Annotated in this window: 392 protein-coding genes, 1 tRNA gene, 3 rRNA genes, 15 pseudogenes and 2 riboswitches (2 of these 413 only partly in view); of the genes and pseudogenes, 205 read left to right on the top strand and 206 right to left on the bottom strand. The window is 71.3% G+C overall.

Annotation, left to right across the window (positions count from 1 at the left end; all coding sequences use genetic code 11):
• Both CFW40_RS05445 and CFW40_RS05440 read left to right on the top strand, forming a co-directional pair.
• Positions 1 to 693: the 3' portion of a carbon-nitrogen hydrolase family protein gene (locus CFW40_RS05445; protein WP_088796710.1), read on the top strand. It extends 123 nt beyond the left edge of the window; the window shows 693 of its 816 coding nt (coding positions 124–816); its start codon lies off the left edge, out of view; the stop codon is at positions 691 to 693.
• Between the two features lie 144 nt (positions 694 to 837).
• Complete coding sequence (locus CFW40_RS05440; RefSeq protein WP_088796709.1) at positions 838 to 2,538, top strand: NAD(P)/FAD-dependent oxidoreductase; 1,701 nt, start codon at positions 838 to 840, stop codon at positions 2,536 to 2,538.
• Between the two features lie 132 nt (positions 2,539 to 2,670).
• On the opposite strand, the gene CFW40_RS05435 is transcribed toward CFW40_RS05440, so the two are convergent.
• A complete protein-coding gene (locus tag CFW40_RS05435) occupies positions 2,671 to 3,432 on the bottom strand; it encodes a DUF5995 family protein (protein WP_371127154.1) in 762 nt (253 codons plus the stop codon).
• Positions 3,433 to 3,726: 294 nt separating this feature from the next.
• Between CFW40_RS05435 and CFW40_RS05430 the strand changes: the two genes are divergently transcribed.
• Positions 3,727 to 5,112, top strand: coding sequence for a uracil-xanthine permease family protein (locus CFW40_RS05430; protein WP_088801928.1), 1,386 nt, complete (start codon positions 3,727 to 3,729; stop codon positions 5,110 to 5,112).
• Positions 5,113 to 5,248: 136 nt separating this feature from the next.
• On the opposite strand, the gene CFW40_RS05425 is transcribed toward CFW40_RS05430, so the two are convergent.
• Positions 5,249 to 5,800, bottom strand: coding sequence for an SMI1/KNR4 family protein (locus CFW40_RS05425; protein WP_088796708.1), 552 nt, complete (start codon positions 5,798 to 5,800; stop codon positions 5,249 to 5,251).
• A gap of 169 nt (positions 5,801 to 5,969) precedes the next feature.
• On the opposite strand from CFW40_RS05425, the gene CFW40_RS05420 reads away from it, so the two are divergent.
• From CFW40_RS05420 to CFW40_RS05410, 3 genes are all read left to right on the top strand, one after another.
• A complete protein-coding gene (locus tag CFW40_RS05420) occupies positions 5,970 to 6,536 on the top strand; it encodes a DUF2243 domain-containing protein (RefSeq protein ID WP_088796707.1) in 567 nt (188 codons plus the stop codon).
• Positions 6,537 to 6,547: 11 nt separating this feature from the next.
• The gene (locus tag CFW40_RS05415) at positions 6,548 to 7,393 is read left to right on the top strand and encodes a cytochrome c oxidase assembly protein (RefSeq protein ID WP_088801927.1); all 846 of its coding nucleotides are present in this window, start codon (positions 6,548 to 6,550) and stop codon (positions 7,391 to 7,393) included.
• A gap of 126 nt (positions 7,394 to 7,519) precedes the next feature.
• Entirely contained in the window at positions 7,520 to 8,008 is a 489-nt protein-coding gene (locus tag CFW40_RS05410; protein WP_176956564.1) for a thioesterase family protein, read from the top strand.
• A 140-nt stretch (positions 8,009 to 8,148) separates the two neighbouring features.
• Here CFW40_RS05410 and CFW40_RS05405 read toward each other — a convergent pair whose 3' ends face one another.
• A complete protein-coding gene (locus CFW40_RS05405) occupies positions 8,149 to 9,378 on the bottom strand; it encodes an MFS transporter (protein ID WP_088796706.1) in 1,230 nt (409 codons plus the stop codon).
• Between the two features lie 69 nt (positions 9,379 to 9,447).
• Here CFW40_RS05405 and CFW40_RS05400 point away from each other — a divergent pair, with 69 nt between their 5' ends.
• On the top strand, positions 9,448 to 10,776 hold the full coding sequence (locus CFW40_RS05400) for an ROK family transcriptional regulator (RefSeq protein ID WP_088796705.1): 1,329 nt from the start codon (positions 9,448 to 9,450) through the stop codon (positions 10,774 to 10,776).
• Between the two features lie 93 nt (positions 10,777 to 10,869).
• Here the strand turns inward: CFW40_RS05400 and CFW40_RS05395 are convergent, their stop codons facing one another.
• Positions 10,870 to 11,649: an SDR family oxidoreductase gene (locus tag CFW40_RS05395; RefSeq protein ID WP_088796704.1), complete on the bottom strand. Its 780-nt coding sequence runs from the start codon at positions 11,647 to 11,649 to the stop codon at positions 10,870 to 10,872.
• Positions 11,650 to 11,820: 171 nt separating this feature from the next.
• Positions 11,821 to 11,951: riboswitch (FMN riboswitch) on the top strand.
• 152 nt (positions 11,952 to 12,103) lie between these two features.
• Between CFW40_RS05395 and ribD the strand changes: the two genes are divergently transcribed.
• From ribD to CFW40_RS05345, 10 genes are all read left to right on the top strand, one after another.
• Entirely contained in the window at positions 12,104 to 13,231 is a 1,128-nt protein-coding gene (gene ribD, locus CFW40_RS05390; RefSeq protein WP_176956565.1) for a bifunctional diaminohydroxyphosphoribosylaminopyrimidine deaminase/5-amino-6-(5-phosphoribosylamino)uracil reductase RibD, read from the top strand.
• A gap of 1 nt (position 13,232) precedes the next feature.
• Complete coding sequence (locus tag CFW40_RS05385; protein ID WP_088796703.1) at positions 13,233 to 13,868, top strand: riboflavin synthase; 636 nt, start codon at positions 13,233 to 13,235, stop codon at positions 13,866 to 13,868.
• Complete coding sequence (locus CFW40_RS05380; RefSeq protein WP_088796702.1) at positions 13,865 to 14,518, top strand: nicotinamide mononucleotide transporter family protein; 654 nt, start codon at positions 13,865 to 13,867, stop codon at positions 14,516 to 14,518. Before CFW40_RS05385 ends, CFW40_RS05380 begins: the two co-directional genes overlap by 4 nt.
• Entirely contained in the window at positions 14,515 to 15,855 is a 1,341-nt protein-coding gene (locus CFW40_RS05375) for a bifunctional 3,4-dihydroxy-2-butanone-4-phosphate synthase/GTP cyclohydrolase II (protein ID WP_088796701.1), read from the top strand. The genes CFW40_RS05380 and CFW40_RS05375 overlap by 4 nt, the downstream gene beginning before the upstream one ends.
• A 95-nt stretch (positions 15,856 to 15,950) precedes the next feature.
• A complete protein-coding gene (ribH, locus tag CFW40_RS05370) occupies positions 15,951 to 16,436 on the top strand; it encodes a 6,7-dimethyl-8-ribityllumazine synthase (RefSeq protein WP_086720683.1) in 486 nt (161 codons plus the stop codon).
• A gap of 158 nt (positions 16,437 to 16,594) precedes the next feature.
• Positions 16,595 to 16,867 carry a phosphoribosyl-ATP diphosphatase gene (locus tag CFW40_RS05365; RefSeq protein WP_046929067.1) on the top strand — a complete coding sequence of 91 codons (273 nt, stop codon included), beginning with the start codon at positions 16,595 to 16,597 and terminating at the stop codon, positions 16,865 to 16,867.
• Between the two features lie 52 nt (positions 16,868 to 16,919).
• Positions 16,920 to 17,768: an ATP phosphoribosyltransferase gene (gene hisG / locus CFW40_RS05360; protein WP_088796700.1), complete on the top strand. Its 849-nt coding sequence runs from the start codon at positions 16,920 to 16,922 to the stop codon at positions 17,766 to 17,768.
• Between the two features lie 76 nt (positions 17,769 to 17,844).
• Positions 17,845 to 18,297, top strand: coding sequence for a PH domain-containing protein (locus CFW40_RS05355; protein ID WP_088796699.1), 453 nt, complete (start codon positions 17,845 to 17,847; stop codon positions 18,295 to 18,297).
• A 174-nt stretch (positions 18,298 to 18,471) separates the two neighbouring features.
• Positions 18,472 to 19,845, top strand: coding sequence for a hemolysin family protein (locus CFW40_RS05350; RefSeq protein WP_088796698.1), 1,374 nt, complete (start codon positions 18,472 to 18,474; stop codon positions 19,843 to 19,845).
• The gene (locus CFW40_RS05345; RefSeq protein ID WP_088796697.1) at positions 19,842 to 20,984 is read left to right on the top strand and encodes a hemolysin family protein; all 1,143 of its coding nucleotides are present in this window, start codon (positions 19,842 to 19,844) and stop codon (positions 20,982 to 20,984) included. The genes CFW40_RS05350 and CFW40_RS05345 overlap by 4 nt, the downstream gene beginning before the upstream one ends.
• Positions 20,985 to 21,077: 93 nt before the next feature.
• Here CFW40_RS05345 and CFW40_RS05340 read toward each other — a convergent pair whose 3' ends face one another.
• From CFW40_RS05340 to CFW40_RS05330, 3 genes are all read right to left on the bottom strand, one after another.
• On the bottom strand, positions 21,078 to 21,380 hold the full coding sequence (locus tag CFW40_RS05340; RefSeq protein WP_088796696.1) for a hypothetical protein: 303 nt from the start codon (positions 21,378 to 21,380) through the stop codon (positions 21,078 to 21,080).
• A gap of 572 nt (positions 21,381 to 21,952) precedes the next feature.
• A complete protein-coding gene (locus CFW40_RS05335) occupies positions 21,953 to 23,848 on the bottom strand; it encodes an AAA family ATPase (protein ID WP_088796695.1) in 1,896 nt (631 codons plus the stop codon).
• A 464-nt stretch (positions 23,849 to 24,312) separates the two neighbouring features.
• Positions 24,313 to 24,897 (bottom strand): uridine kinase, encoded by a 585-nt coding sequence (locus CFW40_RS05330; protein WP_088796694.1) that lies wholly within the window; start codon positions 24,895 to 24,897, stop codon positions 24,313 to 24,315.
• 205 nt (positions 24,898 to 25,102) lie between these two features.
• On the opposite strand from CFW40_RS05330, the gene CFW40_RS05325 reads away from it, so the two are divergent.
• On the top strand, positions 25,103 to 26,503 hold the full coding sequence (locus CFW40_RS05325; RefSeq protein ID WP_088801924.1) for a peptidase C39 family protein: 1,401 nt from the start codon (positions 25,103 to 25,105) through the stop codon (positions 26,501 to 26,503).
• 4 nt (positions 26,504 to 26,507) lie between these two features.
• On the opposite strand, the gene CFW40_RS36985 is transcribed toward CFW40_RS05325, so the two are convergent.
• The 3 genes from CFW40_RS36985 to CFW40_RS05315 all read right to left on the bottom strand — a co-directional run bounded on the left by CFW40_RS36985 (position 26,508) and on the right by CFW40_RS05315 (position 28,229).
• The gene (locus tag CFW40_RS36985) at positions 26,508 to 26,675 is read right to left on the bottom strand and encodes a hypothetical protein (RefSeq protein WP_176956566.1); all 168 of its coding nucleotides are present in this window, start codon (positions 26,673 to 26,675) and stop codon (positions 26,508 to 26,510) included.
• A gap of 4 nt (positions 26,676 to 26,679) precedes the next feature.
• Entirely contained in the window at positions 26,680 to 27,240 is a 561-nt protein-coding gene (locus tag CFW40_RS37840) for a helix-turn-helix domain-containing protein (protein WP_256331578.1), read from the bottom strand.
• 131 nt (positions 27,241 to 27,371) lie between these two features.
• The gene (locus tag CFW40_RS05315) at positions 27,372 to 28,229 is read right to left on the bottom strand and encodes a cyclopropane-fatty-acyl-phospholipid synthase family protein (protein WP_088796693.1); all 858 of its coding nucleotides are present in this window, start codon (positions 28,227 to 28,229) and stop codon (positions 27,372 to 27,374) included.
• A 326-nt stretch (positions 28,230 to 28,555) separates the two neighbouring features.
• Here CFW40_RS05315 and CFW40_RS05310 point away from each other — a divergent pair.
• Positions 28,556 to 28,978: pseudogene (locus tag CFW40_RS05310) on the top strand (dienelactone hydrolase family protein); the annotation flags it as partial.
• 41 nt (positions 28,979 to 29,019) lie between these two features.
• On the opposite strand, the pseudogene CFW40_RS05305 reads toward CFW40_RS05310, so the two are convergent.
• Positions 29,020 to 30,652: pseudogene (locus tag CFW40_RS05305) on the bottom strand (transposase); the annotation flags it as partial.
• Between CFW40_RS05305 and CFW40_RS38860 the strand changes: the two are divergent.
• On the top strand, positions 30,626 to 31,165 hold the full coding sequence (locus CFW40_RS38860) for an ATP-binding protein (protein ID WP_371127994.1): 540 nt from the start codon (positions 30,626 to 30,628) through the stop codon (positions 31,163 to 31,165). The pseudogene CFW40_RS05305 and the gene CFW40_RS38860 sit on opposite strands and share 27 nt — an antisense overlap.
• Here CFW40_RS38860 and CFW40_RS05295 read toward each other — a convergent pair.
• Positions 31,093 to 33,939 carry a TIR domain-containing protein gene (locus CFW40_RS05295; protein ID WP_176956567.1) on the bottom strand — a complete coding sequence of 949 codons (2,847 nt, stop codon included), beginning with the start codon at positions 33,937 to 33,939 and terminating at the stop codon, positions 31,093 to 31,095. The genes CFW40_RS38860 and CFW40_RS05295 overlap by 73 nt on opposite strands.
• Positions 33,940 to 34,141: 202 nt before the next feature.
• On the opposite strand from CFW40_RS05295, the gene CFW40_RS05290 reads away from it, so the two are divergent.
• Positions 34,142 to 34,972, top strand: a complete 831-nt coding sequence (locus CFW40_RS05290) for a DUF4231 domain-containing protein (RefSeq protein WP_256331579.1) — start codon at positions 34,142 to 34,144, stop codon at positions 34,970 to 34,972.
• A 388-nt stretch (positions 34,973 to 35,360) separates the two neighbouring features.
• On the opposite strand, the gene CFW40_RS05280 is transcribed toward CFW40_RS05290, so the two are convergent.
• Positions 35,361 to 35,828 carry a hypothetical protein gene (locus CFW40_RS05280; protein ID WP_256331581.1) on the bottom strand — a complete coding sequence of 156 codons (468 nt, stop codon included), beginning with the start codon at positions 35,826 to 35,828 and terminating at the stop codon, positions 35,361 to 35,363.
• Positions 35,829 to 35,944: 116 nt separating this feature from the next.
• On the bottom strand, positions 35,945 to 36,667 hold the full coding sequence (locus CFW40_RS05275; protein ID WP_256331583.1) for a metalloregulator ArsR/SmtB family transcription factor: 723 nt from the start codon (positions 36,665 to 36,667) through the stop codon (positions 35,945 to 35,947).
• Between the two features lie 132 nt (positions 36,668 to 36,799).
• On the opposite strand from CFW40_RS05275, the gene CFW40_RS05270 reads away from it, so the two are divergent.
• The 5 genes from CFW40_RS05270 (at position 36,800) to CFW40_RS05250 (ending at position 39,950) form a co-directional block, all read left to right on the top strand.
• Entirely contained in the window at positions 36,800 to 37,342 is a 543-nt protein-coding gene (locus tag CFW40_RS05270) for a DUF2231 domain-containing protein (RefSeq protein WP_088801921.1), read from the top strand.
• 70 nt (positions 37,343 to 37,412) lie between these two features.
• The gene (locus tag CFW40_RS05265) at positions 37,413 to 37,841 is read left to right on the top strand and encodes a hypothetical protein (protein WP_088796688.1); all 429 of its coding nucleotides are present in this window, start codon (positions 37,413 to 37,415) and stop codon (positions 37,839 to 37,841) included.
• 58 nt (positions 37,842 to 37,899) lie between these two features.
• Positions 37,900 to 38,493, top strand: coding sequence for a GTP cyclohydrolase I FolE (gene folE / locus CFW40_RS05260; RefSeq protein ID WP_088801920.1), 594 nt, complete (start codon positions 37,900 to 37,902; stop codon positions 38,491 to 38,493).
• Positions 38,494 to 38,545: 52 nt separating this feature from the next.
• Positions 38,546 to 38,902 carry an ArsC/Spx/MgsR family protein gene (locus CFW40_RS05255; RefSeq protein WP_088796687.1) on the top strand — a complete coding sequence of 119 codons (357 nt, stop codon included), beginning with the start codon at positions 38,546 to 38,548 and terminating at the stop codon, positions 38,900 to 38,902.
• 565 nt (positions 38,903 to 39,467) lie between these two features.
• Positions 39,468 to 39,950: a DedA family protein gene (locus CFW40_RS05250; protein ID WP_088796686.1), complete on the top strand. Its 483-nt coding sequence runs from the start codon at positions 39,468 to 39,470 to the stop codon at positions 39,948 to 39,950.
• Between the two features lie 434 nt (positions 39,951 to 40,384).
• On the opposite strand, the pseudogene CFW40_RS38645 reads toward CFW40_RS05250, so the two are convergent.
• The 4 genes and pseudogenes from CFW40_RS38645 to CFW40_RS05225 all read right to left on the bottom strand — a co-directional run.
• Positions 40,385 to 41,093: pseudogene (locus CFW40_RS38645) on the bottom strand (helix-turn-helix domain-containing protein); the annotation flags it as partial.
• A 36-nt stretch (positions 41,094 to 41,129) separates the two neighbouring features.
• Positions 41,130 to 41,462 (bottom strand): glyoxalase superfamily protein, encoded by a 333-nt coding sequence (locus CFW40_RS05235; RefSeq protein ID WP_088796685.1) that lies wholly within the window; start codon positions 41,460 to 41,462, stop codon positions 41,130 to 41,132.
• Positions 41,463 to 41,728: 266 nt separating this feature from the next.
• A complete protein-coding gene (locus tag CFW40_RS37830; protein ID WP_088796684.1) occupies positions 41,729 to 41,956 on the bottom strand; it encodes a hypothetical protein in 228 nt (75 codons plus the stop codon).
• 147 nt (positions 41,957 to 42,103) lie between these two features.
• Positions 42,104 to 42,907, bottom strand: coding sequence for an aminoglycoside 3'-phosphotransferase (locus CFW40_RS05225; RefSeq protein ID WP_088796683.1), 804 nt, complete (start codon positions 42,905 to 42,907; stop codon positions 42,104 to 42,106).
• Positions 42,908 to 43,125: 218 nt separating this feature from the next.
• Between CFW40_RS05225 and CFW40_RS05220 the strand changes: the two genes are divergently transcribed.
• Positions 43,126 to 43,866: an AzlC family ABC transporter permease gene (locus CFW40_RS05220; RefSeq protein ID WP_256331585.1), complete on the top strand. Its 741-nt coding sequence runs from the start codon at positions 43,126 to 43,128 to the stop codon at positions 43,864 to 43,866.
• Complete coding sequence (locus CFW40_RS05215; protein WP_088796681.1) at positions 43,859 to 44,197, top strand: branched-chain amino acid transporter permease; 339 nt, start codon at positions 43,859 to 43,861, stop codon at positions 44,195 to 44,197. Before CFW40_RS05220 ends, CFW40_RS05215 begins: the two co-directional genes overlap by 8 nt.
• Before the next feature lie 69 nt (positions 44,198 to 44,266).
• On the opposite strand, the gene CFW40_RS05210 is transcribed toward CFW40_RS05215, so the two are convergent.
• From CFW40_RS05210 to CFW40_RS05190, 6 genes are all read right to left on the bottom strand, one after another.
• A complete protein-coding gene (locus tag CFW40_RS05210; RefSeq protein ID WP_088796680.1) occupies positions 44,267 to 45,529 on the bottom strand; it encodes an Nramp family divalent metal transporter in 1,263 nt (420 codons plus the stop codon).
• 159 nt (positions 45,530 to 45,688) lie between these two features.
• The gene (locus CFW40_RS05205) at positions 45,689 to 46,696 is read right to left on the bottom strand and encodes a VOC family protein (RefSeq protein ID WP_088796679.1); all 1,008 of its coding nucleotides are present in this window, start codon (positions 46,694 to 46,696) and stop codon (positions 45,689 to 45,691) included.
• A gap of 69 nt (positions 46,697 to 46,765) precedes the next feature.
• Positions 46,766 to 46,975, bottom strand: coding sequence for a 2-hydroxymuconate tautomerase (locus CFW40_RS37825; RefSeq protein ID WP_256331586.1), 210 nt, complete (start codon positions 46,973 to 46,975; stop codon positions 46,766 to 46,768).
• Between the two features lie 2 nt (positions 46,976 to 46,977).
• Entirely contained in the window at positions 46,978 to 47,778 is an 801-nt protein-coding gene (locus CFW40_RS37820) for a 2-keto-4-pentenoate hydratase (RefSeq protein WP_256331587.1), read from the bottom strand.
• A 59-nt stretch (positions 47,779 to 47,837) separates the two neighbouring features.
• A complete protein-coding gene (locus tag CFW40_RS05195; protein ID WP_088796678.1) occupies positions 47,838 to 48,623 on the bottom strand; it encodes a 2-keto-4-pentenoate hydratase in 786 nt (261 codons plus the stop codon).
• A gap of 39 nt (positions 48,624 to 48,662) precedes the next feature.
• Positions 48,663 to 50,120, bottom strand: coding sequence for an aldehyde dehydrogenase (locus tag CFW40_RS05190; protein WP_256332105.1), 1,458 nt, complete (start codon positions 50,118 to 50,120; stop codon positions 48,663 to 48,665).
• Positions 50,121 to 50,806: 686 nt separating this feature from the next.
• On the opposite strand from CFW40_RS05190, the gene CFW40_RS05185 reads away from it, so the two are divergent.
• The 6 genes from CFW40_RS05185 (at position 50,807) to ahcY (ending at position 58,129) form a co-directional block, all read left to right on the top strand.
• Positions 50,807 to 52,354, top strand: a complete 1,548-nt coding sequence (locus tag CFW40_RS05185) for an FAD/NAD(P)-binding protein (RefSeq protein WP_176956568.1) — start codon at positions 50,807 to 50,809, stop codon at positions 52,352 to 52,354.
• Positions 52,355 to 52,375: 21 nt separating this feature from the next.
• Positions 52,376 to 53,941 carry a 4-hydroxyphenylacetate 3-hydroxylase family protein gene (locus CFW40_RS05180; protein ID WP_088796675.1) on the top strand — a complete coding sequence of 522 codons (1,566 nt, stop codon included), beginning with the start codon at positions 52,376 to 52,378 and terminating at the stop codon, positions 53,939 to 53,941.
• A gap of 68 nt (positions 53,942 to 54,009) precedes the next feature.
• On the top strand, positions 54,010 to 54,609 hold the full coding sequence (locus tag CFW40_RS05175; RefSeq protein ID WP_088796674.1) for a flavin reductase family protein: 600 nt from the start codon (positions 54,010 to 54,012) through the stop codon (positions 54,607 to 54,609).
• Positions 54,599 to 55,813, top strand: coding sequence for a PLP-dependent aminotransferase family protein (locus tag CFW40_RS05170; RefSeq protein WP_088796673.1), 1,215 nt, complete (start codon positions 54,599 to 54,601; stop codon positions 55,811 to 55,813). The genes CFW40_RS05175 and CFW40_RS05170 overlap by 11 nt, the downstream gene beginning before the upstream one ends.
• Before the next feature lie 48 nt (positions 55,814 to 55,861).
• The gene (locus tag CFW40_RS05165) at positions 55,862 to 56,542 is read left to right on the top strand and encodes an RraA family protein (protein WP_088796672.1); all 681 of its coding nucleotides are present in this window, start codon (positions 55,862 to 55,864) and stop codon (positions 56,540 to 56,542) included.
• Positions 56,543 to 56,659: 117 nt separating this feature from the next.
• Positions 56,660 to 58,129: an adenosylhomocysteinase gene (gene ahcY / locus CFW40_RS05160; protein WP_256331588.1), complete on the top strand. Its 1,470-nt coding sequence runs from the start codon at positions 56,660 to 56,662 to the stop codon at positions 58,127 to 58,129.
• 159 nt (positions 58,130 to 58,288) lie between these two features.
• Here ahcY and CFW40_RS05155 read toward each other — a convergent pair whose 3' ends face one another.
• From CFW40_RS05155 to CFW40_RS05095, 12 genes are all read right to left on the bottom strand, one after another.
• On the bottom strand, positions 58,289 to 59,653 hold the full coding sequence (locus CFW40_RS05155; RefSeq protein WP_088796670.1) for a hypothetical protein: 1,365 nt from the start codon (positions 59,651 to 59,653) through the stop codon (positions 58,289 to 58,291).
• Between the two features lie 3 nt (positions 59,654 to 59,656).
• Positions 59,657 to 60,214 (bottom strand): phage tail protein, encoded by a 558-nt coding sequence (locus CFW40_RS05150; protein ID WP_088796669.1) that lies wholly within the window; start codon positions 60,212 to 60,214, stop codon positions 59,657 to 59,659.
• Positions 60,211 to 62,265 carry a putative baseplate assembly protein gene (locus CFW40_RS05145; RefSeq protein WP_088796668.1) on the bottom strand — a complete coding sequence of 685 codons (2,055 nt, stop codon included), beginning with the start codon at positions 62,263 to 62,265 and terminating at the stop codon, positions 60,211 to 60,213. Before CFW40_RS05145 ends, CFW40_RS05150 begins: the two co-directional genes overlap by 4 nt.
• Positions 62,265 to 62,705, bottom strand: a complete 441-nt coding sequence (locus CFW40_RS05140) for a GPW/gp25 family protein (protein WP_088796667.1) — start codon at positions 62,703 to 62,705, stop codon at positions 62,265 to 62,267. The genes CFW40_RS05145 and CFW40_RS05140 overlap by 1 nt, the downstream gene beginning before the upstream one ends.
• Positions 62,706 to 62,752: 47 nt before the next feature.
• Entirely contained in the window at positions 62,753 to 64,672 is a 1,920-nt protein-coding gene (locus tag CFW40_RS05135) for a VgrG-related protein (RefSeq protein WP_088796666.1), read from the bottom strand.
• Between the two features lie 16 nt (positions 64,673 to 64,688).
• Entirely contained in the window at positions 64,689 to 65,543 is an 855-nt protein-coding gene (locus tag CFW40_RS05130; protein WP_256331589.1) for a LysM peptidoglycan-binding domain-containing protein, read from the bottom strand.
• Between the two features lies 1 nt (position 65,544).
• On the bottom strand, positions 65,545 to 65,982 hold the full coding sequence (locus tag CFW40_RS05125; protein WP_088796665.1) for a phage tail protein: 438 nt from the start codon (positions 65,980 to 65,982) through the stop codon (positions 65,545 to 65,547).
• Positions 65,983 to 69,543: 3,561 nt separating this feature from the next.
• Positions 69,544 to 69,702 carry a DUF6760 family protein gene (locus CFW40_RS36980; RefSeq protein WP_085927347.1) on the bottom strand — a complete coding sequence of 53 codons (159 nt, stop codon included), beginning with the start codon at positions 69,700 to 69,702 and terminating at the stop codon, positions 69,544 to 69,546.
• Entirely contained in the window at positions 69,699 to 70,112 is a 414-nt protein-coding gene (locus CFW40_RS05110) for a hypothetical protein (protein WP_088796663.1), read from the bottom strand. Before CFW40_RS05110 ends, CFW40_RS36980 begins: the two co-directional genes overlap by 4 nt.
• Positions 70,112 to 70,555 (bottom strand): phage tail protein, encoded by a 444-nt coding sequence (locus CFW40_RS05105; RefSeq protein WP_018087540.1) that lies wholly within the window; start codon positions 70,553 to 70,555, stop codon positions 70,112 to 70,114. The genes CFW40_RS05110 and CFW40_RS05105 overlap by 1 nt, the downstream gene beginning before the upstream one ends.
• 121 nt (positions 70,556 to 70,676) lie before the next feature.
• Entirely contained in the window at positions 70,677 to 72,254 is a 1,578-nt protein-coding gene (locus CFW40_RS05100) for a phage tail sheath subtilisin-like domain-containing protein (RefSeq protein ID WP_088796662.1), read from the bottom strand.
• Positions 72,255 to 72,763: 509 nt separating this feature from the next.
• On the bottom strand, positions 72,764 to 73,258 hold the full coding sequence (locus CFW40_RS05095; protein ID WP_088796661.1) for a hypothetical protein: 495 nt from the start codon (positions 73,256 to 73,258) through the stop codon (positions 72,764 to 72,766).
• A 1,138-nt stretch (positions 73,259 to 74,396) separates the two neighbouring features.
• On the opposite strand from CFW40_RS05095, the gene CFW40_RS05090 reads away from it, so the two are divergent.
• Complete coding sequence (locus tag CFW40_RS05090; RefSeq protein WP_088796660.1) at positions 74,397 to 77,462, top strand: BTAD domain-containing putative transcriptional regulator; 3,066 nt, start codon at positions 74,397 to 74,399, stop codon at positions 77,460 to 77,462.
• A gap of 286 nt (positions 77,463 to 77,748) precedes the next feature.
• Here CFW40_RS05090 and CFW40_RS05085 read toward each other — a convergent pair whose 3' ends face one another.
• A complete protein-coding gene (locus CFW40_RS05085) occupies positions 77,749 to 78,447 on the bottom strand; it encodes a tectonin domain-containing protein (protein ID WP_077193904.1) in 699 nt (232 codons plus the stop codon).
• Between the two features lie 351 nt (positions 78,448 to 78,798).
• Between CFW40_RS05085 and CFW40_RS05080 the strand changes: the two genes are divergently transcribed.
• The 3 genes from CFW40_RS05080 to CFW40_RS05070 all read left to right on the top strand — a co-directional run bounded on the left by CFW40_RS05080 (position 78,799) and on the right by CFW40_RS05070 (position 81,643).
• The gene (locus tag CFW40_RS05080) at positions 78,799 to 79,251 is read left to right on the top strand and encodes a hypothetical protein (protein ID WP_176956569.1); all 453 of its coding nucleotides are present in this window, start codon (positions 78,799 to 78,801) and stop codon (positions 79,249 to 79,251) included.
• A gap of 62 nt (positions 79,252 to 79,313) precedes the next feature.
• Positions 79,314 to 80,009 (top strand): transposase family protein, encoded by a 696-nt coding sequence (locus tag CFW40_RS05075; protein WP_256331591.1) that lies wholly within the window; start codon positions 79,314 to 79,316, stop codon positions 80,007 to 80,009.
• Positions 80,010 to 80,284: 275 nt separating this feature from the next.
• Positions 80,285 to 81,643, top strand: a complete 1,359-nt coding sequence (locus CFW40_RS05070; protein WP_119098150.1) for a hydrogenase expression protein — start codon at positions 80,285 to 80,287, stop codon at positions 81,641 to 81,643.
• A gap of 51 nt (positions 81,644 to 81,694) precedes the next feature.
• On the opposite strand, the gene CFW40_RS05065 is transcribed toward CFW40_RS05070, so the two are convergent.
• From CFW40_RS05065 to CFW40_RS05035, 7 genes are all read right to left on the bottom strand, one after another.
• A complete protein-coding gene (locus CFW40_RS05065; RefSeq protein WP_088796658.1) occupies positions 81,695 to 83,914 on the bottom strand; it encodes an ATP-binding protein in 2,220 nt (739 codons plus the stop codon).
• Positions 83,911 to 84,570: a DUF4255 domain-containing protein gene (locus CFW40_RS05060; protein ID WP_088796657.1), complete on the bottom strand. Its 660-nt coding sequence runs from the start codon at positions 84,568 to 84,570 to the stop codon at positions 83,911 to 83,913. The genes CFW40_RS05065 and CFW40_RS05060 overlap by 4 nt, the downstream gene beginning before the upstream one ends.
• Positions 84,571 to 84,622: 52 nt before the next feature.
• Positions 84,623 to 85,318 carry a response regulator transcription factor gene (locus CFW40_RS05055; RefSeq protein WP_088796656.1) on the bottom strand — a complete coding sequence of 232 codons (696 nt, stop codon included), beginning with the start codon at positions 85,316 to 85,318 and terminating at the stop codon, positions 84,623 to 84,625.
• 130 nt (positions 85,319 to 85,448) lie between these two features.
• Positions 85,449 to 86,063, bottom strand: a complete 615-nt coding sequence (locus CFW40_RS05050; RefSeq protein WP_088796655.1) for an ATP/GTP-binding protein — start codon at positions 86,061 to 86,063, stop codon at positions 85,449 to 85,451.
• Entirely contained in the window at positions 86,011 to 86,433 is a 423-nt protein-coding gene (locus CFW40_RS05045; protein WP_088801917.1) for a DUF742 domain-containing protein, read from the bottom strand. The genes CFW40_RS05050 and CFW40_RS05045 overlap by 53 nt, the downstream gene beginning before the upstream one ends.
• A 49-nt stretch (positions 86,434 to 86,482) precedes the next feature.
• Entirely contained in the window at positions 86,483 to 86,959 is a 477-nt protein-coding gene (locus CFW40_RS05040; RefSeq protein WP_088796654.1) for a roadblock/LC7 domain-containing protein, read from the bottom strand.
• Positions 86,940 to 89,441, bottom strand: coding sequence for an ATP-binding protein (locus CFW40_RS05035; RefSeq protein ID WP_176956570.1), 2,502 nt, complete (start codon positions 89,439 to 89,441; stop codon positions 86,940 to 86,942). Before CFW40_RS05035 ends, CFW40_RS05040 begins: the two co-directional genes overlap by 20 nt.
• A gap of 525 nt (positions 89,442 to 89,966) precedes the next feature.
• Here CFW40_RS05035 and CFW40_RS05030 point away from each other — a divergent pair.
• Both CFW40_RS05030 and CFW40_RS05025 read left to right on the top strand, forming a co-directional pair.
• Positions 89,967 to 91,103, top strand: a complete 1,137-nt coding sequence (locus CFW40_RS05030; protein ID WP_088796653.1) for a substrate-binding domain-containing protein — start codon at positions 89,967 to 89,969, stop codon at positions 91,101 to 91,103.
• A 193-nt stretch (positions 91,104 to 91,296) separates the two neighbouring features.
• The gene (locus CFW40_RS05025) at positions 91,297 to 91,839 is read left to right on the top strand and encodes a putative immunity protein (protein WP_371127308.1); all 543 of its coding nucleotides are present in this window, start codon (positions 91,297 to 91,299) and stop codon (positions 91,837 to 91,839) included.
• Between the two features lie 12 nt (positions 91,840 to 91,851).
• On the opposite strand, the gene CFW40_RS05020 is transcribed toward CFW40_RS05025, so the two are convergent.
• The 3 genes from CFW40_RS05020 to CFW40_RS05010 all read right to left on the bottom strand — a co-directional run bounded on the left by CFW40_RS05020 (position 91,852) and on the right by CFW40_RS05010 (position 95,364).
• Positions 91,852 to 92,613 (bottom strand): metallophosphoesterase, encoded by a 762-nt coding sequence (locus CFW40_RS05020; RefSeq protein WP_088801914.1) that lies wholly within the window; start codon positions 92,611 to 92,613, stop codon positions 91,852 to 91,854.
• A 184-nt stretch (positions 92,614 to 92,797) separates the two neighbouring features.
• A complete protein-coding gene (locus tag CFW40_RS05015; RefSeq protein WP_176956571.1) occupies positions 92,798 to 94,318 on the bottom strand; it encodes an amino acid permease in 1,521 nt (506 codons plus the stop codon).
• 104 nt (positions 94,319 to 94,422) lie between these two features.
• Positions 94,423 to 95,364, bottom strand: coding sequence for a hypothetical protein (locus CFW40_RS05010; protein ID WP_256331592.1), 942 nt, complete (start codon positions 95,362 to 95,364; stop codon positions 94,423 to 94,425).
• A gap of 792 nt (positions 95,365 to 96,156) precedes the next feature.
• Between CFW40_RS05010 and CFW40_RS05005 the strand changes: the two genes are divergently transcribed.
• The 3 genes from CFW40_RS05005 (at position 96,157) to CFW40_RS04995 (ending at position 100,360) form a co-directional block, all read left to right on the top strand.
• Positions 96,157 to 96,993 carry a DUF3761 domain-containing protein gene (locus tag CFW40_RS05005; protein WP_256331593.1) on the top strand — a complete coding sequence of 279 codons (837 nt, stop codon included), beginning with the start codon at positions 96,157 to 96,159 and terminating at the stop codon, positions 96,991 to 96,993.
• 171 nt (positions 96,994 to 97,164) lie between these two features.
• Positions 97,165 to 97,677 carry a hypothetical protein gene (locus tag CFW40_RS05000; RefSeq protein ID WP_088796649.1) on the top strand — a complete coding sequence of 171 codons (513 nt, stop codon included), beginning with the start codon at positions 97,165 to 97,167 and terminating at the stop codon, positions 97,675 to 97,677.
• Positions 97,678 to 98,140: 463 nt separating this feature from the next.
• Complete coding sequence (locus tag CFW40_RS04995) at positions 98,141 to 100,360, top strand: NADP-dependent isocitrate dehydrogenase (protein ID WP_088796648.1); 2,220 nt, start codon at positions 98,141 to 98,143, stop codon at positions 100,358 to 100,360.
• A 142-nt stretch (positions 100,361 to 100,502) separates the two neighbouring features.
• On the opposite strand, the gene CFW40_RS04990 is transcribed toward CFW40_RS04995, so the two are convergent.
• From CFW40_RS04990 to CFW40_RS04970, 5 genes are all read right to left on the bottom strand, one after another.
• On the bottom strand, positions 100,503 to 101,210 hold the full coding sequence (locus tag CFW40_RS04990) for an HAD family hydrolase (RefSeq protein ID WP_176956572.1): 708 nt from the start codon (positions 101,208 to 101,210) through the stop codon (positions 100,503 to 100,505).
• Entirely contained in the window at positions 101,207 to 101,941 is a 735-nt protein-coding gene (locus CFW40_RS04985) for a phosphatase PAP2 family protein (RefSeq protein ID WP_088796646.1), read from the bottom strand. Before CFW40_RS04985 ends, CFW40_RS04990 begins: the two co-directional genes overlap by 4 nt.
• A gap of 47 nt (positions 101,942 to 101,988) precedes the next feature.
• Complete coding sequence (locus tag CFW40_RS04980; RefSeq protein ID WP_088796645.1) at positions 101,989 to 102,924, bottom strand: M56 family metallopeptidase; 936 nt, start codon at positions 102,922 to 102,924, stop codon at positions 101,989 to 101,991.
• A 224-nt stretch (positions 102,925 to 103,148) separates the two neighbouring features.
• Positions 103,149 to 103,748, bottom strand: coding sequence for a DUF5134 domain-containing protein (locus tag CFW40_RS04975; RefSeq protein WP_088796644.1), 600 nt, complete (start codon positions 103,746 to 103,748; stop codon positions 103,149 to 103,151).
• Positions 103,749 to 103,861: 113 nt separating this feature from the next.
• Positions 103,862 to 104,248: a VOC family protein gene (locus CFW40_RS04970; protein WP_088796643.1), complete on the bottom strand. Its 387-nt coding sequence runs from the start codon at positions 104,246 to 104,248 to the stop codon at positions 103,862 to 103,864.
• A gap of 142 nt (positions 104,249 to 104,390) precedes the next feature.
• Between CFW40_RS04970 and CFW40_RS04965 the strand changes: the two genes are divergently transcribed.
• The gene (locus tag CFW40_RS04965; protein ID WP_088796642.1) at positions 104,391 to 104,924 is read left to right on the top strand and encodes a GNAT family N-acetyltransferase; all 534 of its coding nucleotides are present in this window, start codon (positions 104,391 to 104,393) and stop codon (positions 104,922 to 104,924) included.
• A gap of 94 nt (positions 104,925 to 105,018) precedes the next feature.
• On the opposite strand, the gene CFW40_RS04960 is transcribed toward CFW40_RS04965, so the two are convergent.
• The 4 genes from CFW40_RS04960 to CFW40_RS04945 all read right to left on the bottom strand — a co-directional run bounded on the left by CFW40_RS04960 (position 105,019) and on the right by CFW40_RS04945 (position 108,548).
• On the bottom strand, positions 105,019 to 105,855 hold the full coding sequence (locus CFW40_RS04960; RefSeq protein ID WP_256331594.1) for an amino acid ABC transporter ATP-binding protein: 837 nt from the start codon (positions 105,853 to 105,855) through the stop codon (positions 105,019 to 105,021).
• Positions 105,852 to 106,736, bottom strand: coding sequence for an amino acid ABC transporter permease (locus tag CFW40_RS04955; RefSeq protein ID WP_088796641.1), 885 nt, complete (start codon positions 106,734 to 106,736; stop codon positions 105,852 to 105,854). Before CFW40_RS04955 ends, CFW40_RS04960 begins: the two co-directional genes overlap by 4 nt.
• Before the next feature lie 14 nt (positions 106,737 to 106,750).
• Positions 106,751 to 107,632, bottom strand: a complete 882-nt coding sequence (locus CFW40_RS04950; RefSeq protein WP_088796640.1) for an ABC transporter substrate-binding protein — start codon at positions 107,630 to 107,632, stop codon at positions 106,751 to 106,753.
• A gap of 232 nt (positions 107,633 to 107,864) precedes the next feature.
• Positions 107,865 to 108,548 (bottom strand): glycerophosphodiester phosphodiesterase family protein, encoded by a 684-nt coding sequence (locus CFW40_RS04945; protein WP_088796639.1) that lies wholly within the window; start codon positions 108,546 to 108,548, stop codon positions 107,865 to 107,867.
• Between the two features lie 548 nt (positions 108,549 to 109,096).
• Here CFW40_RS04945 and CFW40_RS04940 point away from each other — a divergent pair.
• The 5 genes from CFW40_RS04940 to CFW40_RS04920 all read left to right on the top strand — a co-directional run bounded on the left by CFW40_RS04940 (position 109,097) and on the right by CFW40_RS04920 (position 113,783).
• Entirely contained in the window at positions 109,097 to 110,494 is a 1,398-nt protein-coding gene (locus CFW40_RS04940) for a DUF6421 family protein (RefSeq protein WP_088796638.1), read from the top strand.
• Positions 110,491 to 111,315, top strand: a complete 825-nt coding sequence (locus tag CFW40_RS04935) for an SDR family NAD(P)-dependent oxidoreductase (RefSeq protein WP_088796637.1) — start codon at positions 110,491 to 110,493, stop codon at positions 111,313 to 111,315. Before CFW40_RS04940 ends, CFW40_RS04935 begins: the two co-directional genes overlap by 4 nt.
• The gene (locus CFW40_RS04930; protein ID WP_371127208.1) at positions 111,312 to 112,382 is read left to right on the top strand and encodes a low specificity L-threonine aldolase; all 1,071 of its coding nucleotides are present in this window, start codon (positions 111,312 to 111,314) and stop codon (positions 112,380 to 112,382) included. The genes CFW40_RS04935 and CFW40_RS04930 overlap by 4 nt, the downstream gene beginning before the upstream one ends.
• Positions 112,383 to 112,466: 84 nt before the next feature.
• Complete coding sequence (locus CFW40_RS04925) at positions 112,467 to 113,045, top strand: transglutaminase family protein (protein ID WP_088796635.1); 579 nt, start codon at positions 112,467 to 112,469, stop codon at positions 113,043 to 113,045.
• A 12-nt stretch (positions 113,046 to 113,057) separates the two neighbouring features.
• A complete protein-coding gene (locus CFW40_RS04920) occupies positions 113,058 to 113,783 on the top strand; it encodes a B3/4 domain-containing protein (protein WP_088796634.1) in 726 nt (241 codons plus the stop codon).
• Positions 113,784 to 113,837: 54 nt separating this feature from the next.
• On the opposite strand, the gene CFW40_RS04915 is transcribed toward CFW40_RS04920, so the two are convergent.
• The gene (locus CFW40_RS04915; protein WP_088796633.1) at positions 113,838 to 114,554 is read right to left on the bottom strand and encodes a 1-acyl-sn-glycerol-3-phosphate acyltransferase; all 717 of its coding nucleotides are present in this window, start codon (positions 114,552 to 114,554) and stop codon (positions 113,838 to 113,840) included.
• 399 nt (positions 114,555 to 114,953) lie between these two features.
• Between CFW40_RS04915 and CFW40_RS04910 the strand changes: the two are divergent.
• From CFW40_RS04910 to CFW40_RS04895, 4 genes and pseudogenes are all read left to right on the top strand, one after another.
• Positions 114,954 to 115,372, top strand: a pseudogene (locus CFW40_RS04910) (TlpA family protein disulfide reductase).
• 225 nt (positions 115,373 to 115,597) lie between these two features.
• Positions 115,598 to 116,104, top strand: a complete 507-nt coding sequence (locus CFW40_RS04905) for a flavin reductase family protein (RefSeq protein ID WP_088796632.1) — start codon at positions 115,598 to 115,600, stop codon at positions 116,102 to 116,104.
• 212 nt (positions 116,105 to 116,316) lie between these two features.
• A complete protein-coding gene (locus CFW40_RS04900; RefSeq protein WP_086716699.1) occupies positions 116,317 to 117,102 on the top strand; it encodes an electron transfer flavoprotein subunit beta/FixA family protein in 786 nt (261 codons plus the stop codon).
• Between the two features lie 50 nt (positions 117,103 to 117,152).
• Positions 117,153 to 118,115 (top strand): electron transfer flavoprotein subunit alpha/FixB family protein, encoded by a 963-nt coding sequence (locus tag CFW40_RS04895; protein ID WP_088796631.1) that lies wholly within the window; start codon positions 117,153 to 117,155, stop codon positions 118,113 to 118,115.
• Between the two features lie 124 nt (positions 118,116 to 118,239).
• Here the strand turns inward: CFW40_RS04895 and CFW40_RS04890 are convergent, their stop codons facing one another.
• A complete protein-coding gene (locus CFW40_RS04890) occupies positions 118,240 to 118,758 on the bottom strand; it encodes a DinB family protein (RefSeq protein ID WP_088796630.1) in 519 nt (172 codons plus the stop codon).
• Between the two features lie 194 nt (positions 118,759 to 118,952).
• Here CFW40_RS04890 and CFW40_RS04885 point away from each other — a divergent pair.
• Positions 118,953 to 120,241 (top strand): annotated as a pseudogene (locus tag CFW40_RS04885) (aldolase/citrate lyase family protein); the annotation flags it as partial.
• 67 nt (positions 120,242 to 120,308) lie between these two features.
• On the opposite strand, the gene CFW40_RS04880 reads toward CFW40_RS04885, so the two are convergent.
• The gene (locus tag CFW40_RS04880; RefSeq protein ID WP_088796628.1) at positions 120,309 to 120,935 is read right to left on the bottom strand and encodes a TetR/AcrR family transcriptional regulator; all 627 of its coding nucleotides are present in this window, start codon (positions 120,933 to 120,935) and stop codon (positions 120,309 to 120,311) included.
• A 72-nt stretch (positions 120,936 to 121,007) separates the two neighbouring features.
• Here CFW40_RS04880 and CFW40_RS04875 point away from each other — a divergent pair, with 72 nt between their 5' ends.
• Together CFW40_RS04875 and CFW40_RS04870 are read left to right on the top strand one after the other, a co-directional pair.
• On the top strand, positions 121,008 to 121,328 hold the full coding sequence (locus tag CFW40_RS04875) for a hypothetical protein (RefSeq protein ID WP_176956573.1): 321 nt from the start codon (positions 121,008 to 121,010) through the stop codon (positions 121,326 to 121,328).
• Complete coding sequence (locus CFW40_RS04870; RefSeq protein ID WP_088796626.1) at positions 121,325 to 121,543, top strand: hypothetical protein; 219 nt, start codon at positions 121,325 to 121,327, stop codon at positions 121,541 to 121,543. The genes CFW40_RS04875 and CFW40_RS04870 overlap by 4 nt, the downstream gene beginning before the upstream one ends.
• Positions 121,544 to 121,701: 158 nt before the next feature.
• On the opposite strand, the gene CFW40_RS04865 is transcribed toward CFW40_RS04870, so the two are convergent.
• Positions 121,702 to 122,742: a LacI family DNA-binding transcriptional regulator gene (locus CFW40_RS04865; protein ID WP_088796625.1), complete on the bottom strand. Its 1,041-nt coding sequence runs from the start codon at positions 122,740 to 122,742 to the stop codon at positions 121,702 to 121,704.
• A 141-nt stretch (positions 122,743 to 122,883) separates the two neighbouring features.
• Between CFW40_RS04865 and CFW40_RS04860 the strand changes: the two genes are divergently transcribed.
• A complete protein-coding gene (locus tag CFW40_RS04860; protein WP_088796624.1) occupies positions 122,884 to 123,840 on the top strand; it encodes an ROK family protein in 957 nt (318 codons plus the stop codon).
• Between the two features lie 93 nt (positions 123,841 to 123,933).
• Here CFW40_RS04860 and CFW40_RS04855 read toward each other — a convergent pair whose 3' ends face one another.
• Positions 123,934 to 125,991 carry an NPCBM/NEW2 domain-containing protein gene (locus CFW40_RS04855; RefSeq protein ID WP_176956574.1) on the bottom strand — a complete coding sequence of 686 codons (2,058 nt, stop codon included), beginning with the start codon at positions 125,989 to 125,991 and terminating at the stop codon, positions 123,934 to 123,936.
• Positions 125,992 to 127,180: 1,189 nt separating this feature from the next.
• Between CFW40_RS04855 and CFW40_RS04850 the strand changes: the two genes are divergently transcribed.
• The gene (locus CFW40_RS04850; protein WP_088796623.1) at positions 127,181 to 128,215 is read left to right on the top strand and encodes an NUDIX hydrolase; all 1,035 of its coding nucleotides are present in this window, start codon (positions 127,181 to 127,183) and stop codon (positions 128,213 to 128,215) included.
• Between the two features lie 581 nt (positions 128,216 to 128,796).
• On the opposite strand, the gene CFW40_RS04845 is transcribed toward CFW40_RS04850, so the two are convergent.
• Positions 128,797 to 130,149: a dipeptidase gene (locus CFW40_RS04845; RefSeq protein WP_088796622.1), complete on the bottom strand. Its 1,353-nt coding sequence runs from the start codon at positions 130,147 to 130,149 to the stop codon at positions 128,797 to 128,799.
• 177 nt (positions 130,150 to 130,326) lie between these two features.
• Here CFW40_RS04845 and CFW40_RS04840 point away from each other — a divergent pair, with 177 nt between their 5' ends.
• Both CFW40_RS04840 and CFW40_RS37815 read left to right on the top strand, forming a co-directional pair.
• On the top strand, positions 130,327 to 131,532 hold the full coding sequence (locus CFW40_RS04840; RefSeq protein ID WP_088796621.1) for a geranylgeranyl reductase family protein: 1,206 nt from the start codon (positions 130,327 to 130,329) through the stop codon (positions 131,530 to 131,532).
• Positions 131,533 to 131,812: 280 nt separating this feature from the next.
• A pseudogene (locus CFW40_RS37815) lies at positions 131,813 to 131,908 on the top strand (DNA-binding response regulator); the annotation flags it as partial.
• On the opposite strand, the gene CFW40_RS04835 reads toward CFW40_RS37815, so the two are convergent.
• From CFW40_RS04835 to CFW40_RS04825, 3 genes are all read right to left on the bottom strand, one after another.
• Entirely contained in the window at positions 131,869 to 132,180 is a 312-nt protein-coding gene (locus tag CFW40_RS04835; protein ID WP_088796620.1) for a DUF6332 family protein, read from the bottom strand. The pseudogene CFW40_RS37815 and the gene CFW40_RS04835 sit on opposite strands and share 40 nt — an antisense overlap.
• Positions 132,181 to 132,452: 272 nt before the next feature.
• Positions 132,453 to 133,220 (bottom strand): maleylpyruvate isomerase family mycothiol-dependent enzyme, encoded by a 768-nt coding sequence (locus tag CFW40_RS04830; RefSeq protein WP_088796619.1) that lies wholly within the window; start codon positions 133,218 to 133,220, stop codon positions 132,453 to 132,455.
• Between the two features lie 114 nt (positions 133,221 to 133,334).
• Entirely contained in the window at positions 133,335 to 134,570 is a 1,236-nt protein-coding gene (locus CFW40_RS04825; RefSeq protein WP_088796618.1) for an MFS transporter, read from the bottom strand.
• Between the two features lie 17 nt (positions 134,571 to 134,587).
• Between CFW40_RS04825 and CFW40_RS04820 the strand changes: the two genes are divergently transcribed.
• Positions 134,588 to 135,808, top strand: coding sequence for an ROK family protein (locus CFW40_RS04820; protein WP_088796617.1), 1,221 nt, complete (start codon positions 134,588 to 134,590; stop codon positions 135,806 to 135,808).
• Positions 135,809 to 136,006: 198 nt separating this feature from the next.
• Entirely contained in the window at positions 136,007 to 136,390 is a 384-nt protein-coding gene (locus CFW40_RS04815) for a PPOX class F420-dependent oxidoreductase (RefSeq protein WP_088796616.1), read from the top strand.
• Here the strand turns inward: CFW40_RS04815 and CFW40_RS04810 are convergent.
• The 5 genes from CFW40_RS04810 to CFW40_RS04790 all read right to left on the bottom strand — a co-directional run bounded on the left by CFW40_RS04810 (position 136,380) and on the right by CFW40_RS04790 (position 139,834).
• A complete protein-coding gene (locus tag CFW40_RS04810; protein ID WP_088801910.1) occupies positions 136,380 to 137,333 on the bottom strand; it encodes a phosphotriesterase in 954 nt (317 codons plus the stop codon). The two genes, CFW40_RS04815 and CFW40_RS04810, sit on opposite strands and share 11 nt — an antisense overlap.
• 110 nt (positions 137,334 to 137,443) lie before the next feature.
• Complete coding sequence (locus CFW40_RS04805) at positions 137,444 to 138,037, bottom strand: DUF4865 family protein (RefSeq protein WP_088796615.1); 594 nt, start codon at positions 138,035 to 138,037, stop codon at positions 137,444 to 137,446.
• A gap of 32 nt (positions 138,038 to 138,069) precedes the next feature.
• On the bottom strand, positions 138,070 to 138,744 hold the full coding sequence (locus CFW40_RS04800; protein ID WP_256331595.1) for a TetR/AcrR family transcriptional regulator: 675 nt from the start codon (positions 138,742 to 138,744) through the stop codon (positions 138,070 to 138,072).
• Between the two features lie 97 nt (positions 138,745 to 138,841).
• Positions 138,842 to 139,360 carry an ATP-binding protein gene (locus CFW40_RS04795; RefSeq protein ID WP_088796613.1) on the bottom strand — a complete coding sequence of 173 codons (519 nt, stop codon included), beginning with the start codon at positions 139,358 to 139,360 and terminating at the stop codon, positions 138,842 to 138,844.
• Positions 139,361 to 139,546: 186 nt separating this feature from the next.
• The gene (locus CFW40_RS04790; RefSeq protein WP_088796612.1) at positions 139,547 to 139,834 is read right to left on the bottom strand and encodes a hypothetical protein; all 288 of its coding nucleotides are present in this window, start codon (positions 139,832 to 139,834) and stop codon (positions 139,547 to 139,549) included.
• A 302-nt stretch (positions 139,835 to 140,136) separates the two neighbouring features.
• Here CFW40_RS04790 and CFW40_RS04785 point away from each other — a divergent pair, with 302 nt between their 5' ends.
• The gene (locus tag CFW40_RS04785; RefSeq protein WP_371127334.1) at positions 140,137 to 141,294 is read left to right on the top strand and encodes a PLP-dependent cysteine synthase family protein; all 1,158 of its coding nucleotides are present in this window, start codon (positions 140,137 to 140,139) and stop codon (positions 141,292 to 141,294) included.
• Positions 141,295 to 141,423: 129 nt separating this feature from the next.
• Here the strand turns inward: CFW40_RS04785 and CFW40_RS04780 are convergent, their stop codons facing one another.
• Positions 141,424 to 141,897: an SRPBCC family protein gene (locus CFW40_RS04780; protein ID WP_088796611.1), complete on the bottom strand. Its 474-nt coding sequence runs from the start codon at positions 141,895 to 141,897 to the stop codon at positions 141,424 to 141,426.
• A 63-nt stretch (positions 141,898 to 141,960) separates the two neighbouring features.
• The gene (locus CFW40_RS04775; protein ID WP_088796610.1) at positions 141,961 to 142,806 is read right to left on the bottom strand and encodes a DeoR/GlpR family DNA-binding transcription regulator; all 846 of its coding nucleotides are present in this window, start codon (positions 142,804 to 142,806) and stop codon (positions 141,961 to 141,963) included.
• A gap of 365 nt (positions 142,807 to 143,171) precedes the next feature.
• On the opposite strand from CFW40_RS04775, the gene CFW40_RS04770 reads away from it, so the two are divergent.
• On the top strand, positions 143,172 to 145,658 hold the full coding sequence (locus CFW40_RS04770) for a hypothetical protein (RefSeq protein ID WP_088796609.1): 2,487 nt from the start codon (positions 143,172 to 143,174) through the stop codon (positions 145,656 to 145,658).
• Here the strand turns inward: CFW40_RS04770 and CFW40_RS04765 are convergent.
• The 4 genes from CFW40_RS04765 to CFW40_RS04750 form a co-directional block, all read right to left on the bottom strand.
• Positions 145,628 to 148,063, bottom strand: a complete 2,436-nt coding sequence (locus tag CFW40_RS04765) for a right-handed parallel beta-helix repeat-containing protein (RefSeq protein WP_088796608.1) — start codon at positions 148,061 to 148,063, stop codon at positions 145,628 to 145,630. The genes CFW40_RS04770 and CFW40_RS04765 overlap by 31 nt on opposite strands.
• A 168-nt stretch (positions 148,064 to 148,231) precedes the next feature.
• Complete coding sequence (locus CFW40_RS04760; protein WP_088796607.1) at positions 148,232 to 148,825, bottom strand: hypothetical protein; 594 nt, start codon at positions 148,823 to 148,825, stop codon at positions 148,232 to 148,234.
• Between the two features lie 183 nt (positions 148,826 to 149,008).
• The gene (locus tag CFW40_RS04755; RefSeq protein ID WP_088796606.1) at positions 149,009 to 149,833 is read right to left on the bottom strand and encodes an MOSC domain-containing protein; all 825 of its coding nucleotides are present in this window, start codon (positions 149,831 to 149,833) and stop codon (positions 149,009 to 149,011) included.
• Between the two features lie 47 nt (positions 149,834 to 149,880).
• Entirely contained in the window at positions 149,881 to 150,330 is a 450-nt protein-coding gene (locus CFW40_RS04750) for a DUF6643 family protein (RefSeq protein WP_088796605.1), read from the bottom strand.
• Positions 150,331 to 150,576: 246 nt separating this feature from the next.
• Between CFW40_RS04750 and CFW40_RS04745 the strand changes: the two genes are divergently transcribed.
• The gene (locus CFW40_RS04745; RefSeq protein ID WP_088796604.1) at positions 150,577 to 151,839 is read left to right on the top strand and encodes a TerD family protein; all 1,263 of its coding nucleotides are present in this window, start codon (positions 150,577 to 150,579) and stop codon (positions 151,837 to 151,839) included.
• A gap of 21 nt (positions 151,840 to 151,860) precedes the next feature.
• Here CFW40_RS04745 and CFW40_RS04740 read toward each other — a convergent pair whose 3' ends face one another.
• Positions 151,861 to 153,009: a glycosyltransferase gene (locus CFW40_RS04740; protein WP_088796603.1), complete on the bottom strand. Its 1,149-nt coding sequence runs from the start codon at positions 153,007 to 153,009 to the stop codon at positions 151,861 to 151,863.
• 193 nt (positions 153,010 to 153,202) lie between these two features.
• Here CFW40_RS04740 and CFW40_RS04735 point away from each other — a divergent pair, with 193 nt between their 5' ends.
• The 3 genes from CFW40_RS04735 (at position 153,203) to CFW40_RS04725 (ending at position 155,424) form a co-directional block, all read left to right on the top strand.
• Complete coding sequence (locus tag CFW40_RS04735) at positions 153,203 to 154,051, top strand: glutamate racemase (protein WP_088796602.1); 849 nt, start codon at positions 153,203 to 153,205, stop codon at positions 154,049 to 154,051.
• A gap of 104 nt (positions 154,052 to 154,155) precedes the next feature.
• Positions 154,156 to 154,773, top strand: coding sequence for a hypothetical protein (locus tag CFW40_RS04730; protein ID WP_176956575.1), 618 nt, complete (start codon positions 154,156 to 154,158; stop codon positions 154,771 to 154,773).
• Positions 154,774 to 154,884: 111 nt separating this feature from the next.
• On the top strand, positions 154,885 to 155,424 hold the full coding sequence (locus tag CFW40_RS04725; RefSeq protein ID WP_256331596.1) for an NUDIX domain-containing protein: 540 nt from the start codon (positions 154,885 to 154,887) through the stop codon (positions 155,422 to 155,424).
• Positions 155,425 to 155,538: 114 nt separating this feature from the next.
• On the opposite strand, the gene CFW40_RS04720 is transcribed toward CFW40_RS04725, so the two are convergent.
• The gene (locus tag CFW40_RS04720) at positions 155,539 to 156,117 is read right to left on the bottom strand and encodes a hypothetical protein (protein WP_088796601.1); all 579 of its coding nucleotides are present in this window, start codon (positions 156,115 to 156,117) and stop codon (positions 155,539 to 155,541) included.
• A gap of 258 nt (positions 156,118 to 156,375) precedes the next feature.
• Here CFW40_RS04720 and CFW40_RS04715 point away from each other — a divergent pair, with 258 nt between their 5' ends.
• The 3 genes from CFW40_RS04715 to CFW40_RS04705 all read left to right on the top strand — a co-directional run bounded on the left by CFW40_RS04715 (position 156,376) and on the right by CFW40_RS04705 (position 159,877).
• Entirely contained in the window at positions 156,376 to 157,170 is a 795-nt protein-coding gene (locus tag CFW40_RS04715; protein ID WP_088796600.1) for a 3-hydroxybutyrate dehydrogenase, read from the top strand.
• A gap of 133 nt (positions 157,171 to 157,303) precedes the next feature.
• Complete coding sequence (locus CFW40_RS04710) at positions 157,304 to 159,550, top strand: helix-turn-helix domain-containing protein (RefSeq protein WP_256331597.1); 2,247 nt, start codon at positions 157,304 to 157,306, stop codon at positions 159,548 to 159,550.
• 132 nt (positions 159,551 to 159,682) lie between these two features.
• Entirely contained in the window at positions 159,683 to 159,877 is a 195-nt protein-coding gene (locus tag CFW40_RS04705; RefSeq protein WP_088796599.1) for a CsbD family protein, read from the top strand.
• A gap of 170 nt (positions 159,878 to 160,047) precedes the next feature.
• Here CFW40_RS04705 and CFW40_RS04700 read toward each other — a convergent pair whose 3' ends face one another.
• Together CFW40_RS04700 and CFW40_RS04695 are read right to left on the bottom strand one after the other, a co-directional pair.
• Positions 160,048 to 161,460 (bottom strand): MFS transporter, encoded by a 1,413-nt coding sequence (locus CFW40_RS04700; protein ID WP_088796598.1) that lies wholly within the window; start codon positions 161,458 to 161,460, stop codon positions 160,048 to 160,050.
• 228 nt (positions 161,461 to 161,688) lie between these two features.
• Positions 161,689 to 162,021, bottom strand: coding sequence for a hypothetical protein (locus CFW40_RS04695; RefSeq protein WP_088796597.1), 333 nt, complete (start codon positions 162,019 to 162,021; stop codon positions 161,689 to 161,691).
• A gap of 2 nt (positions 162,022 to 162,023) precedes the next feature.
• Between CFW40_RS04695 and CFW40_RS04690 the strand changes: the two genes are divergently transcribed.
• From CFW40_RS04690 to CFW40_RS04660, 7 genes are all read left to right on the top strand, one after another.
• Positions 162,024 to 162,419 (top strand): DUF4331 domain-containing protein, encoded by a 396-nt coding sequence (locus CFW40_RS04690; protein ID WP_218828942.1) that lies wholly within the window; start codon positions 162,024 to 162,026, stop codon positions 162,417 to 162,419.
• A gap of 141 nt (positions 162,420 to 162,560) precedes the next feature.
• Positions 162,561 to 163,382 (top strand): SDR family oxidoreductase, encoded by an 822-nt coding sequence (locus CFW40_RS04685; RefSeq protein WP_256331598.1) that lies wholly within the window; start codon positions 162,561 to 162,563, stop codon positions 163,380 to 163,382.
• A gap of 485 nt (positions 163,383 to 163,867) precedes the next feature.
• Complete coding sequence (locus CFW40_RS04675; RefSeq protein WP_088796595.1) at positions 163,868 to 164,692, top strand: hypothetical protein; 825 nt, start codon at positions 163,868 to 163,870, stop codon at positions 164,690 to 164,692.
• The gene (locus tag CFW40_RS04670; RefSeq protein ID WP_088796594.1) at positions 164,689 to 165,390 is read left to right on the top strand and encodes a class F sortase; all 702 of its coding nucleotides are present in this window, start codon (positions 164,689 to 164,691) and stop codon (positions 165,388 to 165,390) included. The genes CFW40_RS04675 and CFW40_RS04670 overlap by 4 nt, the downstream gene beginning before the upstream one ends.
• 129 nt (positions 165,391 to 165,519) lie before the next feature.
• Positions 165,520 to 166,731, top strand: a complete 1,212-nt coding sequence (locus CFW40_RS04665; protein WP_088796593.1) for a 4-hydroxybenzoate 3-monooxygenase — start codon at positions 165,520 to 165,522, stop codon at positions 166,729 to 166,731.
• Between the two features lie 250 nt (positions 166,732 to 166,981).
• Positions 166,982 to 167,059, top strand: a complete 78-nt coding sequence (locus CFW40_RS38855; protein ID WP_370454205.1) for a 50S ribosomal protein bL37 — start codon at positions 166,982 to 166,984, stop codon at positions 167,057 to 167,059.
• A 278-nt stretch (positions 167,060 to 167,337) separates the two neighbouring features.
• Positions 167,338 to 167,532, top strand: a complete 195-nt coding sequence (locus tag CFW40_RS04660; RefSeq protein ID WP_256331845.1) for a hypothetical protein — start codon at positions 167,338 to 167,340, stop codon at positions 167,530 to 167,532.
• Between the two features lie 63 nt (positions 167,533 to 167,595).
• Here the strand turns inward: CFW40_RS04660 and CFW40_RS04655 are convergent, their stop codons facing one another.
• Complete coding sequence (locus tag CFW40_RS04655; RefSeq protein WP_088796592.1) at positions 167,596 to 168,411, bottom strand: DUF899 domain-containing protein; 816 nt, start codon at positions 168,409 to 168,411, stop codon at positions 167,596 to 167,598.
• Positions 168,412 to 168,583: 172 nt separating this feature from the next.
• Here CFW40_RS04655 and CFW40_RS04650 point away from each other — a divergent pair, with 172 nt between their 5' ends.
• Entirely contained in the window at positions 168,584 to 168,907 is a 324-nt protein-coding gene (locus CFW40_RS04650) for a putative quinol monooxygenase (protein WP_088796591.1), read from the top strand.
• 116 nt (positions 168,908 to 169,023) lie between these two features.
• On the opposite strand, the gene CFW40_RS04645 is transcribed toward CFW40_RS04650, so the two are convergent.
• Positions 169,024 to 170,382 (bottom strand): phosphoribosyltransferase family protein, encoded by a 1,359-nt coding sequence (locus CFW40_RS04645; protein ID WP_088801906.1) that lies wholly within the window; start codon positions 170,380 to 170,382, stop codon positions 169,024 to 169,026.
• A 140-nt stretch (positions 170,383 to 170,522) separates the two neighbouring features.
• Between CFW40_RS04645 and CFW40_RS04640 the strand changes: the two genes are divergently transcribed.
• Positions 170,523 to 171,323 (top strand): HAD-IIA family hydrolase, encoded by an 801-nt coding sequence (locus CFW40_RS04640; protein ID WP_088796590.1) that lies wholly within the window; start codon positions 170,523 to 170,525, stop codon positions 171,321 to 171,323.
• Positions 171,324 to 171,436: 113 nt separating this feature from the next.
• Here CFW40_RS04640 and CFW40_RS04635 read toward each other — a convergent pair whose 3' ends face one another.
• Both CFW40_RS04635 and CFW40_RS37800 read right to left on the bottom strand, forming a co-directional pair.
• The gene (locus CFW40_RS04635; protein ID WP_088796589.1) at positions 171,437 to 172,021 is read right to left on the bottom strand and encodes a dihydrofolate reductase family protein; all 585 of its coding nucleotides are present in this window, start codon (positions 172,019 to 172,021) and stop codon (positions 171,437 to 171,439) included.
• A 173-nt stretch (positions 172,022 to 172,194) separates the two neighbouring features.
• Entirely contained in the window at positions 172,195 to 173,034 is an 840-nt protein-coding gene (locus CFW40_RS37800) for a histone deacetylase (RefSeq protein ID WP_256331599.1), read from the bottom strand.
• A 537-nt stretch (positions 173,035 to 173,571) separates the two neighbouring features.
• Between CFW40_RS37800 and CFW40_RS04620 the strand changes: the two genes are divergently transcribed.
• Positions 173,572 to 174,597, top strand: a complete 1,026-nt coding sequence (locus tag CFW40_RS04620) for a hypothetical protein (RefSeq protein WP_256331600.1) — start codon at positions 173,572 to 173,574, stop codon at positions 174,595 to 174,597.
• Positions 174,598 to 174,783: 186 nt separating this feature from the next.
• Here CFW40_RS04620 and CFW40_RS04615 read toward each other — a convergent pair whose 3' ends face one another.
• Positions 174,784 to 175,350: a nucleoside deaminase gene (locus CFW40_RS04615; protein WP_088796587.1), complete on the bottom strand. Its 567-nt coding sequence runs from the start codon at positions 175,348 to 175,350 to the stop codon at positions 174,784 to 174,786.
• A 95-nt stretch (positions 175,351 to 175,445) separates the two neighbouring features.
• Between CFW40_RS04615 and CFW40_RS04610 the strand changes: the two genes are divergently transcribed.
• From CFW40_RS04610 to CFW40_RS04590, 5 genes are all read left to right on the top strand, one after another.
• Positions 175,446 to 176,426, top strand: coding sequence for an antibiotic biosynthesis monooxygenase (locus CFW40_RS04610; protein ID WP_256331601.1), 981 nt, complete (start codon positions 175,446 to 175,448; stop codon positions 176,424 to 176,426).
• Positions 176,427 to 176,436: 10 nt separating this feature from the next.
• A complete protein-coding gene (locus tag CFW40_RS04605) occupies positions 176,437 to 177,837 on the top strand; it encodes an FAD-binding oxidoreductase (RefSeq protein WP_088796585.1) in 1,401 nt (466 codons plus the stop codon).
• A gap of 92 nt (positions 177,838 to 177,929) precedes the next feature.
• The gene (locus CFW40_RS04600; protein WP_088796584.1) at positions 177,930 to 179,477 is read left to right on the top strand and encodes an ATP-dependent DNA ligase; all 1,548 of its coding nucleotides are present in this window, start codon (positions 177,930 to 177,932) and stop codon (positions 179,475 to 179,477) included.
• 5 nt (positions 179,478 to 179,482) lie between these two features.
• The gene (locus CFW40_RS04595) at positions 179,483 to 179,959 is read left to right on the top strand and encodes an NUDIX domain-containing protein (RefSeq protein WP_088796583.1); all 477 of its coding nucleotides are present in this window, start codon (positions 179,483 to 179,485) and stop codon (positions 179,957 to 179,959) included.
• 211 nt (positions 179,960 to 180,170) lie between these two features.
• Complete coding sequence (locus CFW40_RS04590; RefSeq protein ID WP_088796582.1) at positions 180,171 to 181,184, top strand: winged helix-turn-helix domain-containing protein; 1,014 nt, start codon at positions 180,171 to 180,173, stop codon at positions 181,182 to 181,184.
• Positions 181,185 to 181,237: 53 nt separating this feature from the next.
• Here the strand turns inward: CFW40_RS04590 and CFW40_RS04585 are convergent, their stop codons facing one another.
• The 6 genes from CFW40_RS04585 to CFW40_RS04560 form a co-directional block, all read right to left on the bottom strand.
• The gene (locus CFW40_RS04585) at positions 181,238 to 182,713 is read right to left on the bottom strand and encodes a membrane-associated oxidoreductase (protein WP_088796581.1); all 1,476 of its coding nucleotides are present in this window, start codon (positions 182,711 to 182,713) and stop codon (positions 181,238 to 181,240) included.
• A gap of 144 nt (positions 182,714 to 182,857) precedes the next feature.
• Positions 182,858 to 183,850, bottom strand: a complete 993-nt coding sequence (locus tag CFW40_RS04580) for a zinc-dependent alcohol dehydrogenase family protein (RefSeq protein ID WP_088796580.1) — start codon at positions 183,848 to 183,850, stop codon at positions 182,858 to 182,860.
• The gene (locus CFW40_RS04575) at positions 183,847 to 184,734 is read right to left on the bottom strand and encodes a carbohydrate ABC transporter permease (protein WP_088796579.1); all 888 of its coding nucleotides are present in this window, start codon (positions 184,732 to 184,734) and stop codon (positions 183,847 to 183,849) included. The genes CFW40_RS04580 and CFW40_RS04575 overlap by 4 nt, the downstream gene beginning before the upstream one ends.
• Positions 184,731 to 185,714: a carbohydrate ABC transporter permease gene (locus tag CFW40_RS04570; protein ID WP_088796578.1), complete on the bottom strand. Its 984-nt coding sequence runs from the start codon at positions 185,712 to 185,714 to the stop codon at positions 184,731 to 184,733. The genes CFW40_RS04575 and CFW40_RS04570 overlap by 4 nt, the downstream gene beginning before the upstream one ends.
• The gene (locus CFW40_RS04565) at positions 185,695 to 187,074 is read right to left on the bottom strand and encodes a sugar ABC transporter substrate-binding protein (protein WP_088796577.1); all 1,380 of its coding nucleotides are present in this window, start codon (positions 187,072 to 187,074) and stop codon (positions 185,695 to 185,697) included. The genes CFW40_RS04570 and CFW40_RS04565 overlap by 20 nt, the downstream gene beginning before the upstream one ends.
• A 254-nt stretch (positions 187,075 to 187,328) precedes the next feature.
• A complete protein-coding gene (locus CFW40_RS04560) occupies positions 187,329 to 188,090 on the bottom strand; it encodes a DeoR/GlpR family DNA-binding transcription regulator (protein WP_088796576.1) in 762 nt (253 codons plus the stop codon).
• Positions 188,091 to 188,411: 321 nt separating this feature from the next.
• On the opposite strand from CFW40_RS04560, the gene CFW40_RS04555 reads away from it, so the two are divergent.
• Complete coding sequence (locus CFW40_RS04555) at positions 188,412 to 188,834, top strand: STAS domain-containing protein (RefSeq protein ID WP_256331602.1); 423 nt, start codon at positions 188,412 to 188,414, stop codon at positions 188,832 to 188,834.
• Positions 188,835 to 188,885: 51 nt separating this feature from the next.
• Here CFW40_RS04555 and CFW40_RS04550 read toward each other — a convergent pair whose 3' ends face one another.
• Positions 188,886 to 189,638, bottom strand: a complete 753-nt coding sequence (locus tag CFW40_RS04550) for a hypothetical protein (protein ID WP_088796574.1) — start codon at positions 189,636 to 189,638, stop codon at positions 188,886 to 188,888.
• Between the two features lie 2 nt (positions 189,639 to 189,640).
• Entirely contained in the window at positions 189,641 to 190,285 is a 645-nt protein-coding gene (locus tag CFW40_RS04545) for an RNA polymerase sigma factor (RefSeq protein ID WP_088796573.1), read from the bottom strand.
• A gap of 379 nt (positions 190,286 to 190,664) precedes the next feature.
• Here CFW40_RS04545 and CFW40_RS04540 point away from each other — a divergent pair, with 379 nt between their 5' ends.
• Positions 190,665 to 191,483 carry an SAM-dependent methyltransferase gene (locus CFW40_RS04540; RefSeq protein WP_088796572.1) on the top strand — a complete coding sequence of 273 codons (819 nt, stop codon included), beginning with the start codon at positions 190,665 to 190,667 and terminating at the stop codon, positions 191,481 to 191,483.
• Positions 191,484 to 191,597: 114 nt separating this feature from the next.
• Here the strand turns inward: CFW40_RS04540 and CFW40_RS04535 are convergent, their stop codons facing one another.
• From CFW40_RS04535 to CFW40_RS04515, 5 genes are all read right to left on the bottom strand, one after another.
• Entirely contained in the window at positions 191,598 to 193,040 is a 1,443-nt protein-coding gene (locus tag CFW40_RS04535) for a cellulase family glycosylhydrolase (RefSeq protein WP_088796571.1), read from the bottom strand.
• Positions 193,041 to 193,341: 301 nt separating this feature from the next.
• Positions 193,342 to 193,782 carry a PTS-dependent dihydroxyacetone kinase phosphotransferase subunit DhaM gene (locus CFW40_RS04530; RefSeq protein ID WP_088796570.1) on the bottom strand — a complete coding sequence of 147 codons (441 nt, stop codon included), beginning with the start codon at positions 193,780 to 193,782 and terminating at the stop codon, positions 193,342 to 193,344.
• The gene (gene dhaL, locus CFW40_RS04525; RefSeq protein WP_088801905.1) at positions 193,779 to 194,375 is read right to left on the bottom strand and encodes a dihydroxyacetone kinase subunit DhaL; all 597 of its coding nucleotides are present in this window, start codon (positions 194,373 to 194,375) and stop codon (positions 193,779 to 193,781) included. Before dhaL ends, CFW40_RS04530 begins: the two co-directional genes overlap by 4 nt.
• Positions 194,376 to 194,546: 171 nt before the next feature.
• Positions 194,547 to 195,539: a dihydroxyacetone kinase subunit DhaK gene (gene dhaK, locus CFW40_RS04520; protein WP_088796569.1), complete on the bottom strand. Its 993-nt coding sequence runs from the start codon at positions 195,537 to 195,539 to the stop codon at positions 194,547 to 194,549.
• Positions 195,540 to 195,939: 400 nt separating this feature from the next.
• Entirely contained in the window at positions 195,940 to 197,448 is a 1,509-nt protein-coding gene (locus tag CFW40_RS04515) for a glutamate synthase subunit beta (protein ID WP_088796568.1), read from the bottom strand.
• A gap of 329 nt (positions 197,449 to 197,777) precedes the next feature.
• On the opposite strand from CFW40_RS04515, the gene CFW40_RS04510 reads away from it, so the two are divergent.
• The gene (locus tag CFW40_RS04510; RefSeq protein ID WP_088796567.1) at positions 197,778 to 198,905 is read left to right on the top strand and encodes a PP2C family protein-serine/threonine phosphatase; all 1,128 of its coding nucleotides are present in this window, start codon (positions 197,778 to 197,780) and stop codon (positions 198,903 to 198,905) included.
• 55 nt (positions 198,906 to 198,960) lie between these two features.
• On the opposite strand, the gene CFW40_RS04505 is transcribed toward CFW40_RS04510, so the two are convergent.
• Positions 198,961 to 201,129, bottom strand: coding sequence for a SpoIIE family protein phosphatase (locus tag CFW40_RS04505; RefSeq protein ID WP_088796566.1), 2,169 nt, complete (start codon positions 201,127 to 201,129; stop codon positions 198,961 to 198,963).
• 280 nt (positions 201,130 to 201,409) lie between these two features.
• Here CFW40_RS04505 and CFW40_RS04500 point away from each other — a divergent pair, with 280 nt between their 5' ends.
• From CFW40_RS04500 to CFW40_RS04460, 9 genes are all read left to right on the top strand, one after another.
• Entirely contained in the window at positions 201,410 to 201,802 is a 393-nt protein-coding gene (locus CFW40_RS04500) for a gas vesicle protein (protein ID WP_088796565.1), read from the top strand.
• 87 nt (positions 201,803 to 201,889) lie between these two features.
• Positions 201,890 to 202,339, top strand: a complete 450-nt coding sequence (locus CFW40_RS04495; protein WP_088796564.1) for a gas vesicle structural protein GvpA — start codon at positions 201,890 to 201,892, stop codon at positions 202,337 to 202,339.
• A gap of 3 nt (positions 202,340 to 202,342) precedes the next feature.
• Positions 202,343 to 203,056, top strand: coding sequence for a GvpL/GvpF family gas vesicle protein (locus tag CFW40_RS04490; protein ID WP_088796563.1), 714 nt, complete (start codon positions 202,343 to 202,345; stop codon positions 203,054 to 203,056).
• A gap of 9 nt (positions 203,057 to 203,065) precedes the next feature.
• Entirely contained in the window at positions 203,066 to 203,320 is a 255-nt protein-coding gene (locus tag CFW40_RS04485) for a gas vesicle protein GvpG (protein ID WP_088796562.1), read from the top strand.
• Between the two features lie 84 nt (positions 203,321 to 203,404).
• Positions 203,405 to 203,944, top strand: a complete 540-nt coding sequence (locus tag CFW40_RS04480; protein WP_371127158.1) for a gas vesicle protein — start codon at positions 203,405 to 203,407, stop codon at positions 203,942 to 203,944.
• Positions 203,941 to 204,762, top strand: coding sequence for a GvpL/GvpF family gas vesicle protein (locus CFW40_RS04475; RefSeq protein ID WP_088796561.1), 822 nt, complete (start codon positions 203,941 to 203,943; stop codon positions 204,760 to 204,762). The genes CFW40_RS04480 and CFW40_RS04475 overlap by 4 nt, the downstream gene beginning before the upstream one ends.
• Positions 204,759 to 205,010 carry a gas vesicle protein gene (locus tag CFW40_RS04470; protein WP_088796560.1) on the top strand — a complete coding sequence of 84 codons (252 nt, stop codon included), beginning with the start codon at positions 204,759 to 204,761 and terminating at the stop codon, positions 205,008 to 205,010. The genes CFW40_RS04475 and CFW40_RS04470 overlap by 4 nt, the downstream gene beginning before the upstream one ends.
• Positions 204,997 to 205,404: a gas vesicle protein K gene (locus CFW40_RS04465; RefSeq protein WP_088796559.1), complete on the top strand. Its 408-nt coding sequence runs from the start codon at positions 204,997 to 204,999 to the stop codon at positions 205,402 to 205,404. Before CFW40_RS04470 ends, CFW40_RS04465 begins: the two co-directional genes overlap by 14 nt.
• A 17-nt stretch (positions 205,405 to 205,421) precedes the next feature.
• Positions 205,422 to 205,595 (top strand): CsbD family protein, encoded by a 174-nt coding sequence (locus CFW40_RS04460; RefSeq protein ID WP_088796558.1) that lies wholly within the window; start codon positions 205,422 to 205,424, stop codon positions 205,593 to 205,595.
• A gap of 110 nt (positions 205,596 to 205,705) precedes the next feature.
• On the opposite strand, the gene CFW40_RS04455 is transcribed toward CFW40_RS04460, so the two are convergent.
• From CFW40_RS04455 to CFW40_RS36025, 5 genes are all read right to left on the bottom strand, one after another.
• Positions 205,706 to 206,242, bottom strand: coding sequence for a Dps family protein (locus CFW40_RS04455; protein ID WP_088801903.1), 537 nt, complete (start codon positions 206,240 to 206,242; stop codon positions 205,706 to 205,708).
• 203 nt (positions 206,243 to 206,445) lie between these two features.
• Positions 206,446 to 207,414: an SDR family oxidoreductase gene (locus CFW40_RS04450; RefSeq protein WP_088796557.1), complete on the bottom strand. Its 969-nt coding sequence runs from the start codon at positions 207,412 to 207,414 to the stop codon at positions 206,446 to 206,448.
• A gap of 29 nt (positions 207,415 to 207,443) precedes the next feature.
• The gene (locus CFW40_RS04445) at positions 207,444 to 208,388 is read right to left on the bottom strand and encodes a Rieske (2Fe-2S) protein (protein WP_088796556.1); all 945 of its coding nucleotides are present in this window, start codon (positions 208,386 to 208,388) and stop codon (positions 207,444 to 207,446) included.
• Entirely contained in the window at positions 208,385 to 209,386 is a 1,002-nt protein-coding gene (locus CFW40_RS04440; RefSeq protein ID WP_088796555.1) for an SRPBCC family protein, read from the bottom strand. Before CFW40_RS04440 ends, CFW40_RS04445 begins: the two co-directional genes overlap by 4 nt.
• A gap of 6 nt (positions 209,387 to 209,392) precedes the next feature.
• Positions 209,393 to 210,412 carry a histone H1-like repetitive region-containing protein gene (locus CFW40_RS36025; protein ID WP_107446757.1) on the bottom strand — a complete coding sequence of 340 codons (1,020 nt, stop codon included), beginning with the start codon at positions 210,410 to 210,412 and terminating at the stop codon, positions 209,393 to 209,395.
• Positions 210,413 to 210,765: 353 nt separating this feature from the next.
• On the opposite strand from CFW40_RS36025, the gene CFW40_RS04430 reads away from it, so the two are divergent.
• Positions 210,766 to 212,286 carry an alpha/beta hydrolase gene (locus CFW40_RS04430; protein ID WP_256331604.1) on the top strand — a complete coding sequence of 507 codons (1,521 nt, stop codon included), beginning with the start codon at positions 210,766 to 210,768 and terminating at the stop codon, positions 212,284 to 212,286.
• Positions 212,287 to 212,383: 97 nt separating this feature from the next.
• Here the strand turns inward: CFW40_RS04430 and CFW40_RS04425 are convergent, their stop codons facing one another.
• The 5 genes from CFW40_RS04425 to CFW40_RS04405 all read right to left on the bottom strand — a co-directional run bounded on the left by CFW40_RS04425 (position 212,384) and on the right by CFW40_RS04405 (position 216,733).
• Positions 212,384 to 212,611, bottom strand: coding sequence for a DUF6458 family protein (locus tag CFW40_RS04425; protein ID WP_088796553.1), 228 nt, complete (start codon positions 212,609 to 212,611; stop codon positions 212,384 to 212,386).
• A 119-nt stretch (positions 212,612 to 212,730) separates the two neighbouring features.
• Positions 212,731 to 213,759 carry a Ku protein gene (locus CFW40_RS04420; RefSeq protein ID WP_088801902.1) on the bottom strand — a complete coding sequence of 343 codons (1,029 nt, stop codon included), beginning with the start codon at positions 213,757 to 213,759 and terminating at the stop codon, positions 212,731 to 212,733.
• Positions 213,760 to 213,973: 214 nt separating this feature from the next.
• A complete protein-coding gene (locus tag CFW40_RS04415) occupies positions 213,974 to 215,365 on the bottom strand; it encodes a DUF2252 domain-containing protein (protein ID WP_088796552.1) in 1,392 nt (463 codons plus the stop codon).
• 28 nt (positions 215,366 to 215,393) lie between these two features.
• Positions 215,394 to 215,795, bottom strand: coding sequence for a hypothetical protein (locus CFW40_RS04410; protein WP_088796551.1), 402 nt, complete (start codon positions 215,793 to 215,795; stop codon positions 215,394 to 215,396).
• Positions 215,796 to 215,893: 98 nt separating this feature from the next.
• Positions 215,894 to 216,733, bottom strand: a complete 840-nt coding sequence (locus CFW40_RS04405) for a hypothetical protein (protein ID WP_088796550.1) — start codon at positions 216,731 to 216,733, stop codon at positions 215,894 to 215,896.
• Positions 216,734 to 217,359: 626 nt separating this feature from the next.
• Here CFW40_RS04405 and ligD point away from each other — a divergent pair.
• Positions 217,360 to 218,322, top strand: a complete 963-nt coding sequence (ligD, locus tag CFW40_RS04400; protein WP_088796549.1) for a non-homologous end-joining DNA ligase — start codon at positions 217,360 to 217,362, stop codon at positions 218,320 to 218,322.
• Between the two features lie 67 nt (positions 218,323 to 218,389).
• Here the strand turns inward: ligD and CFW40_RS04395 are convergent, their stop codons facing one another.
• The 14 genes and pseudogenes from CFW40_RS04395 to CFW40_RS04330 all read right to left on the bottom strand — a co-directional run bounded on the left by CFW40_RS04395 (position 218,390) and on the right by CFW40_RS04330 (position 239,735).
• Positions 218,390 to 219,505 (bottom strand): cation diffusion facilitator family transporter, encoded by a 1,116-nt coding sequence (locus tag CFW40_RS04395; protein ID WP_088796548.1) that lies wholly within the window; start codon positions 219,503 to 219,505, stop codon positions 218,390 to 218,392.
• 27 nt (positions 219,506 to 219,532) lie between these two features.
• On the bottom strand, positions 219,533 to 221,947 hold the full coding sequence (locus tag CFW40_RS04390; RefSeq protein ID WP_088796547.1) for a phosphoketolase: 2,415 nt from the start codon (positions 221,945 to 221,947) through the stop codon (positions 219,533 to 219,535).
• A 189-nt stretch (positions 221,948 to 222,136) separates the two neighbouring features.
• Positions 222,137 to 222,325: a hypothetical protein gene (locus CFW40_RS04385; RefSeq protein WP_088796546.1), complete on the bottom strand. Its 189-nt coding sequence runs from the start codon at positions 222,323 to 222,325 to the stop codon at positions 222,137 to 222,139.
• Positions 222,326 to 222,399: 74 nt separating this feature from the next.
• Positions 222,400 to 226,740, bottom strand: coding sequence for a bifunctional nitrate reductase/sulfite reductase flavoprotein subunit alpha (locus CFW40_RS04380; protein ID WP_088796545.1), 4,341 nt, complete (start codon positions 226,738 to 226,740; stop codon positions 222,400 to 222,402).
• Between the two features lie 141 nt (positions 226,741 to 226,881).
• Positions 226,882 to 228,114 (bottom strand): NAD(P)/FAD-dependent oxidoreductase, encoded by a 1,233-nt coding sequence (locus CFW40_RS04375; protein ID WP_088796544.1) that lies wholly within the window; start codon positions 228,112 to 228,114, stop codon positions 226,882 to 226,884.
• 233 nt (positions 228,115 to 228,347) lie between these two features.
• Positions 228,348 to 229,595 (bottom strand): type III PLP-dependent enzyme, encoded by a 1,248-nt coding sequence (locus CFW40_RS04370; RefSeq protein ID WP_088796543.1) that lies wholly within the window; start codon positions 229,593 to 229,595, stop codon positions 228,348 to 228,350.
• A complete protein-coding gene (locus CFW40_RS04365; RefSeq protein WP_088796542.1) occupies positions 229,592 to 231,370 on the bottom strand; it encodes an IucA/IucC family siderophore biosynthesis protein in 1,779 nt (592 codons plus the stop codon). The genes CFW40_RS04370 and CFW40_RS04365 overlap by 4 nt, the downstream gene beginning before the upstream one ends.
• The gene (locus CFW40_RS04360) at positions 231,358 to 232,674 is read right to left on the bottom strand and encodes an MFS transporter (protein WP_088796541.1); all 1,317 of its coding nucleotides are present in this window, start codon (positions 232,672 to 232,674) and stop codon (positions 231,358 to 231,360) included. The genes CFW40_RS04365 and CFW40_RS04360 overlap by 13 nt, the downstream gene beginning before the upstream one ends.
• Entirely contained in the window at positions 232,671 to 234,488 is a 1,818-nt protein-coding gene (locus tag CFW40_RS04355) for an IucA/IucC family protein (RefSeq protein ID WP_256331605.1), read from the bottom strand. Before CFW40_RS04355 ends, CFW40_RS04360 begins: the two co-directional genes overlap by 4 nt.
• A pseudogene (locus CFW40_RS04350) lies at positions 234,485 to 235,674 on the bottom strand (acetyl-CoA carboxylase biotin carboxylase subunit family protein). Before CFW40_RS04350 ends, CFW40_RS04355 begins: the two are co-directional and overlap by 4 nt.
• A 98-nt stretch (positions 235,675 to 235,772) precedes the next feature.
• Positions 235,773 to 236,786, bottom strand: coding sequence for an ABC transporter substrate-binding protein (locus CFW40_RS04345; protein WP_088796540.1), 1,014 nt, complete (start codon positions 236,784 to 236,786; stop codon positions 235,773 to 235,775).
• A gap of 56 nt (positions 236,787 to 236,842) precedes the next feature.
• Positions 236,843 to 237,655, bottom strand: coding sequence for an ABC transporter ATP-binding protein (locus CFW40_RS04340; protein WP_088796539.1), 813 nt, complete (start codon positions 237,653 to 237,655; stop codon positions 236,843 to 236,845).
• Entirely contained in the window at positions 237,652 to 238,728 is a 1,077-nt protein-coding gene (locus CFW40_RS04335; protein WP_088796538.1) for an iron chelate uptake ABC transporter family permease subunit, read from the bottom strand. Before CFW40_RS04335 ends, CFW40_RS04340 begins: the two co-directional genes overlap by 4 nt.
• Positions 238,725 to 239,735, bottom strand: coding sequence for an iron ABC transporter permease (locus CFW40_RS04330; RefSeq protein ID WP_088796537.1), 1,011 nt, complete (start codon positions 239,733 to 239,735; stop codon positions 238,725 to 238,727). Before CFW40_RS04330 ends, CFW40_RS04335 begins: the two co-directional genes overlap by 4 nt.
• A gap of 336 nt (positions 239,736 to 240,071) precedes the next feature.
• On the opposite strand from CFW40_RS04330, the gene CFW40_RS04325 reads away from it, so the two are divergent.
• From CFW40_RS04325 to CFW40_RS04310, 4 genes are all read left to right on the top strand, one after another.
• Positions 240,072 to 241,235, top strand: coding sequence for an NAD(P)/FAD-dependent oxidoreductase (locus tag CFW40_RS04325; protein WP_088796536.1), 1,164 nt, complete (start codon positions 240,072 to 240,074; stop codon positions 241,233 to 241,235).
• Between the two features lie 132 nt (positions 241,236 to 241,367).
• Positions 241,368 to 242,132 carry a VOC family protein gene (locus CFW40_RS04320; protein WP_088796535.1) on the top strand — a complete coding sequence of 255 codons (765 nt, stop codon included), beginning with the start codon at positions 241,368 to 241,370 and terminating at the stop codon, positions 242,130 to 242,132.
• 177 nt (positions 242,133 to 242,309) lie between these two features.
• Complete coding sequence (locus CFW40_RS04315; protein WP_088796534.1) at positions 242,310 to 242,729, top strand: hypothetical protein; 420 nt, start codon at positions 242,310 to 242,312, stop codon at positions 242,727 to 242,729.
• 249 nt (positions 242,730 to 242,978) lie between these two features.
• Positions 242,979 to 244,190 carry an acyl-CoA dehydrogenase family protein gene (locus CFW40_RS04310; RefSeq protein WP_088796533.1) on the top strand — a complete coding sequence of 404 codons (1,212 nt, stop codon included), beginning with the start codon at positions 242,979 to 242,981 and terminating at the stop codon, positions 244,188 to 244,190.
• Between the two features lie 109 nt (positions 244,191 to 244,299).
• Here the strand turns inward: CFW40_RS04310 and CFW40_RS04305 are convergent, their stop codons facing one another.
• Positions 244,300 to 244,875: an ABATE domain-containing protein gene (locus tag CFW40_RS04305; RefSeq protein WP_088796532.1), complete on the bottom strand. Its 576-nt coding sequence runs from the start codon at positions 244,873 to 244,875 to the stop codon at positions 244,300 to 244,302.
• Positions 244,876 to 244,978: 103 nt separating this feature from the next.
• On the opposite strand from CFW40_RS04305, the gene CFW40_RS04300 reads away from it, so the two are divergent.
• The 3 genes from CFW40_RS04300 (at position 244,979) to CFW40_RS04290 (ending at position 249,453) form a co-directional block, all read left to right on the top strand.
• Positions 244,979 to 246,151 (top strand): epoxide hydrolase family protein, encoded by a 1,173-nt coding sequence (locus CFW40_RS04300; RefSeq protein ID WP_088796531.1) that lies wholly within the window; start codon positions 244,979 to 244,981, stop codon positions 246,149 to 246,151.
• A 309-nt stretch (positions 246,152 to 246,460) separates the two neighbouring features.
• On the top strand, positions 246,461 to 247,309 hold the full coding sequence (locus CFW40_RS04295; protein ID WP_088801900.1) for an oxygenase MpaB family protein: 849 nt from the start codon (positions 246,461 to 246,463) through the stop codon (positions 247,307 to 247,309).
• Positions 247,310 to 247,332: 23 nt separating this feature from the next.
• On the top strand, positions 247,333 to 249,453 hold the full coding sequence (locus CFW40_RS04290; RefSeq protein WP_088796530.1) for a serine/threonine-protein kinase: 2,121 nt from the start codon (positions 247,333 to 247,335) through the stop codon (positions 249,451 to 249,453).
• A 42-nt stretch (positions 249,454 to 249,495) separates the two neighbouring features.
• On the opposite strand, the gene CFW40_RS04285 is transcribed toward CFW40_RS04290, so the two are convergent.
• A complete protein-coding gene (locus CFW40_RS04285; protein WP_088796529.1) occupies positions 249,496 to 250,803 on the bottom strand; it encodes a glycoside hydrolase family 27 protein in 1,308 nt (435 codons plus the stop codon).
• A 179-nt stretch (positions 250,804 to 250,982) separates the two neighbouring features.
• On the opposite strand from CFW40_RS04285, the gene CFW40_RS04280 reads away from it, so the two are divergent.
• The 5 genes from CFW40_RS04280 (at position 250,983) to CFW40_RS04260 (ending at position 258,048) form a co-directional block, all read left to right on the top strand.
• A complete protein-coding gene (locus CFW40_RS04280; protein WP_088796528.1) occupies positions 250,983 to 252,581 on the top strand; it encodes an NAD(P)/FAD-dependent oxidoreductase in 1,599 nt (532 codons plus the stop codon).
• A gap of 121 nt (positions 252,582 to 252,702) precedes the next feature.
• Complete coding sequence (locus tag CFW40_RS04275) at positions 252,703 to 253,806, top strand: nitronate monooxygenase family protein (protein WP_088796527.1); 1,104 nt, start codon at positions 252,703 to 252,705, stop codon at positions 253,804 to 253,806.
• Positions 253,807 to 253,825: 19 nt separating this feature from the next.
• Positions 253,826 to 255,385 carry an acyl-CoA synthetase gene (locus CFW40_RS04270; protein ID WP_088796526.1) on the top strand — a complete coding sequence of 520 codons (1,560 nt, stop codon included), beginning with the start codon at positions 253,826 to 253,828 and terminating at the stop codon, positions 255,383 to 255,385.
• Between the two features lie 77 nt (positions 255,386 to 255,462).
• Positions 255,463 to 257,076 (top strand): acyl-CoA synthetase, encoded by a 1,614-nt coding sequence (locus tag CFW40_RS04265; protein WP_088796525.1) that lies wholly within the window; start codon positions 255,463 to 255,465, stop codon positions 257,074 to 257,076.
• A gap of 171 nt (positions 257,077 to 257,247) precedes the next feature.
• Positions 257,248 to 258,048, top strand: coding sequence for a VOC family protein (locus CFW40_RS04260; protein ID WP_088796524.1), 801 nt, complete (start codon positions 257,248 to 257,250; stop codon positions 258,046 to 258,048).
• Positions 258,049 to 258,245: 197 nt separating this feature from the next.
• On the opposite strand, the gene paaK is transcribed toward CFW40_RS04260, so the two are convergent.
• Positions 258,246 to 259,574 (bottom strand): phenylacetate--CoA ligase PaaK, encoded by a 1,329-nt coding sequence (gene paaK / locus CFW40_RS04255; protein WP_088801899.1) that lies wholly within the window; start codon positions 259,572 to 259,574, stop codon positions 258,246 to 258,248.
• A 121-nt stretch (positions 259,575 to 259,695) separates the two neighbouring features.
• Between paaK and CFW40_RS04250 the strand changes: the two genes are divergently transcribed.
• A complete protein-coding gene (locus tag CFW40_RS04250) occupies positions 259,696 to 260,388 on the top strand; it encodes an alpha/beta fold hydrolase (protein ID WP_088796523.1) in 693 nt (230 codons plus the stop codon).
• Positions 260,389 to 260,548: 160 nt separating this feature from the next.
• Positions 260,549 to 261,241 (top strand): chorismate mutase, encoded by a 693-nt coding sequence (locus CFW40_RS04245; protein ID WP_088796522.1) that lies wholly within the window; start codon positions 260,549 to 260,551, stop codon positions 261,239 to 261,241.
• A 45-nt stretch (positions 261,242 to 261,286) separates the two neighbouring features.
• On the opposite strand, the gene CFW40_RS04240 is transcribed toward CFW40_RS04245, so the two are convergent.
• Positions 261,287 to 262,915, bottom strand: coding sequence for an acyl-CoA synthetase (locus CFW40_RS04240; RefSeq protein WP_088796521.1), 1,629 nt, complete (start codon positions 262,913 to 262,915; stop codon positions 261,287 to 261,289).
• 165 nt (positions 262,916 to 263,080) lie between these two features.
• On the opposite strand from CFW40_RS04240, the gene CFW40_RS04235 reads away from it, so the two are divergent.
• The 5 genes from CFW40_RS04235 (at position 263,081) to CFW40_RS04215 (ending at position 267,506) form a co-directional block, all read left to right on the top strand.
• Complete coding sequence (locus CFW40_RS04235; RefSeq protein WP_088796520.1) at positions 263,081 to 263,881, top strand: crotonase/enoyl-CoA hydratase family protein; 801 nt, start codon at positions 263,081 to 263,083, stop codon at positions 263,879 to 263,881.
• Between the two features lie 15 nt (positions 263,882 to 263,896).
• On the top strand, positions 263,897 to 264,880 hold the full coding sequence (locus CFW40_RS04230; RefSeq protein ID WP_088796519.1) for a Zn-ribbon domain-containing OB-fold protein: 984 nt from the start codon (positions 263,897 to 263,899) through the stop codon (positions 264,878 to 264,880).
• On the top strand, positions 264,880 to 265,965 hold the full coding sequence (locus tag CFW40_RS04225; RefSeq protein WP_088796518.1) for a thiolase domain-containing protein: 1,086 nt from the start codon (positions 264,880 to 264,882) through the stop codon (positions 265,963 to 265,965). Before CFW40_RS04230 ends, CFW40_RS04225 begins: the two co-directional genes overlap by 1 nt.
• Positions 265,962 to 267,128: a thiolase domain-containing protein gene (locus CFW40_RS04220; protein ID WP_088796517.1), complete on the top strand. Its 1,167-nt coding sequence runs from the start codon at positions 265,962 to 265,964 to the stop codon at positions 267,126 to 267,128. The genes CFW40_RS04225 and CFW40_RS04220 overlap by 4 nt, the downstream gene beginning before the upstream one ends.
• Positions 267,129 to 267,266: 138 nt before the next feature.
• On the top strand, positions 267,267 to 267,506 hold the full coding sequence (locus CFW40_RS04215) for a DUF397 domain-containing protein (protein ID WP_088796516.1): 240 nt from the start codon (positions 267,267 to 267,269) through the stop codon (positions 267,504 to 267,506).
• A 237-nt stretch (positions 267,507 to 267,743) separates the two neighbouring features.
• Here CFW40_RS04215 and CFW40_RS04210 read toward each other — a convergent pair whose 3' ends face one another.
• The 3 genes from CFW40_RS04210 to CFW40_RS04200 form a co-directional block, all read right to left on the bottom strand.
• Positions 267,744 to 268,484, bottom strand: a complete 741-nt coding sequence (locus CFW40_RS04210) for a leucine-rich repeat domain-containing protein (protein WP_088796515.1) — start codon at positions 268,482 to 268,484, stop codon at positions 267,744 to 267,746.
• A 76-nt stretch (positions 268,485 to 268,560) separates the two neighbouring features.
• A complete protein-coding gene (locus tag CFW40_RS36970) occupies positions 268,561 to 268,767 on the bottom strand; it encodes a hypothetical protein (RefSeq protein ID WP_176963698.1) in 207 nt (68 codons plus the stop codon).
• 145 nt (positions 268,768 to 268,912) lie between these two features.
• A complete protein-coding gene (locus CFW40_RS04200) occupies positions 268,913 to 269,095 on the bottom strand; it encodes a hypothetical protein (RefSeq protein ID WP_256331606.1) in 183 nt (60 codons plus the stop codon).
• A gap of 50 nt (positions 269,096 to 269,145) precedes the next feature.
• Here CFW40_RS04200 and CFW40_RS04195 point away from each other — a divergent pair, with 50 nt between their 5' ends.
• The 3 genes from CFW40_RS04195 (at position 269,146) to CFW40_RS04185 (ending at position 270,757) form a co-directional block, all read left to right on the top strand.
• Positions 269,146 to 269,754, top strand: a complete 609-nt coding sequence (locus CFW40_RS04195) for an ABATE domain-containing protein (protein ID WP_088796514.1) — start codon at positions 269,146 to 269,148, stop codon at positions 269,752 to 269,754.
• Positions 269,755 to 269,763: 9 nt separating this feature from the next.
• Complete coding sequence (locus CFW40_RS04190; RefSeq protein ID WP_088796513.1) at positions 269,764 to 270,159, top strand: ACT domain-containing protein; 396 nt, start codon at positions 269,764 to 269,766, stop codon at positions 270,157 to 270,159.
• A gap of 97 nt (positions 270,160 to 270,256) precedes the next feature.
• Positions 270,257 to 270,757, top strand: a complete 501-nt coding sequence (locus tag CFW40_RS04185) for a hypothetical protein (protein ID WP_088796512.1) — start codon at positions 270,257 to 270,259, stop codon at positions 270,755 to 270,757.
• A 103-nt stretch (positions 270,758 to 270,860) separates the two neighbouring features.
• On the opposite strand, the gene CFW40_RS04180 is transcribed toward CFW40_RS04185, so the two are convergent.
• Together CFW40_RS04180 and CFW40_RS04175 are read right to left on the bottom strand one after the other, a co-directional pair.
• Complete coding sequence (locus CFW40_RS04180) at positions 270,861 to 272,867, bottom strand: N-acetylmuramoyl-L-alanine amidase (RefSeq protein ID WP_088796511.1); 2,007 nt, start codon at positions 272,865 to 272,867, stop codon at positions 270,861 to 270,863.
• A 408-nt stretch (positions 272,868 to 273,275) separates the two neighbouring features.
• Entirely contained in the window at positions 273,276 to 274,409 is a 1,134-nt protein-coding gene (locus tag CFW40_RS04175; protein WP_088796510.1) for an aminoglycoside phosphotransferase family protein, read from the bottom strand.
• Positions 274,410 to 274,693: 284 nt separating this feature from the next.
• Here CFW40_RS04175 and CFW40_RS04170 point away from each other — a divergent pair, with 284 nt between their 5' ends.
• Positions 274,694 to 276,223: a hypothetical protein gene (locus CFW40_RS04170; RefSeq protein ID WP_088796509.1), complete on the top strand. Its 1,530-nt coding sequence runs from the start codon at positions 274,694 to 274,696 to the stop codon at positions 276,221 to 276,223.
• Between the two features lie 182 nt (positions 276,224 to 276,405).
• Here CFW40_RS04170 and CFW40_RS04165 read toward each other — a convergent pair whose 3' ends face one another.
• Entirely contained in the window at positions 276,406 to 277,881 is a 1,476-nt protein-coding gene (locus tag CFW40_RS04165; RefSeq protein WP_088796508.1) for a PP2C family protein-serine/threonine phosphatase, read from the bottom strand.
• A gap of 311 nt (positions 277,882 to 278,192) precedes the next feature.
• Between CFW40_RS04165 and CFW40_RS04160 the strand changes: the two genes are divergently transcribed.
• The 5 genes from CFW40_RS04160 to CFW40_RS04140 all read left to right on the top strand — a co-directional run bounded on the left by CFW40_RS04160 (position 278,193) and on the right by CFW40_RS04140 (position 286,946).
• On the top strand, positions 278,193 to 279,614 hold the full coding sequence (locus CFW40_RS04160; RefSeq protein ID WP_088796507.1) for a hypothetical protein: 1,422 nt from the start codon (positions 278,193 to 278,195) through the stop codon (positions 279,612 to 279,614).
• Between the two features lie 198 nt (positions 279,615 to 279,812).
• Complete coding sequence (locus CFW40_RS04155) at positions 279,813 to 280,940, top strand: glycosyltransferase family 1 protein (RefSeq protein ID WP_088796506.1); 1,128 nt, start codon at positions 279,813 to 279,815, stop codon at positions 280,938 to 280,940.
• Positions 280,937 to 282,166: a glycosyltransferase gene (locus CFW40_RS04150; protein WP_088796505.1), complete on the top strand. Its 1,230-nt coding sequence runs from the start codon at positions 280,937 to 280,939 to the stop codon at positions 282,164 to 282,166. Before CFW40_RS04155 ends, CFW40_RS04150 begins: the two co-directional genes overlap by 4 nt.
• Positions 282,167 to 282,321: 155 nt before the next feature.
• Positions 282,322 to 283,332 carry an SGNH/GDSL hydrolase family protein gene (locus CFW40_RS04145; protein WP_093493858.1) on the top strand — a complete coding sequence of 337 codons (1,011 nt, stop codon included), beginning with the start codon at positions 282,322 to 282,324 and terminating at the stop codon, positions 283,330 to 283,332.
• Entirely contained in the window at positions 283,329 to 286,946 is a 3,618-nt protein-coding gene (locus CFW40_RS04140; protein WP_088796504.1) for a hydantoinase B/oxoprolinase family protein, read from the top strand. The genes CFW40_RS04145 and CFW40_RS04140 overlap by 4 nt, the downstream gene beginning before the upstream one ends.
• 73 nt (positions 286,947 to 287,019) lie before the next feature.
• Here the strand turns inward: CFW40_RS04140 and CFW40_RS04135 are convergent, their stop codons facing one another.
• Genes CFW40_RS04135 through CFW40_RS04125 form a run of 3 tightly spaced genes read right to left on the bottom strand, consistent with a single transcriptional unit; the run spans position 287,020 to position 289,276 of the window.
• Positions 287,020 to 287,883 carry a biotin-dependent carboxyltransferase family protein gene (locus CFW40_RS04135; protein WP_088796503.1) on the bottom strand — a complete coding sequence of 288 codons (864 nt, stop codon included), beginning with the start codon at positions 287,881 to 287,883 and terminating at the stop codon, positions 287,020 to 287,022.
• Complete coding sequence (locus CFW40_RS04130; protein ID WP_088796502.1) at positions 287,880 to 288,503, bottom strand: allophanate hydrolase subunit 1; 624 nt, start codon at positions 288,501 to 288,503, stop codon at positions 287,880 to 287,882. The genes CFW40_RS04135 and CFW40_RS04130 overlap by 4 nt, the downstream gene beginning before the upstream one ends.
• Positions 288,500 to 289,276, bottom strand: a complete 777-nt coding sequence (locus CFW40_RS04125; protein ID WP_088796501.1) for a LamB/YcsF family protein — start codon at positions 289,274 to 289,276, stop codon at positions 288,500 to 288,502. Before CFW40_RS04125 ends, CFW40_RS04130 begins: the two co-directional genes overlap by 4 nt.
• A 311-nt stretch (positions 289,277 to 289,587) precedes the next feature.
• Between CFW40_RS04125 and CFW40_RS04120 the strand changes: the two genes are divergently transcribed.
• The 7 genes from CFW40_RS04120 (at position 289,588) to CFW40_RS04090 (ending at position 300,835) form a co-directional block, all read left to right on the top strand.
• Positions 289,588 to 290,331 carry a GntR family transcriptional regulator gene (locus tag CFW40_RS04120; protein WP_088796500.1) on the top strand — a complete coding sequence of 248 codons (744 nt, stop codon included), beginning with the start codon at positions 289,588 to 289,590 and terminating at the stop codon, positions 290,329 to 290,331.
• 168 nt (positions 290,332 to 290,499) lie between these two features.
• Entirely contained in the window at positions 290,500 to 291,210 is a 711-nt protein-coding gene (locus CFW40_RS04115) for a DUF969 domain-containing protein (protein WP_088796499.1), read from the top strand.
• Positions 291,207 to 292,175 carry a DUF979 domain-containing protein gene (locus CFW40_RS04110; RefSeq protein ID WP_088796498.1) on the top strand — a complete coding sequence of 323 codons (969 nt, stop codon included), beginning with the start codon at positions 291,207 to 291,209 and terminating at the stop codon, positions 292,173 to 292,175. Before CFW40_RS04115 ends, CFW40_RS04110 begins: the two co-directional genes overlap by 4 nt.
• A 139-nt stretch (positions 292,176 to 292,314) precedes the next feature.
• Positions 292,315 to 292,959: a pyroglutamyl-peptidase I gene (gene pcp, locus CFW40_RS04105; protein WP_088796497.1), complete on the top strand. Its 645-nt coding sequence runs from the start codon at positions 292,315 to 292,317 to the stop codon at positions 292,957 to 292,959.
• Positions 292,960 to 293,173: 214 nt separating this feature from the next.
• On the top strand, positions 293,174 to 294,697 hold the full coding sequence (locus CFW40_RS04100) for a hypothetical protein (protein WP_088796496.1): 1,524 nt from the start codon (positions 293,174 to 293,176) through the stop codon (positions 294,695 to 294,697).
• A 142-nt stretch (positions 294,698 to 294,839) separates the two neighbouring features.
• Complete coding sequence (locus CFW40_RS04095) at positions 294,840 to 295,847, top strand: hypothetical protein (protein WP_088796495.1); 1,008 nt, start codon at positions 294,840 to 294,842, stop codon at positions 295,845 to 295,847.
• Between the two features lie 293 nt (positions 295,848 to 296,140).
• The gene (locus tag CFW40_RS04090) at positions 296,141 to 300,835 is read left to right on the top strand and encodes a hypothetical protein (RefSeq protein ID WP_088796494.1); all 4,695 of its coding nucleotides are present in this window, start codon (positions 296,141 to 296,143) and stop codon (positions 300,833 to 300,835) included.
• 27 nt (positions 300,836 to 300,862) lie between these two features.
• On the opposite strand, the gene CFW40_RS04085 is transcribed toward CFW40_RS04090, so the two are convergent.
• Positions 300,863 to 301,948: an S-(hydroxymethyl)mycothiol dehydrogenase gene (locus tag CFW40_RS04085; protein WP_088796493.1), complete on the bottom strand. Its 1,086-nt coding sequence runs from the start codon at positions 301,946 to 301,948 to the stop codon at positions 300,863 to 300,865.
• A gap of 334 nt (positions 301,949 to 302,282) precedes the next feature.
• A complete protein-coding gene (locus CFW40_RS04080; RefSeq protein ID WP_088796492.1) occupies positions 302,283 to 303,089 on the bottom strand; it encodes an IclR family transcriptional regulator in 807 nt (268 codons plus the stop codon).
• Positions 303,090 to 303,249: 160 nt separating this feature from the next.
• Between CFW40_RS04080 and CFW40_RS04075 the strand changes: the two genes are divergently transcribed.
• A complete protein-coding gene (locus CFW40_RS04075) occupies positions 303,250 to 303,579 on the top strand; it encodes a bifunctional 3-phenylpropionate/cinnamic acid dioxygenase ferredoxin subunit (RefSeq protein ID WP_088796491.1) in 330 nt (109 codons plus the stop codon).
• A 48-nt stretch (positions 303,580 to 303,627) separates the two neighbouring features.
• On the opposite strand, the gene CFW40_RS04070 is transcribed toward CFW40_RS04075, so the two are convergent.
• The gene (locus CFW40_RS04070) at positions 303,628 to 304,011 is read right to left on the bottom strand and encodes a hypothetical protein (protein ID WP_088796490.1); all 384 of its coding nucleotides are present in this window, start codon (positions 304,009 to 304,011) and stop codon (positions 303,628 to 303,630) included.
• 371 nt (positions 304,012 to 304,382) lie between these two features.
• Here CFW40_RS04070 and CFW40_RS04065 point away from each other — a divergent pair, with 371 nt between their 5' ends.
• The 5 genes from CFW40_RS04065 (at position 304,383) to CFW40_RS04045 (ending at position 310,190) form a co-directional block, all read left to right on the top strand.
• Positions 304,383 to 307,409, top strand: a complete 3,027-nt coding sequence (locus CFW40_RS04065; RefSeq protein WP_088796489.1) for a nitrate- and nitrite sensing domain-containing protein — start codon at positions 304,383 to 304,385, stop codon at positions 307,407 to 307,409.
• Positions 307,406 to 307,846: a roadblock/LC7 domain-containing protein gene (locus tag CFW40_RS04060; protein ID WP_088796488.1), complete on the top strand. Its 441-nt coding sequence runs from the start codon at positions 307,406 to 307,408 to the stop codon at positions 307,844 to 307,846. Before CFW40_RS04065 ends, CFW40_RS04060 begins: the two co-directional genes overlap by 4 nt.
• Before the next feature lie 96 nt (positions 307,847 to 307,942).
• On the top strand, positions 307,943 to 308,356 hold the full coding sequence (locus CFW40_RS04055) for a DUF742 domain-containing protein (RefSeq protein ID WP_088796487.1): 414 nt from the start codon (positions 307,943 to 307,945) through the stop codon (positions 308,354 to 308,356).
• A gap of 128 nt (positions 308,357 to 308,484) precedes the next feature.
• Positions 308,485 to 309,354, top strand: coding sequence for an alpha/beta fold hydrolase (locus CFW40_RS04050; protein ID WP_088796486.1), 870 nt, complete (start codon positions 308,485 to 308,487; stop codon positions 309,352 to 309,354).
• A gap of 224 nt (positions 309,355 to 309,578) precedes the next feature.
• Complete coding sequence (locus CFW40_RS04045; protein WP_088796485.1) at positions 309,579 to 310,190, top strand: ATP/GTP-binding protein; 612 nt, start codon at positions 309,579 to 309,581, stop codon at positions 310,188 to 310,190.
• A gap of 72 nt (positions 310,191 to 310,262) precedes the next feature.
• Here CFW40_RS04045 and glpK read toward each other — a convergent pair whose 3' ends face one another.
• The 4 genes and pseudogenes from glpK to CFW40_RS04025 all read right to left on the bottom strand — a co-directional run.
• A complete protein-coding gene (glpK, locus tag CFW40_RS04040) occupies positions 310,263 to 311,798 on the bottom strand; it encodes a glycerol kinase GlpK (protein ID WP_088796484.1) in 1,536 nt (511 codons plus the stop codon).
• 113 nt (positions 311,799 to 311,911) lie between these two features.
• Complete coding sequence (locus CFW40_RS04035; RefSeq protein WP_088796483.1) at positions 311,912 to 312,679, bottom strand: MIP/aquaporin family protein; 768 nt, start codon at positions 312,677 to 312,679, stop codon at positions 311,912 to 311,914.
• A 329-nt stretch (positions 312,680 to 313,008) separates the two neighbouring features.
• The gene (locus CFW40_RS04030) at positions 313,009 to 314,187 is read right to left on the bottom strand and encodes a lipid-transfer protein (RefSeq protein ID WP_305523815.1); all 1,179 of its coding nucleotides are present in this window, start codon (positions 314,185 to 314,187) and stop codon (positions 313,009 to 313,011) included.
• A gap of 173 nt (positions 314,188 to 314,360) precedes the next feature.
• Positions 314,361 to 314,783, bottom strand: a pseudogene (locus CFW40_RS04025) (Zn-ribbon domain-containing OB-fold protein); the annotation flags it as partial.
• Positions 314,784 to 315,027: 244 nt separating this feature from the next.
• Here CFW40_RS04025 and CFW40_RS04020 point away from each other — a divergent pair.
• The 4 genes from CFW40_RS04020 to CFW40_RS04005 all read left to right on the top strand — a co-directional run bounded on the left by CFW40_RS04020 (position 315,028) and on the right by CFW40_RS04005 (position 319,218).
• Positions 315,028 to 316,119, top strand: coding sequence for an ABC transporter ATP-binding protein (locus CFW40_RS04020; RefSeq protein ID WP_088796481.1), 1,092 nt, complete (start codon positions 315,028 to 315,030; stop codon positions 316,117 to 316,119).
• Between the two features lie 221 nt (positions 316,120 to 316,340).
• Positions 316,341 to 317,519, top strand: a complete 1,179-nt coding sequence (locus tag CFW40_RS04015) for an ABC transporter substrate-binding protein (RefSeq protein WP_088801898.1) — start codon at positions 316,341 to 316,343, stop codon at positions 317,517 to 317,519.
• 14 nt (positions 317,520 to 317,533) lie between these two features.
• A complete protein-coding gene (locus tag CFW40_RS04010) occupies positions 317,534 to 318,382 on the top strand; it encodes an ABC transporter permease (protein WP_088796480.1) in 849 nt (282 codons plus the stop codon).
• Positions 318,383 to 318,405: 23 nt separating this feature from the next.
• The gene (locus tag CFW40_RS04005; RefSeq protein WP_088796479.1) at positions 318,406 to 319,218 is read left to right on the top strand and encodes an ABC transporter permease; all 813 of its coding nucleotides are present in this window, start codon (positions 318,406 to 318,408) and stop codon (positions 319,216 to 319,218) included.
• Positions 319,219 to 319,404: 186 nt separating this feature from the next.
• Here CFW40_RS04005 and CFW40_RS04000 read toward each other — a convergent pair whose 3' ends face one another.
• Together CFW40_RS04000 and CFW40_RS03995 are read right to left on the bottom strand one after the other, a co-directional pair.
• Entirely contained in the window at positions 319,405 to 320,250 is an 846-nt protein-coding gene (locus tag CFW40_RS04000) for a M15 family metallopeptidase (protein ID WP_088796478.1), read from the bottom strand.
• 103 nt (positions 320,251 to 320,353) lie between these two features.
• Entirely contained in the window at positions 320,354 to 322,750 is a 2,397-nt protein-coding gene (locus CFW40_RS03995) for a TIM-barrel domain-containing protein (RefSeq protein ID WP_088801897.1), read from the bottom strand.
• A gap of 342 nt (positions 322,751 to 323,092) precedes the next feature.
• On the opposite strand from CFW40_RS03995, the gene CFW40_RS03990 reads away from it, so the two are divergent.
• Together CFW40_RS03990 and CFW40_RS03985 are read left to right on the top strand one after the other, a co-directional pair.
• Positions 323,093 to 325,123, top strand: a complete 2,031-nt coding sequence (locus CFW40_RS03990) for an acetoacetate--CoA ligase (protein ID WP_088796477.1) — start codon at positions 323,093 to 323,095, stop codon at positions 325,121 to 325,123.
• Positions 325,124 to 325,271: 148 nt separating this feature from the next.
• Positions 325,272 to 326,195: a hypothetical protein gene (locus tag CFW40_RS03985; protein ID WP_088796476.1), complete on the top strand. Its 924-nt coding sequence runs from the start codon at positions 325,272 to 325,274 to the stop codon at positions 326,193 to 326,195.
• A gap of 104 nt (positions 326,196 to 326,299) precedes the next feature.
• Here CFW40_RS03985 and ptsP read toward each other — a convergent pair whose 3' ends face one another.
• Together ptsP and CFW40_RS03975 are read right to left on the bottom strand one after the other, a co-directional pair.
• On the bottom strand, positions 326,300 to 327,970 hold the full coding sequence (gene ptsP / locus CFW40_RS03980) for a phosphoenolpyruvate--protein phosphotransferase (RefSeq protein WP_088796475.1): 1,671 nt from the start codon (positions 327,968 to 327,970) through the stop codon (positions 326,300 to 326,302).
• A 77-nt stretch (positions 327,971 to 328,047) separates the two neighbouring features.
• Complete coding sequence (locus CFW40_RS03975) at positions 328,048 to 328,497, bottom strand: PTS glucose transporter subunit IIA (RefSeq protein ID WP_088796474.1); 450 nt, start codon at positions 328,495 to 328,497, stop codon at positions 328,048 to 328,050.
• Positions 328,498 to 329,088: 591 nt separating this feature from the next.
• Here CFW40_RS03975 and CFW40_RS03965 point away from each other — a divergent pair.
• The 13 genes and pseudogenes from CFW40_RS03965 (at position 329,089) to CFW40_RS03905 (ending at position 344,591) form a co-directional block, all read left to right on the top strand.
• Positions 329,089 to 330,617 (top strand): 16S ribosomal RNA (locus CFW40_RS03965).
• A 303-nt stretch (positions 330,618 to 330,920) separates the two neighbouring features.
• Positions 330,921 to 334,040 (top strand): 23S ribosomal RNA (locus tag CFW40_RS03960).
• 73 nt (positions 334,041 to 334,113) lie between these two features.
• Positions 334,114 to 334,230: ribosomal RNA gene (rrf, locus tag CFW40_RS03955) — 5S ribosomal RNA — on the top strand.
• Together the 16S, 23S and 5S rRNA genes form the textbook arrangement of a ribosomal RNA operon.
• Positions 334,231 to 334,379: 149 nt before the next feature.
• Complete coding sequence (locus CFW40_RS03950) at positions 334,380 to 334,988, top strand: CDP-alcohol phosphatidyltransferase family protein (RefSeq protein WP_088796473.1); 609 nt, start codon at positions 334,380 to 334,382, stop codon at positions 334,986 to 334,988.
• 120 nt (positions 334,989 to 335,108) lie between these two features.
• A complete protein-coding gene (locus tag CFW40_RS03945) occupies positions 335,109 to 337,604 on the top strand; it encodes a mannose-1-phosphate guanyltransferase (protein WP_088796472.1) in 2,496 nt (831 codons plus the stop codon).
• A gap of 75 nt (positions 337,605 to 337,679) precedes the next feature.
• Positions 337,680 to 338,612 (top strand): DUF881 domain-containing protein, encoded by a 933-nt coding sequence (locus CFW40_RS03940; RefSeq protein ID WP_176956577.1) that lies wholly within the window; start codon positions 337,680 to 337,682, stop codon positions 338,610 to 338,612.
• Positions 338,609 to 338,941, top strand: a complete 333-nt coding sequence (locus CFW40_RS03935; RefSeq protein ID WP_003984969.1) for a small basic family protein — start codon at positions 338,609 to 338,611, stop codon at positions 338,939 to 338,941. The genes CFW40_RS03940 and CFW40_RS03935 overlap by 4 nt, the downstream gene beginning before the upstream one ends.
• Positions 338,942 to 338,946: 5 nt before the next feature.
• Positions 338,947 to 340,005, top strand: a complete 1,059-nt coding sequence (locus tag CFW40_RS03930) for a DUF881 domain-containing protein (RefSeq protein ID WP_088796470.1) — start codon at positions 338,947 to 338,949, stop codon at positions 340,003 to 340,005.
• 118 nt (positions 340,006 to 340,123) lie between these two features.
• On the top strand, positions 340,124 to 340,972 hold the full coding sequence (locus CFW40_RS03925) for an FHA domain-containing protein (RefSeq protein ID WP_256331824.1): 849 nt from the start codon (positions 340,124 to 340,126) through the stop codon (positions 340,970 to 340,972).
• 17 nt (positions 340,973 to 340,989) lie between these two features.
• Positions 340,990 to 341,736 carry a MerR family transcriptional regulator gene (locus tag CFW40_RS03920; RefSeq protein WP_088796468.1) on the top strand — a complete coding sequence of 249 codons (747 nt, stop codon included), beginning with the start codon at positions 340,990 to 340,992 and terminating at the stop codon, positions 341,734 to 341,736.
• A gap of 56 nt (positions 341,737 to 341,792) precedes the next feature.
• On the top strand, positions 341,793 to 342,266 hold the full coding sequence (locus tag CFW40_RS03915) for a bifunctional nuclease family protein (protein ID WP_006606439.1): 474 nt from the start codon (positions 341,793 to 341,795) through the stop codon (positions 342,264 to 342,266).
• Positions 342,267 to 342,453: 187 nt separating this feature from the next.
• On the top strand, positions 342,454 to 343,059 hold the full coding sequence (locus CFW40_RS03910) for a MerR family transcriptional regulator (RefSeq protein ID WP_088796467.1): 606 nt from the start codon (positions 342,454 to 342,456) through the stop codon (positions 343,057 to 343,059).
• A gap of 66 nt (positions 343,060 to 343,125) precedes the next feature.
• A pseudogene (locus tag CFW40_RS03905) lies at positions 343,126 to 344,591 on the top strand (DNA polymerase IV).
• On the opposite strand, the gene CFW40_RS03900 reads toward CFW40_RS03905, so the two are convergent.
• Complete coding sequence (locus tag CFW40_RS03900) at positions 344,495 to 344,884, bottom strand: PRC-barrel domain-containing protein (RefSeq protein WP_176956578.1); 390 nt, start codon at positions 344,882 to 344,884, stop codon at positions 344,495 to 344,497. The pseudogene CFW40_RS03905 and the gene CFW40_RS03900 overlap by 97 nt on opposite strands.
• Before the next feature lie 114 nt (positions 344,885 to 344,998).
• Positions 344,999 to 345,096: riboswitch (glycine riboswitch) on the top strand.
• A gap of 187 nt (positions 345,097 to 345,283) precedes the next feature.
• Here CFW40_RS03900 and gcvP point away from each other — a divergent pair.
• Entirely contained in the window at positions 345,284 to 348,169 is a 2,886-nt protein-coding gene (gcvP, locus tag CFW40_RS03895; RefSeq protein WP_088796465.1) for an aminomethyl-transferring glycine dehydrogenase, read from the top strand.
• A gap of 110 nt (positions 348,170 to 348,279) precedes the next feature.
• Here gcvP and CFW40_RS03890 read toward each other — a convergent pair whose 3' ends face one another.
• Positions 348,280 to 348,474, bottom strand: coding sequence for a DUF5999 family protein (locus CFW40_RS03890; RefSeq protein ID WP_182496663.1), 195 nt, complete (start codon positions 348,472 to 348,474; stop codon positions 348,280 to 348,282).
• Between the two features lie 346 nt (positions 348,475 to 348,820).
• On the bottom strand, positions 348,821 to 349,411 hold the full coding sequence (locus CFW40_RS03885; RefSeq protein WP_088796463.1) for a hypothetical protein: 591 nt from the start codon (positions 349,409 to 349,411) through the stop codon (positions 348,821 to 348,823).
• Positions 349,412 to 349,979: 568 nt separating this feature from the next.
• Between CFW40_RS03885 and CFW40_RS03880 the strand changes: the two genes are divergently transcribed.
• On the top strand, positions 349,980 to 351,533 hold the full coding sequence (locus CFW40_RS03880; protein WP_088796462.1) for a glutamate-cysteine ligase family protein: 1,554 nt from the start codon (positions 349,980 to 349,982) through the stop codon (positions 351,531 to 351,533).
• Positions 351,534 to 351,590: 57 nt separating this feature from the next.
• Here CFW40_RS03880 and CFW40_RS03875 read toward each other — a convergent pair whose 3' ends face one another.
• The gene (locus tag CFW40_RS03875) at positions 351,591 to 353,375 is read right to left on the bottom strand and encodes a substrate-binding and VWA domain-containing protein (protein ID WP_088796461.1); all 1,785 of its coding nucleotides are present in this window, start codon (positions 353,373 to 353,375) and stop codon (positions 351,591 to 351,593) included.
• A 173-nt stretch (positions 353,376 to 353,548) separates the two neighbouring features.
• Between CFW40_RS03875 and CFW40_RS03870 the strand changes: the two genes are divergently transcribed.
• Positions 353,549 to 354,391 carry a CPBP family intramembrane glutamic endopeptidase gene (locus tag CFW40_RS03870; protein ID WP_373433766.1) on the top strand — a complete coding sequence of 281 codons (843 nt, stop codon included), beginning with the start codon at positions 353,549 to 353,551 and terminating at the stop codon, positions 354,389 to 354,391.
• A 120-nt stretch (positions 354,392 to 354,511) separates the two neighbouring features.
• Here the strand turns inward: CFW40_RS03870 and CFW40_RS03865 are convergent, their stop codons facing one another.
• On the bottom strand, positions 354,512 to 355,333 hold the full coding sequence (locus tag CFW40_RS03865) for a PhzF family phenazine biosynthesis protein (RefSeq protein ID WP_088796459.1): 822 nt from the start codon (positions 355,331 to 355,333) through the stop codon (positions 354,512 to 354,514).
• Positions 355,334 to 355,545: 212 nt separating this feature from the next.
• Between CFW40_RS03865 and CFW40_RS03860 the strand changes: the two genes are divergently transcribed.
• The gene (locus CFW40_RS03860; protein ID WP_088796458.1) at positions 355,546 to 356,181 is read left to right on the top strand and encodes a PadR family transcriptional regulator; all 636 of its coding nucleotides are present in this window, start codon (positions 355,546 to 355,548) and stop codon (positions 356,179 to 356,181) included.
• Positions 356,182 to 356,257: 76 nt separating this feature from the next.
• Here the strand turns inward: CFW40_RS03860 and CFW40_RS03855 are convergent, their stop codons facing one another.
• Positions 356,258 to 356,686, bottom strand: coding sequence for an SRPBCC family protein (locus tag CFW40_RS03855; RefSeq protein ID WP_088796457.1), 429 nt, complete (start codon positions 356,684 to 356,686; stop codon positions 356,258 to 356,260).
• Positions 356,687 to 356,989: 303 nt separating this feature from the next.
• Here CFW40_RS03855 and CFW40_RS03850 point away from each other — a divergent pair, with 303 nt between their 5' ends.
• Positions 356,990 to 357,520, top strand: a complete 531-nt coding sequence (locus CFW40_RS03850; protein ID WP_088796456.1) for a Clp protease N-terminal domain-containing protein — start codon at positions 356,990 to 356,992, stop codon at positions 357,518 to 357,520.
• Between the two features lie 92 nt (positions 357,521 to 357,612).
• Complete coding sequence (locus tag CFW40_RS03845; RefSeq protein ID WP_256331607.1) at positions 357,613 to 358,767, top strand: DMT family transporter; 1,155 nt, start codon at positions 357,613 to 357,615, stop codon at positions 358,765 to 358,767.
• Positions 358,768 to 358,825: 58 nt separating this feature from the next.
• Here CFW40_RS03845 and CFW40_RS03840 read toward each other — a convergent pair whose 3' ends face one another.
• Positions 358,826 to 359,488 carry an FMN-binding negative transcriptional regulator gene (locus tag CFW40_RS03840; protein WP_088796455.1) on the bottom strand — a complete coding sequence of 221 codons (663 nt, stop codon included), beginning with the start codon at positions 359,486 to 359,488 and terminating at the stop codon, positions 358,826 to 358,828.
• Between the two features lie 9 nt (positions 359,489 to 359,497).
• Positions 359,498 to 360,175 carry a pyridoxamine 5'-phosphate oxidase family protein gene (locus CFW40_RS03835; RefSeq protein WP_088796454.1) on the bottom strand — a complete coding sequence of 226 codons (678 nt, stop codon included), beginning with the start codon at positions 360,173 to 360,175 and terminating at the stop codon, positions 359,498 to 359,500.
• A 35-nt stretch (positions 360,176 to 360,210) separates the two neighbouring features.
• Here CFW40_RS03835 and CFW40_RS03830 point away from each other — a divergent pair, with 35 nt between their 5' ends.
• Entirely contained in the window at positions 360,211 to 361,542 is a 1,332-nt protein-coding gene (locus CFW40_RS03830) for an aminotransferase class I/II-fold pyridoxal phosphate-dependent enzyme (protein WP_088801895.1), read from the top strand.
• Positions 361,543 to 361,715: 173 nt separating this feature from the next.
• On the opposite strand, the gene CFW40_RS03825 is transcribed toward CFW40_RS03830, so the two are convergent.
• Complete coding sequence (locus CFW40_RS03825) at positions 361,716 to 362,816, bottom strand: DMT family transporter (RefSeq protein WP_176956579.1); 1,101 nt, start codon at positions 362,814 to 362,816, stop codon at positions 361,716 to 361,718.
• Between the two features lie 74 nt (positions 362,817 to 362,890).
• On the opposite strand from CFW40_RS03825, the gene CFW40_RS03820 reads away from it, so the two are divergent.
• The gene (locus tag CFW40_RS03820) at positions 362,891 to 363,799 is read left to right on the top strand and encodes a LysR family transcriptional regulator (RefSeq protein WP_088796453.1); all 909 of its coding nucleotides are present in this window, start codon (positions 362,891 to 362,893) and stop codon (positions 363,797 to 363,799) included.
• A 74-nt stretch (positions 363,800 to 363,873) separates the two neighbouring features.
• On the opposite strand, the gene CFW40_RS03815 is transcribed toward CFW40_RS03820, so the two are convergent.
• The 3 genes from CFW40_RS03815 to CFW40_RS03800 form a co-directional block, all read right to left on the bottom strand.
• Positions 363,874 to 365,160, bottom strand: a complete 1,287-nt coding sequence (locus CFW40_RS03815) for a carboxyl transferase domain-containing protein (RefSeq protein WP_088801893.1) — start codon at positions 365,158 to 365,160, stop codon at positions 363,874 to 363,876.
• Between the two features lie 259 nt (positions 365,161 to 365,419).
• A complete protein-coding gene (locus CFW40_RS03810) occupies positions 365,420 to 366,880 on the bottom strand; it encodes an acyl-CoA synthetase (protein ID WP_088796452.1) in 1,461 nt (486 codons plus the stop codon).
• 264 nt (positions 366,881 to 367,144) lie between these two features.
• Positions 367,145 to 367,609 carry a pyridoxamine 5'-phosphate oxidase family protein gene (locus tag CFW40_RS03800; protein ID WP_088796450.1) on the bottom strand — a complete coding sequence of 155 codons (465 nt, stop codon included), beginning with the start codon at positions 367,607 to 367,609 and terminating at the stop codon, positions 367,145 to 367,147.
• A 309-nt stretch (positions 367,610 to 367,918) separates the two neighbouring features.
• Between CFW40_RS03800 and CFW40_RS03795 the strand changes: the two genes are divergently transcribed.
• Positions 367,919 to 368,566, top strand: a complete 648-nt coding sequence (locus CFW40_RS03795; RefSeq protein WP_088796449.1) for an isochorismatase family protein — start codon at positions 367,919 to 367,921, stop codon at positions 368,564 to 368,566.
• 158 nt (positions 368,567 to 368,724) lie between these two features.
• Here CFW40_RS03795 and CFW40_RS03790 read toward each other — a convergent pair.
• The 3 genes and pseudogenes from CFW40_RS03790 to CFW40_RS03785 all read right to left on the bottom strand — a co-directional run.
• Positions 368,725 to 369,115 (bottom strand): annotated as a pseudogene (locus CFW40_RS03790) (DUF2071 domain-containing protein); the annotation flags it as partial.
• A 212-nt stretch (positions 369,116 to 369,327) separates the two neighbouring features.
• Positions 369,328 to 369,399, bottom strand: a tRNA-OTHER gene (locus CFW40_RS36965).
• 282 nt (positions 369,400 to 369,681) lie between these two features.
• On the bottom strand, positions 369,682 to 370,521 hold the full coding sequence (locus CFW40_RS03785) for an SDR family oxidoreductase (RefSeq protein WP_088796448.1): 840 nt from the start codon (positions 370,519 to 370,521) through the stop codon (positions 369,682 to 369,684).
• Positions 370,522 to 370,613: 92 nt separating this feature from the next.
• Here CFW40_RS03785 and CFW40_RS03780 point away from each other — a divergent pair, with 92 nt between their 5' ends.
• On the top strand, positions 370,614 to 370,985 hold the full coding sequence (locus CFW40_RS03780) for a helix-turn-helix domain-containing protein (RefSeq protein WP_088796447.1): 372 nt from the start codon (positions 370,614 to 370,616) through the stop codon (positions 370,983 to 370,985).
• Between the two features lie 91 nt (positions 370,986 to 371,076).
• Here CFW40_RS03780 and CFW40_RS03775 read toward each other — a convergent pair.
• From CFW40_RS03775 to CFW40_RS03765, 3 genes and pseudogenes are all read right to left on the bottom strand, one after another.
• Positions 371,077 to 371,403, bottom strand: a pseudogene (locus tag CFW40_RS03775) (class I SAM-dependent methyltransferase); the annotation flags it as partial.
• 135 nt (positions 371,404 to 371,538) lie between these two features.
• Positions 371,539 to 372,042: a Rieske (2Fe-2S) protein gene (locus tag CFW40_RS03770; RefSeq protein ID WP_088796446.1), complete on the bottom strand. Its 504-nt coding sequence runs from the start codon at positions 372,040 to 372,042 to the stop codon at positions 371,539 to 371,541.
• A 298-nt stretch (positions 372,043 to 372,340) separates the two neighbouring features.
• Positions 372,341 to 374,560 (bottom strand): prolyl oligopeptidase family serine peptidase, encoded by a 2,220-nt coding sequence (locus CFW40_RS03765; protein WP_088796445.1) that lies wholly within the window; start codon positions 374,558 to 374,560, stop codon positions 372,341 to 372,343.
• Between the two features lie 333 nt (positions 374,561 to 374,893).
• Between CFW40_RS03765 and CFW40_RS03760 the strand changes: the two genes are divergently transcribed.
• Positions 374,894 to 375,877, top strand: a complete 984-nt coding sequence (locus CFW40_RS03760; protein ID WP_088796444.1) for a HEAT repeat domain-containing protein — start codon at positions 374,894 to 374,896, stop codon at positions 375,875 to 375,877.
• Between the two features lie 209 nt (positions 375,878 to 376,086).
• Here CFW40_RS03760 and CFW40_RS03755 read toward each other — a convergent pair whose 3' ends face one another.
• Both CFW40_RS03755 and CFW40_RS03750 read right to left on the bottom strand, forming a co-directional pair.
• Positions 376,087 to 377,634: an ABC transporter substrate-binding protein gene (locus CFW40_RS03755; protein WP_088796443.1), complete on the bottom strand. Its 1,548-nt coding sequence runs from the start codon at positions 377,632 to 377,634 to the stop codon at positions 376,087 to 376,089.
• A 36-nt stretch (positions 377,635 to 377,670) separates the two neighbouring features.
• Positions 377,671 to 379,653 carry a hypothetical protein gene (locus CFW40_RS03750; protein WP_256331608.1) on the bottom strand — a complete coding sequence of 661 codons (1,983 nt, stop codon included), beginning with the start codon at positions 379,651 to 379,653 and terminating at the stop codon, positions 377,671 to 377,673.
• Positions 379,654 to 379,986: 333 nt separating this feature from the next.
• Between CFW40_RS03750 and CFW40_RS03745 the strand changes: the two genes are divergently transcribed.
• A complete protein-coding gene (locus CFW40_RS03745) occupies positions 379,987 to 380,922 on the top strand; it encodes an SDR family oxidoreductase (RefSeq protein WP_088796442.1) in 936 nt (311 codons plus the stop codon).
• Between the two features lie 17 nt (positions 380,923 to 380,939).
• On the opposite strand, the gene CFW40_RS03740 is transcribed toward CFW40_RS03745, so the two are convergent.
• Positions 380,940 to 381,863, bottom strand: coding sequence for a LysR family transcriptional regulator (locus CFW40_RS03740; protein WP_088796441.1), 924 nt, complete (start codon positions 381,861 to 381,863; stop codon positions 380,940 to 380,942).
• A 104-nt stretch (positions 381,864 to 381,967) separates the two neighbouring features.
• On the opposite strand from CFW40_RS03740, the gene CFW40_RS03735 reads away from it, so the two are divergent.
• Together CFW40_RS03735 and CFW40_RS03730 are read left to right on the top strand one after the other, a co-directional pair.
• Entirely contained in the window at positions 381,968 to 382,921 is a 954-nt protein-coding gene (locus CFW40_RS03735) for an EamA family transporter (protein ID WP_088796440.1), read from the top strand.
• Positions 382,918 to 383,913 carry a DMT family transporter gene (locus CFW40_RS03730; RefSeq protein WP_256331610.1) on the top strand — a complete coding sequence of 332 codons (996 nt, stop codon included), beginning with the start codon at positions 382,918 to 382,920 and terminating at the stop codon, positions 383,911 to 383,913. The genes CFW40_RS03735 and CFW40_RS03730 overlap by 4 nt, the downstream gene beginning before the upstream one ends.
• A 15-nt stretch (positions 383,914 to 383,928) precedes the next feature.
• Here CFW40_RS03730 and CFW40_RS03725 read toward each other — a convergent pair whose 3' ends face one another.
• From CFW40_RS03725 to CFW40_RS03710, 4 genes are all read right to left on the bottom strand, one after another.
• On the bottom strand, positions 383,929 to 384,363 hold the full coding sequence (locus tag CFW40_RS03725; RefSeq protein ID WP_306427423.1) for a hypothetical protein: 435 nt from the start codon (positions 384,361 to 384,363) through the stop codon (positions 383,929 to 383,931).
• Positions 384,360 to 384,857 carry a protease inhibitor I42 family protein gene (locus CFW40_RS03720; protein WP_088796437.1) on the bottom strand — a complete coding sequence of 166 codons (498 nt, stop codon included), beginning with the start codon at positions 384,855 to 384,857 and terminating at the stop codon, positions 384,360 to 384,362. The genes CFW40_RS03725 and CFW40_RS03720 overlap by 4 nt, the downstream gene beginning before the upstream one ends.
• 8 nt (positions 384,858 to 384,865) lie before the next feature.
• Positions 384,866 to 386,464 (bottom strand): peptidoglycan-binding protein, encoded by a 1,599-nt coding sequence (locus CFW40_RS03715; RefSeq protein ID WP_088796436.1) that lies wholly within the window; start codon positions 386,462 to 386,464, stop codon positions 384,866 to 384,868.
• Positions 386,465 to 386,540: 76 nt separating this feature from the next.
• Positions 386,541 to 386,912 carry a type VII secretion target gene (locus CFW40_RS03710; protein ID WP_088796435.1) on the bottom strand — a complete coding sequence of 124 codons (372 nt, stop codon included), beginning with the start codon at positions 386,910 to 386,912 and terminating at the stop codon, positions 386,541 to 386,543.
• A 306-nt stretch (positions 386,913 to 387,218) separates the two neighbouring features.
• Between CFW40_RS03710 and CFW40_RS03705 the strand changes: the two genes are divergently transcribed.
• From CFW40_RS03705 to CFW40_RS03695, 3 genes are all read left to right on the top strand, one after another.
• Entirely contained in the window at positions 387,219 to 387,626 is a 408-nt protein-coding gene (locus CFW40_RS03705) for a YciI family protein (RefSeq protein ID WP_088796434.1), read from the top strand.
• Positions 387,627 to 387,634: 8 nt separating this feature from the next.
• Positions 387,635 to 388,849 (top strand): RNA polymerase sigma factor, encoded by a 1,215-nt coding sequence (locus CFW40_RS03700; protein WP_088796433.1) that lies wholly within the window; start codon positions 387,635 to 387,637, stop codon positions 388,847 to 388,849.
• A gap of 1,374 nt (positions 388,850 to 390,223) precedes the next feature.
• A complete protein-coding gene (locus tag CFW40_RS03695; protein ID WP_088796432.1) occupies positions 390,224 to 390,913 on the top strand; it encodes a M24 family metallopeptidase in 690 nt (229 codons plus the stop codon).
• Positions 390,914 to 391,048: 135 nt separating this feature from the next.
• Here CFW40_RS03695 and CFW40_RS03690 read toward each other — a convergent pair whose 3' ends face one another.
• On the bottom strand, positions 391,049 to 392,497 hold the full coding sequence (locus CFW40_RS03690) for an MFS transporter (RefSeq protein ID WP_218136806.1): 1,449 nt from the start codon (positions 392,495 to 392,497) through the stop codon (positions 391,049 to 391,051).
• A 238-nt stretch (positions 392,498 to 392,735) separates the two neighbouring features.
• Here CFW40_RS03690 and CFW40_RS03685 point away from each other — a divergent pair, with 238 nt between their 5' ends.
• The 5 genes and pseudogenes from CFW40_RS03685 to CFW40_RS03665 all read left to right on the top strand — a co-directional run bounded on the left by CFW40_RS03685 (position 392,736) and on the right by CFW40_RS03665 (position 396,204).
• A complete protein-coding gene (locus tag CFW40_RS03685) occupies positions 392,736 to 393,323 on the top strand; it encodes a TetR/AcrR family transcriptional regulator (protein WP_088796431.1) in 588 nt (195 codons plus the stop codon).
• A 234-nt stretch (positions 393,324 to 393,557) separates the two neighbouring features.
• A complete protein-coding gene (locus CFW40_RS03680) occupies positions 393,558 to 394,169 on the top strand; it encodes a TetR/AcrR family transcriptional regulator (protein ID WP_256331611.1) in 612 nt (203 codons plus the stop codon).
• Positions 394,166 to 394,879 (top strand): VC0807 family protein, encoded by a 714-nt coding sequence (locus tag CFW40_RS03675; RefSeq protein ID WP_088796429.1) that lies wholly within the window; start codon positions 394,166 to 394,168, stop codon positions 394,877 to 394,879. Before CFW40_RS03680 ends, CFW40_RS03675 begins: the two co-directional genes overlap by 4 nt.
• A gap of 288 nt (positions 394,880 to 395,167) precedes the next feature.
• A pseudogene (locus CFW40_RS03670) lies at positions 395,168 to 395,623 on the top strand (IS5 family transposase); the annotation flags it as partial.
• Positions 395,624 to 395,667: 44 nt separating this feature from the next.
• The gene (locus CFW40_RS03665; protein WP_088801890.1) at positions 395,668 to 396,204 is read left to right on the top strand and encodes a hypothetical protein; all 537 of its coding nucleotides are present in this window, start codon (positions 395,668 to 395,670) and stop codon (positions 396,202 to 396,204) included.
• 24 nt (positions 396,205 to 396,228) lie between these two features.
• Here the strand turns inward: CFW40_RS03665 and CFW40_RS03660 are convergent.
• Both CFW40_RS03660 and CFW40_RS03655 read right to left on the bottom strand, forming a co-directional pair.
• Positions 396,229 to 396,987, bottom strand: a pseudogene (locus CFW40_RS03660) (transposase family protein).
• Between the two features lie 114 nt (positions 396,988 to 397,101).
• Positions 397,102 to 398,064: a zinc-binding dehydrogenase gene (locus CFW40_RS03655; protein ID WP_088796428.1), complete on the bottom strand. Its 963-nt coding sequence runs from the start codon at positions 398,062 to 398,064 to the stop codon at positions 397,102 to 397,104.
• 166 nt (positions 398,065 to 398,230) lie between these two features.
• On the opposite strand from CFW40_RS03655, the gene CFW40_RS03650 reads away from it, so the two are divergent.
• Both CFW40_RS03650 and CFW40_RS03645 read left to right on the top strand, forming a co-directional pair.
• Positions 398,231 to 398,875, top strand: a complete 645-nt coding sequence (locus CFW40_RS03650) for a TetR/AcrR family transcriptional regulator (protein ID WP_176956580.1) — start codon at positions 398,231 to 398,233, stop codon at positions 398,873 to 398,875.
• A 336-nt stretch (positions 398,876 to 399,211) separates the two neighbouring features.
• Positions 399,212 to 399,679 carry a hypothetical protein gene (locus CFW40_RS03645; RefSeq protein ID WP_143034587.1) on the top strand — a complete coding sequence of 156 codons (468 nt, stop codon included), beginning with the start codon at positions 399,212 to 399,214 and terminating at the stop codon, positions 399,677 to 399,679.
• A gap of 40 nt (positions 399,680 to 399,719) precedes the next feature.
• Here CFW40_RS03645 and CFW40_RS37795 read toward each other — a convergent pair.
• The 3 genes and pseudogenes from CFW40_RS37795 to CFW40_RS03630 form a co-directional block, all read right to left on the bottom strand.
• Positions 399,720 to 400,052 (bottom strand): annotated as a pseudogene (locus tag CFW40_RS37795) (IS5/IS1182 family transposase); the annotation flags it as partial.
• A gap of 88 nt (positions 400,053 to 400,140) precedes the next feature.
• The gene (locus CFW40_RS03635; RefSeq protein WP_088796426.1) at positions 400,141 to 400,485 is read right to left on the bottom strand and encodes a MazG-like family protein; all 345 of its coding nucleotides are present in this window, start codon (positions 400,483 to 400,485) and stop codon (positions 400,141 to 400,143) included.
• A 116-nt stretch (positions 400,486 to 400,601) separates the two neighbouring features.
• Positions 400,602 to 402,485: an ABC transporter ATP-binding protein gene (locus CFW40_RS03630; protein WP_088801888.1), complete on the bottom strand. Its 1,884-nt coding sequence runs from the start codon at positions 402,483 to 402,485 to the stop codon at positions 400,602 to 400,604.
• A 376-nt stretch (positions 402,486 to 402,861) separates the two neighbouring features.
• On the opposite strand from CFW40_RS03630, the gene CFW40_RS03625 reads away from it, so the two are divergent.
• On the top strand, positions 402,862 to 403,239 hold the full coding sequence (locus CFW40_RS03625) for a hypothetical protein (protein ID WP_088796425.1): 378 nt from the start codon (positions 402,862 to 402,864) through the stop codon (positions 403,237 to 403,239).
• A 133-nt stretch (positions 403,240 to 403,372) separates the two neighbouring features.
• Here the strand turns inward: CFW40_RS03625 and CFW40_RS03620 are convergent, their stop codons facing one another.
• The 11 genes from CFW40_RS03620 to CFW40_RS03570 all read right to left on the bottom strand — a co-directional run bounded on the left by CFW40_RS03620 (position 403,373) and on the right by CFW40_RS03570 (position 414,846).
• Complete coding sequence (locus tag CFW40_RS03620; protein WP_256331612.1) at positions 403,373 to 404,506, bottom strand: acyl-CoA dehydrogenase family protein; 1,134 nt, start codon at positions 404,504 to 404,506, stop codon at positions 403,373 to 403,375.
• Positions 404,507 to 404,679: 173 nt separating this feature from the next.
• Positions 404,680 to 405,939 (bottom strand): acyl-CoA dehydrogenase family protein, encoded by a 1,260-nt coding sequence (locus tag CFW40_RS03615; RefSeq protein ID WP_088796423.1) that lies wholly within the window; start codon positions 405,937 to 405,939, stop codon positions 404,680 to 404,682.
• Positions 405,936 to 407,486 (bottom strand): AMP-binding protein, encoded by a 1,551-nt coding sequence (locus tag CFW40_RS03610; protein WP_088796422.1) that lies wholly within the window; start codon positions 407,484 to 407,486, stop codon positions 405,936 to 405,938. Before CFW40_RS03610 ends, CFW40_RS03615 begins: the two co-directional genes overlap by 4 nt.
• On the bottom strand, positions 407,479 to 408,009 hold the full coding sequence (locus CFW40_RS03605; RefSeq protein WP_088796421.1) for a winged helix-turn-helix domain-containing protein: 531 nt from the start codon (positions 408,007 to 408,009) through the stop codon (positions 407,479 to 407,481). Before CFW40_RS03605 ends, CFW40_RS03610 begins: the two co-directional genes overlap by 8 nt.
• A 102-nt stretch (positions 408,010 to 408,111) precedes the next feature.
• Complete coding sequence (locus tag CFW40_RS03600; RefSeq protein ID WP_088796420.1) at positions 408,112 to 408,633, bottom strand: gamma carbonic anhydrase family protein; 522 nt, start codon at positions 408,631 to 408,633, stop codon at positions 408,112 to 408,114.
• A gap of 123 nt (positions 408,634 to 408,756) precedes the next feature.
• Complete coding sequence (locus tag CFW40_RS03595; protein WP_088796419.1) at positions 408,757 to 409,215, bottom strand: MaoC/PaaZ C-terminal domain-containing protein; 459 nt, start codon at positions 409,213 to 409,215, stop codon at positions 408,757 to 408,759.
• Positions 409,212 to 410,453: an MFS transporter gene (locus tag CFW40_RS03590; RefSeq protein WP_088796418.1), complete on the bottom strand. Its 1,242-nt coding sequence runs from the start codon at positions 410,451 to 410,453 to the stop codon at positions 409,212 to 409,214. The genes CFW40_RS03595 and CFW40_RS03590 overlap by 4 nt, the downstream gene beginning before the upstream one ends.
• Positions 410,454 to 410,589: 136 nt before the next feature.
• The gene (locus CFW40_RS03585) at positions 410,590 to 411,777 is read right to left on the bottom strand and encodes an amidohydrolase family protein (protein WP_088796417.1); all 1,188 of its coding nucleotides are present in this window, start codon (positions 411,775 to 411,777) and stop codon (positions 410,590 to 410,592) included.
• Positions 411,771 to 413,147: a MalY/PatB family protein gene (locus CFW40_RS03580; RefSeq protein WP_088796416.1), complete on the bottom strand. Its 1,377-nt coding sequence runs from the start codon at positions 413,145 to 413,147 to the stop codon at positions 411,771 to 411,773. The genes CFW40_RS03585 and CFW40_RS03580 overlap by 7 nt, the downstream gene beginning before the upstream one ends.
• A gap of 829 nt (positions 413,148 to 413,976) precedes the next feature.
• Entirely contained in the window at positions 413,977 to 414,189 is a 213-nt protein-coding gene (locus tag CFW40_RS03575) for a DUF4287 domain-containing protein (RefSeq protein WP_088796415.1), read from the bottom strand.
• A 69-nt stretch (positions 414,190 to 414,258) separates the two neighbouring features.
• Complete coding sequence (locus CFW40_RS03570) at positions 414,259 to 414,846, bottom strand: DUF998 domain-containing protein (RefSeq protein ID WP_306427422.1); 588 nt, start codon at positions 414,844 to 414,846, stop codon at positions 414,259 to 414,261.
• Positions 414,847 to 415,049: 203 nt separating this feature from the next.
• On the opposite strand from CFW40_RS03570, the gene CFW40_RS03565 reads away from it, so the two are divergent.
• The gene (locus CFW40_RS03565) at positions 415,050 to 415,673 is read left to right on the top strand and encodes a TetR/AcrR family transcriptional regulator (protein WP_088796410.1); all 624 of its coding nucleotides are present in this window, start codon (positions 415,050 to 415,052) and stop codon (positions 415,671 to 415,673) included.
• Positions 415,674 to 416,063: 390 nt separating this feature from the next.
• Here CFW40_RS03565 and CFW40_RS03560 read toward each other — a convergent pair whose 3' ends face one another.
• Entirely contained in the window at positions 416,064 to 416,285 is a 222-nt protein-coding gene (locus CFW40_RS03560) for a hypothetical protein (protein WP_088796408.1), read from the bottom strand.
• Between the two features lie 269 nt (positions 416,286 to 416,554).
• Here CFW40_RS03560 and CFW40_RS03555 point away from each other — a divergent pair, with 269 nt between their 5' ends.
• On the top strand, positions 416,555 to 417,424 hold the full coding sequence (locus tag CFW40_RS03555; RefSeq protein WP_088796406.1) for an NAD(P)H-binding protein: 870 nt from the start codon (positions 416,555 to 416,557) through the stop codon (positions 417,422 to 417,424).
• On the opposite strand, the gene CFW40_RS38850 is transcribed toward CFW40_RS03555, so the two are convergent.
• The 3 genes from CFW40_RS38850 to CFW40_RS03540 all read right to left on the bottom strand — a co-directional run bounded on the left by CFW40_RS38850 (position 417,381) and on the right by CFW40_RS03540 (position 421,230).
• Positions 417,381 to 418,460 carry a DUF6801 domain-containing protein gene (locus tag CFW40_RS38850; RefSeq protein WP_371127993.1) on the bottom strand — a complete coding sequence of 360 codons (1,080 nt, stop codon included), beginning with the start codon at positions 418,458 to 418,460 and terminating at the stop codon, positions 417,381 to 417,383. The genes CFW40_RS03555 and CFW40_RS38850 overlap by 44 nt on opposite strands.
• Before the next feature lie 212 nt (positions 418,461 to 418,672).
• Positions 418,673 to 420,739: an NACHT domain-containing protein gene (locus CFW40_RS03545; protein ID WP_176956582.1), complete on the bottom strand. Its 2,067-nt coding sequence runs from the start codon at positions 420,737 to 420,739 to the stop codon at positions 418,673 to 418,675.
• A 44-nt stretch (positions 420,740 to 420,783) separates the two neighbouring features.
• Positions 420,784 to 421,230, bottom strand: coding sequence for a hypothetical protein (locus CFW40_RS03540; RefSeq protein WP_218136807.1), 447 nt, complete (start codon positions 421,228 to 421,230; stop codon positions 420,784 to 420,786).
• A 331-nt stretch (positions 421,231 to 421,561) separates the two neighbouring features.
• Between CFW40_RS03540 and CFW40_RS03535 the strand changes: the two genes are divergently transcribed.
• Positions 421,562 to 422,266 (top strand): DUF4232 domain-containing protein, encoded by a 705-nt coding sequence (locus CFW40_RS03535; RefSeq protein WP_088796401.1) that lies wholly within the window; start codon positions 421,562 to 421,564, stop codon positions 422,264 to 422,266.
• Between the two features lie 111 nt (positions 422,267 to 422,377).
• Here CFW40_RS03535 and CFW40_RS03530 read toward each other — a convergent pair whose 3' ends face one another.
• The 3 genes from CFW40_RS03530 to CFW40_RS03520 all read right to left on the bottom strand — a co-directional run bounded on the left by CFW40_RS03530 (position 422,378) and on the right by CFW40_RS03520 (position 425,658).
• The gene (locus CFW40_RS03530; RefSeq protein ID WP_088796399.1) at positions 422,378 to 423,118 is read right to left on the bottom strand and encodes an SDR family NAD(P)-dependent oxidoreductase; all 741 of its coding nucleotides are present in this window, start codon (positions 423,116 to 423,118) and stop codon (positions 422,378 to 422,380) included.
• Positions 423,119 to 423,468: 350 nt separating this feature from the next.
• Positions 423,469 to 424,233 carry a GNAT family N-acetyltransferase gene (locus tag CFW40_RS03525; RefSeq protein ID WP_088801886.1) on the bottom strand — a complete coding sequence of 255 codons (765 nt, stop codon included), beginning with the start codon at positions 424,231 to 424,233 and terminating at the stop codon, positions 423,469 to 423,471.
• A 399-nt stretch (positions 424,234 to 424,632) separates the two neighbouring features.
• Positions 424,633 to 425,658 carry an XRE family transcriptional regulator gene (locus CFW40_RS03520; protein WP_088796397.1) on the bottom strand — a complete coding sequence of 342 codons (1,026 nt, stop codon included), beginning with the start codon at positions 425,656 to 425,658 and terminating at the stop codon, positions 424,633 to 424,635.
• Positions 425,659 to 425,903: 245 nt separating this feature from the next.
• Between CFW40_RS03520 and CFW40_RS36540 the strand changes: the two genes are divergently transcribed.
• The 3 genes from CFW40_RS36540 to CFW40_RS03510 all read left to right on the top strand — a co-directional run bounded on the left by CFW40_RS36540 (position 425,904) and on the right by CFW40_RS03510 (position 427,962).
• The gene (locus tag CFW40_RS36540) at positions 425,904 to 426,152 is read left to right on the top strand and encodes a hypothetical protein (protein ID WP_143034589.1); all 249 of its coding nucleotides are present in this window, start codon (positions 425,904 to 425,906) and stop codon (positions 426,150 to 426,152) included.
• A gap of 371 nt (positions 426,153 to 426,523) precedes the next feature.
• The gene (locus CFW40_RS03515; protein ID WP_143034590.1) at positions 426,524 to 427,102 is read left to right on the top strand and encodes a hypothetical protein; all 579 of its coding nucleotides are present in this window, start codon (positions 426,524 to 426,526) and stop codon (positions 427,100 to 427,102) included.
• A gap of 335 nt (positions 427,103 to 427,437) precedes the next feature.
• Positions 427,438 to 427,962, top strand: a complete 525-nt coding sequence (locus tag CFW40_RS03510; RefSeq protein ID WP_088796394.1) for a DUF1877 family protein — start codon at positions 427,438 to 427,440, stop codon at positions 427,960 to 427,962.
• A gap of 779 nt (positions 427,963 to 428,741) precedes the next feature.
• Here the strand turns inward: CFW40_RS03510 and CFW40_RS03505 are convergent.
• The 3 genes from CFW40_RS03505 to CFW40_RS03490 all read right to left on the bottom strand — a co-directional run bounded on the left by CFW40_RS03505 (position 428,742) and on the right by CFW40_RS03490 (position 435,502).
• Entirely contained in the window at positions 428,742 to 430,442 is a 1,701-nt protein-coding gene (locus CFW40_RS03505) for a serine protease (RefSeq protein ID WP_088796392.1), read from the bottom strand.
• 1,047 nt (positions 430,443 to 431,489) lie between these two features.
• A complete protein-coding gene (locus CFW40_RS03495) occupies positions 431,490 to 431,921 on the bottom strand; it encodes a hypothetical protein (protein WP_088796389.1) in 432 nt (143 codons plus the stop codon).
• Positions 431,921 to 435,502: an ALF repeat-containing protein gene (locus CFW40_RS03490; protein ID WP_176956583.1), complete on the bottom strand. Its 3,582-nt coding sequence runs from the start codon at positions 435,500 to 435,502 to the stop codon at positions 431,921 to 431,923. Before CFW40_RS03490 ends, CFW40_RS03495 begins: the two co-directional genes overlap by 1 nt.
• Before the next feature lie 534 nt (positions 435,503 to 436,036).
• On the opposite strand from CFW40_RS03490, the gene CFW40_RS03485 reads away from it, so the two are divergent.
• From CFW40_RS03485 to CFW40_RS03460, 7 genes and pseudogenes are all read left to right on the top strand, one after another.
• A complete protein-coding gene (locus CFW40_RS03485; protein WP_088796385.1) occupies positions 436,037 to 436,525 on the top strand; it encodes a hypothetical protein in 489 nt (162 codons plus the stop codon).
• A gap of 100 nt (positions 436,526 to 436,625) precedes the next feature.
• The gene (locus tag CFW40_RS03480) at positions 436,626 to 438,230 is read left to right on the top strand and encodes a trypsin-like serine protease (protein ID WP_088796383.1); all 1,605 of its coding nucleotides are present in this window, start codon (positions 436,626 to 436,628) and stop codon (positions 438,228 to 438,230) included.
• Positions 438,231 to 438,240: 10 nt separating this feature from the next.
• A pseudogene (locus CFW40_RS38845) lies at positions 438,241 to 438,330 on the top strand (hypothetical protein); the annotation flags it as partial.
• 13 nt (positions 438,331 to 438,343) lie between these two features.
• On the top strand, positions 438,344 to 439,735 hold the full coding sequence (locus tag CFW40_RS03470; RefSeq protein WP_176956584.1) for an ALF repeat-containing protein: 1,392 nt from the start codon (positions 438,344 to 438,346) through the stop codon (positions 439,733 to 439,735).
• Positions 439,736 to 439,772: 37 nt separating this feature from the next.
• Entirely contained in the window at positions 439,773 to 440,093 is a 321-nt protein-coding gene (locus CFW40_RS03465; RefSeq protein WP_088801885.1) for a ferrous iron transport protein A, read from the top strand.
• A gap of 672 nt (positions 440,094 to 440,765) precedes the next feature.
• Positions 440,766 to 441,155 carry a hypothetical protein gene (locus CFW40_RS36535; protein ID WP_143034591.1) on the top strand — a complete coding sequence of 130 codons (390 nt, stop codon included), beginning with the start codon at positions 440,766 to 440,768 and terminating at the stop codon, positions 441,153 to 441,155.
• A gap of 806 nt (positions 441,156 to 441,961) precedes the next feature.
• Complete coding sequence (locus CFW40_RS03460; protein WP_088796378.1) at positions 441,962 to 442,480, top strand: hypothetical protein; 519 nt, start codon at positions 441,962 to 441,964, stop codon at positions 442,478 to 442,480.
• A gap of 150 nt (positions 442,481 to 442,630) precedes the next feature.
• Here CFW40_RS03460 and CFW40_RS03455 read toward each other — a convergent pair whose 3' ends face one another.
• From CFW40_RS03455 to CFW40_RS36955, 3 genes are all read right to left on the bottom strand, one after another.
• On the bottom strand, positions 442,631 to 443,953 hold the full coding sequence (locus CFW40_RS03455) for a UDP-glucose/GDP-mannose dehydrogenase family protein (protein ID WP_088796377.1): 1,323 nt from the start codon (positions 443,951 to 443,953) through the stop codon (positions 442,631 to 442,633).
• Positions 443,954 to 444,052: 99 nt separating this feature from the next.
• Positions 444,053 to 444,472 (bottom strand): hypothetical protein, encoded by a 420-nt coding sequence (locus tag CFW40_RS36960; RefSeq protein WP_176956585.1) that lies wholly within the window; start codon positions 444,470 to 444,472, stop codon positions 444,053 to 444,055.
• Positions 444,473 to 444,514: 42 nt separating this feature from the next.
• The gene (locus CFW40_RS36955; RefSeq protein ID WP_176956586.1) at positions 444,515 to 444,736 is read right to left on the bottom strand and encodes a hypothetical protein; all 222 of its coding nucleotides are present in this window, start codon (positions 444,734 to 444,736) and stop codon (positions 444,515 to 444,517) included.
• Between the two features lie 168 nt (positions 444,737 to 444,904).
• Between CFW40_RS36955 and CFW40_RS03445 the strand changes: the two genes are divergently transcribed.
• The 7 genes from CFW40_RS03445 (at position 444,905) to CFW40_RS03415 (ending at position 450,671) form a co-directional block, all read left to right on the top strand.
• Positions 444,905 to 445,729: a HipA family kinase gene (locus tag CFW40_RS03445; protein WP_088796375.1), complete on the top strand. Its 825-nt coding sequence runs from the start codon at positions 444,905 to 444,907 to the stop codon at positions 445,727 to 445,729.
• Complete coding sequence (locus CFW40_RS03440) at positions 445,690 to 446,121, top strand: DUF3037 domain-containing protein (RefSeq protein WP_256331613.1); 432 nt, start codon at positions 445,690 to 445,692, stop codon at positions 446,119 to 446,121. Before CFW40_RS03445 ends, CFW40_RS03440 begins: the two co-directional genes overlap by 40 nt.
• 288 nt (positions 446,122 to 446,409) lie before the next feature.
• Positions 446,410 to 447,171: a 3-oxoacyl-ACP reductase FabG gene (gene fabG / locus CFW40_RS03435; RefSeq protein WP_088796372.1), complete on the top strand. Its 762-nt coding sequence runs from the start codon at positions 446,410 to 446,412 to the stop codon at positions 447,169 to 447,171.
• A 29-nt stretch (positions 447,172 to 447,200) separates the two neighbouring features.
• Entirely contained in the window at positions 447,201 to 447,971 is a 771-nt protein-coding gene (locus tag CFW40_RS03430; protein ID WP_088796370.1) for an SDR family oxidoreductase, read from the top strand.
• A 267-nt stretch (positions 447,972 to 448,238) separates the two neighbouring features.
• Positions 448,239 to 448,907, top strand: coding sequence for a uracil-DNA glycosylase (locus tag CFW40_RS03425; protein WP_088801884.1), 669 nt, complete (start codon positions 448,239 to 448,241; stop codon positions 448,905 to 448,907).
• 139 nt (positions 448,908 to 449,046) lie between these two features.
• Positions 449,047 to 449,583: a hypothetical protein gene (locus tag CFW40_RS03420; RefSeq protein ID WP_088801883.1), complete on the top strand. Its 537-nt coding sequence runs from the start codon at positions 449,047 to 449,049 to the stop codon at positions 449,581 to 449,583.
• Between the two features lie 179 nt (positions 449,584 to 449,762).
• Positions 449,763 to 450,671: a Gfo/Idh/MocA family protein gene (locus tag CFW40_RS03415; RefSeq protein WP_088796368.1), complete on the top strand. Its 909-nt coding sequence runs from the start codon at positions 449,763 to 449,765 to the stop codon at positions 450,669 to 450,671.
• On the opposite strand, the gene lnt is transcribed toward CFW40_RS03415, so the two are convergent.
• From lnt to CFW40_RS03395, 4 genes are all read right to left on the bottom strand, one after another.
• Entirely contained in the window at positions 450,640 to 452,247 is a 1,608-nt protein-coding gene (lnt, locus tag CFW40_RS03410) for an apolipoprotein N-acyltransferase (RefSeq protein WP_088796366.1), read from the bottom strand. The genes CFW40_RS03415 and lnt overlap by 32 nt on opposite strands.
• Positions 452,248 to 452,377: 130 nt before the next feature.
• Complete coding sequence (locus tag CFW40_RS03405; protein ID WP_088801882.1) at positions 452,378 to 452,860, bottom strand: nuclear transport factor 2 family protein; 483 nt, start codon at positions 452,858 to 452,860, stop codon at positions 452,378 to 452,380.
• Between the two features lie 61 nt (positions 452,861 to 452,921).
• Positions 452,922 to 454,865, bottom strand: coding sequence for an ABC transporter ATP-binding protein (locus CFW40_RS03400; protein WP_088796364.1), 1,944 nt, complete (start codon positions 454,863 to 454,865; stop codon positions 452,922 to 452,924).
• A gap of 147 nt (positions 454,866 to 455,012) precedes the next feature.
• A protein-coding gene (locus CFW40_RS03395) for a GAF domain-containing protein (RefSeq protein WP_306427421.1) crosses the window boundary here: on the bottom strand, positions 455,013 to 455,921 show its 3' portion. 519 nt of this gene lie beyond the right edge of the window; the window shows 909 of its 1,428 coding nt (coding positions 520–1,428); its start codon lies off the right edge, out of view — the gene reads right to left on this strand; its stop codon occupies positions 455,013 to 455,015.

The raw sequence follows: 455,921 nt of genomic DNA, 5'->3' as shown, positions 1-455,921 counted from the left end.
TGCCCCGAGCTGTTCCTCACCGGCTATGCCATCGGCGCCGACGTCCACCGCCTTGCCGAGACCGCCGACGGCGACAGCGCCCGGGCCATCGGGGAGATCGCCGCCGAGCACGGCATCGCGGTGCTCTACGGCTACCCCGAGCGTGCCGCGCAGGACGAGACCGACAGCGCCGCGGTGTACAACTCGGCGCAGCTCATCGGGCCGGACGGCTCGCGCCTCGCGAACTACCGCAAGACGCATCTCTTCGGCTGCTTCGAGCACGAATGGTTCACCCCGGGGGAGCGGGCCGTCGTCCAGGCCGAGCTGGCCGGCCTGAGGATCGGCCTGCTGATCTGCTATGACGTGGAGTTCCCGGAGAACGTCCGGGCCCATGCGCTGGCCGGCACCGATCTGCTGCTGGTGCCCACCGCGCAGATGCACCCGTTCCAGTTCGTCGCCGAGTCCGTCATCCCGGTCCGCGCCTTCGAGAACCAGATGTACCTCGCGTACGTCAACCGGGTCGGCGCGGAGGCCGAGTTCGAGTTCGTCGGCCTCAGCTGCCTGGCAGGCCCGGACGGTGTCGTCCGCACCCGCGCAGGCCGCACCGAGCAGCTGGTACGGGCCGAGGTCGACCCCGCCTTCCTGAAGCAATCCCGGGCGGACAACCCCTATCTGCACGACCGCCGGCCGGAGCTGTACGGCCCGCTGACCTGATCCGACCTCGCTCCACCCCCTGAACCGACCCGCCCGCCCCCTCTGATCCGCCGCAGGCCGACCCCCCCTGATCCGCCGCCGGCCGGGCCACCCGGCCCGCGCCGCCCTGCCTGCTGCGCCCCGTCTGCAAGGAGTCCGCCCCCGATGACGTCCACGGTGCCCACCGCCGCCCACCACGCGGATGCCCAGCCGCCGATCACCATGTTCGGCCCGGACTTCCCGTACGCCTACGACGACTTCCTGGCCCACCCGGCGGGCCTCGGCCAGATCCCCGCGACCGAGCACGGTAAGGAGGTCGCGGTCATCGGCGGCGGCCTCTCCGGCATCATCACCGCCTACGAGCTGATGAAGATGGGCCTCAAGCCCGTCCTCTACGAGGCGGACCAGATAGGCGGCCGGCTGCGCACCATCGGCTTCGAGGGCACCCCGGCCGATGCCGCGGGCCTGACCGCGGAGATGGGCGCGATGCGCTTCCCGCCGTCCTCGACGGCGCTCCAGCACTACATCGACCTGGTGGGCCTCGCGACCAAGCCGTTCCCCAACCCGCTGGCCCCGGACACCCCCTCGACCGTCGTCGACCTCAAGGGCGAGTCCCACTACGCGCGTACGGTCGAAGACCTTCCCGAGGTCTACCACCAGGTGATGGACGCCTGGAACGCCTGCCTGGAAGAGGGCGCGGACTTCTCCGACATGAACCAGGCGATCCGCGAGCGCGACGTCCCGCGCATCCGCGAGATCTGGTCCCACCTCGTCGAGAAGCTCGACAACCAGACCTTCTACGGCTACCTCTGCGACTCGACGGCCTTCAAGTCCTTCCGGCACCGCGAGATCTTCGGACAGGTCGGCTTCGGCACCGGCGGCTGGGACACCGACTTCCCCAACTCCATCCTGGAGATCCTGCGGGTCGTCTACACCGAGGCCGACGACCACCACCGCGGCATCGTCGGCGGCAGCCAGCAGTTGCCGCTGCGCCTGTGGGAGCGCGAGCCCGCGAAGATCGTGCACTGGGCGCCGGGCACCTCGCTGTCGTCGCTGCACGACGGGACGCCGCGGCCCGCGGTCACCCGGCTGAACCGCACCGCCGGCAACCACATCACGGTGACCGACGCCGACGGCGACATCCGCACCTACCAGGCCGCCGTCTTCACCGCGCAGTCCTGGATGCTGCTGAGCAAGATCGACTGTGACGATTCGCTGTTCCCCATCGACCACTGGACGGCGATGGAGCGCACCCACTACATGGAGTCCAGCAAGCTCTTCGTCCCCGTCGACCGGCCGTTCTGGCTCGACAAGGACGAGGACACCGGCCGGGACGTCATGTCGATGACGCTGACGGACCGGATGACCCGCGGTACCTACCTGCTCGACAACGGTCCGGACGAGCCCGCCGTCATCTGCCTCTCCTACACCTGGTGCGACGACAGCCTCAAGTGGCTGCCGCTGGACGCGAACGAGCGGATGGAGGTCATGCTGAAGTCCCTGTCGGAGATCTATCCGAAGGTCGACATCCGCAAGCACATCATCGGCAACCCGGTCACCGTGTCCTGGGAGAACGAGCCCTACTTCATGGGCGCCTTCAAGGCGAACCTCCCCGGCCACTACCGCTACCAGCGCCGCCTGTTCACCCACTTCATGCAGGACCGGCTCCCCGCGGACAAGCGGGGCCTGTTCCTCGCGGGCGACGACATCTCCTGGACCGCGGGCTGGGCCGAGGGCGCCGTGCAGACCGCACTGAACGCGGTGTGGGGCGTGATGCACCACTTCGGCGGTGCGACCGATGCCACGAACCCGGGTCCGGGCGACGTGTACGACGAGATCGCACCGGTCGAACTGCCCGAGGACTAGCTCCTCCGGTGCCCGAGCCAGGGTCAAACCCGGGGCCAGGGCCGGGGCCAGGGTCAGGGTCGGTTGCATGCGGTGTCCTCGTAGGCGTCCCGGGGGAGACGCCGCGACACGGTGGCCGGGGTGGTGGCCGGATCAGCCGGGCAGCGGAGTCAGCAGCATCCGCCCGACCAGGCCCACCCCGGCATCCAGCCGCTCGGTGAGCTCTTCGGCCACCTCCGGCAGCCGGCGGACGCCCCACAGCGCCCTGGCCGCCACCCAGGCGCCGTCCCTGGCCTTGTCCAGGCTCCACGACCCGATCAGATGCGTCAGCGGATCGGCCACGTCCAGCACATCGGGGCCGGGCATCAGCCGCTCGCGGATCTGCTCCTCCAGGCCGGTCAGCACCCCGCCGACCCGGTCGAAGTCGCTTTCCAGCGCGGCCGGTTCGCACTCCAGCGCCCGGCAGGTGTCCAGCACCGCCAGCGCCAGATCGTGTCCGATGTGGGCATTGATCCCGGCCATCGCGAACTGCAGCGGATGCACTCCCGGGTGGCGGCGGAGCTGGAAGAGCGGACGCCAGCAGGCCGGTGGCCGCAGCCCGGCGGCCGTGGCGTCCACCGCGTCGAAGTACCGCAGCGCGAAACGCACGTCCAGCTCGCCCGCGGCCGCCGGGTCCTGGAACGCGCCGTCCCCGATCTGCCGCGCCACGGCTTCGGTGACCGCCAGGTAGACCCCGTTGAAGACGGCCACCCCGTCCTCGGCGGGCAGCGCCTCGGCCAGCGCCCGCATCCGGGCCAGTACGTCCGCCACATCCGTCGCGGCCGTGGACTCCGGTCGGGCGGACGGCCGGGCGGCGGGTCCTGCGAGCGGGGCGGCCGGCCTGCCACGGATGTCATAGCGCTGAGTCGTCGTCATCCACTCAGCGTGACATCCCGGTTACGGATGGGGAGGGTGGCTCCTGCTCGTTGACCGGAACGAGGTAACGAACGGCGCGCCTCGTTGTGGCGCGGGAGCGGACGCGAGCCGCTGCCGTCGGGCCGCGCCGGGCCAGGTCGGGCCGGGTCGGGCCGCCAAGGACCGAGGATTCCTCGGTTGCCCTGCGGCGACTCCTCGGATGTCCAGCGACTTCAGTTTGTCCAGAAGCAGTCGTTCGACTATGAATCACCTCGGCTCTGTGACGTGCAGGGCGTCGCGGAGTGGAGAGTGATCATGGCCGGCCTCGGGTGGACAGTGCATGGAGACGGGCGGCATCTGAAGCCCGGCGAGGTGGTCAGGCCCGGGGAGCGCCTGACGTGGGGGCGGACGATCGCGCTCGGTGCCCAGCATGTCGTCTCGATGATCGGGGCTTGTTTCGTCGCCCCCGTGCTCATGGGTCTGGACCCCAGCCTCGCCCTGATGGCGTCGGGTGTGGCCACCGCGCTGTTCTTGGTGATGACCCGCGGACGCATTCCCAGCTACCTGGGCTCCTCGCTCTCCTTCGTTGGCGTGTCCGCCGTGATCGCGGGCCAGGGGGGCGACGCCGGCACGCTGACGGGGGCGATGCTCGTGGTGGGTGCCGCTCTGGCCGGCTGTGGCATCGTCATCCATGCCGTCGGGGCGCGGGTGATCCACGCCGTGCTCCCGCCGGTGGTGACCGGCGCGGTCGTGATGCTGATCGGCTTCAACCTCGCCCCCGTCACGGCGTCCACGTACTGGCCGCAGGATCAGTGGACCGCTCTGGCGACGATGCTGTTCACCGGACTCGCTCTCGTCGTCCTGCGGGGCTTCTGGTCGCGGATCGCCATCTTCCTGGGCCTGGTCTTCGGCTATGCGCTGTCCTGGATCCTTGACCGCACCGCGGGCAAGATTCACTCGGTCAACGGTGCGGGCAAGCTCACGGACCACTGGCGCATCGACTTTTCGGGAGTCGCCAAGGCTGACTGGATCGGCCTTCCCGTGTTCCACGCACCGAACTTCTCGGCCTCCGCGATCCTCGTCGCGCTGCCGGTCCTCATCGCGCTGATCGCGGAGAACGCCGGACACATCAAGGCAGTCGGCGCCATGACCGGTGACCCCTTGGAGGACAAGATGGGCGTGGCCATCATCGCCGATGGCACCGCAACGGTCCTGTCCACCGCGGTGGGTGGTCCCGCCACCACGACCTACGCCGAGAACATCGGTGTGATGGCGGCCACCAGGGTCTACTCCACCGCGGCTTACTGGGCGGCGGCCGGCTTCGCCTTGCTCTTCGGCCTGTGCCCGAAGTTCGGCGCGGTGGTGGCGGCGATTCCCGGCGGGGTGCTGGGCGGTATCACCGTCATCCTCTACGGCATGATCGGCCTGTTGGGCGCCCAGATCTGGGTGCGGAACAAGGTGGACTTCTCGGTCCCGCTGAACCTCATTCCCGCGGCGGCCGGGATCATCATCGCCATCGGGGGTGTCTCGCTGAAGTTCACCGAGCACTTCGAACTGAGCGGCATCGCCTTGGGGACGCTCACCGTGCTCACTGGCTACCATGCCCTGCGCTGGCTCTCCGGGCCGGCAGGACGGCCCCGCACGCCCCTCCTCGACGCCGGGACCGGCGAGTACTCGGAGCCCACGGACGGGGAGGACTGACGCGACGCGGGCACCGCCGCCGCATTCGGCCCCCGGCCCGGCCGTCAGGCTGCTGCCGAGGAGCGCACCCGTCTGTCGGAGGCCCGGCCTGCAAGAAGGCCTCCGCCGTATGCGGCCCGGACGGCGTGAGGCGCGGTCACGGACGCTGCAGCCACTCGGTGTACCAGGCGCGAAAGTCAGGGCTCTCCGGGACGAAGCCGCCCCAGTCCGGGTCGAGCCGCCAGATCTCGCCCGCTCGCGGGCCGGTCAGGATCAGCCGGACGTACATGCCGCAGCCTTCTTCGGCCAGCATGAGCGTGCCCCGGGTCAGGTCACCCATCGAGGCGCCGATCCGGCCGGGCAGGGGTTCGGTGAGGGGGAACGGCGCGGCCAGTCGGCCCGGCAGCCGGTCCTCTTCCCACTCGTCATCCACGGCCCACTCGTCGCCGGCCTCCGGCCGGGGGGTGGTCAACGGCATCAGCCCGTGGCCGGGACCGGCGGGGCCGTTGCCCACCACCGCGACGAAAGACCGGTACGCCGCCGGCAGACCGACCCCGTGGGCTTCCTCGAATGCCTTGATCTCCGCCTCCGGCAGCGCGGGCGCCAGCTCGTACCGGTGCGTATCCGCCCCGAAGCGCGCCCGCTCCCCGTCCTGTGCCGCCATCTCCCGTAGCCGGGCGCGCACGGTGCCCTCGTCCCAGCGCTCCATCCAGCGACCGTAACAAAGGGCGCCCTCCGCGCCCGGTTGTGGAGCGCGCGGACGGGTTCCCCGGTGGATCCGGGCCAATCCCGGCCCGTCGTGTGCCTCAGGAGCTCGTCAGGGAACACGTGGTGTTCCGGGGTCACGGACCCGAAGCACCGGCGTAGGGAGGCATTCGATGGCCACCACCACCGCAGAGACCCGGGCGGGCGCGGCGCCCACGAGCCTGCAGTTACCGGGTCTCGTGCTGGGCGTGGGGCTGGGCGGATTCGTCGACGGCATCCTGCTGCACCAACTTCTGCAGTGGCACCACATGCTCACCAGCACCAACGACGACCGCATCGGCGTGCGGTACTACGACCCCCACACGGTCTCGGGCCTGCGGATGAACACGGTGTGGGACGGCGTCTTCCACGTCATCTGCTGGCTCGCCGTGCTGCTGGGCCTGGCCCTCCTGTACTCCCGTGTCACCCACCACCGGCGCCGTGTGTGGACCTCCCGGGCGCTGTGGGGCTGGATGCTGGCCGGCTGGGGACTGTTCAACCTCGTCGAAGGGCTTCTCGACCACCAGATCCTCGGCATCCACCACGTCCATGGCGGCCCCTACCGGATCTGGTGGGACATGGGCTTCCTCTTCCTGGGCCTGCTCCTGCTCATCGGCGGCTACCTGGTCCAGCGCAGTGGTCCGGCCTTCGATCCGTACGCCGTTGCCGACGGCCGAAAAGCCCGGACCCGGAGCGAATGATGCGTCACGGCATGCCCCTCCACGGCCACGCCGCCCCGGGAGGATGGGCGGGGGTGCTGCTGCCCGCGCTCGGACTGCTGCTCGCCGCGGTCGCCTACCTGCTCCTGGCCCACCGGGCCCGTCGGCGCAATCCGGCGCGGGGGTGGGGGCGACGGCGGGCGGTGAGCTTCCTGTCCGGCCTCGTCCTGCTGGCCGTAGCCCTCCTCCCGCCTCTGGCGCCCTTCGCCCACGCCGACTTCCGCGGCCATATGGCGCAGCACCTGCTCATCGGGATGTACGCACCCCTGGCCCTCGTCCTTGCCGCTCCCGTGACCCTCCTGCTGCGCGTCCTGCCCGCCCCGCGCGCCCGGCAGCTGACCACGGCGCTGCGCACGCGCCCCGCCCGGGTACTCGCTCACCCGGCCGTCGCGTTGCCGCTCTCCACCGGCAGCCTTGCGGTGCTGTACTTCACACCCCTGTATCACGCGACCATGGGCATCCCGGCCGGGCACTGGCTGTTGCACGCGCACTTCCTGTTGTCCGGCTGCCTGTTCGCCCACGCCGTCGCCGGGCCGGACCCCGCGCCCGCACGTCCCGGAGTGCGGGCCCGCCTTGCCTGCCTCGGCGTCGCGATCGCGGTGCATGCGGTGATCTCCCAGCTGATGTACGGCGGCTTCCTGGTCGACATTCACGCTCCTGTCGACCAGGTCCGAGGTGGCGCGGAAATCATGTACTACGGCGGTGATATCGCCGAACTCCTCTTGGCCCTTGCGCTCGTCGCCACCTGGCGGCCCGCGCCCCGGTCACGGCCCCGCACCGGCGCCACGGAGCCGGCTTTGGCCACCGGGACGTCCAGCCCGGCGGGCGGAGCATCCTAAGCGGCCGCTTACGATGGCCTCGGTCCGTCAGATGGCCTCGGTCCGTCATACGAATGTCACCGCACCGTCGGCACCATCCGCATCAACAGCGCCGCCCGGCGCACCCAGACCCCAGGAGCACCACCCGTGAGCGTCGAAACCCTCCAGACCACCACCGTTCCGTACGGCGAACTGGTCCCCGTCACCGTCCACTTCGACGACCTCGACGCGCTCGGCATGCTCCACAACTCCCGCTACCCGCTGCTGGCCGAGCGCGCCTGGGCGGAGTACTGGCACGGCCGGGGCTTCGGCTTCGACGGCGACTGGGCCGCCGCGGGCGATATGTGCAACGTCATCAAGGAGATGCAGGTCTCCTACGAGCGTCCCCTCACCCGTCCCGGCCGCTATGCGGCACACCTCTGGGTCGCCCGCCTCGGCCGCACCGGCCTCACCTACGGCTTCCGTATCTGCTCGGCCGACGGCAGCGAGACCTACGCCCACGGCCACCGGGTGCTGGTCCGCGTCGATGCGCAGACGCTGCGCCCCACCCCCTGGTCCGACCGCGCCCGGAACATCGCGGCGCAGCTGCTCCGGCCGGAGGAGCCGGACGCGGGCGCCGAGGCGGACGCTGCCTGACCGTCGGCGATCCGGAGCGACCGGGCTCACGACCGCAGCTGTCGGTGATCCGGAGCCGCGGGGCTCACGGCCGCAGCCCTCTCCGGCCCGGAGCTGCCCGGCTCCGGGCCGCCGCCCACTCCGGTCCGGAGCAACCAGGCTCACGACCGTTCCAGATCGCCGGTCATCGCACGGGTGCTGCCGGATGCCGTACGGCTCGGCGCCCGCAGGACCCGCGCGCCCAGCACCAGCCCGCACGCCAGCGCCGTCACCAGCATGAACGACGCCGTCAGCGAGGTCGCCTGGGCGATACCGCCGATCGCGGACGGGGCGATCAGCCCGGAGGCGTAGGTGATCGTGGCGACACCCGCGATCGCCTGGCTGGGCGCGGGGCCGCTGCGCCCGGCGGCCGCGAAGGCCAGCGGGACCACGACCGCGATCCCGAGGCCCATCAGGCCGAACCCGCCCATGGCCATGGCCGGATGCCGGGCCGCGATGATCAGCAGGCCGCCCGCCGCGGCCAGCACCCCGCCGGCCCGCACCGTGTGCACCGGGCCGAAGCGGGCCACCACCTTGTCCCCGGCCAGCCGGGCGGCGGCCATGGTGCAGGCGAAGGCGGTGGTCGACGCGGCCGCCAGGCCCGCATCGGTGCCCAGTTCGTCGCGGAGGTAGACCGCCGACCAGTCCAGGCCGGCGCCCTCCGCGAAGACCGCGCAGAACCCTATGGCCCCGATGAGCAGCGCCGACTTCGGCGGCAGCGCGAAGCGCGGCGGCGGATGCTCCTCGGGGGCGCTGCGCAGGTCCAGTACCCCCTGGCAGGCGAGCACACCGAGCAGAGTGAGGACGAGCGCCGCGCCGGCCAGATGGAGCCGGGCGTCCCACCCGGCGTGTGCGGCCACGGTGCCGGCCGCCGAGCCGAGCAGGGCGCCCGCACTCCACATGCCGTGCAGCCCCGACATGATCGGTTTGCCGATCCGGTCCTCGGTCTCCACACCCAGCGCGTTCATCGCGACGTCCGACGTCCCGGCGGCCGCGCCGTACAGCAGCAATGCCGGGCACAGGGTGTACAGGCCGGGGGAGAGGGCGGGCAGGAGCAGCGACAGGGTCCACAGGGCGAGCAGACCGCGCAGCGCGGTGCGGGCGCCGAAGCGGTGGCTGATCCGGCCGGCCAGCGGCATCGCCAGGGACGCACCGATCGCGGGAAAGGCGAGGGCCAGGCCGAGCCGGCCCGGGGAGATGCCGGTGTGATCCTGGATCCAGGGGATACGGGTCGCGAAGTTGCCGGTGACCGAGCCGTGGATGAGGAACACCAGGGCCACGGAGCGGCGCGCGCGCCGCAGCTCATTGCGGGGAAGCGGGGTGACGTCGTGGGGGACACCGGTGCCAGCCATGGCAGGTAAATTATCAGGAACCCTGCCTGATAATAAGGTGTTGACCCGACCGGAGGGAAGATCCACGCCATGCACGCACCGCGCGCGGAGGCGGCCGGCCGCACCGCCTCCCCGGCCACCGCACGGCTGATCAACGACCGTCTTGCGCTGGAACTCCTGCAGTCCGAGGGTTCCTTGACGGCTAGTCAGCTCAGCGCGCTGACCGGTCTGTCCCGGCCGACCGTGGCGGATCTCGTCGAACGCCTGCAGAGGGCCGGGCTGATCGCCGTGGTCGGCGAGAGCGGCGCACGGCGGCGCGGCCCCAATGCCCGGCTCTACGGAATCGTCGCCGACCGGGCCCATCTCGTCGGCCTCGATCTGCGGACGCACAGTGTCACCGTCGCGGTCGCCGACCTCCTCGGCGAGGTACGCGCCGAGCGCACCGCCCCCGTCGGCGCCGACGACACGCCCGAGGCGGCCGTGGCCACCGCCCTCGCCGTCGTGGACCAGGCCCTTGCCGCGACGGGCGCACACCACCCCCACACCATCGCCGTCGGCGCCCCCGGCCTGGTCGACCCCGCGACCGGGCGGCTCGGCGGCACCGACTGGATCCCGTCCTGGCATGTCGCCCTGGTCGACGCGCTGCGCACACGGCGTGCCGTCTCCGTCCTGCTGGAGAACGAGGTCAATCTCGCCGCCCTCGCCGAGCAGCGGGCCGGGGCGGCCCGCGACCGCGACACCTTCGTCCTGCTCTGGCTCGGCCACGGCACCGGCGCCGCGGTCGTGCTGGACGGCACGCTGCGGCGGGGCGCCTCGGGCGGCACCGGCGAGATCGGCTTTCTGCCGGTCCCCGGCACCGCCGCGCTGCCCTCGGCGAGCGGCTGCGACGGCGGCTTCCACTCCCTGGCGGGCTCCGCCGCGATCTGCGCCCTCGCCGCGGAACACGGCCTGTTGCCGACCGGGACCGGCCCCGCGCCCACGGTGGTGCATCCACCCTCGTTCGACGCCGACGCCGACGCCGACGCCGACGCCGACGCCCCGCCTTCCGAGGCCGAAGAAGCCGACGCGGACGCCCCGCCCGCCGAAGCCGTCGTACGCGCCGCCGTGTCCGCCGTGTCCACCCCGTCCGCCGCCTCCGCCGGCGCCGCGGCCTTCCTGGACGCACTGGCCGCACGGATCGCCCTCGGCGTGGCGGCGGTGTGCGCCGTGCTCGACCCCGGGTGTGTCGTCCTCGGCGGGGAGATCGGCCGGGGCGGCGGCGAGGAGCTGGCCGGGCGGGTCGCCGGGCAGCTGGCCCGGCTCTCCCCGCTGCGCACCGACGTCCGCGCGGGGGCGGTCGGAGGGCGGGCGGTGCTGCGCGGCGCCGTCCTCGCCGCGCGCGAGGCCGCACAGAACGAGCTGTTCACCTCAGCGGGGTGAGCCGGTGAGGTCCCTGCGTGCGCGCCAACCGCCTTGCCTCCGTGGTGCGTTGACCTCGCCGGCGGCAGGAGCTGCCCGCCCCGCGCGGGCGGGTCATCGACGGGCCCCGGCCCCCGTACGCTCCGCGAGGAATTCGGCGTAGGTCCGCAGACCGTCGGCGTGCTCCGGGGTGAGGTTGCCGCCGCGGCGCAGTGCCGCGGCGGACGCGCCCGGCAGCCACAGCGGCATCAGCAGCCGGTGCCGCCCACCCGCTTCCAGCGTGGCCCGCACGAGATCCCGGGCGTCCAGCACCTCGGGACCACCCATGTCGGTGACCCGCCCGGCCGGTTCGCCGGCCGCCAACTCGGCCAGCCGGGCGGCGACTTCCTGCACCTCGATCGGCTGCACCCGTACGCCCGTCGGCACCGGGAGCACCGGCGACCGGGCCCCCGCCTTGATCACGTCGAGCACGAGGTGGTGGAACTGCGTGGTCCGCAGCACCGTCCAGCCGATACCGGAGTCCTCGATCAGGCGCTCCACGGCGAGCTTGGTGCGGTAGTAGCGGATCGGGACGCGGTCCACGCCGACGATCGAGATGTACACCAGGTGCGCCACGCCCGCCGCCCTCGCCGCCGCGATGAGCCGCCCGGCCGCCTCCGCGTCCCCGCCCGCCGGTGACGAGGCGCAGTGCACGATCGCGTCAACGCCGGTCACCGCCTCGGGCAGGCCCGTGCCGTCCCGCAGGTCGACCGCGTACGAACGCGGGCGCGGGCGTGCCGTTCCGGTGTGCGGCCGCCGGCTCAGCGACCGGACGTCATGGCCGTCGTCGAGCAGCCGGCCGACCAGGACCCGCCCGAGTGTGCCCGTGCCGCCGGTCACCAGAATTGTCGCCATCGCGGATCAGTCCTTGGGGGAGAAGGGACGCGTACTCCTCCGCTATGACGAATCACCCGCGCCGTCTGTGACAGGCGGCGCGCCGGGTGCTGTGAGGCAGCCCACAGCGCTTCGCCCGCATGGGCGACTACCGGCCGTGGCAGACTGAAGCTGTACTGACATAAGAAGCAGCAGCGCACTCCGGGGTCGGTGTAATTCCGAACCGGCGGTAACAGTCCGCGACCCGTCCGCAGCCAGCGGCCGGTTGAGCAGGTGAAATTCCTGCACCGACGGTGAAAGTCCGGATGGGAGGCAGTGCGCGGCGGGCCAGCTTCGGTACACCGCCGTCGGCGGCGCGTCCGGATTCCTTCCGGACGGGTTCTCCTTTCCGGCCGCGGTGTTCCCCGTGGCGTTGTTCCGCTTTCTGTCGTCCAGACAGCCCCGGAGTCCGTGCCCTGAGAGGCAGGAGGACCCGGTGGCCACCTCAGCCCCCGTCGAGGCCGCGGCGATGCGCCGAGCCATCGAGCTCGCCGCGCGCGGCCTCGGGCACACCAGCCCGAATCCGGTCGTCGGCTGCGTCATCCTGGACCCCGCAGGCCGCACGGTGGGTGAGGGCTGGCACCAGCGGGCCGGCGGGCCGCACGCCGAGATCCATGCCCTGCGTGCCGCGGGCGAGCTGGCACGGGGCGGCACCGCACTGGTCACCCTCGAACCCTGCAACCACACCGGACGCACCGGTCCCTGCGCCCAGGCGCTGATCGACGCCGGGATCTCCCGCGTCGTCTACGCCGTCTCCGACCCCAATCCGACGGCCACCGGCGGCGCCGTCACCCTGGCCGCCGCCGGTATCGACGTCGAGGGCGGACTGCTCGCCGACGAGGCCGCCGCCGGCAACGAGGCCTGGCTGACCTCGGTCCTGCGCCGCCGCCCGTTCGTTCTGTGGAAGTACGCCGCCACCCTCGACGGCCGGATCGCCGCCGCCGACGGCACCAGCCGCTGGATCTCCTCGCCCAAGTCACGTGCCGATGTGCACCGGCTGCGGGCCGCCGCGGACGCCGTCATCGTCGGCTCCGGCACCGCCCGCGCCGACGACCCGCAGCTCGGCGCCCGGATCGGCGGACTCGCCGACGACGAGATCAGCCAGCCGCTGCGGGTCGTCGTCGACTCCGGCGCCACCGCCGTCAAGGCCGGCGCCCGCGTCCTGGACGGCACCGCCCCCACCCTCATCGCGGTCGCCGAGGACGCCGACGCCGGCCACCTCGAAGGTCTCGCCCCGCTCCTGCGGCTCCCCCGCGCCGCAGCGGGACGCGGGCTGTCCATCCCCGCACTGCTCCAGGCCCTGTACGAGCGCGAGGTGCGCTCCGTCCTGCTCGAAGGCGGCCCCACGCTCGCCGGGGCCTTCCTCGCCGCCCAGGCCGTCGACAAGGTCGTCGGCTATCTCGCCCCGGTGCTGCTCGGCGCCGGACCGGCCGCCGTCGGCGACGCCGGAATCACCACCATCGCCCAGGCGTTGCGGCTCGACGTGACCGACACCGAACGGCTCGGACCCGACCTGCGCATCACCGCCACTCCCATCCGCCACGCCCTCCCCGAGGAGAACTGAAGTGTTCACCGGAATCGTCGAAGAACTGGGTGAGGTCGTCGCCGTCGACAACCTCGGTGACGCCTCCCGCTTCCGGCTGCGCGGCCCCGTCGTCACCGAGGACGCCAAGCACGGCGACTCGATCGCCGTCAACGGCGTCTGTCTGACCGTCGTGGACACCGCCGACGGTGAATTCACCGCCGATGTGATGGCCGAGACCCTGAACCGCTCCAGCCTCGGCGCGCTGGCCCCCGGTTCGCGGGTCAACCTGGAGCGCCCCATGGCGCTCGGCGGACGGCTGGGCGGACACCTCGTCCAGGGGCATGTCGACGGCACCGGCACCCTTGTCGACCGCACCCCCGCCGAGCACTGGGAGATCGTCAAGATCGCGCTGCCGGCCGGGCTGTCCCGTTATGTCGTCGAGAAGGGCTCCATCACGGTCGACGGCGTCAGCCTGACCGTGGTGGAGGCCGGGGACGACTTCTTCACCATCAGCCTCATCCCCACCACGCTCGCCCTGACCACCCTGGGCTTCAAGAAGGCCGGCGACCCGGTCAACCTCGAGGTCGACGTCCTCGCCAAGTACGTCGAGCGGCTGCTCGGCCGGGGCAGCGGCGACCTCAAGGCTCTCGACGAGCTCAAGGAGATGGACCGGTGAGCGCCCTCGACTCGCTGAACGGCGTGGCCTTCACCGCCTTCGGACAGCACGTCATCTGGTCGGACATGATCGGCAACACCATCGGTCTGGCCGCCCTGGCGCTCGGCTGGCGGCGCTCCATCTGGACCTGGCCCGCCCAGTTCCTCTCCGGCGTGATCCTCGTCGCCGCTTATTCCTCCGCCCACCTCAGCGGCGGCGTCGGCAAGCAACTCCTGGTCATCGGCGTGGCGTTGTGGGGCTGGCGGCAGTGGCAGCGCGGCCGGCAGCAGGCGCAGGACGGCTCCATCGCCGTACGCTTCGCCGACTGGCGCGAGCGCGGTCTGCTGCTGGGCGGCACCGCCCTGGGCACCGCGGCCGTCGGCACCCTGTTCACCCTGCTGCCGCAGCTGTCCTGGAACCCCTGGCCGGACGCCTACATCTTCGTCGGCACGCTCGCCGCGATGGTCGCCCAGGCCCGCGGACTGGTCGAGTTCTGGTGCGCCTGGCTGCTGGTCGACCTCGTCGGCGTCCCGCTCGCCTTCAGCAGCGGCCTCGCCTTCTCCGGCCTCGTCTACGTCGTCTATCTCGCCCTCGTCGTGTGGGGCATGCGCGATTGGTGGCTGCGCTCGCGCGCCGCCGGCCGCACCGTCCTGGAAGGAGCAGCGGCATGACCGCCCTCAAGAGCTGGTATGACACCGAGAACGCCGACGAGGCTTCCCTGGCGCTCGACCCCGTCGAGCAGGCCATCGCCGATATCGCCGCCGGCCGCCCCGTGGTCGTCGTGGACGACGAGGACCGCGAGAACGAGGGCGACCTCGTGGTCGCCGCGGAGAAGGCCACCCCCGAGATCGTCGCCTTCATGATGAGCGAGTGCCGCGGTCTGATCTGCGCCCCCATGGAGGGCACGGAGCTGGACCGGCTGGAACTCCCGCAGATGGTCGAGCACAACACCGAGTCGATGCGGACCGCCTTCACCGTCTCCGTCGACGCCACCGCCGCGCACGGCGTGACCACCGGCATCTCCGCCGCCGACCGCGCCACCACCCTGCGGCTGCTGGCCTCCGGCGAGTCGGTCGCCGGCGACTTCGTCCGGCCCGGCCACATCTTCCCGCTGCGCGCCCGGCCCGGCGGGGTGCTGGTCCGCAACGGCCACACCGAGGCCGGTGTCGACCTCGCCCGGCTGGCCGGACTGCGCCCGGCCGCCGCCATCGTGGAGATCGCGGGCGAGGACGGCACGATGCTGCGGCTGCCGGAACTGGTGCCGTTCGCCCGTAAGCACGGACTGTCGATCATCTCCATCGAGGACCTGATCGCCTACCGGCAGTCGTCCGAACCCACCGTCCGCCGCGAGGCCACCACCCGGCTGCCCACCGCACACGGCGAGTTCACCGCGTACGGCTACCGCTCCACCGTCGACGGCGTCGAGCACATCGCGCTGGTCGCGGGCGAGCTCGGCGACGGCGAGGACATCCTGGTCAGGGTGCACTCCGAGTGCCTGACCGGGGACATCTTCCACTCGCTGCGTTGCGACTGCGGCCCCCAGCTGGCGGCCTCGCTGCAGCGGATCACCGAAGCCGGCCGGGGCGTGGTGATCTACCTCCGCGGCCACGAGGGACGCGGCATCGGACTGCTGTCCAAGCTGCGCGCCTACGAACTCCAGGAGCGCGGGCGCGACACCCTGGACGCCAACCTCGAACTGGGCCTGCCCGCCGATTCCCGCGATTACGCCGCGGGCGCGCAGATGCTCCAGGACCTCGGGGTGCGCTCGCTGCGCCTGATGACGAACAACCCCGAGAAGACCGCAGCCCTGGTGCGGTACGGCCTGCGGGTCACCGGCCGGGAGCCGATGCCCGTCAAGGCCGGCGAGCACAATCTGCGGTATTTGCGGACCAAGCGGGACCGGATGGGGCACGACCTGCCCTGGCTGGACCCCGCTGCCACCACGGGGGCGGCCGGAGCGGCGGACGCCGCACCCCCTGCCGCCACCACCACCTGCGACCACCAGTAGCCACCCGGCATCACGCCACCACCCGGCACCACCCCTGAGACAGCACCACCACCCGTAAGACCAGCACCGGCACCACCACCCGTAAGAGGAGAACCGTGAGCGGCAAGGGCGCACCCGAACTGACCGTGAAGAACTGTGGCGACCTGCGGGTGGCCGTCATCGCGGCGCAATGGCACGAGCAGGTCATGAACGGCCTGGTGGACGGCGCACTGCGCGCCCTGACCGAGCTCGGCATCGACGAGCCCACCCTGCTGCGGGTGCCCGGCGCCTTCGAGCTGCCGGTCGTCGCCAAGGTGCTGGCCGGTCGCGGCTATGACGCGGTGGTCGCCCTCGGCGTGGTCATCAAGGGCGGCACCCCGCACTTCGACTACGTCTGCCAGGGCGTCACCCAGGGCCTGACCCAGGTGTCGGTGGACACCGGCGTACCGGTCGGCTTCGGCGTGCTGACCTGCGACACCGAGCAGCAGGCGCTTGACCGCGCCGGCCTCGAAGGATCCACCGAGGACAAGGGCCACGAGGCGGTCACCGCCGCCGTCGCCACCGCCGCGACGCTGCGGACCGTGTCCGAGCCCTGGCGCTGATCGCCCGCCACCACCCTTCAGCCGAGGCGTCGCACGCCCACCCGTCGCCCGCCACCACCTTCGGCCGAGGCGCTGCGCGCCCACCCGTCGCCCGCCACCACCCTTCGGTCGAGGCGTTGCATGCCGCCGCACTTTCACCGCGTAGGGTGGTCACCATCATGTCCAAGAAGACGTTCGAGGAGCTCTTCGCCGAGCTCCAGCAGAAGGCCGCCACGGGCGACCCCGCCACCTCCCGTACCGCCGAGCTGGTACAGGCCGGTGTCCATACGATCGGCAAGAAGGTCGTCGAGGAGGCCGCCGAGGTGTGGATGGCCGCCGAGTACGAGTCCGACGAGGCCGCCGCCGAGGAGATCTCCCAGCTCCTCTACCACCTGCAGGTCATGATGGTCGCCAAGGGCATCTCCCTGGACGACGTCTACGCCCACCTCTGATCCACCACCCGCACCCTCCGCAACACCCCTCAGTGCAAAGGAATTCGCTCTCATGCTGCGCATCGCTGTCCCCAACAAGGGTTCACTGTCCGAGCCTGCGTCGGCGATGCTCCATGAGGCCGGATACCGCCAGCGCAAGGACCGCAGGGAACTGGTCCTGGTCGACGTCGAGAACGAGGTCGAGTTCTTCTTCCTGCGCCCGCGCGACATCGCGGTCTACGTCGGCTCCGGCAAGCTCGACATCGGCATCACCGGCCGTGACCTGCTGCTGGACTCCGGCTCGCCGGCCGAGGAGATCCTCCAGCTCGGCTTCGCCGGCTCGACGTTCCGCTACGCCACCCGTCCGGGTACCGCCAAGGACGTCAGCGAGTTCGGCGGCATGACGATCGCCACCTCGTTCTCCGGCCTGGTCCGTCAGCACCTCCTCGACAACGGCGTGGACGCCTCCGTCGTCCACCTCGACGGCGCCGTGGAGACCGCCATCCAGCTCGGCGTCGCCGAGATCATCGCGGACGTCGTGGAGACCGGCACCACCCTGCGCAACGCCGGGCTGGAGATCATCGGCGAGCCGATCCTCAAGTCCGAGGCCGTGGTCATCCGCGGCACCGGCGCGCCGGACGACGACCCGAAGGTGCGCCAGTTCCTGCGCCGCATGCAGGGCGTCCTGGTGGCCCGCCGGTACGTGATGATGGATTACGACATCCGGGTCGAGCACGTCGAGAAGGCCGTCGGCCTCACCCCGGGCCTGGAGTCGCCGACCGTCTCCCCGCTGCACCACGAGGGCTGGGTCGCGGTCCGCTCGATGGTCCCGTCCCAGGACGCCCAGCGCATCATGGACGAGCTCTACGACCTCGGCGCCCGTGCGATCCTGACCACCGGTATCCACGCCTGCCGGCTCTGACCCGCGGCCGGCCCCGGCCCCGGCACCTCCTGCTCCCCGTACGCACCGCTGCCTCCACCACGGAAGACCCGACGACGTGTCCGCGCCCCTGCCCAGCCTCCCGGTGACGTTCCGGCCGACCCGCACCCGGGTCGTCCTGTACGCCGTCGGCATCGCCCAGCTCGCCGCCCTCACCGTGATCGCGCTGCTGCTGCCGAAGCTGACCGGCGGCGAGCGGCTGAGCTTCGTCGTCACCGGGCTGCTGGTGCTCGCCGTCCTCCTGCTGCTCAGCCGCCCCAAGGTGGTGGCGCGGCAGGAGGGCGTCACGGTGGTCAACCTCACCACCAAGCGCGAGCTGGCCTGGGCCCAGGTCGTGCGCGTCAACCTCCGCGAGGGCGACCCCTGGGTCCACCTCGACCTCGCCGACGGCACCAGCCTGCCCGCCATGGGCATCCAGCCCGGTATCGCCAGGGACCAGGCCATCCGGGATGCCCGTGCGCTGCGCGACCTCACCGAGAAGCACGGTGCCGTCGACCACACGGCCGGTTGAGCCTGCCCTAATCAGGGTCCCGCTGTTTACTCTGTTCTCCGGGGCGCACCCTGCGTCCTGCCCCTCAGGGGGCCAACACCGACCCGAGGAGTGACTCCCTCCGGCAATGGACGGATCGTCCTGTAGTACTTGCGCCGCCCCTCCCCAGCCCCCGCACACCACGGAGGCGGCGGCATGACCGGCCCCTTGCCGCTGCTCGCCGCGGCACTCGTCCTGATCCTGGCCAACGGGTTCTTCGTGGCTGCCGAGTTCGGACTCGTCACCGTCGAGAAGGCGGACGCCGAACGGGCCGTGGCCGACGGCGACCACCGCGCCCCCACCGTGGTCTACGCCCTGCGGGAACTCTCCTTCCAGCTGTCCGGCACCCAACTGGGCATCACGATCACCTCCTTGGTGGTCGGTATGCTCGCCGAGCCCGCGCTGGCCGAGCTGCTGTCCGGCCCGCTGGCCGCCACCGGCCTGCCCAAGGGTGCGGTGCCCGGCACCGCCGTGGTCGTCGGCATGCTGCTGGCCTCCGCCGTCCAGATGGTCGTCGGCGAGCTGGTGCCGAAGAACTGGGCGGTCTCCAAGCCGCTGCCCGTCGCCCGGGTGGTCGCCGGCCCCCAGCGCGCCTTCTCCCGCTTCTTCCGCCCGGTGATCACCCTGCTGAACACCGTCGCCAACCGCCTGGTGCGCGCCCTGGGCGTGGAGCCGACCGACGAGCTGGCCTCCGCCCGTACCCCGGGCGAACTGGTCTCGCTCGCCCGGCACTCCGCCCGCGCGGGCGCCCTGGAGCAGGACACCGCCGACCTGTTCGTCCGCACCCTCTCGCTGGGCGATCTGACCGCCGAGAACGTCATGACGCCGCGCGTACGGGTGAGTGCCCTGCAGGCGTCCGCGACCGCCGAGGACGTGGTGAACCTGACCCGCGCCACCGGACTCTCCCGCTTCCCCGTCTACCACACCCGCCTCGACGAGGTCGTCGGCATGGTGCACCTCAAGGACGCGCTGGCCGTCCCGGCGCACGACCGGCTGCGCATCCCGGCGAGCCGGATCGCGGTGCCGCCGCTGCTGGTGCCCGAGACCCTGCCGGTGCAGCCGCTGCTGGAGCGGCTGCGCAGCGAACAGCCGATAGCAGTGGTCGTCGACGAGTACGGCGGCACGGCCGGTGTGGTCACCCTGGAGGACATCATCGAAGAGCTCGTCGGCGAGGTCCGCGACGAGCACGACGGCGTGGACCTGCCCGAACTGGGCCAGGCCCCGCCCGAGGAGGGCCGCCCCGCGTGGGACGCGGACGGCGGCTGCCGGGTCGACACCCTGCGCAAGATCGGCCTGGAGGCCCCGGAAGGACCGTACGAGACGGTGGCAGGACTGGTGGCACACATACTCGGCCGGATCCCGGCCCCCGGCGACATCGCGGAACTCGACGGCTGGCGGCTGCGGGTACGGCTGGTGTCGCACCACCGCGCCGAGCGGATAAGGATCGTACGGACCGCCACCGTCACGGTCCCGACCGCACCCGAGACACCCCGTGAGCCCGTCGTGGCGGTCGCGGAGGTGGCCCGATGACCCTGGTCCAGCTGCTCTTCGCGGTCCTGCTCGTCCTCGCCAACGGATTCTTCGTCGGCGCCGAGTTCGCCCTGGTCTCGGTACGCCGCAGCCAGATCGAACCGCTGGCGACCGAGGGCTCCTCCCGGGCCCGGCAGGTGCTGCACGGCCTGGAGAACCTGCCGCAGATGATGGCCGCCGCCCAGTTCGGCATCACCGTCTGCTCCCTGACGCTCGGTGCGGTCGCCGAGCCCACCGTCGCCCACCTCCTGGAGCCGGTCTTCGAGGCGGTCCACCTGCCCGCAGCCCTGGTCCACCCGCTCGGCTACGTCATCGCCCTGGCGCTGGTGGTCTTCCTCCACCTCGTCATCGGCGAGATGGTCCCCAAGAACCTGGCGATGGCGGCTCCCGAGAAGACCGCCCTGTGGTTCAGTCCGGGCCTCGTCGCTTTCGCGCGGCTGTGCCGTCCGGTCACCGCGCTGCTCGGCGCCTGCGCCCACGGGGTGCTGCGGCTCTTCCGCGTGGAGCCGAAGGACGAGGTGGAGGCGGTCTTCACCAGTGAGCAGCTGAACCATCTCGTCGAGGACTCGGTCCAGGCCGGTCTGCTCGACCCGGCCGAGCAGGAACAGCTCTCCGACGTGCTGGAACTGGGCAGCCGGCCCGTCACCGACGTCCTCCTGGACCGGGCGGCCCTGGTCACCGTCGAACCGACGGTGACGCCCCGCCAGGTGGAGGAGCTGACCGTACGCACCGGCTACTCCCGCTTCCCGGTGTGTGCGCCCGGCGGCGCGTACATGGGCTATCTGCACGTCAAGGACGTCCTGGACCTGGAGGAACGCGACCGCGCGGTGCCCCAGCGCATCTGGCATCCGATGACGACGCTGCGCGCCGAGCTGCCTTTGGACGACGCCCTCACGGCGATGCGCCGGGCCGCCTCCCACCTGGCGGCGGTCGCCGACGCGACCGGCCGGGTGCTCGGCCTGGTCGCGCTGGAGGACGTCCTGGAGATGCTGGTCGGCGAGGTCCGCGACCCGGCCCACCACCGTGCCCCCGCCGTCCGTGGCCACCGTGCCCGGGGCGCCCGTGCTCCGGGCGACCGGGTCAGCGAGCCCCGTGAGGAGGCACCGCTGCCGGCCGAGGGCCGGGCCATGGCGCGCTGAGGGACCCACAGGAGGCCTACGGTCCCTCAGTCGCACCGCGGGCCGGCCGGAGAGCCGGACAGCCCGCGGGCCGGCCGGAGAGCCGGACAGCCCTCAGCCGTGGGTGACCGCGGAAGCCCTGGCAACAGCGGCGTCGTTGGCCTTCTTCACCTCGTTCAGTGCTTTCTGGTTCTTCTTGATGGCCGATTCCTGAAGGGTCACCTCGGCGTCGAACCAGGTCTGTTGCACATGATTCTGGTACCGGCAGGAAATATCGGCCTTTGCCGTTTCTTTTTCCTCGCTGGAAACGTGATACGGATCGGCGAAGCGGACATCGTCGTTGGCGTCCATGGGCTTCTTGTAGGTGTAGCCCTTTTCCGCCATGCACGCCGACCACTTGGCGAACGCCTCCACCACGGCAGGTGCCGAATTCCGTAAGAAACACGGGAGGCACGGCCTCTGGGCGGGCGACCATTCCTGCGGAATGGCCGATTCTCCCCAGGCGTGACATCTGGTCTCCTCGGGCCGTACGGAGAGATGCGAAGCGGAAGGGCCGGCCATCAGTTCCGCTCAGCGGTAGCCGGTTCATGTCCGCACGAAGGCTTCGGCTTTCCTCCCACCAGGGCCGCGAGCATCACGTGCAGTGCACCCGGCCGCCCATGCCGCGCTGCTGTGCATTCCACGCGGCGGGGTATGCATCGGCCGGCACGCATTCCGTCCGAACGAAAGCGGAACAACGACTCGTGCCGAGGTGCTCCACAAATAATGGGGGGCCTTGGCGGATTGCGGAACAGCCTCTGGCGCTCCAGCCGTGGACCGTGGTGTTCCTGTCCGGTTCGGGGCGTCGACGATGATCAGCGGTGGCCGTGCCCGTTCTCTCAACCGGCGCCGGCAGCAAGATCACGACCCTCCCCCGGAGCAGTAGCTGAGCCCAAGGTCCCAGGGAGCAGGCCCATGCGACGTGGAGATCACGATCTACGGCTGGAGTATCAGAGATCCAGCCCCTTCGGCGGCGGTCCCTGGACGTCCGGGCCGCGGCCGGAAAGGACCTCGCCGTAGGCCTGCATCAGGTCGGGCAGCCGGAGGGTGGCGAGATCGTCGCGGGTGGGGGTGCCGCGCCAGGTGGAGAGCCGCAGGTCGCGGTAGGCGCAGCTCTTCTCGTAAAGGGTGCGCAGAAAGCGGCCGTTGCCCAGTTCGTCGATCCAGCCCTGGTCGACGACATGGCCGCTGATGCTGCACAGCTCGTCGCGGGACTCCTCGTCCCAGCGGTCGCCGTTCTCGGCAGCCAGTACCTCGCCGATCGCGGTCAGCTCCAGCGGCCGGTAGCTGGGGAAGTCGACCCGGCTGGTGAAGCGGGAGGACAGGCCGGGGTTGGCGGCCAGCAGCCGGTCCATGCCCTCCGGGTAGCCGGCCAGGATGACCACGAGCCGGTCGCGGTTGTCCTCGGCGCGCTTGAGCAGCACCTGCAGCGCCTCGTCGCCGTAGGCATCGCCCTTGCTGTAGCCGGAGTTGGACAGGCTGTACGCCTCATCGACGAACAGCACTCCGCCCAGCGCCGAGTCGATCAGCTCATTGGCCTTGACGGCGGTCTGGCCGAGGAATTCGCCGACGAGGTCGGACCGCTGGGCCTCCACGAGATGGTCCCCGCCCAGCAGCCCCAGGGCGTAGAAGACCCGCCCGAGTATCCGTGCCACGGTCGTCTTGCCGGTGCCGGAGGGGCCGGAGAAGACGAAGTGTCGTTTCGGTGGCTGCACCGGCAGCCCCTGGCTCGCGCGCAGCCGGGCCATGCGCAGCTGCGCCGACAGCGCGCGCACCTGCCGTTTGACCGGCTCCATGCCGACCATCCGCTCCAGCTCCGCCAGGGCCTTCTCCAGCAGCACCGGATCGGCCGGCCCCGCGGGCAGCCGCTCGGCGCCGCGTGGCACCGGCGCCGCCGCCTTGATCCGGGCCGCGGCATCGCCTCCGGCCGGGATGCCACCGATCTCCCCGTCCGGCCCGTTCGCCTCACCGGTCACCAGCAGCTCACGGCCGTCGACCGGATCGAGCGGGGCCAGATCGCCGCCGGCCTCCTGGCCGAGGCCGGCCGCGGAGACCGCCGCGAGATCGGCGCCCTCGTCCAGCCCGTCCCCCTCCGCGATGGCGGCGAGCCGCGCCGCGGTATCCATGAACGCCGGGTCGACGCGGTGCACCGCGCGGTAGAGGGGCAGCGCCGCGGCACTGCGGCCGGTGCCCTCATGGGCGCGCGCGAGCCAGTAGCGCAGCTCCTTGCGCTGCGGCTGCTCGCTGCGGCAGCGCATCAACGCGGCCGACAGCAGCGGCTCGGCCTGCCCGTACATCTCCAGCCGCACCCGCGCCATCCCGCCGAACAGCCCCGCCTCGATGCCCAGCACCGGATCGCCGAGCAGCGGCTCGGTATGCCGTACGAGCTGGTCCCAGTCCTTGACGAGATAGGCACGGCAGGCGTGCAGAAAGCGCACCTGGGGATCGCTGTCGACCGGCGGGCAGCCGGCCAGCGCCTGGTCCAGCTCGGCGACATGACGGCCGTCGAGCCAGTGCGAGGCGTGCGCGAGCAGCAGGTCGCGGCCGGTCTCCAGCACCGGCTGCACCCACCACCCCAGCCAGTACCAGGAGTTGAGGGTGCGTCGGTGGCGGGCGCGCATCTCACCGAAGCGATCGCGGTGCCGGTGCATCCGCAGCAGCGCGATGGAGGTGTCGGCGCGCAGCGCGTGCAGGCCCAGCCAGGCGTCCGCCATCGACGGATCGAGTCGTACCGCGGCCCGGAACTCCTCCTCCGCCTGCGGGTAGGCGCCCACGGTGTAGGCGTCGACCGCGCGCAGCCAGGCGAGCTCGGCCGGGGCGGGCGAACCCTGAGCGCCGACATCCATCCCGTCCCCCCACACCACGTCCCCCAGTACCGCCGGGCGCGTGCCCGGCCGCGGCCGGGTGAACCGGCGTACGGGGAGCGGGAGTTGACCTTCGCCGCGCGCACATCGGTTCTGGCCTGCGGTGGCACAGACTCGCATCGTACCTGCGGGATCGGTGCAGGTCGTAGAGGGCGGTACGGGGCGAGGGCGCGTGGCGCGGCGGCGCGAAGAATGCGGTGACCCAGGGTGAGGGAGAGGCAGCGCCGAGCGGCGATAAGAGGTGGTTTGACGCAGAACGAAGCCCCCGATCACGGGGGAACAACCGGGGGCTTCGCATCTGCGGGCGGTCCGTAGAACCGCACATTGAGAACGTAAGTCCTGTACGCCCCCCAGGTCAAGCCGAGTTGGGGCACTCGGCGGGACCCTGTCGGCGCCTTTCGGCCCACCGGCCGCCGTTCACTACGGAGCGTGAGATCTGGGGCTGGTCAGGGCGTCGCGGGCGGTCCCGTCAGCACCTCGTACCCCACCTGCTTCTGGTGCACCAGGAAGTCGGCATACGGACGCGAAGGATCCGCTGCGAAGTGCGCGCGCTCCGCCGGAATCCAGCCACTCCAGAACGCGGCGAGCCCCGGTCCGTCCCGGAGCCGTCCCCTTTCCCAGGAGTGCTCGGGCGCCAGTTCCATCCACACCAGGGACGCCAGATACGGGCGCAGCGCCCGCCGGCCCGCTCCCACGCCCTCGACCAGCACCAGCGGCGCGGGCGCCAGCTCACGCACCTCGGTGAACTCCCCGCGGAGCCAGTCGTAGACGCCGTAGCGCGCCGTCTCGCCTCGGGACAGCGGCTGGAGGATCTGGTGGGCGAACCGCTCGCTCCAGGCGAACAGCTCTTCGTGGGTGGCGAGATCATCGGTGTGCACCACCGGCGCACCACCCAGCGCATCGGCCAGCCGGCCGGCGAACGTACTCTTGCCCGATCCCGCGTGCCCGTCGACCGCGATCAGCCGCACCGGCCCGCAGGACGGCGGCACGGCGCGCAGCCGGGCGGCGAGCAAAGCCAGATCACGATCCATTGCGCCAGCGTACGCGCGGGGTCCCGGCCCCTTCGCACGCCAGTGGTCCACACCAATATTCATCGGGCGACGCGCGTCGCAGCGCCTTCCGAAGCGGGCCGGAAACGGCAATAGTTGAGCCACTGCTGATCCGCCCGTGCCCGTCCGCGGCCCCGGCCCGACCTCCCGCACCCATGCGTACGCATCCGACTGGGGGACCTCCACCATGACCAGCTCCGCGCCCCGGCGCACCGTCCTGGCCGCCGCGCTCGCCGCCGCCGCGGGTGTCGCCGCCCCCTCGGCGCAGGCCGCCGACGCCTCGCGCAGCACCGCAGCGGGTACCGCCACCCCGGCCCGCACCCCGGACGCCCCTGCCCGCCGACCGAAGAGCCTCGTGGACTATCACGCCTGGACCACCACAGCCGACTGGGCCAGGGGCCGCGGCAGGGGCACCGCCCCCGCGTCCGGCGCCCGGCCCGGCATCCGCCTGGCGCACCCGACCGGCACCTTCGACTACCGGGACCCGCACACCGGCAGGTCCGCCACCTGGGAGTACGCCACCTGGACGTCGCCGGTCCACCGCCTTCCGGTCCCGGCCACCGAGGTCGTCGCCTCCTGGAACGCACACACCCCGCCCGGCACATGGATCGCCGTCGAGCTGCGCGGCACCTACACCGACGGCGGCCGCACCCCCTGGTACGTCATGGGCCGCTGGACCGCCGGCGACGGCGACGCCGACATCCGGCGTACCTCCGTCGACGGCCAGAAGGACGGCAAGAGCAGCATCTCGACCGACACCTTCGCCATCGACACCCCGGCGAGCGGCCTCCGTCTGACCTCCTACGAGCTCCGCGTCACCCTCTGCCGCAGGCCCGGTGGCGGCGCCACCCCCACCGTCTGGCGGCTGGGCGCCATGGGCTCGGACCTCCCCGACCGCTTCGAGGTGCCGGCGTCCACGCCTCGCCTCGTCGGCCGCGAGCTGACCGTCCCGCGCTACTCGCAGGAGATCCACAAGGGCCAGTACCCGGAGTACGACAACGGCGGCGAGGCTTGGTGCAGCCCCACCTCCTCCCAGATGATCGTCGAATACTGGGGCCGCAAGCCCACCCGGCAGCAGCTGTCCTGGGTCAACCCCGACTACGCCGACCCCCAGGTCTGCCACGCCGCCCGCTACACCTTCGACTACCAGTACGACGGCTGCGGCAACTGGCCCTTCAACGCCGCCTACGCCGCCACCTACCGGGACCTGCAGAGCCTCGTCACCCGCCTCTCCTCCCTCACGGACGCCGAACGCCTCATCCACGCAGGCATCCCGGTTATCACGTCCCAGTCCTTCCTGAAGACCGAACTCGACGGCGCGGGCTACGGCACCGCCGGCCACCTGATGACGATCGTCGGCTTCACCAAGGACGGCGACGTCATCGCCAACGACCCGGCCTCGCCGGACGACGCCGCGGTCCGGCACGTCTACAGGCGGCGCCAGTTCGAGAACGTCTGGCTGCGGACGAAGCGCAGGAACGCCGAAGGCAAGGTCGTCGGCGGCACCGGAGGCGTCTGCTACCTCTACTTCCCGGCGAAGCCGGCACCAACTCAGCACCGGGTCCTGCGCGAGCTCGGAATCCGGTAGCGGCTCACGCGGCCGGCCCCACCGACAGCTCCTCCGGCAGGTGGCCCTCGAAGGTCGCCGCCACCACCTGGCGGCAGCGCTCGCGCCCGTCCTGGGGGAGGAGCCCGTAGCGATCGACCGTGACCTTGATGGAGCGGTGCCCCAGCCACCGGTACACCTCGTGAAGGGACACTCCGTTAGTCAAGGTCACGGTCGCCCACTTGCGCCTCACGCTGCTGGAACGCGCCACTGAAGGGCCGGTCGCCTTGTACTGCGGCACGGTAGCGATTCCGGCCGCCATTGCGGGCGATCTCGCGGGAGACGGTCGAAGGTGATCTGCCCAGTCGCCAGGCCAACTGCCGGGCCGATTCTCCGGCGGCGATACCGCGGGATATCTCCTCGTGCTCGCTGCCGCTCAGATGCCGCTCTGATCGCGTCTGCGGGGTGAGGCGGACGCCGCCGCTCTGGTACAGGAACCGGCGGACGTGCTGCATCGGTGCCCCCAGCGCCCGCCCGATCAAGCTGAACGACTGCCCCGCACGCCAGCGCCTCCAGATCTCATCCTGCTGAGCCGGCGAAAACCCGTAGTCACGCACCTGTGCCTCCACGAACACATGATCATCCGTGGGTGGTGCGTTGATCACTTGAGGGTGCCATCGTTTGACGACAGGCGGCCGACGCGTCCAGGTGATGTAGTCGGTGTCCTCTGACAAGCAATCTTGACCGTTTGCCAGGCTGGTTTGACCGGCCCGTTCCATGCTGAACCGCTCCTCCCTGCAGGCGACGGCCCGGCCGGCCCGGGGTGGCAGCTGGCGATCGGGCGCTGTGCCGGGTGGTTAGCGGCCTGGCGGCGACGGAAGCCCGGGAGTCGGGACGGGACTGGCCGCCGTCAGGGGGACTTCACGGCGTTGACCATGGTGTATCCCATCTTGTCCCGGCACAGGGCGAGGATGCGCGGGTAGACGGTGTCGAGCTGCGCCATCGCATCGGTGCCCACCAGCTCCGCGATCTGGGCGCGCCTCGCGGCGAACAGGCGCGGGATCAGCTCGTAGGTGGGCTTGAACTCCCGGGACATGTCGCGAGTGCCTTGGATGGCGAAGCCGGCCTCGCCGAGCATGCGGGAGTAGTCCTCGGGTCCAGCGGGCAGGCGGGAAAGGGCGAACGCGGCCTGGAAGAGCTGGACTTCCTCGGGTGTGAAGGGCACGGCTTCGTAGCAGTCCGCGAGGACGAAGCGGCCCCCGGACCGCAGCACCCGCCGAACCTCGCGGATCGCGGCGGGGCGGTTGGAAAAGTGAGCGAAGGACTCGATGGCCCACGCGGCGTCGAAGGTCTCGGACTCCTGTGGCAGGGCCATGGCGTCCGCCTGTTCAAAGGTGACGCGGTCGGACACCCCCGCTTTCAAGGCGCGGTCGCGGCCGGCCCGGACCTGCCCGGCGCTGACCGTCACGCCGAGCACGCTCGCGCCCGACTCGGTGCCGATCCGCACGGTGGGGCGGCCTGTGCCGCAGCCGACGTCCAGCATCCGCTGTCCCGGCAGCAGCCCGACCACGTCGATGAGGGTGCCGGTCCAGGAGTCCTGGGCCCGGGTGAGTTCCTCCCACATCTCGTCGGCCGTCAGCTCCCCAGTCTCCGCCCGCACGCCGTCGGTCCACATGCCCAGGTGCATGCTGTCGCCCATGGTCAGGCCGTACAGGCCCCCGAAGCGGTCGTACCATTCGCCGACCTCCCGGGCCGATGGATCACTCATGTCCAACTCCTCGCTTCCGGGCAGCCCACCAGGTGGGCCGGCGCCCCCGGGCCGACCCTGGCCGATCGCCCCGCTGCCCTCCACCTTCCCCAGGACGGGCGCGCAGTGAGGCCACAAGGCGGGGCGCACAGAAGCACGGATGGATCCATGCACGGAATCGCCTACATGCAGCAGGCACACTTCGTTGGCCGTCAAGATCACTTGGCAAACGGTCAAGATCTCGTGTCAGAGGTCAGTCGGGACAGACTGCTCTGCCATCGGTGAACACCACCCCGAGCGGGCGCAACAGTCATTACCGTCCAGTCATATGACGACGATCACAACCCGTGTTGCGTGCCGAACCACGGGCCGACCCCGACCGGATCGCCGCCGTCGGCTACGGCACCGGGGGCGCAGTCGCACTGGAGCTCGGTCGCGATGGCGTCGACCTGCGCGCGATCGGGACGGTCAACGCACTGACCACGGGCCGGTCGGGCGAGGCGGCACGCATTCGCTGCCCGGTGTGGGCCGGGGTCGGGTCGGAAGACCCGATCATGCCGCCCGCGCAACGGGTCGCGTTCACCGAAGAGATGCAGGCCGCGGGCGTCGACTGGCGCCTCGTGGTTTACGGGGGAGCCCTGCACGCCTTCCACCATCCACCGGTCGACCACACCGTGCGTCCCGGCGTCGGCTACCACCCACGGCACGCACAGCGAGCCTGGCGTGACGTCGTCGCTCTGCTCGCCGAGTGCCTGCCCGTCACGGATTGATCCGATCGGCTCCTGATACTCACTCCTGCCCGCTGTCATACTCACTCCTGCCCGGCGTCGTCGTCCTCGTCCAGTTCGGGCGCGTCCGGGTCGCGCAGCGGGCGCAGGGCGCCGGCGGCTGGGGTCGAGGCCGTGGAGCTGTAGCGGCCGAGCAGGTTCAGGTTGCGGTGCTTGAGCGGGGAGAGCCGGGCGATGTCCTCCTTGCCGATCTCGTGGCCTTCGGCCTGGAGCTGGGTGACTGCGGCGTCGATGTAGCGGGTGGTCCAGAGCACGAGGGCGTTGAGTACCAGGCCGAGCGCGCCGAGCTGGTCCTCCATTCCGTCGCGGTACGCCTGGTGGATGGTGCCGCGCTTGCCGTGGCACACGTCGCGGGCGAGCTTGTGGCGGGACTCCTGCACGGTGAGCCGGCGGTTCATCTGCCTGCGGTAGGTGTCGTCCAGCGGGTCGACCACGCGCAGCAGGTGCTCGGTCTTGGCGATCCGCCCGTACTCGGCGAACGCCGCGCCCAGTGGGGTGGGGCGTCCCTCGCGGCCGAACATGCGCAGCAGGTCGTAGGCGCGGACCTGGTTGGTGACCAGGGAACCGGCGACCTTCAGCATGTCCGGCCAGCGCGTGATCACCTTGTTCAGGTTCACGCGATTGCGGGCCAGGCCCTCCACCGCGCCGTATGTGCCCGTCTCGACGCAGGGCATCGTGGCCCGCCGGAACCGCTGGTCGTCCAGGTCGCGGAACCGGGGGCTGAAGCTGTAGCCGAGGATCTTGAACAGGCCGAACACCATGTCGGAGTACGACGCGACGTCGGTCGCCACCATCTCCGGCTTCACCCCGCCGTCGAGGTTCAGCAGAGCGTCCAGGATGTGCAGGGAATCGCGCGGGGTGCCGGGGACGACCATCTGCCCGATGCCCGCAACCTGGTCGTTGACGGCGTTGAGCCAGGTGATGCCCCGTTTGAAGCCGAAGTACTTCGGCGACGGTGCCGCGTTCACGGTCCGGACGGGGACGACGAATCGCAGGCCGTCCACGGAGGCGAGCAGCCCGTCGCCCCAGAACTGCACGATAGGGATCTCGGTCTGGGCGGCGATGAGCCGCGCGTTCGCCGCGGCGATGGTGTCGGCGCGCAGGTGGTACTGGTCGACGTGCACGAGCCGGGCCCGGGTCAACGCCTCGTGGGCGGGGTTGGCCACCGAGGCCAGGCCGATGTTGCACGCCTCGGAGACCAGCAGCGCGACCATGGAGGTGGGCAGGCCCTTCATCCGGGTGGTGCCGTCGCCGAGGTGGACGAAGGCGTCGAGGAAGCCGGTCCAGGCGTTCACCTCGAACAGCAGGTCCGGCAAGTCGATCTTCGAGAGCATCTTCTCGACCTGCTTGCGCAGCCAAGTCAGGGACTTCGGCTCGCCAAGCGCGCCGAGCTTGTCGACGTTCAGCTTCACCTGCCCGTCGTCCTGCACCTCGATGGAGACCTTCGCCGCCGGCCCCGCCTCCGTCAGGCGCTCGGCGAGCTGCTTCCCCCCCGGCGTCCAGGCCGCGCACCAGCTCCGCCAGGTGCTCGGTGACGGGCATGTCCAGGCTCATTCCGGCCAGTACGTCCTCCTCGACCGCTGCCCAGTCGGGCCCGTCCAGCAGGCGGGCGCGCGGGTTGGACCAGCGGTGCGAGGGCGAGGCGAAGACGTCGCGGTTGTTCTCAGCGCCAACGGCTGTACCGATGTTCCCCGAGGCCGTACGACTTCCGGTTCGCCTTCCGGCTTCTCGGCAAGCGGGAGAGCCAGCTCCAAGCCGAGGAGGTTACGGACTACTGCTGGTTGCCCTTGGCCAAGGTCCCTGCACCGACCATTGATCTGCGTCCTGGACCAGTTCGGCTGTGGTGGCGAGGTACTCGATGACGTGGTGCTGGCCGTGTCCGAGCTGGTGTCCAATGCTCTTGAGCACGCGCCGGACCCCAATGAGATGCGATTGTGCCCTACCGCAGCCGAGCTGATCTGCGAGATGGAGGCTCGGGATCCTCGGATCCCGAAGGTTCCCGCTTCCCGGCGGCCGCCCTGGACGGCGCAAGAACAGGACATCCCGCTGAAGCCGGCGAAGTCCTCCCGGGCGCCGCTCGGGATCCCGCCATGCTGTCAGGGCGTACCGGAGGAATGCTCCGGGTACTGGCTGCAGGCGGTGTACCCGTTGGAGACCGGTGTGAGGTAACGGGTGCGTTCCGGCTCCGTGAGGCGACGGCCTACGCGGTCGCACAGCGTCTTGATCCATGCGTCGACCGATGTGTCCCAGGACAGGACTTCTCCTCCTTCGGTAATGGTCCACAACCGTTTCCCATCGGGGGCGAAGACGATGCTGCTCTGCGTGCCCGTGCCTCCGGTCCCTGACCAGGAGAAATCGGGGAGCGGTAGGACGGTGCTGGCCAGTCGGTCGCCGGTCCTCGCGTCCCAGAGCCAGATCGTGCCGTCTCCCGACAGGGTGGCTACCCATTGGCCGTTGGGATCCGCAGTGAGGCTTTGTTGGCCTGCTCCGTCCGATCGCCAGCGTGAGGTGCCCGTGCGCACGTCCCAGTGTTGCAGCACGCGGCCGTCGGTGACGGCGAACAGCGACTGGCTCCCCTCAGAGAGGGTCAGGGAGTCGAGGGAGGAACCGCCGAGGTCCAGCTGGCGCACCCGATGCCCGGACGGGAGCTCGTAGATGTTGACACGGCCGTCTTCGGATGCCACGGCGGCTAAGGCGCCGTTCTCGCTGAGCGCTGTCTTGTACTCGGTGTAACCGTAATTCTTCCGGTCGTTTTCCGTGCGGTGCGGCGCAGTGCGCGCGACCGCAGTCGAGACCTGCCCCGTCTCGGGGGTGAGGAGGAGCACGGAGCCGTCGGAACGCAGCACCACGGCTCGGCCGTCCGATCCCGGGGCGATACGGGTGGTGCCGATGGCGCCGGAGGTCTCGGGCAGGTGAGCGACCGTGGCCCGGCGCAGTACGCCTGATTTCCTCGTCCACGTTTCCACCGCAGAATCGGAGGCGGCGTACAGGGTGTTGCCGTTCTTTGTGAAGGCCAGCGCATCGAACGTCATGTCAGTTCCTTCGCCCGGGAGGTCGTGCCCTGGAGACCACAGGTGCAGCGACGGAGAGTCGAGGTCGGGCTCCTGGCTCCATGCGACCTTTCCGTTCGGTGCCACGGCAAGGGCGGGCTGGGTCTCCACCGTCGCACCATCAGGCACTTTGGCGTGGTGCCGATGCATGGTGGGCGCTGCTTTCCCCAGAGCCCAAAGGGCGATGGTGTTGCCGTCGGCGGAGGCCAGACGGTCGCCCTCACCTGGCGAAAAGGCGAGCACGGAGGGTGCTTTGACCCCGGGGAGCAGGTCGAGGACCGTCTTCGCCGGGTCATTCTTCGCCGCTGTTCCCACGGCGAGGCCTTGGCTCGTACCCACTGCGATTCTGTTGCCGTCGGAGACGGCCAGACTGGCTGCTTCTTTGCCGGAGAGGGTCGGCTGTGCCCCACAGCCGCCGTTCCCGGTGTCCGACCCCGGCGGCTTGTCCTGGACCAGTTCCGTCACCGACTCCAGGCTCGGGCCTCCGAACTTGATGAATCCAAAGCAGTTCCCGCTCGGCGACGCGGCGGAGACGTAGCCATTCCCGGGGTAGAGCACGTCGTCGGACGACTTGAGCTTCCGGAGCCTGTCGTCATAGAGGCGCCAGCCCGTCGGAGTGACCACTGCGAGTTTGCTTCCCTTGTCCCAGAAGGCGAGGTTCACCGCCCCGGCACGCAGACGGGTATCGATGCGCAAGGACGGCTCGCTGCCCTCCGCTCCGTACAGCCTGAGGCTCCCGGCGCCGTCGATAGCCGCCAGGTCATGGCTGGAGGGCCGAAACGCCAGTCTGTACACCTCGCTGGTGCCGGCGGAAAGACGGCGGCTGTGATGGGTGCGCAGGTCGTGGACGACGGTCGCGCCCGAACTGGTGCCGATGGCCAGGAGCCGGCCATCGTTGCTGAACACCAGCGAGGTGACCTCGCCCGAGACGGAGACGCGGCCCGCCGTACGGGCCCCGTCGGACGTCCAGATGGTGACCGAGCCCTTGTCGGTGCCGGCGGCCATATAGCGGGGTAAGGCGGTGTGGGCCAGTGCCGTTACTCTTCCGTCGCCGCGTACGAAGCGGACCAGATGCGGGCTCTGGGTCGTCAGCCGATACAGCGCCGACAGGGTCTCCGGAGTCTTCTGCACCTGATACGCCTGGAGGGCCAGGAGCGATGCGACTTCCAGGTCGTCGCCGCTCAGGTTGAGTGCGGTGGCGGCCAGTTGGCGGGCCGTCGCGATGCGAGCCTGCTCCTGCGCGGTCTGGCGCTGTACGAAGGCGTAGACCGCCGCCGTAGTGGATAAGACGGCCAGCGCTGTCATGGCCGCCAGCATCCCCCGCCGGAAGCGCTGGAACCTCCGGCGCTGGGACACGTCCTCGCCGATCAGTTCGTCCTTGGGGCGCTTGTGCAGAGGAGCCGCCAGATCGGCCACGCATTCACGGAAGCGCGGGTCGCGCAGGTCGCCTGTGTGGTCTTCACCCATCCAGCTCAGGTCCACCCACCGCGGTTCCTCCTCGAAGAGGCCACTGAGTTCGGGTGGCAGACACGTGGTCCGCGCCCAGTCGAAATCCCGCGCAGTATCATCCCAGTGGAGCTCACCTCCCGTGACGACCAGCAGCAGATTTCGCGCCCGGGGCCCCTGCCGCCACCAGGAGATCTCCTTCGCCACCCAGGGGGAGCGTGCGGACTGGGGCGACGCCATCAGCACGAGGAACTCGGAGTCGCCGAGCGCCCGCTCCACTGTGCTCCAGAGCCCCGGATCGGCAGACAGGGCGGCATTGTCGAGAAAGACCCGAAGGGCTCGCGTGCTGTTCCACGGCTTGGCGAAGCTGTGCAGGGCCTGCCGCAGGTGCTGCGCCCGACGAATATCCGCTTGATGGCTGTATGAGATGAATGCCGCATAGCGCATCGTGGAGTTCCCCCTGTCTTCCGTACACACTGCTGGGCGCCGCTGGCATTCTTGTCCAAGGGAGCGCCAACCAGCCGGGGAATCAGGGTTTTTGAGCACGTGGGCATCTGAAACAAGACGCGGGCCCGCCCTTCCGGGGCACGGGTTGAAGGGGTGGAGAGTGGAGAGAACGACCGAGGGGTTACGGGACGACGATCTCCCAGTGGTTTTCCGGTCCTCGGACGCCGCGTCCCTCATCGGGCAGCGACGCTATGTCCGCGGCACGATGTGGCGGCTGCTGCTGGCGGTGTCCGCCGCCCTGTGCGGCGCCCTGGACCACCGCGCGGCTTTGATCGGTCTGGTGACGGTTTTCGTGGCGACGGTCTGCGTGGAGGTCTGGCTGCTCGCGGAGCGACCGGAACAGGCCTGGTACGACGGCAGGGCTCTGGCCGAGTCCACGAAGACCCTGGCCTGGCGCTACGCGGTGGGGGGCGCACCGTTCCCCGCCGATCTGCCGCCGGCCGAAGCCCATCGCCGCTTCCACGAGCGCCTGGAGACACTGCTGAGGGAAGCCCCTGCCACGAGCCTTGCCCCCGTGGGGTCGATCGCCGCCACAGATGCCATGACCGCTCTGCGGTCCCGTAGTTTCGCCGACCGCAAGCGGGCCTATCTGCGCTCTCGCATCGAGGACCAGCAACGGTGGTACACGACGAAGGCGACCGGGAACATCACCCGCGCGCGGCAATGGCGGCTGTTGCTCATCGCCATTGAGGGACTGGGACTGGCAGCGGCGATTCTGCGACTCACCGGCCTGCTGACCTTCGACTTGGCAGGAGTCCTCGCGGCCGTACTGGGTGCCGGCTCGGCATGGTTCGCGGTCCGGCAGTACGAGACGCTGGGGCGCGCCTACACCTTCGCTGCCACTGAACTGAGCGTCGTTCACCAGCGACTGGCGCTGGCAGGAGACGAGTCCTGGGCCCAAGAGGTGGCGGACGCGGAGGAGGCGATCAGCCGCGAGCACACCATGTGGCGGGCTTCTCGGGGGGCGAGCTGACCGCTGCCTGACGGCAGCGGTCACTGCCGTACCGCCAGCCGGCGGTCGGCGCGGCGCGCGGGATCAGCGGTCGAGGCCGTCGCCGACTGCGTCGGCGGTAGCGGAAAGAGCCAACGCCGGCTGCCGGGGCTCCCGGCGGAAGGGGATGAGGATGCGCTCGGCGTGCTGTTCCTCGTGGCGGCCTTCAGCAGATGGCGCAGGCTGAGGATCCCCTCGACGTGCCCCGGACGACCCGGTGATCGGCCCCACCCCCTCCGCAGGGGCCCAGGACATGGTGACGGGCGCCTCCGGCATCTGAGTGGACTTGGCAGGACGACGGGAGTCGCCCCTCCGCCCGCTCCGAGGTGGGGCCCGGCCCGATGGCGGGCCGGGCCCCGGGGCTCGACGCTCAGAGAGCAGGAGTGGTCGGCACTTCTTCGCCGCACCAACTGCAGAAGCGCGCTCCTGCTTCAGCTCTCGGGTGCCCGCACGCCCGACAGGCCCGTTCCTGAGCGCAGGGCGCCTCACCGCCCTCATCGGCCGCCCGGCCGCCGATGCTCAGACCGGGACGTCGCCGGTGGACGGTCAGGTAGACCAGCCCGCGCGGTCCCGCGACCAGCGCGCGGTGCGCTGACTTCGGCAGCCACGCCACGACTCCGGATTCCAGCGTCTGCGCCCTCGTGCCGTTGTCGAGTTGTCCGTCGCCCTCGATCACGATCAGCAACACGTCCAGTTCGGCTTCGACGTGACCGGCCACGGACGTGCCCGCCGGAAGCCTCACCAGGTTGGCGTCGAGTTGCCGGTTGCTTTGTGTCAGCCGCCACAGCGCGCCGCTCTGCCCCTCGCGCGCGGCGGCGATGCACGCGTCGAGGGCCACCAGTACCTGGGACGTCTCCTGTGTGGACAGCCGTGCCTCCTGCGGGCGAGTGACGTGCGGGTCGCGAGGGCGTCGCCTCGCGCCAAGGGTGGGGAATCCGTCGTTGCGTTCGGACTTCACCCCCGGGTGGGGCCGAGCTGGACGCAGCATTCCCCGGGGCGGGGTGCCAGCACAGCCTCTACACCGCTGACCTCCAGGCCCTGCAGGTAGCCGGCGATGAAGGCGTGGTTCATGCCGCACACCAGCTCGGGGGCCTTGGCGGCCAGGGGGTGGAACGGGCAGTTGTGCAGCCGGAGTTGGGTGGGGGTTTCGCGGACCGGTTCGAAGCCGTGCTGGTCGAGCATCCGCTCGCAGACGCTGAGGCCGCGTTCCGCGCCGAGTCGGCCGGGGCGGAGGTGCTCCCGCTCGGTCTCGCCCAGTTCCCGGCCGCGCCGGCCGGCCGTGCGCACCGCGGCGTGGGTCGCGGATTCGCCGTCGTCCTCGGTCAGGACGGCCTCCAGCAGGAGATCGGCCAGCAGCTCGTGGCGGCGGTCGGGGATGCTGACGTGGATATGGCTGTCGGTGGGTTCGTAGACCTTGGGCTGGCGGCCGACCTTCCGGATTCCGCCGGGTGATTCGTACCGGGCGCGCAGCAGGCCTGCGTCCACAAGCTTGTCGAGGTGGAAGGCGGCGAGCTTGCGCGAGATGCCCACGCTGGCGGCGGCCTCGTCGCGGGTCACGGGGCGGCGCTGACGCCTGATGAACGCGAACATCTGCCGCCGGGAGTCCTCGCCGAGGACGCTGACGGACTCGATCGCCGCGTCACCTGCGGGAGTCTGCGGCATTTCGTCAGAGGTCACGTGCTCACGGTAACGCGTACACCGATAGGTGCAACCGGCGAATCCCCGTTCGGCACGGTGCCGAAGCTGGGTACCTTGACGCCTCCGGCGAATAAGACCAAGATTTGTTGGTGAAACTAGGAGGTGGTCGGCATGGTGGATGCGTCGCATGAGTACGCCAAGCGGCCGGTGAGTGCTGCGCTGGCCGGACCGTACGGGCACCCGTTCCATCCGATCCTGGTCACCGTCCCGATCGGGGCATGGGTGGGCAGCCTGGTCTTCGACATCGCCTCGCATCTCGTCCGGGACCCGGACTTCCTGGTCCGCGGGGCGATGTGGCTGATCGCGCTCGGGGTGATCGGCGCGCTGGCCGCGGCCCTGGTCGGGTTCCTGGACCTGTTCGCCATCCCGCCGGGGACCCGGGCGTTCCGCGTCGGCCTTGTCCACACGATGCTGAACCTGCTGGTGACCACCGCCTACGCCGCCAATTTCCTGTGGCGGCACGCCGACCACAGCTCCGACGCCGGCGTGGGAGGCGGGATGCTCGCGCTGAACGCCGTGAGCCTCGTGGCCCTGGGGTTCTCGGGATATCTCGGCGGAAAGCTTGCCTACCGCTACGGCGTGCGGGTCGCCGCTGAGACCACCCAGGCCGAGGGCTTCGTCCCCACCCACGCCCCGCCAGGCCCTACCGACTGATCACCTCCACCAACGTGGCCACGTACACCTGCGGCCACAGTGGGTACCCACTTCATCACGAGGAGTCCTCATGGGCATCGCCGCACTGATCACCTGGGTGATCACCGCGATCGGCGGCTTCTACATGCTTGGTACCTGGCTCTCCCGCGGAGGCGCCAAGGCCGGTAACAGCAGGCTGCCCGTCCCCGTCGTCTTCGGGCACTTCGCACTCGCCGCGGTCGGCCTGGTCGTCTGGATCGTCTATGTGATCGCCGACAAGGACGTACTGGCCTGGACCGCCTTCGGTCTGCTGGTGCCCGTAGCCCTGCTCGGCTTCACGATGCTGGCTCGCTGGCTTCCCGCGTACCGGGCCGGTTCCGCCGCCCCGGCCGCAGAGGGGCAACGGACCGGGTCCGCCGAGCGGTACTTCCCCGTGCCGGTGGTGGCCGGACACGGGCTCTTCGCCGTCGTCACCGTCGTCCTGGTGCTGCTCACCGCCCTCGGTATCGGTGGCAGCTGAGATGACCCGGCATCCCCACACCGCCGTGCACCGGGCAGCCGACGACCCGGAGATACCGATGCCCGCGCCGGCCGCGCTGCGTGTCGTCCACGAAACCGACGGCACCGACCTGGCCGCCGCCGAACGCGCCGCCGGACAGTTCCTGCAGGCTCTCGGCATCAGTACCGACACCGAGAGTCTGCGCGGGACGCCCGGGCGCATGGCGCGCGCCTACGCCGAGCTGTTCAGCCCCCGCCCGTTCGACTTGACCACCTTCCCGAACGACGAGGGCTACGACGAACTCGTCCTGGCCCGCAGCATTCCCGTGCGCTCGGTGTGCGAGCACCACCTGCTGCCGTTCGTCGGCACCGCCCACGTCGGCTACCTGCCGGGCCGGCGGATCCTCGGCCTGTCGAAACTGGCCCGAGTCGTCGAGCACTTCGCCTGCCGCCCGCAGGTCCAAGAACGCCTCACCAAACAGGTCGCCGACTGGCTGCAGAACCAGCTGGAGCCCAAGGGCGTAGGCGTCGTCATCGAAGCCGAACACACCTGCATGACCCTGCGCGGCGTGCAGGCCACCGGCTCCAGCACCCTCACCTCCACCCTCCTGGGCTCCCTCCGCAGCGACGCCCGCTCCCGCAGCGAGTTCCTGGCCCTGGCCGGCCTCACCTGACACGCCCCTGTGGGGCACTCCTTCGCCCGAACGGAACCGAAAGACCGACGTCATGGAAATCTGGATCAATCCCGCCTGCTCCAAGTGCCAGTCCGCGCTGTCCGTGCTCGACGCGGAACAGGCGCAGTACACGGTGCGGCGCTACCTGGAAGACCCGCCGACCGTGCAGGAACTCGACACGGTCCTGCAGCGCCTGGCGCTGGAGCCGTGGGACATCACGCGCCTTGGCGAACCGGTCGCCGTCGAACTGGACCTCGCAGCGTGGCCGCGCGAACCGGCGGACCGTACCCGGTGGATCGCGACACTGACCGCCCACCCCACGCTGATTCAGCGCCCGATCATCACGGCCGACGACGGCACTGCGGTGGTGGGCCGGTCACCGGAGTCGGTGCGCTCCGTCTTGCCGTAGTGGCCGCCGGAACCGCTCCTGACGAGGCCACGGCGTCGCGGCTGTGGCCTCGTCCGTGCGCGACGGGGCGTTGCGGGCGGAATCACGGCACGAGGATGTCAGCTGCGCCTGCCGAGCACCGTGGGCAGTTCACCCTCGCACGGGCCGGTCAGGACCGCCGAAAGATCGGGCGCCAGGTAGTCCCTCTGCGAGACCGACCCCGCATGCGCCGGACCATAGTGGTGGTGCGGCTCGGGCGACGACTGTTCTTGGCAAAGCGGGAGTGCCCGTCACATCGGCCGGAGGACGGCGAGGTACCCGGTGCACACAAGTTCGCCTAACCTGGGTGTGTCGGGTGGCCCCTGACAAGCGGCCGTGCCCGGAAGGCCCCTGGACGCAGGGACGCTCTGCGTCGTGCCGGGGAACCAGTGCCGCTTCGACATGCATGCAGGGACGGACCAGCAGATGCAGGTGAGGTATGAGACCGGCCTCGTGCCCTTTGCAAGCCCGCCGGGGTGGGAATCGCGACATCGGGTGACGGGAGAAGCAACCCACGGCGAGGGCCCGGCTTGGCGGGCGAGATGTCGTGGATAGGGTCGCGCTCACAGCCGCCGGTCTCTACGCCATCGTCCTGCTGCGCGCCGGAGGGACCTTCGCCGTTGGCCGGCTCGCCGGGGCCGGTGCCAGGCGCGGCAGGCTCGCGGAGCGGATCTCCACGGCCAGGTTCCGGCGCGCCGAACGGGCGATCCAGCGGTGGGGCGCACCGGTGGTGGCCGTCTCCTTCCTGACCGTCGGGTTCCAGACCGCTGCCAACTTCCTCGCGGGGAGTATGCGTATGCCCCTGTCGCGCTACCTCCCGGCCCTGTTCGTGGGCGGAGCGGGCTGGGCGCTGGTCTACGCGACGGCCGGGATCGGCGCGCTGGAACTGCTGGCAAGGCTTTCTGCCGGGCAGACGGCGATCGGCGTGGCCGCGGTCGCCGCCTTTCTCCTCGGGGTATGCGGCGTGGTGGTGTACCGGGGCAGAAAAGCGGCTGCGGCCCCTCGCAATGCCGCGGCAGACGAATCCTGAGACGCGCCGACGCAGCACCGGGTACTCGCCGAGTGGGGAATCCACTGAGCGAGAATCCACTGAGCGAGAAACCCCTGAGCGAGAAACCCCTGAGCGCGAACACCCCGACGGTGGCCTCGATGACTTCCCTGCCGCTGATGGACAGGAACACCTGGGGACGCGTGCTCAGACGGTGATGACGACTGACGGCTGCCTCGCGGCCAGGCGTCCGCTCCGGGCCAGTGCCGCGAAAAGGAGGAAGGGGTGGTGGGACACGACCGTGCGCCATTGGGCCGGCACTCCGGCCGCCCGAGGACCCCCCTTCTCTGCGGAGTCGCCGCGTCCGGCGGGCAGAGCGCGCCACTGCAACAGGGTGAGCACGGCGAAGATGGCCGCGGCTGCCGCGCACACCGCGCGGAAGTCGGCGGCCAGGAGAGCGAGGCCGACGAGCGGGGCCTGACCCCGTGCGGGCGGGTGTAAGTCGCCCGCCGTCGGGGCCGGGGCTCGCCGTCGGGATCCTTGTGCCGTCCGCCGCGCTCGGCCCACTGCCGGCCGGGTGGGGCTGGAGGCTGAGCGGGCCGAAGTCGTCCAGGCACAAGACGACTTCGGGCTCGCCTTCCTCGGGTATGACCTCGCCGTCGGCGATCGCGTAGAGGTGCTCGACCCGGGCCTTCTTGGCGGCATAGGCAGGGGCGCGGGACGTCTTCCAGGTCTTCATGCGTGGAAACGAAACGCCTCCTCCCGGAGCAGGACCCGAAGGCCCTCGTGGCTGATGTCGTCGACCACCCCTCGGCCGCCAGGAAGTCTGCCGGCTTGGCCAGGCTCCAGGTCGAAAACGGCAGACCGTGCCCGGCCGGCCTGGACTTGGCGATCTTCTTGATCTCGCGCCGCTCGGGCAGGTGAAGGTCCTTGGCCGGCCGCCTTTGCACTTCGGGCAGAGGGAGTCGAAGCCGTCGGCGTTGAAGTTGTGGATCACATCTCGGACCCGTCCGCGCTGGTGAACGTCACTTCGGCGATCTTCGGCACGGGCATGCCCTGCGCGGACAGCAGCACCATCTGCGCCCGCCGCCAGGTCACCACCGACCCGCTGCCCCGGCGGATGATCCGCAGCAGACGCTGCCCCGCGTCGTCATCGGTCTCGCGGACGCGTACTCGCTCAGCCACCAGCACAGCTTCCCTGCCGCGCGCTGCCGGCGGTGGTCATTCCGCCGGCGTGCCGATCCGCAGCCGGTTGCCGTCAGGGTCACGCAGCTCAATCTCACGCGCCCACGGAGCATCCTTCACCTGCACACCGAACTCGGAGGCGATGGCCTCGACATCACGAATGCGGAGGTAGACCAACGTGTCGGGACGGGCGTCGCCCTCGTGCTCCGACAAGAACAGCCGCACCCCGCCCCGGGCGACCTCGACGAACGCGGGAAGTCCCGGCTCGAAGCGGTGTTCCCACTGCTTGGCGAAGCCCAGCCGCTCGTACCAAGCGACCGCCGCCGCAGCGTGCTCGACGCGAAGAATGGGAATGACTTCTTCGTCCATGGAGTCATCGTCGCGGACCGCCCAGGGTGAACGTTGCCTGATGCGGCACTAGGTGTGAGATCCACGTCTCGGGGCTGCCCGCATGCGTCGGAGCGGCCCCGAGGCGTGCAGCCCTTCGCATCAGGGTGCAATGACGGCGTGCGTAGGCGGCGCAGGAGAGAGTAGGGATTGGCATGGGCACAGGAGTCGATTTCCTCGTCGTCTTTTTCCTCGTCGTTTACCTCGGACCCGCTGTGTGGCTCTGCCGCAAGGTGGCCCGTAATTCGTCACAGGTCGTCGGCTGGCTCATGGCTGCCGGAATCCTGGGCATCCCTGTCGCCCTGGTCTTCGCTGCGCTCTTCGTTCACTGAGCTTCGGCTGCCCGTCGGCTCGACGTCGTAGGTGCCGGACCGCTCCGGCGCGGTGGCCGCATTGGCCTGGTAACCGGCAACAGTCAAGGACAGGGCGACGGCCGCGACCGGCGCGGCGATCAGGTGTAAGCGCTTACGGATCATCGTGCACTCCTCATGTCGTTGCTGCGACGTGAGATGCCGTCAGTGCCCATGCGTTGATGCCCGGATCGCTGTATTACGCAACTGTGACGTGCGCACGGGAAACGGGAGAGCGGCCCGCACCACGTCACCGCGGCGTTGTTGCCCTGCTCAGTCCGACAGTTCCCACAACAGCCGGTAATACCTGGTCCGTTCCGGGTCCGGCTCGACGCCGTAGGCTTTGAGCAGCGGCTCTTCCCATCCCGGACCGTAGTTCCACTGCGTGCTCCACGTGGCGATGGCGAGGTCGGCCCAGCGGTCCGCGACACCGAGCGTGCCGAGGTCGACGTGTCCGGTACAGGTGCCGTCGTCGCCGACCAGCGTGTTGGGAGCGCAGGCGTCGCCATGGCAGACGACGAGCCGGTCGACCGGCGGGATGTCGGTGAGCACGCCGAGCGCGCGCTCGACCGTTCCGAAGTGCTGAAGGTCTTCAGGCCAGTCCGCCGGATCGATCCGGCCCGCCGCCGCTCGTGACCGAACGGCCTCCAGGCGCGCTTCCGCGGACCAGTCGAACGGGCAGTTCGCGACGGGCAGCGCGTCATGAAGGGCGCGCAGCCCGGAGCCGATCGCGCGCACCGCGGTGCCGGGGTCGCGCTTCCACCGGTCGTCCACCGCCATGCGTCCGGGCAAGCCATGGGTGACGATCCAGGACCCGGTTCGGTCAGAGCCCTCACCGAGTACCCGCGGCACCACGATGAACCTCGCTGCCCACCGCAGGCGTGCCACCTCGGCCGCAAGGTCGATGCCGCTGCCGGCCGGTGTCCACTTCACGAACTGCCGTGTGTCGCCCAGGCCGACTTGAAAGGTCAGCCCGCCGAGTTCGTTCTTCCACACGGCCCGTGCCGGCCGCCCCGCCGCGAGCTCGGTCACGACGCGTGGAGGCGTGACAGGGCCGGTGGGCGGGGTGGCGATCATCCGGTCATTCTCGCCGGAGCGGCCGGTGGTCAGCCAGCCCTTTCGGGACGCTTCGCTCGGTCGCAGGTACGGGTCAGACTCCGGTCTCGTGCCGGCCCCGTAGGGGACACCGGCGCGTCATGCGGCCGACACCGGCGACGCCGGCCCGCCTTTCCTCGTCCTGGATCAGCTCAACGACCTGCGCAGTAAGGGGACATGGACCTACTAAAGTTGCGTCCATGTCATCACACATGCGTACGGCACGCGGCGAGCCTGCTCCGCCGCAGGACAGGAAGAGAGCGTCCGACATCCGTCAGGCGCTGGCGGAGACCCTGCCGGTCGGCGTGGGGATGTTCTCCTTAGGGATCACCTTTGGGCTGCTGGTCGTGCAGTCGGGGCTCGCCTGGTGGTGGACGCCCCTGTTCAGCGGGTTGATTTACGCCGGCTCGCTGGAGTTCCTGCTGGTCGGCATGCTGATGGCCGCGAGTCCGCTGGTCTCGATCGCCTTGACCACGCTGCTGGTCAATTTCCGGCATGTCTTCTACAGCCTGTCGTTCCCGCTGCACCGTGTCCGGGGCAAAGTCGCCAAGACCTACGCGGTGTTCGCCCTGATCGACGAGGCCTATGCGCTCACCGCGACGCGGCCGGCCGACTCCTTCAGCAGCCTGCGGATCATCGCGACTCAGGTGTCGCTGCAGTCCTACTGGGTCGGGGGCGGGCTGGTCGGGGCGCTGACCGGTCGGGCTCTGCCCACGATCGACGGGCTGGACTTCACGTTGACCTCGTTGTTCACCGTGCTGGCGATCGAGGCGTGCCGCTCGGGACGGGACCTGCCCGCTCCGCTTCTGGCCGCGGGATGCGGCCTCTTCGCCCAGCTGGTGGCGCCCGGCCAGATGCTCGTGGTGGCGATGACTCTCTACGTACTCGCGCTGCTCGTGCGCTACCGCTTCACCCGGCCCCAGGAGCACACCAATGCCTAGCACCGGATACATCGTCTCGGCGCTGGTGATCGTCGCGGCCATCACCTTCGCCCTGCGGGCCGTCCCCTTCGCCTTCCTCGGGCGGCTGCGCTCGTCACACGTGACCGCCTTCCTGTCCCAGCACATGCCGGCCGGAATCATGGTGATCCTGGTCATCTACCTGCTGCGCGGTGTCGACGTCACCACCAGCCCCTACGGACTGACCGAAGCAACGGGCATCGCCGTGACGGCCGGACTGTACCTGTGGCGGCGCAATGTGCTGCTGAGCATCTTCGCGGGCACCGCGGCGTATGTGCTGCTCCTGCACTTCCTCCCGACGGCACAGGGCTGACGGACCCGTTGCCGCAACTCCCGGGTGCCGGGTCCGCGGGCCCTCCCGCCCGCCGGGAGTCATCGGGAGTCAGCCGAGGAGGATCTGGCCGAGCAGGTAGAGGTTGAGGCCGGACAGGACGAAAGCCAGGACCGCTCCGATCCCGGTGGTGAGCGGCCTGTTGACGTAGTCCCCCATCAGCTCGCGGCTCCGTGTGAACATCACCAGGGGAACGAGGGCGAACGGGATGCCGAAGGAGAGCACCACCTGGGAGATGACGAGCACGGAGTCCGGTGAGAACCCGGCCGCCAGGGCGATCAGGGCCGGCGCCATGGTGATACCGCGGCGCAGCAGCAACGGAATCCGGCGGCGGAGGAATCCCTGCATGACGACCTGCCCGGCGTAGGTGCCCACGCCGGAGGAGGAGAGCCCGGAGGCGAGCAGGGCCACCGCGAAGGCCAGCGCGGCCATACCGCTGACGGTCTGGCCGAGGGAGTGGTGAGCTGCCTGCAGGCTTCCGCTGTAGTCACCGCCGCGCCGGTGGAACAGGGCGACGGCGACACAGAACATCGCCAGGTTGATCAGTCCCGCCAGACCGAGGCCCGAGACACAGTCGATCCGCAGGCTGCGCAGGGCGACCCGCTTGGCGTGGGGGGTGCGCGGCGAGAGCCGCTGTGCGGTGATGGCGGAGTGCAGATAGATGACGTGCGGCATGACCGTGGCGCCGATGATGCCGACCGCCAGGGTGAGGGATGCGGTGCCCGCGAGACGGGGCACCATGCCCGCCGCGATGCCCGCCGGCGACTGGCCGCCCAGCGCGAACAGCTGGTAGAGGAAGCCGAAACCGATCAGCGAGAGCAGGAAGGTGATGGCGACCTCGAAGGGACGGTAGCCGCGGCGCTGGAGGGCGAGCACCGCAAAGCTGATCACCGCGGTGGCGACGCCCGCGGGGAAGAGCCGCACCCCGAAGAGCAGGTTGAGGCCGATGGCGGCGCCGACGAATTCCGCCAGGTCCGTGGCGATGACGACCAGTTCGGCCTGCACCCACAGGATCCGTGACACCGGGCGCGGCAGGCTGCGGCGGCACAGGGTCGACAGGTCCGTCCCGGTCGCCAGGCCGATCTTCGAGGAGAGGTACTGGATGAACATGGCGACGGCATTCGCGACCACCAGGACCCACACCAGCAGATAGCCGAATTTGGCGCCCGCCTGGAAGTTCGTCGCGAAGTTACCGGGGTCGACGTACGCCACCGCGGCGACGAACGCGGGCCCGTAGAAGGCACGTCGGGTTCGCTTCACCTCGCTGTGGGCGCGCTGCTCCACCGAGGCCGTGGTCATCTCGGCTGTGGTCATCTGGGCTGTCCCCTCACGGTGTGTGCTCGGTCCGTATGACTCAAGCTCCTGCGGGCACTGCGAGACCGCCCCCGTGGCATCCCCTGAAGGCACGGCGGCGCCGCCCCGGACCAGGCCTGCCGTGCGCCTGGCACCGGGGCGGCGCCGCGTGGCGGGGCGTTACCGCCGGGGAGAGTCCGAGGCTGCGTCCGCGTCCGCATCCGGATCCGGGCCGACGGGCGGGGTGCCGTAGGTGAAGTAGGTCTCCTGCGGCAGGTTCGTGCCGCCGATCGCCGTCCCCGTGTCGATCTGATCCATCGTCCAGGTACGGGTCTCGAAGTCCGGTTCGAGGATCAGGATTCCCGGGTCGCCGAACAGCTCGATCCGGTTGCCGCCGGGCTCGAAGACGTACAGGAAGGAGCTCTGGGTGATGCCGTGCCGGTCCGGGCCCGCCTCGATGGTGATGTCGTAGTCCCGGAACATCTCGGCCGCGTCGATGGTGTGCTGCTGCACTCCGTAGTAGAAGGCGACGTGGTGCAGCCGGCCGCGGGCTCCCCGCGCGTCCCGCATGACGGCGACGTCATGGCTGAGGAGGCTGCTGCTCATCCACACACCGGTCTCGACACTGCCGTCGACCACCCGCTCATTGGTCCGCAGACCGAGGTGGCGCTCGAAGGACTGCTTGACCGGTGTGACGTCGCTGGCCAGCAGGTTGAGGTGGTCGATCCGCTTGACCGGCAGGCCCTGCAGCGGCTTCTTCGACGGCCGGCTGAGGATCTTGCTCCGCAGCTCCGGCGGGGACTTGTACTTCTCGGCCTCCCACAGCAGGGACATGTTATGGCCGTCGGGCGTGTGGAACTCGTAGGTCTTGCCGTAACCGAACTCGTCCTCGGTCCATTTGCCGTCCTGGTTCGCGTCCCGCATCGACTTGACGCGGCGCTCCAGGGCCTCCGGCGACGAGGTCCGCAGCGCGGCGTGGTCCATCCGGGGCTCCGGCCCCTCGGTGATCTTCAGGCTCCACTGGTACGGGTCCTCATAGCCCCGCAGGTAGACGGACTGCCCCTCGCGCCTCGTCTCGTACATGCCCAGCAGGTCCTTGAAGAACCAGAGCGTGCCGTCCGGGTCCGGTGTGTGTAATTCCACCCGCGCCAAGTGGGCGATCTCGTGGCGGTACATCTCTTCGCTCATGCTTCGGTGCCTTTCTCGGACAGCGGGAGCGGAACTTTTCAGCTGACGGGGCCGCCGGGGCCGGCAGACTCAGCCGGCGTCCTTCTTCCGGGCGTTGCGTTCCTCGGTCGTGACGTCACCGGCTGCCCAGTGCGCCGGATCGACCTCCCGGATGACCACCCGGATGTTCGCCAGCGGGGCACCCACAGCGCGGTGCGCGGCTTGTGTCAGTTCATGGATCAGTGCGCGGACCTGCTCCGGTGACCGTCCGGATCCCAGGGTCACGTCGATGAACGGCATACTCAGCCTCCTGCGACGGTGATGGTGCCGAGAGTGGAGAAGTGCGCGGCGACGCTCGCGCCCGGCTGGACGTGGACCGCGTCGGTCATGCCGCCGGTGAGGACGATCGCGCCGGCGTCGATGGCCAGTCCCCGCTCGCCGAGGGCGTTGGCGGCGAGGGCAAGTGCCTCCGCCGGGTGTCCCTGCACCGCCGCGCCGGTGGCGGAGTCGACCACCTGGCCGTCGACCTCCAGCAGGCACGCTTCGTGTGCGAGGTCCATGCCCTCGGGGGAGCGTCCGAGGGGACCGAGCACGAACAGCCCGGAGGAGCTGTTGTCCGCCACCGCGTCCGCCAGGGTGAACTTGAAGTCCTGGTAACGGCTGTCGATGATCTCGATGCCGCCGTAGACGCGGTCCACGGCACCAAGGGCGACCGCCGCGGTGATGCCGGGGCCCGCCAGCCGCTCCCGCATCACGAAGACGATCTCCGGCTCGGCCCGCGGGTGGATCAGCCGCTGCCGGGGCAGGGGGACGCCGGCCGGCAGCACCATGGCGTCGGTCAGCCATGCCAGCGACGGTGCGTCGATCCCCATCCTGATCTGCTTGGCGCGCGAGGTGAGGCCGAGCTTGACGCCGATCAGCGTCTCGCCTCGCTGCAGCCGCTGGTGCAGCGCCTCGCGCTGCACCGTGTACGCGCCCGGCAGGTCAAGATCCGGCCAGTGCGCGGTGATCGGTCCGCGAGCGGTGACCGAGCGCTCGGCGTCGAGCAGGACCTCGGCCGCGCGCCGGGCGTCGCCGGAGCGGATTTCCAGTGGCTCGGCCATGAAAGAGGCCGCCTCCTTCGGTACGGACGGTAGGGCGGACAGCGGGTGGGGCGGCCGGCTCAGCGTGCGCGCACGGCGGTCACGGTGCCGACGCCGGCGATGCTCGCGCTCACGGTGTCGCCGGGCTCGAAGGCGACGGCCGGGGTGAGGCAGGGGACGAGCACCACATGACCGGCGTCGAGGGCGAACTCTTCCTGGCGCACGGCATTCGCCACCCACACCAGGGCGTTGACGGGCGAGCCGAGCGCCATGCCGCCCGCGCCGGTGGCGGCCACCTCTCCCTTGCGGTGCAGCACACAGCCGGACAACCGCAGGTCGACGTCCGAGAGGGCTGCCGGGGTGCCGCCCAGCACGACGCTCCGGCAGCCGGCGTTGTCGGCGACCAGGTCGAGGACGGATGCCGGCCCGTCCTCGTACCTGGAGTCGGTGATCTCCAGGGCGGGCAGCACACAGTCCACCGCGCGGAGGGCGTCGGTCGCGGTGACCCGGGGACCGCCCAGCGGCCCACCCAGCACGAAGGCCAGCGCCGGCTCGATGCGGGGGCGGAGGAATTCCCCGCCGCCCAGGGGCTCGTGGCCGGGAGGGAACATGCTGTCGGTGAGATGGCCCAGAACCGGTTCCGAGGTGTCCATGTCCCGTTGTGCGGGCACGGACGTCAGGCCGGCTTTGAATCCGCGCAGCGGGTCACGGTCCAAAACCCGCTGCCGCAGCTGCGCCCACTGGATTTCGTAAGCATCGGACCGGGAGGAAAGGGAACCGTTGCGCACCGCCGAGGGAACTGCCTTCCCGCTCCGGTGGGCGCCGTACAGATCCGCGGCGATGTCCTGCAAGGCATCTGATGTCATGGGGACTCTTTCCAAGGAGGCGATCGTCATTCCCGGGTGTCAGCGAATGCGCAGGACCACGGCACGCGGTTCGGTGAAGAATTCACGCGAATGCGGCCCGCCTTCTCTGCCGACCCCGCTGATGCCTTCGCCGCCGAACGGCATACGGAGATCACGCTCGAAATAACAGTTCACCCATACCGTCCCGGCTTTCCAGTGGGCCGCCATCCGGTGAGCGCGGTCGAGGTTGGTGGTGAACAGAATCCCGGCCAGTCCGTACGGGCTGGAGTTGGCCAGTCGCAGTGCTTCTTGTTCGGTGTCGAACGGGATGACCGTCTCCACCGGGCCGAAAATCTCTTCCTGCGCCGTCCGGGTGTCGTTGGTCAGCCCGGTGATGACTGTCGGCGCGTAGTAGAAGCCACTGGACAGTTCACCGGTCGTCACGGGTGATCCGCCGGTGAGGACCGTGCCGCCTTCTTTTTGTGCCAGGTCGACATAGCCCTGCACCTTGTCCAGATGCCGTTGCTCGATCAGCGGGCCCATGAATGTCTCGTGACGCTTGGGGTCACCGACGACGATTTTGGCCGCCTCTTCGGTGAAGCGCTCCAGGAAGGCCGGCAGAATCCCGCGCTGTACGAACAGCCGTGACCCGGAGAAACAGACCTGGCCGTTGCCGCCGAAGATCGCCTTGATCGACTCGGGTACCGCCACGTCCAGGTCGGCGTCGTCGAAGACGATGTTCGCCGACTTGCCGCCCAGTTCGGCGGAGACGGGGGTCAGGTGAGGTGCCGCGGCGGCCATGATCCGGGCTCCGGTGGCGCTGGAGCCCGTGAAGGTGATGCGGTCCACGCGCGGATCGCTGGTCAGCGGGCCGGCCACCTCATCGGCGCCGAAGCCGTGCACGATATTGAGCACGCCCTCCGGCAGCCCCGCGGCAGTGGCGAGTTGACCGAACCGGGCCGCCGTCAGCGGGGTCTGCGGGGCGGGCTTGAGCACCACGGTGTTGCCGAAGGCGAGGGCGGGCGCGGCCTTCCACGTGGCGAGCATGAGCGGCGCGTTCCATGGACTGATCGCCGAGACGACGCCCGCCGGCGGCCGCAGGGAGTAGCCGAGTACCGGGCCGTTGGGATAGGCCTCGTCGGTCGCCATCGCCGCGTAATCAGCGAAGAACCGCAAATTCTGGGCGACCCGGGGCATCTCCCCGTGCAGCGCCTGCCGGATGATCTTTCCGCTGTCCACGGTCTCCAGCATCGCCAGCTCTTCACGATGCGCGTCCACGGCGTCGGCCACATCGTGAAGGATCTTGCGGCGTTCCGTGGGGGTCATTCTGGGCCACGGGCCCTCGTCGAATGCCTTCCGTGCCGCCGCAACCGCACGCTCACCATCCACCGCGGCCCCTCTGGCCACAGTGCCTATCACCGAATTGTCGTGCGGATCTCTGGTCTCAAACGTCTTTCCGTCTGCGGATGCGACGGACTGACCGCCGATCAGGTGGCAGATGTCCCGAATCTCTGTCACCGCTCCCGCCCCGGCACCTAATGACACTGGAGATTGCCCTCCTCAGCGCAGCGAAAAACATCACGCTCCGACCGCCGCGCTGACAGGAAGCAGCGCGGCGGTGGGCGTAAGTGATGAGTTAGTTGCTTGTCATGGTTGCTTGTCACGGTTGCTCGTCGAGCCGGATTCACTCACGGCTTCGACAGATAGGCCCCCCACCCCGCAACCTCATGAAGGATTTTCGGAAAACGCCTTCTTGCAAGTGCCGCTACATCCTCCAGGGCGAGAACCGGGAGAGTCAAGATCCTCTTCGGTAACCGGTCGACTACCCTTAGTGCTCCACGGGTCTCCGGTAATAATTGAGTGAGGGAGTTCCGCTTCCGTAATCGGCCATAGAGCTGGCTCAAACCGGGTACCGCCGAAAAAATCTTGTTGACTGCCCCCTTGCCCACAGGTAACTTCATGGGCACTGGTATCGACGGGGGTTGATGCTGCTCGATTGCAGCGACCCAGTTTCCCGTGCATGCTTCCATCGTATGCAGTAACCCCTTGAATCTGTTCGGCCGGAGCGGTCGTGGATTGCCTTGCCGTCCGCCTCGGCGCAGAAATTATCTTCCCTATTACCGGTCAGATCACGCTGTCCACGCAGGCTGTCGGACTGTGCTCTAAAGCTTTAGGGGGACATGTCAATCATGGGCTCGAGTGCCATGAGCCGTAGCGTCGAGATAGGCGTAGTCGGGGGCGGGGCATCCGCGGTCTGCCTGCTCGACGCGCTCGCTCAGACCCACACACCACCGGGCGGCATCACGGTCTTCGAGCCGTCCCCACATTTATGGCGCGGCCGGCCGTACCAGCCGGATGTGGAGACGGTCCGGGTGAACATCGCACCCGACGGAATGTCCGTACGCTTCGGCGACAGCGGCCACTTCCCGCGATGGCTCGCCGACCGGGACGCCGCCACCGGCTCCGGTCCGGACTTCGTGGACCCGCTGAACCGGATGCGTTTCGTACCTCGCGCGCTGTACGGCCAATATCTGGAGGATGCGGCACAGGCGGCGCTGGCGCAGCTGCGTGAGCGCGGGTGGCGCATCGACATCGTCCGGGAGGCGGTGTCGGCCGCGACTCCTGACGACGGGCAAGTGGCCCTGCGCACGCGGAGCGGCCGGCAGGCCGTCGTCGACTACACCGTGTTATGCGTGGGTCGCGGGCAGCCCGGCGACCCGTACGCGCTGACCGGCACCGAAGGCTTCATCGCCGACCCCTACCCGCTGTCGCGCACCCTCACGGACATCGGCCCCGACGACACCGTCGGCGTGATCGGCAGCGGTCTGACCGGCATCGACGTGGTCCTCTCGCTCGCCGGCGGCGGCCACCGCGGCCGGATCCTGCTGCTCTCGCGCAGCGGCGCGCTCCCCCTGGTACGCCAGAGTCCGCTCCCGTACACCCTGCAGCACTTCACGGCCGAGAGGTTCCGTGGCGCGGCGGCACGCGGCGAGATGCTGACGGTCGATGAGCTGGTCGGCGTGATGCGTACGGAGTTCAGCGCGGCCGGCGAGGACTTCGACTCGGTGACCGAGGAGATAGCTGCGCTCACCGAAGAGGACCCCGTGCGGCGCCTGCGCCGGCACCTGGCCGAAGTGCACTCCCCGCGCCGCGGGTTGCGCATCCTCCAGCATGCCGTGCCGGCCACCGGGCCGGACATCTGGCCGCTGCTGCCCGAGCACGAGAAGACCGAGCTGCTGCGCACGCACTACCGCTCGGTGATGAGCCTGTGCTGCCCCATGCCGCCGACCGCGGCGGCCAGGGTCCTGGACCTGATCGATGCCGGGCAGCTGGAGATCGTCTCCGGTATCCGGCACATCGAGCCGTCGGGCGGCGGAGCCTTCACCTTGCACACGGACGAGGAGCAGCCGGCCTACCGCGCCGACCGCCTGGTCAACGCGGTGAGCCCGTCCTCCGGCAGCCTGCCGCTCAAGGCCGAGAACCTGATCGCTTCGCTGACCGCGGCCGGCCTCGCCCAGCGGCATCCGCGCGGCGGGGTGACGGTGGACCGGCCCACCAGCCGGCTCGTGGTGGACGGCACGGCCGACCCCCGGCTGTACGCGCTCGGCGATCTCGCCTCGGGCAGCCTCTTCTTCACCTTCGGTCTTCCCTCGATCGTCGACCGCGCCTACGACATCGCCGACGCCATCCATGCGGACGTCAGGGGAAGAACGTCCTCCCTGTGCGGGGCCGACGTACTGCAGAACACCTGACCACTCGCCTGGAGGAATCCCATGACCTCAACGGTCCCGCTGCCGGAACTGGCCGGCGCGCGTAACGACGTCCGCCCCATGACGGGCCACGAGTACCTGGACTCGCTGCGCGACGGCCGGGAGATCTATATCTACGGCGAGCGCGTCGAGGACGTCACCACCCACCCCGGCTTCCGCAACAGCACACGCTCCATCGCCAGGCTCTACGACGCGCTGCACGCGCCGGAGGCCGAAGGGGTGCTCCGGGTACCGACCGAGACCGGGAACGGCGGGTTCACCCACCCCTTCTTCAAGACCGCGCGCTCCGCGGACGACTTGATCGCCTCCCGTGACGCGATCGTCGCCTGGCAGCGGATGGTCTACGGGTGGATGGGCCGTACGCCGGACTACAAGGCCTCCTTCCTCGGCACCCTGGGAGCCCACTCGGACTTCTACGGGCCGTTCAAGGACAACGCGCTGCGCTGGTACAAGCAGGCCCAGGAACGGGTGCTGTACTTCAGCCACGCGCTGGTGCACCCGCCGATCGACCGGGACCGGCCCGCCGACGAGACGGCGGACGTCTGCGTCCACGTCGAGGAGGAGACCGACGCCGGCCTCATCGTCTCCGGTGCCAAGGTGGTCGCCACCGGCTCCGCGCTGACCAACCACAACTTCGTCGCCCACTACGGCCTTCCGGTGCGCGACAAGCGGTTCGGCGTGGTGTTCACGGTGCCGATGGACGCACCGGGGCTGAAGCTGTTCTGCCGTGCCTCCTACGAAATGATGGCCACGGTCATGGGGAGCCCGTTCGACTACCCGCTGTCCAGCCGACTGGACGAGAACGACGCCATCATGGTCATGGACCGCGTGCTCATTCCCTGGGAGAACGTGTTCATGTACGACGCGGAGGCGGCGAACTCCTTCGCGAACGGCTCGGGCTTCGTCGACCGCTTCACCTTCCACGGGTGCACCCGCCTCGCGGTGAAGCTCGACTTCATCGCCGGGTGCGCGATGAAGGCGGTGGAGATGACCGGCACCTCCGGCTTTCGCGGGGTGCAGGCGCAGATCGGCGAGATCCTGAACTGGCGTGATCTTTTCTGGGGCCTGTCCGACGCGATGGCCAAGTCGCCGGTCTCCTGGGTGGGCGGTGCCGTCCAGCCGAACGTGCGCTACGGCATGGCCTACCGGACCTTCATGGGCATCGGCTACCCACGCATCAAGGAGATCCTGCAGCAGACGCTCGGCAGCGGGCTCATCTACCTCAACTCGCACGCGAGCGACTGGAAGAACCCCGAGGTGCGCCCTTACCTGGACAAGTACCTCCGGGGCTCCAAGGGGATCGAGGCGATCGACCGGGTCAAGCTGCTGAAGCTGCTCTGGGACGCCGTCGGCACCGAGTTCGGCGGGCGTCACGAGCTCTACGAGCGCAACTACGGGGGTGACCACGAGGCCGTCCGGTTCCAGACCCTGTGGGCCTACCAGGAGTCCGGCGACGCCGATGCGCTCAAGGGCTTCGTGGACCAGTGCATGGACGAGTACGACGTCGATGGCTGGCGGCGCCCGGACCTGTTCAACCCGGACGAGCTGTCATTCGTCCGCGGCCGCTGACCCCCGGCCGGCCCCGGGCGCGCGACCGCGCCGCCGGCGCCGGCCCCGGCAAGCAAGGAGATCCCGTGATGGACAGCAACGGTGCCGCCGACACCGACCCCCGCGACGACGCGAGCCCGGCGCGATTGCGCCAGGCACTCGGCCAATTCGCCAGCGGAGTCACCGTGGTCACCACCGCGACGGGCGAGCCGGGCGATCTGCACGCACACGGTATGACCGCGAACGCCTTCACCTCGGTCTCCCTGGAACCCCCGCTCGTGCTCATCTCGGTCGCCGCCGCGACCGCCACGCACCGGCGGATCGCCGGCACCGGCCGCTACGGGATTTCCATTCTGAGCGAGGCGCAGGAGCCGTTGTCGCAGCACTTCGCGGGCGGTACGCAGCGGCCCGAACTGGTCCGCTTCGTGTGGCGTGACGGTCTTCCCCTGCTGTCCGGCGCCCTGGTGCACCTGTCCTGCAGGGTCCGGCAGTCCCACCGTGCGGGCGACCACACCCTGTTCATCGGAGAGGTCGAAGGGCTCTGGTGCGGTTCGGGGCCGCCGCTGGTCCATTTCCGAAAGCAACTGCACACGCTCGACATCCCTCATCGCGACGAGATACCGGCGCTGCACGGCGCCGGGGACCTTCTCGCCGAGGAGCAGACAGAAAGGCCCGTTCATGTCCGTTGACCTTGGTGTCCGCCCGTGGGACCAGCTGTTCGCCCGGCATGTGGCGGGGGACACGGGTGACCAGATCACCGCCATCCTCAATCAGTCCGGCGCCACGGACGCGATCACCCTCTCCGGTGGCTTCCCGCACCCGGAGACGTTTCCCACCCAGGCCATCGCGGAGAGCTTCCCGCGGGTGCTGGAACAGTCCGTCGCGCTGCAGTACAGCCCCACCGCGGGACTTCCCGGCCTGCGGGACTGGTTCGCCGGCTGGCTCGGCGCGCAGGAGGGCGTCCGCCCGGCGGAGAACGAACTCTGCATCACCAGCGGCGGCATGGAGGGCATCGGGCTCATCAGCCGGTGTGTGCTCGACCCGGGTGACCGTGTCGTCGTGGAAGGGCCGACGTTCTTCGGTGCGCTCGTCGGGTTCCAGCGGAGCCTGACGCAGGTGGAGGCGGTGCCGGTCGACGACGACGGCCTCGACGTCTTGGCGCTGGAGCGGTTGCTGGCCACGTCGAACGGTCCGGTGCCGAAGATCGTGTATGTCATTCCGGACTTCCAGAACCCGAGCGGTCTGAGCATGTCGGTCGAGCGCAGGCATGCCCTGGTCGCGCTGGCGCGGCGGCACGGCATCCTGATCGTCGAGGACGTCGCCTACCGGGAACTGGGATTCGACGGGGAGCGGCGGCCCAGCCTGTGGGCCCTGGGGTCGGATGTGGTGGCCCAGGTGGGCACCTTCGCGAAGACGTTCGCCCCCGGCATCCGGATGGGCTGGGTGGCCGCGCCGGCCGAGCTCGTCGGCCAGCTGCTGCGCGCCAAACAGAACACGGACCAGTGCACCGGAGCACTGGGGCAGTTGCTGCTGGAGGACTACGGGCGCTCGGGCAGGTTCGACCAGGGCATCGCCTTCTCGCGGAAGTTCTACCGTGAACGGCGCGACATCATGGTGGACGCGTTGCGCACGCATCTCCCCGAGGGCATGACCTTCACCCGCCCGCTGGGCGGCTTCTTCAGCTGGATCACGGCCCCCGCTCACCTGGACACCGTGGCGCTCCAGAAACAGGCTCTCGACGAGAAGGTCACCTATGTCCCCGGCGCGGCGTTCTACCCGGACGGCCGTGGCCACAACCAGCTGAGGCTGGCCTACAGCCGGGTTCCCGACGAGAAGATCACCGAGGGAGTGCGCAAACTGGCGAGCGTGCTCACCCGGGCGGACAAGGCGTAGTGCCCACGGCAGCGGGACATCCGATACCGAACGAAGAGGACGCATAAGGTGCAGACCGTTCATCATGAGCTCGTTCGGCCGCCCCAGGACAAGGTCGATGCGCTGCGAGCGCTGCTGCTGCCCGAGTACAGCCCGAGCTGCCTGGTCGCCGACGCCGGCCCGCGGATCGGCGCGATCGGCGGACTGCAGTCCGTCAAGCGGGAACACCGCGCCATCGGCCCCGCGCTGACGATCGACCTTCCGGAGGACGGCCTGGTCGACATTCTGCCGGTGCTGCCGACGGCGAAGCCCGGCGACATCATCGTGCTCGCCTGCCACGGCAACACCCGGATGGCGATGTGGGGCGGGCTGATGGCGACCCTTTCACAGATGGCCGGCATCGCCGGTGCCGTCGTCGACGGCGCCATCCGCGACGTCGACGAATTGCGGGACCTCGACTTCCCGATCTGGTACCGGGCCACCATGCCGCGCCGCTGCCCTCCCGCGGCGCCGCCGGACGCCGACGGGCCCGTGCAGGTCAATGTGCCGGTGCGCATCGGCGGGGAGACCATCGAACCCGGCGACATCGTGGTGGCCGAGGAGAACGGTGTGGGCGTGGTTCCGCCGCAGCTCACCGACGAGGTGATAGCGGCGACAAAGCAGCTTCTCGCCAAGGAAAGCAGCATCCGGGACCAGATCAACGACGGTGCCACGCTGGCTGAACTTCTCGCGCAATTCGGCCATCTTTAACTGCCGATCTCGTAGTGTCCTCGGGCGGCGCCCTATGCGATGCTCGCAGGTGCAACGTGCTTGTCAGGCAGATGAATTGATGGGACACCACCCGTGTTACGAGACAAGGAGAACGACGTGACGGCTAGCTTGACCGTCGACAGCGCCGGATCGGTCAACGACTTCAAGGTCGCCGATCTCTCCCTTGCGGCGCTCGGCCGCAAGGAGATCGAACTCGCCGAGCACGAGATGCCCGGACTGATGGCGCTGCGCCGGGAGTTCGGCCCTGAGCAGCCGCTGGCCGGCAAGAAGATCGCCGGCTCGCTGCACATGACCGTCCAGACAGCGGTGCTCATCGAGACGCTGACCGCGCTCGGAGCCGATGTCCGCTGGGCGAGCTGCAACATCTTCTCCACCCAGGACCAGGCCGCCGCCGCGGTGGTGGTCGGCCCGGACGGCACCGAGAAGGAGCCGTCGGGCAGCGCCGTGTTCGCCTGGAAGGGCGAGACGCTGGAGGAGTACTGGTGGTGCCTGGAGCAGGTGATGACCTGGCCGGACGGCTCGGGGCCGCACTCCATCGTCGACGACGGCGGTGACGCCACCCTGCTGGTGCACCTCGGGGCCGAGTACGAGGCGTCGGGCGTGGTGCCCTCCGCGGACGAGAACGACCCGGAGGACCACCGGCTCCTGCTCGACACCCTGCGCCGTTCGCTGGCCGACAACCCGACGAAGTACCGGGAGATGGCCAAGAGCATCGTCGGTGTCACCGAGGAGACCACCAATGGCGTCAACCGGCTGTACCAGCTGGCGCGGGAAGACAAGCTGCTGTTCACCGGGATCAACGTCAACGACTCGGTGACCAAGAGCAAGTTCGACAACAAGTACGGCATCCGGCACTCCCTGGTCGACGGCATCAACCGGGCCACGGACGTGATGATCGCCGGCAAGCTCGCGGTGGTCTGCGGCTACGGCGACGTCGGCAAGGGTGCCGTCGCTTCGCTGCGCGGCCAGGGCGCGCGCGTGGTCGTCACGGAGGCCGACCCGATCTGCGCGCTGCAGGCCGCGATGGACGGGCTGCAGGTCGTCACGCTGGACGACGTGATCTCCTCGGGTGACATCTTCATCACCACGACGGGCAACCGCGACATCATCATGGCCGACAGCATGGCCAAGATGAAGCACAACGCGATCATCGGCAACGTCGGGCACTTCGACAACGAGATCGATATGGCCGGTCTCGCCAAGGTGACCGGCATCAAGAAGATCGAGATCAAGCCGCAGGTGCACGAGTGGGTATTCCCCACTGGCAAGTCGATCATCGTGCTGAGCGAGGGCCGGCTGCTCAACCTGGGCAATGCGACCGGCCACCCGAGCTTCGTGATGTCCTGCTCGTTCGCCAACCAGACGCTTGCACAGGTCGCGCTGCACACCAAGGGCGAAGAGTACGAGACCAAGGTCTACACGCTGCCCAAGCATCTCGACGAGAAGGTCGCACGGTTCCACCTTCCCGCTCTCGGCGCCAAGCTCACGGTGCTCACCAAGGTGCAGGCCGAATACGTCGGCGTCGACGTGGACGGCCCCTTCAAGCCGGATCATTACCGCTACTGAGCCCCTGCGTTCGTGCAGAGGTGCACAAGTGACTTCTGAAACCGGTCGCTGAACAAGAGAACGTCCGTTTCCGGTATGCCGGGAGCGGACGTTCTCTTGTCGTGGTGCGCTCGTCTGCCCAGGGCAGCGGCGGACGCGGGAGCTTCCCGTGCCCGCCGGCTATCCCGCCGACCGGCCGAAGAACTCCAGCTCGGCGATCGCCACTTGCTTTTCGTCGGTGGCGCCGTATGCGGTGTGCAGAACCAGCCGTACGGTCATCGCATCCCGTACGGGCGCACTGATGCTCTGTGCCCCGCCGTCGTTGAGCCGGTGTTGCGAGACGTGCTGCTTGCCCGCGGAGTCGGTCACGATCAGGTCGAACTCGCGCGGACGGGCCGGGTCGGCGGCCTGCGGGGTGCGGCCGGACGCTCCGGGGGTGATCACTATGTTGAGGAGGTTGGTGGGCTGGCCGAAGCCGGTCTCCAGGTACTGGCCGTCGGAGTTGCCCGAATAGCCCGTGCCCCACCAGGTGTTGGAGTAGCCGTCGAATGCGAGCTTCACGCCGTGCTGGGGGCCGGAGTGTGATGCCCGCCAGGTGGCGGGGGCCACGGGGACACGGTCGGCGAAGTGGTCCTGTACGGCCCGTGCGGCCGGCGGCCCCCCGATGATTCCGCCGGCCACGGCGGCCGCGATCACCGCCGCCACCACTGCCCGGGTGATCCACCGGGTGCGGTTGTGGTGCAGCCGCGGCCGCTGCCCGGCGTACGGGCCTTCGGCGGTCTCCGGTGCGGTCTCGTCGAGGAGGGTGGCGCAGCTCCGGCAGAAGTGCCGGCCCGGCGCGTTGAGCGTGCCACAGCTGCGGCACGGTGCGCCGTGCTCGGGCTCGGGGGCCGCCTGCGGGGTACGCACCCGGGGCCGGGCCGCCTCGGGCCGGCCCGGCAGTACGCTCCCGGGTGCCTCGACGGGCGGGATGGGGGAGGCGTCCGGCACGGGGACCAGGAGGGCGCGGATACCGGTTTCGGAGATGCCCCCCTCGCCGGCCGGACGGGGGGCGGCCGGCCCGGCCGGGCCGCTCGGGCTGCCCTGGCCGTCCCGGCTGCCCTGGCTGTCCGGACCGCCCGGACCGCCCGGACCGTGCTGGGGCCGGCCCACGCCCCCGTCGTGCGCCGAAGCCGGCGGGAGCGGGGCGGTCGGCTCCGCGCCGGTGCCCTGCTGCGGGGCGGCGGCCGGGTGGGGGCCCTCGCCGGTGCCGGGAGCCGGAGTGGCCGGGGGAGCGGTGGGGGTGGAGGGGCCCGCTCCGGGTGGGGTGGCGTCGGACCGTGCGGGGCGGTCCGGGGCGTGCCGGCCGGGGGCGGATTCCGGGACGCCCGTCCCGGTGGGAGGAGCCGGCTGCGCCGCGGCGGCCGTAGGCCCCCGGTCCGCGGTGGGTGAAGGCTGCGCCGGCCGGTCCCAGCGCAGGAAGGCGCCGCAGGAGTCGCAGAAGGACTGGTCCGACTGGGGGGCGGGGGCGCCGCAGTCGGGGCAGGTGATGTGGTCGGTGGGCATGGGTCAGGTTCCTTGAGGAGTGAGCAGGTGGGTCACCTCGGCCGTGAAGGGGAGGTGGGCGGGGCGGGCCGCCGCGACGACGGCGTGCAGACGGTGCGGGTCGACGGCGGACGGATCGTGGACCCGCAGGGTCACCCGCAGACCGGCGTGCGGTGAGCCGGGGAAGGGGCCGAGGGGGCGCGCGGACCAGGTCGCGCCGCCGCTCTCGGTGATCTCCGGGCGTACCCCGAAAGCCAGTTGGACGGCGTTGGACAGACCGCGCCGAGTGCCGCGTACCCGGTGCAGCGAGACGGCCTCGGCCACGGCGCGGCGGCGGGTCGCCAGCGGTTCCGTCCCGTCGAGCTCGGTGCCGACCCAGGTGGTCAGCCAGTCGACGAAGTCCTCGGGCGCGAGGGCGGGCGTGAAGTAGCTCTCCAGGCAGTCCAGGACGTTGAAGAGGGGGGCGAGGACGACATCGAGACCTTCGACGAAGCGCTGGGCGAAGTCGTCGTCCGCGTAGACGGCGGGGAGCTGCCCGCCCAGGGGGTGCGGGGAGGCCATCCCCGCGGGCGTGCCCCTCATCGGGCCTCGATGACGCGGACGCGGTGGTCGAAGGGGAACAGGAGGGCGGACGGGGCCAGCTCAATGCGGTCGGTGGCGTCGCCGCGGCGCCCGGTGAGCGGGTCGGCGGGGTGCAGCAGGACCTCGTCGACGAGTTCCACACCGGGTACCCGCTGCAGGGCCGCGAAGATCTCACCGGAGCGCAGCGGGCGGCCGAAGGGCCAGCCGTCGCCATGGGCTCCGCCGGTCAGCGGATCGAGGTAGGCGTAGAGCGCGTCCAGGGCCTCGGCCCGTACGCGGTCGGCCCGCGCCGCCCGGAAGGAGTGCAGCGTCGCGACCACCGTGACGCCCTGGTAGAAGGGCGGGCCGACCGCGAGCCGGGTGCCCAGGGGGCGCCGCTCGTCGAGGAACTGCGTGACCCGGCCCAGCAGTTCCTGACCGGGCACCAGCTGTTCGAAGCGGAGCCGGCCGCCGCGGTCGGGGACGGCCTGGGGGACGACCAGGACCCGGACGGCGTTCTCGCCGGTCTGCCCCGCCTGCCCCGCCTGCCCGGGAGGGCCGTTCTGGCCGGTCGGGCCCGCATCGGCGCCCGACCCGCTCGCCGTGCCCTCGGCGCCCGTCGCGCGCGTGGCGGGATCGACCGCGAGACAGGCGATACGGGCGGCCTCGGGGGCCGCGCGCCGCGCCAGCTCCTCGTAGTCGCGGGCGGTCACGGCCCGCTCCTGTGCGCGCAGCGCGATCGGTGCGCGCACCTTCGCCTCCTGCACCGTCTCGCCGTCGACCCCGCCGCGCGCCGCCTCCCGGTTCTCCACCCGCGCCACGTACGGGATCGAGCTGCGCAGCACCTGGATCGCGCCGCGCGCCACGTTGCCCGACCGCCCGCCGCCGGTGCGGTAGTGCGGCGCCCGGATCACCGAGCCCTTGACCGGTACGGCCCCGAACTGACGCACCGAACCGTCCGGTTGCCGCACCGAAGGGCCGAACGCGATCTCGCCGGTCGCCTCCTCCAGCGTGATGTGCCGGTCGTACGGACCGGAGGACGCGAAGTCGGCGACGACCTGCCACTCCTGCCAGCCGTCCCCGTCCGAGATCTCCAGCCGCAGCGGCGGGCGGTCGGCGACGACGGGTGCCTGCGCCAGGCGCAGCCGCTGGCCGGGCACGCCCGTGGACTCGCCGAGCGGCTCGTCCCGTACCACCTCGGCGTGCGCGACCCTCGTCGTGCCCCCGATGGTGAACGCCGAGGCGGCCCGTACGGTCGGTGAGGCGCTGTAGAACGGCTGGCCGGGCGCGGCCTCGACGACCCGGCAGCGCAGCCAGGCGGCATCCGCCCGGCCGACGCGGGAGACGAGGTGACCGGCCGGGACGTGCAGCACGACCTCACCGGGCCGGTTGAGGCCGCCGGTGGAATCCTCCTCGACCTCGCACTCCGTCCACCCGTCGGCGGTCCATGCCTCCCAGCGCAGCGGCGGCTGGCGCGGGTCGACGCCGACCCCGTCCACCCGGCTGTCCAGCCGCAAGACCGCAGCGCACCGCGGCACCGCCGCCGACAGCCCGAACAGGAGGGTGTCACCCGGCTGCGGGGCGGCCGCGAAGACGGCCACATCGCGGCCGCCGAAGACATCCTGGCCGCAGTCCTCGGGGGTGGTCCCCGACTCCTGCCGCAGCACGGCCGCCAGCTCGCACGGCACGACGGTCAGATCGTCCTCGGTGGCGAAGGACACCGCCTCCTCGGTCTCGGTCCGGCCGGTGGCCACCTCCGTCCCGGCGGGCAGCACGACCGGCTCGGCCTGCGGGGCGGAGAGCCAGAAGGTGACGTCGGCGCGGGCGGCCGAGGGCGGGAAGAGGGTGACACCTAGCAGGTCGAGGAAGGCCAGGTGGTTCTTCTCCGGCACCCGGTTGAGCCGGTAGACGATCTGGTCGGCCATGTGCGCCACGGCCTCGATGAGGGTCACTCCGGGGTCCGAGACATTGTGATCGGTCCACTCGGGGCAGCGCTGCTGGATGTAGCGCTTGGCGTCGTCGACGAACTGCTGAAAGCGACGGTCGTCGAGATGGGGTGCGGGCAGTGCCATCAGGCTTCGCTTTCGGTGGACGCGGCGGACGCGGTGGAGGGTGATTCCGAGGACGGGATCACATAGAAGGGGAAGACGAGGCTGCGCGGGTTGTTGGTGCCGCGCACGCTGTAGCGCACGTCGATGAACAGCACGGACGGATCGTCGGACGCCGGATTGACCTCGACGTCCTGCACCTCGATCCGCGGCTCCCAGCGGTCGAGCGAGGACCGCACCTCGTAGCGGATGCGCCCGGCGGTCGCCTCGTTCACGGGGGCGAACACCATGTCGTGGACGGCACAGCCGAACTCCGGCCGCATCGGGCGCTCGCCGGGCGCGGTGGCGAGGACGAGCCGGATCGACTCCTCGATCTCGCGCTCGCGGCGGGCCAGGGCGATCCCGCCGGCCGCGTCCGTGCGCAGCGGGAAGGTCCAGCCCGCGCCGACGAACTGTTCACTCATGTCCGGTGACCCCCTCGATATGCATGTCCCTCACCTTCCTCGAGCCCCTAGAAGGGAATGCCGTTGCGCAGCACGGCCGGTGCGTTCAGCGTGACCGTGGCCGGCGAGTTGATGGCGGCCGCGGCGCCCGCGTTGACGGCCACCGCGCCCACCGCGCTGACGGAGACCGCACCGACCGAGTTGACGGCCACCGCACCCGCCGACTTGAGGCTGATGGCCCCGGTCGCGTTGATGTCCGCCACGGCGCCCGCCGTGACGCCGAACTTCGCGCCCGCCTTGATGTCGACCGCCCCGCCGGCGCTCATCGTCAGCGAACCCGCCGCGGCGAGCGACAGATTGCCGCCCGCCTTGATGCTCACGTTCCGGGTCCCGGTGATGGAGACGGAGCCGTCGCTGCGAATGGTGACCTGGGTGCGCGTCTCGTCCATGTGAACGGTGAGCTTGCCGTTGCCGGTCTGCAGCCGGATCCCGCTCTTCATCCGGGTCTTGGCGTCCAGCAGCTCGACGGTGTGCCCGCTGCGCGAGGAGAAGCTGCGCCAGTTGACCCGCCCGCTGGTCGGGTCGACCGCGGGGAGCCCGTCCGGCTCCCGGGGCGGCTTGTCCTGGCCGTTGTAGAGCCCGGCGAGGACGTACGGATGCTCCAGCGAGCCCCGGTCGAAGGCGCACAACACCTCGTCGCCGACCTCCGGCAGGACCAGCCCGCCGCCCCGTACGCCGCCCAGCTGCGCCACCCGGCACCAGTCGCTCTCATAGGTGTCCGACAGCCAGGGGAAGCGCAGCCTGACCCGCCCCAGCCTCAGCGGGTCCTTGGCATTGCTGACCAGGGCCATCGCCACGCCCGGCATGGGCGGTGCCGCTGGTGCACCGCCGGACGCGAGCCCGTACAGCGACCGGAACTGCCGCCCCGAGACGGTCAGCCAGGTGGTGAACTGCCGCCCGGACTCGAAGACATGGCGGACGCCGGTCGCGGTGTACTTGCCCTCGAAGGGGAAGCCGGCGCCCTTGAGCGCGACGGGCAGGCCCGGCTTCAACTGCGGATTCCCGGTGACGGCCACCTCCAGCTCCGCGAAGGAGCCCGCCACGTCATCGGCGAGCGCGCGGGCCGCATGGGTGACCTGGGCCTGGGTGGTGAACGGTGTCTCCGTGGCGGTCAGTTCGGCCGTCCCGAAGGGCTTGCTGAGCGCCCCGGGCGCGATATCGGCGATGATGTCCTTGCTCGTCGTGGCCGGGGACTGTGCGGACAGCGCGCGCTTGGCCCGCATGTCCCAGCCCCGCGCGCCCGCCTTGTTGACCTGTCCGGCGGCGGTGACGGCGATCCGGCTGTGCAGTGCGTTGTGGCCGAACTCCAGGACGTACGGGCTCTGCGCGGCCGGTGTGGTGTCGGCGGGCGCCGACGCGGCCGGGGCGAGCTGGCCGAACTGCAGCTTGCCCTTCGGGTCGAACGACAGATGGACGTCGTTCTCCTGGGCGAGGCGGGTCAGGAAGTCCCAGTCGGTGATGTTGGGCTGGGTGGCCAGCTCGTACACGGTGCGGGTGGCCTCCACCTTCCCGAGGGAGAGCCCGTTGAGGCCGGCGACACGGCGCACGATGTCGCTCGCGGTCATGTTGGGGTAGCCCGCGACGCGGTGATTGCGCAGCAGCCGGTGCCCCGGGTCATAGCCCCGTACGACCAGCGACTTGCCACCGGCGTCCGCGTCGACTTCGAGAGCGGTGACCTCGCCGGTCACCATGGGGGTGCCGCGCTGCCCGTCCGTGAACGGGGACAGCACCACCTTGGCGCCCACCTTGATCTGCGGAAACGTCTTGAGGATGTCCGAACCCGTGTCACTGAAGGTGAGCTGGAAGGCGGACGGCACATTGACGCTCGCGTCCACCCAGCCTTCGGTGAGGAGGGCGGCGAGCTTGTCGGGCAGCGGCGCGCCGCCGATCTCGGCGTGCAGGACGCTGGTGTACGTCTTCTCGCTCATCGGATGTTCTCGCTGGTCATCGGGCGGCCTCCTGGGTTGTCGGGCGACCGGTGGGGTGGCCGGTGGGACTGTGCGCGGGACGGCTCGGTGAGCCGCCTGTGGGCCGGGCTTCGGACCGGTCCTCGGACCGGCCTTCGGGAGAGCCTTCGGGAGGGGCCTCGTCGGCGGCGGGCAGCAGCAGCTCCGTGCCCGGCCGGAGCCGCATCGGATCGTCGATCTCGTTCGCCTCCGCGATCAGCCGCCAGCGGGTCGCGTCCCCGTACTCCCGCCAGGCCAGCGAGGCGAGCGAGTCACCCGCGACCGTGCGGTGGATCCGGCGTGCGGAGAGCGCGCCGGAGGTGGGGTTCTGCCCCTTGGTGGGCATGGCCACCTCGGTGAGGGACAGGGCGCAGGTGGCGCGGATCGGCTCGCCGGTGGGGTTGAAGAGGGTGTACGTGGCGTTGACGCTGGTCACGTACGCCACGAACTGGACCGTGTTGAATGACCCCCAGGAAAACCGCACCCAAGGCGGCGAAGGACGCTTGGAATTGACGCTCTGTGCCGTCACCTCGCAGCAGGACAGCAGCAGTTCGACCTGCTTCTGCACCTTCCCGGAATTCGGGGTGCCGGAGGCGTCCAGGAACACCTCCAGCTGGAGCGTGGCGGGCCGGGTGCCGGTGAACTTGGGCGGTGCACCCCGCATATAGGCGACCGCGGCCTGGGTGCGCCACTCTGCCTCCCGTCCGAGTTGCAACTGGGTCGGATTGAACTGGAACTCCACCTCGCCGATGCGGCCGCCCATGGAACCGCCGAGGTCGGTGGGGGGCTGATGGATCGCCAGCGCGGCCCGTACGAGGCTGGCGCCCGCCTTCCCGCCGGTCGGTGCGGCCACCTCAGGCACCTCCCGCGTCGGTGAACCCGTGGTGGGCGATCTCCAGCGTCTCGGTCGCCACGGCCGGGCTGGCCGGATCCAGACTCGGCCCCTGCCAGCGCACGGGCAGCACCTCCACCAGGCCCCACTGCGCGACGACCGAGCCGTCGGCGCGGAGCGCGGCGATCTGGGCGGTGGGCCTGCTGATGCCGGTGGCGAGCGACGAGATCCAGGCGGCCACCCGGGAGGTGTCGGCGGTGAGGGGGCGGGTGAGACGGATGGTGGAGAACGTCACGCGGGTGGGCAACTGCCAGACGAAACCGTTGTTGCCGCCCTCCTGCCGCTGCTCCACCTCGACCTCGGAGGCCAGGCCGTCGCAGCCGTTGAACAGGCCGAGGTCCTGGCCGTCGATGGTCAGCTTGAAGAAGACGGTGGAACCGGGGTCCAGGGCCTGGGGCATGGTGGGTGGTCTTTCAGGTGGGGTGGTGTGGTGGGGCGGGGCTGGAGGGGCGCGTGGGCGGGTGCGTGCGGGTGTGAGCGGGCGGGCGGGGGGTGTGGGACGGGCGGGCCGGACGGGTGAGGGTCAGCGGCCGTGATCGCGTAGTCGGCCGATGCGCTCGCGGTCGCCGCGCAACTCGGCGCGGAGCAGCCGTGAGAGAGGCGCTACGAGCCGGCGGGCGAGGGCGTCCAGGGCGGCGGGGTCGGTGGGGTCGGCTGGGCTGGTGGGGGCGGCAGGGGTGGACGGGGCGGTTGGGGCGGCTCCGGCGGGTGTGGGCGGTGTGGGGGCGGCTGCGGAGGGGCCCGCGGCGCGCTGGATCGGTCGGGGGGCTCCTGCAGGGGTGGGGCCGGGGGGTGGTGCGGACGGCGCGGGGCGGGGGAGGACGGGCGGTGCGAGGGAGCGAGGAGCCGGGGCCCGAGCCGCGGCCGGAGCCGGAGCCGGAGCCGGGGCAGGGGCGTGGGGTGGAGCAGGATTCGGGGTCGCGGCCGAGGCCCGAGCCCCGGGAGCGGTGGGTGCACGCTGCACCATGGGCATGCCGGGGACGGTGGGGGCGGTCCGGACCGTACGCGGTGGGGTGAGCGGGTGGCCAGGGGGCCGTGCCGGGGCCGGCGGGGGCACTGCTGGTGCCGGTCCCGGGGGCAGTGCCGACGCCGGTGTCCGTGCCGCCATCGGTGTCTGGGCCGACTTCTGTAGGGGGACTACTGGGACGCTCGCTCGTCGGTGCGCCGGTCTCCTTGCGCTTGCTGTGCCGACTGTGCCTGCCGTGTCTGCTGTGCTGTCTGTGTCTGCTGTGGCGACCGTGCCCGCCGTGGTGACCGTGCGCACTGCGCTCGTCGTGCCTGCCATGCCTGTCGTGCCTGCCGTGCCCGCTGGGCTTGTTGTGACCGTCGTGTCGACTGTGCTCGCTACGGGGCGTAGGGCTACGGCCGGTGTGGGCTGCGGGCTCGACCGCTGTACCGCTGCGGGGCCGGCGGACTGCGGCGCCGCCTGCCCTGTGGACCGTTGCCAGGCAGACGGGTCCAGTGCACGTGCCGACGCGAGCGGCGCTCGCCGGGCGGCGAGTGGAGCGGGGGCGCCGGCCGTCAGCGCTCGATGCGTCGGCGTACGGAATTCCCAGGGGTGGGGCTCCGCCGTACGGGATTCCGGGGCGCCGGTCTCCGGCGTACGCCTTTCCGATGTACGTGTCGTCGTCAACGGGCTTACGGCTGAGGAGAGTTCGGTGGGCGCCACGGAACGCTGCACCTTGGCCCGGGCGGTGGTTGGGGCTGGGGCTGGGGTCGAGGCTGTAGTCGTCGGTGCTGGGGTCGGCGTCGAGTTCGGAGTGTGGGCCGTTGTCGGGGCAGGGGCAGGGGCAGGGGCAGGGGGCGGTGTTTGAGCCGTCGTCGGCGCCGTTGTCCCTGTAGGCGAAGGCGAAGGCGAAGGCGTCGGGGCAGCATCCTGGCGTCGGATCGCGGTGGACTCGACGGGTGCGCCGATGAGTGGCTTGCGTGGGGCCATGGGTGTCGAGGGCTGAACAGGGCCAGGCGTACGACGGTCTTCGGCCGGAGGCTGGACCGGCTGTGCGTCGGCCGCAACCGGCACGTCCGTGACCGGGCCACCGGAGTCCGCAGTCAGGATCAGCGGAGCACCAAGTCCCAGGCGCTGGCCACCCCTTCCGTTAGACCGCCGCGCGGGCCGCTGGGCGGGTTGTTCAACTGCCCGTTGGACCGGCTGGTGCGTCCGGTCGCCGGAGCTCGTGGAGGGGCCCGCGGACGACCTCGGGCCCGGCCTCTGGGCCGGGTGGTCGCTGGTGTTGGAGTCCGCATGCGGGCGTGTGTTCCCGGACGAGGAGGTAGACGAGACCGGTGGTCGTGGAGTGAGGGCGGGGCTCGCGCTGGTTGGTGTACCCGGAGCCGGCGAGGCCGGGGCACCGCCAGACGCCGGGGCACCGCCAGACGCCGGGGCACCGCCAGACGCCGGGGCGGCGCCGGGTGCCGAGCCCTTGCTCAGAGCGTTGTCCTCCGGTGCGCTGCCCTGGTTCGAGGCACCAGGCCGGGCCGGGCCAACAGCTCGCCGCTGTATGGCTCGTTGGGGCACATTGGGTCGTACGGATGCGGTGGCCGGTGCCGCCCCCTCGCCCGTCGGCTCTGCGGTAGAGGCACGAGGGGAAGGGGAGGAAACAGGGGGCGGCGCCGCTTCGGACCTCGTGGTGGGCGTCGCTGCCGGTGCCGCTGCCGGTGTCGGCGCTGCTGCTTCGGTGCGTGACACAGGAGCGTCGGTTGTCGAGGAGGCGGGGGAAGCGGAGGGGGCGGTGCCGCTGTTCCCCCTATGCGACGAGGAGGCTGTCCGCAGCCTCCGCGGCGGCATGGCGACCCTGCCCGCCGAGGTGAGCGGGGACCGCACCCCGGCAGCCCTTTGTACGGGCATGGCGACGGGCATCGCTGAGGGAAGGGCAGCCGCCCTCGCCCCACGCGAAGCGGAGCGAGCGGCTTCCTCCCGCAGGGGGCCAGACGGCGTGACAGACGGCGTGCTGGACGGCCTGCTGGACGGTGTGACGGACGGCAGAGCTGACGACCGGGCAGGTGGCAGAGCAGGTGGCACAGCAGGTGGCAGGGCAGAGGACCGGACAGGTGTCGTGACGGCCGACGGCCCGGCCGCCGAAGCGACCGGAGACGTGCCCGGCGGGATGACCGATCCTGCACCCGGTGCATCGTTCCGCGGGGCCGCGGCCGACGCCCCGCCTCCCGAAGACGGCTGACGAGGCGTGCGCGAGGCAGTCGTCGGGGTACGCGGCACGCCACTCGGCGAGGCCGACCGCTGTACGGCACCGGCACCCCGGCGCGCAGGACGTGTCACGCCCCCGGTCTCCGAAGGTGCCGCACCCGGGGGCTCAGCAGGTGCCGCACCCCGGGTTTCCGTACGTGCCACACCCTTGCCTTCCGGACGTACCGCACCCCGGGTCACGGGACGTACCGCCCCCCGGGCCCCGGGACGCACCGCACCCCCGGACTGCCCAGCATGAGCCCCGGACCGCACCCCGACACCTTGCCCCGAGCCCACACCCTGGCTCACGCCGGCAGCTCGCCCCGCGCCCGCCCCCGACGCGGCAGCGAACCAGGAGGCCGCCCCCGCGCTTCCGTCCTCGCCCTCGTCCACCCGGCCCGCGACCGGAAGCCGCTGAATCGGCAGCCCGAGGTCGACGGGACGGCCCGCGACGGGCACCAACGCATCGCGCAGCACACCACCGGGAGCCGAGGCGCGTACGTCATGCCCCAGCTCCCCGCCGAAGGAGGGGTTGCGGTGCGCGCTCAGCGACGCGGCGAAGCCGGCCTCCGCAACCGTGCCGGGCGCCCCCAGGACCCGCTGGATGGGGGGCACGGCGGACCAGCCACCGTCGCCTCCGCCACCGCTGCCACCGTCCGCGCCCCCGGCGGAAGCCTCCGCAGCCGCCCCGACCTCAGGCCCCCGTGCACGCTGCGCACGCCGCTGCGTACCCTGCGCGCCCCGCGCCCCCCGACGCCACCCGAACAACCCCATCCTCCGTCACTGCTTCCCTTCAGCCCGCTCCACCAGGGCGGCGATCTGTGACACGTACGCGCGCCGGTCGGCGTGTTCGAGGTCGAGGATGTCGTCGATGCCCCAGTGGAAGTGGTAGGCGAGGTAGGCGACTTCCTCCTCGATACGCCCGGTCGCGTACGTCACGATTCCCCCAGGCGGCTCCCGGCCAGTTCCACTTCGAAGGGCTCCTCGCAGTGCGGGCAGGACACCGCGGCGCGCGTGTGGCCCTCCGCATTGATCTGCCGGTAGAAGTCCTGCAGAAAGGCCAGGTCGGAGGCGAACATGTTCTCCACCGTCCCGTCGTGCACGGAGGCGAGCGTGCCGAGCCGGGTGATGACCCGGCCCAGCAGCACGACCGACAGATACGCCGGGTTCTCGCGCACGCGCACATCCCGCAGCGGGATCAGCTCGTCCCGTGCCGTCGCGAGCCGCATCGCGCCGTTGCGGTGGACGGTCCCGGACTCGTCCACGAACCCGCGCGGCAACTCGAACTCGAATTCCGTACGCAAGGTCTCACGCTGCTGAGGTGCCCCCGCCGGGCCGTCGCGCCGCATTACTCGATGACCAGCTCTTCGAAGACGATGGTGACCTGCTCGGTCAGCGCGGCGGCGTCGCCCGCCTTGACCCCGCTGGTCTCCACCTTGCTGCACCAGGCGTTGCGCATGTTGTAACGCTTCACGGGGTTGTTCTGGTAGTCCATCATCATGATGGTGGCGTTCTTACGGGCCGAACCCATGTCGCCCGCGATGGACTTGTTGATCCACTCGCTGAATGCGCCGCTCTGCGTCATACCGCGCGTCACCGTGCATTCGCCGGCCTTCTTCGTGCCGGGCATCTTCTTGACCACGGGCTTTCCGTCCGCCGAGACCTGCTGGTATTCGATGACGTCCTGCTCCATGGTCAGGCCGCTGACCTCCTGCAGATATTCGACCATCACGCCGTCGATCTGCAGGCCGAAATTGTGTGAGGTGAGGGCATCACCGGGCTGAAGGGACAAGGCGGTTCACTCCTGTTGAAGTAACTCTGTACGGGTGGGGAAGGGAGAGGAGAAGGAGAAGGAAAAGGAAATGGAGAAAGAAAGGGGGCTGCGAGCAGATCTGCCGCTGCCGCTACTGCTACTACTCCTCCAACTCCCCGCCACCGCCCGAGAACTGGGCCAGCCGGAAGACCACGAACTCGGCGGGCTTGACCGGTGCGATGCCGATCTCGCACACCACGCGGCCCAGGTCGACGGACTCGACAGGGTTCGTCTCCGCGTCACACTTCACGTAGAACGCGTCCTCGGGCCGCTGTCCGAACAGGGCGCCCGAGCGCCACTCGTTCACCAGGAACGCCGAGATATTGCGCCGGATGCGGGCCCACAGCGCCTCGTCGTTCGGCTCGAACACCACCCACTGGGTGCCGATGAGAATCGACTCCTCCAGGTAGTTGAAGTAGCGCCGTACGTTCAGGTAGCGCCAGGCCGGGTCGGAGGCCAGGGTCCGCGCGCCCCACACCCGGATGCCGCGTCCGGGGAAGGCGCGGATGCAGTTCACCCCGACCGGGTTGAGCAGGTCCTGCTCACCGCGGGTGATCTGCAGCTCCAAGTCGACCGCACCGCGGACGATTTCGTTGGCCGGGGCCTTGTGAACGCCACGCTCGGAGTCGTTACGGGCCCACACACCGGCCATGTGACCGGACGGCGGAATGGTGCGGGTCTGGCCCGTCGCCGGGTCGAAGGCCTTGATCCACGGGTAGTAGAGCGCGGCGTAGCGGGAGTCGTAGCCCGCGACCTCCTGGCGCCACTTGCGGATGTCGCGCGCGTTGAGCGCCGGCGGCGGGTCCAGGACCGCCATCCGGTCGCCCATCAGCTCGCAGTGCGCGACCAGGCCCAGCTGGACGGCCTTGACCTGCTCCAGGTCGATCAGACCCTGCTGGTAGGCGGCCATCAGGTCCGGGACGGCCACCATGTTGACCTCGTCCAGCGCCTCCAGGCCGCCGAAGCCGGTGCGGTCGGCGGAGTCGCCGATGAACTGGCCGGAGGCCAGCCGCTCGCCCGCGGCGGGTGTGGCGGGGACGGTGGGCGCCGGGGCGGGCGGGGCCAGCGTGACGCTCTGTGCGTCCGGCTTGGCCAACTGCCCGGCCGGTGCGGCCTCTTCGACGACGATCGTCTTGGACCGCTGCTTCACCTGCGTGACGACGAAGTTCCGCGAGCTCTTCTTCGCGCTGGCGTCAAAGCTCTCGACGACTTTGTCGCCGTCCTTGACGACCAGCTTGAACCGGTCGGCGCTGCCCTCGCCCTCGACGTCCTGTACCTCGACGGTGAGCGCCCCGGCGCCCGCGGAACCAGCCGTGATCGCCGCGACCTTGAAGGTTCCGAGCGTGGTCGGCTCCCCGGCCGTCAGCGCCTTGGGCGCCTCGCTTGCCACGGTGGCCTGCGGCTCTCCATCGTCGGACCCGCCGACCCGCACCACATACGCGGCCGTTCCGCCGTTGTTGAAGAACCCGTACACGGAGTGCGCGAGGTAGTACCCGTCCGTGAACTCACCGAAGGCGGCCACGTACTGGGACCAGTTCGTCACCAGTGTCGGCTCGTTGAGCGGGCCGGTGGGCGCCAGGCCGACGAAGGCCGCCACCGACGTCCCGACCCCTTCGATGGGCCGCGATCCGCTGGCGACTTCCTCGACGTAGACGCCGGGGGACAGGTAGGTGGGCATGTTCTGTTACTCCCTGGAAGTGGTACTCGGCCTGGTGGCCTTTTCTACGGTGGTGGCTCGGCGACGCGAGGGCCTGCCCTGTGGGGGCGAGGGAAGTCGGGGCATCGCGTACTCGAAGGCGGAGTGGAGCGCAGTACGGGCGGGGGCGCGGTGTGGCCGCAGGCCGGGCCGTGCCGGTACTGCTCCCGGGGGGCCGGGGCGGCCGAGAACGCCGCGTATCCCACGGCCCGTTGGCGGGCGGCGGTCGCCTCCGGGGCGAGGCGCCCGGCCTCGCCGGCCGCGGCCAGGCGGGCCGCGTCACCAGCGGGGGAGGGCGTGGTGCGCGTGGCGCGCGGCGCCTGTGCTCGGCCGCTCCCCGAGCCGGGCTGCCGGTCCTTCGCCCGCATGACGTACCTCCCCCTCACCGCTGATGCACTTCTGCGCTCTACTCTCCCGACCCTGTCCCATGGGCGGGCCGGGCTGTAGAGACGAACGGGCCCCGTCGGGGGCAGAGCGCGCTGCCCGTTAGGTCATGTGGCGGACGCCGACCGCTCCGCGTAGGCCTGGTTCTGGGCGCGGATGGTCGTGTCGAAGGACTGGTCGGTCCCGGCCCGGCCGTACAGCGCGAAGTAGCCGAGGGACTTGCCGTGCTGCAGCGCACTGGCGCGGTCGGCGGCCGCCTCGTAGGTGAGGGTGTCGTCGCCGTCGCGCAGAATCACGGAGGCGAAGTGGTTCGCCCAGCCGTCCTGGGCCGCTCCGGTCAGGTCGACGAAGTGGTTCCCGCCCACGGCGGGTGCGGGGCGCCGCACGCTGAGGCCGCCGTCCGCAGGCCTGCCGATGAGCTGCGCCGCGGCCGCCTGGCAGTCGTTGGGGAGGGTGATCAGCAGCTCGTGCACGACGGCCTCCTGGTTCTCGACCGCGGGGAGGCCGGAGAGGAAGTCGGCGGTCAGGCCCGGCATGAGGACCGCGAGGTCGGTCAGCCCCTCCCGGCCGGCACGTTCCGGGTAGGGGAACCGCGCGGCCACCCAGCCAGCCGCCCATCGTGTCCATTGCCAGCCTCATGGCTTCGGCCCGCAGGCGGTCGACCGTGGGGCCCGGCGGTTCGGTCCGTGCCCGGAGTGCCGTCACGATGCGCTGGGCGAGCGCGACGAGCCGCCTGACTTCCGGGGGGTCGGTCAGGGATCGCTGGTAGGCGGCGTGCTTTTCGCCGCGCTGGGCCGTGCTGTCCCCGCGCACCGGCTCGTGACCGGCGCTCTCCGGGTTCCGGCCCGCGGCCCGTACGGCGGCCTCCGCCCTGGCCGCGTCCTTGTAGACGGGCAGCACCCGGTACAGGGTGCGCTCGCCGACCCGCACCGCTGCCCCGCGCTCCAGGGTGATCGCCACCCGGTCCTGAGCGTCGAGAGCGCGCGCGGCGGCCGCGATCATCTCCGCGTCGGCGTAGGCCTCGTAGCGGCCCCGGATCGCGATGCCGCCGTTCGTGGAGACCTTGTCGAAGCCGAGGGCGGCCGCTCCCTCCGCGTACCGCTGTAGGGGCTCCGTGTGGGGTGAGCGCTGTATGTGTGGTGCGTGCTGCGGGCTTTGGGGGCGCTGGGAGTGCTGCGGATCTCTTGCGTTCTCCTGCGCCGGGGTCAGTGCGCGGGCGACCGCCGCGTTGCCCGCTGTCCGTTGGAGGGCGAGCAGGGCGTCCGGCCGCTGGAGGGAGGGGGTTGAGGCGAGGGTGCGGGGGCGTTCGGGTCCGCGGACGGCGGGGCGTCGCGCCGCTTCCTCTCCCGCCGCCCGCCGTTCGCGTGCGTGCACGGTGGCTCCGTTCTGGCGGGCCGGTGGCTCGTCGGTTCGTGGGGTCGTGGTCCGTCCGGGGGCGGCCCTGCTGCGATTTTCGGCCGCAGTGGTTTTCGCATCCAGAGGCGGGAGGGAGGGTGAACGGGCAGAGCGGTTGCCCTGCCGAACACCGGTGACGGTCGGCGAGTACTGGCGAAGCACAGGAGAGCGCCGGTGAGAAGCCCTGCGGGCCGGAGAAATTGGGAGGATTTACCGTTGGGCCAATATCGGACATCTTCCGGTCTGTTCTGTCGGTGCCCTGGGCTAGTTTGGTAAGGCCGGTACATCAGTGCTGGTCCAAAGGGTGGCGTTGCAGGTCGACGTGGGCAGGGGAGCGAGCTGGCAGTGCTCGGCGACGCGGACGATGTGGACGAGTTGAAGGGCCGGGCGGAGGCGAGCAGCCCGGACCGGGGGGACCGGCTGCGGTTTCAAGTGCTCGGCCCGGTGCGCGCCTGGCGGGGAGACCGTCCGCTGAATCTCGGCCCGGCGCAGCAGCGTGCCCTGCTGGCGGTGCTGCTTCTGCACGGGGGCCGGCCCGTCTCCCTCCCGCAATTGGTGGATGCGCTGTGGGGCGAGCGGCCGCCACCGCGGGCGGTGGGAACCCTGCGGACCTACGTCTCCCGGCTCCGCGGACTGCTGGAGCCGGACCGTCAGCCCCGTGAGCCCGCGCGCCTGCTCGTGTCGTCGAGCGGCGGCTACGCACTACGGGTGGCCGGCGAGGCGCTGGATGCGGCCGCGTTCGAGGAGCGGCTGGTCACCGCGCGCAGGCTCCGGGGAGTGGGCGACACCGCCGGCGCGTGTGCGCAGCTGAGGGACGCGCTGGCGCTCCCGGAAGGCATGGCGCTGGCCGGACTGCCCGGCCCGTACGCCCAGCGGCAGCGTGACCGGTTCACCGAACTGTGCGTCACCGCCCAGGAAGAACTCTTCGACTGCGTCGTGGAGTTGGGCCGGTATGCCGATTCGATGGCCGACTCGATCGCCGGACTGCGCGCCTTCGCCGCCGAGCATCCGCTGCGTGAACGCGCCCAGGCCCTGCTGATGCGAGCTCTGCACAGCGAGGGTCGCCGGGCCGAAGCCCTCGCGGTGTACGCGGCCACCCGCCGCACCCTCGTCGTCGAACTCGGCACCGAGCCGGGCAACGAACTCCGCGCGCTGTATGAAGCGTTGCGCAAAGGGACGGGCGGCAAAGGGGTCGGGGCGGGTGCCGGACCCGGGCCGGCGGCCGGGGAAGCTGCCGGGGCCGGCTCCGGATTCGGGTCCGGGGCCGGATCCGGGTCCAGGTCCGGGCTCGGTGGCAAGCCCAGCCCTCGTTCGGGCCCTGGTTCGGGCCCTGGTTCCGTCCCTGTCGTCGAACGGCCCCGCCCTGCCCGTGACCGCAGCGATGACCACCGTGACCGCAAGGGCAGCCGTGGCCACCGTGACCGCACTGGCATCCAGGACTGCCCTGACCCCCACGACTGCTGTGACAGCCATGACCGCCGGACCGGCCCGCCCCGCCCTCCCCGGGATGCCTTACCTCTCGGCACCCCACCGCCCGTACCGGCTCAGCTCCCGCCCGACATCGCCGATTTCGCGGGGCGAGCGGAGGCCGTCGCGCACCTGGCCTCGGCGCTGCGCGGGGCGGCCGGCGGACGGGCACCGGTGGTGGCCACGCTCAGCGGGCTCGGTGGGGTCGGCAAGACGGCGCTGGCCGTGCATGTCGCCCATGCCGTACGGGACCGCTTCCCCGATGGGCAGCTGTATGCGGATCTGCGGGGCACCGACCTGGCTCCGGCGGACAGCAGCGCTGTCCTGACGCACTTCCTGCGTGCCCTCGGCGTCCCCAAGAGCGCCGTTCCGGACGGGCTGGAGCAGAAGGCCGCCCTGTACCGCTCGCTGCTCGCCGGCCGCGGGGTCCTCGTCGTCCTCGACAACGCCCGCGACAGTGCGCAGGTGCGGCCGCTGCTGCCCGGGGCGCCGGGGTGCGCGGTGCTGATCACCAGCCGTGTGCGGACGCTCGCGCTGCCGGGTGCCCGCTGTGTCGACGTCGAGGTGATGGACGACGCGGAGGCGCTGGGGCTGTTCGGCGCGATCGTGGGGGCGAAGCGGGTGGCCGCGGAGCCGGAGGTGGCACGCGAACTGGTCGCCACCTGCGGCGGGTTGCCGCTCGCCGTGCGTATCGTCGCCGCCCGCCTGGTGTCCCGGCCGGGCCGGTCCATGGCCGACCTCGTGGCCCGGCTGAGCGATGAGCGGCGGCGACTGGACGAGCTGCGGGTGGGTGACCTGGGCGTGGAGGCGACCTTCCGCGACGGCTACGCGGCGCTCGGCCCCGATCTCGCCCACGCCTTCCGCGCCTTCGCCCTGTGTGGTATGCCGACCTTCTGCCGGGGTGCCGCGGCCGCGCTGATGGACACCACCGACGACGAGGCGGAGGCGGCGGTCGAGATGCTGGTCGACGCCGGGCTCGTGGAACTGCACGGTGACGACCGCTACCGCTATCACGAACTGGTCGGACTCTTCGCGCGGCGGCTGGGCGAGGCGCATGACAGCCCGGGGGAGCGGGAAGCGGCGCAGCACCGGTTCTTCGACTATGTGCTGGCCACCGTCCTGATGGCGGGGCGGCTGATCAGGCCGCAGCGTGCCCTGCCCGATCTGCTGCGCCGCCCGGACTCCCCGGGCCGTGCCCTCGCCGACGCCGACGCCGCGCACGAATGGCTCGGCATCGCGCACACCCGGCTGTACGCGGCCGTGGAGCGGGCCTTGGACGCGGCGCCCCGGCTGCTCGGTGCCGCCGTGGACCTCCTCACCGCCTGGTCGCATGCGCTCAGCGGCACCGCGCGTCACCGCGACCTCGAACCGCTCGTTCGCCGGGCCGTGGACAGCGCCCGGCGGTACGGCGGCGACGCGGCCACGACGCGCGCCCTGCGCCTTCTGGGCGCCCCGCGCCACGGCGCTGACTCTCCTGGCCGGACGGAGTGCGCAGCAGGGCGGGGCCTGCGGCCGGCCACCTCGTCCGGCGATCCGCTGACCAGTGCCGAGGCCGCACACGAACTGGCCGTCGTACTCGTGGAGATGGGCCGCCAGCGGGCGGCGCTGCCCCTGCTGGAGGCGGCCCGGGACGTCTTCGCCGCCCTGGGCCGCGGGGCCGAGGTGAACGGTGTCCTCGACCGTCTGACGCACACGTACGTGGCTCTGGACCGCTCAGGGGAAGCGGATGCGGAGGCGGGCCCCGACCCCGACGCCGAAGTGGCTGTCACCAAAGCTGCTGTCGTCAAAGGTGCTGTCGGCGAAGCTCTCCGAGGTACGGAAGCCGGCGGGCGAGGGCATGCGCGCGCAAGTCCGGCACCCGGCCGGCGGTGTGCTGCCGCGGGCCGGACATTCGTGACAGGCGGTGGTCCCGCTGTGGCCGCCGCGGCGGGCGTCCCGCCTTGAGCAGCACGGAGCGGCACCGCGTCCTTCTCTTCCCGGGATCCGGTCCGGTCTGATCCGGTGCGGTCCGGTGCGGTGCAGTGAGCCTCCGCCAACTTGAAGCAGCAGGTCAGGGGGCTGGTGTGATGGGCCTCTGCCAGCACTCAGGCTGGCTGTGGGCTGCAGTCTCCGGCGTAGATCGTCTGACAGGGAGGTCGGCTCGCCGGTTGCTGTTTGTGCCGGGGCCGGTCACGCCCTGGGGGACGTGACCGGCCTGACTTCCGGCGGCGGGATGCCGAGTGGTCGGGGGTCAGCCCGGCAGATCACCGGTGTAGCGGTAGATGTTGCCGGCCGAGTTCACGCCCCAGACGGTGCCGTCCACTCCTGCTCCGACGTCGGTGAGCGCGCCGGGGATCTGCACCCAGGGGCTGGCGTCGTTGTTGGTGTAGCGGTAGATGTTCCCGCCGGCGTTCGCTCCCCAGACCGAGGTGCGGGAGCCTGCTGAGATCGCCTTGAGTCCGCCGCTGATCTGCTTCCAGTGGCCGCTTTCCTGGTCGCCGGTGTAGCGGTAGATGTTGCCGGCGGAGTTGACGCCCCAGACGGTGCCGTCCGCGGCGGCTCCGATGTCCGTCAGTGCCCCCGGGATCTGCACCCAGGGATTGGCGTCGTTGTTGGTGTAGCGGTAGATGTTCCCGGCCGCGTTGACGCCCCACACGTTGGTCCTCGACCCGGCCGAGATCCGAACGAGTCCGCCGCTGATCTGCTTCCAGTGGCCGCTTTCCTGGTCGCCGGTGTAGCGGTAGATGTTGCCGGCGGAGTTGACGCCCCAGACGGTGCCGTCCGCGGCGGCTCCGATGTCCGTCAGTGCCCCCGGGATCTGCACCCAGGGGCTGGCGTCGTTGTTGGTGTAGCGGTAGATGTTCCCGGCCGCGTTGACGCCCCACACGTTGGTCCTCGACCCGGCCGAGATCCGAACGAGCGCACCGCTGATCTGCTTCCAGTCGGCCATTCCACGGGCTCCTTGTCGTCGGCGATGTTGCATGCAGACGCTCCCGCGAGGGAACGATTCAGCATGCAAGCGTGCTTACGGCATGATCCTTCTATTGTCCGTAAAGCCTCGTTTATCGGATGGGTCGCGTACTTCGAGCTGGGACGGTGCGGCCGGCGGTTGATCCAGGGGTGACCTGATCAGAGGTCCCACTTGCGGGTTATTCGCAATCACCGGATTGACACCGACGAGCGAGCGAGAGCGTCGGGAGGCCGACCCGGGGTGGTGGACGTGCCGGAGGAGGCGGAAGGGCCTGGTCGGCTCACCTGTTCCTTGTCCCGTGTGGTCGGGTGGCCTTCTACGATCCTGTGCATGGATCCCGAGCTGCTGGAACGGATCAGCGCGCGGTGCGCAGAACTGGACGAACTCAAGGAACAGCTGGCCAAGCAGTTGGCGGAAGTACGGGCGGAGCGGGACGAACTCGCCGTCGCTGAACGGGTCCTTGAGCGGGTGAGAGAGCAGCTCGCCGACGAGCGCGCCTCGGCCGCGCCAGCGCCCGGACAGGTGGGTGGACGGACGGTGATGCTGATCCCGCACCGCGCACCGGACGTGGAGGAGACCATGCTCCCGCCGGACTACCAGCGCATCCTCGCCGCGGTGCGGCAGGCCGCCGGACCGGTCACGGCCCGGCAGGTCGGCGAGATGCTGGGCGTGGACATCAGCGTGCGGGCCAAGCTGGAACCGCTGCGCGCGAAGCTGGTCAGGCTGGTCGACCGCGGCTGGCTGCGCAAACTGCCCGACGGCCGGTTCACCACCCGCCTGTGAACTGCTCCACCACCGCCTGGGGCAGTGCGGTGAGGGCGTAACCACGGTGCCCCCGAGGGCTGTTGGAATCGTGTGACGAATACCAAAGAGCACGCCGAGGACCCTGCCCGCTTGTCTACCAGTGCCGACTGACGCTGTCCACGCGCACCGTCAACCACCTCGCCGATCTGCTGCGGCGCCACCTGGAAGCGATCCGGTCCCGGTGGCGGATCCTGCCGCCGGGAAAGATCGCGGTGATCGTCCTGGCCGTGCTGCGACACGACCAGCGCCTGGCCGACATGGCCGGCGGAAACAACGTGTCCGAGTCCACCGTCCGCCGCTGGCGCGACGAGCTGATCACCCTGCTCGCCGCCCAAGCCCCGCGCCTGGACCGAGCCCTGAAGAAGGTCACCAAGCAGGGCCTGGAGGTGGTCCTGATCGACGGCACTCTCATCGCCACCCAGCGTCGCACCGGAAAGGCCGACCGGCGGAACTACTACGGAAAGCACCACCGTCACGGCCTGCACTTCCTCGCCCTGACCGACGAGAGGGGGCGCCTGATCTGGATATCCGCCGCCCGGCAAGGTCGCACCCATGACAACACCGCCGCCCGCCACGACCGCATCCTGGCCCACCTACGCGCCGCCGGCCTTCGGGCGCTGGCAGATCTCGGCTTCCGCGGCCTGGACAACGACGTACGCGATCCCGTGATCATCGCCGGCTTCCACGCCAGCCGCACCCACAAGCTCACCCCCGGTTGCGTGCCCTGCTTGTTCTGACGAACCTCGAGGTCAACCGCTGACGGACGATCTACTCCTCAGACTGGCGCCCGCGACCAGCGTGAGCACCCCGAGAGCCGGTCACACCAGCCCCCTGACCAGCGTCTTCAGGTTGGCGAAGGCTCAGTGCGGTGCAGTGCGGTCCGGTGCGGTGCAGTGCGGTGCGCCCCGGCGTGCCGGGGCGCACCTGCGGAGCCGTAAGGGCATCCGGCTCTGCCCCCGGCTCTGCCCTTACGGACGCTGACCGAGACCGGCTTCGCCGGTTGACTGCCCTGGTGAGCATGTGGACTTCCCTGGAACCGGCCGCGATCACCGTCGACCCCGGTTCCGTCGCGAGCGTAAGGCTGCGGGTACGCAACACGGGCGACACCGTCGAGGAGTACCGGCTGCGGCCGGCCGGTGCCGCAGCGGGCTGGACACGGGTGGAGCCCGACGTGCTGCGGCTGTACCCCGGGGCCGAGGGCACGGCGCAGGTCGAATTCTCACCGCCGCGGACGTCCGACTCCGCGGCCGGTCCGACGCCCTTCGGGATACGCGTCGAACCGGCCGAACACCCCGAGATCCGCGATGTCGTCGAAGGACAGATCACGGTCGGGCCGTTCGCCGAACTCCGCTGCGAACTGGTGCCGTTGGCCGTACGCGGCCGCTGGCGGGCCAAAGCGGCGGTTGCCGTCGACAACCTCGGCAACCAGCCGCTGACGGTCTCCCTCTCCGGTCGCGAGAACGGCGACGCCCTCACCGTCGAGCCCGAACCGACCTCGGTCCAGGCAGCTCCGGGCCGCGCCGCCTTTGCGAACCTCAGCATCCGCCCCGGGACGGTCAGTTGGGTAGGCGGCACCAGTAAGCACCCCTTCACCCTCTCCGTGCAGCGTGCCGGAGCGCCGGAACCGACCGAGCTGCGCGGCACCTACATCCAGCCGTCCGTGCTGCCGCGCTGGGTGATGGCGGTCTGCTCGCTGCTGCTCGTGGCGGCACTGGCCTTCGTGGCGCTCTGGTTCAAGGCCGCGCCCACGGTGCTGACGAGCGCGAAGGAGAAGCCGGCCCCGGCCGGGAGCAAGCTCCCGCAGGAGGGCAAGAAGCCCGATCCCGCCGCGTCGCCGTCCGACAAGCCATCGGAAAAGCCCCCGCCCGCGCCTCCGCCGCCGCCCCCGCCCGAGGAGAAGAAGCCCGAGGAGGAGGGCCCGAAGGCGCAGACCATCCGGTCCAACATCAACGGCGGCTGGTACCTCCAGGCCAACGGGGGCAGCCAGGTGGACGGCACACAGATCGGTCAGAACCCCGAGTGGACGGGTGACCAGTTCGGCCGCAACCAGTGGTGGATCATCCACCACTACGCCGAGGACAACACGGTCGCCCTGGAGTCGGCCAGCGCCCCGGGCAGCGTCGCCCAGCTGAAGCCGGACACCAACGAGGTCGAGCTCTGGGCGGCCGACCCGGAGCAGCTGAAGACGGGCAGGCTGCCGCCCCACCAGAAGTGGCGGCTGGCGGACGCGGCCGACGGCCGCACCCGCATCATCAACTTGCGCAACCAGGAGTGCCTGACCGACGTGCAGAACGACAAGGGCGCGCTGTCGACGGGGTGCGCCGACGGGCCCTGGGACCGGCAGGACTGGAAGATCGCCGAAGGGCCGTGAAACCGGCCGGGGCCGGGCGGCACCCGCCCGGCCCCGGCCGCACCCGGAGGTTCAGTCCCACAGGGGTGACGCGTCCGGCACCAGCCGCCCCATCTTGCGGTACTCGCGCCTGGCCCCGGCCCGTACGTCCTCGGCCGACACCGCCTCGCCGCGGCCCGCCGCGAGGTATCCGGCGGTCACCGCGGCAGACCGGATCGCCCCGCCGGACAACTCGAACTCCTTGGCACAGACGTCAAGTGCGAGGTCGTCCGCACAGGGGGAGGCCGCCAGGCAGGAACGCCACAGCGCGGTCCGCTGTTCGGCGTCCGGGAACGGGAAGTCGACCACCAGATCCAGCCGCCGGGTGAACGCATCGTCGATATTGGCCCGCAGGTTGGTGGTGAGGACGGCGATCCCGTCGAACGCTTCCAGCCGCTGCAGCAGATAGGCGCTCTCCAGGTTCGCGTACCGGTCGTGCGAGCTCTTGACCTCCGAACGTCTGCCGAACACGGCATCCGCCTCGTCGAAGAGCAGCACGGCGTCCGTACGGTCGGCCTCGGAGAAGATCTGCTCCAGGTTCTTCTCGGTCTCCCCGATGTATTTGTCCACCACCGCCGACAGTTCCACCACATAGAGGTCCAGGCCCAGTTCACCGGCCACGACCTCGGCGGAGAGCGTCTTTCCGGTACCGGATTCTCCGGCGAACAGCGCCACCACGCCCCTGCCGCGCCCCCCGCCGGTGCGCAGCCGCCACTGGCCCAGGACCTTCTCCCGATGCCGCGCCCGCTGCACCAGTTCGTGCAGCAGAGCCAGCGGCTCGGGCGGCAGGACCAGCCCGTCGAAGCCGACGGCGGGCCGTACCCGCCGGGCGTGCCGGTCCAGCAGCGGCGCGGACTGCTGACGTGCGCTGTGCTGGATGTGGGCGGTGGTCAGCGGCGTCCCGTCGAAGGCGGCGAGGGCGGTGGCCGCACGGGCCGCCCGCCGGATCTGAGCGGCCCCCAGCCGGTACGGCGCCACGGCCGCGGCGAGATCGAAGCCATCGGCCACCTCCACGGATCCGAGTGCGGTGCTCCAGACCTCACCCGCCGCCGCCCCGTCGTCCGGCGCGTCCATCGCGAACAGCCCGGCATCGGGTGCCCAGCCCGGGTCGTACGGCTCGCTTCCGAAGAAGACCACCGGGACATCCCCGCCCGCCAGCGCCCTGACGAGCTCCTGGGGCCGCTCCGGCAGCGGGCCCACGACGACCGCCGCCCGGCGCAGCCGCGCCTCCCGCAGCAGCGCGCCCGCGAGGCCCGCCCCCGCACCGCCCCGGCCGTCCGGCCGATACCGCAGCACGGGCAGTCCGGCGCTCCGCAGCCCGTCGGCCACCGGCGCGGCGGCGGTACCGGGCCGGCGCTCCCGCAGATGGACGGCGAGCGGCCGCTCGCTCGCGAGCGCGGCGAGCCGTCCGGCGAACGACGCATCTCCGGTACGGTCACCGCTTCCCGTACGGCCGGCGGCTCGCGGCACCGCCGACAGCAACTCCACCTCACCTCCGCTGAGTTCGGGATCCAGGCCGTCGTCCCCCAGCAGATGGGCCACCACCCGCTCCGGCACCCGCAGCGCCCGGCCCGGCAGGGGCCGGTCCTCGTCCTCGATGACGAGCAGCCCACCGGACAGCAGCGGCGCGGCGGGATGGAAGCGGGCACGGGCCGCGGGCTCGTACGGCCCGGTACCCGCGAGGTCCAGCGCCAGCGCGACCGTGGCGCGACGGCGCCCGACATCGTCGTTGAGGTAGCCGTACAGCGGCTCGAAGCCCCGGTCCACATCGGGCGCGAGCGCGGCCAGGAGGATATGCAGGTCCAACGCCGACAGGCCGAACCGCACGGCGAGCGCGGCCGTTCGGTCCGAGGCGTCCGAGGCGTCCGAGGCGTCCGAGGCGTCCGAGCCGTCCGGGGTGCCCGAGCCGTCCGGGGTGCCCGATGCCTCCGAGGCGTCCGGCACCTCGCCATCCGGCCCTCCTGCGTACGGCTGACCCGCGTACGCCCCGCCCGCCGCAGCTGCCGCCCCGCCCGTGCCGTCCTCCGGTGGCAGCGCGGCCAGCCGTCGGGCCGTCTCCGGGGTCACATACAGCCCGCGCAGCGGGTCCGCAGCCGTCGGATCGTCGGCGCTGCGCCGCTCGACCAGCGCGGCCACCCGCTTGCGCAGCCCCGCCAGCCGGCCGAGCAGCGCGCCGCTCGCGTTCTCGCTCGCCGCCGTGCCGCTCCCCTTCGTGCCGCCGGCCTCCGTGCCGTTCCCCTCCGTGCCGCTCACCCTTCCTCCTCGCCGGCCGTGGCGGACGACGAGGCGCCCGGAGCGGACCGGAGCATCCGGGGCTGGGAGTCGCCGGGGACGCCGTCGAGTCCGCGGACGACCGCGACCGCGCCCTCCGTCACCGGCGGCGCCACCTCGTACGAGGGCGAGACCGGGAACGGCACGGTGATCACCACGTCCAGGGACGGCTTGAGTTCGCCACCGAGCGCAGACCAGATATCGGCGATCGAGCGGGACTCGGGGGGCGGCACCGCGACCGTGAGCGGAATGCTCGCCTTCAGCGCGCGGAGCGCGTCCGGCAATGCGGCCACCGGCAGCATCTCGTGCGAGAGCAGGCACCCCAGCGCGGCCGACAGCAGCCGGTGTTCGTCCTCCGGGCGCGTGGTCCACGCCGTGACCAGGTAAGACAGCCGGAACCAGCGCGGCGGCTGATGCCGGCGCACGACCACACCACTGGCGTCCCGCTCCGAGATCGCCCCGCGCTCGCGGCGGGCGACCTCCTCGCGTATGTCGTAGAGATACGCATTGAGCGTGGGTGCGTTGCGCCGCGCCGCCCAGTTGCGGGTCGGCGCCTCGAATGCGATGTCCCCGGAACCGTCCGGCAGCACCCCGCCGCGCAGCACCCTCCGCATCGCCTCATCGACTTCGTGAATCACCGCTGTCCCCCCACCCTGTGACCAGTTGCTTCCGTGCCTGCTTCCGGCCCCATCAGATGTATCCCTCACGCAGTGCGTACGCGACGGCGTGAGCGCGGTTGTGCAGCTGGAGGCGCGTCATCAGGGCGTGCAGGACGTTCTTGACGGTGCGTTCGGAGTAGGCGAGCTTCTCGGAGATCTGCCGGGTGTCCAGCCCGTCCGCGACCAGCCGCAGCACATCGACCTCGCGCGGCGCCATCCCGACCGTCGGTGCCCATGCGACAGCGGCGGAGGTCACCGCCGACCGCCGCAGCTGTCCCACCTGTGTGAGCAGCTTGCTGATCAGGTCCGGCGGCAGGTCGCCCTCGCCGCGCGCCGCACTCTGCACCGCCTGCACCAGCCGCTGCGGGGTGGCCTGATGACGCCAGATGATGGCTCGCACGCCATACTCCACGATCGTCATCAGATCCGGCTCGCGCAGATTCCCGGCGATCAGCACCACGCGCTGTTCGCCACCCCGGGCCAGCCGTCTCAGCTCTGCCGCGGCCATGTCGTCGAACCGGTCGATGAGCGAGATCGCCACGGTCCCGGCCGCTTCCCCACCCCCTTCCTGCTGTCTCCCTGTCGTATCGACCCGCTCCCTGGCCGCCGTACCGCCCTGGTCCTGGACGATCTCGACGCTGGGCTGCTGCTGCAAGTGGCTGACGACTCCGGCCCGACCGAGCGGGTCGGAGGTGTGCACCGTCACCGTGACACGTGTATCCAGCACTTAAGTTCCTTGCCTCGCCCCCGTTTACCGACAGCCGCAGAGTCGGCGAAAGCAATCAACAAACGCTTACCGGGCGATCAACACCGGAAGCCAACCCTTCGGTCGGGAGAGCTCGGAAGGCGGCCGGGAGTCAGCCCAGGTGTGTGGTTTGTGCGCGCGAGAGGGCGACTTCGAGGACGACCAGCAGCGCATCCCGGACCGAGCCCGTGTGGCGTGCGTCGAAGACGACCAGCGGTACGTGGTCGGAGACGTCCAGCGCCCACCGCACCTCGTCGAGGCCGTGCTCGACCTCACCGTCGAACGCGTTGACGGCGACGGCGAACGGGATGTCCTTGTGCTCGAAGTAGTCCACCGCGGCGTAACAGTCGTCCAGCCGGCGGGTGTCCACGATCACCAGCCCGCCGAGAGCCCCCTCGACCACGTCGTCCCACATGAACCCGAACCGGTCCTGGCCCGGCGTGCCGAACAGATAGAGCTTCAGCGTCGGGTCGATGGTGATGCAGCCGAAGTCCATGGCGACCGTGGTGGTGGTCTTGCCGGGGGTGTGGGAGAGATCGTCCACGCCCGCCGCGACCTCCGTGATGGCGGCCTCCGTGGTCAGCGGCCGGATCTCGGAGATCGCGCCCACGGCCGTGGTCTTGCCGACGCCGAAGCCGCCGGCGATGACCAGCTTGACCGGTACCGGCGGCTGTTCAACCGCTGTCACGGAGTGCGTCCCGTGAGTCGGGGACGGTGCGGAGACCATCAATAACCCTTCGCAGTACGGAGATGTCCTGGGCTGTCCTGGCGTCCGGGACGTGGACCGCCAGATGCCCGGCGGCGCACAGGTCCTCCGCCAGTACCCGGACCACATTGAGGTGGAGGCGCAGCCGGGCGGCCAGTTCCGCCACCGACTGCGGCCGTCGGCAGGCGGCGACGATGTCGTGTTGTTCGAAGGCGAGCGAACCCAGGACGCGGAGACCGGACGAGGTCGCCACGACCTGGGCCTCGACCGGGAGCGGGGGGCCGGTGCCGCCCCCCGCCACCCGGCCGGCGGTCAGCAGGAAGGGCCGGATCGCGGGAGCGCGGCCGGCGGGCTCCGGCGGGCCCGGGGCGCCGCCCTCTCCGTCCGCCATCATGATTCTCTTCTCAGCACCTGTGTCCCGCCTCCGCGGAGTGGAAGGGTCAGCGGGCCGGTGTGGCGCCGGCGTTCTTCTTGAGCTCCAGCACCAGTTGGGGGGTGAGCGCGCTGCCGGCCCGGTTGGCGAAGAGGGTCATCTCGTAGGCGATGTTGCCGAGCTTCGCCTCCTTCGACGTCACCACACCGAGGACGGCACCGCAGCCGATGGCCGACACCAGCACATGGCCGCCCTCCAGGTCGATGATGACCTTGTTGAGGCCGCCGAGTCCGTAGTTGCCGGACGCGCCGGCGGCCAGACTCGTGACACCCGAGACGATGGCGGCCAGCCGTTCGGAGTCCGCCTGCTCGCGCAGTTGGGAGACGGCGATCAGCAGGCCGTCGGAGGACACCGCGATGGCGTCGACGACGCCGGCGGTCTGGGTGGCGAACCGGTCGAGCAGCCAGGTGAAGTCGGCCGCGGCGGCGGTCAGATCAGTGGCTTCCTCCTGCTCGGAACTGGTCTTACCTGTCGGCGTGGTCACTGCCCGACTCCTTCCGGGGGTGCTGGTGTGGCGATGGCGCTGGATCGGTCGGGGCAGCGGAAAATTCCTGCTCCGCCGCTCGCTCTGCTTGCTGCTCTGCTGGTTGGTCTTCTGCTCGTTGCTCTGCTTCTTGTTCCGCCCTGCGTACGGCGGCCTCGAATTCGTCGAGTTCACAGCGGACCGCCTCGGCGTCGACGGGCCGGCGCGTGGCCTGGGTCCCGCGGTCGGCCGCCGGGGCGGTCATGTCGAGCGTCGCTCCCCGTACCCGCCGTCGCAGCGGGCGGCCGGACGATGCCGGGCGCGTCTCACCCGCGGGGGCGGTCCGCTCCGTGTCCGTGCGACGCGGAAGGCGCCGGGGGAGCTCGTCTCGTGGCGAGGGGGCGGCGGGCCGCTGTTCGGGCGGGGCGGCGGGCGTCCGCACCGGCAGGGGAGCGGCGGCGGAGGCCGGTGCGGGCCCGCGGTCGGGCCCGGGTGCGGGCTCGGTGGACGCCGGCTCAGGCGCTGCCGGGTGCTCTGCCCCGTCCGCGGCCGGGGACGCCGTGGCGGCCGGGCTCTCGCTCAGCAGCAGTGTGGAAGGGAGCCAGACGGAGCCGGTGACCCCGCCGCCCGGCGTACGGCTCAGGGCGACCCGGATGCCCGAGCGCCGGGCGAGGTTTCCGACCACGAACAGGCCGAGGACCTTGGTCGGGACGAGGTCGAGCCGTTCCCGCCGGACGAGCCGGGAGTTCTCCTCGTCGAGGCGTTCCGCACTCATCCCGAGGCCGTGGTCGATGACCTCGATCAGGGCGCCACCGTCCGAGGTCACATCGGTGCCGGGCCGGACGACGACCTCGACGGGGGTGTCGGACGGGGAGAACGAGACGGCGTTCTCCAGCAGTTCGGCGAGCATCAGCGTCAGATCGTCGACGATGTCGGGCGCGACGGTGGCCTCCGTCTCGGACCGCAGGGACACCCGCTGGTATCCCTCGATCTGACCGAGTCCGGCGCGTATGACGTTGACCAGAGTGGTCGGCCTGGCGTCCATCTCCGGGTCCCGGATCCCGGCGAGCAGCATCAGGCTGTCCGCGTTGCGCTGGAGACGTACGGCGATGTGGTCGATGCGGTACATCCGCTCCAGGACACCGGGGTCGGTCTCCTCCCGTTCCACGGCGTCGATCAGCATGAGCTGGCGGCTGGTGAGGTTGCTGACGCGGCGTCCGACGTTGCCGAACATCTCGGCGACGTTGTGGCGGCTGAGCACCTGCCGCTCCAGCAGCGCCGCGGCGGTGACCTGTACCTGGTTGAACGCCTCGGCCAGGTGACCGATCTCGTCGTGGACCGGGACGGGGATCGGCCGCGGCCGCAGCGGGGTGCGCTCCGCCGACTCGTCGTCCTCGACCTTGGCGAGCTCTTCGCCGGCCACGTCGACCACCTGCTGTGCGGCGCCGGTCAGGGCCGCCAGGGGACGTACGACCGAGCGCCGGACCAGGACGGAGAAGGACAGCCAGGAGGCGAAGCCGAGCAGGGCGAGGCCGAGCATCGCCAGCGCGTTGTACAGGGCACTGCGGGAGAGACCGTCGGCGCGGGCGGCGATCTGGTCGATCAGCGACCGGGTGATGTCGAGGCGGGCCTCGGCCTGCCGGGTTCCGGCGGCGATCGCCTGACGCAGCTGATGCGGGGTCTGGCCCTGCAGGGAGCCCGGATCGATCTGGAGCTCCGCGAACTGGGCCTCGATGCCGTTCTCCTCGGCATCCCGCTCGATCCCGTCCAGGCGCAGGGCCTGCTCCGGGTCGGCGATCCTGCCGAAGCGCTCCGTCTGCTCCTCGTAGAGCCGGTGCGCGCCGACGGCGCGGGTGTACTCGGTGAGCGCGTTGGCGTCCCGGGTCTGCGCGGAGAACACTCCGCTCTCGAAGGCCGCGTGGGCGGCGTCGGCGCGCAGCACCGTGTCGAGGAGGTAGGTGACCGAGGACGACGAGGTGCCCGCGAAGCGGTCGAGACCGATCCCGTCGATGAGGTAGCCGACCGCGGCAGCGTACGCGGGGTCGATGCCGGCGGCCGGAACCGAGCCCCGCTCGACCTTGTCGCGCAGCACGGCAAGGCCCCGGATGTAGTCGAGGGCCCGCCCCTCCTCCTTCGGCAGGCCCGTTCCGAACCCGGAACGCACGGCGGCGACCTGGCCGTCGGTCGCGCGCTGTGTCTGGCGGTAGGCGGCGGTGGACGGCAGCGTGGCGCCGGGCCGGGCCGACTCCTGCTCCACGGACAGCAGGAGCGCCTGCCGGTGTTCGGCCTGTACGTCGTTGATGAGCTTGGTGACCTGCTCGCTGTCGCGCACGAGCTCGGCGCTCCGGCCGGCGTCCCGGGCCTTCTCCATCTGCGTGCTGACGCCGATGGCCAGCAGCACGCCGACGACGGCGACGGGCGCGATCACCAGAACGTTGAGTTTCCGGCGGAACGGCCAGCGGTCCAGGTAGGCGCCCGCCTGCCGGCGGAACCCTGGTCTCATCGGTGAACGCAGGGACGGATCCCGTTCGGGTGGCGGGTCCACTGTGTCCACAGACACCCGGGCCTCCTTACGACGTGCTTCTGAGCGGTGACCGAGGTGGTGTTGTTGCCGACCGCCGACAGCGGGAGAGCGTGACGCTTGCGAGCTTTCGCCCCAGGTGAGCGAAAAGATTGCGCCACATGCCCAACCGGCGGCGAACATTACCGCTTGTGCACGCGCATGCAACACAGGACCACCAATGGCCAAGCGGAATTCAACTCTTTGTCACATTTGGCCGGTTACCCCCTTGTGGAGCGTCATGCCGGCCAGCGAGGCGACGCCTGAAGGGGGAGGAGAACGTGACCGAATCGTTTCCCACCGGTCCACGTCCCGGGCCGGGCCCGGTCCTGGCTCCAGGCTGGACCGGGCCCCGGCTCCCAAGGCGCATCCGTACCTGCGAAGGCGGCTGCCTCCCGGTCAACCGCCACCCGTAACCTGTCTCCCCCCACCCAACCCGTATCCTCATCCTGTCCTGCGAGGAGACCCGTGCAGCCCACCCGCACGGCGGTCGTGACAGCCGCCGCACTCCTGGTCATGGCCACCGCCGGCTGCGAATCCGGCGGCGGCACCACCGCATCCCACAGGAGCTCCGCCAAGCCCGGCTGCCCCGCCGCCCTCTCCAGGGCCAAGCAAGCCGTCAAGAAGGCCGAGGAGGTCAACGCCCCCTGGAAGGGCCCCACCACCGGACCCCGGGCCGTCCACGACAAGACCGTCGTCTACATCGCCCAGACCCTGACCAACCCCGGCGTCACCGGGGTCGCCCAAGGTGTCCAGGAAGCCGCCAAGATCGTCGGTTGGCGCGCCCGTACCCTCAACGGCCAGGGCACGCCCAGCGGTCTCCGGTCCGCCTTCAAGCAGGCCCTCCGCCTCAAGCCGGATGGCATCGTCATCAGCGGATTCGACCCCGGTACGGCCGCGGCGGAGGTCAAAAAGGCTCATGCCCAGGGAATCCCGCTGATCGGCTGGCACGCCGCCCCGACTCCCGGCCCCAGCAAGGACCCGCAGCTCTTCACCAACATCACCTCACGGGTCGAGGACGTTGCGAAGATCAGCGCCGACTGGATCATCGCCCGCTCCCACGGCCGCGCCGGCGTCGTCCTGTTCACCGACGGCACGGTGCCCTTCGCCAAGCACAAGTCCGATCTGATCAAGAAGGAACTCGCCACCTGCTCGGGCACCGAGCTGCTGAGCTACACCAACATGCCCATTCCCCAGGTCAACAGGCGCTCCATCGGGGAAGTCCGCTCCCTGATGTCCCGTTTCGGCAGCAAGTGGACCTACTCCGCCGCTATCAACGACCTGTACTTCCAGCACGCCGCCCCCGCCCTGCGTGCCGCGGGCAAGGACGGCGCCGGCGCCCCCTTCAACATCGGCGCCGGCGACGGCGACCCGTCGGCCTTCGAGCGCGTCAACGGCAAGGAGTTCCAGGCCGCCACCGTGCCCGAACCCCTCTCCGAACAGGGCTGGCAGATCATCGACGAGTTCAACCGCGCCTTCACCGACGCCCCCGACAGCGGGTACGTCGCCCCCGTCCACATCGCCACCACCGCCAATACCGGCGGCGCCGTGTCCTGGGACTCCGAGGGCTACCGCCAGGCCTACCGCAAGATCTGGGGCGAATGAGGTGCTCTCCCGGCCGCGGCTCCTCCTGGGCCCGGCCGGCCTGTCACCGGACCGGCGTGCGGACATCGTTGAGGCGGCGTGGGAACGGGAGGATGCTCACCGCCACGCCTGGGTGGCGGCACGGCCTCGCGCCGCCCGCACCGAGCGACGCGACGGGCGAGGGGACGGGGCGCCCGGTGAGATACTTGATGTCATGATGGCGACCGTGTCCGGTGACTTCGAGCTGACCATGGACGAGTTGCGAGCCGTGGCACGCTACGCAGCACAGACCGCCCAGGAAGTCCTCCCGGTGTTCGAGGAGACCCACCCCGGCGATGCCCGGCCTCGCGCCGCTCTTGATGCCGCCTGGGAGTTCGCCAACGGCGCGAAACGGACCAAGCTGCAGCGTGTCACCTCGTTGGAAGCACACCGAGCCGCGAAGGAAGCTTCCACCGAAGCCTCAAGTCTCGCTGCACGCGCGGCCGGCGATGCCGCATCCGCCGCGTACCTCCACCCGATCGCGAAAGCTCACCAGGTGGGCCACATCCTGCGCGCCGCTGCATGTGCCGCCCGCATAGCTGAAATCACCGCAGGCGACGATCCCGCAGCCGCCGACCGGATGATCGAGCAGGCCCGACGGCGCGCCACACCGGCCCTGATCGACGTTCTTCACCGCTATCCCGTCGCACCGGCCGGCAAGAACCGCGTCGCGGAACTGATGACCGCCTTGGACGCTTCTCTGCGCGCGTCCGGCTGACGTGAGCGGGAGTCACGACGTCCGGTCGCGTCCGTCCCGTGGGGCGAAGATTTCGAGGGCGTCCGCGTCGGTGGCGCGCGCGTGCAGGAAGTAGTCGGCCCACTCGGTGATGCCGGGGTAGGACGACTCCTGGCAGACCTGGGTGACGGCGGCCTCGATGTCGAAGTGCGTGGTGCGCAGGTCGAGGCCGGGGCCCAGGAGGGCCCAGTGCGCTCCGGTCCTTCCGTAGGGCATGCCGACGCTGCCGGGATTGAGGACCATACGGCCGTGGACGAGGCGGACGAACGGCATATGGGTGTGGCCGCAGACCACGGTGCGGATGCCGGTGTCGAGTCCGTCGAAGACCTCCTTCCAGCGGTCGGGGCGGGAGTCGACCAGGACGACCTCTTCATCGTCACGGGGCGTGGCATGGCAGAACAACACCTGTCCCAGGCCGCGCACGGGCAGGGAGAGCGACGGTGGCAACGAGCCGAGAAGGCCGAGGTGGTCCTCGCGGAGCTGTTCGGCGGCCCACGGAGCGACGGGATCAGGGATCGTGTCGCGATGCCCCCGGCGGTATTCCAGGAGTTCCCGGTCGGCGTTTCCGCTGATCCAGAGGACACGGTCGCCCAGCCCGGTCAACCGGTCGAGCACCTGGGTGGGTTGCGGTCCTGCGGTGATGTCGCCGGTGAGCACGATGCGGTCGGCGGTGCTGACCTCCGGTTCGGCGAGCACCGCCTCCAGGGCCGGCAGGACTCCGTGAATGTCGGACAGGACCGCTACTCGGTTCAGCATGGTCACCACTGTGGGGTGAGGGCGGCCGGGCGGTGAGATCTTTCGCCGTGCGCGTAGCTCAGGGCGGGCGGGGGCCGTTTCCGCGTGCGTGGCCGCCGCGACGGCCCGCCGCCCCGTGTGCAGGGAGCAAGGCCCTGGAACGGGGCCGCGGGCCGTTGGCCGGTGGGGTGGGCGAAGGCGCCGCCTACGGCGCGGAGGCCGCTCGTTCCGGGGCCGGTGTCTGCGACCGGTTGTTGCGTGGGTGGCGAGGGTTGAGGAACCACTTGCGGGCGGAGACGAACCACCAGGTGCCGGCGAAGACCAGCACCACACCCACGGCGAGGGGTGCGTAGTTGAACGTCTCGATGGTCACCGGGCTCTGCTGGGGCAGCATGAACAGCACCGTGATGACCACGACCCAGCCGACCGCGATCAGGCCCACGGGCTTCGACCAGCGCCCCAGGTGCCAGGGGCCGCGCTTGAAGTGCTCTCCCTGGCGCAGACGCAGCAGGGTGGGCACCACGTACGCGATGTAGAGGCCGATCGTCGCGATGGACGTGACGGCGGCGTACGCGGTCGTGTTGAACAGGTACGGCAGGCCGAGGAGGAAGGCACCGCCGGCGGCGAGCCACACGGCGTTGGTGGGGGTGCGGGTCCCCGGGTGGAGCTTGTGCCAGACGGCGGAGAACGGCAGCGCCCCGTCGCGGGAGAACGCGTAGATCATGCGGGAGTTGGCCGTCACGGACGCCATACCGCAGAACAGCTGGGCGCCGATGATGACGAGCAGCATCAGCTTGCCGGTGCTCGCCCCGAGCGCGTCCATGAAGATCTGCGCCGGCGGCACACCGGTTTCCGACTTCAGGGCGCCGGTGTAGGACTGGATGGCGAAGGTCAGACCGAAGAGCAGCACGAAGCCGGCCGCCCAGGACACGACGATGGAGCGGACGATCCCCTTCGGCCCCTCGACCGAGGCGTTCTTCGTCTCCTCCGTCATATGGGCGGACGCGTCATAGCCGGTGAAGGTGTACTGCGCCATCAGGAGACCGATGAGCGCGACGTAGACCGCGGAGCCCCAGCCGGTGTTGTTGACGAACTCGGTGAAGACGAAGCCGGGGGACTGGTGCTTGGCGGGGATCACCAGCAGGGCGCCGACGATCACGACCACACCGATCAGATGCCACCACACCGAGACGGTGTTGAAGAAGCCGACGACGCGTACCCGGAAGGTGTTCACGAGGGCGTGCAGCAGAAGGATCACGCCGAAGAGTGTGATCGTGTGGGCGGGGGTGGCGGCGTAGCTGAACTGAAGGTTCAGGTAGGCGTTGAGGAAGGACGCGGCACCGAAGTCGATGCCCGCGGTGACGGCCACCTGGCCCAGTGTGTTGAACCAGCCGGTGAACCAGGCCCAGGCCGGAGCGGACCTCTGCGGGGCGAGCTTGTGCGCCCAGAAGTAGAGGCCGGCGGAGGTCGGATAGGAGGAGCAGACCTCGGCCATGGCCAGGCCGACGAACAGGGTCATCAGGCCGACGAGAACCCAGCCCCACATGATCAGGGCCGGCCCGCCGGTGTTCATGCCGAACCCGTACATGGTCAGGCAGCCGGAGAGGATGCTGATGATGGTGAAGGAGACGGCGAAGTTCTGCCGCCCGGACATCGAGCGGTCCAAGGTCTGGGTGATGCCGAGTTCGGCGAGGCGCTCCTCCTCCGTCTGCGTGACGCTTGGCATGTCCAATGGCATGGCTGGGCCTCTCCTGGTGATGGCACGGTACATGGCGGGACAACACGGACAACAACGGTCTGCTCGGCCTCGGTTGCCAGGGGGGTCTTCTCCTAGGGCGCGGCCCCCTTCACCGCCCACTTCCGGTGACGGGTGAAGAGCTGCTGGGGGTCCCCGCAGTAGCTCCACGGCACATCCGTGGCGTACGGGCCGATGGCATCGAAGACCTCGGCCGCCGCCCGGTGCTGATTCGCGAAGGACAGTGCGTGGGCCAGGTAGTTGGCGTCGTCGTGGAAGGCTGCGTGCGGCAGCGAAGGGGCCCGGTAGGTCCACCAGTTCGTCCACGCCTGCTGGGTCGACGGGTTGTCCGTCCACGGATGGACGGTCAGGCCGTACCGGTGGCCTTCCTTCCTCATCCGCGTACGGTGCGACTCGGCGAGCGCGACCAGCGGCAGGACGTGCAACGGCATCCCGCGGGGGACATGGGCGCACCGTTCCTGCGCCCAGTGGAACATCTCGCCCGCCACGCCGTGCCAGTCGGGGAACATATAGGTGAGGATTTCGTGGTGTGCCTCCCGATTCCACGGGTCGCGTGCCTCGACCTCCTGCCACACGCTGTGCACCGTCTCCCGCCACTGCCGGTCGCGGTCGGGGGAGTGGTAGCGCAGCAGGGCGAGCATGACGACGTAGGGCGTGGGATCGGCAGGCAGGGTGTCAGCGGCGGCATGGCAGCTCTCCCAGGCCTCTTCCATCTCCGCGCCGCTGCCCTGTCCCCGCGGGCCGGCCATCGAGCGCAGGGCCTGGACGGTGGCGAGGAGGGCCAGGGCATGCGGTGAACGCGGTTCGGCCTGCGCCCAGGTGTCGGCGAAGGTGAGCCGGGCCCCCGCGCGGGCGAGCACCTGGAGGCGGAAGATACGGCGGTCCCAGTCGGCACCGGTCGCGGCCAGCAGTTCGCGTGCGCTCTCCCATCTGCCCATGGCGGCGTCCTCCACGACTGCGCGCAACCGGGAGTCGTCCCGGGCCGGATGCCGGTCGAAGGCCGGCCGGCGTCTCACGGCTGCCCCGTCACGGTCTTCTCGGGTGAGGGAGGCAGTTCCTCACCGTGCGCAGGGGTGGTGTGAACAGGCACTGTTGAGGCCTCCGGGTGGGCGTCCGCCGCGGCGGACGCCGACGTAGGGGGGAGAGCGTCGTGCTGAGCGAACGGCCGGGGCGGCGGCAAGGGCGCGGGGCGGACCGGCGACGAGGCGGGCCGGGGCGACGTCGCACCGGCCCGTGCCGCGGTGCTGTCTCGTCCGTAGGCGAAAGCCCGCGGTGAGCTTGAGGGGCCGTCACCGGAATCACCGGAATCTCCTGTACGTGGGGGTACATGGGCCTGAGCAAGCCGGCTGTCAACTTCTGTCATGAAGTGCTGACTTGAGAAAGAAGACTATTCACTGATGCGCGGCGGCGCACATTCCTTTGGTGATAAAGCTCATGCGAAGGCGCCCGGGGAGGCGTAGTGGGGCGGTGCGCGCCCTGGGGCGCCTCGGGCGCTCCGTCGGTTGAGCCGTCAGGCAGCAAACGGGCCCCGTGGCATCGGCCGATCGACGTGCCGGGCAGTAGGGCTGCGGAGCGGCCAACCCGTTTTGGTCACGGCATCGTCACAGGTTCTTCACTTCGTCTATTTCGATGTTCAACCACTCGCTACTCTCCCGGTTCCAGACACCTTGGGGGGCTCGTGAGGAATCAGCACTTGCTGCCTCACTCGCTACCCCACTTGCCTCTCCGGTTTCAGCCGGGCGGCGGCTCGCGACCGTGGGCAGGGCCATGCACACAGGAGAGTGTGCAGTCGCAAGGCGGGGGGCTATATGACGGGAAACCAAGGGCCGATGTCGCCGGAGGACAAGAAGAACGCCCGGCTCGGCTGTGCGGTCATCGCGGTCTTCGTGCTGCTCGTCGGCGGGTGCGTCAATCTGATGGACGGCGACGGTGAGAGGAAGTCGTCCGCCGCCACGTCCGTCTCCGACGCGTCCGGGGGCGGGTCCGATGCATCCGGGAGCCGGTCCGACGCATCCGACGGCGAGGGTGACACCCTCACGGTGCCGGACTACACCGGCCGCAATCTGCAGGAAGCGCAGGACGCGGCGCAGCGCAGGGGCATCTCCGTGCTCAAGAGCCGGGATCTGTCCACGCGCAAGCGCCTGCAGGTGTGGGACCGCAACTGGCAGGTCTGCGATCAGGAGCCGGCTGCCGGGTCGGTCATGCACGACACCGAAACGCTGACGTTCGCCGTCGTCAAGGCCGATGAGAGCTGCGACGAGCCCGACGCTGCGGGGTCCACGAGCGGCACCGCTTCCTTTGAGCCCACGGAGGAACCGACCGACGCCGAGGAAACCGCCACCGCCGATGGCTCCGCCACGACTGACGGTTCGGCATCCTCCGGTGGTTCGGCGTCCGGTGGTTCCACGTCCTCCGGCGGTTCCGGCACGGACGGGGGTGGCTCCTCCGGCGGTTCCAGCTCCTCCGGAGGGGCGGGTTCCGGGAGTGGCAGCAGCTCCACGAGCGGCGGCGGAGGGCAGGAGCAGGCTCCGGCAGGCGCCTCCGCCCAGTGCAACGACGGGACGTACAGCTACAGCGCGCACCGGCGAGGTACCTGCAGCCACCACCACGGGGTCGCCGTCTGGCTGAGGAGCCTTCCGGCCTGACGGCGGCCAGGGCCGGAGCGCAAGGCCGCGGGCGGTCCGGGTCGGGGGCGGCCCGGACCTGGACCGATGGCGGGTGAGAGGTGTGCGGCGCACGCGGACACCCGGCCGTACAACCTTCGACGGCAATGGGCGGTCTTCACGACACCATCGCAGAGGAATGGGGGATTGCGCATGTCGCACTCGCAGCAGCCCGCGCCGTTCGGTCAGCAGCCCCTCCTGTACGCCCTCCCGTACGCGCCGCAGCCGTCTGTGCCGCGGCCATCCGCGTCGCGGTCGTCCGCGCCGTCATCGTCCCCGCGGCCGCCGAAGAGCCCGCACTCCGTACTCCGGATCGCCGTGGGCGTGGCCTGTGCGCTCCTCGTCCTCGGGCTCGCCGTCGTGGTCGGAAACGGCCGCAACGGCATCAAGAAGGCCAGGACGAAGCCCGCCCCCACCCTCACGGGCACGCTCGGCCAGGGCCGCTACCTCGTGGGGAAGGACATCGCCGCCGGCGCCTACCGGACCGTCGGCCCCGTCCCGTCCGATGCCCCGCTGTGCTCCTGGGCCCGCTCCAAGGGTGCCGGCGGCGAGCAGCCCGACAGCATCATTGCCCGGGGCGCCTCCCGGGGCCCGGCCCGCGTCACCGTCCACAAGGGGGAGACGTTCGAGACCCATGGCTGCAGGGAGTGGACGCCGGTCCGGTGACCGGCCGCCGCTGCCCGCGGCGCGGCCTCCGCGGCCGCGAAACCGTTCGCCGCTCGCCCCCTGTCACCCAGCAGATACGGCCCGTGCGCGGCCGGGGGTGAGATCTCGCCGGGAGACCGGCCGATACCGGTCGACAATGCGCCGCGACGGAGCCGAACGGGCCCGGCCCGCCACCTCCCCGGAGCGCCGGGAACGGACCGGGCCGGCCCCGGAAGCAGGCCGGGCCGGCCCCGGAAGCAGGCCGGGCCGGCCCCGGAAGCAGGCCGGGCCGGCCCCGGGAACAGGCCGGGCCGGGCCCGCAACACAGTGCCCACTCCCACCCAACCCGGCAGTGATTTCCCCCTCCGGATCCGATCGGACCCCCTTCCTCCGCTCCTGCCCGGGGCGGGGTCCTGTCGAGAGGGGGCCGGTCACGAGATATCTTGATGTCGAGCAATGTTGCAGACGTGGAGTGGAGCACCCGGTGACTGACTCGACCATCTTCTACACCCACACTGACGAGGCCCCGGCCCTGGCGACGTATTCGTTCTTGCCTGTGATCCAGGCATACGCGTCGACGGCCGGCGTCAGCGTGGAGACCCGTGACATCTCCCTGGCCGGGCGCATCATCGCGAGCTTCCCCGAGCGCCTGGAGGAGGGCCAGCGCATCGAGGACGCCCTCGCCGAGCTCGGCCGGCTGGCCAAGACTCCCGGCGCGAACATCATCAAGCTGCCGAACATCTCGGCCTCGATCCCGCAGCTCAAGGCCGCGGTCGCCGAGCTGCAGGAGCAGGGCTACGCGCTGCCCGACTACCCGGACGACCCGAAGACCGACGAGGAGCGGGACATCCGCGCCCGCTACGACAAGATCAAGGGCAGCGCCGTCAACCCCGTCCTGCGCGAGGGCAACTCGGACCGCCGGGCGCCCGCGTCGGTCAAGAACTACGCCAAGGCCCACCCGCACCGCATGGGCGCCTGGACGGGCGACTCGAAGACGAACGTCGCCACCATGGGCGTCGACGACTTCCGCTCCACCGAGAAGTCCGCGGTCATCGACCGCGACGGCTCGCTGCGCATCGAGCTGTCGGGCGACGACGGCTCCACCACCGTCCTGCGTGAGTCGGTACCGGTCCTCGCGGGCGAGGTCGTCGACGCCGCCGTGATGCGGGTGGCCGCGCTGCGCGAGTTCCTTACGGCGCAGGTCGCCCGCGCCAAGGCCGAGGGCGTGCTGTTCTCGGTGCACCTGAAGGCCACGATGATGAAGGTCTCCGACCCGATCATCTTCGGCCACGTGGTCCGCGCCTTCTTCCCGAAGACGTTCGCCCGGTACGGCGAGTCGCTCGCGGCCGCCGGCCTGACCCCGAACGACGGCCTCGGCGGCATCTACAAGGGTCTGGAGTCGCTGGCCGACGGCGCGGAGATCAAGGCGTCCTTCGACGCCGAGCTCGCCGAGGGCCCGGAGCTCGCCATGGTCGACTCCGACCGCGGCATCTCCAACCTGCACGTGCCGAGCGATGTCATCGTCGACGCCTCCATGCCGGCCATGATCCGCACCTCCGGCCACATGTGGGGCCCGGACGGCGCGGAGGCCGACACCCTCGCGGTCCTCCCCGACAGCAGCTACGCCGGCATCTACCAGGCCGTCATCGACGACTGCCGGGCGAACGGCGCCTACGACCCGTCGACGATGGGCTCGGTGCCGAACGTCGGCCTGATGGCACAGAAGGCCGAGGAGTACGGCAGCCACGACAAGACCTTCGAGATCCCGGTCACCGGTACCGTCCGGGTCCTCGACGAGAACGGCAACGCGGTCCTGGAGCAGGTCGTCGGCGCCGGCGACATCTTCCGTATGTGCCAGACCAAGGACGCGCCGATCCGCGACTGGGTCAAGCTCGCCGTCACCCGCGCCCGCGCCACCGGCGACCCGGCGGTGTTCTGGCTGGACGAGAGCCGTGCGCACGACGCCCAGCTGATCGCCAAGGTCAAGGCCTACCTCCCCGAGCACGACACCGAGGGTCTGCGGATCGAGATCATGTCGCCGGTCGACGCGATCACGTTCTCCCTCGACCGCATCCGCCGCGGCGAGGACACGATCTCGGTCACCGGCAATGTGCTGCGTGACTACCTGACCGACCTCTTCCCGATCCTCGAGCTGGGCACCAGCGCGAAGATGCTCTCGGTCGTCCCGCTCATGAACGGCGGCGGACTGTTCGAGACCGGTGCCGGCGGCTCCGCGCCCAAGCACGTCCAGCAGCTGGTCAAGGAGAACTACCTGCGCTGGGACAGCCTGGGCGAGTTCCTGGCGCTCGCGGTCAGCTTCGAGCACCTGGCGCAGACCACGGGCAACGCGCGCGCCCAGGTGCTCGCCGATACCCTCGACCGCGCCACCGGCACCTTCCTCAGCGAGAACAAGTCGCCCAGCCGCAAGCTGGGTGGCATCGACAACCGCGGCAGCCACTTCTACCTGGCGCTCTACTGGGCGCAGGAGCTGGCGAAGCAGACCGACGACACGCAGCTCGCGGAGGCGTTCGCGGCACTCGCCAAGACGCTGACCGAGCAGGAGCAGACCATCGTCGACGAGCTGGTCGCGGTGCAGGGTTCGCCGGCCGACATCGGCGGCTACTACCAACCGTCCGTGGCGAAGGCCTCGGCGGTCATGCGCCCGTCGGCGACCCTCAACCAGGCCCTCGCGACCCTCAGCTGATGCGGTAACCGCGGAAGGCCCTTCCGCCCCGGCCGGCGCCCTGCCGGCCGGGGCGGTTCCTTTTCCGCGGACGGCGGCGAGGCCGTGGTGGAGCCCCGCACCAGGATCCGGAGGGCGTGCGCGACCGGCTCCGGCGCGGGCCTCAGCCCACGAGATCCAGCACGGGCCGCAGCCCGTCCGGGCGCCGGTCCACCGGCAGGTGGTCCACCGGCAGGAACGAACAGCCCAGCGCCGTGGCGGCGCCATCGGCAGTGCGGTCGTCACCGACCATCAGGACGGCTGTCGGGTCGAGCCCCAACTCCCGGCAGCCGAGGGCGAAGAGCCGGGGGTCCGGCTTCTGGAAGCCGTGCTCGCAGGACAGCACACAGACGTCGACATAGCGGGCCAGGCCGTGGGCGCGCAGCACCGGCCGCAGATCCCAGCCGACGTTGCTCAGTACGCCGACACGGATACCGCGCCGGTGCAGCTCCGCCAGCACCTCGACGGCGTCGGGGTACGGCTGCCAGGCCTCCGCGGCCCTGGAGCGGTCGTAGAGCGCGTCGTACAACTCCGGCTCGGGGAGCGGAACTTGGCGGGCCAGCCCGGTGTACAACGCCCGGTGGTGGCGGGCCTCGCAGTCGCGGATCTCCCACAGACCGGCCAGTTCGGCGGGGACCTCGACGGGCGAGGAGCCGCCGGGGAGCGCGCCGGCCCGCTCCAGCGCGGCCGCCGAGCGGGCGATCTCGGCCTCGTCCATGGCCGTGCCGCAAGCGGTGAGGGCCGCACGCAGCCATGACTCGGTGGACTCGATACGCAGCAGGGTCCCGGAGAAGTCGAAGAGCACACCCTTGGTTGTCGTCATGACCGTCATTCTGCCCGCGGGGCGGTGCCGGGCCCCTCTGTGCGGGACGCCTGGACGCCGTACAGTGCCGCGGATCCGGCCACCAGGGCCCCGCCCAGCAGCCAGCCCCCGACGACGTCCGACAGCCAGTGCACGCCCAGATACAGCCGGGTGAAGGCGACGCCGACGACCGAGACCGCGACCACCGCTCGCGCCAGTCGGCGCCACAGCGGACGCGCCCCGGCCAGCCGCAGCAGCCACAGTACGAGGGCACCCGCGACCAGCGCGGACAGCGCATGCCCGGAGGGGAAGGCCGCGTAGTGCGCGGAGGCCACCGGGTCCGGCCAGGCGGGGCGGCCCCTGCCGACCAGCGCCTTCGTCACCTGCTGCAGCCCCGTGCCGGCGAGCGCGGTGGCCGCCACCCAGAGGGCGAGCCGGCGTTCGCCGCGCCGTACGAGCAGCCAGACGGCCACCGCGAGCACCGCGCGCATCGTCCACGGGTCCCAGACCCAGTCGCTGAACACCCGGACGAGCCGGGTCCGGCCGGGCGCGGTCACGGCCGTCCGGTGCAGTGTGCCGGCGAGGGCGGTGTCCAGGGACATCAACGGGCCCCAGTGCGCCACGACGAGGACGAGCAGCAGGCCGAAGAGGAGCGTGCACAGCACGGCACAGGCGAGGCAGGGGAGGAGTGGGACGGATGCCCGGGGACTCTCGTCGTCCACGGCGGACGTACGGGCGGCGGGGAGCGGCGTCGACGGCATGGGGCGATCCTCGCCCATGACCCGCGCCCCGGGCGAGGAACCGCGCCCTACGTCAGCGCCCTCAGGCCGGGGACGAAGGTGACCAGCAGCGGAACGGCCGGCAGCAGTGTCGCCACCGCCGTCATCCGGAGCCGGCGGCCGGGGGAGAAGCGGGGCGCGGGGGACAGCAGCCGGTCCACCCGCTGGGGCACCTGCGCGAGTTGCGTCGGGCAGGGGCCGAACACACCGCGATCCTCGTTGAGTTCGACCAGGGCCAGGGCGATGGTCAGCCGTCCGAAGCGGCGTGAGGCCACATCGTCGGCGGCCAGTTCGACCAGCCGGTGCACCTGATCGCGGAACGCGGCGAAGACCGGGATCTGCGGAAAGCCGACGGCGAGTGCGGAGGCGCTGTACAGGAGGAGATCGTGCCGGGCCCGCGCATGGCCCTGCTCATGGGCGATCAGCGCGTCGAGCTGACGCCCTTTCAGGCGCCGCAAGGCCGAGGTGGTGATGACCAGTTGGGGCGAGGAGTGCTGCAGCCACCAGGCCTCCGGTTGGTCACCCTCCAGGACGACCAGACGCTCCTGGCGGGGTTCCTCGCCGGGCAGCAGCGGTGCGCGGCGCAGGAGTTCGGCCCGGCGCTGCCGACGACGGGCGCGCGCCGCGCGTACCTCGCGGGTCAGGGTGACGGCGGTCCAGGCGCCGCCGCCCGCCAGGAGCAGGGCCAAGACCCCGGCCCAGGGCCCGTGCGCCTTGAGCGCATACGCCTCGACGACCACCCGGGGGGCGAAGCCGAACACCGGGCCACGGACGGCTTCCCAGGCGGCGGCCGCGCTCAGCGACATCGCGAGCACACAGCACAGCAGGACCCCGGCCACCACGCACTGCCACACCCACAGGGCGAGCACCGGTTCACGGTCGGGCCAGTCGGAGCGGGCCATCAGGCGCGGCGCCATTGCCGCGGCCAGCACGCCGAGAATCATCAGCGCGAGAGGGACCATCATGGCGTCAGCCTATGAGTGTGCGGCTACTCGTAGGTACAGCCAGGCCTGGGATGTGACCCATACCACCCACGTCACAGGTGTGAACCACGCACCCCCGCGCCCCTCGCGCACCCGACGCCGCGCGGACCGTACCCGCGACAGCCGTACGGGGCAGCGGTACGCGGCAGTCGTACCCAGCAGTCGTAGGAGCAGTCGTATACGGAAGCGCTGCCACTGCCCCGTCCTCACAGCGCCAGCAGCATCGCCAGCATCCCGATGCCCATCGCCACCCGGCAGGCCCGCAGCACCCCGGGCGGCCCGGGGTCCGCCGGCACCAGCCGGACCCCGGCACCGATCACGTACACCGTGTAGTAGACGAGCAACAGGCCCGTCAGCAGCGGCACCCCACCCGGCCCGGCATGCTCCATCGCGCCCATCGCCCCCATCGACTCCACCCGCCCCGTCGGGCCCATCGACCCCACGGAGCCCATCGAACCCGCCTGGCCAACCGGCCCCGCCGCGTTCATCCGGTCCGGCGGCACGGCCATCGCGAGTGCCATGTACACCATGGCCAACGTGCCCACCGCATGATGCAGATGCCGCCGTACCAGCGCCCACACCCCGGCCACCGCGAAGACCGCGGTGAACATCCAGGGCGACCACCGAGGCGGTGTCACGGCCGACGCGGGCAGCGCCATCGCCGCCATGCCCAGAGCCATCAGACCCTCGCCGCGGGCATCCCCCCGGCAAGCGTCCGGCCCGGTACGCGCCCGGACGAGGCAGTACGCGGCGGCCGCGGCACACAGCAGCACCAGCAGCCAGCCCACCAACGGCGGTGCGTGCACGGCCCACCTCCCCGAGTGCCGCCTGTCGCGCGGATCGGGTGCAGAATGCCCGGCCGGGCCCCGGCACACGGGAGCGCACGGACGCACCGAGGGGAGCGCGCGGCCTCCCGGGCTCAGGGCCGGTAACGCAGCGGATGGTCCGCCGGAACCTCCGTCAGCACGATCCGATGGCCGTCCGGGTCGGCGACCCACATCTCGACCAGCCCCCACGGCTCCTTCACGGGCGGCCGCAGCACCTCCACCCCGTGCGACAGGAGCTCCTGGTGCGCCGCTGCCGCGTCGGCCACCTGGAGCCACAGCTGGAGGGTGCCGGTGCCCGGAGCCGTGGCGCGGCCGGAGACTTCCAGGAAGCCACCGCCGAGGAAGTAGACCGTGCCGCGCTCGGGTCCCGTTCCGAACTCCCGGTAGATCTCCAGCCCCAGCGCCGTGCCGTAGAACGCCCGCGACCGCTCGGGGTCAAACGGCCGCAACAGCACCCTGCTGCTCAATACGTGCACCATGGCAGGGACCCTACGCCGCCGGAGCCGCGCCACCGGGCCGCTGCGGCCGCAACGTCATGACGAATGGCCCTGACGGGACGCCCATGCCGCTTGTTAGCCTCCGCTCAGCCCTTCGTCCGGCCCCGAGAGGACTGCGCACGCCATGCCCACCAGCGAGCTGACCTTCCGTACCGCCCACGACGCCGATATCCCCGGGCTCGTCGACCTCATCGAGTCGGCGTACCGAGGGGACGCGAGCCGGGCCGGCTGGACGACGGAGGCGGACCTGCTGGAGGGGCAGCGCACCGACCCGGAGGGCGTTGCCGCCGTGGTGCGGGGCGAGAGTGGCCGGCTGCTCATCGCCGAGCGGGATGACACCCTGATCGCCTGCTGCCAGCTCGAACACCGCGGGGACCATGTGTACTTCGGGATGTTCGCGGTGCGCCCGGAACTCCAGGGCGGCGGCCTCGGCAAGGTGATTCTCGCGGAGGCCGAGCGGACCGCCCGGGACCTCTGGGGCACCGGCGAGATGCGGATGACCGTCATCCGGCAGCGCGACGAGCTGATCGCCTGGTACGAGCGCCGCGGCTACCGGCGCACCGGACAGCTCACCCCGTTCCCGTACGGCGATGAGCGCTTCGGCATTCCGCAACGCGCCGACCTGGAATTCGAGCTGCTGGTCAAGCCGCTCGCCTGAGAGCGGTCCGGCCGGAAGGACCCGGTCGGCCGGAAGGACCCGGTCGGCCGGAAGGACCCGGTCGGCCGGCGCCGGGCGGGCCGGACGGCGCCGCTCACAGCCGTCCCGCCTGGATGATCCGCCGCAGGAACTGCCGGGTGCGGTCCTGCCGCGGGTCGCCGAAGACCTGCTCCGGTGTCCCGCGTTCCACCACCACCCCGCCGTCCAGGAAGCAGACCTGGTCGGCGACCTCTCGCGCGAAGCCCATCTCATGGGTGGCGATGACCATGGTCATGCCCTCCTCCTTGAGATCGCGGACCACGCCGAGCACTTCCCCGACCAGCTCGGGGTCGAGCGCCGCGGTGATCTCGTCGAGCAGCAGCAGCCGGGGCCGCCCGGCCAGTGCCCGGACGATCGCGACCCGCTGCTGCTGACCGCCGCTGAGCCGGTCCGGGTACTCCCCGGCCCGCCCGCCGAGTCCGAGCCGGTCCAGCAGTTCGCGGGCCCGCGCCTCCGCCTCGGCGCGCGGTACGCCGTGCACCCGGCGGGGGGCCAGCGTGATGTTGTCCAGCACGGTCATGTGCGGGAAGAGGTTGTAGGCCTGGAAGACCACGCCGATCCGGCGGCGCACCGCGTCCACGTCCGCCCGCGGATCGGTGATCTCCGCGCCGTCCAGAAAGATCGCACCGTCGTCGATCTCCTCCAGCAGGTTCGCGCAGCGCAGCAGCGTGGACTTGCCCGACCCCGAGGCGCCGATCAGCGTCGTCACGGTGTGCGGTGGGACCGCCAGGTCCACATCCCGCAGTACGACCGTGCCGCGTCCGTACGTCTTGCGCACGGACTCCAGCCGCAGCACCGGACCGCCGCCGGGCGCCGCCTTCCCGCCCGTCTCACCGGCCCTCTCACCGGCCGTCTTGTCGGTCGGCCGCGGGGCATCGTCCGTCGTGCTCATACGAGTCCTCCCTGGGCGCGCCTGCGGTCCATGCGGGCGGTGACCCAGTCCGTGCACCGCGTCATGGGGATCGTCAGCGCCACGAAAACGAGCCCCGCCACGACATACGGAGTGAAGTTGAAGTCCTTGCCGGCGATGATCTGTGCCGCGTAGACGGCATCCACCGCACCCGCGATGGACACCAGACCGGTGTCCTTCTGCAGCGAGACCAGATCGTTCAACAGCGGCGGCACCACCCGCCGTACGGCCTGCGGCAGCACCACGAAGCGCAGCGCCTGGCCGCTGGACAGGCCCAGCGACCGGGCCGCGGCCCGCTGGGAGGGGTGCACCGATTCGATGCCCGCCCGGAAGACCTCGGCGACATAGGCCGAGTACGTCAGCACCAGCGCGGAGCCGCCGAGCAGCACGGGATCGGTGGTCACCCCCTGCAGCCGCAGCGCCGGCACCCCGAAGACCACCATCAGCAGACAGATGATCAGCGGCAGGCCGCGGAAGAAGTCGGTGTACGCGGCGGCCAGGGCGCGCAGGGGGAAGAACACCGGTCCGCGCAGCGTCCGGGCCACCGCCAGCAGCAGCCCGAGCACCAGCACCGCCGCCCCGCACACCACCAGCAGCCGCAGATTCAGCAGCAGCCCCTCCAGCACCTTCGGCAGCGCCTTGGCGGCGTACTCGGGGCTGAAGAACGTCTCCCGGGTCCGCGGCCAGCCGGGGGAGCGGGTGATGACGAGGTAGAGGACAGCGGCGGTGACCAGGGTGCTCAGCGCGGCGACGGCGGTGGCGCGCCGGGTCCTGGCCCGCCGGAAGCGCTCCCGCTCGATCCGCCGCTGCGAGGGCACGTACCCGTCGTCGGCCCCGTTCCGCGCCGTCAGGAGTTTCGACACACCTTCTCCGTTGGTCACTTGAGCACCGGGACGGATACGGCGTCGGTCAGCCACTTCTTCTCCAGCGCGGCGAGGGTGCCGTTCTTGCGCAGCGCGTCGACCGCGGCCGTCACACAGCCGGTGATCCGGCTCTCCTTGTCCAGGACCAGGCCGAACTGCTCCTTGCCGGCGCCGGCGGCCGCGAACTGCCCGACCACCTCGGCGTCCTTCACCTCCGCCGAGGTGATGTAGAAGGCCGTCGGCAGATCGGTGAGGATCGCGTCCACCTGGCCGTTCTTCAGCGCGGACTTGGCCAGGTCGTTCTTCTGGAAGACGGCGGGCGGCTGCTGGGGCCGGACGGTGTCATTGACGACGTCCAGGCTGGTGCTGCCGACCTGCGCGCCGAGCTTGAGATGACGGAGGGCGGCGATGCTCTTGGCATGCGCGGCCCGGGAGCCCTTGAGCGCGATGACCGCCTGGCGCACGTCGTAGTAGCCCGACGAGAAGGCGACGGCCCGTTCGCGTGCGGCGCTGATGGAGACCTGGTTGATGTCGAAGTCGAACTTCTTCTGGCCGGGCGCGAAGGCGTTGGCGAACGGCACGGTCTGCCAGTTCACCGCGCCCTTGCCGTAGCCCAGCTGGCGGGCGACGGCATAGGCGACGGCCGATTCGAAGCCCTTGCCACTGGCCGGGTCGTCGTCCTGGAACCAGGGTGCGTAGGCGGGCTTGTCGGTGCCGACCGTGAGCTTGCCGTCGGCCACCGTGGCCAGTTTGCCGCGGTCACAGCTCTGTTTGCCCTGGCCGGCGGCCCGCGGGCCACCGGGGGACTCGTCCTGCGGGGCACAGCCGACGGCCGCGGCGAGCAGCGCGACGGTGGCGCAAGCGGCAAGGCGGAGAGGGCAGTTGGCGAGGCGCATGGCGGGAGAGTGGCAGGGCGCAGGGCCATCTGTCGAGATCACCGGGGAAAACGTCCGCATGGTGGAAGTGCATTGCGGCGCTGTGAACTGCACATTTCCCGGTTGCCGGGGTGGAGCCCGAAAAGCCGGACGAGCCCGACGAGCCGGACGAGCTCGCGGAGCCCGACGAGTCGGTACGCCCCACCCGGCTCACGACGCCGCGCGCCACCTCACCCGGTGAACCCGCGCCGCCTCACGCCGTGAAGCGGACCGCCCGCCGGATCTCCGGCTGGTCGGTCACCACACCGTCCAGGCCGAGCCCGCGCGCGAGACGCAGCTGATCATGCGTATTGACCGTCCAGCCCACGACCTTCAGATGCGCGGCATGCGCCCGCTCGACCAGTTCCAGGGTGAGCCGGCGGATGTTCAGCGAGAGCATCGTCGCGCCGACGGCCTGTGCGCGGTCGACCACGTCCGCGCCGTACCGGCTGCCGACCAGCGCGGTCCGCACACCGGGCAGCAGGGTACGGATCGCGGCCAGCGCCTCGTCGTGGAAGGAGATCACATCGACCCGGCCGACCAGATCGCGCGACCGCATCACCTCGGCCAGCGCCTGCGCGGCCGCCACGTCCTTGATCTCGGCCTGCAACGGCGCCTTGACCGCCTCGACGACCTCCTCGAAGACGGGGATCCGCTCGCCCCCGCCGGCATCGAGCTCGCGGAGTTCGGCGAGGGTGCGCTCGGCGATCGGGCCGGCGCCGTCGGTGGTCCGGTCCACGTCCGCGTCGTGCATCACCACGAGCGCGCCGTCCTTGCTCAGATGCAGATCGAGTTCGATGACGTCGAGGCCTTCGTGCTCGGCGCGCACGAAGGACCGCAGGGTGTTCTCCGGCTCCACGCCCATCATCCCGCGGTGTCCGATGGTGAGAAAGGACAAGGCTGCCTCGCTTCTGTCGGCTCGGTGCTGGTGTTGGCTCCGTACACGTGCCGACCGTCGGGTGTCGGCAACGGCGCTACGAAATGGCGCACAGCCTAACGGGACCGACCGGCGGAAAACGGGCTGCCGGACCGGACCGCGGTGTGTCCAGTACGGGTACCCGCCATATCCGGCTTCAGACCGCCTCACCCTCGCGTGGGCGAGTCCTTGCCGCGCTGACGGCGTGCCGCGGACCGGGCCGGTCCGCGGCAGCCCCGGGGCGTAGGCGGCGGCCCCGCCGTACGGCAGACCCCGGCCGTACGGCAGCGGCCCCGGGTTGTATGGCATATGCCACACGACTGAGGGGTTTCTCCGGCGCCGGACGGCCGGAGGAACCGCCGAAACCCTTGGTATTGCTGGGAGGAAGTGGCGCCCAAGCCCTCACCGACAGGAAAAAGGTGCGCGAGTGCGGGGTGTCGACAGAATAATTTTCAACGACTCCCCTTGAGCGGGTCATCCTCGGCTGGTTACCGTGTTCTGACAACACGATCTATCGCCGGAGGGCAGTCATGACGGAAATTCTTTCGCCTGTGGGTGTCCGGGAGGCCCCCACGACCGCGGAGAGCGTGGTCGCGCACCCGGCGTGGCCCGTGCTCAAGGACGCGGTCGAGACCATCCGTCCCTGGCAGTCCAAGGACGGCTCCATAGACCTGGAGGCGGAGGGCGCGCCCACCGCCGAGGCCGTCCGCGCGGAGGTCGACAAGATGGCCGCGGCCGTCGGGGAGCTCGCCCCGCTGCTGCCGCACAACGCCGCCTACCACCAGGCCCTCGCCGCCGACCTGCGCCGCTGGGCCGACGGCGGCTTCGGAGTGCCGGACTTCCTGGACTCCCTCCTCGCCTTCCAGCCCGCCCGGCAGCGCGCCGACGGCCTCCAGCACCTCGTGCTGTTCCCCATGTACACCCAGAACGGCAACCCGGACCGCAACTTCGAGGCCGTCGTCCTGCGCATGGTCTGGCCGGACTGGCTCGCCGAGCTGGAGCGCACCCGCTACGACAACGCCCTCTTCTGCGGCATCGCCTTCGAGGACTTCACGGCCGGCTACGACACCAACTCCGCGGTGCTCTTCCCGGAGACCATCGCCGTGCGCGAGGCCCCCGAGCGGTTCAGCTGGGGCGGGATTTTCTGCGACCGGGAGGCCGCCCGCTTCCGCCGGGTCAGCGAGGCCGCCATCGAGACGCTGGGCGTCGAACTCCCCGCGGACATCCGCGAGATGCTGGCCGACCAGGAGCGCTGCCAGGAGGCCTTCGTCCTGTGGGACATGGTGCACGACCGCACCCACAGCCACGGTGACCTGCCGTTCGACCCCTTCATGATCAAGCAGCGCCAGCCGTTCTGGATGTACGGCCTGGAGGAGCTGCGCTGCGACCTCACCGCCTTCAAGGAGGCCGTGAAGCTGGAAGCCGAGGGGTACTCCCAGGCCCGCGACGTGCAGTTCGCCGTGATCTTCGACCGGATGTTCCGGTTCCCCGTCACCGGCGACCGGGTCCGCAACTACGACGGCCTCGGCGGCCAGCTGCTCTTCGCGTACCTGCACCAGCACGACGTCGTACGCTGGACGGACAACACACTGCACATCGACTGGGAGCGGGCGCCCAAGGTCACCAACCAGCTGTGCGGCGAGATCGAAAAGCTCTACCGCGACGGCATCGACCGGCCCAAGCTGGTCCACTGGTTCGCCGCGTACGACCTCGTCTCGACCTACCTCGCACCGCACCCGGGCTCGGTCTGGGCCAAGGGTCCCGATGCCCTCGACCTCGACCAGCCGCCGCGCAAACTCGTGGACGACGTGCTCCCCGACGAGTTCCCGCTGAGCATGTTCTACGAGGCGCTCGCCAAGAAGCTGCGCGCTGTGATCGCATCCACCAAGGGCATCACGGCCCACAGCGATGAATTGGCGGCGGCATGACGAACGACCGGAACACCCGGCCGAAGGCCGTCCAGGAGCAGGACGAGGAGGCGACGGAGATGGTTACTTCGACGGGCGGCCAGGGGCCGCTGGAGGGTGCGGTCATCGCGGTGGCGGGAGCGGCCGGACCGGCCGGCCGGGCGACCCTGCTGCGACTGGCCGAAGCGGGTGCGGTGGTGGTCGGCTCGGACTCGAACCCCGAGCGGCTGGCGGAGGCCGTGGACGCGGCCCGCTACGCCCACGGCGGCGCCACGGTGATCGGGGACACCGTCGACCTCCTCGACCTCGACCAGACCCGTGAATGGGCGGCTCGTACGGAGAAGGAATTCGGCCGGATCGACGGCCTGGTGCACCTCGTCGGCGGCTGGCGCGGCTCCTCGACCTTCGCGGAGACCGACCTCGCGGACTGGGACATGCTGCACAAGCTCCTGATCCGTACCGTCCAGCACACCTCGCTCGCCTTCCACGAAGCGCTCGAACGCAGCGGCAACGGCCGCTTCCTCCTCACCAGCGCGGCCGGCGCCAGCAAGCCCACCGGGGGCAACGCCGCCTACGCCGCCTCCAAGGCCGCCGCCGAGGCCTGGACGCTCGCCATGGCGGACGGCTTCCGCAAGTCGGGGGGTGAGACGGGACCGCGCGCCGCGGCTGCGATCCTGATCGTGAAGGCGCTCGTCAATGACCAGATGCGCGCCGAGCGACCGAACGCCAAGTTCGCGGGCTTCACGGATGTCACGGAGCTGGCCGAGGCCATCGCCGGGGTCTGGAGCCGGCCCGCCCAGGAAGTGAATGGACAGCGTCTGTGGCTGACCCCCGAGCCGTGACCGGAGCGAAGACCGACGCCCGGCGGCATCACGACCCCGAGATACGCGGCTTCGCCAGCGACAACTACGCCGGCGCGCACCCCGAGGTGCTGGCCGCGCTCGCCCTTGCCAACGGCGGCCATCAGGTCGCCTACGGCGAGGACGAGTACACCGAGCACCTGCAGCGCGTCTTCCGCAGCCACTTCGGGCAGCGCGCCGAGGCGTTCCCGGTGTTCAACGGCACCGGCGCCAATGTCGTCGCCCTGCAGGCCGTGACCGACCGCTGGGGTGCGGTGATCGCCGCCGAGTCCGCGCACATCCATGTCGACGAGTGCGGTGCACCCGAGCGGATCGGCGGGCTCAAGCTGCTGACCGTGCCCACCGAGGACGGCAAGCTCACCCCCGAGCTGATCGACCGCGAGGCGTACGGCTGGGACGACGAGCACCGCGCCATGCCGCAGGTCGTCTCGATCACCCAGAGCACGGAGCTCGGCACGGTCTACACGCCCGACGAGATCCGGGCGATCTGTGAACACGCGCATGAGCGCAACATGGTGGTGCACCTCGACGGCTCGCGGATCGCCAATGCCGCGGCGACGCTGGATGTCCCGATGCGGGCGTTCACCAACGCCGTGGGCGTCGACATCCTCTCCTTCGGCGGCACGAAGAACGGCGCCGTCTTCGGCGAGGCCGTGGTCGTGCTCAACCCCGACCGGGTGCGCGCCATGAAGCACCTGCGCAAGCTGTCCATGCAGCTGGCCTCCAAGATGCGCTTCGTCTCCGTCCAGTTGGAGGCGCTGCTCGCCAAGGACCTGTGGCTGCGCAACGCGCGGCACGCCAACACCATGGCGCAGCGGCTGGCGGCCGGGGTGCGGGGGATCGACGGGGTGGAGATCCTTTACCCCGTGCAGTCCAACGGCGTGTTCGCCCGGCTGCCGCACGAGGTGAGCGAGCGGCTGCAGAAGCGCTACCGCTTCTACTTCTGGGACGAAGCCGCCGGTGTGGTGCGCTGGATGTGCGCCTTCGACACCGCCGAGGAGGACGTCGACGGCTTCCTCGCCGCACTCCGCGAGGAGATGGGCCGCTAGCTCCCGGGTCAGTTCGTCGCATAGCTATGCGTCCGGTCGAAAAGTCATTGACTCTCGGCCGGGCGCATCGCTACGTTCCCGGGTATGGAGCTGATCCAGAACACCCCGGAAATCGCTGCCTACTTGGCGGCCGATGAGGTCATCGACCACGACCATCGGCAGGTCCGGGCCACTGCGGCCGCCCTCGCCGCCGAAGCCACCGACGCATACACATACGCCAAGGCCGCCTTCGAGTTCGTCCGCGACACCATCCCGCACAGCGCGGACTCCGGTGACCCGCGCGTCACCTGGCGTGCCTCGGACGTGCTCGCGCGGCGCACCGGCATCTGCTACGCCAAGGCGCATGCGCTGGTGGCCCTGCTGCGGGCGAGGAGCATCCCCGCCGGGTTGTGCTACCAGAAGCTCGACACCGTCCACGGCCTGGTCGCCGTGCGGCTGCCGGGTGAGGACCGCTGGGCGCGGCAGGATCCGCGGGGTAACAAGCCGGGCGTCGACGCGCAGTTCCGCCTCGACCGTGAGCAGCTGGCCTTCCCCGTGCGTCCGGAGTGCAACGAACTGGACTACCCGGTGCTATTTGCTGAACCACACCCGACCGTGCTGCAATGCCTCCAGGAGGCCGTCGACCGGCCTCACCTCTGGCAGATGCTCCCCACCGATCTCTGAGGAACGGCCCCGATGCCCAGCTCTTCGCACGTCTCCGGCACGACCCGTCGCCTGCATGTCTCCGACGAGGTGCGGGACCTGGCACCCGGTTTCGGCTACCTCGCCGTCGAAGCCCACGGTCTGACCAACGGGCCCAGTGACGAGGCCGGCGCGGCGCTCCTGGACGAGGCCACCCGCCGCCTCGCCGGGCGTCTGGACGGCCGCGCCCCGCAGGACGATCCACACCTCGCCGCCTGGCGCGCCGCGTACACCGCCTTCGGCAGCAAGCCGTCGCGCACCCGCAACTCCGCCGAGGCGCTGGCCAGGCGGGCGCTCGCGGACGGCGGTCTGCCCCGCATCAACCGCCTCGTCGACCTCTACAACGCCCTCAGCGTCGCCCACCTCATCCCCGTGGGCGGCGAGGACCTGGACCGCATCCAGGGCGGTATGCGGCTCGTGCGGGCGACCGGCGACGAGCCCTTCGTGACCGCGGCCGGCGGCGCCGAGACCGTCGAGCACCCCGAGGCGGGCGAGGTGGTCTGGTGTGACGACGAGGGCGTCACCTGCCGCCGCTGGAACTGGCGGCAGGGGGTACGCACCCGCCTGACCGAGGACTCGGTCAGCGCCCTCTTCCTGCTGGAGCGGATGGCCCCCATGCCCCTCGACGCGCTGAGCGCCGCGGGCGCCGAACTGGCCGAGACGCTGCAGAAGGCCTGCCCCGGCGCCCGCATCGAGATCGGCGACATCTGGACCCCCTGAGGCCCGGGCGCGGGGCGGCCGGACCCGGCGGGCCGCTCCGGCCGCCGGGTTTCGCTATCCGGCGGTCCCGGGCGCGGCGGGTGCCGTGCCGCCGAGGTGGGCCGGCATCCACCAGGTGTCCTCGGCGTCCTTGGGACGTACGGGGTAGGCGCGCTGCGCCGCCTCCAGCAGGTCCTGCACCCGGGCCCGCAGCCGGTCGGTGATCTTCTCGGCCTGCTCGGCCGGATCGGCCTCCATCGGCTCGCCCACCCGGATCGTTATCGGCAGGTGGTTCCGGCCCAGATCGCGCTTGTGGCCCTTGGTCCACAGCCGCTGGGTGCCCCACAGCGCCACCGGCAGCAGCGGCACCCCGGCCTCCTGGGCCAGCCGCACCGCACCGGACTTGAAGGTCTTCAGGGTGAAGGACTCGGAGATCGTCGCCTCGGGGAACACCCCGATGATTTCGCCCGAACGCAGGGCGGACAGCGCGTGCTTGTAGGCGTGCATCCCCTGCGCCCGGTCCACGGGGATGTGCTTCATCGCGCGCATCAGCGGGCCGGACACCTTGTGCCGGAACACCGACTCCTTCGCCATGAAGCGCACCAGCCGCTTGGCGGGACGGGCCGTCAGCCCGGCGAAGACGAAGTCCAGGTACCCGATGTGATTGCTCACCAGAACCGCCCCGCCGCGGCGCGGAATGTGGTCCGTCCCGGCGATGTCGAATTTCAGATCGAGCGCCTTGAAGAGAGTGCGGGCGGCGCCGATCACCGGCGGATAGACGAGCTCTGCCATTGTCCGGAGGACCCCTTTTCCACGCCTGGGGAGGGTTCTCCCGGCGGAAACCTACGCAGCCGTAACTGCGACTTTCGGGAGATCGTGCCCGATGTCGGCCGTGGCGGCCAGCGCGTCGACCGCCAGGGCCGGGAGATTCTTGTCACGTGGAGATTGGCTCAGCGGCCGTCTCCGCAGCAGAAGATACCTCGCGCACCCCGGGCAGCAGCCGAAGGCGGCGTGGAGAAGGACCGCCGCGAGCACGCAGCCGGTGGCCGTGCGGCCCGGCCGCTGCGGCCCCACGACGTAACCGGCCGGTCCCCTCACCGCGAAGGGCCGGAAGCCATGCCTCCCCCTCCCGCAGCCCCGGCCGTGCGGGGCCGGGGAATCTTTGCGGTGCCGTGAATGCTGCACCCGTCGATGACTGGACACATGGTGTGCCTTGCGGTGCTCGCGGCGGCGAGCGCTTCGGCAGGTGGCACCGACGCCATAAGGAAAGGCCGATGGTGCACAAGCGGGACGACGGAGGGCGGCTCGGTGCCGCCGAGATCGGTGCGGAGCTGGGGGAGCGGGCCACCCTGCTGCAGTTCTCCAGCGCCTTCTGCCAGCCCTGCCGGGCCACCCGGCGCACCCTCGCCGAGGTCGCAGGCATGGTCGAGGGGGTGGCCCATGTCGAGATCGACGCGGAGGACCACCTGGACCTCGTACGCCACCTGAACGTGCTGCGCACTCCCACGGTGCTGGTGCTCGACGCGGACGGCGCGATCGTGCGCCGTGCCTCCGGGCAGCCCCGGAAGGCCGATGTCATCGCGGCGCTGGGCGCGGCCGTCCGTGATTGATCTCCCAGATGGCGGGCGCCCCTTGACGCTGTGGGTCACACATCGTCACTCTGACGTGATGCGGCGAGGAAATCTTCTGTACGGACGCGCCCACGTCGATCTTCTGCGGACCGCCAGCGCCCGCTGTCCGGGCGTGTGAGCAGCGACGACACCATCGCCGCCGACCGCTGCACAGCCGTCGGCGGCTCTTCCCGGGCTCGTACACCTCACCAGAAGGACAATTCCATGACGGCCTCGCCCGGCCTCGGCACGCCTCGCACCGCCTCCCCCGAGCTGCTGCGCTCGGTCTTCCGGCAGCACGCCGCCGGCGTTGCGGTGATCACCGCGCACGGCTCCCGCCCCGTCGGCTTCACCGCCACGTCCCTCACCTCCGTCGCCGCCGACCCGCCGCTGCTCTCGTTCGGCATCGGAACCGGCGCCTCCAGCTGGCCCGCCGTCTCGGAGGCCGAGCACATCGGCGTCCACATACTCGGCGAGCACCAGCAGGAACTGGCCGCCACCTTCGCGCGCAGCGGCGCCAACCGCTTCGGTCCCGCCACCTCCTGGCGCACCGGACCCGAGGGAGTGCCCCTCCTGGACGGTGTACTGGCCTGGATGGTGTGCCAGGTCGTGGCGCGGGTGCCCGCCGGTGACCACCGCATCGTGCTCGCCCGGCCGGTCGTCGGCGACCCCGCGGGGCCCGGCCGTCCCCTGCTCTATCACCAGGGACGCTTCAACGCCCTGCGGGACTGACGGGTTCCCGTTCCGCTGCTTCGTCCGCCGGTCGGGTCCGTTGGCAAGGTCACATTTCGACGGCCTTGCTTCGGGGCACGAGAGTCGATGTACTGGCGAGTAATATGGCGGTCGGCGTGGGGAACCGCAACCGACCGGGAGCCGCCCCGACAGGCGCCTATGCTGCCAGCACAAGGCAGTTCTGAAGAGACGAAGCAGGTAGGAGAGCCGGCGTGAGCCTGAGGATCGTTGTCTGTGTGAAGTACGTGCCCGACGCCACCGGCGACCGGCACTTCGCCGAGGACCTGACCGTCGACCGTGACGACGTGGACGGTCTGCTCTCGGAGCTCGACGAGTACGCCGTCGAGCAGGCCCTGCAGATCAAGGAAGCCGCCGACGACGCGGAGATCACGGTTCTCACGGTCGGCCCCGAGGACGCCAACGACGCGCTGCGCAAGGCGCTGTCGATGGGCGCCGACAAGGCCGTCCACGTCGAGGACGACGACCTGCACGGCACCGACGCCCTCGGCACCTCGCTGGTGCTGGCCAAGGCCATCGAGAAGACCGGTTACGACCTGGTCGTCTGCGGTATGGCGTCCACCGACGGCACGATGGGTGTGCTGCCCGCGCTGCTCGCCGAGCGTCTGAACGTTCCTCAGGTCACCCAGCTCTCCGAGGTGTCCGTCGACGGTGGCAAGGTCACCGGCCGCCGCGACGGCGACACCGCCACCGAGCAGCTGGAGGCCGCGCTGCCGGCCGTCGTATCCGTCACCGACCAGTCGGGCGAGGCGCGTTACCCCTCCTTCAAGGGCATCATGGCCGCCAAGAAGAAGCCGGTGGAGTCCCTGGACCTGGAGGACCTGGAGATCGAGGCGGACGAGGTCGGCCTCGAGGGCGCCTGGACCAAGGTCGACGGCGCCGCCGAGCGTCCGGCCCGCACCGCGGGCACGATCGTCAAGGACGAGGGCGAGGGCGGCAAGCAGCTCGCCGAGTTCCTCGCGGGCCAGAAGTTCATCTGAGCCGCAGCCCTTCCCCACCGCCCTCATTCTTCCCGCAGGAGAGCAATCCCATGGCTGAAGTCCTTGTCTACGTCGACCACGTGGACGGCGCCGTCCGCAAGCCCACCCTCGAACTGCTCACCCTCGCCCGCCGCATCGGCGAGCCGGTAGCCGTGCACCTCGGTGCGAAGGCCGAGGACGCCGCGAAGATCCTCGGTGAGCACGGCGCCGTGAAGGTGCTGGCCGCCGACGCGCCCGAGTTCGCCGACTACCTCGTCGCCCCCAAGGTCGACGCGCTGCAGGCCGCCTACGACGCGGTCTCCCCGGCGGCCGTGCTGCTGCCGTCCTCCGCCGAGGGCAAGGAGATCGCTGCCCGTCTCGCGCTGCGCATCGGCTCCGGCATCATCACCGACGCCGTCGACGTCGAGGCCGGCGACGAGGGCCCGGTGGCCACGCAGTCCGTCTTCGCGGCCTCGTACACCACCAAGTCCCGCATCACCAAGGGCACCCCGGTCATCACCGTCAAGCCCAACTCCGCCGCCCCGGAGGCCGCCCCGGCCGCCGGCACCGTCGAGCAGCTTGCGGTGACCGTCGCCGACTCCTCCAAGGGCACCAAGATCGTCTCGCGCACCCCGCGCGAGTCGACCGGCCGTCCGGACCTGACCGAGGCCGCGATCGTGGTCTCCGGTGGCCGCGGCGTCAACGGCGCCGAGAACTTCCCGGTCATCGAGGCGCTTGCCGACTCGCTCGGTGCGGCCGTCGGCGCCTCGCGCGCCGCGGTGGACGCCGGCTGGTACCCGCACACCAACCAGGTCGGCCAGACCGGTAAGTCGGTCTCGCCGCAGCTGTACATCGCGGCGGGCATCTCCGGTGCGATCCAGCACCGCGCCGGTATGCAGACCTCGAAGACGATCGTCGCCATCAACAAGGACGAAGAGGCGCCGATCTTCGAGCTGGTCGACTACGGCGTGGTCGGCGACCTCTTCGACGTCGTCCCGGCCCTCACCGACGAGGTCAAGACCCGCAAGGGCTGATCACCGTCCCGCCGGAGCCCGGCTCCGGACCTCGCACGAGGCCCCGTACGCGCGGTGCGTACGGGGCCTCGTGCAGTCGTGATGCCGTCGGCCGGGGCCGCGCCGTCGGCCGGGTGCCGCGCCGTCAGCTGCCCGTGGCCCCGTCGATCCGCTCGCGCAGCAGGTCCGCGTGGCCGTTGTGCCGGGCGTACTCCTCGATCATGTGGACGTAGATCCAGCGCAGGTTCAGGGTGCGCCCCGGGCGCGGGGAGAAGGTTTCGTCCAGCCCGCGGTCCGCCACCGCCTTGTCGCAGGCCTCGATCTCGGCGCGGAAGACGGCGATATCACGCTCGGCGGCGGCCGGGTCCGCGGCGTGGAAGTCGGCGTCCGGATCGTCCTCGGTGTAGTAGAGATCGGCGATCCGCCGGCCGAGGAAGCGCACCCGGAACCAGGTGCGTTCGACGTATGCCATATGGCGCACCAGGCCGAGCAGCGTGAGGGTGGAGGGTGCGGCGCTCGCCTCGACGAGCTGGTCGGGCGTCAGGCCCGCGCACTTGGTGAGCAGGGTGTCGCGGTGGTAGTCGAGCCAGCCTTGCAGCATCTCCCGTTCACCGGCCGTGGTGGGGAGTTCTCTGCGTTCGATGGGGGGTGCGGTCCACGTCATGACGGCGATTCTGGCGGTGCCGCGGCGAGCCTGCCAGGGAGTTTCCGGCCCGCCCGTACGCCCATGACCTGCACCGCCCTGCGGGAGGGTGTTGACCTCGGCAAACCGACCCAGTTAACTTCGCTATACGGATTGTTGATTCCGTTGAGCGGAAAACGCTCGATCGGCGGGCATGCGCACCGGGAGGGTATCGAATGGGGCAGCAGGAGACCGTGGCGACGAGCCTCGCGGACACCGTACGCGAGGGAATCGGAGCCGCCCTCGCCCAGGTGGACGCGGATCTGGCGCGGCGCTACCCGGGCGACCCCGGCACCCGCCAGCCGGTCCACACGGTCTACGTCCCCGGCGACGTCTTCGCCGCCGGAACCCTGCGCTCCTGGGGGGACCAGGCGCTCGCCGCTCTCGACGCGCACGCCCCCGACGCCGGTGCGCTCGCCGCCGTCCTCGGCATCCCCGACGCACTCGCCATGGACGTCCACGACCGCGTCCGCGCCAAGCTGACCCGTGAGCCGGTCGAGGACCTGCGCATCGACTTCGAGGACGGCTACGGCCCCCGCCCGGACGCCGAGGAGGACGAGGCCGCGGCCCGCGCCGCCGCCCTGGTGGCCGCCGCCTACCGGGAAGGCACCGCCGCCCCCTACATGGGCATCCGGATGAAGTGCATGGAGGCCGCCGTCCGCGACCGCGGCATCCGCACCCTCGACATCTTCCTCACCGGTCTCATGGCGGCCGGCGGCCTGCCCGACGGCCTGGTGCTGACGCTCCCGAAGGTGACCTACGCCGAGCAGGTCACCGCCATGGTCCGGCTGCTGGAGGCCTTCGAGAAGGCGCACGGGCTGGAGGACGGCCGGATCGGTTTCGAGATCCAGATCGAGACCACCCAGTCCATCCTGGGCGCCGACGGCCGCGCCACCGTCGCCCGCATGATCGAGGCCGCCGAGGGCCGCGCCACCTCCCTGCACTACGGCACCTTCGACTACAGCGCCTCCTGCGGCGTCAGCGCCGCCCACCAGTCCCTCGACCACCCGGTGGCCGACCACGCCAAGGCCGTGATGCAGGTCGCCGCCGCGGGCACCGGCGTCCGTCTCTCCGACGGATCCACCAACGTCCTGCCGGTCGGCCCGACGGAGCAGGTGCACGCCGCCTGGCGCCTGCACCACGGCCTGGTGCGCCGCTCGCTGGCCCGTGCGTACTACCAGGGCTGGGACATGCACCCGGCCCATTTGCCCACCCGTTACGCGGCCGTCTACGCCTTCTACCGTGAGGGCCTGGAGCAGGCCGCGGCCCGGCTCGCGGCCTACGTCGCCAAGGCCGGCGGCGATGTCATGGACGAGCCCGCCACCGCCAAGGCGCTCAGCGGCTATCTGCTGCGCGGTCTGGACTGCGGCGCCGTGGACCCCGCCGAGGTTGCCCGGCTGACCGGACTGACCCGCGCCGACCTGGACGCCCTCGCGGGCCGCCCCGCCGCCACCGCCTGACGGTACGACGGCGCCCCCGCCGTCCGGCAGACACCACGAAGCCCCCGCCATCACGGCGGGGGCCGTCCGCGTTCAGGCCGTGGCCGGTCCGAGGCCGTCGACATGGGCGCGCAGGACCCTGGCGCAGGTCGCCGCGTCCAGCACGTCGGGCCGCAGGACGGCGGTGAAGGCGAGGCCGTCCAGGAGGGACGTCAGCCGCTCGGTCTCGGTGTCGAGGGTGAGCCCCGCGCGCAGGCCGCCCGCCGTATCGAGGCGGGTGAGGATGCGGCGGACGAGGGACCGGGTGCCGGTGGCGGTCTCCCGGGCGAGGTCGTCGAGGGCGGGGTGGGTCCGGGCGGCGGTGGAGAAGTCGACGAGGACGGTGACCTCGGCGCGCCGGCTGTCGTCCAGCGGCAGCAGTTCGGACAGCAGCTCCACCGCGCAGTCGCGGATCCGCGCCGCGGGCAGCCCGCTCAGATCGCCCAACGCGTCGACGCGGCGCTGGAGCCGGGCGCCGACCCGGTCGAGCATCGACCGCATCGCGAAGCGCATCAGCTCCTCCTGGCCGGCGAAGTAGTGCCGCACCGAACCGATGTTGAGCTGCGCCTCGTCGGCGACGGTGCGCAGCGAGGCGCGTTGGATGCCGTCGCGTACGACGACGCGGAAGAGGGCGTCGACGACGTCGCGGCGCCGGGCTTCTCGGTCCACCTGCTTGGGCATGGGCCCTTTGTATCACGGCTGTGATAAATTGTTTTCTATCACACCTGTGATACAAAGAATGGAGGGATGGCCGTGGAGCGGGTTCTGAACCTTCTTCTCATCCGATTCGGCCTGATCGCGGGCGCCCTGGTGGCGCTGGGCCTGCTGGTCTTCGCCGTGGCGCTCGTCCTGAAACGCCGGGGGAAACTCGGTGCCGCGCGGCGGTACGCGGCACCCGCCGCGCATGCCGTCAGTCGCTATCTGGACGACCGGGGCGCCGTCCGGGGCCGGGGCGGGATGTCCCGCGGCGGCGGGTCGGTGGCCGGCGCGGTGGTGCGAGCGGCGGCCCGGCACCTGGACGGCGACGGGCGCGGGCAGCGGCAGCGGGAGCCGGGTCGGGATGAGGTCCGATGACCGGCGTCGGCGGGGTGGCCGGTGACGGCCTCGCGGCACCCGCCCTCGCCCGGGGCGGGGGTGACGAAGGGTCCGATCTCCTCGCTCACCTGGTGGCCGACGCCGCGATGAAGGGCGTCATCGTGCTCGTCGCGCTGGTCGTGCTCGGGCTGGGGATGGTGCTGATCTGGAAGCGGGTGGGGCGTGGAGAGGGCCCGCACCGCGACGAGCGGTGACCGGCCGCCCGGGGCGACATGGGGGCGGCTCGGAGCCGCCCTGGCGCCACCTGACTCGCCCTCGTCCGTGGGCCGGATGCGGCCCGGCCCGGGAACTGCCCCGGAGCCGCCCCGTCATGGCGCGACGCGGGGCGTCCGGCCCGCGGCTGCCCGGGAGTTCAGCTCTCCGAAGGCGGGATCTCGCCCGAGCCGCGGACGATCAGGCGGGTGGGGATCTCCCTGCGCTGCGGCGGGTCCTCGATGCCCTCCAGGCGCCGGAAGAGCAGACCGGCGGCCGTGCGGCCCATGCGTGCGGGGTCCTGGGCGACGACCGTGATCGCGGGCCGGACGAGATCGGCCAGTTCGAAGTCGTCGAAGCCCACCAGCGCGACGGGGCGCGGGCGTTCGCCGAGGACGCGTACGGCGGTGACGGTGACCCGGTTGTTGCCCGCGAAGAGGGCGGTGACCGGCTCGGGGGCGTCCAGCATCGTGGTCGCGGCGGCGCGTACGGACTCGGGCGCGGTGGAGGCCAGCGACACCCAGGAGTCGTCGATGGGCAGGCCCGCCGCGGCCATTGCGGTGCGGTAGCCGCGCAGGCGTTCACGCGCGGTGTGGATCCGCGGCTGGTCACCGATGAAGCCGATCCTGCGGTGGCCGTGCGCGATGAGATGGGCCACCGCCTCCTGGGCGCCGCCGAAGTTGTCGGAGACCACCACATCGGCATCGATCCGGCCGGGCGGGCGGTCCACGAACACGGTGGCTATCCCGGCCGCGATCTCGGGTTCCAGATAGCGGTGGTCGTCGGCGGCCGGGATGATGACCAGTCCGTCGACCCGCCGTGCGCACAGCGCCAGCACCAACTCCTGTTCGCGCGCCGGGTCCTCGGCGCTGGAGCCGTTGATCAGCAGTGCGCCGTGACCGCGGGCGACCTCCTCGACGGTGCGGTTGAGCGGGCCGTAGAACGGGTCCGCCAGATCCTCCAGCACCAGGCCGATGCTGGCGGTACGCCCCTTGCGCAGGATCCGGGCCGAGTCGTTGCGGCGGAACCCCAGGGCCGTGATCGCTTCCTGGACGCGTCGTTCGGTGTCCGGGGTGACGCCCGGTTCGCCGTTGACCACGCGGGAGACCGTTTTGAGGCCGACCCCGGCGCGCGCCGCGACATCCTTCATCGTGGGCCGGGTGCCATAGCGGCGGGAGGTGCCCCGCGCGGTGTCGGTCACGGTGTGCGGTCCTGATTCTGTCGGCGTCAGGTGTGGCGTCGAGCATAGCCTCTAGACAACGTTGTCAATCGAGGGAAGACTGGCGTTCTCACGCCGGGCCGGTACGCTCGGCCCCCGGGCCCACCAGGAGAATCCACACCGATGCAGACCGACCTCAGCGCAGCGTTGGACATTGGCGGCACCAAGATCGCCGGCGCTCTGGTGGATGCCCGCGGCAGACTCGTCGAACGGGCCGCCCGGCCCACTCCCGCCGACAAGGACGGGGCCACGGTGATGCGTGCGGTGGCCGAGGTGGTCGCCGAGCTGGCCGCGGGTCCCGACTGGGCGCGGGTGGCGGCCGTCGGTATCGGCAGCGCGGGCCCGGTCGACGCCTCGTCCGGCACCGTCAGCCCCGTCAACATCCCCGGCTGGCGCGACTTCCCGCTGGTCGCCGGGGTGCGGGCGCTCGTCGGGGAGCGCCCGGTCGTGCTGGTCGGCGACGGTGTCGCGATGACCGCGGCCGAACACTGGCAAGGTGCCGCGCGCGGGCACGCCAACGCGCTGTGCATGGTGGTCTCCACCGGCGTCGGCGGCGGACTCGTCCTCAACGGCCGTCTCCACCCGGGCCCTACGGGGAACGCCGGGCACATCGGTCACATCAGCGTCGAGGTCGACGGTGACCCCTGCCCGTGCGGGTCCCGCGGCTGTGTCGAACGGATCGCCAGCGGCCCCAACATCGCGCGCCGGGCGCTGGCCAACGGCTGGCAGCCCGGCCCCGACGGTGACACCAGCGCGGCGGCCGTCGCCGCCGCGGCGCACGCCGGTGACCCGGTCGCCCTGCGCTCCTTCGAGCGGGCCGCCCGTGCGCTGGCCGCCGGGATCGCCGCCACCGCCACGCTCGTGGAGATAGACATCGCGGTGATCGGCGGGGGAGTCGCGGGTGCGGGTGACGTGCTCTTCGCCCCCTTGCGCGCGGCCCTGCGGGAGTACGCGACGTTGTCGTTCGTGTCGGGCCTGACGGTCGTACCGGCCCGCATGGGGACGGACGCCGGGGTGGTGGGCGCGGCCGCTGCCGCCGGGCAACGGGCCCGTCCCGATGCCTTCGTCCCCACGCCCTGACGCCCGCGACGGGCCCCCGCGCCCGGCCGGACCGGGCGGACCGAGGGCCCGCCCGGTGGCATCAACTCCGCCCGCATGAGCGGAAGATGACCCTCAGCACCGGAACTTGGCGTCCGCCCAGTCGGCGTGGTCGTAGTCGATACCGTCCCCGCCATCGGTCACGACGAGCCGGACGGTCTGCGCTCCGGTGACCGGGGCGCTGACGGCCTTGGCGGCATCCGCCCCGGTCACCGTGGGGCTCGCGGCGACCTGTTTGCCGTCGGCCCACACCTCGAAGCCCACCGAGCCCCGGTCACCGGACTCGTCGTCGATGCCGACCTGGGCGGTGAACACCGAGCACCGCCCGCCGGTGTAGAAGCTCACCTCGCTGGGCGCATGCACCCCGAGGCCCTTCGCGAAGCCGGTGCCACCGATGCTGATCGGCCGGCCGTCCCCGGCGTCGCGTTCCCCGACGCTGGTGTTCTTCTCGACCGGTCCCCAGCCGTTGGCGGCCGTGAGCCAGGGGAGTTCGGCGGCGTACGCGGTCCCGGACGGCGGTGGCACCACGACATGGGCGGTGCCGGGCAGGGTGGCGGTGATCCGTTCGCCGCGGGGGGAGCGGTAGTCGGCGGCGAGCGGCAGATCGTAGGCACCGGGTGCGGTGCCGGCCGGTGCGGTGATCTGCCAGCCGGTGGTGAGCGTCCGGCCGCCGGGCAGCGTGCGGGCCGTAGCCGGGGAGGTGGCCCGCACCCGCCACCCCTGCGGGGCCTTCAGCGTGACGGCGACATGCCGGGCGGGGGTGCCGCCCAGGTTGCGGACGGTGGAGCGGAGTGTGGCGGGGGAGCCGGCCTCGGCCAGCGGCGTACGGTCGGTGCCGGTCTCGACGGCCGGTGGGTAGGCGGCCCAGCGCTTGTCGGCGGAGATGCGGTAGACGGTGGTGCCGTGCGCCGGGACGGTCGCCGAGACGGTGCCCGTGGTGTGGGTGTCCTGGTGCCGCCACAGGTCGCGCAGCCGGTAGCCGTCGGCCCGCGGGAGGCCCAGTTCCCTGGCCGTGGTGGTGATCCGCTGCGGCCCGCCGGTCTCGTTGAACAGTGCCACCGCGCGGGCGCCGTCGGCCAGTTGCCGCACCAGCGTCCAGCGGCCGGACTCCGACTTCACCACCGTGGCCTGCTTGCCCAGCCGGTCCTGGTCGACGGCGATGAGGTCCTTGTTGGCCAGGATCTCGAACGTCTCCGGGCCGGCCTTGCGCAGATCGGAGCCGATCAGCAGCGGGGCGGCCATCATCGACCACAGGGAGAAGTGGCTGCGGTACTCGGTGTCGGTCATGCCGCCGTTGCCGACCTCCAGCATGTCCGGGTCGTTCCAGTGGCCCGGCCCGGCGTGCGGGGCGAGGGGCAGATTCTGCTTCACGATGTCGAGCATGCTGGACCACGAGTCACTGATGTCGCCGGTGGTGCGCCACAGATGCCCTACGTCCGACGCCCACTCCCAGGGCTTGTTCTCGCCCCATTCGCAGATGCTGTAGACGATGGGCCGCCCGGTGGCCTTGAGCGCGTCCCGCATCGTGCGGTACCGCTGTTGGGCGTCCACGCCGAGGTTATTGCAGTTGTCGTACTTGAGGTAGTCCACGCCCCAGTCGGCGAACTGCTGGGCGTCGGACTTCTCGTGGCCCAGGCCGCCGGGGAATCCGGCCGGGTTGCAGGTTTTGATACCGGCACTCGTGTAGATGCCGAATTTCAGGCCTTTGGCGTGGACGTAGTCGGCCACCGCCTTGATGCCGTGGGGGAAGCGCTGCGGATCCGGCACGAGCTTGCCGTTCCCGTCGCGGGTGGGCAGCGCCCAGCAGTCGTCGAGATTGACGTACTGATAACCGGCGTCCTTGAGGCCCTTGGCGACGAAGAGATCGGCGATGCCCTTGACCATCTCTTCGTTGAACTCGGCCCGGCAGTGGGTGGAGTTCCAGTTGTTGAAGCCCATCGGCGGCGTCATGGCGAGCCCGCCGGGGAGCCGGGGGCCGGGGGCGGTGCGGGAAGGGCCGGCTTCCGGGGCGTCGGGTGTACGGGCCGCAGCCGGCAGGGCGGTCACCCCTGCCGTACACAGCAGCGCGGCGGACAGCGCTCCGGCGATTCTTCGGTGACCTCGCCGGTGGGTGGTGCGGATCTGAACGCGCATGGTTCGCGTCCTCCGTCTTCGCGAGAGGCGTTGGTGGGATCGTGCACCGGTCGCGTGCGAGTGTTTACGGTAGGGCTTGTTGGAGTCTGTTGGAAGAGGGGTGGTAACGGTTCCGGTATCGCCCGCCAAGACCCATGACCGGCCCGGCGGTTCGGAGCGAGATCCCGCCAAGTGCGTTCGGTTCTGTTTGTTTCCAGCTCTGAGGAGGTGGGACATGCTTCCGGTCAACGGGCAGCGGCTCGGGTACGAACGGGGAGCGGCAGGACGTCGGATGTCCCGCCGGGCGGTTCCGAGGAGCGTGAGCGCGGCGCTCGGCGCGGGGGCGATGGCCCCCCGTCCCCGCTCGCCGCGTGCGGCAGCGGCCCGAACGGCGTCACGGTGGGAGCGTCAGGGTGGGACCGAATGCCTCGGACGCCGTACCGAAGAAAGCCTTCGCCCAGGCCTTCAAGGCTTCGTCCACAACCGCAACAGCCCTACGAAGAGACCGCGGTATACGGCTACTTCCCCTCCCGCGCCGGCTCTCCTTCGCCTACTGCCACCAGGGCTTTATCGAATCCGGGATGAGCAGCTGCCTTATCGACTCCCGCAACTTTCTCAACTTTCTCAACTTGCTCCTCGCTCCTCGTCACCGTCCCCGGCGCCCTGCTCCCCCCTTTCCCGGTCTCGCCGGCCCGCGCCCGCCGCCCCGGGCACTCGGCAATTCATCCGGAGGTACAACGACTTCCGGAGGTACAACGACTTCCTGCGGGGCCCGTCTTTCTCTCCGACGGCGAGACATTCCCCGTCACTTCACATCACTTCCATGCCGGACTGACCCTCGGCGCGGGCAAGGGGTAACCGACCGGCCGCGTGGAACACGCCGCAGGCCGCCGTGCGGTGGGCCGCCGTCATATGCGGTGTCTCCGGGCCGGTGGCCGCCCGGCAACTCGGTATGCGGGTGAGGGTTTCGGTACTGGAGGGGCGGGGGAGCGCTTGTTTGCCGGGGACTCGCGGCGGCGGATGCAGTGACCGGCATCCTTCGCGCGAGGCATTTCGCGACCGGCGTGTCCACGGGGGCGGAAACCTCCCTGGCCACGCCGATGGTCGAATGCGCAACGTTCCCGGTTCGTGCGCGCGGCCCGTGACCCCGAGCGTTTCCGTGGCAGGGTGTGGCGGGCAACTCACCTGGGTCTAGGGAAGAGGGGAAACCGTGATCGTCTGGCTGAACGGCACGTTCGGTGCGGGCAAGACCACTACGGCTCATGAATTGCTCGACCTGCTTCCCGGAAGCACGCTCTACGACCCCGAACTCCTCGGCAGCGGACTGCGCATGATGCTGCCGGCCAAGCGGTTCGAGGAGATCGACGATTACCAGGACCTCCCGGCCTGGCGGCGGATGGTCGTCGACACCGCCGCGGCACTGCTCACCGAGGTGCCGGGCCCGCTGGTGACACCGATGACGCTGCTGCGCCAGGAGTACCGTGACGAGATCTTCGGCGCCCTCGCCGCCCGCCGGATACCCGTACGGCATGTCCTCCTGCACGCCGACGAAACGATCCTGCGAGCCCGGATAGCGGACCGGGACGACACCCCCGGGGACGCCGGAGCCGCCGCGTCGACGCGCCGGTGGAGCCTGGAACACCTGGGCCCGTACGCCGACGCACTGCCCTGGCTCCAAGGCGACGCCCATGTCGTCGACACCAGCCGGCTCACCCCCCGGCAGACCGCCGAGCGGGTCGCCGAGGCCGTCCGCACCGGCGCCGGCGCCTGCGACATCGTGCAGACCCCCGAACCGACCGCCGAAACGCTCGCCGCCGGCGTACTGCTCTTCGACGACCAGGACCGGGTACTGCTCGTCGACCCGACCTACAAGGCCGGCTGGGAATTCCCCGGCGGCGTCGTGGAACGCGGCGAGGCACCCGCCCGTGCCGGCGTACGGGAGGTCGCCGAGGAACTGGGGATCGAACTGCCCCGCGCACTCCGGCTGCTGGTGCTGGACTGGGAAGCTCCAAAACCACCCGGCTTCGGCGGTCTGCGGCTGCTCTACGACGGCGGCACCCTGACCGACGACCGGATCAGCAAACTGCTGCTGCCCGGCGCGGAACTGCGCGACTGGCGTTTCGCCACCGAAGCCGAGGCCGAGAAGATGCTGCCGCCGGTGCGGTGGAACCGCCTGCGGTGGGCGCTGCGCGCCCGGGAGCGGGGGTGTCCGCTTCACCTGGAGGCCGGGGTTCCCGCGGGGTGAGCCGGTTCGCTGCGCTTTGCCTTGGCCCGTTTTTGGCTTTCCCGTCGTTGCGCGTGCGCCTGGCGGCGGGCCGTGCCGCTGCGCGGGGCGATGTCCGCTGCGCGGGGCGGGGTCCGCTGCGCGGTGCGCCCGCCGTTGCGCCTGGCGGCGGGCGATGTCCGCTGCGCGGGGCTGTCGGGGTGCGGTGACGGGCCTGCGCGGGTGGGTGTCCGGACTGCTTCGCTTTACGTCCGGACACCCACCCGCTCCGGCCCGTCCCCTCCCGTGGAGGGGTGGGAAGAAGGCCGGTGGGGGTGTACCTGAGTGGTCCGGTGCACCTTGTCGGCACGGGGAAATCGGCTACCACCGTGGCCCCCACTCACGTTCACTTAACTCCCCCACGGGAGGGGACGGGCCGGAGGGGCAGGGGTGTGGGACGTAAAGCGAAGCAGTCCCACACCCCTGCCCCGGAGGCCCGTCACCGCACCCACAGCCCGCGCAGCGGACCCCGCCAGGCGCAACGGCGAGAAACCACCACGGCGGGAAAGCCAAAAACGGCCCAAGGCAAAGCGCAGCGAAACGTCAGCCGAAAACGCAGGGAATCACTTCGCGTACCGACGGAGGAACAACGCCTCCGCCAGCGAAAGCCGCTCCAGCTCCTGCGGCGAGACGCTTTCGTTGACCGCGTGGATCTGGGCCTCCGGCTCGCTCAGGCCGATCAGCAGGATCTCGGCGTCGGGATAGAGCGCGGCCAACGTGTTGCATAGCGGGATCGAGCCGCCCATGCCGGAGGTCTGCATCTCCTCGCCGTCGTACGCCTCGCGCAGTGCCGCGGCCATCGAGGTGTACGCCGGGCTGCTGGTGTCGGCGCGGAACGGCTGGCCCTGGCCGACCTGCTCGACCGCGACCCGCGCGCCCCAGGGGGCGGCGCTCTCCAGATGCGCGGTCAGCAGCTTCGTCGCCTCGGCCGCGTCCGTGCCCGGCGGCACCCGCAGGCTGACCAGCGCCCGCGCGCCGGCCTGGACGGACGGGGTGGCGCCGACCACCGGCGGGCAGTCGATGCCGAGTACCGTGACGGCCGGACGGGCCCAGATCCGGTCCGCGACCGAACCGCTGCCCACCAGCCCGACGCCGTCGAGCACCTTGGCGTCCTTGCGGAAGTCCTCCTCGGCGTACTGCAGGCCCTCCCAGGAGGCGTCCGCGGCCAGTCCGTTGACGGTGGTGGAACCGTCCTCGGCGCGCAGCGAGTCCAGGATCCGGATCAGCGCGGCCAGTGCGTCGGGGGCCGCGCCGCCGAACTGGCCGGAGTGGAGGTTGCCCTGCAGGGTGTCGACCTGGACCCGTACGAGCGTCATCCCGCGCAGCGTCGCGGTCACCGTCGGCAGCCCGACCCGGAAGTTGCCGGTGTCGCCGATGACAATGGCGTCGGCGGCCAGCAGCTCGGGGTGTGCCTCGGCGTAGCGTTCCAGGCCGCCGGTGCCCTGTTCCTCCGAACCCTCCACGATCACCTTGACGTTGACCGGTACCCCGCCGTGCTCCTTCAGGGCACGCAGCGCCGTCAGATGCATGATCAGGCCGCCCTTGCAGTCGGCCGCGCCGCGCCCGTACCAGCGGCCGTCACGCTCGGTCAGCTCGAACGGCGGGGAGACCCAGGCGGACTCGTCCAGCGGCGGCTGCACGTCGTAGTGCGCATACAGCAGCACCGTCGGGGCGCCGGCCGGGCCGGGCAGGAAGCCGTACACGGACCGGGTGCCGTCCGGGGTGTCCAGCAGCGCCACGTCCTGGAAGCCGTCCGCCCGCAGTGCCCCGGCCACCCAGTCGGCGGCCGCCTCGCACTCGCTCTTGGGGAACTGGGCCGGATCCGCCACCGACTTGAAGGCCACCAGCTCGGCCAGCTCGGTCCTGGCGCGGGGCTGCAGTGCGGCGACGGTACGTGCGAGCGGGCTGTCAGACATGGAACGCTCCTTGTGGGCGCGGCGTTGTGCGTACGGGCCGTCCGGCCTCGTGAGCCGGACGGGCCGGACGTACGGGCATCAGTCCCCCCGATCTTCCCACAGGCCTCTGGCTCAACAGCGGCCCGTAGGATGCGGGCGGTACGCGCAGCCAGGCATCGAACGGGAGCAGAAGCACAGGTGAGCAGCGAGCACGCAGCCGAGGACAACCAGCAGGTGTGGGACGTCGTGGTGGTGGGTGCGGGGCCCGCGGGCGCCTCGGCCGCGCATGCCGCGGCCTGTACAGGACGCCGGGTGCTGCTCCTGGAGAAGGCGGAGCTCCCGCGCTACAAAACGTGTGGCGGCGGCATCATCGGGCCCTCGCGGGACGCGTTGCCGCCCGGCTTCGAGCTGCCGCTGCGCGACCGGGTGCACGCGGTGACGTTCTCGCTGAACGGCCGGCTGACCCGCACCCGCCGTTCCAGGAACATGCTCTTCGGGCTGATCAACCGCCCCGACTTCGATGCGCGGCTGGTCGAGTCGGCCAAGGACGCGGGCGCGACGGTCCGTACGGGCGTCACGGTCTCGCGGGTGGAGCAGCACGGCGCCGAGGTGCCGGACCGGCGGACCGTTGCGGTGGTGCTGGGCGACGGCGAGGTGGTGCTGGCCCGCGCCGTGGTGGGTGCGGACGGCAGTGCCGGACGGATAGGAGCCCATGTCGGGGTCAAGGTCGACCAGGTCGACCTCGGCCTGGAGGCGGAGATTCCGGTACCGGCGCCGGTCGCCGAGGACTGGGCGGGCCGGGTGCTCATCGACTGGGGTCCGATCCCGGGCAGCTACGGCTGGGTCTTCCCCAAGGGCGACACGCTGACCGTCGGTGTCATCTCCGCGCGGGGCGAGGGGGCCGCGACCAAGCGCTATCTGGAGGACTTCATCGGCCGGCTGGGCCTCGCCGGTTTCGAGCCGAGCATTTCGTCCGGGCACCTGACGCGCTGCCGCGCCGAGGACTCCCCGCTGTCCCGCGGCCGGGTGCTGGTGTGCGGTGACGCGGCCGGGCTGCTGGAGCCCTGGACGCGGGAGGGCATCTCCTTCGCGCTGCGGTCGGGGCGGCTCGCGGGGGAGTGGGCGGTGCGCGTCTCCGAGGCGCATGACGCGGTGGACGCCCGTCGCCAGGCGCTCAATTACGCCTTCGCCATCAAGGCGGGCCTCGGGGTGGAGATGGGGGTGGGGCGCCAGATGCTCAAGGTCTTCACGCGCCGCCCCGGTCTGATGCACGCCGCGGTCACCGGCTTCCGCCCGGCCTGGCAGGCCTTTGCGAAGATCACCCGCGGGACGACCACGCTGGCCGAGATCGTGCGCACCCATTCGATGGCGCGCCGGGCGCTGGAGGCGATGAACCGGGGGTGAGCCGGGCGTGCGGCAGGGGTGAGGCGCGGCCCCGGCCGTACGCGGGCGAGGGCGGGAGGGGCGCGGAGGATATCGGCCCCCTTCGCCTCCCGTAGGCCGGGTGACGCCTCCCGCAGGCCGGGTGACGTCTCCGCGGGCCGGGCGACGCCGTCCGTCCTCCCCCGGCCCGTATCCCCGCCGTACTCCCCCGGGAGTACGGCGGATCACCGCACCGGGCTGACGCCGTCGGCCACCGCCGCGGTCTGGCGTGACGGTCATGGAGAACGCATGGCCGCCGTGGGCGCGGCGCGGCCTCAAGCTCGGCGCCCGGGACCGGGCTCAACTGGTCGTGCCGGCCTATGAGTCGGGGTTGGTGCGGCCCGGCTGGCTGGGCTGAATCCAGACGACGTCCTGCGGGGACGGACCGGTCCCCGGCCGGTGGGGCGGACGCCGGAGCACGCGCACCACCTGGACGCAGAACAGCACCCCGCCGAGGGCGGCGCTCACCGTGAGCCACGGTCCGCGCCACGAGGCCGGCACCGGGCCCCACAGAGCCGCGCTGCCCAGCACCCCGAAACCTGCGGCACCCATGAAGGCGCCGCTGACCAGGGCAAACATGATCTCGACGGTGACCGCGTCGCGCTCGGCCTGCGTACGGCTGGGTGACATACCGACAGTCTCCCAGGGAGTACCGAAATCCGGTCCGTGTCCGGAGGAACGCGTCCTGGCTGTCTGCCGGTCGGAGCTGCCTTGGATCAAGAGCCCGTAAAACCCGTGTCCCATCGGGCGGTTATGGGGCGCCTGCGTGAGCAGCCGCGGTGACCCGCCCGCATCCTGTGCTCCTCGGGCGCACTGGTCACCGACGGCTCCGCCGGAGGACTGACCGTGCCGCCGTCGGCAGCAGGCGGGTTACCGGGTGCGTGACCGGGTGAGGACAGCTCTCAGAGCCCGGCGCGCTCCCGCCACAGCTGGGGCAGCGTCTCATCGCCGGTGATCGTCATCGCGTCCCACGGCAGACGGTTCCACAGCGCGAGGTACAGCTCCTCGGCCGGGCCCTCGATCGTGCAGTCCGCCGGCTTGTCGGTGTCCGGTCCGTCGCCGCCGTCCTCCGTGGCGGTACGCACCGTGTGCGGCGGGGCGTCGGAGAGCCGGACGGTCCAGTCGGCGCCGGGTGCGTTCGTCGCGCGCAGCCGCAGCGTCCGGGGGACGTCCGTCCGCAGCCGGCTGCGGTCACGGCCGTGAAAGCCCGTCAGGAGTTCATCGATCCCGTCGGCCGCGAAGGCGGACGGGAGGGGGGTGAGGGAGGCGCCGAGCGCCTGCTGTGCGTCCACGCGGTGCACGGAGGTCTCGTGCGCCTGCCGGCGGGCCCAGAACGCCAGTGGGGAGGGCGCGGGGAGGAAGGTCCAGGCCGCCAGGTCCTGCGGGGCGGAGTGCAGCGCCAGGACGAGGTGGTGATGGCCTTCGCGCAGCCAGGCCACCAGCTCGTCGTCGGACAGGTCCGGAGCCTCGGGAGGACGGCTGGGCTGCTGCACGCCTTGCGTCACGAACTCCGTCGCCCAGCGGTGGACCCGGCCGATGTGGGTGACCAGATCCCGCATCTGCCACTCGGGACAGGCCGGAATACGGGCATCCGGCCCCGCCTCCTCGGCGGCGTCGGCGAGCAGGCTTCCGTCCAGTCGCAGCGATTCGACGAACTCAGTGATCTCCATGGTCAGAAGTGTGCCAGCCGCCACTGACAACGGACCCGCGCGGGTCCGGGCGGCTGCCCGCACGCAGGGGAGCGGGCGGGCGGCGTGCCTGCTGGTGAGGGCGCGCCGGCCGGTTCACGCCCGCCCGGCGCGGTGCGCCCCGCGGGTGGCGTACGCGATGACCGCGGCGACCGCGGCCAGCAGCGCCACCGTCGTCAGGGCGGTCGGCAGGCCGGCCGCCTCGGCGAGGAAGCCGATGGCGGGCGGTCCGAGCAGCATGCCGCCGTAGCCGACGGTGGAGGCCACGGCGACCCCGTCCGGGCCGCCGCTCTCGCCGGCCCGGGCAATGGCGATCGGGAAGATGTTGGCGAGCCCCAGGCCCGCCACGGCGAAGCCGGCGCAGGCCGCCCCGGCCGAGGGGGCGAGCGCGCCCAGCAGCATGCCGGCGGTCGCCGTCGTCCCGCCCGCGATCAGCGCCCGCGCCGCGCCGAAGCGCTGCACGAGCGCGGTCCCGGACAGCCGCCCCAGGGTCATCGCCAGCGCGAACACGGCATATCCGGCGGCGGACGTACCCGGTCCGGCACCCAGGTCCTGGGAGAGGTGCAGCGCACCCCAGTCGGCCATGGCCCCCTCGCCGTACGCGGTGCACAGCGCGATCAGCCCGAAGACCAGCACCAGGCGGCGGCCGCGGCCCGTCAGGCCGTGCCGCGGCCCGCTCTCCTGCGCCGCCGGCAGCCGCTCGGGGACGGCCGGGGCCGGGTGCGCGCGCAGCGAGTTCCCCGCAACGGCCGTCACCAGCAGGCCGATCGCGGCGAGCAGCAGCAGGTGAACGGTGGGGGAGAGACTGCCCGCGATCAGCCCGCCGAGGCCCGCACCGAGCATGCCGCCGAGGCTGAAGGCGGCGTGGAAGCTGGGCATCACGGGACGCCGCAGCGCGCTGATGAGGTCGACCGCGGCGCTGTTCATCGCGACGTTGAGCGAGCCGTACGCGGCGCCGAAGACCAGCAGGACCAGTCCCAGCGCGGTCGCCGAGTGAGTGAGCGGCGGCAGCACGATGCTCAGCGCGAGGGCGGCCGCTGAGGCGGTCGTCACGGCGTGGCTGCCGAACCGCCGGCACAGCCTGCCAGTGATCATCATGAAGGCGACCGCGCCGGCCGACACGCCGAGCAGCGCGAGTCCCAGGGCGCCCGCATCGGCGCCGGTCTGTGCCTTGATCGCGGGGATCCGGACCACCCAGCCGGCGAAGAGGAAGCCGTCCATGGCGAAGAAGGCCGTGATGGCGATGCGGAGGCGGGTCAGGTGCGGATCGGCGGGAGGAGTGCGGCCCCAGTCCTTCGTCAGGGCCGCCCGTATTTTGTTTAGTGTCGGCACAAAGCCAGAATAGAGGGGTGACCCAGACTCGGACAACCAGGCTGGAGCGGGGCCGTGGCGCCCTCGGACCCGCACTGGAGCTCGTACACACCGGACGCGCGCCCACCCGCGCCGTCCTGACCTCCGAACTCGGCGTGACCCGCGCGACCGCGGGGGCGGTGGCCGCCGAGCTCGAAGCGCTCGGCCTGATCACCGTCGACTCCCGGCCGACCGCCTCGGCCGGCTCCCAGGGGCGCCCCTCCCACCGGCTGTTCGTCGCCGAGAACGGACCGGTCGTGCTCGCCGCGCAGATCCACGCCGACGGCTTCCGGGTCGCGCTGGTGGGCCTGGGGGGCCGCATCGTGGCGACCTCGACCGGCTGCGGCACCATCCCCGCCGACCCGGCGCATGTCCTCGCCGATGTGGTCGCGGCCGGCTCGGACCTGCTGCGCGAGACCGGGAGGCGCTGCCTCGGCGCCGGTCTCGCGGTGCCCTCCGCGGTCGCCGAACCGGACGGTGAGGCCCTTGCGCCGCTTCACCTCGCCTGGCCTTCCGGCGCCCCCGTGCGGGCGCTCTTCCTGCGCGCGCTGGCCGACGCCGGCATCCCGGGAGTCACCGCGGCGGTCGGCTTCACCGGCAACGACGTCAACCTCATGGCGCTCGCCGAACACAGGCACGGCGTCGGCCGGGGCGCCCGCGATCTGCTCTGTGTGGCGTCCGGCCACCGGGGTGTCGGCGGGGCGCTGGTGCTCGACGGCCGTCTGCACAGCGGCAGTTCGGGACTGGCGCTGGAGGTCGGGCATCTGACGGTCAACCCCGAGGGGGCGCCCTGCCACTGCGGCAGCCGCGGCTGCCTGGACGTCGAGGCGGACCCGCTCGCCTTCCTCGGCGCGGCGGGCCGCGAACCGGGCCCCGAGGTCTCCCTGCTCCAGCAGGCCGCCGACCTGCTGCGGGACGAGTACGCCGATCCGGGCGTCCGCTCCGCCGCCGATCTCCTCATCGACCGCCTCGGGCTCGGCCTGGCCGGCCTCGTCAACATCCTCAACCCCGACCTCATCGTCCTCGGCGGACTGCACCGCGCCCTGCTGGAGGCCGATCCGGAGCGGCTGCGCGCGGTGGTCGCCGACCGCAGCCTGTGGGGCCGCAGCGGCGGGGTGCCGATCCTGCCCTGCACCCTCGACCACAACAGCCTGGTCGGCGCGGCGGAGTTGGCCTGGCAGCCGGTTCTGGACGATCCGTTGGTCGTCCTCGAGCGGTAACACGGTAACGCGGTAACGGGGCGGGGCACGGCAGACGGCAGACGGGCGGGGTTCGGGGCGGTGGGCCGGTGGGCCGGGGGCGCGGCAGGTGGACGGTTTCCGCCTGCTTGCGGGCCGGGTGCCGGGAGGAAGGGGGCGGGCTGCCTGCGCTCCTGCTCCTCAAGGTGCAGCGCCCTGCCGCCGTCCTAGGCTGTGGCCATGATTCCCGAAGCGGTCGCGCACAGTCCTTACGTCAGCCTCGTTACGTACCGCAAGAGCGGAACGCCGGTGGCCACCCCGGTGTGGGCGGTGGCCGACGGGGAGGAACTGCTGGTGTGGACGCGGGACGACAGCTGGAAGGTGAAGCGGCTGCGCAACGACGGCCGGGTGACCGTCACCCCGTGCGATGTCCGGGGCCGGATCGCCGAGGGTGCGCAGACCGTCGAGGGCACCGGCCGGCTCCTGGAGGGGAAGGGCGAACTCGGCCGGGTGCGCCGGGCAATGGCGGGCAAATACGGGCTGCGCTTCCGGCTGATGGACAGCGTCGGTGCGCTGGTGCGCGGCGGAAAGCGCCCGCATGTGGGGATCTCGGTCACGCTGTAGGCGCCCGCCGTGTTTCCCGGCTTCGGTGCGGTGTCCCCGGGGCCCGCGCCCAGTCGGCGGCGAAGGCGCGGGCCGGGTTCGCCGTCAGGAAGTGTGTCACCAGGTCCTTTCCCAGGGCGATTTCGAGACGTTCCCGGTGGCGGCGCAGCAGATGGGGCATGCCGGGGCCGCCGTTCACCGACCGGGCGCCGGCCGTCGTGGTGTCGCCGCCCAGCAGGATCCGGTCGCCGAAGCCCGCCTCGGCGAGCGAGGCCAGCGCCTCGGGGAGGCGCCAGTCGGTCGCGTGATGGGCCCGCGAGGGGCCGTCGAACGCCAGGTAGGCCCCGGCCTCCGCGGCCGTCCGATGGGCGACGAGGTCCGGTGAGCGGTTGAGGTGGCCGAGGATCACCCGGTCCGGCGGGACCGCCAACTCGCCGCAGAGCAGGTCGAGTACGGCCGGCGCGCCGGTGCCCAGCTCCAGATGGACGCCGATGACCGCACCGGTCGCCCGCTGGGCCTCGGCGGCCGCTGCCATGGTGTGCCGGGCGTGCGCGTCCAGACCGTGGAAGCCGCCGGCGACCTTGATCATCCCGGCGCGCGGGCCGGTGCCGCCGATTCCTTCGGTCAGTTCGGTGACGAACAGTTCGGCCGGCCCGGAGCGATGCCGCTCCAGCACCTCGGGTGCGTAGTGGGCCGCCTGGTGCAGTCCGGTGGCGGCGACGATGTGCACTCCCGACTCCCGTGCCAGCCGGGGGAGTTCCCGGGCGCCCCGGCCCATGCCGTACGGCGTCCACTGGATCACCGCCGAACCGCCGGCCGCGCGGAAGGCGCGCAGTTCGGCGGCCGCGGCCGCGGGGTCGTCCAGTTCCTGGCCCGGCAACTGAGGGCTGCGCAGGAAGAGGTGATCGTGTGCGTCACAGACGCCGAGACCGGCGGGATCGATGTCGCCCAGGACCGTACGGATGGTGGGGCCGGTGTCGCCGAGGGGCGTAGGAACGGCGGGCGCGGTGTCGCCGGGGACCGTCTGGGCGTTGGAGGCGGCCGGTGTGTCCGGTGTGTCCGGCAGGGCCCCGTTCACCACTGCCGTCCCGTGCCGAGCCGGCCGGTGCCCGGGGCGGACAGATGCAGCACCTCGTAACGGTCCCCGACGGCCCCGGGGGAGGCGTGGGAGGCCTGCGCCCAGAGGGTGAAGTGGACCAGCTCCCAGTGCCGTGGGTCCAGGGCCAGCGCGGTGGTGTGCACCCCGTCCGTCGTGGCCAGCTCCTCGTGTCCGGCCACCGCGCGGGTGATGACGGCGGCGGTGTCGGCGTCCTCGGTGAGCGTCTCCGTCCGCCGGGTGTAGGTGCGGGGCGGGGCGCCGGCGGCCGGGCCGGGGCGGTGGTAGAGGGCCTGCCAGTGCTGGACGACCGGCCGTCCGAAGTCGCGGACCACCCCGCGGAATCCGTCCCCGAGGAGGAAGCGGTTCATGGCCTCCGGATCGGCCCAGAGGTAGAACGGCGCGTACTGATTGACCGGTGAGCCGTCGACCCCGCGCTCCCGTACTCCGTACGCCTTGAGGCCGAGTCCGGCGAAGTCGTCCAGAAGGTGGCCCCTGGACTTCACCCGGTGCCGGATGATCTGCATGTCGTAGTCGGCGGGCAGGGTGATCGCATACTGCATGGCGTGCATGGCGGGCTCCGTACGGTGCGGGGGAGGGGTGCTCAGCGGGTGGTGCCCGTGCCGGGTGTGACCTGTGTGGCGAGCAGGGAGAGCACGCCCCGTACGGCCGCGTCGAACGGCGCGGTGTCATCGGCAGCACGGGCCAGGACGTAGCCGCCCTGGACGACGGCCGCGACGGTCGCCGCAGTGGCCGACGGGTCCAGTCCGGGGGCCAGTTCGCCGCGCCGCTGTCCCTCGGTGAGGACGTCGCCGATCCGGCCCCGGAGCCAGCCGAACATCTCGTCCAGCGGCTGCCGCAGCTCGGCGCTGCGCACCACATCGCGGTCCTGCGTCATCCGGCCGACCGGGCAGCCGCGCAGCACCTCCCGCTCGCGCAGCAGATAGCCCGCGACCCGGTCGTACGCCGTGCCGGGGGCGCTCAGACACTCCTCGGCGGCCGCCTTCATGCCCTCTGCGGTGCGCCGGATCGCCGCCAGCGCGAGGCCGGACTTGCCGGTGAAGTGGTGGTACATGCTGCCCTGGCCGACGCCTGCGCGCTCCAGGATCGCCTTGGGGCTGGTGCCGACGTACCCGCGCTCCCACAGCAGCTCCTGGGTGCTCCGCACGAGGCGTTCCTGAGCACTGGGGGCGGCGGGGGTGCCGGGGGTGCGGTGGGTGCCGGGCAGCTCCTGGGCGCCGGGTGATGCCTGCGCGCCGGGCGCATCCTGAGTGCTCATGGAGGCACTGTACATACCAGTAGTTACAGAGAACAAGGGAGGTCGCGAAAGGGGGGCGCGGCATGACCGTCGGCGGGCCCGCCATGGGCCCGCCTCGTCAGCCGACCTTCGTGCCCCGTACCCGCGGGCGCGGACCCGTCGCCGCACCGGCCGCCGTGCCGGTGCCCTCCAGCGGCAGGGGTTCCGGACAGCCGCGGACCGTAAGGGCCGCTTCGGGGGCGGCGGTCAGGGCCGGAAGAGTGAACCACACGACTTTCCCGCCGCCGTCCGGACGCGTTCCCCAGCTCTCGCTGAGCGCCGCGATCAGCGCCAGGCCGCGACCACAGGTCTCCCAGCTCTCCGCGACCCGGATCCGCGGCAGCCGGGGATCCTCGTCATGCACCGAGACCGTCAACTGATCAAGAAGAACGCGCAGTTCCACGGTGCACTGTTTGCTGGGGCGGGCGTGCCGGTGGACATTGGCGAGGAGTTCGGTCACCCCGAGCGCCGCCGGGTCTATCAAGGCGTCGAGATGCCAGTACCGCAGCTGCGCGGAGACGATTCTGCGCACATGTCCGATGCGAGCCGGAACGGCTTGGAGCTCCACCGTGCAGTGCCTGCTGGGCTGCCTGATCACGACCGCGACTCCCTGATGAGGCCGGGCGCCCCTCTCACCGGACAGGGGCGAAGATCGGATCCAGCGATGCCGGTCGCACCACAGCTGCGCCACAGCGTCACCGCTGGTGAACCCTCAGTGATACGAGTCCAGGGTCGGTCAGCCGGTGTGCTCCCGCAACCGCACCTCCGCGTCCGGAGGGCGCCGTCAGGTGCGTTGCGGCCGCGCCGCCTCCAGGGCCTTGAAGAACAGTTCCGGGGTGCCCAGGGTGAGCGAATAGCGGTGACCGTTGAGGGTGGCGAGCGCCCGGTCCCGAGCCGCGAACAGCGGTTTGTGGGCCTGTACGGCCTGCAGTGGGGCGCTGTCGATCTCGGTGCCGTAGCTGGTCAGCAGCACCAGCCTGCCGTCCGAGATGACGACCTGTCCGGCGCGGGTCAAGGACCGCAGCCATCGCTCGATCCGTACGCCGGTCGCGTTGAACTCGGGTTCCGCCATGCCGGCACCTCCTCGGTGAGACGGGCAGTTGCCCTCCACCGCCCCTTGAGGGGAAGTCTGCCGGTGTGGCGCCCGTCGCACCAGTGCCCCTGGCGCGCACGGCGCGCGACGGACCCGCCCCACGACCGCCTTGGGGTATCCCAAAGTGATGTTTATGCAGGTGAGAAGGGTGCGGGCGGTGGTTATAGTCGTAGTCCGCCCGCCGTTGTGCGCGGGCCTTCGAACCGCAGAGGAGCGCGCCGGTGAGCACCGCACAGCAGCCGCAGAGCCGGCCCGACCAGGAGGCCGTGGCCGGTACCCCGATGCCGTCCGGGGCCGTGGCCGGTTCCCCGGCGTCCATCGAGCCCGTCGCCGGTACTCCGATGCCGACCGTGGACGGCGACCGCACGGATCCGGCCTACCGGAGCTGGCTCAAAGAAGCCGTCCGCAAGGTCCAGGCGGACGCCAACCGCACCGCCGACACCCACCTCCTGCGCTTCCCGCTGCCGGAGGAGTGGGGCATCGACCTCTACCTCAAGGACGAGTCGACACACCCCACCGGAAGCCTCAAGCACCGACTGGCCCGCTCGCTGTTCCTCTACGGGCTGTGCAACGGCTGGATCCGGCCGGGGAAGCCCGTCATCGAGTCCTCCAGCGGTTCCACGGCCGTGTCCGAGGCGTACTTCGCCTCGCTCATCGGAGTGCCGTTCATCGCGGTGATGCCGGCCACCACGAGCCGTGAGAAGACCCGGCTGATCGAGTTCCACGGCGGCACCTGCCACCTGGTGCAGGATCCGCGGACCGTGTACGAGGTCTCCGCCCGGCTCGCCGCGGAGTCCGGCGGGCATTACATGGACCAGTTCACCTACGCGGAACGGGCCACGGACTGGCGTGGCAACAACAACATCGCCGAGTCGATCTACCAGCAGCTGCGGCTCGAACGCTATCCCGAGCCCGCCTGGATCGTGGCGACCGCGGGCACCGGCGGCACCTCCGCGACCATCGCCCGCTATGTCCACTACATGCAGTACGACACCCGCGTCTGCGTCCCCGACCCGGAGAACTCCTGTTTCTTCGACGGCTGGCTCACCGGCGACGCGCAGACCGACTGCGCCACCGCCTCCCGTATCGAGGGCATCGGGCGGCCCCGTATGGAACCGAGCTTCGTGCCCGGCGCGATAGACCGGATGATGAAGGTGCCGGACGCGGCCAGCATCGCCGCCGTACGCGCCCTGGAGACCGCGATCGGCCGCAAGGCGGGCGGCTCGACCGGCACGGGGCTGTGGAGCGCCCTGAAGATCGTCGCGGAGATGGTCGCCGAGGGCCAACGGGGGTCGGTCGTCACCCTGCTGTGCGACCCCGGTGACCGCTACCTCGACAAGTACTACTCCGACGACTGGCTGGCCTCCCAGGGGCTGGACATCACGCCCTACGCACGCACTCTCGACACGTTCCTGGCCACCGGTTCCTGGCCCGTCTGAGGGGGGCGACGGCCCGCCCGGAGGGAGCCGGCGACCCGTCCGGGGGCGGGGCGGCGGTCCGTCCCGGGGCGCGGGGTGGTGGCGTCGGTCTGTCCGGGCCCGTTGCGCGGAAGCCACGCCGGGGCCGTGTCAGGTTCCGGCGAGGCTGCGGTCCAGGGCCCGTGCCGACTCCCTGAAGGCGCGACCCAGGCCGGGCCTGGCCAGCGTCAGCAGAAAGCGGAACGGCGCCGGGCCGTCCGCCGCGAACATCCACCGCAGCCGGGTGCCGCCGTCCGCGGGCGTCAGCCGCCAGTCCTCCAACAGGGCCCGCAGGCCAGGGGCGTTGGTGGTGTCGACCCGGTAGGCGTAATGCGCGTCGGGCTCGGCCGCCAGGACCGACTCCGTGAAGCGGGTGCCGCCGGTCAGCCACACCTCCCGGCCCTTGCCGCCGTGCGTCGGTGCCGACCGTGCCACGCCCGTGAACCAGCGCGACCAGCCCGCCACATCGTCCGCCAGTGCCGCATACACCGCCTCCGGCGGCGCGGTGACCTCCGCGGTGAACACCAGCCGCAGCGGGGCGGATGCGGTGAAGTCCAGCTCGACGGGGCGGAGTCGGCGTGCCATGGGACGAGCACCCCCTACGGGACGGTCGGCGGGCCTGCGTCGCTCACCATAGCTGACAGGGCATCACATGTCTGTGCCGGTCAACGGTTCGCCTGCCACCACCAGCTCCGGCGGCAGCTCGGCGAACTCCGCGCGCGCCTCGGCCGACAGCCCGGCATCCGTCACCAGCACTTCCACCTGATCCAGCGTGGCGAACGAACTCAGGCCGACCGTGCCCCACTTGGTGTGATCGGCGACCACCACCACCCGGCGCGCGGACCGCACGAAATGGCGGTTGGTCTCCGCCTCCGCCAGATTCGGTGTCGACAGCCCCGCCTCCACCGATATGCCGTGTACCCCGAGGAAGAGCACATCGAAGTGCAGGGACCGGATCGCGGCATCCGCCACCGGGCCCACGAGGGTGTCCGACGGCGTACGCACCCCGCCGGTCAGCACCACGGTCGCGGCGCCCGCGCGGGGGCCCGCGCCGCCGCCGGCCGCCGCCCGCTGCGCGCCGTAGAACACATCGGCCACCCGCACCGAATTCGTCACCACCGTCAGATCCGGCACGTCCAGCAACTGCTGTGCCAGCGCGAACGCGGTCGTGCCGCCCGCCAGCGCGATCGCGCTGCCCGGCGCCGCCATCTCGGCCGCCGCCTTGGCGATGTCCTCCTTGGCGCTCAGCTCCAGCGCCGACTTCACCTCGAAACCGGGCTCGTGCGCGCTCGGCTCGCTGACCGGTACCGCGCCGCCGTGCACCTTCTCCACCATGCCCTGGCGGGCCAGGGCGTCCAGATCACGGCGGACCGTCATGTCCGAGACGTTCAGCTTGCGGGTGAGTTCATTGACCCGCACCCCTCCGCGCCGCCTGATCTCGTCGAGAATCAGGGCACGCCGCTGCTCCGCGAGGAGGTTTTGGTTGTCGCTCACCCCGGCCCGTCCCTTCCGCCCCGGCTCGTTGCGTCGGGTCGTACGCGCTGGCTGCCGCCTGCGATCACTGGTGCCCTCATCCTCGCACGAGGCACTGACAGTGATGCCGATGACGGGGGAAGCGAGGGCCGGTGGCCGGAGTGGGTGCTGGATGTGCCGCGCGGGGGAAGACACAATCGGGGAGCGGTTATCCGGCGCCGCGCCGCACGGCACACCGCCGCACAGCACCGCACCGCACGGCGCCGTACTGCACCGCACCGCACCGCACCGATATACGGGGTATGACCTCGGAGCACGATCTCAGAGCACGACGTCCGCGCGCGACAGCCGGGCGCGACGTCCGGGCACGACTACGGGGGACAACAGTGGAGACCGCGGACCCGACACCGCACGCGCGTCCAACGGACCGTGAGAGCACCGCGGACGGACCACCGCCCGCCGCACCGCCGTACCTTTCCCTGGAACTGCTGGTGCACGGCGTCGGCGGCACCACCGCACAGGAGATGCTCGGCGACCCACGCGTCCAGCTGATCACCGGCGACGACACCGCCGCCTGCTACCGCCGCACGGACGACGCGGACGCCGAGCAGCGGCCCGGCGACTACCGCGGCGAGCCGGTCCGTGAGGCGTACTGCTGGTCCAACCTCACCTCGGGCAACGGAGCCCGTGCCCTGTGGCTGCTCCTGGTGCCCTTCATGGTCGCCAACCTCGCCCACTGGATGCGCCCGGCCGCCCCGTCCGAGCACCCGGCCCAGCGGCTCTACGACCTGCTGGTGCGCATCCTCGCCCTCACCCTCACCGTCCTGCTCGCCGCCGCGGCCTGTGAGGTCGCCCTCGACCTCACGGCCTGGCAGTGCGCCGGCACCACCGTGTGTGCCGCCGGCAAATCCTGGATGGGCTTCCTCAGCCCGGACAACTCCGGTTGGTGGAGCGCCCCGGGCCGCCGCCTCGCGCTCGCCTCCATGGTGCCGCTGCTCGTCATCGGCTTCCTGTGGTGGCTCTCGCGCCGCACCTGGAGCGCCTACGAATCCGCCTCGCCGCCACCCCGGAGGCCCGGCACCTCCCGTGACACCCCGGTCGCCGAACGCACCCCGCTCAGCCTCGACGGCTTCTGGTACGGCCGCCGGCTGGTCGCCCGGCTGCGCGCGGCCCACACCACGGCCGGCGTGCTGACCATCGCCGCCGTCCTCCGCGCCGCCGGCGCACAGGCCGACGGGCAGGCCGGCGGCGACACCGCCCTCGCGGTCACCGGCCGGGCCCTGACAGCCCTGGTCATTGTGCTCGCGGCCGCCACCGTCGTGGTCGTGTGGCGCACCGCCCGCAGCGAGGCCGTGCCGGACGACGAGTCCGACCATCTGGTCGTGCGGGCGCTGCCGTTCGCCTCCCTCGGTGCGCTGGCGCTGATCGTGGTGCACACCGGCTGGGCGCGCCCCGGCTCGCACAGCCACGGCGCGCTGCCCGGCGCCGCCGCCTTCGGCGGTATCGCCGTCTTCCAGGGCCTGTTGGTCCTCGCGCTGGCACTGACCGCCGGGGTCCTGCAGCGTGCCGCCCGCGACGACACGCGCAGCGCCCTGCGCGGCATGGGCGGGCCCGCCGTCGCTCTGCTGGCCTGCGCGGTCGGCGGGGTGCTGTCCGGGGGAGTGGCCCAGCGCTTCGCGGACTGGCTGGACGGCGGGGCGACCCCCGGCCAGGACCACGCCCCCATCCCCGGACCGCCGGTGCTGCTGTCGTGGCAGGCCTCGGTCATCCCCGTCCTGCTGGTCGTCGTCGCGATCGTGACCGTGTTCGCCGCCGTCCGCGTGGTGATCGTCGGCGGCCGGGTGGCCAAGGACGTGCCCGGGCTCTACGACCCGCGTGAGCATCCCGACGAGCGCCGTACGAAGCGGATCGCGGGCACCATCGCCGGCGCCGGACTCACCGACTCCGCACCGGTCCTGGTCGCGGTCATCGCCGCGGTCACCCTCGTCCTCGGCGCCGGTGCGGTGGCCGGCGCCTGGCTCAGCGACCGGGCGCCGGGCCGCGCCACCGAAGGCGCGCCGCCGGTCGTGCACGCCGCCGCCGAGACCGCGGAATCCCTCGGCTCGTGGCTGATGAGCGCCGGCGTCATACTGCTGATCACCATGGGCCGGCGCGCCTACCGCGACCACTCCGCCCGCCGCACCATCGGCATCCTCTGGGACGTCGGCACGTTCTGGCCGCGCGCCGCCCACCCCTTCGCGCCCCCCTGCTACGCCGAGCGCGCCGTCCCCGACCTCACCTGGCGGATGGCCACCTGGACCGAGCGGTTCGACGGCCGGCTGGTGCTCTCCGGGCATTCCCAGGGGAGTGTGCTGGCGGCCGCCGCCGTCTGGCAGCTGGACCTGGTCACCCGCAGCCGGGTCGCGCTGCTGACGTACGGCAGCCCCCTGGAACGGCTCTACGGACGCTGGTTCCCCGCCTTCTTCGGGCCGCCCGCGCTGACCGGACTGCACCGCCAGATGGACGACTGGCGCAACCTGTGGCGCTTCACCGACCCCATCGGCGGTCCGATCCGGCTCACCTGCGACGACGGCCGCCGGATCGACGAGGGCCCGCTGCGCGACCCGCTGGCCTTCGGCCGGACCCTGCAGAACCCGCTGCCCGCCCAGATCCTGGGCCACGGCGACTACCAGGCGGACCCGGTCTTCGGCCGGGTCCGCGCCGAGCTGATCGCCCGGCTCGGCCCGGACCTGCCGGGACAGCGGCCCGCCGACGACTGCACGGGACGCGGCGGCACCGACGACCGCACGGGCCGTCACGCTGCCGAGGACCCCGCCGCGGGCAGTGCCGACGGCCGTCCCGCTCAGGGGAGTTCGGGCAGATCGTCCGGGTAGAGCAGGGAGAGGTCGTCGGTGCTCGGGGCGGCCAGCTCCGCAACCCGCCCCGCATGCCGCTCGACCATCGCCTCGAAGGTCTGCCGTGCGGTTCGGCCGTTGCCGAACGACGGTCCCTTGGGCAGCGCCGTGAAGTACTTCAGCAGCGCCTCGCCGGTCCCCTCGGCGAGGCGGTACTCGTGCTCCTCGCCCTGCTGCTCGACGATCCGCAGCAGTTCCTCGGGTGCGTAGTCGCCGAAGGTGATGGTGCGGGAGAAACGGGACGCCACACCGGGGTTGACCGCCAGGAAGCGCTCCATCTCGGCGGTGTAGCCCGCCACGATGACCACCACGGCCTCCCGGTGGTCCTCCATCAGCTTCACCAGGGTGTCGATGGCCTCCCGCCCGAAGTCCCGCCCGGAGTCCTCGGGGGAGAGGGCGTAGGCCTCGTCGATGAACAGCACTCCGCCGCGCGCCCGGTCGAACGCCTCCTGGGTGCGGATCGCCGTCGACCCGATGTGCTCGCCGACCAGGTCCACCCGGGACACCTCGACCAGATGCCCGCGTTCCAGCACCGCCAGGGACGCCAGGATCTCGCCGTACAGCCGCGCCACGGTGGTCTTGCCGGTACCGGGGGAGCCGGTGAACACCAGGTGGCGGCGGACGGACGCGGCCTTCAGACCCGCCTCCTGCCGCCGGCGCCCCACCTCGATCATGTTGATCAGGCTGCGCACCTCACGCTTGACGCTCTCCAGCCCCACCAGGGTGTCCAGCTCGCCCAGCACCTCGTCGGAGGGCCGGCTGCTGACGGCGGGTTCCGGGGCGGCCGGGGCGGCCGGCGGCGGGATCTGTGCCGGGACGTTGCCCAGCAGCCCTGCCGTCTGCGTGGCCTGCTGCACCGTGGGGGCCGCCACCGCCCCCGCGGCCGGCGTCTGCACGGCGCGGCTCTCGTCGCTGGTGCAGTCCTGGACCGTCGGCCCGTCGCCCTGACCGGCGCCGCCCTCGGCGAACTCGTAGCCGCCGCGCGCGCACCGCTCCGTACGGCACCGGGTCAGCGCCGTACGGCAGCCGTCGATCACATGGAAGCCGAACCCCGAACTCCCGGTGACCCGGCAGCCCTGGAAGGTGCCGCGGCCCTCGGCGGAGACGTAGAAACCGGCCTCGGCCGGGGAACTGACCGTGCAGCCCTCGATGGTGGGGTCCGCGCCCTTGGTGACGATCACCCCGGTCTGCGCCCCGTCGATGGTGCAGTTGGCGAGCGTGCCGCCGCTGCCGTGGTCGCGGAACCACGCACCGGTCGCCGCGTCCCGGATCCGGCAGTCGTCGAGCTGCACGGTCGCCCCGTCGCTGACCGACACCGCGGTGTTGCGGACCTGGGCGAGGTCGCAGTCCACGACATCGGCGCGGGAGCCCCGGTCCAGCACGAACAGGGCGTCCGGCACATCGTGCACCCGCGTCGAGTCCAGCAGAGCGGTGGCGCCGTCACTGACCCATACCGCCGGATAGTCGCCCGTACTGTCGTGGATCTCGCACTGGTTGGCGTCCACTCGCGTGCCCGGGTCCCATACGGACAGACCGTTGCGTCCGAAGTGCCGGACCGTGCTGCGGGTCAGCGTCAGCACCGAACGCGACCGCAGATCGACCGCGTTCTCCGGGACGTCGTGGATGTCGCAGTCGGCGAGCGTGAGCACCGCATCGGTGTCCAGGGTGACGCCGTCGGCGGAGGTGCGGTGCACCGTGCAGTCGGTGAGGTGGCCGGTGGCCCGCGAGGCCACCTGGATCCCGGCGCCCTTGATCTCGTACAGCTCGCAGCCCACCGCCTCGACCGCGCTGCCCTCGCCGTTGACCGACAGGCCGGCGCCCGAGGCATGGTGGATCCGGCAGTTCTCCAGCCGCGGATGGGCCCCGCCGCGCACCGCGACCCCGGTCTGCCCGGCGGCCAGCACCTCGCACTCCTCGAAGACGCCGCCCGCGCCGTCCAGGACGCTGATGCCGACGCCGCCGGCGTTGTCGACCGTGCAGCGCCGCACCGTCGGGCGGGCGCCCCCGCGGACCTCGATCCCGGACGCCGAGCGGGTCACCACCCGCAGACCGGTCAGCTCCGGGGCGCCGTCCTCCACCAGCAGCGCGGGCGAGGCGGAGTCCGTCGCCTCCAGATGCAGATCGTGGACGGTGGCCGAGGCGCGCACCGTCAGCGCCACGCCGTCGGCCGGGGCGATCCGCACCGACCCGCGTGCCCCGTCCGGGCCGCGCAGGGTCACCGCGCGCACCAGCACCAGATTCTCGCGGTAGGTGCCGGCCGGGACGGTCAGCACATCACCGTCCCCGGCGGCCTCCAGGGCGGCGGCGAGCGAGCTGTACTCCCCCGTGCGGCGTCGCCAACGCGACGTTCCGGAGTGCGTCACCTGGACCGAGCCCTGTGCCATGGCGCTGTCGTGCCCCCACCTCGTGCGGCTGTTGTCGGCCCGGCACCATCCGTCCGCGGATGTCCGCTTTCCGGTCTGCGGGGCCCCAGCCGAGAGGCTGGCGCCACCACCGTAGCGCGCTCGGCGGGCGGCAGTTGACACGGTCGGGCGCCCCGGCAGGCGGCCTGATCAACTCCCCGCGCCGGCCCGGCCCCAGTCCTGTCCGGCCCGCTCCCACTCCTCGTCCCAGCGGCGGAAACGACGCACCATCAGCTGCCAGACGACCATCCGCCGGGCACCCTCGATCATCATGCCGACGCCGGTCGTGGTGCCCAGACCGGCCAGCACCGCATGCGTGGCCGCCGTGTCGGCGTCCATCGGCCGCGGCACCACCCGGCCGCGGCCGTCCGTCCAGATCCGGAACCGCTCACCGGTCTCCACCGGGCGCGGAGCCGCGAGCTGCCCGAGGTGCGCAGTGCCGTCCGGGGCCGTCCAGCGGGCGAGGACCCGGCGGTGCGCATCGCGCTGCGACGAGGTCTCGGGGTCGGGGTCGAGCGGGGTCCGGGAGACCAGCCGGTCGACCGTGACCCACTCCAGATGCCGCTGCTGGTGCTGTATCCGTACGGTCGTCAGCAGCGCGCCGTGGGCGGCCCGTCCGGCGAACCAGCCCACGGAGGTCGCCCCGAGGACGATCAGCACGGCGGCGGCCAGTGCCACCCAGGCCTCGATCCGATCGGTCCGGCGCCGCAGCGGATTGCGCCGCCAGCGCCATACGCCTCTCATCGCTCGCATCGCGCCCCCTCTCCGTGTCCGTGGATACCGCATCAGGGGTGGTCCACGCGAGAGTTCTGCGAAGAGCGAGCAACTTCGCCCCGTACAAAGAGCGACAACCGGACGTATGGCACATGTCCGGGGGCCCGCCCCGGCGTGGCCGGCGCGACGACGGCGAACGGTTGCGCGGGCTGGTCAGCCGAGGATTTCGAACGGGTCGCCGACGCGGATCGTGCCGGCGCCGCGGGGGATCAGATTGCGGCCGAAGAGCAGCCGGTCGCCGAAGCGGCGATGCCGGGCGAGGGTGCGCAGCGGCTCCTTGCCGCGCTCGGCGGTGCACTGGTCGGTGGTGGTGACCACGCAGCGTGCGCTGGGCTCGGCCGCCTCGAAGTCCACCGTGCCGATGCGGACCCGCCGCCAGTCGTCCTCCGCCCAGGGGGCGGTGCCGTCCACCACCACATTGGGCCGGAAACGGTTCATGGGCAGCGGCCCCTCATCGGCGTGATCACCCTGTGCGACAAGGGAGTTGAGGGCGTCCAGCGACGAGGTGGTCGTCAGCAGCAGCGGGAAACCGTCGGCGAAACCGACCGTGTCACCGGGCGCTCCCCAGTCCGGGGCGAGGGGCCGGCGCTTCTCCGGCGCGTCCAGGTACACCAGCCGGCACTCCGCACCGAGATACCCGCCGAACCACGCGGCCGCCGCCGGTCCGGCGGGCACCGCCTCGACCTCGTCCTTCCAGACCTCGACCGGGATCGTCTCCCCGGAGGCGGGCACCTCGACCGTCAGCGGCTCCCTTCCGGGCGCGGTGCACCGCAGGCCGCCGCCCGGCAGCGCCTCGGCGTGCGCCAACGCGAGTGTCCGCTGCTGCCGTTGGGTGATCATCCTTCCTGCCGTGTCCACCAGCATCCAGCGTCGGTCCCCGGCGAGCCCCCACGGCTCCACGACCGCCTCGCCGGGACCGGGCCCCGCCAGTGCTTTGACCGGGTAGAGATGGATCGACTGGAGTGCGGGCTTCGGCATGCCGTCCATCCTGCCAGCGGCCTCGGATGGTTGACCGACCGGCCGGGTCAGTACCCGCGCGGATACTGCCGGCCGTACGGGTCGTCGTACGGCGAGGCGGGCCGGGGTGCGACCGGAGCGGCCGGCCGCATCGCCTCGTACCCCGTGCCCATGGGCGGACGCTGGGGCTGCTGCTGTTGCGGGGACGGATAGCCGCGACCGCCCGCCTGCTGCGGGATGTACGGCGCCGGAGTCTGCTGCAGCGGGGCGACCGGCTGTGCGGCAGCACCCGGATAGCCCTGCGCGGGCGACGGGTGGGAGGGCGCGGCCGGAAGAGCGGGCAGCGCCGACGGGAGCGCCGGCAAATAAGACGAACCCGTCTCGTAAGGGGAGGGGTTCACCCGGATCGGGGCGATCTGCGGCGTACCACGTTCGGCGACGAGGCTGTCGTAGATCGGGGTGTCCGGGAAGGAGGGCGAAGCGTAGTAGCCGCCGTAGGTAGAGCGGGGGGAGGTCATACCTCATAAGTTAAGCCCACGATGTGCCGATTGGGGAGCCTGGAAAGAGGGTTGTTTTGCGTGTTCGGAGCGGCTCTGGAGCGCTAATGGGAGCGAACTTGTGGAAATCGGTCGCGATCGCCCGTAGGGATCGTGTAAAGACCCCGCTTCTCGCAGGTGAACAAGGGGCGTTCGGAGCGGTTCGGGCCAAGTAGGTTGGAGAGGCCACCGGAGAGGGGGCGCGGCGGACGAGCGGAAGGCGCGGCGATGACGATGCTCAAGGGCGGCAATGTTCCGGTACCGGCCCCGGAGGTCCGGGTGGAACTGGGCTGGCAGGCCGCCCCGGGGGCACCGGACGTGGACGCCTCCGCCCTGCTCCTGGTGTCCGGAAAGGTCCGCGACGACGCAGACTTCGTCTTCTATAACCAGGCCGCGCATGCCTCCGGTGCCGTACGCCACGAAGGCAAGCGCGCGGCCGGCGGCGCGATGACCGACACCCTCACCGTGGCCCTGGCCTCGGTCGAACCCGCCGTCGACACGGTGGTGCTGGCCGCCTCCGCCGGCGGCGGCCCGTTCGGGAACGTCCCCGGGCTGCACATCCGGGTGCTGGACGCGGCGAGCGGCGCCGAGATCGCCCGCTTCGACAGCCTGGACGCCGGCCCCGAGACCGCCTTCGTGCTCGGCGAGCTCTACCGCCGCCAGGGCGCCTGGAAGTTCCGCGCGGTGGGGCAGGGCTACGACACCGGTCTCGCCGGACTGGCCACCGACTTCGGCATCAGCGTCGAGGAACCGGCGGCGCCGCAGCCCGCGCCGCCCGCCCCTGCCCCGACCCCGGCTCCCGCACCGCCGGCCTCTCCCGTTCGTCTGACAAACGTCACCCTCACGAAGGAAGCCCCCGCCGTCTCCTTGACGAAGCAGGGCGGCACTTCCGGGGCGATGCGGGTGAACCTCAACTGGAGCGGCGGCTCGGCGGGCAAGCGGCTCGGCAAGACGCTCGGCCGCAAGGCGATGCAGGCCATGGGCGCCCGCGGCGCGCTGCTGCCCCCGTCCGGCGAGCTCGACCTCGATCTGTGCGCGCTCTACGAACTCACCGACGGCGCCGCCGGTGTGGTCCACCCGCTCGGCAACAGCTTCGGCGCCCTGCACGCCCCGCCGTTCATCCAGCTCGACGGCGACGACCGCACCGGCGCCGTCGCGGCCGGCGAGAACCTGACCATCAACCTCGACCACCAGGCACGCATCAAGCGCATCCTGATCTTCGTCACCGTCTACGCCGGCGCCCGCAGCTTCGAGGGCCTGAGCGCCACGGTCACCCTCCAGCCCCAGCACGGCGCCCCCGTCGACTTCTCGCTCGACGCCTGCACGGTGCCCTCCACCGTCTGCGCGCTCGCCCTGATCACCCACACCGGCGGCGAACTCGTCGTCCAGCGCGAGGCCCGCTACCTCGTGCCCGAGCCCGGCGTCAGCCCGCAGCGCACCGTTGATCACGCCTATGGCTGGGGCCTGGACTGGTCACCGGCCCGCAAGTGACGAGGGCACCGGGGGCGCCGCTCAGGGCGCCGGATACGTCCGCCCCTTCCAGGCCGCGCCGCGCCCCCGGTAGTGCCGCACCGCCGAGTCCACGGTCATCAGCAGATACAGCAGCGCGGTGAACGGCAGCAGCGGCGCCCACCACGGCCGCTGCCCGTAGTAGCGCAGCATCGGCAGATACGTCCCGCACATCACCGCCCAGGCCGCCCCGCCGAGCGCGGCGGCCGTCGTATCGCCGTCGGCCAGTCCGGCCACCAGCGCGACGGGCGGGGCCAGATACACCAGCGCAAGACCGAGGACCGTGCCGAGCAGCAGCAGCGGCCGGTGCCGCAGTTGGGCGTAGGCGCTGCGCGAGACCATCCGCCACAGCTCGGCCGGCCGCGGATACGGCCGCACGCTGTCGACCCGGTCCGCAAGCCCCAGCCATAGCGTGCCGCCGGAGCGCTGCACCGCACGGGCCAGCGCCACATCGTCGATCACCGCATGCCGGATCGCCTCCGGAATGCCCGCCCGCTCCGCCGCCTCCCGCCGCAGCAGCACACAGCCCCCGGCCGCCGCCGCGGTCCGCGCCCCGGGACGGTTGACCCACCGGAAGGGGTAGAGCTGCCCGAAGAAGTACACGAAGGCCGGCACGATCAGCCGCTCCCAGAAGGTGACCACCCGCAGCCGCGCCATCTGCGACACCACGTCCAGGTCCGCCGACCACGCCGCCGCCACCAACTCCCGCAGACTGTCCGGCTCGTGCGCGATATCCGCATCGGTCAGCAGCAGGTACTCCGGCGCGACACGCTCCCGCGCCAGCGCGATCCCGTGGCGTACGGCCCACAGCTTCCCCGTCCACCCGGGCTCGGGCTCGCCGGGCGAGGCCACCGTGAGGGGCAGCCCCCCGCGCGCGGCCGCCAGCTCCCGGGCCAGTGGGCCGGTCCCGTCCGTACTGCCGTCGTCGACCAGGAACACTTCCGCCCGGCCCGGGTACTTCTGCCCGAGCAGCGACGGCAGGCTGTCCGGCAGCACCGCGGCCTCGTCCCGCGCCGGGACCACCACCGCGACCGACGGCCAGCGCTCCGGATCCCGGCGTTCCGGCAGCCGGACGTCCGTCCGCCAGAAGAAGCCCTGCCCCAGCAGCAGCCACACCCAGGCCGACAGCGACCCGGCACCGATCCACTCCATCGCGCTCACGGCCGCAGTCTGCCGCACCCCGGCCGGCGCGCACCGGTGATCGGGACGGTGTCACGGAACCCGGTCCGGGCCGGCGGCCCCGGCGTGCCACCCGCCTGGGCCTTCGCCCGCCCGAGGCCCCGGCGGGCCGCCCGTGCCGCGCCCGGTATGACAAGCCGGATGCACCACTGAGTAAAGTGTCCGGGTGAAGATCGCGCTGATGGACTCCGGGACCGGGCTGCTCGCGGCGGCCGCCGCCATGCGGCGACTGCGGCCGGACGCCGATCTGGTCCTCTCCTCCGATCCCGACGGTATGCCCTGGGGGCCCCGCACCCCCGACGACGTCACCGCACACGCACTGGCCGTGGCCCGCTCCGCGGCCGCCCACCGCCCCGACGCCCTGATCGTCGCCTGCAACACCGCGTCCGTGCACGCCTTGCCGGCCCTCCGCGCCGAACTGGAACCCCATGTCCCGGTCATCGGCACCGTCCCGGCCATCAAGCCCGCGGCAGCCGGCGGCGGCCCGGTCGCCATCTGGGCCACCCCCGCGACCACCGGCAGCCCCTACCAGCGGGAGCTGATCGAGCGGTTCGGGCAGGGCGTGGAGGTCACCGGCGTGCCGTGCCCCGGGCTCGCCGACGCGGTCCAGACCGCCGACGAGGCCGCGATCGACGCCGCCATCGCGGCCGCCGCGCAGCACACCCCGCGCGATGTGCGCAGCGTCGTCCTGGGCTGCACCCACTATGAACTGGTCGCCGAACGCATCCGCGCCGCGCTCCAGCAGCCCGCTGCCCCCGCGCTCGTCCTGTACGGCTCCGCCGAGGCGGTCGCCGCCCAGGCGCTGCGCCGCATCGGTGCCGAGCCGGCGCCGGCGGCCGCCCCGACCGGCGCCCTGAGCGTGATCCTCAGCGGCCGCCCCGCCGGACTGCCGGCCGAGGCGCTCACCTTCGCCGAGGGCAGACTGCTGGCCCAGAGCCGTACGGACATCGCCCCGGGAACCCCGGACGAGGGCGCCCCGGCCGCCGACGGGGCCGCCGCTGCCGCCCGCCGCTGACGCCGGCATGGCGCCGACCATGACGACGGCGGCACCGCAATCCGGGTCGTGAACGGCCGTCCGACGCGCTGCCGTAGCGTGCAAAGACGCGTACGCTGCGTCTCATGAGGGACCACCCCCACGAGGGGGCAGCAGCCCCCGACGACTCCGGCCCGGCCGAGGGCGCCGACAGCGGAGCTCGCCCCACCAGCGGCTCCCATGCGGAGATCCCCGAGGTCTGGCACGGCAGTGCCACCAACCGCATCCAGTGGCTGCTGGCCGCGGTCGGTGCGGGCTGTCTCGCGCTGGGCATCGAGCTCGCCGTCGAGAGCAACTGGACCGCGGGCCTCGCGCCCCTGGTGATGTCGGTGGTCGGCTGTGTCGCGGTCGGCCTGCTGGTGCTCTTCGGCACGCTCGCCTACGTCCATGTCGCGGTACGCATCGACGAGGACTGGCTGGAGGTGCGGTGCGGCCATATAGGGGTGCCACGCCGCCGGATCGCCCTCGACACCGTCGTCGGCGCCGATTTCACTCCCCAGGTCACCCCACGCCACTGGGGCGGCTGGGGCTACCGCTGGCGCCCCGAGCAGGGCACGGCGGTGGTCGTCCGCCGTGGCGAGGGCGTGGTGGTGCGACTCGGCGACGGACGCGACTTCACCGTCACCGTCGATGACGCGGAAGGCGCCGTCCGGGCCATCCGGGGCCGGCTGCGGCCGCGCAAGGGGACCCCGGCGGGCGCCTGAACACCGAGAGGGCCGGGCATGCGGCCCGTCCCCCTCCGGCACTGCACGCGGCCTGTCCTTGGAACCGCACGTGGGCCGTGGGGCCGGGGACCTCTCCCGTAGGGTCGGAGCATGGCAACCCCCGACTTCATCCGCGACCTCCGGAACTCCATCGGCCGGCAGCTGCTCTGGCTGCCCGGCGTGAGCGCGGTCGTCTTCGACGACCAGGGCCGCGTCCTGCTGGGCAAGCGGGTCGACACCGGTGGCTGGTCGGTGATCGGCGGCATCCCCGAGCCCGGCGAACAGCCCGCGGAGACGGCGATGCGTGAGGTCTACGAAGAGACCGCGGTGCGGGTCGTGGCCGAGGGCGTCGTCCTCGTCGAGACCATGCCGCCCACCCACTATCCCAATGGCGATGTCTGCCAGTTCATGGACGTGACGCTGCGCTGCCGGGCGGTCGGCGGCGAGGCGAAGGTCAATGACGACGAGTCGCTGGAGGTGGGCTGGTTCGCCGTGGACGCCCTGCCGGAGCTCGAGGAGTACGCCCTGACCCGCATCAAGCGGGCGCTGGAGGCCGGGCCGACGTGGTTCCACACGATGGAGACGGAGCCGGAGACGGAGAAGAAGGCGGGACCGGAGACGAAGGCGGGACCGGAGGGGCCACAGGGCTGAGGTATCCGGGTCCGGGGCGCCTCGGATCCCGGGGCCCCTGTACCCCTTCACCCGACCGGCTTCCTCCCTCCGGCTGAGAGAGGCCCGACAGCGGCGCCGGCGGCCCGAGGGGGCCTACAGCTCCTCCGTCGACGGATCGTCCATCGGATCGGAGGGCTCACCGGGAATCGACGGCAGCTGGGAGCCGTCGGGACCGTCCGGTCCGCCGGGTTCCCGGGGCGACCCCGGGGCGGAGGGCTGCTCGGCCGGCTCCTCGGTGTGCATCTCCCGCTTGTCCTTGCGGCAGGCCGTGATCCAGGTGCCGGTGGGGCCGCTCTCGTACTGGCAGAACCAGCCCCGGACGGCCAGGGTGCCCCGGTCGTCCCGGGCCTCGTGCGGTGCCCGCACGAAGAACTCGGACATCACCCGGCGGGCCTCGTCGCAGCCCACGGTGCCGCCGGCCCCGGGGTCCGCATAGAGGACGACGTCCCCTGCCTTGCCCAGCGCGTCGGGGAGCTCGCCGCAGTCCAGCGGCTGCCCGGGGATGGTGGGGGAGGCGGACCCGGCGCCCTCGTCCGGAGTTCTGCCCGGTGCCGGACCGTTGCCCGCGGCGGACGACGCCGCGGCCGTCGGGCTCCGGTCGTTCTCCGCGTCCCCGCAGCCCGCCGCGGCCAGGGCGAGCAGCACCGTCGGCACGGCGATGAGCCTCCGCATGTCGGTCTCCCTCGGGGCGGCGGTGCGCAGACGGCACGCTGCGTCGTACGACGCTAGGGTCCCACCGGCCGTCCGGCGATCCGGGACGACCGATCGGGTGATGCGGGCGGGGGCGGGGAGCGGCGGCTCGCGGCCCGTCATGTCGGGTGCGGGCGGGGCGGGCCCCACATCTGACGTGGGCCGACGCCACCTCAGTCCCGCGAAGTATGGTGCCGGGGCACATCGGAGGCGGAGCCGTCCGCTGCCTAGGGTGCGGACATGACCGTGATCGGCACCCCAGGCCCGGTATCCCTCGACCTCGACGGCCGCACCGCGCTCGTCACCGGCGCGGCCGGCGGCATCGGACGCGCCTGCGCCCTGCGGCTGGCGGCGGCCGGCGCCACGGTACGTGCGGTCGACCGGGACGCCGACGGCCTGGCCGGCCTCGTGGCGGCCCACCCGGAAGGGGCCCGCGGCAGCATCGAACCCCGGCCGCTGGACCTCACCGATCTGGACGCGGCCGAACGGGCCGCGGCCGGCACCGATCTGCTCGTCAACAACGCGGGCCTCCAGCTCGTCCGCCCCATCGAGGAGTTCCCGCCCGAGGTCTTCCACCAGGTGCTGACCGTCATGCTGGAGGCGCCCTTCCGGCTGCTGCGGGGCGCGCTGCCCCATATGTACGCGCAGGGCTGGGGCCGCGTCGTCAACATCTCCTCCGTGCACGGCCTGCGGGCGTCGCCCTTCAAGTCCGCTTACGTCGCGGCCAAACACGGCCTGGAAGGGCTGTCGAAGACCGCCGCCCTGGAAGGCGCCGCACACGGCGTCACCAGCAACTGTCTCAACCCCGGCTATGTCCGCACCCCCCTCGTCGAGCGGCAGCTCGCCGACCAGGCCGCGGCGCACGGTATCCCCGAGGAACGCGTACTGGCCGACCTCCTGCTCGCCGACTCCGCCCTCAAGCGGCTGCTCGGACCGGAGGAGGTCGCCGAGGCCGTCGCCTACCTCTGCACTCCGCAGGCCTCCTTCATGACGGGCACCTCACTGGTGATGGACGGCGGCTGGACCGCGCACTGAGCGGGCCGCCGGGCCGGCGTCCGGCTCGCCGCTTGCGGTTTTGGCCCGCGGTTCCCCGTTCGCAGCTCGCGGCTCCCGGTTCCCGCACGCGGAGGCCGGCGCACCGTGACGCACCGAAGGTATCCATGTGACCATGCCCACCGATCAGCCTGCGTCCGAGCAGCCCCCCGAGCCCGTGGACGCGCCCCCGCCGGCACCCGGCCCCGTAGAACGTCCGGCGGCACCCGGCCCCGTAGACATACGTCCGCAAGCGCCCGACTTCTCCGGCCAAGGCCCCGCCCCGGCCGATCCGCTCGCCTCCGCCCCGGCTGACCCGCTCGCCCCCGCCGCGGCCGAGAGCCCTTTTCTCGAACTCCTGGCCACCGGCGCCCCCGCCGAGGACTACGAACGACCGGTGCTGCGCGCCCGGGCCGAGGGCGGGTCGGCCGCCCGGCTCGCCGCACTGGAGCGGGCCAAGCTACTCGCGCTGCGGGTACGCGCCGAGCTGGAGGACCGCCGGCGGCGCGAGGCCGAGCTGTCCGCGCTCTACGCCACCGCGCACGATCTGGCCGGGCTGCGCGACCTCGACGCGGTGCTGCGTGCGATCGTGCGCCGGGCCCGGTCCCTGCTGGGCACCGAGGTCGCCTACCTCACCCTCCACGACACCGCCGCCGGCGACACCTATATGCGGGTCACCGACGGCTCGGTCTCCGCGCGGTTCCAGCAGCTGCGGCTCGGCATGGGCGAAGGCCTGGGCGGGCTGGTCGCGCAGACCGCCCGCCCGTACGTCACCGACAGCTACTTCCACGACGAGCGGTTCCGGCACACCCGCACCATCGACTCGGGCGTCCACGACGAGGGCCTGGTGGCGATCCTCGGGGTGCCGCTGATGCTCGGCAGCGGCGTGATCGGCGTCCTCTTCGCCGCCGACCGCCGCGAGCGGGTCTTCGAACACGGCCAGATCGCCCTGCTCGCCGCCCATGCGGCACATGCCGCCGTCGCGATCGACACCGCCAATCTCCTCGCCGGGACCCGTAAGACACTCACCGACCTGGAGGCCGCCAACGAGATCATCCGCGACCGCAGTGCGGCCATCGAGCGTGCCTCGGACATCCACGACCGGCTGACCGAACTGGTGCTGCGCGGCGGCGGGGTCGTGGACGTGGCGGACGCGGTGGCGGAGGTCCTGCACGGCGACGTCGAGTTCGCCGAGCCCGGCCGGGCACCGGCCGGGGCACTGGACCGCTCGCGCGCCGACGGCCACGCCGTACGGGAGGGCACCGAATGGGTCGCGGCGGTCGGAGCGGGCGGCGAGGTCCTGGGCGCCCTCGTGCTGTGCGGTCACCCGGCCCTCGACCCGGTCGACCAGCGCACCCTGGAGCGGGCCGCCATGGTCACCTCGCTGCTCCTGCTCGCCCGGCGGACCGCAGGCGAGGCCGAACAGCGCGTGCGCGGCGAGCTGTTGGACGACCTGCTGGACGCCGCCGACCGCGATCCCCGCCTGCTCGGGGAACGCGCGGCCCGGGTCGGCGCGGACCTCGATGCGCCGCATGTCGTCCTGGCGGCCCGGACCGATGGCGGACCACCGGGGCGCGGGGAGGCTGCACTCCCGGCGCACGCGGACAGCGAGCCCCTGCTGCACGGAGTGCCGGTATCCGACCGCGACGCCGCCTCCCCGCCCAAGGCCGCCTCCCCGCCCAAGTCCGCTTGCCCGCCCGACGCCGCCTCCTCACCCCATGACGCCGCCTCCCCGCCCGACGGTGCCGACCGCGGCCGCCTGTGGTCGGCGGCCTCCCATGTCGCCGCCACCCGCCATGGACTGGCCGCCGAACGGGACGGCGGCGCCGTCCTGCTGCTGCCGCTCGGCCCCGACGGGGACCCGGCGCACACCGCCCGCGAGATCGCCGCCCGGCTCGGGGCCGCGCTGCACCAGCCCGTCACGGTCGGCGCCTCGGCCCCGGTCCCGGCCCCCGCCGCCCGCCCCGCGGCGGTCGCGGACGCCTACGCCGAGGCCCGGCGCTGCCGGGAGGCACTGCGCGTACTGGGCCGGGCGGGCCAGGGCGCGGCCGCTGCCGACTTCGGCTTCCTCGGCCTGCTGCTCGCCGACACCCGCGATGTGGACGGCTTCGTCCACCGCACCCTGGGCGCGGTCGCCGACTACGACGCCCGCCGCGGGACGGAGCTGCTGCGCACCCTCGACGCCTACTTCGCCTGCGGGATGAGCCCGGCCCGTACCAAGGACGCCCTGCATGTCCATGTGAACACCGTCGCCCAGCGTCTGGAGCGGGTGAGCCGGCTGCTGGGCCCCGAATGGCAGACCCCGGCTCGTGCTCTGGAAATCCAACTGGCGCTGCGGCTGCACCAGCTGTCCTCCGCCGTGGCGCGCGATACCGGCGGGTAGACGGGGACGGTGCTCCGCGCCGCGCCCGTGACCGGCCCGTACCGATAGCCGCCTCCGGGTGCGCGCCGCCGCGACCTGCGGCAGCGTGGGGGCCGAAGCTTTCTCCCTTCCCACCGCACAGAGGAGTTCGTCATGGGTGACAAAGGCGCCATGGACAAGATGAAGGGCAAGGCCAAGCAGAAGGCCGGCAAGATCATGGGCGACGAGCGCATGAAGAGCGAAGGCCGTACGGACGAGGCCAAGGGCAAGGCCAAGGGCGCGATGGGCAACGCCAAGGAGAACATCCAGGGGATGAAGGACTCCCTGAAGAGCAAGAACCACTCCTGACGCCCGGCGGGGGCGTGGCGGACCTGCTGCCCCGTCTCCCGGAGCGTCCCCGGGCCCGCCACGCCCCCGCCGAACATCAGGCTCCCCGTCTCCTGGGGCCTGTCGTCAACGTCCCGCCTGCCTTACGGGCGAACGACGGGGCTTTGACGACAGGCCCTCGGCCTGCCCCCTCAGGACGGTACGGCCGACGACGCCCCGCCTTCCGCCGCTCCCGCTCCCGTGCCCGCCGCACGAAGCGCACCGGCCCTCGCCGTGCCGTCCACCGCGGCGAGATCCCGGCTGCGGGTCTCGCGCGCCACGCACACCGCGAGCAGGGTCAGCAGGGCCGCGGCGATGACATACAGGGCGATCGGCGCCGGACTGTCGAAGTCGGCGAGCAGCGCGGTCGCGATCAGCGGGGCGGGCGCGCCGGCCGCGACCGAGGAGAACTGGGCCCCGATCGAGGCGCCCGAGTACCGCATCCGGGTCGCGAACATCTCCGCGAAGAAGGCCGCCTGCGGCGCATACATCGCACCGTGGAAGACCAGCCCGACGCTCACCGCGAGCAGCAGCAGCCCGAACCGATGGGAGTCCACCAGCGCGAAGAACGGGAACGCCCAGACGGCGACACCGACCGCGCCCAGGAGGTAGACCGGCCGGCGCCCGATCCGGTCCGAGAGCGCGCCCCAGGCAGGGATGACCGCGAAGTGCAGCGCCGAAGCGATCAGTACGGCGTTGAGGGCGGTCTGCTGCGACAGCCCGGTGTGCGCGGTCGCATAGACGAGCACGAACGCCGTGATCACGTAGTACGAGATGTTCTCGGCCATCCGTGCGCCCATCGCGATCAGCACATCCCGCCAGTGGTGGACGAGCACCGACACCAACGGCAGCTTCTCCCCCGCGGCACCTGCCGCCCGCCGTTCCTCGGCGCTCGCCAACGCGGCCTTGAACACCGGCGATTCATCCACCGAGAGCCGGACCCACAGCCCCACGATCACCAGCACGCCCGAGAGCAGGAACGGCACCCGCCACCCCCAGGACGCGAACGCAGCATTCGACAACACCGCCGTCATCACCGACAGCACACCGGTGGCCAGCAACTGCCCTGCGGGTGCGCCGGTTTGTGGCCAGGACGCCCAGAATCCGCGCCGCCGCGCGTCACCGTGCTCCGCCACCAGCAGCACCGCACCGCCCCACTCACCGCCCAGCGCGAACCCCTGGACCAGCCGCAGCACGGTCAGCAGCACCGGCGCCGCGCTACCGACCGTCGCATGCGTCGGCAGCAACCCGATCGCGAACGTCGCGCCGCCCATCATCAGCAGGCTCAGCACCAGCAGCTTCTTACGCCCCAGCCGGTCCCCGTAGTGCCCGAACACCAAGGCCCCGAGCGGCCGCGCCGCAAAGCCCACCGCGTAGGTCAAAAACGACAACAGGGTCCCGACGAGAGGATCGGAGCCAGGAAAGAACAGCTTGTTGAACACCAGCGCCGCGGCAGACCCGTAGAGAAAGAAGTCGTACCACTCGACGGTGGTGCCGATCAGACTCGCCGCGACGATGCGCTTGAGGCCGGCGGGTGGCGGGGGAGCGGTCGCGGGGGAGGACATCGGCACCACTTCCTGGCGTTGGACGGGGACGGCTTCGTGTCGCCATACCGTAGGAACGCGCAGGTCAGAGGCGTATGTGGTGGGACGCCACACTTTGGGCCCCGAGCATGCGGGCGGGCACCATGCCGGGGCGGGGCAGCGGGGCAGCGGGGCAGCGGGGCAGCGGAGTCAGGGGCGGAGTCGGGGACGGGAGGGGTGTCGGACCCGACCTCACCTCATGCCATCGCGTCATAGGCTTTTGCCATGGGAATCTTGCTTGCAGTGGTGTACATAGCGGTGGGAGCCACCGTGCTGTTCGATGCCGGCGGTCTGATTCGCCGCAGATGCGACCGAGTTCAGAAGAAGGCGGCTGAGCGGCACCGCGACATGCTCTGGGCGAACGGACGTCTTGAGACGCCTTACGTACCCGTGCCATTCGCCCGACCCGGTGTCCTCCGCGCTCTGGGGCTTCCCGTAGCTCTTGTCGGCTGCCTGCTTCTCCTGCTGCATCTCGACTGACCGCTCGTCACAGAAATCAAAGAGCCCGGCCTCATGCCATGAATCCAATCGATTCGACAGCATTCATGCTCCAATACCTGGGTCATGGGCATGCAGGATGTCGAATCAGCAGTTTCTTCAACACCGACGAGACGAAGGAGGAGTACAACGCGAGCGAACCGGTGGACGATCGTGAGCGTTGGACCGATCAATTCGTCCACCTCATGGGGCACACCGGCAATTACACACGAGAAGAGGCCATCGCGGCGATTGACGCCGACCGCATCCTGCCCGACATGCTGACGTTTGATCCCTCGAAGCCCGCGCAATATCCCAACGGTCGCGTCTTCACCGACGACGTCATCAACTACCGGCTCTCCTTCCTCTCGAAGGGCGACATCCCTCCCACCGGACTCGCATCACATACCGACGTTCTGGACGAGTTTCCCTATATCGGGCATCCGCACCTCAAGGGGAACTGACGCCGCTTTCGGCGGCGACGGCGCGTATGGGTCGGCGCGGTTGGCGCGGCGTTCCGCGAAGGCAACATGTCCGCCGCCGAGGGGGTCCTCGGCCGGAATATGAGGGCCGGCGCCGGTGGGGTGCCCGGGAGGAATATGCGGGTGGCGGTGTCCGTTACGGATGGCGACCAGCTCGTTTTCTCCCTGATGAGGTTTCCGATGTCCGTGCTTTCCACGCCCTCCCCGACAGGTCCGTCCTCTCCTCGTCATGAGTTAGCCGACCGTGTAGTCGCTCTGATCGGCGGTGGTTCGGGGATCGGACTGCGTGTTGCCCATCAGGCTGCCGCGGCAGGAGCGAAGGTTGTGCTGGGGGGCCGTACAGCGGAGAAGCTGGCTGCCGCGGCACGAGAGGTGGGGGAGGCTGCGACCTGGCAGACGGTGGACGTGACCGACCCTCGTTCCGTCGAATCGTTCTTCGGTGAACGCGACCGGGTCGATCACGTCTTCACGACCGCGGCGTCCTATCGGGTCGGGCCGATGCTGAAGCTGGACGATGCCGACGCGGCGAGTCCCTTCACCTCCAAATTCTGGGGGCAGTACCACGTGGCCAAATACGCGGCACCGCTGCTGCCGTCCGACGGCTCCGTCGTCCTCATGTCCGGCGCCGCGGGGGCGCGGCCCCCGGCGCCCGCTCCTGCCTACGCCGCCTGCAATGCCGCCATCGAAGGACTCGGACGCGGGCTCGCGGTCGAACTCGCTCCTGTGCGGGTCAACGTGATCTCGCCGGGCACCGTCGACGGCAATCTCTGGGCACAGCGACCGGCCCAGGAGCGTGACGCCGGCTTCACGCAGTACCGCAACGACACCCTGCTGCACCGGCTCGCAACCGAGGACGAAATCGCTCATGGCGTCCTGTTTCTCTTCACCAACGGCTACATGACCGGTTCGACCATTTATCCGGACGGTGGCTACACGCTGCGCTAGCTGCCGGGCTGAACACACCGGGCGTCGGTGAAGCTCGCGCGAAGTGCTGTCCGGCCCGCTTCCCCTGAGGCGTACACCGTGAGCAGCGGGCAGGTTGACGAGGGGGCGGGTGGGGGATCGTGCCCGAGGGCGGGCCGGCTGGGCTGTCCTTGCCTGGACAGCCGAGCCGCGGGCACGCCGGATCATCGCGGCGTCCGCGTCCGTGTCGCCTCCGCCTCCGCGTCGAAGAATCGTGCAACCGATCTTGCGGGGAGGAGGAGCCACGCGGCTCCGAGATCCGTCGCCGGGTCTCCGGCGCAGAGTTCCGACGTGGGGGCCGTGGAGAGGGCCGTGGAGAGGGCCGTCAAAAGTTTTTCAACACTCCACCAATCCACGGGCGTTGCGGTTCCGAATCACGGCAGACACCTCGCCGAGGTGTCGGTCTCGGACCCGGACGACGTGCGGTCTCCCCCTTCCCCGTGGAGGCCGCCGGAAAAGGATCGAACGTGATAGCCAAGCGCACCAGCCGCCTCGCCGCACTCGTCGCTCTGCCCGCCGCCATGGCCCTCACCGTGGGCGCCTCGTCCCAGGCCGCCGCCGAGGGCACCGGAGCGTTCCAGATCAATCTGGCGCAGCTGAACGACTCCGGTTCCAAGGGCACGGCGATGCTCAGCCTCCAGGGCAACCGGCTGACGGTGAAGATCGAGTCCGAGGGGCTGGTACCCGGACAGCCCCACGCCCAGCACCTCCACGGTTCCACCGATGGTCATGACTTCCACTGCCCGGATGCGAGCGCCGACACGAACGGCGACGGAGTCATCGACAACACCGAAGCCACGGTTGACTACGGCAACATCAACATCTCCCTGACCACCAAGGGACCCACGGACATGATGAGCGGTCTCGCCGTCGACCGCATGCCCGTGGCGGACGCGCAGGGCAAGCTCTCCTACCAGCGCACGCTCACCGTCTCCCAGGCCGTGGTCGACCACATCAAGGATCTGCACATCGTGCAGCACGGTATCGACCGCAACAACAACCAGAAGTACGACTTCGACGGTGCGGGCAAGAGCGAACTCGATCCCAAGCTCCCCCAGGAGGCCACCGCTCCGACCAACTGCGGTGAGGTCAAAGGTGCTGCGGTGGGGTCCATACCGGTCGGCGGGGTCGAGACCGGAACCGGGCCCTCCGAGGAGGAAGGGGTGCCGTTCGCGGTGCTGGGGGCCGGAGGTGCCGCCTTCGTGGCGTTGACCGGTGTGCTGGCCGTCATGCGGCGGCGGAAGTCCGTGCTGGCCGCCGGGCGGCCCGGGAGCAACGGGAGCGTCGCATGAGCCGCCGGAGTGAGGACAGCGTGATGACCGTACGGCGCCGGGGCCACCGCGTCCTCGGCTGCGCGATTGCCGCGGCGCTGGCGAGTGTGCTCGTCGCCGGGTGTGGAGGGCAGGAAGCGGCCTCGCCCCCGTCGGTCCCCGCGGGAAAACCGCCGGCGCAGGGCGGGGACCCGTCCCGGGGCGGGGACGCGTCCCAGGGCGGGGCGACGGGTGGAGGATCCGGGAGCCAGGCTGCCGCGAGCATGCCGAAGTCCGTTCCGCAACGGCTCTCCATCCCGTCGCTCCAGGTCTCCTCCACGCTGGAGACGCTGGGACAGCACAAGAACGGGGCCATGGAGACCCCGCGCGATCCCGACAAGGCGGGCTGGTACCGGCCTGGGCCGGCGCCCGGCTCCCGGGGACCTGCCGTGATCGCCGGTCATGTCTCCTGGAACGGCAAGCCGTCGGTGTTCGAGAAGCTGTCGACGATGAAGGCGGGTGACACCATCGAGGTGTCCCGGCAGGACGGGAAGACCGCGAAATTCACGGTGGACCGTGTAGCCCAGTACCCGAAGAACAAGTTCCCCACGGTCGAGGTGTACAAGAACATCGACCATGCCGGCCTCCGCCTGATCACCTGCGGTGGCCGGTACGACGAGGGCCGGCACTACTACCCCGACAATGTGGTGGTGTTCGCCAGCCTCACGGGCAGTGCGTAAGCCGAACCCCTGAGAACGGGCCGACGGTCCGGCGTCCTTTGCGGGAGGCCGGGCCGCCGGATCGTCCGCGGCGGGCAACCGCCATACTGCGTGCGATCTTTCTGCTCGTCCCGAAGGGAACCCCGCGACGTGTCCTCCACCCCCTCCCTGCCCCTCACGCGCACCCGTGTCGTCATCGTCGGCGCCGGGCCCGCCGGGCTCACCGTGGCGAATCTGCTGCGCGCCGCCGGAGTCGCCTGTGTGGTGCTGGAGGCGGAGAGCAGGGAATTCATCGAGCAGCGGCCGCGCGCCGGGTTCATGGAGGAGTGGGCGGTGCATGCGCTGGCCCGGCACGGGCTGGCCGGCCGGCTGCTCGAACGCGCGGAAACCCAGGGGGAGTTCGAGTTCCGCTTCGACGGCGAGCGGCACCTCGTGCCGACGGCACAGCTGTCGGGGCGGCGCCACTACGTCTATCCACAGCCGCTGCTGGTCACCGACCTGGTGGCGTCGTATGTGGACAAGGCGGGCGGTGAGGTGCGCTTCGGCGTACGCGAGGTGGAGTTGCACGACATCGACGGCGACCGGCCGGCCGTCTCCTACACCGACCCGGTGACCGGCGCCCGGCACCGCATCGCGTGCGACTTCATCGCGGGTTGCGACGGTGCGCGAGGGGTGAGCCGGGCGACCATACCCGCCGACCGGGCGGCCCTCACCCGGCATGACCACGGCGTCGCCTGGCTCGCGCTCCTCGCCGAGGCGCCGCCGTCCGCCGACGGTGTGGTCTTCGGCATCCACGAGCGCGGATTTGGTGCCCATATGGCCCGTAGCCCCCAGGTGACCCGCTACTACCTCCAGGTCGAACCGGGCGCGGACGCCGGGGACTGGTCGCACCGCCGGGTGTGGGACGAGCTGCACACCCGGCTCGCCGCCGCCGGCGCCCTGCCGCTGACCGAAGGGCCGCTGATCGAGAAGACGGTCCTGGACATGCACGACTACGTGGTGGAGCCGATGACGTACGGCCGCCTCTACCTGGCGGGTGACTCGGCACACCTGGTGGCGCCGATCGCCGCCAAGGGTATGAACCTGGCGCTCCACGACGCCCTGCTGCTCGGCGAGGCGCTGATCGCGCACTACCAGGGCGATGACGACAGCGGTCTCGAAGGCTATGGGCAGGCCTGTCTGCGGCGGGTCTGGCAGTACCTGGAGTTCTCGCAGTGGCTCTCCTACGTGCTGCACGGTGCCTCGTCCGGCGACCGCATGCAGGCGGGCACCGCCTCCGCGCGGCTGCGGCGGCTGCTGGGGTCCCCGTCCGCGGCGAAGGCGTTCGCCGGGCTGTACCTCGGCGAGGAGGCGGATCTGTAGTCCCGGCGGGCCGTACTTCGGCGGTGACGCGGAGCTGGAGCCCGGGTTGTACCCCGGCGGGAGCGCGGATCTGTAGTGTCGTGACCGACGCGCCCGAAACCGCACGTCCGTGGGGTGATTCACATCCCTGAGTGGGGTGGGCGCCCGGCGGGCCGGGTACGCGGCCACGTGATCGCCGGGCGAGATACCGTTGTGAAGTGGTAGAAATTCGGCGAAAAGCATCGCTGAAACTCCGAGGAAGGGAGACGCCATGTCATCGAAGCGCCGTCGCAAGAAGAAGGCCCGTCGCAAGAACGGTGCCAACCACGGCAAGCGGCCGCAGTCCTGAATCAAGGACGGTGACCTGAGGGACCTCCCCGCGGGGGTTTCTGTGGGCTCCTCGCCTCCGTTTCGGCGGACGCGAGGGGTCCACAGTGGTCACCGCACCCCGGTCCGGCCCGGTCAGGGCCTGGGCAGGGCCTCGGCCATGCGCTGGGTGGCGTCGCGACGGGCCGGGGTGAACGAGAGGGCCACGCGCCGCTGTTGGTCGCGGGTGGCGAACAAAGCGGAGCAATAGCCGTACCGTTCACCGGTCTTGCCCCACCGCGTCAGCAGTTCTGCGCGGCGATGGCGCCGGAACCACCGGTCAGCGACCTGCTCCTGCCGCTGGCCGGCTATCTGACCCCGGTGGGCATCCTGGTGCTCGCCTTCCACGCAGGGCCGGTATGGCTCGGCACGGGGCTGATCGTGGTGGGAGTGCTGCTGGTCACATCGTTGAACCGTCCCTCGCCGGCCAGGCCCGATACGCACGGTCACGCGTGATGGCGGCAGGAATGCGCTGGTCGGCCGTGACCGGCTGAGGGAGCCGACGCCGACGAAGGCGCGTCAGTGGTGGGGCCCCTGCCGGCCGAGGGTTTCCACGGGGGCCGCGCCGGGGCGCGTCCACTGGGGTACGGGCCGGCTGGTCGGGCCCCAGGTGGCGACGCCGTCGGCGTCCGAGCGCCAGTACCAGCAGGCCTGCCGGCCCTCGGACGGGTACCCCTCGCGGACATCGCCGATCACGGGGCGGCCCTCGGGATTGTCCTCCCACGCCTCGCCGCGGCCGTAGGGCGTCATGTCGAGCAGGCCGAGGGACCCGTTGACCGGCTCGTTGCCGCGGCCCGTCGTGGAGTAGGTGAGGAACACCCGGTCGCCGTCGCGCAGGAAGCAGACGAGGTGGCCCATTTGGCCGCCGATCGGCGCCGCCACGCCCCGCACCGAGTACCAGGGCTGGGTGTAGCCCATGAACGCGACGTAGGGAGCCACCTCGTCCCACGGGCCCGAGGTCAGGACGGCGAACGAGACGCCCCGGGCGTTGAGGTAGACGGCGTCCTTCATGTGCCAGACCGTGGTGGTGCAGCCCTCGCACTGCCCCTGGTGCGGGGCGCCGTCGTACCACATGTGCTGGTAGACCACGAGCTCGTCGCGTCCCTGGAACAGGTCGAGGAACGGGACCGGCCCGTCGGCGCCGGTGACCTCGACAGTGCCGTCGAGCTCGACCATCGGCAGCCGCCGCCGGGCCGCGGCGATCGCGTCGCCCTCGTGGGTGTGCGCCTTCTCGCGGACCAGCAGCTCCTCGCGTGCCGCCTGCCAGGTGGCCAGGTCGACGACCGGCGGCTTGCCGGGGAGGTCGCTGCTCGCGTTGCCGGGCGTGGTCGTCATGGTGTCCTCCGTGGTGTCTCGTGCCGGGCGGCGTCGTACGCGTCCTACGACGCTCACCGGAACAGACTCGCGGCGCGGCCCGAACTCATCGCGGCAAAGGGGCGCTCTCCGCCGAGCCTGCACGGACCACCTCGGGCTGACAAGTTCACGGACGCGCTCTTAGACTCGGTGGATGATCTTCATTGTCGTCAAGTTCCCCGTGAAACCCGAGTACGCCGAAGAGTGGCCGCAGCACGTCGCATCCTTCACCGACGCCACCCGTGCCGAGCCCGGAAACCTGTGGTTCGAATGGTCCCGCAGCACCGAGGACCCGAACACCTATGTCCTGGTCGAGGCATTCAAGGACGATGCCGCCGAAGCACATGTCAACTCCGACCACTTCCGCGCCGGGATCGAGACGATGCGCCCGCTGCTGCGTCGTACTCCGGACATCGTGAGCACCACCATCGAGGGGGCGAACGGCTGGAGCGCGATGGGCGAGATCACCATCGACTGAGGCCGCTCCGGAGCACACACCACGGTCCGTGTCCGTGGCCCGCACGCCCGTCCGGCACGCACCGTCGTCAGCGGCGGCCGCCCGGGGCACCGCACTCGACGGGAAGGCCCCGCCCGCTACGGCCGGGCCGGCGTCACCAAGTGGCTGACGAACCAGTCGCGGGCGAGGTCGGCGACCTGCTGGAGGGCCCCGCGTTCCTCGAAGAGGTGGGTGGCGCCGGGAATGATCTCCAGGCGGGTCTCCGCGCGCAGCGCCGCCTCGGCCTCCCGGTTGAGGTCGATGACCAGGGGGTCGTTGCCGCCCACGATGAGCAGCGTCGGCGCCCGTACGGCGGGGAGCAGCGGCCCGGCGAGGTCGGGGCGGCCGCCGCGGGAGACCACGGCACCGATGTCCGCGTCGGGGGTCGCGGCGGCCCGTAGTGCCGCCGCGGCTCCGGTGCTGGCACCGAAGTAGCCGATGGGGCCCGTGAAGCGGCCGCGCAGCCACCCGGTGGCGTCCGCCAGCCGCTCGGCGAGGGTTTCGGTGTCGAAGACGTTGGACCGGTGGGCTTCCTCCGCCGGTGTGAGCAGGTCGAAGAGCAGGGTGCCCAGACCCGCTTCGTTGAGGGCCGCGGCCACCAGCCGGTTACGCGGGCTGTGCCGGCTGCTGCCCGAGCCATGGGCGAACATCACCACTGCCAGGGCCCCCGCCGGTACGGTGAGGTCGCCGGTGAGCCGGACCCCGGCGGCGTCGACCGCCACTTCCTCCGCCACATCCGTTTCCTTCGCCGCATCAGTTTCCTCCGCTACAGCCGTCTGTGCTGCCGTTCGCGCACCCGAGGCCCCTGCCGTCGAGGCCTGTGCCGTCGACGCCTGTGCCAGCAAGGAGACGACCTCGTCGTCCGGGGTCTGGGAGAAGTCCTGGTACCACTCGCCGACGGCGGAGAAGGCGAACGGGGTGGAGAGGCAGACGAATTCATCGGTCGAGCCGCGCAGCCGCTCGGCCGCGTCCGGAGGCGCTACGGGTACCGCAAGCACCACCCGGGCCGCGCCCTGGGCGCGTACCACCTCGCAGGCGGCGGCCGCGGTGGCGCCGGTGGCGATCCCGTCGTCCACGACGATCGCCGTACGGCCGGTGAGGTCGAGCCGTCGCCGCCCGGCGCGGAAGCGCTCCGCCTGGCGGGTGAGCTCCGCCGCCTCGGCGTGCTCCACGGATGCCAGGTCCGCCTGGGCGAGGCGGCCGCGGCGGACGATGTCGTCGCTGATCACCCGTACGCCGCCTTCGCCGATGGCGCCGAAACCCAGCTCGCGCTGGTACGGGACCCCCAGCTTGCGGACCACGATCACATCGAGCGGCGCGCCGAGCGCCCGGGCCACTTCGAAGGCCACCGGGACCCCGCCGCGCGGCAGGCCCAGCACGACGGGCTCGTCCCCCCGCAGGTGCCCCAGCGATTCGGCGAGGCGGTGCCCCGCATCCGCACGGTCAGTGAACAGCACAGTGTGCACCCCCTAGCCAGGGGAGGTAGCTGCGTTCACACCTCACTTCGAAATAACCCCATCCGCGGGGGCTTCGCAAGTCGGGCCGGGCGGTGCCCGCTCACCGCCCGGCCGGGCCGGATGGTGGTTACCGTCGGCGTATGAAGGGAATCGGAGCGGTCCTGATCGATATCGACGGCGTGCTCACCGTGTCCTGGAAGGCGCTGCCCGGCGCGGTGGCGGCCATGGAGCGGCTGCGGGCCGCGGGACTCCCGCTGGTGCTGGTCACCAACACCACCTCGCGGACCCGTGCCGCGGTCGCCGGGCGGCTGGCCGAAGAGGGATTTCCCGTCGGTGCCGAGGACATCCTGACCGCGCCCGCCGTCACGGCGGCCTACCTGCGCGCACATCATCCGCACGCACGCTGCCGGCTGATCAACAGCGGTGAGGTCCGGGCGGATCTGGCCGGTGTGACGCTCGTGGGGGAGGAGGACGGTGACGAGGGCCGGGAGGCACCGGAGGTGATCGTGTTCGGCGGCGCGGGGGAGGATTTCAGCTACCCGGCTCTCAACAGCGCCTTCCGGCAGCTGCAACGCGGTGCCCGGCTGGTCGCCATGCACCGCAATCTGTACTGGCGTACGGCGGACGGGCTCGATCTGGACACCGGGGCCTTCCTGGCGGGGCTGGAACGGGCGGCGGGGGTCGAGGCAACGGTCACCGGCAAACCGGCCGAGGCCTTCTTCGCCACCGCGTTGGCGCACGTCGGTGCCCCGGCCGCGGAGGCGCTGATGGTGGGCGACGACATCGAGTCCGACGTGCTGGCGGCTCAGCGCTGTGGGATCACCGGTGTGCTGGTCAAGACCGGCAAGTATCTGCCGGAGACGCACCGTGCGGCCGGTGGCACGCCTGACCATGTGCTCGATTCCTTCGCCGAGCTGCCCGGTCTGCTGGGCCTGGAGTGACGGTGCGGGGGTGGTGTGGGTGTGGCGCGTGCCGTGACGGTGCGCTCGCCTGGCGGGTCGGGCCGGTGAACCGGTGGACCGGTGGACCGGTGGACCGGCGCGGTCACGGGCGGTCATCCCGTGGCCGGGTCCTCGGCGCGCCGGTAGTGGAGGAGGACGACGCCGTTGCCGAAGGACCGGGTCCCGGCGAGCCGCAGAAAGGTCAAGGTCATGGTCTCCGCGGTCCGGAAAAGGGGCTTGCCCCGGCCGATGAGGACCGGATGGACGTAGACGTGGTATTCGTCGATCAGGTCGTGCGCCATGAACGCCGCGGCGAGATCGGCGCCACTGAGCACCAGGTCGCCGCCCGGCTGCGCCTTGAGCGCCTTGATCTCCTCGGGGACGACCTCGCGCATGATGGTGGTGTTCCAGTCGGCCCGTTCCAGGGTCCGGGAGAACACGATCTTGGGTGTGTCCCGCCAGATCCCGGCAAATTCGGCCATGGGCCCGGTAAGTGAGGGATCGGCGTCCGCGGTCGGCCAGAACTCCGCCATGAGCTGATGGGTGACCCGGCCGCTCATGAAGGCGCCCATCTGCCGCAGCTGCTCGTTGAGGTGCCGGTGGAGCTCGTCGTCGACCTGATGCCAGTCGATCTGGCGGTCCGGTCCCTCGATGAAGCCGTCAAGGGATACCGACATCGACAAGATGATCTTTCTCATCACGGTCCTCGCTGAAGTCCTCGGGGCCGGGGCCGCCGGAGTTCACCAGGGGGTACCGGGGGCCACCCGGGGTCCACCGGGGTCCAGCGGCCGGGGGGACCAGTGTGCCGGGGCGGGCGCGGTGGTGGCGGGTGTGCGCTGCGCCGGGCGCGCCGGGAGGGCGTGCGCCGTCGTCACCGCGGGTCGCCGAGCAGCGCCGCGATCTCCGCGGCCGTCCAGTGCCCCTCGGCTCCCGGGCAACCGGCAAGGTACTCGGCGGTCCGGTGCGCGCTCCATCCGTGGGAGGCGACGATCCCGGCCGCGATGTGCCGCAGGTAGGCCGCCGAGGGCGGGTTCAGGGCGATGTCCTGGCTGCTCCACGGGGAGGTGAAGGTCAGCACCGGGTAACCGTCCAGCAGCCCGGCACACACCAGGGTTTCGTACCGGCCGGGTCCCGTCCGCGCCCGGCCGCGGGTCAGGACTTCCGTCAGGTCGAGATCCCGGCCGGGCTCCCGGTACATCTCCTGAGCGGCGATATCGGAGAACTGAGAGAGTGTCAGAAAATAGCTCTGGGCGGGCAGTTCGGCGTAACCGGGGCGCAATCGGCCGGCTGCGTCACCGGGTCCCCGGCCGGTTGGTCCACCGGACTGCCGGCCGGCTGCGCCTTCGCCAGGTGCGCGATCCAGGTCCACGTCCACGTCCACGTCCGGGCCCGGGTCGGGTTCGGGCTCGGGGCCGGCGCCAGGGCCGGGGTCGTAGAAGGCTCTGCCGCCGGTCCACAGCTGCGATTCCGTGGCGAAGTACAGCAGACCGGGCAGCAGGACCGGTGCCGTGCGCGCGGGCGGGCGGGGGTCCCGGCAGCCCGGGTGGGTGCGCAGCCCGCCAGGGGGTTGCCCGCCGGCCAGATAGCAGGCCAGCCGCTCGGCGTGCATGTTGGAGCCGTATGCGGCGTACCAGAGGTGGTGGACGGGGGTGAGGCGGCGGACGGCTTCGGGGGAGTGGTCCAGGGCTTCGAGGCGTTGGGGCCTGATCACGTCCTCACGCTACGCGGCCCGGACTGCCACGGCGGCGTCCGGCGGGGCCGCGTCGGGCCCGCAGGGTCCCACGCCTCCGGCCGGGTCCAACGCCTCCGGCCGGGTCCAATGCCTCCGACAGGTTCCAACGCCTCCGGCAGGTTCCACCGCTCCGGCCGGGACGGCGGGCTCCGGCAGGGTAAGCGGTGCCCGGCCAGGGTCCCGGCCTCCGCGCCATGTGTCCCGTAGCGCCGCCGCCGCGACGCGGTGAAGCGCAGGTGAACGGACCGGACGGCCGGTGTGACGTGGCTTGATCGTTTCCCCTGCGGGTTTTGCCGCGAGTGGTCTGGAGATGCGCACTGCACGGACAGGACCGGTCGGAAGGGGCCGGTCCACAGGGCCGGACGGACAGGAACGACGGACAGGACCGGTCCGAAGGACAGCCGGTGCCGGGTCTTCGACCGGGCGCCGGGGGACGGAGGCAGTGTGGCGGACGAGGTGTCAGGGCGAGAGGATGCCGGGATACGCGGGGCAGGGGTGGCCGGCCACCGCCCCGCAATGCCCTCTCCAGCGCCGGATGCGAGCCGGCGTCACCTGCTCGCGGCCACGGCAGCGGCGGGGCTGGGGCTGCTCACGGCATGCGGGCAGTCTTCCTCCCGTGCGGACTCCGCGCCGAAGGCGTCGCCCCCCGGCGGCTCGCCGGCCTCCCCGTCCGCCGGTTCCGGCACCCCGGGCCCGTCCGGTTCCGCGACGGCGCCCCCGTCGGCCCGCCCGACGAAACGGCGCCGCGCCGAACTTCCCCGTGGTGGACGGGAGTTGTTCCCGCGCTACCGGCTGGTCGGGTTCTGTGGCCTGCCCGGGGCGGCGGCGCTCGGCCGGCTGGGCACCGGTGACCCGGAGCAGCGGGCCGCCCAGGCGGAGAAGGTGGCGCACAAGTACGCCGCGGGGCGCGAACCACTGCCCGTGCTCGAACTTCTGGCGACGGTGGCCAACGCCACGGCCGGCCCGGACGGCGCCTACCGCTCCCGTACGCCCGCGGCCACCATCCGCCGCTTCCACCGCCTGGCACGCAACCGGCGGGCGCTGCTGCTGCTGAACATCCAGCCGGGCCGTGCCTCGGTGCTCGGCGAGGTCAAGGCGCTGCGCGACTGGCTCGTCCACCCCGATGTGGGGATCGCGCTCGACCCGGAGTGGGAGATGAGCTCCGGTGAGGTGCCGGGGGACGCCTACGGGCACACCGACGGCCATGAGCTGACCGAGGTGGCCCGCTATCTGTCCGGGCTGGTGCGGGAGCACGACCTGCCGGAGAAGCCGCTGGTCTTCCATCAGGTCGCCACGTCCGTCGTGGGCGACCAGTCCGCCCTGCGCCCCCAGCCAGGCGTGGCGCTCATCAAGAGCGCCGACGGCATCGGCTCACCGGGCCTGAAGCGCGGGACCTGGCACCAACTGGTCAGGGATCTGCCCGACGGCCTCCACACCGGTTTCAAGCTGTTCTACGAGGAGGACGCGAAGGGCAGCCGCCTGATGACGCCGAAGGAGGTGCTGGCGCTGCGGCCGCAGCCGGAGTACGTGATGTACGAGTGAGCCGGCCGGCCCGCTGCGCGCTCTGCCGGCGGGCCCGTGTACGAGTACCGGGCGTGACCCGGGCCGGGCGCCGCGCACGCCCGGCCCGGGTCGCGACCCGCGAAGTGGCGGCCGCCCCGGTACTCCGGGCGGCCGCCACAGGCCGTGCCGTGTTCCGCCGGTGCGGTGCCGGCCGGTGATCCTCCGTCAGTACGGGTGCTTGTCCGCCCGGTTCATCCAGGTCGCGTACGACTCGGCGCCCATCTCGGGGTAGATCTGCTCGATCTTGATCCGGCGCTCGTCGAGCGGCCTCTTGAAGTCCTCGTACTGGAACGAGTCGTCGAAGCCGATCTTCGCGGTGTCCTCGAGATCGCAGCTGTAGTAGACGGCGTCGATCCGCGACCAGTAGATGGCGCTCATGCACATGGGGCAGGGCGCGCCGCTGATGTAGATCGAGGTGCCCTGGAGCATCCGGGCCCGTTCCGGGACCGGGTCCGGTGACCCGGGCGGCCGCGGAACGTACTCCAGCGTGCTCTCGTTCTGATGCTCCACGGCGATGCTCGGAGCTTCCGGGTTGAGGATCTGTATGGCTTTCCGGATGGTTTCCATCTCGGCGTGCGCGGTGGGGTCGCCGGTCAGCAGCACGCGGTTCTGTCCGCGGGCGACGATGTTCCCGTCCCGCGTGAGCACCGCACCGAACGGGCCGCCCCAGCCGTTCTCCACGGATTCCGTGGCGAGCCGTACAGCCTCTGCGAGAAGTTCTTTGTGTTCCATTACGGAGTCTCCGATCGGCATCGATTCCTCTGTGGAACGGTTAGGCAAAATGCCCCATTTGCCGTGTAAATCTCTTCTGTACTAGGCTACTCAAGGTGAGTTCCCGTGCAAGCCGTGATTCCGCGGCAGACATCGCCACCGTAGTGACCTCGCAGAAGGTGCGCGAAGGCCGCACCGAGGAGTACCGGCGTTGGCAGGACAGAGCGAATCAGGCCGCCCGTGAATTCGAGGGTTTCGTGGATGCCGAGGTGTATCCTCCCGGCGCCGGCGAAGAAAACGAATGGGTGGCCGTATTTCGCTTTTCCGGAATGGACTGTCTGACCGCGTGGCTGGAGTCGGGGCGGCGCCGGGAACTGCTCGACGAGGCGAGCGGACTCTTCCAAGGCCCTCCGGCGCAGGAGGTGCTGCGGGGCGGCAGTCCCGCACGGCCGGCTACCGACGTGGTCACGGCCGTCATCTCCCACGAGGTCAAATCGGGACAGGAGCAGCAGTTCCTGCGCTGGCAGGAGAAGACCCTCATGGCGCAGGAGAAGGCGCCGGGCTTCATGGGATCCGAACTGTTCAAACCCGTGGAGGGCGTACAGGACCACTGGGTCGTCGTCTTCCGGTTCGACTCCCGCGCACACCTCGACGACTGGCTCCACTCCGAGGTGCGCACGAAACTCCTCGCGGAGGGGAGCAAATACTTCACCTCGTACGACGTGCGCAAGGTCGGTTCGGCGTTCAGCGGGTGGTTCCAGTTCGACCGCAGGGGCGGTGCGCCGCCCGACTGGAAACAGGCGATGTCCGTCGTCCTGGCGCTCTATCCGACGGTGATGGTGCTCAACCTGACCGTGGGAGTGGGGCTGGAGAAGCTCACCATCCGTGAGTACATCGGCCTGTTCCTGTCCAACGTCCTGAGCGTCAGCGCGCTGACCTGGCTGCTGATGCCGCTCGTCAACCGGGCGTTCGCCTTCTGGCTGGTGCCCTCCCGGGCCGTCGGCCGCAAGGAACAGGTGCTGGGTGTGGCGCTGATGCTGCTCGGCTACCTGGTCTCCATCGGTGTCTTCGGACTGATCACCCAACAGATCTGGTGAGGAGGCCACGATGTGCCCACGGGAGCCGGCAGCGGCGGAGGAGGATTTCCCGGGCACACCGGTGACACGGGGCGAGGCCGGCTACGAAGCCGCCCGGTCCGCCGCCGTGTGGAACGAGCGCCGGCCCGAGCGGTTCCCCGAGGTCATCGTGCGCGCCGCCACGGAAGCGGACGTGGCACACGCCGTCACCTACGCCCGCACCCGGGGACTGCGGATCTCGATGTACTCCGGCGGGCACAACTGGTCCGGCTCGCCGCTGCGCGACCGCGGGCTGCTGCTCGATCTCTCCGCGCTCCGGGAGTGCCATATCGCGCCCGCGGCCGGCGACGCCCCGGCGACGGCCACGGTGGGGCCCGCCGCCACCGGCCGGGAACTCGTCGCGGCCCTCGCCCCACGAGATCTGGCGTTCCCCGTCGGCCACTGCCCCACCGTGGCGGTCGGCGGGTTCCTGCTCAGCGGCGGCCTGGGCTGGAACTCCCGGGCCTGGGGCGCGTCCTGCGCCGACGTTCTGGAGATCCGGGCCGTCACCGCCGACGGCCGGACGGTCACCTGCAGCGATACCGAGAACCCCGACCTCTTCTGGGCCGCGCGGGGCGCCGGGCCCGGATTCTGTGCGGTCGTCACCCGCTTCCGCCTCGCCCTGCACCCCCACCCCGCCTCGATCATGACGACCTCCCTGACCTTCCCGCTGACCGAGGTCGCCCGGGTGGCCCGGTGGGCGGAGCGGACCGCGCGCGGGCTCCCGCCGTACGTCGAGACGGCCTTCGTCCTGATGCCCTCCGGTCCGCGGGCCGGCACGGCGCCGGCCGGGCCCCGGATCACGGTCGCCGCGACCGCCTTCGCCACGGCACACAGCGAGGCCCTGCAGGCGCTGGAGCCGTTCGCCGGCTGCCCCTTCGGCGAGCTCGCCACGGGCCGGCAGCCGGCCGCACCGACCTCGTTCGCCGCGCTCCACGAGGGCGCGATGTCCGCCTGGCCGCCGGCCCACCGGTACGCGGCGGACACCCTGTGGTCACCGGAGAGCTACGCCACCCAGCTGACCCGTATCGCCGATGCGGTGGCCGACGCCCCCTCCGGGAAGTCCCTGGTGCTCTCCCCGGTGCTGCCGGTCTCCGAGCACCCCGCTCTGCTGCGGAACATGGCCTTCTCCCCGCTCGGCGAGTCCTACCTCGTCTGCTACGCGATCTGGGAGGACCCGGCCGAGGACGAGGCCCAGGTGCGCTGGCTGTGCGAGGCGATGGCCGCGGCTGACCCGCAGGGCGACGGTTTCCGCTACATCGCCGAAACGGACCTGGAAGCCGACGCCGCACGGGCCCGGCGCTCGTACACCCCCGCCACCTGGGACCGCCTGCAGGAGATCAAGGCGCAGTGGGACCCGGACAACCTCTTCCACTCGTATCTCGCCCCCTGACGCGGGGCCGGCCCGACCCGGCGCGGGGCCCCGGCCGGTGCGGCGCAGCGCCCGGGGGAGCGGCCCCGGCGCCGCGGGGGCACCATGGCCCTATGCTGCTGGCCGCTCTCGCACAGGTCTCCGCCGATGTCGCGGCGACATCGGCGCGTTCGCGGAAGATCGCGCTGCTGGCCGGGCTGTTCCGGGCCGCCGCGCCGCAGGACGTCCCGGTGGTCATCCCGTATCTGGCCGGGCGACTGCCCCAGGGGCGGATCGGGGTCGGCTGGAGCGTGCTGCGCGAGCCGGTGGCGGCCGCGGAACGCGCCACGCTGACCGTGGGCGAGGTGGATACCGCGCTGACCGGGCTGGCGCGGGTCTCGGGCGCCGGGGCGCAGGACGAGCGGCGCCGGCTGGTCCGGGAGCTGCTGGCCGCGGCGACCCGGGAGGAACAGCGCTTCCTGGTCGGTCTGCTCACCGGTGAGGTGCGGCAGGGCGCGCTGGACGCCATCGCGGTCGAAGGGCTGGCCGCCGCCACCGAGGTGCCCGCGGCCGATGTCCGCCGGGCCGTGATGCTGGCGGGCTCCCTGCCGGAGGTGGCACGGGCGCTGCTGGCCGAGGGCCCGTCGGCGCTCGCGGAGTTCCGGCTCACCGTCGGGCGGCCCGTGGGGCCGATGCTGGCGCACAGCGCCAAGACGGTGGCCGAGGCGGTGGACAAGCTCGGTGCCTGCGCGGTCGAGGAGAAGCTGGACGGCATCCGCGTCCAGGTGCACCGGCACGGGCCGGACGTACGCATCCACACCCGCACCCTGGACGAGGTCACCGACCGGCTCCCCGAGGTCACCGCCCTCGCCCGGGAGCTGCCGGCCGACCGCTTCATCCTCGACGGCGAGGTGATCGCGCTGGACGGCGAGGGCCGCCCGCTGCCCTTCCAGCGGGTCGCGGGACGGTTCGGCTCGCGGGTGGACGTCAGTGCGGCGCAGGCCGCACTGCCGCTGTCCCCGGTCTTCTTCGACCTCCTCTCGGTCGACGGCCGCGACCTGCTGGAACTGCCCGGCGAACAGCGGCACGCGGAACTGGCCCGGCTGGTGCCCGAGCACCTGCGGGTGCGCCGCCAGGTGGTCGCCGACCCGTCCGACGCCGCGGCCCGCGCGGCCGCCGAGGAGTTCTGGTCGCGGACCCTGCGCCGGGGCCACGAGGGCGTCGTGGTCAAGGCGTTGGACGCCCCCTACAGCGCGGGGCGCCGGGGCGCCGCCTGGCTGAAGGTGAAGCCCGTGCACACTCTGGACCTGGTGGTGCTCGCGGCGGAGTGGGGCCACGGCCGGCGCACCGGGAAGCTGTCCAACCTCCACCTCGGTGCGCGCGGGCCGGGCGGCGGATTCGTGATGCTGGGCAAGACCTTCAAGGGGCTCACCGACGCCACCCTTGACTGGCAGACCGAGCGGCTGCGGGAACTTGCCGTCGCGGACGACGGCCATGTGGTGACGGTGCGTCCGGAACTCGTCGTCGAGATCGCCTACGACGGCCTGCAGACGTCCACGCGCTACCCGGCGGGCGTGACCCTGCGCTTCGCCCGGGTGGTGCGCTACCGGGAGGACAAGACGGCGGCCGAGGCGGACACCGTGGAGACGGTGCTCGCCGCGCACGGCGGCGGGGAGGGGTAGCCGCCGTGGCGGGGAAGCGCAGCGCCGGGCTGCTGCTGTACCGGCGCACCGCGGACGGCGGCGTCGAGGTGCTGCTGGCGCACATGGGCGGGCCGTTGTGGGAACGGCGGGACGCCGCGGCGTGGTCGGTGCCCAAGGGCGAGTACCTGCCGCCGGAGGAGGCATGGGACGCGGCCCGGCGGGAGTTCGAGGAGGAGTTGGGCCTGCCGCCCCCCGACGGGCCCGGTGTCCTGCTGGGTGAGGCCCGCCAGGCGAGTGGCAAGGTGGTGACGGTGTGGGCCGTCGAGAGCGATCTCGACCCGGAGCGGATCGTGCCGGGCACCTTCGACATGGAATGGCCGCGCGGATCCGGAGTGACCGGCACCTTCCCCGAGATCGACCGGGTTGCCTGGTTCACCCCGCACGAGGCGCACCGGCGCCTGGTGGCGGGCCAGCGGGTGTTCCTGGAGCGGCTGGCGGAACGGCTCGCGGGCCAGGCCTGAACGGGCCAGGCCTGAACGGGGCGGGGCCTGAACGGGGCGGGGCCTGAGCCGGGCGCGCCGCGCTCCCGGTCTCCACCACCCGCGCGCCCCACGGGCCACCACCCGCCCTGGACACCCGCCGTTGCCGCCGGGCAGGCTTGCGGCGGGGCCGTACCACAGGCCCCGGACGGGGGCCCTGGCAACGGGGTCGTGAGCATGCCGCGGGGGCCGCATGTTGCGTCTGCACTTCGACGACCGGGACATCGCGCGGGTACAGATCGCCGCCGAACCCGATCCACTGTGGGAAACGGTTCTCGCCCTGCACCAGCTGGTGCCGCCGGGACGCGGGGTGCCGGTGTTCGGGGCCTGGCGGGCCCGTGCGCGCCGCGAGCTGGACGAGCGGGGCCTGACCCGCGCCGCGCGGCTGATCAGCACGCTGGCCCCGGCCGACGCCCGCTACTTCCCGGACTTCCTCACCCCCGACGCCGCCCGCGACGGGCTGGCCGCGGGGCTGGAGGCGCTGCGGGACACCCCCCGGGTGCGGCTGACCGCGGAGTGCGCGCGGGCGGGGCTGCCGGCCCGGCTCCCACGCTGGACCGCCGCGCTGGCCGGCGGAGACCGGCAGCCGCTCGACGAGCTGGCCGCCGCGTTCGGGGAGGTGTACCGCGCGGTGATCGCCCCCGACTGGACGGGCGCCGCCGCCACCGTCGACTGCGACCGGGGCGGCCGCACCCGCATACTCTGCCGCGACGGCGTCGACGGCATGCTGGGCACCTTCCGGCCCGCGATCCGCTGGGAGCCGCCGGTCCTGCATGTCGACTACCCCCGGGACCGCGATCTGCGCCTGGGCGGCCGCGGACTGCGGCTGATCCCCTCCCACTTCTGCTGGCGCAGACCCATCGCGCTCGCTGATCCCGGCCTCCCGCCGGTGCTGGTCTATCCCGTTCAGCACGCCACGGACTGGGCGCCGGCCACCACCCGCACCTGCCGGCCTCAGGCGCTGTCCGCCCTCCTCGGCCGGACCAGGGCCCGCATCCTCGCCGCCCTGGACGCCCCGGCCACCACCGGTGAACTGGCCCGCCGCCTACGGGTCTCCGCCCCCTCGGCCAGCGAGCACGTGAGCGCACTGCGCGAGGCGAACCTGGCCCACACCCGGCGCGACGGAGGCTCGGTCATCCACGCGCTCACCCCGCTCGGCACGGCGCTGCTGCACGGTGAGCTGGCTCCCGTCCGCCTGCCCCCCTGAGAGAGCCGGTGCTCGTCGCACTCGGCGCGGGCATCCTACGTGGGGATGCCCTCCTACTGGCGGGCCAGGGAGCGGGTGATGCCCGTCGCGATCGTCGTGGCCAGCGTCCAGCCCGTGACGACCAGCAGATACGAGAGCCACTGGTACGCACCCCGCGGCGCGAAGGCGCCCTCCTGTCCGAAGCCGATGATCGGCATCAGCAGATCGAGGGTGTAGAAGAAGGGGTTGAAGTCGGGGGCCTCGTCGCTCTTCAGCGGGCGTGGCGGGTGCAGGGCGAAGGCGAGGGCGCCGATGAGCAACAGGGCCAGCAGCCAGCCGGCGGCGCGCATCGGACGGAAGCCGTAGCCGACTGTGGCGTCCTGAAGGTGACCCCAGACCTTGGCGTACCAGGGCAGGGTGCGGCGGTGGCGGCGGAGTTTGGCCAGCTGGACGGTGCGGGCTGCGGCTTCGTCCCCGGCCGCACGGTAGGCGCCCGCGAGCTGCTCGTACGAGTACGACACATAACCTGCGCGCTCGCGCTCCAGCACCGGCAGCCGTTCCTCGGCGGGAAGATGCGGGAGCAGCGAGCCGTAGGTGAGCCGGTCGAGCTTGACCTCGTCCGGCCAGACCTCCGGCGGGACGTACAGGACGTCGAACTGGGCGCGGCGCAGATTGACCGTGCCCACCACGGGCTTCGCCTCACGCAGCCACATCTCGCCCACGACACAGCTGCTGACGCGTAACGCCACCCCACCCGGGTTGCCGAGGGCGGCATAGGCGAGGTTGAGCTGGCCGCCGATCCGGGCACCGCGCAGGTCGACCCGTCCGTGGGCCCGCAGCCGCATCGCGTGCACGTCGGTGCCGACGCTGAGGGTCTGGGCCTCCAGCGCGTGATCGCCGGGGGCGTTGAGTTGTGCGTCGTCGAGCGTGACCTGTCCGCCGACGGTGGCGCCGTTCAGCCGGATGCGGCCGTGGGCGACCAGGCCGGGGGCCCAGAGGTCGGTGCCGATGTCGGCGTGGTTCAGCTGGAGAACGGGTTCTTCCGGCGGCTCCGTGGCGGCCGGATCGCCGATGTGGGCCCCGTTGGCGAAGACCGCACCGGATGTCTGCGCCCCGGCCAGCCGCACGGGCCCCTTGATACGGCAACAGGTGAGGCGCAGCACTCCGTCGACGTGAAGGTGTCCGGCCGTGAGACCCGGCAGGACCGAGTCGTTCAGCGCCAGGACGCGCAGCCTCGCCCCGTACAGGTCCGGGGTCTCGTCGAAATGGCAGGAGCGCAGTCGTACCGGGTGCTCCACCCTGCCGTACTTGAGGTTCAGCTCCCCGGTGATGCGGGCGCCCCATAGTTTCAGCCCGGCTATCTCACCGTCCCGTGACGGCCCGTTGAACAGCAACAGCCGGAGCACGGCGGCGCGTACGGTCCGCTCGGGGCCCCAGGTGGCGCCGTCGGCCGGGTCTTCGTCGGCGTGCTCCCGGAAGTCGACGCTCTCGCCGAGGGGGAACGCCTGCCAGACACGGCGTTCCGCTGGGGTGAGCCTGGTGATCTCCACCGGCCGGATGCTGTCGCGCGGGTGCGGGAACTGTCAACCAAGTGCCGTGAGGCCAGGACCGCGGCATGTTCCCGCGTCCGTCTCCGAGTTGGCGCCCGCCCCCCCGCCCTCGGGGCGGCCCCCATGGACCGCCCCGGGCTCCGCTCACGGCCGTACCTGGATCTTCCTCCCCTCGCCGGCCCGGAAGCGGGCCAGCGCCTCGGCGTACTGGTCCAGCGGGAGGCGGTCGCTGATGAAGACGTCCGGGTCCAGGGCACCGGCCGCGAAGAGCTCCGCGGCGCGTTCATAGCTGTGCAGCACGGCCATCGAGCCGGTGATGGTGATCTCCTGGTTGTAGATGCGGTAGGGCTCGATGGTGGCGCGCGCCGCGTAGTCGGCGACGCCGAACTGGAGGAAGGTGCCGCCCTTGCCGACCCGTCCCAGGGCGTCCTGGATGGCGTGTTCGTTGCCGGTGGCGTCGATGACCACGTCCCAGCCACGCGGGCGGTCCAGCTCGTCGGCGGAACCCGCCGCGTTGCTGCAGCCCAGCGTGCGGGCGGTGGCCAGCCGCGCGGGGTTGATGTCGACGACATCGACCCCGGCCGCGCCGGTGCGCTTGGCGAGTTCCAGCATCATCAGGCCCATCGTGCCCGAGCCGTAGATGAGGACGCTGGTGCCCAGTTGTGCCGAGCGCAGGATGTCGTAGCCGCGTACGGCGCAGGACAGCGGCTCGATCAGGGCCGCGTCTTCGGTACGGACGTGGTCGGGCAGCTTGACGCAGTTCGCGACCGGGGCGACGGCGAACTCGGCGGCGCCGCCCGCCGTGGTCACCCCGATGGCCGCCCATCGCTCACAGAGGTTGTTGCGGCCGATGCGGCAGTAGTGGCACTCGTGGCAGTAGAGGGAGGGGTCGACGGCCACCCGGTCGCCCTCGGCGAGTTCGGTGACCGCGCTGCCGGCCGCCACGACCGTACCCGCGAACTCATGGCCCGGCACGACGGGCAGCGTGGGCGCGAACTCCCCCTGGAGGATGTGCAGATCGGTACCGCACAGCCCGCAGGCGGCGACGGACACCACGACCTCGCGGGGGCCGGGCGCGGGGTCCGCGACGGTGGTGACCTCGACCGTGCCGGGGGCGCTGATCACTGCGGCTTTCATTTCACGGCTCCAAGCGACAGGCCCTGGACCAGTTTGTCCTGGGCGGCGAACCCGGCGATGAGCACCGGGAGGGAGATGACGGTGGCGGCGGCGCACACCTTGGCCAGGAACAGGCCCTGGCTGGTCACGAGTCCGGTCAGGAACACCGGCGCGGTACCGGCCACGACGCCGGTCAGGACCCGGGCGAACAACAGCTCGTTCCAGCTGAAGATGAAGGAGATCAGGGCCGTTGCCGCGATCCCCGGCATCGCGACCGGTGCGACGATCCGGGTCAGGGTGGTGGCCAGCCCCGCCCCGTCGATCGAGGCGGCCTCCAGCATCTCCACCGGGACCTCGGCGAGGAACGAGCGCATCATCCACACCGCGATCGGCAGGTTCATCGAGGTGTAGAGGATGACCAGCAGCCAGATGCTGTCGAGCGTCCCGGTGTTCTGCGCGACGAGGTAGACCGGCAGCAGCCCGGCCACCACCGGCAGCATCTTCGTGGAGAGGAAGAAGAAGAGAACATCGCTCCACTTGCGCACCGGTTTGATGGCCAGCGCGTAGGCGGCGGGCACCGCCAGCAGCAGCACCAGCAGGGTGGAGACGACGGAGGCGGTCAGCGAGTTGACCAGCGGGGGCCAGGGGCTGACGCCGCCCCCCGTCGCCCCGAAGAACTCGCGGTAGCCGTGCAGGCTGATCCCGGCGCCGACGCTCGGCGGGTTGGTCGCCGCGTCCGTCTCGCTGTGGAAGGACGTCAGCACCATCCAGGCGACGGGCAGGAAGAAGGCGATACCGCACAGCCAGGCCGCCAGGCCCAGCAGGCTGCCGGTGCGCCGCCGGCGCCGCGCGGCGGGGGACCCGGCGCGGCCACGGGCCGGGGGCGGGGTGGACAGAGTGGTCATGACGTGACCTCCTCGCGCAGCAGGGACGACACGGTGCGCAGGGCGAAGGTCGCCACCAGCAGCGAACACAGCACCACCACCACGCCCTGGGCGGACGCCCGTCCGTAGTCGTGGGACTGGTAGACGGTCTGGTAGATGGTGTACGGCAGGTTGGCGGTGCCCAGGCCGCCGGACGTGATGGTGAAGACCGCGTCGAAGTTCTGCACCACGTACACCGTGCCCAGCAGCGCGGCCAGTTCGAGGTAGCGGCGCAGATGCGGCAGGGTCAGGTAGCGGAAGATGTCCCAGGCCGAGGCACCGTCCATCCGGGCCGCCTCGACGGCGTCCGACGCCCGGCTCTGCAGCCCGGCCAGCAGGATCAGCATCATGAACGGCGTCCACTGCCAGATCAGCGACGCCTCCACCGCGGCCAGCGGCGAGTCGGTCATCCAGTCCGGCTGCGGCGGATGCTCGCTGCCGAACAGCCGCCATATCCAGGTCAGCGAGCCGTTGAGCAGCCCGTACGAGGCGTTGTACAGCGCATGCTTCCACAGCAGCGCGGAGGCGACCGGCACGACGAGGAACGGCGTGATCAGCAGGGTGCGGACGATGCCGCGCCCACGGAAACCACGGTCGAGCAGCAGCGCCAGACCGAGCCCGAGCAGCAGGCTGACCAGCACCACGGTCACGGTCAGCAGCACCGTCGTGCCCACCGAGGCCCGCATCGCCGGGTCGGTGAACACGGCGCGGTAGTTGTCGAGGGCGGCGAAGCCGCGGTTGTCGGGGGCCAGTGCGTTCCAGCGGGTGAAGGAGATCACCACCGTGGCCAGGAACGGGAGTTGGGTGACGACGACGAGGAAGACCAACGCGGGGAGGAGGGGTGCGCGGCGGGCCCAGTTCTTCGCCCGCTCGGTGCGGCGGGCGCGGGTGTCCGTACCGCCGGCGCGGAGCGCGACGGCCGCGTCGGCCGCGGGGGCCGGCTCAGTGGTGCGTGTAGGCATCGGACACCTCCTGCGCCGGCCGCCGGCTCTTCTTCAGGGCCTCCGGCACGCTCTGCTTGCCGGCGATGGCCGCACTGATCTCGGTCGAGACCTTGGTCCCCAGGTCGGCGAACTCGGGGATGCCGACGAACTGGATGCCGGGGGCCGGCCGCGGCTGTACCCCGGGGTCGCCGGGCCGGGCCGAGCTGATCGCCCGCTCGGTCGGGCCGGCGAACGCCCCGGCCGCCTTGGCGTATGCGGGGTTGCGGTAGAGGGAGGCCCGCTTGCCGCCGGGCACCCTCGACCAGCCCAGTTCGCGGCCCACCAGCCGCTCGTAGCCCTTGCCCGAGGCCCAGCGGATGAACCGCCAGGCCGCGTCCTGGTGCGTACTGGCCTTCTGCACGCCCCAGGCCCAGGTGAAGAGCCAGCCCGCCTCACGGGTCCGCTCCACCGGCGCCGGTGCGTAGCCGACCTTGCCCGCGACCTTGGAATCGCCGCTCTCCAGCGACCCGGCGCCGGCCGTCGCGTCGTACCACATGGCGACCTTGCCCTGCTGCATGTCGTTGAGGCACTCGGTGTAGCCGGCCTGCGGGGCGCCCGCCTGGCCGTGCCGGCGCACCAGATCGACGTAGAACCGGGTGGCCTTGGTGAACTCGGGGCTGTCGACCCGCTGCTGCCAGTCCTTGGCGAACCAGGTGCCGCCGAAGGTGTTGACGACGGTGGTCAGCGGGGCCGCCAGCTGGCCCCAGCCGGGCTGGCCGCGCAGACAGATGCCCTTCAGTCCCTTGCGGGAGCCGTCCAGCCTGGCGGCGAGCGCGGCGACCTGGTGCCAGGTGGGCCGGGCGGGCATTTTCAGCCCGGCGGCCTTGAGGAGGTCCTTGCGGTACATCAGGAAGGACGACTCGCCGTAGAACGGTTCCGCGTAGACCTTGCCGTCCGCTGCGGTGAGGGAGGAGCGGACCGGCTTCAGGATGTCGCCCTGGTCGAAGGTGCGGTCCTTGGCGGCCCGTTCACCGAGCGGGGCGAGCCAGCCGTTGCGGGCGTAGATGGGCGTCTCGTAGTTGCTGACGCTGGCCACGTCGTACTGCCCGGCCTGGCTGGAGAAGTCCTGGCTCATCTTGTCGCGCAGGTCGTCCTCCGGCAGCACGGTGAAGTGGACCTTGATGCCGGTCTCCTTGGTGAAGTGCTCGGCGGTGAGCCGCTGCAGATCCACCATCTGCGGGTTGTTGACCATCAGGACGTTGATGGTGTGGCGGCTGTCGTTGCCCGCGTCACCGGCGCCGCGGTAGCAGCCGGTGGCGGACACCGCCAGGGCGACGGCGAGGGCGGTCAGCACTGGGGAGCGGCCGCCGCGGCCTGGTCCGGGGGATCGTGCTCTCACGGCTCGTGCCTTTCTGGGGGGACGGGGGAGGTGGGGAGGGGAGGGGACGGGGAGGGGACAGGGACGAGGGGCGGTGACGCGGCGGACGGGGAGGCCCGGCGAGAGCCGCACCCGCGGCGGCTTCGGGGCGTACGACGCCGTCCTGCGGGTACGCCGGGGAGCCGTCCGTCGGCCGGGGCGGCCGTCGGCGGTCAGCTGTGGGGGATGTGGTGGTGCCGGGCTGCGGGGACCGGACGTGCGGAGCCCCGTCCCGGTCAGACCCGGAGCACCTGCGGCCCCAGGAGCGAATAGCGATGTGCCTCCGGCGCGGACAGCCCCACGTCGGTGACGATCGCGTCGAAGTCACGCACCTCGGCGAACCGGCAGAAGCTGCTGGCGCCGAACTTGCTGTGCACCCCGACCAGCACCCGCCGCCGGGAGGAGCGGACGGCCTGCTCCTTCACCTCCGCGACCGCCGGGTCCGGAGTGGTCAGACCGTGCTCCCGGGAGATGCCGTTCGCCCCCAGGAACGCCAGGTCGATCACGAACCGGGCGAGCATGTCCCGGGCCCAGGATCCGACCGTCGCCTGGGTCCCGGAGCGCACCCGCCCGCCGGCCAGCAGAACGGTGGTCGACTCGGACGCCGCGACCAGCGAGGCGGTGCGCAGCGACGCGGTGATCACGGTCAGCGGACGGTCGGTGGGCAGCAGCGTGGCGACCAGCTCGGGGGTGTAGCCCTCGTCGACGAAGACCGTCTCGGCCTCGCCCACCAGCGCGGCGGCGGCCGCCGCGATCCGGCGTTTCTCCTCCACCTGCTGGGTCTCCCGCCGGGCCAGTGTGGTCTCGAAGCCGGCGCTCTCGACCGGATAGGCCGCACCGTGCGTCCGCCGGATCAGGCCCCGGCGCTCCAGCTCGCTCAGATCGCGCCGTACGGTCTCGCGGGCGACTCCGAACTCCGCCGCGGCATCGGCGACCTCGACCCGGCCGGACTGCCGGGCGAGCGCGAGGATGCGGTGCTGGCGTTCCTCGGCCCTCATGGCTCACTCCTGCCCGAATTCTGACTGCTTCCGGATCTGACGGTTTCCGTTTCCGTTCGGTCACGGGACTGCCCGTTTCCACCCGCATCAGGTTTATAGCAACCGGGGAGGCGCAAAAGGCTGCCCGTGGCGGCGGAAAACTTGACCGTTTCTGTCCGCCTGCGGGCGCTGTCACCTTGGTCACCTGCACGAACGGGTGCCCGTAACGCCCTGGCAGGGGGTCCGTTCGGGCCCAGGGAGCCGGGGAGCGCGGGGCCGCCCGTTGTGCGCCGGAGGGCCGCAGCAGTGGTGCCGCGGACCATGGCGCTTAGTCTGGACGGCATGAGCTCGGAGATGCGGTCGTTGGCGGTCACTGCGGTCGTGCAGGCGGAGGAGTGCGCGGTCCTGCGCGTCAGCGGAGACCTCGACCTCCGCACCGAGCAGGCGTTCCTCGCCGAGGCACGGTCGGTGGTGTCGGCCGGGCACCGCTTCCTGGTGCTCGATCTGACCGCACTGCGCTTCTGCGACTCCCGCGGGCTGAGCTGCCTGCTCGCCCTGGAATGGCTGTGCCGGCGCCTGGAGGGCAGGCTGCTGCTGGCCTCGCTCGGGGTGCGGATGCTGCGGCTGCTGGTCGGCACCCAGTCCCTCAGCGTCTTCTCGTGCTTCCCCACCGTCGGCCATGCGCTGGCCACGGTCCCCGATGCCAGCCGCCCGGAGTGGCCGCCGGTGGCGCAGGAACCGAAGGAGGGACCGGCCGACGCGTGAGGCCGGCGGCTGACCGGTGGCGTGACGTCGCTCCCCGGCGACCTGGCGTCGCTACTGAGCCCGGCCGAGGTCCTGGACGAGCGTGGGGGAGGGGCGGGGGATCTCACCGAAATCCTCGTCGTCGCTGTCCACCACGAGCCGGTTGATCACATTCTCCAGGGCGCTCGGCAGGGTCGGGGCGAGCCCGCTGTGCCACTGGACGAGAAGGTTGTGGCGCGCCGCGTCCGGCAGCAGCTGCTTCTCGTCGAACGCGGCCGCCGACCGGCGCTCCTCGTCCGGCGCGTGCGCGGCCTGTTCGCGCCAGTAGGCGGCGTCGCGGTACTCACCGTTGCGGCGGTGGGAGAGGTACAGGCAGTAGGCGGCGGTGCGGCTGCCGGCGCCGGCGCCGAAGTGCCACCAGAAATGGGCCGCGTCCTGGCGGCCGGTGATGTGCAGCAGACAGGCGAAGACCAGGGCGCCCTCGGGGTCGATGTGGTGGTCGTTGACCAGCCGCTCCAGGCTCGCCGCGGCCGCCGCCGCATTGACCACCAGCGCACAGGCCAGCTGGAGCTCATGGGTGGCCTCGTCACGGGCGCTGGCGTAGGTGCTGGGCGCGCCCTGGCCGGCCCGGACCGGCCGCTCGGCCGCCGGCGACCCGTCCGGCGTCGCTGCCGCCGTTCGCAGACAGGCGCCGAGACCGCCGGGCACCCCCGCGTCATCGAGGTCAACCGGTCGTGCCGGACCATCGAAACCGGATACCGCCGCGGCGGCGCTGAGCAGTGTCTCGACGGTTTCCCGGCGGCCCGCGGGGCAGATGTGCGACATGGTCAGTTCCCCCTGGAATATCCCTGGTCGATACCGAGCGCGGCGGCGAGCTTGCGCTTGCCGCGGCTTGCGTAGGAGCGGACGGTGACTTCGTCGACGCCGAGCAGGGCGCCGATCTGGGCGTCGCTGTAGCCGATGACGTGCCGGAGCACGATCACGTCGCACTGCCGCTCCGGCAGTCTGGCGATCGCCGCGTACAGCCCCAACTGGCTCTCCAGCATGGCGAACTGCTGCTGGCACTCGCGCAGCAGGGCGTGGGTGACGACGGCGAACGCGGCGGTCTCGGTGAGGGCGGTGGGCTGCTGGTGGTCGTACAGCCACTCCACCACCCGTTCCTTGAGCACCGACCAGGCGTACGCCTCCACCGAGGCCTGCCGCAGCGCATGCGGCCACAGCCGGCCGAGCCGGCCGTACGCCGCCCGGGTCACCTCACGGGCCGCGGCCTCGCTCCCGGTGTGCAGATAGGCGTACGTCAGCCATTTACGTGCATGCGTGGCCAGGAAGGCCTCGAAGGTGATCGAGAGCTGGTGGTCGAACGGGTCCGGCGCGACGTCCGGGAGCGAACCACGGGGGAGCGGAGCTAACTCCGCCGTATGGACAGGCGCGGGAGCGCACGCCGGTCGCAGTCGGTCCCGGTCTGCGCTCACGGTCAGCCTCGTTCCGTTTCGCCGTGCACCGAGCCGGGCGCCCAAGCGCCGCCGGCCGCGGGAGGGTGGTTGGCCCTCACCCTCCAATGAACCGGAAAGGGCGGCCGTTTGTGGCATCGCCCGGGCAAAAATCTGCCGCTGCGTATTCATATGACTACGCGTGACGCCGGCATGTGACACCGGCGGGCCGGCCGGGCCGCCCGTCAGGAAGCCGCCGGGTGTGCCCCGGCATGATCCGGCACGTTCGGGGCAGTGCTCCAACAGCCGGGCGCACGGCGGCGGTTGATGCGCCGCCCGGAGTGCGCGGCGTGCAAGGGGGTGTCACCGCACGCCGAGGAGGCGTGCCGGGGCAGGTGCCGTACTGGGGAGGCAGCGAACGATGAGCGAGCACGGGTCCGCGGTGGATCTTCAGCTGGACCGGGCCCATTCGTCCCGGATCTATGACTACTTCCTGGGCGGCAAGACCAACTTCCTGGCCGACCGGATGGCCGCCGGGGAGGTGCTGAGCGCCTTCCCCGCCGCGCTGGTCGCCGCCCGCATCAACCGTGAGTTCATGCATCGCGCCACCCGCGTCCTCGCCGAATCCGGCATGCGGCAGTTCCTCGACATCGGCACCGGCATCCCCACCCCGCCGAACCTCCACGAGGTCGCCCAGGGCGTCGCCGCCGACGCCCGGGTCGTCTACACCGACAACGACCCGATCGTCCTCGCGCATGCGGCGGCCCTCCTGCTCAGCACCCCCGAGGGACGCACCGCCTACGTCCAGGCCGATGTCACCGACACGGCCGGCATCCTCAAGGCGCCCCAGCTCCTCGACACCCTCGACCTGAACCGTCCGGTCGCGCTCAGCCTGAACGCCCTGATGCACTTCGTCCCGGACGACGACCGGGACCACGCCCACGCCATCGTCGAGACCCTGAAGGCGGCGCTTCCGTCCGGCAGTACCCTCGCCATGAGCCATGCCACGGCGGACTTCGACCCCGGGGCGATGGGCAAGATCATCAAGATCTACGGTGCCGCGGGCACCCGGCTCCAGTTCCGCTCCCGCGCCGCCTTCCTGCGCTTCTTCGACGGCTGGGAGCTGCTGGAACCGGGCGTCACCCTCTCCCACCAGTGGCGCCCCGACCGCCCCGAGGACGCCACCCATGTCACCGACGCGGAGGCCGCCTGCTACGCGGGCGTCGCCCGCAAACCCTGAACCCGCGGGAGCGGGCGGCCCGGCGACGTGCACGGCCCGGACGGTGGCCGCGCCCCACGGCGCGCATGGCCGCGATGCAAGCGTGATACCCGCAGGGCGAGGACCACGAGGGGGCTACCTCGGGCTGATCGTGACCCGGCAGGTGGCTTTGGCCCTGCCGTGGGTGCGCACGGTGACGGTCTGGCCGTGGTCGCCCCAACTGGCTCTGGCGCCTTGGACCTCGACGCGGTAGCCGCCCGGGTACGTGTCCCTGGGCACGGTGATCCGGGTGGGCCCCGCCGCGTTGTCGCGGGTGCGGAAGGTGAGCGTGTAGGTGCGGGTGGCCGGGGTGTACGCGAACGTGAGCGGGTCGCCCGCGACGGCCTGCGCGTACGGCTGGACGAGCAGCTGGGCGTGAGGCTTCACGGCGCCCGCCTGGTCGAGGAAGCAGTAGCCGCCGCCCCGGCACCACTGCCACCACGTCCAGCCACTGGAGAAGCGGTCCAGGGCGGCCGTCATGTCGGTGACGAACTGGCGTGCGTGCGGAACGTAGGGGTTGCCGCCCCATTCCCCCACGATCACCGGCATGCGGTGACGGGCCGGGTAGTCGCTGATCGCGGCCTCGTAGGCGGGGATGAAGGTGCCGTCGGGGTCGTAGTCGGCGCCGGTTTCCATCGCGGTCTCGTAGAAGTGCGGCGCGTAGCCGGCGTGCGGGTCGTCGATGCGGCCCATCCGGGTGGGGACGCCGACACCGACGATGACGGTGGGTTCGACGAACACCCACGACCTGTGGTCGACCAGGCGGATCGCGCGGGCAAGGCGGTTCCACAGCTCGGTGAGCTCGGTGGCCTCGAAGCGGGCCGCGGCGGCGGGGAGGTCTTCGCCTTCGAGGAACTTCGCGAACGGCTCATTCATCAGGTCGTAGCCGAGCAGCGCCGGGTGCCTGCCCAGGGTGGCGGCGACCGTCATCCACATGCGAGCGTGCGCGGCGCGGAAGTCGGCGTCCTTGTACAGGTGGTCAAAGGCGGTCTGTACGGACGGCTCGAAGTACTCGGAGAACCAGTCGCCGGGTATCGGCCAGAACGGTAACCCCTCGTCGCGGGTGGCCCAGTCGGGGACGCCGCGGGAGCCGAAGCGGGGGCCGTACACGTCCTGGTGGGCGTCGAGGACGACCTTGATGTGGTAGCGGTCGGCCCAGTCGAGGATGCGGCGCATCTTGGTGAGGTAGCCGCGGTCGTAATGTCCGGGGGTGGGTTCGAGGTCGTCCCAGAAGAACGCGAGGCGCGCGAGGTTGAAGCCCCGGCCGGCCATGTCCTTGAGGTCGCTCTCGTGGATGTCGGCGAACGCGTGGGTGCCTCGGCTGCTCTTGTCGGCGAGGTTGAAGCCGCGCCACTGGAGCGCGCGGCCTTGGCCGTCGGCGATGAAGGTGCGGTCACCGACCGTGACCCGGTCAGTGACCCGGTCAGAGGCGCGGTCGGGGGCGCGGTCGGGGCGGGCCTGGGCCTGCGCGGGGAGGACGCCGAGCAGGAGAGCGGCCACGGCGAGGGCGGCGGGCGCGACGCGGGAGGTCAAGCGCATGCAGGAGCCCCTTTCGAGGAGGGCTGCTGGGGGCGTGCTACTGGCCGACCGGATGGTACTGGCGGATGGGGCAACTTCACAGAAGTTGACGGGGGTTGGCGGGAGTTGGGCGGGGCTCCCTGGCCTCCGCGCCTCCCGGCACGACCGGCAGGAGACGCACGCGTCGAGCGTGAAACGGGGCCTCCTGAGAACGGGGGGAATATCGCAGTCCCCGCCGATCTCAGGAGGCCCTCACCCGTTCAAGCGCCACCGGGACGGAGACCGCCTGTTACCCATTTCCGGGAGCAACGCACCCGGCGCTTCATTCCTTGCGGTATCCGTACGCCTCCCCGGCCGCTGCCGCGACCGCGTCCAGGTCCGCCCCGGCCGACGCGGCGACCACGGCGGCCACCGCGCCCTCGACCAATGGCGCGTCCACCAGCCGGGCGCCCTCGGGGAGTTCGTCGCCCTCGGCGATCAGGGCCTTGACGGTCAGTACGGCGCTGCCCAGGTCGACCAGGATCGCCACGCCCGCTCCGCGGTCCACCGTGCGTGCCGCCTTGGTGATCAGCTCCGCACTCGTCCCCAGCCCGCCGTCCGGTGTACCGCCCGCGCCGGCCACCGGCACCGTGACCCCGTCGCCGGCCAGTCCGAGGGCCAGCGTCGCCACGGAATCCGCGACCGGCCCGCTGTGCGACACCAGCACCACCCCGACCGGAGCGCCCTCACCGCCGGCCGTACCGCCTGCCGTCTGCGCGCTCACTTCGCCACCTCCGCAAGCGCCGCGAACAGCAGCGACGAGGAGGTCGCCCCCGGGTCCTGATGCCCGATGCTGCGTTCCCCGAGGTAGCTCGCCCTGCCCTTCCTGGCCTGCATCGGTACGGTGGCCAGCGCGCCCTGCTCGGCCGCCTCCGCGGCCGCGTCGAAGGAGGCCGACAGGGCGGTGACCCCCGGCACCAGAGCGTCGAGCATCGTCTTGTCCCCCGGCGCCGAGCCGCCGAGCTGCCCCACCGCGTCCACCCCGGCGGCCAGCCCCGACCGCAACTCCTCGGCCGACACGCGCGCCGCCTCGCCCAGCGCCTTGCCGGCGCGCCGCAGCAGCGTCCCGTACAGCGGCCCGGATGCCCCGCCCACACTGGAGATCAGTTGCCGTCCGGCGGTGGTCAGCACCGCGCCGGGCGTCGCGGGCGGCTCCGCCTCCAAGGTCTTGACCACGGCCGTGAAGCCGCGCTGCATATTCCTTCCGTGGTCGGCGTCACCGATGGGTGAGTCCAGCTCGGTGAGCCGGTCGGCCTCCCGGTCGATGACGGCGGCGGCCGCCGTCATCCAGCGTACGAAGAACGCGGCATCCAGCACCGTTTCGGACACGGACTACTCTCCTTGGTTGTTCGGGCACGGAGTGAAGAAAGCGGAAGTCGTACGGCCACAGGCAGCGGATTCGGACCTGCGGACCCGTACGGACGGAAGAGATACGGAGACGGATGCCGTCCCGTCGCAGCCCCCTGCAAAGCGGGTGCGGCGGCGGTGTCACCGCCCCCAGCGAAGGGCGGGCGTCTGCACCGGTGCGTCCCACAGCCGCAGGAGCTCCCCGTCCACCTGGCACAGCGTCACCGAGCAGCCGGCCATGTCCAGCGAGGTCACATAGTTCCCCACGAGCGTGCGGGCCACCGCCACGCCCCGCTCGTCGAGCACCCGGCGGACCTCGGCGTTGAATCCGTACAGTTCCAGCAGCGGGGTCGCCCCCATGCCGTTGACCAGCACCAGCACCGGCAGCCTCGGATCCAGATCCTCCAGGATCGCGTCCACGGTGAAGTCCGCGATCTCGCGCGAGGTCATCATCGCGCGGCGCTCCCGCCCCGGCTCGCCATGGATCCCGACCCCCAACTCCAGCTCGCCCTCCGGGAGATCGAACGTCGGGGTGCCCTTGGCCGGGGTCGTACAGGCGCTCAGCGCCACACCGAAGCTGCGCGACGACGCCACGACCTGCCGGGCCAGCGCCTCCACCCGCTCCAGCGGCATGCCCTCGTCCGCCGCGGCACCGGCGATCTTCTCCACGAAGAGCGTCGCCCCGGTGCCGCGCCGCCCCGCGGTGAACGTCGAGTCGGTCACCGCGACATCGTCGTTGACGAGCACGCTGGCCACCTGCACCCCTTCGTCCTCCGCCAGCTCCGCCGCCATCTGGAAGTTGAGTACGTCCCCGGTGTAGTTCTTGACGATGAACAGCACACCGTTGCCGCTGTCCACGGCCGCGGCGGCCCGCACCATCTGATCGGGCACCGGCGAGGTGAAGACCTCGCCCGGACAGGCGGCGTCCAGCATCCCGGGCCCGACGAACCCCCCGTGCAGGGGCTCGTGCCCGCTGCCGCCCCCGGACAGCAGTGCCACCTTCCCCTCCACCGGCGCGTCCCGCCGTACGATCACCCGGTTCTCGGCATCCACCACCAATTCGGGGTGCGCCGCGGCCATCCCGCGCAGCGCATCGGCGACCACGGTCTCGGCGACGTTGATCAGCATCTTCATGGGTACCTCCCGGTGACTTGAGCAGGCGAGCTTTGAGTGACGTTCTTCCAGGTCAGGTGGGGTGTCGAGCTGTGCTGATCTTGACATGCTCCGGCGTTTTCCGACAGGGGTGAAGGGGTGGCGGGGCCCGCAGGGCACGGGCTGGGCCCGGCGGACCTCACCCCCTGCTGACGGGCCGTCGGTCATGTTCGCTTCGGCCTCCGACGTGCCGGGACTCGGTGGTGCAAGTATCGGGCGAGGTGGCCGCTGGTGGCACTGTTGCGTGCTGGTGTCGTTGTGATCGGTGTGGCGTGATGCCTGCGCTGCTTCCCTGCTCCGGTGCCGGGTAAAACCATCGATCCGCACACCGGGCCTCTCGTCAAGCCCCGCGGGCGGGGGAGCGGCGAGGGTTCCCCTGGCGTTACGCCACCAGGGGCCGGTCGCGAGGGCCGATCGGGGCGGGAAGTGCGGTGGAGCCGGTCAGATACCGGTCCGCGGCCGCCGCGGTGGCCCGTCCCTCGGCGATGGCCCACACCACCAGGGACTGGCCGCGCCCCGCGTCGCCCGCGACGAAGACCCCGTCCGGACCGGTGGGGGCGGTCCGCCCGGCAGGCCCCGCCGCCTCGGCCGCGAAGTCGTCGTCCCGGGCGAAGTTCCCCCGTTCGTCCAGCGTGAGCCCCAGCTGCCGGATCAGACCGCTGTCGCGCTCGGGGCCGGAGAAGCCCAGGGCGAGCAGCACCAGCTCCGCCGGGATCACCCGCTCGGTCTCCGGCCGCGGCTTTCGGGCCGTGGGCTCCACCTCCGTCAGGCACAGTGCGCACACCTGGCCGGCCGTTGTCCCTTCGAAGCGCAGGGCGGCGGAGGAGAAGACCCTCGGATCCGTGCCTTCCCGGCCCCTGGCCTCTTCATGGGCGTGGGAGATCCGGTAGACCTTCGGATAGACGGGCCAGGGCTCGCGGTCCGGCCGGGTATCGCCCGGCTCCGGGTTGATGTCCAGCTGTACGACGGAGGCCGCGCCCTGGCGCAGGGCGGTGCCCAGGCAGTCCGAGCCGGTGTCACCGCCTCCGACGATCACCACATGCTTGCCCTCGGCGGTGACCGGCGGCATGGCGTAGTCGCCCTCCACGACCCGGTTGGCGAGGGGCAGGTAGTCCATGGCCTGGTGGATCCCGTGCAGCTCGCGGCCGGGCACGGGCAGCTCCCGCTGCTCGGTGGCGCCGACGGCGATGACCACCGCGTCATGGCGCCTGCGGAGCTCGGTGGCGTCGAGATCGCTGCCGACGTCCACGCCCGCGCGGAACTTGGTGCCCTCCGCCCGCATCTGCTCGATGCGGCGGTCCAGATGCCGCTTGGCCATCTTGAACGCGGGGATGCCGTAGCGCAGCAGTCCGCCGACGCGGTCGGCGCGCTCGTAGACCACGACGGTATGGCCGATGCGGGTGAGCTGTTGTGCCGCCGCCAGCCCCGCGGGGCCGGAGCCGATGACGGCGACGGACTTCCCGCTCAGCCGCTCCGGCGGATGCGGCGCCGCATAGCCGCGCTCCCAGATCTGGTCGGCGATGGCCTCCTCGACGTTTTTGATCGTCACCGGATCGGCGTTGAGGGCCAGCACACAGGCGGCCTCGCACGGCGCGGGGCACAGCCGGCCGGTGAACTCGGGGAAGTTGTTCGTCGCGTGCAGCCGCTCGGCCGCGGCCCGCCAGTCGCCCCGCGCGGCGTACGCGTTCCACTCGGGGATGAGGTTCCCCAGCGGGCAGCCGCTGTGGCAGAACGGTATGCCGCAGTCCATGCAGCGGTCCGCCTGCTCGGACACCAGCGGGAGCAGTGCCTGCCCGGCGTAGACCTCGTCCCAGTCGTTCAGCCGTTCCTCGACGGGGCGCGGCGGGACGGGCCGGCGGGGGAACTTGAGGAAACCGCGAGGATCGGTCATGCCCCGCCTCCCTCGCTCACTCGCGGTGCACTACGGGGGTTCAGGTCAGCCTACGCCTGCTTTGTCCCGGTTTCAGTGGTCGGCGGCCCGCGGTGAGAGGCCGCGTCCTGGCGAGGGGACCGCGTCAGAGTAAGGGGCGCGTCAGGGCAAGGGCCGCGCCCCGGCAAGGGACAGCCCGGCTCCCGCCCGGTACCCCTGGTGCAGCAGCGGGCGCATCCGTCCCACAGGGCGTATATGTGAATCCATCGGGAGGTCCCGACCGCGTGAACCCGTCAGGAGGTCCCCCGTATGTTCCGCGGCGCGCGCGGCCCGGCAGCGAGAGGGGCACGGTGAAGAGCTTGCAGCCCACGCCGGCGAGGAGGTCGTGGACGCTCGTGGCAGTGGCCCTCCTGGCCGGCATCCTGCTGGATCTCTTCGCGCCCGAGCCGTACACGGGGCTCCCGCTGCTGGCGGCCGCGCCGCTGGTCGCGGGCGCCATGCTCTCCTTCCGTTCCGCGTTCGTCGTCGTGGGTGTGGTGTGTGTGGTCTCGGTGGGGCTGGATCTCGAGCGCGGGCGTCCGGCGACGCCACGGTATGTCGATCTGGCCGTGGTCGGCCTGATCGGTGTGCTGGCGCTCGCGGTCAACCGGCTCCTGCTGCGCCAGGGGCGCGACCTCGCGCTGGCCAGGGATGTCGCGGAGGCGGTCCAGCGGGCGGTGCTCCCCGATCCGCCCAGGGAGGTCGGGCCGCTGGCGGTGGCTGCCGGGTACACCGCGGCGCAGGCCGAGGCGCGGATCGGCGGTGATCTGTACGCGGTGCAGGAGACGCCGTTCGGGGTACGAATGATCATCGGGGACGTGCGGGGCAAAGGGATGGAGGCCGTCGCCGCCGTGTCCGTCGCCATCGGGGCCTTCCGCCAGGAGGCCGAGTACGCCCCCACCCTGGCCACACTCGTCCAGCGGCTGGACGAGGCCATGGCCAGGGCCGCGGCCAGGAGCGGCCCGGTGACCTCCACCGAAGGGTTCACCACCGCCGTGCTGGCCGAGGTGTCCGACGACGGCGGGGTGCTGAGCCTGGTCAACCGGGGACACCCGCCGCCGTACCTGGTCCACGGCGGGCAGCTCGTACGGCTCGACCCGACGCTCCCGCAGCTGCCCCTCGGCATGGGCCTGGGGGACACCGCGCCGGCCGGCTCCGCTCCCGTCGACGTGGTGCGGCTGCCTCTGGGTGCCTCGTTGCTGCTGGTCACCGACGGGGTCACCGAGGCCCGGGACGCGGCGGGCACCTTCTACGATCCGGTTTCCTCGCGCCGCATGGGCAGGCGGTTCACCGAACCGGAGGCGCTGGTGGCGGCCCTGACCAGGGACGTCGGCCGCTGGACCGGGGGGCATCACCAGGACGACATGGCCATCCTGGCCGTTACCCGGCGTGGCGCGTCCTTGCCGTCCTCGTCGGCAATGCCCCCTGCACACGGTTGAACTGACGCCATGTCATGGGTGGGTTCCCCCGGGGCAGGCGGGTGCACCCGGCGGGTCAGACGGGTGTGACCGGCCCGGCCGGCAAGGCGGCGAGCAGCATCAGGGCCACGTCGTCCTGCCGGTCCGTATCGTCCTGCCGGTACTCCAGGAGGGTGTCGGCGAGACGTTCCGGACCCACCGGTGGCGCGTCGTTGAGGCGCCGGGCGAGGTCGGCGACGGAGTGCTCCGGATCCGTTCCCGGCGTTTCGACCAGGCCGTCGGTGTACAGGGCCAGCACGGACTGCGGCGGCAGGGTGATCTCCGTGGCGGTGTACCGGGCGCCGGGCTCGATGCCCAGGAGCAGCCCCGGAGGGACGTGCAGCACCGTGGTGTGCCGGTCGGGGTGGCGGAGCAGGGGCGGTGGATGGCCGGCGCCGGCCAGGCACGCCCGCCGTGTCCGCAGGTCGATGTGGACGTACAGGCAGCTGGTGAACAGATCCGGGTCCAGGTCGGCCAGCAGCCGGTTCGTCCGCGCCAGCACCTCGGCGGGGGAGGCCCCGGCGGTCGCATAGGCGCGGACGGCGGTGCGGGCCTGCCCCATGAAGGCGGCGGCGGCCGCGTTGTGGCCCTGTACATCGCCGATGACGGCAGCGATGCTGTCGTCGTCGAGGCGGATCAGATCGTAGAAGTCGCCGCCGATGTCCATACCGCGGGTCGCCGGCAGGTAGCGGGCGGCGACGGCGAAGCCCGGTACGCGGGGCAGGCCGTGCGGCAGCAGGGCGGCCTGCAGATCGTGCGCCAGTTGCTGCTTGGTGTCGTACAGGCGGGCACGGTCGAGGGCCTGGGCGATCAGGCCCGCGAGTGAGGTGAGGACCTGGCGCTCGTCCTGGCTGAACGTACGGGGCCGGGTGTACGAGAGGATGCAGCAGCCCACCGGGCGGCCGGACACGATCAGCGGCAGCACCGCCCGGGCCGCCTTGCCGGTCAGCTGCGGCAGCCCCGGGTATTCGCGTTCCATCTCCTCGCGGGTGGTGTAGAAGCTGGGTTCCCCGGTGGCGAGGGCGTGGACGGCGGGGCTGACGGCGGCGCCGAGGGCGACGCCCTCGAAGGTGGCGACGGCCTCGGCGGAGTAGCCGCGATGGCCGATGGTCCGCAGCCGGCCCGCCTCGGCGGAGTACATGATCATCCCTTGGGCTCCGAACGCCGGCACGATCTGGTCGGCGACGAGATCCACGACGTCCTGGACCCCCACGGCCTCGGTGAGGGCGGCCGCAAGATGCAGCACGTGGTAGATCTGGCCGGCCCGTGCGGGCATGACGTCGGCCGGTGTGGGATACGGCTCCACCGGGCGGTAATCCTTGTCCGAGGGGCTGATCCACACGCTCAGGCCCCTGCCGTCCGGGAACAGCCGGAAGGTCAGCCACTGATCCGGTGGCCGGCAGGCGGTGAACGACATCGGCCGACGGCTGATCACCGCGGCGCGGTAGCGGTCCTCGAAGGCCGGGTCGCGCAGCCACGGCAGGATCTCCCAGGGGCGGGCGCCGAGCAGCCGGGTGTCCCGCTCACCGAGCAGGCTCGCCGCGCCGGTCGTCACCAGGGTGATGCGTCCTTCCAGGTCGAGGGCGCAGCAGCCACCGGGCAGCCGCTCCAGGCAGTCGGCCGCCGCCAGCGCCTCGTGCGGACTCACGTGCCGCGCCGGCGGGATGGTCAGCACCCGCGGCCCATCCGACGGGGGAGCGGAGTGTTCGGGCCGGGGAGCGGGGTGTTCGGGCCGGGGATCGGGGTCTTCGGGCCGGGGGTGTTGCCGCAGCAGCGCCGCCAGGTGCCGGCACGAGGCCTCCATCGCCGTGCGCTCGTCCGCCGCGAGCCGCGGTGCGTGGCCGGCGGGCCACAGCAACAGCAGCGCGCCCCGGGGGCCGGTGGTGGTGCCGACCGGCGCGGCCGCCAGCGAGAACTCATAGGGCACGGCCACCGCGGTACGGGGGAAGTCACGGGACAGCTGCCGCCGGCCGCCGGCCCACACCAGGCGCTGTTCGCGCGAGGCGACGGCGACCGGGATCGGCGCTGCCAGCGCCACCCGGCTCCAGGGCACCAGGAAAGTCGCCGGGAGCCCGCTCATGACGGTCAGCCGCAGCACCGGCTCGTCGTCCGCCAGCACATACAGCGCGCCGGCCGACGCTCCGGTCTCCCGCAGCGCGCACAGCAGCGCCCGCCCCACCGGGTCGGCTCCGGCGCCGCCGGTCATCGCACACCCGCACACAGCTGTCGTGCCATCGAGGCTCACTCCGGCGCGCCGGTCCTCCCCGTGCCGAGACCGTCAGGACGTCTTGGTCATGGCGTCTCTTACGGGACAGTCCCGACGTTACGCCGCCGGGCGGGCCGCGGCACTCGTGACCGATAGTCCGATACCTCCCGGTAATGCCCTGACCAGCCCAAGATGCGGTGAGCTGAGCCCGTATATCATGTAATAGCGTCGCGTAGCAGTGACGCGGGCAGCATGTCGCCTCCGATTCCGGAGAGGGAACATGGCCGCAGATGAAGAGGACGAGGCCGGAGAAACCCGGCGTCCGTCCGGTAAGAAGACCGCCAGGAAGACCGCCAGGAAAACCAGCAGCGTTCGGGCCGGCAGCCGCGAGAGCGAAACGGAGCGCACGGCCCGCCGCGTTTCCGCGCCACGTGCGATGCGGTACGCGGCCGAGCAGCTGGAAGAGCTGCTGGGCCGGGCTCCGGAGGCCGTCTCCTCGGTGAAGCCGACGGAGGACGGCTGGCAGGCGGACGTGGAAGTCCTGGAGCTGGAACGTGTCCCCGCGACCACCAGCGTGATGGCGACCTACCGGGTGGTGCTGGACAAGGAGGGCGAGCTGGTGGCGTACGAACGCACCCGCCGCTACACCCGAGGCCAGATCGACCGGCGTTGAGGCCCCGGTTGCCGTGGCAGAGCAATCGCCAGGCAAATGACACGGCCACTCCGCACCAGACGGGGTAGGCCGGTGAAAGGAGGCACCGTGACTGTGGTGCCGCAAGGCGGAGGACCCGTCGCCACCGGCGGCGGAGGGGGTTCCGGAAATCTCTACGACATCCTCGATCTGATCCTGGACCGCGGGCTGGTCATCGACGTCTTCGTGCGTGTGTCGCTGGTGGGTATCGAAATCCTCAAGATCGATGCCCGCATCGTCGTGGCGAGCGTCGACACCTACCTGCGCTTCGCCGAGGCCTGCAACCGCCTCGACCTGGAGGAGGGACGCAAGGCCCCCTCCCAGCTGACCGACATCGTCGGCGAGGTCACCGAGGGCGGTTCGCACGGCAAGGCCAAGGGCGCGCTGTCCGGGGCCGCGGAAGCGGTGACCGACGCCCTCAAGGGCGGCGGGGACGAGGAGCGCGAAGAGAGGCAAAAGGAGCCCGCCGAGCGGCGCGAGCGCCCGGCTCGCCGGCCGGCCCGGCGCCGAAAGGAATGAGCGATGTCCGTCTACGTGTACTCCATTGTCGCGACCACCCACCCACAACAGCTCGAGGGCCTGGACGGGGTGGGAAAACCGCCGTCCACCCTGCGCACGGTGCAGACCGAACAGCTCTCCGCGGTGGTCAGCGACGCGCCCGAGGAGCTGCGTCCCAAACGCCGCGACCTCGCCGCCCACCAGGCCGTCCAGGAGCGGCTGATGGCCGACGGCACGGTCCTGCCCTTGCAGTTCGGCTTCACGACCACCGACGACGACGCCGTGCGGGACGTGCTGGAGGAGCGTGTGGACGAATTCACCGAGCGGTTGGAGGCGCTGGAGGGCTGCGCCGAATACCACCTGAAGGCCGCCCAGGAGGAGGAGGCGATGCTGCGCCAGATCCTGCGGGAGTCCGATGAAGCCCGTGCGCTCAACGAGGAGATCAGAAGCGGCACCGGAAGCCCGGACCTGCCACTCGCCCTCGGCGAATTGGTCTCCAAGGAGGTGCAGGCACGGCAGGACCGGCTGGCCGGCCAAGTCCTCGATGCGCTGCGCGGGTTCGCCCGGGAGGAAAGCGGGTCCCCGCCGGCCGGGAACGATTTCCTGAGCGTGTCCTTCCTCGTGGAACGGGACAACGAGAAGAGTTTCCTCGCCGCTGAGCAGGAGCTCGCCAAGGAGCTGGGGGAGGACTTCGACCTCCGGCTGCTCGGCCCGCTTCCCGCCTACAGCTTCGTCTAGGGAGGCCTCATGGGCCTGTTGAGCCAGATCGCCACCTTTCCGCTGGCGCCGGTGCGCGGCGTGGCATGGGTCATGGAACGCGCTCTGGAGGCCGCGGAGAACGAGTACTACGACCCCGAACCCATCGAGAAGGAACTCGCCGAGCTGGAACGGGCGCTGCTGGCGGGAGAGATCTCCGAGGAGGCCTTCGACCGGCGCGAGGACGAACTCCTGGACCGGCTGGAGGAGATCAGGGCCCATGCCCAGGGCACCGACACCACCTGACCACGGCGGCCGGCGCGGCGGCGGGACGCGGGATGGCGCACCCGTCGCCACGCCGGGACATGAGGGAATCGAGGTGCAGTGGCCGTGAACGAACCCGTCGCCCGGAGGATGGGTGACTACCCGTCCAGGGCCGGCCCGTACAGCGGCCAGGGCTCCTCGGCCAATCTCGCCGACATCCTGGAGCGGGTCCTGGACAAGGGCATCGTCATCGCGGGCGACATCCAGATCAATCTGCTGGACATCGAACTGCTCACCATCAAGCTGCGCCTGCTGATCGCCTCGGTGGACAAGGCGAAGGAGATGGGCATCGACTGGTGGGAGCACGACCCCTCACTCTCCTCACGCGCCGCCGACGGCCACCACTCGCTCGCGGAGGAGAACAAGCGGCTGCGCGCCGAGATCGCGGCCCTGCGCGAGGGCGCCGAGCTGTCCCCGGCAGAGGAGTACGAGGAAGCCGAGGAGGACGCCGGGGACGAAGCCGGGGAGGCCGATGAGGAGGCCGACGAGGCGGAGGAGTACGAGGAGACAGACCGCCCGGCCGCCCCCCGCCGCCCCGCTCGGCCCACGCGCACGTCGCGCACCAAACGGGCCGCGCCCCGTAGCAAGCGGCGGGACGAGTCATGACGACCGAGACGACCGTCACCTACGCCTACGCCGTCGCGCAGGACCCCGACGGCTCGCTGGAGGACGCCCTGACCGGACTGCCGGGAGTCGCGGACGGGCCGGTGCACCTGGTGCGCGCGGGAGACCACGGCGAGGTGGTGGTCGCCGTGGGCGCCGTACCCGAGCGGGACTTCGAGGAGTCCGCACTGCGCGCGCATCTGGAGGACCTGGACTGGCTGGAGTCGGTGGCCCGCGCCCACCACCGGGTGATCGAGGCGCTGGCCGCCCGCACCACCGTCCTGCCGCTCCGTCTGGCGACGGTGTACCTCGACGACGCGCGGGTGCGGCAGATGCTCGACACCCGTCAGGAGGCGTTCGCCGAGCGGCTGGCCGACCTGGCCGCGCACACGGAGTGGGGCGTCAAGATCTATGTCGAGGCGCCCGCGGCCACCGGCCGGCCCGCAGGGCCGCCCGCGGACGCGGACCTGAGCCCCGGACGGGCCTACCTCAGCCACCGCAAGGCGCAGCGGCACGCCCGAGAGGACGCCTACCGGGACGCCGAAGAGGTCGCCCGGCGCGTCGAGGACGCGGCCCGCGGCCATGCGGTGGACCGGGTCCAGCACCGGGTGCAGCAGGGCGAACTCGCCCGCGGCCCGGGGGAGAACGTCATCAACGACGCCTACCTCGTCCCGCTGGAGCACGGCGAGAGCTTCCGGGCCGAGGTCACCCGGGCGGCGGAGGGAAGCTCCGGGGTGCGCGTCGAGGTCACCGGGCCCTGGGCCCCGTACTCCTTCGCCACGCCCCCCGAAGCCGAACCGCTGAAGCGAGCCGCCCCGTGAGGCCGGCGGGCGGGCCGCCGGCCAGGGCGGACGAGCCCCTGCCGGACCGGCAGATCGCCCTGATCGACCTGCTGGACCGGCTGCTCAGCGGAGGCGTGGTCCTCACCGGAGACATCGTCCTGTCCATCGCCGATATCGACCTCGTACGCGTCTCGCTGCGCGCCCTGATCGTCTCCATCAGCGAACAGAACCCCTCCCCGTGGCGCTCCACCGCGCCCCTGGTACGGGACGACGATGACAGCCGGTGACCGCCGCCCCGGCAGCCGCTTCGACGATGTCGCCGATGCGGCCGCCCGCGCCTTCCAGCTGCTGCCCCCGACACCACAGGACGTCCGGCCCCCGGCCGGGCCGGGACCACGAAGGCCGGCACACCGGGTCAGCGCCGACCCCGACACGGTCGAGCGGGATCTGATCAAGCTCGTCCTCACCCTGGTCGAGCTGCTGCGCCAGCTCATGGAACGCCAGGCCCTGCAACGGGTCGATGCCGGAGACCTCACTGAGGAACAGGAGGAACGCCTGGGAGCGACGCTGATGATCCTCCACGACCGGATGGTGGAACTCTGCGCGCAGTACGACCTTTCGATGCAGGACCTGAATTTGGATCTCGGTCCGCTCGGGACCCTGCTGCCACCCGCTGAATGACCTCGAAGGAGTACACCATGGGTATGGGAAAGAAGGCCAGGAACATCGGCCATATCGTCGAGGGAAAGGCCAAGGAAACGACCGGAAAGGCCCTCGGCAACAAAAGCCTGCAGCGGAGAGGGAGAACGGAACAGGCCATGGGGAAAATGCGGCAGGCAGTGGAAAAGAGGAGGGACACCTTCAAGCGCTGAGGCAGGCCCTGGTGCACGCCCTGACGGCCCGGCCCCGCCGTCACACCTTGGGCAACGGCGGGGCCGGGCCCGGTGACCGGCGCGGCTGCCGGGGCCCGCCCCGGTGCGGCTCAGGGCTGGCGCCGCGCCTGGTCGACGGCCGCGCGGCCGGCCGCGAACTCCCCGTCGGCGGCGCCGGTGCTCAGCTTGCCGCCGGCGCTCTCCAGGTGTGCCCGGACGAACCACTGGAACAGCTCCAGCGACCGCAGATGCTCGATCAGCAGGTCCTGCGTCACCGGATCCGTCTTCTCGGTGGCGGCCACCGCCTCGCGATGGTCCTTGATGATCCCCGAGTAGACGACGTCCAGCGCGCCCAGGTGCTCGATCGCCTGCGCCCGTCCGACGGAGTAGTCCTCCCAGGTCCGCTCGGCGGTCAGGGCGCCCGGCGTACCCGTCGGGGAGCCGCCGAGCGTGGCGATGCGTTCCGCGGTGGCGTCGACCATCGAACGGACGGCCTCGACCTGCGGATCGAGCATTTCGTGGACGGCGATGAAATGCGGCCCCACGACATTCCAGTGCACATGCTTGAGGGTGAGTGCCAGGTCGTTGAGCGCATGCAGGCGGAGCCGCAGCCGCCCGATGACCTCTCCGCCTTCAGCTTCGGTCATGCCGGGAACGGTGTACTCGGGGGAATTGCTCGCTGCCACGGTGAAGTCTCCTTTCACCACAGGTGGGGTCTTCCTGTGGTGAAAATCCGCGTGCCCGGCAACTCCGCCCGAAAACACGCGCCCGCCCCGGGATTTCCCTTTCCCCCGTGCCCGCCTCTGCCTCCGCGGGCGGGCCCCGGACCGCGCGGCCGCACCGGACGCGGTCAGCGCTGGTTGTAGCGGTCGGCCGCCCGTTCGTTGAGGGCGCCGAGCACACTGCGCAACCGCCGGGCCGGCGGCTGCTCCCCGGCCGCGACCGCCCGGCCGTCGACGGTGCCGCGGGCGCCGTCGCGGGGCAGCACCCGGGCGACGGCCGACACCAGCCGGGTGGTGGTCACCGGCGCCAGCCCGTGTGCCCTGGCACCGAGCCTGGCGGCCGGTGTCAGCACGATGCGGGGACGCCGCCGTTGCAGCGCGCGCACGATGCGTTCGGCGGCCCGTTCGGCGTTCATGGACAGCACCGGGGCCCCGGCCAGCGCCGAGAACCAGGCGTACTCCCGGCGCCGGTCCCCGCCGAAGAGGGCATGGAGGTGCGACCCGGTGCGCATCAGGCCGGGGTGGACCGCGGTCACCGTGACGCCGTGCGCGCCCTCCTCGGCGTGCAGCCCCTCGGCCAGCGCGGCCACCGCCGACTTGGCGCAGGAGTACGGCAGCAGATGCGGCACCGCCAGCAGCCCCCCGACGGACCCGATGAGTGCCAGCCGGCCGCCGGCCGGGCTGCGCCGGAGGTGGGGGAGCGCGGCGAGGGCGGTGTTCAGGGCGCCGTGAAAGACGGAGTCCATCGCCTCCCGGAACCCGTCGGGGCCGAGCGCGTCGGCCGGACCGACCTGGATGATGCCGGCGTTGGCGATGACGATGTCCAGCCCGTCGTGGGCCCTGGCGATCTCCGCGAGGCGGTCCTGCAGCGCGGCCCGGTCCCGCACATCGCACACCACCCCGTGCACCGTGCCGCCGCGCCACTGGGCCAGTCTGCCGACGGCCCGGCCGAGTTCGGCCTCGTCCCGGGCCAGCAGCACGACATCACAGCCGCGCCGCAGCAGTTGGCGGGCCAGGAGCAGCCCGAGCCCCCGCGAGCCGCCGGTGACGACGGCGGTGAGCCCTTCGATCGAGGGAGCGGCCGGAAGCACACGCATGACGATTCCTTCCCTTGGGGCCGGCCAACTCAGCCCGCGCCGGGCAGCCGTACCCGGACGGTGCCCTCCCCGTCCACGCTCACCTGGAAGGACGGCTGGGGAGCGGTGGCCGGGCCACGGACATTGGCGCCGTCCGACAGCCGGAAGGTGCTGCCGTGCCACGGGCACACCACGCAGCCCTCGGTGACCGTGCCCTGTGTGAGGGGCCCCGAGAGGTGGCTGCACCGTCCGGCGAGGACATGGATGTGCCCGCCCGCCAGGCGGACCACCAGCAACGGGACCTCGCCCAGCTCCCGGCGCACCGCCTCGCCGACCGGGAAGTCCTCGACCCTGCCGATCGGGTGCCAGCCCTCGTCCAGCAGATGCGGCACCGGCTGCGCCTTGTTGGCACCCGCGGCCTGCCGGTAGGCGAGGTGCCCGCCGAGCATGCCGCCGGTCCCGGCCGCGCACAGCCCCGCGAACCCGAGCACCTTGCCCCGTACCGTGTGGCCGCGGCCGCGATGCACCCAGGACCGCGCGTACAGCCCGACGGCCACGGCGATCGACGCCGCGTGCACCAGTCCCGTGCGCATCTGGTCCTCGTGCTGCTCGGCCCAGTCCACCCAGCCGGCCCACGCCGCCGGTACGGCCGCAAGGATGCCCACCCCCACCAGGAGGCGGGCACCGCGCCGGGTCCCCGGGACGGCGTCCAGCACCGCGGCGGACAGCCAGGCGCCCAGGGGTACCTGTACCAGGGCGGGATGCAGCGGATGGCCGATCGGCAGGCCGTGCAGCACATCGCGGCAGCGGCCCAGGGGCAGGCCGCGCACCACCCGCCGCAACGGGCCGGTCAGCGCATCCAGCTTCTCCAGGCGGCCCAGTGCGTCCAGGGACGCCACACAGGTTTCCGCGGCCCGGGCGGCGGCCCCGGTTGCCGCGGCCCCTGTTGCGGTGGCGCCGCCCGCCGCGAGAGCCGTGAAGGACGCCGCTCTCATTCCTCTTCCTCCCCTTCGTCTTCCTCCTCCTCGTCGAGGTTGTCCTCGTCCTCGTACTCCTCGTCGGGCTCTTCCTCTTCCTCCTCGTCGCCCTCTTCGCCTTCGGCCTCCTCGTCCTCGTACTCCTCCTCGCCGTCCTCGTCCTCGTAGCCCTCGGCCTCTTCGTCTTCGGTCTCTTCGCCCTCGGCCTCTTCTTCCTCGATGGCCTCTTCATGGCTCCGAACGACCTCGCCGTCGCGGATTTCCCCGCGCCAGCCCTCGGGCTCCTCGTCGGTAAGGGTGACGTAGCGCTGGAAGTGCTTGAAGTCCAGGCGCAGCCGGCGTCCCTGGGCCCGCCAGATGTTCGCGGTCTTCTCGAAGAATCCGGAGGCGTAGTACTCGACGACCAGCACAATGCGGGTCAGGTTGGGCCCCAGTTCGTGAAAACTGACGGCACCCCGGGTCGATCCCTTGGCGCCCTCCGAGGTCCAGATGATGCGTTCGTCGGGCACCTGCTCCTGGACCGTCGCTTTCCAGCCCCGGGTCGAGAAGGCGACCTTGGCCTTCCAGTCACTGGTCGTCTCGTCGTGCAGCGACACATTGCGGACACCCTTGGTGAAGCCGCTGAACTTCTCGTACTGCGTCCAGTGGTCGTAGGCGAAGCGCAGGGGCACCCCGATATCCAGGACTTCGATGATATTGGTGACCTTCTTGTCCCCCGATTTGCGTTTCTTGCTGCCGAAGAGGCCCTTGGCCTTGTCCACCACGGTGTCCTTGACGTTCGCCGCGGTCCCCTTCATGGCGGCTTTGACGGGGGAGTCGCCGCCGAGGAGATTGCCCGCGATCTTGGACAGCGATCCGCCGTTCTCGGCGACATCGGTGAGCTGGTCCGTCACATCCATCAATTTGTCGCCGGCCCGCTCGGCCAGATTCCCCACCCATTTCGTGGCGTAGTCGCCGAGTTCACTGCGCAGTCGATCGATTCCCGAGTCCGCGTTGTCCCGTCCCGTCTTGGCCATGACCGGTTACCTCCGGCGCTCGGTGCGCGATGATGTCTTCTTGGCGGTCTTCTTCGCAGCGGGGGCTGCCTTCTTTCCTGCGGCAGTCTTCTTCGCAGTGGCTTTCTTGGCGGGCGCCGCTTTCTTCGCGGCGGTCTTCTTGGCTGCCGTCTTCTTCGCCGCGGTCTTCTGTGCCGCGGCCTTCTTCGCCGGAGCCGTCTTCTTGGCCGGGGCCTTCCCGGCGGTCTTCTTCGCCGCCGTCTTCTTGGCTGCCGTCTTCTTGGCCGCCGTTTTCTTCGCGGCGGTCTTTTTCGCGGGTGCCGTCTTCTTGGCGGCCGTCCGTCCCGCGGCAGCCTTCGTCGCGGCCGTCTTCTTGGCCGCGGTCTTCCCGGCGGACTTCTTGGCCGGCGGCCGCTGTGCGCCCTTCTTCGCCGGGGCGCCCCGTTTCGCCTCCGACGCACGCTTCCGGGGCTCCGGCTTCGCGGCGGCCCGCGGGGTGCGCCGGGCCGGCCGCTCCTCGGGCTCTTCCTCCGGCTCCTCTTCCTCCTCTTCCTCCTCTTCCTCCTCTTCTTCCTCGCCCTCGTACTCCTCCTCCGGCTCCTCCTCCGGCTCCTCCTCTTCCTCGTGCTCGTCCTCCTCGTACTCGCCTTCGGGCTCCTCGCCCTCTTCTTCCTCGTCGTACGCGTCCTCCCCCTCGTCCCCCTCCTCCTCTTCCTCCTCCGGCTCCAGCCCGATGCCATCGAGCTGGAGAGACCGTTCGTGGAGAGTGTCGGCGAGCGTCGTCAGGCGGCGGTTGGCGGCCGTCGTCAAGGCCTTCCGGCCGGCGTCCATCACTTCCCCGCGCAGTTGGTCACCCAGCTCCGCGACCTGGGGGATCTCGCCGAGCTTGCGCATCCCCTGGACCACGAGCTGGCGTGGTTCAAGCCCGAATTGGCGTCCGGCGATATAGGACGCCACGGTGAGCGCGAACCGGCCCTTCTTCGTACGGCCCAGCACATAACCGCCGGCAAGTGCGGCGGCCAGCAGGACCTTGGACGTGTCATTCATGGGTGCGACACCCTCTCCCGGACTTGCGGCGGATCGGCGTTCGTGCAAGGGCCGCCGCCACGGTGCGGCACGGTTCTGCCCCTGTCTCCAGAGTGATCGGTGTCCGCACCGGCGCATCTCGAACGGTCCGAAAGGCTCCGTGCGGTCACCCTGAGGAGGCGTCCGGTCCTGCTGCGTGGCGAGGCGTACGGGGGCACGGCGCACAGCGGCGGCGGCGTCACGGCAGGTGTGCGGGCGCCGGGCAACCGACCTACGCTCGGACTATGCGGGGAACACGCCGTGCGCCGTCTTGTATGGGAGTAGGGGGAGCGCGGTGTGTTCGCCGGCGCCGGGCGTCGGTGCGCCTGTCGGCGGTGGCCGCGTTGGCGGCGCTGCTCGCCGGGTTCGCGGGAACCCCGGCCGCCGCGGCAGCCGATGATCCGGACTTGACGTCCTTCTACCAGCAGAAACTGTCCTGGGCGCCCTGCGGCAAGGATCTGCAGCACGGTGCGCGGAGTGACGGCACCGGTCAGCCACCCGGCTTCCGCAAGCGGCTGGAGTGCGCCCGGCTGAGGGTCCCACAGGACTACCGCAACCCCGGACAGCACACGATGCAGGTCCAGCTGATCCGGCTGAAGGCGACCGGGCCCGGCAAACGGATCGGCTCCCTGGTGCTCAACCCCGGCGGACCGGGTGCTTCCGGCGTCAACTACCTGACCGACAGCGGGAGCGCCTTCGCCCGGCTGGGGCAGCGCTACGACCTCGTGAGCTTCGATCCGCGCGGCACCCGCCATACCGACCCGGTCTCCTGCGGCAGCAAGCTCGCGCCACCCGGCAAGGGCGCCGACGACAGCCTTGCCGCGAAGGAGAAGCGCATCAACGACGCCTGCGGCCGCTACTCCGGTGGGCTGCTGCGGTGGGTCGGCACCCCTGATGTCGCCCGGGACATGGACGTCCTGCGCGCCGCGGTCCACGACGACAAGCTCAACTACCTGGGGTTCTCGTACGGCACCAGGCTCGGGGCGGTCTACGCCCACGAGTTCCCGCACAAGGTCGGCCGGATGGTCCTGGACAGCGTCGAGGACCCGACCAAGAACCAGTGGCAGACCGCGCTGTCCCAGGCCCGGGGGTTCCAGCGGGCGCTGGACGACTTCGCCGCCGACTGCGTCCACCGGCCGGACTGCGCGCTGGGCACCGATGAGCACAAGGCGCAGGATCAACTGCGCGCTTGGTACCGGGAGTTGGGCGAGCAGCCGATGAAGGCGAAGGGGGAGACGGTGGATGAGACCACCTATGTGTACGCCTTGCGTGAGGCCCTGTACAGCAGGAGCGACTGGCCGGCGCTGCGGCAGGCCCTGTCGCAGCTGCGGACCGGAGACGCCTCGGGGATCCTCCGCCTGAGTGACGCGGGGGGCAGCAGCGCCGCCCGTGCCCCCGGCGTCCCGGCACGGCGGGTCGGCCAGGACGACCTGCCGTCACAGGATCAGCTGGCCCTGCGGGCGATCTCCTGCCGGGACACCACGGAACGCTACGGTGAGCGCGATTACCCCCGGGCGGAGCGCGAACTCACCAAGGCCTCCCCGCTCTTCGGCCCGGACATCGCCCCGACCCTGCTGGACTGCTACTCCTGGCCCGTTGCGGGCGACGACGCCTCCCGGGACGTCGCGGCGCCCGATGCGCCGCCGATTCTGCTCGTCGCGACCACCAACGATCCGGCGACCCCCTACCAGGGTGCCTTCAACATGGCCCGTGAGCTGGGCAATTCCAGCACCGTGCTGACCTTCCGCGGGGAGGGGCACGCCGCCTACACCACCGGCGACCCCTGCGTGCAACGCCATGTGGACGACTTCCTGCTGGACGGCACGCTGCCGAAGGGGAAGATCTCCTGCGGCTGAGGGCCGTACCGGTGAAGAGCCGTCCCGGTGAAGGGCCGTGCCGGTCTGTACCGGTGACGGACCGTACCGGCGGCGGTGAAGCGACCCTCCGTCCCGGCTACCTGTAGTAGCGGTTGTCCTCGACGTCGACGACGGGCGCGCCGGGGGACGGCGGCTGGGTACGCCGCCGCTTCAGGATGCTCACATACGTGGCGATGCCGATGATGCCGACGATCATCATGATGATCCCCACCAGGTCGACGTTGATTCCCGCTATGTGCCAGTCCACCGCGAACGTGAGGATGGCCCCCACCGCGAGCAGACCGATGCACCCGCCGATACCCATGGCGTCAGCCTCCCTAACTGTCCGGCCGGTAAGGCCTGTTGAGGGAGCGCGTACCCCGGGGCGGTTGCCTTATGTGCGCTGCGGGGCGGGGCGGCGGTGGTCCGCTCCGGGAGCGGGGCTCAGCCGGCCCGCCGCCCGCCCCCGCTCGCGCTCTTCTTCGCCGGGGCCGCCTTCTTGGTAGGGGTCTTCTTGGTCGCGGCGGTCTTGGTCGCCGCGGTCTTGGTGGCGGCGGACTTCTTCGCCGCCGTCTTCTTCGCCGCCGTCTTCTGCGCCGCTGCCTTTTTCGTCGTGCTCTTCTTCGTGGTGCGGCCCGAACCGGCGCGTCCGCCCGACGAGCCCCCGGCACCCTCGTCCTCGTCCTCGCCTCGGGACCTCCTGGCCGCGCGGACGCTGTCCTGGAGGGCCGCCATCAGGTCCATCACCTGCCCGGTCGGCTGCTCCTCGCCGGCCGGGAACTCCGGCTCGCGATGCGCCAGCTTCGCCGCCACGATCTCTTCGAGCGCTTCACGGTAGTGATCGTGCACGTCGTCCTCCGACAACTCGCCGAAGGAATCCATCAGCGTCTCGGCGGCCGCCACCTCGGCCGGGGCGACCTCCGTCTGCCGCTCGGGCAGCACCCCGTCCAGCGAGCGGATCTGGTGCGGCCACAGCAGCACCTGCATGACCAGCGCACCCTCCACCGGGCGGATCATGGCCAGCGTCTCCCGCCCGTGCAGGGCGATCTTGCCGAGCCCGACGCGCTGATGCCGCTCCATCGCCTCGCGCAGCAGGGCGTAGGGCTTGGCCGCGGCGGGGCTGTCGATCCCCAGGTAGTACCCCTTGCCCATCTGCAGCGGGTCGATGTCACCGCCGGCGACGAAGGCCAGGATCGTCAGCGTCTTCGCGGTCGGCAGCGGCAGTGCGTCCAGATCGTCGTCGCTCAGCGGTACGACGGTGTCGCCGCCCTCGGGCTTGTAGCCCCGGCCGATCTCGTCCGGGGTGATCTCGACGCCTTCCAGCGAGCAGACGGGCTGATTGCGCACCCGGCCGCCGTCCGCCGTATGGATGCGCACAAAGCTGACCGACGTGGAGCTGTCCGTGGCGTTGTACGCGGCGACCGGGATCGTGACCAGGCCGAAGCTGATGGAGAACTTCGCCGTGGGGCGCATGAGGGCCGCCTTCATCGGAGCCATTCGGCACCATGCTAGGCGGGGCGGACGAAGGGTACATCCCAGGCACATCCGGATGCATCCATCCGGCGGCGGCCCGTCCCGTGCCCCGGCCCCCGGCGGTGTGCTCGGACAGCTTCCGTCGCCGGATACCTCCCGGCGCCGGATACCTCCCGCTGCCCGGCCCCTCCGCGCCCGGCTGCCTCCCGCCCGCTCAGGAGGACGCGGCCGCGACCCGCCCGCTGTGGACCGCCTCCCCGAGCGCCTGGTGATCGAGTTCGTTGCGGTCCGCGTAGCGCTCCGCGAACCGCGCCAGCGCCTCCTCGAAGACCGTGCCGCTGCCGAGATAGGCACCGATCGCGATCCGGTCGCCGGACCTGGCGTGCGCGCGGGCCAGGGTGGCCCCGCAGCGTACGGCGAACCGCCGCATACCCGTCGGCACCATCGCATCCGTCGGCATGATGCCCTTCCAGTCACGCAACTGGCGTACGTAGAAGTCGCGTGGGCGCCCGTCGATGCCGGTGGTCCGCGCCCAGCCGAGGAAGATGTCGCCGGCGGCCTGCATCAGCCGCTGGCCGGCCGCCACGCGTTCGCCCTGATGGGGGTAGAGGCTCGGCCCGGCGTAGGCGGCGAGCACGGAATCGTCGGCCTCCTTGGCCTGCAGCAGCAGCGGGTCGTCCGTGTCCTTGCCGAGCAGCAGCACGATCCAGCAACGGGTGCCCACACTGCCGACACCGACGACCTTGCGCGCCACGTCGACGACCCGGTACTGCTCCAGCAGCCGCCGGTGATCCGAACGCAGCGTGCGGCCGTAGTCCTGGACCAGCCCGCGGATCTGGTCCGTCAGCTGGTCGCGTTCGACATCCGGCAGCAGATCGGCCAGCGGCACGATCAGCGGCGGGTCGGCGGCGAACCGCACCTGGCCGCCGCTCCTCCGGGTCAGCTTGCGATACGCCTGCACGGTGTCGTGCGTACGGGCCTCCGCGATGGCGCGGGCCAGCCCCGCCCGGCCTCTGCTGCGCAGCTCATGCGCTTCCTCGGCCTCCACCTCGGCCATATCGGCATGGGCGTACCAGACCTCCAGGGTGCGCATCTCCGCGTAGCGGCGCATCTGTTCGCGGTAGGACGCGCCGGCGGCCCGGACGATGCCATTCCGTACCTTCTCGGGGAAGCCGTTCCCGCGTCCCGCGATGGCGAAGCTGGCCGCCAGCCGTTTGACGTCCCACTCCCACGGACCGGGCAGGGTCTCGTCGAAGTCGTTGATGTCGAACATCAGATGGCGTTCGGGGGAGGCCAGCAGCCGGAAATTCAGCAGATGGGCGTCCCCGCAGAGCTGGGTCCGCAGCCCCGTGGACGGCGTCGTGGCCAGGTCCGCCGCCATGATGGCGGCGGCCCCGCGGTAGAAGCGGAAGGGCGACTCCAGCATCCGCCCGTAGCGCAGGGGCACCAACTCCGGTACCCGCAGGGCCGACTGCCGTTCGATGATGTCCACCGGATCGGCACGGGAAGCCGAGGGGCTGAACTCCGCATGACACGAGCGGGGCACTTCGGAGCGAAGTGCCCTGCCCTGTTCCGCGCGTTCCTGCGGGGTGGGTACGGAGGCCATGGCCGGGGCCGGATTCCGGTGGTTCAGGTCACCGGGCGGCCGCGGCGCGATGGTGGTTGTCCGTACACAGCGCCCAGATGATGAAGATGTCGATGGCGACCAGCACGATGGCCCAGAACGGGTAGTGGGGGATCCACAGGAAGTTCGCCAGCGCGCCGAGGCCCGCCAGGATGACACCGATCACCCGCGCCCACATCGCCCCGGTGGCGAGCAGTGCGACACCCGCGAGGAGGATGATGATGCCGAGGATGAGGTGGATCCAGCCCCAGCCCGTGAGGCTGAAGGAGAACACGTAGTTCCGCGTGGTGACGAAGAGGTGGTCCTGCGCGATGGCGGAGATGCCCTCCAGGAAGGCCATGGCGCCACCGAAGATCATCAGTACTGCGGCGAACGCTGTCCATCCGCTCACGCTCTGCTTCTGCGTGGCCATGGGTCACTCCTCACTTGAGAAACCTGGCCGTCCGAAACGGACCTGCCGACCGTCGATACAGCAAAACCACGTTTACACAGGTACCGATCAGCCGCATGTCAGGGATGTTCGAAGGCCTGGAGCACCCCGGCCACCGCAAAGCACAGCGCTCCCGTGAGGGTCCCCCAATTGGCGACACCGACGCTGACCAGGCTGTCGGTCTCCGGCCGGGTGAATGCGGCCACCGCGGACACCATGAAGAGCACGGAGCCGAGCTGATTGACCGCGACGATCCACCAGCCGAGGCTGCGCCGGTGGAGGCACAGCAGGCGATGGCAGCCCTCGACGACCGCCAGCTGCCCGGAAATCAGGAACAGCAGGCAGCCGATCATGTCGGGCGCCCAGACCAGCCGGTTCATCTGCTGGGCCGTGAGCCCCTGCAGAAACGAATCCAGCAGATTGATGCCGAACACCAGCGTCCCGGCGAACAGCAGGAAGGTGGTCAGCCAGTCGATCCGGCCCGGTTCGTAGCTCCACCAGCGGAAACGGTGCGTGGTCAGCGCTCCCGCCGTACTCTCCCGGCGCGGTGCGTTGATGGCCTGCACGAGTGAGGCATAGCCGCCGAGGGTGAAGAACACGCCACCGACGAAGTAGATCGTGGCGGTCACGGTCGGCCGCTCGGAGCTGAACTGGGCGAGTGCCGCACCGAGGGCGAACAGCGCCCCGCCGAGAAGGAAGGAGACCGCGGCGATGCTGTTGAGCCTGCGCAGCCGGACCAGTGCCGGGGCGTCGGCGCGCCGCGCACTGGTGCGAGTGGCCCCGGCGGGCCGCACCGCGAGCGTCCCGCGCTTGCGGGCCGCCCGCGACTCCCAGATGGCGGTGCCGCCTGCCGCGAGGCGCCAGGTCAGCCGGGTGGTGAACGGTCCCGCACCCTCGGCGCGCTCCTCAAAATGGCCCACCTGCCGAGCCTAACGATCCCGTACGGGAATGCCGGTAGGGCCTCGTCAGGTCTTCGTGCCGGTGCCCGGGGCGGGAACCGGACCGGGCGCGGGGCCCGGCTCCGGTCCCGGTGTCGGCGGCGCGGGGTGTGGCGGGACCGGGTCCGGTTCGGGCTCCGGCACCGGCGGGGGCACCGGATCGGGCCCCGGGGCGGGGACGGGGCCGGGCGCCGGGCCCGGGGTGGGTCCTGGCGGTCCGGGCCCCGGGCCCGGTGTGGGCGGTACCGGATCCGGATGGGCGGGCCCTGGCGGTCCTGGTGGCTGTCGCACCGTCATGTGCTCCTCACGCGTCTCTCCTCGGCGGGCGGGTGGGCGCCGCACACGCGCTCCGCGCGGCATGCTGCTCTCCTTGCCGGTCCTGCGCCGACCATGCGAAGCGGTCCCCACGAGCGGCGCTCGTGCGAAGCGCTCCCCACGGACCGCGACCATGCGAAGCGCTGCCCACGGTCCCGGCTGCCCGGCCTACGTCCCCACTCTGCGACGGCGGAGGGCGCTCGGCGAGGCGGGAAGCGAACGGGCGCAGCGCCGCGTACCCCGTCACCCGGACGCGCGAGCGTACGACGGCCGGGAGTGGGTAACCCCGCCGCATGAACGCCACGGACTCCGGCACGCGCGCGAACCCGGCCAAGGAAACGGCCGCGGACACGGACACGGTGCGTGCGGGCCGGCGCACGGTGGAGATCCACCGGCCGGACAAGGTGCTGTTCCCTGACGACGGTCTGACCAAGGCCGATGTCGTCGGCTACTACCGCCGGGTGGCCGCATCGATGCTCCCGCAGCTGCGGGGGCGTCCGCTGATGCTGGAGCGGCTTCCGGAGGGCCTGGGCGGCCCGCAGTTCATGCAGAAGGACACCCCGGACCACTACCCCGACTGGATCCGGCGGGCGCGGGTCGCCAAGGAGGGCGGCAGCGTCACCCATACCGTCTGCGACGACAAGGCGACCCTCCTCTTCCTCGCCGACCAGGCATGTCTCACCTTCCACCGCTGGCTGTCGCGAGCCGGCCGGCCCGGCCATCCGGACCGGCTGGTGTTCGACCTGGACCCGCCCGGCCCGGACTTCGAGGCCGTACGGGAGGCGGCCCGGCAGCTCTGCGCACTGCTCGATGAGCTCGGCCTGCCGTCCTTCCTGATGACCACCGGGTCGAAGGGACTGCATGTCACCGTCCCGCTGGACGGCACCGGTGACTTCGACGCGGTACGCGGCTTCGCCCAGGAGGTGGCGCAGGTGCTGGCAGAGCGTCATCCGGACCGCCTGACCACCGCCGTACGCAAGAAGTCCCGCGGCGACCGGCTCTACCTCGATGTGCAGCGCAATGCCTATGCGCAGACGGCCGTCGCCCCGTGGTCGCTGCGGCCCCGGCCGGGCGCCCCGGTCGCCGCGCCGATCAGCCGGAAGCAGCTCGATGACCCCCAACTCACGGCGCAGAGCTGGTCGTTGAGGGATGTCGCCGGCGTTCTGGAGCAGGCGGGGTCGCGGCCGTGGTCCGGGGTGCCGGCCCGTGGGCGTTCGCTGAATCCGGCACGGAGGCGGCTGAACGCCTTGCGGTGAGGGGGTGGGGTGGATGGTGAGCGGGGCCGGAGCGCCGGGCGGCGCCCCGGCGGTGGCCCCGCACGCCTCACCTCTCCCGCGCCGCCCCGTCCTGCCCGGACCTGCTGTCCTGCCCCGGCCCGTCGTCCTGCCGGGGCTCGCCGTCCACCGCCCGGTCCAGCCGCCGCCGCTCCTGCCGGGCGCGTTCCCGGTCCCCCGACGAGGCGTCCGTGACGTCCAGGAAGACCTGGTCGGCGAGCGGCCATTTCTCCCGGATGGTTCTCTTCAGCCGTACCAGGACCTCCTCGACCTCCTCGCTGTCCAGCCCGCCGACGAGATCGACACGGGCCGCGACCAGCGTCGACCGGGTCCCCAGCCGCATCGACAGCAAAGTGGCCACGGTGTCGATCTCCGGCTGCTGCGCCAGGAACGTCAAAAGGGCCCGGCGCAGGGCCGGGTCGGCGGCCTCACCGGTGATCTGGCCGCGTGATTCCTTCGCGAGCTGGTAGGCGACGAACACCAGCAGCGCACCGATGAGCATGGACGCCCAGGCCTCCCACTGGACCTCGCCGGTGATCATGTGCAGTCCCAGGCCGGCCATGGCGAGCACCACGCCGAAACAGGCCGTCGAGTCCTCGGCCAGCACCGTCCGCAACGCGGGGTCGTCGGCCGAGCGGATCGCCTCCCGGATGCTCCGGCCGGTCTGCCGTGCTTGTCCGGCCACCTGCAGCAGGGCGCGGACCAGTGAGGAGCCCTCGGCGACCAGCGCGACCGCCAGCACGACGAGGCCGACGACATACCCCGTATGGCTCTCCGAGCTGCCCGAGCGCAGTGCCTCGATGCCCTGGAAGACGGAGAAACAGCCGCCCATGACGAAGATGCCGACGGCGGCGAGCAGGGACCAGAAGTACCGCTCCTTCCCGTAGCCGAAGGGGTGTTTGCTGTCGGGCGCGCGCGTGCTGCGCTTGAGTGAGGCCAGCAGAAAGATCTCGTTGAGGCTGTCGGCCACCGAGTGGGCGGCCTCGGAGAGCAGCGCGGGCGAGCCCGCGAACAGCCCGCCGAGCAGCTTGGCGAGGGCGATCACCAGATTGGCGCCGAGCGCCACGAAAACGGTGACCGCGGTCCGGCCGTCCTCCTGGTCCTTGCCCTCCTCCTGGTCCGGTCGGCCGGTGGAGTGATGCGCGCTCTCAGCGTGCCGGGACAAGCGGGACCTCCCCGTCGTCGGTTGCCGTCAGTCCGCCCAGGTCCAGTCGGCGACCTCCGGCAGATCGGTGCCGTGCTCCCGGATCCAGGCGTGGTGGCGGGTACGGACGTCCGCCATCGCCTGCCGCAGCGCGACGGCGCGCACCCCGAGGCCCGGGACCCGGTCGATCACATCCATCACCAGCCGGTACCGGTCGAGATCGTTGCGCACGACCATGTCGAAGGGCGTGGTCGTGGTGCCCTCCTCCCGATAGCCGCGGACGTGCAGGTTCGCATGGCCGACGCGGCGGTAGCAGAGCCGGTGGATCAGCCACGGGTAGCCGTGGTAGGCGAAGATGACCGGCTTGTCGCGGGTGAACAGGGCGTCGTACTCGGGGTCGGGCATGCCGTGCGGGTGCTCTCCGGACGGCAGCAGCCGGGCCATGTCGACGACGTTGACCACCCGCACCGACAGCCCCGGCAGCTGCCGGCGCAGCAGGGAGGCCGCCGCCAGGGTCTCCTGCGTGGGCACGTCCCCGGCACAGGCCAGCACCACATCGGGCTCGCCATTGCCGTCCTCGGTGCCCGCCCATTCCCAGGCACCGGCGCCGCGCGCGCAGTGGGCGCGGGCCTCGTCCAGGCTGAGCCAGTCGAAGCCCGGCTGTTTACCGGCCACGATCACATTGACGTAGTCGCGGCTGCGCAGCGCATGATCGGCCACCGCGAGCAGGGTGTTGGCGTCCGGTGGCAGATAGACCCGGACCACCTCCGGGCTCTTGTTGAGGATGTGGTCGACGAAGCCGGGGTCCTGGTGCGAGAAGCCGTTGTGGTCCTGCCGCCAGACGTGGGAGGTCAGCAGGTAGTTCAGGGAGGCGATGGGGCGCCGCCAGGGCAGCCGGCGCGCGGTCCGCAGCCATTTGATGTGCTGGTTGACCATGGAGTCGACGATGTGCGCGAACGCCTCGTAGCTGGAGAAGAGCCCGTGCCGGCCGGTGAGCAGATAGCCCTCCAGCCAGCCCTGGCACAGATGCTCGGAGAGCACCTCCATGACCCGGCCATCGTGCGCAAGGTGCTCGTCGGTGTCGAGTGTGGTGCCCTGCCAGGCCTTGCCGGTGGTGTCGTAGAGCGCTTCCAGGCGGTTCGACGCGGTCTCGTCGGGGCCCACGACACGGAAGTCGCGGCGCTCGGCGGTGGCCTCCATGACCGCTGCCAGCAGCCCGCCCAGCACCCGGGTCGGCTCGTGCAGTGTGCTGCCGCGCTTGCCGACCTCCACCGCATACCGCTCCAGCGGCGGGACGGGCAGATCGCGCAGCAGCAGACCGCCGTTGGCATGCGGTGAGGCGCCCAGCCGGCGCGACCCCTCGGGCACACAGGCGAGTACCTCGGGCCGCGGCCGGCCCTCGTCGTCGAACAGCTCCCGCGGGCGGTACGAACGCAGCCACTCCTCCAGCTGCCGCAGATGCCCCGCGTTGTCGCGTACGCCGGGCAGCGGTACCTGGTGGGCGCGCCAGGTCCCTTCGACCGGCTGCCCGTCGACCTCGTGCGGACCGGTCCAGCCCTTGGGCGTACGGAGCACGATCATGGGCCAGCGGGGGCGCTCCGTCACGCCTTCGGTGCGGGCCCGGCGCTGGATGACGGCGATCCGGTCCAGTGCGCCGTCCATGGCGGTGGCCAGCGCCTGATGGACCGTCGCCGGGTCGTCGCCGGCGACGTGGATCGGCTCGTGACCGTAGCCGCGCAGCAGGGCGTCCAGCTCGTCCCGCGGGATCCGGGCGAGCACCGTCGGGTTGGCGATCTTGTAGCCGTTGAGGTGCAGCACGGGCAGCACCGCGCCGTCGTGCACCGGGTCCAGGAACTTCGTGGCGTGCCAGGACGCCGCGAGCGGCCCCGTCTCCGCCTCGCCGTCACCGACCACACAGGCGACGAACAGCTCCGGGTTGTCGAACGCGGCGCCGTAGGCATGGGTGAGGGAGTAGCCCAGCTCGCCGCCCTCATGGATCGATCCCGGAGTCTCCGGGGCGACATGGCTCGGCACCCCGCCGGGGAACGAGAACTGCCGGAAGAGCCGGGCCATCCCCTCGCCGTCCCGGGTGACATCGGGGTAGGTCTCGGAGTACGTGCCGTCCAGCCAGGAGTTGGCCACCACGGCCGGACCGCCGTGCCCCGGCCCCCACACGCACAGGGCGTCCAGCTCACGGGCCTTGATGACGCGGTTGAGGTGGGTGTGCACCAGGTTCAGGCCGGGCGAGGTGCCCCAGTGGCCCAGCAGCCGCGGTTTGATGTGCTCGGGCCGCAGCGGGGCGGTCAGCAGCGGATTGGCCATCAGATAGATCTGTCCGGCGGACAGATAGTTGGCGGCCCGCCAGTGGGCGTCGAGACGGTGCAGCTCGGCGGCGTCGAGGGGCCCCGGTGCGGGCGGTTCCCCGCTCGTCCCCGGCCCTGCCGAGTTCTCCGTACCGTGCATGCTCATCTCCCTGTCACGGTCGCGTGCATCGGGTGTTCACCGCGTGCGCAGTGCGGGCGGCAGCCCGGCCCCGGGCCCGGTGACGAGGACCGGATCGCCCAGCCGGCCAGCCCCCTCCGTGTACCCGACATGCACCCTGCGATGCACCGTGCCGGGGGAGGACAGGGCGGGCGAGTGGGGGTGTGCCGTTCAGTCGGGCGGCTCGGGGGCCGGGTGCTCGCCCGGTTCCGCGCCGGGCGGCTCGCCGGGGCCGGGCTCCTCCGGGTCCGGCTCGGCGGGACCCGGCTCGTGGGGCACCGGGTGCGGATCGCTCGGCACCGGCTCGGGGCCCCTGGGCGGCGGTTCGCTGGTCATGGCATGGACGGTCGTCAGGGTCATGTCGCTCTCCTTCGTCCCCATCCTCCGTCCGATGCCCGTGGTCGGCCCGTTCAGGAAGTCCGTCGGCGGATCCCTCAGTACACGTCGCGGACATAGCGCTTCTCGGCCCCGAGCTGCTTGACGTAGCCGGCCGCCGCCTCCTCCGCCATGCCGCCGTGGGCGACGGCGATGTCCCGCAGCGCACGGTCGACGTCCTTGGCCATCCGGGACGCATCGCCGCACACATAGAAATGGGCGCCGTCCTGGAGCCAGGACCACAGCTGGGCGCCGTGTTCGCGCATCCGGTCCTGGACGTAGACCTTGGCGCGCTGGTCGCGGGAGAAGGCGGTGTCCAGACGGGTGAGCAGCCCGTCATCGCACAGCCGGCCCAGTGCCTCCTCGTGGTAGAAGTCCGTGGCCCGGCGCTGCTCGCCGAAGAAGAGCCAGTTGGGGGCGCGGTGGCCGCGGGCCCGCCGCTCCTCGAGGAAGCCGAGGAAGGGCGCGACGCCGGTGCCAGGTCCCACCATCACCATCGGGGTGGCCGGATCGGCCGGCGGCCGGAAGTGGGCGGCGCGCTGGACGAACACCGGCACCGGGCACCCGGGCTCGGCATCGGCAAGGAAGGTGGAGGCGACGCCCTTGCGCGGGCGGCCCTGACGGTTTTCGTAGCGGACCACGGAGACCGTCAGCCGGACCAGGGCGGGGTCGGTCAGCGGGCTCGACGAGATGGAGTACAGCCGTGGCTGCAGGCGGGTGAGGACGTTCGCCCACTCCGCCGCACCGGCCCGCACCGGGTGTTCGGCGAGGACGTCGACGGCCTGCCGGCTCCAGGCCCACTGGGCCAGCTCGCCCTTGTTGTCCGGCCGCAGCAGCTTCTTCAGGACCCGGTCACCGGTGCGTTCGGCGATCAGCCGGAGGAGCCCGGGGGTGATCCGGGCGATGTCGAGATGGCGGTGCAGGGCCTCGCCCAGCGGCACTGTACCGAGGCCCGCGAGGTCGATGGCGGCGGCGGGATCGAGGCCGGTGACGGCCAGCCACTCCGCGACGAGGTCCGGGCAGTTCCGCGGCAGCACGCCGAGCGCGTCGCCGGCCTCGTAGTCCAGGGGCGGGCCGTCGCCGTCGCGGGTGTCGAAGGTGAACTGCCGTACCTCCTTGGTGGCCCCGGGGCGGCTGAGCAGCTGATTGCCGACGAGGCGGACGGTGGCGGGCGCGGCCTTGGAGGGGCGGGCCGGGGCCGGGGCGGCGGGAGCCGGGGTGGCCCCGGGGACGAGAGCCGCGGGGGCCTGGGGCCCGGCGGTGCCGGTGGCCGCCTCTTCGCCCGCCTCGTCGCCCTGCTCCGTGCCGGACTCCAAAGCCGTGAGGACCTGGTCGAGCCACTGCTCCGCCGGCTGCTCGTAGTCCGGTTCGCAGTCCGTGCGCGGCGCCAGCCGCTCCGCGCCCAGCTCGGCGAGCCGGGCGTCGAGGCGGCGGCCGTGGCCGCAGAAGTCGTCGTACGAGGAATCGCCCAGCGCGAGGACGGAGTAGCGCACACCGTCCAGCCGCGGGCTGTCCGGCGCGTTCAGGGTCTCCCAGAAGCCCGCCCCGTTGTCGGGGGCGTCGCCGTCGCCGAAGGTGCTGGTGACCAGGAGCAGATCGGCGCCGCGGGGCAGGGTGGCCGGTGCGCTGTCGGCCATGCTCAGCAGCGTCGCCTCCCGCCCGCTGCCCTGCAGCCGCCGGGCCGTGTCGGCGGCGGCCTCTTCCGCGTTGCCGGTCTGCGAGGCCCACAGGACCAGGACCGTACGGGCGGGCGGGGCGTCGGCCCCTTCCGCGGTGTCCGCCGGGCTCGCCGCCGTCGCCGGCCGGGTGTCCGGTGCCCGCGAGAACATCCCGGCCAGCACGCCGTTGACCCAGAGCGCGCGCTCCGGAGCGAAGGGGGCGTGGGAGGGCAGGACGGGCGTGCCGGCGGTGGTGCCGGAGCCCAGCCCGGCGAGGAAGCCGGACAGGTAGCGGCGTTCGTGGTCGGCCAGCTCCGGCGGGGCACCGCCGCCGAGCTGGAACACGTCGGCCAGCACCGCCACCGCCCCCTGGGCGCCGGGACCCTGGCCCGTACCGGATTCCTGGCCCGTACGGGAGCCCTGGCCCGTATCCGAGTCCGGTCCCTGACGGGAGTCCCGGCCCGTATCCGAGTCCCGTCCGGCACCGGCCGCCTCCGCGCCGTCCGTATGCGCCGTGCCCGCCCCACCCGGCCCGTGCCCCGCCGCGCCCGCCACCTTGGCCAACGACACCGCGCACACCTTGAACTCGGGCTGGAAGGAGACCGGGTCGACCGCGTCATGGGTGACCGCATTGACGCTGAGGTATTCGCCGAACAGGTCGTTCCAGTGGAACGGGGCGAAGCAGTTCCCGGGCCGCACCCGGTCGGTCGGTACGGCGGGCAGCACCGCCCGGCCGCGCCGCGAGGCGACCTCGACGGGGTCGCCCTCCGCGATGCCCAGCGTGCGGGCATCGTCCGGATGGAGCTCCACGAAGGGGCCGGGGTTGAGCTTGTTCAGCTTGGCGACCTTGCCGGTCTTGGTCAGGGTGTGCCACTGGTGCGGCAGCCGCCCGGTGTTCAGCACATACGGGAAGTCGTCGTCGGGCAGTTCGGCCGCCGGCAGGTGCGGACGGGCGAAGAAGGCGGCCCGGCCACTGGCGGTGGGGAAGGACAGCCGGGGGCGGGTGCCGTCCGGCCGCTCCCGGAGGGTCTGGCTGGTGCCGTCGTTGAGGTAGCGCACGGGGTTGCGGTCGGGGCCGTCGGCGGAAGCGCTGGGCCACTGCACGGGCGTGTGCCGCAGCCGCTCATAGCTCACCCCGCGCAGGTCATAGCCGGTGTGCGGGTTCCAGGCGCGTTTGATCTCCTCGAATATCTCCTCCGCGCACTCGTACCCGAACGCGTCCTCGTAGCCCATCTCGCAGGCGATGCGGGCGATGATCCGCCAGTCCGGCCAGGCCTCGCCGGGAGGATCGGCGGCCTGCCGCACCAGCGTCAGATTGCGCTCCGAATTGACCATCACGCCCTCGGACTCGGCCCACATCGCGGCCGGCAGCACCACATCGGCGTACGCATGGGTCTCGGTCTCCGCGAAGACGTCCTGCGAGACGACGAACTCGGCCGCCTCCAGCCCCTCGATGACCGTCCGGCGGTTGGCGACCGAGGCGACGGGGTTGGTGCAGATGATCCAGCACGCCTTGATGTCCCCGTCCGCCATCCGCCGGAACATCTCGACGGTCCCCTGGCCCCCTTTGTCGGCCCGCAGCGTCCCCGGCTCCAGGCCCCACAGCTCTTCGACGAAGGCCCGGTCGCCGGGCACCAGCGTCGAGCGCTGGCCGGGCAGGCCGGGGCCCATGTAGCCCATCTCGCGGCCGCCCATCGCATTGGGCTGGCCGGTGAGCGAGAAGGGGCCGCTGCCGGGGCGGCAGATCGCACCGGTCGCCAGATGCAGGTTGATCAGTGCGTTGGTGTTCCAGGTGCCGTGGGTGCTCTGGTTCAGGCCCATGGTCCAGCAGCTCATCCAGTCGCCCGCCGCGCCGATCCACTCGGCGGCCCGCCGGAGGTCCGCCTCCGGTATCCCGGTGATCTCCGAGACCACCGAGGGCGGATAGTCCCGCAGGAAGTCCTCCATCGCCTCCCAGCCCTCGGTGTGTTCGGCGATGAACTCCTGGTCGATGGCGCCGTTTTCGACCAGCAGATGCAGCAGTCCGTTGAGCAGCGCCAGGTCCGTACCCGGCGCGATCTGCAGGAACAGATCGGCCTTGGCGGCGGTGGCGGTGCGCCGGGGATCGACCACGATCAGCTTGGCGCCCGCCTTCACCCTCTCCCGCATCCGCAGGAAGAGGATCGGATGGCAGTCGGCCATGTTCGAGCCGATGACGAAGAAGACCTCGGCGTGCTCGAAGTCCTGGTACGAGCCGGGCGGGCCGTCCGCGCCCAGCGACAGCTTGTAACCGCTGCCCGCGCTCGCCATGCACAGCCGTGAGTTGGACTCGATGTGCCGGGTGCCGACGAAGCCCTTGGCGAGCTTGTTCGCCACGTACTGCGCCTCCAGGGTCAGCTGCCCGGAGACGTAGAGGGCGAGGGCGTCCGGGCCGTGCGTGTCGACGATCTCGCGCAGCCGCCCGGCGGTCCGCTTGATCGCGGTGTCCATCGTCTCGGCCGCCGGCTCGTCGCCGCGGTCCGCGCGCACCAGGGCACTCGACAGCCGCCCCGGCGCGGCGAGCAGTTCGGCGCTGGTCGCGCCCTTGGTGCACAGCCGCCCGCCGTTCGCCGGGTGGGCCTTGTCACCGGTCGCCTTGCGGACCGTCCGCCGCCCGTCCGGGCCCGTCGCCACGTCCAGCACGATCCCGCAGCCGACGCCGCAGTACGAGCATGCCGTCCGCACCTGCGTGCTGCTGGCGGCCGGCGGTTCCGGTGCGGTCACGGGCGGTCCCCTTCGTGGTCGGATGCTCCGCCCACGGTAGGAATCGCCCGTTAACCGGGTGTCACGCCTGGTGATCACCCGTCGTTACGGCGGCCACACAGTCGCCGGCCGCGCCCCGTGAGAACGGCCGGCGGCCGCCGCTCAGGGGACGAGCGCGTCCAGCGATACGTCCGTGTCGGCGAGCCGCTCCGGGTCCACGGCCCGCCCGCTCGCCACCAGGGCCCGGATCGGATCGGTGACGTCCCAGACGTTGACGTTCATCCCGGCCAGCACCCGGCCGCCGGACAGCCAGAAGGCGATGAACTCACGGGCGCCGGTGTCGCCGCGGAAGACGACCCGGTCATAGCCCTCCGGGCCGACGTACCCCGTGTACTCCATGCCCAGGTCGTACTGGTCGGTGAAGAAGTACGGCAGCCGGTCGTAGCGGACCTCCCGGCCCAGCATGGCCTGGGCGGCGGTCCGCGGCTGGTGGAGGGCGTTGGCCCAGTGCTCGACGCGGAGGTGCCTGCCCAGGAGGGGGTGGTAGGCGCTCGCGACATCGCCGGCGGCGTAGATGTCCGGGTGGGAGGAGCACAGCCGCTCGTCCACGACGACTCCGTTGTCGACCTTGAGCCCGGCCGCGGCGGCCGGCTCGCTGTTGGGGGTGATGCCGATGCCGACGATGACCGCGTCGGCCGCGATCCGGGTGCCGTCGGCCAGCCGTACCCCGTCCACCGCACCGTCCGTGCCGGTGATCTCCGTGACCTGGGCGCCGCAGCGCAGCGCGACGCCGTGCCCGGTGTGGAGATCGGCGAAGATCTGGGCGACCTCGGGGCCCAGCACCCCCAGCAGGGGCAGCGGCGCCGACTCCAGCACGGTGACCTCCGCCCCGGCCGCCCGCGCCGCTGCCGTGGTCTCCAGCCCGATCCAGCCACCGCCGACCACCACGACCCGGGACGCGGAGCGGAAGACCTCCTTGAGGCGGTCGCTGTCCGCCAGGCGCCGCAGCGTGTGGACCCCGTCGAGGTCGGCGCCGGGCACCGGCAGCGGGCGGGGGGTGGAGCCGGTGGCCAGCAGCAGCTTGGCGTAGCCCAGCGTGCTGCCGTCGGCGAGGGTCACCTCGTGGCCGGCCGGGTCGAGCGCGGTGACGGCGTTGCCCAGGCGCAGATCGACGTCGTGCTCGGCGTACCACTGCGGCGGGTGGACGTACACCTTCTCCTTCTCGGAGGTGCCCAGGAGGTAGCCCTTGGACAGCGGCGGACGCTCATAGGGACGCTCGTGCTCGTCACCCAGCAGGACCACGGGGCCGTCGAAGCCCTCCGCCCGCAGTGTCTCCGCGGCCTTCGCGCCGGCCAGCCCCGCTCCCGCGATGATGAATGCCGTGTTCTGGGCCATGTCCCGCTCAGCTCCTTCGGACGATCGGTTACCCGGTCATCAGTTACCCGTCCCGGGCACGGGCGGATACCGCCGAAGGAGTTGCCGTCAGCCCCGCCCGGCGCTCCGCTCCAGGTGTCCCCGCAGCGCCCGCGCCGTCAGATCGCGGTCCTCGCCCACGACGAAGGCCCGGACACCGTCGGCGCGCCACTCGGCGCGGCGAGCCCGCGCCGGACCTCGTCGGGGCGCAGCACTCAGACCTCCCCGGCCGCACCGGGCTCCGCGGCACCGAGGAAGTGGAAGCCGGGGCGCGGGTGCATCAGGAAGTCGTGGTGCGAGATGTTCCAGGCGTACGCGCCGGCCACCCCGAACACCACCCGGTCACCGGCCCGCAGCCCCGGCGCCGGGACGTTGCGGGCGAGGACGTCCTTGGGGGTGCACAGCTGTCCGGTGACGGAGACCCGGTCGCCCTGCGCGGCCGACCGCGGCCAGGGGTGCGGCCAGGGCGCCTCGGACGGCAGCACCGTGCAGGGCTGGTCGTGGCCCTTGGTCGCGGGCGTGCGCAGATGGTGGGTGCCGCCGCGGACCACGGCGAACTCCTCGCCGTGGCTGTGCTTCACATCCAGCACCTCGGTGGCGTACCAGCCGCAGTAGGCGGTCAGCGCGCGACCGGGCTCGATGCGCAGGGTGAAGCCGGGGTGGGCGTCGGCGAGCCGGGCCAGGCCCGCACCGTACGCCGCCCAGTCGAACCGGCGCTCCGGCTCGGCGTAGTCGACGGCCATGCCACCGCCGATGGTCACCTCGGAGAGCGGTATCCGGTGATGTGCGGCCAGGTCGGCGGCCCACTTCACGATGGCTTCGGACACCGCGAGCTGCTCCGGTGCCTCCAGGCCGCTGGCCAGGTGGGCGTGGATGCCGCGGAGTTCGAGCTGCGGGTAGGTGCCGTCGGTGAGCAGGGCGACGACCTCACCGGCCTGACCGGGGTCCAGGCCGAAGGGGGTGGGGCGGCCGCCCATGGCCAGCGAACTGCCGTCCAGGGAGCCGTCGTCGACCGGCAGGTTGAACCGGGCCAGCACCGCGATCCGGCGCTGCGGAGCCAGGCGGGCGGCCAGGCTCGCGAGCATGTGGAGCTCGTAGACGCTCTCCACGTGGAAGCGCGCCACACCCAGCTCCAGCGCCTGGGTGACCTCGGCGGGCGTCTTGCCGGGGCCGCCGAAGGCGAGCGACGCGTCCGGCACGGCCTTGCCGACGTGTGCCAGCTCGCCGCCCGAGGAGACCTCGTAGCCGTCCACGTACGGGCGCAGCGCCGTCAGGATCTCCGGCTCCGGGTTGGCCTTGGCCGCGTAGTACAGCTCGACGCGTTCGGGCAGCGCGGCCCGGACCTCGGCGAGATGCGCGCGCAGCGCCGTCAGGTCGTAGAGGTAGGCGGGCAGTTCCCCGGGCGCGAGGGCCAGGGCGCGGTCGCGGACGCACGGGGTGAGGGCGGGGGCGGGAGTGGTCATCGGGCGCTCCAGGGGGAGGTGTCGTCGGTACGCACGGCGCCCGACAGAACGGCCTCGGCCAGCGGCGAGGGCAGCAGGACGTAGCCGGCCTCACGGTCGGCCTTGCGCTCCCAGCGGGTGAGCAGATTGGCCTTGGCGGGCAGCGGGACGCCGGCCAGCAGGGCGGCCAGCCGCGGCGGGCAGCCGTACCGGTCCGCGTGGGTCTGCAGGGTGCGGCGGACCTGTGCCCACAGCTCGGTCTCGGTGTCCGGGTGCAGGTCGGCGAGCGCGGCGAGCATTTCGGCGACGTGGTTGACCAGCAGGCAGTACACCACCCGGTCCCAGCCGCGCTGGGCATCGTAGGTCATCGGCGCCGCGACCTGCTCGGGCAGCGAGGCCAGCAGGTCGGCGTGGTGCTCGGGGACGAGCTTGGTGCCCTCCAGGTCGCGGAAGAGGACCTGCGCGGGCATCCCGTCGCCGTCGACGCAGACCAGCACGTTCTGCAGGTGCGGCTCCAGCACCAGACCGTGGTCGAAGTAGGCGGCGAGCACCGGCGGCACCAGCAGGTTGAGGTAGGCGGCCCACCACTCCAGCGCGGCCTGTGGACCGGCGCCGTCCAGGAGGCGGGAGATGTGCGCGGGGCTGGTGGAGTACTCGTCCGCGACCGCGCCCGCCAGCAGCGGGATGGTGTCCGGCAGCAGCCGCTGGGACAGGCCCTCGCGGACGATGACGCCGAAGCCCTCCAGCAGCTCGGTGTCCGGGCGGCCGTCCGCGCCGGGCAGCGCGAGGCTGCGGTAGGCGGGCTCCCGGAGCACCGCGGCGCCCGGGAACCGGGTGGCGAGATCGGTGAGCGCGGGCGCCAGCAGCCGGGTGAGGGCCACCGCCCCGGACAGTTCGTAACTGGCGTTCTTGCGGAGGCAGTTGGTGATGCGGACGTTCAGGCTGAACTTCAGGAAGGTGTCGCCGTCGTAGAGCGTGCGCACCGACGCGGTGGCGGCGAACGGCGTCTCGCTGCTGCCCAGGACGCGGATGTCGTCGCGCTCCAGCGCCTGTGCGAGGCCCGCGTGGTCGCGCAGCAGCTCGTACTGCCAGGGATGGACGGGCAGCAGCCGGTAGCCCTCCGGGACATCGGCGTGCAGCGCGTCCAGCGGGGCGGTGGCGCCGTCGCCGGACCCCTCCTCGGCGATCAGCTCCTCGCGCACGGCGAGCAGCAGCAGCGGAAAGACAGCCCCGGTCTCGGGGGCGTAGGACTGCCAGGCGGTGGGGTCGCCGGTGCGGGCCTTGGGGGTCGGGTGGAAGCGGTGGCCCAGGAGCAGCGACTGCTCGGAGGAGACGTAGGCGGCCTGCCAGTCGTCCGCGGTGTACTCCCCGACGGCCGGAGCCTCCACACGGGCCGCAAGTGCGGCGGACACGGCCTGGTGGCTGGAGGCGATCTGCGCCAGGAACTCCTCGTTGTGCACCCCGGTGCGCAGCGACAGCTCGGCGCGCACGTACTCGGCCAGCTGCCGCCAGCCGACCTCCGCCCAGCCGCCGTCGGTCTGCTCCGACACCGGGCCGGTGAAGCGGTGCGCGCCCAGCAGCGAGGTACGGCGCAGCGCGACCCGCAGCAGCACACCGCGGCGCGGCAGCCGGATCAGCAGCCGCCCGTCGTCGACGGCGGTCTGGTGCTCGGGGCCGGAGACCTCCCGCAGCAGACAGTTGAGCAGGGTGTGTGCCACGGCCTGGTCGGCGGTGGGCAGGCCGGTGGGGGCGGCGGACACCGGGGCGGTGCCGGGCGAATTGGTCAGCGAGGGCATCGGGGGCTCCTGCGGGTGCGGAGAGTACGGGCGAGGAGGGGGGCGGCAGTCGCGAGTCCGGTGACCACGGCTATCGCGGTGCCGGTCAGCAGCGGGGCGACCGGACCGAACCAGTCGTTGCCGGCGGTGGCCGCCACGCCCGCCGCGACCGCGCCGGCCTTGGAGAAGAACTCGATCGAGCCGAACAGCCCGCCGGGGGCACGGCCCTTGGCGCAGTCGGCGGCCAGCACGGACAGGCACACCAGGCCGAGGGTGAGCCCGGCACCCAGCACCAGGCGTACGGCGATGAAGGAGGTGAGTGAGCCGGCGAGGCCGTGCCCGGCCAGCCCGGCCGCTATACAGCCGAAGCCGAGGGCGATCCCGGTCCGGGGGCGGTTGCGGAAGGCGCGGTGCACGCCCATCGCCGCGACCAGATAGCACAGGTGCGGCAGGGCGAACAGCACACCGGACACCAGCGGCCCGGTCCCCGGCAGCTGCTGGGAGATGAGGGAGATCAGGTAGGGGAAGGAGATGACGGTGGAGAAGACGAACGCGAACTCCAGGGCGTAGAGGGCGCGCAGCGGGCGGGCGTCCGGGGTGTACCCGGCCGGCCCCGGTCCGGCCGGCCCCCGTCCGGCCGGCACCGCCTCGGCCGGCTCCGTGACCTCGGCACCCGGGGCGGTACCGTCCCCCTGCACCGCGCCGACCGGGGCGGCGTCCGGCTCCGGGAGCTTCGCCAGCATCAGGGCCGCGGCCAGCGGCAGTACGGCCAGCAGGGCGTACTGGCGGTGCGGCGACAGCCACGGCGTCAGCGCGCCGACCACGATCGGCGCGAAGACCAGCGCCGCCCGCGCACTGCCCTGCATCAGCGTCAGGGCCCGGGACAGCGCATGGCCCTCCAGGGCCGCCCCCAGATAGCCGTTCGACGCGGCGAAGGTGCCACCGAGGACGCCCTGGACGACCAGCGCCGCGGCGAACGTGGCGAGCGAGTCGGCCCAGCCGGCCAGCAGGAACGCCGTCGCCAGCCCCAACTGCGCCCGCAGCAGCAGCCGTTTACGGCCGAAGCGGTCGGCCAGCCGCCCCCACAGCGGGGCGCCGAGGGCGCCGAACAGGGTGGGGACGACATAGAGCAGACCGGCCCAGCGGGCGGCGCCGTCGCCCAGTTCCGGCAGGACTTCGGTGAGGTATGGCGGCAGGCCGAGGGCGGCGAACGAGGCCACGAAGTAGCAGCCGGCCACGGCGTGCACCTGGCGGCGCGCGAGGGCCGGCGGGGCCTTGGTCTCGACGACCGCCGGCTCGGTCCGGCGGGAGGTGGCGGTGCTCATCGGGAAGCCCCCGTAGGCAGCAGGTAGTTGGGTCCGGTGGTGTAGTGCTTGTTGATGTCGGCGGCCCCCGAGCGCTCCTTGGACAGCAGCGTCCCGGCGCTGACCATCGCCTTCACCGGAAGCTCCGGCGCGTCCAGGACGTGGGCGCGCAGCGCGGCGCCCGGCTCGTGCGGCCCGGTGCCCAGCCGCTCGACGGCCTCGGCGAGGCGGTCGCGGACCTGGCCGAGCAGCCGGGCCAGCGGGGCGCGTCCGTGCCGGGCGAGGCCGAAGGCGTACGACCCCGCGCACAGGTGGACGGTGATGGTGGTGAACAGGTCCAGCACCGGCCGGTCGCTCCCGGCGAAGATCCGCGGGTCGGCGAAGCCGGCCGGGTCCGGGGCGTCGTCGCCCAGGGCCTCCCGCAGGCGGACGGTGTTGATGCGCGGCCCGTCGTTGTCCTTGAACAGCAGCCGCAGCCGGGTGCCGCCGGCGGCCCGGTCCAGCACCAGCGAAATGTTCTGCTGGTGCGATTCGAGCGCGATGCCGTAGCCGAAGAGGGTGGTCTGCCAGTCGAAGAGCAGCGTGAGAGCGGCATCGAGCAGGGCGAGCGGGTCGCCGCCGTAGAAGCGGTCCGCGAGGTGGTCGATCACCAGCCGCCCGCCCGGCGCCCGGCTCAGCAGCGCGGCCATCGGCACGACGGCGCTGTGGTCCAGGCCGGCCGGGTAGCGGCGGCACAGCACGGCCAGCAGCTCGTCACCGGCGTGCGCGTAGCAGGTCTCGTCGGCCTGGAGGACCGTGGCGGCGAACCGCGGCTCGCGGGCGAGCACGGTCTCCAGCAGCCGCTGGCCCGCCGCGCCGTCGACGAGCGTGCCCGGCTTGATGGTGCGCCGGTTGCGCAGCCCCAGCGTGGCGGTGGCCAGCGGCAGCTTCAGGTGCAGCCGCGGGTCGGCATCGAGTGCCACGGTCCGCATCGACAGCGTCGGAACCGCGGTGAGCAGCTCGCGGTCGGACAGCACCGCCGCGCCCTCCAGACCGGTCCGGCGCAGCGCGCCGTGCAGCGGATCGCCGAGGGACAACGGGTGGACGGGAAGGGCGAGATGGCTCTCGTCGAGGTGGCCAAGGCCCAGCTCCCCGGGTGTCGGCCAGCAGTCGGGCAGCGCCGCCGTGCCACCCGGCACGGTGACCGCCGCACGCGGCAGGGCGAGCCAGCGCAGCGCGAACTCCGGACGGAACTCGGGTGCATACGCGCGGAGTTGGCCCTCGTCGAGACCGGAGCGGCCGCGGGCGGTCGGGTAGACGGGGTGGTCGGTCCGGGCGGCCAGTGTGTCGTACCCCAGGCCGCCGGCCAGCCCCTGCCAGGCGCCGGGATCGCTGCCGTGGAGGTTCGTCAGTGCGGCGTCGGCCTCGTCCCGGGTCCGGGTGTGCAGCCGCATCGTCGCCAGGGTCTGGCGGCACTCCTCGGCGAGGGCGTCGAAGCCGCCCTGGTCGGCCGGGTCGGCGAGGTCGCGCAGCGCGGTGACGGCCTCGTCGAGCGTGGTCAGCCTGGCCCCGTCGGACTCGCGGACCAGGAGCGGCAGCCGGGCGGTGTACGTGCTCTGGTAGCCGTCCTCGGCGAGCGGCAGCAGCAGGGCGCCGGCGGCCGGGCCCGCGGGGAGCCGCAGCCAGTGCCCGTCCGGCCGTTCCAGCAGCGTGCCGCGGGTGCGCAGGCCGACGACGTCCTCCCGCAACAGCGCACCCAGGACGCGCACCAGCAGCTCGGTCTCTTCGTCCGCGCCGGCCGGGTCGTCGGTCCGGTGCGCGACGGGGGCCTCGGCGGTGGCGAGTGCGGGGTTCATGGGGTGATCTCCCAGCGCTCCGCGGCGACGAAGTCGTCCGCCACCCGGTCCACGGCGCCACGGTCGGTGCCGGTGACCCGCAGCACGCCTATGTAGTCGCGGTTGGTGCCGTAGTACGGGTGCCGTTCACCGAGGTCGCGCAGCGGCCGGTACGAGAGCCGTACGCCGTCCACCGTCCGGTCGGTGGCGGCGGGCGCCGCGGTGAGGGTGCCCGCCCGGTCGGCGAGGGGGTAGTCCACCCGGCCCGCGCCGTCGCGCCGGGCACCGAGGTCCGCGGGCAGCGGCTCGCCCAGATGCGCCCGCAGGATGTGCTCGAACAGCTCGATGCCCAGGAGCTGCGCGAGCAGCAGGTCGCACTGGTCGCCGATGACGCGGTAGTTCACCTCGATCAGCCGCGCCCGCCCCTCGTGCACCACGAACTCGGTGTGAGCGGCGCCCAGCCCGACGCCCAGCGCGTCGAGTTGGGCGGACACCTGGGCGACCACGGGCTCCGGCGGGGCGGCGACGAAGTCCAGCCGCTCCTCGATGAAGACGGGCGGCGCGGACATGGTGGTGTGGAAACCGCCCAGGACATGCCGTACCCGGCCGTCGCCCAGCGTCTCCAGCGTGTACAGCTCGCCGGCCAGGAACTCCTCGGCCAGCAGCGCCGCGTCAGGGCGCCGCGCCTGGATCTCCTTGGCGAGCGTCACCAGTTCCTCGGCGTCCCCGGCCAGGATCACGTCCTCGCTCGCCACGCCCTCGCGGGGCTTGAGGACCACGGGGTAGGGCAGGTCGGCTGCGGCGAACGCGGACGGGTCCTGCCGGGGGCGAGCTCCATGGAGCGCACCGCGTCCAGGCCCGCGGCGGCCAGGTGGCGCCGCATCTCGCCCTTGTTCTTGGCGCGCAGCGCGGCCCGCCAGTCCTTGCCCGGCAGTCCGAAGTAGTCGGCGGCCAGGGCGGCCTGGGTCTGCAGATGGTCGCTGTTGGTGAACACCGCGTCGGGGCGGTGGTGGGTGGCTATCCGGTTGATGACGGCACGGAAGTCACGGACGTCGCACTCCAGGACCTCGGTCTGCGGGGACACTTCCCGGTGCGCCGGTGGCTGGTCCGTCAGGATCGTGACGTCGAGGCCGAGGCGGGCGGCAGCGGGCAGGAACCCCTCGGTGACCGAGTCGGTGGGGTTGAGGGCGAGCAGATACATCCGCATGAGCGGGCCCCTTAGGGGTCGAGGGGGGTGCGGGGAAACAAGAGGGGCAGGAGAGGGGGAGGGGGTGGCCCCCGGTGGGGAGGGGCCACCCCTGGGGGTCAGCCCTTAGGCAGCGGCACCCCGGTGGCCTTCGCCACGTCGGCGAGCATGTGCTCGGCGGCCTGGATGCCGATGCCGGACATCCAGGTCTCGTCGGGCACGTTGATGACCTTGTGCTTCTTGACGGCCGGCAGGTCCTTCCAGACCGGGTTGGACGTGACGTCCTTCTGCTGGGTCTTGCTCGGCGTGTCCGCGGTGGTGACGAACACCAGGTCCGCGTCGGCCTTGTCGATCTGCTCGGGGCTGACGTCCAGCATCGTCTTGGCCGGGTCGGTCGAGCTCTGCGACTTCGGCCGGGCCAGGCCGATGTCGTCGAGGACCACACCGCTGTAGGAGGACTTCTGGTAGAGGCGGGTCGGGCCGGCGACGAAGCGCACCACGGACGCCGACGGCATCTTGCCGTGGTACTTCTTCTTGATGGCCTCGCCCAGCGCCTTGGCCCGGCTCTCGTACTCCTTCAGCTTCCGGTCGGCTTCCTTCTCCAGACCCAGCGCCTTGGCATGGACCTTGAGATTGGCCTTCCAGGGGCCGCCGGTGGTCTCGGTGAAGACGGTCGGCGCGATCTGCCGGAGCTTGTCGTAGATCTTCTCGTGCCGGACCTTGGAGGACAGAATCAGGTCGGGCTTCAGGGCGATGATCTTCTCCAGGTTCGGCTCCAGCAGCGGACCGACGTCCTTGACACCCCCGATCTCGTCCTTGAGGTAGGTGGGGAAGCCGCCCTCGGTCTTCATGTGCGGCGAGACCGCGCCGACGGGCTTGATGCCGAGCGTGGCGACGTCGTCGAGCTCACCGGTGTCCAGGACGACCACGCGCTGGGGCTTGGCGGGGATCTTCACGTCGCCGCCCATGGCGCTCTTGACGGTGCGCGGGAAGCCGGCGCCGCTCTTCGCCGCGTCATCGCCGCCCGAGGAGGTGCCGCCACCGCACGCGGTGAGGGCGCCCGCGCCCAGGACGACGGAGAGCAGCGCGGCCGGCAGCCGGCCGGCGCCGTGGAGGGTGGATCTGGTCAGCATGAGGGTTCAACTTCCTGAGGGGGAGCGGAAAGGGAGAGGCCGTGGAGGAGGCCGGGTCAGGCGGAGACGGCGGTGTGCCGTTTCGCGTTGCCCTTGGGGACGACCAGCGGGGTGCCGGTCTCGGGGTCGGGGATCACCCGGCAGTCCACGTCGAACACGGACTTGACCAGCTCCGCGTCGAGGACGTCCGCCGGTGCGCCGGCCGCCGCCAGCTGCCCGTCCTTGAGGACCACGAGGTGATCCGCGTACCGGGCCGCCTGGCCGAGGTCGTGCAGCACCATCACCACGGTGCGGCCCGCCTCGGAGTGCAGTGCGGCGACCAGATCGAGGACATCGAGCTGGTGTCGCAGATCGAGGAAGGTGGTCGGCTCGTCGAGCAGCAGCAGCTCGGTGTCCTGGGCCAGCGCGAGCGCGATCCAGGCGCGCTGCCGCTGGCCGCCGGAGAGCCGGTCGACGCTCTGGTCGCGCAGCTCCAGGGTGCCGGTGCGCCGCAGCGCCTCCTCCACCGCCTGCTGGTCCGCCGTCGACCAGGGGCTCAGCAGCCGCTGGTGCGGGTAGCGGCCCAGCCGGACCAGCGCTTCGACCGTGATCGCGTCGGGAGTGACCGGCTGCTGGGGGAGCAGCCCCATCCGCAGGGCCAGCGCCTTGGCCGGCATCCGGTGGATGTCGGAGCCGTCCAGCGCCACGGAGCCGGCGGACGGCGCCAGCAGCCGGGTCAGCCCGCGCAACAGCGTCGACTTGCCGCAGGCGTTGGGGCCGACGATCGCGGTGACGGCGCCGCCGGGCAGCACCAGATCGAGGCCGCCGACGATCAGCCGGTCGCCGTAGCGCAGATCGAGTCCCTGGGTGGAGAGCTGGTTGGCGGTCATCGGACACTCCTGTTGACGGAACTGCTCTGACGGATCATCAACACCAGCAGCCACGGTGCGCCCAGCGTGGCGGTGACCACGCCGACCGGCAGCCCGCCGACCGGCAGCAGGTACTGCGCCACGAGGTCGGAGGCGAGCAGCAGGACCGCACCGGCCAGGCCGGACAGCGCCAGCGTCCCGGCGGTCGGCGGCCCGGCGAGGAACCGCACCATGTGCGGGACGGCGAGCGCGACGAAGGCGACCGGCCCGGTCAGCGCGGCGGCCAGCGAGGCCAGCACGATGGCGACGACCAGGATCTGCAGGCGGGCGGTGTGGGTGCGCAGACCGAGCGCGCCCGCCGAGTCGTCGCCCAGGTCGAGGACCGCGAGCCGGCGCTGCAGCACGAAGGCGGCGAGCAGCGCCACGGCCATCGCCCCGCCCGCGGACCACACCTCGGTCCAGGTCCGCCCGTACACCGACCCCGTGGTCCACTGGAGGGCCGAACCGGCCAGCTCGGTGGGGAAGCGGACCACCATGAAGCTCACCGCCGCGGACAGCCCCGCCTGGACGGCGAGACCGACCAGCACCAGGCGGGTCACGCTGACCCCGGCGCGCCAGCCGAACACCCCCAGCAGGACCGCGGCCAGCAGCCCGCCGCCGAGGGCGGCCAGCGGCATCAGCGCCTGTGAGGCCCCGGCGGCCAGCATCGCCACCGCGCCGAACGAGGCTCCGCCGGTCACCCCCATCACATCGGGGGAGGCGAGCGGATTGCGGAACAGCCGCTGCAGCAGGGCACCGGCGACCGCCAGGCCCGCGCCCGCCACGATGGCCGCGACCATCCGCGGGGCCCGGAACTCCTGGACCACGAGCACGGTGGCGGAATCACCGATCCCGAACAGGCCCAAGGCCGCATCGGCGGGCGGCAGCGGCATATCGCCGTTGGCCACCGACACCGTCACCAGCGCGCCGAGCACCACGAGGCCGGCGAGGGCGAGCAGCAGGGTCCGGCGGACCGTGGGCCGGCGTCGGGGGGCGGGGGAGGGAGCGGGGGACGGCGAGCCGAGCGGCTTCTCGTCCCGTGCGAGGTCGGTCATCGGGCCACCTTCCGGGCCAGCAGCGCCAGCAGCGGCGCGCCGAGGAACGCGCTGATGATGCCGACCTGCAGCTCGGACGGCCGGATGACGACCCGTCCGAGGATGTCGGCGGCGAGCAGCAGCAGGGGACCGGCGATCAGACAGCCGGGCACCACGACTCGGTGGTCGGAGGTGCGCAGCAGCTGGCGGACCAGGTGCGGTGCGGCCAGTCCGATGAAGGCGAGCGGACCGGCCACCGCCACCGCCGACGCGGCGAGCAGGACGACGGTCAGGCCGCCGGCCACCCGGATCCGGGTCACGCGCACGCCCAGCGCCTGCGCCGCATCGTCGCCCAGCGCCAGCGCGTTGAGGGCAGGGGCGAGGACCAGCGCGAGGAGCAGGCCGAGCACCAGGGTCGGCAGCACCGGATAGAGCACCGAGAGCGGGCGCTCGGCCAGTGAACCGGCCATCCAGAACCGGGCCTCGTCCAGCGACCGCTTGCTGGCCAGCATGACCGTCGAGGTCCAGGAGACCAGGACGAGTTGGAGGACGGTGCCGCCCAGCGCGAGCCGCGCCGGGTCGAGATCACCGGCGCGCCGGGCCAGCGCCTGGGCGAACAGTGCGGCGGCCGCGGCTCCGGCGAACGCGAACCAGACGTACTGCTCGGGGCGGGTCAGCTGCAGTGCGTAGATCGCGGTGACGACCGCGAAGCCCGCGCCGGCGTTGATGCCGAGCGTCGTCGGGGACGCGAGCGGGTTGCGGGTGACGCCCTGGACGACCGCACCGGCGACGCCGAGCGCCGCGCCGACCGCGAGGGCCACCACGGTCCGCGGCAGCCGAAGTCCGGTCACCACAAGGGCATCCCGTCCGTGGACGGCGCCGGACAGCGCGTCCCACACGGTGGACAGCGGTACGGACCGGGCACCGAGGGCGAGGCTCAGGGCGGCACAGGCCGCCAGAGCGCAGAGCCCGGCCACGAACAGCGGGACGCGCCGCAGGAGGTTCGCGGCGGGACGCGCATCGGGCACAGGGGGTGCAGTGGCAGGTGGTTTGAACGTCGGCACGCGTCGTTACATTAGGTTAGGCATACCTAATCCTGCAACCGCGGAAGTGTTAACCGGTCAACTGTCCTTTTTGTCGGGCGGATATCCGCCGATGGGCCCTCGTAAGGCCCCGACCTGGGGTGATCTACCCACCCCCGCCCCCGCTCACTCCGGTGAATCACCGCGATCCCCGTGCCGCGCTCCTCGCGTACAGGGGGGAGGGAGGTGGCGAGTTGCGCGAAAAGCTCATCGATGGAGCTTTTGGGGCGATGTGCTTTTCTGAGGGGGAGGCCCCGCCGTCCTGCCCGCCTGAGGAGCGCCATGACCCCCACCACTCCCCGTATCGCGATCATCGGCGCCGGCCCCGGCGGACTGACCTGCGCCCGCGTTCTGCAGCGCAACGACGTACCGGTCACCGTCTTCGAGCACGACGCCTCCGCCGACGCCCGCCCGCAAACGGGCGCACTGGAGCTGCACATGACGCTGTGTCAGGCTGCGCTGCGGACCGCCGGTCTGCATGAGGAGTTCGCCGCAGTGGCCCGCCCCGCGGGTCAGGAGATCCGGCTGCTCGACCACACCGCGACGGTCCTCTTCCAGTACGCCCCCACTCCCGCCCCCACCCCCGCCCCCGGCGCGGCCGACCGCTCCGAGATCGGCCGGGGCGAGCTGCGCCGGCTGCTGCTGGACTCGCTCACCCCCGAAACCGTGCGCTGGGGCAGCTATCTGCGCACCCTTCATCCGCTCGGCGACGGCCGCCACCGGGCCGAGTTCGACGACGGCCACACCGAGACCTTCGATCTGGTCATCGGTGCCGACGGCAGCTGGTCCAGGGTCCGGCCGATGCTCTCCGACGCCACCCCCCACTACACCGGGGTCACCTTCGTCGAGTCCGGATTCGAGGACGCCGACACCCGTCACCCCGAGGTCGCCCGGCTGGTCGGCGCCGGCCGCATGAGGGCGGAGTCCGCCGGCCGGGCGCTGATCGCCCGGCGCGACAGCCGCGGCCGCATCCGCCTCTATGCCGCCTTCCGCGGCTCCCAGGACTGGGCCCTGGAGGCCGGGGTGCGGATGACGGACACCGAGGCCGTCCGCGCCGTACTCCTCGACCGGTTCGCGGGCTGGGACGAACGGCTGCTGGCACTGTTGCGGGACAACGACGGCGGGTTCGCCCATCGGCCGCTGTTCGCCCTGCCGGTGCCGCACACCTGGACGCACACCCCCGGCCTGACCCTGCTCGGAGACGCCGCGCATCTGATGCCGCCGTTCGCGGTTCCGGGCGCCGGCCTCGCCATGCTCGACGGCGCCGAACTCGCCCGGGCCCTCACCGGACACCGCGACCCGGACGAGGCGGTACGCGCCTACGAGGCGGCCCTGCTGCCCCGCGCCACCGAGGCCGCCGAGCGTGCCGCCCGCGGCCTGGCGCAAGCCCTCGCCCCCGACGCCCCGCGCGGCTCGCTGCGCCATCTGCGCGACCGCCCGCGGTGATCCGCCGCCCTCCGGTTGCGGCCCCGCCGCCCCCGTCGGACGATCGGCAGCGTACGAACGCCGACCGGCGGTACGCGGCCGTGAGCGCGGCACCGTCCGGCCACGGCCGGGCGCGGAGGGACGGAACGCACCGTGAAGATCACTGAGCCCACACCCGGCGCGCCCTGCTGGGTGGAGCTGGGCACGTCGGACGTGGACGCCGCCAAGGTGTACTACCGCCAGGTCTTCGGCTGGCGCGCCGAGACCGACCCGCGCGACGAGGCGGGCGGCTACACCATGCTGTACCTCGGGGCCGCCCCGGTCGCCGCGCTGACCCCGCTCCACACCCCCGGGCAGCCGACCGCCTGGACCGTGTCGTTCGCGACGCGGGACGCCGATGCGCAGGCCGCGGCGGTCACCGAGGCGGGCGGACGCCGGCTGTCGGGCCCGATGGACGTCTTCGACCTGGGCCGCTTCGCCGTACTGGCCGACCCGGAAGGCGCGGTCTTCTCGCTGTGGCAGGGCCGGTCGTTCGCCGGCGCCGCGGTGTTCAACGCACCGGGCTCGCTCGGCTGGGTCGAGCTCGCGACCCGGGACGAGGAGGCCGCCAAGGCCTTCTACACACGGATCTTCGGCTGGACCGTGGGCACGCACAAGGACTACCCGCAATGGGGCGTCGACGGCGCCGACTTCGGCGGGATGAGCGCGCTGGACGAGTTCTACCCGGACGACGTGCGGGCGCACTGGTTGCCGTACTTCGCGGTCGCCGACGTCGACGAGACGGCCGCGCGGGCCGCCGAGTCGGGCGGCATGCTGCTGGTGCCCCCGACCGATGTGCCCGCGGGGCCGCGGATCGCGGTGATCAGGGATCCGCAGGGAGGGCACTTCGGGATCCACCGCGCCGGTACGGAGGGCTGAGTCCGGCAGCGCTCCGGGTGTCCCCGCGGTGCGGCGACTGCCCGTGCCACGGGCGTACTTGCGCCGTCACACGATCGGCGGCCTGCTCGTCGTTTCACCACATTCCAGGAGTGGTTTACGCGTAATGTCCACTTCGCGGCAATGGGTGGCATTGCGCGTCGAGAACAGGAGACCCCTATGCCCACGACCGACCTCCTCGTGGCCCGAGGCAAAAAGCTCGCAGCCGGCGCGGGCGCACTGGCCGCGGCCGCCGCTCTCGGCGCGACGCTGCTGGCCGCGGCCCCGGCGCACGCGGCCCCCGAACCCGCCAAGCCGTTTGGCGTGGTCACCGCCAAGACGGGCCTGAGCCAGCGTCAGTACCCCAGCACGGACTCCTCGGTGCGGGGTCACCTCCACCACCGTGCACAGGTCGGCCTGGTGTGCAAGGTCCGCACCCAGAGCGTCGGCGGCAACACCGTCTGGTACCTCACCCGCGAGGAGCGCGCGACCTGGGTCTCGGCCAGGTACGTGACCAGCAGTGGCGCCGTCAGGTACTGCAAGGACGTCCAGCGCGGCCGGCTGCTGCCGCCCCACGCGGCAAAGCACACCGTGGGCTGATGGAACCCCGGGAAGGCCCGGTCCGGTGCCGCGGAGGTACCGGACCGGGCCTTCGCGTGTGCGCCGGGCGGAGGGGAGGGGCGAGAGCCCGACCGTCCTCCCGCATGACCGGCCACGGCACAGCCGTACCCGCCCTTCCGAATTACTGAAACAAGTTCTACTGTGCCCCTCGATCCGGCAGCCGACGGGCCGTCAGCATCCCGCGCCACTCGGACCGGACGACAAGGGACCGGACGATCTGGAGGGGCCGTGCACCTCGAATACACCCCCGAGCAACAGCAGTTGCGCGCCGAGCTGCGCACCTACTTCGCCGAGCTGGTGCCGGACGGTGCCCTCGCCGGCCCCCACGGTTCCGAGGCCGGCGCAGGCGGCGCCGCCGACCGGAAGCGTTTCTACCGTGAGACCGTACGGCGGCTGGGCGCGGACGGCTGGCTGGGCGTCGGCTGGCCCCAGGAGTTCGGCGGGCGCGGCTTGTCCCCGACGGAACAGTTCATCTTCTTCGACGAGGCGGCCCAGGCGGGAGTGCCGCTGCCGCTGATGGCGCTGAACACCGTCGGCCCGACGATCATGCAGTTCGGCACCGACGAACAGAAGGCCTACTTCCTGCCCCGAATCCTCTCCGGCGAGATCGACTTCGCCATCGGCTACAGCGAACCGGACGCCGGCACCGACCTGGCCGCCCTCAAGACCCGCGCCGTCCGCGAGGGCGACGAGAAGAGCGGCCACTACCTCGTCAACGGGCAGAAGATCTGGACGACCAACGGCGACACCGCGGACTGGGTATGGCTCGCCGTGCGTACCGATCCCCAAGCCCCGCCCCACAAGGGCATCACCATGCTCCTCGTCCCCACCAGCGACCCCGGCTACTCCTGCACCCTGATCAACACCCTCGCCTCGCACGACACCACTGCCAGCTACTACGAGAACATCACCGTCCCGGCCTCCCGCCGCGTCGGCCAGGAGAACAAGGGCTGGCGGATCATCACCAACCAGCTCAACCACGAGCGGGTCACCCTCGCCGCCCACGGGACCATGGCCATCCGCGCCCTGCACGACGTCCAGCGCTGGGCCGCCGCCACCAAGCTCACCGACGGCCGCCGGGTCATCGACCTGGGCTGGGTACGCGGACGGCTGGCCCGCACCCACACCAGACTCGACGCCATGAAGCTGCTGAACTGGCAGATGGTCGACGCCCTCCAGCAGGGCACCCTCACCCCCCAGGACGCCTCCGCCGTCAAGGTCTACGGCTCCGAGGCCCGCCGGGACGCCTACGCCTGGCTGATGGAGGTCGTCGGCTCCGCGGGCCCCCTCAAAGAGGGCTCGGCGGGCGCCGTACTCCACGGCGAACTGGAACGCGGCTACCGCTCCGCCGTCATCTTCACCTTCGGCGGCGGCAACAACGAGATCCAGCGCGAGATCATCTCGTGGATCGGCCTGGGGATGCCCCGCGTACGGCGCTGAGCGGGTGTGGCGCCGGCCTACCGCCCGAAGCGGCGCCGTTCACGGAAAGCCGTTCCGAGCACGGATGTGTCGCAGGCGTGGCGACCGCTTGGCTGTGTCAAGGTAACGATCACTCCGCTGATCTGGGGTTTTTGCGCTGGTTGGCATGGAAGCGCGCTTTCTTCTCACGATTCCCGCACGTGTTCATGTCACACCATTTGCGGGTGCGGCTCCGGCTGGTGTCGAAGAAGGCGGCTTGGCAGGTTGGTGAGGCGCACAAGGCCAATTTTCCGTCTCGTTCGCCTGCGATGATGCTGATCGCGTCGGCGGCGATCACGCTGAGGGCATCCTCCACGCGGGCAGCCGGGCTGAGCCGCCATTGCCGCGTGCCGTCGGGCGTCAGGACCGCTGCGGCCCGACCCTGAGCGCTGCGGTCGTTGATGACGTGGACAGCGGACGCAGGGAGAGCGTCCTGGATCGCGGCCGCTGTCGCGGCGGCGTGAATCGACTCCCGCAGTTCCCGGGCGAGGTCGAGCTGGGCAGTGGTGCAGGAGTCCACCGCGAGGCCGTACACCGCCAGCCAGTCGACGAGTCGCTGCGGCGTGGGAATGCGCTCCACGGCTTCGCCATAACGCTCCGACAGAGTTCCCGTGAAGCTGGTCGCCAGCACCTTGCCGAGGCGGAAGTCAGGGAACGCGGCACGCATGGAACCACCTTAGCTGGTTGCGGCGTGGTTCGGAGAGCTGCTAGAACCGCCTTAGCCGGTTCGCGAACGGTCGTAGCCGGTTCCACGACGGCCAGGAGGCCTCATGCCCCGTCTGACCAGCGACGTGCAAGCATTTGAAGCCCACGCAACGGACGCTGACCTCGACGATCTGCGCGCGCGGCTGGCCGCGGCGCGACTACCGGAGGCCGAGACGGTCCATCGCGCCGCGCCCGGCCCTCGCCGATGGGAACAGGGCGTTCCTCTCGCCGACCTCGTCGATGTCGTGAACTATTGGCGCACCGGGTACGACTGGCGGTCGTTCGAAGATCGCCTCAACCGGATCGGCCAGTTCCGCACGACCATTGATGATCTGGGAATCCACTTCCTGCACCGCCGGTCCGCGCGCGCGGATGCCACTCCTCTGATCCTGACGCACGGCTGGCCGGACAGCATTGCCCGGTTCATCGATGTAGTGGACGAGCTGGCAGCTCCGAAAGATGCGGACGCGCCGGCGTTCCATGTCGTGGTCCCGTCGCTGCCAGGCTTCGGTTACAGCGACAAGCCGGCCACCACCGGGTGGGGAACCGAAAAGATCGCGGCCGCATGGGTGGAACTGATGGGGCGGCTCGGCTACAGCAAGTTCGCAGCCCACGGGGGCGACTGGGGAGGCAATATCACCACGGTTCTCGGCGGCAGGTTCCCGGCGCACGTGCTCGGCATCCACACCACGTTCGCGGAGGGACCGCCCGGTCTGACGACGGACGGGCTGACGGCGGTCGAGCGCAAGTGGAGCGAGGAGACCCGCGACTTCTGGCGCCACCGCGCGGCGTACGCGAAGCAGCAGGCGACCCGGCCGCAGACCATCGGCTACTCGCTCGTCGACTCGCCGGTCGGGCTTCTTGCCTGGATCCTCGACAAGTTCGCCGAGTGGTCGGACACCGAGGACAGCCCGTTCGAGACGATTTCCCGAGACCGCATTCTTGACGACGTCACCCTGTATTGGCTGACGCGGACCGGCGCATCGGCGGCCCGCATTTACTACGAGAGCCACAACTCGCTGGACCCCGGACTTCGGGTCGACGTCCCGTCAGCGATCACTATGTACCCCCGCGACGCCGAGAAGTGTCCGCGCCCCTGGGCACAGGAGCGCTACCGACAGATCGTCCGGTGGAGGGAGCCCGAAAGCGGGGGACATTTCCCGTCGCTGGAGGTGCCCGAGTATTTCGTCAAGGACCTGCGAGAAGGCCTCGCGGCAGTGCTGGCCGCTCATCGGTGAACGCGGCTGGGCGCCGACTCGATCACCGCCTGCTCCGGCTCAAGGCGTTTCCCGACGGCTTCCGGACCGAGTGCAGGGGTGTGCCCCCGTCGCCCGGCACCTCGACGACCGGCACGGGGCGCTCGGCCCCCGTGCGCCCCGGTGGCCGGACCGGGCCTGCCGTACCGGGCCCGCCGAGCGCATGATGCACGGGAACCACGGCGCGACCCACAATGGAGACACGCCGACGGCAGTGCGGTCCGGCAGCGGGAGGTGTAGCACGTGGCAGGCGACCCGGGGCTTTTCGGGCCCCGTTCCGTGACCTGGCAGATGCACAGCGATCCGATGATGTGGATCGCGGGCGTCCGTGCGCTGTACCTCCAGGCGCTGCACCCTCGCGCGGTGCGCGGGGTCCTCCAGAACTCGGACTTCAGAAGTGACGCCTGGGGCCGGCTGATGCGGACCGCGCAGTTCGTCGGCACCCTCACCTACGACACCGCCGAGGCCGCCGAACAGGCCGGCGCCACGGTCCGTGGTATCCACCGCCGGCTGTCCGCCACCGATCCCGCCACCGGTGAGCGCTACGGCGTCGACGAGCCGGAGCTGCTGCTGTGGGTGCACTGCGCGGCGGTGGATTCCTACCTGCACGTCCTGCGCCGCTCCGGCTACCCCCTCGGCGACGCCCATGCCGACGCCTACCTCCACGAGCAGCGCGAAAGCGCCCGGCTCGTCGGCCTCGACCCGGCCGGTGTGCCCGGCAGCCGGGCCGCGCTCGCCGCCTACTTCGCCCGCGTGCGGACCGAGTTGGCGCGGACCCCCGAAGCCGGCGAGGTGGACGCGTTTCTGTGCAGGCCGCCGACCCCGGCCCCGCTCGTACCGGCCCGTGCCCTGCTCTGGCAGCGGGTGGCGCAGCTCGCCTACGGCGCACTCCCGGCGTATGCCCAGGAGCTCTACGGGCGCCCCGCACCCCCGCCCGCAACCGTCACCCGGCGGCTGCGCGCCACCGGGCGCCTCCTTCGCGCCATTCCGCCCGGCGTCCGCTGGCAGCTCCCGCCCCGGCACATCCTGCGCGCCGTCGCACGACTCGGCCCCGGCGCCCGCCCAGCGCCCTACAAGCTCCGTCTTTCCGCCGCCATACTGGACGGGCAGCAGGACACGCAGGGGGAACTGCGCGGCTGACCACGGGGGACGGGGGCGGCGACATGGGTGCGGACGAGAGACTGATCCAACGGCGGTACCGACTGCTCGACACCATCGGGCGCGGCGGCATGGGGGAGGTGTGGCGGGCCCGCGACGAGTCGCTGGGCCGGCAGGTCGCGGTCAAATGCCTCAAGCCCACGGGGCCGCGGCACGAACCCTCGTTCCTGCAGGTACTGCGCGAACGTTTCCGCCGTGAGGCCCGGGTCGCTGCCGCGCTGCAGCACCGCGGCATCACCGTCGTCCATGACTTCGGCGAGGACGAGGGCACCCTCTTCATCGTCATGGAGCTGCTGAGCGGCCGTAACCTCAGCCAGTTGCTGGACGACAACCGCCGCCAGCCGCTGCCCGTAGCGGACCTCGTCGAGATCGCCGAGCAGGTCACCGCCGCGCTCGCCTACACCCACGAAGAAGCCGTCGTGCACCGCGATCTGAAACCGGCGAACATCGTCCGGACCGCCGACGGCACGGTCAAGATCTGCGACTTCGGCATCGCCCGGCTCGGCCACGACATCGGCTTCACCGCCCGCCTCACCGGCACCGGCATCGCCATGGGCAGTCCGCACTACATGTCGCCCGAACAGATCGGCGCCCACGGCGTCGACCACCGCAGCGATCTCTACTCCCTCGGCTGTGTGCTGTACGAGATCGCCACCGGCGTGCCGCCCTTCGACCTGGGGGATGCCTGGGCGGTGCTCGTCGGACACCGTGACCAGGCGCCGAAACCGCCCCGTACGCTGCGCCCCGACCTTCCCGAGGCTTACGAGCGCATCATCCTCGAACTCCTCGCCAAGGACCCCGACGACCGGCCCAGGGACGCCGATGAGCTGGGCAAACGCCTCGCCGACGCCCGCCGTCCGCACTCCGGCCGGGGCGCCGCAGCCGGCTCCGACGACGCGACGGTTCCCGCCGGCCGGCTGCCCTCCTGGACCCGTGGCATCACCCTTGGCTCCTTGGCGGCCCCCGCCCGGCGGCCGCACGGGCGCCCGGCGGACCGGTCCGCCACCGGCCTGACCGACACCTGGACCGGCGGAGGGAGGGATACGCAGTGCGGTGAGGCGTCCCCGGCCGCCGGCATCGCCAGCCCGGCACCGCCGGACGACCGCCGCGCCACCCTCGCCGCGCTGGCCGGACGGCACACCGCCGCGCTGAACCTCGGCCGGCTGGGCCGCTGGGAGGAGGCGGGCGAGGCACACCGTGCGCTCGCCGCGGAACGCGAGCGGCTGCTCGGCCCCGACCACCCCGACACGCTCACCAGCCGGCTGGAGGCCGGTCATGCCCTGAGCCGCCTGGGCCGGAGCTTCGAGGCGCACCAGATCTACACCGAGGTGCTGACGGGCCGTGAACGCGCGCTGGGCCCCGACCACCCCGACTCGCTGAGCTGCCGCCACCATGTCGCGCTGAACCTCGGGCGGCTGGGGCGGCTGGAGGACTGCCGCGCCATGGCCCGGGAGGTGGCCGAGGCCCGTGCCCGGGTGCTCGGCGCGGACCACCCCGACACCCTCGCCACCCGCTGCGAACTCGCCCATGTCCTGGGCAGGCTGGGCCAGTGGACGGAGGCGCTGCACACCCACCGGGACATCGCGGCGGCGCGCACCGCCTCGCTCGGCCCCGACCACCCCGACACCCTCGCCGCCCGCTACGAGGTCGGCATCGGCCTCGGCCGGCTCGGCCGCGGCGGCGAAGCCCTGGCGCTCTACCGGGACCTGACCGCCGCCCGTACCCGTGCCCACGGCGCGGACGATCCGGAGACGTTGCGCGCCCGGCACGGCCTGGGCGTCAGCCTCGGACGGCAGAACCGCTGGCAGGAGGCGCTGGTGGAGGGGCGGGCGGTCGCTGCGGCACGTGCCCGAGTGCTCGGCCCCGACCACCCCGACACCCTGGTCAGCCGCCGGGAGACCGCCGTGGCGCTCGGCTGGCTCGGCCGCTGGGACGAGGCGCTGGACCTCTACCGCGAGGTCGCGGACGCCCGCGAGCGGGTCCTGGGCGCCGGTCACCTCGATGCGCTGGCCAGCTACGGCGACTTGGCCCAGTGCCTGGAGCAACTGGGCCGTACGGACGAGGCGGCCGCCCTCCACCGCCGGGTCGCGGCGCTGCGCCGGGAGCGTGCCGCGCGCCGGCGGTAGGGGCCGGACCGCGGGCCCCGGGGGACGTCCCAGGGGAGGGTGTCAGTCCGGCGTGACCCGGTAGAGCACCGTGCCGTGGGGCGGCACCTCGCGTCCCACGATCGTGCCACCGCTGTGCGCACGGCGGCCGCTGACCAGATCGTGCAGCTGGTAGGAGCCCGCCTCCGGCAATCCGGCCGTCTCGGCCGTGACCGACAGGGTGCGCGGCGCGTCGCCGGAGTTGAACAGGGCGACCGCCCAGTCACCGTTCTTCAGCGGCTTGGCCAGTACCGCCGAGCCGGCGTCCTCCTGCACCACGGTCCCCTGGGCGCCGAGCGCGTCCTGGTCGACGGCGATGACCTTCTTGTTCCCGAGCACCTTGCGTGCCGCCGGGGACAGACGGCTCAGATCCGTGCTGGAGATCAGGGGAGCGGCCATCATCGCCCACAGCGACATCTGGCTCTGCATCTCCTGCTGCGCCAGGCCCGTGTCACCGGCCAGCAGGAAGTCCGGGTCGTTCCAGCGGCCGGGACGCTGGAGGCCGGCCAGCCGCGCGTTGTAGCGGAAGTTGTAGAGGATGGAGGACCACTTCACGGCCGGTGCGTGCTTCTCCAGCGCGATGTCCCGCCCGCCCCGCCACAGATTGCCGAGCGCGGCCGACCAGCCGATGACCTTGTGCCAGACGCTGTCACCGTCGTACTGGAAGTAGGCCGGCGCCGACACCGAGAAGGTGATCGGGCGGCCGGTGGCCCGCAGCGCACGGCTCATCTGGCCGTACAGGTCCCGGTAGGTCTCCTCCTTGGTGTGCCCCGGGGCGACGGGCACATTGCAGCCGTCCGCCTTGACGTAGTCGACCTTCCAGCGGGCGAACAGCTCCGCATCCTCCCGGAAATGGCCGAGACTGCCCGGATATTTCTCACAAGTCAGGGTGCCGACGTCCTCATAGATCCCGAACTTCAGTCCCAGCTCGTGCAGCTTCCGCCCGAGGTAGGCCATGCCGTGCGGGAACTTCGTCCGGTCCGCCGTCAGTTCGCCCTCGGGGCCGCGCTGTTTGCTCATCCAGCAGTCGTCGACGGTGACGGTGCGGTAGCCGCGCCCGGCCAGCCCCGAACGGACCAGCGCCCGCGCATTGTCGAGGATCACCTTCTCGCTGATGTCGCACATGTAGTACGACCAGTCGTTCCAGCCCATCGGGGGTCTCGGCGCCAGGTTCGGGTACCTCTCCGCGAGATGCCGGGCGCCGGACGCACGGGCCGGGCCGGGGGCCGCGGAGGCGGGAGCGGGGGCCGCGAGCAGCCCGGCCGAACAGGCGGCGACGGCGGTCAGTCCGGCGAAGGTGCGGCCGAGGCGGGGTACCGGCGAGTGGGACACGGGTCACCTCACGGGTGGGCGGGACGGTCTGACGGGAGCGCGGCCGGAGTGGTGGCGGGGCGGAGCACGGCCGGACGCTAGGAGCAGCCCCCTGCCCGGTCAAGAAGCCGCACCGCCCCGGGTGAAGGTTTCAGCCGCCTGCACCTGGCGACCGCGATCACCGCGTGCTACCAAGGGGCATGCCGGAACGGACTTCGTATGACGCGGTCATCGTCGGCGGCGGGCACAACGGACTGGTGGCCGCCGCCTATCTCGCACGCGCCGGGCGCAGCGTGCTGGTGCTGGAGCGGCTGGACCACACCGGTGGTGCCGCCGTGTCGAGCCGGGCGTTCGCCGGGGTCGACGCCCGGCTGTCCCGTTACTCCTACCTCGTCAGCCTGTTGCCGCCGAAGATCGTGCGGGACCTCGGTCTGCGCTTCGCGGTCCGCAAACGCACCGTCTCCTCCTATACCCCCACCGTGCGCGACGGCCGGCCCACCGGTCTCCTGGTCGGCGGCGGCGAGGCCCGGACCCGTACCGCCTTCGCCGAACTCACCGGCTCCGACCGGGAGTTCACCGCATGGCAGGGCTTCTACGGCACCACGGCCCGGCTGGCCGAGCGGGTCTTCCCCACCCTGACCGAGCCCCTGCCCACCCGCGCCGCCCTACGCGCCACGGTCGACGACGACGCCACCTGGCACGCCCTGTTCGAACGCCCCCTGGGGGAGGTGGTCGAGGAGACCTTCACCGACGACCTGGTCCGCGGCGTGGTCCTCACCGACGCCCTCATCGGCACCTTCGCCACCGCCCATGACCCGTCGCTGCGTCAGAACCGCTGTTTCCTCTACCACGTCATCGGCGGCGGCACCGGCGACTGGGATGTCCCCATCGGTGGAATGGGCGCGCTCACCGACGCACTGGCCGACGCCGCCCGGCGGGCCGGCGCGGAGATCGTCACCGACTGCGCGGTGACCGGTATCGCGACGGACGGGCGCAGTGCGGAGGTGACCTGCGAGCAGGGCACCCTCGGCGCCCGCCGGGTCCTCGTCAACGCCGCCCCGCGCGAGCTGGCCCGCCTGCTGGGCGAGGCCCCGCCGCCACCCGCCGAGGGCGCCCAGCTCAAGGTGAATATGCTGCTCACCCGGCTGCCACGGCTGCGCGACACCGGGGTGGACCCACGGGAGGCCTTCTCCGGCACCTTCCACATCGCCGAGGGCTACGGCCAGTTGGAGAGCGCCTACCAGCAGGCCGCGTCCGGCACCCTGCCCGCCTCCCCGCCCTCCGAGATCTACTGCCACTCCCTCACCGACCCCTCGATCCTCGGTGCCGACCTGGTCCGGCAGGGCTACCAGACCCTCACCCTGTTCGGCCTGCACGCCCCCGCGCGTCTCTTCACCGCCGATACCGCCGATACCGCCGATACCGCCGACCACGCAGCCACCCGCGACCGCCTCCTGGCGGCCACCCTCGCCGAGCTGGACCGCCATCTCGCCGAACCGCTCGCCGACTGCCTGGCACACGACGCCGACGGCCGCCCCTGCATCGAGGCCCGGTCGCCCCTCGACCTGGACCGTGAACTGGGCCTGCCGGGCGGCAACATCTTCCACCGCGACCTGGCCTTCCCCTACGCGGACCCCTCGGACGAAGCGCTCGGTGACGCCCGGTCCGCCCCGGCCCGCTGGGGCGTGGCGACCACCCACCCCAACGTCCTCCTGTGCGGGGCGGGCGCCGTACGCGGCGGGGGCGTGAGCGGCATTCCGGGACACAATGCGGCGATGGCGGTGCTGGAGGAGGGGTGACGGGGGTGCCCGGCGGGCGACGGGGCGAGTGCCGCCCCTCCGGCGCCCCCCCCGGGCAAGTTTCTGACGCTGCATCAGAAACTCTCTTCCCTCGTACGGCCCGCTGCGGCATCCTTCGCCCATGCAGACGGAGCTGAGCAACACGCTGGGAGTCGAGCACGCCGTCTTCGGGTTCACCCCCTTCCCCGCGGTCGCCGCGGCGATCACCCGGGCCGGCGGGCTCGGGGTGCTCGGCGCGGTCCGCTACACCGCCCCGGACGAGCTGGCCCGCGACCTGGACTGGATGCAGGACCACACCGGAGGGCTGCCGTACGGGCTCGATGTGGTGATGCCCGCCAAGAAGGTGGAAGGCGTCACCGAGGCCGAGGTCGAGGCGATGATCCCGCAGGAGCACCGCCGCTTCGTCACCGCACTTCTCGACAAACACCAGGTGCCGCAGCTCGCGGAAGGCGAGGCGTCCGGCTGGCGGATCACCGGGTGGATGGAACAGGTCGCCCGCACCCAGCTCGATGTGGCCTTCGACTACCCGGTCAAGCTGCTGGCCAACGCCCTCGGCTCACCCCCGCCCGACATCGTCCGGCGCGCCCACGACCACGGCATCCTCGTCGCCGCGCTGGCCGGCAGCCCGCGCCACGCCCGGCACCACAAGGCCGCCGGCATCGACATCGTCGTCGCCCAGGGGTACGAGGCGGGCGGCCACACCGGCGAGATCGCCACCATGGTGCTGACCCCGGAGGTGGTGGCGGCCGTCGACCCGCTGCCGGTGCTCGCCGCGGGCGGTATCGGCACCGGTGAGCAGATCGCCGCCGGGCTCGCCCTCGGTGCCCAGGGCGTCTGGCTGGGCTCGCTCTGGCTGACCTGCGAGGAGGCGGAGCTGCACTCCCGGCGGCTGACCGCGAAACTGCTCGCCGCCGGGCCGGGCGACACCGTCCGCTCCCGCGCCCTGACCGGCAAACCCGCTCGCCAGCTGCGCACCGAATGGACCGACGCCTGGGACGAGCCGAGCGGCCCCGGCCCCCTCCCGATGCCGCTGCAGGGGCTGCTGGTCGCCGAGGCCAACTCCCGTATCCAGCGCTACGAGGTCGAGCCCCTGCTCGGCACCCCGGTCGGCCAGATCGTCGGCCGGATGAACAGCGAACGCAGCGTGCAGGCCGTCTTCGACGACCTCACCCGCGGCTTCGAACGGGCCATCGACCGCATCAACCGCATCGCCGGACGCGCCTGATCCCGAGGAGGACAGCGGAATGACCCACGACTCCCCACCGCCCAACGGCTTCTGGGCGCAGGCCACCGCCGACCCGGACCGTACGGTCCTGATCGCCCCCGACGGCGAGGAGTGGACCGCCGGCCGGCTGCATGCCGCGAGCAACCAACTCGTCCACGGGCTGCGTGCGGCGGGCCTGCGGCGCGGTGACGCCTTCGCCGTGGTCCTCCCCAACGGCGTCGAGTTCTTCACCGCCTACCTCGCCGCGTCCCAGGCCGGTTTCTATCTCGTCCCCGTCAACCACCATCTGGTCGGTCCGGAGATCGCCTGGATCGTCGCCGACTCCGGGGCGAAGGTGCTGATCGCCCACGAGCGGTTCGCCGGGGCGGCCCGGCAGGCGGCGGACGAGGCGAAGCTGCCCGCGTCCCACCGCTACGCCGTCGGTGCGGCCGACGGCTTCCGGCCCTACGCCCAACTCCTCGACGGGCAGCCGGAGTCCGCGCCCGGCGACCGCACGCTGGGCTGGGTCATGAACTACACCTCGGGCACCACCGGACGCCCGCGCGGCATCCGTCGCGCGCTGCCCGGCACCGAGCCCGAGGCCGCCCACCTCGGCGGGTTTCTCGCCATCTTCGGCATCACGCCCTTCGACGACCACGTCCATCTGGTCTGCTCGCCGCTCTACCACACCGCCGTCCTGCAGTTCGCCGGTGCCTCGCTGCACATCGGCCACCGCCTCGTCCTGATGGACAAGTGGACGCCGCAGGACATGCTGGCCCTGATCGAGGCGCACCGCTGCACCCACACGCATATGGTGCCCACTCAGTTCCACCGGCTGCTCGCGCTGCCGGAGGAGACCCGCGCGGCTTACGACGTGAGCTCGATGCGGCACGCCCTGCACGGCGCCGCGCCCTGCCCCGACCACGTCAAACGCGCCATGATCGACTGGTGGGGCGACTGCGTCGAGGAGTACTACGCGGCCAGCGAGGGCGGCGGCGCCTTCGCGACCGCCGAGGACTGGCTCAAGAAGCCCGGTACGGTCGGCAAGGCCTGGCCGATCAGCGAGCTGGCCGTCTTTGACGACGACGGAAACCGGCTGCCCCCGGGCGAACTCGGCACCGTCTACATGAAGATGAGCACCGGCGGCTTCCAGTACCACAAGGACGAGGGGAAGACGAAGAAGAACCGGATCGGAGACTTCTTCACCGTCGGGGACCTCGGGTACCTGGACGAGGACGGATTCCTCTTCCTCCGCGACCGCAAGATCGACATGATCATCTCGGGAGGGGTGAACATCTACCCCGCCGAGATCGAATCCGTCCTGCTCGCCCACCCCGCGGTCGCCGACGCGGCCGCCTTCGGCATCCCCCACGACGACTGGGGCGAGGAGGTCAAGGCCGTCATCGAGCCCGCCGACGGCCACCTGCCGGGGCCCGATCTGGCCGCCGACATCATGGCCCACTGCGCACGGCGACTGGCAGCCTACAAACGCCCCAAGTCGGTCGACTTCCTCGCCGCCATGCCACGCGACCCCAACGGCAAGCTGTACAAGCGCCGACTGCGCGCCCCGTACTGGGAGGGGCGGGAGCGCTCCGTGTAGCCGACGGCGTCCGGCCAGGGCTCCGGGCTCCGGTCGGGTGGCTTGACCGGTGGTGAGGGGCGGTCGAGGATCGCGCCATGACGCAAGCGCGGAGCAATACGGTCGACGGGGTCCTGCGGCGCAGCGCCCGTCGGGTGCCCGGACGGACTGCGGTGCGGTACGCGGACCGGGTGTGGACCTATCGCGAGCTGGACGACGCGGTGACCGGCGCGGCCCGGGTGCTGCGGGCGGACGGCCTGCGGCCCGGCGACCGGGTCGCCTCCTACGGGCACAACTCGGATGCGTACCTGATCGGGTTTCTGGCCTGTGCTCGCGCCGGGCTGGTGCATGTGCCGGTCAACCACGCCTTCACCGGCGAGGATCTGCGTTATGTCCTGGAGCAGTCGGGCAGTGCGCTGGTGTTCACCGACGCCGCGCTCGCGCCTCGGCTGCCGGATTCCGTACGCACCATGGCGCTGTACGGGACGCCGGACGGCCTGCTGGAGCGGCTTGCGTCCCGCGCCGAGCCGGACGCGGATGCCGGCGAGCGGGACGCGGACGCCGCCGAGCGGGTGGCCGAGGCGGCCGAGGTGTCCGACGAGGATCTGGTCCAGCTCCTCTACACCTCGGGGACCACCGCCCTGCCCAAGGGCGCGATGATGACGCACCGTGCCCTGGTGCACGAGTACACCAGCGCCGTCGTCGCTCTCGACCTGAAGGAGACGGACCGGCCGCTGCACTCGCTCCCGCTCTACCACTCCGCGCAGCTGCACGTCTTCCTGCTGCCCTATCTGGCGGTCGGTGCGGAGAACACCATCCTGGACGGGCCCGACCCGGGACGGATCTTCGACCTGGTGGAAAGGGGGCTGGCCGACAGCCTGTTCGCGCCGCCGACCGTGTGGATCGCGCTGTCGAACCACCCCGACTTCGCCACCCGCGAGCTGAGCGGGCTGCGCAAGGCCTACTACGGTGCCTCGATCATGCCGGTGCCGGTACTGGAACGGCTCCGCGCCCGGCTGCCCGGGCTCGCCTTCTACAACTGCTTCGGGCAGAGCGAGATCGGGCCGCTGGCCACCGTGCTCGGCCCCGGCGAACACGAGGGCCGGATGGACTCCTGCGGGCGCCCGGTGCTGTTCGTCGAGGCGCGGGTGGTGGACGAGGAGGGCCGGGAGGTGCCGGACGGCACCCGGGGCGAGGTCGTCTACCGCTCCCCGCAACTGTGCACCGGCTACTGGGACAAGCCGGAGGAGACCGCGGAGGCGTTCCGGGACGGCTGGTTCCACTCCGGGGATCTCGCCGTGCGCGACGCGGAGGGCTATTTCACGGTGGTCGACCGGGTCAAGGACGTCATCAACTCCGGTGGCGTACTGGTCGCCTCGCGCCAGGTCGAGGACGTCCTCTACGAGCATCCGCAGGTGGCCGAGGTCGCGGTCATCGGGCTGCCGGACGAGCGCTGGATCGAGGCGGTGACCGCGGTGGTCGTGCTCCGTACGGACGGGCCGCGAGGCACGGGCGGTGCAGCCGCTACGGGCGGTGCCGGGGGCGAGCCGGGCGGCGCGGGCGTGGGGGAGCAGGAGCTGATCGCGATGGCCCGCGCCCGCCTTGCGCCGTTCAAGGCACCCAAACGGGTGATGTTCGTGGACGCACTGCCGCGCAACGCCAGCGGCAAGGTCCTCAAGCGGGAGCTCCGCGCACGGTTCGGCGCGCCCTGAACCGGGACGGCCGGGCGCGTGGAAGGGCGGTTGTCAGTGCCCCCTGCCATCCTGAGAAACGGCGGGAAACGGCCCCGAACGCCACGATCCGTGCGACGGAAGCGCGCCGTTGACCGACCGAGACCGACGGAGGTCAACGGAGATGCGACGGAGCTCAACGGAGGACCCTTCATGCTGACGACCCACTACGTCCCGGGCACACCCAATTGGCTCGACCTCGGGGCCCCCGATATCGACGACGCCGTCTCCTTCTACGGCGCCGTGTTCGGCTGGCGCTTCCAGTCGGCCGGCCCGGACGCCGGCGGCTACGGCTTCTTCCAGCTCGACGGCAAGACGGTCGGTGCCGTCGGCCCGCTGATGGACGAGGGCGCGCGCTCCGCCTGGACGGTGTACTTCCACACCCCGGACGCGGACGCCACGCTCAAGTCGGTGGAGCAGGCCGGCGGCTCGGTGCGCGTCCCGCCGATGGACGTCTTCACCGCGGGCAGGCTGGCCGCCTTCACCGACCCGACGGGGGGCGAGTTCGCCGTATGGCAGCCGGGCGACGTCCAGGGCTTGGAGATGGTCATGGAGCCGAACTCCCTGTGCTGGACGGAGCTGTACACCACGGATGCGGCCGCCGCGAAGGACTTCTACCGCTCGGTCTTCTCCTGGAGCCACCAGGACATGCCGATGGGCGGTGACCTCGTCTACTCCGTCGTCTCCGCGCCGGGCGGCGGCAAGGACGACGACACCGGGCACGGCGGCATCATGCAGCTGCAGAAGGAGCATCTGCAGGCCGGTTCGAGCTCGGAGTGGCACCCGTATTTCGGCGTGACCGACTGCGACGCCACCTTCGCCGCGGCCACCGAGCTCGGCGCCACGGTCCTGATCCCGCCCACCGACGCCCCGGGCGTCGGCCGACTGGCCATGGTCAAGGACCCGGCGGGGGCCCCGTTCGCCCTCATCAAGGGGGACCCGACGCTGGGTTGAGCACCCTGGGCTGCTGAGCAGCCCGGTCCCAGGGGCCGCGTCCTGGGCCGCGCAACCCATCCGGGGGCCTCCGCGCCTCCGTAGGGCCTCTCAGCCCTGGTCCCTCGGGGAGAGATGCCCCTAGGGAGACACCCGCAGGGACAAGCGCGCCGGGACAGCGCGCAGGGGCGCACCTCCACCTCCAGGGAGCGCCCCCGCTAAGGGGTCTCCGCAGCCTTGTCACGCGGCCGGGCGTCCACGATGCGCTTGATCTTGCCGACCGAGCGCTCCAGGGTCTCCGGGTCGACGATCTCGACCGCGACCGATACCCCGATGCCGTCCTTGACGCCCCGTGCGATCAGCCCGGCGGCGGCGGTGCGCGCCTCGGGGGCCGCGTCCGGCCGGGCCTCGGCGCGTACGGTCAGCTGGTCCATCCGGCCCTCCCGGGTCAGCCTCAGCTGGAAGTGCGGGGCGACCCCGGGTGTCCGCAGTACGATCTCCTCGACCTGCGCGGGGAAGAGATTGACGCCGCGCAGGATGATCATGTCGTCGCTGCGCCCGGTGATCTTCTCCATCCGGCGGAAGGCGGCGCGTGCGGTACCGGGCAGCAGCCGGGTCAGATCACGGGTGCGATAGCGGATGACCGGCATCGCCTCCTTGGTGAGCGAGGTGAAGACCAGCTCGCCGTGCGCACCGTCCGGCAGCACCTCGCCGGTGATCGGATCGACCACCTCCGGGTAGAAGTGGTCCTCCCAGATGTGGAGTCCGTCCTTGGTCTCCACACACTCCTGGGCGACACCGGGGCCCATCACCTCCGACAGGCCGTATATGTCCACGGCGTCGATCGCGAACCGTTCCTCGATCTCGCGGCGCATCTCCTGCGTCCAGGGCTCGGCGCCGAAGACGCCCACCTCGAGCGAGGTCGTACGGGGATCGATGCCCTGCCGCTCGAACTCGTCCAGCAGCGTGAGCATGTAGGACGGCGTGACCATGATGATCTCGGGCCGGAGATCCTGGATGATCTGCACCTGGCGGCTGGTCATCCCACCGGACGCCGGTACGACCGTGCAGCCGAGCCGCTCCGCGCCGTAGTGGGCACCCAGACCGCCGGTGAACAGTCCGTACCCGTAGGCGATATGGACGGTGTGACCGGGCCGTCCGCCGGCCGCATGGAGGGAGCGGGCCACGACGTCCGCCCACTGCGCCAGATCGCGCTCGGTGTAGCCGACGACCGTCGGGCGGCCCGTGGTGCCGCTGGAGGCGTGAATACGGCGTACCTTCTCCTTCGGGACGGCGAACATCCCGAAGGGGTACTGGGCGCGCAGATCATCCTTGACGGTGAACGGGAAGCGGGCGAGATCACCGAGCGAGCGGCAGTCCCGCGGATGCACCCCGGCCCGGTCGAAGGACTCCCGGTAGAACGGGACGTGGTCATAGGCGTGCTGCAACGAGGCGCGCAGCCGGGTCAGTTGCAGGCTGTGCAGCGCGTCCGCCGAAAGCCGCTCCGCCTCGTCGAACGTCTCACTGCCCGTGGCCGCTTCCGGCATGGAGTCCACCGCCTCGTTTCCCTACCGATCATTCGGTAGCCATCTGTTGATCCAAGTAATCAGCGCGCGGCGAACACGTCAAGGGGCGTGACGCCGACGCCGCCCGGGTAGCGTCCAGCGCATGAGTGACGTCCGGAAAGTGCAGGTCGGTGAGGTCCAGCTGGCATACCGGGTGTGGGGGGAGGAGGACGCGCCCCCGGCCGTGCTGCTGCACTGCCTCGGGGAGGACGGCGAGGACTGGCGCGGTGTGGTCGGCCGGCTCGCCGGCACCCACCGTGTCTACGCCCCTGACCAGCGGGGTCACGGCCGCAGCGACTGGCCCGGTGCGTACGGCTTCGAAAGGTGGCGGGACGATGCGATCGGCTTCCTGGAAGCGCTCGGACTGGAGCGGGTGGCCCTGATCGGGCACTCGCTGGGCGCGGTGGCCGCACTGCTGCTGGCCGCGGACCGGCCCGAGCTCGTGGCCCGGCTGGTCCTGGAGGAAGTACCTGTGCCGCTCCCCGCCGAGCCGCCGCAGGAGGTGCCGGAGCAGCCGGCCGGCCCGCAGCCGTTCGACTGGCACGCCAAGGCCGCGGTGGTGGCGGAGCGCAATGCGCCCGATCCCGCGTGGTGGGACGCGCCGGCGAAGGTCACCGCACCGACCCTGGTCATCGGCGGCGGCGAGTCCAGCCATATCCCGCAGGACCACCTCGCCGACCTGGTCGAGCGGATCCCCGATGCCCGCCTGGTGACGGTGGAGGGCGCCGGCCATCTCGTCCACGAGGAACGCCCGGGAGAATTCCTCGCCGCGGTCACCTCGTTCCTGGCGCCGTAGCCGTGGCCGTAGCCGTGGTGGCCGTGGCCGTAGCGGTGGCCAGCCGCCGGGCTGCCGGCCCGGGGAGCCCCCGCCGGCCCGGTTCTCCGGGCCCCGGCCCCATGCCGTCCGTCCATTGACCTCCCCGGGGATTCCCGGGGTTCGAGAAAGGCCGCCGACCGTGCACCCGACCCCCTCGCTACGGAGCGCCCTGGCCGTCGGCGCGGCCGCGGCCGTCCTGCTCACCGCAACCGGCAGGGTCGCCGCGGCCCCGGCCTCGGCGCCTGCCGTAGCCGTAGCCGCACGGCCTGCCGCGCCCGTACCACCTTCTTCCGCTGCCGCACCCCACGCCGCATCCGCACCACCTGCCGCCACCGCCCACTCCCCGTACGGCCAACTCCGGCCGCTCGCCGAGCTGTCCGCCGAGCGGCTGGCCACCGGCGATTCGGTGGCCGCGGCGAAGTGGGGCACCGGCAGCCCGATCGACGATCCGGCGCGTGAGCAGGAGGTGCTGGACACGGTGGCGGACCAGGCCCGGCGGCTGGGCGCCGACCCGGCCGCCACGGTGCGGGTCTTCCGGGATCAGATCGAGGCCAACAAGGTCGTGCAGCGCGGGCTGTACCGCCGGTGGGACGCGGACCCGGCGCAGGCCCCCACCCAGCGGCCCGACCTCCAGGAGGTCCGCAAGGAGATCAACCGCATCAATGGCGCGCTGGTACGGGCCCTGGCCGGTTCCCCGCGCGCCCGTTCGGCGCCGTACTGCGCTCCGCTGCTGACCGCGGCCGCCGTGCGGGTACACCGGCAGCGACGCCTGGACACGCTGCACGCGACGGCCCTGGCCCGCTCGCTGCGCTCGGTCTGCACCGGTGCCTGACCGACGGCGGCCCGCCCGGCCCGGCCCGCCACAAGGCCACCCGGCTCACCCCGTCCCTCCGCCCGCCGCCACCGCCCGCGCCCAGCGGTAGTCCGCCTTGCCGCTGGGCGAGCGCTGGATGTGGTCGGTGAAGACGGCGGCACGCGGGATCTTGTACCCCGCCAGCCGGGTCCGGCAGTGGCGCTGCAGCCCTTCCAGGTCCAACGGCGCCGCGCCGGCGCGCAGTTGCACCACGGCCGCGACGCGGCTGCCCCACCGTTCGTCCGGTACGCCCGCCACCAGGGCGTCGTAGATGTCCGGATGTGCCTTCAGCGCCTGCTCGACCTCTTCCGGATAGACCTTCTCGCCACCGGAGTTGATGCACTGCGAGCCCCGGCCGAGGACGGTGACGATGCCCGCCTCGTCCACGGTCGCCATATCGCCCAGCAGCACCCAGCGGTCGCCGTGCGCCTCGAAGAAGGTCTCGGCGGTCTTCTTGGGGTCGTTGTAGTAGCCCAGCGGGACATGCCCGCGCAGCGCGATACGGCCGACCTCACCGGCCGGCACCGGCTCATGGGTCGCCAGGTCCACCACCGCCGTACGGGAGTTGACGTGCAGCCGGAAGCCCTTGCCGGGGCCCGAGTCGTCAGTGGCGGTGCCGTTGAAGCCGGACTCGGACGAGCCGAAGTTGTTGAGCAGCATGACCTGCGGGAGCAGCGCCGCGAACTGGGCGCGTACGGTCTCGGAGAGGATCGCGCCGGAGCTGCTGACGCTGAACAGCGAGGAGCAGTCGGTGCCCTTGAGCGGCCCGGCGAGGGCGTCGACGAGCGGACGCAGCATCGCGTCGCCGACCAGCGAGACGCTGGTGACCCGCTCCCGCTCGATGGTCCGCAGCACCTCCTCGGGGACGTATTTGCGGTGGATGACGACCTTCTGGCCGAAGTGGAAGGCGATGAACGCGGTGAGGGTGGAGGTGCCGTGCATCAGCGGGGGAGCGGGGAAGAAGACGATGCCGTCACCGCCGGCCGCGACCCGCTCGGCCAGCTCCTGCGGCCGCGTCACCGGCTCGCCGGTCGGTGCCCCGCCCCCCATTCCGGCGAAGAAGAGGTCCTCGTGGCGCCACATCACGCCCTTGGGCATGCCGGTGGTGCCGCCGGTGTAGATCACGATCTGGTCGTCGGCCGAGCGCGGCCCGAAGCCGCGCGCGGGGGAGCCGGCGGCCTCGGCGTCCGCGAGCGCGACGGGCGCGAGGGGCGGCTCGGGGGCACCGGCGGGCGGGGTGCCGACCCGTACGAGGTGCCGCAGCCCGGGCGCCTGCGCGAGGGCGGCGGCCACCCGCGCGGTGAACTCCGCGTCGAAGACCAGCGCCACCAGGTCGGCGTCCCGGTAGAGATAGACCAGCTCCTCCTCGACGTAGCGGTAGTTGACGTTCACCGGGACGGCGCGGATCTTCAGGCAGGCGTAGACGGCCTGGAGGTATTCGATGCCGTTGTAGAGGTGCAGTCCGACGTGCTGACCGGGGCGGACGCCGTGGTCGGCGAGGTGGTGGGCCAGGCGGTTGGCGGCGCGGTCCAGCTCGGCGTAGGTCAGCCGCCGTTCGCTGCCGGTCCCCGGATGGTCGACGTACACCAGCGCCTCGCGGTCGGGGACCGTGTCGACGATCGACTCGAAGAGGTCGGCAAGGTTGTACTCCACGTCTCCTCCAGACCGGGCGGGCGTCGGCTTGGCGGTCATTAGAGCGCCGCCGGAAGGAGCAGGGAAGGGCCGTGGCGAAGAAATCTGACTACCTGTCAGGAAGGTCTTGAAGTCGGTGTGCCGCTCCTGCAACCTGTTCTCCGTCGTGAGACGGGAGGACGGAACATGGGTGGTACGGAACATCTGTCGGTGGAGCGCGTCGGCGCGACACTGGTGCTCACCCTCAACCGGCCGGAGGCGAAGAACGCGCTCTCGCTGCCGATGCTGGTGGGCCTGTACGACGGCTGGATCTCCGCCGACGAGGACGACACGATCCGCTCCGTCATCCTCACCGGCGCCGGCGGCACCTTCTGTGCCGGCATGGACCTCAAGGCCCTCGCGGGCGACGGCATGGCCGGCGAGCAGTACCGCGACCGGCTGCGCGCCGACCCCGACCTGCACTGGAAGGCGATGCTGCGGCACCACCGCCCCCGCAAACCCGTGATCGCCGCCGTCGAGGGACACTGCGTCGCGGGCGGGACGGAGATCCTGCAGGGCACCGACATCCGCGTCGCCGGCGAGAGCGCCACCTTCGGGCTCTACGAGGTCCGGCACGGGCTGTTCCCCATCGGCGGCTCCACCGTCCGTCTCGCCCGCCAGATCCCCCGCACGCACGCCCTGGAAATGCTGCTCACCGGCCGGCCCTACCCCGCGCGCGAGGCCGAGCGCATCGGCCTGATCGGTCATGTCGTGCCCGAGGGGACCGCGCTGGAGGCGGCCCTGGAGATCGCGGAACGGGTCAACGGCTGCGGACCGCTCGCCGTCGAAGCCGTCAAGGCGTCCGTCTACGAGACCGCCGAGATGACCGAGACCGACGGGCTGGCGGCCGAACTCGCCCGCGGCTGGCCGGTTTTCGACACCGCCGACGCCAAAGAAGGCTCCCGGGCCTTCGCCGAGAAGCGCCCGCCCGTCTACCGGCGCGCCTGACCCAAGGAGCCCCGCATGCCAGAGGTCCTCACGGCGCCCCTCGTCGTGGAATTCCCCTTCACCCGCTCCCTCGGGCCCGTCCAGAGCGCCTTCCTCACCGGGCTGCGAGAGCGCACCGTCCTCGGCGTCACGGCGAGCGACGGCCGGGTGGTCGTCCCACCCGTCGAATACGACCCGGTCACCGCGGAGGAGATCCGCGACCTGGTCGAGGTCGGCACCAGCGGCACCATCACCACCTGGGCCTGGAACCCGTTCCCCCGCCGCGGTCAGCCCCTCACCACCCCCTTCGCCTGGGTCCTGGTCCGGCTCGACGGCGCCGACACCGCCCTGCTGCACGTCCTGGACGCGCCCGGCCCCGAGGCCGTACGCACCGGCATGCGGGTCCGGGTCCGCTGGGCCGCGGAGCGCACCGGCGCGATCACCGACATCGCGTGCTTCGAGCCGGACGACGGCGCCGCCGAGAACGGCCTGCCGGCACCGGACGGCAGCGCCGAAGGGGCCGGCCGGCCGGCACCGCACCACGGGGAGTTCACGGACCCCGTCACCGGGATCGTCACCCCCGCCCGGCTCGACTACACCTATGCGCCCGGCCGCGCCCAGTCCCGCTACCTCCAGGCGCTTGCGGAGCACCGGATCGTGGGCGAGCGCTGCCCCTCCTGCCGCAAGGTCTACGTCCCGCCCCGCGGGGCCTGTCCCACCTGCGGCGTCGCCACCGACACCCAGGTCGAGGCCGGCCCCCGCGGCACCGTCACCACCTTCTGCATCGTCAACATCAAGGCCAAGAACCTCGACATCGAGGTCCCCTACGTCTACGCCCATATCGCTCTGGACGGCGCCGACCTGGCCCTGCATGCCCGGATCGGCGGCATCCCCTACGACCGGGTCCGCATGGGGCTGCGCGTCGAACCCGTCTGGACCGAGGACAGCCGCTTTCCCGACCACTACCGCCCCAGCGGCGAACCCGATGCCGACTACGACAGCTACAAGGAGCTGATCTGATGCGCGACGTCGCCATCGTCGCCTTCGGGCAGAGCGATCACGTCCGCGACAGCGCGGAGACCTCCGAGGTCGAGATGCTGATGCCGGTGCTGCACGACGTACTGGAGCAGACCGGCCTGGCCGCCCGGGACATCGACTTCACCTGCTCCGGCTCGTCCGACTACCTCGCCGGCCGGGCCTTCTCCTTCACCATGGCCCTGGACGGCGTCGGTGCCTGGCCGCCGATCTCCGAATCCCATGTCGAGATGGACGGCGCCTGGGCGCTGTACGAGGCCTGGGTGAAGCTCCTCACCGGCGAGGCGGAGACCGCACTCGTCTACTCCTACGGCAAGTCCTCGCCGGGCAGCGTCCGCGACGTCCTCACCCGCCAGCTCGACCCGTACTACGTCGCCCCGCTGTGGCCCGACTCCGTCGCGCTCGCCGCCCTCCAGGCGCAGGCCCTGATCGACGCGGAGCTGACCGACGAGCGGGAACTGGCCGGCATCGCCGCCCGCCGCCGCGCCGCCGCCGGGTCCAACCCGCACGCCCAGCTGCGCGGCGAGGTGCCCATGGGCGAACCGCTCGTCGCCCCCCTGCGCACCGGCGACTGCCCGCCGATCGGTGACGGCGCGGCCGCCGTCGTCCTCGCCGCCGGTGACACCGCCCGCCGGCTGACCGACCGCCCCGCCTGGATCCGCGGCCTCGACCACCGCATCGAGGCACACAGCCTGGGCGTCCGCGACCTCACCGACTCACCGTCCACCCGGCTCGCCGCCGAGCGCGCCGGCGCCTTCGAGGTCCCCCATGGCCTCAAAGGCAGGGGAGGTGCCCCCATGGTGGACACCGCCGAGCTGCACGCCCCCTTCACCTCCCAGGAGGTGGTGCTGCGCCGCGCCCTGAAACTCGACGCGCCGGACAGCACGGTGTGCATCAACCCGTCCGGCGGCGCGCTCGCCGCCAACCCCGTCATGGCCGCGGGCCTGATCCGCCTCGGCGAGGCCGCCGCCCGCATCCAGCGGGGCGCCTGTGACCGCGCCCTCGCCCACGCCACCTCGGGCCCGTGCCTGCAGCACAACCTGGTCGCCGTCCTGGAAGGTGAGCGATGAGCAAGGAGCCCGTGGCCGTCGTCGGCATCGGACAGACCACACACGTCGCCGCGCGCCGCGACGTCTCGCTCGCCGGACTCGTCCGTGAGGCGGCCCGACGCGCCCTGGACGACGCCCAGTTGGCCTGGGCGGACATCGACGCCGTGGTGATCGGCAAGGCCCCCGACTTCTTCGAGGGGGTGATGATGCCCGAGCTGTACCTCGCCGATGCCCTGGGCGCCGTCGGCAAACCGATGCTGCGGGTGCACACCGCCGGCTCGGTCGGCGGCTCCACCGCCCTGGTCGCCGCGAACCTCGTCGCCGCCCGGGTCCACCGCACCGTCCTCACCGTCGCCTTCGAGAAGCAGTCCGAGTCCAACGCCATGTGGGGCCTGTCCCTGCCCATCCCCTTCCAGCAGCCCCTGCTGGCCGGCGCCGGCGGCTTCTTCGCCCCGCACGTCCGCGCCTACATGCGGCGCACCGGCGCCCCGGACACCGTCGGCTCCCTCGTCGCCTACAAGGACCGCCGCAACGCCCTCAAGAACCCCTACGCCCACCTCCACGAACACGACATCACCCTGGAAAAGGTCCGGGCCGCGCCGATGCTCTGGGACCCGATCCGCTACTCCGAGACCTGCCCGTCCTCCGATGGCGCGTGCGCGATGATCCTCACCGACCGCACCGGAGCCGCCCGCGCACCGCACCCGGCGGCCTGGGTGCACGGCGGGGCCATGCGCAGCGAACCCACCCTCTTCGCCGGCAAGGACTTCGTCTCCCCGCAGGCCGGCAAGGACTGCGCCGCCGACGTCTACCGGCAGGCCGGCATCACCGACCCGCGCCGGCAGATCGACGCGGTGGAGATGTACGTCCCCTTCAGCTGGTACGAGCCGATGTGGCTGGAGAACCTGGGCTTCGCCGAGGAGGGGGAGGGCTGGAAGCTCACCGAGTCGGGCGTCACCGAGCTGGACGGCGACCTCCCCGTCAACCCGTCCGGCGGAGTGCTCTCCACCAACCCGATCGGCGCCTCCGGCATGATCCGCTTCGCGGAGGCCGCCCTCCAGGTACGCGGGCAGGCCGGCGCCCATCAAGTCGACGGCGCACAGCGGGCGTTGGGACATGCGTACGGCGGCGGCTCCCAGTTCTTCTCGATGTGGCTGGTGGGCGCCGACGCACCGGCCACCTGACACCCGCCGGGGGCGGGCGCGCCGACCCGGCGCGCCCCCTCTCCGGCCACCACTCCACCGCCTCGCCACGTCCCCTGTCCGTCCCCGGACCCAGTGGTTAGGCTGACCGCGGACGACGATCCGGGAGGAGCGGGACACGTGACCGACAGCATCACCGAGCAGCGGCTCGTGGGCGGGGCCAGGCCCGATCTCGACCTGACGCAGGCCGAGTGGCAGTCGAGCACCCAGGGCGTGGGCGGCGTCCAGATCGCCTTCGTCGAGGGCTATATCGCCATGCGAAACCGCCGCAGCCCGGAGATCCCAGCGTTGATCTTCACCCCCGCCGAGTGGCGCGCCTTCGTCCTCGACGCCCGCGAGGGCGAATTCGATCTGACCTGAGGGCTGTACCGGAATGACCCGGAGGCCGGCGATGTGGCACGGAAGAGTGCGCAATGTCGTGTGCGCGAGGTGATGGCCTTCCAGGCCAGAATGGCCGCCGGCGTGACAGGGCTGCGCACGGCCTCACGCGCTGTCCGGGCGCTCCTGCCTGATCATGCTCGCCTCGTGCGCGGCCTTCGTCCTGTCCGCCGCCGGTTCGGCCGGTTGACGCGCCGAGCAGTCAGTCCGGCGCGAGCGTCAGGTGAGCACCACGCACCCCCGCCGCCGGAGCGCCAGGACCGCTTCCGCTCCGTCGTCCACGGCGTTCCAGCGCAGGTCCAGCTTCTCCAGTGCCGGCAGCCGCGCGATCCACGGCGGCAGCACCTCGATCCGGTTCCCGCGCAGGTCCACCCGGCGCAGCAGCGGCAGCGCGCGCAGCGCGTCGGGGATGCCGGGCAAGGCGTTGTCCCGGAGCTCCAGCACCCTCAGCTCGTGCAGCGCGGCAACGCTTCCGGGCAGTTCCGTGAGCGCATTGCCGCCCAGCCACAGCTCCCGCAGGAGCCTCAGTTGCCCCAGCGTCTCGGGGAGCGAGGTCAACTTTGCTTGCTGCGCGCGCAGTTCGATCAGACCGGTCATCCGGCCGAGCGCCGCCGGCAGTTCACCGAGCGGGTTCTCGCCGACGTTGAGGTAGCCGAGCCGGTCCAAGGCGCCGAGTGAATCCGGCAGGGTGGTGAGCCGGTTGTCATGCAGATAGAGGAAGCGGGTGAGTCCGGCGAGGTTACCGATCTCGTCGGGGACCGCTGTCAGCGCGTTGTGACCGAGGTCGAGGGTGTGCAGCGCATGCAGTCGGCCGAGCGCCGCCGGGACCTCGGTCAAGGCATTGTCGGCAAGGATCAGCACCTCCCAGTCCTCGCGCCGCCAGACCTCGGCAGGGACCGAACCCAGGCCCGCCTTCCACAGGTTGAGCACGGGAGGCGCGGTGGACCTGGGACGAGGCATGGGTGGGGTGTCCTTCCGTAAGGCAGTGTCCGCGGTCGGGGCGGGGTGCCGGGCGCCGCGGGCCGGGGGAGAGCGGTTACGGCCAGTCGAGGAGTTCGGGCGGTGGCACGGTGCGCCCCGATCGGCGGCAGTCGAGCGGCCGGTGCGGTGTGCGGCCGGCCAGCCAGGCCGCGAGGTCGGTGAGCGGGCCGCTGACGGTGACCGCAGGGGCGTCGGCGTCACCGTACCGCCGGGAGAAGGTGTCGTCCGTGGACGTCAGGACGAGAGGCAGATCCTCCGGCACCCGGGGGACAGGTGATCCAGCAGGTGATGACACAGCTCCTGTGGCCAGTCGCGCGGAGTGTGGCCGATCCGGGCGTCCGCCGTATGGATCTCCAACTCCCGCCACCATGCCAGCAGTGCGGAGCGCAGATCGCCGTTGCGATGCTTCACCGGCCGCTGCCAGCCGCGACCGTCATCGCATGGGGCTCGGGGACCTGGGTCCGTATGGCGCCGAGCAGCCAGGCGGTGAAGAGTTCCACCGGGTCGTCGGGCGTCTCCAGCGGATCGAACGCGGGCAGTTCGCCCGCGAACACCGGGAGATCCCGCAGTAGTTGACGCACGTCAGCCATACCGCCCCCTCAGGTATGTAATGGTTGGAGGCGACGCTACCATTAGCTCCATGACCGCACCACGGCTCGCACTCGAACTCGCCGTCACCCTCCGCCACGACGGGCACGGCGGCGTCACCGATGACCTGGCCGGTCCGGAAGGGCTTGCGGTCTGGGTGCACGAGCGGGCCGCGCTGCTGGACCGTGCGGCCGGTCCGGCCACCCCGGACGAGGCGCTGCACACCGCCGTCCGGGAGCTGCGGGCCGCGGTCCGGTCGCTGTTCGCCCGAGCCGTCCGGCCGGGGCCGCCCAGCTCCGCCGATGCCCACCGGCTGCTCCCGGAGGAGGAGGCGGTGCGCCGGCTCAACGCCGCCGCGGCCCTGGTCCCCACCGTCCCCCGGCTCAGCTGGGAGCCCGGCGCACCGCCTGCCGTCCGGCACCAGCCGGTCGGGTCCCCACCGCCCGCCGACCGGATCGTCGCCGCACTGGCCCGCGCCGCCCTCGCCTTCCTGGCCGGCCCCGACCGGCTGCTGCTGCGGGCTTGCCCCGCCCCGCGCTGTGTGCGCTACTTCGTCAAGGACCACGCCCGCCAGGAGTGGTGCACCCCCTCCTGCGGCAACCGCGCCCGGGTCGCCCGCCACCACGAGCGGCGCAGGGAAGGACGGGACGGGGCCCCGTAGGGTGGTGGCATGACGGGTGAACGTGATCTCCGGGCCCTGCTGAGCGGGATGCGTCCCGAGCGGAACGAGGGGCGCTTCGTCTTCGTGAGCGTGCCCGGCGCGGTCCCCGACGGGCTGACGCCGGTGGTCACCGTCACTGAACCCGAGGGCCGCACCCTCGTCGTCCACCAGGAGGAGGCCGACCGTGCGGGCCTGTCGTACGACTACGTCGCCGGCTGGATCACCCTGCGGGTGCACTCCGCGCTGGACGCCGTCGGGCTGACCGCCGCCGTGGCCACCGCACTCGCCCAGGCCGGCCTCAGCTGCAATGTCGTCGCCGGCTTCCACCACGATCACCTCTTCGTGCCGCATGCCGCGACCGACGAGGCGCTGCGCCGGCTGCGTGCACTCGCCGACCAGGCATAACGACCGCCGGCAAGAGGAGGCGGCGGCTCCGTACGCGGGGCGCCCCGCACGCCGACGTCCGCGCCGCGTGCCCGGCCGGGCCACGTACGATGGCGGCATGTCCTTCCTCCGCCGCCGCAGCGCAGCCACGCCCGCCGGGCCTGACTTCGACGTCCTCGCCATGGACCCCGGGGACTGGCCGGGCAATCTCGGAGCCGGGCTGCTGCCCGCGCCCGACGGGAGCTGCCAGGGTGTCTTTCTCCGCTATGACCTGTTCGGCGGCCGTGGCCCCGCGATGATCATCGGCAATCTGCCGGAGGGGTCCCCGGCCCGCGAGCTCGAGGACGATCAGGTGCCCTTCGAGGTGGCCCAGCTGCTCGCCGCGCTCGGCAACGACGAGCCGGTGACGGTCGTCGAGAGCGAGGACACCCCCGTGATGCACGAGGACAACCTGCTGATCGTCAAGCGCATCAAGTGCTCCGAGGGCCGGATCTCCTGCGCCCAGTTCGACCGCAGCGACGGCGTGCTGGTCACCATCGCCAGCTGGGACCGGCCGATCACCGACGATCTCTACGCGCTGCTCAAGCCGCTGCCGGCGGAGCTCTTCCAGCAGGGCTGAGCCCCGGCACGCACGGCACCGGAACGGACACCGGCGCGCCCGGTGGACGGCAGTCCCGTCCACCGGGCGCGTGTGCGCTCACCCGATCGGTGTGCGCGGGGGCTCAGGAATCCGAGCGCCGCACCTCGACATCGGCCGCCCGCACATAGCCGACCCGGTGCCCGAGCTGGATCTCGTAGTAGACGTCCTCGCCCCGCACGATCGCGTGCTGGGAGAGGTCGAAGGTCGGCGCGTAGAAGTAGTCGCCCGGCATCCGGTCCCCGACGGCGTACTTCTGGCCGGCGGCGAGCTTGTACGGCAGCGGGGAGACCGTCTGGTAGGGCACCCCGGCCGGGTAGGCCCCCTTCTCCGGGTACGCGCGGCCGTAGACCGGAATCTCCTCCCGGTCCGCCTTCGGCGTGGCGATCATGCCCTGGGCGTTCACCGCCGTCGGCGCGTGGTGCGGATTGCGGAACCACGCCTTCTGCCCGAGGTACCAGATCGCCGTCCAGTCGCCGGACCGGTCCGCCACCGCGAACCGCTGGCCGGTGGAGGCCCGGGCACCGGTGTCGTTCACGCCCATCGTGGCGTCACTGCCGTCCGGGTGCAGACCGATGTCCTTGACCAGCGGCGCGTCGGCGTCCGGCGCGGTGTGCAGCCGGACCGCCGCGGAACCGTGCGGCGCGCAGGGGTCGCCCGCCTTCTCGCAGCCCGTGTAAACCGGCTTGTTGCGGGCGTAGTCCGGGCGGATGGTGACCAGCCCGCCGTGCGAGCCCGGGGCGGCCTTGAACGGCTTGCCCAGCAGGGAGAAGTAGTGCGCCCAGTCCCAGTACGGGCCGGGGTCGGTGTGCATCCCGGGGATGGTGGCCGTGGTCGTGCCGGGCACATTGTCGTGGCCCAGGATGTGCTGCCGGTCGAGCGGTACGTCGTACTTGCGGCTCAGGTACTTCACCAGCCGGGCCGACGTGCGGTACATCGCCTCCGTGTACCAGGCGTCCGGCGCGGCGAGGAAGCCCTCGTGCTCGATGCCCACGGAGTGCGAGTTGATGTACCAGTTGCCCGCATGCCAGGCGACGTCCTTGGTCGGCACATGCTGGGCGATCAGGCCGTCCGAGGAGCGGATGGTGTAGTTCCAGGACACATAGGCCGGGTCCTTGATCAGCTTGAGGGTGGTCTCCCAGGAACCCTCGGTGTCGTGGATGACGATGGTGCTGATCCGCAGGTCCTCGGGCCGGTCCGCCTTGTCGTGGTTGCCGTAGTCGCCGTCCCCGAACTCCTCGTACGGCGCGGGGACGGACTCGCAGGCGACGCTGTGCGGGCACTCCAGCTTGCGGCCGGCCCGTGTCGGCGAGGCCTTCGCGGCCGGTGTGCCGAGACGTTTCTGCTGCGCGGCGTCGGGGATCAGCCCCGGCGTGGCGGCCAGCGTGACCCGCTGTCCCGCGTCGGTGGTCCGCGTCTGGCCGTGGCGCATGACCTCGTAGACCTCGTCCGCGAAGGCCCGGCCGCCGCGCGTACTGTCCTGACCGCCGTAGCGCGCCACCGCCTCGTACCACTGCGCCGGGTCGCGCCCCGTCCGGTGTCCCAGCTTGCGCTGCTCCGCGGCGAGCAGCGCCGCACCGCCGAGCACATTCGCCGCGGGGTCGGTACGCAGCCGCTCGGCCGACAGCCCGGCCAGCGTGGCGGCCGTCGTCAACGTCCGCAAACGGGCCGGTAGTTCAGCGGGAAGCGCGGCCCGCTTCGCCGCACCGGCCGGCACCCGCTTACGGGGCCGTGCGCCGTCGCCACGGGCGTCCTCGGTCCCTCCGCTGAACTCCGGCGTGCGCGTCAGCGCGGTGCGGGCATCGGTCAGATGCATCGGGCCGTAGCCCCCGGAGACACTGGGCGCGCCACCATGGGTGTCCCAGCGCGACTCCAGGTACGAGACGCCGAGCAGCACACTGCGCGGCACCTGGAAGCGGGCGGCGGCGTCGGTGAAGGCCCGCTGCAGAACATCGGTCCGGGGCTGGCCGGCGTGCGCGGACGGCGTTCCCGCGAGTGGCAGCAACAGCACCGCCGCCGCAACGGCGGTGGCGGACCTGCGCAGGGCGGGGCGGTGGAATCTCTTCTCGTCTTCCGGGGCGGATCCTCGCAAAGCAACCTCCTCGAGCCGGCCCCAGCCGGGGCGGTGTGACGGTGGGTGCGCAAACGGCCGCACGGGCGGGACCCGAGACTAGAGCCCCCGTCGGCTTAGAGCTATACGTTTGCCGAGGGCCCGTCAATCACCGCGCCCTCTCGGGATTCCGCATGTCAGGGCATCTCCACAGGAGCCTTCCCGGACGGGTGTCCGGCCTGCGGGGCGTCAGTGGAATGGGCCAATGGCCGGACGGACTCGACCTGACACGGACGGGGGCGGGCAGGCGCACGGCCCGGGGAGGGAAGCCCGAGGGGCCGGGGAAGGGCGGCCAGTTGGCGCACATGGGTGAGCGGCGCACCCCGTACCCGGGTGCGCCGCTCACGATCCCCCTTGCGGTGCCGGGTGACGTCCGGCACCTGTCGGCGGTCAGCGGGTGCCGACCGCCGCCCGTACCGCACGGCGCGCCATCTGGCAGTCGTCGTGCAGCCGACGGAGGAGCAGCCGCTGCTCCTCGCCCGCCGCGGGCACGCCGGGTAGTCCCGGACCCGGTGTCCCCGTCGGCGTGGGTTCGCGCATGGTCCGTTGGACCGCGGTTTCATAACGCCGGATCTCGCGGGTGAGCACCAGCATCAGATTCACCAGGAAGGCGTCCCGCGAGGCCGGGCCCGCGTTCTGGGCGAGCTGGCTGATGTGCCGGCGGGCGACCGGCGCGTCGCCGAGCACCGACCACAGGGTCGCCAGGTCGTAGCCCGGCAGATACCAGCCCGCGCTGTCCCAGTCCAGCAGGACCGGGCCCGCGGGGGAGAGGAGCACATTGTTCAGCAGTGCGTCGCCGTGGCAGAACTGGCCCTGGGTGTGCGACAGCCCGTGCAGCAGCTTCTGCAGATCGCCCAGGTCACGGTCGGTGAGCAGCCCCAGGTCGTGGTAGCGGCCGATCCGGCCCGCGTAGTCCAGCGGGGTGTCGAACAGCCCGGCCGGCGGACGCCAGAGGTTGATCCGGCAGATCGCGCCCAGCGCGGCCCGTACGTCGGCCCGGGGCGGAGCCTCGGACGGGTGGCGGGTCAGCGCCGCGACGCGGCCGGGCATCCGCTCCACGATCAGCGTGCAGTTGTCGGGATCGGCCGCCACCAGACGCGGCACCCGTACCGGCGGACGATGCCGGACGAATGCGCGGTATGCACTTATTTCCTGCCGGAACCTGTCCACCCACGCGGGGGAGTGGTCCAGTAAACACTTGGCGACCGCGGTCATACGGCCCGTCGTGCCGACGAGGAGGACGGACCTGCCGCTGCGGCGCAGCACCTGCACCGGGTTGAACTCCGGGCAGATGCGCTGCACCGAAGCGACGGCGGCGCGCAACTGGGCGCCCTGCGGGCCGGACAGGTCGATTCTCCCGCTGAGCGGCTGGGAGCTTGTCCCCTGCATCCGCCGGGTGCGGCCGCCGGGGAGACCGGGGACCGCACCCGCGGAAGGCGCGGGGTCGAGATACGGCCCGCTTCCGGTGGGATGCGGGCGGTACGGCCGGGTGGGGGCGGTCACGGCGGACGATGCTGCATACATGGGTGAAACAGATCCCTTCGTGCGCCGGCGAGTTGCGTGCGCTCCCGGCCCGGTGGTGGGAACCCGTGAACGGGCCCCGTGCAGGAGGCCGATCCAGGGTCCCCGTGAGGGGCGCGCACCCTGGGGAATGCGGTCCCGCCACCAGGCCGGGGGCGGCATATCTACAGAACACGTGCCTATGGGTGGCAGACCATCTGGCGCACCCTGGCGAACCCTGGCGAATGCCCACAGCCCATGTCAGCGGCCGTTACTGTCAACTCAGTCGAGGAACCTGGGGGCTTGACGTGGACAGGCAGCCGAACACCCGTCTCGCGGACCTTTTCGGCCTGACCGGCTGGTCCAAAGGAGAGCTGGCGAGAATGGTCAACCGGCAGGCGGCGGCCATGGGGCATCCGCAGCTGGCGACCGACACCTCGCGAGTGCGGCGCTGGATCGACATGGGGGAGACCCCGCGCGATCCGGTGCCCAAGGTCCTGGCTTCCCTGTTCACCGAGCGCCTCGGCCGTGTCGTAACCATCGAGGACCTCGGATTCGCAAGAACCGGTCGCGCGGGGAAACGGCAGGCCCTGGACGGTCTGCCGTGGGCTCCCGAACGGACCGCCGCGGTCCTCACGGAATTCACGGGAATGGACCTCATGCTCAACCGACGCGGCTTGGTGGGTGCGGGCGCCGCACTCGCCGCGGGCTCCGCACTCACCGGCGCCATGTACGACTGGCTGCACACCGACCCGGCCCCGGCCGGCGCCCCACGCCACGACGCCATGTTCGCCTCCGACTCCTTCGACGAACTCGACCAGACCGGCCTCGACCGCTATGAGGCCGCCCCTGTGGGATCGCAGGAGATCGACGCGCTGGAGCGCTCGGTCGAGGTGTTCCGCGCCTGGGACGCGGCCCGCGGGGGCGGGCTGCAGCGCAAGGCCGTGGTGGGCCAGCTCAACGAAGTGGGCGGCATGCTCGCCTACCGCCACCCCGATCATCTGCAGCGCCGGCTGTGGGGGGTGGCCGCCAACCTGGCGGTGCTGGCGGGCTGGATGTCCCATGACGTGGGCCTGGAGCCCACCGCCCAGAAATACTTCATCATCGCCGCGCATGCGGCGCGCGAGGGCGGCGACCGCCCGCGCGCCGGCGAGGCGCTTTCCCGTGCCGCCCGGCAGATGGTGCATCTGGGCCGTCCCGACGACGCGCTGGATCTGATGAAACTGGCCAAGTCCGGCTCCGGCGCGGAAACCCTGCCGCGCACCCGCGCCATGCTGCACACCATCGAGGCCTGGGCGCAGGCGTCCAAGGGCCACGGCCAGGCGATGCGCCGCACCCTGGGCGAGGCGGAGGAGCTTTTCGTCTCGGACAAGGGCGATGTGCCGCCACCGAGCTGGATGCAGATGTTCGACGAGGCGGATCTGCACGGCATGCAGGCGCTGGCATTCCGTACCCTCGCCGATCACGATCCGTCGGCCGCCAGGATCGCCCAGCATCACGCCCAACGGGCGCTGAGGCTGCGGGAGAACGGCCGCCAGCGGTCGCAGATCTTCGACTACATCTCGATGGCCTCGGCCTGCTTCATCGGAAACGACCCCGAACAGGCCGACCGCTACGCCCGGTTGGCGCTGGTGTCCATCGGCGAGAACTCCTCGCACCGCACCTGGGACCGGCTCCGTGAAATGTTCCGGCTCACGGGGCAGTATGCGAACTACACCAAGATCCAGGATCTGCGCGAGGAGATCCAGCATGTCCTGCCGAAGGAGAAGCCCAAGACCAAGGGGTCCGGCCTCGGCCCCGGCATCGGATCGGGAGTCGCGAAGAACTTCTCGGCCTGAGGCGGGCGGATGCACGGAGCGTGACGGTGCGTCATCCGTAAGGGTGGCGCCCTTCTCAGCTCCGCTGCCTCACCCGTGGCCCGGCGGATCACCCGCCGACACGGCCGACATATTCGCCGACGTGTTCGGGGCGACCGGCTCCGGATGCGCCGGTCCGCCGCCGACGCCCGCCGCGGTGTGTCTCAGTCGCCGACCCTGGCGACCAGTACACAGGCGTCGTCCTCGCGGTCGGCGGTGCCGAACTCCTCGACGACGATGCGGACGCCGTCCTGGGCGCTGCGGGCCGCGGCGAACCGCGGTGCCAGAGCGAGGAGCCGTTCGGTGCCTTCGTGGAGGGCTTGTGCGCCGTGCGTATGGCGGGGGACGAGGCCATCGGTGTGCAGGACGAGCAGGTCACCGGGCTCCAGTTGCTCGGTGCGCTGGGTGTAGGCCGCACCCGAGGTCGCCCCGAGCAGGACACCCTCGGGCGGGTCCAGCGCGCGCCCCGCGCCGCCGCGGAACAGCAGCGGCGCGGGGTGCCCGGCCTGGGCCCACTCCAGGGTCCGCGTAGCGGCGTCGAAGCGGCCGCACACCGTGCTGCCCAGCGCCGGCTGAGCGGCGGTGTCCAGCAGTTGGTTGAGGAAGCACATCAGGGGTCCCGGCCGGTGGCCGGCGACAGCCATACCGCGCAGCGCGCCGAGCACCATCGCCATCCCGGAGGTGGCGGTGACGCCGTGCCCGGTGAGATCGCCGACGCTCAACAGGGTGGTGCCGTCCGGGAGTTGCAGCGCGTCGTACCAGCCCCCGCCGACCAGGGCAGGGGTGCCGGACGGCAGATAGCGCCCGGCGAGGTCGAGGGCTACGGGACCGCCTTGCGGGAACCGCAGGGAGCCGCGCCACGGGGGGAGCACGGCCTCCTGCAGCTCGACCGCAAGCCGGTGCTCGGTCTGCGCGATATGCCGCTCACGGTGCAGCGAGTCACGGGTCTCGCGTACCGCCTGCTGGCTGCGGCGCAGCTCGCTGACGTCCCGCAGCACGGCCCACATGCAGGCGGTACTGCCGTCGGCGTCGAGCACCGGCTCGCCCACCATGTGCACCGTGCGCAGGCTTGCGTCCGGGCGCACGATGCGGAATTCGCCGTCGATCGGGCGGCCGTCCACCAGGCAGTCGGTGACCATCGTGGCCAGCCCCTCCTGGTCGTCGGCGTGGACCAGGGACGGCAGCTCGTCGAGGGTGAGCGGGCCGTCGGACGGTGCCCTGCCGAACATCGCGAACAGCTCGTCGGACCAGCTGACCTCGTCGGTGAGGAGGTTCCACTCGGCGCTGCCGACCCGGCGCAGCAGCGCGCCGCGTTCATGGGGCGCGGGCTCCGGCGGGGCCGACGGCAGCCCGGCCTCCGGAGCGTCCTCCTCCTCGCTGTCCTCGTTCTCGGCGGGCAGGCCCTCTCTCAGCTGGTCGAGATGGCCCCCGAGGTCGTCGAGGTGATGCACGGCGAGATCGCACAGCGCCCGCTGCCAGCGCAGCTGCGGGTCGGCGGCGAGGCCGGTGTCCTCCCCGGACTCCCTGCGCACCGCATCGAGGTCACCGCGCAGGCGCCGGGCCTGCGTGATGAGGGACTCGACGGTCTCGCGCTCGGGGGGCCGGTCTGCTGGGTGATCCGCGAAGAGAGGGGGCGGCATGACGTACTCCGTGATCAGGCGGCGCCGGGCTGAAGGGCCGGTAACGACTGTTGCACAGGCGGCGACCGTCCGTAAGGGATTTGGCACTACCCGATACGGTGGTGCATCTGGCATATGCCTCCGGCTTTCCGGGGCAATCCCGGGGCGAATCGGCGGAATGACAGCTTCCAAGCTAGGCTTCGGCCGCTGTACAGCAGGCGCTCCCGCCGATCCATGGTGGGAACGAGGCTTACGGCCCGCGGTCACCGGCAAGAATGCCGGTCAGCGGAAATCCCGTTGCCAGCCTGTCCCCCGCACCGGATGCTGACCTCATGTTCGATCCAGACATAGCGCCCAGTGGCACCCTGCTCGGCCTCCTGCAGCGAGGCCGCGGCGACGGGACCCTGCATGCCCTCGCGGCGCCGCGGGCCGAGGCGCTCGCGGCACTCAACGACAGCGTGCTGCGCGATCCCCGTCGCGACTGGCAGGTCGAGAACCGCTCGCTCTACTACGCGCGCCTCTACATGCAGCTCGACGGCGCGCTCGAAGAGATCGAACGCCACCTCTTCCACCCCGACGACCTCGTCGACACGGGCGAGGAGCGCACCGGTCTCGCCCTCGCGGTCCTCGGCCACCTCGCCGCCTACGGCAAGGACGCCGCCCGTCTGCTGCTGCGCAGCTATGCCGCGGCGGGCAGCAACTGGCGCTGGGCCCTGGACGAGCTTGCGCTGCGTGACGACGACGCCGGGCTGATGACCCTCGCCCCCGCCGTCCTCGCCCGCTTCCCGGAGACCGAGGAGGGCGACGCCGACCTGGCCATCGCCGTCCGCGACGCCTTCGAGCCCCGGCCCTGGCGGCTGTGGGCCGAGGACCCCCGCTACGGCCCCCGGCTGGCCGCGGCCGGGGAACAGGGCTCCTTCGACCGCTGGCAGCGGCAGATGCGGCCCCGTGGACCGCGCCCCGGCTGGAGCGTGACCGAGGTGCTCCGATGGGCCGAGGAGAGCCCGGAGCGGACGGGCGAGGAACACCGCCACCTCGCCGCCGCCCGCTGCCTGGCCGTCGTCGCCGGCCCCGAGGACCGCCCCGAGCTGCTGCGCGCCGCGCGCAGCGCACCGGACGCGGCCCGCGCCGCCGTACTGCACCACCTCGCCGAACGCGGCGACCGAGACGTCCTCGACCTGATCGAGGACGCGGTCGCCGACCCCTTCTCCTCCGAGCGGCTGGCCTCCGCCGCTCTCGCCGCGTTCGCGCGGATGCGCAGCGTGGCCGCCGTCGCACGGGCCAGGGTCTGGGCGCCGCGCGCGGACCGGCTGGGTGCGGCCGCCGCCGCCATGCTCGCCCGCCGCGGCGGGCGGCGCGACGCCGAACCGGTACTGGCGGCCCTGCGCCGGACCGTCCGCGAGGAGGGTCCGGACGCCGACGGCCTGTGGGAGCTGGTCGACGGCACCGGACGCCTCGGGGTCGCCTGCGCCGCCCCGGTCCTGCGGCACATCTACCGCGAGACGTCCTCCTCCCACCTGCGCGGCCGGGCCGCCGGCGCGCTCGCCGCCACCGACCCCGGCTTCGCGGCCGGTTTCGCGGTCGAGTGCCTGTGGGACTGCGAGGAAACCACCAGAGAGCTCGCCGCCCGGCATGCCGCCACCGGCGATGACCGGGTCGTAGAACAACTGCGGCGTCTCGCCGCGGACCCGGCCGAGGAGGCCGAGGTACAGACGGCTGTGCGGAGCCGGATCGGACCGGAGTCCCAGGTGTAAGCAGACGTCGGTGGGAGCCGGCCACTCGCTCGTGGCCGCTTTCCTCTGCTCCACGAGGCGCACCGAACCACTTGCGTGCACCCCCACCGGCCTCGCGAGCAACCCCCACGGCGGGACAGCCGAAAACGTGGGGAGACGTTCTCCGGCAGGAAAGATCCCCTTGGCCCCCTCCACGCACCGCACGCCGAGAACAGCGGTATGCGTGTCGTCCTGGTCACCGAATCCTTCCCACCCGATGTCAACGGCGTCTCCCACTGCGCCCTGGAAACCGCCCGGCACCTCGTCCGGCGCGGCCACGATCCGCTGGTCATCGCGCCACTCGGTGGCCCTTCGCCGGCCGCCGGTACGCACGAGAGTCCCTGTCCCGTCGTCCGGGTGCCCTCGATGCCGCTGCCCGGCTATCCGCAGGTGCGGATCGCGCTTCCCGGGCGCCGGCTGTCCGCGGCGCTCGACGGGCACCGGCCCGATCTCGTGCACCTGGCCAGTCCGTTCGTGCTCGGTGCCCGGGGGATGGCGGCCGCCGCCCGCCGCCAGGTGCCCGCGGTCGCCGTCTACCAGACCGATCTGGGCCGCTACGCCCGTACCTACCTCGGCGGCGGCGCGGCCACGGCCTGGCGCCGCATCCGGGCGGTGCACGGCGCCGCCGACCGCACCCTGGCGCCCTCCAGCGCGGCGCTGCTGGATCTGACCGAGCACGGTGTGCCCCGGGTCCATCTGTGGCCGCGCGGCGTCGACTCCGAACGGTTCCACCCAGGGCGGCGCGACGCGGTGCTGCGCAGCTCGCTCACCGCGGGGCGGGAACTGCTGGTGGGGTACGTGGGACGGCTCGCGCCGGAGAAGGACGTGGGACTGCTGGCCGAGACCTCGCGGCTGCCGGGCGTACGCACCGTCGTCATCGGCGAGGGGCCCAGCGCCGCCGGGCTGCGGACCGCGCTGCCCGGGGTGCGCTTCCTCGGCCGCCGTACGGGTGATGAACTCGCCCGGCTCTACGCCTCGTTGGACATCTTTGTCCATACCGGGCCGTACGAGACCTTCTGTCAGACCGTGCAGGAGGCGATGGCCTCCGGTGTGCCGGTGGTGGCGCCCCGGGCGGGCGGCCCGCTCGACCTGGTGGACCACGACCGTACGGGGCTGCTGGTCACACCGGGGGACGGCGGCGCGTTCCGGGACGCGGTGCAGCTGCTCGCGGGCAGCGCCGAGCTGCGCGTCCGGTACGGTGCCGCGGCCCGCAGAGCGGTGGAGGACCGCACGTGGGCGGCGGTCGGCGACCAGCTCCTGGGCCACTACGAGGCCGTGCTCAGCGACCGGACGGCGGTGGCGGCGTGAACGTGCGACACGCTCGTGGGGCGGGTCTGCGGATCGTGCGGATCGCCAACTTCGTCACGCCGGCCTCCGGCGGGCTGCGCACCGCGCTGCGGGAACTCGGCGAGGGCTACCGGGCCGCCGGGCACGAGCCGGTGCTCATCGTGCCGGGGCCGCCGGGGGCACTCGGCCCGGCCGGATGGTGTGACGAAGTCACCGCACAGGGACGGGTGATCACCCTGCCGGGGCCGGAACTGCCGGGCAGCGGCGGCTACCGCGTGCTGGCCGATCGCCGCAGGGTCCAGCGGCTGCTGCACTCCCTGGCCCCCGACCGGCTGGAGGTCTCCGACCGGACGACGCTGCGCTGGACGGGGGAGTGGGCGCGCCGGGCCCGGATTCCCGCGGTGATGGTCTCGCACGAGAGCGTGGACGGGGTGCTGCGCACCTGGGGCGTACCGCAGCCGCTGGCCCGCGCCGCCGCTGACCGGCTCAACCGCCGTACGGCGCACGCCTACAGCCGGGTCGTGTGCACCACGGCCTGGGCGGCGGCGGAGTTCACCCGGGCGGGTGTGCGCAATGTGGTGCGCGCTCCGCTCGGTGTCGATCTCGCCGCCTGGCACCCCGGGTGCCGCAGCGCGGAGCTGCGTCGGCGCTGGGCGGGCCGGGCGGAGGTCCTGCTGCTGCTCTGCTCCCGGCTGTCGCAGGAGAAGCGGCCGGGGCGGGCGCTGGACGCGCTGGCGGAGCTGCGGCGGCGCGGGGTCGACGCGACGCTGGTGGTGGCCGGTGACGGGCCGCTGCGGGCCCGCCTGGAGGCCCGGGCGCGGTCCGAACGGCTGCCCGCGGCGTTCCTCGGGCACCTCGCCGACCGGGCCCGGCTCGCCGCGCTGCAGGCCGGCGCCGATGTCGCACTGGCGCCCGGCCCGGCCGAGACCTTCGGGCTGGCCGCCCTGGAAGCGCTCGCCTGCGGTACCCCGGTGGTCGCCAGCGCGGCATCGGCGCTGGCGGGGCTGGTCGGCAGCGGCGGCGATACGGCGCTCGACGACGGGCCCTCGTTCGCCGATGCGGTCCAGCGCGTGCTGGCCCGGCCCGGTCCCGCCCGGCGCGCCGCCGCCCGCCGCCGCGCCGAAGGCTACGGCTGGCAGCCCGCCGTCGAGGCCTTCCTGGCGGCGCACGACGCGCCCGCCCCGCTCGGCAGGCCGCTCACCGCCACGCCCTTCCCGTCCCCGGCCGGCCCGCTGGGCGGGTGGTGACGGTGCGGCCCGAGGGAGTGGTGATACCGGGCGGCGGAGCAGTGATACCGGAGGGGGGAGCAGCGGTGACACCGGGTGGGGGAGCCGTGATCCCGGGCGAGGGAGCGGTGATCCCGAGGCAGGCGCCGGGTGGCGGCCGTTCCCCGGCCCCGGCCCTGGCCCCGTCCCCGGCCCGCTTCGTCGCGCTCGGCGACTCGTTGACCGAAGGCCTCGGTGACCCCGTACCGGGCGGCGGCTGGCGCGGCTGGGCGGCCCTGCTGGCCGGGGCGCTGGGCGAGCGGCCGGGCGGTGTGGAACTGGTGAACCTGGCGCGCAGCGGGGCGCTGGCGGCGGAGCTGGCCGAGCGGCAGCTGCCCGCGGCGCGTGCCCTCGGGCCGCGCTTCGCCTCGCTCGTCGTCGGCGCGAACGACACCCTGCGTGCGGCCTTCGCCATCGAGCGGGTCGCGGCCGCGCTGGACCGGGCGCACAGTGCACTGAGCGCCGACGGGGCCGTGGTGCTGACGGCGTGCCTGCCCGATCCGGGCCGGATGCTGGGCCTGCCCGCGCCGCTGGCGCGTCCGCTGGCCCGCCGGATGCGCGCCGTGAACACCGTCGTCCATGCGGTGTCCGCGCGCTACCAGGGCGTTCATCTGCACCTCGCCGAACACCCCTGGGCCGCCGAACGTGCCTGCTGGAGCGTGGACCGGCTGCACCCCAGCGAGCGCGGCCACCGGCTGCTGGCCCGCGGTTTCCATGCGGCACTGGCCGCCGCCGGCCTGCCCGTGGGACCGCCGCCCGCGCTCACCCTCGACGGTCCGCCGCCGACCCGCGCCGGAGCGGCCCGGTGGATGGCGACCCGCGGCACCCGCTGGGTCGCCGACCGGTGCACGGACCTGCTGCCCGGCCTGCTGGGTCTGGCGCTCCAGGAGTGCCGGCACGGGCTGGCGGGATCCGGCCGGCTGCTGGACGCCGCGGCCGACCAGGCCACGCGTACCGCGCTCGCCGCACTGGAGGGGGCGGGTTACGGGTCGGACGGGTCGGACGGGGCGGACGGATCGGAGGGGACGAACGGGGCGGATCGCCGGCCGGACAGGGCCGACGCCCCGGACAGCCCCAGCGGACCGGACGATGCCCCGCCGGGGAAAACCGCCGCGACGGCGAAGGGCGCTGCGACAATGACAGGATGACCGGACGCTGGGAGTTCTGGATCGACCGCGGTGGCACGTTCACGGACGTCGTCGGCAGGCGCCCGGACGGACGGCTGGTCACCGGCAAGCTGCTCTCGCACCATCCGGAGCGCTACCGCGACGCCGCGGTGGCCGGTATCCAGATGATGCTGGGGCTCGGCCCGGACGAACCGGTGCCCGCCGAGCGGGTCTCCGTCGTCAAGATGGGCACCACCGTCGCCACCAACGCCCTCCTGGAGCGCAAGGGCGAACCGACCGTGCTGCTGACCACCGAGGGGTTCCGGGACGCGCTGCGGATCGCCTACCAGAACCGGCCGCGGATCTTCGACCGGCACATCGTGCTGCCCGAGGCGCTGTACGACCGGGTGATCGAGGTGCCGGAGCGGATCGGCGCCCGCGGTGAGCTGGTCCGGCCGCTGGACGCCGACGCGGTCCGCCGGGCGCTGATCCGGGCCCGTGCGGACGGCCTGCGCAGCGCCGCCGTCGTCCTGCTGCACGGCTACCGCCACGCCGACCACGAACGCACCGTCGCCGAACTGGCAAGGCAGGCAGGGTTCTCCCAGGTCAGCTGCTCCCACGAGGTCAGCCCGCTGATGAAGCTGGTGCCGCGCGGTGACACCACCGTCGTCGACGCCTACCTCTCCCCGATCCTGGGCCGCTACGTCGACGACATCGCCGCCCAACTCCCCGGTATCCGGCTGATGTTCATGCAGTCCAACGGCGGACTGCGCCAGGCGGCACACTTCCGGGGCAAGGACGCGGTGCTGTCCGGGCCCGCGGGCGGTGTCGTCGGCATGGTGCGTACCGCCGCCGACACGGGCGGCGGTCACGACCGGGTGATCGGGTTCGACATGGGCGGCACGTCCACCGATGTGTCGCACTACGCCGGTGAGTTCGAGCGGGTCTTCGGCAACGAGGTCGCGGGCGTACGGATGCGCGCGCCCATGATGAACATCCACACCGTCGCGGCCGGCGGCGGCTCCGTCCTGCACTTCGACGGCCGCCGCTACCGGGTCGGCCCCGACTCGGCCGGTGCGGACCCGGGGCCGGCCTGCTACCGGCGCGGCGGCCCGCTCACCGTCACGGACGCCCAGGTGATGCTCGGCCGCATCCAGCCCGCCCACTTCCCCGCGGTGTTCGGACCGGACGGCGACCAGCCGCTGGACGCCGAGGTGGTCCGCACCCGCTTCGCCGAGCTGGCCACGCGGGCGGCCGCCGAGACCGGGGACGACCGCGGCCCCGAGGAGGTCGCGGCCGGCTTCCTCGACATCGCCGTGCTCAACATGGCCAATGCCGTCAAGAAGATCTCCGTCCAGCGCGGCCGCGACATCACCCGCTACGTCCTCACCAGCTTCGGCGGCGCCGGCGGCCAGCACGCCTGCGCGGTCGCCGACGCGCTGGGCATCGACACGGTGCTCGTCCCGCCGCTGGCCGGGGTGCTCTCCGCGTACGGCATCGGGGTCGCCGACGCCACCGCGATGCGCGAGCAGGCCGTCGAGGCGGAGTTCACCGATCCCGCGGCCGTCGAGCGGGTGCACGAGGTGTGCGAGGCCCTTGCCGGACAGACCCGGCGCGAACTCCTGGACGACGGGGTGCCAGAGGCCTCGGTGACCACCCGGGCCCGGGTGCTGATCCGCTACGCCGGGACCGACTCCACCCTCGCCGTCCCGCTGGCCGACGCCGACACCATGACCGCGGAATTCGTCCGGGCACACCGCGAGCGCTACGCCTTCACCATGGACAAACCGCTGGTGGCCGAGGCGGTGTCAGTCGAGGCGCTGGGCGCGGCCGGCGGCGCGGGCGGGTACGAGGCCCGAGCGGGCAGCAGGGAAGGAGAGCTGACTCCGGCCGCCACGGTACGGATGTACACGGATGGCCGCTGGCAGGACACCGGCCTCTACCGCCGCACGGACCTGTGCCCCGGCGACACCCTCACCGGTCCGGCCGTCATCGCCGAGGAGGACGCGACCACGGTCCTCGACCCGGACTGGCAGGCGGCCACGGGCGAGCACGGGCACCTCCTGCTGACCCGGGCCCGGCCGCGCACCGACCGCGTCGCCGTCGGCACCGAAGCGGACCCGGTGATGCTGGAGGTCTTCAACAGCCTCTTCATGGCCATCGCCGAGCAGATGGGCGTCCGGCTGGAGAACACCGCACACTCCGTCAACATCAAGGAGCGCCTGGACTTCTCCTGCGCGCTCTTCGACGCTGACGGCAACCTGATCGCCAACGCCCCGCACATCCCCGTGCACCTGGGCTCGATGGGGGAGTCCATCAAGGAAGTGCTCCGGCGCCGCGGCGGCGACATGCGGCCGGGTGACGTGTATGCGATCAACGACCCGTACCACGGGGGCACCCACCTCCCCGACGTCACCGTCGTCACCCCCGTCTTCGACGCCGACGGGGACGAGCTGCTGTTCCTGGTGGCCTCCCGCGGCCATCACGCCGAGATCGGGGGCATCACCCCGGGCTCGATGCCCGCCTTCAGCAGCTCCATCCAGGAGGAGGGCATCCTCTTCGACAACTGGCTGCTGGTGCGCGACGGCGCACTGCGCGAGGACGCGACCCGCGACCTGCTCGCCGCCGGCCCCTACCCCTCCCGCGCCCCCGACGCCAACCTCGCCGATCTGCGTGCCCAGATCGCCGCCAATGAGAAGGGCATCCAGGAACTGCGGCGGATGACCGACCAGTTCGGGCTGGACGTCGTGCGGGCCTATATGGGACACGTCCAGGACAACGCCGAAGAATCCGTGCGGCGCATCATCGCGCGGCTGTCGGACGGCAGCTGCCGCTACGAGACCGACAGCGGGGCCGAGATCCGGGTCGCGCTGACCGTCGACCGTGCCGCCCGCAGCGCGGTGGTGGACTTCGCCGGCACCTCGCCCCAGCAGCCCGGGAACGCCAATGCGCCCAGCTCGGTGGTGATGGCCGCCGTGCTGTACGTCTTCCGCACCCTGGTCGCCGACGACATCCCGCTCAACAGCGGCTGCCTCAAGCCGGTGGAGGTCCGCATCCCGGAGGGCTCGATGCTCGCGCCCGTCTTTCCGGCGGCCACCGTCGCGGGCAATGTGGAGACCTCCCAGGCGGTCACCGGCGCGCTCTACGCCGCGCTCGGTGTCCAGGCCGAGGGCTCCGGCACGATGAACAACCTCACCTTCGGCAACGACCGGGTGCAGTACTACGAGACCGTCGCCAGCGGCTCGGGCGCGGGCGACGGCTTCGACGGCGCGGACGCCGTACAGACCCACATGACCAACTCCCGGCTGACCGACCCCGAAGTGCTGGAGTGGCGCTACCCCGTCCGCGTCGACGCCTTCGCCATCCGCTCCGGCAGCGGCGGCAGGGGCCGTTGGCACGGCGGCTGCGGCGTCGAACGCCGGCTGCGCTTCCTGGAGCCGATGACCGTCGCCCTGCTGACCAACCACCGCAGGGTCGCGCCGTACGGCATGGCCGGCGGCGCCCCCGGAGCGCTGGGCGCCAACGCCATCGAGCGGGCGGCGGACGGTACGCACGAGGACCTGGCGGGCTGTGATGTCGCGGACGTCGGCGTCGACGACGTGCTGGTCCTGCGCACTCCGGGCGGCGGGGGATATGGGGTGCCGGACGGCGGCTGACCGGGCGGCGGCTGGCCGGGCGGTGGCTGGCCGGGCGGCGGCTGACCGGGCGGCGGTTGGCCCGAGGGCAGGGCTAGCCCATGCGCAGGAAGCGGACCGGTGTCCCGGGGACGGCCTGGGCCGCCGGGGCCAGGTAGCGCTCGGGGACGACGCCGATGACCGGGTAGCCGCCGGTCGTGGGGTGGTCGTGGAGGAAGAGGACCGGCAGGCCGTTGGGGGGGACCTGGAGGGCGCCCAGGGGCATGCCCTCGCTGGGGAGTTCGCCGCTGCGGGCGCGCTCCAGGGGCGGGCCCTCGGTGCGCAGGCCGATGCGGTTGCCGGCCGGCGAGACGCGGAAGCGGCCGGTGGTGAGGGTGCGCAGGCCGGCGGCGGTGAACCAGGCGTCGCGGGGGCCGGGCACGAACGGCAGGACGAGCTCCGCCAACGGGCCGGGGTGGGGGATGGCGTCGGCGGTGGACGGCGGGCCGTGCGGGGTGCCCAGCGGGAGGACCGCTCCCTCCGTGAGCGGGTCGGGGCCCAGGCCGGAGAGCAGATCGGCGGCGCGGCTGCCGAGGACCGGTTCGGTGTCGATGCCCCCGGCGAAGGCCAGGTGGGAGCGCAGGCCGTGGGTGGCGGGACCCACGTCCAGGACGGCGCCCGCCGGGACGCGGACCGGTGCGCCCCAGGGGGCGGGGCGGCCGTCGACGGTCACCGGGCAGGGCGCGCCCGTGACGGCGACGGTGGTGGCCGTTCGGACCCACAGGGCGCAGCCGGTGAGCGTGGTCTCCAGGGCGGCGGCGGACTCGGGGTTGCCGACCAGGCGGTTGGCGAGCCGGTGCGCGGGCTCGTCCAGGGCGCCGGCCCGCGGCACACCGAGGTGGGCGTGGCCGGGCCTGCCGAGGTCCTGGACGGTGGTGAGCGCTCCGGCCCGGACGACCGAGAAGGCGCGGTCGGTCATCGGGTGGTCTCCTGCGGGACGAAGCGGACACGGGTGCCGGGGGCGAGCAGCGCGGCCGGCTCGCGGCGCGGGTCCCACAGGACGGTGTCGGTGGTGCCGATCAACTGCCAGCCGCCGGGGGAGGAGCGCGGGTAGACCCCGGTGTACGGGCCGGCCAGGGCGACCGAGCCGACCGGGACCTTCGTGCGGGGGGTGTCCCGGCGCGGTACGTGCAGCGGTTCGGGCAGTCCGGTCAGATAGCCGAAGCCGGGGGCGAAGCCGCAGAAGGCGACATGGAACTCCGTCGCGGAGTGCCGGCGCACCACCTCGTCGGCGGTGCAGTCCCACAGGGCGGCGACGTCGGCGAGGTCGGGGCCGTCGTAGCGGACCGGGATGTCCACGGCGGGCCGGTCGCCGGCGCCGATCGGCGGGATGTCCCAGGCGGCGAGCTTGGCGAGGAGCCCGCGGGGGTCGGCGAGGCCGTCGAGGAGCACCGTACGGGCGGCCGGCACGATCTCGCGCAGCGGCGGCAGGCCGCCGTCGGCGGCCCGGCGCAGCAGTTCGGCGTGCAGCGCCTCGACCTCCTCGGCGCTGTCCAGCTCGATCAGCAGGCCGTGTTCACCGACCGGCAGCGGCCTCATGCGAAGCTCCGGATGCGGACGCCGGCCGCGGCCAGCTCGGACCGTACCCGCCGGGCGAGGTCCGCGGCGCCGGGGGTGTCGCCGTGCAGGCACAGCGAGCGGGCCGTGATGGCGACGCGCCGGCCGTCGCGGGAGGTGACGGTGCGGTCGCGGGCCATGCCCAGCGCCCGCTTGACGACCTCGTCGGCGTCGTGGACCACCGCGCCCGGTTCACGGCGGGGGACGAGGGTTCCCTCGTCGGTGTAGGAACGGTCGGCGAAGGCCTCACCGACGACGGGCAGTCCGGCCCGCCCGGCGGCCTCGTGCAGCCGCGAGCCGGGCAGCCCGAGGACCGGCAGGCCGCCGCCCGCGGCGCGGATGCCGTCGATGACGGCACCGGCCTGCTCCTCGTCGTGGACACAGCGGTTGTAGAGCGCGCCGTGCGGTTTGACGTAGCGGACCCGGGTCCCGGCGGCGCGTGCGAAGACGTCCAGCGCCCCGATCTGGTAGGTGATCTCGGCGGACAGCTCCTTTGGCGGTACCTCCATCGCGCGGCGGCCGAAGCCGGCCAGGTCGCGGTAGGAGACCTGGGCACCGATGACCACACCGCGCTCGGCGGCCAGTTCGCACACCCGGCGCATGGTGGCCGGGTCGCCGGCATGGAAGCCGCAGGCGACGTTGGCACTGGTGACGACGGAGAGCAGGGCCTCGTCATCGGTGAGCTGCCAGCGGCCGAAGCCTTCCCCGAGGTCGGCGTTGAGGTCGATGACGGGAGGGGGCGCCGGGTCGCTCATAGGGGTCCGTTCCATGGGGCTCGGGGCCGGCCGGGCGCGCGGGGCACCGGTGCGACGGCTCGGGCGCGGGCAGGGGCGGCGGGACGTTCCGGCCGGCCCGTATCCGTAGTGACTCTCCCCCGAGGGCACTCGAGCCGACCGGCGTCGAGGACAACGTAGAGGATTGTTCAACGATCCGACAAGAGGTGTTCGGGGTGCGATCACGGATGCGTTGTTTCGTTCTCGCATCTGGGATTGACTTTCGCTCATACGACTCCGGGACGGCCCGACTGCCGCCCGGTACGGCGCGAGACGCGAGAACGGGGAGCGGTATGGCGGGCGGAGCGGCGAAGAACGATCAGTGGCGGCTCACCGAGGTCGCGAGCCTGGAAGGCGACCGTGCTCTGCTGGGGCGCTCCAGCACGGCCGAACGGGTCGCCGACATCCTGCGGGACCGGATCACCGAGGGCTACTTCCCGCCCGGCGCCCGGCTCTCGGAGGAGAGCATCGGCGGTGCCCTGGGCGTCTCGCGCAACACGCTGCGCGAGGCGTTCCGGCTGCTGACGCACGAGCGGCTGCTGGTGCACGAGCTCAACCGCGGGGTGTTCGTCCGGGTGGTGACGGTCGAGGACCTGGAGGACATCTACCGGGTGCGGATGCTCGTGGAGTGTGCGGCGGTACGAGGTCTGGGGCCGGGGCCCTATGGCGCCGCGGCGGCCGACGCCATCGTGGCGATCGAGGCCGCGGTGCAGGCCGGTGAGGCCGCGTCCGAAGACCGGGAGTGGCAGGCGCTCTCGACCGCCAACATCCGCTTCCACCAGGCAGTCGTGGCCCTGGCGGGCAGCCCGCGCACGGATGAGCTGATGCGGGGCGTGCTCGCCGAGCTCCGGCTCGTCTTCCATGTCATGGCCGACCCCCGACGCTTCCATGCACCCTATTTGACCCGTAACAGGCAGATTGTCGAGGCCCTGCAGGCGGGTGATACCGCCGAGGCCGAGCGGCTGTTGCTGTCGTATCTGGAGGACTCGCGCACGCAGTTGTCGGGGGCGTACGCGCAGCGCATCGCGGAGGGGTGAGACCCCGCGGGGCCCCGTGCCGGCCCTGGTGACGCCCTCCGTGGAGCCCGCCCGAGATCCGCCCCGGCAGACCCCTTGTCGGATCGTTGAACAATCGCCTAGCCTCCGCTGCAATCTCTTCATCTCCCTGTGGGCCCGGGCGGGTCCCCGTACGCGGAAGGCGGATCCATGATCGTGCTCCTCGGCGTGCTCGTGGTCGTGATCGGCTTCGCCACGAAACGCAATCCCCTGCTGGTCGTGGGGGTGGCCGGCATCGTGACCGGCCTCCTCGGAGGGCTGTCGCCGGGCAAGGTGCTCGCCGCGTTCGGCGACGGCTTCGCCGGCAGCCGGGCGGTGACGATCTTCGCGATCACCCTCCCGGTCATCGGCCTCCTGGAGCGCTACGGCCTCCAGGAGCAGGCCCGTAACCTCATCGCCCGGTTCGCCGGGCTCACCACCGGCCGTTTCCTGGCGCTCTACCTCGGACTGCGGCAGATCGGCGCCGCGGTCGGGCTGACCAATGTCTTCGGCCCCGCCCAGACCGTCCGCCCGCTGGCCGTCCCGATGGCCGAGGGCGCGGCCGAGCGGAAATACGGCGAACTCCCGGAGCGGACACGGGAGAAGGTCAGGTCGTTCGCCTCCAGTGCGGACAACGTCGGCCTCTTCTTCGGGGAGGACGTCTTTCTCGCCGTCGGCTCGATCCTGCTGATCACCGGCTTCGTCAACACCACCTACGGGACCCACCTCGAACCGCTGCAGCTCGCGCTGTGGGCGATCCCCACCGCCGTGTGCGCCTTCGTCGTCCACGGCTGGCGACTGCTGCGCCTGGACCGCCATTTGGAACGCGAACTGCTCACGGCTCAGGTCCACGACACCGCCGCAGTGGAGGCCGCCAAGTGATCAAGGCAGAGTGGTTCTACTGGCTGGTGGGCCTCAGCTTCCTGGTGATGGCCGCCCAGATGGTCACCGACCGCAGCAATCCCAAGCGCCTGGGCACCGGCACCTTCTGGGGCCTGATCGGTGCCGGCTTCATCTACAGCAGCTGGGTCGTCACCAAGCAGGCACCGGCCGAGCCGCTGGGCGCCGCGGTCCTCGTCATGGCCTGTCTGGCCGGCTTCGGCTTCACCGGGCGCGGCATCCCGCGCACCACGACCCCCGAACAGCGCACCGCCAGTGCCGCGGGGCTCGGCAACAGGCTGTTCGTCCCCGCGCTCACCATCCCCGCCGTCGCCATGGCCTGCGCCATCGGCGTCAAACACCTGTCCTTCGGGGGCGAGCCGGTCCTCCAGGAGGGCAGTGAGACCATCCTGGGCCTGGGGATCGGTGCCGTCGTCGCCCTTGTCGTCGCGATGATCATGCTCCGGGAGAAGCGGGTCTCCGTGCCCGTGCAGTCCGGCCGCTCGATGCTCGAGGCGATGGGCTGGGCGATGCTGCTGCCCCAGATGCTGGCCACGCTGGGCGCCATCTTCCAGGCCTCCGGCGTCGGCAACCAGGTCGGCAAACTCACCACCGCCGTCCTGCCCGAGGGCTCGCTCTACATCGCGATCGTCGTCTACTGCGTGGGCATGTTCGCATTCACCGTGATCATGGGCAACGGTTTCGCCGCCTTCCCCGTGATGACCGCCGCGGTCGGCTGGCCGGTCCTGATAGGCCACTTCGACGGCAACCCCGCCGCCGTCCTGGCCGTCGGCATGCTCGCCGGCTTCTGCGGCACCCTGGTGACGCCCATGGCCGCCAACTACAACATCGTTCCGGCGGCCCTGCTGGAGCTGAAGGACCAGTACGGGCCGATCAAGGCGCAGTTGCCCACCGCGGGGATACTGCTCGGCTGCAACATCCTGATCATGGCGCTGTTCGCCTTCTGAACCCGCTCCGGGCGCGCCTGCCGCACTCCGCGGCACCACCGTGCTCCGCCCCGCCCTTGCGCCCGCCGCCTATGGTGCGGCACGCGCCGCCCTGCACCCCTCGCACCGCCCCGCACCGCACCGCACCAAGGATGACCGTATGACCCGGGTACTGCTGACCGGATTTGCGCCTTTCGACCGCGAATCCACCAACCCCTCCTGGCAGGCGGTACGCGCCGCCGCGGAGGAACCGCCCACCGGCATCGAGGCCTTCGCCGTCGAGCTTCCCTGCGTCTACGGAGCGTCGGTGGCGGTGCTGCGCGCCGCGATAGAGGAGACCCGCCCCGAGATAGTGCTGTGCGTCGGCCAGGCGGGCGGGCGCCCCGACATCACCGTCGAACGCGTCGCCGTCAACGTCGACGACGCCCGGATCCCCGACGCCTCGGGTGCCGAACCGGTCGACGAGCCGATCGTGCCCGGCGGCCCCGCCGCGTACTTCTCCACCCTGCCGGTCAAGGCGTGCGTGGCCGCCGTCCGCGCCGCCGGTCTGCCCGCCTCCGTCTCCAACACCGCGGGCACCTTCGTCTGCAACCACGTCTTCTACGGGCTCGCCCACCTCATCGCCACCGAACTGCCCGATCTGCGCGGCGGATTCGTCCACGTCCCCTACACGCCGGAGCAGGTCGTCGACCGCGCCCAGCCGTCGCTGCCGGCCGACGCGGTCGCCCGGGCCCTGCGGGAGATCGCGGTCACCGCCGCGCACACCCGCACCGATCTCCGGATCGCGGGAGGGGCAACCCATTGAGCGCCCCGTTGAGCACCGGCACGGGCTCCGGCCCATCCGGCACGGGCTCCGGCGCACCCGCCACGGGACCTGGCGCCGGGCCGCCGCGGGCCACGCCGTAGACTGATCCGCCGCCCCGGCGAGCGGTCCGTCAACGGACCCACCAGCGGTTCCACCCATGAACGGATCCGCGCCGTTTCGTCCGTTGTCAGTGCGACCGCCTACTCTGTGCGACGTGACTTTTTCCGCCCCGGGGCCCGCTGCGCCCCAGCTCAACGGGCCGAACCGGCCCGCGCCGGGCCCGGCAGCCGACGAAGGCCTGGCCCGTCGGCTGCGCGCCCTCGCGTGCACCGCGCCGCTGCACGACCTCGACGTGCGCAAGGCCAACCTCGCGGGCGAGTACGGCATCTACGCCATGGCGGAGGTGGCGCTCGCCGTCATCGATCTCGTCACCCTCCACATGGACTTCGACACCGGCGCCGACCACGAGGAGATAGTGGCGAAGGTCCTCCCGCGGGTCGCCGCCCAGGCCCCCCGCCGCTCCACGGGCGAGCACGAGCGGGTGGCCCGCTGGGTGCTGGAGAACCTGATCAACGTCGGCAGCGTGGACCGCGGCTTCCGGGCCGTCTACGGCACCTTCACCACCGAGGGCCAGTACGTCCGCCGCGACTACGACTTCAAGCTCATCGAGGAGGTCCCCGGCACCGGCGGCACCGTCTTCCTGCGGGCCACCGACGAAGCGGTCAATGTCCTGGTCGGCGCGCTCGACACGGACGTCACCAGCGCCCAGATCGCCGCCGAGGTCAAGCTGGAGGTGCTGATCAACCGCGGCCGGCTGGCCGACGCCCAGCTCGCCGCCGAGCAGGCCCGCTACCGCACCGTGCAGTACGCCGAGACGCTGCGCAGGACCCTGGACGCCACCCGCCGCAACGTCCGCGCCGTGGACTGGCTGGAGACCGTCCCGGACATGATCAACGAGGCGCTGGACCACGTCGCGGACCGCTACCGCCACGAGAACGCCATCCTGACGAACATCCGCAAGGCCCGGGACGAGACCGAGGAGCCCGAGCACAAGCGCCGCGCCGCCGAGCTCGTCGACATCGTCAAGGACTGCATCCGCCGCCACACCCAGCTGCAGTCCCGGCTGCTGGAGGCCGGACCGCTCTTCCGCGCCGAGCAGGACCGGCAGGCCTTCGCCACCCCCGTCGCCCGCTCCGGACTCGACCTCTACGGTCAGCTCGTCGCCCCCCTGCTGCCGCTCCCCGCCGAGCAGGCCATCCGCGTCACCGACGCCTTCTTCGCCCATGGCACGGGCCTGCGCACGCCCTCGGCCGTCCGGGTCGGCGACCTCGTCGAGGTGCTGCTCACCCCGCCCGTGGAGCGCGAGCACCTGGGCGCCGAGATGCCCGAGCCCGATCTGGTGGCGACGCCCGACGACAGCCGCTTCAGCGAGGCGCAGCTCGACGCCGCGATGACGCTGCTCGACCTGCCCGCCGACGCGCCCCGAAGGCTCTCCGGACTGCTCGCCGACGCACGCCGCAGCGATCCCGAACTCCCCTATCTCGTCGCCCTGCTGGCGGTGCACGCCGCCAGCCCGCCGGTCGGCACGGCGTACCGGCAGGGCGAGCAGCAGCTGCTGTTCGCCGTCGACGACGGCACGGAGCTGACCGACCCCGAGTTCGGCGGCGCCGACCTCATCGTCGGCACGGCCCTGCTGGACTCCGCGGGAATGGCCGCGGACCGTTCGGAGGTGGCGTGATGGCGGACCGTGTCCAGGGCGGGCGGCCGGCGAGCGGCGTGGCGCGCCCCGTCCGGCAGGGCACCGGCCCGACGCCGCCCGGCCGCCCGGTGCCGTGCCGGCCAGAGAATTCCGAGACCGTTCCCAGCAAGGAGCTTGTTCCGTGACCCAGTACGACGAGACGCCGCAGCCGGATCCGGCGTCCGCGGCCGGTGAACCGGGCTGGGGCGCACCCACCGCCGACACCGAGCCGGCCGCGGCGGGACCCGCCCCCGAGCTCTCGGCCGCTCCTCCGCCCTCGCCGTCGCTCGACCGGGGGGACGCCCCCGAGCAGGGGCGGCCCCACCCCCTCACCCCGGCCGACGCCGCCGATGCCGCACGGCTGGTGTCCTTCGGCCTCCAGCCCAAGCTGCTGCCCGCCCGTGACGCCGAATACGGCGAACTGCTGCGCCGCTATCGCGACGAGCCCGCCTTCGCCCGGCTCGCCGACGCCGTCGCCACCGGCCTCGGCCTGGTCGTCCTGGAGGTCTCCACCCGCGCCGGGATGGCCGTCACCGCCCAAGAGGACTCCGTCTTCGCCGTACGGATGGGTGACTACGCGCGTCGCGCCTCCGCCGACTCCGCCGACCGCTTTCTGCACGGCCTGGCCCACCTCGCCGTCGCCGCACTGGCCTTCCCGCGCCCCGAAGACCTCGCCGACGACGGCTATATCGGCCGGATCACCGTTAATGGCGTCGACGCCTTCGTCCGGCAGGCCTGCCGTCGCCTGGAGGAGCGCGCCGAGCAGGAGGGCGAGAACACCGACCCGGCCACCGATGCCCCCGGCCTGGAATCCGCCTGGCGCCTCTACGCGCGGCGCAGCGCGACCGGTGCCACCAAGGACGCCCGCCGGCTGGCCGGTTCGACCACGGGCATCATCGCCAAGGCCGTCACGTTCCTCGTGGACTCCGGCTTCCTGCAGCGCACCGGCGATGACTCCGGTGGCGCCTACCGCACCACCGCCCGTTACCAGCTCCAGGTCCGCGACATGGCCGGCAGCGCCGCCATGGCCGAGTTGCTGGAGCTGGGCATCGTCCCCGTCGCCGACGGCAGCGCCGCGCTGCTGCCGGGCGAGGACACCGAAGACCTCGACCTGGTCGCGGACGCCGGACTGCCCTTCCACTCCGGATGACGCACCCGCCCCACGACCGCCGGCCTTCCGGCCGGCGGGCCGGCGACCGCGCTGACCGGCCTGCCACCGACCGAGCCGACCGCCGGCCATCGACGGCTCCGGCCGGCCATCCGGTCCCGACCACTGACCGTTTCGACCACTGACCGCCGACCGACGCCGACCGCCTCTCGCTCCCCCCACCCCCGAACCCACCCCCGCCCCCTCCCCCGAAGGGGGAGGAGGGGGAGGGGGCGGGGGAGCGGCGCCGCCCCTCCCGACACGACAATTTCCCGACACGACAACGAGAGTCCGCCATGTACGAGCTGTCCCGGGTCCGCCTCTACTCCATCGGGCCCGCCGGTGCGCGCTATGCCGACACCGTGCTGGACCTGCGCGGAGTCGGCGCGCCCGTACCCCGACCGGCCCCGGCCCAGGCGGACTTCTTCGAGGACGAACCGGTCGGCCCGCCGCGCCGCCCGGCGCCCGCGGGCGTGCTCTTCCTGGAGAACGGCGGCGGCAAGTCCGTCCTGCTCAAGCTGATCTTCTCGGTGATGCTGCCCGGCCACCGCAACACCCTCGGCGGCGCCAGCTCCGGCGTCCTGCGCAAATTCCTGCTCGCCGACGACTGCGGCCATGTCGCCCTGGAGTGGCAGCACGTCCTCACCGGCGAGAGTGTGGTCGTCGGCAAGGTCAGCGAATGGCGCGGCCGGCAGGTCTCCAACGACCCCCGGAAGTTCGCCGAGGCCTGGTACAGCTTCCGGCCCGGCCCGGGCATGAGCCTGGACTCCCTCCCCGTCGCCGAGGCCACCATCGTCCGCCCCCGCCAGGAGGGTGGTGAGGGCAGCTCCGGAGCCCAGGGCCGCCGGCGCACGATGAAGGGCTTCCGCGACGTCCTCACCGAGGCCGGGAAGAACTACCCCAATCTGGACGTGGTCTGGGAGGAGACCCACGAGCGCTGGAACGTACACCTCGGCGAGCTGGGCCTGGACCCGGAACTCTTCCGCTACCAGCGGGAGATGAACGCCGACGAGGGTGAGGCGGCCGGCCTCTTCGCGGTCAAGAACGACTCGGACTTCACCGACCTCCTGCTGCGCGCCGTCACGGACACCCGGGACACCGACGGCCTCGCCGACCTCGTGCACGGCTTCGCCCACAAGCTCGGCCGGCGCGCCGAACTCACCGCCGAACGGGACTTCACCGCCGGTTCCCTCGACCTGCTCTCCCGTATCGCCGACGCCGCCGAGCAGCGCGAACGCGCCCGCGAGGTGCATGCGGGCGCCGAGCGCCGCACCCGCGCCCTCGCCCAGCGGCTGCACGCCCGCGGCACCGAGGAGCGCGGCCGCGCCGCCGAACTGGCCGAACAGGTCGCCGCCGCGGCCCATCGCGTCACCGACGCCGAGCGGGGCCGCGAGCGCCGCTCCCTGGTCTCCGCCGAACTCGCCTACCGGCACGCCTCGCTGGCGCTGGCCGCCGCCGAGAAGGGCGCCGCCGCCCAGCGCCGTGAGCTGAACGACGCCCGTACGCTGCACAGCGCCTGGCAGGCCGCCGAGACCGCGCTGCGGCACCGCGCCGCCGCCGACCGCTCCGCGCGGGTCGCCGCCGCCATCCGCGAGGCCGAGCGGGACGCCGCCCCCGCGCTCGCCGCCCGGGCCACCGCTGCCGCCGACCTCGTACGTGCCCTGCACAGCGCGGCCGAGGCCGGAGAGCAGGTCGCCAACGAGGAGGAGGAACGCTCCGCGGCCCTCCAGGAGGCCGGTGAATCCGCGCACCGCGACGCCACCACGGCCGCCACCCACGCCCAGCGCGCCCGCAGCGAGGCCGACCACCTCAAACAGCGTCTGGCGGAGGTCACCGAGGAGACCGCCGAGGCCGTCCGGGCCGGCTGGCTGGACGACAGCGCCCCCGACGCCGACCCGGCCCGTGCCGCGCTCGCCGCCTCGGACGCCGAGAAGACCGCCGTCGAGGCCTGGGACTCGGCCCGGGAGACCGCCCGGCAGGCCACGGACCGCGCCCGCGAGGCCACTGTGCGGCACTCCGCCGCCGAGCTGGCGGCGGCCCGTGCCGACGACGCCGCGCAGGCCGCCGGGCGTGCCCACGACGCCGAGCGGCTGGCCGCCGAGTCCATCGGCGCCGAGCAGCGGCTCGCCGATCTCCTCGGGCTCCCGCAGTCCGAGGCCAAGTCCCCGGGCGTGCCCGGCCCCCGTACGGCCACGCCCGGCACGGACCCGGTCACCCCCCGCCGCCCCACCGCAGGACCGCTCACCGCCGAGGAGCTGGACCGCAACGCCGACGAGCTGCACGCGCTGCTGGAGGAGGGCGTCGCCGCTGCCGAACGGCAGCTGTTCGACCTGCGCACGGCTGCCGCCGACGATGCGCGGATCCTCGGCGCGCTGGGTGACGGCGGACTGCTGCCTCCGGGGCCCGATGTGCTGGCCGCCGTGGAATACCTCGGTGAGCACGGCGTCCCCGCGCTGCCCGGCTGGCGCTATCTCGCCCAGTCCGTCGACCCGGCCGACCACACACGGGTGCTCGCCGCCCGCCCCGAGCTCGTCGACGGCGTGATCATCACCGACCCGGACACCCATGCACGGGCCCGCGACGTGCTCGCCCAGGCCGCGCTGCTGCCGCGTTCGGCCGTCGCGGTCGGTACCGCCGCCGCGCTGCTCGCGCCCACGCCGGCCCCTGACGAGCGGGAGAGCACCTCTGGTCAGGTATTCCTCGTCCCGCCGAACCCGGCGATGCACGACGAATCCGCCGCCGACGAGGAGCGCCAGGCGCTGCGGGCACGCGCCATAGAGCGCGACGACGAGATCCGGGCGCTGGCCGCCCGGCTCGCCGGGGACCGGGCGCTGGCCGCTCGGCTCGGCTCATGGCGGGCGGGCTGCCCGGCCGGCCGGCTCGGGGAACTGGCCGCCGCCGCGGACGAGACCGCCGCGGCGGCCGAGGAGGCCGCCGCCGAGCTGGCCGAGGCCCGTGCGGCCCGCGCCGAAGCCGAGGAGGCCGCGGCCGAGGCCACCCGGGTGCGCGACGAGCGCCAGGAGACCGCACAGCGCGCCCGCCGCGCCGCCGACCTGCTGGCCGGGCTCGCCCACCGGCTGCGGGAGCGCGCCTCCTGGCAGTCCCGGATGCGTGAACTCGCCGATGAGGCAGCCGAGTTCGAGGCCCGCGCCGAGGAGTGCGTGGACCGCGCACGGGCCGCCGACGAGGACCGCAGGGCCGCCCAGCGCGCCGCCGACGACGCCCGCCGTACCGCCCGTGCACTGCGCGCCGAACGTGCCGAGATCGCCGGTGTACCGGACGAGGTGGGGGAGGCTCCGGAGGGTGCCGGCGCCTCGCTGCCCGCGCTGCGTGAGGCCTACCGCGCCGCCTCCCAGCTCTACGAGAAGGTGGGCGTCGGCGCCGACCTGCGCGCCGAACAGGCCCGCGCCGAGGGCGACGAGAGCGCCGCCCTGGCCGAGCTGAACCGCCTCACCAACAAGGTCCGCACCCGCGCGGAGGCGCTGCTGGAGAGCCCGGACGCCGCCGACGGCCCGTCCCGGCAGGCCGCCGCGGCCCGCGCCGAATCGCTGGTGCACATGCTGGAGACCCGCGCCTCGGCCGCCAGTGAACAGCTCGGCCGGCTGCGTGGCGAGGCCGAGCGGCTGGCCCCCACCGACGGCGAGGCACACACCGAGCTGCCCGACGACCTGGTGCCCAAGGACGCCGACCGCGCCAAGGAACTGCTGCGCGCGGCCTCGGGTGAACTGGCCACTGCCACCGACACGCTGGCGGCCGCCCGGGCGCAGCACGAGGAGCTGCTGCGCGCCCACCGCGCCGCGGAGGACGCCGCGGGCGGCTTCGACGAGACCGCCGCCCTGCTGCGCGACCTGCTCCGCGACCACCAGGACGCCGAGGACGCCGCCGACGGGCCGACCGAGCCGTACGCCGGCCGGGTGGAGGACGCCCGGCAGGCCGCCGCCGAGTCCCGCCGCTCGCTGCGCGGCTGCGCCGCCGACCTCTCCACCGCCGAGTCCGCGGTGCGCGAGGCGAGCGACATCCTCGTACGACACGCCAACTCCACCCGCTACGAACAGGTCCGTACCCCCGCCCGGCAGCAGATCCGCGAACTGCCCGCCGCGGCCCTGCCGGACCATGCGGCCAAGTGGGCGGAGGCCTTCGCGCCCCGGCTGCGGGTGCTCACCGACGAGCTGGAGCAGCTGGAGCGCAACCGCGACTCCATCGTCGACCGGCTGCGCGGGCTGGTCGAGTCGTCGCTGACGACGCTGCGCTCGGCCCAGCGGCTGTCCCGGCTGCCCGAGGGGCTGGGGGAGTGGTCCGGGCAGGAGTTCCTGCGGATCCGCTTCGAGGACCCCGACCAGGCCACGCTCACCGAGCGGCTGGGCGAGGTGATCGACGAGGCGACCCGTGCGGCCGTCAAGAAGAACAGCGATCTGCGCCGGGACGGGATGTCCCTGCTGCTGCGCGGGGTCAGCGCGGCGCTGCAGCCGCGCGGGGTGGCCGTGGAGATCCTCAAGCCGGACGCGGTGCTGCGCGCCGAGCGGGTGCCGGTCGGACAGATGGGCGATGTCTTCTCCGGCGGCCAGCTGCTGACCGCCGCCATCGCGCTGTACTGCACGATGGCGGCGCTGCGCAGCAACGACCGGGGCCGCGACAAGCAGCGGCACGCCGGCACGCTGTTCCTGGACAACCCCATCGGCCGCGCCAACGCGACCTATCTGCTGGAGCTCCAGCGCGCCGTCGCCGATGCGCTGGGCGTCCAGCTGCTCTACACCACCGGCCTCTTCGACACCACGGCGCTCGCCGAGTTCCCGCTGGTCATCCGGCTGCGCAATGACGCGGACCTGCGGGCCGGGCTGAAGTACATCAGCGTCGAGGAGCATCTGCGGCCGGGCCTGCCGCAGCCGGACCCCTCCGGCGAGGCGATCCACGGCCAGATCACGGCGACGCGGATGTACCGGCGTCCGGAGGATCCGGCTCCCGAGGAGGAGGCGGATCCGGCCGGCGGGTGAGCCGTGGCGTGGGAGGCCTGCGGACGGTCACACCACCACGACCGACCGCAGGACCTCCCCGCGCTGCATCTTCGCGAAGGCCGGTTCGACGTCGTCGAGCGTGACCGTTTCGCTGATGAACCGCTCCAGATCGAGCTTGCCGCTCAGGAACAGATCGATCAGCACCGGGAAGTCCCGGCTGGGCAGACAGTCGCCGTACCAGGACGACTTGAGCGCGCCGCCGCGGGAGAAGAGGTCGATGAGCGGCAGTTCGATCCGCATGTCCGGGTCGGGCACGCCGACCTGGACCAGCGTGCCGGCCAGATCGCGCATGTAGAACGCCTGCCGGTAGGTCTCCGGGCGGCCCACCGCGTCGATCACCACATCGGCGCCGTGCCCGCCGGTGAGCGCGCGGACCGCCTCGACCGGGTCCGTACCACGGGAGTTGACGGTGTCGGTGGCGCCGAACCGCTCGGCGGCGTCCAGCTTGCCCTCGTCGAGATCGACGGCGATCACCCGCCGGGCGCCGGCCCGGGAGGCGCCCGCGATCGCGGCGTTGCCGACGCCGCCGCAGCCGATGACGGCGACGGTGTCCCCGCTGCCCACCGCGCCGGTGTGCACGGCCGCGCCGTACCCGGCCATCACCCCGCAGCCGATCAGGCCCGCGGCCTCCGGGCGGGCCGAGGGATCGACCTTCACCGCCTGTCCGGCGGCGACCAGGGTCTTCTCGGCGAAGGCCCCGATGCCCAGGGCCGCCGTCAACTCCGTGCCGTCCAGAAGAGTCATGGCCCGGCCGGCGTTGCGCGAATCGAAGCAGTACCAGGGGCGGGCGCAGCGGCAGGCCCGGCACTGTCCGCAGGGCGCCCGCCAGGCCAGCACCACATAGTCACCGGGCGCCAGGTCCGTGACCCCGGCGCCGACCGCCTCGACGACCCCGGCCGCCTCATGGCCGAGCAGGTACGGGAAGTCGTCGCCGATCGCGCCGTCGCGGTAATGCAGATCGGTGTGGCACACCCCGCAGGCCTGCACGGTCACGAGCACGTCGCCCGGACCGGGATCGGGTACGAGGATCGGCAGCACCTCGACGGGGGCGCCCTTCTTGAGGGCGACGACGGCGCGGGCTTCGTGCGGCATGTCTCACTCCTAAAACAGCGCCTGCGGGGCGGCAGGGCGGGTAGCACGCGTGAGGTGGCACGGATGCCTGTGAGGGGTGGGAGTGGTGCGCGGTGCTGGGAACCTGGAGACCCCAGGAACCCGGGACGGGGACAGCGGTGGCGAACGGCCCACCTCTGTCTCCGTGTTGCCTATAGTGCGCTGGGTTGCGCTATAGGAGACATGCTGGAAGTCGGGTCAGGATCCGTCAAGGGGGATTTTTCGCTAGGGAGACACCCTCTCGGGGCAGACACCCCTGGGGCGCAGACACCCCCTGGGGCACAGGCACCCCGGCAGGGCCCGGGGCCCGGCGGGCTCAACCCGGGTACCCCATCAGGCGGGACAGCTCCGCGGCCGCCTTCGCGGCCCGCTCCGCCAGCTCCGGCAGCAGCTCACGCTCCATCCGGTACGCCGGGCCTGAGACGCCGATCGCGCCGATCACCGCGCCGTCGTGCGCATGGACCGGTGCCGCCACCGCGTTGAGGCCGATCTCCAACTCCTCGCTGGTGCAGGCGAATCCGTCCGCGAGCGCGCCAGCGAGCTGCGCGCGCAGGCCGGCCGCCGTGGTCAGGGTGTTCTCGGTGAACCGCGGCAGCTTGCGGGTCACCAGGGTCTCCCGGCGCTCCGGCGGCAGATGCGCCAGCAGGACCTTGCCGCTGGCGGTGGCGTGCAGCGGGGTGCGCCGGCCCAGCCAGTTGTACGCGGTGACCGCGGCGGAGCCCCTGGCCTGCATGATGTTGACCGCCGCATCGCCGTCGAGCACCGCGATGTTGGCGGTCTCCCCGGTCTCCTCGGCGAGCGCGCGGCACACCGGCTGGCCCTCCTGCGAGATGTCCAGCCGGATCGCGGCGGCGCCGGCCAGCCGCAGCACCCCGGCGCCCAGGTAGTACTTCCCCCGGTCCCGCTCCTGCTCCACCAGCCCGCGGTTCTCCAGCACCCCGAGGATCCGGAACGCGGTCGATTTGTGGACGCCCAGCTCCTCGGAGATCTCGGTCACCCCGGCCTCGCCCAGCTTGGCCAGGATCTCCAGCACGCTCACCGCGCGGTCCACGGACTGGACGGATCCCGCCCCGCCGCGCCGCTCCTCGGACCGGTCGTCTGCCGTATCGGAAGTGTTCGACATGGGTCTTTGCGTCACCACCCGGTGGCCCCGCGGGGCACGTCTGAGGGCATCTGCCGGGAAGCCCTTGACGGCCCGCTCCCCGGCTTGGATTCTGTTGCGCATCGCGCTCTGCGATGCGTTATTCAGAACACATGATACCGATCAGTGAGAGGGGGGCCAGATGATTCCCGTCTGCCGCATCGAGGACCTGCCCGAGGGCGAGTCCGTCCGGATCGAGATCGACGACCTCACACCGGCCATCGCGGTCTTCCATGCCGAGGGCGGCTACTACGCCGTCGACGACACCTGCAGCCATCAGGACGCCTCGCTCTCCGAGGGCTGGGTCGAGGGCTGCTTCGTCGAATGCCCGCTGCACGCGGCCCTGTTCGACCTGCGCACCGGCGCGCCGACCTGTCTGCCCGCGCGCCGGCCGGTGCGCACCCACGAGGTCAGTGTCCGGGACGGCATGATTCACGTCCGGCCCGCCGTGAGGGAAGAGGCGGTGGCGTAACGACCGGCGGTGGCGTGCCGACCGGCAGCGGCGTAACGACCAGGCCGCTCAGGCGGCCGCCCGGTCGATCCCCGACGGGCCCTCCCGTGAGGCCCGGCGCTGCCGGCGGCGTGCCCTGCGCCGTTCGCGGCGCAACTCCCGGGCCGTACTGCTCGGCTGCGACTGCACCCCGTTGCGCTGCACCCACACCTGGCGGGTCACCCAGACGTCCAGCACCGCCCAGGTGGCGACCACGGTGCTGGCGACCGTGCTGAGCACCGCGGGGAAAGCGAACCAGGAGCCCGCCAGGGTGCACAGAAAGGCCACCATCGCCTGGATCAGGGTGAGTGCCACGATGATCACGGCACGCACCGCAGCGGTACGCACCGGGTCCGCCATCCGGCGCCGGACCGCCGGTTCCTCCTGCCACAACGGCGCTCTGCCGGTGTCCATGAACGCGTCACTCTCCCCGCACTCTCCCCGCGTGTCCGACTCCTCGGTAGCTGCCCGGATTTCGCCGGGTACATGCCCTCTGTGTCGCACCCCGTCCCTCCTCATCGTCACGTACCGGAGCCGCGCAGAGTGACCCGGGGTAGAGCAAAACCGGCCAACCGTCCGGCGTATCGCCCCAGGGCAATCACGTGGTCCGGGGCGTGGACGCGGGCAGGTTGTCCGGGAATCGGTGGACAACGGACGGCGATCCTGCCCCGGTTGCTTCCCGACGGCAGGAGAGGTCTTCGGCTTGGTCCCCCGACAGTAGTAGGCTCGCGCCGTTTGTTGACGGAACACCACCCCCGTGCGCCGGGGTTGACGTAGGGGAGGCCATGCGCTTTCGCGGGAAGTCGGTCCGCCGGAAGATCGTGGCGTTGCTGCTCGTACCACTGGTGTCCCTGACGGCCCTGTGGGCGTTCACGACCTATATCACCGGGCGCGAGGCGAATCAGCTGCTGGACGTCGGCAACGTCGTCAAGAATCTGGGCTATCCGGTCGAGGACGTCATCCAGGCCCTCCAACGGGAGCGCCGGCAGAGCCTCCTGTACCTCGCCGACCGGCGCGGCGCCAACGCCCTCGACGAGCTCCACCGGCGGACCCGGGCCACCGACGAGGCCGTCACCCGGCTGCGCGCCGGCATCGACCTGCGCGACATCCGCGAGGACCTGAGCGCCGGCAACGCCGACCGGATGAACGGCGTCCTCAAGGGCCTGAGCACCCTCGGCGCCCTGCGGGCCCAGGTCGAGGACAACACCGTCTCCCGCGACGAGGCCATGGAGAGCTACAACTCCCTCGTCGACCCCGGCTACGACTTCCTCTCCGCGCTCCACGCCCTGGAGAACGTGGAGATGGACAAGCAGGCCCGGGTGCTGGTCAACCTCACCCGGGCCCGGGAAGCGGTCTCCCGCGAGGACGCGCTGATGTCCGCGGTGCTCCTCTCCGGCAGCATGAGCAAGCGCGATCTGCGCGCGCTGTCCGACCGGGTCGCCGAACGCCGGGTCCTCTACAGCACCGGCCTGCCCGGCCTCCCCGCCAAGGACCGCGCGCTCTTCGGGGACTACTGGCGCTCCGCGAAGGCCCGCGAGCTGACCTCGTACGAGGACCGGGTGATCGCGGCCGGCGCACAGGACGGGCCGCATGCGGTCAACGCCGAGCGCTGGAACACCACGGCGGGCAAGGTGCTCGACGACCTCCAGCGGATGGACAAGGACGCCGGCGACCGCTACCAGGAACGCGTCGCCCCCGTCGCCATGCACGTCCTGCTCAAGGCCGCCATCGCCGGTGTCCTCGGCTTCGTCGCGCTGCTGGTCTCGGTCGTCGTCTCCTTCCGGATCGGCCGCCGGCACGTCCGGGACCTGATCCGGCTGCGCAAGGCCGCCCATGACGTCTCCGGGGTCCGGCTGCCCAGCGTCATGCGCCGGCTGGCGGCCGGTGAACAGGTCGATGTGGAGACCGAGGCGCCCCGGCTGGCCTTCGGACCGGACGAAACCGGCCAGGTCGGGCAGGCGCTCCACACCCTCCAGCGGGCCGCGATCGAGGCCGCCGTCAAACAGGCCGAAATGCGCCGCGGCGTTTCCGAGGTGTTCGTCAACCTCGCCCGCCGCAGCCAGGTCCTGCTGCACCGTCAGCTGACCCTGCTCGACGCCATGGAGCGGCGCACCGAGGACACCGACGAACTCGCCGACCTCTTCCGGATCGACCATCTGACCACCCGTATGCGGCGGCACGCGGAGGGCCTGGTCATCCTCTCCGGCGCGGCGGCCTCCCGGCAGTGGCGCAAACCGGTCCAGCTGATGGACGTGGTGCGCGCGGCGGTCGCCGAGGTGGAGGACTACGAGCGGATCGAGGTGCGCCGGCTGCCGCGGCTCGCGGTGGAGGGCCCCGCCGTATCGGACCTCACGCACCTGATCGCCGAACTCCTGGAGAACGCCACGGTCTTCTCCCCGCCGCACACCGGCGTACAGGTCCTGGGCGAACGGGTCGCCAACGGCTACACCCTGGAGATCCACGACCGCGGGCTGGGCATGGCCCCCGACCTGCTGCTGGAGGCCAACCTCCGGCTCGCCGAGACCCCCGAGTTCGAGCTGTCCGACACCGACCGGCTCGGCCTGTTCGTGGTCAGCCGGCTCGCCCAGCGGCAGGACGTACGGGTTTCCCTGCAGCCCTCGCCGTACGGCGGCACCACCGCCGTGGTCTTCATCCCGGCACGGCTCCTCACGGACGCCGCCGTCGGCGGCCGGGAGGATGACGGCGCGGCAGCGGACGGTCTGCCCGGTGGCCCCGTCGGCAATGAACTGGAGCATGCGGCGGGCAAGCTGGCCGCCCTCTCCCAGGAACAGTCACCGCACCAGCGGGATCGGCGCGCCCCGTCCGTCATCGACGGACCGGTCGAACTCGAGGCGCCGCTCGGTCCGGACGAGCCGGTCCCGGCCGACGACGAGGACGCGCCCCTGCGGAAGCGGAACCACGGCGACGGCCGGAAGAAGCCCGCCATCCCGGACGGCGCACCGCGCGGCATCGCACCCGTGCCGCCCGTCCCCGATGGTGAACAGCATCAGCAGACCCAGGACCAGGCGCCCGGCGGGCCGCCACCGCTGCCGCGCCGTCCCCGCCCGCCGGTGCTGGTCTCCGACCACGGCAGAACGGTCGACGACCGTGACGGGAACGCGGGAGGGAACGGCAAGCGGGCCGCGGAACGCCCCGGCCCCGGGCGCCCGCGCCCCGAGCGCACCGGCTCCGCGCGGCGCGTCGCCGAGCGCACCGGCTCCGGAGAGCCCGCCGGCGAGCGCCCCGACGCCCGGCCGTCCTCGTCCGCCGCGCCGCAGGACCCGGCCGCGGACGGATCCCGGACCGCCGGGGACCGGGAGCCGCCCGCACCCACCACGGCCCAGGGCCTGCCCCGCCGGGTACGGCAGGCGAGCCTCGCGCCCCAGCTCAAGGCCGATCCCACCGGGCAGAGCGAAACGCAGGGGCGGCGGGCGCCGGACGCGGACGACCGGGACGCGGAGGCGGTCCGCGCCCGGATGGCCTCGCTCCAGCGCGGCTGGCAGCGCGGCCGCCGCGACAACGGCGAGGACCCGCGCCCGACCGGAACGCCACCGGGCCAGAACCCGTCGGCCGACGACACGGCACCGGCCGGCAGCACGCTGCCGGACACCCCCGGGCCGGAGACCACCGGTCCGGACACCACCGGACCCGACACCCTCGGTCCGGACACCACCGACCCGGGCGTCACCGGTCCGGTCGCCACCGGCCCGGACACCACAGACCCGGGCGCCCGTGACACCGCCACGCACCACGGCAACGGCACGGGCACCACAGCACCACCAGGAACCACATCGGGAGGGGACGGTCCATGACCGCACCGAAGGCAGCAGCTTCCACCGCACCGGCCTTTGAGAGGGGATCCGGGGAGCTGAACTGGCTCCTGGACGAGTTGGTCGAGCGGGTGGGGTCCATCCGCAAGGCGCTGGTCCTCTCCAGCGACGGCCTGGCCACCGGCGCCTCGAAGGACCTGACCCGCGAGGACGGCGAGCATCTGGCCGCGGTCGCCTCGGGCTTCCACAGCCTGGCCAAGGGCGTCGGCCGGCACTTCGACGCGGGCCACGTCCGGCAGACCATGGTCGAACTGGACGAGGCCTTCCTGTTCGTCAGCGCGGCCGGTGACGGCAGTTGCCTGGCCGTACTGGCCGACGCCGACTCCGATGTCGGGCTGATCGCGTATGAGATGACGCTGCTGGTCAAGCGCGTGGGCACGCACCTGGGCACCGCGCCCCGGTCCGGCCTTTCCACCTGAGCACGACGACGGTGACGCCATGAGCGAGCGCGGCGAGCGAAGCAGCGAGAGGGGCGCGCCGCGCGAGTGCGAGGCCGAGCGAAGCGAGGTTTCGGCATGAGCGAGCAGGACGGCCGGCCGGCCCGGGACCGGGAGGCGGCCCGCTGGTTCGACGACGACGCGGGCCCGGTCGTCCGGCCGTACGCCATGACGCGCGGGCGCACCCGTACGGCCGCGGAGGGGCGCCTCGATCTGATCGCGCTGGTGATCGCCGAGAGCCGCGCGCAGGAGACGGTCGACGACCAGACCCTGTCGCCCGAGCATGTCGAGATCGTCGAGCGGTGCCGGGAGGAGCCCCTGTCGGTCGCCGAGCTGGCGGCCGAACTCGACCTGCCGGTGGGCGTCGTACGGGTCCTGATCGGGGATCTGCTGGATGCCGAACTGGTCCATGTCAGCCGGCCGGTGCCGCCGGCCGAGCTGCCGGACGAGAAGGTGCTGCGCGAGGTCATCGACGGCCTGCGCGCACTGTGACCCGCCGGGCCCGGCGGCCGCCGTCGTCCCGGCGCCGGTCCGCCGGCCCCGGGCGGGGTGGCCGCCGCGCCGAGTGCCCCCGGTACGGTGCCTGTTGATCACTTGTCAACAGGAGGAGATCCGCCGCCATGGCCACGGACGAGACCCCGGCACCCGTTGAACACCTGGAGATCCAGGCCGGCCCGCACACCTACGACGCCCTGGCCTGCGGCCCCGCCGACGGGGAGGTCGTCCTGCTGCTGCACGGCTGGCCCGAGTTCGCCGACTCCTGGAGCGCCGTGCTTCCCGCTCTCGGCGCGGCCGGCTACCGTGCCGTCGCCGTCGACCAGCGCGGCTACTCCCCGCGCGCCCGTCCGCCCCGGATCGCCGACTACGCCGTCCCCGAACTCGTCGCCGACGCCCTCGCCTTCGCGGATTCCCAGGGCGCGGACCGCTTCCACCTCGTCTCGCACGACTGGGGCGGCATGGTCGCCTGGGCGCTGGCCGGCGCCCACCCCGAGCGGCTGAAGTCCCTGACCGTACTGGCCACTCCGCACCCGGATGCCCTCAACCGGGCCGCCGCCAAGGACCCCGTCCAGCACCACCGCCTCGACTACGTCCGCTTCTTCCGCCGCGACGACGGTGCCGCGGAGACCGCACTGCTCGCCGACGACGCCGCCCGGCTGCGCGCCGCCTACGCCGGCAAGGTGCCCGCCGCCCTCGTGGACGACAACGTCCAAAGGCTCTCCGCCCCGGGCGCGCTCACCGCCACGCTGAACTGGTACCGCGCCCCGGAGTCGGTCATCTCGGTGCCCGCGGGCCGGATCACCGTCCCCACCCTCTTCCTGTGGGGCAGCGAGGACACCGCCCTGGGCCGCGGTGCCGCCGAGTCCACGGGGGAGTGGGTGGACGGCCCCTACCGCTTCGAGGCCCTGGAGGGCGCCAGCCACTGGCTGCCCGAAGAGGTCCCCGCCGTGGTCACACCCAAGATCCTCGACCACCTGGGCCAGTACGCCTGACCACCGGAGCGGGGGGGCGCTGTCCGGGGCAGCTCGGTGGCGTCCGCCCCCGGTGCCCCCTGTGGCGTCCCCCCCCTGGTCCCTTTCCGGCGTGACGCATCTCAAGTGGGCGCCGTGCCGAGCACGTTGTACCGTTCCCTTGCGCCCGCTGACCCGTGCACCATCGCCCGGGTGACACAAGCGTGAGCTCCACCCGTATACACGGCAATTCAGGAGAAGAATCCATGGCCTTCGGGCGATCCGATCGCCGCCGACGGTCCGCCGCCGTCGAGCCGGTGACGCTCAAGATCCTGGTCGCGGGCGGATTCGGGGTCGGTAAGACCACCCTGGTCGGTGCCGTCAGCGAGATCAAACCACTGCGTACCGAGGAGCGGCTGACCGAGGCGGGGCGGCCGCTCGACGACCTCGACGGGGTGGAGAGCAAGACCACCACCACCGTCGCCATGGACTTCGGGCGGATCACCGTCCACGACGAGCTGGTCCTGTACCTCTTCGGCACCCCGGGGCAGGACCGCTTCTGGTTCCTGTGGGACGAACTCGCCCGGGGCGCGCTCGGTGCGGTGGTGCTGGCGGACACCCGGCGGCTGGCGGACAGCTTCGCCGCCGTCGACTACTTCGAGCGGCGCGGACTGCCCTTCACGGTCGCCGTCAACTGCTTCGACGGCGCCGACCGCTACCCGCCGGAGTCCGTACGCGACGCCCTGGACCTCGACCCCCAGGTGCCGGTGGTGCTGTGTGACGCCCGCCTCAAGGACTCCGCGCGGGATGTGCTGATCTCCGTCGTCGAGCATGCCAGGGAGGTCGGCGCCCGCCGCCGGGAGCCCGCGCTCCCCTGACGGGGCGCGGCAGTACGGCCCGTACCTCGCCGTCCGGGGTACGGGCCGTACGTCTGCGCGCGGCCGGCGCCGTTACCCCGCCGAGCCGTCCTCGGCCAGCCAGCCGAAGCTGCGCTCCACGGCCCGGCGCCAGTTGGCGAACTCGCGGTCGCGGGTCTGCGCGTCCATCCGCGGGGTCCACTGCGTGTCCCGCTTCCAGTGGGTCCGCAGCTCGTCGAGATCCTGCCAGACACCGGTCGCCAGACCGGCCGCGTACGCCGCTCCCAGACAGGTGGTCTCCGAGATCACCGGGCGGATCACCGGTACGTCCAGCACATCCGCCTGATGCTGCATCAGCAGATGGTTGGCGGTCATGCCCCCGTCGACCTTGAGCTGGGTGATCCGCACGCCCGAATCCTGGAACATGGCGTCCACCACCTCCCGGGTCTGCCAGCTGGTCGCCTCCAGTACGGCGCGCGCCAGATGCGCCTTGGTGACGAACCCGGTCAGACCGGTGATCACGCCGCGTGCGTCGGACCGCCAGTAGGGTGCGAACAGACCGGAGAACGCCGGTACGACATACGCCCCGCCGTTGTCCGGGACGCTCGCCGCCAGCGGCTCGATCTCCTCGGCCGACGCGATGATGCCCAGCTGATCGCGGAACCACTGCACCAGCGAGCCGGTGACGGCGATGGAGCCCTCCAGACAGTAGACCGGCGGCTCGCCGGCGAGCTGGTAGCCCATGGTCGTCAGCAGCCCATTCCTGGACGGGACGGGGCGGTTTCCGGTGTTCAGCAGCAGGAACGAGCCGGTGCCGTAGGTGTTCTTGGCCTCGCCGACGCCGTAGCAGGTCTGGCCGAAGACGGCCGCCTGCTGGTCGCCGAGGGCGGACGCCACCGGCACGCCGTGAAGTTGCCCCACGGCCGTGCCGTACACCTCGGCCGACGACCTGATCTCCGGCAGCATCGCGGCCGGCACATTCATCGCCGACAGGATCGCCGGATCCCATTGCAGGGTGGCGAGGTTCATCAGCATCGTGCGGCCCGCGTTGGTCACATCGGTGACATGCACCCCGCCGTCGGTGCCGCCGGTCAGATTCCAGATCAGCCAGGAGTCGATGGTGCCGAACGCGATCTCGCCACGCTCGGCACGGGCCCGCAGCCCCGGCACCTCGTCCAGCAGCCAGGCGGCCTTCGGCCCGGAGAAGTAGCTGGCCAGCGGGAGCCCGGTGGCCGCACGGAACCGGTCCTGGCCGTCCGCGCCGCCCAGTTCCGCGCACAGCTGGGAGGTACGGGTGTCCTGCCAGACGATCGCGTGGTGCACCGGCCTGCCGGTGACCCGGTCCCACAGGACCGTGGTCTCCCGCTGGTTGGTGATGCCCAGCGCGCTGAGCTGGTCCGCGCGCAGCCCCGCCACCTCCAGCGCGCCCGCCACCACGGCCTGCACCTTCGACCAGATCTCGGTGGCGTCGTGCTCCACCCAGCCCGGCCTGGGGAAGATCTGCCGGTGCTCGCGCTGGTCGACGGCGACGATCGCCCCGCTGTGGTCGAAGATGATGCAGCGGCTGGAGGTGGTGCCCTGGTCGATCGCGGCTACGTACTTCTCGGTCTTCCCGGTTCGCTCCGTCATGCCGTCACGCCTCCTGAAGTCCTGGTGAGTGGGTGCAGCGGGGCCTGGGCGCCCGGGGCGGGGCCCGGTGCCCGGGGCGTGGGACCGCTTGGGCCGACACGCCCGGGCCGGGGTCAGAACGCCGCGTGGTAGACCAGGCCGGACAGCACCGCGCCGATCAGCGGCCCGGCCACCGGGATCCAGGAGTAACTCCAGTCCGAGGAACCCTTGTTGGGGATCGGCAGCAGCGCGTGCACCAGACGCGGCCCGAGGTCACGGGCGGGGTTGATGGCGTAGCCGGTGGGCCCGCCCAGCGACAGCCCGATCCCGACGACCAGCAGGGCGACCAGCAGTACATTGATCCCGGAGCCGTAGACGCCCACGTGCTCGCCGGGGACCTGGCCGATGCCGATGCCCGGGTTCCGGCCGAAGAACAGCAGCGGCAGCACCAGACCGACGGTGGCGATGATCTCGGTGACGAGGTTGGCGGCCGGCTTGCGGATCTCCGGGCCGGTGGAGAAGATCCCCAGCGTCGGCTGGGCCTTGTCCCGTTCCGCGTTGGCGGCGAACTGCGCGTAGTACAGCGCCCAGGCCAGTACGGCCCCGATCACCGCACCGACCATCTGGGCCGCGATGTACAGCGGCACCTTCGACCACTCGGTGCCGCCCGCGACCGCCGAGCCGAGCGTCACCGCGGGGTTGAGGTGCCCGCCGGACAGCGGCGCCGCGGTGTAGGCGCCGGCCAGTACGCCCATGCCCCAGCCGAAGGCGATCACGACCCAGCCGGCGTCCTTCGCCTTGGAGTAGTGCAGGGTGACGGCGGCGCACACACCGGCCCCGAAAAGTATGAGTATCGCGGTGCCGATCACTTCACCGACGACGATGTCCCCATTGGAATACATGGCGGCTCCTTGGCCCTCGCCCGGGGACGTCCCCCGGTCCTCCGTGCAGGGTGCGTGCCACCGGCGGGCAGCGGACAACCGCTGCCACCCCGGCCGGGGTGTGCCTGAGTGCGGCGATGCCGACTGGCATCCGGAAGTGTTCACCGGTGATGAAGGGGCGTCAAGGTCGCGCACAGGGGAGGCTGCTGAGGGCTATCGACGGGTGCCGACGGGTGGAGCGGGGGCCGTGCGTCAGGTCATCCGCGGGTTCTCACGGCACGCGCGTCCACCACGGTCACGGCGTCCCGCACCGCAGGGTCACCGCACCGCGGGGGCACCGCACCGCCGGGTCACCGCACCGCGACCACCGCCGACCCGTGCCCGAACAACCCTTGGTTGGCACTCACCCCCACCCGGGCATCCGCCACCTGCCGCGCGCCCGCCTGCCCGCGCAACTGCCAGGTCAGCTCGCAGACCTGGGCGATGGCCTGGGCCGGTACCGCCTCCCCGAAGGAGGCCAGACCACCGCTGGAATTCACCGGCAGCCGCCCGCCCAGCGCCGTCGTCCCGTCCCGCAGCAGCTTGGCCGCCTCACCGGCGCCGCACAGCCCCAGGTCCTCGTACCACTCCAACTCCAGCGCGGTGGACAGGTCGTAGACCTCGGCCAGCGACAGATCCTCGGGTCCGATCCCGGCCTCCTCGTAAGCGGTGTGCGCGATCGACGCCCGGAAGTCGGCAGCCGGTTCCGGAACGGCGGCCGCGGAATCGGTGGCGATATCCGGCAGATCCAGTACGGTCCGCGGATACCGCGGGGTGGCGGTGGAGACCGCACGGATCCGCACCGGATCCGTGACGCCGTGCCGCCGGGCGAAGTCCATGCTGGTCAGGACCAGCGCCGCGGCGCCGTCGGAGGTGGCACAGATGTCCAGCAGCCGCAGCGGATCGCACACCACGGCCGACGCGGCGACCTCCCGTGCGGTGACCCGCTTGCGGTAGCGGGCATACGGATTGGCCGCGCCCGCTGCCGAGTTCTTGACCTTCACCTGGGCGAAGTCGTCGGTCGTCTCGCCGTACAGCGCCATCCGGCGGCGCGCGTACAGACCGAAGTACGCCGGGTTGGTGGCGCCCAGTACCCGGAACCGCAGCCAGTCGGGATCGTCGGGCCGGTCGCCGCCCGCCGGGGTGAAGAAGCCCTTGGGCGCGGCGTCGGCGCCCACCACCAGGGCCACTTCCGCCATCCCCGAGAGGATCTGTGCCCGCGCGGCGCCGATGGCCTGCGCGCCGGATGCACAGGCGGCGTAGACGCTGGTCACCCGGGCGCCCTGCCAGCCCAGCGCCTTGGCGAAGGTCGCGCCCGCCACATAACCGGGATAGCCGCCGCGTACCGTGTCGGCGCCGACGACGCTCTGCACGGCGCGCCAGTCGAGCCCGGCGTCCGCAAGCGCCTCCCTGGCCGCCTTCGTGCCGTACTCGACGAAGCTGCGCCCCCACTTGCCCCAGGGGTGCATACCGGCGCCCAGTACGGCCACGTCGCCGGAAGAGGAGGTTCCGCGGGCCCCAGAGCCTCCCCCTGCCCGCCGCCCACTCGCGCCCTCGGTTTTTTCCCCGCCGCCCACCCCCCTTCGGGGGTGGGCGGGTGTAGAGATGCGGTCTCCGCCCGCGGCCCGTCGCTCGCGCCCTCCGCCACACCCCCCGGACCCCGCCCGCACGGCCGCCAATGCCACGTCGTCCGCACGTCCCCGTCGTCCCCCTCGTACCCGGCGACGGTCCCGGGCATCAGCTCGACCTCCATGCCCACGCGCAGATCCGCGGCGCGGACGCCTGGCGCAGCCTGCCCGAGGACGACCATCCGTTCCTCCGCCAGCTCCACGGCGACCAAGGCGTACGGCCGCCACTCGGCCTCCGGATCGGAGACGTAGGGGGAGGGCGGACGGTAGCGCGCGTCGGTGTAGGACCAGACCGTGCCGCGCCGGGACAGCGGCACCTCCGCCAGGTCGTCACCCCCGCACGCGGGGTTGCGGCAGAAGGTGTCCTCGCGGGGAAAGAACACCGCACCACAGGCCCGGCAGCACGTCCCCAGCAGCCGGAAACCCGCCGCGTCCTGATCGAACCACCCCGGCACCACCGGCTTCCGTGTCTGTGCCACAGACCCTCCCCGACCGCAGACCGACCACAACGAAACGCAACGAAAGCAACGAAGCAACGGAAGCAACGAAACAACGGAACGAACTGATGGAACTGATGGCACTCGACCGAACTGACGGAACTGACAGAACTGACGGAACGTCAGGAGTGTGACACGCTGCCGCCCCGCACGGAACCCCGGTACAGTCGCCGGGCGATCAAGCCGTTCACGAGGGGGAGCGCCCGTGACCGAAGCCGCCCGTACCGACGCCCGTCCCGCCCCCACGGCAGCCGCGCCGCCCGCCGTACGGCTCACCGCCGTCACCAAGGAATTCGGTGCGCTACGTGCCGTCGACGGCGCCGAGCTCACCATCGGGGAAGGTGAGTTCTTCTCCCTCCTCGGCCCCTCCGGCTCGGGCAAGACCACCCTGCTGCGCCTGATCGCCGGCTTCGAACGGCCCACCTCGGGCCGTATCGAACTCGCCGGCCGCGAGGTCACCGCACTTCCGCCCAGCCGCCGCGACGTCCACACCGTCTTCCAGGACTACGCGCTCTTCCCCCATATGACCGTCGAGCAGAACGTCGCCTACGCGCTCACCGTTGCCGGGGTGCGCAAACCCGAACGCCTCGCCCGAGCCCGTGCGGCCCTGCGCACCGTACGCCTCGACGACCACGGCCCGCGCCGGCCCGACCAGCTCTCCGGCGGCCAGCGCCAGCGCGTCGCCCTGGCCCGCGCCCTGATCGACGACCCCGGCCTGCTGTTGCTCGACGAACCCCTCGGCGCGCTCGACCTCCAGCTGCGGCAGGAAATGCAGCGGGAACTCCAGCGCATCCAGCGCGCCACCGGCGTCACCTTCCTCCTCGTCACCCACGACCAGGAGGAGGCGCTGACGCTCAGCGACCGCCTCGCCGTGCTCGACCGCGGCCGTATCGTGCAGACCGGCTCGCCGCTGGAGATCTACGACCGTCCGGCCACCGCGTTCGTCGCGGGCTTCATCGGTACCACCAACCTGCTGCGCGACCAGGCCGCGGTCCGGGTGATCGGCGCCCCGGGCACGTACAGCCTCCGCCCCGAGCGCATCCGGATCGTCGCTCCGGACGGCCCGAACGGCGGCCGGGACGTCGCCCCGGGACCGGGGGAACGGTGTGTGCCCGGCAGGATCACCGAGATCGCGCACGTCGGTGCCCACACGCGCGTGGTGGTCCGCCTCGACGCAGGCGACGACCGGCTCACCGCCGTGCGGCTGAACTCCACGGACCTGCCGGACGCCGCCCGTCCGGGCGCCGCCGTCCATCTCCTGTGGAACGCCGCCGACGCCCTACCGCTGCCGGGCTGAGGCCGCTGCCGGGCTGAGGCCGGTGTCCCGCGGAGCCCGCTGCCCAGGAGAGGCCGATTCCCCAGCTCAGGCACCTTGTTCCGCCGAGGCCGGTGCCGCCTGAGGGATCGTCGTACAACGCACCGGGGCGCATCCCGGTGCCCGACGCGCCCTGGTGGCAGACGGTCAGCTTCCGGATACTGGCGGGGCTCGACAGCCGTGTGCGACAGCGGGAGTTCACCATGCGCAATGCGAATCCGTGGAAGGCCGCAGTGACGGCCGGGGTCCTGGCTCTGGCCGTCGCCTGCGGCTCCGGCGGCGACGGAACGCACGACGGGGGAGCCGCCGAACAGCGGAGCGTCGGCAAGGGCGAGGGCCGCGTCGACATCATCGCCTGGGCCGGCTACGCCGAGGACGGCTCCAACGACCCCAAGGCCGACTGGGTGCACCCCTTCGAGAAGCAGACCGGCTGCAAGGTCAACACCAAGACCGCCGGGACCTCCGACGAGATGGTCTCGCTGATGAAGACCGGCCAGTACGACACTGTGTCCGCCTCCGGCGACGCCACCCTGCGCCTGATCGCCGCCAGGGACGTGGCGCCCGTCAACACCCGTCTGGTACCGAACTACCACGACATCTTCAGCGGCCTGAAGATGCGCCCGTTCAACTCCAAGGACGGGCAGATGTACGGCATCCCGCACGGCCGCGGCGCCAATCTGCTGATGTACCGCACCGACAAGGTCTCCCCGGCCCCCGACTCCTGGAAGGCCGTGTTCGACGGCGCCGCGAAGTACGCGGGCAAGGTCACCGCCTACGACTCGCCCATCTACATCGCCGACGCCGCCCTCTACCTGATGAAGACCCGTCCCGCACTCGGCATCAAAGACCCGTACGCCCTGGACCGCGCGCAACTCGATGCCGCCGTGGCCCTGTTGAAGAAGCAGCGGCAGCAGATCGGCGAATACTGGAGCGACTACCAGAAGGAAGTCACCGCCTTCAAGGGCGGCGACAGTGTCCTCGGCACCACCTGGCAGGTCATCGCCAACACCGCCGCCGCGGAAAAGGCACCCGTCAATGCGGTCCTCCCCAAGGAGGGGGCCACCGGCTGGTCCGACACCTGGATGGTCTCCGCCAAGGCCGCCCACCCCAACTGCGCCTACAAGTGGCTCAACTGGATCGTCTCCCCGAAGGTGAACGCCCAGGTCGCCGAGTACTTCGGCGAGGCACCCGCCAACGCCAAGGCCTGCAAGGAGACCGCCGACCCCCGGCACTGCGCCGTCTACCACGCCGATGACGAGGCCTACTACCGCCGCGTCCACTTCTGGACCACCCCCGTCCCGCAGTGCCTCGACGGCCGCAAGAACGTCAAGTGCACCGACTACGCGGAGTGGACCCGTGCCTGGACGGAGATCAAGGGCTGAGCGCGGGCGCCCGGATGTCCGCCAGGCGCCATGAGCCCCGCGCCCGCGGCCGGCTCGCCGCGCTCCTCGCCCCGCCGCTCCTGTGGCTGGTCCTCGCCTACCTCGGCTCCCTCGCCGTCCTCCTGCTCTCCGCCTTCTGGACCACCGACCCCTTCACCTCGGATGTCGTCCGCACCTGGACCACCGACAACTTCCGCGACGTCCTCACCGTCCCCGTCTACCGCACCGTCGCGCTGCGCACCCTCGGCATCGCCGTCGCCGTCACGCTCCTCGACGCCCTGCTCGCGCTGCCGATGGCCTTCTTCATGGCGCGGGTGGCGGCCGGCCGGCTGCGCCGCGCCCTGCTGGTGGCCGTGCTCACCCCGCTGTGGGCCGGCTATCTGGTCAAGGCGTACGCCTGGCGGGTGATGCTCGGCGAGCACGGCATCGTCAACGCGGCACTCGCCCCGCTCGGCCTGCACGGCCCCGGATACGGCACGGCCGCCGTCGTGCTCGTGCTCGCCTACCTCTGGCTGCCGTACATGATCCTGCCGGTCCACGCCGCCCTGGAACGGCTGCCCGCCCACCAGCTGGAGGCCTCCGCCGACCTCGGTGCGGGCACCCTACGGACCCTGCGCTCCGTCGTGGCCCCCGCCGTCCGCCCCGCGCTCCTGGCGGGTTCCGTCTTCACCTTCTCGCTCTCCCTCGGCGACTACCTCACCGTGCAGATCGTCGGCGGCCGCACCCAGCTCCTGGGCAATGTCATCGCCTCTCAGGTCACTCTCGATCTGCCGCTCGCCGCGGCGCTCTCCGCGGTCCCGGTCGCCCTCGTCGTCTGCTACCTCGCCGCCGTCCGCCGGGCCGGCGCGCTCGACTCGCTCTGACCGGAACCGAAGGAGGCAGCCGGATGCACCTCACCCGCACCGCCCGGACCGTCCTCGGCTGCCTCACGGCCGCCGGCCTGGCCCTGATCTACCTCCCCCTGCTCCTGGTCCTGCTCAACTCCGTCAACGCCGACCCCTCGTTCGCCTGGCCGCCCCGCGCGCTGACCGGCGAGTGGTGGAGCCGCGCCCTGCACAGCGCGGGCGCCCGCGAGGCCCTGTGGACCTCGCTGCGGGCGGGCCTGGGCGCCACCGCCGTCGCCCTGCTCCTCGGCTCGCTCGCGGCCTTCGCCGTGCACCGCCACCGCTTCTTCGGACGGCAGACCGTCTCGTTCCTGATCGTGCTGCCGATCGCCCTGCCCGGCATCGTCACCGGCATCGCCCTCAACGCCGCCTTCCGCACCGTCCTTGCGCCGCTGGGCATCGGCTTCGGCCTCTTCACGGTCGTGGTCGGCCATGCCACCTTCTGCGTCGTCATCGTCTTCAACAACGTCGCCGCCCGGCTCCGCCGCCTCGCCCCGTCCCTGGCCGAGGCCTCCGCCGACCTGGGCGCCCGCCCCTGGCAGACCCTGCGGTACGTCACCTTCCCGGCGCTGCGCCCGGCGCTGTTCGCCGGCGCGCTGCTGGCCTTCGCGCTCTCCTTCGACGAGGTCGTGGTGACCACCTTCACGGCGGGCGCGGGCACCAAGACGCTGCCGATCTGGATCTACGAGAACCTGGCCCGCCCCCACCAGGCGCCGGTCGTCGATGTGCTCGCCGCGCTGCTGATCGCCCTGTCGGTCATCCCGGTGTACGCCGCCCAGCGACTCTCGTCGGACACCGCGGGCGGCCGGCTCTGAGCGTACGGACCGGCGTCCGGCCCCCGGCCGGCGCGCACACGAGGACGCTGGTTCCCCGAAAGGGTGACTCCGTGGACGTCCGTCGAACCGGACGCGGCCCGGCCGCGTCCCTCACAGCAGGGTCCGGGGCACGGGATCGACGGGGGTGATTCGGTGCCCCGGCCCGTCGGCGGCGTGCGCGCCCGGTCAGTGCCGTACGAGCGACCGCCGCGCGACCGGGAAGTCGAAGTAGGTGTCCGGAAACGTCTCCGGGGTGAAGGTGTAGTGCCACCACTCCTTGTCGTAGTTGACGAATCCGGCGCGCTCCATGCCGTCCTTCAACAGCAGCCGGTTGGCCCGCCGTTCGCCCGTGATCCGCGGATCGAGGGTGTGCGCCAGCGTGTCGAAGCAGTCGAAGCCGGTGCCCATGTCCAGCGAATTGTCCGGGAAACGGGCCGCCTTCGGGCCGTAGCACGAGGACAGCGGCTCCCCGGGGACGTATGGCCGGGTGGGCAGGGCCGGCAGCCGCACCAGCGTCAGATCGAGGGTGCTGCCCCTGCTGTGCCCGGACTTCTCCGCGATATAGCCGTCCCGGAACAGCGTCGACTTGTCGACCCGCGGATAGAACTCGGCCTTCATCCGCTGGTCGCCGAGGTCCTTGGCCCAGGCCACGAAGTGGTCCACCGCGCGCTGCGGCCGGTAGCAGTCATAGACCTTGAGGGAATACCCGCGGCGCAGGAACGAGCGCTGCGCCCGGTGCAACGCCCGTGCCGCGTCCCGGGTCAGCAGGCACATCGGCGCCCGGTAGCCGGTCACCCGCACTCCCATGAAGTCGTGCGGGGTGAAGTAGCGCATCTCCTGGAGGACGGTGGGATCCACGTCCCGCAGCGCGACGAACTCCTCCGGCGCCTTGGCCCCGTTGCCCGGCTGCGACGACGGCGCAGGGCGGTGCGGGGCGGTGTCCGCCGCCGCACCCGAAGGGACAGCGGCCACAGTGATCAGCGCGGCGGCAGCGGCGGCAAGGCCGCGCAGCGCGGCAGCAAGTCTCGGCATGGCCCCCGTCTACCAGGCGCGGCAGGGGGGACGGAAGCCCCGCCGCACAACTGCTCAACCCGCGCAGCCGCTCAACTGCTCAACCGCCCCGCCGCGCAGCCCGCTACGCCCCCACCCCGTCCTCCACCCCCCGCACCCGCACCGGATACCCCACCGCGCCCCCGTCCCGCCGCTCCACGACCACCCGGTCGCCCGCCCACCGTGAGGTGAACCGCTCCACCGTCGGCCGCTGCCAGCCGTCCCCGGCGTCCGGCACCACCAGCCCACTGCCCCCGCGCCCGGCCACCGGCGCCCACACCTCCAGCTCCGTCCCGCCGTCCGCCCCGGCCACCGGCAGCACCGCACCGGCCCGCGCCAGTACCGGTATCCGCGACAGCGGCGCCTCCACCCACACCTGCCCGGGGCCGTCATACGCCCGCCCGGTCGCGGTGTCGTACCACCGGCCACGCGGCAGCCGCACCGGCCGCCGGGTGACGCCCGCCGCCAGCGCCGGCGCCACCAGCAGCGCATCCCCCAGCAGAAAGGCGTCCTCGCAGTCCCGCAGCGCCCGGTCCCGGGGCGCGCTCCACCACACCGGCCGGACATACGGCGCACCGGTCAGCCGCGCCAGCTGGCCCAGCGTCCCGAAGTACGGCAGCAGCCGCTGCCGTTCGCGCAGCGCCGAACGGGCGTGCCCCAGCACCTCGTCCCCGTACTCCCACGGCTCCCGCCGCCCCGCCCCGAGCGCCGAATGCGTACGGAACAGCGGCAGGAAGGCCCCCAGTTGGAACCACCGCAAATACAGTTCGGGGGACGGCACCCCGGAGAACCCGCCGATATCGGGACCGCTGTACGGGACGCCGCACAGCCCCAGCCCCAGCACCAGCGACAGCGAAGCCCGCAGCCCCGCCCAGCCCGTCGCCACATCGCCCGACCAGCTGCCGCCGTAGCGCTGCAGCCCCGCCCAGCCCGAACGGGAGAAGAGGAACGGCCGCTCGGCGGGCCGCAGTTCGCACAGCCCCTCGAAGCCGGCCTGTGCCATGGCCAGGCCGTAGACGTTGTGCGCCTCCCGGTGATCGCCGCCCCGGCCCTCCAGGGCGTGCCGTGCCGAGCGCGGCAGTGTCCGCTCCCCGAACGCGGCGAAGGAGACCGGCTCGTTCATGTCGTGCCACACGCCGGAGAAGCCCTGCGCCAGCCGTTCCGCGTACAGAGCCCCCCACCACTTGCGCGCCCGCGCATCGGTGAAATCCGGGTACACCGACTCGCCCGGCCACACCACCCCGCGAACCTCCCGCCCGCGCGCGTCCCGCACGAAGGCATCCGCCGCCACCCCGCCTTCGTACACCGTGTCCCCCGGCTCCGCCTTCACCGCCGGATCCACGATCGACACCAGCCGCACCCCGTCCGCCCGCAACTCCCGCGCCAGGCCGGGCAGATCCGGATAGCGCTGCCGGTCGACGGTGAAGACCCGGTGCCGGTCGTAATGGTCGATGTCCAAATGGACGGCGGACAGCGGAAGCCCGCGCTCCTGGTAGCCCGCCACCACCCGGCGCACCTCGGCCTGGCCACCGAACCCCCAGCGGGCGTGCTGGTATCCCAGCGCCCACTGCGGCGGCAGCGCGGGCGCCCCGGTCAGCGCCGTCCAGCCCTGCAGCACCCGGGCCGGGGTGCCCGCCAGCACCCAGTAGCGCAGCGGTCCGCCGTCCATCCGCACCTCACAGGTGCCCGGCCGGTCATGCCCCGAGCCCGCACCCTCCGCGCCCTCGCGCAGCGTCACCCGGCCGTCCCAGGAGTTGTCGTGGAAGACCAGATGCGTACCGGCGTCCGCCACCACCAACTGCACCGGCATCGTCAGCGACAGCGGATCGTCCCCCGGTGCGAAGGCGCCGCCCGGATCCGTGTTCCACAGCCGGTACGCACCGTCCCGCAGCCGCGGCCCGTGCGCCCGGCCGCCGAGCCCGAAGAACCGGGCATCGGCCGCGACCTGCGCCCGCTGCACCCAGCGTGAGGCGCCGCTCCCTCCGGGCCGCCCGCCTGCCCCCTCCGCGGCCGTGCGGTCCCACCAGCGCGGCGGCAACTCCCGCCGCAGCACCGCCCCGCCGGGCGTCCGCACCTCCACCGCACCGTGCCGGGACACCACCACCAGCACCCGCTCGGAGACCACCCGCCAGCCGCCCTCGGTGTCGGGTTCCAGCACCACCCGGGCGTCCACCTCGGGACACGCCCCGGCCAGCGCGTACGACGGTTCCGGCTCGGCACCCTCCCATCCGCAGAACACCGCACCGCCCGAGGCCACCCGCACCCGCAGCGACGACCGCTCGAAGTGGATCAGCCCGCCGCCCGGCTGGGGCTCCGCGCCGCGAGCCGCCCCCGGCACCCGGGCCCGCTCGGCGGTGGGCCGCGGCAGCGCCAGCGCATCCGCCCGCCGCGCCCGCCACGCCGTACGCACGGACCGTAGCCCCTGCGCCGGCCCGACCGCCTTGATCATCCGTACCGACCGCACCAGATCCCGCCCGTCCATGCCGGTCAGCCTGCCATTGACGGCGGGGTGCGCGGGCACCGTTCAACTGCCGTTCACCTGCACGGGGTCACGCTCGGCCACCCTCGGGCCCGCGGATCGTCACCCGATGGCCGAATCCCGCCGTATGTCCCCCCCGCGCCCCCCGGCACCGGGCCGCGGCACGTACCGGCACCACACCCGCCACCCCCCGAATGTGGGCAGCCCACCCTGGTGCACAAGTCGATCACGTGGCATCGTCCAGGCAAGCCGTGTCACGCGCACACGCCCACCCACTGGGCCGGGGGAACCTCACCGCTGTGCGCGCCCGACGCCCACGACGCGTAACCGCCCGGGAGCCGCATCATGACCACCGCACCGCAGTCCGCCCCGCAGCCGGAACCCCTCTGGCAACCAGGCCCGGACCGGATCGCCGGCGCACAGGTCACCCGCTTCCACACCTGGGCGGCCGCGCACCACGGCGCGCCCGCACCCACCCCCGGCGACCCCGCCACGAGCTACGCCGCCCTGCACCGCTGGTCCGTCGACGACCTCCCCGCCTTCTGGCAGGCCACTGCCGAGTGGTTCGACGTCCGCTTCGCCACCCCGTACGAAACCGTGCTCGCCGACCGCGCGATGCCCGGCGCCCGCTGGTTCCCCGGCGCCACCCTCAACTACGCCGAGCACGCCCTGCGCGCCGCCGAGGACCCGGCCCGCGCCGGCGATCCCGCGCTGCTGTACGTCGACGAGACCCATGAGCCCACCCCGGTCACCTGGGCGGAGCTGCGCGCCCAGGTCGGCTCGCTGGCCTTGGAACTCCGCCGCCTCGGCGTCCGCCCCGGCGACCGGGTCAGCGCCTACGTCCCGAACATCCCGCAGGCCGTCGTCGCCCTCCTCGCCACCGCCGCGGTCGGCGGCGTCTGGACCTCCTGCGCTCCCGACTTCGGCGCCCGGAGCGTGCTGGACCGCTTCCAGCAGATCGAACCGGTCGTCCTGTTCACCGTCGACGGCTACCGCTACGGCGGCAAGGAGCACGACCGCCGCGACACGGTCGCCGAACTCCGCGCCGAACTCCCCACCCTGCGCGCCGTCGTCCACATCCCGCTGCTCGGCACCCCCGCCCCCGAAGGTGCCCTGAACTGGTCGGACCTGACCTCGAACGACACCGAACCGGTCTTCGAACAGCTCCCCTTCGACCACCCGCTGTGGGTCCTGTACTCCTCCGGCACCACCGGCCTGCCCAAGGCCATCGTCCAGTCCCAGGGCGGCATCCTCCTCGAACACCTCAAGCAGACCGGCCTGCACTGCGACCTCGGCCCCGACGACCGGTTCTTCTGGTACACCTCCACCGGCTGGATGATGTGGAACTTCCTCGTCGCCGGCCTCCTGGTGGGCGCCACGATCGTGCTCTACGACGGCAGTCCGGGCCACCCCGACATCTCCGCCCAGTGGCGGGTCGCCGAAGCCACCCGCGCCACCGTCTTCGGCACCTCCGCCGCCTACGTCATGGCCTGCCGCAAAGCCGGCATCCACCCGGCCCGCGACCTCGACCTCTCCGCCGTCACCTGCGTCGCCACCACCGGTTCCCCGCTCCCGCCGGACGGCTTCCGCTGGCTGCACGACTCCTTCGCGGAGAGCGGCGCCGACCTGTGGACCGCCTCCGTCAGCGGCGGCACCGACGTCTGCAGCTGCTTCGCCGGCGCGGTCCCCACCCTCCCCGTCCACATCGGCGAACTCCAGGCCGCCTGCCTCGGCACCGACCTGCAGGCCTGGGACCCCCAGGGCAAACCGGTCATCGACGAGGTCGGCGAACTCGTCGTCACCCACCCCATGCCGTCCATGCCCACCCGCTTCTGGAACGACCCCGACGGCACCCGCTACCACGACAGCTACTTCGACATGTACCCCGGCGTCTGGCGGCACGGCGACTGGATCACCGTCACCTCCCGCGGCAGCGTCGTCATCCACGGCCGCTCCGACTCCACCCTCAACCGCCAGGGTGTCCGGATGGGCTCCGCCGATATCTACGAAGCCGTCGAACGGCTCCCGGAGATCCGCGAATCCCTGGTCATCGGCCTGGAACTGCCCGACGGCGGCTACTGGATGCCGCTCTTCGTCCACCTCGCCCCCGGCGCCACCCTCGACGACGCCCTGCGCGACCGCATCAAGCGCACCATCCGCGAACAGCTCTCACCCCGCCACGTCCCCGACGACATCATCGAAGCCCCCGGCGTCCCGCACACCCTGACCGGCAAGCGCATCGAGGTCCCCGTCAAGCGCCTTCTCCAGGGCACCCCGCTCGACCAGGCCGTCAACCCCGGCTCCGTCGACAACCTCGAACTGCTCCGGTTCTACGAGCGGGTGGCCCGCGACCGCACCGCCGACAGCGCGCAGTAGGCCCCCGCCGCGCCGGACCGCCAGGGCATCCACCCCCACCGGTCCGGCGCCCGGCCGCATTGTCAGACCCCCCGATTACTCTCAGTGACAAGTGATGTTCGGCCGCCACCGCTCACACCGAGCCGGCGCATCTCACTCAGGGGGAGTCATGACATCAGCATCCCGGCCCACCGACCCGTCCACCGCCCGCCGCGCACTACGCCGCGAAATCCCCAGCAGCGCCGCCGTCCTGGCCGACGAACAGGACTTCACGGCCATGCGCCGCTACCCCACCTTCCCGTTCGACGACCACCGCAGCTACCTCCAGCAGGTGGAGACCCTGCTGCGCGGCCTCGCCGCCGAGGGCGTGCTCACGACCCTCAGCCTCTTCGACCCGGCCGCCTACGAGAAATACTGCGCGGACCTCGCCCTGGACCCGGACCGCCCCGACAGCCGCAGCCGCTACACCGCCGACGTCGCCCGCACCGGCGCCACACTGACCTACCAGGGCGAACCGCTGGCCGAACTGCTGCCGCTCCTCGTCGAAGAAGCCGACCGCCAGGCGACCTGGGACCACGCCTCGGGCGTCCTGGCCCGCGCCGGCAGCTGCGAGGAGTGCGGCGAAGACCTCGCCCGCTCCGCCTTCGCCCGCGCCACCCAGGCCCTCCAGCAGCTCCTGGCCTCCCTCGGTGACGGCACCCACCACCTCGTCTGCTCCGTCGCGGCCGGCGAGCCGTCCCTCCTGGCCGTCCTGCACGCCACCGGCAGCGACGGCGCCCGGCCGCGGCTCGCCGAATCCGAAACCCTGGTCTTCTGCACGGTCCTCGCCGCCGGCTTCGCCCTGCGCAGCCCCGGCGGCCTCGTCTCCCGCACCACCGCTCCCGCCACCCGCGACGCCACCGGCGACCACACCCACGACACGGTCCGCGGCTGGACCCTCGGCGACTCCTGGCCCCGCCCCCTCGGCGCCGCCGAGGTCTTCACCGCCTACTGCACCGACGCCGACACCGGCGAACCGATCCCACCCGAGCACGGCGTCGACTACGCCCCCGGCCTCCCCCTCACACCCCCACCCGACCCGCACAGCCACTGACCGGGCCACCCACCCGGCACCCCACAACACCATGGCCGCCCCGCCACAAGGGCGGGACGGCCATCAACACTCCTGACACCTACGACGCACCGCGCCGCGCGGGATCACTCCCCGGAGAGCACCGCCTGCGCGGCGGCCCGCGCATCGTCGGCGGTGTCCGCGGCACGCGCCGCGGCCGCCGCCCGCTCGCACTGCGCCAGCGTGTGCTTGGACAACGTCGTCCGTACGTAAGGAATCGACGCCGCCCCCATCGAAAGGCTGGTGACACCGAGCCCCGTCAGCACACACGCCAACAGCGGATCGGAGGCCGCCTCACCACACACACCACAGCTCTTGCCCTCGGCCTTCGCCGCCTCGGCCGAAGCCGCCACCAGGTCCAGCAGCGCCGGCTGCCAGGGGTCCTGCAGACGCGAGACCGCACCCACCTGACGGTCGGCGGCGAACGTGTACTGCGCCAGGTCGTTGGTCCCCAGCGAAAGGAACTCCACTTCCTGAAGAATCGACCGCGCCCGAAGCGCCGCCGACGGAATCTCCACCATCGCCCCGAACTTCGCCCGCAGTCCGGCCTCCCGGCAGGCATCCGCGAACGCCTTGGCGTCGATCCGGTCCGCCACCATCGGCGCCATGACCTCGAGATAGACCGGCAGCCCCGCCGCCGCCCTGGCCAGCGCCGTGAGCTGCGTACGCAGCACATCCGGATGGTCGAGCAGGGTCCGCAGCCCCCGCACACCCAGCGCGGGATTCGGCTCATCACCCGGCGTCAGGAACTCCAGCGGCTTATCGGCCCCGGCATCCAGCACGCGCACGACCACGCGGCCCTCCGGAAACGCCTCCAGCACCGCCCGGTACGCCGCGACCTGCTTCTCCTCGGACGGCGCCTTCTTGCTGTCGTCCAGGAACAGGAACTCCGTACGGAAGAGCCCAACACCCTCCGCCCCGGCCTCGACCGCCGCGGCCACATCACCGGGGCCACCGACATTCGCCAGCAGGGGCACCTTGTGCCCGTCGGAGGTGGCACCCGGACCGGACGACGCCGCCAGCGCCGCCCTCCGCTCCGCCGCAGCCTGCTCCAGCGCCGCCCGCTTCTCGGCACCCGGCTCGACGAAGACCTCACCGGTACTGCCGTCGACCGCGATGACCGTGCCTTCGACGAGCTCACCCGCGCCCGGGAGCGCGACGATGGCCGGCACCCCCAGCGCCCGCGCAAGAATCGCGCTGTGGCTGGTCGGCCCGCCCTCCTCGGTCACGAACCCGAGCACCAGCGTCGGGTCCAGCAGCGCGGTGTCGGCCGGCGCCAGATCCCGCGCGATCAGCACATACGGCTCGTCGCTGTCCGGCACGCCCGGCATCGGCACACCCAGCAGCCGGGCGACGATCCGGTTGCGCACATCATCGAGGTCGGCCACCCGGCCCGCGAGGTACTCACCGGCACCCGCAAGCAGCGCCCGGTAGGCGGCGAACGCGTCGTACACCCCGCGCTCGGCGGTGGAGCCGACGGCGATCCGCCGCTCGACATCAGCGATCAGCTCGGGGTCCTGAGCCATCAGGGCCTGGGCCTCCAGCACGGCCTGCGCCTCGCCGCCCGCCAGGTTCCCCCGCGCTATGAGGTCAGCAGCCACAGCTTCCACGGCCTGGCGGGCACGCCCCTGTTCGCGCTCCGCCTCGTCCGCCGGAATCTGCTTGGCCGGCGGCTCCAGGACCGCCGTGCCCATGTGCCGCACCTCGCCGATCGCCACGCCGTGGCTGACGCCGACGCCTCGCAGCGTTGTCTCCATTGCACCCGTCTCCGGTTGATGCGGCGGTCCGGGCCGCCGCGATGGATGTCGTACCTGCCGTACGGAACGGCGCCCGGCTACTGCCAGGAGAAGAGCTGGTCGCCCGCCTTGATATCGCCGGCCTCGCGCACCTCACCGAGCGAATCGGCAGTGGCCTCCAGCGCGACGACCGGGCACACCGGCGACTTACCGGCCTCCTCCACCGCGGCCGGGTTCCAGCGCACGATCTCCTGCCCACGAGCGACGGTGTCACCCTTGTTCACGAGCAGCTCGAAGCCCTCGCCATTGAGCTGAACGGTGTCGATCCCGAGGTGGGTGAGCACGCCGTGCCCCTCGGAGTCGACGACGACGAACGCGTGCGGGTGCAGGGATACGAGAACGCCGTCCACGGGCGAAACCGCAGCAGACGGCTCACGCACCGGATCGATGGCGGTACCGGGACCCACCATCGCTCCGGAGAACACCGGATCGGGCACAGCCGCGAGTCCGATGGCGCGTCCGGCAAGAGGGGACGTCACGGTGGTCATGGGAAGCCTCCCAGGGGTGGAGATTCATCAGGCCGCCGTCACTACCTGTCCTGGACGGCGCACCGTTCAGAAGCGTAAGTCATAAGAACTGACGGTTCCGCATGAGAGACGTCGGTTGCCCACCGCGCGTCACGCCGAATCGATTTGCCTCGCCCACAGCAGAGCTGTACTGTCTGAGACCTGCCCCGGACAGCCAGGACGCAATCAACTGCGTCCGGTTGAGGTGGGCGGCACTCTCAGCGTCTTGATTGCGACTCAAGAATTGCGCGCTTCTGCATGTCTGCAGAAAAGCGGCGGTTCGAAAGCCGAAAAAGCCCTGATAGAGTGTGAAACACCGAAGGGAAGCGCCCGGAGGAAACCCGAGAGGGAATCCAAAGGAAGCGTCCGTTCCTTGAGAACTCAACAGCGTGCCAAAAGTCAACGCCAGATATGTTGATACCCCGTCTCCATCATGGAGATGAGGTTCCTTTGAAAGCCCACCACGGCCCGAGCGGTCGGGGTGGCACACACAGCGAGGACGCTGTGAACGACCGGACCTATTCCGTCCGCTCGTTCCGCTCTCGTGTGTGTTCACCGGATTACCGGTAAACATTCACGGAGAGTTTGATCCTGGCTCAGGACGAACGCTGGCGGCGTGCTTAACACATGCAAGTCGAACGATGAACCTCCTTCGGGAGGGGATTAGTGGCGAACGGGTGAGTAACACGTGGGCAATCTGCCCTTCACTCTGGGACAAGCCCTGGAAACGGGGTCTAATACCGGATACGACCTCCGACCGCATGGTCTGGTGGTGGAAAGCTCCGGCGGTGAAGGATGAGCCCGCGGCCTATCAGCTTGTTGGTGGGGTGATGGCCTACCAAGGCGACGACGGGTAGCCGGCCTGAGAGGGCGACCGGCCACACTGGGACTGAGACACGGCCCAGACTCCTACGGGAGGCAGCAGTGGGGAATATTGCACAATGGGCGAAAGCCTGATGCAGCGACGCCGCGTGAGGGATGACGGCCTTCGGGTTGTAAACCTCTTTCAGCAGGGAAGAAGCGAGAGTGACGGTACCTGCAGAAGAAGCGCCGGCTAACTACGTGCCAGCAGCCGCGGTAATACGTAGGGCGCAAGCGTTGTCCGGAATTATTGGGCGTAAAGAGCTCGTAGGCGGCTTGTCACGTCGGATGTGAAAGCCCGGGGCTTAACCCCGGGTCTGCATTCGATACGGGCAGGCTAGAGTTCGGTAGGGGAGATCGGAATTCCTGGTGTAGCGGTGAAATGCGCAGATATCAGGAGGAACACCGGTGGCGAAGGCGGATCTCTGGGCCGATACTGACGCTGAGGAGCGAAAGCGTGGGGAGCGAACAGGATTAGATACCCTGGTAGTCCACGCCGTAAACGTTGGGAACTAGGTGTGGGCGACATTCCACGTCGTCCGTGCCGCAGCTAACGCATTAAGTTCCCCGCCTGGGGAGTACGGCCGCAAGGCTAAAACTCAAAGGAATTGACGGGGGCCCGCACAAGCAGCGGAGCATGTGGCTTAATTCGACGCAACGCGAAGAACCTTACCAAGGCTTGACATACACCGGAAAACCCTGGAGACAGGGTCCCCCTTGTGGTCGGTGTACAGGTGGTGCATGGCTGTCGTCAGCTCGTGTCGTGAGATGTTGGGTTAAGTCCCGCAACGAGCGCAACCCTTGTTCTGTGTTGCCAGCATGCCCTTCGGGGTGATGGGGACTCACAGGAGACTGCCGGGGTCAACTCGGAGGAAGGTGGGGACGACGTCAAGTCATCATGCCCCTTATGTCTTGGGCTGCACACGTGCTACAATGGCCGGTACAATGAGCTGCGATACCGCGAGGTGGAGCGAATCTCAAAAAGCCGGTCTCAGTTCGGATTGGGGTCTGCAACTCGACCCCATGAAGTCGGAGTTGCTAGTAATCGCAGATCAGCATTGCTGCGGTGAATACGTTCCCGGGCCTTGTACACACCGCCCGTCACGTCACGAAAGTCGGTAACACCCGAAGCCGGTGGCCCAACCCCTTGTGGGAGGGAATCGTCGAAGGTGGGACTGGCGATTGGGACGAAGTCGTAACAAGGTAGCCGTACCGGAAGGTGCGGCTGGATCACCTCCTTTCTAAGGAGCACTTCTTACTCGGACTTGTCCGGGTCAGAGGCCAGTACATCAGCGAGTGTCTGATGCTGGTTGCTCATGGGTGGAACGTTGACTATTCGGCACGGTCAGATGAGGACTGTTAGTACTGCTTCGGCGTGGAACACAGGAGTCGGCTGGTCGTGTCGGGCACGTTGTTGGGTATCTGAGGGTACGGACTGTGGTCTGGACCTTCGCGATGCCGGCCCCAGTGAACTCAGCCTTCGGGTTGGGGTGGTGGGTGGCTGGTCGTTGCTTGAGAACTGCACAGTGGACGCGAGCATCTGTGGCCAAGTTTTTAAGGGCGCACGGTGGATGCCTTGGCACCAGGAACCGATGAAGGACGTGGGAGGCCGCGATAGGCCCCGGGGAGCTGTCAACCGAGCTTTGATCCGGGGGTGTCCGAATGGGGAAACCCGGCAGTCGTCATGGGCTGTCACCCGCTGCTGAACACATAGGCAGTGTGGAGGGAACGCGGGGAAGTGAAACATCTCAGTACCCGCAGGAAGAGAAAACAACCGTGATTCCGGGAGTAGTGGCGAGCGAAACCGGATGAGGCCAAACCAGTCACGTGTGATACCCGGCAGGGGTTGCGTGGTTGGGGTTGTGGGATCTCTCTTCTGTTGTCTGCCGGCAACAGGACGAGTCAGAAACCGTTGATGTAGGCGAAGGACATGCGAAAGGTCCGGCGTAGAGGGTAAGACCCCCGTAGCTGAAACATTAGCGGCTCGTTTGAGAGACACCCAAGTAGCACGGGGCCCGAGAAATCCCGTGTGAATCTGGCGGGACCACCCGTTAAGCCTAAATATTCCCTGGTGACCGATAGCGGATAGTACCGTGAGGGAATGGTGAAAAGTACCGCGGGAGCGGAGTGAAATAGTACCTGAAACCGTGTGCCTACAAGCCGTGGGAGCGTCGCACAAGGACTTGTCCTTGTGTCGTGACTGCGTGCCTTTTGAAGAATGAGCCTGCGAGTTTGCGGTATGTTGCGAGGTTAACCCGTGTGGGGAAGCCGTAGCGAAAGCGAGTCCGAAGAGGGCGTTGAGTAGCGTGCCCAAGACCCGAAGCGGAGTGATCTAGCCATGGGCAGGTTGAAGCGGAGGTAAGACTTCGTGGAGGACCGAACCCACCAGGGTTGAAAACCTGGGGGATGACCTGTGGTTAGGGGTGAAAGGCCAATCAAACTCCGTGATAGCTGGTTCTCCCCGAAATGCATTTAGGTGCAGCGTCGTGTGTTTCTTGCCGGAGGTAGAGCACTGGATAGGCGATGGGCCCTACCGGGTTACTGACCTTAGCCAAACTCCGAATGCCGGTAAGTGAGAGCGCGGCAGTGAGACTGTGGGGATAAGCTCCATGGTCGAGAGGGAAACAGCCCAGAGCATCGACTAAGGCCCCTAAGCGTGTGCTAAGTGGGAAAGGATGTGGAGTCGCAGAGACAACCAGGAGGTTGGCTTAGAAGCAGCCATCCTTGAAAGAGTGCGTAATAGCTCACTGGTCAAGTGATTCCGCGCCGACAATGTAGCGGGGCTCAAGCACACCGCCGAAGTCGTGTCATTGCAACATGAGGACCAACGTCCGTTGTGATGGGTAGGGGAGCGTCGTGTGCCGGGTGAAGCAGCCGTGGAAACGAGTTGTGGACGGTTCACGAGTGAGAATGCAGGCATGAGTAGCGATACACACGTGGGAAACGTGTGCGCCGATTGACTAAGGGTTCCTGGGTCAAGCTGATCTGCCCAGGGTAAGTCGGGACCTAAGGCGAGGCCGACAGGCGTAGTCGATGGACAACCGGTTGATATTCCGGTACCCGCTTTGAAGCGCCCAATATCGAATCCATTAATGCTAAGGCCGTGAAGCCGCCCTGGATCCTTCGGGTGAAGGGGAGTGGTGGAGCCGCTGACCCAAGGTGGTAGTAGGTAAGTGATGGGGTGACGCAGGAAGGTAGTCCAGCCCGGGCGGTGGTTGTCCCGGGGTAAGGGTGTAGGGCGTTGTCCAGGTAAATCCGGACAGCATGAAGCCTGAGACCTGATGCCGAGCCGATTGTGGTGAAGTGGATGATCCTATGCTGTCGAGAAAAGCCTCTAGCGAGTTTCATGGCGGCCCGTACCCTAAACCGACTCAGGTGGTCAGGTAGAGAATACCGAGGCGTTCGGGTGAACTATGGTTAAGGAACTCGGCAAAATGCCCCCGTAACTTCGGGAGAAGGGGGGCCATTGCTGGTGATCCGATTTACTCGGTGAGCTGGTGGTGGCCGCAGAGACCAGCGAGAAGCGACTGTTTACTAAAAACACAGGTCCGTGCGAAGCCGTAAGGCGATGTATACGGACTGACGCCTGCCCGGTGCTGGAACGTTAAGGGGACCGGTTAGTCGACCTTCGGGTTGGCGAAGCTGAGAACTTAAGCGCCAGTAAACGGCGGTGGTAACTATAACCATCCTAAGGTAGCGAAATTCCTTGTCGGGTAAGTTCCGACCTGCACGAATGGCGTAACGACTTCTCGACTGTCTCAACCATAGGCCCGGTGAAATTGCATTACGAGTAAAGATGCTCGTTTCGCGCAGCAGGACGGAAAGACCCCGGGACCTTTACTATAGCTTGATATTGGTGTTCGGTTCGGCTTGTGTAGGATAGGTGGGAGACTGTGAAACTCTAACGCCAGTTAGGGTGGAGTCATTGTTGAAATACCACTCTGGTCGTGCTGGATGTCTAACCTGGGTCCGTGATCCGGATCAGGGACAGTGTCTGGTGGGTAGTTTAACTGGGGCGGTTGCCTCCTAAAGGGTAACGGAGGCGCCCAAAGGTTCCCTCAGCCTGGTTGGCAATCAGGTGTTGAGTGTAAGTGCACAAGGGAGCTTGACTGTGAGACTGACGGGTCGAGCAGGTACGAAAGTAGGGACTAGTGATCCGGCGGTGGCTTGTGGAAGCGCCGTCGCTCAACGGATAAAAGGTACCCCGGGGATAACAGGCTGATCTTCCCCAAGAGTCCATATCGACGGGATGGTTTGGCACCTCGATGTCGGCTCGTCGCATCCTGGGGCTGGAGTCGGTCCCAAGGGTTGGGCTGTTCGCCCATTAAAGCGGTACGCGAGCTGGGTTTAGAACGTCGTGAGACAGTTCGGTCCCTATCCGCTGTGCGCGTAGGAGTCTTGAGAAGGGCTGTCCCTAGTACGAGAGGACCGGGACGGACGAACCTCTGGTGTGCCAGTTGTCCTGCCAAGGGCATGGCTGGTTGGCTACGTTCGGAAAGGATAACCGCTGAAAGCATCTAAGCGGGAAGCCTGCTTCGAGATGAGGACTCCCACCCCCTTTGAGGGGTTAAGGCTCCCAGTAGACGACTGGGTTGATAGGCCAGATATGGAAGCCCGGTAACGGGTGGAGTTGACTGGTACTAATAGGCCGAGGGCTTGTCCTCAGTTGCTCGCGTCCACTGTGTAGGTTCTGAAGTAACGACCTGTGTCATGTCCGGGTTGATATCTTCATAGTGTTTCGGTGGTCATTGCGTTAGGGAAACGCCCGGTTACAATCCGAACCCGGAAGCTAAGCCTTTCAGCGCCGATGGTACTGCAGGGGGGACCCTGTGGGAGAGTAGGACGCCGCCGAACAAATTTTAAGAAAAGCCCTGTGGGAACCAACGTTCCCGCGGGGCTTTTCTGCTTTGTCGTGGTCTGGGGCCCCGGGGGACGGCCCGGCCGGCGGGGCAGGTAAGGTCAGGGGGCATCGTTGGCACATTTCCCCCACAGGAGGCCCCCGCGTGGAGGTCCAGGAGACGCGGGTCCAGACGGATCGCGTCCTCACCATCCCGAATATCCTGAGCATGGCCCGTCTCGTTGGCGTGCCGGTGTTCCTGTGGCTGATCCTGTGGCCGGAATTCGGTGGTCCGAACGCTGACCTCTGGGCGCTCCTGATCCTCGCTCTGAGCGGCGTCAGCGACTACCTGGACGGCAAACTCGCCCGGCGCTGGAACCAGATCAGCAGCCTCGGGCGCATCCTCGACCCGGCCGCCGACCGCCTCTACATCCTGTCGACCCTCGTCGGTCTGACGTGGCGCGAGATCCTGCCGCTCTGGCTGACCGCGGCCCTGCTGGCGCGTGAGTTGATGCTGCTCATCGCGGTCGGATTCCTCGGACGCCACCGCTACGGGCCTCCCCAGGTGAACTTCCTGGGCAAAGCGGCTACGTTCAACTTGATGTATGCCTTCCCGTTGCTCCTCCTGAGCGACCGGAGGGGCTGGCTTCACGAACTCGCCACTGTTTTCGGATGGGCGTTCGCAGGATGGGGTACGGCGCTCTACTGGTGGGCAGGGATCCTCTACGTGGTCCAGGTCCGTCGAATCATCAGGGCGGACGCCACGGCCGACTGAGCTCTCCGGACCGGCAGATTGTGCCTGGGCCCGGTGCCCGTACGTAAAACAGGATCAGCGGGCGATTTGAACAGGTGAAGTCGGCAAGACCGTCGTCTCTTAGAGGAGGACGCTTCCGACATGAAGGCCGTTGTGATGGCCGGCGGCGAAGGAACACGCCTTCGCCCCATGACGTCCAGCATGCCCAAGCCACTGCTTCCGGTCGCCAACCGGCCGATCATGGAGCATGTACTCAGGCTGCTGAAACGGCATGGTCTCAATGAGACCGTCGTAACCGTGCAATTCCTTGCCTCGCTCGTCAAGAACTATTTCGGCGACGGCGAAGAGCTCGGGATGGAGCTCACCTACGCCAATGAGGAAAAGCCACTCGGTACCGCAGGCAGCGTGAAGAACGCCGAGGAAGCTCTCAAGGACGACGCCTTCCTCGTCATCTCCGGTGATGCCCTCACCGATTTCGATCTCACCGATCTGATCAGGTTTCACAAGGAAAAGGGCGCCCTCGTCACCGTCTGCCTCACACGGGTTCCCAACCCGCTCGAGTTCGGCATCACCATCGTGGACGAGGCCGGCAAGGTCGAACGTTTCCTGGAAAAGCCGACCTGGGGCCAGGTCTTCTCGGACACCGTCAACACCGGTATCTACGTCATGGAGCCGGAGGTCTTCGACTACTTCGAGCCCGACGTGCCGGTCGACTGGTCGGGCGATGTCTTTCCGCAGCTCATGAAGGAAGGCAAGCCGATCTACGGCTATATCGCGGAGGGCTATTGGGAGGACGTCGGCACACATGAAAGCTATGTGAAGGCACAGGCCGATGTGCTCGAAGGCAAGGTCGACGTCGAGATCGACGGCTTTGAGATCTCGCCGGGCGTCTGGGTCGCCGAGGGCGCCGAGGTCCACCCCGACGCGGTGCTCCGCGGGCCGTTGTACATCGGCGACTACGCCAAGATCGAAGCGGACGCGGAGCTCCGGGAGCACACCGTCGTCGGCTCGAATGTCGTCGTCAAGAGCGGTGCCTTCCTGCACCGTGCCGTGGTGCACGACAACGTCTACATCGGGCAGCAGAGCAATCTGCGCGGCTGTGTGATCGGCAAGAACACCGACATCATGCGGGCCGCCCGTATCGAGGACGGCGCCGTCATCGGCGATGAATGCCTCATCGGTGAAGAATCGATCGTGCAGGGCAATGTACGGGTCTATCCGTTCAAGACCATCGAGGCCGGCGCCTTCGTCAATACCTCGGTGATCTGGGAGTCCCGCGGCCAGGCGCATCTGTTCGGCGCCCGCGGTGTGTCCGGGATCCTCAACGTCGAGATCACGCCTGAACTCGCCGTGCGGCTCGCGGGCGCCTATGCCACCACGCTCAAGAAGGGATCCACGGTCACCACCGCGCGCGATCACTCCCGTGGCGCCCGGGCACTCAAGCGCGCGGTGATCTCCGCACTGCAGGCCAGCGCCATCGACGTACGCGACCTGGAGAACGTCCCGCTGCCCGTCGCCCGCCAGCAGACGGCCCGCGGCAGCGCCGGCGGCATCATGGTCCGTACGACCCCCGGTGTGCCGGACTCCGTGGACATCATGTTCTTCGACGAGCGGGGCGCGGATCTCTCGCAGGCCGGGCAGCGCAAGCTCGACCGGGTCTTCGCCCGCCAGGAGTACCGCCGCGCCTTCCCCGGCGAGATCGGCGATCTGATGTTCCCGGCCAGCGTCTTCGACTCCTACACGGGGTCCCTGCTGCGGGCCGTGGACATCACGGGCATCAGCGAGTCCGGGCTGAAGGTCGTCGTGGACGCCTCGAACGGCAGCGCAGGCCTGGTGCTGCCCAGCCTGCTGGGACGGCTCGGCGTGGACTCCCTGACGATCAACCCCGGACTCGACGAGTCCCGGCCGACGGAAACGCCCGACGCACGGCGCTCGGGGCTCGTCCGGCTCGGCGAGATCGTGGCATCGGCCCGGGCCGCCTTCGGCGTGCGTTTCGACCCCGTGGGCGAACGGCTCTCTCTCGTGGACGAGCGCGGCCGGATCATCGAGGACGACCGGGCGCTCCTGGTGATGCTGGATCTGGTGGCGGCCGAGCGGCGCGCCGGGCGGGTGGCGCTGCCGGTCACCACGACCCGGATCGCCGAGCAGGTGGCGGCGTACCACGGGACGCAGGTGGAGTGGACGACGACCTCGCCCGACGATCTGACGCGAGTGGGGCGCGAGGACGGCACCGTCTTCGGCGGGGACGGCAGGGGCGGATTCCTCATCCCCGAGTTCAGCAGCGTCTTCGACGGCACTGCCGCCTTCGTCCGGCTGATCGGCCTGGTGGCCCGCACCCAGCTCACGCTGAGCCAGATCGACGCACGGATCCCGCGGGCGCACGTCCAGCGCCGTGACCTGGCCACTCCCTGGGCGGTCAAGGGGCTCGTCATGCGGCATGTCGTCGAGGCGGCCGGTGACCGGGACGTGGACACCACCGACGGCGTACGGGTCGTGGAGCCCGACGGCCGCTGGGTCCTGGTGCTGCCCGACCCCGCAGAGGCGGTCACCCACCTGTGGGCGGAAGGGCCGGACGACGCCTCCGCTCAGCAGCTGCTGGACGAATGGTCCGCAGTGGTGGACAGCGCAGGACGCTGACCTGGACCCCACCGGCGGCCCGTGCCTCGGCACGCCGGTGGGGCCATTGGGAGACCACACGGCCGACGTGCGACGATGTGCGGCATGTCGCAGCAGCGCCCCGATCGGAGCAACCCGAACACCCCGGCCGCGCGCCCCGATGCGTCCATGTCGCTGCTGACCAATGTGATGGATCACAGTCTCGACGACGGATACGCCGAGGCGGCCGCCCGGAAGTCCGAGGCAGGGGTGCGCGGTCTGCCGCGTACGCTGCGGGCGAAGTTGGGCCTCGCGGCCGGTCTGGTGCTCGCCGCGCTGGTGGTGACGGTGGGTGCGGCGCAGGCGCGGATATCCGCACCGACGCTCGCCAAGGAGCGCGAGGAGCTGATCAACCGCATCCAGAAGGGCACCGGCGAGGCGGACCGGCAGCAGCAGCGGGTCGATGCCCTCCGGGACGACGTCAGCAGGATGCAGCGCGAGGCGTTGAAGCAGCACGGCAGCGACAAGGCCGAACTGCTGGGGCTGCTGTCCGGTTCGACCCAGGTCTCCGGGCCCGGCGTGAAACTCGTCGTGGACGATGCCAAGGATGCGGAGTCCAGCGGCGGCGGACCGCGCGAGAGCAGTGGATTTTCGGACACGGGGCGGGTACGCGACAGAGACATGCAGCGCGTCGTCAACGGGCTGTGGGCGTCCGGTGCGGAGGCCGTCTCCGTCAATGGCCAGCGGCTTACGTCACTCTCGGCGATCAGAGCCGCGGGAGACGCCATACTGGTCGACAACAAGCCACTGGTGCCGCCTTATACGGTGTTGGCGGTGGGGGACGGGCAACGGCTGAGCACCGCTTTCCAGGACAGCGCAGACGGTCAGTACCTTCATGTGCTGCAGGTGAACTATGGGGTCCGCACCAGGATTTCCGTGGAGAACGAGGTCCGGCTGCCGCCCGCGCCCAGTTTGATCGTACGTACCGCAAAGCCGCAGGCCGGTGCCGCCAAGGCGGACGGCACCGACACAGGGAAGGGCACATCGTGATCGCCGTATTGGGCCTCATCGTGGGAGTCGTGGTCGGGCTTGTCGTCCGACCCGTGGTGCCGACGGTGGTCGAGCCCTACTTGCCGATCGCTGTCGTCGCGGCGCTGGATGCCGTGTTCGGCGGTCTGCGCGCGATGCTGGACGGCATCTTCGACGACAAGGTCTTCGTGGTCTCCTTCCTGTCGAATGTCGTCGTCGCCGCGCTGATCGTCTTCCTTGGTGACAAGTTGGGCGTCGGTGCCCAACTCTCCACCGGCGTCGTCGTGGTGCTGGGTATCCGGATCTTCTCCAACGCCGCCGCGATTCGCCGGCACGTCTTCCGGGCGTGAGGCGGATGTCGACGGACGAGATCCCGGAGCCGGAGAAGAAGCCGGAACAGTCGGCGCGGGCGGATCAGGTGGAGCAGCCGGAGCCCGAGAAGACGCCGGAGCCGGAGAAGCAGCCGGAGCCCGAGAAGAAGACCGAGCCGGAGAAGCAGCCGGAGCGGGAGCAGGACAGCGGCCCGGCCGGCCGGTGGCCGATGCCGCCCGAGAGCCGGATCACCCCGGAGCGGGCGGAGGCCGAGGAAGATACCGAAGCTCCGGAACCGGACAGTGCTGGACACAAGGCCGACAAAGGGGCAGACTCCTCGACTCCGGAGGCGGTTGCCGATAACGGGAGTGCACAGCGCCCGAAGAGCGGTCGGGAGCGGCTGGTGGCGAGCCTGTGGCCGCCGCGGCTGACCCGGGCTCAACTGATCGTTGCGTTGCTCCTGTTCATTCTCGGTCTCGGCCTGGCGATTCAGGTACGTTCCACAAGTGACAGCAGTGCGCTGCGGGGTGCGCGTCAGGAGGACTTGGTGCGCATTCTGGACGAGCTGGACAATCGCTCCCAGCGGTTGACCGACGAACAGCGGCGCCTGGAAGGGCAGAAGACCGAGCTGGCGAACAGCTCGGACCAGGCCGAGGAGGCCCGTAAGCAGACCGTGGAGAAGGAACAGCAGCTGGGTGTGTTGGCCGGGACCGTCGCGGCGCAAGGGCCCGGCATCACCCTGACCATCGACGACCCGACGCACTCCGTCGAGGCGGACAAGCTGCTGGACACCATCCAGGAGCTGCGAGCGGCCGGCGCCGAGGCCATCCAGGTCAATGATGTCCGGGTCGTCGCCAACACCTCTCTCTCGGATCTCCGGGGTGGCGTGGAGATCGACGGCAAGCGTGTCGCTCAGCCGTACCGCTTCAAGGTCATCGGTAAGCCGCAGGACCTGGAACCGGCGCTGAACATTCCCGGCGGAGTGGTCCAGACGCTGGAAAAGGAGCAGGCCAAGGTGTCTGTGACCCGTGAGGAGAAGATCATTGTGGACGCCTTGCGAGAGGCGAAGCGGCCTGACTACGCTCGGTCGTCATCGCAGTGAGGCGTACACGTATGTCGAGTGCCCGGCGAGGGCATGAGGTAACGGGGGGTCGACGCACCGTGCGTGTGGTGTGTGGTGGAAACTGTCTGAAGGCCACGGACGTTCACAGGATGTCCGGATCGGCCGGTGTGTGCATCGAGGGTTCGTCCTGCCCCACGGGCGGGTCTATGTCGTTCAAGGGGAATCGCCCGTGAAGTTGTTTGGAAAGCTGTTCGGCAAGAGCGCCCGCCAGGACGGCGGCAGCGGCTCCGCGCGGCACCGTGCGTCGGGCCGGCCCGACGAGAGTGGCGCGGCGGAGGATCGTCCGCTCTTCCGTGACGAGGTCAGCGGTCCGTCCGGGGGGCACGGCGCGGGTTCTGTTGACCCCTCCGGTGCCGGCCGCATAGGTTCCCAGGAACCATCAGCCGCACGCACGGGTGGAGGGTCGGCCTTGCCGGTTTGTACGAGGTGTGGGAACCGGAACGCCGAGGCGAGCCGGTTCTGCTCCAACTGTGGTGCGCCGCTCCGCCCGGGCGCTCAGCCCGAGCGGGCATCCGAGACGACCTCCACCATCTCCATTTCGGGGCTGGAGGCCTACGATTCGGAGGCGACGGGCCAGAATCTGTCGCCGTCGCTGTCCCCCGAGGCCCAGGCGGCCGTCGACGCGCTTCCGTTGGGATCGGCGCTGCTGGTCGTCCGCCGGGGTCCGAATTCGGGCAGCCGCTTCCTTCTGGACAGTGAGCTGACGACGGCGGGCCGGCATCCGCAGGGCGACATCTTCCTCGACGATGTGACGGTCTCGCGCCGTCACGTGGAATTCCGCCGCGGTCCGGACGGGCTCTTCACGGTCGCCGACGTCGGCAGCCTGAACGGCACCTACGTCAACCGCGAGCGGATCGACTCCGTCACCCTCGCCAACGGCGACGAGGTCCAGATCGGCAAGTTCCGCCTGGTCTTCTGCGCCAGCCAGCGAGGCGCCGGTATCTGACCGGCCGGGGAAGGCATATGCGCGATACACCGAAAGGCGGCGCCGGCTTTGCCGGCGCCGCCTCCTCGGACGGTAAGCCGGTGAGCATCGGCACGGTGCTCACCCTGCTGCGCGAGGAGTTTCCCGAGGTCACCATCTCCAAGATCCGCTTCCTGGAGGCCGAGGGACTGGTCGAGCCGAAGCGCACGCCTTCCGGATACCGCAAATTCACGGCGGCGGACGTCGAGCGGCTGGCCGCCGTCCTGCGGATGCAGCGGGACCACTACCTGCCGCTCAAGGTCATCCGGGAGCATCTGGACGCCCTGGAGCGCGGTGAGCGGGTGCAGCTGCCGGCTCCGGCCACACCCTCCCGCGACCTCGTCGAAGGCGTGCACAAGCCGGGTGAGGAGCGCCCCACGGCTGCCCGCATCGGCCGGGCGGAGCTGCTGGCCGCCGCGGAGGTGGACGAGGCGGCCCTCGCCGACTGGGAGTCCTACGGACTCATCGTCCCTCATGCGGAGGGCGGATACGACATCGAGGCCGTCACCGTGGCCAAGCTCGTTGCGGACCTGGGCCGTTTCGGTCTGGAACCGCGGCACCTGCGTGCCGTGAAGGCGGCCGCCGAGCGCGAGGCGGGCCTGGTCGAGCAGGTCGTTGCACCCCTTCGGCGGCACCGTAATCCGCAGACCAGGGCCCATGCCGAAGCCACTGCCAGAGAGCTGGCAACGCTGTCCGTACGGCTGCATGCGGCACTGGTGCAGAGTGCTTTGCGGGTCCGGCTGTAGTGAGCAAACGAGTGCCCGACTACCCAAACCGGCCGGGCACGTCCTAGGGTTGCTGTGTGAACGAGCTCGACGTCGTGGGTGTCCGGGTGGAAATGCCTTCCAGCCAACCGATCGTGCTCCTGCGGGAGGTGGGAGGCGACCGATACTTGCCCATTTGGATCGGGCCAGGGGAGGCCACCGCCATCGCCTTTGCCCAGCAGGGCATGGTCCCTGCCAGGCCGCTGACGCATGACCTTTTCAAGGATGTGCTCGAAGCGGTGGGCCAGGAACTGACGCAGGTCCGCATCACGGATCTGCGCGAGGGGGTTTTCTATGCCGAACTTGTCTTCGCGAGCGGGGTCGAGGTCAGCGCGCGTCCGTCCGACGCGATAGCGCTGGCATTGCGCACCGGAACGCCGATCTTCGGTACCGACGGTGTGCTGGACGACGCGGGCATCGCCATCCCGGACGAGCAGGAGGACGAGGTGGAGAAGTTCCGCGAGTTCCTCGACCAGATCTCGCCCGAGGACTTCGGGACCAACAGCCAGTAATACCGGCCAGGTGAACCGCCTGTTTCCGGCCAAACCTCTAGCTGTTCCCCGTGTGGGGTCACGAGAAACCACTCGTAGGGTGATTATCACTCGGCGTGGCGAGCGCGGCGATCGTTGACGCACCCCGAGTGACTGCATACCGTCGATGTGGCAGGTCCCGTCCGGGACGTGGAGGACGGAGGGCGGCGTGGCAATCACCGGCGACGGTATGGCGGCGGAAGGGGCGTTGCCGCTCCACTCGGGCGCAGCAGCGAACCCTGCCCCGGCACCGGCCGCGGCGGTGTCGGGGGACTGCGAGGCTCAGAACATCGGCTATCGCGGCCCGACCGCTTGTGCGGCAGCGGGCATCACCTATCGGCAGCTCGACTACTGGGCGCGTACGGGCCTGGTGGAGCCGAGTATCCGGCCGGCGTACGGCTCCGGCACCCAGCGGCTCTACAGCTTCCGGGACGTCGTGGTCCTGAAGATCGTCAAGCGGCTGCTGGACACCGGGGTGTCGCTGCAGAACATCCGCACCGCGGTCCAGCATCTGCGGGCGCGCGGGCTGGCCGATCTGACGCGGATGACGCTGATGAGCGACGGCGCGACGGTCTACGAGTGCACCTCGCCCGACCAGGTCGTGGATCTGCTCCAGGGGGGCCAGGGCGTCTTCGGCATCGCCGTGGGCGTGGTGTGGCGGGACGTGGAGGGCGTGCTGTCACAGCTCCACGGGGAGCGGGTGGACACCGGCGAGACCCTGATCGGGAAGAACCCGCACGACGAGCTGGCGCGGCGGCGCAACCGGGCGGGCTGAGTCCCTGACCGCGCCACCGGCCCGGCAAGGGGCCGATTGTCAGTGGCATGGGGCAGCATCGGAGATGTGAGACCCGCGCCGACGATCCTGCATCTCGACATGGATGCGTTCTTCGCGGCCGCCGAACAGGCGGCCAAGCCGAGCCTTCGCGGCAAGCCCGTGGTGGTCGGCGGGATCGGCGTGCGCGGGGTGGTCTCCACGGCGTCGTACGAAGCCCGGGTGTTCGGGGTCCGCTCCGCGATGCCCACGGCCCAGGCGCGGCGGCTGTGCCCCAACGCCGCTTATCTCACCCCGCGCTTCTCGCTGTACCGCCAGGTGAGTGAGGCGGTGATGGAGCTGCTGCACGCGCTGTCGCCGCTGGTGGAGCCGCTGAGCCTGGACGAGGCCTTCGTCGACCTGGAAGCGGGCGGGGTGCCGCCGCGGACGGCCGCGGCGCGGGCCGTGGGGGAGCGACTGCGCCGCGAGATCCGCGCCGCCACGGGCCTGACCGGCTCGGTGGGGCTGGCCGGCGCCAAGATGCTGGCGAAGATCGCGTCCGAGACGGCCAAGCCGAACGGTCTGGTGGTGATCGAGCCCGGTACCGAGCGCGAGCTGCTGGGCCCGATGACGGTGCGGACGCTGCCGGGGGTGGGGCCCGCGACGGCCGAGACGCTGCGCCGGGCGGGGATCCACACCGTCGCGGAGACCGCGGAGGCCGGTGAGGCCGAGCTGGTGCGGCTGCTGGGCAAGGCGCACGGTGCCGGGCTGTACGCCATGGCGCTGGGCCGGGATGACCGGCCGGTGGTGGCCGAGCGGGACGCGAAGTCCATCTCCGTCGAGGACACCTTCGAGGTCGACCTGACCGACCGGACGCGGGTACGGAGCGAGGTGCTGCGGCTGGCCGACCGCTGTGTGGAGCGGCTGCGGGCCGCCGGGCGCTCCGGGCGGACAGTGGTCATCAAGGTGCGCAACTACGACTTCTCGACGCTGACCCGCTCCGAGACGCTCCGTGGGCCCACCGACGACCCCGCGGTGATAAGGGAGGCCGCCGTGCGGCTGCTGGAGATGGTGGACACCACGGGCGGGGTCCGACTGCTGGGCGTGGGGGTCAGCGGCCTGGCCGACTTCACACAGGAGGATCTGTTCGCCCAGTTCGCGACGGAGCAGGCCGCGGCGGAGGAGGAGAAGGCCGCGAGAGCGGCGGCGGAGCTGTCCGGTGGCGAGGCGGCGGCGCGGGAGGCCGAAGAGGAGCGGCCGCGGCGCTGGCATCCCGGACTGGACGTGGTGCACGACGAGTACGGTGCGGGCTGGGTGCAGGGCAGCGGGGTGGGGAGGGTGACCGTGCGCTTCGAAACGCCGTGGTCCGCACCGGGGAGGGTGCGGACCTTTGCTGTGGAGGATCCGGCGCTGCGGCCGGGGAGCCCCTGCCGTTGGTGGGCGGGGGACCGGCGGACGGTCAGTCGTCCGAGCCGGCGATCCTGCCGAAGTCCTTGTCACCGGAGCCGGGCGAGGACACGGGGTCGGATGTCGGGGAGGAGATATCCAGTCGGTAGTGGTGATAGAGCTGAAGTTCCTGCTCAGGGGAGAGATGGCGGCCGACGCCGAAGTCCGGCGCGTCCTTGATCAGCCTGCGGTCGTAAGGAATGTGCAGGCCCTCACCGACCATCTTGCTGGGTTCGAGGGGGACGAACGCGTCCCGGCTGAAGAGTCCGGTGCGCACGGCCGCCCACTCCGGTTCCCCCGTCGCGTCGTCGAGATATACCTCGTCGATCGTGCCTATTTTGGCGCCGTTACGGTCGAACGCTTTGCGGCCGATCAGGCTCCGGGGATCGATATCGGTTTGCACGGTCCCTCCAATTGGTCGCAACTGCCCTCTGACAACAACCAAACGGCACATTTCATGCCCCGGCCACTCGAAGGATCCTTCGAGTGCCGCGCTGGTAGGCTGGCCAATGGCCGCAGACCCCGTGCGGGAGAGTCCTTTGTCGTTCGCGGCGAGGGCGCCGAAGGAGCAAATCCTCCCCGGAATCTCTCAGGCACACGTACCGCGTGGGCGAGGTCACTCTGGAAAGCAGGGCGGGCCGCGGAAGGCACAACTCCGGGACCCCTCCTCACCGACGGTGAAAGCCGGGCCGCCTCGCGCGGGCCGGTGAAGCTCTCAGGTTGAGATGACAGAGGGGGAGGCCGTCCGGGCACCCGCGCCGTGGTGCCCCTCGTAGGTCGTACGACCAGGAGGCCCCCGCAGATGAACACCAATCGCATCTCCTTGACCGAGCTGGAACGCGGCACTCCCTTCGAGCACCGGCACATCGGTCCCGACCACGAGGCGCAGGCCAAGATGCTCGCGCACATCGGTTTCGGATCGCTGGACGAACTCACCGCCACCGCCGTGCCCGATGTGATCAAGAGCGCGGAGGCGCTCGGCCTGCCGCAGGCCCGCACCGAGGCCGAGGTGCTGCAGGAGCTGCACGGCCTCGCGGACCGTAACCAGGTGCTGGCGTCCATGATCGGACTCGGCTACTACGGCACGTTCACCCCGCCGGTGATCCTGCGCAATGTCATGGAGAACCCGGCCTGGTACACGGCCTACACCCCCTACCAGCCGGAGATCTCACAGGGCCGCCTCGAGGCGCTGCTCAACTTCCAGACCATGGTCGCCGACCTGACCGGTCTGCCCACCTCCGGTTCTTCGCTGCTGGACGAGGGCACGGCGGCCGCCGAGGCGATGGCGCTCTCCCGCCGGGTCGGCAAGGTCAAGCAGGGCGTCTTCCTGATCGACGCCGACTGTCTGCCGCAGACCATCGCCGTGATCCAGACCCGCGCGGAGCCCACCGGCGTCGAGGTCGTGGTCGCCGACCTGTCCGACGGCATCCCGGCCGACGTCGCCGAGCGCGGTGTGTTCGGTGTGCTGCTGCAGTACCCCGGCGCCTCCGGTGCGGTCCGTGACCCGCGTGCCGTCATCGAGCAGGCCCACGAGCTGGGCGCGGTCGTCACCGTCGCCGCCGATCTGCTCGCCCTGACGCTGCTGACCTCGCCCGGTGAGCTCGGCGCGGACATCGCCGTCGGCACCACCCAGCGCTTCGGTGTCCCGATGGGCTTCGGCGGGCCGCACGCAGGCTTCATGGCCGTTCGTGAACAGTTCGCCCGCAGCCTGCCGGGCCGCCTGGTGGGCGTCTCCGTCGACGCCGACGGCAACAAGGCCTACCGCCTCGCGCTGCAGACCCGCGAGCAGCACATCCGCCGCGAGAAGGCCACGAGCAACATCTGCACCGCACAGGTGCTGCTCGCCGTCATGGCCGGTATGTACGCGGTCTACCACGGCCCCGAGGGGCTGCGGACGATCGCCCGGCGCACCCACCGCTACGCCGCGGTCCTCGCCGAGGGCCTGCGGGCCGGCGGGGTGGAGATCGTGCACGGCGCGTACTTCGACACGCTGACCGCGCGGGTGCCCGGCCGGGCCGCCGAGGTCGTCGCCGCCGCCCGCGAGGCCGGTGTCAACCTCCGGCAGGTCGACGCCGACCTCGTCGGTATCGCGTGCGACGAGACCACCGGACGTGCGCAGCTGGCCGGCGTCTGGGGCGCCTTCGGGGTGCACGGCGACGTCGAGCAGCTGGACGCGGCCGCCGCCGAAACGCTGCCGCAGGACCTGCTGCGCGGCGACGACTACCTCGCCCACCCGGTCTTCCACCAGTACCGCTCCGAGACCGCCATGCTGCGCTACCTGCGCACCCTCGCGGACAAGGACTACGCACTGGACCGCGGCATGATCCCGCTCGGCTCGTGCACCATGAAGCTGAACGCGACCACCGAGATGGAGCCGGTCACCTGGCCCGCCTTCGGGCAGCTGCACCCCTTCGCGCCGGCCGCCCAGGCCCAGGGCTACCTCACCCTGATCCAGGAGCTGGAGGAGCGGCTGGCCACCGTCACCGGCTATGACAAGGTCTCCATCCAGCCCAACGCCGGATCGCAGGGCGAGCTGGCCGGTCTGCTGGCGGTGCGTGCCTACCACCGTGCCAACGGTGACGAGCAGCGCACCGTCTGCCTGATCCCGTCCTCCGCACACGGCACCAACGCCGCCAGCGCGGTGATGGCCGGGATGAAGGTCGTCGTCGTCAAGACCGGTGAGGACGGCGAGGTCGACGCCGACGATCTCCACGCCAAGATCGAGAAGCACCGTGACGAGCTCGCGGTCCTGATGGTCACCTACCCCTCCACCCACGGCGTGTTCGAGGAGCACATCACCCAGATCTGCGCCACGGTGCACGAGGCCGGCGGCCAGGTCTACGTCGACGGCGCCAACCTCAATGCGCTGGTCGGCCTCGCCGAGCCCGGCAAGTTCGGCGGCGATGTCTCGCACCTCAACCTGCACAAGACGTTCTGCATCCCACACGGCGGCGGTGGCCCGGGCGTCGGTCCGGTCGGCGTACGCGCCCACCTGGCGCCGTACCTGCCCAACCACCCGCTGCAGCCCGGCGCGGGCCCCGAGACGGGCGTGGGACCGATCTCCGCGGCGCCCTGGGGCTCGGCCGGCATCCTGCCGATCTCCTGGGCATACGTCCGCCTGATGGGCGGCGAGGGCCTCAAGCGCGCCACCCAGGTGGCGGTGCTGAGCGCCAACTACATCGCCAAGCGCCTGGAGCCGCACTACCCGGTGCTCTACACCGGGCCCGGTGGTCTGGTCGCGCACGAGTGCATCATCGACGTGCGGCCGCTGACCAAGGCGACCGGTGTGAGCATCGACGACGTCGCCAAGCGGCTGATCGACTACGGCTTCCACGCGCCGACGATGTCGTTCCCGGTGGCCGGCACGCTGATGATCGAGCCGACCGAGAGCGAGGACCTCGGCGAGCTGGACCGGTTCTGCGACGCGATGATCGCCATCCGTGCGGAGATCGAGAAGGTCGGCACGGGGGAGTGGGACAAGGACGACAACCCGCTGCGCAATGCCCCGCACACCGCGGGCGCGCTCGGTGGCGACTGGCCGCACCCGTACACGCGTGAGGAGGCCGTCTTCCCGGCCGGTGTCGAGGCCGCGGAGAAGTACTGGCCGCCGGTGCGCCGCATCGACGGTGCCTTCGGCGACCGCAACCTCGTCTGCTCCTGCCCGCCGCTGGACGCGTACGACAACTGAGTCACGGCAACGGACTCGCCGCAGGGGATGCACCGCGGCGGTTCAGCGCAACATTCAAGGGCCCTCGGCAGATCTGCCGGGGGCCCTGTGGTGCGTGCCGTGCTCGCGGGTCAGGCGGCGGCGGTGGCGCGAGTGCGGTGCGGGGCGATGACCTGCCCGTCCGGCAGCAGCTCACCGGTGTCCTCGAAGAGCAGGACACCGTTGCAGAGCAGGCTCCAGCCCTGTTCCGGGTGGTGCGCCACGAGGTGTGCGGCCTCCCGGTCGGTGGAGTCGGCTGACGGGCATGGCGGTTGGTGCTGGCACATGGAAGTTGTCTTTCGCTGCGGTGTGGTGAACGTCGTTGTGCGGCTCGATGAGGTGTGCATGGCCGCTCCCCCGTTTCCATCGGTCGGTCCCAGTGTTGCCCCACGGGCGGGATTCCGCAGGGATTTCGCAGCAGCGGTACTCACTCGGTAGGGACGCGTCACCCGTGCGGGCGGTTGCTCCCAATTGCACTCCTCCCCAAGCGGGTTGGGAGTGGTAGCCGCGGACTAGCCCGCACGGGTGAGCGCGACAGAGCGCCCCGTGGCCCGAAGGGGCCGCGGGGCATGCTCATGCCGGGTGAGACGGCGCCGGTGTCCGCCGCGGAGAACCGGGGCCGGAGGGGTGGACTCAGGCGGGTTCGGCCAGGAGTGGGGTGGCCGGGGTGAGGCGCAGGGTGAGCCGGGGAAGCAGGTCGGCGATGCGCTGCGGACGGTGCGCGGCGATCCCCGGCGGGGCGGGCGCCAGCGGCACCAGCAGGTCGCCGGGCGCGGCCGGTCCTTCGGTGCCGTCCGAGGCGGTGTCGTGGTGCAGCCACAGGGTGAGCATGTACAGCTCGGGTACGGACAGCAGCCGCGGCTGGTACGGGGTGGCGAGCGATTCGGCCTGTGCCAGTGCCTGCTCGGTCGCGGCGACATAGGGGCCGCCGCAGAACCGTGCGAAGGTCCAGCCATCCGCGGTGAGCACCGCTTCGGCGGTCGCCACGGCCCGCTCCCCGCCGCGGACCAGAAAACGCCAGCCGGCCAGGCGGGTCCGAGGCGTGCCGCCGGTCCGGCTGACGTCCTCCCAGACGTGAACGGGCAGCGGGTGGTCGGGGCTGAGCGGGCCCTGATGGGCGCGCAGTGCGGAGACCGGGGCCTCGCGGACCGCGGTGGGGGAGCCGAGGGCGGCGAGAACGCAACGCAGGGCAGGCGTGGGGGCAGGGGGAAGGTGCAGCGGCATGGTGGGTCGCCTCTCACTTCGGAGACACGGTGGAGCCTGGCAGGGTGCAAACGACGCTGTCTGCGTGCGGGGTCAGAGCGTGGCCGGCCGGGGCTGCGGCCCGGCGAGGTCAATCGCTGTGCCCCCGTGCCGGTGGGAACAACCGGACGCTGGGCGCCAAGTCTCTGCCTCGTAAGCGGAGTTTATACGACGTATGTTCTGAAAGTGTTTCGACTACCGGCCTTGCGGATTTCGGGCAAGGGGAAATAGAGACCCCCGTGTGAGGCGCTTTACTCCGTTTTGCGCGTTGCTTTTGCGGCGCCACCTCGTATTCCTTCGGCAGCGCGGTAGGCCGGATTTCGCCGGTATTTATCGCGACGGTAATGCGGAAGGCGATCGCCACCGAGATATGCCTGAGGGAGGTGCCGGAGGCCGGTCCGATTCGAGCCTATCGGTACCGGCGTGCCGCCGCGGCGTTATCGATCAGATTGCCGGGGCATCATCGACCGTAGCGTGAGCCCCGCCGTAGTCGGGGAAGGCCCCAAGTGGTCCGTGGTTGCGGGCCGTTCACTCGAGGAGGGACCCTTCGATGGGGGAGAAGGTCGCCGCGGACGGGATCGACCTGGCGGACCGGGAGCGTTATCGAAGAAAGCTCCACGAGTGTCTTGCGGGATTGCGGAGACTCCTGGAGGAGGAGAGGTTCGACCGGCCCAGGAACCTCATGGGCCTGGAGATCGAGCTCAATCTGGCGGGCGCCGACGGCCTGCCCCGGATGATGAACTCTCAAGTTCTTGAGCGCATCGCCAGCTGTGATTTCCAGACCGAACTCGCCCAGTGCAATCTCGAGGTCAACATCCTGCCGCACCGATTGAGCGGCCGGGTACTGGACCAGCTCGCCGAAGAACTCCGTACGGGACTCGCCTATGCCGAAAGGAAGGCACGCGAGGTCGCCGCCCGGATCGTGATGATCGGCATCCTGCCCACTCTGCACGCCACCGACCTCACGGCCGCCAGCCTCTCCGAGAACGACCGCTATGTCCTGCTCAACGACCAGATGCGGGCGGCCCGCGGCGAGGACTTCGCACTCGACATCCGGGGCGTCGAGCATCTGGTCTCCCGCTCGCCCTCCATCGCACCGGAGGCCGCCTGCACCTCGGTCCAGCTGCACCTCCAGGTGACACCGGGCCGCTTCGCCGCGGTCTGGAACGCGGCACAGGCCATCGCCGCCGTGCAGGTGGCCGTCGGCGCCAACTCACCGTTCCTCTTCGGCCGGGAGCTGTGGCGCGAATCCCGGCCGCCGGTCTTCCAGCAGGCCACCGATACCCGGGCGCCCGAGCTGCAGGCCCAGGGGGTACGCCCCCGCACCTGGTTCGGCGAGCGCTGGATCGACTCCGCATACGACCTCTTCGAGGAGAACCTCCGCTATTTCCAGCCGCTGCTGCCGTTGTGCGGACCGCAGGAGCCGCTGCGGGTCCTCGACGAGGGCGGGGCGCCCGACCTGGCCGAGCTGGTGCTGCACAACGGCACGATCTACCGCTGGAACCGCCCCGTCTACGCGGTCGCCGACGGCGTCGCGCATCTCAGGGTCGAGAACCGGGTGCTGCCGGCCGGCCCCACCGTCGCCGACGTCATCGCCAACACCGCCTTCTACTACGGACTGGTACGGGCGCTGGCCGAGGAGCCGCGCCCCCTCTGGTCGCGGCTCCCGTTCGCCGCCGCGTCCCGTAACTTCGACGCCGCCTGCCGGTACGGCATCGACGCCACCCTTGCCTGGCCCCGCCCCGGACGGGCCGGGGGGATCGCCGAGATCCCGGCCGTACGGCTGGTGCGCCGGGAACTGCTGCCCCTGGCGGCCCGCGGGCTGGACGCCTGGGGGGTGGAGCCGGCCGACCGTGACCACTACCTCGGCATCATCGAGGAGCGCTGCCGCCGCCGGGTCAACGGCGCGTCCTGGCAGGCCGCGGCCTGCCGGCACGCCCGGCGCCAGGGCCTGGACCGGGAGGCCGCGCTCGCCGCGATGACCCGGCGCTACAGCGAGCTGATGCACACCGGGGAGCCGGTGCACACCTGGCCGGCCGCCTGGGCGGTCGGCCGGCGGTCCGCGGTACGGGAGCCACAGGAGGCGGCGACCGAGGGGATGTAGCGGGGCGTGCCCGGCGGGTGCCGGTGCGGCGGGCGGGATCCGGCCGTCGCGTGCCGGTCAGCGCGGCCCCTTGCCGCCCGCCGTCATCAGGGCCTTGAGGAGCACCTGGTGGAGCTGTGACGGATCGCCGACCCGGTGGACCGATCCGCCGGTCGGCGCCACGATGCGGTCCAGGGCCGCGGTGTCGGCCGCCGGGCCGATCGCGAGGGCGATCACCGGCACCGGTCTCTTGGGGTCGGCGAGCTCCTTGACCTTGTCGACCAGGGCGTCGAGACCGAGGCCGGCGTCGCCGTTGGCCCCGTCGGTGACGATGACCAGGGAGTTGAGCTTCCCGCTCGTATACGTGGCGCAGGCTTCCCGGTACGCGGCGAGCGTGGTGTCGTACAGGCCGCCGGCCGCACGAGGCGCCGGGGCCAGCGAGTCGAACGCGGCGGTGAGGGCGTCGCGGTGGGTGCCGCCGGCCGGGTCCCGGTCGCCGAGGCGGCCGGTGGGGGACAGCGCCACATAGTCCTTGTCGCCCTCCAGGTAGGTGGCGAACTTCCACAGCCCGATCTCGTCCTCGGGCGTGAAGGTGGCCAGCGCCTGGAGCAGGGAATGTTTGGTGAGATCCATCCTGGACCGGCCGTCGCCGCCCGGGACGGGGCTGCCCATCGACGCCGTGGCGTCCACGACCGTGGTGAGGCGGCTGTTCTGGACGGTGACCGTCCACCTGCCCATCACCGCCTGGAGTTCCTTGACGGTCGGCGGATCGGCGGGGGCGGCGGCGTACGGCTGCGGGGCGCGCCCGCCGGCCGCGGTAACCACCTTCGGATCCGCCTCGTTGTTGCCGGCCCGGAAGCCGTGCCGGCGTAGCGTGCGCTGTCCGTCGGCCTCGCCCAGCAGCGTCATGAAACGGCTGGCGGCGCGGGTCTGCTCGGGGCTCATCTCCACGTCGTCGACCAGGGTGTACGGGTAGTCCAGCCGGGCCGTGCCGTCCTGGGGGTAGAAGAGGTCGAGCCGGGGCCCGCCGCCCGCCGTGGCGTTGTGGGCGTATGCGGCCTGTTCCGACAGCAGCAGTGCCTGATTACGGCGCGGATTGCCCTGCTCCGCACCGGAGTCGTCCCGCGGCAGGGTGGCCAGGGCCTGTCCGTCGCTGTCCGCGATCCGCTGGTGGAGAAGCTTGGCCGTCGCGGCGGTGCGGGTGCCCGCCTCGCCGCTGTCCTGGGTGTCCTTGGCATGGGCGGCGCCGATCCGGTCGAGCGCGAGCAGCCCGGTGGCACTGCGCGCCGGGTCGGCGACGCCCAGGCGCGGTGCGTCGCCGGAGGTCGCGGTCCGGATCAGCTTCGTCCAAGTGTAGGTCTTCCCGGGCCAGCCCAGCGAGCCGGCGGCCCGGGGGACGGCGCCGAGCGCGATCGGGGACGAGGCGATGGTGCTCGCGGCGGTCAGCGGAGTGCCGCGCTCCGCGTCGACCCGGTCCACCCACAGGCTCGAATCCGGTATCCATACCTGGAATTCGGGGTCGACCGGCCGCTGCCCGAACGCGTCGGCGACGTCGCCTGCGGCGCGCGCGGTGATCCTGACGTCCAGACATCTGCCGTCGGTGCGCGTCGCGTCCTCGCGGGCAGTCTTGGCCACCGCTTCGAGCGCCGGGGCGATATCGGGCGAGGCGGCCACGTCGAGCCGCGCCGACTCGCCGTCGCACGGGCTCCCGAACGGGAGCAGACCGCTGCCCAGCGCCACCACCGAGCCCGCCACGACGGCCAGTACGAGGCCGGTGGAGAGGACGAGGGTGCGCCGGCGGGTACCTGAGCGGGCCCCCGTGCGCTCCGGTGCGGAGCCGTCGGGCAAGCTGTGTCGTCCCATTGCGGTAGCGCCTCTCCTTCTCGGAGCTCGATCGGGATTCGATGGGGAGAGGGGAAGCGCGCCACGTGGATGGCGCCCGTCCCCGGCCTGTCGCGCGCGATCTTCGTACCTGCTGCCGAGACCCTAGCGGGGCGGTGGTGGCGAAGAGGCGGTAATGCGGAAGTGGAGGAAGCGTGCAGTCGGATACAAGTCCCGTGGCTGGTGCGGACGTTCCCGGTAAAGGGCCCGGTACGGGGCCGGGTACGGGAGTGGCCGAGGAGCCGTCCCGGAGCATCCTGCGGAGCGAGACGCTGATCGTCCTGGCCCTTTCGCTGGGCGCCAGCGGGGTGTCGGCGCTGATCAGCTTCATCGGATCGCTGACGAAGCCCGGCGGCCTCAAGCACCAGGCGGCGACGCTCAACGGCTCGCATGCGCCCGGCCGGCCATGGCTGGATCTTGCCTGGCAACTGTTCGGTGTGGCGACCGCCCTCGTCCCCGTGGTGCTGGTGGCGCATTTCCTGCTGCGCGAACGGGCCGGGGGGCTGCGGGCGATCGGCTTCGACCGGCGGCGGCCCGGCTTCGACCTGAGCCGCGGGGCCGGGCTGGCCGCCGTCATCGGCGGCAGCGGACTGCTGCTCTATCTGGGCGCGCGGGCGGCCGGATTCAATCTGACGGTGGTCCCCGAGGCGCTGCCCGCGGTGTGGTGGAAGATCCCGGTGCTGATCGCCTCCGCGCTGCAGAACGCCGTCCTGGAGGAGGTCATCGTCGTCGGGTATCTGCTGCGCAGGCTGGGGCAGTTGGGCTGGTCCCCGCCGGCGGCGCTCGCGGCCAGTTCCCTGCTGCGCGGTTCCTACCACCTCTACCAGGGCATCGGCGGCTTCGTCGGCAACATGGTGATGGGCGTGATCTTCGTCCTGCTCTACCGGCGATGGGGGAGGGTCGGACCGCTGGTCGCCGCGCATGCCCTGATCGACACCGTGGCGTTCGTCGGCTATGCGGTGCTCGCCGGGCATGTGAGGTGGCTGCCGACGGCGTGAGACGGGCGAGGCGCGGAGCACCGCCGGTGCCGGCCGCGCACCCTGAGGGCTGTCCCGTGACCCCTGCGCCCGCCAGGGATGACGGGACAGCCCTCAGCGACTGCTTCTGCCCGGTCCGGCTCAGCCGGTGACCAGCAGTTCGCCGTCGATGACCGTGACCGCCGAGCCGGTCAGCAGCGTACGGTCGCCGCGCAGCTCGGTGCGTACGAAGCCGGTGCGAGCGGCACCCTGCAGGCCGACGAGCGCGTCACGGCCCAGGCGCGGAGACCAGAACGGGGCGAGCGCGGTGTGCGCGCTGCCCGTCACCGGGTCCTCGTCGATACCCACCCCGGGGAAGAAGCAGCGCGAGACGAAGTCATAGCCGCCGCCGGGGCTTTCGGCGCGCGCCGTGGTGATCACGCCGCGGCCGCCGTGTCCGGCCAGCGCCTTGAGATCCGGGGCCAGCGCCCGTACGGATTTCTCGTCGGCCAGCTCCACCAGCAGATCCCCGACACCGGGGCCGGTGTCGTACGCCGAGCAAATCTCGGTGCCCAGGGCGTGTGCGACGAGCGGCGGGACCTCGACGGGCGTGAGCGGGGCGGTCGGGAAGTCCATGGTGATCTCTCCGTCGGCGCCGGCCGTAGTGGTCAGCACCCCGCTCCGGGTGCGGAAGCGGACCGTCCCGGTGGCCGTCCCGGTGGTGTGCAGCACATGTGCGGTGGCCAGTGTGGCGTGCCCGCACATGTTGACCTCGGCGGCCGGGGTGAGCCAGCGCAGCGCCCAGTCGGCGTCCTCGCCCTCGGGCAGCGGGTGCGCAAAAGCGGTCTCGGAGAGGTGGACCTCGGTGGCGACCTGCTGCAGCCAGGCCGTATCGGGGAAGGCGGCGGAATCGAGGAGCACGACTCCCGCGGGGTTTCCGGCGAACGGACGCGCACTGAAGGCGTCGACGATACGAATCCTCATGGCCGCGAGCGTAGAGGTGCCGCAAAGCCGCAGGCCAAGGCCAATTCGAGGGAATTGGCCACGGGATGCGGGGCCGGTCACGGCTGCCCGTGGCGCACCGCTTGCACGGGACGTACCTCCACCGACTCCACTCGGAGGCTTGCTTCGACGAACAGTCCCGATATATCGTTGAGGTATCGCGACCGATCAACGAGAGGAATGGAGGGCGCATCATGCGTTCCCACGGACACGAGCACGGACATGAGCACGGGCATGAGCGCTGCGGTCCCGGCCGGCATGGCGGCCGAGGTGACTTCCCGGGCGGCGAGCGGAGGCGTTCCCCCTTCGGCCCGTTCGGCCCGCCGTTCGGAGGCCCGCCCTTCGGTGGGCCGCCCATGGGTGGACGGGGGCGCGGCGGACCGCGCGGCCGGGCGCGGCGCGGCGATGTGCGCGCCTCGATACTGGCGCTGCTCAAGGACCGCCCGATGCACGGCTACGAGATGATCCAGGAGATCGCCGAGCGCAGCGGCGGGGCGTGGAAGCCCAGCCCCGGCTCGGTCTACCCGACGCTGCAGCTCCTCGAGGACGAGGGGCTGATCGCCAGCGCAAGTGAGGGCGGCAAGAAACTGTTCTCGCTGACCGACGCGGGGCGCTCCGAGGCCGACAGCGGCTCGGACGCTCCCTGGGAGGACGCCGGCCGCGGCGTCGACTGGGAGGCGATGAATGAGATCCGCAAGGCCGGCAGCGGCCTGGTCGAGGCCTTCCGCCAGGTGTGGGCCACGGGCAGCCCCGCCCAGCGGGAGAAGGCGATGACGGTGGTCAACAGGGCGCGCAAGGAGCTGTACCTGATCCTCGCCGAGGAGGACTGAGCCGAAGAGGGCTGAGCGGTGCGTGACAGGGGTGGAAGTCTCGGGGGCCGCGGCATGGGGGGCAGCTCCCGAAGGGTCAGGTGACCAGGCCGGCGAGCCTGCGCAGTGACTCGTTGAGTGCGGCGCCCGCCGAGTCCCTGAGTTTGCCGGCCATCAGCGAGACCGCGGCGCCGGTGAACGCCCCGTCGATTCGCACAGCCGTTGCCCCGCCGTCCGGAATGAGCTCGTAGCGCATCCCCAGGCTGACACCCATCGGGCCCTTGCCCTGGAGGTCGAGGAGTCGGCCGGGCGCCAGTTCCCGCACGGTCCAGACGACCTCGGCGGGGAAGCCCATCAGCTTCATGTGCTCCTCGAAGCCCGCGCCGACCTCGAGCGATTCCGGCCCGCCCGTGGGGAAGGCGGTGTGGGTGGCGTTCCACTCCCCGTATGAGTCGAAGTCGGTGAGCCGTTCCCAGAGCTTCTCGGCCGGTGCTTCGATACGGGCCTGCGCGGTCACTTCGGCCATGCGATCACCCCTTCGGTGACGGTCCCTGGCTGGTGCCGCGGAAGGTAACCGCGCGGGGGTGAAGGTTCAATACCGATGACCGCCTCCTCCTGATGGCCCGTCAGGAGATCTTTCAAGGGCTCGCCCGGGGTGGCCGCGAGACACCGGCGGCCACCCCGGGCTTTGCCTGTCCGGCCTCCACGATTCCCCCGCATCTCCTCCGTAAGGATGAGATGGTGTGCGGCCGTGCCCAACCATCGTGGGATGCGCAAATGCTTCCCGCCGGGGATGTTCCGGCGCTCGGGGGCTGGTGGGGTGGGTGGTGTGCAAAACCGTACTGCGTACAGTGGTGGCGACGGGCCCGCCCAGGAGGAGCTCGACAATCTGCTCACCGTCGAGCTCGCGACGGTCGTCTCCGCCGCCCGCAGGCGGGCCACCCGCGACGGCGACCGGCAGGTCGACACCGCGCATCTGCTGCACGGCCTCCTGGAATCGGACCCCGCCGTACGCGACGCCTTCGACGGCGCCCCGCAGATCGCCCGGCTGCTGGGCTACCTCGTCCAGCGAAGCATCGGCTACGGACTCCAGTGGCACGGCACCATCGAGGACTCCGGCGCGGTCCCCATGGTCGCCGAGGGCGGGGTCCCCGGCTGGTCACCGGCCGCGGCCGCTGCCCTGGACGGCGCCCTGGACCGCGCCCATGCCCGCTACGCCACCCGCGCGGGCTGCCTCGACCTGCTCGCCGCTTTGGTGGACGATCCCGAGTCCCGGGCCGTCGAAGTGCTGCGCCGGGCCTCCGTAGACACCAGCCGGCTCGCCGCCCGTCTGGACGGGGAACGCGCCGGCTGCGACTGAGAGGAGCACCCCGGCGGGCAGGGCGAGCCAGGTGGGTAAGGACAGGGGCATCGGGGGGTGTCACCGCTGACGGTGGCTGCCATGATGACCCGATGCACGCGTCATCGGGGAGCCCGGCAGGTTCATCGGCCGGTCCGGGCCAGGGAAAGTCCGGGTCCTGGGGGACCCATTCGTCACCGTCCACTCTCGGGGCGAGCCGTGACGCAGCGCCCCGAAGGCGCGGCGCCGGCCTCGGGATCGCCTTGCTGTCCGCCCTGGCCTTCGGCGGTTCCGGCGTCGCCGCCAAGCCCCTGATATCCGCCGGTCTCGAACCGCTGCACGTCACCTGGCTGCGGGTGGCCGGCGCCGCGCTGGTCATGCTGCCCCTCGCCTGGCGCCACCGGGACCTGCCGCGCCGCCGCCCCGCGCTGCTCGCGGGCTACGGACTGCTCGCCGTCGCGGGGGTGCAGGCCTGTTACTTCGCCGCGCTCTCCCGTATCCCCGTCGGGGTGGCGCTGCTCATCGAATACCTGGCGCCCGCCCTGGTGCTGGGCTGGGTGCGGTTCGTCCAGAAGCGGCCGGTCACCCGCGCCGCCGCGGTCGGCGTGGTGCTGGCCGTCGGCGGACTGGCCTGTGTCGTCGAGGTCTGGTCCGGGCTGAGCTTCGACGCCCTCGGGCTCGCTCTCGCGCTCGGCGCGGCCTGCTGCCAGGTCGGCTACTTCGTGCTCTCCGATCACGGCACCGACGGCGACGACACGGTGGACCCGCTCGGCGTGATCGCGTACGGCCTGCTGATCGGCGCCGTCGTCCTCACCGCGATCGCCCGGCCCTGGGGCATGGACTGGTCGGTGCTCGGCGGCGGCGCGGAGATGAACGGCACCCGGGTGCCCGCCGTCCTGCTGCTCGCCTGGATCGTGCTGATCGCGACGGTGGCCGCGTACCTCACCGGAGTGGTCTCGATCCGCCGGCTCTCGCCGCAGGTGGCCGGGGTGGTCGCCTGTCTGGAGGCGGTCATCGCGACGGTCCTCGCCTGGGTGCTGCTCGGCGAACACCTCTGGGCGCCGCAGATCGTCGGTGGAGTGGTGGTGCTGGCCGGCGCCTTCATCGCCCAGTCGGCCAAGCCGAAGACGACGGAGACCGTGCGGGTGGCGGGCGCCGGTGCCGGGCCGGGCGCGGGAGCGGAGGACGGGGCGGACGCCGGCGTGCCGGGAAGCGGTGGCTCCCCGGCATCCCCGAGCCCGGCGTCTTCGGCGTCCTCGGCCTCGTAGGGGCTGTCCCTCGGCGGGTCAGGGGCGCCGTTCTCGCGCGGCGGGTCAGGGGCGCCGTTCAGTAGGGAGGCGGGCCGGTGGGCGTGCCGGCTGCTGCCAGCCGGCGCTGCTGGTGGGTACGGGCCGCCGCGTCCCCGGGGCCGTCCCGTTCGGCGAGGCGTTCCGAGATGCGCTGCTGGACGGCCTCGCTCCGCTTGCCTCCGTACTTGAACTTGGCGCGGACCTCGTGCACTTCCAGGCGCAGACCGCGGATACCGGACAGCATCCGCCCGTACGGAGCCGCGCCGGCGGTGACCGGGGCCGAGCCGCCGTCCGGCTGGAAGTGGCTCGTCTGCCGCTGCAGCAGCTCGGCCTTCTCCTCCGGGGCGTCCACCACATGGGCGGTGCAGGTCAGCTGGACCGCCGCGTAGAAGCTGGTGGGGACGCCGTGCTCGGGCGGCTGGTCCTCGGCCGCCTGCCAGGGGCCGGGGATGAAGGTGTAGTCGTCCACCACGCTCAGCAGCACCGTCGGCCGGTCCTCCAGCGCGTCCCAGAGGGGGTTGGGGCGGGCGAGATGGGTGATGACCTCACGGCGGGCGGGGTCGTAGGCGAAGTGCAGCGGTTGCACCATCGGAGGCTCACCGGGCCGTCCGTTGGCGGCCAGCTGGCCGAAGTCGTGCGCCGCGAGCCACCGTTGCCACTCGGCGTCTTCGGTGGGGGCGTCCCAGGGATGGATCAGCACGGTCGCTCCTCAGCGGGCGGAGAGGTACGCGGGCTCGGGCGTGCCGGGCGCGAGATCGTCGGAGGGTATGGGCGCGCCGTACACCGGTGCCACGGGGAGGACACCGCTCCAGTACGGCAGCGCCAGGTCCTCCGGCTCGTCGTGGGGGCCGCCGGTGCGGATCTTGGCGGAGACCTCGCGCAGGTCGAGGCGGAGCACGGCGGTCGCCGCCAGTTCCCTTGCGTTGCCCGGCCGGGAGTCCGCGGCACGGCCCGGCACCACATGGTCGACGAGCGCGTCGAGGGCGGCCTTTTTCTCCTCGGGGTCGGTGACCTGGTGTGCGGTGCCGTGGACCACCGCGCAGCGGTAGTTGACGGAGTGGTGGAACGCGGACCTGGCCAGCACCAGGCCGTCCACGTGGGTGACCGTGACACACACCTCCAGGCCGGGGTCCCGTGCTTCACCTGCCGCTTCGCCTGCCATCCGCAGCGGGCGCGAACCGGACGATCCGTGCAGATAGAGGCGGTCGCCGACGCGGCCGTAGAGCGTCGGCAGGACAACAGGTGAGCCGTCGCGGACGAAGCCCAGATGGCAGACGTATCCCGCGTCGAGGATGGCGTGCACCGTGTCGTGGTCGTAGGCCGCGCGGTCACGGGCGCGGGTTGGGGTCGTGCGGGCGGTGGGTTCGTACGCCTCGCCTCGGGGCATTGCCAACTCCATTGCACTAGTGCATAATTATGTTTGTGCTAGGAGAGTATCGGATCGCAGGGCGGCGTGCATCGGAGATTGCCGCCAGTGTCGAGCGAGCCGTCGGTGCCGGTGAGCTCCAACCGGGCGAAGTCCTGCCCCCGCTGCGGGAGTTGGCCGTCTATCTCGAAGTCAATCCGAATACGGTCGCGGCCGCGTATCGCACGCTCCGCGACCGCGGGGTGATCGAAACCGCGGGCCGGCGGGGCAGCCGGGTGCGCCCCCGTCCGGCGAGCACGCCCCGGGAGGCGCTGCGGGTGGAGGTCCCGCCCGGCGTCCACGACGCCTCCGACGGAAACCCCGATCCGGCCCTGCTGCCCCCGCTCGAACGGGCGCTGGCGCAGGCCGCGGCGCGCAGCGCGCGGCGCCCCGTCCTCTACGGCACCCCTGCGATCGACGACGACCTTGCGGCCCTCGCCCGTGCGGCCTTCGACGGCGACGGCGTGCCGGCCGGCCCCGTGGCCGTCACCAGCGGCGCACTGGACGCCATCGAGCGGGTGCTGGCCGCCCATCTGCGGCCCGGTGACACCGTGGCGGTGGAGGATCCGGGGTGGGGCAGTCTGCTGGATCTCATCCCGGCGCTCGGGCTACGGCCCGCCCCGGTCGGGGTGGACGACGAAGGCCCGCTGCCGGAGCAGTTGGCACGTGCGCTCCAGGACGGCGCCCGTGCCGTCGTCGTCACCGACCGGGCGCAGAATCCGACCGGAGCCGCGGTCAGCCGCGCCCGCGCCACCGAACTCCGCACCCTCCTGGCAGCCCACCCGGGCGTCCTGCTCATCGAGGACGACCACGGCCACGGCATCGTCGAACTCCCGCTTCATCCGCTCTCCGGCGTCACCGACCACTGGGTCCTGGTCCGCTCGACGGCCAAGGCGTACGGCCCGGATCTGCGCCTGGCGGTGCTCACCGGTGACGCGCTGACCGTCGACCGGGTGCGGGGCCGCCAGGGCCTCGGTCCGGGCTGGATCAGCCATCTGCTCCAGGACGTGGTCGTCCACCTCTGGCGGACGTCCGCGGTCGACCCGAAGGCGGTGGCCGGAGCGTACGGGCGGCGGCGGGATGCGCTGATACGGGCCCTGGCGGAGCGCGGAGTCCTCGCCCGGGGGCGCAGCGGAATGAACGTGTGGGTACCGGTCCCGGATGAGACCGGTGCGGTGGCCCGGCTCCTGCACTCCGGATGGGCGGTGGCTCCCGGTGCCCGCTTCCGGCTGCACTCCCCGCCCGGCATCCGCATTACCGTCTCCGCCCTGACTGATGACGACATCGTTCCCGTGGCGGACGCCGTTGCTGCGGCGCGGGGCGTGGGGGAGGCGCGGCGGTACGAGTGAGGAGGTCTGGCCGGGGCAGGAGGCGCCCTCCCCGTGCCTACGTGCGGGAGACCTCGTGAGGAGGTGCCCCAGCCCCGCGCCGGGGCACGGGGGCTGGGGCGCCAGGGCTTGGCACCACGGGGTTCGGCAGTACGGGAGCTCGGGAGCCTGGGCGCGATGCCCGGACGGTGCCGTCAGCGGGTGGTGGAACCGGGACGGGGAAGTGAGCGGGTACCCGGGCGTGGGCGGGGCTTGCTCTGTGTGAGGGCGGCGCCGGCCAGGACGACAAGGGCGCCGACGGGTGTGTTCCAGCTCAGCTGTTCGTGCAGGAGGGCCACCCCGGCCGCGGTGGCGATCACGGGGACGAAATACGTGACCATCTGTGCGGTGGTGGGGCCGATCTCGGCCACCAGCCCGTACTGAATGAGGAAGGCGAGGCCGGTGCCCAGGGCGCCGAGGGCGAGGGCGGCGAGCAGCGGGATGACCGGGTAGCCGGCCGGTGCGGTGGTGAACAGGGGGGTCACCACCGCGAGTTGGACGGTTGCCAGCAGCAGTTGGGCGCTGGACATCGACAGGTGGGAATGCGGGGCGCTCGCCAGGGTGCGGCGCACGTAGATCCAGCCGATGGCGTAGCTGAGCGAGCCGCCCAGTGCCATCGCGGTGCCCGTCAGGTCCGTACCGGCGAAGCCCTGCCAGGCGCCGAGCACGGTGAGCACACCCAGGAATCCGAGGCCGAGCCCCGCGACCCGCCGCCGGCTGGGGCGGTCCTCGGCGAGCGCGATGACCGACAGCGCCATGCCCCACAGCGGCGAGGCGGCATTGCAGATGCCGGCCAGCGTGGAGGGGATGGTCAGCTCGGAGTAGGCGAAGAGGGAGAACGGCAGTGCATTGAGGAAGAACGCGGCGACGGTGAGGTGGGCCCAGACGCGGGGGGAGCGGGGGAGTCGCTCCCGCTTGAGCACGACGACGATCAGCAGCACCAGCGCTCCGAACGCCAACCGGCCCAGCGTGAACTGCAGCGGCGCGAAGCCCTGGGTGCCCACCTTGATGAAGAGGAAGCTGAAGCCCCAGATCAGGGAGAGGGCGGCGAAGCGGAGCGGCCAACCGAGGGTCCGGCCGGGGGGCTTCGGCGCCGCGGCGCCGGTGCCAGGCGAGGCGCCGGAGCGAGCTGAGGCGGGCGCGGTCGCCGTGGTGTGTGCGTCGGCAGTGGGGAACGCGGCCGTGGTCGTGGTCGTCGTCGAAGAGTTCGTGGTGGTGGCGGAGGAGGCGGTGGCTGCGCCGGTGGCGGTGCTCATGACGACCACGATGCGGTGCACAACTTCGTAGCACAAGCGAGTATTCGTGGCAGGTATCGCTTAGCATTGCTTATATGTTGAACCTTGATCGCCTACGGACGCTGAGTGCGGTCGCCCGGCACGGCTCGGTGAGCGCGGCCGCCGACGGACTGCATGTGACGACCTCTGCCGTCTCGCAGCAGATCGCCAAACTCGAGCGGGAGACCGGACAGCAACTGCTGGCAAAGAACGGGCGCGGCGTCCGGCTGACCGACGCCGGACGGCTGCTCGCCGACCACGCGACGCGCATCCTCTCCCAGGTCGAGCTGGCCCAGGCCGAACTGGAAGCGCATCGCGGCCAGGCGGTGGGCGACCTGCGGCTGAGCGCGTTTCCCACCGCGGCACGGGGCCTCTTCCCCGCCGCGCTGGTCGCCCTCCGGGCCGAGCACCCGCAGCTACGGGCGCGGCTGACGGAAATGGAACCGGGCGAAGCGGTACGCGGCGTGGTGCGCGGCGATATCGATCTGGCCGTAGTCCTCGACTGGTACAACCGGCCACTGTCGCTGCCCGAAGGGCTGGCGAAGGCGCCGCTCCTGGACGATCCGGCCGATGTGGCGATGCCGTCCACCCATCCGCTCGCCGGACGGCGGTCCGTGGAGCTGGAGGAATTCGCGGACGATGAGTGGATCTCCTGGCCGCAGGGGGAGTTCTGCAATGAATGGCTGATGTTCACGCTGCGCAGCAACGGCATCGAACCGCGTATCGCGCACATGGCCGAGGAGCACCACACCCAGCTGGCCCTGATCGCCTCCGGGCTGGGCGTCGCGGTGACTCCCCGCCTCGGGCGAGGGCCGGTACCGGACGGAGTGAGCGTGGTGCCCGTCCGCCGTACGATGCGTCGTCATGTCTACGCCATCTGGCGCGCGGACGCCGACCGCAGGCCCTCGATCCGCGCTGCCGTGGAGGCGCTCCGCGCGGCCGGGAAGGACGTGGAGGCCCGCTGAGACGGAGCCTGTCGGCGGCCGTCTGTCGCCCCCTGCCCCCTGGCTCCTGCCGCCTGGCTCTCGCCGCCTCCCGCTCAGGGCGGTGGGACGATGCCTTGGATGACGCCCAGTTCCAGCAAGTCCTGGGGGCGGATGCGGAGCTGGTCAGCGGTCTCGTGGAGCTGTGTTTCGTCGCGCTTGAGGATGGCCGCGGCCAGCTCCGGGGCGATCACGGAGAAGTAGCTGTCCGGGGTCGCCCACAGCCGGCCCGGTGCGGCAAGGGCCAGGGCACCGCCCGAACCACCCTCGCCGATGAGCAGGGAGGTGACCGGCACGTCGGCCGTGGCGAGCGCCGCGAAGACCTCGGCGATGGCCGCGCCGGCACCGGCCCGCTCGGCCGCGGCATCGTTGGCGGCGCCCGGGGTGTCCACGAGGGTGAGGACCGGGATGCCCAGCCGGTCGGCGAGCCGGATCAGGCGCGCGGCGGTACGGAAACCGCCCGGGCGGGTGGCGGTGCCGCATTGGGCGGCGAAGGCGATCGTGCGCCCCTCGCGACGGCCGAAACCGCACCGTATCCCGGGGTCGGCGCCGCCGCAGCGGTCACCGCTGATCTCCTCCCGGTCGTCGAAGTACGCGCTCAGATACGCCTCGGCGCGCGGCCGGCCGGGCTCGCGGGCGCGGACCACCGCACCCCAGCCGGTCTCCGGCAGCCCGGGAGCCCCGAGCGCGTACGGCGCAGGCGCGGGCTCCACGGTGCCCGTGCGGTGCCGAGGGGGCGGGCACAGCAGGTGCATCCACCGCTGGAGCGTGCCCCGCAGTTGGTCGGGCGGCACGACGGCATCGATCTGACCGGAGGCGAGCTGCCCCTCGGCGGAGTAGGCGTACGGGTCGGCGTCCGGGGGGCGCACCCGCGAGCCCGCGAAGCCGACCTGTGCCCCGGGAAGCGCGAGGATCACATCGGCAGCCGCGCCGAGGGTGGCCCAGCCGCCGCCGGTCGTCGGATCGCGCAGCACGGCGATCTGCGGCAGCCCCGCGGCGCGGTTCAGTGCCGACTGCCGGGCCACCCGCTGGAGTTGGGTCAGCGCGCGCATCCCCTCCTGCATGCGGCTGCCGCCCGTGGCGATCAGCGAAACGACCGGCAGGCCGCGTGCGCGGGCGAGCGCGTAGGCGGCCTCCAGACGGTCGCCGGTGCGCTCGCCCAGGGAGCCGCCCAGATAGCGGAACTCGAAGGAGAGCACGACGCTTTCCCTGCCGCCTATCGTGGCCAGGGCGGTGACCACCGACTCCTCCTCGCCGGTCCGTGCGCGCACACGGGCCCGGGCGTCGTCGTAACCACGCCAGCCGAGCGGGCCGTCCGGTGGGGCCGATGTCGCCGGGGGCATTTCGCGGCCGGCGGGAACGGTCGTCTCGGTGTACGTATCCGCCACCGCCGCTATGGCTTGACGCGCCGTCAGCCGGGCGCATGGCTTCGTCGTGGCAGTGGTGGTAGTCGTGGGAGTGCTTGGAGTGGCGGTGGCCGGAGTCCGGTTGTCGTCCGCGGCCGTGTGGCCCGCGCCTGCACCCGCGCCCGCGCCCCTCGCGCCCCGGTCGTCGTCCGCCCCGCGGCGTCCGTCTCCGGCCCCGGCCCCGTCCCGTCCGCCGTTACGCACGGAGCTCACGCTTCAGGATCTTGCCCATGTCGTTGCGCGGCAGGGCGTCCAGGAAGTGCACGGTGCGGGGCCGCTTGTGCGGCGCGAGCTGGCGGGCGACATGATCGGCGAGCTCCTGGCCCGAGGGTGCCGGGCCCGCGTCCGGACCGGTCTCCGCCACGACCCAGGCGACGATCCGCTCGCCGAGGTCTTCGTCCGGCGCGCCGGTGACGGCGGCCTCGGCGACCCCGGGGTGTGCCAGCAGTGCGTTCTCGATCTCGCCCGCGCCGATTTTGTAGCCGCCGCTTTTGATCAGGTCGGTGGCCTTGCGGCCCACGATGCGGTAGTTGCCTGCGCCGTCCCGGATGGCCATGTCGCCGGTGCGGAACCATCCTCCGTCGAACGCGGCGGCGGTGGCATCGGGGCGATTGAGGTATTCGACGAAGAGGTTCGGGCCGCGGACCTGGATCTCGCCCACCGTTTCGCCGTCGTTCTCGTCGATGGCCCGGCCCGCGTCGTCGACGAGCCGGACGTACACCCCCGGCAGCGGCACGCCCACCGTGCCCGTGGCATCGGGGCCGTCCGCCCGCACACTGGTGTTCATGAGCGTTTCCGTCATGCCGTAGCGCTCGATCACCCGTCGGCCGGAGGCCGCCGCGATCCGCTCATGATCGGTCAGCGGCAGTGCGGCCGAGCCGGAGACCAGCAGCCGGGCACGGGAGAGCGCCTTGGCGAGTGCGGGGTCGCGGCCGGCCTCGGCGGCCAGGCGGTGATACATCGTCGGCACGCCGAACAGCATGGTGGCGTCCGCGGAGAGCTCACGGGCCACCGCGTCGGTGCTGAAGCGCCCCAGGTGGTGGACGCAGCCGCCGCGGCGCAGCGGTCCGAGGATGCCGAGAATCAGGCCGTGGACATGGAAGAGCGGCAGGGCGTGGACGAGGACGTCGTCGGCGGTCCACTGCCACGCGTCCTCCAGGGCGTCGAGGGTGTGCGCAATGGCGCGCCGGGGGAGGACCACGCCCTTGGGCGGGCCGGTCGTGCCGGAGGTGTAGACGATCAGGGCCGGTGCCTCGTCGCCCGGTTCGTTCGGCAGCGGGCCCGGCTCGGCGCCCTCCGGCGGCTCGGCTGTCTCGATGTCGACACGGGGCAGCGCGGCGAGCGGGCCCGGCAGATCGGCGCCCGGTTCGGCGAGGACGAGCGACGGCGCACTGTCCGTCACGATATGCGTCAGCTCGTATGCGCCGACCTTCGGATTCAGCGGCACCACGGCCACTCCGGCGAGCAGCGCACCCACCACACCGACCGAGGTCTCCAGCGTCGGCGTCGCCCACACGGCGATACGGGTCTCGCCGGCGATCCGCTCGGCGACCTTGCCCGCCACCGACGCCAATTGCCGATAGCTGAGGGTGCGGTCACCGAAGCGCAGCGCGGGTGCGGGTGAAGCGTCGCGCAGCGCGGGGAAGAGCACGTTCACCGGATCTCCTTCGTCCTCGTCGGTACCCGGCCCGTGGCGGCCGGACCGTCCCGCTCCCGCACCTGCCGGTACCGAAGCGGGCTGACCCCCACCACTCTCGCAGAGACCACTGACAACGCGATCAGATCCCGGGGCCGATTCCCTCCGTGCCCGGTGATCGGCCCCACGCCACCCCGCACCACCACCCCGTACTGCCCCACCTCCGCACTGCCCCACCTCCGCACTGCCCCACCTCCGCACTGCCCCGCCCCCGCCCTGACCCGCTCACCCCGGGATCTTGCGGAAGTCCCACGACGCGACCGACTCCGGTGTCAGGCGCAGCCATGCATGGCGGCCGTCGTGCGGCATCGCGGACATCCCGAAGTACTTCTTGGCGAAGAGCCGTTCCGGGGTGTCGAGCCCGGGGCACGGCTCGCCGGTGCGCGGCGCCTCGCCGACGAAGTCCGCGCGGCCCGTCAGCTCGGCCCCACGCAGTTCGCCGTACTCGTGCCCGTCGTCGACGACCACAGCGAGCCGCGGGTCCCTGCGCAGTTGTGCCCACCGTTTGCTCCGGGTGATCGAATACAGCCACAGCGCCGTACCGTCCCAGACGAACCAGAGCGCTCCGACGTGCGGCGCGCCGTCGCCACCGACCGTCGCGACCCGGCAGGTGCGCTGCGCCGCGAGGAAGGCGTCGAGCTCGCCCCGCGTCATCATGATCCGGCGCCCGCGTCGCTGTGTGTCGGCCATGCTTCATCGCCCTCCGTCGTGTGCCCCCTCCTGGGGCGGCACTGAACTGGCTGTCCCGCTTGCCTGGCACCTGCCTCGCTACGACCTGACGAGGTGTCAGGAATCGTGTCAGGAATGATGCGGGCTCTTCCTGACGTGCGCAATGCCCGGTACCCTCGCCCGGCCCGGCCCGGCCCGGCCCGGCCTGGCCCCTCACCCACCCGGCCCGGCCCGGCCCGGCCCGGCCCGGGTGGGTGAGGGGCCAGGCTCGCCGCCAGGCCGGCAGGGAATCACGCCCGTCAGAGGGGAATGCGATCAGAGGGGAACGCGATGTCTTCGGGCGCTGCACGGCTCATCGAGCAACTGGACCCGGCGTCGACGGTGCTGCTCACCGTCGAGTGCCAGCGCGGCGTGGTCGGCCCGGACAGCGCGCTGCCCGAACTGGCGGACGCGGCCCGCACTTCGGGTGCGCTGGCGCGGGTGGCCCGGCTGGTGGCGGCCGCCCACGACACCGGCGTCCAAGTGCTGCACGCGGTGGCCGAACGCCGTCCCGACGGCCGCGGCGCCAGCCACAATGCCCGCCTCTTCCGGGCGGCCGAGCGGCTGCCCGTCCAGCAGCTCACCGGATCCACCGCAGTACGCGTCGCCGATCCGATCCCCGTCTCGGAGGACGATCTGGTGGTGCGCAGACTGCACGGCCTTTCGCCGGTCGCCGGCACCGAAGTGGATGCGTTGCTGCGCAACTTCGGATGCCGGACGCTCGTCGTCACCGGGGTGTCGGCGAATGTGGCGATCCCCAATGCCGTGTTCGATGCGGTCAATCTGGGCTACACGGCCGTGGTGCCCGCGGACGCCATCGCGGGGGTACCCGCCGACTACACCACCGCGATGGTCCGCAACACCCTCGCTCTGGTCGCCACCGTCACCACCACCGATGATGTCCTGGCCATATGGCGACGACTGCGCGATGGTCGCTGACCCGCTGACCCGCTGACCCTCTGACCTGCTGACCCGCTGAGCTGGCTCCGGGGCGCCCGGCGTCGGCTTGACCGCCGGAGGCTCCCGGGCGACCCGGACGTGCCCGGATCACCGGGGCGACGAGCAGGGGTGTGGCCCGCCATGCGCCCTGCGCGGGCTCAGGGGGTGGGCAGGCCGCCCGGGCGGACAGGGCGGCCGAAGCGAACCGGCAAGCCGGGGGAGTACAGCACGCTCACCGGCGGGCCGGCCGGCGACGGCAGCCCGGCGGCGGTCACCAATTCATCCTCACAGTACAGAAGTTCGGCCCGGTGCAGCGGCCAGCGCGGGTGGATATTGGGCAGATACACCGGTCGGCCGAAGAAGGCGTTGTGCATGCCCCAGCGGGCGGTCAGGAAGTGTTCGAGGGCGGTCGGCTCCTCGATCCGCTCGCCGATGCGCACCGCGATCCGACAGCGCGCCCCGCGCGGCCCCGGCCAGCCGGAAGGCGCTGCGGGCGACGGCCACCGGAAGCAGCCGCGAGGCCTCCAACGAGAGGAAGACCACGCCGCGTTATCGGCTCTGCAGGGGGAGGGGAGAGCGGCATCGCGTCAGCCTCGCACACCTCTACGATCGTTGCCCCGAGCACTCCGCGTTGGCTGCGAGGTATCCAGAGGTTGATGCTCTCCGCGCGAGTGGAGGTGGGTTGGGGTGAGTTGTGGTCGGCGAGCGGGCCGACCCTTCAAAAAAAGGGGCCCTTCCCCGTACGAGGAAGGGCCCCTTGGTGGAGCGCCCGGCAGGCCTTGCACCTGCATCTCCCACCGGCTGGTGGACGTCTTTCCTTGGACCACAGACGCGCGTTTCCGGCCCGAGGACCGAAGTTGCTTCATGATCATACTGCATCGACGGCCGCCGGCGAGAATCCGTCAACGGGTGGAGGCGCCCGGGTTCGTCCAGGGCGCCGATATCGCCCCGATCAGCTACGGCCGCGTCTGCTAAGCGGCGCCGGGATCTCTGTCCGTCATGCAGGTTCTCGCGGTTCGTGTCCTACCGCGAGGCTGTGGCTTGCGGCTGGCCCCGATGTCTCACGCCGTGTTCAAGTCAGCCAGTCTCACGGTTGCGTCCGAATCCGTTGTGTCTCAGCGGAATGCGGCGATGCTGCGGGCGACCCAGCCGTCGAAGGGGCGCGGGGCACGGCCGAGGGCTCGTTCCACGTCCGGGCTGATCCGCAGTTCGGCGGGGTTCGGGGCGGCGATGATGTCCAGGGTGTCGTCGGCGAGTTCCGCCGGCACGAATGGGGTCATCGCGGCCTTGGCCTCGTCGCGGGTGAGTTCGTGGAACCGCACCGGCGAGCCGAGCGCGGCGGCGATGGCCGCAGCCTGCTGACGCGGCGTGATCACCTCTGGCCCGGTCAGCTCGTACACCCCGCCGGTGTGCCGGTCGTCCAGCAGGCAGGCGGCCGCGACCTCGGCGATGTCCGCCGGGTCGACGACGGGCACGCCGACGTCGCCGAAGGGTGCCGCGACCACTCCTTGCGTGCGGACGGACTCCGCCCAGGCCAGGGCGTTGGAGGCGAAGCCGCCCGGTCGCAGGACGGCCCAGTCCAGGCCGGACTCCCGCAGCGCGTCCTCCAGCGCGCGCATCGCGACCCGCGTCGGGCCGAGCGGCCTGGTTGCCACGCCTTGCGAAGACAGCAGGACGATCCGGCGGACCCCGCGGGCCGCGGCCAGGCCGATGATGTCGGCCGGCCTGGCTTCGGGGGCGTGCAGATCGCCGGACAGCAGGAGGAACAGCGCCTTCGCCCCGGCCAGCGCGGGTGTGAGGCTGGTCGGTTCGGTCAGGTCGGCCACCATATGGCGGACTCCGTCCGGTACCGCCGCCGCGTGCCGCGACACCGCTGTCACCTGCTCGCCCGCGTCGGTCAGGGCCTGCGTCAGAGGCCGGCCCACGTTCCCGGTTGCCCCGGTCACCACGATCATGTTCAGCTCCTGGTTCGTTGTGCGCTACGGGAGTTGACGTTAGGAGCCGGGCGTACTTTTCGTAAGAACATACCCGGAGGTAAGCTCCGGATATGAGGGAAGGCGCGCAGCTGACACAGGCCGAGGCGGGCGCTCGGTATGAGGTGTTTCACACCGACTGCCCCGCGCGTGACCTGGTCGACCACGTGACCAGCAAGTGGGGCATCTGGGTGCTGATCGCCTTGCGGAGCAACGACCTTCGGTTCTACGCGCTGCGCGACAGCATCCAGGGCATCAGCGAGAAGATGCTCGCCCAGACCCTGCGCGCGCTGGTCCAGGACGGCCTGGTCCGGCGGGAGGTCGAGCCGACGACGCCGCCCCAAGTGACCTACGGGCTGACTGAGTTCGGCCAGGAGATCGGCGAGCCGCTGACGGACTTGTTCGACCGGATCACACAGCGGCTGCCGCCGCGCAGCGCGGGATAGTGCGGTAGCGGACCAATGAAACGAACGAGGGCCCTGACCAGCAAGTCTCAGCTTCGTGTCGCTTCCGCGGCGGTCTGTCCTGGTCGGAGCGGACCGGGTCGTCGGGCATCTCCGAGACCCACATGGATGCCGCCGATCCCGGCGCGGCGTCCGCGCCGAAGCGGTCGATCACGCCGCGCGGGCCCAATGTCAGCCCCATCCGACTGCCTGCCGCCGATTGCGTATTGATCCGGGCCGGCAGTAGTTCCACCGCGTCCCTGGGCAGATAGATCAGTAGTCCTTCGGCGATCCACGCGGTCGGCACGGCCGGGTCGTGCCCTGCGGCGGCCTGCGCGCCCGGCCAGTCCTCACGCAGATCCACCGCGACGGTGATCCGCTCGCAGTGTGCGACGGCCCGCTCCTGCTCATCAGCCGCCGCGCCAGCCTAGAGGACAGCAGCTCAAAGCGGAGCGGGCCTGATATTCCCCGGATTCCCCCCAGTGCCCTGGGCGGCGCATGTGCCACCGGCCCGCCGGGAGAGCAGTCCCGGCGGGCCGGTGGCACGTGTGAGCCGTCAGCCGAGTGCGACCGAACCGCCCTTGACGTTCACCTTGGCCGGTGCCAGCCCCTTGGTGGCGGGGCCCTTCTTCACGCTGCCGTCGGTGATGTCGAACTTGCTGCCGTGGCACATGCAATTGATGGTGCCGCCGGAGACCTCGCCGACGACGCAGCCCGCGTGGGTGCAGATCGCGGAGAACGCCTTGATGTCGCCGTCCTGGGGCTGAGTGACGACGACCTTGTCGGCTTTGAAGATCTTGCCGCCACCCTTGGGGATCTCCGATGTCTTGGCGAGGATGGTGCCGCCGCCCCCACCGGCGGCGTCACCACCGCTCGCCCCCGAGCTGCCGGCCTGACCGCCGCCCTCCGCCTTGGAATTGCCGCTCCCTGCGTCCTCCATGCTGCCTCCGCAGGCCGCGAGCGCCGCCGTCAGCCCGGCCGCGCCGACCGCCGCGACGACGGTTCGCCGCGCCGCCCCGCGACCTGCCGTCGCCTGTCCGGTCTCCTCCGTCGCGGTCATCGCTTCGGTCTCGGTCCGCTGCGACGCTGCCTGTCGAGCCATCGTGTGCCTCCGGTTCATGGTGGTGCCTGTGGTGCGCGTGGTACTCCGTGCTCCATGGACGTTGCACAAGGTCCATACGGAGGGGCCGCCCGGCGTGTTCAATGCGGGACGCTCCCTTTGCGGAAGCGCAGTGCCGAGGGGGAGACGGAGGTCGGACGAGGGGCAGGGGAGGCCCGAAGGTGCCCGTACCCGGGGGAGCCGCCGAGCCGGGCCCCCGCCGGCCGAGCGACCACGGAGCCGAGCTCGCAAGGGCCCCTCAGCCCCCGTCCACGCCCGCCGCCACCGCATCCAGCAAGAAGTCCCGCTGGAAGTACAGCAACTGCGCGTTGACCGTGTCGTCGGCCGGCAGGTGGGTGGCGCCGGGGAGCGGGAGCACACTGTGCGGTTTGCCTGCCGCGAGCAGTTCCGCCGAGAAACGCAGGGTGTGCGCGGCGGCCACATTGTCGTCCGCGAGCCCGTGAATCAGCAGGAGGGGGCGGCGCAACAGATGGCCGTGGCCGGCCAGTGAGGAGCGCACATAGTTCTCCGGGTGCTCCGCCGGGTGGCCCAGGTACCGTTCCTTCCAGTGGGTGTCGTACAGGCGCTGGTCGGTGGGCGGGGCGCCGGCGACCGCCGCGTGGAAGACCTCGGGGTGATGCAGCACCGCGGCCGCGGCGAGGAACCCGCCGAACGACCAGCCGCGGATCCCCACCCGTGTCAGGTCCAGGTCGTCGAAGCGCGCCCCGGCCGCCTGCAGCGCGTCCACCTGGTCCTCCAGTGCGGGCGTGAGCTGGTCGCCGAGGATGGCCTTTTCCCAGGCCGGGCCGCGGTTCGGTGTCCCGCGTCCGTCGACCACCAGCACCGCGAACCCCTGCTCGGCGAACCACTGCGAAACGCAGCTGGGCCACCCGCGGCCCCGCTCCACTTGCTGCGTGCCAGGGCCCCCGTACGGGTCGAGGAGCACCGGCAGCTTCCCGGCGCCTTCCTCGTGCCACGACGGCAGGAAGAGTGCGGCACGCAACTGCCGTTCCCCGAGGAGGAGATGGCGGGGGCGCGGGGTGACCAAGGGCTCCTCGGCGAGCGAGGCGATGACCTCCGGATAGGGCGAGGGCGCGTCGACGTGTGTCCCCGTCCCCGTCCCAGTCCCCGTCCCAGACCCTGAGGCCGTCCCCGTCCCCGTCCCCGTCCCCGTGTCCGACTCCGGTCCCGGCACCGTCCCCGCCGCCGGCCCCGTCCCCCGCAGCACACCGACTTCATCGCCCCGCGGCGTCACTCCCGCCAGGACGACCGTGCCACCACGCCCCACACCGGTGTACCGGCCGGGACCGTGGCTCAGCCGGCGGCAGCCGTGGCCGGGGGCATGGCACCACACATGGGTCTCCAACGGGTCCTCGCTCGCGGTGAACAGCACCCGCTCGCCCTCGACCCCGAGGACCGTGCACAGCTGCAGACCCTCCGGGGTGACCCGGTGGCCGCCGACGGTCAGATACCGGGTGCCGTCGTCGTCCTCAGGCAGCACCAGGGCGCCCGATGCCGTACGGGCCGGGGTGCCGTCAACGAGCTCCACCCATGCCGGATCGGTCCGCTCATGCAGCACTGCGGTGGCCCCGGTCGCCGGATCGACCGAGAGCGTGCGCACGACCCGCTGGTCGCGGCTCTGGACGGCGAGGTACGGGCCGTGTGCATCCCAGCCGGCGTCCACCAGGTACTCGTACGCCCTGCGGTCCCACTCCACTTCGACCCGTTCCCCCTCCAGGGAGAGGATCTGCAGGGTGACCTCGGCATTGGGCGTACCGGCCGCCGGATACGGAATCGCCCGCGGCGGCTTCGCCGGATCAGCCGGATCGCCGATGTAGCGCCGCTCCACGGGGCCGGTGTCGACCCTGGCCACCAGGACGTGCCGGCTGTCCGGCGCCCACCAGTAGCCGCGCATCCGGTGCATGGACTCGGCGGCCACGTATTCGGCGAGTCCGTAGGAGACGTCCGGGCCTTCCGAGGCGGCCAGCCGGTGGTCGGTACCGCTCAGATCGACGACGTGGAAACAGCGGCGGCTCACGTAGGCGATGTGCCGCCCGTCGGGGGAGGGGCGCGGGTCGACCACCGGACCTGCGGCCGGGACGGAGAACGGCGCGCCACCGTCGGTGCGCACCGCCCACAGCGCTCCGGACAGCGCGAACGCCACGAGACGGGCGGCGCTGTCGGTCGCGTAGGACACCACGCCCACGGACCGCTCACGGGCGCGCTCCCGGCGCAGCCGCTCCTCCTCGGGGACCGCCCCGGTACCGGCTCCGACCAGGAGCGCCGGATCGGCCAGCAGCCGTTCCGTCCCGTCCTCGTACTGCCACAGTCGGCCGACGGGATCGGTGCCCGAGGCCGTGCGGACGAACAGCACCCGGCTGCCGTCGGGGGAGAGCGTGAATTGCCGCGGCACTCCGACGGAGAAGCGGCGGGTGCGGGCGAACTGGTGTGGAAAATCCGCGGAATCGGCGGAGTCCATGGCCTGTGTGGAGCCCGTGGGGTGTGCGGATTTCACGGCTGGTGTGGGGTCCGCTGTGTGTGCGGAGCCGGTGGCCTGCGTGGAGTTCACGGTGGCGTTGCTGTGCAAGGTGCGGTCCTCCAGGAAGGATGCTGAGGTGGCGGGTATGGGATAGCCGGTATCCGGTATCCGGTGTGCGATGGTCGGGGTGCGGCGCTCCCCCGGTGGAACATAGGCAGGCCCGAGAGCCACGGAAAAGGCTTGGCCGCGACAAGTTTTTCGCCGTACTGGGCGGCCGGTCCAAGGCATTGCCTTCGAGGTGAGGGCATTATCCGCTCGGCTAGGATCGTTCCCATGAGTGAGGAAGTCGCCGCGCTGGTACGTCAACTGGCCGCTGGGGAATGGGACGAGCGCAGGGCGGCGACGGACCGGCTGGTCGCACTCGGAGCCCCGGCCGTGGAGCACCTTCTGCCGCTGATCGTCGATGGCGAAGGGACCCGGCGATTGGCCGCGGAGCTGTGCCTGGAGGGCATTGGCACCGCGGCGATCGAGCCCCTGAGGAGGGTGCGCAGCGAAGGCCCCGGCCGCCTGCGGCCGGCCGCGCTCCGCATGCTCGCGGGTGTCGGCGGCGCCGATGCCCTGACCCCCGCCGACCGGGCGGCCGTTGAACGACTCGTACGGATCAAGCTGCTGGACGAAACGCCCGGTGACCTTCCGACCGGGTCCTGGGTGGCGGTGCCCCGGGCGGAAGTGCAGGACATCGTCGGGGCGTTGGGGCTGCACGACGCGCGCCCCGTCACCACGGCCCTGGGGGTGTCCGCCGCCGTCCACGAGGAGAATTCGCTCGATCACCCTTGCGCTGACGGCACCACCACCACGGAATACCGGGTGTTCATCACTCCCGAATTCGACGGCTGGCGGCTCGTCTACGGTGCTGACTATCTCAACGACAATTGGGCACAAGCCGTCGAAAAACTCAGTGCCCGGTGCGGGGAAGCCCATTTCTACGCAGTGGACGAATGCAATGGCGCTCGGGTGTGGTGGGTCGCGGAGAACGGGCAGGACAAACGTGGCTACCGCACCTACGGTGACCCCGAATGGGTCGGCGAGCCCATGGAGTTCGAGCGGGCCCTGATGCAGGACGAGGACGACGAACTGTACGACCCGGAAGAGGCCGAGGAGTACGCCGAAGGTGTCCGCGACCCGGAGGAGGCGGCGTCGTGGATCTCCATCCAGCCGACGACCGTCGAAGTGCTCGACCGGGTGGGCCATGGCCGGCTCGCTGTGACCAGCCTGGACGTCGGGCACGGCAGGTTCAGGGGCGCGCTGGAGATCTGAGGGCCGGGGCGGGGCCCGGTACCGCCACCCGGGGCCACGGTAGGCGTATGGCCGCGTCCGGCGCCGCCGGTCCCGTACCGCCACCGCGGTACGGGCCGCGACACCCGGAGCCGGACAAGCAGGTCAACTCAGGCTCGGCTGGATCTTCCGCCAGGCCGTATGCAGGTCATGGTCGCGGAGTACGCCGCGCTGACCTGTTCAGGACCGGGTCACGGCACCAGGTAGGGCGGGCCGGGATCCTTGAGGGGTTCGGGCAGCCGGATCACCGGAACCGGTTTGTTGTGCGGCCAGCCGTTGGAGGCGTCGTCGAAGCTGAGCTCTCCACCGGCCGCGGGAACGGTGCTCGCGTCATGCAGATTGGTCATCTCGTTGTACACGTCCTGCACGTCGGGCGCTTCCTTGCCGGTCTGGCCGGTGACGTTGCGGGTGGCCCAGATCGCGGTCAGTACGGCGTCGTGGTGCATGATCGCGTATCCGTCATCCATCACCGAGTCGGGGAACCGCAGGTCCCGCAGGGCTTGGTGGAACGGCTTGAAACCGGACGGGGCATGGACGCCACGCACCCACTGGGCCGGACTCGTCGCCGAGACGTCCAGGATGGTGATCTTGTTGTCCCTGAGCAGGCTCCGTACCTGCTGCCCCTGCGCGAACGCCCCGGTGGCCCCGGTCATCACAGTGATCGGCGCGTCGTGACCGCACTGGCCGCGGGTGGACAGGGCACGGATGAGGTCGGCGAGATCGCGGTCCCGTCCGGCGTAGAAGATCACTTGGGCCTTGGTCAGACAGATGTTGTTGACGGCGTTGTAGAAGAGCCGGGGGATGCCCGCGGGGTTGTGGCCGGTCGTGCCGACGAACGAGGCGCGCCGCCGGCCGACGTAGTCGCTGAATTCGTCGTCGAACGCCTTGCGCATGGTCTTGACGTAGTTGTCGTCCCGGCTGTCGAAGACGAGGTAGCCGCGGTGCCCCGCCAGCGGTGAGTGGTCCAGATACCGGCGGAGCGCCTTGGCGTAGTCGACGTTGGAGGGCGACACCTTGAACAGGCGGGGTGAGTTGAGGTCGGTGGCGGTCAGGACCGCACCGATCGCGGGGATCTTCAGCCGGCTGAGTTCGGTGGCCGCTGCCTGGGTCTCCGGGATGCTGACGCCCATGCCGGTGACGGCCACCAGCGGATGCTCGTCGCCCACCAGGTCGGCCAACTGCCGTACCACCGGCTTCCAGTGCGTCTCGTTACGTCCCTCATGGGCCAGCACGAGCTGGATCAGCGGCGTCTTGCCCTGGATGCCGGTGGAGCTGGTCGTGGACAGTTCGGGGCAGGCGTTCGCCCGGCACTGCGCGATGAAGGCGCCCTCCAGGCTCGTGCGGATCTCCGCGAGGGGCAGCGCGCTGGTGTCGCTCTCCGTCATCGGCATCAAAACGCCGACCTTGACGTAGGGCAGCCGGCTCTTTCCGGAGGCGGGATTCTCCCACTGGGCGCGGACGCGTCGGTTCTCCTGGGCGATCCGGTCGGTGATCCCCTTGAGACGGGGGTCGAAAGCGAAGGCCTTCTCGTCCGTGATGCCGACGCACTCCCGCTGCGGGCCGGTGCCGTCCCAGTGCAGCCCCGGCTGGTCTGCCGCGCAGCTGGTGTCCTCCGTCACCGGCCACAGGAACCAGAGCCCGCCGGCTATCAGCGCCGGCGCGAGTGCGAGGGCGGCGATTCCTCGCCACCCCTTCCACCACGGGGGGAGTGCGTCGGCGGGTTGCGGGGGCAGATGCATGGGGCCGGCTCCTAGGGACGGGGTGCTGCAGGGTGCTCACACGTACTTCGCGGCCTCGTGCATGAGCCCGATCCGGCGGGGGACGGAGCGCATGGCAAGGTCCTGGAGCATCGCGTTGACGGTCCGGTTGAGCTCGGGATTCGTACCGGGCAGCCGGTTGCGGGGATCGGACGCCAGCCACAGCCCGACCACCAGCAGGGTCAGGGGCGTGTGCTCGGCGAACGAGCGGGGCGCGAGGTCGGCGGCCAACTGCTCCAGACGCAGCGTGGCGGGCTGCTCCGGCCGCACCGGTTCCCGAAGTGGTGCGGCGGTGATCGTGTACAGCTCGTACAACCAGACGTCGGTGTCGGAGAGTTCGACCAGACGCCGGGCGAGATGCTCGACGACGTCATCCACCCGGTGCAGCGCAAGGGAGTGGTACAGCACTTCCAGCGGGTGGCCGTGGTGGGCGTGCCACGTGCGCAGCTGTCCGTGGACGGCGATCCAGCGGTCCGGGCGGGCGGCCAGCTCCTGCAACAGCAGCAGGCGCAGCCACGGATGCAGGACGGAGCTGCCGCGCAACGGGTGCGGATGGATGCCTTCCAGATATCCGCTGCCCCGGCCACCGCGGGCCTCGGCATCCTGGGGGACCGGGTCGGTCAGCCATAATCTGGTCGCGACCACCCGGGCCAGCGAATCGCGGGTGTGCAACTGGAAGCGGTCGAGGAGTCCCGCGTCGCAGGCGGCGTCGAACTCGCGGGCGGCACAGCACTCGACGAGCGCACGGTGCTGGTCGTCGGTCAGATCGCGCAGCAGGTACTGCCGCGCCTCCTCTTCCAGCCGCGGCCCCTCGTCGGCGCCTTCCGCGGACGGCGCGGTGCCGGAGAGCACCGCGCGCAGCAGCCGCTCCGGGTCCTCGCGGCCCACGAGCCGTGCCGAGGCGGTGAGCAGCTGCCGGACGCTCCACGGATGGCCGTCGGTCAACCGGTGGGCGAGCAGCGGTGCTTCCGGCAGCCGCGCGGCGATGTTCGTGCCGAGCTGGGCGGTCTCGCCGGCGGTCAGGCCGCGCAGGTGGACGCAGTACCAGCGCCAGGAGCGGTCCGGCGGCGGGTCCGGGACGGCCGCTTCCCAGTCGGCGTAGCAGGCCTGCTCGGGGGTGCGGAGCCGTACCCCCGCCGGGCCGGTCGCGAACATCGCCGGCACCCGCCCGACGTTCGACGCCGCGGCCACGGCCAGGAGCGGATCCGGTTGCCCGCCGGCGTCCCGGAGCTCCATGAGCAGGTCCAGGAATTCGCGCCCGCCGGGAGCATCGATGTTGTCCAGCAGGACGACGCAGTTGCGGTCGCGCTGGCGGCGCGCGTACTCGCCGCGCAGATCGGCCAGGAACGCCTCGCACAGCCGCCGGTCCACCGCGGCCCGGTCCGCCGGTTCCTCGCTCTTGCTCAGCTGGTTCAGTTCGACGAGCGCGTCCAGGGCGGCCAGCGGACCGGCGTACCAGGCGAATCCGGTGTGCCGGGTCACCCGCAGCGGCATGCTGGGCGGCTGCCGGATGAGGCTGGCCAGCAGGCTGACGCCGGGGATCCGGACCAGGTTGAGGTCCTGCAGCAACCCGGCCACCGCGGCGACCCGGTCGGCTGCGGCGTTGGGCTCCTGGGGTCCGCGCAGCGCCTGGCGCAACTGCTTCTTGGCCCGCTCGGGATCCGTCGCGTCCAGCGACAGCTCGGGGGCCACCACGGCCAGCCCCAGCGTCAGCCGCGGGAAGACCAGGGGGGTCTGCCGGGGAAAGCGGTGCGACAGCCCGTACGCCAGACGGCCGGCGACCTCATGGGGCCTGCGGGGCGTGGCGGAGCCGAAGTCGAAGTACGCGTGCGGGCGCCGTGATCCGAGGTAGCCGAGCCAGTTCAGAGTGGTGGTCTTGCCGCTGCCCCGCGGTCCGACGAGGACGACGGTGGGAAGCCCGCGCCCGCCGGCAGCGGTTCTGCCGTCCTGCAGCCGGCTGCGGCACTCCTCGTACAGGGCCTCGATGCCCTGTATCCCCAACGGACGTTCCTGCACGCTGTTCGGCCCCCCGTGAAGACAGCGACGGTGCAGACAGCGGATCTGCAGGCGGCGACTGTGCACCCGGCGACTGGGATGACAGTCGCTGTGACGCCGGCGACGGCCACGGCAGCCGCCGACTGATTACAGAAGGTTGGCACGCGTACGCACAACGTGCCACCCGTTCGCGCAAGGTACCGGAAAGCGGTCCGCCGGACGGACGACAGCGGCCGGCACCCATGGCGGCCCGCCGCGCGGCGCGCGCCGTCGCCCCGGCGCGCCTACCGTGAAACGAAAGGAGCCCGACCGCTTGTCGTCAGGAGTGGGGAGCTCTCGATGCCCTTCCCGCCGCGCTCAGCGCACTCACCACGACCGCGTTCGACGGCTGGCGCGCGCCGGCCGCACGCGCTGCACGGACGCACCGCGGTGGTGACCGGAGCCGCACGCGGTCTGGGGAAGGAAATCGCCCGCGAGCTGGCCCGGCGAGGGGCCCGGGTGGCACTGCTGGGGCGGGAGGAAGCGGCACTGCGCCGAGTGGCGTCGTCCCTTCCGGCAGCATCGAGCTGCTGGGCGGTCGACGTCACCGACGACGACGCCATGCGACAGGTGGCGCAGGAGGTCCGCGACCGCCTGGGTCCGGTGTCCGTCGTCGTGGCGAACGCCGGGATCGCCGAAGGCGGGCCCTTCGCCGAGTCCGATCCGGCAACCTGGCGCCGGGTGATCGAGGTCAATCTGACCGGCAGTGCGATCACCGCGCGCTCCTTCCTGCCGGACCTGCTCGCCACACACGGATACCTCCTGCAGATCGCCTCGACGGCCTCCATCGGAGCCGCTCCCCTGATGAGCGCCTACTGTGCTTCCAAGGCCGGGGTGGAATCCCTCGCGCACTCGCTGCGTGCCGAACTCGCCCCTCAGCGCGTGGGCGTCGGAATCGCCTATCTGAACTGGACCGACACCGACATGATCCGGGACGCGGACCGGCACCCCGTGCTGCGCGAGCTCCGCGCCCACATGCCCCCGCCCGCGAGGAAGGTCTATCCGGCCGGGTGGGTCGCCGCCCGGCTGGTCACCGCCGTGGAACGCCGTGCCGCTGCCGTCTACGTACCGGCCTGGCTCCGTGCGGCACAGGCGGTACGTGCTGCCCTGCCCGCCGTCGTCACCCGGCTCGCACGGCGGGAGCTCCCTCGGCTGGCTGCCCGCACCCCTTTCGAGGCGACCGGACTCCTGGGCGCCGGTGGCCGCGCCGACGACGAAACACACCGCCGTCCGTGAGGACCGCGGACGTCAGATCAACAGGCCCGCGCGGGGCCGGCATCCGTGCCCGGCCACCGCCCGCGCAGTGCCGCCAAGGCGGCGTGCACGGCAGGTCTGCGGTCGGCCTGGGAGCGCCAGACGGCCGACAGCCGGCGGGAGGGCGCGGGATCCATCGGGACGACACGGACGGTGGACGGCAGGGCGCCGCGGCCGAGCCGGGGCACCATGGCGACGCCCAACCCCACCGCCAGTAAGGCTATTTGGGACTCGAACTGGTCGACCTTGTAGGCGAGGTCCGGTTCGATGCCGAGATCGGAGAAGGAACGCACCAGCCACTCATGGCACATGGCGCCGGGGCCGTGTCCGATCCAGCGTTCCCCTCGCAGGTCGTACGGGGTCACCAGGGCCCGGTCGGCGAGCGGGTGCCCGGCGGGAAGGATCATGTCGGCGATGTCCTCACCCAGTTCGGTGACGGACAGCGAGGCGGGAAGTGTCAGCGGGATGTTGTGCCAGTCGTGCACGACGGCGACATCCGCCTCACCCCGTACGACAAGGCTGATGGCGAGGTGGGGGTCGCACTCCACCAGCCGGCAGTCCAGGGCGCGGTGGCGCCCGGCGAGGTCGGCGAGCGAGGCGGCGACGAAACCCCGGCAGGCAGTGGGGAACGTGGCGAGCACCAACTGCCCGGTGGGCTGGTCACGCTGTTCCTCCAGCCGTGAACGGGTCCGCTCCAGCACGGCGGTGACCTCGTCCGTCGCCTCCGCGAGCAGCCAGGCCGCGGGCGTGAGTCCGACCTTGCCGCCCTGCCGGTCGAGCAGTGCGGAGCCGGTCTCGCGCTCCAGCTTGGCGATCTGCTGGGAGACGGCGGACGGCGTGTAGCCCAGAGCGGCCGCCGCACGCGTCACCGAGCCGTGGGTGGCCACGGCTCGCAGCGCACGCAGGCGATTGAGGTCGAACATGAAGCGATGCTAATACCCCACCTTCAGAAACGTTCGCTGGCCCTTTCGGACGGCGGCTGTTGTGATGGGACATCCCGAAGAAGCGCGTCCCAGGAGCAATTGGCATGAAGCCCGTACACGTGGCGTTGGCGGTGGCAGTCGCCGCCGTATGGGGTGCGAACTTCGTGGTGATCGACGTAGGGCTGCGCGATTTTCCGCCACTTCTCTTCTCCGCCGTGCGATTTCTCCTGGCCGCATTTCCCGCGGTTTTCTTCGTCGGACGGCCGCAAGTCGCCTGGCGCTGGGTGGTCGCGGTAGGGGTCACGCTCGGCATCATGAAATTCGGCATGCTCTTCCTCGGTATGCATGCGGGACTGCCCCCGGGACTGGCCTCCCTGGTCCTTCAGGGCCAGGCGGCGTTCACCGTGCTGTTCGCCGCGGTGTTGTTGAAGGAACGCGCCCGGCGGGTGCAGATCGCCGGCACGGCCATTGCCTCGGTGGGCATCGTGCTGGCCGGTCTGGACTCGACGGCCGGCACCCTGACCGGATTTCTGCTGGTCGTGGGCGCGGCGGCGTGCTGGGGTCTGTCGAACATCGCGATGCGGAAGGCGGGCTCGCCGGACGCTTTCCGGTTCATGGTCTGGGTCAGTGTCGTACCGCCCGTACCGCTCGCGCTCCTCTCCGTGCTCTTCGAGGGTGGCGACGCGGACCTGCGGGCGCTGCAGCAGATGAACCTCAGCGGGCTGGGCGCCGCCCTCTACGTGGCGTGGGGGGCAACGCTGTTCGGGTTCGCCACCTGGGGATACCTCCTGCGGATTTATGACGCGCCGACCGTTGCCCCCTTCTCGTTGCTCGTCCCGGTATTCGGCCTGGCATCCGCCTGGTTATTCCAGGGCGAGCACATGACCCCGGTGACATTCTGCGCCGCGGCTCTTGTCGTCGTCGGAATCGCGGTCGGAATGCTGCGCCGGAAGAAGAAGCCGATGCCACCCGAAGGAAGCCGATGCCACCCGAAACCGAGCGAACGGCCACTCTCGCCGCGCCTCGCACACAGCGACTCCGGAAGGACACCCTCGTGAGCCGACAGGCGGGAACAACGACAGCGGACGGCGGGGCCGGCTCCGCGAGCGGGCCAGACGGGCGCGCGGTCGCCGCGGCCCTGGTCACCGTGCTGCTGTGGGCCTCGGCGTTCATCGTGATCCGCAACTCCGCCGCGTACTTCGGGCCGGGCGCGCTTGCCCTGGGCAGACTGCTGGTGGCGTCCGTCGTGCTGAGCGTCCTCCTGCTGGTCCGTGGCGGTGGATTCCCGCCGCGCGAAGCCTGGCCCGGCATCATCAGCTCGGGAGTCCTGTGGTTCGGCGCGTACATGGTGGCGTTGAACGCGGGCGAGCAGCGGGTGGATGCCGGAACGGCTGCCTTGATCATCAACATCGGGCCGATTCTGATGGCGCTGTTGGGCGGATGGCTGCTCAAGGAGGGCTTCCCGCGCAAACTGATGGCGGGCATGGCGGTGTCGTTCACCGGGGCCGTGGTGGTCGGACTGTCCCTGTCCGGCAAAGGACAGTCGTCTCTCATCGGCGTATTGCTGTGCTTGTGCGCGGCGCTGGCGAACGCGGTGGGTGTGGTGCTGCAGAAGCCGACGCTGCGGCACGCCACACCGATGCAGGTGACGACGTTCGGTGCGCTCTCCGGAGCGGTGGCCTGCCTGCCGTTCGCCGGGCAGTTGATGTCGCAGGTGAGCCGGGCGCCCGCGGCGGCGACGCTGCAGATCGTGTACCTGGGCGTCTTCCCGACGGCCCTTGCGTTCACCACCTGGGCCTATGCGGTGTCGCGGACGACCGTCGGGAAGATGGGCACCACGACCTACGCGGTGCCGGTGCTCGTCGTCTTCCTGTCGTGGCTGTTCCTCGGCGAGGTCCCCGGCCTGCTGACGCTCTGCGGCGGCCTCCTGTGCCTGTCCGGCGTCGCGGTGTCGCGGATGCGGAGGAGGGCGCCGTCCCCGGCCCCGGAAGCCGCGCCACGGAGCCGAGTGCCTGCGCAGCCCGTCGCGGCGGCGGAGCCCGAAAGGTAGGCGGCCGTCGCCGGCTCAGCCGGCGCCGGGTCCCGCGGTCCTGGCCCGGTACGTGAGCCGGAGCGCCATGAGGGCGGCGACGGACTCCAGCCACCGGGCGACGTCCTGGTCGCCCTCCACGGTACGCACCACGGAGGCGGCCGACTGCAGCCAGCCACACACGAGTTGTGCGGCGGCGTCGCCCGGCACCGGCTCGGGGAGCGCCGCGGCGTAGCCGGTCCCGCCGCTGCGGACGATTTCGGCGAGGAAGGCGACCGCACGCGGAAGGACGCCCTGCCGGTCGAGTACGACGGCGGCGCCCACCGCACCGTCCCCGAAGAGCGCGGTGCGGTGCGAGCCGCCGAATCCGATGCCGTAGCGCAGCAGCGCCGTGATATCGAGCGTGGCGAGTTCGTCGTCGGTCTTGCCTGGGGGAGGGGTGGGATGCATACCTGTCTCGCGGTCGGTCACTTCACGGTTACGGTGTAGGTGTGGTAGGTCGGCCGGACGGGTGCCGGTGCGACCGTGGAGCCGGGGGGCGGCGAGGGCGGCGGGGACGCCGTGGCCGAGTCCTCGCCCTTGTCGATGCAGGCGTGCACGGGGCAGTGGATCAGCCGGATTTTGGTGCTTCCCCGCCCGACTGCCGTGAAGCGGAAGAGCTGACTGCCGCCGTCCGCCCCGTCCGCGTCGCTCCCCGAGTTCTCCTGCTCCTCGCCTGCCGCACGCACCACACCGGCGGCGGGCTTCGGCTCGGCCACGTACCAGCGTTCGCCGAGGGAGGCGTTGGAGGGCACGGACAGGGTGAACTCCTCGCCGGGGTTGGCCTCGATGGCGGTCTCGTCCCGGTCATAGGTGGCGGGGCCGAAGAGACCGCATCCGGTGAGCGCGGCGAGGGCGGTGAGCGTGGTGAGGGCCGGTACGAGTACCCGGCGCGGGGCGGCGTTGGGGAGGTGTGTGCGCATCATGGATCGCTTCAGTCGGCGGGCAGGTGGACGGCGTAGGCGTCGGGCATGCGGTTGTCGGAGGCCTTGTCCATGTGGCCGTTGATGAAGTCGTCCTCACTGACCCAGGTGGTGGTGCCCCAGGGGTTGTAGACCTGGAGCTTGTCGCCCTCCTGGCCGATGATCATCATCGCGTGGCCGGTGCGGTCGCCGTCCTTGTACCCCTCGACGCCGATCGGCACCGGCTTGCCGTCGGCCACGGACTTCTCGATGTCCGGCAGCACATCGCGCCGGGCATCGGCGCTCCTGGTCTCCTGGTAGTCGTACGACGCACCGGTGTGCGGGCTGATCTCCTTGTTGACCACGGTGGTCTTGCCGTCGCTGTCCATACCGTCCGGGTGCCGGGAGAACGGGAAGTCGTAGTCGTAGTCCCCGTCGCCCTCGTCGTGCACCCGCTGCTGTTCGGCGCCCAAGCGGTCGCGGAAGGCGTCGGGGTCGTCCTCCTGCCCGGAGGGACCGCCGGTCAGCTCCAGGGCGTAGACGGGGTCGACCATGGCCCGGGCGCTCACCGTGGAGGACGGCACGCAGGTGTTCCCGTCCTGCGACCACCGTTCGTCGCCGAAGGCCTGGTCGTCGGTGTTGTTGTTCCTGCCGTCCTTGGCACGGCCCTCGTCGTTCATGCTGTCGCCGGCGGTCGACACCGGCGTGAGGTGCCGCTGGAGCCATCCCGGGTCCTTGCCGTGGATCTTCTCCCGGAAGTCCGACACGGCGTCCAGGTCGTAGCCCGCGGCCAGCGCCTTCACCAAGTAGGCGCGCTCCTGCGGTGACTTGGACTGAGCGAGCATCGTGTCGAACTCGGCGCGGTCCTTGGCATTCATCTTCTCCATGTACCGGCCCGAGCGCTCCAGGTCGTTCGCGCTGAGCAGTTCGTTCATCTCCGCCGGGCCGTAGACGCCCGCGGTGTCGGCGAGAACGAGCTTGTCGGCGGCGGAGAGGCCGCTGGTGTGCATCTTGCCCGACCGCGCCTCGGAGGCGAACTTGTTGAGGTCGCGGGCGGCCGCGCGGGCCGCGTCGTCGACGGACCGGGCCGCGGAGCGCATCTTCTCGACACCGGCGGTGGCCACCGTGCCGGCCCGCCAGATCGCGTCCTCCTCCTCGTCGGTGTCCACCATGCTGTCGAAGAATCCGTCCTCGGAACCGAGGATGGACAACGCCTCCTGCAGCTGGCCCCGGCCGGTCTCGTCCAGCTTCTGGGCGTCCCCGACCGCGTCGCTCAGGGTCAGCAGGGCGTTGCCGCCCTTCTGCAGGGCCTCGGCCATCTGCGCGGCCGCCCGCGCGGCGGCCTGGACGACCTCGGTCGCTCCCACACTCGCCTTGCCCACCCAGACCTCCGGCAGGCCGGAGGTCGCCACCTGGTTGACCTTGTGGGCGACCTCGTCGGCGTTCTTGGACTGGGTGCGGTAGCGCTTGCCCAGCAGTTCCAGCGTGCCGGCGGAGCCGACCGGCGCCGGGACCGCGAGGGCGGAGTTGATCAGGTTGATCATCTCGTTCTTGTCGTCGCAGTCGAGGAGCTGCTTGTAGCACGCCTCCAGCGCGGCGCGGCGCTCGGTGGTGGATCCCTGCTCAGCCATCGGGAATGAAAAGACCTTCGTGTGCGGTGTCGTCGGACGAAAGGGGGCGGACCGGGCGGACCGTCGCGGCCCCGGCTCAGCCGAAGGGGGACCGGTCGGTCACGGGGGCCGGCCTGGTCGTCCATGACGGGTTCCCCGAGCCCGCCGCTCCGCCGACCTGGGAGATGACCTCGTGATCGGCCTGGTCGTAGTTGCCCTTGGACGCCCGGACCTTGTCGGCGAGTTCGTGGAGCGCGCTCTCCAGGGTCTTCGCTTCCTGCTGCCAGGCGGTGGAGAACGACCGGTAGGCGGGGCCGGAATCGGAGCCGCCGAGCATGTCGTCGTCGAAGCAGACCGCGTCGGCTATGGCGGCCTTGATGTCGCCGGTATCGTCTCCCGCCGAGTCGAGCTTCTTCGCCTCGGCGTCCATGCCGCTCTGCTGGACGTGGTATCCGGAATGGCCGGCCATTGATCCCCCGTGTGTGCGTTTTGCGCTGCCCGCCCTGACGTGGCACGCCGAAGGGGCGGCATGCCCCCGACATGGCGCCGCAGCGGAGATCATCGTAACCGTGAGACCGGACAGCCCGGTCAGCCGAGCCACCGGCCGGTGGGGCATCCCTTCCACCGCTGCTGCCGCGGCCCGCCCGGGGTACGAGCCCCGGCTCCTCTGCAAGAGCGAAAAAAATCGCCCGGCGATGTCGAGAACCCGTGACCGGCTCCGTCCCCGCAGTGAACGCGACCACAATGGGCCGCACCCGCACCGAGGAGAAGCACGATGGCCAAGTACCTGATGCTCAAGCACTACCGAGGCGCACCGGCCGCGGTCAACGACGTCCCCATGGCCCGGTGGACGCCGGAAGAGATCTCGGCGCACGTGCAGTACATGAACGACTTCGCGGCCCGGCTCGAGAAGACCGGTGAATTCGTCGACGGTCAGGCGCTCGCCCCCGAGGGGACGTGGGTGCGGTACGACGGCGAGGGGCGCCCGCCGGTCACCGACGGACCCTTCGCCGAGACCAAGGACCTCATCGCCGGCTGGATGGTGATCGACGTCGACAGCTACGAGCGCGCCGTCGAGCTGGCAGGAGAGCTGTCGGCCGCCCCCGGGGCGGGCGGGAAGCCGATCCACGAGTGGCTCGAACTGCGCCCGTTCCTGACCGCGCCGCCCACCATCACGGAGTGACCTCACCGATGGACGAGGCCCTGCTCCGGAGCCTCACACCGAGCGTGCTCGCCATCCTCGTCCGCCGCGGAGCCGACTTCGCGGCGGCCGAGGATGCCGTGCAGGACGCGCTGGTCGAGGCGGTCCGCGTCTGGCCGGCCGGCCCTCCCCGGGACCCGAAGGGCTGGCTGGTCACCGTGGCCTGGCGCCGTTTCCTCGACGCGACCCGCGCGGACGCGGCCCGCCGCCGGCGCGAGGACCGCGTCGACGAGGAGCCGGCGCCCGGCCCCGCGCCCGCGGTGGACGACACACTCCAGCTCTACTTCCTCTGCGCCCATCCGTCACTGACGCCGTCATCCGCGGTGGCCCTCACCCTGCGCGCCGTCGGCGGGCTGACCACCCGTCAGATCGCTCAGGCCTACCTGGTGCCCGAGGCCACCATGGCGCAGCGCATCAGCCGGGCCAAGCGCACCGTCTCCCGCGTTGGGGTCTCCCCTGGTCGAGCGAAGTCGAGAGCTTGGGGAAGGTTCGACCGGCCCGGCGACGTCGCCACCGTGCTCCGCGTCCTCTACCTGGTCTTCAACGAGGGCTACTCCGGCGACGTCGACCTCGCCGCCGAGGCCATCCGGCTCACCCGGCAGCTCGCGGCCCAGGTCGACCACCCCGAGGTGGCCGGGCTGCTCGCCCTCATGCTGCTCCACCACGCCCGGCGCGCCGCCCGGACCGCGCCCGACGGCAGCCTGGTGCCGCTCGCCGAGCAGGACCGCGGCCGGTGGGACACCGGGCTGATCGCCGAGGGCGTCAGGATCCTGCGGGCGGCCCTCGCCCGCGACCGGCTGGGCGAGTTCCAGGCCCAGGCCGCCATTGCCGCACTCCACGCCGACGCACCCACCGCGGAGGAGACCGACTGGGTGCAGATCGTCGAGTGGTACGACGAGCTCGCGCGCCTGACCGACAGCCCGGTCGTCCGGCTCAACCGCGCGGTGGCCGTCGGTGAGGCCGACGGACCGCGCGCCGGCCTGGCGGCGCTCGCGGAGCTGGACGACTCCGCCCCCAGCTCTCCGGGCAGGGGAGACCCCGTGCCCCGTTACGCCGCGGTGGCGGCATACCTCCACGAGCGCGACGGCGACCTGGAGACGGCGGCACGGCTGTACGCCGAGGCGGCCCGCAAGGCACCCAACCTCGCCGAGCGCGACCACCTGACGCGCCAGGCCGCCCGGCTCAACGCCGGCCGGCACCGCTGACGGCTCGCGCGCGCCCCACCGAGACGGCCCGCCCCACCGAGACGGCCCGCCCCACCGAGACGGCCCGCCCCGCCGAGACAGCCCTCCGCAGCACGGCGGTTGCCCATACGGCCGCCGTGGACACCGACTTGACCACCCGTCCGGCCATACGAAGCGAAGGCCGCCCGGAGGTACGGCGCGCTGCGGAAGTGGCCGGATGTCACCGTTCAGTGGCCGCGCCTCCCTATCACGGGAGCGCGGTTTCCGTGTGATTTAGACAACTTGGGCGTGGGGAACTGGCACCCGGTACTACCCGCCGGTAGAAGGGGGCCTGCAGGTCCGAGGCGCAAAGCGGGCGGCCAGTATGGCGCGGCGGGGTGAACTGGCGGCCCTCGGTGCCCGATTCGGGGCGTCGCTGAAGGCGGCCGAGAGGCAGGGGGGACGGTGTGTGCCGGTGGGCCCGGCTAATGTGATGCCTTACCTCCAGCCCATGGGGCTTCAGCTCGCGGCTCCCGCGGGGCTGCGACAGTCCGGCCCTGGATTGGAGGTGGTGGCCGATGGGCGCTTGCCCGGATGGTTGCTGCTGCAGGCGCTGCACGTGGGAAGGCTATTTTCGGAAGGTTCGCTGGTTCGGTCCGCTCTTCGCGGCACTGAAGTTCCTGCGGGAAGCCTTTCAGCATCTCCACTGAGCAGTGTGGCCTCGGCTGGTGAGCCGAGGCCGCTGCAGCCGGGTCCTGTCTCCGCCGGGTTGGCGCCTAGGAGGCAGGGCCCTTCTTGGTTTTCGCTCAACCCGAGAGCGCAAGCACTCCGGGTATTTAGTGATCTGTGTCACCGACTGAGCGGTCAATGTCTCCATCTTGCCCTGGCGGACGGGGTATTTCGAGCGGCACGCTAAGTTGATCGCCGTGAAGGGTTGAGTACACGCAGTGATATTCCCTGTTCACGAACTGGCCGGGATGGCGGTGTGGCTCAAGTCACTCATCGAAAGTGGCATAGACCACAAGGGGGTTCGAATGGAGTTCGTGCAATCGCTCATGCAAAGACAACTTCCGGCGGAAGCCTCTTATGTATGGACCCAAAAAGGATGCTCACCTTTGGTTCCAAACCAAAAGATCCACTTGCGGCGGTCTCGCGGTAGCCCCCCTATGGGGGCGATGTGACCCGCCCTCGCCCGTCGCGCAGGCAAAGACCCTCACCATCGGAGAGGGAAAGGATGGTCTTCCCCCTTTTGCGGTATTCGAGTGCGGCTGCGCGTCCAACCGCCCCGTGACAGCAGGGGCGCCCCACGCCCGTTCAACACCCCCGCCATGCGCAGCCTTCGCTTGTCCGCAGGACGGTCTGCCGCCGTGCGCCGGTCCACCAGGGACGACGGCACAGCCCTTAGGGTTTTGTCGCATGGCGAATGAATCCGTACGCGCCGAACGGCTGCTGGAAGCCCAGGCCAAGGCCGAAGCGCTGTTCCATGAGATCGCCGCCCGTGGCCTGGTGGCGCCCGGCGAGAGCGAGCGCGCGGTCAGCGACCGCGTCCGCGACCTGGCAAACGAGATGTTCGGCACCACCCGCCACTGGCACAAACGGATCATCCGCTCCGGACCCCACACCCTCCAGCCGTACCGGGAGAACCCACCGGACCGCACCATCGGCGCCGACGACATCGCCTTCGCCGACTTCGGCCCGATCTTCGAGGAGTACGAAGCCGACTTCGGCCGCACCTACGTCCTGGGCGACGACCCCGTCAAACACCGCCTGCGGGACGACCTGCCCAAGATCTTCGCGGCCGGACGCCACGCCTTCGAGGCCACCCCGGACATCACCGGCAGGCAGCTGTACGCCCACGTCCAGGACCTTGCCGTCGAAGCCGGCTGGGCCCTCGGAGGATGGCACGCGGGCCACCTGGTCGGAGAATTCCCGCACGAGAAGATCGACGGTGCCGACACCGAGTCCTACATCACCCCGGCCAACGACACCCCGATGCGGCGCACCGACAAGTCCGGCCGGCGCTGCCACTGGATCCTGGAGATCCACCTGATCGACACGGAACGGGAAATCGGCGGCTTCTACGAGCAGTTGCTGGATCTCGGCTGACGCACCAGCTGCGGGGGCGAGCACCGACGGACGGCACCGCTCGTGGCCGACGGCGCTCCTCGGAAGGGGCCGCCGCCGGGGCCGGCTGAGCCGGCTGCCTTGCTCCCGAGGCCGCTCCTGCTGGTGCCACCTTTCTCAAGCGGCCGGGGAGCGCGGGGGTTCGACGCGGGGCGGCATCCACACCGCGGCGGCGAGGGAGGCGAGGAGGGCCGTCGCCGCGGCCGCCGCGAAGGCCAGGGCGAAGCCGGGGGCTCCACCGCGGGCCTCGGCGAGGGTGGTGAGGACGGCGATGCCGAGTGCCGTGGCCACCTGCCGGGTCGTGTTGAGCAGGCCCGAGGCGAGCCCGGTCATCGAAGGGTCGATGCCGCTGGTGGCGGCCACGGTGATGGGCGTGAACGCGAGGCCGGCGCCGAGGCCGAACAGCAACGCGGGCAGCGCGATGTCCGCCAGGAACGCGCTGTGGGCTCCGATCCCCGACAGCCAGAGGAAGCCGGCGGCCGAGACGGCTGTCCCCGCGGCAGCGGTGCGGCGGGTGCCCCAGCGCGGGGTCAGGCGCCCGGACAGGTGAGCGCCGATCATCACGGCGAAGGCGGTCGGCAGGAAGCCGAACCCCGCGCGAGTGGGGCTGTAGTGGAGCACCTGTTGCAGATAGAGCGCGAGCAGTACGGGACTGGCGAGGTAGGCGACGCCCAAACCGAAGATGACGGCGTTGGCGCTGCTGACCGACCGGTAGGTGAAGATGCGCAGTGGTACGAGGGGTTCGCGGGCCCAGCGGCCTTGATGGACGAGGAAGAGCGCGAGCAGCGTCACGGCTCCGGCCAGGGCCGCCAACGCCGCACCGCGCGTGCCGGGCGCGCGGACCGTCACGACGCCGTAGATGAGGGCGGCGAGACCGGCTGTCACCAGGAACGCCCCGAGCACGTCGACGGAACGGCGCCCTGCACCCGGTTCGGTGGAGGCTGACCGGCGGGGCAGTACCAGCCATCCGGCCATGGCGATGACAAAGCCGAGGGGGACCTTGACCCAGAACACCGAGCGCCAGCCGAGCGTGTCGGTGAGGGCCCCGCCCAACACCGTTCCGGCGGCGGAGCCGACCGCGCCGACCATGCTCCACAGGCTCAGCGCGCGGGCACGTCGTACGGGGTCGCGGTACGCCTGGTGCACGACGATCAGCGTCGCGGGCATCAGCAGCGCCCCGCCGATGCCCTGCACGGCGCGGGCGGTCACCAACTGCACCGGGCCGCCGGCGAGGCCGGACCACACATTGCCCAGGGTGAAGATCACAAGGCCTGTCACCAGCAGTAGACGGGTGCCGAAGAGGTCGGCTAATCGCCCGCCGAGCAGCAGGAAACCGGCGAAGGTCAGCGTGTAGGCGTTCACCACCCAGCCCAGTCCCGCATTGCCGAAGCCGAGTTCGGAGCCGACCGCGGGCAGGGCGACGGAGACGATCGTGGCGTCGAAGATGACCAGGAACAGCGCACCACAGGCGAGCAGCAGGAGCAGCGCGGGGGGTGCGACGGTCCTCGCGGGGTGCCTGGTCGTGTCCTTGCGGGGGCGCGCGTCATTTTCCGTGCGTACGGACACAGCACTCCCTCCTTTCGGCACGGAGAAACCGGAGAAGCAGAAGTAAGTAAGGTGAGCCTAACTCAATAGAGACCATTGGTCACCAAGATGCGGGGAGTCGCCGGCAGGGGAGTCGCCGGCAGGGGAGTCGCCGACAAGGGAGTCGTCGCCGACAAGTGGCGCGCCACCGTCAGGGGCTGCCGTCATGGCTGGGGTGGCCGTCAGCGGGAGCCCCCGCCAGGTCGGTAAGGTCCGGAGCATGACTGGTCCTGGTAAGCGGCCCGGCCCGCCTGCGCGGCTGAGCAGGGGGGCGATCGTGGAGGCTGCGCTCGCCTCCGGCGACCTGGAGTCGCTGTCCATGCGGCAGTTGGCGGCCCGGCTCGGGGTCTCGCACTCCGCCCTCTACCGCTGGGTTCAGGGGCGGGAGGGCGTCATCGACCTGATCAGTGAGACGCTGATCGACCGCATCGTTCCCGCCGATGCGCCCACGCCGGGCAATTGGCGTGCGTGGCTGGGGCGTCTCGCCTGGGCCGCGCATGACGAGTTCCTTGCGACTCCCGGCTACGCCACCCGTATCTCCCGGCCCCACCGGCACACACGCGGCTTCTTCAAGATGCGGGACGCCGTCATCGCGGCGTTCCGTGCGGGCGGCGCGGACTCCGAGTCGGCCGAGCAGAGCTGGTACGTGTTCGGAACCGTGCTCGTCACCTGGCTCGGTGCGCAGGAGCGGCGTCTTCTCGGCGACGCGCCGCTTCGCTTCGATCTCTTCCTGGACAGCCTGCTGCGGGGGCTGCCGGTACGGGAGGCCCCTGAGTACGGCACCCGGCCCTCCGGCTTTGGCGAGTAAGGCGGCGTCGTAAGTCGTCCGGGGGAGAGGGTCCTCTCCCGGCGGTGGCGGCCAAGTCCCCGGGAGACGCCTGGATGTGCGGCCACTCCCCATTGTGCGGCGCAGGCGTCCGCGCTGCCCCGCACCGCCCATGCCCGTACCGCGGACAGCCGCACTCTCACCTTCTTGCTCGGGTGAGCAAACCCCGCTACCTTCTTGCTCATGCAAGCAAGGAATAGTGCATCCAAGCAAAAGGTGGCACGCAAGACCAAGCCTTCCTTCACCGAGACGGGCCGCCGGGCTCAGATCGTCGCCGCGGCGATCGAGGTCATCGCCGATGTCGGGTACCACCGGGCCTCGTTCGCGAAGATCGCCGAGCGCGCCGGGCTGAGCAGCACAGGGATGATCTCCTACCACTTCGACGGGCGGGACGACCTGATGCGCGAGGTCGTCGCCGAGGTGATGCGGCTCGCGGAGGGGTACATCCGCCCCCGCATCGAGGCCCACGAGAGCTATGCGGCCCGCCTGCGCGCCTCGATCGAGGGCAACCTCGACCTGTTCGCCGAGTACCCGAACCACCTCGCGGCGATCGTCGAGATCCTTGCCCACCTCCGCGGCGGCGACCCCGGCATGGTCGCTTTCCTCGACTCGACGGAGGCGAACCTCGCCGTCCAGGTGGAGCAGATCCGCAAGGCACAACGCGCGGGCGAGTTCTGCGACTTCGACCCGTGGGTGATGATGCGGGCGATCCGCGCCGCCATCGACGACGTGGTGCGCCGCGCCACCCACGATCCCGATCTCGATGTGCGGGCCGCCGGCCGCGAGTTGGCGGACCTGTTCGACCGCGCCACCAGGAACACGTCATGACCACAGCGGACACGGGGGCACACACCATGGCAACGCACCAGGCACCGCAGACCGACACGGACGCGTCCGCCGCGGCGACCGCCCGAGGCCGTACGGCGGCGCTGCGCCGGCGGCTCGCCGCGCAACTGTTCTTCGAGCTCGTCCTCCCGCTCGGCTCCTACTACGGGCTGCGGGCGGCCGGCGCGGGCCAGTGGCTCTCGATGGTCGTCGGCGGTGTGCTGCTCCTGCCGTGGATCGGCTACGGCATCGTGCGGCAGCGGCGCGTCGAGGCGATGGCGGTGTTCACGCTGAGCCTGGTGGTGGCCGGAACGCTGCTGTCGCTGATCACCGGCAGCCCGCGGGTGCTGATGATCCGGGACAGCTGGCTGACCACCGCGATCGGACTCTGGGTGCTCGGCACGCTGCTCACTCGGCGCCCGTTCATCATGACGGCCTCACGCGGCATCGTCATCGCGAAGGTGGGCGAGGCCGGCCTGACCGCCTGGGAGGCGCGATGGGACGACGAGCCGGCATTCCGTCACCACCTGCGACTGATCACGGCGGTGTGGGGAGCGGTCTTCCTGCTCGACGCGCTGCTGCGGGTGGTGCTGGTGTACACGATCCCGCTGGACGCCTTCCCGCTCACCAGCACCGTGCTCTGGCTGGTGATGCTCGGCGGGCTGTTCACGTTCCACAACTGGTACCTCACCCGGCACGGCCTGAAGCTGTAGGGAGCCGTGGACCTGTGGAGTCGTGAGGCAGGCGGCGAGGGACCGGGCCCCTGAGAGACAGGAATCAGCTCGGGCAGGAGGAGGTTCCATGACGGGCACGACGGGTGGGAGGCACGAGCTCGCGGAGTTGCTGCAGCACGCCAGGCTGGAAATCGTGGGGGCCCACTAACGGAAGAGGTGCTGCCGCCCCGGGCCGCGTGGCGCCCGGTCGTGTCCTTCGAGGCCGAGCCGACGGTGACCGTGCCTCTTGACCGGCCGGACCTGGTCGCCGAGTGCGAAAGGAGGCCACTGACCGGACCCAATCCGACCGACCGCGGCAAACCGGGTTCGAGAATCTGCCTGGTCACGGACAGAAACGGGCTGCCGCTGTCGCTGGGTGTCTCCGGTACCACCCTGCACGACAGCCAGGCCCTTGAGCCACTTATCCGTGGCATCCCGCCGATCCGCTCCCGCCGAGGCCCCGCCGCCGACGGCCGGCAAAGCTCCACGCCGACAAGGGCTACGACTACGACCACCTGCGCCGATGGCTGCACAGCCGAGGCATCACCCACCGCATCGCCCGCAAGGGGCATTGAGCCCTCGCAGCGACTGGGCCGACACAGCCGCTGGGTAGTTGAGCGGACGGTGTCCTGGCCGGCCGGCTGCCGGCGCCTACATCGTCGCTACGAACGCAAGGCCGCTCGCTTCCCCGCGTTCGTCGGCATCGCCACATCCCTCATCGGCTACCGAAGACTCATGAATTGAAACGCCATCAAGTCTCACCTGACATGGCCCTATACCGTGTGGCCATGTCGGCGTTCATGCAACAGCTCCCCGCGCTGATCGGCGTGGTAATCGGTGCCCTTGGATCGTACTTGGCAAGCACGCGAGGCGACCAAGCCCGCTTTCGTCGCGAGCAGGCCGCCCGTTGGGAAGAGCGGCGGCTGACGGCCTACGCCGACTTCGCCAGGTCGCTGAAGAAGAGTGTCACCCTGGCATACCGGATCGCGTCGCACCTCGGCAACGACCCTCACCCGCACCCCTTGTCACCCGAGGAAGCGGCGCCTCACCTGGCCGATGCCACTGAGGCCCGAGACCCAGCCGGCGAGGCACTGTTGATGCTTGGCACCCCGGACGTGGTGGAGAAAGCCCGCGAATGGGTCGTCGCGGTGATGGAGATGGAAGGATTCCTGCGAGACCAGACCCATAGCCCCGAAACTTGGTCACACATGCTCAAGCGCCAACGCGCCGCACGTGAGGGATACTACGCAGCTGTCCGCCGTGACCTGGCCCTCCCACCTGGCCATTCCGGGGATTGGCGACTTGCCCCACGCCAGACTTCCTGATTACCCACTGAGCGTTTTCCAACATCACGTTGAGGCGAGGTGAAGGGCGAGGGCGGCCTTCACGATGTCGGTGATGCAGTTGGTGCTGCAGCGGAGTTTGCGGAGTAGGCGCCAGCCCTTCAGGACCGCCATGGCCTGTTCGCCGACGCAGCGGATCTTGGCGTGGGTGGTGTTGTACCGGCTCTGACACCGCTTGAGGCGGCGTCCGCGGAACGGGATGCGAACGGGGCGGCCTGCGCCCTGGTACGCCTTGTCGGCGCAGGTGGTGAGTCCGGCCGCGCCGAGCGCATCCAGAATGCCGTGCTCACGTGCCGCGGTCAGATCGTGGGTGGCGCCTGGGAGCGCGGGTGAGGCCCGCGGCCGGCGGCCGAAGGGATCGGTGAGGATCTGCACGTTCATGCCGTGGTGTTTCTTCTTGCCGGAGTAGTACGGGCGGTCGGCGGCGATCCGGTCGATCGGCAGCACGGTGCCGTCCAGGATCAGATACGCCTTCTTCCGCGCCGTTGCTATCGCCTCGTCGAGCGTCGGCGCGAGCTCGGCCAGTACCTTGATGGCCTCACGGACATAGCGGTAGACGGTCGCGATCCCGATGCCGAACCCGGCGGCGAGCTGGGCGTAGGTGTTACCGCAGCGCAGGGCGCCAGGACGAGAAGGGCCTGACGGCCGGCGGTCAGCCGTCGCCATCGTGTACCTACCGATCTCCCGGCGGTGGACGGCCAGTTGGCACGCCAAATGCGGCAGGTGCGCGGTGGACAGATCGATCGCCGACGGATGGACAAGCACGTGAAGCTCCTGGTGGTGCACGGTAGATCTTGGTCTTGACACCGTCTACCAGGAGCTTCACCACGTCGCGGAGACGCCCGTTACCCGGGGCCGCGAACGCCGTCCCTGCCCGGCTCAGGGCGCCAGCACAACCCTGCCGAACACCTCCCCCGCGTCCATCTCGCGGTGGGCCAGCACCGCTTGGTCCAGCGGCAGCACCTGGTGCACGACCGTGCGCAGGTTCCCGTGCGCAGCATCGGCGAACTGGGACGACCGCACGGCCTGCCGGTCGGGGCCGGGCACGGTATCAGAGCTGAAAGTGGCGAATGACAACGACCTGCGGAAGGCGTCCATCAGCCGCATGCCGAAGTCCGCCGGTGGCTGCCCACCAACCACACCGACAGCCACATACCGCCCGTTGGAGTTCAACCTGTCCAGGAAAAGGGGAAGCTGGGGACCCCCCACGACATCGATCACCACGTCGAAGCCCGCCGGTGCGTCCGGGCCGTCCTCGCCGGAGCGGTCAAGGACATGGGTCGCGCCCAGGTCCCGCAGGCGGGCGCCACGCTCCACCGACGAGGTGGTGACCGCCACCGCGCCCGCGCCGTACCTGGCTGCGAGCTGGACCGCCGTGATCCCGATGCTGCCCGCCGCACCGCGCACGAGCACCGTCTCGCCGGGCGTGAAACGGGCCCGGTCCAGGGCGAAGTGGGCGACCACGCCGGAGCCCCCGAGGGTCACCGCGTCGGCACCGGTCAGGCCGTCGGGCAGCGCAAGGACGTCCTCGACCGAGGCGACGGCCTGCTCGGCATACCCACCGGACAGGCCGGTGAACGCCCACACCCGCCACCCGATCCACGAGGCGTCCACGCCCTCTCCCACCGCGGTGACCCTTCCCGCGACCTCGCTGCCGAGGAGATGGCCCTCCCGGAAGCCGTAGGCGGCAAGCGTTCCCCGGCGGATCACCGCGTCCACGCCGCCTACCCCGATCGCCTCCGTGGCGATCTGCACCTGCCCCGGGGCAGGAACGGGCACGGGCACATCGACGACCTCCAGGCCATCGGGGTCTCCGAACGTCCTGATCACGACGGCTTTCATCTCTGCTCCTCGGGTCGGTGGAGGGACGGATCGCAGCTGCTGCGGCTGTGGGCGCCGAGTCGGCCCCCGCCGCCGGGGCATCACCGGTGAAGTGCCGGGACGGGGCGGCCACACCGCCAGCGGACCGTAACGGACGCCCCCGTCCGTTTGGCTAAAATGAGAACCGATGACCAACCACTTGCCTCAGACTGTGCGCTCCGACGCCCGCGACAACCGGGCCCGCATCCTGGACGCCGCCCGCGCGGTGTTCGGCGAAGAGGGCCTGAGTGCGCCCATGCGCGAGGTCGCCCGGCATGCAGGCGTCGGCCCCGCCACGCTGTACCGGCACTTCCCGACCAAGCAGGCACTGTTCGCGGAGACCTTCGCCGAGCAGCGGCGAGCCTGCCATGCCGCCGTCCGCGACGCCCTTACGGACTCGAACCCGTGGCACGGATTCCGGAGCCTGATCGAGCGGATCTGTGAACTCCACGCCCACAGCATGGGATTCGCCGACGCCTTCATGACGGCCTTCCCCGAGGCCATGGACTTCGCCGCAGACCGGGAGCGGACTCTGCACGCGGTCGGCGAACTGGCCCGCCGCGCCCAGAACACCGGCCAGCTGCGCCCCGGCTTCGTCGTCGACGACCTGGTCCTCATGCTCAAGGCCCACCGGGGCCTCCAAGACACGCCGCGTGCCGCCCGGGTCACGGCCTCCCGACGTTTCGCCGCCTACATGATCGAAGCGTTCCGCGCCGCACCAGAGACGGGAGCGCCTACGCCGCTGCCGCCAGCACCACGCCTGCAGCTCACGTACTCGCCCAGCACGCCATAAATCCGTCGCCTGGAGGACCGCCAATCCTTGCAACCCGACATCCTTGTCGGGCCCCTGCCGCAGCCAGGTTGGAAAGGGCTCACTGTCCGCGCCGACCCCACCACGAATATGTGCCCACCGGCTTCAGCGTCCGCACGCGCTATCGGTTGGCTTGAACGCCGCGGGTAGTGCAGGCAGCCCCGGATTGCGGGTCACCCAGGCAGTGGTTTGATGAGATCAGGAGTGTTATTAGCGCGGGCCCGAGAGCTGGTGCGCCATCGAGCCGCGATATCTGGACAACGCGGTGTCCGCCTCTGGTCTGTCTCGCCCGCCAGGATCCCCACAAAGGAGGCGACCGTGACACGGATTATGTTCGATGCGGTTACGCCCAGCAACATCCCGTCCAGCGCGACGATGGTGGCGGGGTATGTCGACGGCGATTTCCGTAACGTGGAAGAGATGGCGAAGCGGTTCCCGCACGCGAAGCGGGTGTCAATCGCGGTGAGCCACAAGCACAAGGCACAGGTCCTGGACGTGGAGACGGGCGCTGCCTCGCCGGAAGGCGCGGTCGCGTGGTGCAGGGAGACCATGGCTGCCACGCCCAACGGGGAGCTGACGGTCTACTGCAACGCCTCCACGCTGCCTCAGGTGCGTGCCGCGTTCAAGAAGCACAAGGTCACCGAACCGAATTACTGGGTGGCGAAATTCGACGGCAAACCCTCGATCCCACCCGGCGCCATTGCCAAGCAGTTCCAGGGCGGAGTGCACAGTCCTTTCGACAAGTCGGTGGTGGCGGATCATTGGCCTGGTGTAGACGAGGCATAAAGGCGCCGTCTCACAGCGGCTGACACAATGAGTTGAGTCTTCAGTGGGTGATCAGGAAGCAGGCCAGTTCGAGGAAGGCTTCGTGGACGTCGGCTCGGCGTTCACCGCGCATGCGACGCGTTGGAAGCCGTGGAACCAGGTGAAAGTGCGTTCCACGTCCCAGCGTTGGGTGCCCGGTCCGGTGCCGTGTCGGGTGCCTTGGCGGGCGATGGCCGGCACGATGCCGCGGGCGCGGACCTGGTCGCGGTAGAGGTCGTTGTCGTAGCCACGGTTTGCGGCTCACGCCGGTCATCAGGACACCGAGCGGGATGCCGCGCCCGTCGCTGACCAGGTGGTGCTTCGACCCTGCCCGGCCCCGATCGACCGGCGACGGAACCATCGCGAGCCCCCACTCGCCATGAGTCACCACCACGTTGACTTGCCTGAGTTGCGCGGGCGGTTCGCTTGGTGGCGGCACCCGTTCACCGGGCGGCGGCATCCTCGGCCTTCTCGGTCTCGTTGAGGTCCCGCGCGACGACGCCCTCCACATGACGCGCGAAGACGGTCGCGGCCTCAGGGTTCATGCGGGTCAACGCGACCATGCCGGTGACGATGACATCGCAGACCTCGGCCTCGACGTCCTCCCAGGTGTGTGAGTGACCCTTCCGAGGGTTCTGTCCCATGGCCCCGATCACCGCCTCGGCGACTTCGCCGGCCTCCTCCTGGATCTTCAGCAGTTGCAGCAGGATCCGCTGTTCGCGAGGGAGCGTGGAGTGCTCCTCCAGGCGGTCGGCAAGGCGGGCGATCGTCTGCCAGGTCTCGGTCATCTGTGTCTCGATTCGTCTCGTACGGTCGGGGGCAGCCGGCCAGGGAGCGTCGGCGCCCTCGCCGGCCGGGAGTTGGGGCCCCGGCAGGCGAGGACGCAAGCCGGGGCCGGCGATGCTTACCGGTCCTTGGCCAGGGCTACCAGCTCGGCGAAGAGGCCACCGGCATGGAGCAGGTCGTCGTAGGTGCCGTCCTCGATCACGCGGCCGTGCTCCATGACGATGATCCGGTCGGCGAGACGTGTGTTCTCGAGCTGGTGGGTCACGACGATCGTCATGCACGCGGCGGCCAACCGCTTGATCTCCAGGAAGATCTGGTGCTCACCGCGGGCGTCCATCTGCGAAGTCGGCTCGTCCAGGATCAGCAGCGGAGTCTGCCGGTACAGCGCGCGGGCGCACACCAGACGCTGCCACTGTCCGCCCGAGAGTTCCACGCCGCCGTACAGCTCCCGGGCCAGGAGGGAGTCGAGCCGGTTCGGCAGTTCCTCGATGGTGTCACGCATGCCGACAGCGTCGACGGCCTTCCACACCAGATCGTCGTCCCATGTCTTGGGCTGGCCGAGCGTGATGTTCTCGCGCACCCGCAGCGGCCAGGTGGCGAAGTTCTGCGGTACGAGCGCGGTCCGCTTCCACACGGCGTCGACATCGGCCCGGGCCAGGTCGGTGCCGTCCCACAGGACCCGGCCTTTGTCGGCGAGGAGGATGCCGGTGATGAGCTTGGTGAGCGTGGACTTGCCGGAGCCGTTCTCTCCGACGACGGCCAGGATCTCGCCCCGTCGCAGACGCAGGGAGACGCCGTCGACGGCGGGCTGTTCCTTGCCCGGGTACCGGTAGACGACGTCGTCGAGCCGGATCTCGTGCACCTCCTCCGGGATCGTCAGGGCACCCCGCGCGGGGGCGCGCTCGGTGGCCATGGTGAGGAAGGCGCGCATGTCGGCGAGGTAGAGCGAGGTGTGGAACATGGCGGCGCCCTGGATGACGACCTGGGAGAGCGCGGCGAGGGCGGTCTGGACGGCGACGAGGGCGGTGGCGGCGACCGGAAGGGGGACGCGGCCGGTGGCGGCCAGCCAGGCGAGAGTGGCCCACGTGCCCATCAGGAAGATGCCGCCGAGGGCACCGGCGGTCAGGTCGATGCGGAGCCGTCGCGGGGCGGAGCCCAGCGTGCGCTGGTCGATGCGCTCGGACAGGGCCCGGTACCAGTACAGGAGGTAGCCGGTCATGCCGTTGGCGCGGACCTCGTCGCCGTGCCGGGGCAAGGTGGCCCACCAGCGCATCATGCCGCGTACGTTGCGGTCGCCGATGTTCAGGTAGTGCGTCTCGTAGTCCACGCGGGCCCGCAGGATCGCGCCGGTCCCGGCCGGGAGCACGGCGAGCAGGAGGACCGGGAGCATCATCCAGTGCAGGACGGTGATGACGCCGCCCGCGGCGACCATACGGACAACGGCGGCCATGAGCCGCTGGGCGTCGTCGACCATGGTGGCGGTGCGGACGGTGCCGATCTCGGCGGCTTCTTGCCGGTCGGAGAATCCGTCCTCGCTGTAGGCCGCGGCCTCGACCCGGCAGGTGGCGGCGACCAGCGACACATCGGCCTCGGTCATCAACCGGGGGGTGATGCGGCTGGAGGCGTAGGAGGCGAGGGCTGAGCTGATGCGTCCCGCACCGGCCGCGAGGGCCAGCACGAGCAGGGCGGGCAGGGCGCCGTGCAGGCGTGCGGAGACGGGGGCGGCTGCGAGCAGATGCGTCATGGCCTTCGCGGTGAAGGCGAGCAGGACGGCGGCCGCAGCGCCGGTGAGGATCTGGCAGAGCACGAGGAGCAGGACGGCGGCCCGGTCCACGGCCCAGGCCATCCGTACGGTGGCGCCGAGAACGGCGGGAAGGCGGCTGCCCATCTTGAAGAAACCGGCCTCCGCCAGCGGGTTCTTGCCGAACTCGCCCTCGAACTCGATGGCCGCCGGGGGCGGCGGGGGAGGCGTCTCCTCGTGGGCGGTCAAGGCGTCGGTCACAGTCACCTGCGTCCCTCCTGGGGCCGGTGCCACACCTGGATGGTTCGGCAGTGCACGGCCTAACGACGCCCACAGAGAATCGAACGCGCTCGATTCCGGACGCGTGCGAGCCCTGGCGCGGCAAGGGCTCGAACGCGTGGGCGCCTTGCTGGGGCGGCCCTCGGGCGGTGGGGCTTGGCCGAATCGCCGCTGTCCGTAACGTATGGGGCGCATGAGGATTGCATCGCCGGGGGCCGTCGCGGCCGGGGCGGCGGGGCGAAACGAAGCCGCCTTGCCAGGGGGAGACACCCCCTGGTGCTGTGACCGGGATGGTTCACCGTGATCGGAAGGCGGCTCGTGGTATGAGCGCACGCGAAACGGCTGGTATTACTGGGGCATGCAGGAAGAGACCGCACGCTCCGCGATCGACACGTTCATCTCCGCGTTCAACGCCTCGGACGACAGCTATGTGACTGCCCTGCTCTCCCAGGCCCTGACCTCAGACGTGGTCTTCTGGGGGCCGTTGGGTCGCAGCGAAGGAATCGTGGCGGTCGAGCGGTTCGTGCTGGACATCCGGCACCACCCGGCGGGGACCGGCACGATGGTGCGCTGCTCAGCGGTGGACATGCCTGGCGAATGGGCCCGGTACCAGTGGGTCTTCACCACGCCTGATGGAGGCCCCCGCCTGGCGGGAACGGACGTCGTCCATCTGCGACGGAGCCTCATCGACCAGGTCATCGTCTTCGCGGGGGAGATCGAGCCGTCCGCCTCCTGAGTCATCCTTGTGTCGCTGTCCTTCTCCTGAACTTTGGACCGGCACCTGCACCACCTGCCACCGCCCCCTGCCCAGTGGCGTCGCCAGTACATATCCCGTGGCGTCGCCGGTACGCACGCCGGTGGCACCCCGGCTACAGCCCCAACGCCTCGGCCACGCGGCCCGTGTGATGGTCGGCGTCGCCGAACGCCAGGGCCGACGCCGTGGCGTGGCGGGTGAAGAAGGGGAGGTCGTGTTCGGCCGTGAAGCCGATCGCTCCGTGGACCTGGTGGGCCAGTGCGCACACCCGCTCGTAGCCCTCGCTGCCCCACGCCTTGGCCTGTGAGACCTCGAGCGCGGCAGGGAGTCCCCGGGTGAGCCGCCAAGCGGCCTCGTACGCGCTCACGCGTGCGCCGAGGACGTCCACGGCCATGTCCGCGCAGTGCTGCTGGATCGCCTGGAAGCTGCCGATGGGGCGGCCGAACTGCTCGCGGGTCTTGGCGTACGTCACCGTCATGTCGAGCACGCCCTGTGCTCCGCCGGCCATCTCGGCGCAGGTCGCCACGGTGCCCAGCGCGGCGGCCATTTCGGCCACGGCGCCGCCGCCTCCCACCGCGCCGACCACCCGGGCCGCGGGCACGACGGCACCGGTGAAGTCCACGCGGTATTCAGGGGTGTTGCCGACGACCTCGAGACGGTGCCGGCGCAGGCCCGGGGTGGCCGCCTCCACCAGCAGCGCCGTCAGTTCTGTGTGGTCGCCGGTCTGGGCCATGACCAGTATCGCGTCGGCGGTTTCGGCGTACGGGACGAAGAGGGCCGTCCCGTCGAGGCGGAACCCTTCACGGCCCGACGGGGTCGCGCGAAGAGTCGAGCCGGCCGTGCCCCAGCGGCCGTGCGGGGCCGCGCGGGCGTACGTCAGCGTCCGGCCCTCCGCCACCGCGCCCAGCCACTCGGCGCACAGCTCCGCACTGCCGTGCCGGGCGAGCGGGAGTGCCGCGCAGGCCACGGTGGGCAGGAGGGGGCTGGGTATCTGGTGCCGGCCGAGCTCCTCGCACAGCAGGCAGAGGCCGATGACGCCGGCGCCCAGGCCGCCGTGTTCCTCGGGCAGTGCGAGGGCGGGCCACCCGAGTTCGGTCATCTCCTTCCACAGCGCCGCCGAGTGGCCTTCGGGCTCCTCGCGCACCGCCCGCGCACCGGCCGTCATACGCCGGGCGGTCAGCAGCTCGGCTGCCGCCGTCCGGATGTGCCGCTGGTCCTCGGTGAACGGCAGGTCCATCGATGGGTCCATCGCTTCTCCGATGTCAGGGGGTCAGGGGTGGGTGGCGGCGCGAGGCCGTGGGGGGCCGTGCTGAGGTGTCAGCGGTACGCGGCCGTAGGTGCGGGTGCGGGTGCGGGTGCGGGTGCGGGTGGGGGGTGGGGGTGGGGGAGTCAAAGCCGGTGCCTGTGCCGGCGTGGGCCGGGTCAGGACCGGGGCAGGCCCAGTCCGCGGGTCGCGATGACTCTTCGCTGGATCTCCGTGGTACCGCCGAGCAGCGTGGCGGCCACCGCGTCGAAGCGCATATGGGCGAACGCGGCGTCCATCGGTGCCCCGTCGCGCTGCCACAGTTGCGCGTACGGACCGAAGGCCTTCGCGCCGGTGCGGGCGAGCCGTTGGTGCAGTTCGGCGCCCAGCAGCTGGCTGACCGATGCCTCGTAGCCGGGGACGGCGCCGGCGGCCTGGCGGGAGACGGTCAGACGCGCCACCGCGTACTGGACGCGCAGCTCGATATGGCGCCGGGCGATCTCGTGGCGCAGGACGGCGGTGTCCGCGCGGCGGACGTCCTGTCCCTGCTCCGAGCGCAGGCAGTCGATCAGCCCCTGCAGCACCCGCTCGAACTTGACGGTGGCGCCGATGCCCGCGCGTTCGAAGCCGAGCGCCGCCATCGCCACGTACCAGCCCCGGTTCTCCGCGCCGACCCGGTTGGCCACCGGTACGCGTACGTCGTCGAAGTAGATCTCGGCAAAGGGAGCGGCACCCCGCATGTCGCGGAGCGGGCGGATGGTGACGCCGGGGCTGGCCGCGTCGATGAGCAGGAAGCTGATGCCCTTGTGCTGGGGCGCGTGCGGGTCGGTGCGGACCAGGACGAACAGCCAGTCGGCGTGCTGGGCCGACGAGGCCCACACCTTCTGCCCGTTGACGCGGTACACCTCGGCGTCGGCCTCGTCACCCCCATCGGCCGGCTCGCGGACCGCAGTCGTCCGCAGCGCAGCCAGGTCGGAGCCGGCGTCGGGCTCCGAGAAGCCCTGGGCCCACACCGTCTCGCCGCGCGCGATGCCGGGCAGGTGCGCTGCCAGCTGTTCCCCGGTTCCGTATTCCACGAGCGTCGGACCGAGCAGCATCGCCCCGATGCCGTTCACGGTGGGGACTTCGGCGCGCATCATCTCCTCCCGGAGGATGAACTCCCGCATCGGGGACAACCCGGCACCGCCGTACGCGACGGGCAGGTGCGGTGCGATCCAGCCACGTTCGGCGAGGGCGGCCGCCCAGGCGCGGGCGCCGGCGCGCCGCTCGGGGTCCCCGGAGCGGCGGTCGGCCGGCCAGTCGTACCCCCAGACGTCCTCGGGCTCCAGACTGTGTTCGGCCTCGGGGTCCGGCCGGTAGCCGGCGGGGAAACGGTCCCGGATGAAGGCGCGTACCTCGTGCCGGAATTCCCGTTCCTGGGCGGTCTCCTCCCAGTTCACTGCGCAACCCCCTCCCGGAGCAGGTGCTTGGCGACCTTGTCGGTGGGGGTGCGCGGCAGTTCGTCCAGGAACTCCACATAGCGGGGCACCATGTGCCGGGGGAGCTGCTTGCGGCAGTACTCCACGAGTTCGTCGGCGTCCAGGCCGGAGCCGGCCCGCTCGACGACGAACAGCTTCACGTCCTCCTCCTCCAGCTCCGACGGTACGCCGACGGCCGCGCACTCGAGCACGGCAGGATGCAGATTGACCTCGCACTCCAGGTCGAAGGCGGAGATGTTCTCGCCGCGGCGGCGGATGGCGTCCTTCATCCGGTCCAGGAAGTAGAAATAGCCGTCGCTGTCGCGCCACACCCGGTCACCGGTGTGGAACCACATGTTGCGGAACGTGTGGGCGGTGGCATCCGGATCGCCGTAGTACCCGCTGGTGATGATGGACGGCTGCTTGGGGCGCAGTACCAGCTCGCCCGGCTCTCCGGGGCCGACCTGCCGGTCCAGTTCGTCCACGACACCGGCCTCGAAGCGCTCGTGGTGCGCCTGCCCGCAGGAACCGAGGCGCCACTCGCCGTACGGGCTGCCGGTCGCGATGCCCGCCTCGGTGCTGGTGTAGCACTCGGCGGAACGGACCCCGAACCTGTCGTGGAGCGGTTTGTCGAGCGCCGATTTCCCCATGTAGAAGACTTCCAGCGGATGGTCCTTGTCGCGCTCGGTCGGCTCCTGGTTGAGCAGCATGGGGATCATGGAGAAGACGCTCAGTGCCACCTGCGCGTCGAAGTGCCGCACGTCGTCCCAGAACCGCGACACATGGAACCGGTCGGCGATGGCGAGGATGCTTCCGGAGAGCAGTGCGGACAGGGCCCCGTCCCACAGGCCCGCGGCGTGGAAGAGGGGCAGCGGGCAGTAGGCCGTCTTGCCCCACCGGTCCAGAAAGTCCAGCGAGTCCAGGGCACAGGTCAGAGCGAGCGAGTGGGAGACCATGGCGCCCTTGGACGGACCGGTGGTCCCCGAGGTGTACATGATCGCCTGGAGGTCGCAGAACGCCACATCGGCGCGGGGGGTGTCGGCACCGTAGGACAGCAGACCGGACAGGGCGACCGCCGGCTTGCCCAGCGCGGCGGACGGGGCCGGGGAGGCGTCGTGGGTCCGCACGATGACATGGGCCAGACTGGGCAGGCAGGGCGTGAGCGCGGGCAGTTCCTCGGCGTACCGGGCGTCAATGACGAGGTAGCGGGAGCGGGAACCGGCGAGGGCGCGGCGCAGGAGGTTGCCGCACAGGGCCGTGTTCACCGGGACCGCCACCGCGCCGAGTCTGCTCAACGCGAAGACGGTGTAGAGGAGTTCGGGGCAGTTGGGCAGCATCACCGCGACATGGTCGCCGCGGCTGACACCGAGCGCCGCGAGGCCCTGGGCCACCCGGTTGGTCATGTGGTGCACGTGCCCGAAGCTGAGGTCGCCCTCGCGGAATCTCAAAAACGTCTCGTCGCGGTGGCTCTGGGCCCGCAGGCTCAGAACGTCCCCGACAGTCATCGATTCCAGTGCGATGTCACGCATCCGTGCCTCCGTCGTGCCCGCAGGCGGTGAGGGTGTAGCCGCGTCCCCAGGCGGTGCGGATCTCGAGCCGTAAGGGGGTGATCCGGCGGCGGATTCTCATGATGTGGAGATCGAGGGCGTTGCGGCTGGCGTGCGGGTTGCCTTGGCACAGCCGCTTCCGGAGGGATTCGCGCGGCACCACCTCGCCGAAGTTGACGGTCAGCAGCCGCACCAGTTCCGCCTCGGTCGGTGAGACGGTGACGGTGCGGGAGCCGTGGCGGACGACGCCGTTGGGATCGACCTGCGGAGCGCAGTATCCGAGGTTGCGGGCCTGGAGCGCGGCGATCCGGGCCTGGATGTCCTCGTTCCTGGTGGGCAGCCGTATCCAGTCCTCACGGACGTCGGCACACACGGGGGCCTCGGTGCCGTCGTCGATGACCAGCAGCCTCAGGTGGCCGGATTCCCGCCACCACTCCCGTTTGTGCGCTTCCCGTGGCCAGCGGATGATCTTTACGCAGGGTTGACAGCCGTCATTGTTCAACATCGCTCTCCCCCGGCCTGCTGCGAGTGTCCGGGACCGGCGTGGTTGCCCTCGGGCACCGCGGTGTGGAGCGTCGTCACCGGCTTGTCCGTCGCCGTCATGCGGCTACACCACCCTGCGCAAAGAGGTGCGGAAGCGCTGCGCGGACTTGACGTAGTCCTCGACGATGTCCGCGACGGCCTCCATGGGGAACATCGTGTTCTCGCGGTTCTTCGCCGGCACGCCGAGTGCGATCCGGCCCGTCGGCACATGGCCGTCGAAGGTGATGACCGCACCCGCCGCGACCATCGCGCCCGACTCGATCACGGACGAGTTGAGGACGATCGAGCCGGAGGCGATGAGACACCCGTCGCCGATCCACGCGCCCTCGATGTGCACACAGTGCCCGATGACCGTGCCCGCGCCGATGACGGCGGGCGTCTCCGGGGCGGCGTGGATGACACTGCCGTCCTGGATGTTGGTCCGCGCACCCACTTCGACGTGACCGTCGTCGCCGCGCAGTACCGCTTGCGGCCATACCGACGCGTGGGCGGCCACGCGCACATCGCCGATCACCGTCGCGTCGGGATGAACATAGGCATCGGGATGGATCCGGGGCTCGACATCGCCCAGGGCATAAATGGGCATGCCTGAACGCTCCTTTCTGTCCGGGGACGAGAGAGGGAGAGAGGGGGGAGGAGGAACGAACGCAGGAGAGGAGGTGTGGGTGGGGGAGTGGGAGGGTGAGGGGCGGCGCCGGGTGGCGGCGCGTCAGCCGTAGATCCGGTACACGATCTCCGCGACACACGCCGGTTTGGGCTCGCCCTCGACTTCGACGGTGGCGCTCACCAGCATCTCCATGGCCCCGCCGCGGACCTCGGTCACCGTGCCGACCTCGGCGTGCAGCCGCACCAGCGCGCCGACCGGCACCGGGCTCGGCAGCCGGACCCGGTTCACGCCGTAGATCACATTCATCCGGATCTCCTGGAACTCCAGCAGCCGGTCGACGAGCGTGCCCACCAGCCCCAGGGTGTGGAACCCGTCCGCGACGGGTCCGCCCAGCGGGGGGCCGGAGCCTTCCTCGTCGGCGTGGTCGGCGTGTGTGTGCCCGTGGGTGGCGTGGGCGAAGGCCGACGCATGCTCCTGGTGGACCGGCACCCAGGGCGTGCGGCCCAGGTCCGATCCCGCGAGCTCGGCCACCTCGGCGAGACCGCGCACCGTGGTTGTCATCGGGCCTCCTGTGCTTGACCGTGTCGAGATGACTGAGAGTCAGAAGTCGCTGAATGGCTGCGCGTTGGGAGGGATGTGGCGGTGCGGGGTTCAGGCAGACGCCAGGCCAGGGCGGCCGGCACGAGGAGGATGCCGATCAGCGTGGCGAGCACGGCGCGGATGCCCCAGGCGTCGGCGAGCATGCCGAACACCGGCGACAGGAGCCCGCCCGCCGAGAGGGTGACGCCCAGCGTCAGTCCGCTCGCCGTGCCGATGCGGGTGGGCAGGTAGTCCTGCGCCAGCGTGACCTGTGCGGCGAACGGCACGAACAGGACCGTGCCGTAGAGGAAGGCACAGACGAGCACCCCGGCGATCTGCGGCATCAGCACCACGCCGGCGACGGCGAGGGCGGAGATGAGGTAGCCGTAGCGCAGGGCGGCCAGGCGGCCCCAGCGCTCGGCGCTCCACCCGCCCGCCAGCGTGCCGACGACGCCGCCCGCCGTGAACGCGGTGAGGGTCGCCGAGCCGGTGGCCGCCGAGACGCCGAATCGGCTGATCACGTACAGCGCGGCGAGCGACCCCATGACGACGTAGGGAATCGACCAGAACACCGAGATGACGGAGAGCGTGCCGAAGGCCCGCCAGTTGTCCGAGTGGCCGGTCTGTGCCGCCTTTCCGTCAACACCCTTTGTGTGAGGTGGCGTTGCGGTGGTGACCTGCCAGGAGCGCCGGGTCACCAGGCAGACTGCGCCCATCACGACGGCGGGCACGGCGAGCAGCCAGGTGCTGGAGACACCCCCGCCGTTGATCACCACGGACACGAAGAGCGGAGCGAGGGCGACGCCGATATTGCCGCCGACGGCGAAGACGCTCATCGACCGTGCGTCGCCGCCGCCGAGGGTGCGTGCCGCCATCGCGCCCGCCGGGTGGAACGCGGCCAGCCCGATACCGGCGAGCGCGACCGCGATCCACGTCCACACATACGCGTTGCCCAGGCCGGACAGGCCCACCCCGACTCCCGCGGTGACCATGCCGGCCGGCACCAGCCAGCCCATCGGCCGACGGTCGGCCAGCAGCCCGACCAGTGGCTGTATCAGGCTGGACAGCCCGGTGGCGGCCAGCGTGATCCCGGTGATCAGGGTGTAGCTGTAACCACGTCCGGCCTGGAGGAACGGCAGCAACGCGGGGATCGCGCCCTGGTACATGTCGTTGACCCCATGGGCCACGGTGAGCAGCCCCAGGTCTCTCTTGTTCTTCATACGTCCCCCGTTGGGTGGTGGATGGTCTCCGGGGCTCCGTTCCCGGATCGACGCCGCGTCAGGACCGCCCCTCCCGGGGCCCCGCACGGCGTACGGTTCGCCTCTGGTCACGACCAGGCGACGGCGGCTCTCCCCGTCACGACGAGGTGTACGGCTCGCCTCTGGCCAGGACGAGGCGTACGGCGCGCAGGGCCGACAGGTCGGCGCGCGGATCCCCGTCCACGATCACGAGGTCGGCGTCGAGTCCCGGTGCGATGCGCCCGGTGATGCCGGACAGGCCCAGGGCCCGCGCGGAGCCGACGGTGGCCAGCTCGATGACGCGCTCGGCCGGGAAGCCGAGCCAGGCATAGAGCTCCAGCATGCTGAGGTAGTCGTGGAACGCGGCCTGCGGGATGCCCGCGTCGGTGCCGGTGATCAGGGGCACACCGAGGCTGTCGAGCCAGCTGAGCCGGTCGTAGAAGGCGCGGGTGGCGGCCTCCCCGTCCCGCTCCAGTTTGGTCCGCCAGTCGTAGCCGCACAGGGAACCGCAGACCGCGATCCCCTGTGCGGCCATGGTTTCGGCGACCTCGGTGCGGCGGTCGACGCCGTCCGGGCCGTCCAGCCACAGGCAGTGTTCGACGGTGTGCACACCGGCGGCCACGGCCGAGGCGATGGCGGCCGCACCGTGTGCATGGGCGGCGACCGGGAGCCCGTAGCGGCGCGCCTCCTCGACGGCCACGGAGAGCTGTTCGGTGGAGAACTGGGATTCCCACATCGCCGCGCCGCCTTCGGTGATGTGTCCGCCGCTGGCCATCACCTTGATCACATCGGCTCCGGCCTCGGCGTTGCGCCGTACCATCGCCCGCAGTTGGGCCTCGTCCGCGACCTCGCCACCGAGGAACCAGCAATGGCCGCCCGGCGGGGTCAGCGGGGAACCCGCGGCGAGAATCCGCGGGCCGCGTACCCGGCCCGCGGTGATGGCCTCACGCAGCCGCACCGCGGCGGCCCCACGGTCCCCGAGGTCCCGGACCGTGGTCACACCGCAGTCCAGCAGTTGCCCGGCCCGCTCGGCCATGGCGTCCAGGAGCGTCGGCCCGTCGCTCTCCAGCAGCGCCGTGAACGGTTCGGGGCCGGCGTCGAAGCTCAGGTGCACATGACCGTCGATCATGCCCGGCAGGAGCGTCGCGCCGGGGAAGTCCCGCCGTGCCACGTCCGGCGGGGCCTGTGCCTCGACCGCTGGGCGCGGACCGGCCGCGGCGATCTTCCCGTCCCTGACCAGTACGGCCGCGTCCGTGGTGCGTTCCCCCACCGGGCCGTGCAGCAACTCGCCCACCGTGATCAGCATGCGAACTCCTCGGACACGGCGCCCGGTACGACGCTCCCGCGAGGACCGCCAGGCACGTGCGGGGCAGCCGGTAAGTGCGCAAGAGTGGGCAAGTGCGGGGCAGCCGGTAGGCGCGGCCCGGCGGGTAAGGGCGGAACGGCCCCCGCCCCGTCTGCCGCGCAGCGCACCAGGCGCTCGAGAAGCTGATCGAGCACGGGCCCGGACGTGGCGAAGTTGAGGCGTACGAAGCCGTCGCCGCCCGGACCGAAACCGGGCCCGGGGCTGAGGTCGATGTCACCGCGCGCGCGGAAGCGGGCCGCCGGGTCCTCGCCCAACCCCAGCGCACGGCAGTCGAGCCAGGCGAGGTAGGAGCCCTCGGGCGGATGGTGGCCGATCTGGGGCAGCCGGTCGGCCAGTGTGGCGGCGAGCCGGTCGCGGACGACGGCCAGATGCTTCCGTACGGCCGTCAGCCAGGCGTCTCCCTCCGTCCAGGCCAGCAACGAGGCATGGACGCCCAGGGCGTTGAGGGCGCCGTACAACTCGACGGGCTGTTCGTCCACCGCCGCGCGCAGCCGGGCCGGGCCCAGGTGGCCCACCGCACAGCGGGCCCCGGCGAGGTTGAAGGCCTTGGTCGCCGAGGTGAGCGTGACCGTGCGGCGCTCGATCTCGGGCCCCAGGGAGGCGAACGGAATGTGGCGGTGCGGGGCGTGGGTCAGATCGGCGTGGATCTCATCGGAGATGACGAGCAGATCGTGGCGCTCGGCGAGTTCGGCCAGCTCCGTCAGCTCGGACCGGCGGAAGACCCGGCCCGTGGGGTTGTGCGGGTTGACCAGCACCAGAGCACGGCAACCGCTCTCCACCACGGCCCGCACGAGCAGGTCCGGGTCCCAGCCCCAGCCCCAGCCTTGGGGGCTCTCACGCAGGGGAATCGGGATGAGCCGCCGCCCCATCCGGGCGAGGCCGTCGCGGAACGGCCCGTAGACGGGAGTGTGCACGGCCACCGCGTCACCGGGCTCGGTGCCCAGGTGGAGCGCGAGGTGGACGCCCTGCGTGACGGTCGCGAACTCCCTGACCGCTTCGGGCCGCGGACGCCAGCCGTAACGCTTCGCCATACGCTCGGCGAAGGCCTCCCGCAGGGGACTGCCGTCCGGCCAGTACGGATAGCCGAGCATCCCCTCGGCGAGAAAACGCCGCAGCCCTTCCCGTATCGGCTCCGCCACCGGGAAGTCCATCTCGGCCAGTCCGGCGGGCAGGACACCCGCGGCCACCTGCCGCCACTTCTTCAGCCCGGAACCGGAGCGGAGCACTCCCGGGTCCACCTCGTCGAAATCGGCCCACCGGGATAATCCGGCCTCCGGCGCATCGGACACGCCGGCCTTGCTCGCTTTCATGGCTCCCTCCCCCGTCCGTGCCTGTGCGCACGGCCTTGCCCTCCGGCGCGTGACGCGCCGAATATGCGATGGCCCCTTCAGACCCTTGGTTGAATTCTGTATAGATGAATTGAGCTTCAGGAATTTCGGTGTACGCCGGTCGTCTTCGCGTACCTCGGTCGCCGCAAACGCTAATCGAATGCCGAGGGTCAACACTGAGAATCTTGCAGGAATCTGTCAAGGGCAAACAGAACTTTGACTGCTGACACCGCCGGTCGCGGTCGCGGGCGTCTGGACCGGCCCGGACAGTGTGTCGCCGTGCCCGCCGCGGCGCACTGCGACCGGGTGCCGGCCATTTTGGGCGGGTGAAATCACGATGAACCGCGGTGAATCGAAGAACGTACCCTGAGGAATTGAGAGATGGCGATATGAAGTAGGTCGAAGACGGTAAATTCCGGGGAACTCCGGAAAGTGGGATGTGTCTGAAGCACGACAGAGGACACGACTGCGCTCGCCTCGAACCGGCCGAAACGGGCCCGCCGTCGTGCCACGGATGGCCGGATCCTTACCCGCCCCGGCGGCGGTGGCAGGAGGAACCGCCGGCCAGTCGAGACTCCCAGGTTCTCCCCGGCGCTGAGCGGCCGGCTCCATGGGTGCGGGCGTGGGCGTGGGTATGCCTGCCGGGCGGCGTGCGGTGGGGGTGTGTGGTTCTGTTCACGAGAACCGACAGCGGTTGTTCGTCACTTTGGGAGGCGCCCCGCGGTCGGCGTGTTCGATGTTCACGAGAACCGACTGCACCTGGGGTCGGGCGTGAGTTCCGCCGCCCGCAGAGCTCACGCCCGACCCGGGGTTAGTTGCTGGCGCGCTCGGCGAGGGTGTGGGCGACGAGAGCGTTGGCGTGCCCGTGACCGAGGCCGTGCTCGGCCTTGAGCCATGCGACGAGTTCCATGTGCTGGGTCAGGGGTGAAATGCGGATCAACTCCTTCCACTCCTCGATCGGGCGGCCGTACTTCTTCTCGATCGACGGGAAGTAGCTGGCGGGGCCTTTCACCGGTGCGGCCATGACGAACGATCCTGTCTGTCTGAGCGCTGTGGGCTCGAGTTGTTGCCGTGCGAGCAGGAGTTGGAGCCGCTACGGCCGTGACGTCGGCGCGGGGCCGGCCAGTCGGGCGGTGGCTGCGGTGAGCGCGAGCAGGCCGAGACCGGCTGCGGCGGTGAAGGCCGCCACGGTGGTGGCCGAGGCGGCGAACCCGGCGATGACCACCAGCGGTAGCAGGCGGTAGGCCAGGGCCCAGCGGCGCCGGCCGTGGACCGCGAAGTGTCGGGCAAGCACGAGGAACGCGGCGCACAGCGCAAGGTAGCCCACCGTGCCGCTGAGCATGTGGACCGTTCCGTGCCCGCTCAGCGTGGCCGGACCGTCCGGTGTACCGGCCGGGAAGCCCGCGCCGGGGTCCGCCCTGAAGACTCCCGCGAGCACGAAGGACGCACCGAAGACGCCGACCAAGCGCGGCACCCAGGTGCCGCCGGCGGTGCGGCCAATCGCCCGCCGCAACCCCACCGCGCCAGCGGTGACCAGCGCACCGGTGACCAGGAAGCCGGCGACCTGGACCCAGCCCAGCGAGCCGAGGCTGAGCTGGCTGATGGCATTTCGGCTGAAGTCGAAGCCGGTGCGCGTCAGGCCCTCGAGCACCCCCACCGAGAGGAACAGCGGTCCTGCCACCGCCCCGCAGCCGAGTAGCGCGCGGGTGGCGAACGGAGCCGAGGCCCCACGACTGGTAGCCGGTATATGGATTGCCTGAGTCATACGAGATCCCCCTGAGCCGAGACGCGACTGGAACTGGACTGTCCAGTACTGGCGAACTGGACGGTACAGTACTGGTTGCGGAACTGGACTGTCCAGTACTCTCGCTCGGAGGAGGAGACATGGAAGCGAACGAACCCAGCGGACGCTCTGCCCACAAGCGCCAGGCGATCATGGAAGCAGCGACAGCGGTGTTCATGGAGAAGGGCTACGCCGGCACGAGCATGGACGACATCGCCAAGCTGGCCGCCGTGTCCAAGCAGACGGTGTACAAGCACTTCTCTGACAAGGAGAAGCTGTTCGCCGAGATCGTCCTGGCCACCACCGACCGGATCGAGGCCGTGATCGATCTGGTGGCCGGCATCCCCATCGACGCGGACGCACTGGAGGAGAACCTGCTTCGGCTGGCCCGCCAGTTCCTGACCACGCTCACCCGGCCCCAGGTGCTCCAGCTGCGGCGCCTCATCATCGCCAACGCCGACGCTTTCCCCGACCTGGGCGCCACCTGGTACGAGCAGGGATTCGAGCGGGTGCTGGCCACCCTGGCCGACACCTTCCACCGCCTGGCCGACCGGGGCCTGCTGCGGATCGACGACCCCCTTCTGGCCGCCAACCACTTCTCCGGCTTGCTGCTGTGGATCCCGGTGAACAAGGCCATGTTCCACGGCAGCCCACAGCACACCCAGCCCGAACTCGACCACTATGCCGACGCGGGCGTCCGCACCTTCCTCGCCGCATACCGTTGACCCCCGCCGCCGCACCGGACTCCCCCGGCGGCACGCACGCCCCCATGGCACCGGCCCGATCGCCGGTGCTGCCCGGCTTCCCTCTCCGTAGCCAGGACTGCGCGGCAATCGCGCGACTGTGCCGCGCGCTCGACGGAATCCCGCTGGCGATCGAGCCGGCCACGGTGTGGCTGCGCGCACCGTCGCTCGGCCAGATCGAGGAGCACCTGTCCGAACGCCATCGCCTGCTCACCGTCAGCCCCCGGAACGCACCCACCCGGCGACGCACGCTGCAAGCGCTGATCGACTGGAGCTACGACCTGCGCGCACGCCGGCGGCACCCGGCCGGCCAGGGCCCGCGGCGAGCCCCGACCGGCAGGAGCGGCGTCCCACCTCCAGGCTCCCGAAGGACTACTCCCTGGCCGGGTCGGCGCCCGGCCGCTTGACGATCCGATCGTTGACCTCGATCGACTTCCAGAGCCGGCGGCTGATCCGGACCTTCACGGATTCGCCGTCGGCCAGGCGGACTTCGACGGAGTGGTACATGTTCGAGCCGTCGAGCATGCCCCGGGACTTATGGGTGACGACGCCTTCCCAGTGGTCGTCTCGTCCGATTTTGTGAGATGTGAACATGCCGTGAGCCTACGAGGGGCGGCAGCCGATCCTGTAGGTCCTTGAGTCATCTCCTGGGGATGACATATGTCCTGCCGGGCCGCCGCAGCCGTTCCCTTGCCGCGGCCGCCTCGCCTGGCGAGAACGCATGAGCCGCGGGCCGGCGATCAGCCGTCGGCGGCAAGGCGGTTCAGCCACTCCGTCAGCAGATGTTGCTCAGCACTGCTGAGATCCGTCTGTTCGGGCAGTGCGGCGCGCAGGGCGCGGGCGGCGCCGGCCGGGAGCGCATCATGATCATCATGACCGGAGCCACCGGACAGCTGGGGCGTCAGATCGTCGAGAGGCTGCTTACGCGCGTGCCGGCGGACCGAGTCGGCGTCAGCGTCAGCGTCCGCGACCCGCAGAAGGCGCAGCTGTTCGCCGACCAAGGGGTACGGGTACGGCAGGGCAGCTTCACCGACGCCACCGGCCTCGCGCACGCCTTCGAGGGCGCCTCTCAGGTGCTCATCATCTCCGTCGACAAAATGGGCGAAGAATGCGTCAGACAGCACCGCACCGCGATCGAAGCGGCCGTCGCAGCGGGCGCCCGTCGCCTCCTCTACACCAGTCAGATGGGGGCAAGCGCCACGTCGCACTTCCAGGCCTGCCGCGACCATGCCGCCACAGAGGAGGCACTGCGCGCCTGCGGTGTGCCCTTCACCTCGCTGCGCAACGGCTTCTACACCACCAGCGCGCTGCACTTCCTCGGCAGCGCGGCGGAGTCCGGCCGGTTCGCGCTCCCCGAAGACGGGCCGGTCGCCTGGACCGCGCACGCCGACCTCGCCGACGCAACCGCCGCCCTCCTGGCCGACGAAGGCCGCTTCGATGGCCCTACGCCGCCGCTCACGGGGGGACAGCCGCTCTCCTTCGACGACATCGCCGCCCTCGCCACCGAACTCACGGGCCGCACCATTACGCGGAGCACCGTCCCCGACGACCAGTTCCGGGAGCAGATGGTGAGCCAAGGCGTCCCCACCGAGACGGCGGACCAGTTGCTCGGCATCTTCGCCGCCGGCCGGGCCGGCGAGTTCGCCACCGTCGACCCGACACTGGCCTCCCTGCTCGGCCGCGAACCCATCACCCTGAGCACGGTGTTGCGCGGGCAGCTGTCCGCAGGCTGATCCACAGCGGGCAGCGCCGGATGTCGTTACCCCCAGTCCTCGCCATGCCGACCGCCGGACAGTGCTCTGCCCGCGAGCGGAGGTGAGCTGTGGGGCGGTCGGCTCCGCCCGGGCCCGTATCCCATTCCGCGGCGCCGCGCCCGCTCAGTCCTCCGCCCGGCGTTTTCTCCGGCGTGCGTCGAGGCCGACCAGTGCCGCGGCGGTGCCTGTCACGAGGACGCCCAACGTCAGTGCGACCGGGTGCTTGGGGTCCGGGGGCACGGTGTTTGCCGTCCGGCGTGCTCGTGGGGTCGTTCCGTGGCGTGTCGACCGTCGGCGCTCCCGGCGAGGGGGACGGGGAGCGGGGTGGCACGGATCCGGTCGTGCTGGGTGACGGGTTCGGTGTGGTGGTCGTATGCGACGTCGAACGGGCGGCCCCCGCTCCCGGCCGCGTGCCCGCGACCGATCCGCCGGAGGTCCCGGAACCGCTCCCGACGGCCCCCGCCCCGGGCCCCGTCCCCGGCCCGGTCCCCGTCCCTCTCCCCGGCCCGGGCCCCGGCCCCGTCTCTCTCCCCGGCCCGGGCCCCGGCCCCGTCACCGTCCCTGTCGGCTTCACCGCCTTCGTGACGACGAGCGAGTGCAGGACCGTGTTCTGTCCGGGGTCCACCGTGCAGGCCGCGTTCATCGTGCCCACCGGCGTGAGGTTGCCGTGCGCGTCCCTCGGGGTGAGGTGCAGGCCGAGGTCGCCGACGGTGACCTTCGCGTTGCCCGGCCGGGTGAAGGTGACGGCGGGTGCGGTGCCCTTGGCGGACATGTCGAACGCGCCAGAGGCAGGGATGGAGGTCCGGGGGATCGTCATGGGCACGGACAGGCGCCTGTCGTCATGCGGCGCGGACACGTCGGCGGTCCCGTCCACGGAGCCCTCCAGGGTTCTCGCGCCGACGAGCGGAGCCAGCCCGGTGAAGCTCGCGTCCACCGTCGCCACGCCGTTCACGGCGGCTCTCGGGCTGGAGTCGCCGGCTTCGAGCGAACCCGGGAGGTCCGTGCTGACCCTCATCGTCACCGGCACGGTGCCGATGCCTCTGAACGCGCAGGTGTAGCTCAGCTCGATCGACACCGGTTTCGCGGAGGCGGGCACGGTGCCCCAGGCCGCCACGATGCCCAGTGCGGCCGTCATCGCTCCGGCGGCTCCCAGGGCCGCCGCTCCGGTGCCGTACGTCCGCGTGCCGTACGTCCGTGTGCCGCCGCGGGCGGTGCCGCATCCGGCGCTCATCGGCTCCCGCCTTCCGTCGGCTGTTCGTGTTGCCGGTGGGCCTCGGCGAGACGGTCCCGCAGCCGTGCGTGGCGGAACTGGTAGACCGCGCCGGCCTGGCGCAGGACGCCTCGGGCGCGGGCGTCGTCCAGGAAGGCGTTCACCCTCCAGGGGAGGTGTCCTGACAGGGGCAGCCAGAGGCGGACCAGGACCACCCAACGGCCCCACGCGGTCAGCGTGCCGCCCCCGATCGCGGCCGCGAGGCCGGCCCCGATCCCGGAAGGGAGGCCGAGGGCGAAGCCGTTGAAATGCGTGACAGCGGTTCCGTATCCGAGCCCGAGGACCAGCCCCACCACGCCCATTTGGACGAGCACGATGGTGCGGTTGCTGCGCAAGAGGTCCGTCGGACTGACTGATTCCTCCGGCTTGGCGTCCGTCTCGAGCCAGGTCACCAGCGCGACGATGACCCCGGCCGCCAGTCCGATCAGGGGCCCGGCCACGAGCCAGTTCCCGAAGAGCAGGGCGGCCACGGGCCAGGAATAGGACAGCAGCATCGCGTAGACCGCGAATCCGCCACCCAGGACGATCCCGAAGATCAGTCCGCCGGCCAGCCCGACGCCGACTCTGGGGAGGAGGCTCTCCCGCACCCTCCTCGACCTCACCTTCCTCGACTCGCCGCGGACCCGGATCTGCATGCGGGACGGCTTGAACGCCCCGCCGACCTTGAGTTTCGACGCGAATCCGTGCACGAGCCCGAAGGCCAGCCCGATCGCCAGCATGTTCAGGAACATGGTCAGGACCGCCGCCTGGGGATTGCTCGTGAGGACAAGGGCGAGTGCCACCGCAGGCCCCGACACGAGCCCGCACAGGACCCCGGAGACGACCATGCGCGCGGGCAGGCTCATGGTCGTGCCCAGCTGCCACCACTCGATGTCCTGCGCACCGATGACGCGGGTGTCGGGCTTCTGTGCGTCCGTCTTCTGTTTCCTCAGGTGCGTGGCGAGATAGCCGAGCCAGTGTCCTGCGCGTTCGGCGCTCCACCGTCGGCGCTTCGGGACGGACAGGTTGAGGATGGGGTCGTACGTCCTGGGGACGAAGGCGTCCAGGAGGCGCTTCTCCAGCGCGTCCCGGGAGCTGGACTCCGCCAGTTTCAGCAAGCATTGAGGATCGCCGCCGGAGGCGTGGAAGGCCTCGGCCATGGTGAGCATCAGGGGAGTGGTCAGTACGGAGGCGAGCCGGGCGGCGGCCGGTTCGCCGGAGTGGCTGCTCAACCGGTCCAGGACGGACGCCCATCCGGCCGAGGCGTCGAGGCGGTCGGCGCAGTCGTCGAAGGTGAGGTCCGTCAGTTCGATCCCCGGAAAGAGCCCTTCGCCCGGCTTGATGCCGCTGAGCGCGTCGTGGCGGCTCGTCAGCAGCAGCGGCAGGTTGAAGGCCCTGAGTTGCCGCAGCGCGGGTGGGTAAAGGTCCTCCGCCATCTCGTCGAACCCGTCCAGGATCGCCAGCACGTGGCCCATGACGATCAGTTGAGTGGCCCATGTCCGCTCATGGGGAACCCGCCTGGCCAGGAAGGGGTGATCCCGCTCCAGGCGGTCGATCAGCCAGTCCCGCAGGGACGTGGCGGTGGGGTCCCATGATCCAGGACTGAAGATCACCGGCACTGGTTCCCTGTCGGTCCAGTCGGCGCTCTCCAACCAGGCCTGCGCGAAGCGTCGGACCAAAATGGTCTTCCCCGAACCGGCTCGGCCCAGCACCAGCAGTTGGCTGCGCCTTTCCTTCGTGTAGACAGCCGCGAGGTTCCTCAGCGGACCTGCCAGGTCCAGCGGGGAACCATCCGCCAGTGCCGCCGAGGTCTCCCGGGCGCCGTCCCTCCGGCCGGTCAACTCCTCGGGTGCCGCCCGACAGTGCACGGGCAGCGGATGCCCGCTCCGCAACTGCTGCTGAACCTGGTCCTGCCCCAGGTCGGCGAGGACCCTCTGCCTGAGCGCATGCAGGTTCTCGGCCGGCGTGACCGGGCGACGGCCCGACCCGGAGACGACCGTTACGCCGTCGCCGGTGAAGATGTGCGCATGGTTGTCCCCTGCCACGGCGACGGAGCGCGCGCCGTCCGCTCGCGCACCGGGCCGGTCACTCACCGCCGGGGGGCGCCCCCCGCGCCGTCGCCGGTGGAGATGGTCCCCGAATTGTCCCCACCCACGGCAACGGAGCGCTCGCCCTCGGCGTGGACGACGGGGGGAGGCGGAGGTGCGGGGAGCAGGGCCGAGAGTTCCGCGGCGAGGCCCGGTGCCTCCGTGAGTGCCGTGCGCAGCGCGAGCCTCAGCTCCGCGCGGTGCAGGGCGAGCAGCTCCGGGTCCGCGCCCGCCTCCGCAAGGCGTACGACCGCGGTGCGCACGGGGGCGGAGTCGGGGGCCGTGTCGGCGTCATGGTGCAGGAGCCTGTGGATGAGGCGCTGCCCCAGCCCTACGGTCGCGTTGGCGGCCGCATCCTGGGTTCTGGTCAGCACGCTCACGCCGTAGGCGGCGGCCGCGGCTTCGGCGGCCGGCACGATCTGGTCGAGCAGTGCAGTGGTGTCCAGCACAGGTAATCCTCTTGCCGCGCAAGCGAGTTCGGGCCTCGATGCTAGCCATGCGGGCACCCTTTGCGAGCGGTTCGGCCGCGGACGTCCGAAAACATGCCAGACTCGCTCTCTTTTTGAGCATCCAGATCGAATTCACCCGTCATGTGATCGCTTTCAGAGCCCGGTCGGCCGTCGTGTTCCCGTTGGAGACAACACCGCGGACCGGCCCGCCGATTCGAGTGTTACCCGTGCGTAGGGTCGGCAGTGGCGTGAGTGAGAATAGGGACACCGGCGAGGGGCTGACGGGTCTTCAGCCTGGTCCCTCTCTCCCTGAACGCAACGAGGAGTATCTGTGAACCGCACCTACACCGCCCGCATACGACGTGTCGCGCTCACCGCGGCGGCCGGTGTAGCGCTCGCGGTGACCGTCACCGCCTGCGGCAAGGACGGCGGTAGCGGGTCGGCCTCGGCCGGCGACGCCGCGGCGTCCGCCAAGGCCACCGCGGAATCGTCGAGCGGAGCGTCCCAGGAGGGCTCGGGCAGCGGCAAGAAGGCCGGTTCTTCTTCGAACGGGGACACGTCGGCGAAGGACGGTTCGTCCTCGTCGGACTCCAAGCCGGGCCCGTCCGGTGACAAGAAGGGTTACGGGCAGTCCTGTGGGGCCAACGATCTGAAGTTCTCGGCGCGCTCCGAGACTCAGGCGGGCGGCTACATTCTGCTGTCCGCCCGCGCCAAGCCCGGCATCACCTGCACGATCCCCAGCGGGCTGCCCTCGGTCTCCTTCGGCTCCAAGGGCATCGAGGCGCACCCCGCCGAGCAGGCGGTCGGCCCGGCGATCACGCTCAGCGGCTCCAAGACCGCCTACGCAGGGGTCAACCCCAAGACCACCAACAACAATGACGGCGTCGAGTTCACCTTCCTCATCGCGGCCATCGGCGCCTCCGACCCGAACCCGGCGAGCGTCTCCACCGGCTCCGTCACCGTCGACAGGCCCATCGTCACCAACTGGCACACCACCCCCGCCGACGCCGTCCCCGGCGACGGCACGGACAACTGACGCCTCGACAGCACGGCCCCGATCCCGACGCCGGAGTCGGGGCCGCAGTGGGTTCGCGGGAACGGGAACAACCACGGGGGAACTGGCAGGCGTAAAGCCAGTCAGGTGCCCTCACGTCAAATTCAGCCCGCCATCCAGCACGATGACCTCGCCGGTGAGGTAGGTGCTGTCGATCACCGAGGCCACCAGGTCGGCCACGTCGGCGGGCTGTGCCGGACGGCGCATGGGCGCGCGGCCCCGCCACAGCTCGTGCGCGTGCGCCCAGTCCTTCGTCATCGGCGTGTCCACCAGTCCCGGAGCCACCGCGTTGACCCGCACTTCGGGCCCGAGCGCGGCCGCGAGCAGCCGGGTCACGTGATTGAGCGCGGCCTTGCTCGCCGCGTACGGCACCGACGAGCCCTTGGGGCGCACCCCCGCGTGGCTGGTGACGTTCACTATGCTGCCGCCCGCAGGGGAGGTACGCAGCGCCGGAAGTGCCGCCGTGCACAGCACCCATGGCGCGATCAAATTGACTTCCAGCAGTTGCCGCCAGTCTGCCGGCGTCGCTGCGGCCAGGTCGTCGTGCGGGATCGGCCAGCTGATGCCCGCGTTGTTCACCAGCACGTCCAGCCGCCCATACCGGCCGAGCGCCGCCTCGACCAGCCCGCGGGCCTCCTCCTCCACCGCCAGGTCGGCCCGTACGTACGCACCGCCGAGCTCCGCCGCCAGCGCCTGACCGGCCTCCGCACTCCGCCGCGAGTGCACGACGACCCGCATCCCGTCCCTCGCCAGCCGCCGCGCGACGGCCTCCCCGATCCCCGACGTGGACCCGCTGACCAGGGCGACGGGCCGATCCGCCTGTTCCATCCTCATGCCGCCTGATCCTGCCACGGTGTACGGGGGGCGAAAGACTCCCCTTGAGAACGGCTGGCTCCCGGGAATCTCCATGATCACGGCCGGTGAGGTGGGGGAGCGGCCATTGTCGCAGGCACCCTCGGTGATCGCTGTTAGGTGTGAGTGCGCAGTGGTCCCTACGGACGAACTCTTCGGGATGGATGGCCGCACTAGGTGTGCAGCTGACGGGCGCCGATCACACCCACTCGTTGATGGCTGCGATGAGGATGGTCGCTACGAGGCGACCGTTCTCGTCGCGGCCATCAACGAGCGGCTGTGACCGGCGTCGTTGTGAAGAGTGGGCAGGTGGCTTGTGGAGTTCGAGGTGTTCAGGGGGTGATGGTGTGTTCGGTGAAGTGGCCGCAGGAACGGAAACCCAGGCGGCGGTAGACAGGCTCACCGTCGACGGACGCCTGCAAGACCGCGATGCGATGGTCTCGGTCGTGGGCCGTGTGGAGTGCGGCGAGCGTGATGGCACCGCCGTAGCCACGTCGGCGGTGGGCGGCCAAGGTGCAGATGTTGTAGATCCCGGCAACCCCCGCGTGATGAAACACTTCGGCCGAACAGGCCGGACGGCCGTCTACGTAGCCGACCAGGTAACGGGCCGGGCAGTGCGCGGCCAGTGCCTGCGGGGCGGCCCGGGTGAAGAAGCGGCGGACGGTGTCAGCAGGCGGGTTCCAGTTCGCAGCGAGAACCGCGGCATAGTCGGCGAGCTGTTCGGGCGTAGCCACCGTCTGGATGTCCAGTCCTCGGGCGGCAGGCAGCGGCAGGGTGTCGTCCAGCTCGGCCCACATGGCCGTCTCGCGTTCAGTTGCCGGCAGACCTGCCGCCGTCAGGCGGGCGGCCAGGTCCGGTGGTGTCGAGGCAGGCCCCACCCACCAGGAGAAACGACGGCCGGTGCGAGCCGACGTCCGAGCGGTCTCGGCGATACGCGCCGCAGCGCCGGCAGCGGTGAAGCGGGACGCGGCAACGATGTTGAAAGTGTCGTCGTCCAGGCCGCTGTCGGCGACCAGGAGGTCACCAGTCTCTGTGACAGTCGCACCAGTCATGCTTCGATGCAGGTGACAGGCGTGTTCCGCCAGGTTCCGTTCCATCCTGTCCGTCAAGTCGGCGTCATCGAAAAAATGGGCACTCATAGCGAATGATCCCAGCAGGACTGGGTGAAGGTTGCATGTGATTTTGGGCCGTTCGCCGACGGCGTCACGCGCCTTCCCGCCGCTGCCGGAACGGCCGTGTTGTCCGCCGTGGCGTTCGTCCATCTCGGAGAAGACACGCACCATGTCGCGCACGGCGGCGACTGATCACGCCGCCGCGGCCGGGCCGGGCCAGCGGGTCAGGGGGCGGCGTCATCCTGACAGAACTCTGGCCCCCCGCAGACCACCAAGCTCGGGCTCAGGCATCGATGCGCCGGCCGCCGGCCGATAGCTCACCCTCTTGCTGCGTGTGCAGAACTGGAGGGTACGCGTCGGTCGTGCCGCGCGCAGGACGGGATCTCACTGTGCACGGGTGCGTCCAACAGCGATTGGCGGGGGTGGGGTCAGTTCGATCAGGAAGTCCTGGTCGGTGGCGCCGGAGCAGCGGCCCTGGACAACTTCTGCTCCGTCCTGGGTGTCTTGGTGGCGCAGGCTCAGACATCGGCTGGTGATGACCGGGCGGATGCGGAAGTGGGCGGTGGCAGGCGGGCCGAAGCGCTCGATGTGGAATTGCTGGGCCCGGTTGGCGTCGGCACAGTCGTCGCGGGGTTCAAGCAGGTCGAGCCCCGGCCCCTTCGACAGGACGGTGAGGCAGCCGATGCCGTACTTCGGGTGGTGCCACTGGATCTGTACGATCTCCTTGCCCAGCGGTTCGAGGAACACCTGAGGCAGGGCGGCATTCGTACAGGAGCGTTGGGCAGCGATGGCGGTTTGGTATCGGCCGCTGCGGTCCCTGCCTTCTGTGAGGCACAGCTTGGGTGTGCGAGCAGGGTGGATCTGTGCCCAGCTGCCCACGGCCAGCATGCGCAGGCCGGTCACCGGCATCTCGGGCAGGGCGGCCGGTGTCGACGCGTCGTGCATCACGCTGCTGACGCCGAGTGTGCCCGCGACCCCGATGACTGCGGCACCGAGCAGGGGGGCCACCCGGCGCCACCGCGGGACGCTCGCCGGGGCAGGCGCGCCGGTGATGGGAATGTCGGGATCGTCGTCGCGCGCCGCGCCGTTTGATACGGGTTCGCTGCCTGCGATGCGGCGGCGTGCCTCGCGCCATTGACGTACTTCTTCGGCACCCAGGCCGCACGCGCGGGTATAGGCGTCGACAAACCCTTCTCGGGGCAGGGTGACGCGGCCGAGAGTGCTTGCGATCGTGCTGGCCGGGAGTGTGTCGGCGTTCGCGGTCGCCTTGTCCTCAAGCTGCCGGTAGGTCAGGCCGGACCAGATCCGCAGCGAGCGCAGGGCCGCAGTGAACTCGGTAGGAGTCCGGGCCTGTGCGGGCTGTGGTGCATCCTCCGGTAGCTCGGCGAAGCCGCCCCCCTTCTCGGTCATTGCTTCAGCATGACCCCACAGTTGGTGACCTGGCACTCCTTAAATCAGCCGTGTTCGGGGGTGTTCGGAACACCGGTCAGCACTGTTCCGAACAGACGCGAACGCTGATTCTCCTTGTCAGCCCGGTGGCCGTGCGGACATTCTCGGCATCACCCGGATTCGGCTGAAGTCTCATGCCAAAGAGGGGCGAGGAAGGGCAAACCCGACCTCGGCACATCATTCGACACACCTCTTGAAGGAGCATCATGCGTACTCGTACATGGTTCGCAGGCCTCGCGGTGGGAGTCGCTCTGCTGGCCGGCGGTTCGGTCGCCACCGCACAGGCGGCTCCCGCGCCTTCTCCGACCAGCACGACAGCGGCTGTGCCTGGGTACTGGCACTATGACGGCAGCTACTCGAAGTCGACGTGCCTTTCGCTGGCGGCGTCCTACGCCGGCCCCGCCTACTGCACTCAGCGGGGCAGCCTGTGGGCCCTTTACATCTGGGTCGAGTAACTCGTCCGTTCCTCGACAGCAGGCCACGAACAGAGTCCGCCCCCTTCCGGACCTCGTCGAAACGTGGAGCCGGACAGACCTGGAGAGTCCTGCGCGATCCCCCGGCTGGAGCCGATGGGCCTGATCACGTCTGACGGGGAAGTCCGGTGGGTCCGCAGTCTCTCGGAGCGGATCCACCGGACTCCGTTGTCCCCTGGCAGGCAGGGAAGTCGGGGCTATTAGCCGCAGGGCTTGAACCGTTCGAGCGCAGCATGCCGCCCCGGTCGAGTGCTGCTCCATCCGCAGAAGTAGTTCGGTCAAGGACCAACCGCGTGCATCGCGGCATCTCCAAGCACTCCGTATGAGCCGAGCAGTGGAATGAGGGGACGACGATGAGACGTACGAGATGGACATGTGCTGTGGCCGCCACGCTGGCGGCAACCGCTGTGCTGGGTACCGGCGGTACTGCCCACGCGAACTCCTCCTGGACGGCCCAGGCACGGCAGGCCGGGCTCACCGCTTCAGAGGCCACGGCCCTGCAGAAGACGGTGGACAGCTACCTGCCCGCCATGCGCGACAGCTACCAGAGCGGTCCGAACACCATCGCCTTCCCGGGCGGGCAGATCACGGTGGCGGTGCCCGGTGAGCGGCATGCCCGGGACCTGCGCACCACGCCGGGACCTCTGGCGGCCATGAACTGCAACTACGGGAACTTCTGCGCGACCATGGACGGGAATGCCACGCAGTGGGACTTCTACTACTGCCAGTACTACGACGTGGCTTCAGGGAGTCCCACGCTCGCTGGACCGGGCGCATGGATCAACAACCAGACGCAGAGCCGGCGAGTGCGCATGTACGGTTCCGGCGGCTCGACCAATCCGATCTACACCACGCCCAACGCGTTCTACCAGGACCCGAGCGCCAACTGGGATCCGGTCTACGGTCTGCGGACGTGTGTCGCAGCAGCCTGAATCCGTGACGCCGTCGGGGATCTTGGTAGTCGTGCTCTTCTGGAAGATCATCGCTTTCCCGGATCCCCGACGGCATCAAGCTTAGGCACGCTGGTCGCCGTCTCGTGCATCTCGGAGGGCCCGGACAGCTGGTTGGCCGAGAAAACCGGGCGCCCAGCGACCGGCATCCCCTCTTCCCCACCCCGGCGTCGCCGAGTCGCTCCTGACCGGCTCATCAACACCAGTCACCAGGTCATCGTGTACGGCCCGAGCTATCGCCCCAACAAGCGTCCGAGGTACCCCACCGACAAGGCCAAGTAGGGAAAACCGGTGGACGGCGTCGGGATACTGCCGTCATGGCCGTCACTCAGCAGCTTGCTCGCATCTCGGCGGAGTATCTCGCCTCCTGCCGCCAGTCAGCCGACGCATCGCCGGACGGAGATCCTCTCTGGGACCCACCTTCCGCGGATGTCCTGGACCTGGACTGGGCCCCGTTCCTGCTCGAACGGGTCTGTGAGCTGGGAGGTCTCGATGGCGTCCATCGCCATGCTCTCCGACAGGCCCTCGGCGGTGACACCGCCATCGACCTCTCCTTCCTCAACACGCCTCCGCATGCCATGGGACCCTTCGGGCCAGACCCCACGGCCCTCTCCGCGGCTCAAGTGGCTCCCGTCGCGGAAGCACTCGGGCAGATCGACTTTCCGGCTCTCCTGGCCGCCTTGCCGGCAGACGAGGCAGAGGCCGCCTCCTTGATCGGCAACGGCGCGGACAAGATCGTGGGCGGCCCCAAGAAGTACCTGCTGGAGCACTTCAATGCCATGCGCGAGTTCTACCACGGCGCATCCCAACGGCAGCTTCTCGTCGTGCTCTGGTGGGACTGACGCGTACGGCCTCACCGTTGGCTCCACGTCAGCAGCTGGGGAATGACGTGAACTGCCGCCTGGGGGAATTACCCAGCGTCCACCATCGGCACTACGGGATGCGGGGCGCTGAATGCGATCGTGCGGTATGTGACGGCCGGCCCGTGACGACGATCGCGGCCCGGTCGTACTGCGCGGGACATCGCCTGACGGGCCTGGTCGGCGGGTGGAGCGTACTGGACGCGGTAGTGGCTCACGCCACCTCCGAGCCGGGCGTTCCGGTATCGATGGCGCCGATGTCCTCGCCGCGGGCCAGACGCCCGAAGAGGGCGGTGCCGCTCCTGCCCGGCCTGCAACCGCTGCACCGACACCGCTGGCAGCGCCCGGACCGCGGGTTCCCTCCGGCGAGAACTCCGCGGCCGTGTCGAGTAGCAGACACCCGACGGGAAGACCTGCTACGCGGTCCGCTCCGGAGTCGAGGGCGCCATCAACGAGTTCGCCGACAGGCACGTTATGCGCCGCTCCCGCTCCCGCTGCCGCTGCCGCTGCGCCGCCGAGGACGGCCGAAGGCCCACCCGCAACACGTCCTCACGGCCCTCGCCGGGAACCTCGCGAGGCGGTGCACCGTTTCCGGCTCGCGCAAAGTTGCGCAGGCGGACGAGCTTGAGCTCTTTGCCCAGCTGCGGAGCGATCCGCTTCCCCAGGTCGTCAGGAACAAGATCAGCCCGCACTCCTGGAGCCTTGCCGACCGAGGTCGTTGAGCACAAGGCTCACGGCGCACGGCTGGCAAAGGCGCTCAGTCACCTTGCGGGTGTGAGTTGGGTTTCGTTGTGGAGGCCGTTCGCGTCGATGCCGGTGAAGAGGCTGAGGTGGCCGTCGTTCCAGCGGGCGAGGACGTCGTTGGCGCTGGTGTTGGTGGTGAAGGCGCCTGCGGTGACGACGGTGGCGTCCTTCCACTCGGACTTCGCGGGCCGGAGCTTGGTCTCGGTGGGCAGGCCCTTGGCGGTCAGGCCGGGGTAGAGGGTGGTCTCGCCGTCGCTCCAGCGCACGATCACGTCGTCGGTGGACTTGCCGGTGAAGGAGCCGGTGGTCAGCTGCCCGGCGTGGGGCCAGGTGGTGTTCTTGGCGACGATCTGGGTCTGCTTCTTCAGTGCGTTGGCGGCCAGGTCGGTGAAGAGGGAGACGTGGCCGTCCTTCCAGGTGACCAGGAGGTCGTCGCGGTTGCCGCCCGGGGTGAACCGGCCGCCGGTGATCAGTTGGGCTTCGTCACGCCACACAGCGGTATCGGCCGGGGCGAGCTGCTTCTCGCCGTGGAAGCCCTTGGCGTCGACGCTCGTGTAGAGGGTCATCTCGCCGTCGCTCCACCGCACCGCCAGGCCGTCCGTGCCGCCACCGGTGTTGACGGCGGTGAGAGAAACGGCGTGGGTCCAGATGCTCTTGCGCGGCGCCAGCTGGTACTCGGCGGCGAAGGGGTGGGCGGGGTCGTTGGTGTCGCCGCCCTGGTAGAGGGTGACCTCGCCGTCGTCCCAGCGCACGATCAGGTCCATATGGCGCTTGCCGCCCGCGGAACCACCGGTGTAGTAGCCCGCCGTCATCTGCACGGCGTGCTTCCACGGCGCACGGTCGAAGGCGTGCAGCCAGGGGGTTTGGGTTGTGGGCTGGTAGGGCGGCCTCTGACTTACCGTGCGGTGGGCGGCGGCGTCGTTGAACAGATCCTGGGCGTCCTTGCCGTACAGCGGTGCGTAGGTCACCCAGTCGTCGTTGGCGTCGTTGCCGCCGCCGTTGTATCCGCCTGTGTTGCCTATGACCTTGCCGGTGCCGTTGGCGGGGTCGTAGTCCTCGATCCAGGGCCCGCCGGACACGCCGCCGTAGAAGCCGGTGCAGAGCATGCTGATCTGCCGGAAACCTGGCAGCTGAGTGGTGGTGACGGGGCAACGGATCGCACGGTGCTGGGGGTTGACGCCCTCTGAGCTGGGGTAGCCGAGGACGGTGACGTGGTGGGTATAGCCGGTGGCAGGGGTGAACGTCAGGGCTCCCGTGACCTCCTCCACCTGCTTGCCCTGGCTGTCGGGGTCGGTCTGCGCGAAGGCCAGGTCGAGGTCGGAGACGGGCTTCTTGGTGTTCGACTCGTAGCGGGGGTCGATGTACAGGCGGGTGACCGGGAAGATGCCGTAAGGCTGGTCGGCGGCGGGCTTGCCGCTCACGTACTGCGGCACGAAGATGCGGTGGGTGGCCGTCTTGAGGCCCAGACCGCAGTGTCCGGCGGTCAGGACGATGTCCTTGACGGCCGTGTGGACGACGCTGCCCGTGCAGAACGTGCTCTTGCCGCCCAGCGGCGTGCTGTCGAAGAAGAACGTGCCCACCGTCGGGTGGCCCGCGAAGTGCTCGGGGCCGGGCGTGCCGGACGGCGGCGGTCGCCGCGCGGCGGTCACGCCGGCGGGAGCGTGTGGCACGGAGTGAGCTGCGAGGGGCTCGACGCCGACCGGGACGGCGTCGTTCATACGGTCAGCCGTCCAGTACCGCTCCTCTTCACGCAGACTCGGCCGGGCCGGCCGGCCCGGGGGCGTGGCTGGGTGTGAGGGCCCCGGTCTCGAGTGCGTGGACGGCACGGAAGGGGCGGGGGCCTTCTGCACGGCGGGCGCTGAGGGCCGTGTGGCGCCGGGGTCGGCGAAGGCCGGGCTGGTGCCGAGCGCGCCCGCGCTCAGGCTGAGTATGAGAACCGGGAGCCATCCGTATCTGGAATGCAAGGGGACGTCTTTCCGTCTTGGAGAGAGGGTCGAACGGCGAGCGCAGCGATTCCCGGCTCATATACCAGTTCGACACGAAGGTGGACAGCTTACGTGTAGGTCGTATGTTCTGACATGTCCTCAGGTGATGGATGGCCCGGTCGCCGCCGTCATCCAGTGCAGGCCCGCGCTGGACGCGTCGATCTCAACGAGGACGCGATAGCGCTCCGCTAGAGCTGTCCGGACGGACGGCACGCGTTCGGGCGGCCATGCCTCGATCCGGCCCGGGGTGGCTGCCGGCGGGCCGTCATGGGGAGAGAAAGCACTGCCGCTGGCCGGGGGAAATCCTCGCGATATGTGTGGCGAACGCCTGTCCCAGGTCGCCTAGCCAGATGATGAGCGACTGTTCTTCTTCGCGATGCGGAGTGAGGCGCCGCCGTGTGTCCTGACCCTCCGCGTCCTCCGCTGCGAGCTCGGGACTCTCCTTCAGCAGGGAGGTCAACCATTGAGGTACAGACATCACGATGTCGACTTTCCTTCCAGAACTCTTCTCGGGTCCTGGAAAGAGTCACTACCAGTCCCCCAACAGATACTGATGAAGCTTCATGCATCATCTGCGCCGGCGTTTTTGCGAGTCGTTGCCCGCCGGTACCCCTCAGGGCTGTCCCGTCATCTCTGGCGAGTGCACGACGACGGCTACGGCGCCACGTACCGATCCATCAGGTCTCAGGGATCACGGAGCCGTCCTTGTGGTCGGCTCAAGGGCGGCGGAAGCAAAGGGCTCCCGCCGCCGATGAAGGGGGCATTCCGTTGCGCGGAGGGTTACTCCCCGCGCATCCAGTCGGGCGATTTCACGCCCCAGAACTCGTTGAGTGCCAGGCAGAAGGAACGGGATTCCCGGCCCAGTTCCCCCCAGATCAGCTGAAGATCAAAGCCTCTGTCCCAAGCCATCAGCAGCGGCTCGAGGAATCCGGTTCCCACCGCGGTGCGGTCCTCGTGACCTTCGGTGGCCATAATGCGTTCCAGGACTCCGAGGACTTTCCTGCGCTCCTCCGCGGGCATCGTGGGAACATTTCTACGGAATGCCCCGGCGAGCAAACCCAGGCGTGCGGTCAGTGGCGGCACGTCCTCCTCGCCCCGCTCTGTGGGAATAACCGGGTCTTCGTTTTGCCACTCGCGGACTTCCTCGCGGTCGCTCTCGGCGAGCACCTCGCTCGCGCCGAGCAGTTCACTCCACCAGGCAGGTGTGGACATCAGGGCTTGCCCTCCAAAGAATTCTGCAGATCGCGGATCACATTTTCCGCGGCAAGGCGGTCGGATGTCGCCGCTTCGGGATTATTTCGGATCCATTTGCTCAGGAATACGATGGCTTGCTCAGCCTTCTGTATGTGGTCCGACCCGCCCACGAGTTTCCCGGTGAGCTTGGTGAACCGGACGGCAGCTGCGGTGCTCCCACTGCCGATAACGGCGTTTTTGCGCCACAGTACATCCATAAACTCTTGCAGTTTTTCGTTGCCCACCTGCGGCTTCTGCATCTCGGCCCGCAGGATGTCCTTGTAAGCCTCGTGAAGATACCTGTTGTGCGCCAGCTGGCCCAACGGACGGGAGAACCCTCCCAGCCACCTCCAACCGAGCTTCCTGCCGAGCGGCTTGAACAGTTTGGCCAGTCCGGACCCGATGCCGTTTTCCAGGTAGGGCTCGACGGCCGGGGTGTTCTGGAGTTGCTTCATCAGCTCCGGGCCGCATTTGTCGCTGTTGCCCGCGTCGGAGAAGATGCTGTTGCTCGTCCACGAGCAGTACCCGGCCAGGAGCATAGCGGCGGCGTCGTCGCGGTCCTTGAAGGTGTCCATCCTGAGGTGGTCGGCGTTGTCTCCTACCCACCTGTCGAAGTCCGCGGCAAGCGCCTCGCAGGAGCCGATGCCCAGCTTGTCGGGGAGCGGAACGCCATTGAGGTAGCAGGTGCCGTCGAAGGACAGCAGCGTCGAGCCGTTCTCATAATCCTTGAGGGCGTCCACGGTCCCGGCGCCCTTGCCGCCGGAGGGTTCGGAGGTGTCCTTGCGCCGTTCCGCGTCTTCCTTGCGCCACTTCTCGGCCGCGATTTCGACAGCTTCCGTGGCGGCCTTCGCCGCTTCGGCGGCGTCCTTGTTCGCGTCGCGGGCGGACTTGCGGGCTGACTCGGCGGAGGCGTAAGCCAGATCCGCGTAGGTGCGGGCTTGAGCCGCGGACGACGACGCCCGGTTGGCGGAAGTGGTGGCGGCAACTGCCGCTCTGCCCGCGGACGCCGCGGCCTGCTTCGCCAACCGGGCGGAGTCGGCAGCGCTCTCGGCGGACACATCGGCGTCGTGCGCCGACTTCTTCGCGTCGTCGGCATATCCCTGGGCCTCGGTGGCCGAGTCCAGTGCCTGCTTGGCGTACTTGTTCGCCTCGTCCTTCGCATGCCGGGCCCTGGCTTCGGCTTCGGCCGCCTGTGCGGCATTCTTCTTCGCCGTGGCGGCGGAGCGCTGTGCGTTGGCGACCAGGCGGTTGACCTCCGCCACGTGGACAGCGGCGTCGAAATCCTGCTTGGCCGCCTTGAAGTGGGCGACCCCGACGAAGTCCCGCAGCATGGACGGCGGACCGGCCAGCGCGACCTCGGCCGCAGCCTTCACACGAGCACCGCCCTGGTTCATGATCCGTAAGGTTTCGGCGCGGTCGTCCACCTCGCGAGCCGCGTACTGGCCTACGTCGAGGAAGTCCCGCAGCCGCTCGGCGGTCCCGGCATCGATGGCTGCGCTGCCCCGCTCGTTGACCGAGGGACCGCCGTCCTTCATCAGCTGCAGGATCTCGACACGGTAGTCGTCAGCCTGTGCCGTGTGCTGCCCCGTGGTGAGGAACTCCTTGATGTCGTCGGGCGATCCGGACAGGGCGACCAGTGCCGCCTTCCTCACCTTCGGCCTGTCCGAGTCCGCCAGGTGGCCGACCCGGGCACGATCGTCCTGCTCGGCGGCAATCCTGCGGCCGGCGAGCAGCCACTGCTGGACGTCGGCGCCGGCACCGGACAGCGCATCCGCTGCGGCCTGCTGCGTCCAGGGACCTCCGGTGCCCATCAGCCGCATGGCGGCCCGGCGGCCCTTGATGACGGCCGTACCCGCGTCGGTGTCCTTCGCTGTCGCCTCGGCGAGGAGCTGTTCGGTCTCCTTGTCCTGCCGGGCCGATTCGGCCCGCTCCCAGGACAGGTCCTCGTCCTGCTCCTTGTCCTTGTTCTTGAGGTCCTCGGCGGCCTGGACCGCCTGGTCCTTGTCGGCGTCCAGCTCGGCGGCTTCGGCCTTGCGTGCGGTCTGCTCGACCGTGCGGGCCTGCTGCGCCGCCTTGACGGCGTCGTTGGCCGCGCTGATCGCCGCGGTGGCGCACTTCTTGGCCTTGTCGGCCCAGCGGTCGGCCTGGCCGGCATGCTGTGCGGCGTCCTCGGCCGCGTCGGCGGCCGCATCGGCGTGTTTGGCGGCGCTGTCCGCGGCAGTGTTGGCTTCCTTCGCCGCCGCGGCGGCTGTATTGGCAAGCGTTTCGGCCGCGTTGGCGGCCCGGGTCGCGGTGGCGGCTGCCCGGCGGGCCCTGACCGCGGCCACCGCCGCGCGGTGTGCCTCCGCGCCGGCCGTCGCCGAATAGGCCCCTGCCTCGGCCGCGGCCGTCGCTGCCGCTGCCGCGTGGGTACCGGCGCTGGCCGCCGACTGCGCGGAGTTGACGGCGTTGAAGACGGCCTTCATCGCGTTGAGCGCGGCATCCGCAGCGGTGCGTGCGCCGGACGCGGCGGCACGGGCGTCCTGGGCCGCCTTTCGGGCGGCCGACGCCTGGCTCGCGTCCTGGGCCGCGGCGTTCGCCGACTGGTAGGCGCGCGATGCCGCCTGCCCGGCAGCGGCTGCTGCCGAGGCCGCGGCGGAAGCGGCGTTCGCAGCTGTGCGGGCCGCGGAAGTGGCGGTGTTGGCCGCCTGAATGGCGGTGCGTGACGCACTCGCGGCCGCGTCCGCCGCGTCCGCCGCCCGGCCCGCGGCTCCCGCCGCGCGCTGGGAATCGTCCTTGGCCGCGGCGGTTTCCCTGGCCGCGCGCTGTGCGGCCTCCTTGGCCTGGCGCGCGGCGTCCTCGGCGCGGGAGGCGGCTTCCTTGGCGGCGTCGGTTTCCCGCTTGGCCCGCTTGCCGGCTTCCGCGGCCGCGTCCGCGAGCTGAGTCACGGTCAGTGTCTCTTGGTCGCGAGAGCGCGCCACGTGCTGACCGTTGTCCAGAAATTCCTTGATGTCCTCGGCCGAGCCGCCCAGCGCCGCCTGGGCGGCCTTCTTCACCTCGGGTCCGCCGTCGTTCAGGATCTTCAGAGTCTCGACCCGGTCGTCCTCACGCTGGGCCTTGTACTGCCCGGATGCCAGGAACCCCGCGAGCGCATCGGCGGAACCGTCGTCGAGAGCCTTCTGCCCGGCCTCCTTCACCGCCTTGGCGCCGTCGTTCATGGCTTGCAGCACGGCGACCCGCTGGTCATCCGCGAAGGGCTTCCGAATGCCCGAGGCCAGAAATTCCCGGGTGGCTTCAGGCGTCTTCAGCGCCTCCTGAGCGGCGTCGCGCACACCCTTGCCGCTGGAGTTCAGCATGCGCAGCACCGTCAGCCGGTCGTCCTCCTCGGCTGCGAGCCGCCGGCCTTCGCCGAGAAACGCCGTGATGTCCGCGTCGGAGCCGGTCAGGGCCCGCTCGGCGGCTTCCCTCGTGGCCCGGCCTCCTGTCCGCCAGGCCTCGACCGCTCTGGCGCGTTCGCTGAGGGGAGGCTGAGCCTCGGCGGCCGCCGCCGAGGGCGCCGCCACGGCCGCAGTGGTACTCAACACCCCTGTGCAGAGGGCCAGAACCATCGCGAACGCCACCGCGGATCGTGTACTGCCCGCTCGAAATAACCGAGTTCTCTGTCTTCGCATATCCCCTCAAGACTGTGCAGGGCCCGTCGACGGGCCCGTCTTCCGACGCCAAGCGTCGCGGCCGCGTATGTTTCCACAGTGAATCGGACGCGGATAACCATCTGGGGGCGATCCAGCCAAGTACGACGACTCATCATGAGTAGGCATCGAAGAGGCGTCGGCCGTACCATCGTCGGGAGTCGGACATGGCGGCAGATCAAAGTATTTCGAGGCTCAAATCACCAACACAGCTGCGATGTGTGGCTCATGCCACATTTGACAGGCGTCGTGGAGAGCGGATCCAGGTGATACCAATAGGCGAATTGGCCTGATTGGTCGAGGAGTTCGCCTGCCGTCACCCGGCCGGCGACGCGGGAGCCTGCCTCCTGAGTTCCCGGCGTCCGGCCCCGCATACGTGTCTCGTATGCGGCATTTCCATGTACTGCGTGACGAGGGCGAGGAACCATGAAGCGATCTTCCCGACTGCTGGCCGCCGGCATTGTGGCCGCTGCCGCGGTGCTGCAGGGCGCGGCAGCGGCGTCGGCCGCGGACCAGCCGGATGACCCGGGAACCACGACGGAACCGTCGGCGGTCGAGGACTTCGCCTATCCGCAGGCCGACAAGATCTTCAAGGAGAAGGGCATCCTCCTCAAGCGCGGTGACGGGCACATCGTGCTCGCCACCTGCGACAGTCGTCCCGATCTGGTCGAGGTGTCCACCCGCGAATTGGGGAAGTTCTGCTTCCGCGTCACCGGGAAGAAGGGCTATCTGAGCACGGAGCTCCCGCGGGTCTACGGCGTCAGGGGCAACGACTACAAGCTCCGCGCCAACATGACGGTGAACAACCGCGACGCGTCCTTCGACATCACGAAGAACGCCTGGACCCCGGTGGGCGAGACCGCGGACCCCACGCGCCGGGACCACACCCTGCTGGAACTCGTCGCCACCAGGTGAGTGACGCCCCGCAGTACCGATGCGACGAAAGCAGGCGCGGCTCACCGCTGCCTGTCCGGCAGCTCTCGCTGCATTCCCACAACTCCCGAGGGAGACACAGATGTTCGGCAGGAAGCCACGCCTGGCGTGGTTAACCGGAGTCCTCACCACCGGCGTCGCGGCAGGTCTGCTCACCGCCGCACCGGCCCACGCCGTGGTCGGCCCGGCGGTCAAGGACGGTGATTTCACCTTCACCGCGCAGCTCGACATCGGTGGCCAGCGCAGCTGCACCGGAGCGCTGGTCGACCCGCAATGGGTGATAACCGCCGCCCAGTGTTTCGCCGACCGGCCCGATCAGAGCACCAAGGTCGAGCCCGGCGCCCCGAAGCTGAAGACCGTCGCCACCATCGGCCGTACCGATATGAGCGGGGACAAGGGGCAGATCGCGGACATCGTGGAACTCGTGCCCCACGCGGACCGGGATGTCATCATGGCGAGACTGGCCAAGCCGGTCACCGGGATCACACCGGTGACGATCGCGGCCGATCCCGCCGCGCAGGGCGAGACATTGCGGGTCACTGGATACGGGCGCACCGAGGACGAATGGGCACCCGAGCGCCTGCACTCCGCCGAGTTCACCGTGAAGGCGGCGGACACCACCTCGTTGAAGATCGGCGGGACGGATCCCGCCAATGCCGCCATCTGCGCGGGCGACACCGGCGGCCCCGCTTTCCGGACGGTGTCGGGACGGCCGCAGCTGGTCGCCCTCACCAGCACATCCTGGCAGGCGGGCTGCTTCGGCGTCGACGCGGCTGAGACGCGCAGGGACGCGACCAGCACCCGCGTGGACAATCTGAACTCCTGGGTACAGAACGTCCGCTACCGTCCTACCTTCGCCGGCGCACCATGGGTGAAGGCGACTCACATCGCCACGGGGTACTTCACCGGCGGCTCGGCCGGCGGTACCCGACACATGGACATGATCGTGCGCTGGAACGACGCGGAGGTCACCCTCTACCAGGGCTCCGACGAGAAGGACGGCCGAGGCCCCTTCTCCGCCGAGTACCAGCTGGCGGCCCCGCCGAAGCCGGGCCAGACCAGCATCTGGCAGTACGTCAAACAGTTCACCGGTGCGGGCTTTGGCGGCGGCACGGACGGGCTGATCGTGCGCTGGAGCGACGGGGAACTGACGCAGTACACCCACGTCGACAAGAGCGGCTTCCACGCGGAGAAGCAGCTCGCCAAGCCGAAGAACGACAAGTGGCCGCACGCCCAGCAGATCGCCATGGGCAGATTCACGGCCAACGCCCAGCGTGACGACATGATCGTCACCTGGGACGACGGCCGGGTCACGCTCAACAGCGACCTCGCCACCAATGGCCTGAACGCCGAGAAGACGCTGATGAAGGCGAACACGGCCTGGAAGGAAGCGGATCAGGTCACAGCGGGCGAGTTCACCGGCAAGAAGACGGCGGACCTGCTCGTGCGGTGGTCGGACGGTGCGGCGAGCATCTATTCGGGCGTCGACGCCGATGGCTTCCACGGCGACATCAGCGTCCGCCCGCGGACGTCCTTCTGGAGGAACGCGACTGTGGTAGCCGCCGGGGCCTTCGCCGCCAACGACCGGGCCAACGACGTCATGGTGCGGTGGCAGAGCGGCGCGGTCAGTCTCTATCCGGGCGTGGACGCCGCAGGTACGCACGCCGAGATCCAGCTCGTCCACTGAACGGGACCCGTTGACGGCCCGCTCCGCCGACGTCCGCGCCGCCGCGGCCAGAGCGCTCGAAGGCGACGACCCGGCGGTGCGGGCGTTTCGCGCGGCAGGCCAGTATGAGGCGAATGAAGCAGGGCATGCGCCTGGTCGTCGCCAGGACCGTCGCAGCCGTCGGCCCGATCGAAAAGCAAGCCGGCCGCGCCGCACTGGACGCCGACACCCCCAATACCCTGCGCCAGTTCATCACCACAGGTGACACACAGGCCCGCACCCAGGACGAACGCGTCCGCGCCGCCCAACTCGCTGACCCTGGCAACCACAACACCGGCCCACAGCTGAAGGCCGCGGCGCGCATCGCCCTGGAGGGCCCCACCGACCTGCTCCACGCCTTCATCGTTGTCGGCCAGTACAAGACCCAGCGCCAAGACCAACTCGGCGCCACCCACGAGGCACAGGTCCAGCAGCTGATCGACCAGGCCGCGCGCGTCGCCGCCACAGCACAGAAGAACGCGGCTGAAGCATGCAACGCGGCGGCCACCGCCGGCAGGAGGACAGCAACTGAAGCCGCCGGATACGCCAAACAAGCCCAGCAGGCCGCCAAGGACGCCCAGAAGTACCCGGCCCAGGCCGACGGGTATGCCACCCAGGCCGAACAGTCCGCAAAATACGCCGCCGCATCAGCCAGCACTGCGCGCAAGGCCCAGCAGAACGCCGCAAGTGCAGCCGCCGCAGCCGTCACCTCCGCCGCCCATGCACAGTTCTCGGCCGACGCCGCCCGCAGCTCCGCCGACTCGGCCTGGACCGCAGCCCCACAAGCACGCAGCTCAGCCACGGCAGCAGGTAAGGATGCGACCGCCGCCGCACAGGCCGCGACCGCGGCCTACCGCGCCGCAGTCACCAAACAGCGGCAACAGGACGCGCGGTGGCGTCAGATCGTAGCCGACCGGCGCAAGAAGCCGGCCGAGCAGGAACACGACGACGACCGCTGGATTCCCGATTGGCTCGCGGACGCCGCCCACACGGTCGGCGATTACGGAAAGGCCATCTTCGGCAACCCGGACATCTGGGCGGGACTGGGCGAGACCGGGCTCGGTGTCTTGGGCATCGGCATAGGCGGCACTGGTGACGCGGCAGGCGGCGCCCTGTGTATCACCATAGTCGGCTGCCTGGAAGGTGCCCCTGCCATCGTGTCCAGCACGTCGCTGGCAGGCGCTGGAATCTTCGGTGTCGGCGATGGCGTCAGCCGCTTCAGCGACGGTCTCGGACAAGCCCTGCGTGACGCGCAATCGACAGGTCGGACGTCGGCCGGCGGCGCCAACGAGCAGCGCGCCATGGACCTGGTCATGGAGAACGCCAGCTACGGCAATCAACTGCCCCGTAATGAAGGACCCACGGTGGCCCGCTTCAGATGGGTGGGTGAAATGGAACAAACGGTGGATGGCGTTGAAGTGCACTACGTCTACAACACGAAGACGCGGGAGGCGGCCGATTTCAAGTTCAAGGACCGGAGCCAATGAGAGCCGTAGCGAACCGATGGATGAAGGGACGGGCATCATGAGCCATGAAGTACCGCCGAGCTTCTCGGGCGCAGACCGCGATGGCGACACGGATGTTTCGTGGCCAGTGGGCGCCATGTCGCCGGGCACGAGGGTCACCGTTGTTCAGGACCCGTCCTGGGCCGGTCCATGGCAGGCCGAGTTCCAGGGTGTGATCGACGATTTCCAGCCACCCATGCCTGTCGGCCATGCGATGGCGCACAGCGGCGAGTTGTCCTACTGGGTCGTCTTCGACGGCCCTGAGTATGACAGTGACGGCTGCGGCCCGTTCTACAAGGCCCAGATTTGGGGCCGCTATCTGAAACCGGTCACACCATAACGACGGGTGTAGGTGTGACCCGTCCCGTCGGGTCACACCTTGCTGTCGGCACGTCGACGAAACGGCGGTTGAAGGCCGGTCGGCAGCATCGGTGCCGGCATCAGCGGCGACATAGCGGGTGGCGCATTGCGTATCACCGGAATCGGCTGCCCGGCCGGAGCTCCGGCCCTCGTCGCCGGCACGGCGTTGGCAGGCGCCGGAATCTACGGTGTCACCGACGACATCAGCCGCTTCGGTGATGGTCTTGGGCAAGCCCTGCGCGATGCTCAGGAAGAAGGCGGTCCCGGGCATGTGGGCGGTAAGGGCGACGATCCCCTGGTTCCTGAGCTGGTCGACGAGGTCAACGCCCCGTTATCCCGGACACGTCCGGGCCCAGGGCGTGGATGTCGTCGGAGCGGACGGTAAAGTGCTCACGGACTTCGATATCGTGACTCAAAATGTGGTGGTCCAGGTCAAGTCGGGCTCCGGCAAAGGTGCCTTGAAACAGGCGCTGAGAACTCAGGAATTGACAGACTACCCGGTTATTGCATATCTCCCACAAGGCCGTGGAAGTGTAATTAAGAGCCTTGAGCAGGCCGGTGTCATAGTTACGCGCGACAAGAAGGTCCTGCTGGATATCTTGGCTCCATGGCTCAGGCCTAGAACCAGGCGCCCATCAAGATAGGAAGATCCATGCGTCCCACCATCGTCCTCCTCAGCCCTCCGGAGGATCACCAAAGGATCGTTTCCCGGCTTCAGCAAGCCGGGGCCTACAGTAAGGGAACGCTCTTCGATCGGCTCGATAGAGGAGCGTGCAGCTTCAGTGTGGACGCGTCCGGGGACGTACTAGGTGAATTTGACGAAGCCGAGGTGGACGAAGTCCGTGACAGGATCGGCGATTTTCGAGCAATCGCGCTCGAATATTCGAGGGTGTTTTGTATTCGCGACCTGTTGGGCGAGGTGCTTCAGGGGGTCTCGGGATTGCTGGACACAAATTACGGCGAAATGCTCGAATATGAAGAGGTTCTGGCGCGCTTTCGTAGTGAACCTCTTTGGGATTGGCGCTCAGCGGTAGCTGAGTGATTACTCATGTCGATGGGTGACCCTGGAGCGGGGCAGGCAGGCACGGCTTGCCTGCTCCATTCCTGTGACTTGCAACGACCATGTCGTTCTACTTTCCAGCCTACCGAAGAGGTGAACACCCGCTTCCCAGCTCGTGGGCTATGTCGTGGCGCCGCATGTGAGAATCCAGTGCCAGGCCGGCTTCCGACGGACCGGCGACCAGCTGCTTATGCTGTCCGGTCCAGGCGCTGCGGGGCGACTTCCTGGCCGGTCTTCTCGGCACAAGCCCGGCGCAGCGCGGCGGCCTCACAGACGAGGCGCTGGACCGCTCGGCTCTCTTCCTCAGCCAGCGCATTCGCGCTGCGGGTACGGTGCACGCGTCAGCAGGTGGGCTCTGCCCCGCCCCCCACCCTGGCCGACGCTTCGCCTCGAGCCTTGTTCGCAATCACCTACGCGGTGCGCGCTTCCGTCGCCGCCGTCGTCGCGCGAATCTCGCGGCCGAGGCCGGATCGACAGCCAGACGATCGCCGTCTGGACGCGGGAGATCAGCCGCGGCCGCGGCCTGAACGGCGTGGGTGTGCTGGGCACTAACGAGGCTGCGATGGTCGCCGACCGCGTCCTGGCCGTCCTCCTCAACCATGCTGCCACCACCGGCACGAAGGCGGTCGAGGTCGGCGACCCGTACGGGTCGGCCCGCATGCGGGCAGGGCTACCGTCACGAGCAGGGGGCCGGCGGCCGTCGACTCAACTCCATTTACACCGCAAACAGGATCCTCGACGGAGATCCCTTCTTCGTGACAATCACGAGCTGACCCAAGGAAGACACAGTGGCGCTGCTCGCCGAACACACCGTTAACGCCCGACCTGCGCACGGCCTGGTGGAGGTCTATGACGCCGACGCCTACCTCGACGACAGCGCCGCAGCCGAGGCAACACGAGAGCAGGTGGTAGCCGGCAACGGCTACCACCTGTACCTGCACAGCCTGCAACGCGACATCGCAGTTGGCGTCACCATTCGCATCTGGGATCAGGCACAAGCACCACCCAAACACTCCGAAGGTTCGATCCCCGTGATCATCGAGTCCGCCACCGCCTGCCTGGTCATCAATCAACTCACCTTCGGTCCCGCAGGAACCATGGATCTCCCCTGCCCCGGGATCTACGAAGGCCACGCCTGGTGGACTGGCCGAAACTCCACACGCGACTACTACGACCGCACTCTGGCCGAACACACCGAGCCCGAAAGCCTCAAGCGTGCCTGGCAGAACAATCCCATCCCAGAGCGCTACTACCTCGACCTCCACCTCACAGGCGAGGTCTGCCCGGACGATGAAGACAGTGTCTGAGAGCGCAACTAAGCAGTGCCCGCGACGAAGTAGTACCTCTTGCCTCGGACGTACTGACTAACTCCGATGTGGTCGTGGAGGAGGCAGGCTGTCCGGACAGGTCGTGCGTGGGTGGGGCACCGGAAGGGGTGCCCCACCCATGGGCCACCGTTACTTTCCGGGGCGGCCGAGCTGGTGGACGGTCCAGCCCGCGGTGCGCCAGGGCTCGGGGTCGAGGGTGGTGCGGCAGTCGACGAGCAGGGGGTTGGCCGGGCGGCCCGCCAAGGCCTGGGGGTCGGTGTGCCGGTACTCGGGCCACTCGGTGGCCAGGACAACGGCATCGGCGCCGTCGAGCGAGGCGGGCAGATCGTCGGTGTAGTCGAACTCGGGGTTGCGGACCATCGCGGTGGCTACGGCCTGCGGGTCGTGGATGGTGACGGTCGCGCCGGCCTGCTGGAGGGCATGCGCGAGCGCGAGGGCCGGGGATTCGCGGACGTCGTTGGTGCCGGGCTTGAACGCGGCGCCCCACACGGTGAGCCGGGCGCCCTTGATCGGACGGTCGCCCAGGGCGCGGGTGATGAGGCCCAGGGCCACGTCGGTGCGGTTCTCGTTGATCACCTCGGCGGCGCGCAGGAGGGCAGCGGCCTGCTCGGTGCCGAGCTGCCGGGCGCTTGCGGTGAAGGCGCGGACGTCCTTGGGGAGGCAGCCGCCGCCGTAGCCGATGCCTGGCTGCATGCCGCCGCTGCCGATCCGGGGGTCGATGCCGAGGATGTCCACGATCTGGGAGACGTCGCCGCCCGCGGTCTCGCACATGTCGGCGACGGCGTTGATGTAGCTGATCTTCAAGCCGAGGAAAGTGTTCGCGGCGCCCTTGGCCAACTCGGCGGTCTGCGGGTCGGTGACGAAGATCGGCACGCCCGCGTCGATGATCCCGGCGTACACGGCGCGGATCGCCTTCTCGCCCTCGGAGGTGGTGACACCGGCGATGAGGCGGTCGGGGCGCAGGGTGTCCTGCACCGCGTGTCCTTCGCGCAGGAACTCTGGGTTCCACACGACCTCCACGCTCTTACCAGCGGGGGCCAGGCGCTGGGCGAGGGCGGTGACCTGGCTGGTGGTGCCGACGGTGACCGTGCTCTTCCCGACGATCGTGCACGGTCGGTCGAGGTGGGGGGCGAGTTGGCGGATCGCGCCGTAGACCTGTGCGGTGTCGTAGGAGCGGCCGTCGGCGTCGATGGGGGTGCCGACGCCGATGAAGTGGAGTTCGGCGAAGTCCGAAGCCTCGCGGATGTCGGTGGTGAACCGCAGTCGCCCGCTCGCGGTGTGGCGGGCGAGCAGTTCTGGCAGGCCGATCTCGTAGATCGGGCATTCGCCGGCGTTGAGCCGGTCGACCTTGGCCTGGTCGACGTCTACGCCAATGACCTCGTGGCCGAGTTCGGCCATCGCCGCTGCGTGCGGGATGCCGAGGTGTCCACAGCCGATCACGGAAACGCGCATTGCAGGTCCTTGTCTGGTCGGGAGCACACCGTGCTCGATGCCCTCCGACGCTATCGGTGAGGAAGCAGGGCCGAAGGCGGCCCGATGTCAATCAGACGTTCACACTGAGGAGTTCGGCCAGGTGGAGCAGGGCAGGGGTGGCCGCGGATCGGACCACGACGTCGCCCTCCCGGGCGCCTCGACGAGGTAGGGCTTGTGGACGCCGTTTTCGGTGACGCCCTCGGTGTCGAGATAGAAGATCGGCAGGCCGCGTTCGCGAGCGCGGGCCTGGACCGAGCGTCGGTCGGCGTGCAGCCCGATCACGAGCAGGGATTTGGCGTCGTCGGGGAACGGCATGTGTGTGGTGCGCTGGTCGTAGCGGCGCATGAAGGCCTCCTTCAGCCCGGCGCGGGCGAAGAGGCGGTCGAAGTTGTGGGTGGCGACCGGGCCGACCATCGCTCCGGCGGTATGGAGTGCCTTCAGGGCGTGGTGCGCGCCGGTCGGCTCGGCGATGATCAGTGAGCGGAACATTGTCACCATGTCGTCCGACCTTGCGGACCGTGTCGGTGAGGGCCTCCTTGATCAGACTGTCGGCGGCTGGGGTGAGGGTGAAGGCGTAGCCCTGGGTGAGGTCGTTGCCAGCGCGGGCGGTGACCGGTAGACCTCGTGCAGCCAGTGCAGCGGAGGAACGCCGGCTTCGATGCTGGTGCCGCATCCGGCTTCCACGACGAACGGCAGGTGGTTCAGCAGGCCGGACAGATCGTCGGCGTAGGCCGGGGTGCCGCGCTGTTCCTTGACGCGCATCCCGCCGGCCAGCACGTCCTAGGGAACACGTGGAACACCTACAGCTGAAAACCCGCGCCCCAGGGCTGCTCGCGTTCTCCCCAGGGCTGCTCGCGGCGGATTCCCCGGATTGTGCGGTCCGGATTTAATTGTGGATTCTAAGGCCGCCGGGTCGGATAGCCTGGGAAAATGCTGACAGAAGTCACAGCGACTCGCTACGTCACACCCCTGCGTGAGGGCGGCTCGCTCCCGGGAATCGTTGAGGGTGACGATCTCGGTACGTACGTGATGAAGTTCACCGGTGCCGGGCAGGGGCGGAAGACGCTCGTTGCCGAGGTGATCTGCGGAGAGCTGGGCCGGCGGCTCGGGCTGCGGGTGCCGGAGCTGGTGCCGATGCAGCTCGATCCCGTCATCGGGCTGGGGGAGCCGGACCAGGAGGTCCAGGAGCTGCTGAAGGCCAGCGGGGGGCTCAATCTGGGGATGGACTACCTCCCCGGGGCGCTGGGCTTCGATCCGCTCGCCTTCGAGGTGAGTGCGCGCGAGGCGGGCCGGGTGGTGTGGTTCGACGCCCTGATCAACAACGTCGACCGGTCCTGGCGCAATCCCAATCTGCTGGTCTGGCACGGCGAACTGTGGCTGATCGACCATGGTGCGGCGATGATCTGGCACCACAACTGGCCGAGTGCGCACAAGGCTTCGGCCCGGCCGTACAACGCTTCCGACCATGTGCTGGCCACCTTCGGGCCGGATATCGCGGCGGCCGCCGAGGAGTTCGTTCCGCTGATCACCGAGGAGCTGCTGTCCCGGGTCGCGGCCGAGGTGCCGGACGAATGGCTGGCCGACGAGCCCGGCTTCGATTCCCCGGACGCGCTGCGCCAGGCGTATGTGAGCACGCTGCTGGCCCGCGCCGGGACGATCAGCGAACGGATCACCCTCGGGGAGCCCACCGAGGACAAGCCCTCGCAGGCACCGGAATGGCTGGCCGCACGGCTGGTACGGAGGGCAGTGAAGTGACCGGTCTGCACAACGGGCGCGATGTCTTCGAGTACGCGCTGCTGAAGGTCGTACCCCGGGTCGAGCGTGGCGAGATGATCAATGCCGGGGTGGTCGTGTACTGCCACGCCCGGCGCTTCGTCGAGGCCAGGACCCATTTGGACGAGGCCCGACTACTGGCCCTGGACCCCACGACCGACGTGGCCGGGGTGCGGGCCGCGCTCGGTGCCGTCGAGGGCATCTGCCAGGGCGGCGAGCGGGCCGGACAGGCGGCGGGGGAGGACGCGGGACGCCGTTTCCGCTGGCTGATGGCGCCGCGCAGCACCATCGTCCAGCCGGGCCCGGTGCACACCGGCCTGACCGCCGACCCCGCTGCCGAGGCCGAGCGGCTGATGGAGCTGTTGGTGCGCTGATGGCGCGCTGAGGTGCGCTGAGGTCTTGCGGGTCCGCCGGTCAGGGCGCCCGGTTCCGTCTCCGGTGCGGAATCGGGCGTCCTTTCGCGTGACGTCTTCGGGTGACGTGATCGCGCCAGGTTCCGGCCTGCCTTGCAGGTGAGGTGTGCAACGGCGCGGTGGTGGGGCGTTGACAGCGGGTTGCCGGGCTTCTAGCGTCAGCCCTGCTCAGGGTACTAAGCGGTTGCTCACCCACGGGATCGGTGTGGCGGACCGCTTGTCGAGGTTTCGAGGGTGAGGAGAACCCGCATGTCCACCACCGAGCAGCGCGTTGCCATCGTGACGGGCGCGGCCCGCGGTATCGGCGCGGCCACCGCCGTCCGCCTGGCCGCCGAGGGGCGCGCGGTCGCCGTACTCGACCTCGACGAGGCGGCGTGCAAGGACACCGTCGAGACGATCACCAAGGCCGGCGGCAAGGCCATCGCGGTCGGCTGCGACGTCTCCGACGCCGAGCAGGTCGACGCGGCGGTCGCCCGTGTCGCGTCCGAGCTCGGTGCCCCGACGGTCCTCGTCAACAACGCCGGTGTGCTCCGCGACAACCTGCTGTTCAAGATGAGTGAGACCGACTGGGACACGGTCATGAACGTGCACCTGCGCGGTGCCTTCCTGATGTCCCGCGCCTGCCAGAAGCACATGGTGGACGCCAAGTTCGGCCGGATCGTGAACCTCTCCTCCAGCTCGGCGCTCGGCAACCGCGGCCAGGTCAACTACTCGGCGGCCAAGGCCGGTCTCCAGGGATTCACCAAGACGCTCGCCATCGAACTCGGCAAGTTCGGCGTCACCGCCAATGCCGTCGCCCCCGGTTTCATCGTCACCGACATGACCGCCGCCACCGCCGAGCGCGTCGGCATGGGCTTCGAGGAGTTCCAGGCCGCGGCCGCCACCCAGATCCCGGTGCAGCGGGTCGGCCGCCCCGAGGACATCGCCAACGCCATCGCCTTCTTCACCGGTGAGGCGGCCGGCTTTGTGTCCGGCCAGGTCATGTACGTCGCCGGCGGCCCGCTCAACTGACCGCCCCACCGACTCCAGGAGTACAGGACATGACCGAGCAGGACAGCGGGCTCCCCGAGCTCACCGGCAAGGTGGCGCTGGTCACCGGCGGCAGCCGAGGCATCGGCTACGGCATCGCCGAGGCGCTGGTGGCCCGCGGCGACCGGGTCGTCATCACCGGCCGCAACGAGGACTCCCTCAAGGAGGCCGCCGAGAAGCTGGGCGCGGACCGGGTGATCGGTGTCGCCGGCAAGGCGCATGACGAGGCCCACCAGGCCGTCACCGTCGAGCGCGCGATGGAGACCTTCGGCCGCGTCGACTACCTCGTCAACAACGCCGGTACGAACCCGGTGTTCGGCCCCATCGCCGACCTCGACCTGGGCGTCGCGCGCAAGGTGTTCGAGACCAATGTCGTCTCGGCACTGGGCTTCGCGCAGCGCACCTGGCACGCCTGGCAGAAGGACAACGGCGGCGCGATCGTCAACATCGCCTCGATCGCCGGCCTCAATGCCTCGCCCTTCGTCGGCGCGTACGGGATCAGCAAGGCCGCCATGGTCAACCTGACGCTGCAGCTCGGCCACGAGTTCGCCCCCGGGGTGCGGGTCAACGCGATCGCGCCGGCGGTGGTCAAGACGAAGTTCGCGGCGGCGCTGTACGAGAACCGTGAGGAGGAGGCGGCGGCCGGCTACCCGATGGGGCGGCTCGGCGTCCCGGAGGACATCGGCGGGGCCGCGGCCTTCCTGCTGTCCGACGCCGCCGGCTGGATCACCGGCCAGACCCTGGTCGTGGACGGCGGGCTGTTCCTGAACGTCGGCGTCTGACGGCACCGGGCGGGCCCGGAGGCCCTGCCGTGGTGTGCGTTCCAGGAGACAGCGTCCGTGGTGCCGGTCCCCGTCGGGGCCGGCACCACGTTCGTTCCCCGGCGGACCCGCCGGGGAGACCTGTCGGGGGACCGGCTGGGCACAGGGCCGGTACCGGGGCGGCCAGGACGGGGCCACCGGCCCGCGGACGGCATTGTCAGTGGTCGCCGGTAGGTTCTGGGAGTGAGAACGCAATGCACACCGGAGGTTGTTGACGTGGTGACCGACATGCTGCCCGAATCCTGGCGCGGGGTCCTCGGCGAGGAGTTGGAGAAGCCCTATTTCAAGGAGCTCACCGACTTCGTCGAGCAGGAGCGGGCCGCCGGTCCCGTCTACCCGCCCCGCGAGCAGGTCTTCGCGGCGCTGGAGGCGACGCCCTACGACCAGGTGAAGGTGCTCATCCTGGGACAGGACCCGTACCACGGCGCCGGCCAGGGCCACGGCCTGTGTTTCTCCGTGCAGCCCGGTGTCAAGACACCGCCGTCGCTGCGGAACATCTACAAGGAGATGAAGGAGGAACTGGGCCACCCGGTTCCGGACAACGGATATCTGATGCCCTGGGCCCAGCAGGGAGTGCTGCTGCTGAACGCCGTGCTCACGGTCCGCGAGGCCGAGCCCAATTCGCACAAGGGCAAGGGATGGGAGAAGGTCACCGACGCGGTCATCCGTGCCGTGGCCTCCCGGCCCGACCCGGCGGTCTTCGTGCTCTGGGGGAATTACGCCAAGAAGAAGCTGCCGCTGATCGACGAGGAGCGGCATGCCGTGGTGCAGGGTGCGCACCCTTCCCCGCTGTCGGCGAAGAAGTTCTTCGGCTCCCGCCCCTTCACCCAGATCGATGCGGCGGTCGCCGCACAGGGGCACACCCCGATCGATTGGCGGATCCCTGACCTGGGCTGAGCCGTCCGGCCCGTCCGGCCGATCACGGCGGGGGAGCCCACCACCCGGTGCGTCGCGCACACCGCGCGCAGGTCCCCTCCGGCGGTTAGCGTCGGGGGAACGGCAGTGACCGTGGTGAGCGGATACGGAGAGCACGGTGGTGGACAAGCGGCGGGAGGCGACGCCCGAGGACGGGGTGCTGACCCGGATCGGCCAGGCGATCATGTTGCATCGCGCGGGCGACCGGGAAGAGGCACGCAACCGTCTCTCGGCACTGTGGCACGAGATCGGGCCGCAGGGAGACGCCTTCCACCGCTGCACTCTCGCCCACTACATGGCCGACACCCAGGACGACCCCAGGGACGAGCTCGACTGGGACCTCAGGGCCCTGGAAGCGGCCGAGGGCTTTGTCACCGAACGGCCCGGGAACACCGAGACGCCGGAAGCGCCGAAGGTGGCCGACGGCCCCGGCCCCCGCCACCCCCTCGTCGCCCTCCGGGCCTTCTTCCCCTCGCTGCATCTCAATATCGCGGCCGACTACGCCGCCCTGGACCGGCCTGCCGATGCGCGGGCGCAGCTGCGGCGTGCCCGGGCCTCGGTCAACGCCCTCGCCGACGGCGAATACCGCCAGGGCTTGCGGGACGCCATCGACCGGCTGCAGCTACGGCTCGACGGCACCGCGCGCCACACCCCGTAGAACCGCGGTCCCCACCCCGTGAGGCGGCGCGCTCAGCGCCGCAGCATGCCGTCGAGCGGCTACCCGCCGGATCTGATGCTGCGGGCCTGGATGGGATCGCCGGCCGGTGGCCGGCGGCACGGCACGTATGCTTCCGGCACGCGAGACACCAGGGCCGCGGCGCAACCCAAGGAGCACGAGTGAAGGTCGGCTGCATCGGACTCGGCGACATCGCCCAGAAGGCGTACCTCCCCGTGCTGAGTACCCAGCCCGGGCTCGAACTGCATCTGCACACCCGCACCCCGGCGACCCTCGAACGCGTCGGCGCCGCTCACCGGCTGACCGGGGCACAGCTCCACGGCGACCTCGACTCGCTGCTCGCCACCGGCCTGGACGCGGCCTTCGTGCACGCCGCCACCGCCGCCCACCCCGAGATCGTGAACCGGCTGATCGAGGCAGGTGTGCCGACCTATGTCGATAAGCCGCTCTCCTACGAACTCGCCACCTCCCAGCGCCTCGTCGCGCTCGCCGAAGACCGCGGAGTGGGGCTCGCCGTCGGCTTCAACCGCCGATTCGCTCCCGCCTACGCCCAGTGCCGCGAGCACGCCCGCGATCTGATCCTGATGCAGAAGAACCGGATCGGACTGCCCGAGGACCCGCGCACGCTCGTGCTGGACGACTTCATCCACGTCGTGGACACCCTGCGGTTCCTCGTCCCCGGCGAGATCGACCACATCGATGTGCGTGCCCGGATCCGTGACGGGCTGATGCAGCATGTGGTGCTGCAGCTCTCCGGTGACGGCTTCACCGCTCTCGGCACCATGAACCGCCTGAGCGGATCCACCGAGGAAATCCTTGACGTTTCCGGACAGGACACCAAGCGCCAGGTCGTCAATCTCGCCGAGGTCATCGACCACAAGGGGCAGCCGAGCATCCGGCGCCGCGGCGACTGGGTGCCGGTCGCCCGGCAGCGTGGCATCGAGCAGATCGTCCTGGCGTTCCTGGACGACGTACGGGCCGGCCGGCAGGCGTCCGCCGAGGACGCCCTGCGCACCCATGAGCTGTGCGAACGGGTGATCACCGACGCGCTCGCGCAGTCCGCCTGCTGAGCGCCCGCAGCCCCGCGTACCCGCCGGCGAGCACCAGCGCACCCATCGCCCCGTACACCGCCCAGTCACCGAACCGGGTGTACGGGCTGGTGCCCGCGGCCAGCGGCAGATCGTAGACGGCCGCCGCACTGCGGTCGGTGCCCAGCCGTTCGCCGATCTGCTCACCCCGGGGGCCGTACACCGCACTGATGCCGGTGAGGGTGGCGTGCACCATGGGCCGCCAGTTTTCCGCGGCGCGCAGCGCGGCCAGTGACGCATGCTGGGCGGGCGCCCAGCTGTCCTGGAAGGTCGAGGTCGAGGACTGCGCGACCAGCACACGGGCGCCGTCGCGCGCCAGATGGCGGCTCATGTCGGGAAAGGCGGTCTCGAAGCAGACCAGCGGCCCGATGCGCAGCCCGTCCGCGGCGGCGAGGGGCATCACCACCTGGCCGGTGCCGCGCAGCCGGTCGCTGGGGGCCGCCTTGCCGACCCGCGTTGCCCAGCCCAGTACGGACCGGAACGGTATGTACTCGCCGAAGGGCACCAGCCGCATCTTGGCGTAGCGGTCCCCGGTGGGTCCGTCCGGGCCGATCAGGACCGCGCTCTTGGAGATGCCCGGCCGTTCGGCGTGCGCGGAGTCGGCGTTGATCAGCAGCTCTGCGCCGGTCCGCCGGGAGAGGGCGGCGAGGCGGGCGGCGAGCGCCGGGTGGTCCGCCGGGTCCGTGTAGAGGCTGCTCTCGCCCCAGACGATCAGGCGCACCCCGCGGCCCGCCAGCGACCGGGTCAGGGCCTCGCTGCGGTCCAGGCGGGCCGCGGGGGTGCCGGTCCGGTTCGGCTGGACGACGGCGACCCGCACCGTGCCGGTGATGCGGGGGACCGGCGCCCAGAACCAGGCCATGGTGGCCGCCAGCGCGCACACCAGCAGCCCGGCGACAGCGGGCAGCCGTGTCGCCGGGCGGGCGATCAGCTCTGCCACCGCCGTGTTCACCGCCACCACCAGCAAGCTCACCAGCCACACCCCGCCGACCGACGCCAGCCGCAGCGCGGGCGGCACCTGCCACTGACTGGCGCCCAGCAGCCCCCAGGGGCCGCCCAAGTACTCCCAGGAACGGACCAGTTCGACCATCAGCCAGCCCGACGGCACCAGCACCAGCGCGGCGGCACACCGACCGCCCGTAGCCCGCCGCCCCGCGGCAGCGGCTTCCCCGGACCTCGTCCGCGCGGGCCCCTCGCGCGCCGCCCCGCCCGCCGGGGGCGCGTCCCCCAGCAGCACGCGCACCAGCACTCCCCAGGGGGCCCAGAACGCACCGAGCAGCAGGGCGAGCACGAGGATGAAGATGTGCAGGCTGGGCAGCAGCCACTGGTGGACGGCCAGGATGAAGCCGGTGCCGCCCAGCCAGCCGTCCAGCGCCGCCCGCCGGCGGGTCGGTGCCGACCGCACCAGCAGCAGCCAGGGCACCAGCGCGACATACGCCAGCCACCACCACGACGGCGCGGGGAAGGTGAGGGCCGGCACCGCACCGGCGAGCGCGGTGGCCACCCCCCGGGTCCAGGGGGAGCCGAGCCACCGCGCCGGACGGCCTGGCGGTGTGTCCATGCGGCCTCCCTGGATGCGGCCGGCCCGCTTCCGGTCTTGGCCGGTCGGACGGCCAGTGTGCGCGGCGGGGCCGCCCGGGGAAAGAGCGGCCGCCGCAACGGCCGGACCGGGGGACTCCCGACGGGGGCGGTCACTCACCGTCGACCCATACCTCACGCCACTTCTCGTGGACGACGACGCCGGTCAGCCGCCAGCCGTCGGCGGTGCGCCGGGCGGTGAACTCGTAGCGGCCGGCGCAGGTGTAATTGGGGGCGGTCGGGCCGCCCCCGCCCTCCGTGGCGGGCCCGGCGAGCCGCATCGGGTTGAAGTAGTCGGCCTGGACGGTGGCGGAGTCCCCGGAGGCACCGTCCAGGCGGACGAGGGTGATGCGGCGGTTGACGATCAGATGCTGCCGGATGGCGAAGTGCTGCAGCATCTCGCCGAGCCAGGCGGTGATCTCGTCCACGCCGCCCTCGATGCCGCCCGCGGAGCGGTAGTCGGCCCGGCCGTCCGGGGTGAACAGGGCCCGGTAGCCGGGCCAGTCGCCGTCGTCCACGGCGATGGCGTACCCGGTGATCAGATCATCGAGGGCGAGGCGATCCATGACAGTGGAGTGTTCCGCGCGCTGCGTCATCATCTCAGTTTTCGGCATCCGCAAGGCCCCCGCCAAGAGGCGGGGGCCGTCCGGCGCGGCGTCAGTTCACCAGCGCCGATTCCGGCACGGCATCCGGACCGGTATTCACCCGCCGGGCCTCCCCGGCGGCCTCCCGCCGCTCCTCCGAGTCGGTGAACTGCGTCCGGTACAGCTCCGCATAGCGCCCGTCCGCGGCCAGCAGCGTCTCGTGCGTTCCGCGCTCGACGATTCGTCCGCCCTCGACGACCAGGATCAGATCCGCGGCCCGTACGGTCGACAGCCGGTGGGCGATGACCAGTGCGGTACGGCCCTCAAGGGCCTCGGTGAGCGCTTCCTGCACCGCCGCCTCGGAGGTGTTGTCCAGATGGGCGGTGGCCTCGTCCAGGATCACCACCCGGGGGTGGGCGAGCAGCAGCCGGGCGATGGTCAGCCGCTGCCGTTCGCCGCCCGAGAGGCGGTAGCCCCGCTCGCCGACGACGGTGTCCAGCCCGTCCGGGAGCCCGGCGATCAGGTCCTCCAGACGCGCCCGGCGCAGCGCGTCCCACAGCTCCTCCTCGGCCGCCTCCGGCCTGGCCAGCAGCAGGTTCGCGCGGATCGTGTCGTGGAAGAGGTGCCCGTCCTGGGTGACCATCCCCAGGACGTCGCGCAGCGAGGCGGCGGTCAGTTCGCGGACGTCCACGCCGGACAGCCGGACCGCGCCGGAGTCGGTGTCGTACAGCCGGGGCAGCAGCTGAGCCACGGTCGACTTGCCGGCGCCCGAGGAGCCGACCAGGGCGACCATCTGGCCGGGTTCGGCACGGAAGGAGATGCCGTGCAGGACCTCCTCGCCGCCCCGGGCGTCGAGGGTGGCGACCTCCTCCAGGGAGGCCAGCGAGACCTTGTCGGCGGACGGGTAGCCGAAGCGGACGGAGTCGAACTCCACGGACACCGGGCCCTCGGGGACCGCGCGGGCATCCGGCTTCTCGGAGATCAGCGGCTTGAGGTCCAGCACCTCGAAGACCCGCTCGAAGCTGACCAGCGCGCTCATCACCTCGATATGGGCGCCGGACAGCGCGGTCAGCGGGGCGTAGAGCCGGGTGAGCAGCAGGGCCAGGGAGACGATCGCGCCGGGCTCCAGCCGTCCGCGCAGCGCGAGGTACCCGCCCAGGCCGTAGACGACCGCGAGCGCCAGGGCGGAGACCAGGGTGAGCGCGGTGACGAAGTACGTCTGGACCATGGCCGAACGGACCCCGATATCGCGCACCCGGCGGGCCCGGATGGCGAATTCGGCGGACTCCCGGTCCGGGCGGCCCATCAGCTTGACTAGGGTGGCGCCCGGCGCGGAGAACCGCTCCGTCATCTGGGTGCCCATCGCCGCATTGTGGTCGGCACCCTCCCGGCGCAGCTCCGCCAGCCGCCGGCCGACCCGGCGGGCGGGAAGCACGAACACCGGCAGCAGCACCAGCGCGATCAGGGTGATCTGCCAGGACAGACCGAGCATCACCACGAGGGTGAGCAGCAGCGTCACGATATTGCTGACGACCCCGGACAGGGTGTCGCTGAAGGCCCGCTGGGCGCCGATCACATCGTTGTTCAGGCGGCTGACCAGCGCTCCGGTGCGGGTGCGCGTGAAGAAGGCGATGGGCATCCGCTGGACGTGGTCGTACACGGTCGTCCGCAGATCCAGGATCAGCCCCTCTCCGATGCTCGCCGACAGCCAGCGGGTCACCAGTCCCAGACCGGCCTCGGCGACCGCGATCGCGGCGATCAGCCCGGACAGCCCGAGGACGAGGGACGCCGAGTCGCCGCCCACGATCGCGTCCACCACCCGGCCGGCCAGCAGCGGGGTGGCCACCGCGAGCATCGCGGTCACCGTGCTCAGTACGAGGAACCACAGCAGACGGCGGCGGTGCGGCCGGGCGAAGGCCGTGATGCGGCGCAGGGTGCCGCGGGAGAAGCGGCGTCTGCCCTGCTGCGCGGCCATCGTGCTGTGCAGCGCATGCCAGGCGGTGACTTCCATGTCCATGGGTGGCCTCCGGTGTGCCGGGTCGTCACGGAATCGCCGTGCGTTACCGGCGACATACAAGGAACGTATGACCTCAACCAATGTTGAGGTCAAGCGATTCCGGTGGTTTCACCCGCCGGGCGCGCCGGACAGGGGACCAAAGGCGGCTCAGGCGTCGCACCCGCCCCGGAGCGGACGCTCCCAGATCAGGGGCCGGCCGGCGCCGTCCGGGCCGGTCACCGTCAGCCGGATGCCCGGCCGGCCGTCGGGGAGCGGGGCGGTGACGTCCACGGCGATCTCCACCCGGGCCGGCGCCCGTGACGGTGCCGGTGCCGGGGCCGGGGCGGTCACGTCCGCCAGCGCCTCGCGGAGTGCGGCCAGCAGCTCACGGGCGCCCTTGTCGTCGACCCGGGTGTCGACCGGACCGGTGAACCGGACCGACGGCCGGGTGCCGAGCGCCGCGGTGGCCGCGCCGGCCTCCCGCAGCACCCGGGTGCGCAGGCCGGGCGGGGCCTCGGGCGGTCCCTGCTGCAGCGCGATGATGGCCGTTCTGATCTCCTGGATCGTGGCCTCCAGTTCGTCGACCGCCTGGCCCACCCCCTCCCGCACCTCCGGCACCAGCGCCTTGCGCCGGGCGGTCTCCAGCAGCATCCCGGTGGCGAACAGCCGCTGGATGACCAGATCGTGCAGATCGCGGGCGATGCGGTCGCGGTCCTCGAAGACGGCCAGCCGCTCGCGGTCCCGGTGCCGGTCGGCCAGCACGAGCGCCACCGCGGCCTGCGCGGCGAACTGCGTGCCCAGGGTCCGTTCGGTGTGGCTGAAGCGGCGGTCGCCGGACATCCGGCACAGTGCGAGGGCGCCCAGCACCCGCCCGCTGCTGCGCAGTGGCAGCAGCATCGCCGGGCCGTAGTGCCGCGATATCGGGGAGACCGAGCGCGGGTCGTCGGCGAAGTCGTCGGAGAAGACCGCGAGCCCGGCGTCTATCTGGTGGACGACCGGACTCCGGGGCGGAATCCTGCCGCGGTACGCCTCGGTCCGTACGGCCTCGGACAGCGCGGTGGAGATCGCCACGACCTC

Origin of the sequence: Streptomyces sp. 2114.4 (assembly GCF_900187385.1) — a bacterium.
GTDB lineage: Bacteria > Actinomycetota > Actinomycetes > Streptomycetales > Streptomycetaceae > Streptomyces > Streptomyces mooreae.
This window is presented reverse-complemented; position numbering and strand designations above follow the sequence as displayed.

Excerpts from the sequence above, each read along its gene's own strand:
- CFW40_RS05440 (WP_088796709.1), top strand. The coding sequence starts at position 838 with ATGACGTCCACGGTGCCCACCGCCGCCCACCACGCGGATGCCCAGCCG.
- CFW40_RS05435 (WP_371127154.1), bottom strand. The coding sequence starts at position 3,432 with ATGACGACGACTCAGCGCTATGACATCCGTGGCAGGCCGGCCGCCCCG.
- CFW40_RS05430 (WP_088801928.1), top strand. The coding sequence starts at position 3,727 with ATGGCCGGCCTCGGGTGGACAGTGCATGGAGACGGGCGGCATCTGAAG.
- CFW40_RS05425 (WP_088796708.1), bottom strand. The coding sequence starts at position 5,800 with ATGGAGCGCTGGGACGAGGGCACCGTGCGCGCCCGGCTACGGGAGATG.
- CFW40_RS05420 (WP_088796707.1), top strand. The coding sequence starts at position 5,970 with ATGGCCACCACCACCGCAGAGACCCGGGCGGGCGCGGCGCCCACGAGC.
- CFW40_RS05415 (WP_088801927.1), top strand. The coding sequence starts at position 6,548 with ATGCCCCTCCACGGCCACGCCGCCCCGGGAGGATGGGCGGGGGTGCTG.
- CFW40_RS05405 (WP_088796706.1), bottom strand. The coding sequence starts at position 9,378 with ATGGCTGGCACCGGTGTCCCCCACGACGTCACCCCGCTTCCCCGCAAT.
- CFW40_RS05400 (WP_088796705.1), top strand. The coding sequence starts at position 9,448 with ATGCACGCACCGCGCGCGGAGGCGGCCGGCCGCACCGCCTCCCCGGCC.
- CFW40_RS05395 (WP_088796704.1), bottom strand. The coding sequence starts at position 11,649 with ATGGCGACAATTCTGGTGACCGGCGGCACGGGCACACTCGGGCGGGTC.
- CFW40_RS05375 (WP_088796701.1), top strand. The coding sequence starts at position 14,515 with ATGACCGCCCTCAAGAGCTGGTATGACACCGAGAACGCCGACGAGGCT.
- CFW40_RS05365 (WP_046929067.1), top strand. The coding sequence starts at position 16,595 with ATGTCCAAGAAGACGTTCGAGGAGCTCTTCGCCGAGCTCCAGCAGAAG.
- hisG (WP_088796700.1), top strand. The coding sequence starts at position 16,920 with ATGCTGCGCATCGCTGTCCCCAACAAGGGTTCACTGTCCGAGCCTGCG.
- CFW40_RS05350 (WP_088796698.1), top strand. The coding sequence starts at position 18,472 with ATGACCGGCCCCTTGCCGCTGCTCGCCGCGGCACTCGTCCTGATCCTG.
- CFW40_RS05345 (WP_088796697.1), top strand. The coding sequence starts at position 19,842 with ATGACCCTGGTCCAGCTGCTCTTCGCGGTCCTGCTCGTCCTCGCCAAC.
- CFW40_RS05335 (WP_088796695.1), bottom strand. The coding sequence starts at position 23,848 with ATGGATGTCGGCGCTCAGGGTTCGCCCGCCCCGGCCGAGCTCGCCTGG.
- CFW40_RS05330 (WP_088796694.1), bottom strand. The coding sequence starts at position 24,897 with ATGGATCGTGATCTGGCTTTGCTCGCCGCCCGGCTGCGCGCCGTGCCG.
- CFW40_RS05325 (WP_088801924.1), top strand. The coding sequence starts at position 25,103 with ATGACCAGCTCCGCGCCCCGGCGCACCGTCCTGGCCGCCGCGCTCGCC.
- CFW40_RS37840 (WP_256331578.1), bottom strand. The coding sequence starts at position 27,240 with ATGGAACGGGCCGGTCAAACCAGCCTGGCAAACGGTCAAGATTGCTTG.
- CFW40_RS05315 (WP_088796693.1), bottom strand. The coding sequence starts at position 28,229 with ATGAGTGATCCATCGGCCCGGGAGGTCGGCGAATGGTACGACCGCTTC.
- CFW40_RS05295 (WP_176956567.1), bottom strand. The coding sequence starts at position 33,939 with ATGCGCTATGCGGCATTCATCTCATACAGCCATCAAGCGGATATTCGT.
- CFW40_RS05270 (WP_088801921.1), top strand. The coding sequence starts at position 36,800 with ATGGTGGATGCGTCGCATGAGTACGCCAAGCGGCCGGTGAGTGCTGCG.
- CFW40_RS05265 (WP_088796688.1), top strand. The coding sequence starts at position 37,413 with ATGGGCATCGCCGCACTGATCACCTGGGTGATCACCGCGATCGGCGGC.
- folE (WP_088801920.1), top strand. The coding sequence starts at position 37,900 with ATGCCCGCGCCGGCCGCGCTGCGTGTCGTCCACGAAACCGACGGCACC.
- CFW40_RS05255 (WP_088796687.1), top strand. The coding sequence starts at position 38,546 with ATGGAAATCTGGATCAATCCCGCCTGCTCCAAGTGCCAGTCCGCGCTG.
- CFW40_RS05235 (WP_088796685.1), bottom strand. The coding sequence starts at position 41,462 with ATGGACGAAGAAGTCATTCCCATTCTTCGCGTCGAGCACGCTGCGGCG.
- CFW40_RS37830 (WP_088796684.1), bottom strand. The coding sequence starts at position 41,956 with ATGATCCGTAAGCGCTTACACCTGATCGCCGCGCCGGTCGCGGCCGTC.
- CFW40_RS05225 (WP_088796683.1), bottom strand. The coding sequence starts at position 42,907 with ATGATCGCCACCCCGCCCACCGGCCCTGTCACGCCTCCACGCGTCGTG.
- CFW40_RS05220 (WP_256331585.1), top strand. The coding sequence starts at position 43,126 with ATGTCATCACACATGCGTACGGCACGCGGCGAGCCTGCTCCGCCGCAG.
- CFW40_RS05215 (WP_088796681.1), top strand. The coding sequence starts at position 43,859 with ATGCCTAGCACCGGATACATCGTCTCGGCGCTGGTGATCGTCGCGGCC.
- CFW40_RS05210 (WP_088796680.1), bottom strand. The coding sequence starts at position 45,529 with ATGACCACAGCCGAGATGACCACGGCCTCGGTGGAGCAGCGCGCCCAC.
- CFW40_RS05205 (WP_088796679.1), bottom strand. The coding sequence starts at position 46,696 with ATGAGCGAAGAGATGTACCGCCACGAGATCGCCCACTTGGCGCGGGTG.
- CFW40_RS37825 (WP_256331586.1), bottom strand. The coding sequence starts at position 46,975 with ATGCCGTTCATCGACGTGACCCTGGGATCCGGACGGTCACCGGAGCAG.
- CFW40_RS37820 (WP_256331587.1), bottom strand. The coding sequence starts at position 47,778 with ATGGCCGAGCCACTGGAAATCCGCTCCGGCGACGCCCGGCGCGCGGCC.
- CFW40_RS05195 (WP_088796678.1), bottom strand. The coding sequence starts at position 48,623 with ATGACATCAGATGCCTTGCAGGACATCGCCGCGGATCTGTACGGCGCC.
- CFW40_RS05185 (WP_176956568.1), top strand. The coding sequence starts at position 50,807 with ATGAGCCGTAGCGTCGAGATAGGCGTAGTCGGGGGCGGGGCATCCGCG.
- CFW40_RS05180 (WP_088796675.1), top strand. The coding sequence starts at position 52,376 with ATGACCTCAACGGTCCCGCTGCCGGAACTGGCCGGCGCGCGTAACGAC.
- CFW40_RS05175 (WP_088796674.1), top strand. The coding sequence starts at position 54,010 with ATGGACAGCAACGGTGCCGCCGACACCGACCCCCGCGACGACGCGAGC.
- CFW40_RS05170 (WP_088796673.1), top strand. The coding sequence starts at position 54,599 with ATGTCCGTTGACCTTGGTGTCCGCCCGTGGGACCAGCTGTTCGCCCGG.
- CFW40_RS05155 (WP_088796670.1), bottom strand. The coding sequence starts at position 59,653 with ATGCCCACCGACCACATCACCTGCCCCGACTGCGGCGCCCCCGCCCCC.
- CFW40_RS05150 (WP_088796669.1), bottom strand. The coding sequence starts at position 60,214 with ATGAGGGGCACGCCCGCGGGGATGGCCTCCCCGCACCCCCTGGGCGGG.
- CFW40_RS05145 (WP_088796668.1), bottom strand. The coding sequence starts at position 62,265 with ATGGCACTGCCCGCACCCCATCTCGACGACCGTCGCTTTCAGCAGTTC.
- CFW40_RS05140 (WP_088796667.1), bottom strand. The coding sequence starts at position 62,705 with ATGAGTGAACAGTTCGTCGGCGCGGGCTGGACCTTCCCGCTGCGCACG.
- CFW40_RS05135 (WP_088796666.1), bottom strand. The coding sequence starts at position 64,672 with ATGAGCGAGAAGACGTACACCAGCGTCCTGCACGCCGAGATCGGCGGC.
- CFW40_RS05125 (WP_088796665.1), bottom strand. The coding sequence starts at position 65,982 with ATGCCCCAGGCCCTGGACCCCGGTTCCACCGTCTTCTTCAAGCTGACC.
- CFW40_RS05110 (WP_088796663.1), bottom strand. The coding sequence starts at position 70,112 with ATGCGGCGCGACGGCCCGGCGGGGGCACCTCAGCAGCGTGAGACCTTG.
- CFW40_RS05100 (WP_088796662.1), bottom strand. The coding sequence starts at position 72,254 with ATGCCCACCTACCTGTCCCCCGGCGTCTACGTCGAGGAAGTCGCCAGC.
- CFW40_RS05085 (WP_077193904.1), bottom strand. The coding sequence starts at position 78,447 with ATGGCCGACTGGAAGCAGATCAGCGGTGCGCTCGTTCGGATCTCGGCC.
- CFW40_RS05080 (WP_176956569.1), top strand. The coding sequence starts at position 78,799 with ATGGATCCCGAGCTGCTGGAACGGATCAGCGCGCGGTGCGCAGAACTG.
- CFW40_RS05050 (WP_088796655.1), bottom strand. The coding sequence starts at position 86,063 with ATGGTCTCCGCACCGTCCCCGACTCACGGGACGCACTCCGTGACAGCG.
- CFW40_RS05045 (WP_088801917.1), bottom strand. The coding sequence starts at position 86,433 with ATGGCGGACGGAGAGGGCGGCGCCCCGGGCCCGCCGGAGCCCGCCGGC.
- CFW40_RS05035 (WP_176956570.1), bottom strand. The coding sequence starts at position 89,441 with ATGAGACCAGGGTTCCGCCGGCAGGCGGGCGCCTACCTGGACCGCTGG.
- CFW40_RS05025 (WP_371127308.1), top strand. The coding sequence starts at position 91,297 with ATGATGGCGACCGTGTCCGGTGACTTCGAGCTGACCATGGACGAGTTG.
- CFW40_RS05020 (WP_088801914.1), bottom strand. The coding sequence starts at position 92,613 with ATGCTGAACCGAGTAGCGGTCCTGTCCGACATTCACGGAGTCCTGCCG.
- CFW40_RS05015 (WP_176956571.1), bottom strand. The coding sequence starts at position 94,318 with ATGCCAAGCGTCACGCAGACGGAGGAGGAGCGCCTCGCCGAACTCGGC.
- CFW40_RS05005 (WP_256331593.1), top strand. The coding sequence starts at position 96,157 with ATGACGGGAAACCAAGGGCCGATGTCGCCGGAGGACAAGAAGAACGCC.
- CFW40_RS05000 (WP_088796649.1), top strand. The coding sequence starts at position 97,165 with ATGTCGCACTCGCAGCAGCCCGCGCCGTTCGGTCAGCAGCCCCTCCTG.
- CFW40_RS04990 (WP_176956572.1), bottom strand. The coding sequence starts at position 101,210 with ATGACGGTCATGACGACAACCAAGGGTGTGCTCTTCGACTTCTCCGGG.
- CFW40_RS04985 (WP_088796646.1), bottom strand. The coding sequence starts at position 101,941 with ATGCCGTCGACGCCGCTCCCCGCCGCCCGTACGTCCGCCGTGGACGAC.
- CFW40_RS04980 (WP_088796645.1), bottom strand. The coding sequence starts at position 102,924 with ATGATGGTCCCTCTCGCGCTGATGATTCTCGGCGTGCTGGCCGCGGCA.
- CFW40_RS04970 (WP_088796643.1), bottom strand. The coding sequence starts at position 104,248 with ATGGTGCACGTATTGAGCAGCAGGGTGCTGTTGCGGCCGTTTGACCCC.
- CFW40_RS04965 (WP_088796642.1), top strand. The coding sequence starts at position 104,391 with ATGCCCACCAGCGAGCTGACCTTCCGTACCGCCCACGACGCCGATATC.
- CFW40_RS04960 (WP_256331594.1), bottom strand. The coding sequence starts at position 105,855 with ATGAGCACGACGGACGATGCCCCGCGGCCGACCGACAAGACGGCCGGT.
- CFW40_RS04950 (WP_088796640.1), bottom strand. The coding sequence starts at position 107,632 with ATGCGCCTCGCCAACTGCCCTCTCCGCCTTGCCGCTTGCGCCACCGTC.
- CFW40_RS04940 (WP_088796638.1), top strand. The coding sequence starts at position 109,097 with ATGACGGAAATTCTTTCGCCTGTGGGTGTCCGGGAGGCCCCCACGACC.
- CFW40_RS04935 (WP_088796637.1), top strand. The coding sequence starts at position 110,491 with ATGACGAACGACCGGAACACCCGGCCGAAGGCCGTCCAGGAGCAGGAC.
- CFW40_RS04925 (WP_088796635.1), top strand. The coding sequence starts at position 112,467 with ATGGAGCTGATCCAGAACACCCCGGAAATCGCTGCCTACTTGGCGGCC.
- CFW40_RS04920 (WP_088796634.1), top strand. The coding sequence starts at position 113,058 with ATGCCCAGCTCTTCGCACGTCTCCGGCACGACCCGTCGCCTGCATGTC.
- CFW40_RS04915 (WP_088796633.1), bottom strand. The coding sequence starts at position 114,554 with ATGGCAGAGCTCGTCTATCCGCCGGTGATCGGCGCCGCCCGCACTCTC.
- CFW40_RS04905 (WP_088796632.1), top strand. The coding sequence starts at position 115,598 with ATGACGGCCTCGCCCGGCCTCGGCACGCCTCGCACCGCCTCCCCCGAG.
- CFW40_RS04895 (WP_088796631.1), top strand. The coding sequence starts at position 117,153 with ATGGCTGAAGTCCTTGTCTACGTCGACCACGTGGACGGCGCCGTCCGC.
- CFW40_RS04890 (WP_088796630.1), bottom strand. The coding sequence starts at position 118,758 with ATGACGTGGACCGCACCCCCCATCGAACGCAGAGAACTCCCCACCACG.
- CFW40_RS04880 (WP_088796628.1), bottom strand. The coding sequence starts at position 120,935 with ATGCCCAAGCAGGTGGACCGAGAAGCCCGGCGCCGCGACGTCGTCGAC.
- CFW40_RS04870 (WP_088796626.1), top strand. The coding sequence starts at position 121,325 with ATGACCGGCGTCGGCGGGGTGGCCGGTGACGGCCTCGCGGCACCCGCC.
- CFW40_RS04860 (WP_088796624.1), top strand. The coding sequence starts at position 122,884 with ATGCAGACCGACCTCAGCGCAGCGTTGGACATTGGCGGCACCAAGATC.
- CFW40_RS04855 (WP_176956574.1), bottom strand. The coding sequence starts at position 125,991 with ATGCGCGTTCAGATCCGCACCACCCACCGGCGAGGTCACCGAAGAATC.
- CFW40_RS04845 (WP_088796622.1), bottom strand. The coding sequence starts at position 130,149 with ATGTCTGACAGCCCGCTCGCACGTACCGTCGCCGCACTGCAGCCCCGC.
- CFW40_RS04835 (WP_088796620.1), bottom strand. The coding sequence starts at position 132,180 with ATGTCACCCAGCCGTACGCAGGCCGAGCGCGACGCGGTCACCGTCGAG.
- CFW40_RS04830 (WP_088796619.1), bottom strand. The coding sequence starts at position 133,220 with ATGGAGATCACTGAGTTCGTCGAATCGCTGCGACTGGACGGAAGCCTG.
- CFW40_RS04815 (WP_088796616.1), top strand. The coding sequence starts at position 136,007 with ATGATTCCCGAAGCGGTCGCGCACAGTCCTTACGTCAGCCTCGTTACG.
- CFW40_RS04805 (WP_088796615.1), bottom strand. The coding sequence starts at position 138,037 with ATGCACGCCATGCAGTATGCGATCACCCTGCCCGCCGACTACGACATG.
- CFW40_RS04800 (WP_256331595.1), bottom strand. The coding sequence starts at position 138,744 with ATGAGCACTCAGGATGCGCCCGGCGCGCAGGCATCACCCGGCGCCCAG.
- CFW40_RS04790 (WP_088796612.1), bottom strand. The coding sequence starts at position 139,834 with ATGGCGGAACCCGAGTTCAACGCGACCGGCGTACGGATCGAGCGATGG.
- CFW40_RS04785 (WP_371127334.1), top strand. The coding sequence starts at position 140,137 with ATGCCGTCCGGGGCCGTGGCCGGTTCCCCGGCGTCCATCGAGCCCGTC.
- CFW40_RS04780 (WP_088796611.1), bottom strand. The coding sequence starts at position 141,897 with ATGGCACGCCGACTCCGCCCCGTCGAGCTGGACTTCACCGCATCCGCC.
- CFW40_RS04765 (WP_088796608.1), bottom strand. The coding sequence starts at position 148,063 with ATGGCACAGGGCTCGGTCCAGGTGACGCACTCCGGAACGTCGCGTTGG.
- CFW40_RS04760 (WP_088796607.1), bottom strand. The coding sequence starts at position 148,825 with ATGAGAGGCGTATGGCGCTGGCGGCGCAATCCGCTGCGGCGCCGGACC.
- CFW40_RS04755 (WP_088796606.1), bottom strand. The coding sequence starts at position 149,833 with ATGCCGAAGCCCGCACTCCAGTCGATCCATCTCTACCCGGTCAAAGCA.
- CFW40_RS04750 (WP_088796605.1), bottom strand. The coding sequence starts at position 150,330 with ATGACCTCCCCCCGCTCTACCTACGGCGGCTACTACGCTTCGCCCTCC.
- CFW40_RS04745 (WP_088796604.1), top strand. The coding sequence starts at position 150,577 with ATGACGATGCTCAAGGGCGGCAATGTTCCGGTACCGGCCCCGGAGGTC.
- CFW40_RS04740 (WP_088796603.1), bottom strand. The coding sequence starts at position 153,009 with ATGGAGTGGATCGGTGCCGGGTCGCTGTCGGCCTGGGTGTGGCTGCTG.
- CFW40_RS04730 (WP_176956575.1), top strand. The coding sequence starts at position 154,156 with ATGAGGGACCACCCCCACGAGGGGGCAGCAGCCCCCGACGACTCCGGC.
- CFW40_RS04725 (WP_256331596.1), top strand. The coding sequence starts at position 154,885 with ATGGCAACCCCCGACTTCATCCGCGACCTCCGGAACTCCATCGGCCGG.
- CFW40_RS04720 (WP_088796601.1), bottom strand. The coding sequence starts at position 156,117 with ATGCGGAGGCTCATCGCCGTGCCGACGGTGCTGCTCGCCCTGGCCGCG.
- CFW40_RS04715 (WP_088796600.1), top strand. The coding sequence starts at position 156,376 with ATGACCGTGATCGGCACCCCAGGCCCGGTATCCCTCGACCTCGACGGC.
- CFW40_RS04710 (WP_256331597.1), top strand. The coding sequence starts at position 157,304 with ATGCCCACCGATCAGCCTGCGTCCGAGCAGCCCCCCGAGCCCGTGGAC.
- CFW40_RS04705 (WP_088796599.1), top strand. The coding sequence starts at position 159,683 with ATGGGTGACAAAGGCGCCATGGACAAGATGAAGGGCAAGGCCAAGCAG.
- CFW40_RS04700 (WP_088796598.1), bottom strand. The coding sequence starts at position 161,460 with ATGTCCTCCCCCGCGACCGCTCCCCCGCCACCCGCCGGCCTCAAGCGC.
- CFW40_RS04695 (WP_088796597.1), bottom strand. The coding sequence starts at position 162,021 with ATGCTGTCGAATCGATTGGATTCATGGCATGAGGCCGGGCTCTTTGAT.
- CFW40_RS04690 (WP_218828942.1), top strand. The coding sequence starts at position 162,024 with ATGCTCCAATACCTGGGTCATGGGCATGCAGGATGTCGAATCAGCAGT.
- CFW40_RS04670 (WP_088796594.1), top strand. The coding sequence starts at position 164,689 with ATGAGCCGCCGGAGTGAGGACAGCGTGATGACCGTACGGCGCCGGGGC.
- CFW40_RS38855 (WP_370454205.1), top strand. The coding sequence starts at position 166,982 with ATGTCATCGAAGCGCCGTCGCAAGAAGAAGGCCCGTCGCAAGAACGGT.
- CFW40_RS04660 (WP_256331845.1), top strand. The coding sequence starts at position 167,338 with ATGGCGCCGGAACCACCGGTCAGCGACCTGCTCCTGCCGCTGGCCGGC.
- CFW40_RS04655 (WP_088796592.1), bottom strand. The coding sequence starts at position 168,411 with ATGACGACCACGCCCGGCAACGCGAGCAGCGACCTCCCCGGCAAGCCG.
- CFW40_RS04650 (WP_088796591.1), top strand. The coding sequence starts at position 168,584 with ATGATCTTCATTGTCGTCAAGTTCCCCGTGAAACCCGAGTACGCCGAA.
- CFW40_RS04640 (WP_088796590.1), top strand. The coding sequence starts at position 170,523 with ATGAAGGGAATCGGAGCGGTCCTGATCGATATCGACGGCGTGCTCACC.
- CFW40_RS04635 (WP_088796589.1), bottom strand. The coding sequence starts at position 172,021 with ATGAGAAAGATCATCTTGTCGATGTCGGTATCCCTTGACGGCTTCATC.
- CFW40_RS04620 (WP_256331600.1), top strand. The coding sequence starts at position 173,572 with ATGCCCTCTCCAGCGCCGGATGCGAGCCGGCGTCACCTGCTCGCGGCC.
- CFW40_RS04615 (WP_088796587.1), bottom strand. The coding sequence starts at position 175,350 with ATGGAACACAAAGAACTTCTCGCAGAGGCTGTACGGCTCGCCACGGAA.
- CFW40_RS04605 (WP_088796585.1), top strand. The coding sequence starts at position 176,437 with ATGTGCCCACGGGAGCCGGCAGCGGCGGAGGAGGATTTCCCGGGCACA.
- CFW40_RS04600 (WP_088796584.1), top strand. The coding sequence starts at position 177,930 with ATGCTGCTGGCCGCTCTCGCACAGGTCTCCGCCGATGTCGCGGCGACA.
- CFW40_RS04590 (WP_088796582.1), top strand. The coding sequence starts at position 180,171 with ATGTTGCGTCTGCACTTCGACGACCGGGACATCGCGCGGGTACAGATC.
- CFW40_RS04580 (WP_088796580.1), bottom strand. The coding sequence starts at position 183,850 with ATGAAAGCCGCAGTGATCAGCGCCCCCGGCACGGTCGAGGTCACCACC.
- CFW40_RS04575 (WP_088796579.1), bottom strand. The coding sequence starts at position 184,734 with ATGACCACTCTGTCCACCCCGCCCCCGGCCCGTGGCCGCGCCGGGTCC.
- CFW40_RS04570 (WP_088796578.1), bottom strand. The coding sequence starts at position 185,714 with ATGCCTACACGCACCACTGAGCCGGCCCCCGCGGCCGACGCGGCCGTC.
- CFW40_RS04560 (WP_088796576.1), bottom strand. The coding sequence starts at position 188,090 with ATGAGGGCCGAGGAACGCCAGCACCGCATCCTCGCGCTCGCCCGGCAG.
- CFW40_RS04555 (WP_256331602.1), top strand. The coding sequence starts at position 188,412 with ATGAGCTCGGAGATGCGGTCGTTGGCGGTCACTGCGGTCGTGCAGGCG.
- CFW40_RS04550 (WP_088796574.1), bottom strand. The coding sequence starts at position 189,638 with ATGTCGCACATCTGCCCCGCGGGCCGCCGGGAAACCGTCGAGACACTG.
- CFW40_RS04540 (WP_088796572.1), top strand. The coding sequence starts at position 190,665 with ATGAGCGAGCACGGGTCCGCGGTGGATCTTCAGCTGGACCGGGCCCAT.
- CFW40_RS04535 (WP_088796571.1), bottom strand. The coding sequence starts at position 193,040 with ATGCGCTTGACCTCCCGCGTCGCGCCCGCCGCCCTCGCCGTGGCCGCT.
- dhaK (WP_088796569.1), bottom strand. The coding sequence starts at position 195,539 with ATGAAGATGCTGATCAACGTCGCCGAGACCGTGGTCGCCGATGCGCTG.
- CFW40_RS04515 (WP_088796568.1), bottom strand. The coding sequence starts at position 197,448 with ATGACCGATCCTCGCGGTTTCCTCAAGTTCCCCCGCCGGCCCGTCCCG.
- CFW40_RS04505 (WP_088796566.1), bottom strand. The coding sequence starts at position 201,129 with ATGACCGGCGGCGCCGGAGCCGACCCGGTGGGGCGGGCGCTGCTGTGC.
- CFW40_RS04500 (WP_088796565.1), top strand. The coding sequence starts at position 201,410 with ATGGCCGCAGATGAAGAGGACGAGGCCGGAGAAACCCGGCGTCCGTCC.
- CFW40_RS04490 (WP_088796563.1), top strand. The coding sequence starts at position 202,343 with ATGTCCGTCTACGTGTACTCCATTGTCGCGACCACCCACCCACAACAG.
- CFW40_RS04485 (WP_088796562.1), top strand. The coding sequence starts at position 203,066 with ATGGGCCTGTTGAGCCAGATCGCCACCTTTCCGCTGGCGCCGGTGCGC.
- CFW40_RS04475 (WP_088796561.1), top strand. The coding sequence starts at position 203,941 with ATGACGACCGAGACGACCGTCACCTACGCCTACGCCGTCGCGCAGGAC.
- CFW40_RS04465 (WP_088796559.1), top strand. The coding sequence starts at position 204,997 with ATGACAGCCGGTGACCGCCGCCCCGGCAGCCGCTTCGACGATGTCGCC.
- CFW40_RS04460 (WP_088796558.1), top strand. The coding sequence starts at position 205,422 with ATGGGTATGGGAAAGAAGGCCAGGAACATCGGCCATATCGTCGAGGGA.
- CFW40_RS04455 (WP_088801903.1), bottom strand. The coding sequence starts at position 206,242 with ATGACCGAAGCTGAAGGCGGAGAGGTCATCGGGCGGCTGCGGCTCCGC.
- CFW40_RS04450 (WP_088796557.1), bottom strand. The coding sequence starts at position 207,414 with ATGCGTGTGCTTCCGGCCGCTCCCTCGATCGAAGGGCTCACCGCCGTC.
- CFW40_RS04445 (WP_088796556.1), bottom strand. The coding sequence starts at position 208,388 with ATGAGAGCGGCGTCCTTCACGGCTCTCGCGGCGGGCGGCGCCACCGCA.
- CFW40_RS04440 (WP_088796555.1), bottom strand. The coding sequence starts at position 209,386 with ATGGCCAAGACGGGACGGGACAACGCGGACTCGGGAATCGATCGACTG.
- CFW40_RS36025 (WP_107446757.1), bottom strand. The coding sequence starts at position 210,412 with ATGAATGACACGTCCAAGGTCCTGCTGGCCGCCGCACTTGCCGGCGGT.
- CFW40_RS04425 (WP_088796553.1), bottom strand. The coding sequence starts at position 212,611 with ATGGGTATCGGCGGGTGCATCGGTCTGCTCGCGGTGGGGGCCATCCTC.
- CFW40_RS04420 (WP_088801902.1), bottom strand. The coding sequence starts at position 213,759 with ATGCGCCCCACGGCGAAGTTCTCCATCAGCTTCGGCCTGGTCACGATC.
- CFW40_RS04415 (WP_088796552.1), bottom strand. The coding sequence starts at position 215,365 with ATGGCCTCCGTACCCACCCCGCAGGAACGCGCGGAACAGGGCAGGGCA.
- CFW40_RS04410 (WP_088796551.1), bottom strand. The coding sequence starts at position 215,795 with ATGGCCACGCAGAAGCAGAGCGTGAGCGGATGGACAGCGTTCGCCGCA.
- ligD (WP_088796549.1), top strand. The coding sequence starts at position 217,360 with ATGAACGCCACGGACTCCGGCACGCGCGCGAACCCGGCCAAGGAAACG.
- CFW40_RS04390 (WP_088796547.1), bottom strand. The coding sequence starts at position 221,947 with ATGCACGGTACGGAGAACTCGGCAGGGCCGGGGACGAGCGGGGAACCG.
- CFW40_RS04385 (WP_088796546.1), bottom strand. The coding sequence starts at position 222,325 with ATGACCCTGACGACCGTCCATGCCATGACCAGCGAACCGCCGCCCAGG.
- CFW40_RS04375 (WP_088796544.1), bottom strand. The coding sequence starts at position 228,114 with ATGGCCCAGAACACGGCATTCATCATCGCGGGAGCGGGGCTGGCCGGC.
- CFW40_RS04370 (WP_088796543.1), bottom strand. The coding sequence starts at position 229,595 with ATGACCACTCCCGCCCCCGCCCTCACCCCGTGCGTCCGCGACCGCGCC.
- CFW40_RS04365 (WP_088796542.1), bottom strand. The coding sequence starts at position 231,370 with ATGCCCTCGCTGACCAATTCGCCCGGCACCGCCCCGGTGTCCGCCGCC.
- CFW40_RS04360 (WP_088796541.1), bottom strand. The coding sequence starts at position 232,674 with ATGAGCACCGCCACCTCCCGCCGGACCGAGCCGGCGGTCGTCGAGACC.
- CFW40_RS04355 (WP_256331605.1), bottom strand. The coding sequence starts at position 234,488 with ATGAACCCCGCACTCGCCACCGCCGAGGCCCCCGTCGCGCACCGGACC.
- CFW40_RS04345 (WP_088796540.1), bottom strand. The coding sequence starts at position 236,786 with ATGCTGACCAGATCCACCCTCCACGGCGCCGGCCGGCTGCCGGCCGCG.
- CFW40_RS04340 (WP_088796539.1), bottom strand. The coding sequence starts at position 237,655 with ATGACCGCCAACCAGCTCTCCACCCAGGGACTCGATCTGCGCTACGGC.
- CFW40_RS04335 (WP_088796538.1), bottom strand. The coding sequence starts at position 238,728 with ATGACCGACCTCGCACGGGACGAGAAGCCGCTCGGCTCGCCGTCCCCC.
- CFW40_RS04325 (WP_088796536.1), top strand. The coding sequence starts at position 240,072 with ATGACCCCCACCACTCCCCGTATCGCGATCATCGGCGCCGGCCCCGGC.
- CFW40_RS04315 (WP_088796534.1), top strand. The coding sequence starts at position 242,310 with ATGCCCACGACCGACCTCCTCGTGGCCCGAGGCAAAAAGCTCGCAGCC.
- CFW40_RS04305 (WP_088796532.1), bottom strand. The coding sequence starts at position 244,875 with ATGCGTGCCGCGTTCCCTGACTTCCGCCTCGGCAAGGTGCTGGCGACC.
- CFW40_RS04300 (WP_088796531.1), top strand. The coding sequence starts at position 244,979 with ATGCCCCGTCTGACCAGCGACGTGCAAGCATTTGAAGCCCACGCAACG.
- CFW40_RS04295 (WP_088801900.1), top strand. The coding sequence starts at position 246,461 with ATGCACAGCGATCCGATGATGTGGATCGCGGGCGTCCGTGCGCTGTAC.
- CFW40_RS04290 (WP_088796530.1), top strand. The coding sequence starts at position 247,333 with ATGGGTGCGGACGAGAGACTGATCCAACGGCGGTACCGACTGCTCGAC.
- CFW40_RS04280 (WP_088796528.1), top strand. The coding sequence starts at position 250,983 with ATGCCGGAACGGACTTCGTATGACGCGGTCATCGTCGGCGGCGGGCAC.
- CFW40_RS04275 (WP_088796527.1), top strand. The coding sequence starts at position 252,703 with ATGCAGACGGAGCTGAGCAACACGCTGGGAGTCGAGCACGCCGTCTTC.
- CFW40_RS04270 (WP_088796526.1), top strand. The coding sequence starts at position 253,826 with ATGACCCACGACTCCCCACCGCCCAACGGCTTCTGGGCGCAGGCCACC.
- CFW40_RS04265 (WP_088796525.1), top strand. The coding sequence starts at position 255,463 with ATGACGCAAGCGCGGAGCAATACGGTCGACGGGGTCCTGCGGCGCAGC.
- CFW40_RS04260 (WP_088796524.1), top strand. The coding sequence starts at position 257,248 with ATGCTGACGACCCACTACGTCCCGGGCACACCCAATTGGCTCGACCTC.
- paaK (WP_088801899.1), bottom strand. The coding sequence starts at position 259,574 with ATGCCGGAAGCGGCCACGGGCAGTGAGACGTTCGACGAGGCGGAGCGG.
- CFW40_RS04250 (WP_088796523.1), top strand. The coding sequence starts at position 259,696 with ATGAGTGACGTCCGGAAAGTGCAGGTCGGTGAGGTCCAGCTGGCATAC.
- CFW40_RS04235 (WP_088796520.1), top strand. The coding sequence starts at position 263,081 with ATGGGTGGTACGGAACATCTGTCGGTGGAGCGCGTCGGCGCGACACTG.
- CFW40_RS04230 (WP_088796519.1), top strand. The coding sequence starts at position 263,897 with ATGCCAGAGGTCCTCACGGCGCCCCTCGTCGTGGAATTCCCCTTCACC.
- CFW40_RS04225 (WP_088796518.1), top strand. The coding sequence starts at position 264,880 with ATGCGCGACGTCGCCATCGTCGCCTTCGGGCAGAGCGATCACGTCCGC.
- CFW40_RS04220 (WP_088796517.1), top strand. The coding sequence starts at position 265,962 with ATGAGCAAGGAGCCCGTGGCCGTCGTCGGCATCGGACAGACCACACAC.
- CFW40_RS04210 (WP_088796515.1), bottom strand. The coding sequence starts at position 268,484 with ATGCCTCGTCCCAGGTCCACCGCGCCTCCCGTGCTCAACCTGTGGAAG.
- CFW40_RS04200 (WP_256331606.1), bottom strand. The coding sequence starts at position 269,095 with ATGGCTGACGTGCGTCAACTACTGCGGGATCTCCCGGTGTTCGCGGGC.
- CFW40_RS04195 (WP_088796514.1), top strand. The coding sequence starts at position 269,146 with ATGACCGCACCACGGCTCGCACTCGAACTCGCCGTCACCCTCCGCCAC.
- CFW40_RS04190 (WP_088796513.1), top strand. The coding sequence starts at position 269,764 with ATGACGGGTGAACGTGATCTCCGGGCCCTGCTGAGCGGGATGCGTCCC.
- CFW40_RS04185 (WP_088796512.1), top strand. The coding sequence starts at position 270,257 with ATGTCCTTCCTCCGCCGCCGCAGCGCAGCCACGCCCGCCGGGCCTGAC.
- CFW40_RS04175 (WP_088796510.1), bottom strand. The coding sequence starts at position 274,409 with ATGTATGCAGCATCGTCCGCCGTGACCGCCCCCACCCGGCCGTACCGC.
- CFW40_RS04165 (WP_088796508.1), bottom strand. The coding sequence starts at position 277,881 with ATGCCGCCCCCTCTCTTCGCGGATCACCCAGCAGACCGGCCCCCCGAG.
- CFW40_RS04160 (WP_088796507.1), top strand. The coding sequence starts at position 278,193 with ATGTTCGATCCAGACATAGCGCCCAGTGGCACCCTGCTCGGCCTCCTG.
- CFW40_RS04155 (WP_088796506.1), top strand. The coding sequence starts at position 279,813 with ATGCGTGTCGTCCTGGTCACCGAATCCTTCCCACCCGATGTCAACGGC.
- CFW40_RS04140 (WP_088796504.1), top strand. The coding sequence starts at position 283,329 with ATGACCGGACGCTGGGAGTTCTGGATCGACCGCGGTGGCACGTTCACG.
- CFW40_RS04135 (WP_088796503.1), bottom strand. The coding sequence starts at position 287,883 with ATGACCGACCGCGCCTTCTCGGTCGTCCGGGCCGGAGCGCTCACCACC.
- CFW40_RS04130 (WP_088796502.1), bottom strand. The coding sequence starts at position 288,503 with ATGAGGCCGCTGCCGGTCGGTGAACACGGCCTGCTGATCGAGCTGGAC.
- CFW40_RS04125 (WP_088796501.1), bottom strand. The coding sequence starts at position 289,276 with ATGAGCGACCCGGCGCCCCCTCCCGTCATCGACCTCAACGCCGACCTC.
- CFW40_RS04120 (WP_088796500.1), top strand. The coding sequence starts at position 289,588 with ATGGCGGGCGGAGCGGCGAAGAACGATCAGTGGCGGCTCACCGAGGTC.
- CFW40_RS04115 (WP_088796499.1), top strand. The coding sequence starts at position 290,500 with ATGATCGTGCTCCTCGGCGTGCTCGTGGTCGTGATCGGCTTCGCCACG.
- pcp (WP_088796497.1), top strand. The coding sequence starts at position 292,315 with ATGACCCGGGTACTGCTGACCGGATTTGCGCCTTTCGACCGCGAATCC.
- CFW40_RS04090 (WP_088796494.1), top strand. The coding sequence starts at position 296,141 with ATGTACGAGCTGTCCCGGGTCCGCCTCTACTCCATCGGGCCCGCCGGT.
- CFW40_RS04085 (WP_088796493.1), bottom strand. The coding sequence starts at position 301,948 with ATGCCGCACGAAGCCCGCGCCGTCGTCGCCCTCAAGAAGGGCGCCCCC.
- CFW40_RS04080 (WP_088796492.1), bottom strand. The coding sequence starts at position 303,089 with ATGTCGAACACTTCCGATACGGCAGACGACCGGTCCGAGGAGCGGCGC.
- CFW40_RS04075 (WP_088796491.1), top strand. The coding sequence starts at position 303,250 with ATGATTCCCGTCTGCCGCATCGAGGACCTGCCCGAGGGCGAGTCCGTC.
- CFW40_RS04070 (WP_088796490.1), bottom strand. The coding sequence starts at position 304,011 with ATGGACACCGGCAGAGCGCCGTTGTGGCAGGAGGAACCGGCGGTCCGG.
- CFW40_RS04065 (WP_088796489.1), top strand. The coding sequence starts at position 304,383 with ATGCGCTTTCGCGGGAAGTCGGTCCGCCGGAAGATCGTGGCGTTGCTG.
- CFW40_RS04060 (WP_088796488.1), top strand. The coding sequence starts at position 307,406 with ATGACCGCACCGAAGGCAGCAGCTTCCACCGCACCGGCCTTTGAGAGG.
- CFW40_RS04055 (WP_088796487.1), top strand. The coding sequence starts at position 307,943 with ATGAGCGAGCAGGACGGCCGGCCGGCCCGGGACCGGGAGGCGGCCCGC.
- CFW40_RS04050 (WP_088796486.1), top strand. The coding sequence starts at position 308,485 with ATGGCCACGGACGAGACCCCGGCACCCGTTGAACACCTGGAGATCCAG.
- CFW40_RS04045 (WP_088796485.1), top strand. The coding sequence starts at position 309,579 with ATGGCCTTCGGGCGATCCGATCGCCGCCGACGGTCCGCCGCCGTCGAG.
- glpK (WP_088796484.1), bottom strand. The coding sequence starts at position 311,798 with ATGACGGAGCGAACCGGGAAGACCGAGAAGTACGTAGCCGCGATCGAC.
- CFW40_RS04035 (WP_088796483.1), bottom strand. The coding sequence starts at position 312,679 with ATGTATTCCAATGGGGACATCGTCGTCGGTGAAGTGATCGGCACCGCG.
- CFW40_RS04015 (WP_088801898.1), top strand. The coding sequence starts at position 316,341 with ATGCGCAATGCGAATCCGTGGAAGGCCGCAGTGACGGCCGGGGTCCTG.
- CFW40_RS04010 (WP_088796480.1), top strand. The coding sequence starts at position 317,534 with ATGTCCGCCAGGCGCCATGAGCCCCGCGCCCGCGGCCGGCTCGCCGCG.
- CFW40_RS04005 (WP_088796479.1), top strand. The coding sequence starts at position 318,406 with ATGCACCTCACCCGCACCGCCCGGACCGTCCTCGGCTGCCTCACGGCC.
- CFW40_RS04000 (WP_088796478.1), bottom strand. The coding sequence starts at position 320,250 with ATGCCGAGACTTGCTGCCGCGCTGCGCGGCCTTGCCGCCGCTGCCGCC.
- CFW40_RS03995 (WP_088801897.1), bottom strand. The coding sequence starts at position 322,750 with ATGGACGGGCGGGATCTGGTGCGGTCGGTACGGATGATCAAGGCGGTC.
- CFW40_RS03990 (WP_088796477.1), top strand. The coding sequence starts at position 323,093 with ATGACCACCGCACCGCAGTCCGCCCCGCAGCCGGAACCCCTCTGGCAA.
- CFW40_RS03985 (WP_088796476.1), top strand. The coding sequence starts at position 325,272 with ATGACATCAGCATCCCGGCCCACCGACCCGTCCACCGCCCGCCGCGCA.
- ptsP (WP_088796475.1), bottom strand. The coding sequence starts at position 327,970 with ATGGAGACAACGCTGCGAGGCGTCGGCGTCAGCCACGGCGTGGCGATC.
- CFW40_RS03975 (WP_088796474.1), bottom strand. The coding sequence starts at position 328,497 with ATGACCACCGTGACGTCCCCTCTTGCCGGACGCGCCATCGGACTCGCG.
- CFW40_RS03945 (WP_088796472.1), top strand. The coding sequence starts at position 335,109 with ATGAAGGCCGTTGTGATGGCCGGCGGCGAAGGAACACGCCTTCGCCCC.
- CFW40_RS03940 (WP_176956577.1), top strand. The coding sequence starts at position 337,680 with ATGTGCGGCATGTCGCAGCAGCGCCCCGATCGGAGCAACCCGAACACC.
- CFW40_RS03930 (WP_088796470.1), top strand. The coding sequence starts at position 338,947 with ATGTCGACGGACGAGATCCCGGAGCCGGAGAAGAAGCCGGAACAGTCG.
- CFW40_RS03920 (WP_088796468.1), top strand. The coding sequence starts at position 340,990 with ATGCGCGATACACCGAAAGGCGGCGCCGGCTTTGCCGGCGCCGCCTCC.
- gcvP (WP_088796465.1), top strand. The coding sequence starts at position 345,284 with ATGAACACCAATCGCATCTCCTTGACCGAGCTGGAACGCGGCACTCCC.
- CFW40_RS03890 (WP_182496663.1), bottom strand. The coding sequence starts at position 348,474 with ATGTGCCAGCACCAACCGCCATGCCCGTCAGCCGACTCCACCGACCGG.
- CFW40_RS03885 (WP_088796463.1), bottom strand. The coding sequence starts at position 349,411 with ATGCCGCTGCACCTTCCCCCTGCCCCCACGCCTGCCCTGCGTTGCGTT.
- CFW40_RS03880 (WP_088796462.1), top strand. The coding sequence starts at position 349,980 with ATGGGGGAGAAGGTCGCCGCGGACGGGATCGACCTGGCGGACCGGGAG.
- CFW40_RS03875 (WP_088796461.1), bottom strand. The coding sequence starts at position 353,375 with ATGGGACGACACAGCTTGCCCGACGGCTCCGCACCGGAGCGCACGGGG.
- CFW40_RS03865 (WP_088796459.1), bottom strand. The coding sequence starts at position 355,333 with ATGAGGATTCGTATCGTCGACGCCTTCAGTGCGCGTCCGTTCGCCGGA.
- CFW40_RS03860 (WP_088796458.1), top strand. The coding sequence starts at position 355,546 with ATGCGTTCCCACGGACACGAGCACGGACATGAGCACGGGCATGAGCGC.
- CFW40_RS03855 (WP_088796457.1), bottom strand. The coding sequence starts at position 356,686 with ATGGCCGAAGTGACCGCGCAGGCCCGTATCGAAGCACCGGCCGAGAAG.
- CFW40_RS03845 (WP_256331607.1), top strand. The coding sequence starts at position 357,613 with ATGCACGCGTCATCGGGGAGCCCGGCAGGTTCATCGGCCGGTCCGGGC.
- CFW40_RS03835 (WP_088796454.1), bottom strand. The coding sequence starts at position 360,175 with ATGCCCCGAGGCGAGGCGTACGAACCCACCGCCCGCACGACCCCAACC.
- CFW40_RS03825 (WP_176956579.1), bottom strand. The coding sequence starts at position 362,816 with ATGAGCACCGCCACCGGCGCAGCCACCGCCTCCTCCGCCACCACCACG.
- CFW40_RS03820 (WP_088796453.1), top strand. The coding sequence starts at position 362,891 with ATGTTGAACCTTGATCGCCTACGGACGCTGAGTGCGGTCGCCCGGCAC.
- CFW40_RS03815 (WP_088801893.1), bottom strand. The coding sequence starts at position 365,160 with ATGCCCCCGGCGACATCGGCCCCACCGGACGGCCCGCTCGGCTGGCGT.
- CFW40_RS03800 (WP_088796450.1), bottom strand. The coding sequence starts at position 367,609 with ATGGCCGACACACAGCGACGCGGGCGCCGGATCATGATGACGCGGGGC.
- CFW40_RS03795 (WP_088796449.1), top strand. The coding sequence starts at position 367,919 with ATGTCTTCGGGCGCTGCACGGCTCATCGAGCAACTGGACCCGGCGTCG.
- CFW40_RS03785 (WP_088796448.1), bottom strand. The coding sequence starts at position 370,521 with ATGATCGTGGTGACCGGGGCAACCGGGAACGTGGGCCGGCCTCTGACG.
- CFW40_RS03780 (WP_088796447.1), top strand. The coding sequence starts at position 370,614 with ATGAGGGAAGGCGCGCAGCTGACACAGGCCGAGGCGGGCGCTCGGTAT.
- CFW40_RS03770 (WP_088796446.1), bottom strand. The coding sequence starts at position 372,042 with ATGACCGCGACGGAGGAGACCGGACAGGCGACGGCAGGTCGCGGGGCG.
- CFW40_RS03765 (WP_088796445.1), bottom strand. The coding sequence starts at position 374,560 with ATGGACTCCGCCGATTCCGCGGATTTTCCACACCAGTTCGCCCGCACC.
- CFW40_RS03760 (WP_088796444.1), top strand. The coding sequence starts at position 374,894 with ATGAGTGAGGAAGTCGCCGCGCTGGTACGTCAACTGGCCGCTGGGGAA.
- CFW40_RS03755 (WP_088796443.1), bottom strand. The coding sequence starts at position 377,634 with ATGCATCTGCCCCCGCAACCCGCCGACGCACTCCCCCCGTGGTGGAAG.
- CFW40_RS03745 (WP_088796442.1), top strand. The coding sequence starts at position 379,987 with ATGCCCTTCCCGCCGCGCTCAGCGCACTCACCACGACCGCGTTCGACG.
- CFW40_RS03740 (WP_088796441.1), bottom strand. The coding sequence starts at position 381,863 with ATGTTCGACCTCAATCGCCTGCGTGCGCTGCGAGCCGTGGCCACCCAC.
- CFW40_RS03735 (WP_088796440.1), top strand. The coding sequence starts at position 381,968 with ATGAAGCCCGTACACGTGGCGTTGGCGGTGGCAGTCGCCGCCGTATGG.
- CFW40_RS03720 (WP_088796437.1), bottom strand. The coding sequence starts at position 384,857 with ATGATGCGCACACACCTCCCCAACGCCGCCCCGCGCCGGGTACTCGTA.
- CFW40_RS03715 (WP_088796436.1), bottom strand. The coding sequence starts at position 386,464 with ATGGCTGAGCAGGGATCCACCACCGAGCGCCGCGCCGCGCTGGAGGCG.
- CFW40_RS03710 (WP_088796435.1), bottom strand. The coding sequence starts at position 386,912 with ATGGCCGGCCATTCCGGATACCACGTCCAGCAGAGCGGCATGGACGCC.
- CFW40_RS03705 (WP_088796434.1), top strand. The coding sequence starts at position 387,219 with ATGGCCAAGTACCTGATGCTCAAGCACTACCGAGGCGCACCGGCCGCG.
- CFW40_RS03700 (WP_088796433.1), top strand. The coding sequence starts at position 387,635 with ATGGACGAGGCCCTGCTCCGGAGCCTCACACCGAGCGTGCTCGCCATC.
- CFW40_RS03695 (WP_088796432.1), top strand. The coding sequence starts at position 390,224 with ATGGCGAATGAATCCGTACGCGCCGAACGGCTGCTGGAAGCCCAGGCC.
- CFW40_RS03685 (WP_088796431.1), top strand. The coding sequence starts at position 392,736 with ATGACTGGTCCTGGTAAGCGGCCCGGCCCGCCTGCGCGGCTGAGCAGG.
- CFW40_RS03675 (WP_088796429.1), top strand. The coding sequence starts at position 394,166 with ATGACCACAGCGGACACGGGGGCACACACCATGGCAACGCACCAGGCA.
- CFW40_RS03665 (WP_088801890.1), top strand. The coding sequence starts at position 395,668 with ATGTCGGCGTTCATGCAACAGCTCCCCGCGCTGATCGGCGTGGTAATC.
- CFW40_RS03655 (WP_088796428.1), bottom strand. The coding sequence starts at position 398,064 with ATGAAAGCCGTCGTGATCAGGACGTTCGGAGACCCCGATGGCCTGGAG.
- CFW40_RS03650 (WP_176956580.1), top strand. The coding sequence starts at position 398,231 with ATGACCAACCACTTGCCTCAGACTGTGCGCTCCGACGCCCGCGACAAC.
- CFW40_RS03635 (WP_088796426.1), bottom strand. The coding sequence starts at position 400,485 with ATGACCGAGACCTGGCAGACGATCGCCCGCCTTGCCGACCGCCTGGAG.
- CFW40_RS03625 (WP_088796425.1), top strand. The coding sequence starts at position 402,862 with ATGCAGGAAGAGACCGCACGCTCCGCGATCGACACGTTCATCTCCGCG.
- CFW40_RS03620 (WP_256331612.1), bottom strand. The coding sequence starts at position 404,506 with ATGGACCCATCGATGGACCTGCCGTTCACCGAGGACCAGCGGCACATC.
- CFW40_RS03610 (WP_088796422.1), bottom strand. The coding sequence starts at position 407,486 with ATGCGTGACATCGCACTGGAATCGATGACTGTCGGGGACGTTCTGAGC.
- CFW40_RS03605 (WP_088796421.1), bottom strand. The coding sequence starts at position 408,009 with ATGTTGAACAATGACGGCTGTCAACCCTGCGTAAAGATCATCCGCTGG.
- CFW40_RS03600 (WP_088796420.1), bottom strand. The coding sequence starts at position 408,633 with ATGCCCATTTATGCCCTGGGCGATGTCGAGCCCCGGATCCATCCCGAT.
- CFW40_RS03595 (WP_088796419.1), bottom strand. The coding sequence starts at position 409,215 with ATGACAACCACGGTGCGCGGTCTCGCCGAGGTGGCCGAGCTCGCGGGA.
- CFW40_RS03590 (WP_088796418.1), bottom strand. The coding sequence starts at position 410,453 with ATGAAGAACAAGAGAGACCTGGGGCTGCTCACCGTGGCCCATGGGGTC.
- CFW40_RS03585 (WP_088796417.1), bottom strand. The coding sequence starts at position 411,777 with ATGCTGATCACGGTGGGCGAGTTGCTGCACGGCCCGGTGGGGGAACGC.
- CFW40_RS03580 (WP_088796416.1), bottom strand. The coding sequence starts at position 413,147 with ATGAAAGCGAGCAAGGCCGGCGTGTCCGATGCGCCGGAGGCCGGATTA.
- CFW40_RS03575 (WP_088796415.1), bottom strand. The coding sequence starts at position 414,189 with ATGGCCGCACCGGTGAAAGGCCCCGCCAGCTACTTCCCGTCGATCGAG.
- CFW40_RS03565 (WP_088796410.1), top strand. The coding sequence starts at position 415,050 with ATGGAAGCGAACGAACCCAGCGGACGCTCTGCCCACAAGCGCCAGGCG.
- CFW40_RS03560 (WP_088796408.1), bottom strand. The coding sequence starts at position 416,285 with ATGTTCACATCTCACAAAATCGGACGAGACGACCACTGGGAAGGCGTC.
- CFW40_RS03555 (WP_088796406.1), top strand. The coding sequence starts at position 416,555 with ATGATCATCATGACCGGAGCCACCGGACAGCTGGGGCGTCAGATCGTC.
- CFW40_RS38850 (WP_371127993.1), bottom strand. The coding sequence starts at position 418,460 with ATGAGGGTCAGCACGGACCTCCCGGGTTCGCTCGAAGCCGGCGACTCC.
- CFW40_RS03530 (WP_088796399.1), bottom strand. The coding sequence starts at position 423,118 with ATGAGGATGGAACAGGCGGATCGGCCCGTCGCCCTGGTCAGCGGGTCC.
- CFW40_RS03525 (WP_088801886.1), bottom strand. The coding sequence starts at position 424,233 with ATGGAACGGAACCTGGCGGAACACGCCTGTCACCTGCATCGAAGCATG.
- CFW40_RS03520 (WP_088796397.1), bottom strand. The coding sequence starts at position 425,658 with ATGACCGAGAAGGGGGGCGGCTTCGCCGAGCTACCGGAGGATGCACCA.
- CFW40_RS36540 (WP_143034589.1), top strand. The coding sequence starts at position 425,904 with ATGCGTACTCGTACATGGTTCGCAGGCCTCGCGGTGGGAGTCGCTCTG.
- CFW40_RS03515 (WP_143034590.1), top strand. The coding sequence starts at position 426,524 with ATGAGACGTACGAGATGGACATGTGCTGTGGCCGCCACGCTGGCGGCA.
- CFW40_RS03510 (WP_088796394.1), top strand. The coding sequence starts at position 427,438 with ATGGCCGTCACTCAGCAGCTTGCTCGCATCTCGGCGGAGTATCTCGCC.
- CFW40_RS03505 (WP_088796392.1), bottom strand. The coding sequence starts at position 430,442 with ATGAACGACGCCGTCCCGGTCGGCGTCGAGCCCCTCGCAGCTCACTCC.
- CFW40_RS03495 (WP_088796389.1), bottom strand. The coding sequence starts at position 431,921 with ATGTCCACACCTGCCTGGTGGAGTGAACTGCTCGGCGCGAGCGAGGTG.
- CFW40_RS03485 (WP_088796385.1), top strand. The coding sequence starts at position 436,037 with ATGAAGCGATCTTCCCGACTGCTGGCCGCCGGCATTGTGGCCGCTGCC.
- CFW40_RS03480 (WP_088796383.1), top strand. The coding sequence starts at position 436,626 with ATGTTCGGCAGGAAGCCACGCCTGGCGTGGTTAACCGGAGTCCTCACC.
- CFW40_RS03470 (WP_176956584.1), top strand. The coding sequence starts at position 438,344 with ATGAAGCAGGGCATGCGCCTGGTCGTCGCCAGGACCGTCGCAGCCGTC.
- CFW40_RS03465 (WP_088801885.1), top strand. The coding sequence starts at position 439,773 with ATGAGCCATGAAGTACCGCCGAGCTTCTCGGGCGCAGACCGCGATGGC.
- CFW40_RS36535 (WP_143034591.1), top strand. The coding sequence starts at position 440,766 with ATGCGTCCCACCATCGTCCTCCTCAGCCCTCCGGAGGATCACCAAAGG.
- CFW40_RS03455 (WP_088796377.1), bottom strand. The coding sequence starts at position 443,953 with ATGCGCGTTTCCGTGATCGGCTGTGGACACCTCGGCATCCCGCACGCA.
- CFW40_RS36960 (WP_176956585.1), bottom strand. The coding sequence starts at position 444,472 with ATGGTGACAATGTTCCGCTCACTGATCATCGCCGAGCCGACCGGCGCG.
- CFW40_RS36955 (WP_176956586.1), bottom strand. The coding sequence starts at position 444,736 with ATGCGCGTCAAGGAACAGCGCGGCACCCCGGCCTACGCCGACGATCTG.
- CFW40_RS03445 (WP_088796375.1), top strand. The coding sequence starts at position 444,905 with ATGCTGACAGAAGTCACAGCGACTCGCTACGTCACACCCCTGCGTGAG.
- CFW40_RS03440 (WP_256331613.1), top strand. The coding sequence starts at position 445,690 with ATGGCTGGCCGCACGGCTGGTACGGAGGGCAGTGAAGTGACCGGTCTG.
- fabG (WP_088796372.1), top strand. The coding sequence starts at position 446,410 with ATGTCCACCACCGAGCAGCGCGTTGCCATCGTGACGGGCGCGGCCCGC.
- CFW40_RS03430 (WP_088796370.1), top strand. The coding sequence starts at position 447,201 with ATGACCGAGCAGGACAGCGGGCTCCCCGAGCTCACCGGCAAGGTGGCG.
- CFW40_RS03425 (WP_088801884.1), top strand. The coding sequence starts at position 448,239 with ATGCTGCCCGAATCCTGGCGCGGGGTCCTCGGCGAGGAGTTGGAGAAG.
- lnt (WP_088796366.1), bottom strand. The coding sequence starts at position 452,247 with ATGGACACACCGCCAGGCCGTCCGGCGCGGTGGCTCGGCTCCCCCTGG.
- CFW40_RS03405 (WP_088801882.1), bottom strand. The coding sequence starts at position 452,860 with ATGACGCAGCGCGCGGAACACTCCACTGTCATGGATCGCCTCGCCCTC.
- CFW40_RS03400 (WP_088796364.1), bottom strand. The coding sequence starts at position 454,865 with ATGGACATGGAAGTCACCGCCTGGCATGCGCTGCACAGCACGATGGCC.